Raw genomic sequence first — 443,978 nt, forward strand, 5'->3', positions numbered from 1 at the left:
GCAGATGGATAGAAAATTGATCTGTTTTCTCTTGGTAATGAGGAGAACCAGTCATTTCTACCTTGAACGTTTAAGAATAAATAGTTGTCATATCCAAAAGTAGCACTAGCATACGCACCCATAATATTAAACTGTCCAAATCCTGTAGTACCTACAGACTCTTCATAGTTTTGATGAGTTTGTAATCCGTAAATGTTTTGCTGCGTACTGTTAATGATATTAAACTCTGTTCTTTGAAGTCTAGGGTTTAAACCAATAGTACCATTAAGATTTATCTTGTCAGTAACATCTTTATCAAAATTTAAACTCAACGTGTGATCCCAAACTGTGCTTTCAATGTTAGTGGTGATAAGTTGACCACCTACTACTTGCTGACCACCTTTGTTTGCTCTACGTTCGTTTAACTGGTTATATCCATCAACAGTTACCCTGTAGGATAAATTTAACCAATCGTTAACCTCGTAGTTTGTTGTGATGTTTCCAAAGAAACGTCTAATCTTTTCTTCGTCAATAATGTTGTTCAAAGTCCAAAGTGGGTTTTGAATATCGTTACCTCCTCTATAGTAAATAGATTCGTTTGTTAGCGGGTTTTCAAATGGTAAACCAAATAAATCAACACTTCTTGGCGTATATAATACGTTAGCAAACAATGAAGCTCCAGAAGGGTTACTACCAAATCCAACAGCGGTTGGTGGTACTAAACGGTCTGTTCTTACATAGTTCATCGAAGTGTTAATACTTAGTTTATTAGAAAGATTCATAGATCCCCCTAAACTGAAGTTAACCCTTTTGTATTCGTTTGTTGGTACGAAACCTTCGTCATCAGTATGACCAAAAGAAACATTTATATTTCCTTTTTCGCTAGAAGAAGAAGCGTTTACAGAAGTCGTCATTACAGACCCCGTTTTAAAGAAATTCTCTACACTGTCATAAGGTCTGTACTCATAACGTGCTCCTTGGAATTGTGGAAATACACTAGCCAAAGACTCTCTGTCATATGGGTGAGGTACAGTACCATCTGCGGCAACACCTTGCTGACCTCTTACGTTAAAGTTTGGTCCCCAGTTACTAAATGCCTGAGAGTAGTTTTGATAAAAACCATTACCATAAGTGTCTTGGTAATCAGGTAAATTGGCAATTTGGTTAGCAAAGTAAGAATGATTTACGGAAACCTCAAATTTCTTATTAGCATCAGCATCAGATCCAGTTTTTGTTGTAATTAAAACAACCCCGTTTCTACCTGCTTGTCCATAAAGAGTAGTTGCACTTAAACCTTTAAGTACAGAAATTTCTTTAATGTTATTAGGGTCGATATCCAAAAAACGGCTCGATGCCGCAGCTCCCCCTTGTACGAAACTTCTATCACTATTGGTGTCAGAGTTAAATGGAATACCATCAACTACGAATAGTGGTTGGTTACTTCCGTTAATGGAAGAATAACCACGAATAATAATGTTTGTACCAGAACCTGATAAACCTGAAGTCTGTTGAATGTTTACCCCAGGAGCTTTTCCTGTTAGGGCTCTAACTACGTCAGTTTGAGGTTTAGAAGCAATATCATCGGATGCTATAGTAGCAACCGCATAACCTAATGCTTTCTTTTCTCTTCTAATACCCTGAGCAGTTACAACAACCTCCTCTAGTTGAGCAGTGTCTTCAGCCAAAGTAATATTGATACTATTGCTGTCTCCTACTACAACTTCTTGTGTTGCAAAACCTAAATAACTGAATGTAAGTACAGCTCCCTTGTTAGCTTTGATGTTGTAATTTCCATCAAAGTCTGTTTGAGTACCTGTACTAGTACCTTTAATAACGATGTTTACCCCAGGCAAAGGTAGTCCCGATTGATCGGTAACTGTACCTGAGATCGTCTTTTCTTGCGCAAATGTTAGCTGCACAACAAACGCCAGTAATAGCGTTAGAATTCCACTAAACTTTGTTCTCATTTTATAATTTATTTGAATTAGCCAATGCCAAAAATCAAAATAATATCTGTATTAAACAACTTTTTGTTATTAAAATTTTAATTATTCTGTTAATGTCTTTACAGATCTGATAATTCTCACTATAACGTTATAGTACTTGAAAAGACGTGTTAATGGAGCAGGTTTTTGAATAATTTTTGAACCTTTTTGAAGTATCTGTTTTTTTAACAGAAAATATTAAGGATTTCATAATTACTGACATCGATCTTTTATTTAAAAATTTGCCAGTAAAGAGATGTGAACTTTTGTGTTATTGAATTCAAAAGACTGACCGCTTCGTTTTCCATTAGCAAATATTAAACGTAATAAGCCTGATCTATTTCGAATTCCTAAGCCAATACCTATACTGTTTAAATTTTCAATGACATCGGTGATGTTATTTTCTACGTAGCCAAAATCAATTACACTATGGGCAAATATATTAGGAGAAAGAATGTACCGGTACTCCGTAGTTAGTAGGCTGTACAAGGAGGCAAAAATTGAATTTTCTTCAAATCCTCTTATAGACTGTAATCCTCCTGTCCTATATAGTTCATTAGTCAGATAGTTGTCAGCGTGTAATATAGAGGTATTGCTGCCTAGGGTTATATAGTTTCTAGAATTCAATCGAATGGTTCGGAGTAGGGATAAGGTTCCTTTGACTTGAGTGGTGCGGTTGGAGTTGGTCTCTCTATTGCCATAAGCAATATTGAGTGAATAGTTGGTTTTTGGTTCTGTAAACAAGGCTATGTCGACTGGGGTAGTGTATTCAATTGACGCGTTGATGAAACGTGCCTTGTAGTCGTTAATGTTGGCAATGGATTGGTCAAGTAAATTACTAGAGTTGATGGTTTGGTATCCAACCGAGGTATTTATCTTTTCTCCAATGATATAGTTAGCACTTAAGGATTGTTCTGTATTTAAAAACGTGGAATCTTGTTTAAAGATTTTTAAATCCGCTTCAATTCCAAAAGGACTGCTGAATATGTAAGGAATGGAAATGCTAGTGTTGAACCTTTGCTGGTCCTCCCCGTCATTTTTGTAAATAATTGTAAGTCTTTCCCCTATATTGAGGTTATTGATTAAAGAGAGGTTTACATATCCGTTTAACTCCAGGTTTCCGCTTTGTTCATTGGTTGAGAATCCTAAAAAACCATCGAAGCTGTTGGCGCTTTTCTTTTTTAGGTATAAGAAAACTTTTGTAGAATCTGAAGTAAAAAGTACCTCAGGAGGTTTAAGAGATTCAACAAAACTCAAATTGTTTAATCGGCTTTCTTTATTCAGAAGGGATTCCTTGTTAAAAATATTTTTGATTTTAAGTTTGCTGTAATAGCGTAAATAACTTTTCGGGAATTTTTCATATCCCTTAATTATAATGGTGTCGATCGTTCTTTTGTCCTGTAGGTTGGATACGTGAAGGTTAGCAATTATAGTGTTGTCAACTTTTTGGAGATTGACCAACTTAATTTTATTAAAAGAAGCCCCTTGATTTGAAAATTTAAGATTGAGTTGATTCATAAAAGCTTCAATATTCTCGTATGGTATAATGATCTCATTGTTGTCATTAATAAAAGATTCGATCAGATAATCTGCTTCAAAAGCCTTTGGGTCGTAACGAACAATAACGCTGTCTATCTTAGTGCTTAAAATATAATTGGCGTTGTATAGGGTGTCGTTCACCCTTTTAACTCTTTTCAATGCTACGTCAATGTATCCAGATTTTATTAATTCTTTAGTAATGTTGGATGTGATTTCCTTCAAGTCTTTGTAGGTTTTAAAGGAATTGGCTTTGAGGTAATTGTTAAGCACGACGGTTTCTGTGCTATCTTTTCCTTGAACAATAAGATGTAATTGTTTTTTCTGGGCAATAAGTAAATTGCTTATTAAAAAATAGATACAAAAAAGATGTGTTCTGCTCAATTGCAAAGGGTTTAAAACAGTTCTTTCTAAGTGAGTAAAATAAAGCTCTTTTTTTAAGTTAAGGACATTAAATTAAAACTATTTCAAAATTAATGAATTAGGATTTGATTTGCTGGAAAATATTTCTACCTTTGCAGCCCTCATAAAAGAGGTATTGAAAAATATTAATATTTAGTGTAAAGCAAATTATGCCAACAATTTCACAATTAGTACGAAAAGGTAGAGCCAAAATAACTAAGAAGAGTAAATCGGCTGCTTTGGATTCGTGCCCGCAACGTCGCGGTGTGTGTACACGTGTTTATACTACTACGCCTAAAAAGCCTAACTCAGCAATGAGAAAGGTGGCGCGTGTTAGGTTAACTAACGGAAAGGAAGTAAACGCATACATCGGCGGAGAAGGACATAACCTCCAAGAGCACTCGATAGTATTAGTTAGAGGTGGAAGGGTAAAAGACTTACCGGGAGTTAGATATCACATCGTTCGTGGTGCTCTTGACACAGCAGGTGTTGAGGGAAGAACACAGCGTAGATCTAAATACGGAGCTAAACGCCCTAAAAAGTAATTAAAAACTTTTAAGAAGAAGACATGAGAAAAAGAAAGGCTAAAAAAAGACCTATTTTACCAGATCCACGTTTTAACGATCAGTTGGTGACTCGTTTTGTAAACATGATGATGTGGGATGGTAAAAAATCGGTAGCTTTTAAAATTTTCTACGATGCAATGGATATTGTAGAAGAGAAGAAACAAAACGATGAGAAGTCAGCATTAGAAATCTGGAAAGATGCATTGTCAAATGTAATGCCTCACGTAGAAGTAAGAAGTAGAAGAGTGGGTGGAGCTACTTTTCAAATTCCTAATCCAATCAGACCCGACCGTAAGATATCTACAGCAATGAAGTGGTTGATTCTTTATGCTCGTAAGAGAAATGAAAAATCAATGGCGCTTAGATTAGCTTCAGAGGTTATAGCGGCGGAGAAAGAAGAAGGAGCAGCTGTTAAGAAACGTGTAGATACGCATAAAATGGCTGAAGCAAACAAAGCATTCTCACACTTTAGATTTTAAAAAATGGCACAAAGAGATTTAAAATTTACAAGAAATATCGGAATTGCTGCGCACATTGACGCAGGAAAAACAACTACTACAGAGCGTATTTTATACTATACTGGAGTTAGTCATAAGATTGGTGAGGTGCACGATGGTGCTGCAACCATGGACTGGATGGAGCAAGAGCAGGAAAGAGGTATTACCATTACATCTGCTGCAACAACTTGTACGTGGAAATTTCCTATGGAAAATGCACAGCCATTACCAGAAACTAAAGATTATAACTTTAATATCATTGATACTCCGGGTCACGTTGACTTTACGGTAGAGGTAAACCGTTCTTTACGAGTGTTGGATGGTTTAGTTTTCTTATTTAGTGCTGTTGATGGTGTTGAGCCTCAATCAGAAACGAACTGGAGACTTGCAGACAACTATAAAGTACCACGTATTGGTTTTGTAAACAAAATGGACCGTCAGGGATCTAACTTTATGGCAGTATGTCAACAAGTTAAGGACATGCTTGGTTCTAACGCAGTGCCAATCGTAATGAATATCGGTGATGAAGCAGATTTTAAAGGAATTGTAGACTTAGTTAAAAACCGTGCAGTTATTTGGCACGATGAAACTCAAGGTGCAACTTTTGATGTTGTTGATATACCAGAAGAATTGAAAGCAGAAGCTGCTGAATTAAGAGGAAAGCTTATCGAAGAAGTTGCTGCTTATGACGAGAATTTGCTAGAAAAATATATGGAAGATGAAAACTCTATTACAGAAGATGAAGTGCATGCTGCACTTAGAGCTGCTGTAATGGATATGTCTATCATTCCTATGATTTGTGGTTCTGCATTTAAAAACAAGGGGGTTCAATTCCTTTTAGATGCAGTATGTCGTTACTTACCTTCTCCAGTAGATAAGGAAGGTATTGTAGGGATAAACCCTGATACAGAAAAGGAAGAAATACGTAAACCTGATGTTAGTGAACCATTCGCTGCTTTAGCTTTTAAAATTGCTACCGATCCTTTCGTTGGGCGTTTAGCATTCTTTAGAGCGTACTCAGGAAGATTAGATGCTGGATCTTACATTTTAAATAACAGATCTGGTAAAAAAGAGCGTATCTCTCGTATATACCAAATGCACTCTAATAAACAAAATGCAATCGATTTTATCGAAGCTGGTGATATTGGAGCAGCGGTTGGATTTAAAGATATCAAAACTGGTGACACGATGACTGACGAAAAGCATCCACTTGTTTTGGAATCTATGGATTTCCCTGATCCGGTAATTGGTATAGCGGTAGAACCAAAAACAAAAGCTGACGTTGATAAATTAGGTATGGCTTTGGCAAAACTTGCTGAAGAAGATCCAACATTTACTGCAAGAACAGATGAAGCTTCAGGTCAGACTATTATTTCTGGAATGGGAGAGCTTCACTTAGATATTATTGTAGACCGTCTTAAGCGTGAGTTTAAGGTAGAGGTAAACCAAGGTCAGCCTCAGGTAGAATATAAAGAAGCGATTACTGCTAAGGCAGAACATAGAGAAGTTTACAAAAAACAATCTGGTGGTCGTGGTAAATTCGCAGATATTGTATTCACTATGGAACCAGCTGAAGAAGGTAAACAAGGACTTGAATTCGTATCTGAAATTAAAGGTGGTAACGTTCCTAAGGAATTTATCCCTTCAGTAGAAAAAGGATTTAAAGAAGCTATGAAAAATGGTCCTTTAGCAGGATATGAGATGGACGCTATGAAAGTAACTCTTACAGATGGTTCGTACCACGATGTGGATTCTGACCAATTATCGTTCGAGTTAGCGGCAAAAATGGGTTATAAAGCTGCGGCTAAAGCTGCAAGAGCCGTTATCATGGAACCAATGATGAAATTAGAAGTATTAACTCCCGAAGAAAATATGGGGGATATAGTAGGAGACCTTAACAGAAGAAGAGGACAGGTTAACGATATGAGTGACCGCTCTGGTTCTAAGGTTGTAAAAGCTATAGTGCCTTTATCAGAAATGTTTGGATACGTTACGGCGTTAAGAACATTATCCTCAGGTAGAGCTACTTCAACAATGGAATTTTCTCACTATGCAGAGACTCCTTCAAATATAGCTGAAGAAGTAATTGCTGCTGCAAAAGGAGTTAACGCTTAATTATTTACAGAAAATGAGTCAAAAAATCAGAATAAAACTAAAGTCTTACGATCATAACCTAGTAGATAAATCTGCAGAGAAAATCGTAAAGACGGTAAAAAGTACAGGTGCTGTAGTAACAGGACCGATACCATTACCAACTCATAAAAAGATTTTTACAGTTCTTAGATCACCACACGTAAACAAAAAGTCTAGAGAGCAATTTCAATTAAGCTCTTACAAAAGACTTTTGGATATCTACAGTTCTTCGTCAAAAACAATTGATGCTTTGATGAAGCTGGAATTACCAAGTGGGGTAGAAGTAGAGATCAAAGTATAAAAGGGTTTATTTAGGGGTGGTGATCAAACATCATCCCTAATAACACATGTCCCAAGCTGCGTGCAAGGGAAAAACGGCAAAAATACATTCAGGGTTGAAGGTGTTTTGACCCTATTTTTTTGCAAAGAAATGAGTTGTTAAAAAGAGAATAAATTTAAATAATTAATAAATATGTCTGGGTTAATAGGAAAAAAGATCGGTATGACCAGCATTTTCGACGAAAATGGAAAGAACATTCCATGTACAGTAATCGAAGCTGGCCCATGTATCGTTACCCAAGTCAGAACCAATGAAACTGATGGCTATGACGCTGTACAGTTAGGTTTCGATGACAAAGCAGACAAAAACGCTACTAAAGCTGAGTTAGGTCACTTTAAGAAAGCTGGTACTGCTGCAAAACGTCAAGTAATCGAATTCAAAGGTTTTGAGGAGGAGTACAAGTTAGGTGATACAATTACAGTTGAGCACTTCACTGAAGGTGAGTTTGTAGATGTATCCGGAGTCTCTAAAGGAAAAGGATTCCAAGGAGTTGTTAAAAGACACGGTTTTGGTGGAGTAGGACAAGCTACTCACGGTCAACATAACCGTTTAAGAGCACCTGGTTCTATTGGAGCAGCTTCTTATCCAGCAAGGGTATTCAAAGGAATGCGAATGGCCGGCCGTATGGGAGGAGATAAAGTAAAAGTTGAAAATCTAAGAGTGTTAAAGGTAGTGCCTGAAAAGAATCTACTTGTGGTTAAGGGATGTGTTCCTGGGCACAAAAACGCTTACGTAACTATTCAGAAGTAATGAAAGTAGCAGTAGTTGATATCAAAGGAAAAGAAACCGGTAGAGAAGTAAGCTTGTCTACTGATGTTTTCGGTATAGAGCCAAACAATCATGCTGTTTACTTAGATGTTAAGCAGTATTTGGCGAACCAACGTCAAGGTACGCACAAGTCTAAAGAAAGAGCAGAGATTGTAGGTAGTACAAGAAAGATAAAAAAGCAAAAAGGAACCGGTACTGCCAGAGCAGGTAGTATTAAGTCACCTATCTTTAAAGGTGGAGGTAGAATTTTTGGTCCTAGACCAAGAAATTACGCTTTTAAATTAAATAAAAACCTAAAGAGGTTAGCACGTAAATCTGCTTTAAGTATTAAAGCAAATGACAAGGCTATTACCGTTATTGAGGACTTTAATTTCGATACTATTAAGACAAAGAATTTTGTGGAAGTAGTTAAGGCATTGGGACTTGAAGGTAAAAAATCTTTGTTTGTGTTGGGAGAGTCAAATAAAAATGTATATTTGTCGTCTCGTAATTTAAAAGATTCAGAAGTTGTAACTTCCTCAGATTTAAGTACTTACAAAATACTTAACGCAAACAAGGTAGTGCTTCTGGAAGGTTCTTTGAAAGGAATAGAAACGAATTTAAGTAAATAATCGTCATGAGTATCTTAGTAAAACCTATTATTACGGAAAAAGCTACAAGTGATAGTGAATTGTTAAATCGCTATGCTTTTGTAGTAAAGAAAAATGCGAATAAGGTAGAAATTAAGAAAGCTGTTGAGGCTACTTATGGTGTATCTGTTGAAAAAGTTCGCACAATAAATGTCCGTCCGGATCGCAAGGTTCGCTATACCAAAACTGGTATGGTCACTGGTAAAACAGCTGCTTATAAAAAAGCAATTGTACAGGTGGCGGAAGGTGAAGTAATTGATTTATATAGTAATCTTTAAGACTAGAAGATGTCAGTAAGAAAATTAAAACCAATTACCCCAGGTCAGCGTTTTAGAGTAGTTAATGGATTTGACGCAATAACTACTGATAAGCCGGAGAAAAGTTTATTAGCTCCGAAAAAAAGAACTGGTGGTAGAAACAGTCAAGGTAAGATGACCATACGCTACGTAGGTGGAGGTCACAAAAAGAGATATCGTATTATCGATTTCAAACGCGACAAGCAGGGTGTTCCTGCAACTGTTGCAAGTATCGAATACGATCCAAACAGAACTGCTTTTATAGCGCTTGTTAATTACCAGGATGGTGAGAAGCGTTATGTTATCGCTCAAAACGGTTTGCAAGTAGGTCAAAATATCGTATCAGGAAGCAATGTTGCTCCTGAGATCGGTAATGCAATGCCATTAAGCGATATTCCTCTAGGAACAATCATATCTTGTATAGAACTTCGTCCGGGTCAGGGTGCTGTAATGGCGCGTAGTGCTGGGTCTTTTGCTCAGTTAATGGCACGCGATGGAAAGTTTGCAACAGTGAAGTTACCTTCAGGTGAAGTAAGAATGATTCTAGCAACTTGTATGGCTACTATAGGAGCTGTATCTAACAGTGATCATCAGTTAATAGTTGGTGGTAAAGCTGGTAGAACAAGATGGCTGGGTCGTCGTCCAAGAACAAGACCGGTAGCAATGAACCCGGTGGATCACCCAATGGGTGGTGGTGAAGGACGTTCTTCTGGAGGTCATCCACGTTCTAGAAAAGGGTTGCCTGCTAAAGGTTATAGAACCCGTTCTAAGACAAAATCGAGTAATAAGTATATTGTAGAACGTAGAAAGAAATAATAAGATATGGCACGTTCATTAAAGAAAGGACCTTACGTTCACTATAAGTTAGAGAGAAAAGTAGCTGCTAATGTAGAGGCAAATAAAAAGACTGTTATCAAAACATGGTCAAGAGCTTCTATGATTACTCCTGACTTTGTAGGGCAAACAATTGCAGTTCACAATGGTCGCCAATTCGTACCTGTTTATGTAACAGAGAATATGGTAGGTCATAAATTAGGAGAATTTTCGCCAACCCGTTCGTTTAGAGGACACGCTGGTGCTAAAAATAAAGGTAAAAAATAATTTAAGCTATGGGAGTTCGTAAAAGAGAAATGGCAGAAAGAATTAAGGAAGAGAAAAAGCAAGTTGCTTTTGCTAAGCTTAATAACTGCCCTACGTCACCAAGAAAAATGCGTTTAGTTGCTGACTTGGTACGTGGTCAAAAAATTGAAAGAGCGCTTCATATTCTTAGATTTAGCCAAAAAGAAGCAGCACGTCGTTTAGAAAAACTGTTGCTTTCTGCAATTGCAAACTGGCAGGCGAAAAATGAAGACGCTAGCATTGAAGATGCTGATTTATTTATTAAGGAGATCCGTGTTGATGGAGGAAGTATGTTAAAAAGACTTCGTCCTGCACCACAAGGTCGAGCACATAGAATTAGAAAACGCTCTAACCACGTTACAATCGTATTAGGAGCAAACAATAATACACAAAGCTAATATAGACAGTATGGGACAGAAGACAAATCCAATCGGAAATCGCCTTGGTATTATCAGAGGATGGGAATCTAACTGGTACGGAGGTAATGACTACGGTGATAAGCTTGCCGAAGACGATAAGATTAGAAAGTACGTACACGCTCGTTTATCTAAAGCTAGTGTATCGAGAGTAATCATTGAGCGTACGCTTAAACTTGTAACCGTTACTATCACCACCGCAAGACCTGGTATTATTATCGGAAAAGGCGGTCAGGAGGTAGACAAGTTAAAAGAAGAGCTTAAAAAGATTACAGATAAGGAAGTTCAGATCAATATTTTTGAGATCAAAAGACCAGAACTAGATGCACATCTTGTAGCTTCAAGTGTTGCTCGTCAGATAGAAAATCGTATTTCTTACAGAAGAGCAATTAAAATGGCTATTGCAGCTGCAATGAGAATGAATGCAGAAGGTATCAAAATTCAGATCTCAGGACGTCTTAACGGTGCTGAAATGGCACGTTCAGAGTCTTACAAAGAAGGTAGAATTCCTTTATCAACATTTAGAGCTGACATCGATTATGCTTTAGTTGAAGCACACACTACTTATGGTAGATTAGGTGTTAAAGTATGGATCATGAAAGGCGAAGTATATGGTAAAAGAGAGCTTTCTCCTTTAGTAGGTCTTTCTAAGAAACAAGGGAAAGGCGACAAAGCAGGTAGAGGTGATAAGAAATCACGTCGTAGAAAGTAATTTTTTTAAAGTAAAGAACAATGTTACAGCCTAAAAGAACAAAATTCCGTAAGCAACAAAAAGGACGTATGAAAGGGATCTCTCAAAGAGGGCATCAACTTTCTAACGGGACTTTCGGAATCAAATCGCTAGAATCAAATTTTGTTACTGCTAGACAGATAGAAGCAGCACGTATTGCCGCTACTCGTTATATGAAAAGAGAGGGATCTCTGTGGATTAAAATTTTCCCAGACAAGCCGATCACTAAAAAGCCTCTTGAAGTACGTATGGGTAAAGGTAAAGGTAATGTGGAATACTGGGCAGCGGTAGTAAAACCGGGTAGAATCTTATTTGAAATAGGAGGTGTCTCTTTAGACATTGCAAGAGAAGCTTTACGTTTAGCTGCTCAAAAACTACCTGTAAAAACTAAGTTTATCGTAGCTAGAGATTATCAAGCTTAAATTCAAAGAAATTATGAAGCAATCAGAAGTAAAAGAAATATCTACAGCTGAATTACAAGAAGAACTTAGTAAAGCAAGAAAAGCGTATTCAGATTTAAGAATGGCGCATGCTATGTCTCCATTAGAAAATCCTTTACAATTACGTAAAGTAAGACGATCTATAGCGAGAATGGCCACTGAGCTGACAAAAAGAGAATTAAACGGTTAATTCTGCTGAAAGATGGAAAAAAGAAACTTAAGAAAAGAACGTATAGGTGTAGTTACCAGTAATAAAATGCAGAAATCTATTGTGGTTTCTGAAGTTAAACGAGTAAAACACCCGATGTACGGAAAGTTCGTGTTAAAAACGAAAAAATACGTTGCACACGACGAGAAAAACGACTGCAATATTGGTGATACTGTAAAGATCATGGAAACAAGACCTATGAGTAAAACCAAGTGCTGGAGATTAGTTGAAGTAATTGAAAGAGCGAAGTAATTATGGTACAACAAGAATCTAGATTAAAAGTAGCCGATAATACCGGAGCTAAAGAAGTATTAGTGATCCGTGTTTTAGGTGGTACAGGAAGAAGATACGCCTCTGTAGGTGACAAAATAGTTGTCAGTGTAAAAGAAGCTACTCCAAACGGAAACGTTAAAAAAGGAGCAGTATCTACTGCAGTTGTAGTTCGTACTAAGAAAGAAGTGCGCAGACCGGATGGTTCTTACATTCGTTTCGATGATAACGCTTGTGTTCTATTGAACGCAACCGGAGAAATGAGAGGAACACGTGTATTTGGTCCTGTAGCAAGAGAGCTTCGTGATAAGCAATTCATGAAGATTGTTTCACTAGCGCCAGAAGTGCTTTAAAATCGTATACAATGACAAAGCTAAAAATAAAATCAGGAGATACCGTAAAGGTTATTGCCGGTGACAATAAAGGTCAAGAAGGTAAGGTAATCAAGGTATTGAAAGATACTAACAAAGCGATTGTTGAGGGTATCAATATGGTGTCTAAGCATAAGAAGCCTAGTGCTACTAGTCCTCAAGGAGGAATCGTTAAACAAGAAGCGCCTATTCATATCTCTAACTTAGCATTGCTTACCGCTAAAGGTGAGACAACAAGAGTTGGATATCGAATGGAAGGAGATAAGAAAGTAAGATTTTCTAAAAAATCTAATGAAGTAATATAGTTATGGCTTATATCCCAAGATTAAAACAAGAGTATAAAGAAAGAGTAATTTCTGCTCTTACAGAAGAATATAGCTACGAAAACACAATGCAAGTACCAAAACTTAAGAAAATTGTTCTTAGTAGAGGTATCGGTGCTGCTGTAGCTGATAAAAAACTTATTGATCACGCGGTAGATGAGTTGACTAAAATTACAGGTCAAAAAGCTGTACCAACCATCTCTAAAAAGGATGTGGCAACATTTAAACTTCGTAAGGGAATGCCTATCGGAGCTAAAGTTACCCTTAGAGGAGAGAGAATGTACGAATTTTTAGACCGTTTAATTACTTCAGCATTACCACGTGTAAGAGATTTTAATGGAATCAAAGCAACAGGTTTTGATGGTAGAGGTAACTATTCTATGGGAATTACTGAACAAATTATTTTCCCAGAAATAGATATCGATAAAGTAAATAAAATTTCAGGAATGAATATTACTTTTGAAACTTCTGCTAACACTGATAAAGAAGCAAAATCGTTGTTAACAGAATTAGGTTTACCTTTTAAAAAGAATTAAAATATGGCTAAGGAATCAATGAAAGCCCGTGAGGTTAAGAGAGCTAAAATGGTAGAAAAGTATGCTGAGAAGCGCAAAGCTTTAAAAGAAGCTGGCGATTATGAAGCGCTACAAAAATTACCAAAAAATGCGTCTCCTATCCGTAAGCACAATAGATGTAAACTAACCGGAAGACCAAAAGGTTATATGAGACAATTTGGTATCTCCCGTGTTATGTTTAGAGAAATGGCAAACAATGGATTAATTCCGGGAGTGACAAAAGCTAGCTGGTAAAAAAAATTAAATTAATTGATATAAGGTTCGGTCTTTCAACAAAGCCGAAAACCAATATCATAAATACATAAGAATGAATACAGATCCTATTGCAGATTTTTTAACAAGAATAAGAAACGCCAACAGCGCTAAGCATAGAGTTGTTGAAATTCCAGCTTCTAAAGTTAAAAAAGAGATCACTAAAATATTATTCGATCAAGGATATATTTTAAGTTATAAATTTGAAGATAACACAGCTCAAGGAACGATCAAGATCGCATTAAAATACGATAAGATGACTAAAGAGCCTGTGATTAAAGACTTACAAAGAATCAGTAAGCCAGGTCTACGTAAGTATGCGGGAGCTAATGAAATCCCAAGAATACTTAACGGATTAGGTGTAGCGATTGTATCTACTTCTCACGGTGTAATGACGGGTAAGAAAGCCCAACAAGAGAATGTAGGTGGAGAAGTACTTTGTTACGTTTATTAACAGTATTAAAAGACAAAAGAAATGTCAAGAATAGGAAAAAATCCAGTAACTATTCCGTCTGGTGTCACTGTAGAAGTGAAAGGTAATGTTGTTACTGTTAAAGGAAAATTAGGAGAACTTACGCAAACTATTGACGATGTTGACGTCAAAGTTGAAGAAGGCCAGGTAATTGTTGAAAGACCAAGCGAAGCCAAAGATCATAAAGCTAAACACGGATTGTATAGAGCGTTGATCCAAAATATGGTACTTGGTGTTTCTGAAGGATTTACGAAACAATTAGAGCTTGTAGGGGTAGGATATAGAGCTACTAATCAAGGACAAAAACTTGATTTAGCACTAGGTTTTTCTCATAATATAGTAATCGATCTTGCTCCAGAAGTTAAGGTAGAGACTATATCAGAAAAAGGAAAGAACCCTATCGTAAAACTAACTTCGCACGATAAGCAGTTAGTAGGTCAGGTAGCCGCTAAGATTAGAGGCTTCCGTAAACCAGAACCTTACAAAGGAAAAGGAATTAAATTCGTAGGAGAACAATTAAGAAGAAAAGCAGGTAAGTCTGCATAATAAGAAACGACATGGCATTCTCAAAAGAATCAAGAAGATTAAAAATAAGAAAGCGTATCCGCGGTAGAGTAAGCGGTACAGAACAACGTCCTAGATTGTCTGTTTATAGAAGCAATAATGAAATCTATGCACAACTTATAGATGATGTGTCAGGTAAAACCATGGCAGCTGCTTCTTCAAGAGACAAAGACATTGCTTCAGCATCTGGAAATAAAGTTGAAATAGCAAACTTGGTTGGTAAATCACTTGCTGAAAAAGCTAAAAAAGCTGGTGTTGAAACAGTATCTTTCGATAGAGGAGGATATTTGTATCACGGAAGAGTAAAATCATTAGCTGAAGGAGCTAGAGAAGCAGGACTAAAATTCTAAGAAATTATGTATCAAAAATATAAAAACGCAGAATTAGTAAAACCAAGTGGACTAGAGCTTAAAGATCGTTTAGTTGGGGTACAACGTGTAACCAAAGTAACTAAAGGTGGTCGAGCATTCGGATTTTCTGCAATTGTAGTTGTAGGGGATGAAAACGGAGTCGTAGGACACGGATTAGGTAAATCTAAAGAAGTATCTGAAGCGATCGCTAAAGCGGTAGAAGATGCTAAGAAAAATTTAGTAAGAATACCATTGCACAAGGGTACTATCCCACACGAGCAAAAAGGTAAATACGGTGGAGCTAGAGTATTATTAATGCCAGCTGCAACGGGTACCGGGGTAATCGCTGGTGGAGCTATACGTGCCGTACTAGAATCAGTAGGTGTACACGATGTATTATCGAAAAATCAAGGATCGTCTAACCCACACAATGTCGTGAAAGCAACGTTTGATGCATTATTACAATTACGTAGTGCAGAGCAGGTAGCTGCTCAACGTGGTATTTCACTAGAGAAAGTGTTTAAAGGATAAAATATTAGGAACGATGGCAAAGATTAAAGTAAAAAAAGTAAAAAGTGCGATCAATCGTACTCAGAGCCAAAAGAGAACATTAGAAGCTCTTGGTTTAAAGAAGATCGGCCAGGTTGTGGAGCATGATGATACTCCTAATATCCTTGGAATGGTAAATAAAGTTAAACATTTAGTTTCGGTAGAAACAAAATAATATAAGCACATGGATTTAAGTAACTTAAAACCTGCTGCAGGTTCAGTAAAAAATAACGGTAAGCGAGTAGGTCGTGGTCAGGGTTCCGGTAAAGGTGGAACTGCTACCAGAGGACACAAAGGAGCTAAATCTCGTTCTGGATATTCTAAGAAAATTGGTTTCGAAGGTGGTCAAATGCCACTACAAAGACGTGTGCCAAAGTTTGGTTTCAACAACAGAAACAGAAAGGAATATCAAGGTATTAATTTAGATACCCTTCAGCGATTAGTTGACGAAGGTAAAATTAAAGATACCGTAGATTTAGGCGTTATAACTGCTACTCGTCTTGCAGGAAAGAATGATTTGGTAAAAATACTGGGAAGAGGTGAGTTAAAGGCAAAATTAAAAGTTTCCGCTCACAAATTTACAGCTACCGCAAAAGCAGCTATCGAAGCAGCCGGTGGTGAAGCAGTAACCATATAATATCATTTCTTATGAAATTTATTGATACAATAAAAAACGTTTGGAAAATAGAAGAGCTAAAGAACAGAATCCTGGTAACACTAGGACTGCTCTTAGTATATCGTTTTGGAGCTCAGGTGGTTTTACCAGGAGTAGATGCAGCACAGCTGGCTAATCTGGGTACACAAACTCAAGACGGTTTATTAGGTTTACTAAACGCTTTTACAGGTGGTGCCTTTGCTAACGCTTCGGTATTTGCATTAGGAATTATGCCATATATCTCGGCTTCTATTGTGGTACAGTTAATGGGAATTGCAATTCCTTATTTACAAAAACTACAAAAAGAGGGTGAAAGTGGTAGAAGAAAAATAAATCAAATTACAAGATGGCTTACCATAGCGATTACCTTAGTACAAGGACCTGGTTATATATATAACCTTGGTAGCACCTTACCTTCTGAGGCATTCGTGCTTGGAGAAGGTGGTGGTATAACAACCTTATTTGTTGTATCTTCCGTAATTATTTTAACAACAGGGTGTATTTTTGCCATGTGGTTAGGAGAAAAGATTACGGATAAAGGAATCGGAAATGGTATTTCCTTATTAATTATGGTGGGTATCATCGCTACTTTACCGCAGTCTTTTGTTCAGAATTTTATTTCAAGAACATCTGGATCAGAAGGTGGTGGCCTAATTATGGTACTTATTGAATTGGTAATTTGGTTTGTGATCATTTTAGCTTCTGTGTTGCTAGTAATGGCGGTGAGACAAGTGCCAGTGCAGTACGCAAGACGAAGTGCTTCTGGCGGATATGAGAAAAATGTTCAGGGATCACGTCAGTATATACCCTTAAAATTAAATGCATCAGGGGTAATGCCAATCATTTTTGCACAAGCAATTATGTTTATTCCAGGGCTTGTTTCCGGGCAGATGTCCGAGTCAGAAACAGCCCAAGGTGTTACAGCAGCATTTAGTGATATATTTGGATTTTGGTATAATTTAGTATTTGCATTACTCATAATTGTATTTACATACTTTTATACAGCAATTACAGTACCAACCAATAAAATGGCAGATGACCTTAAAAGAAGCGGTGGTTTCATTCCGGGCATTAGACCAGGTTCTGAGACAGCAGAATATCTAGATAGGATTATGTCACAAATTACCTTACCCGGTTCTGTATTCTTAGCGGTTATAGCAATTTTTCCTGCTATAGCAGTAAAGTTATTAAGTGTACAGCAAGGATGGGCACTGTTCTTTGGCGGAACGTCGTTGTTGATTATGGTAGGAGTTGCAATAGATACCATGCAGCAAGTAAATTCTTACTTGTTGAATAGACATTACGATGGACTAATGAAAACTGGTAAAAACAGAAAAGCAGTAGCATAATGGCAAAACAACCAGCAATAGAACAAGATGGTAGTATTATTGAAGCATTATCCAATGCAATGTTTCGTGTAGAACTTGAAAATGGGCACGTTGTAACGGCACACATCTCAGGGAAAATGCGAATGCATTATATCAAATTACTACCTGGAGACAAGGTAAAATTAGAAATGAGTCCTTATGATTTAACCAAGGCTCGTATAACGTATAGATACTAATCACAGAATAATTAGATAATTAAGATTTTTTTCTTACTTTTGCAGGCTGAAAAAAACTTGTTATCGATTCTTCCTGGAGGATTTATCCAAAGGGTAAAAAAAATAGAAAGATGAAAGTAAGAGCATCAATAAAAAAGAGAAGTGCCGAGTGCAAAATTGTGCGTCGAAAAGGCCGACTTTACGTAATTAATAAAAAGAATCCTAGATTTAAACAAAGACAAGGGTAATTATGGCTAGAATTGCAGGGGTAGATATACCTAAAAATAAACGTGGAGTTATAGCATTGACCTATATCTTCGGAATTGGAAAGAGTAGAGCTAAAGATATTTTAGCAACTGCTAAAGTAGACGAAGACATTAAAGTATCTGATTGGGATGATGATCAGATCGGTAAAATTCGTGAAGCTGTAGGAGAATTCACTATAGAAGGTGAATTACGTTCTGAAGTTTCATTGAGTATCAAGCGTCTAATGGATATTGGATGTTACAGAGGTATTCGTCACAGAGCTGGATTACCATTAAGAGGTCAACGTACTAAGAACAACTCTAGGACACGTAAAGGAAGAAGAAAAACAGTTGCTAACAAGAAAAAAGCAACTAAATAATAAGTAGTATGGCAAAGTCAACTTCAAAAAAACGTAAAGTAATTGTTGAGTCAGTAGGAGAAGCACACGTAACCGCTTCTTTTAACAACATTATTATTTCGTTAACGAATAAAAAAGGAGATGTTATATCTTGGTCTTCAGCTGGTAAAATGGGATTCAGAGGTTCTAAAAAGAACACTCCGTATGCTGCACAATTAGCTGCTGAGGATGCTGCTGCAGTGGCTTCAGAAGCAGGTCTTAAAAAAGTAAAAGTTTACGTAAAAGGACCTGGTAATGGAAGAGAGTCAGCAATTAGAACAATTCACAATGCAGGTATTGAGGTTACAGAAATTATCGATGTAACTCCATTACCACATAATGGATGTCGTCCTCCTAAAAGACGTAGAGTATAATAAAATATATCCCGGATCTCACGTTCGGGATCTTTTAATATCTAAAGTAATCTAATAACAGAGGGTTAACGATTATCGAAGGAAAGTGACCTTAATTCATAATCACCTCTACAATTTAATTTAAAGAAATGGCAAGATATACTGGTCCAAAGACAAAAATCGCTCGTAAGTTTGGAGAAGCGATTTTCGGAGACGATAAGTCTTTCGAAAAAAGAAATTACCCTCCTGGTCAACACGGAAACAACAGAAGGAGAGGAAAAAAGAGTGAATACGCTATCCAGTTAATGGAAAAGCAAAAAGCTAAATATACCTATGGTATACTAGAGCGTCAGTTCCGTAACCTTTTCGATAGAGCAACAAGAGCTCAGGGAATTACTGGTGAGGTTTTACTTCAATTATGTGAGTCTAGATTAGACAACGTAGTTTACAGAATGGGACTTTCAAACTCCAGAAGAGGAGCAAGACAGTTAGTATCTCATAGACACGTCACAGTAAACGGTGAATTGGTAAACATACCATCTTACCAGTTAAAAGCAGGTGATGTTGTAGGGGTAAGAGAAAAATCAAAGTCATTAGAGGTTATCGAAAATGCATTAGATGCAAGTAGCAATGTATACGAGTGGATAACTTTTAACAAGGATACAAAAGAAGGTACTTTTGTATCAGTTCCGGCAAGAGTGCAAATTCCGGAAAATATCAATGAGCAATTCATTGTCGAATTATACTCTAAATAATAACTCTTAGAAGAAACAACAACATGGCAATATTAAATTTTCAGAAGCCCGATAAAGTTATCATGATCGACTCCACAGAGTTCGATGGTAAATTTGAATTTAGACCATTAGAGCCTGGATATGGATTAACAGTTGGTAACGCTTTGCGAAGAGTTTTGCTATCTTCTTTAGAGGGATTCGCTATTACTTCATTACGTATTGAAGGAGTGGATCACGAGTTTTCTACAATATCTGGTGTCGTAGAAGATGTTACTGAAATTATCTTAAATCTAAAACAAGTTCGATTTAAAAGACAAATCGAAGATGTAGATAATGAGTCAGTAACTATTTCGATATCAGGACAGGAGCAGCTTACTGCTGGAGATTTTCAAAAATTTATTTCAGGTTTTCAGGTACTAAATCCAGATTTAGTAATCTGTAATATGGATAAAAAGGTGGCCTTAAACTTAGAGATTACAATCGAAAAGGGTAGAGGTTACGTTCCTGCTGAAGAAAATAAAAAAGCGAATGCTCCAATCGGTACTATATTTACAGATTCTATCTATACACCGATCAAAAATGTAAAATATAGCATAGAAAACTATCGTGTAGAGCAAAAAACAGACTACGAAAAATTAGTTTTTGAGATCGTAACAGATGGTTCAATTCATCCTAAAGATGCATTAACAGAAGCGGCTAAAATATTGATCCACCACTTTATGTTATTCTCTGACGAAAGAATTACACTTGAAGCGGATGAGATAGCGCAAACTGAAACATATGATGAAGAGTCTTTACATATGAGACAGTTGCTTAAAACTAAATTGATCGATATGGATCTTTCTGTACGTGCCTTAAACTGCTTAAAAGCAGCAGAGGTAGATACGTTAGGAGATCTTGTATCTTACAATAAAAATGACCTGATGAAGTTCCGTAACTTTGGTAAAAAGTCTTTAACTGAGCTTGAAGAGCTTGTAAACGTTAAAGGTTTAAACTTTGGTATGGACTTATCAAAATACAAATTAGATAAAGACTAATACGGCATAGTTTGCTCCTCATAAAGAGTAGAGGCAAGATGTCGATTAAACTAGAAATGTCATGAGACACGGAAAAAAAGTAAATCACCTAGGTAGAAAAACAGCACATCGCAAGGCGATGTTAGCTAACATGGCTTGTTCTTTAATTGAGCATAAGCGAATTAATACAACGGTAGCTAAAGCAAAAGCTTTAAAGCAGTTTGTAGAGCCATTAGTTACTAAAGCTAAAACAGAAAACAATGATACCACTGCAGCTTCTACACACAATAGAAGAATAGTGTTTAGCAAACTTAGAAACAAGTATGCGGTTAGTGAGTTGTTTGGTGATGTAGCACAAAAGGTAGGTGATCGTCCAGGAGGATATACCAGAATTATTAAATTAGGAAATCGATTAGGAGATAATGCTGATATGGCGATGATCGAATTAGTTGATTTCAATGAAATCTATAACGCTGGTAAGCCTGCTAAGAAGAAGTCAACACGAAGAGGAAGAAGAAAAAAGTCTGATGATGCTAAACCAGAAGCGTCAAAAGCAGAGACTTCTAAATCTGAAGAAGAGGAATAAATGATAAAATGTGAATTACACATATTTAAAAAAGGATAAGCGTTCATCGTTTATCCTTTTTTTTTAATTAATACATACATTGAAAGGTTTTGTTTCTACCTTTATAGAAGCATTAAATTATACACGGTTATGAAATATCAATCTCGAAAAAAAGCAATTGTATTACTGGCGGACGGTACTATTTTTTATGGTAAGGCTGTAGGAAAAGAAGGAACAGCATTTGGAGAAGTGTGTTTTAACACTGGTATGACAGGATACCAGGAGATTTTCACGGACCCTTCTTACTATGGTCAGTTGATGGTAACAACGAATGCACATATTGGTAACTACGGAACAAATGAGGATGAAGTTGAATCGGATTCTATTAAAATTGCCGGTCTTATCGTTAAAAACTTTAGTTACGTTTATTCAAGAGAAAACGCGGAGGGATCCCTAGAAACTTTTCTTGAAAAAAATAACTTACTCGCTATTTCAGATGTAGATACCAGAGCATTGGTAAGTTATATTAGAGAAAATGGTGCAATGAATGCCTTAATCTCTACTGAGATTGATGATATTGATAAATTGAAAAAAGATCTTGCAGCAGTGCCGGATATGAACGGACTTGAACTCGCCTCTAAGGTGTCAACAAAAGAACCTTACTTTTTTGGTAATCCAGAAGCAAAATATAAAGTGTCAGCCTTAGATCTAGGGATTAAAAAGAACATTTTAAGAAATTTGGCAAAACGAGATGTGTATGTAAAAGTGTTTCCTTATGATGCATCATTTGAAGAAATGAGCGAATGGAATCCTGATGGATATTTCTTATCAAACGGGCCAGGGGATCCAGAACCTTTAAAACAAGTGATCGATACCGCTAAAGAGATCATCGCAAAAGATTTACCGCTGTTTGGGATTTGTCTAGGTCATCAAATTATTGCTCTAGCTAATGGTATTAGTACTTTCAAAATGCATCACGGGCATAGAGGAATAAACCACCCTGTAAAGAACTTAATTACTGGTAAAGGAGAAATTACATCGCAAAACCACGGTTTCTCTATTAACCGAGAAGAAACAGAAGAGAATCCAGAATTAGAAATGACTCACCTACATTTAAATGATGATACCGTGATGGGTATTAAGATGAAAAATAAAAATTGCTTTTCTGTACAATACCACCCAGAAGCTGGCCCAGGGCCAAATGATGCAGTGTACCTATTTGATCAGTTTATTGACAATATGAGTGCTGCAAAGGTATCAGTATAGGAGTTATTTTAGCATACGAATTATAGGTAAACAACGAATAGGCAAGAGCACTTTTAACGAGGTGCTCTTCCTATAACGTTATAGTTTATAAATCTTGCTTTTTTCTATTAAATCATAAATAAATTAAGGGTTTTTCAAGGGCGTTAAAATTTTAGCGTTTTGTATATTGCATAGAATTAAATTATCCAACAAAAAATAAAAAACATGAGTGTAATTATTAATATTCACGCAAGACAAATCTTGGATTCTAGGGGTAACCCAACTGTAGAAGTAGATGTAATAACAGATAATGGAGTGTTAGGACGAGCCGCAGTACCTTCAGGCGCCTCAACAGGGGAACATGAGGCTGTAGAGTTAAGAGATGGGGGTTCTAGTTTTATGGGTAAAGGCGTTTCTAAAGCAGTAGATAATGTTAATACTGCTATAGCTGAAGAGCTTTTAGGATATTCTGTGTTTGATCAAAACTTAATAGATCAAACCATGATCGAATTAGATGGAACACCAAATAAATCTAAGTTGGGAGCTAATGCAATATTAGGAGTATCCTTAGCTGTCGCAAAAGCTGCTGCAAATGAATTAAATATGCCTTTGTATCGTTATGTAGGTGGAGTAAGTGCCAATACCCTACCGGTACCAATGATGAATATTATTAATGGAGGTTCACATAGTGATGCTCCTATAGCTTTTCAGGAGTTTATGGTGATGCCTGTAAAGGCAAAAAACTTTTCGCAAGCCATGCAGATGGGAACAGAGATTTTTCACCATCTCAAAAAAGTATTACACGATAGAGGATTAAGCACCGCTGTGGGTGATGAAGGAGGTTTTGCACCTACCTTAAACGGTACAGAGGATGCCTTGGATTCTATAGCTTTAGCCGTTAAAAATGCAGGCTATAAATTTGGTGAAGAAATCATGGTGGCCTTAGATTGCGCCGCAGCTGAGTTTTATGTAAATGGAGCCTATGACTATTCAAAGTTTGAAGGAGATCAGGGTAAAGTAAGAACTAGCGAAGAGCAAGCCGATTATCTTGCAGAGTTAGCTTCAAAATATCCTATTATTTCCATTGAAGATGGAATGGATGAAAATGATTGGGATGGTTGGAAATATTTAACAGATAAAATCGGTAAAACAGTTCAGTTAGTAGGAGATGATCTATTTGTAACTAACGTGGAGCGGTTATCAAGAGGAATCAAAAATTCTATCGCCAATTCTATTTTGATTAAAGTAAATCAGATCGGAACATTGACAGAAACCATAGCAGCAGTAAACATGGCACATAATGCAGGTTATACTTCTGTGATGTCTCATCGCTCTGGCGAAACTGAAGATAATACGATTGCTGATTTAGCAGTGGCTTTAAATACAGGTCAAATTAAAACAGGATCTGCTTCTCGTAGTGACCGTATGGCAAAATATAACCAATTATTGCGAATCGAAGAGGAATTAGGTTCAGTGGCCTATTACCCCCAAGAAAGTGCCTTCAAGGTAAAAAAATAACCAAAATTTTACAGTTTGATAAAGAGAGTTAGGAGTAACTCTCTTTTTTTTGTCATTTATGCTATAAAATTCACTTTTCCAATAAAATTGGCATCGTGATTAATAATATATTAACAGTATATTTCTTAATTTAGCAGACCTTTTAAAAATAGTAAAAACTCTATAAATAGATATGTCAAAAACAGCAACGTTAGAAATAGACGGTAAAAAATATGAGTTTCCGGTTATTAAGGGAACAGAAGATGAATACGGAATTGATATTAAAACATTACGAAGCGATTCCGGTGGTATAATTACAATTGATCCAGGTTATAAAAATACAGGAAGTTGTGAGAGTGCTATAACTTTTCTTGATGGAGAGAAAGGAATCTTGAGATACCGAGGATATTCTATTGAAGAGTTAGCGGAAAAGGCAGACTTTTTAGAGGTAGCCTATCTACTTATTTTTGGTGAATTACCAACCAAAGCGCAATTGGATAAATTTAATAATGATATCAAGGAGCAGTCAGAGGTAGATGAGGACATGAAAAAGATCCTTGATGGTTTTCCAAAGACCGCTCATCCAATGGGTGTATTGTCTTCTTTGACTAGTGCGTTGATAGCGTTCAATCCATCATCTGTTGACGTTAGTTCTGAGGAAGCAATGTACAAAGCCATCGTTAAAATTATGGCTAAATTCCCAGTCTTAGCGGCGTGGACGATGAGAAAAATTAAAGGGTTACCCTTGGACTATGGTGATGATTCTTTAGGGTATGTAGAGAATTTCCATAAGATGATGCTGTCTAAACCGAATAAAGGCTATGAGGCTAATCAGATCGTATATGATGCTTTAGATAAACTATTAATCTTACACGCAGATCACGAACAAAACTGCTCTACCTCTACGGTGCGGATAGTTGGATCTTCTCACGCTGGTTTATTTGCATCGCTTTCTGCTGGTATTTCAGCATTATGGGGACCACTTCATGGAGGTGCAAACCAAGCGGTAATTGAAATGTTAGAAGCTATTAAAGCAGATGGAGGAGATACCGCAAAATATATAGCAAAAGCAAAAGACAAGAACGATCCGTTTAGGTTAATGGGATTCGGACATCGAGTTTATAAGAACTTTGATCCTAGAGCAAAGATTATCAAAACAGCAGCAGAGGAAGTATTAGGTGATCTAGGAATAGAAGATCCTGTACTAGATATTGCCAAAGGATTGGCTGATGTAGCCTTAAACGATGAATACTTTGTAAGTAGAAAATTATATCCAAATGTTGATTTCTATTCCGGTATAATTTACAGAGCATTAGGTATACCAACAGAAATGTTTACCGTAATGTTTGCGGTTGGTAGATTACCAGGCTGGATTGCTCAATGGAGAGAGATGAGACTTAGAAAAGAACCAATTGGTAGACCAAGACAAATATATATAGGTGAAAATCATAGAGATTTTAAACCAATTGATCAAAGATAATTGAATACTAAAAAGGTGATGTTTTAACATCGCCTTTTTTATGAGTTTTGAATTCGTAATCATCCAACCTTGGCTTGGATTAGTGAATTGTCAACAAAGACATATTTTTATTGAATAATATTAGATTTAAGCTAAGGTCTATTTATATTTGCTTCTAATAAGAATAAAGTAAATTTATTTTGAAGCTGAATATAAATAATGAAACCTCACGCTTGAGAGCGGTAGTTCTGGGTACTGCAAAAAGTAATGGTCCTGCACCAACTATCGAGGAGGCTTATGACCCTAAATCTATTGAACATATCAAAGCGGGTACTTATCCGACAGAAGAGGATATGACCGCAGAGATGGCGGCTGTGGCTTCAGTACTTAAAAAGTATGACGTAAAGGTGTATCGACCAGAAGTAATATCAGACTATAATCAAATTTTCGCAAGAGATATTGCTGTAGTTATTGAAGATAAGTTTATTAAAGCTAATATTCTTCCGGATCGCGAAAAAGAGATAAAAGCAATACAGTATGTGATCGATGAGATCGATCCTAAAAAGGTTTTTAAAGCTCCTTCTGAAGATATCCATTTTGAAGGTGGAGATATCATGATTCATAATGATTATATCTTTATAGGGACGTATAAGGGAGAGGATTATAGCGACTGTATTGTGGCCAGAACCAATATGAAAGGTGTGGACTATATAAAAGGTTTATTTCCTCATAAAAAGGTTATTGAGTTTGATTTGAATAAATCGATGACAGACCCTAGAAGCAATGCATTGCATTTAGACTGTTGTTTTCAGCCTGTAGGAGTAAATAAAGCAATTATTCATAAAGAAGGATTTAGAAATCCTAAGGATTATGAGTTTTTAGTAGATCTTTTTGGGATGGAAAACCTTTTTCATATTGACAAAAATGAAATGTATAGTATGTGCTCTAATATTTTTTCCATTGCTGAAGATGTAGTGATATCCGAGCAAAATTTTAAAAGATTAAATGCGTGGTTGTCAAAAAACGGAATTAAAGTTGAAGAAGTACCCTATGCAGAAATTGCTAAGCAAGAAGGACTGTTACGTTGTTCTACGATGCCTTTAATAAGAGATTAAATGAAACAAGTTACCAATACCATATTAATGATCAGACCAGTTCAGTTCAGAATGAATGAACAAACTGCTGTAAATAATTATTATCAAGCAGCGTCTGATATATCTAGCACTCAAGCGAATGAGCAGGCCGAAAAAGAATTCGATGCTTTTGTAGACACGCTTAAACGTAAAGGAGTTAATGTAATTGTAGAAAACGATGATCCAAATCAAGATACACCAGACTCTATATTTCCTAATAACTGGATCTCCTTTCATAACAATGGTGATATTGCATTGTACCCAATGTTTGCACCTAATAGAAGGCAAGAGCGAAGGTTAGAGGTGTTGAAACAAGTTGAAGACCAAGGTTTCTTGATAAAAAACATTGTAGATTATACCGCAGCTGAGGAGGATGATATTTTCTTAGAAGGTACTGGAAGTTTAGTGTTGGATAGAGTTCATAAAAAAGCATATTGCGCACTGTCACCTAGAGCCGACGAAGAGTTGTTAATTGAATTTTGCGAAGATTTTGAATACACACCAGTAATCTTTACGGCTTACCAAACGGTGGATGGTAAACGATTACCTATATATCACACTAATGTAATGATGGGTCTAGGTGAAACCTTTGCTTTAGTATGTTTAGATGCAATTGATGATAAAAAGGAAAGGAAAAATCTTGTCAATCATATTAAAGGAGACGGAAAAGAGCTTATAGCACTTTCTGAGGAGCAGATTAATAACTTTGCAGGCAATGTATTACAAGTTATCGGTGCAGATGACATCAGGTACTTGGTGATGTCTACAGCTGCATACAACGCACTTACAGAAGAACAAAAAAAGAATATTCAAAAACATTGTCAAATAGTGCATAGCGACCTTTCTACTATAGAAACTTTGGGCGGAGGTAGTGCTAGATGTATGATGGCAGAGGTGTTTTTACCTAAAGAATAATTAAAACGCTATGCTTTCTAAAAAAACTAAATATGGACTGAAAGCGCTAACTTATATCGCCAGGAAAGAATCGGATTCTCCTGTGTTGATATCAGAAATCGCGAAGCAAGAGCATATTTCGCAAAAGTTTTTAGAAAGCATTTTACTTACCTTACGCAAAAATGGTTTTTTAGGGTCTAAAAAAGGCAAAGGCGGAGGGTATTATCTCATTAAAGAACCTGAAGAAATTAATATGGCTTCAGTTATACGTGTCTTGGAAGGCCCTATTGCAATGCTGCCTTGTGTGAGTCTCAACTTCTATGAAAAATGCGATGACTGTCCTGATGAAGAAAGCTGCGCAGTACATGGATTAATGATAGAGGTAAGGGATAATACGCTTAGGGTGCTAGAGAATAAAACGTTAGCGGATTTTAAGTAAAAAAATACTTATTCCTTTGTCGTACGCTTATACTTATAAGGGCCTTTAATTTTACCCCATACCTGTTTACCAATTTTATCATAGCCTTTTACCCATACGGAAAGGGTTTCAGAAGTAAGCACCACATTGGTCATCAAATAATCAATTCCTTCAAACTCCGAACCACAACTATAAGATTTATTTTTACCGTAATAAAGGGAATTTCCCTTTTTATTATAATAAATATCGCAACCCGTTTTATAAATCGTATTCTTAAGAGCTAAATCATTAAAAAGAGCTGGGTTTTTCCATCCATTTTTAAAGCGTTCAGGTTCGCTTAAGGCATATCTTGCAGTCTTTATACGGGCGCTGTCTATCGGTACTACATTAATAATGCGTTGAAGAATAATCCGATTAGGTGATTCGGTTAGATAATTTTCAGAATAGAACCAGTATCCTTCTTTATCTTCCCAGATAGGAATATTTACTAAGGTTAAGTTGGCATACCCTTTTTCTTCATTAGCTTGTGCTTCAGATGAAAAGCTTCCCATATATAAGGATGTAAAAGTATTGATATTCGAATTGTCTTGCTTTTGTTTACTACAACTTAAAAACGTGTAAAAACATAACAACAATAGTATTCGTAGCGTCATAGGCAATTTTTTATTTTGGGGATTATTTAAATAATTAGGATGGGGTTGCAATATGTTTAATCATACCACCAAAGATAAAATAATGAAATGGAATCATAGTGTACCAATATAATCTTCCCCACAATCCTTTGGGTCTAAATGTGGCGGTTTGATGCAAAATGTTATCATTATCGATATAAAACTCCAGCCATGCTTCTCCCGGTACTCTCATTTCGGCAAACAGCAATAAGCGTTTATTCTTTTCATCAGCCACTAAAACTCTCCAAAAATCTAGTGCATCACCTGAATATATTTTATTAGGATGAGTACGCCCTCTTCGCAGTCCAACACCCCCAAAAAATTTATCAATATACCCTCTGATTTTCCACATCCAGTCACCATAGTACCAGCCATTTTTTCCACCGATAGACCAAATTTTCTCTAAGGCTTGCTCTGGATTTGTAAGTTGCATTTTTTTAGAATCATTAAGGCAGCCTCGCTTTGGAACTTGTATATATTTTTGTAGATCTTTTTTAAATCGTCCACTAACCATAGAATCTTTCCAGCTGGATACTACCTGATTTTGTTCAATTTTAATAAAAGCAAGCTCTAGTGCTCTAGTATAGGTCATAGGTTGTATATCAAGCATTTGCTGTAATCTTTGATCTTTTGCAATTACAGGAACTCGCATGCTGTCTACGAGATTTAGTGCTAATTTATATGAGGTGGAGGTTACGAAATATAACCAGTAAGAAGATAATTTAGGAGTCATTACCGGTACAGTAAAAATATAAATACGAAGTTCCCTCACTTTTGCATAAATCTCTAACATGTCCTTATACGTAAGTATATCTGGTCCGCTAATGTCAAAAGATTCATTGTAACATTTTTCGTTTCCTAAAACGCCTGTTAAAAAAGCAAGAACATCTCTAATAGCTATAGGTTGTGTTTTGGTGGTTACCCATTTTGGAGCAATCATTAAAGGCAGTTTTTCACATAAATCTCGTATGATTTCAAAAGAAGAACTACCAGAACCCACTATGATACCGGCACGCAAAACAGTTAACTGATATTCAGCATCATATAAAATTTCTTCTACATTTTTTCTGGACCATAAATGTTTAGATAAGTTTTCTTCATTGACAATACCACTGAGGTAAATGACCTGTTTTATGGAAGCATAGGTAGCATAACTATTAAAATTTATAGCTGAGCGCTCTTCTTTTTTGTCAAAATCCGTAGTAGAAGAACTCATTGAATGAATAAGGTAATAAGCCGCGTCGATATCTTTAGGAAACTTAGAAAAATCAGGTTCTTCTAAAAAATCGATTTCAATGATTTCAATCTTACTTTTTAAATCATCATCGATAGACAACCTTCTTTGGTCTCTAACACAGCAAACAACATCGTGATTAGCTGCTACCAAAAGCGGGAGAAGTCTCATCCCTATGTAGCCATTGGCACCAGTTAGTAAAACTTTCATAGCAATAATTTTTAATATAAATCGTCAATAGTCTTGGGATGGCTATCTGCCTTTAATGCGATCAATTTTTTAAAGTAGTTATGGATATTCATAGCCTCCTTAGGGGCTTTGATCTTAATAAAATGATGATCCATATAGATTGAATATTCTTCAGCTCTTCCTTTATAAACTTTGAGTTTATAGAAAGGAATGACCAGGTGGTAAGACTGAAGTTGCACTTGAAAATTAAGCAAAATCCCCTTTGGTCTTAGTGTTATGGTACACGTTTTTGTATGGGTATCTAAAACTAGGAGATTTCTAATTTGCAGACTACTATCGGTTATGGTTATTTTTGGAGAGATAGCACCTGAAATCTTTAAGCGATCCTGTAAGGTGAATGGTTTCCCTAACAGCGTAGTAACGCTTTCCTTTAGGTCTGGATCATTATGCAGATTATTGACGAGCATTTTTCTTAACAAGATAGGGAATTACTGCCATATGGGATGTATAAGTATGTAATTTGCGCTATCTTTGCACCTTGTTTTAACAATGCTTTAAAGAAATTTAAACACAATACTATAACTAATTATAAAATGTTACTACATCAAGAAATAGAAGCAACGGTGAAAGAAGCGGTAAATACAATTTTTAGCGCTAATTTGGAATCTGTAGAGCTCCAGGCTACCAGAAAGGAGTTCGAAGGTGATGTTACTGTGGTAGTTTTTCCTATGCTAAGAGTTGTTAAAGGAAATCCGGTTGCTATTGGAGAACAGCTTGGTGCATATCTTGTAGAACATTTAAAAACGATTACAAGCTATAATGTTGTTAAAGGATTTTTGAATTTAGTGGTTTCAGAAAGCTATTACCTTAACTTTTTTAAGGGTATAAAAGATGACAATACGTACGGTCACCTGGGTCCACAAAAAGATTCCAATGCTGTTATGGTGGAGTATTCTTCGCCTAATACAAACAAACCGTTACATCTGGGTCATATTAGAAATAACTTATTAGGCTATTCCGTTGCTGAAATCATAAAAGCAAGTGGTAAGAAAGTCTATAAAACTCAAATCATTAATGATAGAGGGATCCATATTTGTAAGAGTATGGTGGCTTATCAAAAGTTTGGAAAAGGAGAAACTCCGGAATCTTCAAAGATTAAAGGAGATCATCTTGTAGGTAGTTATTATGTAAAGTTTGAAAATGAGCTAAGAAAAGAAGCTAAACCTATTTTTGAAGAATATCTCAATGATGATTTTTCTAATTATCCAACTACTTCAGCTTATAAAATAAAGGCGATTAATCAAATTTTATCAACCTTAACTGATGAAGAAAAAATTAGTGAGGAAAAAGATAAAATAATGGAGATTGCGAGAAATAGAACACCTATTATGGGTGAAGCTCAAGAAATGCTAAGAAAGTGGGAGGCAGGCGATCCTGATGTGGTTCAATTGTGGAAAACAATGAACGGATGGGTGTATGAAGGTTTTGAGCAAACGTATAAAGCACTAGGTGTAGACTTTGATTGTTATTATTATGAAAGTGATACCTATTTATTAGGAAAAGATAATATCAAAGATGGCTTGGAGAGTGGTGTTTTTTATAAAAAAGAAGATGGATCGGTATGGTGTGATTTAACTGATGAAGGACTGGATGAAAAACTAGTATTGCGTAGCGATGGAACTGCAGTTTATATGACGCAGGATATAGGTACAGCGATACAGCGTGTAAAAGACTATCCAGATATCGGGGGAATGATTTATACCGTTGGTAACGAACAGGACTACCATTTCAAGGTGTTATTTCTTATTCTTAAAAAACTGGGTTATGATTGGGCCGAGCATTTATATCACCTCAGTTATGGTATGGTTGATTTACCAAGCGGTAAAATGAAAAGTAGAGAAGGAACGGTAGTTGATGCCGATGATCTGATCGCTGAGATGGCTAAAACTGCAGAAGAAATTTCTAAAGACTTAGGTAAATTAGAAGGATACACAGAGGCACAAAAAAAATCAGTATACAACATTATTGGTTTAGGAGCGCTTAAATATTATATCTTAAAAGTAGATCCTAAAAAGCGAATACTGTTTGATCCTGAAGAATCTGTTGATTTTCAAGGAAACACCGGACCTTTTATTCAGTATACCTATGCAAGAATTCAGGCGATATTAAGAAAGGCAGATTTCGACTGGTCAAAAAATACACCAGCAATCACATTGCATGAAAAGGAAAGAGAGCTTATTAAACTATTGGAGACCTATCCTGAAATTATTCAAAATGCAGCAGCTGAATTAAGTCCAGCTATTATAGCAAATTACACCTATGACTTAGTGAAAAGCTATAACTCATTTTTTCAAAACGTTTCGATTTTTGGAGCGGATACAGCAGCAGAAAAATTGTTTAGAGTACAGCTTTCGGCAAAAGTGGGTAACGTACTTAAATCCGCATTTGCACTTCTTGGTATAGAGGTGCCAGAACGAATGTAGAAGGGTTGTGGAGCTAAAGAATATATTTTCAGTTATTTAGACTGAATAAATTTTACATTTTATTATTTCTTTTTTAAAGGAATTTTAACTTTTCAGTTGTTTTTATACTATAGGGATTAGCTAAAATTTTAAGTATGAAATGTAAAATTACTCAAGCACAAGACACAGATCTTCCATTAATGCAGCGCTTTTTTTATGAAACGGTAACTAATTTTGGTAGCGCGGTTTTCACACCAGCAGAAATTAAAATGTATTCAAGATTAGCTACAAATCGTTTGTATTGGTTAGATCGGTTTAAGCATAGTCATATCTATAATGCCAAATTAAATGGAGAAGTCGTAGGCAGTGTATGTATGGATAGCGAAGGTCATTTAGACTTTATTTTTGTTCATCCAAGATATCAGGGACAAGGTATTGCCAAGGAATTATATGATACCATCGAACAAGTTTCTATCGAAAACGAATTGGATGTACTTACTACAGAAATCAATTCATTTACAAAATCATTTTTCGAGAAAAATGGCTTCGTAATCAATAAAAATGCTGTAAAGGAAGTAGGGGGAGGAGAAATAATTGAGCTTACAGGTGTTAAGCATCTTAAAAGGTAATTCTAAAAATTGCATTCGCCGTAAATTCTAAGCCTGATTCTTCACTAAGTAATACTGATGGATTATTGGTATCTGTAGCGTTATCAATGGTATAGAAGCTATTAATCACATTACTATAATTCGTAATATTCCAAAATGAAATTCCTGCCTTAGCTCTGATTTTTCTAGAGAGCTTGAAATTATAAAGCGCAGAACCGTCAACCCTAAGGTAATCCTGCAAATTGTCTTCATTTGGTGATAAATAATTAATTTCTTCGTCAACAATTGGGTTATTGCTATCAATTGCCGTTGTTGGTCTTCCACTATGCCAACTAATCCCAGCAGAGTACTGTAGTTTTTTATTGAAATAGGTTAAGGCCAATCGTGCATTATGTGTTATGTCTATAGAATTAGGAAATTTTTCATCGGATAAGTTATTGAACTCGTAGGTATTGTTACTAGTAGAGTAGGTGAGCCATATATTGAGGTTTTTGAATCGTTTGTTGATCAGTAAATCAATACCAGTTATGGTGTAACTACCGTGATCATTGCTATTTTCAAACTGATTTTGAAAACCTTGACTTTTACTTAGAATCCCATCGACTTTCTTATAATAAGCTTCTCCGCTTAGTATCCAGTTACCAGGGCTATACGTTAGACCGCTAGATAGTTGCTGACTTTTTAATACCGGAACATCCTTACCGTTTGATAAAACCCATTTTCTATTTTCAACCCCCAAAAAATCATTTTGAAAATCTACAATTTGAGAGGTAATTTGACTTTTAAGTTCTCCTGCCAGTGTAAAAGATAACCTATTTGCTATTTTTTGGTTTAAGCTAAGCCGAGGCTCAGTATAAAACGTACTAAATTTATTATGCTTCGTTAATCGTGTTCCTGCGGTAAGCGCTGTTTTTTGATTAGGTGACAAATACGCTAATTCAGTATAAAAACTATGTGATCTAATTACTTCTTTAGAAAAATCTCTAAAAATAGGATTATTCAAATCTCTAAGATGCGAAATGCCCGTTTCATTAAATTGATAGCCGTAGGATAGGTTTACTTTTGGATTAAGTTTAGTTTGCGCTTGTAGTTTTGTGCCACTTTCTAAAATTTCATTTTGTTGAAAAAGCCTTTGGTCGTTAAGAATGTCAGAATTGGTAGCCTCTAATACATAGTTACTGCCATATACCATAAAAGAAGTATGCGTTTTAGGGGTCCAATTTTTTATATAGGTAACTCCACCAGCTAAGTTTTGTTGTTTCAGTCCACTTTCTTTAACTTCTTTCCTATTATTTACAATTGCATTTTCTAGAAATACTAAATCATTTTGAATGCTTAAAAAGTTAAATTTTAATAGATCATCTTCTGTGATCTGATACAAATAACGGGTGCTTATGTCATAAAAGGTAAAGGTGTCGTCACTGGTAAAAACTGTATCATCAGCGCCAACCAACTCACTATTTTGAAAAGATTTGTTGAAATAGCTGCTGTAAGTTGGGGTTTCTATGAATTCGTTTATTGATGTTCTGGCAGTGATTTGTATCGATGATTTTGAGTTTATAGGGGTGTCGACATAACTATCCATACTTAGCATATTTATACCAACACTTACTTCCGTACTATCCTTTAGGCTATTTTCCGTTTCCATAACAATAACCCCAGATACACCATCGCCATATTTTGCTTTGGATCCATTTTGGTAGAGTCTGATATCTTTTGTTAAATACGGATTAAACGCAGATATTAGTCCAAAAAAATGGCTGGTTTGATACATCTTAATACCGTCCCATAAAATTAGATTTTGGTCCTGTGTACCACCTCTGATATTTAGATCAGAAATAGTTTCATTTGCGCTCATAACACCCGGTATAGCTTGTAGTGTTTGTAAGAGGTCAGGTTCTATTTGCCCAGGAACAATGGTAAAATCTTTATAATTAACAGACACCGATCCGTCATAATTTTTGGATAAGCCTTTGGTTAAATAATTTGTAATTAGTATTGGAGATAGAAATTCTATATTTTTTGACAAATACTGAACAGTGCAAACGGGATTTAAAAATTTCTTTACAGCTACCGATTTTTGGTTGAATCCAATGGTTTCAATTTGTAAAGATGCATCCCAAGTATTTGTTGTCAAAAAAAATGTTCCAGTGCTATCGGTGTAAACAATAGTATTTTGGAGTTGTATCTTTACATTGGCAAGAGGTTTTTGATCTTCAGCAGATAAAACCCTTCCACAGATTTGTTTTGGCACCGTTGATAAACTGATAGCGTAATCATTTTTTGAAAGTGAGGTGAAGGTGAGCGGTGTATTTCGTTCTAATAACGAAATATAATCTTCTAAGGAGGTTGGCTTTTTTAAAAAAGAAATGGTTAAATTTTTTACATCATTATCCAAATAGGAAAAAGTACAACCGTATTGCTGTTCTAATTTTTTTAAAAGCTCAGCTACCTCTTTAAACTCTTTGTTCAAAGATTGACAAACTACAATCTGCAATGATATTAAAAATAGTAAAGTTAGTACAGATTTTAAGGTCACTCTTTATAAAAGGTTACTTCGTTACCATTTACTTTGCATTTTAATTTAAGGGGTATTGCAATAGAGGATAACGCGGATTTTAAATCTGAATGTACAAAATTACCAGTAAAAAGTATATTTTGATCGATATTTCTTAGATTAACTTTAACACCATATTGCCATTCTAATTCCTCAATTACATCTCTTATGGGTCTACTATAAAATAGGCTTCTATTATCAAACCAAGATGGCATATCGTAGGTTACTATTTTCTTTTCTAAGTCTTGTCCTCTGTATTCGATAGCCTCATTTTGTCTTAAATACAAAATTTCATCACCTGCGGATACACTAACCACTCCTTGATAACAAACCACTTCGAGATAGTTCGCTCTACTTTTTACGTTAAAGCGTGTTCCTATTACACTAACTGTACCCATATCGGTTTCAATATCAAATTTATTACCTCGTTCAACTTTGAAATGTGCTTCACCATCTAAATAAACTTTACGCTGACTACTCCAGTTTTCTTTATCATATCTAATAGAAGTAAGGGCATTTAGTTTGACCTCGGATTGATCAGGTAAAGTGATGTCCTTAGTCTCTGTTGCTAAAGTTTTTACTTCATAATCATTTGATGTAGGCAGGGCAAAATAAACACCTATAGCAATTACTACTACTGCAGCTATTTTAAGTATAATGGAAAGTGAATTGTTTTTTGAAGACTTCATTTTGTTAGTTAATTGACTTTTTAAGTTTTCAAATTCATTTATAGTATTATATGGGGGAGCTTTAAAATGATGTGCTTTTTCAGTAATGGTTTTTAATGAAGAAAAACCTTCCATATCACGAAGCTTGGCGAGTTCAGTCTCGCTCAAGCTTTCGTGATTTAACCATTTGATTATAATATCTTTCTCTTTCATAGCAATTTTTCTAATAATAGAACAATTGGATTATTAAAATTCCTACCTGTACGTTTGACTTTTTTAAGGTATTCCGTCAATTTCTTTGCGTAGGTTGTGTAACGCATTATATATTCTCTTTTCTACAGCTTTTCTTGAAATACCTAAAAGATCTGCTATTTCTTGATGTTTTTTTCCTTCTATTCTGTTCATTAAAAATGCAACTCGCTGGGCTTCGCTAAGCTTAGCCAGAGCATTTTGGTATTTTTCTAAATATTCCTTTTCCTCAAGTAAAAATTGTGGATTTTCTTTGGTGTCCTTTGCAGGTTCAATTTTATTATATTTAAGTTTTACCTTTTGGTGTTTAATGTCGTTTAGTGTTAGGTTATTGGCGATTGTAAATAAGAAACTTTTGGCCTTAGCGCTGGTAACTTTTGCGCAGTTTTCCCACAGCTTTAAAAATGCTTCCTGTACTTTGTCTGAAGGACCAAAATGTGCGCCGTATTTATAGTAAATAAAATCGTGTAAGTCTTGAGCATAGGTACTAAATACCGAAGCAAAAACTTCTTCCTCACAAACATCTTTATGCAAATCTTTAAGCATTTTAGTATTTTTAGGTAAAAATAAAAAACTATTGCAAAGTAGGAATTTTAATCTCAAAGTTGTTCTATCTAAAAATAAAAAGCTATGTGTAGGATCTTTTTTGTTTCATTTTTAATGTGCGCTGTATCATCTATTTTTCTTTCTTGTCAAGATGAAGAAGAGGAGCAAATTTCAAGTATACCTGAAGAAACTAATGCAATTAAAGAAAATTCAGAACTTTCTAAACTAATGCAAAAGGTAACACTACACGATGGTTCTTTTGACGACATAGTAGATGAATCTAATTGTTTTAGTATTAATATACCTTACACTATATTTCGAAATGGAGAGTCCGTTGCTATAAACTCGGTAGCAGATTATAATTCTTTAACAGCAATAGACGATATTGCTATAGTCTTTCCTATTACCATAAATTTAGCCAATCACAAACAGGTATTCGTAAATAATAGTCAGTCTTTAGAAGAACTCAAAGTACAATGTACAGAAGATGACTCGGATATAGAATGTATTGATTTTGAATATCCAATAACATTATTATTATTTAATCCAAATACCAATGATATCCTGTCTCGAGAGATAGATCACGATGCCGCTCTATTTCAATATATGACGGAGAAGGATCCAGAAATTTTGATGAGTATCAAATATCCCATTCAATTACGTGCCCATACTGGCCAAATTGTTGAAATTTCTCATAATACAGATTTAGAAGAACAAATTACCTTGTGGGCAAATTCCTGTGACGAGATGGATTGAGATTTACGACCAATTGATATGTAATGTAAAGACCGTTAACACGGTCTTTTTTTTGTTTAATATTTTAACTTTTTATTTAAACAAAAAGTTAAAATGGTACTAAAATCATTACATAGGGTTCGAGATTTTCGTCTTGTGTTGTTCTATAGCAAAACAAACACAAAATATTTTAAAAATGAAAAATCTAATTAAATTTACTTTTATCGCACTATTTGTAGTAGTGGGAGCTTCTTGTAGTAACGACGATGATGGTGAAGGACCCTTGCCAGAACCTGATTTCAACACCATCGCTGATATTGTTGCTGGTGATGATGATTACAGTTCTTTATTAGCTGCCTTAGAAAAAACCGGATTGGATGAGACCTTAGCGGCTAGTGGTACTTTTACCGTATTTGCACCAGATAATGCTGCTTTTGCAACTTTTTTGAACGGTGCATCCTTAGATGATGTGAGTAATGACGATTTAACTCAAATATTACTAAATCATGTATTAGGTACTACAGTTACTTCTTCGCAATTAGCTACTGGTTATGTGTCCAATCTAGCAGAAAATGCAGATGGAGATAACTTAAGTATGTACATTAATATCGAAAGTGGTGTTGAAATCAATGGAGTATCTTCTGTTACTCAAGCTGATGTAGTGGCTTCTAATGGTGTAATTCATTTTGTAGATGAAGTGATTCCTGTACCGACAGTAACTACTTTTGCCACCGCAGACGCTACTTTTTCTACTTTGGTAACTGCTTTGACTACGCTTACACCAGACACTGATTATGCAGCTACATTAAGTGGTACTGCAGGTTCTCCTTTTACAGTTTTTGCACCAACAAATGCTGCTTTTGATGATTTACTAGCCAGATTTGGATTAAACGATTTCTCCTCGCTTACTGCAGCACAATTAGAAATTGTACTAAATTACCACGTATTGGCAGGGGCAAATGTAAGATCAGGGGATTTACCTGGTATTCCTAATGGAATTACACCAGCTACCTTACAAGGTGAAACACTGTTACTTAATTTAGATGGAGGTGCGTTTCTTAGAGATAAGACTGGTGTTGATGCAGAAATCACTGTAGTAGATGTACAAGCCGCTAATGGTGTTATCCACGTTATTGATAAGGTACTATTGCCAAATGCTGCACTTGATGCGTTAGGAAGAAGTATTACTGCATTTGCTTACAATGGTGGAGAAAGTAGTGATTTCTCTTCTTTATACGCAGCATTACGCCAAACAGGTTTAAATGATGTTTTAGATGACGCAACTTTAAGAACAGTTTTTGCGCCTACTAATGCTTCTTTTACGGCGTTTTTAGATGGGGTTGATTTGGCCGATGTTTCTAACGAAGTACTTACTCAAGTGTTATTAAACCATGTAGTAAGTGGTAGCTTATTATCTACAGATTTATCTACTTCTTATGCTAATACATTAGCCACTTATGCAGATACAGATAATAATTTGAGTTTATATATAAATACCGCGAGTGGTGTGGTGCTTAATGGTGGTTCAGCTAACGGCGGAGCAACAGTGACTGAAGCAAATAATGAAGTACGAAATGGTGTGATCCACGTTGTTGATGCAGTTATAGGGTTACCTACTGTAGTAACGTTTGCTGTAGCGGATCCGAACTTTTCAACCTTAGAGTCTGCTTTAACAACACTTACACCTTCAACTGATTTTGTGTCAGTATTAAGTGCCGAAAATGGTACTGGATCAGCTCCATTCACCGTGTTTGCACCTATAAATGATGCATTTGATGCGATTACAATACCCGCTGACGAGAATGATTTAGCGGCCGTATTAAATTATCATGTGGTTGCTGGTGCTAACGTTACTTCAGCTGACTTAGTTGATGGAGTTGTAACTACCTTAAATGGTGATGTAACCATTGATGCTACTGCGCAAACTGTCTTAGGAGCTTCTAACACAACAGCAAGTAATATTATTGCGGCTGATGTACAAGCATCCAATGGAGTAATACACGCTATTGACCGTGTTTTATTACCAGCACAATAAATCAATGAATGTGTTGATTTGAGTTAGTTCCCCTTTTTATTCCGACCCTAAGAGCTAAAGAAGAAGTTAGTGCTAACTTTTCTTTAGCTCTTTTTTTGTTTTATTAATATGATGTTGTAATTCTAATTGAGCTAATTTTTATTTATACGCTTCAAATATGTAAATTTGCATCCAATTCCGTTAGTTAGCGGCACAAAACAAGTATAATAGAAGTAATATGTTTGATAATTTAAGTGATAAGTTAGATAAAGCCTTACACGTTCTTAAGGGTCATGGTCAGATAAATGAGGTAAATGTTGCAGAAACCATCAAGGAAATCCGAAGAGCACTGGTTGATGCCGATGTAAACTATAAAATAGCCAAAGATTTTACCAATACGGTGAGGGAAAAAGCTATGGGACAAAATGTTTTGTCTAGCTTAAAACCTGGCCAATTAATGGTGAAGTTAGTAAAGGATGAGCTTACTGAATTAATGGGTGGAGAGGCTGAAGGTATTAATCTTTCAGGGAATCCATCGGTGATTTTAATGTCCGGTTTACAAGGATCGGGTAAAACGACCTTTTCAGGTAAACTAGCAAATTACTTAAAGAATAAGAAAACAAAGAAACCGCTTTTAGTCGCCTGTGACGTGTATAGGCCTGCTGCTATTGATCAGCTTCACGTAGTTGGGGATCAGTTAGACATTGAGGTGTACAGCGATAAAGGAAACTCAGATCCTGTAGCCATCGCAAAGGCAGGTATAAAGCACGCTAAAGAAAATGGCTTCAATGTAGTCATTATAGATACCGCCGGTCGTTTAGCTGTTGATGAAGTAATGATGACCGAGATCTCTAATATTCATAAAGCGATAGAACCTCAAGAAACTTTATTTGTTGTGGACTCTATGACAGGTCAGGATGCAGTGAATACGGCCAAGGCGTTCAATGATATTCTTGATTTTGACGGTGTTATTCTAACCAAATTAGACGGGGATACTAGAGGAGGAGCAGCGATTTCTATTAAATCTGTGGTTAATAAACCTATTAAGTTTATAGGTACCGGAGAAAAAATGGAAGCAATCGATGTGTTTTATCCATCTCGTATGGCAGATCGAATCCTTGGAATGGGGGATGTGGTTTCATTAGTAGAGCGAGCACAAGAACAATTCGATGAAGAAGAAGCAAGAAAGCTTCAAAAGAAAATTGCTAAAAATCAATTTGGTTTTGATGACTTTTTGAAACAGATCCAGCAAGTAAAGAAAATGGGTAACATGAAAGACTTGATGGGAATGATTCCTGGTGCTGGAAAAATGATGAAGGATATTGACGTCGATGACGATGCATTTAAGCATATTGAAGCAATTATACATTCGATGACACCTGAAGAGCGAGAAAAACCGCAAATTATTAATTCAAGTAGAAAAAAACGAATAGGTAAGGGTTCAGGTACTTCTGTACAGCAGGTTAATCAATTGCTTAAGCAATTTGATCAGATGAGTAAAATGATGAAGATGATGCAAGGTGGTGGCGGTAAAAAATTAATGCAAATGATGGGCAAAATGAGATAATGCTGCTCATTATTAAAATAGTTAGTGTAAATAAAAAGTAAGTAAAATACTTTATGGAAATTCTAGACGGTAAGAAAGTTAGTAATGATATTAAAGATGAAATAACAGTTGAAGTTAAAAAGATGAAGGATCGTGGCGAAAAGGTTCCTCATCTTGCAGCTATTATTGTTGGTAATGACGGAGCAAGTCTTACTTATGTAGGGAGCAAAGTAAAAGCGTGTGAGCGTGTAGGGTTTGAGTCTACTTTGGTCAAAATGCCGAGCACTACGAGTGAAATTGAATTATTAGCCAAAATAAAAGAGCTCAATAATAACACTGATATTGATGGTTTTATAGTTCAGTTACCTTTGCCGCCACAAATTGACACACAAAAAGTATTGATGGCAGTAGATCCCGATAAGGATGTAGATGGATTTCATCCGATGAACTTTGGTAAAATGGCCTTAGATATGTCTACCTTTATCCCTGCCACTCCTTTTGGGATATTAGAATTGTTAGAACGGTATAACGTTGACACCAAAGGGAAGCACACAGTGGTAATTGGTAGAAGTCATATTGTAGGAAGACCAATGAGTATTTTAATGGGTAGAAAAGGGTGGCCAGGGAACTCTACAGTTACTTTAACGCATAGTCATACTAAAAATATTACTCAAATTACCTCACAGGCAGACATTATTATTTCAGCATTAGGTGTTCCTAATTTCTTAAAAGCTGAGATGGTTAAGGATGATGCAGTTGTAATCGATGTAGGGATTACCAGAGTAACCGATGAAAGTAGAGAGCGCGGGTATAGAATTGTTGGAGATGTTGATTTTGAAAAGGTAAGTAAAAAAGCATCCTATATTACTCCTGTTCCTGGAGGTGTAGGTCCTATGACGATTGCAATGTTATTGAAAAATACCTTGCTAGCTAGAGAACGTCATAGATCTAATGATTAAATGGAATCAGAGAATAAGATTTTAGATAATTATTGTGGCTAAACAGACCAGTAATCAATAATTAGAAATAAAAATTAAACAGAGAGCTAGATATGTACAATCATATCTGGCTTTTTTATTTTAAATTAATTTTTAAGACAGCTCAAAGTTTACTACTCTAAGTACATAAAAGATGAGGGCAAGTACAAAATACTCATCGTAAAGACTTCATTGCCTGGTCTTAATTCAATCGAAATAAACGAAAATTAATCGGCAAAGTATTCAGTGAACTTCTGTTAGGTGAAGGTGTAAATGGTATCATACAGTTTAATAATCAGAAATAGACAGTAAAGTAAGGATCCTCTATATGAGTAAGGAAAAGGATAAATTTGAATAGTTAAGCAGTCTTCTAATAGTTAAAGCTGGTATGTGCTAATTATTTCTTTTACACGTTCTATTTTTAAAATGCTTTGAAATGCTTGTTAGTGAAAAGGTGTATAAAAAAAGAATGCCTGAGGCGAACCTCAGGCATAATCTCTTTACATTTATTAATTTTGGTGATTAAAATATTATAAGAGTGTAGGTGTAACTCTTACAATAAGTGTTTAAAATTCATTAAACTTATCAGGACTAATATTGTCTTGATCTTCGTTATTATCATATCCTAATGTACCGTTGTCCATTAAGTCTAATGATAATGTGTACGATGGAATATTAATTCCTTTGTCTGTTTTAATCGCGTTGAAGTTTAAGATATCCTGTCCTTTTTCATACAAAGCATTTTTTGTAAAAGTACCGATAACTTTTCCTCCTTCATTAGTTTCTCTCCAGTCCTTACCGTAAGCGATTACACAGTAGTATTCACCTTCTGGTATGTTTCTGATAAACTGAGTAGAGTTACTCTTGATATAGTTAACACGAATTGTTTTGTCGTCAGCTGGAGTTTTACCCATCTTAACTAGTTTTACAACAACCTCAGTGTTTTTACCAACATTGATTTTAAGGTAATTATCTAATTTGTAGTCAAACTCTCCTTTGAATTTACCAAAAGATTTAGGTGTCTCTCCTGACTTGTAATCTTTTTTCTCCCAACTAGCAAACTTACTTTCTCTAGTTACTGTAGTTGGTGCAGCTGTAGTCGTTTCAGCGGGTGTATTAGCACCATAGGATGCAGTAGTTGACTCAATTGGTGAAGATGCAACATCTCCATTTTGAGCAGCTCTTCTACGTGCCTCTTCTAATGCTCTACGTGTTTCTTCTGCCTCACGCTGTGCTTTTAAAGCAGCAGCACTTGTGTTCTTTTTTGCAGCTTCTGCAGCAGCAATAGCTCTTGCTTGTTCTGCTTCAGCTTCTCTTTTTCTTCTCTCTGCCTCGGCGATAGCTCTTTTAGCAGCTTCTTCTGCCTTTCGGATAGCTTCTTCTGCAGCAGCTTTAGCAGCAGCTTTTTTCGCTTCTGCCTCTCTTGCAGCTCTTTCTGCTTCAGCAATTCTACTGTCCGCAGTCAATAGGTTTGTAAGTACAAAACCGTTAGTTTGCTTGTACTGGATAGTACTCCAGTCTCCATAACCTGAGTTAATTACGTATACCTGTGTTCCCTGAGGAATCTCAGCTACAACGTTATACTCTAAACCTGGACCGGTTCTTAATTCTAGTTTTTTTCCGGCCATTGCATACTGCTCACTAAATTGAGCGTATCCAACTGAAGTTGCTATCACCAATAGCATAAATGTAAAAATAGATCTCATATCTCTCTGTGTTTACTTATTAATAAATTAATCTTAGTAGATCGGGTTTCAATAGGGCTTTTCCCTTTTCTATACACTTTTAAAATTTAAAAGTTAAAGCTCGTTCGTTATTATTTTTAATTCTCAATATAAAAATAGCTTAGCTAAATAACTAAATACATTTTTAATATCAAAGAACTTTATTTTAAAACTTTGTTTTACAGGCTTTTGTTTTGCTCTCTCTAAACTAAACATTTAAGTTTTAAGCCTAATGAGCTGATAAAAACCACTTAAACTGTTAACAAAAATAACATTTTAAACTGAATTCCACAACTCTTTTCCGTTTTATTTGTGTAAATGTAGTAAAATTTATTTACAAAAATGTGTTTTTTAGCGATAAATTTATGTCTTACGTCTGATTTTGTATGCTCTCAACGTGTCCTTTGTCGGTTTTTTGATCTGTTAATGAAAATTAACAAAGTCTTAAAAACAGGGACTTAACAAGTTTTGCTGAATTAAAAAGGCGTATAAATGATGAGGTTTTTCCGTTCTTGCTAAAAATCAATGGTTTTTTTTCAATAATTCAGGGAATTTTTTTTGAAATTTTAGTAATCTCGGAATCGAAACGTTTCGTATGTATGGGTTATTAGGGTTTCTTTTTTCATAATCTTGGTGATAACCTTCTGCTTTCCAAAACTTTTCAAAAGGAACTATTTCTGCAGCTATGGGCGCATCTAATTTTTCTGCAAGAGCCTTTTTCTTTTTTTCAATGATTTGTTTTTGAGCTTCATTTTGATAAAAAATCAATGATCGGTATTGGGATCCTCGATCAGGTCCTTGACCATTAACCTGAGTAGGATTTTGCGAACCGAAGTAAACATCTACTAAGCTAGCAAAACTTATTATATTAGGATCGTAATATACTTCAACGGCTTCTGCATGTCCTGTTCTGCCTGTATTGCTAGATTCATAGGTTGGATTTTCAGTATGGCCTCCAGCATATCCCGAAATCACTTCTTTTACCCCTTTTACGCTTTCGTAAATTGCTTCTACGCACCAAAAACAACCACTGGCAAAATAAGCGCGCTCCAAACCGTTAACAGGTGCTACTGCAACAGGCTCTTTCGAGCTTTGTGTTTTATTTGTATGGGTATTGGTTTGGCTATTGGAATTGCAGCTCAATAATAGTAAAGCTGCAGTTATTGTAAGTAAAGCTGTTTTTTTCATAATACTTTTTTTTTGGGTATACCTTAATATATAGGTATAAGACGAAGATCCGGTTTAATACTTTCAGTAATCAAAATTAATTGGATTAGTTTTTTTGTTTCTTAAATTAAGTATAAAAAAAAGAGATTGCTCAGGACAATCTCTTTCAATTCTATATAATAAAATGTTCTTATGACTTCTTATCCATTCATGGAGATTAAGAATTCTTCATTATTCTTGGTTTGTTTAAATCGCTCGTTGATAAATTCCATGGCTTCAACTGGATTCATATCGGCTAAATATTTTCTCATAATCCACATGCGCTGAATTGTGTTATCGTCTAATAATAAATCGTCTCTTCGAGTACTACTAGATATAAGATCAATAGCTGGGAATATTCGCTTGTTAGCAATTCGTCGATCTAATTGTAGTTCCATATTACCGGTACCTTTGAATTCTTCAAAAATTACTTCGTCCATCTTCGATCCGGTTTCTGTAAGTGCCGTAGCGATTATGGATAATGATCCACCTCCTTCAATATTTCTTGCAGCACCAAAGAATCGTTTTGGTTTATGAAGTGCATTGGCATCTACACCTCCACTAAGTATCTTTCCGCTCGCTGGTTGAACAGTGTTATAAGCTCTGGCTAATCTGGTGATGGAGTCTAAAAGAATAACTACATCATGGCCACATTCTACCAATCGTTTTGCTTTTTCTAATACAATATTAGCGACTTTAACATGTTCGTTTGCTTCTTTGTCAAAAGTCGAAGCGATAACTTCTCCTTTTACATTACGCTGCATGTCTGTCACTTCTTCTGGGCGTTCATCGATAAGTAAAATCATTTGATATACTTCAGGATGATTTGCTGCAATTGCGTTTGCTACATCCTTTAGTAACATGGTTTTACCGGTTTTGGGTTGTGAGACAATCATACCTCTTTGCCCTTTACCAATAGGAGCAAAAAGATCCATAATCCTTGTCGATATGGTACTTTGTCTCTCAGCAATATTAAATTTTTCCTGCGGGAATAATGGGGTTAAGTGTTCAAAAGAAACTCTATCTCTTACTACCTGAGGGTCTATACCATTTATCTTATTTACCTTAATTAAGGGGAAATATTTTTCACCTTCTTTAGGAGGTCGCACTTGTCCTAAAACTGTATCACCAGTTTTTAATCCAAAAAGCCTGATTTGTGATTGCGATACATAAATATCATCTGGAGAAGAAAGATAGTTATAGTCACTAGATCTTAGAAATCCATAGCCATCTTGCATAATGTCGAGCACACCCTCACTTTCAATAATAGCATCAAACTCATAATCAGGTTCTTTATATCGATTTCTGTTATCTCTATTTCCGTTATTATTGGATTTAGAATTGCTGTTATCTTTCTTGGAGTTCGAACTACGATTTTTATTGGAATTATTATCGTTACTTCTTCCTTTATTAGTGTTGTCCTTTTTATCGTCTGAGCGCTGATCAGATTTTTGATCTTTATGTTCTGCTCTTTTTTGAGGAGCGGGTTTTTGAGGAGAAGATTTTTGAGTTGTATTGTCCTTTGTAGATGTGTTATTTTGTGGAGTACTTTCTTCTTTTTTATCTGAGGTTTGATCTGTTTTTTTAGATCGGGGTCGTTTTTTTCTAGTATTTGTGCTAGGTTTTTGAGTCCCTTTGTCCTCTGATTTGTCTTCTTTTATCGCTTCTTTTGTTTTGTGGGGGTTTGCTGCTTGGTAATCAAGTATTTGATAAACCAAATCAAGCTTCTTCATCGTACGGAATTTAGGTACGTTAAGCGATTTTGCTATTTCCTGTAGTTCAGTTAGCTTTTTTGCTTTTAATTCAGAAATCTCTAACATTGAAATTGTTATATAATTTTTTGTTTACGTTATTGTGTGTTTAACTCACTTAGTTAATGAAGTTCTTTAAGTAAAGAAGATTCTAGGAATATTTTTTGAAGGCAAGTAACCTCTTTTAGAATAGGTTACGCATTTGTGCTGCAATTATACAACTTTATTTTTAATTTTTTGCATTTAATTCTAAAAAGAAACCCTTATTTTTGCTTTTCTGTAATCAAAGAGGACAATGATTCAAAGAGTTCAAAGTTTATACTTGCTTTTGGCAGCAGGGGTTTCTGGAGCGGTTAGCGTTTTTTTGCCTTATGGGGTCAATACCTCAGGGACGGAATTATACGCTTATGAGAATCCTATTATTTTTGGGCTGTATATGTTTTCGGCAGCTTTATCGTTACTAACTATTTTTTTATTTAAAAACCGAAAGCTTCAATTTGTATTGGGGCGAGTTAATATAATATTAAACTTTATTTTACTAGGAGTATTCGTGTATTGGTCACTGAATGTATCTGGAGAAACGGTTGTTTCTGAGAAAGGTATTGGGATGTTCATTCCTGTTATTTCTATCGTTTTATTAGTAATGGCCAATAAAGCCATTAAGAGGGATGAAGATCTTGTAAAATCTGTGGATCGATTACGATAAACCTAACATCTTAGTAGTATTAGTGCGTTAAAACCCGAAGAGTGCCATCTTCGGGTTTTATTTTAAGTTTTTTGTAACAAATCTACGTAGAGAGACACCTATCGTATAAACATAACGTTTTATGGGATTATTTGACTTTTTTAAAAAAAATAGAACGCATACAGAGCCTCACTATGATGTAACTAATATCAGGGTTACTGATCTTGAGAAGGATTATATATTTGAGTTTGATCTAGATACTTGGATTGTTAAAAAAATGTATGAATACGATTGGGGTAATAGCCATTACTCTAGAGAGTTTCTTGTGCACAATGGTAAAAAAAACTTATACCTACATATTGAAGAGGACGATGAATTGGAAATTTCAATTACAGAAAAGATTGGGATTAGAATACTAGGTGAGCATATTAAAACATTGCTCCAAGAGAATGGTAAGCCGCCTGAAAAAATAACCTACCAAGATATTGTATATTTTTTGGATGCAGAAAACCCGGGCTTTTGTAGAAATGTAGAAGATGAAAATTGGTATGAAATTATAAACTGGACCTATTTAAATGCTGATGAAGATAAATTGATAACCATAGAACAATCAGGCGATGGTGAATTTGATGCTACAATAGGTCTTTATGTCCCAGAGTTCAAAATCAGTAATATACTACCTCAAAATATAGATGAATGATTTTTAAAATAATTAAGTTTTTTTGGTTTTTAGTTATACTAGTAATGTTTAGCTCTTGTTTTTCAAATTCTAATGAGAGGCGAGCATATCAAAAAACACCTTTAGATAATATTATTACACAATATATAGATGAGCCTAATTTTAGTGTAATATTGGCGGATATGGACTATGATGAAGCTAAAAAAGAATATCGACATAAATATCGGATACTTATTGAAAAGCCGAAGTTGAAAGTTGATATGAATGTGCAAGGTAATGATACCGTACAAGCAAAGGATGTTATTGTAAAAAATACGGAATGGAAAAAAGTAAGCGATATTTTTTTCGATGACCATATTAATGATTTAGGAATGACTATTTTATCTAAAAAGAATGGAGTGTTGGATAAAAAATCGGCCCCAGCTGGATATGATAATTATGTAGGCAATGAACGATATGGAAGCTGGAGAACTCATTCGTCTGGTGGCTCTTTTTGGGTTTTTTATGGGCAATATCGTTTTTTGAGTGATTTATTTTACGGACCTTCTTATACGTACTATCGTAGTGATTACAGAGACTACAATCGAAACTATAGAGGAAGTAGAAGCTTCTATGGGAGTGGCGATAGGACCTTTGGTACAAATAGCGATAAAACAACTAAAAATACAACTTGGAAAAATAAATCTTCTGCATTTAGGTCAAAAGTAAGAACTTCTGTGAAGAGAAGTGCTACAACTAGTAGAAGTCGATCATACAGGTCAGGTTCAAGTTATTCGAAAACTTCCAGAAATTCATCTCGTTATTCAAGATCTTCTAGTCGTTCCAGAAGTGGAGGTTTTGGAAAATAATCAACAAATCATCTAATTAATATATGGAAATAATCAAAAGCGAATATGTAGTAGATTTTTTGGCTTCCTTAAGCTATATCCTACTGGCTATCCTGATTTTAATAATAGGTAAATTAATATATCAACTTATATATAGAAAATTAAGTATTAAAAATGAATTGGTTTTCAAGGATAATTTTGCATTTTCTGTTGCTTATGTTGGATATTTTATTGGGATACTTTTAGTTATTGGTGGAGCAATTATAGGAGAATCATATGGCTGGATAGAAGATATAAAAGCTATACTATATTATAGCACTATAGGGATAATTTTAATTAATATTTCGAAATGGATAAATAACAAAGTTATTCTTCGAAAATTCAATGTCACTAAAGAAATTATATCAGATCAAAATACGGGTACTGGTGTTGTAGAAGCTTCAGTTTTTATTGGTGCGGGCCTTGTATTGTTTGGAGCGATAAGCGGAGAAAGCGGAGGTTTTTTAATAGGAAGCTTAACAGCAATTTCATATTGGTCATTGGGTATGTTATTTCAAATTATTGCTTGTAAATTATACATATCATTTATAGGTTACGATGTTCATGATCAGATTGAAAAAGATAATGTAGCTGTTGGGGTGGCGTTATCAGGTATTATCATTGCTATTTCTATAGTGGTAATGAATGCATTACTTGGTGACTTTCAAGATTGGAAAACTACCCTATTAGATATTTCTTCTCAAACTACAATAGGATTATTGTTATTGCCATTGATGCGAGTTATTGCAGACAAAATTCTTTTACCTGGACAACGATTAACAGATGAAATTATAAATCAGGAAAACCCTAATGTGGGTGCAGCTTTAGTAGAAGCGTTTGCCTACGTTGGATCTGCCGTTTTAATCGCATGGAGTATATAAAAAAACAAAATCTTTTAAAAGGTTCCACAATTTTAAAAATTGCCATTTTTGCAACAGGCTTTTCCGGTATTGTCGCAGAATATGTATTGTCTACTTTGGCAACTTATTTTATTGGTGATTCTGTGTTTCAATGGACTATGATTGTTTCATTGATGCTCTTTTTTATGGGGTTGGGCGCACGACTAAGTAAAAATATTTCAGGTAATTTGATTTCCAAATTTCTCATATTAGAAGTTTTATTATCAATACTTGTGTCTTTTACATCCTTATTGGTCTATACTATAGCTGCCGTTGGTGGATACTATGGAATAGTTATTTATACTCTTTGTATTACAATTGGTTTGTTAATAGGTATAGAAATTCCTATTGTTATTAGAATAAATGAATCCTATCAGGACCTGAGAACTAATATATCATCTGTATTAGAAAAGGACTACTATGGTAGTTTGTTAGGAGGTGTTTTTTTCGGATTTATAGGTCTTCCCCTTTTAGGATTAACGTATACCCCATTTGTACTGGGTTTTGTTAACTTAAGTGTAGCTATCGTTGTTGCAGTGGTCTTGCATAGAAAATTACAGAAAAGACAACTCAATAAAACCTTTATTTTATTAATTTTTTCTTTTTTGCTGCTAAGCGGTGGTTTGGCTTATACGAAGCCTGTTATGCTTTGGGGAGAGCAAAAACGGTATAAAGATAAAGTGGTGTTCTCGAAGCAGACAAAGTATCAAAAGATTGTTCTAACTGAGTGGAAAGATGAACATTGGTTATACCTTAATGGAAATCTTCAATTTTGTTCCATAGATGAAGAAATGTATCATGAGCCTTTAGTACATCCTGCAATGCAACTTTTTCCTGAGGTTAAAGATGTTTTGATTTTAGGTGGAGGCGACGGTTGTGCGGTAAGAGAGTTATTAAAATACAAAACTATACAATCTATCGATTTGGTTGATTTAGATCCTAATATGACTGATTTGGGAAAGGACAATCTGATTTTAAAATCAATCAATGAAAATTCGCTGCATAGCGATAAGGTGACAATTTACAACCAGGATGCTTTTATATTTATGGAGAATTTAAATCCCAAATTTTATGATATTATCATTGCAGATCTTCCAGATCCCAGAAATGTTGCGTTAAGTAGGTTGTATAGCCAAGAATTTTATAAAATTTGCCATCGTAAGTTAAGGCCAAGAGGGGTGATGATAACTCAAGCAGGAAGTCCGTACTTTGCCACTAAGGCATTTCACTGTATTAATAAGACCATGAATGCTTCTGGTTTTACAACGGTACCAATGCATAATCAAGTTATTAGTATGGGAGAATGGGGTTGGGTCTTAGGTGTAAAGAATAATAAAATCTCCAATGAACAATTAAAAAGTAAATTACGATCATTTGATTTTAAGAATGTGGACACGAAATGGATTAATGCCGAAGCGATGCAATTAATAACATCGTTCGGTAAATCTTCATTTTTTAATAAGGACACTAATACAGTAGAAATTAATAAAATTAATAACCCTGTTCTTTATCAGTATTACTTAAAAGGAAATTGGGATTTATATTAAAAAGAAGTGATTAATGCCAGATAAAATAATATCAAAAACAATCGAAGCAAAAATTTATAGCTTTAACATCTGGATAGAGGAAACTGAAGCTGTCAATCTAAAAACAATTTTTGAAGGGCTATTGAAAAAATCCGCCTTTAATATTCTTAAATTTTCGGATTATCATTTTCCAATCAAGGGATATACTTGTTTTTGGCTTTTAGCAGAGAGTCATTTAGCTATACATACCTTTCCTGATGATAAAAAATCCTACGTAGAATTGAGCAGTTGCAACAAAGAAAAACTGGATGTTTTTGTAAATACACTTAAGAACATAGAATTTTAGGGCAATGAAAAAAAGGACTATCTTCATAGTAGGACTTGCAACGCTGTTGTATAATTGTGCAGTGTATTTGCTTTATTATTTTGAGTCTACCGCTGAAGAAGGTAATATACTGAACTTAAAGGATGCATATTGGTATTCTATTGTAACTTTAACCACGGTTGGATACGGAGATTTTTATCCACTTACCTTTTGGGGTAGAACCATAGGTTTTTTATTTGTTTTAGGTAGTTTAGGGATTTTGGGGCTACTGGTTACAGAACTTAGTTTAGGTATGTCAAACTATATACGAAAAAAGAAAGAAGGTTATTTTGGAACAAAAATGGAGAATCATTGTATTATAATTGGTTGGGATAGTTTTTCTCAACAGGTAGCACAGCAAATAGTCAAAGCAAATAAAGATTTAGCAGTTATCACAGATAAAAGAGAGGATATTGATAAGATACAATTAGCCTTTCCAAAAGGGAATTGTTTTGCGCTTTTAACTGACTTGAAAAAGTATGAAAATTTTTCAAAAGTAAATATAGAGAAGGCCGAACGAGTATACCTTAATTTTAAAGATGATTCAGAAACGTTAGTCTATGCTATAAATCTCAAGAAGACTTACCCGGACATAACCTGTGTTGTCGCACTGGATAATATGGAGTTGAAGTCCACCTTTACATATATGGGTGTAGAGTTCGTTATTTCTAAAAATGAAATCGCTTCAAAACTTATTGCTAGCTTTATTTTTGAACCCAATGCAGCATTGATAGCTGAAGATTTACTTGCTACCTCCACTAACGATGATGAACTTGATATCTGGGAGCAAAAGATTGATAAGGGTAGTAAGTTACAGGGCAAAAACTACTTCGAAGCTTTTGTAGAGTTTAAGCAAAATTATAACTCCGTGTTATTAGGAGTGTCTAGAAAAGGAGAACTATATAAGAACCCAAACCATCTTCTGCTTCAAACGGAAGACGTTTTAGTTTTTGTAGCAAGTGAAAAAGAATATCGATTGCTACAACCTCTTTTTCTTTAATTTTTAGTTCACTTTTTACCGAGTTCTATTACTTCGAGATTTTCAATGTTGTCCTTATTGATTTCAAAACGAAGCATGGTTCTAACTTTATGAAAGCCGTGTTTACCTGCTGCTCCGGGATTCATATGTAATACACCTAATTTGGAGTCGGGCATAACTTTAAGGATATGGGAGTGACCACAAATAAAAAGGCGAGGAGGATTTAGCTTTAATTCTTCTCTTACCATTGCATTATATTTTGGCGGATAGCCACCGATATGTGTAATCCATACCGATACATTTTCTACCGTAAAGCGTTGATGTAAGGGAAACGAAGCTCGTATATGATGATCGTCAATATTGCCGTAAACAGCACGTAATGGTTTTAGTTTTTCAATTTGATCGGTTACGGTGAGATCTCCAATATCTCCAGCATGCCAAACCTCATCTGCCTTTTCACAATAATGAAGTATGCGTTCATCAATATAGCTATGAGTGTCGCTTAATAATAAGATTTTTGTCAAGAAAAAGAGTTTATGGTTAATGTACTATTAGCTTAGCTTGGTCTATGGGTTTTTAAAAGTATATTTGTACCTCCAAAAAAAACATTGCAAAATTAAGCAAACCCTTGAGATATTTTTTAGAATTACAATATAAAGGTACTTCCTATCATGGTTGGCAACGTCAACCCAATGCAATTTCCATTCAAGAAGTAATAGAGGATAAGCTATCACTAATCTTAAGAGTTCCAATAACAATTGTAGGGGCAGGTAGAACAGATGCAGGCGTACATGCACGTTACATCACCGCACACTTCGATACGGACAAGCATTTAGAGGCAAAAGATTTTGTATACAAATTAAATGCAATTTTCCCTGCAGATATTGCGGCCATTGATTTGCGTAATGTAAAGGATGATGCCCATGCCAGATTCGATGCTATTCAAAGGGCTTATGAGTATCATCTCACCAATTATAAGGATCCTTTTTTAGAAGAATATGCATATTATATAAAGCGTACCTTAGATTTTGATCGCATGAATGAAGCTGCTAAATTACTGTTAAAACACACTAATTTTAAATGCTTTAGTAAGACGAAAACGGATGTAAAGACGTATAATTGTAACATTAGTGAAGCCTATTGGGAGAGTCGTAAGGATCGATATGTTTTTCATATTTCGGCAGATCGGTTTTTAAGAAATATGGTTAGAGCCATAGTAGGAACACTAATTGAAATTGGAGAAGGAAAACTGAATATTGAAGACATGGAGGCTATCATTAATAGTCAAGACCGAAATAAGGCAGGCTATTCAGTGCCCGCCTGCGGATTATACCTGACTAAGGTCGCATACCCAAAAAACATTTACCTATAATTAAATGGCAGAAAAAACAGGAAACGCTTTTGATTTAAATCTATTTAAACGCTTGCTTAAGTTTACCAGGCCGTATAAGCTTGTTTTTTATTTTGTCGCAATCGCTGCTATATTACTTTCTGGTTTAGCAGTGGTTAGGCCATTGATTTTGCAAAATATAATAGATAGGGCAATCATTCCAAAAGAAGAGGAACTTCTGCTATACTTTGTGTCTTTGATGCTGGTTGCTTTAGTAGCAGAGGTCATTTTTCAGTTTTTGTTCGTTTATTTTGCCAATTGGTTAGGCCAACACGTAATCCGGGATATTCGAATTAAGCTTTTTAACCATATGGTTGGTTTTAAAAAGCAATATTTTGATAAGTCTGCGGTGGGTAGATTAGTTACTAGAGCCGTAAGTGATATCGAAACTATAGCGAGTATTTTTAGCGAAGGTTTATTTATGATTATAAGTGATCTGCTAAAGATGATCGTTATTTTAGGGTATATGTTTTATCAAAGTTGGCGTTTAACCCTATTTGTTTTATTAGTCTTACCACTAATATTGTATGCTACAAGAGTTTTTCAAAAGAAAATGAAAGCTGCTTTTGAAGAGGTAAGGACACAGGTTTCAAATCTTAACTCTTTTGTGCAAGAGCGTATTACGGGTATGAAAATTGTACAACTTTTTACTCGAGAGGAGAAGGAATATACCAATTTTAAGCAAATCAATGAAAAACATAAAAAGGGATGGATACGAACTGTTTGGTACAACTCAATCTTTTTTCCGATTGCAGAAATGTCAAGTAGTATCACCATTGGTTTAATAGTTTGGTTTGGTGGATTACAGGCAGCGCAAGGAGGGGTGATTACACTGGGTATCGTAGTTGCTTTTATTGAATTGTCTCAGATGTTATTTAGACCATTACGACAAATAGCGGATAAATTTAATACGCTTCAAATGGGTATGGTAGCAGCAAATCGAGTGTTTGCCATCCTGGATACTAAATCTGCAATTCAAAATAATGGAACTATCAAATTAGAACAAGTTGAAGGTAACATTCAATTCAATAACGTACGTTTTAGCTATATTGAAGCAGAAGAGGTGTTGAAGGGAGTTACTATGAACGTTAACGCTGGTGAAACAATTGCTATAGTAGGCGCTACAGGTGCAGGAAAATCCACTATAGTCAATTTGCTTAGTAGATTTTACGAAATTAATAGCGGAAGTATTTTGATTGATGGGACAGATATAAAAGATATCGAATTAAAATCACTTCGTAGCCATATTGCGCTAGTGCTACAAGACGTTTTTCTTTTTGCAGATACCATATTGAACAATATAACCTTAGGTGATCCATCAATTTCAGAAGAGGATGTAAAACAGGCAGCTAAAGAAATTGGAATTCATGATTTTATAATGAGTTTGCCTAATAATTATCTTTACAACGTAAAAGAACGAGGAGCGATGTTGTCTTCTGGTCAACGTCAATTAATATCTTTTCTTAGAGCATACGTTACTAATCCAGGGGTTTTAATTTTAGATGAGGCTACATCATCTGTAGATTCCTATAGTGAACAGTTAATACAACAAGCCACAGAAAAAATTACCGAAGGAAGAACTTCTATTGTTATTGCGCACCGTCTTGCAACCATTAGAAATGCAGATAAGATCATTGTAATGGACGCTGGTCAAATTGTAGAGCAAGGAAATCACCAAGAATTACTACAAATTGAAGGCGGGTACTATAGAAATTTATATGAAGTGCAGTTTGTGAGTGGTATAGAATAGAGTTATTACCGTGCTTGCATATTTACCATTTCTGCAAAGTCTATTACCCCTATTGCCATCAGTAAAATAACAACTCCCACAGACACAAGAAAATAACCAATACCTCCAAGTACTAAAAACAATAAAGTCTTTAAGATTATTGATTTTAGATTTAACTGATATAATTCTTTAAGAACATAAGCTACATAGAGTATGTAGATCAAAAACTGTAAGGCTGTTACTTCCCAAAATTGGTCAACCGTAAAAACAAATGGTAAGGTGATGATGCTGACTACTGCGATAATATGTGAATAGGCATAGAGGTAAATAACAAAATGCTCTGTTAAATTATATTTTTTATAATTCCAGAAAACAATCCTCGATAATATTGCTAGTAATGGAATGAACATAAAACTAATAATAGAATTGTATTGCGATACAATATCAAAAGTCTTTTCTTGTATTTCCATTTGCGCTGCGGAATCAGAAGCTTGAGTAATCATAATCTTCAATTTGTCTTTGACTAAAAAAGAATAAGCTCCTGTTATCGTAATTGCAATAGCAAAATAGCTAAAAGCATTGATGTAACGTTTTCTCACGCCGTGGATATAGCCATCAATAACTGCTGAGGGTCTTTTAAAAAGGTCAACAAAGGTTTTTAATAAAGAGTTGTCTAAATTAAGATACCGATCTGCAAAATCATCTACTAGATTTCTAAAGGTAATTCGCTTTGTGATTTTTTTAGCGCCACATTTAGGACAAAAATTAAACTCCTCAATTTGATATCCACAGTTTTTACAATTGGTAACGTTTACTAAAGCATTCATTATCGCAGATGTTTTTTGATCTTTTGGATTAATTCTTCTTTGCTATCAAATAAAATAAACCCACCATTTTTTAAATAAGAAATTTGCCCAGTTTCCTCACTAACTACTAGTGCTATTGCATCAGTCTTTTCGGTTATACCGGCAGCAGCTCTATGTCGTAGACCAAAACGTAGTGGCATATCTCGCTCATTGGTAACTGGGAGTATTACCCTAGTGGCTACAATGTGGTTATCTTCAACAATCATGGCACCATCGTGTAATGGGCTGTTTTTGTAAAAAATACTTTCAATTATTGGAGTATTTACGGCAATATTCATTTTATCTCCACTGGTTTTTACAAAATCGAGCGAAGTATTTCTTTTAATGACGATTAACGCTCCGGTATAAGACTCACCCATACTTTCACAAGCATTAACAATCGCATTAATATCGGTTGCGCTTTCTTCTGCCGTATCTCTCATAAACTTAAGTTGCCTTAAAAAGTTTCTTCTCTTGCCAAAATTTGTAGAGCCAATCATCAATAAAAATTTGCGGATCTCTTGTTGAAAAACTACAATTAAAGCAAACATACCGACTCCGATAAATTCACCTAATACACTGCTTAGCATTTCCATAGCCAAAAACTGTGTCAGTTTCCAGGCTAGGTAAATCATTACAATACCAATAAAAATATTAATCGCAGCGGTGCCCTTGACTAGTTTATAGACATAGTATAGTAAAAAGGCAACTAATACAATGTCAAGTATGTCTAATATTCTGAGGTTTATAAAATCCAAAGGCGAAGTGTTTTTGTAAAAATAGAATCGAAATAATTATATACCAAATTAAATTTGTTACGCTGAATTATATAAAGAATATAAGGTCACACACTCCTTAGCTTCTTTAACATCGTGTACTCTAAGGATATGAGCTCCGTTATGAAGCGCTAATGTATTGAGTACAGTTGTGCCATTTAAAGCTTCATCCGGAGTGGTTTGTAAACTTTTATAAATCATAGATTTTCTTGATAGTCCAACCAGTATGGGTAGCTCTTGCAATTGTAACAAAGGTAATTTTTTAAGTAACGTAAAGTTTTGACTTATATTTTTGGCAAAACCAAAACCAGGATCTAAAATGATATCATTAATTTGATAAGATTTGGCTTTTTGTAGTCGTTTAGAAAAATAGAGCTGTATTTCTTTTATTAAATTGTCATATTCGGTCAATGAAGTCATAGTTTGTGGTGTACCTTTCATGTGCATCATGATATACGGAACTTGTAATCTTCCTATGGTAGGCAGCATAGCGTCGTCTAAAGTACCTGCAGAGATATCATTAATGATAGCTGCACCTGCTTCTATACAATAAGTAGCTACTTTGCTTCTAAAAGTATCTATGGACAATAATGCTTCTGGAAATTTTTCAAGCAGTAAGCTTACAACAGGTGTTATTCTGGATAGCTCCTCTTCCTCTGTTATGTGTTTTGCACCTGGTCTTGAAGAATATGCACCAATATCAATAAAATCTGCGCCTTCCAATAGCATCTTTTCCACCTGATTTAGTAAAGCTGGTGAGTTTTTGTACTTTCCTCCATCATAGAAAGAATCTGGGGTAATATTCAAAACTCCCATTACTTTTGGTGTATCTAAGCTGATAAGATTGCCTTTGCAGTTTATTGTCATGCAACTTTAGTTTTTTTAGTCAATAGTTGGTTTAATTCCTATATTAAACGAAATTTACGCAAAATTAAAAAAGCGCAATGCAAGATACGTCTTCTCAATATGATAAAGTGATTAGTAAGTGCCGAAATTTGTTTAATAGAAAAATGAAGGATTATGGCAGTGCCTGGAGGATTTTACGATTGCCTTCATTAACGGATCAGATATTTATCAAAGCACAACGAATTAGGGGACTTCAGGAAAATGAAGTGCAGAAAGTTGAAGAAGGGCAGGTACCCGAATTTATGGGTATCATAAATTACTGTATCATGGCATTAGTGCAACTACAAAAAGGAGTCGCTGACCAACCTGATTTATCTGAAGAGGAAGCTACTCGATTATTTGATCAGCATATAGAGGAAACCAAGTCTTTAATGATGAACAAAAATCATGATTATGGAGAGGCTTGGCGAGAGATGCGTGTAACTTCATTAACGGATTTGATTTTACAGAAATTACTACGTGTCAAACAGATTGAAAATAATAAGGGTAAAACATTGGTTAGTGAAGGTGTCGATGCCAATTATCAAGATATGATTAATTATGCTGTTTTCGCGATGATACACCTGGGGGAAGCTGAGTAATGTTTTAAACTTTGTTAAATGTTGCTTCATCACCTATTTATGAATTATATTAAGCCAAATTTTTCTAATAATATTTAACCATCCTATGAAGATACTAGTTGGATTTTCAAGAATTTTTGTTGCAATTTTATTTATATTTTCAGGTTTTGTAAAATTGAATGACCCACTTGGTTTTTCTTACAAATTACAAGAATACTTCAGTGAGGGGGTATTGAATTTAGAGTTTTTGATTCCTTTTTCGCTTCTACTAGCAATATTCTTAGTGATCTTTGAAATTGTTTTAGGAGTTACTTTACTTTTGGGTTATTTGCAAAAGTTTACGTTATGGTCATTATTGTTGATGATTGTATTTTTTACTTTTCTCACATTTTACTCCGCATATTTTAATAAAGTTACCGATTGTGGTTGTTTTGGAGATGCCTTGCCATTAACTCCTTGGGAGTCTTTTACTAAGGATGTTATTTTACTAGTGCTGATTTTGATATTATTTGCGGGTAGAAAGTATATCACCCCTATAAAACCCGTAGCAATACATAAATATGTGGTATTCGTTGTTTTTTCAGCTTGTTTGGTATTTGGATATTATGTGTTAATGCACTTACCGGCAATTGATTTTAGAGCCTATAAAATTGGGGCTAATATTGAAAAAGGAATGGAAGTTCCACCGAATGCTCCCGAAGCTGTGTTTGAATACTCCTGGAAGTTTAAGGTTAATGGGGAAGAAAAAATTGTAACGACAAACGGCTCATATCCTGATGTTGACGGAGAATTTATTGGCGTGGAGACGACAACCATAAAAGAAGGATATGTACCTCCTATCCACGATTTTTCGATTACTTCATTAGATGGGCAGGATTATACAGATGAGTTTTTAGCCCAAAAGAATGTGATATTGGTAATTATGTATAACCTGGTTAAAAGTGAAGCAGAAGGTTTGCGAGCAATTAAAGAACCGATAGATAGAGCAATGGAATTGGGATATACGGTTATTGGATTAACGGCATCGTCAGAGGAAGATATAAAAGAAGTCAAAGATACATTCAATCTTAATTTTGACTTTTACACCACAGATGAAACAGCATTAAAGACAGTTATACGCTCCAATCCAGGTATTGTACAACTTAAGGAAGGTACGATAGTAGATAAGTTACATTGGAATGATGTTAATGAATTGGAACTGCAAAAAGTGGAACCAGCAAAGCCGCTACTTAATCAACGGTTAAAAGGACAGTTGGATAGCATCGTGTCTTTGGATCAAAAAGGGCGAAATGAAGATGAAATTTCGTGGGAAGAACAGCAAGTTATAGATAGCACCAATACTGTTTTTATTGAAAAGGTGTTTGATACCTATGGATACCCTGGTAAATCTTTGGTAGGTGAAGAGTCTAGTAGCGCAGCTTGGTTGGTGATCCAACATTCGGATAAGATCGACCAATATCTTCCATTGATAAAAGAAGCGGCAGAAAAGGATGAAATCCCTTTTCGACTTGCTGCAATGATGGAAGATCGGAGTTTGATGCAAAACAACAAAGAACAGATTTACGGTACTCAGGGAACTGTGATTACCACCAAAAATAATAAGACAGTACCTTTAATTTGGCCGATTAAAAATCCTGAAGATGTAAACGAAAGAAGAAATGCAGCAGGATTTGATAGTACCGTTGAGGAGTATTGTCAGGGGCTTTTAGGGGTGGAATACAAGGTCTATACACTGGAAGAAGTAAATAACATGAAGCAAAAATAACAAACGAATGATAGGTTACCTTTTGAGCAAAATAGGGTATGCATTATTAACCTTACTAGGGGTGATCACGGTAATTTTTTTGTTGTTTTCACTACTGCCTGGTGATCCGGCACAAATGATGTTGGGTCAAAATGAGTCTGAGGAACAAGTACGACAGGTAAAGGAGAAATACGGTTTTGATAAACCGTTGTCAAAACAATTTCAATATTACCTTAATGACCTATCTCCGGTTTCATTTCATAGTCAACAACTGGATGATTTTACCTATTATGCATCGAAAAAATACGGAGGTATTGTTTTATTTTCTGTTGGTAATCTTGAGATAGCTTTGAAAAAACCGTACTTAAGGGAATCCTTTCAAAAAAACGGTAAAGAAGTAAGTGAGGTTATTGCCGAGACATTACCCAATACTATTATTCTTGCAGTTACCGCAATTACCCTAGCAATTGTCATAGGATTATCTTTAGGCGTAGTCAGCGCACTAAAAAAAGACTCTTGGATTGATAAAACTATTCAGTTGGTAAGTACATTAGGGATGAGTGTACCTTCCTTTTTTAGTGCCATTATTTTTGCCTGGCTTTTTGGATATGTGTTACATCGTTATACTAACCTTAATATGACAGGGAGTTTGTATGAAGTGGATGATTTTGGGGAAGGTAAATATATCGCCTGGAAGAATTTAATTTTGCCTGCCGTGGTTTTAGGCATTAGACCCTTAGCCGTAGTAACACAATTAATGCGAAACTCCTTGCTAGAAGTTTTGGGGCAAGAGTATATAAGAACAGCAAAAGCAAAGGGGTTAGCAATGCTTCAGGTAATTCGAAGACACGCCCTTAGAAATAGTTTAAATCCTGTAGTTACCACAGTATCAGGTTGGTTTGCTTCTTTGTTAGCAGGAGCCGTTTTTGTGGAATATATTTTTGGATGGAATGGACTGGGTAAAGAAATTGTAGATGCGCTAAACACTTTGGATCTGCCTGTGATTATGGGCTCTGTGCTGGTTATAGCAACCATGTTTATCGTAATCAATATCTTTGTTGATATCATTTACGGAATATTAGACCCAAGAATTCGTGTGTAAACATATAAACTTTTTAACTAAACTTTTAACCAAAAACTAATGAGAAAAAATATCGTTGCCGGCAACTGGAAGATGAATAAAAACCTTACGGAAACAGGAGATTTAATCGGAGAACTAAAGCTAAAGCTTAAATCCTACACTGGTCATACCGAAGTGATCATCGCGCCAGCTTTCACCAATCTTTTTTACGCTTTTGAAGAACTCCGCCAAACTGCGATAAAGGTAGCGGCACAGAATATGCACCAAGAAAATAATGGAGCCTATACCGGCGAGGTATCCGCAGATATGTTGAAGAGTATTGGTATTGATACTGTAATTCTGGGGCACAGTGAACGTAGAGCTTATTTCAATGAAACAGATGCTATACTCGCCGAAAAAGTAAATGCAGCTTTAGAAAACGGAATGACTATTATTTTTTGTTTTGGTGAAAAGTTAGAAGAAAGAAAAAGTAATCAGCATTTTGAAGTCGTTGCTGAACAATTATCAAAGGCTTTATTTCACCTAAGCGAAGAACAATGGAAAAATTTGATTTTAGCTTATGAGCCTGTATGGGCTATCGGTACAGGAGAGACAGCAACTCCAGAGCAGGCTCAAGAAATGCATGCCTTTATTAGAAAACAAATAGCAGATCAGTATAGTGCCGATATGGCAAATGAAGTATCTATTTTATATGGTGGTAGCGTTAAGCCAAATAATGCGGCAGAGTTGTTTTCTAATCCAGATGTAGATGGTGGGTTAATAGGTGGAGCTTCCCTGGATTCTGAAAGCTTTGTTAGTATTGTGAATGCTTTTGAGTAAAAGAATAAATTAAGATAGTTAAGAAAAAGCACCTTTAACAGGTGCTTTTTTTAGTTAATACAGTATTTTTGTTACTAAATAAAAACAAACGAGTGAATACATATATAGGTTATTACTTTACTATTAGTCCTGTTAATCCCGGAGCAGAAATATTAATTGCAGAATTGGGTGAACTAGGCTTCGAAAGCTTTGTAGAAACGGACGATGGAGTGGAGGCATTTATACTCAAAGATCAGTGGAATGACACACTATTAGAAGATCTATTCATCCTCCAGTCGGGTGAATTTAGGGTAAACTATGAATATAAGGAGATAGAGCAGGTTAATTGGAATGAAGAATGGGAAAAGAATTTTAACCCATTAATCGTTGATGGTGTTTGCAGTATTAGAGCACCATTTCATGAAAAGCCAATAGTATCCTACGATATCATTATTGAGCCCAAGATGTCTTTTGGAACCGGGCATCACGCTACTACACATATGATGGTTCAGTATCTATTAGAGGCCAATTTGTCCGATACAAAAGTGTTAGATATGGGCTGTGGAACAGGGGTGTTAGCTATATTGGCAGAGTTCAAAGGAGCAAAAGCAATTGATGCTATAGACATTGATAATTGGTGTTATCTAAACACCAAAGAAAATATAGAACGTAATCATTGTCACAATATTACTGTATATGAAGGTGATGCTACCTTATTAAATGATAAGTTCTATGATGTCATCATTGCCAATATCAATAGAAATATTCTTTTAAAAGACATACCAACCTATGCCTCTTGTTTGCATACTGGTGGTAAGCTCTTACTGAGCGGTTTTTACATAGAAGACTTAGAAATGATAACGAAAAAATGTGCTGATAATGGATTAGAGTTTGTTTCTAATAAAATTAAAAGTAATTGGATTGCAGCGCTTTATGAGTTAAAATAATGTTGTGGTTGGAGCTGATTCCTAACATATTTAATATATTTGTAAAAATTGGATTACCATGAGTTTAAAAGAAAAAGCATTAGAAGAAGTACTAGAGAAAGCCCTAGATCAAAAAAATAATGAGATAGTGTTATACAACGATGATGTTAATACTTTTGATCATGTTATAGAAACCTTGGTCTCGGTCTGCGAGCATTCTCCGGTACAAGCTGAACAATGTGCGATATTAGTTCATTTTAAAGGTAAATGCACCGTAAAAACCGGAGCTTATGACGAATTGGTGCCTAAATGTTCTAAATTATTACAAGCAGGTTTAAGTGCAGAAATTGTATAAAAAGATAAATATTTGAAATAAAAATGCTCGCTTTCGCGAGTATTTTTTTTGTTAAAACACTAAACTAATGCTTGTTAGTTTGACAAAAAAAGAAGGAGTAGATTAATTTTAACACTTAAAATTCAAAAATTTATGATATGTAAGAAAAAGACTAATAATTTTTTACTGGTATCATATTAATATTTCTATTTATAAATTTATTAAATGCATTAATGCGTAGTCTTTTATTTCATTAGTCCTTTTTTCTTCGTGTCGTTTTTCGTCCGATTTTTGAGCATTTGATTTGATTTAAGGTTTTCACTTTTTTCAATTATGTGATTTAATTAAGAGGGTTTTAGGTGGCATTAAATTTTTGGGCGCGCTATTCTAAAAAAAAAATTTTATATTCATCCTCGATTTAGAGTTCAAAGCTTTAAATAATGTTATGAAAAGAGTATCTGGCTAACTACCACAAAAGCTCTTTAAAAAGTAACTACACAAACTCAACTTTTAAAATGAAAAAAATTAAATTATTAGCGCTTTGCGCTATCGCTGCAGGAGTAGTAACCTCTTGCCAAAAAGATGAAATTGCTGACGCAACAACAGAAGTTTCTTCATTAGATTTATCAAAAGCTCAAATAGAAGCCTTACACGAAGCCGGAGTTAATTCTTATGGTGCTCAATTAGGTAAAATGGAAACCATCGATGGTGTTACCAAAGATGTGGTTTACGTAGCAGATTATGCATTGGATTTACAAAAGCTCATGAATGGAGAATTTGCCCTCGGAACTGCTGAAGATGGACAAAAGCAGTATAGAACTAACAATTTAATTAGTTCTTCTAATAGTACTATTGATATCATTGGATATACTGGTTCTTGTTGTGCATTAACAAGTACAATGCAAACTGGTTTACAGTGGGCGGTAAACAACTATAATAGAATTAATACTAGATTAAATTTTAGATTAACTTTTGGAACCGATTACCAATCTAAAGATATGGTTGTGTATAACAACGGACAAGGTGGTGCCGGAGGACAAGCAGAATTTCCAAGTGGAGGTAGACCAGGAAAATTTATTCAAATTAACGCTGGTACTGGTTCTTTTGGTGGAAGTAATGTAAATAACGTAAATGAACACGTTATTGGTCACGAAATTGGACATGCAGTAGGTTTTAGACATACGGATTATGCTCGAAGAAGATGTGATGGAAGTAACGAGGGGACTGCTGGTTCTATCGGTGCTGTTCATATCCCTGGAACTCCAACTGCAAATCGTTGGGGACAAAGCGGCTTAGATACAAATTCTTTAATGATATCTTGTTTCGACGGAAGCGAAGATGGGGAATTTAGTAATTTTGATGTCGTAGCATTAGAGTTCCTATATTAAGAAGTATTAAAAAATAAAATAAGCTTTGAACATATCATTAAATCCCGGGTAACACCCGGGATTTTTTATTTCACTACTACATATTATTTAACAAAGTAATATGCTTTTTTTAAAAAAAATTAACAAAAGTTTTTAATTTACAACATTTTAGCAGATTTTCGTACTTGTAAAAAAATTCCCTTTTTTTGAATTTAATTTAATACTATGAAAAAACTTTTATTGCTGTTATGCATGTTTAGTACTGCTGTGGCTTTAGCACAGTATAATCCTAATGCTCCCTGGATGAAGACATTAGAAAATAAAAATAATAAGCCCTTAAAATTTGAAGAAATTGTAGATGCTTTCAATACATATTGGAAAGATAAAGACCATACTAAAAAAGGGTCTGGTTATAAACCGTTTAAAAGATGGGAGGCGTATTGGAAACATTTTGTAAAGGAGGATGGTACGTTACCTACTCCTCAAGAATTATATGCTACTCTAGAACAAAAACGTGCTTTAGAAGCTAAATTGGTAGATCAAAGTAATTGGCAATCTTTAGGTCCCTACGCACATACCAATACCGGATCTTGGTCATCAGGGCAAGGAAGAGTAAATGTTATTACTGTAGATCCTAACAATCAAAACGTAATATACGTAGGTGCACCTGCTGGAGGTATTTGGAAATCAACGGATGCGGGTACCACTTGGACTCCGTTATCTGATGAATTACTACAAATAGGAGTATCTGCAATTGCCATAGACAATAGAGACTCAAACGTTATCTATATTGGTACAGGAGATGATGATGGGGCTGATAGTTATAGTATTGGTGTGTTGAAATCAACTGACGGAGGACTTACCTGGAATTCAACAAATTTAACGTTTAGGGATAACTCTTCATTTATTAATGAAGTATATCTTGATCCGACAAATCAGGATAAAGTATTTGTATCTTCAAACAGAGGTTTTTATAAGTCAACAGATGGAGGAGCAAACTTTACCGTAACACTTAATCAAGATTTGGATGATATCAAATTGAAGCCTGGTGACTCTAATGTAATATATGCAGCAACTAATACTGATGTTTTTGTCTCTATTGATAATGGAGATTCATTTCAGTTAGCCGATACGGGGTTGCCGTCAATAAGTAGTAGGCTTGTTTTAGCTGTTTCCGCAGATGCGCCAAACAATGTCTACGTACTAAGTGCAGCTTCAGATAGAAGCTTTCAAGGGATTTTTAAATCTATAAATAGTGGAGGTAGTTATTCAAGGTTAGATGATGGAAGTTTAGATCTATTTGATGGATCTACGCAGGCCTGGTATGATTTAGCTTTGGAGGTATCAGATGTAAATAGCGACCAGATTTACCTAGGAACGGTAGATGTCTTTAGGTCAATCGATGGTGGGGTAAATTTTGAAAAATGGAATAGCTGGAGTAATCCTTCAGGTTCTACATACACCCACGCTGATATTCATATGATCCGCGAGTTTAATGGTAACCTATTTTTTGGTACTGATGGTGGTATTTATGAATTACCAGCAGGTTTAGCTTCCACGGTGGATCTTACAGAGGGTCTTGCTATTGGTCAGTTTTATAGAATTTCGGTTTCTAATCAAACCTCAAACAACATAATGGGCGGTTTGCAAGATAATGGAGGTTATGCGTATAGTGATAATAATTGGAAAAATTACTATGGAGCCGATGGAATGGATACAGCGATTGATCCTAATGACCCTAATAAGTATTATGGTTTTGTACAGAATGGAGGAGGATTATATTTTTCAAACGATGCAGGTGTAAGTTTGGCTGGCTCGATTAACGGTCCGGAACAAGGTAATTGGATAACTCCCTTGATTATGAATAAAGAAGGTGAATTATATGCAGGATATACCAGACTTTACAAATTAGAGTCTGGACAATTTCAAGTAGTTTCTCAAAATTTATTAGATAATATTGATGGTATTGCGGTAGATCCAATTGACAGTGATAACATGTATGTCTTTATAAATCGTGTTCTTAGAAAAAGTGTAGATAGGGGAGCAACCTTTACAGTTGCACATACTTTTAATGGAAATATTACCAGTTTAGCTGTAAGTAGTACAAATAATGAGGTGGTTTATGTTACTACAACAACAAATGTTTATAAATCAGTAAACGGAGGTGTTGATTTTGAAGATATCACTTTTAACCTACCTTTTGATACTAAATTAGTAGTTAAGCATCAGGGATTACATCCTGATAACCCAATTTTTGTAGGAACGAGTCTTGGGGTATACCGATTGGACGAAACTCAAAATACCTGGGAAACATTTGCAAATAACCTACCGAATACAGCAGTACGAGATATAGAAATTAATGAGTTAGATGGTAATATTACAATCGCTACTTATGGTCGTGGTGTTTGGAGGTCTGATATACCTGAAGTGCAGGCTGGTGTGGATATGGCAATGTTGTCTGGTGGTATCGGTCAAAGCCAAACTTTTGTATGTGGAAATGTTACTCCTAGGGTTACTTTGCAAAACAACGGTACAGCAACTATTACTGATTTTATAGTACGTTACGATTTAAATAATGCTTCTGTAGTAGAGCAGAGTTGGTCAGGTTCGCTTGCACCTAATGAAAATGTTGATGTTGTTTTTCCAACAATAACTTTAGATGAAATAGGGCAGCAAACCCTAAGTTTTTCTGTAGAAGCTGTAAATGATGCTTTTGTTGTAAATAATAGTAGAACTGCGAACTTTTTTGTGAATAAATCTGCTGACTTAGATGTCTTTGATTTTGAATCTCAAGATCAAGAGTTTGTAGTGCAAGGTGGATTGTGGGAAAGAGGAATTCCTACGGGTACGTTACTTAACGCTGCTAGCTCTGGTCAAAATGTATATGCTACTAATCTTAGTGGAAACTATTCAGATCAAACAAGGAGTTATTTGGTTTCTAGATGCTATGATTTAAGTGCAATCGAAAATCCAGTTTTAAAATTTGATATGGCTTTTGATATTGAGTTAGATTGGGATTTTGTTAATGTTGAATATACTTTGGATGGAGGAACGACCTGGCAAATCCTAGGTCAATTTGGAGATCCATCTTGGTATAATAGTGAAACCTTACCAGGAAATAATTGTAGAAATTGTCCAGGAGCACAATGGACAGGTGCTGATACTACCTTAAAAGAGTATAGTTATGATTTGGTTAGTTTAACCAATGAAACCAGTTTTATCTTTAGGTTTAATTTTGTTAGTGATCAATCGGTAAATAATGAAGGTGTAGTCATTGATGATGTAAGGATAGAAGGGAATTCATTAAGTATTGATGATTTTGAAAATCAAATTGCTTTTGTAGTGTATCCTAATCCTTCAAAAGATATATTCAATATACAATGGCGAAATGCTTCTACGGTTAAATATTCAGTTTATGATATTACCGGAAAATTGGTTTTGAAAAAAGATGATTTAGATCTCTCAGATCAGGAGACACAGATTGACCTTTCTTCATTTACTAAAGGTGTATATTTTCTTAAAATAGCATTGGATAGCAAGGAAAGCAATGTCAAGTTATTAAAGCGTTAATAATTAGATCTAAAAAAATCCCGGGCAGCACCCGGGATTTTTTAATTTTTATGGCTAACTCTACTATTTGTAAATTATAAATAGACTAGAGGTTTAACTTATGGAGAATACTATTTAGTAACCTCATTAGATTCAATAGCCTTTTCATAATGGATCGTAAGTGTTCTTAAGCTATTCAAAAACGTTCCGCCATCCTTTCTTTTAACTGTTACGACTGTATTTCCATCATTCGCTGAGTTTATTTCAGTTACTACTACTTTAGTTCCGGGTAAAGACTTAAAATTTAGAATCCCCCCTTTTTTCAATATAAAATTGTTTTTAGGAAAATTAATATAAGCATAGTTATTAGAGGAGGGCGAAGCAAGAGTAAGCTCTTCACCTACCTTTATATCCTGGTCAGATATAGCTGAGAACGAAACGCTTAGGCATAATACAAAAGCCATAAAATTGAAGAAAACAAATTTTTTCATACCAATAAATATTAATTATTAAACATTCACCTCTATTTATTGCAAATTTAATAATTACGTTAAAACCCATTAAAACATTGGGGTTAAATAAAAGTTAAACTATTGTAGTTCGATAGTATTACTATTACATTTGTGAGCATTATTCTAAATCGTTAGTGTCGTGAAGGATTTAATAGGAGATCTTAAGGTTAAGATTAATGAGAAGGTTTTTATAAAAGACCCGGAGTCATCAGACTTGGGTAAAAGAATTATAGAAACCAGTATCATTTTAATTGATGAAATTGGCTTTGAAAGCTTTACGTTTAAAAAGCTTGGTGCCAAGATAGGCTCTAATGAAAGCTCTATTTACCGATATTTTGAAAATAAACATATGTTGTTACTGTATTTAACTTCTTGGTATTGGGGCTGGTTGGAATATAAGTTGGTTTTCGCAACACATAGCATTTCTGATCCAATTAATAAGTTAAAGACTGCGATTCAAATTGTAACAGAGCCTATAGAACAAGATAATGCCTTTTCGTACATCAACGAAGTGCTTCTAAATAAAATTGTGATTAACGAATACTCTAAATCGTATTTAACCAAAAAGGTGGATAAAGAAAATAAGGAAGGGTATTTTTCAAAATACAAACGTTTAGTGAATAGAATAAGTGATATGATAAAAGAAGTAGATATAAGCTATAATTTCCCTGCAAGTTTGGCGAGTACAATTGTGGAGGGAGCGCTTCATCAACATTTTTTAGTAGAGCATTTTGAATCATTGACGAATTGTAATGATACAGTTTCCCCTTCAGATTATTTTGTAGACTTGGCTTTTAAATCCTTAAACAATACTTCTAATGAGTAAATCAATTTTAACCGCTTGGCAGAGATTAATAGGATTGTTAGAGTTAGATAAAAAGGATATTTTTCAAACCTTTTATTATGCAATTTTTGCTGGATTTGTAAATCTATCTTTACCACTAGGTATACAAGCAATTATAAACTTAATTCAAGGAGCACAGATTAGTACTTCTTGGATCATACTGGTCATCTTAGTGACCCTTGGTGTTGCTTTTGTGGGGGTTCTACAGCTTATGCAAATTAGAATAATTGAAAATGTTCAGCAAAAGATTTTTACGAGGGCTTCTTTTGAATTTTCATATCGCTTTCCGAAAATAAAAATGAGTGAGTTACGTAATTATTACCCTCCAGAGCTTGCAAACCGCTTTTTTGATACGCTTACCGCACAGAAATCCTTAGCTAAAATTTTAGTGGATTTTCCAACAGCGCTTTTGCAAATTATTTTTGGGTTAACCTTACTATCATTCTACCATCCATTTTTTATAATTTATGGTTTGCTATTGCTGTTATTGATATATATCGTTTTTAAATATACGGCACAGCGTGGTATGGAAACCAGTCTTAAAGAATCTAAAAGTAAGTATAAGGTAGCACATTGGATACAAGAAGTGGCCAGAACAATAGTAAGTTTTAAGCTTTCGGGTAAAACTAATCATGCTGTTTCTAAAAATGACTCCTTGGTGTCAGAATATCTTGATGCTAGGGAAAGCCACTTTAAAGTCTTGATCATTCAGTTTATACAAATGATTGGTTTTAAAGTTTTGGTTACGGCAGGTTTATTACTTATCGGTGGTATTTTAGTGTTAAACCAAGAAATGAATATTGGTCAATTTGTAGCTGCTGAAATTATCATCGTATTAGTCATCGGGTCCGTGGAAAAGTTAATTTTAGGATTAGAATCCTTTTATGATGTGTTAACTTCTTTAGAAAAGCTGGGGCAAGTTGTAGACAAAGAATTAGAACCACAAGAGGGAGAAAAACCATTTCAAGAAAATGAGGGTTTCGAGGTAGAATTAAAAGATGTTTCATTCGAGCCATTTAATGAAGGTAAATTAATCTTAGATAAGATTAGTTTTACGATTACTCCTACTTGCACCATATTAATTAATGGGCCTAATGGATCTGGTAAAACCACATTATTACGTACCATAGCAGGTTTAATTGAGCCAACATCCGGTAACATATTTATCAATAATATCAATTTAAGAGGGATTAATCTTAATTATTATCGATCGCATCTTGGTCAATCTTTGACCGAAGAATCTCCTTTTGAAGGCACTTTAAGAGAAAATATTACATTTGGAAATCCTGATATTTCTACAGAACAAGTAATGTGGGCTATTGAAAAAATGGGTTTAACAGATTTTGTGAAACAGCAACCAAATGGATTACAAACTATAATATATCCTGAGGGGCAACAAATCCCATATACGGTGTCTAAGAAGATTGTATTGGCACGTAGTATAGTACGTAAACCTAGATTGTTAATTCTTAAAGATCCTTTGGATCAATTTAATGAACCCGAAGTTTCAAGAATCATAGATTTTTTAACCGATCCTGCTAATCCTTGGGCTTTAGTTGTAGTCAGCCAAAACCCGAAATGGATTGAACGTTGTAGTAGAACAATTACAATAAATGAAGGAAGAATTGTTAATGATAAATAAGTGTATCAATGCTGAATATTGGAAGTAGTAAATTGAATAAAACAGTGGATCTTTCTGGATATACTGCGTATAAAAAAGTGATGCATAAGGGAGATCATAAGAAATTTTCGAGATTTTTAGGAGCGTTTGCTATTATGTCGATAATCATCTTATTTCTTCCGTGGACACAGAATATTTCGGGTTCAGGTTATGTTACTACCTTGACTCCAGATCAAAGACCTCAAACCATACAATCACCAATACCAGGTAAGATTGAAAAGTGGTATGTAAGAGAAGGAGATTTTGTGACCAAAGGGGATACGATACTTTTTATATCCGAAATTAAAAATGAATATTTTGATCCCAAATTAGTAGAACGTACTGGGCAACAAATTCAATCTAAAAATTTTGCTTTAAATTCTTATAAAGGAAAAGTAAATGCACTAAATGCTCAAATACAAGCCTTGAAAAACGAGCGGGTCTTAAAGTTAGAACAGGCTAAAAATAAATTGATGCAGGCTAATCTTAAGGTAAAAAGCGACAGTATTGATTTAGAAGCAGCTAAAACTAATTTAACCATTGCCGAGCGGCAGTTTAATCGTATACAGCAATTAGAGAAAGAGGGCTTAAAGTCACTTACTGAAGTTGAAGGGAAACGGTTGAAACTACAAGAAACACAGGCTAAATTGATATCTCAAGAAAATAAACTTTTAGCAAGTAAGAACGAAGTTATCAATGCACGGGTAGAATTAAATAGAGTTCAGGCGGAATATACGGATAAGGTATCCAAAGCCCAAAGCGATATGTTCACCGCACAATCCAGTCAATACGACGCAGAAGCGCAGGTTACCAAGTTAGAAAATGAGTATACCAATTACGAGATGCGGAACGATTTATATTATATCAGAGCACCTCAGAGCGGTTATATCAATAAGGCGATAAAGGCAGGTATCGGAGAAACCTTTAAGGAGGGAGAGGAATTAGTTGGGATAATGCCTTCAAAATATGATTTAGCCGTAGAGACCTTTGTAGAGCCAATCGATTTACCTTTGGTACACCTTGGCGAAGAGGTAAGAATTCAGTTTGATGGTTGGCCGGCAATTGTTTTTAGTGGTTGGCCTAATGTATCCTATGGTACTTATGGTGGCAAAGTGGTGGCAATTGAAACCTTTATTAGTAAAAACGGTAAATATCGAATATTACTCGCGCCGGATGAAAATGATCATCCCTGGCCTACGGATATTAGAGTAGGATCTGGAGCAATGACCATTGCCTTATTAGAAGATGTACCTATTTGGTTTGAGCTATGGAGACAGCTTAATGGCTTTCCTCCTAATTATTATAATCCAGAGTCCACCTCTTCAAAAGGAAATATTAATAAACCAGAAAAAAAGTAGTTTACGTCTTAAGAAAAAAGTAAATGAGGATAGTTAGTATCAAAATAGTATGGTTTTGTTTCTTTTTTAATTCCCTGTCAGGTACCAGTCAAACGGTTCAGGATACGCTGGTAATGAATTTTAAAGAATATCTAGGTTATGTAAAGAAATATCATCCTGTTGCCAAACAAGCAAATTTGGTACTTAATAATGCAGAGGCTAATTTATTAAAATCAAGAGGGGGTTTTGACCCCAAGCTGGAAGTCGATTACAGTCAAAAGGAATTTAAAGAAACGGAGTATTATGATATTTTGAACGCTACGTTTAAAATCCCAACATGGTTTGGAATAGAACTTAAAGGTAAATTTGAACAAAATGAAGGCGTTTATCTAAATCCCGAAAGAACAGTACCAGACGATGGGTTGTATAGTGCAGGTATATCCGTACCTGTAGCTCAAGGGCTGTTAATCAATGATAGAATGGCTACGTTAAAAAAGGCCAAAGCTTTTGAAGGGCAATCACAAGCGGATAGAGATTTATTAATTAACGATATTCTTTTTGAAGCAAGTTTAGCATATTTCAATTGGTTAAAAGCCTATCAGGAACGTATGTTATTTAGTGATTTTGTAGATAATGCGTTTCAACGTTTTCAGGGTGTAAAAAGAAGTGCTGAAGCAGGGGACAAAGCAATCATTGATACCGTTGAAGCTAAAATAGCGTATCAAAATAGAAATTTAAGTTTAGTGCAAGCAGATTTAGACCTCACTAAAGCGCGTTTAGAACTGTCGAACTATTTATGGTTAGGTAATAATATACCGGTAGAATTAAGAGCATCAGTGATACCTGATGTAGCATTAGAGAATTATATTGATCAGGCTTTGCAGATCAACGGACGATTATTAAGTGATTTTGATCAAGAAAACCATCCTAAGCTGAGGTCACTAGGTTTTAAAATAGAAGGTTTAGAAATCGATAAGCGGCTTAAAGCTAATAAATTATTGCCTTATATTGGGTTGGAATATAATTTCTTGACGGAGACTCCAGATGTCACTGATTCATTCAATACCGCTAATTATAAAGCAGGTCTTACGTTCAATTTCCCTTTATTTTTAAGAAAAGAGCGCGGGGATCTTCGATTGGCTAAAAATAAATTACAAGACGTAGAGTATGAGCGGTTAAGTACTGCATTACAACTAAAAAATAAGGTATTAGCCGTCTACGCGGAAGTTGAATCGTTACAGGATCAAAATGATCTCATTACTAATATTGTACAGGATTATGTGGCACTGTTGAATGCTGAAACCCGAAAATTTAGTTTTGGGGAAAGTTCAGTGTTTTTAATTAACTCTAGAGAAAAAAGTCTCATAGATGCGCGCTTAAAAAATATTCAGGTACAAATTAAATGGCTCGAGGCTAAGGCAAAACTTTTCAAAACCTTAGCGATTAATCCTACGGACTTGTGATACTAATAGGTAGAAAGTGCATTTATAAAAATTCTAGTAATTCTCGTCTAGGCTATCTATAACCTGTTTTATACAGCATAAGCCACTATAGATCGATAGCATCGATATGTGGATGATTTTCATCGTACTGTACTTTTTGTTGATTTAACTTTTGCATAAACGAAGAATTCTTTTCAAGAAATTTATCATTTTTAAAAAGTACGTATTTACCCTGTCCGTGGATGTTAAGTGTCGGTAAATTATAGATATAAAGTTGATAAAATGGAATTGCCCATACAAAATACTGTAAACCTTTATTTACGCGTATCACGATACCTCTTGGTCGTAGTTCAATATGACCGTATTGAGCATTATGTGTTGCAAAATAACTTTTTAAGTTTGGGCTAACTTCTTGTATGGTCAGTTTTTTGGAACGTATTCCTTTTAGCCTTATTTTTTGCAAAAGTGAGTACCGCTTGCCTACTAATTCATTTAAACTTTTTGATTTTTTTCTTTTCGTAAGTAACGAATCAATAATCATACAGTTGCTAAATTAGAAGACTTTCGCTCCATACCCTATACGGTAGGCTTTCCTTTCAGCCTTTTTTCAATTTTTTGTTTTTTTACGGTAATTCGCTTCATTAGATCCATTAATTCCGGATCATTATTTTTTTTGTAGATTTTATTAATGTCTAAAACTAACTGCTTAGCCTCTCGTGATGCAGAAACTCTGTCACTTGTAGACATATTACTCATTTTTCTATTCTCGAATTCTAATGCTTTAGAGATTAATTCCATAAAGTTTTGTCTAAATAAAATTTGTCTAAAATAGGATTAATGTTGGGTTTGACAATAGGTTTTAGCTTAGGATTAACAAATAAGTTGTTTATTTCATTTTTTCGGCATAAGAAGCGGGTAAAATACCTCGATTGTATTTTTTGGAAATGACTAGGGTGAACTCAGCTCCAAAAAAAAGTATTAAACTAGAGTAGGAGACCCATAGAAGTATTAAAATGATTGATCCTGCAGCACCAAAAGTACTACCTGGATCAGCCATACCAAAATACAGCCCTAGGCCATATTTACCAATAACAAACAAGATGGCGGTTACAAAAGCACCTAGCCATACGTCTTTCCATTTAATTTTTACATCTGGTAAATATTTGAATATCAGCGCAAAAAGTACAGTTACAAGGCCTAATGAGATTAAGAAATCAATTGCTTGCAATAGGGTGATTACAATTTCAGGGAAACGTTGTTGTAACCAATCTGTAAGTGCCGTGATTAAGGCTGTTAAAACCAAGGATATTAATAATAGAAAACCAATAATAAGAATAAGTCCTAAAGAAAAGAAACGATCTCTAATCATTTTTAGAATTTCGCTTTTTGGATTGGGCTGTACGTTCCAAATTGTATTCAAGGATTTTTGTAGTGAGATAAACATTCCGGTGGCCCCATATAACAAAGTTATGATTCCTACGATGATCGCAAATGTGGATTGATCGGTATCTGCTACATTTCGCACCATACTATCTACCGCTTGTGCTGACTCAGCGCCGAGAACATTTTGAATTTCGGTCATTATACGTCCTTTTACTTTACTTTTTTCATAAAAAAGTCCAGTGGTTTGTACAACAATAATTATTAATGCGGGAAATGAAAATAGTGCATAATAACTTACCGCTGCACTCAGTTGAAAAGGTTGGTTAGAAAGCCAACCATTAAAAGTATTAACGAGTATTGAAATAAAGGATTTTAAACCTTTCTTGGGCTTGACCATAAGAACAAATTTTTCATTTAAAAGTAGGATAATAGTTAAAAAAGGAGTGCTTAATTACTAAAAAAGATGACGTAAATCAGTAAAAGAGTCATCCTTTTTAGGATATGAATTAATAAGTTTTGACTTCAGCATATATTTTAGTTTTTTACGATGAGAAAATTAAAGTTATTTATCCCCATAACGCTATTTACATTTATGCTTACCGATTCAAATTCATATCCTAATATTTTGTATCAAGAAAATAAACAAATACCCGTAGAAATTTATGATGAGGTAAAAAAAGCATTGTCTTTTTATCCTGAACTGGAGAATATTACAATTGACTTTGAGATAAGAGATACGCAAAGAAAATCTTTTATGAAAGCCCAACCTAAGTTTAGAACATTACTTAAAGGAAGGCGGAATCGAGCTTATAAAATATTAATCAGTAAACGATTTACGGTAGATGGACTAACACTTGCTTTAAAAGATTTACCAAAAGATGTTTTGGTAGGTTGGATTGGTCATGAGTTGGGGCATATCATGGATTATAAAGAGAGAAGTACCTTAAATCTATTATTCTTCGGGATTAAATATTTGATTTCAGGGCCATTTATCAGAAAAGCCGAATACTTAGCAGATTATCACGCGGTGGCAAACGGTATGGCAGACTATATTCTTAAAACTAAACATTTTATTCTAAATCATAGCGAATTGTCGGATGGCTACAAAGAACGAATAAAAAGGTTTTATGTTTCTCCAGATAGAATTTTGTTGTTAGTAAATGAATTGCAAACCAATTAATACAGTCATTTCGCTTTTTTTATTCAAAACTAAATATACTAGGCATGACACAATTAGTCGATAACGCTGAGGCATATATCTTTAAACTTTTTAAAGAAAATCTGCCTAGCATCTACATCTACCATAATTTTTTACATACGCAACGTGTGGTGGAAAGTAGTGCGGAAATTTTAGAAAACACGGATGTTACAGACGAGGAAAAAGAGATTGTGTTGTTAGCCGCTTGGTTTCATGATAGTGGCTACGTCAAAGGTGATGAAAATCACGAGGAAAAATCGGTACTTATTGCGGAAGAATTTCTTAAAAAACATAAAACTAAGAATCACATAATTGAAAACGTTATTCGATGTATACGAGTTACTAAAAATGGCGAAAAACCCACCACGCTTTTAGAAGAAATCATTAAAGATGCAGATTCATCTCATTTTGCTAAAGACTATTTTAAAGACGTTAGTGAATTACTACGCCAAGAAATTAATTTGTTAGGTATAGCATCATACGGGGCTAAGGAATGGCGAGACGAAAACATTAAGTTGTTTACGCAGACCCATAAGTATTATACTAAATACGCTATCCTTAATTGGGATCCGATTAAAAATGATCATTTGATTAGCTTATTGAAGAAAAACAAAAAAAGGAAAAAGAAGCAAAAAAAAGAAGTCCTAAAAGCACAGCTCAAAGCCAAATATAAAGACCAAAGCCCGGAAAGAGGAATACAAACATTATATAGAGTAACACTGCGGAATCATATTAAGCTAAGTGATATTGCAGACACTAAAGCGAATATCTTACTCTCTGTAAATGCAATCATCATTTCTTTGGCACTGGCTAACCTTATTCCTAAACTAGATGCACCATCTAACAAACATTTATTAATACCAAGTTTAGTATTGGTGCTGTTTAGTGTCGCTTCTATCATTCTTTCTATTATGTCTACTCAGCCTAAAGTAACCGGAGGAGAATTTACCCAGGAGCAAGTAAAAAACAAAAAAGTAAATCTGCTCTTTTTTGGTAATTTTTATAAGATGCCTTACGAAAAATATCAAAAAGCTATTGATCAGGTAATAGAAGATAAGCAATATGTTTACCAGATGTTAACGAAGGACTTGTACCTGTTAGGTCTTGTGTTAAAGAAAAAATACACCTTACTTAAAACCACTTATATTGTGTTTATGATTGGTATTATTTTGTCAGTTATAGCCTTTATTATCGCTTTTTGGGGAATGGAGTGGGTAAATGAAGTAAGTACAACAGTATTAATAAAATCAACAACATGGCTATCATAGGATCATTAATTAAAGGAGCAGTTCACCTTAAAGATACACTGACCACAGAAGTGGATCACATCGAAGCGCAGCAAAGAGAGCTGGAAAAATTATTGGTAAAAGCTAAGGACACCAAATTTGGTAAAACCTTTAAATTTGATGAAATCTTAAAATCAAGCGATTTACAAAAAGCATTTGCCGAGCAAGTTCCCTATTTTGATTATCATCAAATTTATGAACAATGGTGGAGTCAGTTATTAGAGGGAGAAGAACATGTTACCTGGCCGGGAATACCTGATTATTATGCATTGAGCTCTGGTACAACTGGTAAAACAAGCAAGCGTATTCCTGTCACTCAAGATATGATTGAATCCATTCGATCGGCAGGAATAAAACAAGTAGAAGCCTTAGCTAATTTTGATTTACCGGCATCATTTTATGAAAAGGAAATTATGATGTTAGGGAGTTCCACTGATCTTAAAGAAAAAGATGATCATTTAGAGGGCGAGATTAGTGGTATTAGTGCTAGTAATATTCCATTTTGGTTTGAAGGCTATTATAAACCCGGCAAAGAAATTGCTCAAATAGACAATTGGGATGATCGGGTTAAAAGGATTGCACAAAAGGCAAAAGATTGGGATATCGGAGCGTTGTCTGGTATTCCTTCTTGGATGGAGTTGATGATACAGGAGGTTATTGATTATCACGGGGTAAAAACCATACACGATATTTGGCCTAACCTACAGGTATATACCTCTGGCGGAGTAGCTTTTGAACCTTATGAAAAAAGCTTCAATAGTTTACTAGCGCATCCGATCACAGTTATTGATACATATTTAGCATCTGAAGGATTTTTAGCCTATCAGCAAAGACCAGAAACAAATGCTATGAAGCTAATTACGGACAACGGAATCTATTTTGAGTTTGTCCCATTTAAACCAGAATATATCAATTCAGATGGTTCCCTAAAACAAGAGGCTCCAAGTTTGGATTTGTCTCAAGTAGAAGAAGGACAGGATTATGTACTACTTATTAGTACAGTTTCTGGAGCTTGGCGATACCTTATTGGTGATACTATTGAGTTTACAAATAAAGAGCGTGCAGAAATAAAAATAACAGGTAGAACTAAATTTTTTCTGAATGTAGTAGGATCACAGCTCTCAGTTAATAAAATGAACACAGCTTTACGAGAATTGGAAAAACAGTTTGACATAAAAATACCTGAATTTACGCTTGCAGCGACTCGGATTGATGGAGAATTTTACCATCATTGGTACTTAGGTACAGAAACTGATGTAGCTTACAAAAAACTCGCTTCAGCTTTGGATGAGAGTTTGCAGAATGCCAATAAAAATTATAAGGTAGCTAGAAGCAAAGCCTTAAAAGGAGTTAAAGTGACTACCATTTCTCCACAATTATTTGCCGAATGGAGTGGAGCGCAAAAGAAAAAAGGAGGACAGGTAAAAATGGAGCGTGTTATGTCTGAAGAAAAGTTTAAAGACTGGGAGTCATTTATAAAAAAGCAATTAAATCCAAGTTTAGGGTAAAATTATATGAGGGAATACAAATATCTATTATATCAATTAATTTGGATAACCCTATTGGGGTGTGCCTCTTATGAGCCAAAATATAAAGAACCCTTTGAGGCGTCCGCAATCACTTCAACGAAGCCAATCGAGAAAACTTTTTATTTAATAGGTGATGCTGGATATGCTAAACCAGAAAAAAGCACTCCCGCTTTGTTGGCTTTAGAAAAATATTTAGCGCATAATAAACAACAAGGTAACTACGCTATTTTTCTTGGAGATAATATTTATCCTGATGGCATGCCCGAAAAAGGGGCGAGTGATCGCCAAATCGCCGAGCATCGACTAAACGTACAAATAGAGTCAGTACAAAATTTTAATGGTAAGATATATTTTATTCCTGGTAATCACGATTGGTATAACGAGGGTTTAGTAGGGCTTAAAAGAGAAGAAGATTATTTTGAAGAGCGATTGAAAGACAACAACATTTTTAAACCAAAAACAGGATGTGCTTTTGAAAGTATAGCAGTTACAGATAACATTCAATTGATGTTACTGGACTCTCAATGGTATCTGGAGGATTGGGATAAACATCCTACTATAAATGAAAATTGTAATAAGGATATAAAAACAAGAGAAGATTTATTACTTACTATAGAGAAAGAATTCATTAAGCATCAACATAAGACAACGGTTTTTGTTTTACATCACCCACTATACACCAATGGAGTACACGGTGGTAAATTTGCCATCAGTAAACATCTTTATCCTTCTCAAAAAAAAATACCTTTACCTGGATTGGCTTCTCTAGCACAATTGATACGTACTAGCGGTGGCGTTTCTAGTCAAGATAATATGAATAAACAGTATAAAAAGTTAGTTTCTAATTTAACAACGTTGGCCAGAGCACCTTCCGCGGGTCCTATCGTATTTGCTTCCGGTCACGAGCATTCTTTACAATACATCATACATAAAGGTGTAAAGCAAATTGTATCAGGTGCAGGTGCAAAAAATTCTTATGCTGCATTGAGGAATGATGGGCGTTTTGCTTATGGAGGTCAAGGTTTTGCCAGATTAGATATTTATAAAGACGGATCCTCTCAGGTAGCTTTTTATGGAGCTAAGAACGGCTCTCCAGAGCTATTATTTGTTACAGAAGTATTTCCTGAAAAAGAAAAGGTAATGCTGGACAGCTTGCCTGCGATAAGTAGTTCATATAAGGAAACTTCAATTTATAACCAGGATCAGCAAACTGTTACTGAGTTCCATCGAGATATGTGGGGTGAATCCTATAGATCTTTGTATAACACCAAAATTAAAGCTGAAGTAGCAAACTTAGATACCTTATTTGGTGGGTTACGAGCCATTCAAAAAGAAAGTGATTTACAGACCAAAGTGCTTTATCTTGAAGATGAATCAAACAAAGGGTATTACTTTAAGGCATTGAATAAAAAAGGCACACTGCTTCATCCCTCTTCTTTGTTGACAGAAAAGTATCGCTCTCCCTCGTACAGGCTATTAGTATCAGATAAAGTTGTAAATGGGTATTCATCATCTTCGCATCCCTACGCCTTTTTAGCGATTCCTAAACTCGCTGAAAAGCTAGAAATATTGCAACCGGATTTGCAACTTTATTATGTGCCCAAGCAAAAACAACTAAAGCAGTATAATTCAGATTTTGGTGATGAGTTATATCTAGTTGAACACCGATTGAGTAATGAAGATATCGATGATGGAGCGTGGGGTAGACCTTATGAAATTCTGAATACCTCTGCAATGTATAATCAATTAAGAAGTGATAAAAAATACAGCCTTGATAAGTCCGCTTATGTCAAAGCTAGACTTTTTGATATGCTAATCGGAGATTGGAACCGCAATACTAGAAATTGGAATTGGGCAGCTTATACTAAGAAAGACGGAGCTCATGTTTTTCGTCCTATACCCTTAAATAGAGACCAGGCTTTCTCAAATTATGATGGAGCTTTTTTTGGATCACTTAGAGGATTAGTTGGTGCAGCCAAACAATTTCAATTGTATGAAGATGAAATAAAAGACATCAAATGGTTAAACATCGCTGCATTGCAATTGGATCGTACCTTGCTTCACAATACTTCTCAGGATATTTGGGTAAAACAAGCTGGTACGATTAAAGAGCAATTATCAGATGAGATAATTGAAAAGGCATTTGAACAGTTGCCAAAAGAAGTGCAAGTAAATGCAACAACGAAATTGATGGATCATCTAAAGGCTCGAAGGGACAATATAGTGGAAATCGCAAAACAATATTATTCTTTTGCTGCAAAGTTGGGTATTATAACGGGTACAGACCATAAAGATTACATAGAGGTAGAACGTAAGATTGATGGAAGTACAAGGGTAGCAATTTATACAGTTATTGATGGGAAAAAGGCAGATCTCATAAAAGAAGAGACTTATCATAACAATGATACCAAAGAATTGTGGATTTATGGTTTAGATGATCAGGACATTTTTAGGATATACGGAGAAGCAAAAAAAACGATCCGTGTTAGAGTGATTGGAGGCAAGGAGAATGATTCTTATGTTGTAGAAAACGGTACTAAAACGACCATTTACGATTATAAAACTAAACCGAATCGCATTATTGAAAAGGGGAGTGCTAAGCTTAAATTTACGGATGATTATCACATTAACGTATTTGATAGAGATCAAAGAATTTTCAAATCAAATCGCTACTTACCTCATTTTGGCTATAATCCGGATGATGGATTTAAGTTTGGTTTGACAGGTACTTTTACCAATTATGGGTTTTATAGGAATCCTTTTACGAAAAGGCACCAATTTAGTGCGATGTATAATTCTGCGACAACTGGGTTTAATCTTGGTTATCAAGGGGAGTTTGCGGGGCTTTTAGGAACTTATAATGTACAGATTTTCGGATCTTATACGAATCCAGAGTTCACAGAGAATTTTTTTGGTTTTGGAAACGAAACTGTCAATGATCAGGACCGTTTAGGATTTGATTACAATAGGGTTAAGATAAGTAGAATTGCTACTTCATTAGGAGTAGTTAAACGAGGAAGATTTGGAAGTTATTTTAACTATAAGTTGATGGTTGAAGGTGTAGAGGTAGATTTAACTAACGGTAGGTTTTTGGAAGAGTCAGGTATATTTGGTGAACAGGATCGCTTATTTGATCGGCAATGGTTTACTGGTGTTGAAGCTACATATGGCTACGAAAGTTATGATAATAAGCAGAATCCAAGCAGAGGAATGAGATTTAATTTAACCTCAGGTGCCAAGACCAATACCAATGATATCGAACGGTCTTTTGGGTATATAAAACCATATTTAGGTTTTTATAATTCCATAACAAGAAATAGAAAATTAGTATTACGCACTGCCGTTGATGCTCATATATTGGTGGGTAGAGCTTATGAATTTTATCAATCAGCTCAGTTAGGTGGTGATAATTTACTCCGGGGATATCGTAATCAACGGTTTTCAGGGCAGACAGCGTTAGCTGGTAGCGCTGACCTTAGGTATAGTTTTTCAACCATTAACACACGTTTTTTACCTATACAAATGGGCGTATTTGCAGGTGCAGATAGCGGAAGAGTGTGGCTAAAGGGCGCTGCCGATGCTAATACCTGGCATAGTGATTATGGAGGTGGTTTTTGGGTGAATAGCTCAGATGCATTACAAGCAACGTTTAACTTGTTTTCAGGAAAAGAAGATCTCAGATTTTCATTTTCACTACTGTTCAAAATTTAACGAATGAGAAATAGGAATATCGTATTTTTAATAAGTTTTATACTGTCCAGTTTTTGTACTTATAGTCAAGTGGCTGATTTGGCCAGGGTGGAGTACACGTTTTTTCCACAAAGACGTAGTGACAATTCTTTTAAACGCTTTAGAGCATTACTTAACTTTCCGATTAAACTTAATGATAAGGGTGCATATTTTGTAACTGGACTAGAGTATAGAAGTGTTCAATTTGATTATGAAGATTTTACAGATTTTGACAGCTCCAACTTAGATCAATTTAAATCTTTTGAGGTGTCTGCTGGTTATACCTTTAAAATAAATAATGATTGGCGATATGCTATGAAAGCAGGTTTACTCGCAGCTTCAGATTTTAGTTCTGGCGGGTTAAACGACGATGATCTTTTAGTATCAGCTTCTGTATTTTTTATAAAAGATAAAAAGAATGAGGTAATGATAAAGCCTTGGAGGCTTATTTTAGGGCTTCAATATTCCACAACAGCAGGTAGACCTTTTCCTTTACCCATAATTAATTACTGGAAAAGGCTTAATGCATCTTGGTCCTACACCTTAGGAGTGCCGAAATCTAACCTTAAGTATTATTTTTCTGATAAGGATATTGTTCAGGCTTTTGCCACACTAGATGGTTTTTACGCGAATTTACAAGATAATCTTGTTATAGGAAACAATGGTGATACCAATAGAGTAGCCGATAGTATTTCTATGACGATAGCTCTTGGGGGATTTGGTTACGAGCATTATTTTACAGATCACTTATTACTTTATTTTTACAGTGGATTTACATTAATCAACGATATTCGATTGCGAAACAATAATAACGAGGATGTGTTGACGATCAATGATGAAAACACTTTATACCTAAGAGCAGGATTGAAATTTAAGATATAATATGCTTCTTTAGAGTAAAGGGCTAAAGAAACGTGCGATACCTTCCATTATTTTTCTTGGCAACGGACGATTTTTATAAGTTTCAAAATCTAATTGAGTACAGTTGTCACACCCTTCTATAAAGTCGGTGCAAAGTTGATTGGTAATTTCTTCATCAAAAATTAAAGCATTAGTCTCAAAATTATGTTCAAAGCTGCGGTGGTCAAAGTTACCTGAACCTATGGAAGCGATCTTACCATCCATAATAATAAGTTTGCTGTGTAGAAAGTTATCATTTTGTAAATAGATTTCTACCCCGACAAACAATAATTCTTGAAAATATGAAAACATACTGTATTTGGCTAACCAGCTATCTAGTTTGCTAGGCACCAGCAACTTGATTTTAACATCAGTTAACGCGGCAATCCTAATAGCTTCAAGCATAGCAGAGTTGGGGATAAAATAGGGGTTAGAGATGTAGATATAATCCTCAGCCAGATTTATCATTTCAATATATTGTTGCATTATGGCAGGATGATCCGAATCCGGGCCACTAGAAACAATTTGAACAGTTTGATCACCTTTTTTATCTATTTTTGGTAGATAGGTATCATTGAGTAATAATTCATTATTACTAGCAAAAAAGTAATCTTTAATAAAAACTCGATGTAAGCTATCTACAATAGGGCCTTTTAAACACAAATGTAAGTCATCCCAAATGCCTAATGGAGACATTTTTTTGATATACTTATCTGTAATATTGACTCCTCCTGTGAAGCCAACCTGTCCATCAATAACAATTATTTTTCTATGGTTTCTATAATTCAGCGTAAATAGAAAACTTCCATAATGTAGCGGCATAGTTGGAAAGACTTTTACTCCTAGATCTTTAAATTTATTGATAGATTTTGAATCCCAACTAAAACTGCCAATAGCATCGTAGATGATCCTAATCTCAACTCCTTGTTCTCTTTTTTCTTTAAATAGCTCATATAATTGGTCTAAAATTTCGCCTGTTTCAAATATGTAATATTGTAAATGAATAAAGTTTTTTGCCTTTTGTAGCTCTTTAAAAATTTTTTCAAAAGTCTGTTTGCCTTCATTTAAAACAGTTACCTCGTTGCCTATAGTGGCATAAAATTTAGAATTATTGCCTATTAATGTAATTAATCTTTTTTCGGGATTGGATTTAAAATCAACTTTGGTATGTTCTCCTTTCTGCTGTTGATGGTTGATATCATACAGTTTTCTCTTAGTGGTTTGTTTTAGGGTAAAGAATTTAAATCTTCTTCTATTGAGCCCGAAGACTAAATATAATAATGCCCCTAGATAAGGTAGAATTAAGATGATCAATATCCAGCTTAAGGATTTTGCAGGTCTTGCCCCATATAGCATTACGTTAAATATGGCGAAGAGATTTATACAGCTATAAATTATAATGGCAGTTATCATTCAGGATACGTTTGGTAGGTTGACTAATTATAGTGTTAAAATTAGTTAGCTTTAAAGTTAAAGTATTTATGGATTACGGAAATAAATTTAACTTGTTATTCATACTTTATGTAGAAATTGAATATTATGAATATGGGTGTATTAGCAACAGACAATAATAAAGTTACATTAATCTACCATTCAGGGACTACTTTAGGTAAACAAACTTATGCCTATGTAAGTGCTTCCAAAAAAGGAATTTTAGCTATTGATGCTTCACAAACAAAAATTACAGGAACTCAATGGTCAGAAATTGCCGAAGGCTTGAAAGGTTCGATTAAAGATTTGATCAATCAAGACCATCCTGATTTTAAAAAAGAGTATGGCGATAAAGTGGACTTATACGATGAACATCATTATTTAAAAATATTAGAAAAGCAACCACAACTAATGGCGAATCCTATAGTAATTGTAGATGGTAAATTCTACGCTATACACTCGCCTTCTGATTTTGTAAAATATTTAGATCCGGATAGCGCTGGAGTATCAAGAAACCCAGCTAAATAAGATATTCTTAAATTATCAAATAAAAAGGGGTTTAAATACAATTATTTAAACCCCTTATCATTTAGGTATTTTTATTTTATTCTTTTTCATTCTTCTTCTCGTGTATGTTATCTTCATCTAAAGAAGGTCTTTTATTCTTCTTTGTTGGTTTACCTAAATCTGTTAATGGTTTTTCTCTTTCTTTTCGTTCAAATTTCTTATCCATTTTAATTATTTTAAAATTATACAATCAGTTATTTAATTTTTATTACCCATATTTTCAATGGTAATTTGATCATCTTGCAGAATATCTTGTAAGTAGATCATTTTGACCAATACCACAACAATTGCTACAATAGGAACGGCTAAGATTAATCCAAGAATACCTGTAAATACCCCTAGTACAACTTGTGCCATTAATACCAAAGCCAGTGGAAAGGATATCATTTTTCGTTGTATCATCGGCGTAATAATATTGCTTTCCAGAGCTTGTATAGCTGCATAAAGAATACATACATATACTGCATAATCCGCTCCAATGGTAAATGCTATTAAAAATGCAGGTATCAATGACAAAATTGGACCAAAGTTAGGAATGAAAGTAACTAAAGTGGCAAATATTGCTAACGTTAATGCCAATGGTATACCCAATATGGAGAGTCCTATTCCTGTTAACACTCCTACTACTATCATTGAAAATACTTTGCCTAACAGCCATCTTTTTAAGGTATATGCCGTTGTGTCTATTACTTGTTGTGCACGCTTTCGTCTATGTAATGGAAAAAGCCGTATGAATCCATTGATATAAACATCTGGCTGAACCATAAAGAATAAACCCAGAAAGAAAATAATATAAATATCGGCTAAGCCTCCAAAAAAGGAACTGAAAAATAACGTAAGCTTTTCACTATTTTGTTGGTACTGTTGTTTATATCCTTTGAGTTGAAATATAACCCATTTACCAACCGGAGAAGCGTTTAATTTACTTTCAGTTTTTTTGGCTGCTTTGGGTAATTCATTCTCTAACTCATTCAATTGATCTGAAATACTGGGGTATAGTACATATCCCGTACCTGTGAGCGTTAAAAGCATACTAACGATACCGATAAGTAAAGCCCATTTTTCTCCAATCGAAAAGAGTTGCTGAATAAAGGAAGCAATTCCTCTAAAGAAAGTAGCTACTAAAATACCAGATAATATTAGTAGTAAAATTTTAAAACCCTTTAATAACAAAATGGTTAACAGTATGCACAATAGTATTATTATCGTTGCCTTTAAAACCTTTTTACTAAAGTCTGAAATGGCAAACTGACTTTCCTTTTTTTTAGACATAAAAGGAATTTATTTTTTAGAAATATTTTCTTCAGGTATTTGTTTAAAAAACTCCGCTAGCTCTAAATTAGCATTAGGACCGTAGGCAGCTAATACTGTTCCTTTAGTGTCCTTAGTTTCTATTACATAAAGTATAGATAAATCTGAAGGGTTTGTCATGCCTTCAAACCGATGTTCAGCTACTATTTTTACATCTTTAGGTTTATATTCTTTTTTAGAATCCACATCCACCAAAGATTCATCTTTTATTCTAAATGATGAGGTATATCCCTGATCTTGATAATCATCTAGATAATCTCTCTCATTCTTCTTAGGTTTTGTACTCATAGTATTTAAATTTTATCGTTTTTTTTAAAGAAGGTATGACACCTTATAATCTATAATTCATAACTTAATCAGATATCATACCTTTTTAGAAATTATTTTAATCCGTTGCATCTTCTACAGCATCTCCAACTTCTTCTGCTGCATCTTCCATATCGTCTGCGGCATCTTCTGCAGCTTCCTCAACTTTTTCACCTGTTGACTTTTGCTCTCTACAACTAATTGTGGTTAACGAAACTGTAAAAAGAACTAGTAAAAGTGTTATTAAACTTTTTTTCATAATTGTAAATTAATGTTGATTGGTATTTAAATTTTTTTTCTTCCAAGTACTAAGGAAACTAAGAATAGTACAATAAATATGAAGAATAATATTTTAGCAATGCTAGCAGCTCCAGCTGCAATTCCTCCAAATCCAAATATCGCAGCGACAATAGCAAGTATGACAAAAATAACGGTCCATCGTAACATAGTTTGTTTTTTTATTGTTAGTAATACTTTCAATATCACTAATTTTTAAAGTTTTCATTGACGCTATAGCCAGTATTGTTGACTCAATACCTAGTGTTTAATCCCATAATGTTGTGTAGTTATGTATAACATTATTTATGATTATCCTCGAGTAAAATACAAGACATTGAAAACAGACTATTAAAACATATTAATTTTGGAGACCCTTAAATGTTTTGTTTTTTTAATGGATTATTTTACTACGATTAGCATTTGTTACAAAAATTAATAGTGGTTTACATTAATCGAAAATCAACTCTTGGTTATAATAGACTGGATCAAGAATGGATTCATAGATGATACCCTGCTCGTAAAAATCACGTGCTATTGGATGCGCTTTTAATGTGATCTCGGATTGTTGTTGAAGTATGTGATCTATTTCCTTAAGATCTGTATTGCTATTCAACCACTCGTCTTTGAATTGAGGATCAATGATAGCAGGCATTAGGCTAGTTAAATTTTGAATTTTGGAAATAAAAGAAGTGGCTTTTTTAAGGAGCAAAGAACATGTTATAAAACCATCACTAAGTTTATTATAAATACCCGCTATAAAAAATGGTTTTTTAGTTGAATTAAACACATAAATTGGATACATCTTTTTATGCATGTAGTATGATGTAAAAAAACCATCAACAATAATTAGGCACCTTCTGTTTTGATAAGCATGGCTATAAATTGAATTTGTTTTTATTTCAGAAGCAGTAAAGTTAAGTGTATTGTAAACATTTTGAAAATCCTCCCAACTGCCTTCATATTCTTTGGGTAAAATACCCCAAATTCCGTGAGATATCACCTTTGGTTTTTCTGCTATGATAATTGGTAATGTTGTTTCTTTGAGGCCGTCTACAATAGGATTTGGGCAATATATGTTAGGATGCTCAAATGGCATACCGATCTCGTGTTCTAACTGTTTTTTGGTAACGCTATTTGATAATTTATAAAACATGGTTGTTTAGCAGTTATGTGAATGAAAAAATTATCCACACGTTTTGGTCTAATTAAACAGAGGGTACCAGAGTACCCTCTATTTATAGTTGATTAATAAAAGATAACTAACTTAAATCTTCTAAACGTTTAATAGTATTTAGACCATTTTCAATCTGTTCTTTTTGCTTTAGCAGCACATTTTCTGTACTTGGCGGTAGTGTAGTTTCTTTAAGCACCTCTTGGTATTCGTCAACTGCAGACTTTTCGCCACGTATAGCTTCTTCTAACATTGATTCTTCATTATCACTTGATAGTAAATTTTTAATATCCATCCAAGTTCTGTGAGCAGCACCTAAATTACTCCCTCCTTTGTTTACTTTTTGTCCAAAAGATTTGATTTCACTTTTCAATTCGTGCCCAAAATCGTAACGCTCTTGCGCTTTAGAAGTAAAATAATTTTTTAGTGCTTTATTTTTAACGTTAGAAGCCGCTTTTTTAAACCCTTTTTCCGCGTCGTAAGTTCGTTCTAATAAGTCATTTAATTTAGTACTGACTTTTTCTGTATACGTATCCATATGTGTTATTTTAAAGTGAGCGGTAATTATCATTTAATGCTTACCGTATGCATTTGATTGTATTCATCATTATGTTTCGAATTCTTCTTCTATTAAAGATGTAGTATATACAATCACTGTTAAGATAAGTTTCTTAATACGATTACTTTTGTTCTAAAGCCTTAAAAATTAACTCATATGATGAAGAGGTAATCTGTTGGTTGTAAGTGTTTTGTAAATTCATAAATTGGGTTAGGATTTATGGATTTAGTTAAAATTATTTCAACAGAAACATCTTATGGAGAGCTATTTTTATAGCAGAAGTGGAGCGATCATGAATCCGGTAAAGTAAACTTCTTAGGGAAATCCAATGTGCGAATTGGAAATGGAATATTGATATCATTTTCGTCAAAAATTTCTTTAATGACCATGACAGCCTCACTTTGTGCTTTGGCAACTTCTAATGCTGAGGTAGAATCAATCCAAAATCTAAGTTCAAAATTAATGGAGCTATCGCCAAATTCCTTCCATAGAAATAAAACTTCCTCTTTTTCTTCCACAACATCAAATTTGGAAACAATAGTATCAATAACTAATTTTTTTACAAATCGAAGATCAGATTCATACCCAACTCCGCAACCTAAGATAACCCGAGATTGGGAGGTAGTAGAATAGTTTTTGATTGGGTTTTCTATAACCATCTTGTTTGGTAAATATACCAGATTATTATCAACTTGTTTTATCGTTACTAGGCGCAAATCAATGTCTACAATTTCACCTTCAAACCCGTTGCTCTCAATCCAATCACCAAACTTTACTTTTTTGATATAAGACAATATGATGCCCGAATAGGTGTTTGCTAAAGCACCTTGCAGCGCTAAACCTACCGCTAAACCTGCAATACCGGCACCTGTTAGAATAGTATTTAAGGTTTTGCTGAGATTTAAAATACCTAATATTAAAAATAGCCCCATAAGAATTATGAAAATAGAGACCATTTTTGAAATCAAGTTTTTCATTGATTTTTGCAAATTGGTTCTATTCAATAATCTAGCGATCAGTTTGCTCAAGTATTTTGATATAATAATCACAATTATAAAGACGACAACTGCAATAAGAATATTGGGAAGGTTAACAATAAAGTTATCCAACCAAGATTCTAACTTTTCTAACATTTTGGACCAGGCATTAACTAATTTTTCTTTCATAATCTTATAATTTATCCACAACTATGGTAGGTGTATAATCATTTAGTATTTGTATAAGGGTTTGTTCCGTGGCAGTTAAATACTCTTGATGTTCTTGCTGCTCAACTTGTTTAAAATAAGATGCGATGGAATCATCTTCATAAGAGGCCGCGATAAAAGGATGCACATAGTATTTTTTGCAAACCGCTCTTGTGTTACCCAAGTGTTTCGCAACACTATCATATGCTTTTATTACGTTTTTGGCTTTATCTTTTTCACTTTTTGGAATGCCCAAGTTTAGTAAACTTTCAAAAAAAAGTACACTACCCGCCCAGGTTCTGAAATCTTTAGCGGTATAGTATTCTCCGGCAATATCATGTAGGTAATTATTTATAGCCTGGCTATCTATACTATGCTTGTCTTTATTATCATCAAAATATTGAAAAAGTTCCCATCCCGGTATCTCTTCACACTGGTTTACGAGCCTTATTAATCGTTTATTTCTTAGTGTAACAGAATGTTTTTTACCTTTTTTTCCAGTAAATTCAAATTTAATTTTGTCTTTAAATGTTTTGAGATGTCGGGTACGCATGGTTGACAAGCCATAAGTCTTATTCTTTTTTGCATATTCTTCATTACCAATACGGATATGTGTTTCCTCCATCAGTCGGATCACTAAGGCTAAAACTTTACTCTTGGTCCATTGAGACTGATCTAAATCTGAATCTACTTTAGCTCTTAACTTTGGCAAGGCTTTGCCGAAATGAATCATCTTGTAGAATTTAGTTTGGTTCCTTACTTTTATCCATAAGGGATGATAACGATACTGTTTTCGTTTTTTCAGATCTCTACCGATCGCCTGTAGATGAAGATTTTTATAATCGGCTATTTTTACGTCGCGCCAGGCTGGAGGAATGACTAATTTTTGTATTCTGGTTAAATCCTTTGGGGTTTTGATGGGTTTACCTCTTCTTAAATAGATAAACTCATTATCTTTTTTCTCTCTAGTAATCGATAATTGATTTTCATTTGCATACACCAAATCAATGTCTTCTAAAGCAATTTCAGGAGCCTGAATTACTTTTTTTAAAAGAGAAGGGTGTAGTGAAATGGTTTTACTCATTATAGATTCTTAATTATTTAAACTATACAGCAAATCCTAAAAAGAGATTTGGTGTAATTAATGAATAGTCAGGAAACTAATTAGATAGGAAAAGAAAACAGTGCGTGATACCTAAAATTATTAACTGTATTAAAAAAGTAAATGGCCTAGGGATATCCCGTTGTATCTATTCGAGTTAATGTTTTTTCGATTTCGATTAAGGTATGGTTTGTAGGGATACTATATTACGGAATCACTAAAAATCAGATTGATATGAATAAATTAGGTAATGCAAATTTTGAAAATTATATAGGGTTAACCGAAGGTTATTCAGAAATGGCCTATCAAATGGTGTCTCATATTTTAACCCTGGGTTATGCTGTAATGTTAGCAGGATTATTGTATTTTATATTAACGCTTAAAACCGTTTCTCCAAAGTATCGAATGTCCAATATATTATCTGGGGTAGTTATGGTTTCTGCTTTTTTATTACTCTACGCGCAAGCAACCAATTGGACGACTTCTTTTCAATTTAATCCTGAAATGGGTAAATATTATCTCAACACCGATGGAGACCTTTTTAATAATGGGTATCGTTACTTAAATTGGTTGATTGATGTACCGATGTTATTATTTCAAATTTTATTTGTGGTATCGCTTACCAAATCAAATTTTGCCTCAGTACGTAATCAATTTTGGTTTTCGGGAGCATTAATGATTATCACAGGTTATATTGGGCAATTTTATGAAGTAACTAACTTACCTATGTTTTTTATCTGGGGAGCGATTTCAACTGTGTTTTTCTTCCATATTCTGTGGTTAATGAATAAAGTTATTAAGGAGGGAAAAGAAGGGATTCCTCCTAAAGCTCAAAAAACGATGAATGCGATTTGGATCTTATTTTTAATTTCTTGGTTTTTATATCCCGGAGCCTATCTAATGCCACATTTATTAGGTGTTGAAGGAGGTTTTTTTAATGAGTCAGGAGTCGTTGGTAGACAAATGACTTATACTATAGCAGATGTTTGTTCTAAAGTAATTTATGGTGTTTTATTAGGTAATGTTGCTAAAATATTAAGTCAAGAAGATGGTTATATATATGAAAGTCTAAAAAGTTAATTTCTTTTTTGCTAACTAAACTATAACTCAAACTCATAGTGACTAGTTGTTACTATGAGTTCTTTTATATCATAGTAATACCCTGTAAAACATATTCCTACTATTACATTATTTTTCTAATACTTATGATATATCAGCAAAGCCATAGCTATCCTCAACTTTAATAACGCAAGATTTTATGGAAATTCGAAATGCTATAAGCAATGTATTTAATTTTTTAAAGCGAATTTATAGCCAAACCCTATCAAGTATTGCATTCTATCCAGTATTGATTACGCTTCTTTTTTTAATTGGTGCATTTACTATTACGGCCATAGAAAATGTTTCACTAATTCATAAACTAAAGGATGAAATACCCTATTTAATTATTAGAGACCCGGATATCGCTAAAACAATTTTATCTACCATGATAGCAGGTATCTTATCGCTTACAGTCTTTAGTTTTTCTATGGTGATGGTTGTATTGAATCAGGCTTCTTCGAATTATTCACCTCGTTTACTGCCGGGTCTTATTTCTGATAAAAAGCATCAAATCATCTTGGGGATATATATAGGTACACTCTTGTATAGCGTGATTATACTTATTTCTTTAGGCGCATCAGAAGTGGATACAAATTCTGTAGGATTGTCGACAATGATTGCGGCGATACTAGGAATAGTTTGTGTGAGTCTTTTTGTGTATTTTATTGATAGTATTTCAAAGGCTATTCAGGTACATAATATTATTAATAAGATTTACAAGAATAGTGATAAACTATTGGATAAAACACTCAAAGATCAAGAAGAAGGCGCAGAATTAAAGGAGTATTGGCGCGAGATTAGAAGCGAAAAAACTGGTTTTTATAAAACATTTGATAGTCGGGTTATGCGCAATTTTTTTTCAGACAAAAAAAATGAAATTGAAATCCTACTTTATGAAGATCAATATGTTTGGGAAGGGATGCCAATTCTTAGAGTTAAAGAAAAATTACCGGATAAGGAACTTAAATCCTTATTATTATGTTTTGACTTTTCACAAGATGTACACGAGGATAATAGCTATACTGGTGGACTGATAAAACTTATGGAAGTTGCTGTAAAGGCAATGTCTCCTGGTATAAACGATCCAGGTACGGCTATCGATGCGATTAATAAAATCGGTCCCTTAGTTCATAAGTGTCTTACCATGTATCCCATAACTATAGAAAAGAGACACGATGACAATCTTATCATTAACACGCATCAGGTGCCTCCCAAAGATTTAATGCGATTAATAATACAGCCTATCCGGCAATATGCAAGGCACGATAGTTCGGTGATGCACGTGCTAATTAATACGCTATTATTCATAAAAAGAGATACAGCCATTTTAACCCCCGGTCGATTAGCCTTAAAAAATGAGCTCCTGCTGGTAGAACAGGATATAAAAGATAGTATTTTTAATGAAGGAGATAAAATACAGCTACTTCATCTTTTTAAGGAATAGTAGCTCAGTTTTAAATAAAATGGGATAAATGTTCTTAAGAACTTTTTAAGAGTGTTGGGAAAAGTGCTAATGCGCTAAGATCTCTATTTTGTTTTAAGTTTAACACAAATAAATTTTTTTTTAGAATATGTTGTGATTTACTTGCGATTTTAACAAAATAATAGTTTTTTTTTCATCCTGATTAACAATTGTACGTTTCCTTTTTGACTAAATTTTATAAAGAAAATAGGTAGATAGCCTTTTTGTTAAAAAGTTAACTATTTGCCTTACTACATAAATCAACTAACAAGATTAACGTACTATGAATAAAACAGTAACCATTGATGCTAATAATGCTTTAGACAACCTGCAAAGCATTCAGCGACAAATTGGGGGCCAAATAAAACAAACCAAATCGCAATATGTACTTACTATAAACAATAAAACCGCAAAGGGGGTGATCAAAGCAAATGCTTTTGACAGAGGCTTAAGGTTGTTAGAATATGATATTACCTTTAGAGAAGCGGTTGAACTTAGTATTGATGGGGATCAAATTGCCCCTATATATTTCTATTATTTTGCACAGGGTTTTGGGTATCATCAAATCAATGAACAAAATCAATTTAAAATAGAGCAGTATAGATCGGTGATAACCTCACCTCAAGAAGATGTTACTTGTTTCCTTTCTTTTCCTGCCAATCAAAAAATTCATTTAACCGAACTACAAATCCATAAGCAACAATTCTTGAACAAACAGGGTCTTGCATTAAATCAACTTGAGGATAATCTCTACGAGGTTTTTGTGGATAAGGATTGTCGTAACAACTTTTTGTACTATGGAGCTTTTGATTTAAGCTTGCTTGATAAGGTTACAATGTTGAATGAAGATATAGCAGTTGGAGGAAGCTTAGTCAATCATTTATACAAAGAAGGTATAGTTTATCAAATATTGGCTGATCATCTAAGAATTTATAGGTCTTCTTCAAAAAATCAAGACTTAGAAACTTCCTTATTAAAAAAAGAACTTAAAAAAATTAAAGAACTGTCGATTAGTATAGCCAATGATGTTTCTAGAGATTATTGTTTGGACGCCTTATCCGAAGAGACTGGTCTACCACAGGCAAAACTACAAGAAGGTTTTAAGTTATTATATGATATGACAGTTACTGAATATATCAGGCACTTACGATTAGAAGAAGCTAAGAGCCTTATGAATGATTCAGATCTCAATATATCTGAAATAGTTTATAGTATAGGGTTTAGTAGTAGAAGTTATTTTTCCAAAATATTTAAGGAAAAATATAGTATTAGTCCTAATGAATATAAAAATAAAGTGTTTCAACCATCAAAACTAAATGCAGTTAAATCAACAAGCTTAGAGGTTGTTGCATAGAAAAATATAAATTGAGTGAGTTGTGAGATGATATGGGATGATGTAACAATATTTATTTAATAATCTTTTTTAATAAATACATCATCCCATATTTTTTAAGCATTCCTAATATGGACGGAATCCAATTATAGGGCTTCAACTCTTCATTGACCTCTGATTTTATTAACTTTAACTCTTCAATAGCTATTTGTCTTTCAAGATTAAGTCTCTTAAGATCATATTGTATCTCTTCAAAAGAATTGTAATATTTATTCATTTTTTTAATTTTAGAATACTTTTATTAGTCAAAGTATGTCTTAGCTATTTTGCGTATAATAATTTTATCTATTTGTTTTCGCAGAAAATAAAATAACAGACTAATAATCATTAGACCTCCGCCTATTATTAAACAGGATAGTGTAATGCTATTCAGATAATTACCCAAGGCTATCGCTCCTGATACGGCCATAAAAATTAAACCCAGGAATATAAAGCCTCCAATAACGGCCATTTTAGTTAAGAAAGAAAAAGATGAGGTAAGCTGTTGAAATAACTTAAGCTTATAATACTCATTAGTTTTTTCAACATACTTTTTACTTAAATCAACAGCCTCTGATGTCTTATTGTTTATTGAATTAAATAAACTCATCTATGATTTTTGAAGTTTTTTGTTTTTCTCTTTTAGCTCAGCTAATTTTTTTTCCATTGTAGTAATGATATCTTCTGCTTTGTAGCTTGCGTTACTTACTACAGCTTCAATTTGAGAGTCCAAACTTTCCTTTCTATGAGCAATATTTTCTGCAACCTGATCTCTAAATTGATAAGTGTTTTCAACAAAGCGATCTTTCGCATGAGAAGCCTCCTCTGCAATTCGTCTTCTTGTATTAACTCCTTTGTCAGGTGCATATAATATACCTAAAATAGTTCCTATGGCAGTTCCGGCAAGAATGCCAAGAAATGTGTTTCCTTGATTACTCATTAGTATTGGTTTTAATAGTTAAATTTATATTCAAAGGTGGGTTATTGCTTGTAATTATGTTGACTCTAAACAAGTTTTTATTAACGTATTTCATATTCTTAATACCGTTAACTTTTTGACCAATACCGTTAATGAGCTGCATGTAATGATTGTATTTTAAGGTGAAATTTTAAATTGACAAATTATTATGAGTAGTTCACTTATTTCTACCAATCCATATACAGGAGAACGTATTCAAAATTACGAGCTCTATACCAACGACCAAATCAATCAAATTGTAGAGCAATCTACTAAGGCGTTCGATAGTTGGAAAACTCAAGAAATCGAAGAAAGGACCGATAAGTTGAGAAAAGTGGGTTCCTTATTGGAGGAGCGCAAGCAGGAGTACGCAGCACTGATAACGGAAGAAATGGGAAAGCCCATTTCAGAAAGTATTGCAGAGATCGAAAAATGCGCGTGGCTATGTGAGTTTTATGCGGTTAATGCAGAAGATTTTTTGGCTGACGATTTAATCGACACAGAAGCACAAGAAAGCTTCATTAGTTACGATCCACTAGGGTGTATCCTGGCTATTATGCCCTGGAATTACCCGTTTTGGCAAGTAATGCGTTTTGCGGCTCCGACCTTAACCGCGGGTAATGTGGCATTATTAAAACACGCGGCAAATGTTACAGGTTGTGCTTTAGCTATAGAAGAACTTTTTAAGGATGCAGGATATCCTAAGGGTTGTTTTCAAACGCTCTTAACAGATCACGATACAATTGAAGAATTAATGGCTAACGATACTGTAAAAGCAGTTACGCTAACCGGTAGTACTAAAGCAGGTAAAGCTATAGCCTCTATCGCAGGCAAAAATTTAAAAAAATCAGTATTAGAGTTGGGCGGCAGTAATGCTTGTATTGTTTGGGATGATGCGGATTTAGATACTTATTTGGATACTATGGTAAAAGCCAGAATGCAAAACACAGGGCAAAGTTGTATTGCAGCTAAACGATTTATTGTCGAAGAAGGTATTTATGATCAATTTTTAGAAGTTTTTAAAGAAAAGGTTTCGGCGTTAGCTATTGGAGATCCGACAGATAAAGATACGGACATAACAGTATTGGCTAGACCAGATCTCGCTCAAAAAGTAAAAGAACAGGTAGATCAATCCTTAGAAAAAGGAGCGAAATTAGTAACCGGAAACGAAGTCAAGGATGCTTTTTATCAGCCAACTATTATAACCAATGTAACGCCAGGAATGCCTGTTTTTGAAGAAGAAGTTTTTGGGCCTGTGGCCGCCATTATTAAAGTTAAAGACAGAAAAGAAAGTATTCAACTAGCCAATCAAACCGAGTTTGGTTTAGGTACAATGCTGTTCACCGAAAGCATCGAAGAAGCGTTACAACTAACAGGAGCTATTGAGGATGGTGCTTTTTTTATCAATGAATTGGTAAAGTCCGATCCAAGACTACCATTTGGAGGCACAAAAGGTTCTGGCTACGGAAGAGAGCTGTCTAGAGAAGGAATTCTAGAGTTCGTAAATAAAAAGACAGTTTACGTTAAATAAAATCTTAATACGAAATAGCATAATTATATAATATGAAGTTTGTAAAAGAAGAAAATGAAGAAAGAAGGGATTATATCCTGCAAAAAAATAAAAAGACAAAGTTTGGAGCACTTTTTATCACCCTAGCCTTAATATTTCTGGTGATTGTGATTGTTGCTTCTGCAATTTATTTTGAATTGATTTAAAAATACAACTATGGAAGATGGTAAAAGAATAAAAAACGAAGACCAATATGAAGCGCTGAGAGAAAAAGGGTATAGCAAAGAAAAATCTGCGAGGATTGCCAACACCAAGGATAGTGGAGAAAAAGGTGGCGCTGCAAAGAAGTACGAAAAACGAACCAAAGAAGAATTATATGAACAAGCCAAGAAAGTGGGTATCGAAGGGCGATCAACAATGAATAAAGAAGAGCTCATCGAAGCACTTCGTAATAATTAATTAAAAAAATGACAACTATGGATTATATTTTGATTGCATTAAAAGTTATTGTTGGACTTAGTATCTTAAATGTTTGGCTGGTTCAAAATAAAAAACCGACTCGATGGAGAGGTGGTAATGCTACTACGATAATTGAAGAATTTAAAGTGTATGGGCTGCCGGTTTGGTTTTGTTATGTTGTAGGCACGCTCAAAGTATTACTAGCATTGTTACTGATGGCTTCAATTTGGGAACCTATGCTGCAGCAACCAAGTGCAATAGGGTTAGGCGCTTTGCTTTTAGGTTCGATTACTATGCATATTAAAATTGGCGACCCTGCCTATAAATCATTTCCGGCTGCATTATTTTGTTTAATGTGTGCGTTTATTGCATTTGGGCCTCAGTTTTTTTGAAGCACTAAAAAAAAGCTATAAGCTAAATAGAAATTAAGCAAAGCATAGAAAAGTGCGGGGATAGTAATCATAAAACTATCTTGCACTTTTATTCTGGTGAAAATTCCCAATAGCATTAAAATAGCTAAGCCTAAAGCAGCTATAAATGCTAACGGGGTATAGAAATTATAACCTAATAACAGACAAAAACCTCCAATAAGCTGAAGTGTACCTACTAATTTGCGATATTGTGGAAGATTGAATCTTTTAAATTCGGCAATCATTCTGGCAGACCGTAAACAGCTCATTCCATAAAATATGAAGCTTAGCGAAGAAAAAAGGGTTAGAATTAATAACATACTATTGTAAGGTATAAAAAAACCGAAGGGTTTATCCTTCGGTTTTGACATTTTATGAAGAATTTTAGTAGCTCTTCATTTTTTCTTTTCTTTTTCGTAATTGGTCTTCCAGGTCTTTAATGGTTTCGGCTATAGCTTCTGCAAAACTAGCTTCATCTGATTCTGCATATAGTCTTGGACCTGGTGCACTTAAGCGTATACCACAGTGATGTCCATTTTCATCAGAGGTTGTATTCTTTTTCTTTAAAAAAATATCTGCTCTGTGAACAAAATCATATTTATCTTCTAATTTATTTAATTTTTCATTGGCAAGCTCTTCTAATCTATCGCTTGCGCTTACGTTGACATATTCGAATATAGTTTCCATGTTTCTTTTATTTTTTTGTTGATTGAAATAATCTTATTCATCTTGCCATACTGCGACAGCCTCATCACGCAATAGTTGTGTCATATTATATTCCTGATATCTGCTATTAGCATTTGAAGCATAAAACATATCAGAATATGTAAAGCCATATTGCAAAGCATCCTCAGCGGAAGCACCATAATAAATGTTATCAAATTGCGCCCAATGACATGCACCAAGACACATCATACAAGGTTCACAGCTGGTATACAATACACATCCAGTTAGCTTTTTAGAGTTTAACAGTCTACAAGCTTCTTGTATGGCATATAATTCAGCATGTTTGGTAAGATCGTTATATTGTGATACAATATTATGTACGGCAACTAAGACTTTATTGTTTTTAGTTATGACTGCCCCAAAAGGACCACCGCTTGTAACTTCTTTACCTTGCCTAGCCAGGGCTATCGCTTGCCGCATAAATTTAAAATGCGTTTCCTCCATCACGTTTGTTACTGATCATCTTTCCAGTTGTCATCATCGTCATCATCCGCATCTTTAACTACAACTGGTTCTATAGGTTGGTATTCTGTTTTGAGCTGTTCATATAATTGCAACTGTGGACGGGTTAGCAGATCACTCATATCTGCACTTTCATCAGCCCAATTTTGCTTAATGGCTAAAATTTTATTTTCTATGGATAAGTTACTATTTCTGATTTTCTTTTCTTTAATAAGATATTCTTCTATCTTTTTTTCCATAGTAAGTAATTGCTTTTCAGTAAGTCCTAATTGCTTGTCATACTTATAAGCAAGATCTTTTGCTTCTTTTGCTAACTTAGGATCAGAATCCTGATAAATGGTATTTTGTCCAAAGCTGGTCATCGATGTTATTAAAAATAACAATACTATATAATATTTCATGGTGTTTGTTTTTGTCTAAGTTATTAAAAAATTTAATTGAAACAATTGTTTTGTTTTAATCCAGTATGGACCAAAATTTATTGTTACAATTCAAATCTTTTCTGTTAGGAGGTTGTATTGTCCAAGGTGCCAGCATTGTCACTAGTTAAACCTGGCTCATTGGTATAATCTCCATTAAAAGTAAATTCTCGCTGCATCATTCGGGTTCTATTTTCTGGATCCTCCTGTGCACGTAGTTCTTCAGGAAGGTCTTTAGGGTTTCCTCCATAGTATCCAATAGCTACTGCTGTAGCTACGTGATATTCTTCTGGAAACTTAAATTCTTTTTTTGCTTTCTTAAAGTCTACCCCTGCCATATGATGTAAGGCTATACCCAGATGTTGTGCCTGTGTAGTAACATTACCCATAAATAGACCTAAATCGTGAAGGGCGTGAAAATTCTCTTGTCCTTCATCTGTTTTTGTTTTAAAGGCAGTAATTAGTAACACTGGCGCATTACCGGCCCAGGATTGATTAAACTCACCTAGACAATCAAAAATACGATCATAAGTTTTACTTCCTTTTATACCCCAAATGATTCGCCAAGGTTGTCTGTTGTACGAACTGGCAGCCCATCGGCCTGCTTCAAATAATGAGCGTAACTCTACCTCAGATACTGGTTTTTCCGAAAATACACGGGGCGAGTAGCGTTCTTTTAACGATGGTAATATTTGAAATTTTGAATCTTTATGATCTTTAGATATTGTATCCTCCATAGTTTTTTCAGTTTTACTTAAAAATATTTTATTCCCTACAATTAGGGTAACGCGAATGGCAATAATATTAACGCTTTCGGTTACTCTTGTCATCGCATAAAAATTCCTGAACCAAACATTATTGGCTCAGGAATTTGAGTATTATCTATTTGTTATGATGCTGAATTCACCAAACTTAAATCCAACTGCTCATTAGTTTTCTTTGACCATGCAGATAACATCCAACTCGATTTTTCTAGCTCTCTGATATACGCTCCAATAAGATCGATGGTTCCTTCATCATTAGCTTTTGATGCTTTTTCAATAATTTGTCTCATTTGTGTCAGCAATAATGAATGATCTTTTAAAATTTCATTGACCATTTCTGTATCCGTTTTTAATGGAGAGTTTTCCTTTACTGATGAGATTTTTAAATATTCACTGTATTTACTTACTGGATGAAATCCTAAAGTTAAAATGCGCTCTGCTATTTCATCTATTTTTGTTCTAGCATCAGTGTACAACGCCTCAAACTGTTCGTGTAAATCAAAAAAGTTTCTTCCTAAAATATTCCAATGAAAATTCCGCAATTTTTGATAATACATATGATAATCTGCTAGTAATGTATTCAGTTCAATTACTGCAGGTTTTAATTTTTCACTATCTATATTTAAATAATTCATTTGTTAGTATATTTTTTATTAATGACTTGTTTTCTTATATATAGTATAGTGTCAAGAACCCCGTGATCCAAGTATTTAACGGTGTTTAACTTCATTTAAGAAGGTTTAACTTAATAAGTGTTAAAAGTAGAGAAGATTCTAAATTGAATCTGGTTTGGTATAAGTTGAGCTACCTATTTTGAAGAGATGAATAGGATAGATAGCTCAATTGTAAATGATATTCTTTACTGTTTTAAATGCAGGAAACCACAGTAAAATAGTACTTTAGTAATTAATAAACTATGAACTTGTTAGCTTGTTTAGTAAAGAAGAATTAACAAGCGGTCCAATATCTAAATCGTATTAATTTTCCGTCTTTAGTTTCTAGTATGATGCCATCATCTCTAATTTCGTGCAGTACAGTAAACTGTCCATTGCCTTGTCCTTGATTGATCTGCTCTTTTATTTGACGACCAAAAAGTTCAACAAGTTCTTCCACTGTTGTTTCACGGTTCAGTATATGGTCTTCGTATAGTAACACTACTGAGCTTTCATTTTTAAAATCAACTTCTTCAATTAGATACTTTTCGTTATTATTTCCAGTAAACTTTACGTTTTGATATTTAAGTGTATAATACTTAGCGCCTTGCCAAGCCTCTGATAATCCGCCACAATCATACTGGGGTTCAAATTCTTGATTTGGATTGCCTAGCGTTTTTATAATTTGTGACTTGGTAGAAAAAAAATGGAGCCCTCGAAATTGAATCTTGTCAAAATCTAACTGTTGTCCAATACTACATTGATAAAATAAAAGAAATAGTAAGATAGCGGTGGGGATTTTCATAGGTTATTGTGCTTGCACGGGATGTTATATTAATTTTCTAATATTTCAAATACGCTTTTTAAATCTAAAATCGAATTGTAAATTAGGTATATATTCAAGATTACACAACAAGCAAGTGATGTATTTAACCCCCTATAGGCCTCCTTGATTAAGAAAGCCTACAAAACTACATCAACATATTGGTTTTGGTATCCTCAACATTAAAATTTAGTTGATAATAACGTTGTGCAATTTTTATCCATGGTTTGCTGCAAAGGTAGCATTCAATGGCTTTTTATGTAAAGGCAAAACCCCAGCCATTTCGCCCATTACATTAACAAGATCAGCGCCATTGGGGACCACGATTTTGGTATTGGATTGCAGTGCGGTCTCCATGGCTTCTAATTTTCGAAGCATTTGTGCATTGCCGACAAAATATTTGTCTGCGGCATTGTTTACTAGTTTTATGGCCTCTGCATCACCCTCTGCGTGTAATATTTTGGCACGTTTGTAACCTTCTGCTTCTTTAATCTTGGCTCGTTTAATACCATCGGCAACAGTTTCTGCAGCGGTTGCTGAGTCTATTGCAGCAATTTTTTCATTTTCTGCTTTTACCACTTTATTCATTGTTTCTTGTACGTCCGAAGGTGGGTCAATTTGCTTCAACTCGGTTCGGATAATTTCGATACCCCAATCTTTTGTTTCCTTATGCAGGGTTTCGTGCAGTTCCAAGTTGATTTTACCCCTTTCACTATTTGCTGATTTTAGCGTTAAGGTACCAATGATGTTACGCAATGTGGTCCGAGCTAAATTTACGATTTGGTATTGGTAGTTATTGACATCATAAGTAGAACCCTTTACACTTTCCTCATCTGACTTTACTCTAAAGTAAACCTGAGCATCTACGGTGGCATTTAAGTTATCATTGGTGATGATTTCTTGTGGCTCAGCATCCACCATTTGTTCAGTGATGTTCACTAAGTAAAGTCGGTCTACCAGGGGTATGATCCAATGGAACCCAGGCTCCGCCAGTTTTCTGTATTTACCGAGTCGTTCAATAAGTCCCTTGTGTGTTGGTCTTACGATCCGTATACCCACTATCAAAATAATGACAATAGGAATTAAGGTATAGATATAAATTGGTTCCATGGTTGTCTGTATTAACTGTTATAAAATGCTTATTTACAAAAAGGACAAGACCATACTAGGCCTTATCCATAAGGAGGTTTCACCTTTAATCGTTGGTTAGACGGCTTTTGGTTGACCCTTTTTAATGATATTAATCACTTCTTCGCGTCCTTTTTTCAATCGATTTTCGACCCTTTTAAGTAATTCGTTTTCTTTTCCGGCTTCAAATTTCAAATCTTCATCTGTAAGTTGCGAAAACTTACTTTTTAATTCTTTCGACTGGTTTGCCCAGTTACCGGTAATCTTGAATGCCTCATTGGTCTTTTTTTGAGAATTTTCCATCTTTTTTAGTTTACACCGTGAATTAATTTTCACAACAATATAAAGATAGAGTAACTATGATCCTTTTTCATTACACAAATAAGGGAGAGAATTACATGTATCACACATCTTCAAGATTTCCCCTTCGTTTATTGGCAATCCCTTTATAGAAAGTAGGTGTAAGTCCGGTTATTTTTTTGAACTGATTGGATAGATGAGCCACGCTGCTGTAATGCAGTTTGTATGCAATTTCCGTTAAGGATAATTCATCATATAATAAAAGTTCCTTCACTTTTTCGATTTTAATCAGAATTATGAATTGCTGAATGGTAATACCTTTTACTTCCGAAAATACATTAGCCAGATAGGTATAATCATATTCCAGTTTTTGGCTGATAAAGTCTGAATAGCTTACTTTCGGCTGCTCATCGCTGTAGTGTATCATCTCAATAATCACGTTCTTGATACTTTCAACCAATATGCTCTGCTTATCGTCTAAGAGTTCAAGACCTGATTTTTTTAGATTGACTTTGAGTTGCTCAAACTGTGTTGAGGTAATGTCTTCTAATATTTCAATAACACCTAAGTCCACAACTACATATTCAATGCCTAATTTTTTCAATTCCACCTTTACCATCATCTTACAACGGTGACTTACCATGTATTTTACGTAAAGTTTCATTGTTATGGAAATTGATAGTTTTTCTAGTTTTTAATTTCGATTAGCCCTCACCATTGACTTGTAGATTTTTATAGGTTTTTTTAGTAATACTAACGGTTATTTGCCAATAACAATTCCCTCCATCATCTACCATTACATATTCTTTTTTCCAATCCATTGTCGTCCATTGTGTGGAAGTGCTTCTTGGTGCAGGGGGAAGTTCTAAAATTTCACAAAATGCATTTATTTCAATTACGTTTTCTCCCTCTTTAGTAAGGTACGGAATATATTGTTTGTAATACTCGTGGAAGCTCTCTTTAACCGGTTTTTTTAAAAAGTCAAATATGCCATCTTTGATAGCTGTTGACAAAATATCTTGAGCTATGGTGATTTCTTGTTCACTAGGTTCCCATTTTTGATACCCATACTGCTCAAGTAGCCAGTGGTTGTGCTGAGAGTTAACTAAAACTACTGTTTTATGATCTTTCAACAAGGAGCTTTGTTCCTGATGATTTTCTTTCTTGCAAGTAGAGCTTTTACAGGAAAGTAAGCAGCAGCAAATTATTAAGGTTAGTTTAAAGCGTATATTCATTTTATAGGTTTTTAAAGTTGTCTGCAGTGGTTGATGATGGGATTAAAATCATCAAGTAGTTCAACTCAGGTTTTAAGGGGGTAAGAGAAGATTTTTCAATATTTAGAAATATGAATTAATTTATTAGAATGTCATATCATCTACCTCTTCAATTTCGACTTCTGGAAATTGAAATTTCTTGTGGTTTGGGTAGTATTGATTCATGAATTTATAATACGCTCTGACTTCACCTCCTTTGTCTCCCAATCCATCATTAAAAAAGATTAGCGTATCATTAGGAGCCATTATTTTATAAATAAATTGTCGTTCTACATCCCCTTTTGTTCGTTTATTTTTTGAGTAAAATGTTTTTCAAATGAGTAATCACTATTAGCTATTGTTTTTTCAGCTAATTTAGTTGTTCGGATGTGATTTTTCATCGTAAAACTAGTATCTTCTTTTATTGTAGTTTGCAACTGAATTTCATTACTCTTTTTAGTAATCAGTATTTCATCACGGCGTGTCCACCATTCCATATCCAATTTTACTGCTATTTTAATGGTATCCTTTTCAGTCATTTTAGAAGTGAAGTCCGCTAGGTTTTCAGTTAGTTTTAATTCGGATGCATATAATTTGTTGTTATGGTTTGATTTACAGTTGATAAATAGTATGCATAACAGTATCGCGAGGAAGAATTTCATTTTAAGCCTGATTTTAATTATTCAAATTGTTGATTAGGATTGACTGTGTCCTCCTGACAAAGCTCCGCTTTGAGAATCATAAAAGAATCACTTCAACGTTTTCAAAAAAAAAGCGAGCTTCTTTTTTGAAACTCGCTTTGTAATTCACTTTTTTGTGATTCATTCGTGACCTCGGCAGGATTACCTTCGGTGTTCCTTTGTGATCCGTAGTCTAAACGAAAAGTGACAAATCATAGATTTGCACCTTTTTAGTTGTATTTCGATCTTTGAACAGGTTCAAATCTCATTCAACTAAAAAAGTCTGCAATATTGCAGACTTTTCGTTCTTAAGTGACCTCGGCAGGATTCAAACCTGCAACCTCTTGAGCCGTAATCAAGTGCACTATTCAGTTATGCTACGAGGCCGTTTTACTAATGCGGGTGCAAATATAGGTGTTTTTATAAAAAACCCAAAGGCTTAGCCTAATAATTTAATTTTTATGTTTTGTCCTAAAATAAAGTTGACTTTATAAACTTATATTTGATGATAAACACAAACACTATGGATTTAGAGCAATTGATAAGAGATGTCCCTGATTTCCCGAAACCAGGCATCGTATTTAAAGATATTACTCCGCTTTTAGCGAATGCTAAAGCACTTTCGTTTGCTGCCGATACCCTTGCAAAATCAATTGATGATGATCAAAAAATAGATAAGGTAATTGGTATTGAATCCAGAGGGTTTATCCTGGGGCCTATGATTGCTGAGCGCCTAAACGCAGGGTTTATTCCTGTGCGAAAAAAAGGGAAGTTACCTTTTACAGTAGTCTCCAAGACGTATCAATTAGAGTATGGAGAAGATACATTAGAAATACATACTGATGCTATTCAACAAGGCGATCGTGTATTGATCCACGATGATGTATTGGCAACTGGAGGTACTGCACAGGCAGTTTGTGAATTAGTAAACTCCTGTGGGGGTATTATTGTAGGGTGTAATTTTATTATGGAATTGAGTTTTTTAAACGGAAGAGCAAAGTTACCTTCCGAGCTAAAAGCATTAATAACCTACTGATGAAAAAAGAAAGCCCTTAGACTGTTGCCAAGGGCTCTCCATAACTCAAATAATATATAATAAGGAATAACTTACTGTTTGGTGGTGGCTATTATTGCGCCATCCTTAGCTTTATCACCATAAATACTTATGGCAGTTGCTGGGTTTAAGAAATCTACAACATCTAATCTCTCTGCCTTAGCCATTTTGTCCAGTGTTATAAAATCAGACTCTTTACCATCAATGATAATTAATTTATCAATTTCAGGATTATCAACAAATTGATATTTTTTCGATCCTTGGCCCCAGGAATTTCCTAAATTTTGACCTTTGAAGACAAAGTTTCCATTTTCATCTTGCTCAAATTTGAAGGAGTTCATAATTTGATCTTTTAACTGTTGAACATTCACGCCATTGCCCAAAAAGATGGAATCTATGTCTTTATCAAAGTCAAAATCAAAAGCAAAGCTGTGCTTTTTGAGTAAGCTATCCATGTCAATAGGAGCTTTGGAGAATCCTGCCTGATTCTTCCATGCCAAGATGTCAAACATTCCGGTATTGGTGATAAAGAGGTTACCTTTTTTATACCCAAGTTCTACTTCGGAGATTGGTACATTAGATGAGGAAGAATAGTGACTTTTTGCTTTGCCGCGCTGCAAGATCAAGCTTAGGCTTGTGATTTCACCAGCATCATTATATGCAACATTTTCAATAATTAAATCAATACCATTTTCTGCAAAGAAAGCGGTTAGGTCCTCTAATTCCTTTTCAGTGGTATCTTTGTTAATGATAGCGGTTACATCATCTTCCTGCACCGCTGTTACATTAGGGCTAATCTGCATAGTCGTAAATGCAGTTAGAGAAAGCATACCTAGTACGCTTGCTCCTATCATAATCCATTTTTTCATAACTAAGTAACATTTTTTAATTACCAATAGTTGGTATATCAAAAACATACCTTAAATACGACTCAAAATTAAAAGTGTTGCAAAAAAAATTATAACGCTCTTTTAGTGACGTATAGTTTCCATCCAAAGATCAGCATTTGCAGCTTTGAGGCTTTACTTAGATCAACGCCTTGTTGTGTTAAACTAGGTAGTATAGCTTTGTTTACTTTAGCGAGCCAAGTGAATACATTTTTTTTCACGGTGAGTTGGTTTGTTGGTTAATATGATCAAAATTAATCAATTTTAAATACTTCATGAAATTTGAGTAAAATGTAAGGCTTTGCTGGCTACAAGTTTTATATTGCGCTATCAAAAATAACAACGATGTTTCTGAGTATTGTATACGTATTAATTGGATTTGTGTTACTAGTAGTAGGAGGGGAGTATTTGGTTCGCTCCTCTGTGGCACTGTCTTTTAAATTGAAATTATCCAAGATGGTCATAGGGCTTACGGTGGTATCTTTTGCTACTTCGGCCCCTGAGTTATTAGTGAGTCTGCAAGCTGCCTTAAACGGACTTTCGGACATTTCTTTGGGTAATGTCGTAGGGTCCAATATTGCTAACATTGGATTGGTTCTAGGAATTACTGCAATAATTGGTCCATTAACAGTAGATAAAGACTTTTATCGCTTCAATTGGCCGGTGATGATGCTATTGTCCATTGTATTATATCTGTTTTTGATCAATGATGGTGTACTTTCACGTATCGAGGGTATGATTCTATTTGTGGCTTTGATTTTATATATGGTGCTGTTGATTATGAGATCAAGAAGAGCCTCGGCTATTGCGGTCGAAGAGGTAGATGATGCCTTGCAGAAGACTTCAGCATTTAAAATTGTTATTTGGTTATTGATTGGAGCAGCGGCTTTATATTTCGGATCAGAATTATTAGTAAAAGGCGCCGAAACAATTGCAACCAGTATGGGTGTCAGTGAAGGCGTGATTGCAGTAACGTTGATCGCAGTAGGTACTAGTGTGCCAGAACTAGCGGCTTCTGTAATTGCAGCTTTAAAACAAGAAAAGGCGATCTCCTTAGGTAATTTAATAGGTTCCAATATCTTTAACATAGCATCGGTGTTGGGGTTAACCTCGTTAATACAACCTATAGCGATAAAAGATCAGGCACTGATGGGTGTCAATATATTTTGGATGCTTGGTTTTGCGTTTATTTTGATTCCTATTGCATTTATACCAAAGTTTTTAGTGATCGGTCGTGTCAAAGGAATTGTCATATTTGGAGCCTATGTGATTTTTGTGTCTCTGGTATTTTTATAAAAGCCTCTTGGATACATTTATAAGTATTTCAATATTAAAAAAACGCCTTTAAGAAAAAATCTTAAAGGCGTTTGCGTTTAACCGTGGTTAGTGTTTTATGCCATAACAGCTTCTACGTTTGCTGTTTTAACCGTTTTAATGATTCTACCTGCAATTTTATAAGGATCACCGTTAGATGAAGGACGTCTGTCTTCTAACCAACCTTTCCATCCTCGCTCTACGGTCATAATTGGAATTCTAATAGAAGCACCTCTGTCAGATACTCCATAGGAGAATTCGGTTATTGATTGCGTTTCGTGCTTACCAGTTAAGCGTTTGTCATTATCTGCTCCATATACGTCAATATGCTCCTTAACTAATGGTCTAAAAGCTTCACAAATAGTTTCGTATACTTCTTTAGAACCACAAGTTCTTAAGACTTCATTAGAGAAGTTAGCGTGCATACCTGATCCATTCCAGTCTGTATCACCAAGTGGTTTTGGATGCCAGTTAATCGCTAAACCATATTTTTCTCCAATTCTTTCTAAAATATAACGTGCAATCCAAATTTGATCTCCAGCAGCTTTTGCTCCTTTTGCAAAAACCTGAAATTCCCACTGTCCTGCAGCAACCTCACCATTGATTCCTTCTACATTAATTCCTGCGTCTAGACACTGATCCAAATGCTCTTCAACGATTTCTCTTCCAAATGCATTTTTGGCACCCACTGAACAGTAAAACTGTCCTTGAGGTGTTTGATCCCTTGGAAACCCTAATGGTAAATTGGTTTCTGGATCCCATAAGAAATATTCTTGTTCAAAGCCAAACCAAAAATCGTTATCGTCATCGTCGATCATAGCACGTCCATTGGTCTCATGAGGCGTACCATCTGCATTTAATACTTCAGTCATTACCAAGTATCCATTTCTTCGATCCGGATCCGGAAAAATGGCTACAGGCTTTAATAAGCAGTCTGAAGAGTTACCTTCTGCTTGTCGAGTTGAGCTTCCGTCAAAAGACCACATTGGGCAGTCCTCTAATTTTCCGCTAAAATTTTCTTCAATCTTAGTTTTACTTCTAAGGTTTGCTGTCGGTTTGTATCCATCTAACCAGATGTACTCTAATTTGGCTTTACTCATAATTTTTTGATTAAATAAGTTGAACGCTTTCTTGGTGTACAAAGATAAATTTTCTTTTCACATGATAAAAAAAATAGGGGTTTAAAGCTTGATTTTGAAGTTGGATTTGTAATAACCCTATTTTTAAAGGGGGTGTAATGATTTTTATTTAAAAATTAGAAGTTTAAATTTTCGATTCTACAATAGAAACTTATTTTATATTTGTAAAAAACAATATTCATTATGTCAACATTAAGATTTGAAGCTCTAAAAGAGGCTATTAACCGAAATGCTGTAATAATTACAGAGACGGATCGCAGATCAGCGATTTTTGGAGAAAACGTTTTCAATCAAACGACAATGATGCAATCCTTAACTAAGGATGCATACAAAAGCGTAATGGCTGCAATTGAAAGTGGTTCAAAAATAAATCGAGCTATTGCGGACCAAATAGCTTCGGCTATGAAAGAATGGGCGCTTGCCAAAGGAGTGACCCACTATACGCATTGGTTTCAACCCTTAACCGGAGCAACAGCCGAAAAACACGATGCTTTCTTTGAAACGATTGGTAACGGGCAGGCGATTGAAAAATTTGGTGGCGGACAACTGGTACAGCAAGAGCCTGATGCTTCATCTTTTCCTAATGGTGGAATACGAAATACTTTTGAGGCTAGGGGATATACAGCCTGGGACCCTACTTCTCCTGCTTTTATTTACGGAACCACCTTGTGTATACCAACAGTTTTTGTTGCCTATACAGGTGAAGCTTTAGATTATAAAACACCTTTATTGCGAGCTTTACAAGCCGTGGATAGCGCAGCAACTGCAGTAGCCAAATATTTTGACAAAAATGTAAAAAAAGTAAACGCTTCTCTAGGCTGGGAACAAGAGTACTTTTTGATTGATAATGGACTTGCCAATAGTAGACCGGATATTGTAATGACTGGTAGAACATTATTGGGGCATTCGCCTGCCAAAGGACAGCAGTTGGATGATCATTATTTTGGAAGTATCCCTACCAGAGCCCTAAACTTTATGATGGACCTGGAGGTGGAGTGTATGAAACTCGGTATACCGGTTAAAACAAGACATAATGAGGTGGCACCAAATCAATTTGAGTTAGCGCCTATATATGAAGAAACAAACCTTGCTGTAGACCATAATTCCTTATTAATGGATGTGATGGGTAAAATAGCCTCAAGACATAATCTAAAGGTGCTGTTGCACGAAAAACCATTTGCCGGAGTTAATGGATCGGGTAAGCATAATAACTGGTCTTTGGGTACAGATACAGGGATAAACCTTCTTGGGCCTGGTAAAACTCCGATGAGTAATCTTCAGTTTTTAACCTTTTTTATCAATACTATCAAGGCCATCAATGATAATGAAGAATTAATGCGAGCTGGTATAGCTTCAGCAAGTAATGATCATAGATTGGGAGCTAATGAAGCTCCGCCAGCAATTATGTCTGTGTTCATTGGAGAGCAACTGACAGCTGTACTTAAAGAATTAGAAGGGGTGACAGATGGAAAACTTTCGCCTAAAGAAAAAACTGATCTTAAGTTGAATGTGGTAGGTAAAATACCTGAAATCTTATTGGATAACACCGATAGAAATAGAACATCACCTTTTGCTTTTACGGGTAACAAATTTGAGTTTAGAGCTGTGGGTTCTAAAGCGAATTGTGCTAATCCGATGACAATCTTAAATACCATCGTAGCGAAACAGTTAGTTGATTTTAAACAAGAAGTTGATAAATTAATTAAGAAAAAAGATCTTAAAAAAGATGAAGCGATCTTTAATGTGTTGAGAGAATATATCAAGCAATCTAAGAATATTCTTTTTGAAGGTAACGGTTATGGTGAAGAATGGGAAAAAGAAGCGAAGAAAAGAGGTTTAAGCAATAATAAAACTACTCCTGAAGCTTTAAAGGTTAAGGTGTCAGATAAAAACCTACGACTTTTTGAAGAGATGGGTGTGATGAATAAGATAGAAGCTGAAGCTAGGTATGAGATCGAAATTGAAGAATACGTGATGCATATCCAGATTGAAGGTCGAGTGCTTGGGGATATTGCAAGAAATCACGTCATACCTACCGCTATCAAGTATCAAAATACATTAATTAATAATGTATCTGGATTAAAGGAGTTGTATGGTAGTGATTTCAAGAAATATGCTGCTGAGCAGATGGAAATTATTGAAGAAATTTCAAACCATATTGGCAAAATAAACGCCAAAGTAAATGAAATGACAGAAGCTCGTAAAAAAGCCAATGCTATAGAGGATATCGTAAAAAGAGCTGAAGACTATTGCTTTAAAGTAAAACCAATGTTTGATGACATTCGATATAGTTGTGATAAATTAGAATTATTGGTAGATGATGAGCTTTGGCCTTTAACTAAGTATAGAGAACTTTTATTTACACGATAGCTAATGGTAAGAAACCACCTACTGGTTTCAGCCAAAACTGTTTTTTATACATTCTATAACAGTTGTTTAACTCAAACAAACTCACAGGTTTACATAAAGCTGTGAGTTTTTTTATGGTATTTCGTCGAAATGTTAGTTTTTACGGAGCGATACTGTTAAAAAATTTATAAATTTACAATGCTTGCGAGGATTAGGATACTTTAAAGCTACCCCCTATAAATCTTTTGAATAACGTAGAATTGCACCTGTTTGACTGATGAAGTTATGATATTCTATGGATTAAACTTATGCGTGATAATTAAGTAGTGCTCATTAACCATTTTAATTATATATATTACGTATGAAAAAAGTAGTTTTTACCTTAGCAGCTATGCTAAGCGCAACCGCGATGGTTGCCCAGTCAAATTCCAGCAATGTTACTCAAACAGGAGAAAGTAACCAGGCTGACATTACTCAAATCGGCTTACAAAATTCATCAATCACTTCTCAAGAGGGTGTGTCTAATTCCGCTGAAGCTATTCAAGGGAGTGATCTATTTGCATCTCGAAATGGTGTAGTAGAACAAACCCAAATCGGAGAGAAAAATTCGGCATTCGCACAACACGAAGAGGATAGAAACCAGGTGTATCAAGAACAAATCGGAGATGGAAACTCAGCAAGCGCGTCACAAAATCTTTTGTTTTTTGGTGGCGATAACGTGTCTGATCAGTACCAGGAAGGAAACGAGAATAGTGCAGTTACTACCCAAGAAGGCACCGAAAATGTTGCAATTCAATTGCAATTTGGAGATGCTAACTCAGCGAGTTCTTCACAGCAAGGTTCTTCAAATTTTAGTGGAAGTCTTCAACAAGGAAATTTAAACGCGGCTTCAATTGCTCAGGTAGGTACTACTAACGATTCTGAGCAATATCAGCTTGGCGACGCCAATGTTGCTACAGGTGAGCAATGGGGTTCTGATAATGTGCTTTTACAGGATCAAGAAGGTGGTGGCAACAACGCTACTTCATTACAAGGTAGCAGCTCTTTTGATTCAAGAGGAGGAACTGTACAGCAAATTCAAATCGGTAACGAAAATACGGCTTTTGCTAACCACGAAGAGGACGATAACTATATCGGACAGGGACAAGTTGGCGAGGGTAATAGCGCTACCGCTGATCAAAACCTGGGATCTTTTGGAGGTGATAACTTCATCCTACAAATTCAAAGAGGAAACGGAAATGTTGTTGATGCTTCACAAAATGGGAGTAATAATTTTTCTGATCAGGATCAAACGGGTGACGAAAACTTAGGTTTGGTAACACAATCAGGGACAGATAATACAGCAACTCAAACTCAAGTTGGAAATAGTAATAGCGCAGAGGCTGTACAAGGAGGCTTCTTCTTTACTTCTAGAGGGGGTTCAATAGACCAATCACAAACTGGTGAAGGTAACGTGGCATTTGCAAGACACGAAGAGGATAATAACCAGGTGCTTCAAATCCAAGACGGAAACTCAAATAGCGCATCTGTAACGCAAAACATTCTAACCTTCGGAGGAGAAAACTATACGCAGCAATATCAACTTGGAGAAGGTAACTTATCTGAAGTTTCTCAAGAAGGTGGAGCTGGATTATTAGGTGAGTCGAATATTACAAGCCATATCCAGATAGGAAACGAAAACTTTGCATTAACAGCGCAAAGCGGGTCTGGTAATATAAGCGATATTTTACAGTCTGGTGATATGAACCTTGCTCAAGATACTCAAGTAGGTGCAGATAACTTTACATTTGTTACTCAAACAGGTAATATGAATAGTAGTATTATTCTTCAAACCGGAACAGCTAACGCTGCTACAGTAACACAGACAGGCGGACTATAAAATCCAATTACATACAACCAACCAATAAATAGATAAGAAGAGTAATGTCAATCCTTGGCATTACTCTTCTTTAACTCTTTTTGAGAAAAAGATAAATGAGGTAAATATGATAAGATTAAGTATTCAGGGTGTATTATTATTTTGGGTTTTCTTTTCTTTTGCTCAAGAAAATTATAACCTACCTGTAGAAAACGAAATCGTTATTCTATCCCAGGTCAATAGTGTAGAACGTACAGATCAAATCCGAGCTGCAAATGAATTATCTAATTCTGTTTTTATTCAACAGATTGGAGAACGGAATGATGTAACTACAGCTGTACGAGCTCAAGAATCAGCTATAACTGTATTGCAAAAGGGAAATAATAATAGCATAAGTATGGAGAGTGCCGCGACAGAGATTCAAAAGCTAGTAGTGCAGCGTGGCGATTATAATACTGTTCAAGAATTTTCTATAGATCCAAAAGCTGCAACTAACCTTCAATTAATTCAAGATGGAGATCATCTTTATTTTGAGCAATTTGGTAGCAATGAGTTATCTAATAGCCTTAAGATTAAGATGACAGGTACAGCTAGAAATATTATTATTCGAAGCTTCTAAAAAATGAATCTGAAATTAATTTTCATTTTTTACGCAGTAATGCAATTGCAGGCACAAACGTCAACGAATGCGGATATAATTGCTAAACTGGAAACTTCAGTAATTGATGAGTTGATCATTTTTAGGGCAACCGCAACCAATGCCAGTGAAGTATACAAAAGTCTTCGTTTTGTGTTTTCTGCATTTAGAACAAATAAAAACGGGGAATTAATAAAAAACAATCAAGATGAGCGCTTTACCATAGCGGCAAATGAAAAAAGAGAGCTATCAAATTTTGCGATCCATAAAGACATCAAGGATAAATTAATTGTATTGTTGCTCATTTATGATGAAGATCAAATTATCGCAAAAGACCGAATTGGTCTTAATGAGAAGAAAAAGAAAAAAATCATCTACCAGCCAGATGATGATGGCATAGAAATTAAGGGTATTGTGGTAGAAGAAACTAAAACAAAACCCGGTAAGGATTTTTATGAGTTTTTTTATACCGCTTATAATCAACATCAAATAAATGGCTCAAAAGTAGTAGGGATATATGAACAATTAAGCTTTGGAAGAAGTACAATCATTCAGGTTAAAATCGATGATCAAGTAATTCAGGAATTTTTAGCCAAACCAGACATTGAATATTTAGAACAAATGTCCAAAATTGCAATCAGAAAAGTATACAAGTATTTTAAAGATTTTAAAAACCAAAAAAACGATATAATTCAATATTGAATTTACAACTATGATAATAAGAATCAGTCTTATACTAATTACAACACTTACATTTAATTCCATAAAGGCTCAAGAATTAGTATACCAGCCAAAAAACCCAGCGTTCGGGGGGGATACTTTCAATTACCAATGGTTGTTGAGTTCGGCCGAGTCTCAAAATGAATTTACAGATCAAGAAGATTCCAACAATGGTAGATCAGATTTAGACCGATTTAGCGATGGTTTAAATAATCAATTGTTAAATCAAATTTCGAGATCTTTATTTAATGAACAATTTGGAGAAGAAGGATTGACTGAGGGAACCTTTAGTTTTGGTACGCTTTTTATCGAAATCTTTCCGTCTTCAGAAGGTTTGATTATTAACATTTTGGATACTTCAACAGGAGATCAGTCTCAAGTTATAATACCTAATTAATTTAATAATGTCAGCGAAATATTATAAGGTATTTTTCCTTTTGGGCTTAATAATGGTGATTGCGTCCTGTGGAACCTACTTTAATCAACCTATAGAGATCGAAAATGCTAGACTAGGCGAAAACAGTCCAGCAACCAAAAGCATTAAAAACTTACCTCAACCCGTAGAACCTGTAGTTGTCGGTGTTTATAAATTTAGGGATCAAACCGGTCAGTATAAACCAACTGAAGGAGGGAGTACATTCAGTACTGCAGTTACTCAGGGGGCAACGACTATTTTGATAAAAGCATTAGAGGACTCTAATTGGTTTGTGCCCATAGAACGCGAAAACCTTAGCAACTTATTGAATGAAAGAAACATCATTCGTTCTACCAGAAAAGAATACAATAAAAATCAAAATGGCAACGAACCCCAATTACCCCCATTGTTATATGCGGGTATTATTCTTGAAGGGGGTATTGTATCTTATGATACCAATATTATTACTGGTGGTTTAGGAGCAAGATATTTTGGTGTGGGTGCTTCGACACAATATAGACAGGATCGTATTACGGTTTATCTAAGAGCAGTATCTACCTCTAGTGGTAAAATTTTAAAAACAGTTTATGTTTCCAAAACGATACTATCTCAAGCATTAGATGCTAATTTCTTTAGGTATGTAAAATTTAGAAGATTGCTAGAGGCAGAAACTGGTTTTACAAAAAATGAACCAGGACAATTAGCAGTTTCTGAAGCTATTGAAAAGGCAGTAGAAGCACTAATTCTAGAAGGTGTTGAGGACGACTTGTGGACGGCTAAAGCGTCTAAAGAGGAGGTGGAGCAGCTCCTTACAGCGTATAAAACAGAAAAGTCTGAATCCGAAAACACAGGGTTATACCAGCGTTTCTTCAAGGAAAGACGGGGGGAATTTGGTTTAACGCTACAAGGGGGAGCAGCCTTAATCAATGGGGATTATAATGAAAAGGATGCTGATTATGCCATTGGTGTTGGAGCTAAACATTTTTTTAATCCCTATCTAAATGTTGGTATAGGAGTCAATAAATTTCAATTGAGTAATGGGCAGGTATTTTCGCAAGGTTTTAATGCTTTGCAGTTGAACACAGAACTCTATCTTTTGCCTTTTGAAAAAATTTCACCCTTTGCTATTGGTGGCATCGGCATCATTAACACGGATGATTTTAGTAAATCCTATGTGCAAGCACAGTATGGGTTAGGTGTCGAATATTTAGTAGCAGAGCAGTGGGGGATATCAACACAGTTGACTCATAATTTAGTATTTAGTGATAGTGTGGATGAGGTAGTCCAAGGTAAGCAAGATGATCAGTATTTTACGATTGGTTTTGGTCTTACGTATTATTTTAAAAAACCCCTACCAATGGATAAAAAATTGCGAAAACAAGAGCGAAGCGAGCAAAAAGCATTGAGTAAACTGAGAAAAAGGAACAGAAAAAGTAGAAACGAGAAGGTTACGGAAAACAAACGATAAAAAAGATAATAAAGTCAGATGCAGTTTATTAAATATATAGCCTTGATAGTAGTTACTGTAATGGTAATGATGTCTTGTGGCGAAGATACTATAGATCTCCAAGGATTAGGTGTTGTTGAAGGCCGTGTGGTTCAAAGTGGAACTAACGAGCCATTGGAAAATGTAAAAATAGCTACCAATCCAGCATCAAGTACCGTTTTTACGGATCAGGATGGATTTTACAGTATAGTCAACATTCCCGCTGGGGAGTATTCGCTTTCTGCACAAAAAGATGGCCTATTGGCAGAGTTTGAGGCTATTTCGGTTATAGCGGATACTTCAATAGAAGTTGTTTTTGAACTGGAATTGGAAACCGCTTCGAATCGCCCGCCAAATGCAGCTATCTTGATTTCGCCTGAAGATAATGCACAGGAAACACCAACAACTGTGGAATTAGTGTGGAGCGGAAGTGATCCTGATACGGATGATAACCTTACCTATTCAGTTAGGATTCAGAATGATTTCAATTCAGAAATCTTAGAGTTTGAGAATATAAACGATACAACCCTTACTGTTGCTAATTTAATGTTTGGGGTTAAATACTTTTGGCAGGTAACCACTAGTGATGGAATCAATGATCCGGTCAATAGTACTGTAGCTTCATTTACTACACAAAACCCACCCAATAACAGAATTGTATTTACCCGATTGATAGAAGGTAATAGTGTAATATTTTCAGCAGACGAACAAGGAGAAACAGTACTTCAACTCACCTCATCCGGAAGGAACAGTTTTAGACCTCGACGTAATCCAAACACCTCGAAGATTGCATTTTTAAGATCGATAGGTTCGCAGACACATTTATTCACTATGGATGAAGATGGTACCAATCAACAACAAATTACAGGACAAGTAGGGGTTAATGGATTTAATCTCGAAGCTGTTGATTTTACCTGGGATGCTAATGGAGCACAATTGCTCTTTCCTAATCAAGATAAATTATATCGAATCAATAATGATGGTAGCGGATTGGAATTAGTGTATCAAACACCAGACGGTAGCCTAATCACAGAAATAGCTAAAAATCCAGGATCAAATATAACCGTGGTCAAAACGAATAACCTTGATGGCTATAGTGTTCGTATTTTTACAATTGATACTACTGGAGCTGTGGTAAACATTATTCTGGAAGGTGTTCAAGGTGCTGCCGGTGGCATTGATATATCTATAGATAATACTAAAGTACTGTACGCTTACGATGTTTCAGGTTTTGAAAATGTAAATTATCGTAGGTTAGACACGCGCTTATTTATCTATGATCTGACTACAAATACTGCTACAGATCTATCAACCGATAAACCATCAGGTACTAATGATCTCGATCCAAGGTTTTCTCCGAATGAGGCATCAGTGATCTATGTAAATACTTCTAATGATGGAGTATCACAACAAAATATTCAAATACTACCAATAAACGACCTTGTTGCAAGAAACACCCTACTGTCTAATGGGGCCATGCCAGATTGGGAGTAAAATTTAGATGCCCAAAACCAGGATCCCAATTTTCGATTATCGAAGTTGGGATTTTTTTTGGAATGGTTAGGCTTTGTTCTTATTTGAATTATCTTTGTCCTTTAATTCAATAGTATCATGGGTCAAGAGGTCAGTAAACGTTATGCACAAAGAGGAGTTTCTGCAGCTAAAGAAGATGTTCATAAAGCCATTAAAAATGTAGATAAAGGGTTGTTTCCAAAAGCATTTTGCAAAATAGTTCCAGATTATTTAACAGGTGATGATGATTACTGTATCGTAATGCATGCAGATGGTGCAGGAACAAAATCTTCCCTGGCTTATATGTATTGGAAAGAAACAGGAGATTTATCTGTTTGGAAAGGTATTGCACAAGACGCGCTAATTATGAATATAGATGATTTATTGTGCGTGGGTGCTACAGATAACATCATGCTTTCTTCAACGATAGGGAGAAATAAAAATCTAATTCCTGGAGAAGTTATTTCGGCCATTATCAATGGCACCGAAGAGCTTATTAAAGAACTTGATGAATTTGGAGTTAAAATATATTCAACCGGCGGTGAAACTGCTGATGTTGGAGACTTGGTCCGTACGATCATTGTAGACTCAACCGTTACTGCAAGAGTTAAAAGAAATGCAATTATTGACAATGCTAATATAAAAGCAGGAGATGTTATCGTTGGTTTAGCATCTTACGGTCAAGCAACCTACGAAAAGGAATATAACGGAGGCATGGGTAGTAATGGGCTTACTTCTGCTAGACACGACGTGTTTGGCAAAGAATTGGCTATAAAATATCCAGAGAGTTTTGATCCTTCTGTGCCTTCAGATTTGGTATATAGTGGAGCCATGGGCTTAATAGAAGAGGTGGAGGGATCGCCAATAGATGCTGGGAAATTAGTGCTGTCTCCCACAAGAACCTACGCTCCCATAATCAAAAAAATACTATCTAAATATACCAGTGATGACATTCATGGTATGATTCATTGCAGTGGAGGTGCACAGACCAAGATTTTACATTTTGTTGAAGATTTGCACATTGTTAAAGATAATATGTTTGAGGTGCCCCCTTTATTTAAATTAATTCAGGAAAATTCGGGTACAGATTGGAAGGAGATGTACCAGGTGTTTAATATGGGGCATCGAATGGAATTGTATGTTACAGAAGATGTGGCTCAAGATCTTATTTCAATAGCAGAGCAGTTCAAAGTAGATGCTAAAATTGTTGGGCGTGTCGAAAAATCAGAAAGCAAAAGACTTACCATCAAAAGTGAATTAGGCACTTTTACCTACGAATAAGCAAAAAAATCACTTCTAATTTTGTAAGTTAATAACTCAATTTTGGAGTTACAAAGTTAGTAGTGCTGTATTGCAATTTACGTAAAAAGCTTATTTTTGTATATTCCAATAATAGGAACGGAACTATGATTGATAAATTAAATATTTTTAAGCAACGATTTGATGAGGTTAGTGATTTGATCATTCAGCCTGATATCATTGCTGATCAAAAGCGATATATTAAGCTCAATAAGGAGTATAAAGATCTCAGAGCTATGATGGATGAGCGCGATGTTTATATCGAGCTTACCGATAATATAAAGGAGGCAGAAGAGATCATTGCGGATGGAAGTGATGAGGAAATGGTAGAGATGGCTAAAATGCAGTTAGAAGAAGCTAAAGAACAGCTGCCAGATCTCGAAGAAAAAATACGCTATATGATGGTTCCTAAGGATCCTGAAGATGCGAAAAATTGCGTTATGGAGATCAGAGCAGGTACCGGAGGAGACGAGGCCAGTATATTTGCTGGAGATTTATACCGAATGTATACCAAGTATTGCGAAGGAAAAGGCTGGAGTGTAAGTGTAGTAGATCTTAATGAAGGAACAAGCGGTGGATATAAAGAAATTATATTTGAAGTTAATGGGGAAGATGCTTACGGTACCTTAAAATTTGAAGCCGGTGTACACCGTGTACAACGAGTACCCCAAACGGAAACACAAGGAAGGGTGCATACCAGTGCAGCTACTGTTATAGTACTACCTGAAGCGGAGGAGTTTGATTTGGAATTGGATATGGCTGAGGTTAGAATCGAAAGAACCACCTCTACCGGTCCAGGAGGACAGTCAGTAAACACTACCTATTCTGCCATTAAACTACACCACGAACCTACAGGTATGATTGTAAGCTGCCAGGATCAAAAGTCATCGCATAAGAACTTAGAAAAGGCGCTTAAAGTACTTAGATCTCGATTGTATGAGCTAGAGTTGGCTAAGAAACAAGCAGCAGATTCTGAAAAACGAAAAAGTATGGTGTCTACCGGAGATCGATCCGCAAAAATCCGAACCTATAACTATCCACAAGGAAGAGTTACGGATCATCGAATAAACCTTACCTTATATGATTTAGGTAATATTATTGATGGCGATATACAAAAAATCATTGATGAATTACAACTCGTAGAAAATACCGAAAAGCTAAAAGAATCTAACGAGGTTTTTTAGCATAGTCAATAGGATATAAAGAAAACGCCTGAGCTAATACTCAAGCGTTTTTATTTTTACACAAAATATAGTGCTGTATTATTAGCCTTCTTGACGCCTTTTAAAAGAGGAGATAACGAAATAAGCACCTACCAGGATAAAAGGAATACTTAATAATTGTCCTGTGGATAAAACACTATTGAATTGATCTTCAAAACCTCCCTGACTTTTCTTTACATTTTCTACAATAAAACGAACGACGAATATCAGCATCATATACATACCAAACATAAATCCGGAGTTCTTTCGTCTATCGGTTTTCCAATAAATTAACCACAGTATTGCGGATACGAATATATAACCAAAGGCTTCATATAATTGTGCTGGATGACAATAGGGGATAGCTTCAAGCAAATTCACAAATTTTGGATTTTCTACAATGGCATCATAGGCTTCACTAGCATTTTTAATCCCTGTTTTTTGAATTGCTTCCGCTTTACTATAATAATTTTTCACAAACTTTACTCCAAAATATGAGCTCGTCGGCTCGCCAATTATTTCAGAATTAAAAAAGTTACCAAGTCGAACAAATATTCCTCCAAAGGCCGCTGGGATAGTAACTCGGTCTAATATCCAAAGAGGTGGCTTGTTTAACACCTTTTTGGCGTACATATACATGGCAATAATAAAAGCGATAGCTGCTCCATGACTTGCAAGGCCTTGAAATCCGATAAATTCAAATTCAGGACTGAATCGTACGGGTAATAAAATTTCTAATAAATGGTTTTTGTAATAGGCCCAGTCATAAAAAAATACGTGACCTAGTCGCGCTCCTAATAGTGTTGCAATCACAGCATACATAAATACAGAGTCTAATTTCTCCATAGCAATGTTTTCTCGGATGTATATTTTTTTCATCAAATACCATCCAAGTAAGAAAGCAACAACAAACATTAAACTATAAAAGCGAATTAAGAAAAAGCCCAGGTCAATACCCTCGGCAGGATTCCAAATTATTTTAAGTGGTAATACCATTTAGTTTTTGTTTTAAAAAAGGTAAATATAGGTATTTTAAAAGTGAACGTTTATGTTAGAACTATTAAGTGTTTTGGTTTTTTTTAGGTACAGGATCGTATCCACTTCCTCCCCAGGGATTGCAACTGATTATACGTTTAATAGCTAACCAACCTCCTTTTAGCAATCCGTGTGTTTTTAGAGATTCTAGGGTGTAATGCGAGCAAGTCGGCTCATACCTACATGTAGCAGGCGTTAACGGGGATATAAATTTTTGATAAACCCGTATTAAAAATACAAAGGGTGCTATTAAAATTTGCTTTATGGATATGGAAGTTGCCAAATTATCAATTCACGGTAAATGTGGTTCCTTCTCTTCCGTCCTTAAGTTGAATGCCAAGTTCTAGTAATTGGTCCCTAATTTTATCACTTGTTGCAAAATCTTTATTCGCTCTTGCTTCGGCACGCAATTGTATTAATAGTTCAACCGTTCCGGCTAGTTTGTCTGAGGTATCAGAGGAACTAGCATTGATGTTTATCAACCCTAATACATCGTAAACAAAGGCGTTAATGCTATTGGTTAAAGTGTCTAAATCCTGTTGACTAATAGTAGCTTTTTCATCTTTGAGGGTATTGATGAATTTTACAGCTTCAAACAAATTAGCAATAAGTATAGGACTATTAAAATCATCGTTCATAGCATCATAGCAATCGTTCTCCCATTGTGCAACATCAAATCCTTTGGTGTGTTGAGCAGCTGTAATTTTTGGTAAAGTATCTATCGCTTCCATCAATCGTAGAAACCCTTTCTCTGAAGCTTCTAAAGCATCACTAGAGAAATCAAGAACACTGCGATAATGAGCTTGAAGCATAAAAAAGCGAACCACAGTGGGCGCAAATGCCTTACTTAAAATAGTATTGTCTCCACTAAAAATCTCACTAGGTGAAATAATATTCCCTGTGGACTTGGACATTTTTTTGCCATTAAGGGTAAGCATATTGGCGTGCATCCAGTAGTTTACAGGTGTTTGGCCACATGCAGCCTCGCCTTGTGCTATCTCACACTCGTGATGTGGAAATTTAAGATCCATTCCACCTCCGTGGATATCAAATTGCTCTCCTAGATATTTGGTGCTCATTACAGTACACTCTAAATGCCATCCGGGAAAACCGTCACTCCAGGGAGAAGGCCATCGCATTATATGTTGAGGCTCTGCTTTTTTCCACAACGCAAAATCTTGTGGATTTTTTTTATCACTCTGTGCGGTAAGCTCTCTCGTATTAGCAATTAAATCCTCTATATTTCTACCGCTGAGTTTTCCGTAATGATTCGTTTCATTAAATTTTTTGACATCAAAATAAACGGAACCATTAGCTTCGTAGGCAAAACCATTGTCGATGATAGTTTTAATGATCTCTATCTGTTCTACAATATGACCGGTAGCCGTTGGTTCTATACTTGGTGGGATATTATTGAATTTCGCTAAAATATTATGGAAATCTAGTGTATATCGTTGTACAATCTCCATAGGTTCGAGCTGTTCTACCCGAGCTTTTTTGGCAACCTTATCTTCACCTTCATCTGCATCATTCTCTAAATGGCCGGCGTCTGTAATATTTCTTACATACCGTACTTTATACCCCAAGTGTTTTAAATATCTAAAAACCAGATCAAAGGAGATAAAGGTTCGACAATTCCCTAAATGTACATTGCTATAAACGGTAGGTCCGCAAACGTACATTCCTACGTTGCCTTCGGTTATAGGGTTAAAGATTTCTTTTTGACCAGAAATGGAATTATAAATTTTTAATTCCTGTGTGTTGTACATTGGAATTGAAGCCATTGATGAGTGTGCTGTTTATTGAATTAAAAATTGGTGTCTAATTTAATATAATCTAAAAATTCTCTTCGTACCGATTCTTCTTTAAAACGTCCGCCAAACTCGGCTGTTACGGTACTACTTTCGATATCTCTAATGCCTCTGCTATTTACACATAAGTGCTTGGCATCAATGACACAAGCAACGTCTTTTGTATTCAGTACAATTTGTAAGTGTTCTACAATTTGCATGGTCATACGTTCTTGTACCTGTGGTCTTTTGGCATAATAATCTACGATACGATTCATTTTGGAAAGTCCGACCACGGTACCATTAGAAATATAGGCAACATGTGCTCGTCCTACTATTGGAAGTAAATGATGCTCGCAGGTTGAATATACCGTAATATTTTTTTCGACCAACATTTCACCATACTTATAATGGTTTTGAAATGTGGAAGCATCTGGCTTTCTTTCTGGGTGAAGCCCTGAAAATATTTCGTTGACAAACATTTTGGCAACACGTTGTGGAGTTCCTTTAAGGCTGTCGTCTTCTAGATCCAAACCTAAGGTCTCCATTATGTGTTTTACATCACTTTTTATTAATTCTATTTTTTCTTTATCACTTAGCTTAAAAGCATCTTTTCTTAATGGCGTAGTAGCATTAGTTGAAATATGGCTATCTCCTAATGCATCAAAATCATCTACCGCTTTGTCTACCTTCACTTTCAATTATTTACTTTAGACGTTACTTTATATCTATTTGTCGTAATAATTCTTTGTTACGTACAATTAATAGTTGGCAAAGATACGATTTTGTAGTTTGACAAATACAATACACTGGGAACATTTATAATTTGTTTTGCAGATCTATGACTTTCTGATCAAGATGTTTATCTTTATCAAAGATTTTATTGCCTACGTACACAAGAAATCTATATAATCTTACGTTATCTGAAGCATGAATAAATCAGTACCTCAAATCAATATTTTATTTTACTTTCTGTTTGCTATCCAATTTACTGGTGTAGCTCAGATTGATCAAGAGTGTAGAGCATCTCAACCCTTTTGCTCTGATGCAGCCCAAGAATTAACCTTTGCGAATACAACTGGAGACCTCGACGGTCTCGGTGAAATAGGGTGTTTGAATACTACACCTAATCCCTCTTGGTATTTCTTAAGGATTGATGAACCGGGTGAATTAGTGTTTGATATTCAACAATGGGTGGATGCCAATACCAATAATCGATTAGACCGCAATGAAAGGCAACTAGATGTTGATTTTATAGCCTGGGGTCCTTTTCAAACCTCTTTTGTTGATTGTGATGTATTAGCCCGAGGTTGTGATCTCAATGGGGATGACGAAAATATAAGGCCGGCAGAATGTGTCAATAATGTTGATGATCCAGAATTTTATATACAAGACCTGGATACCGAAAATATCACGGACTGCAGTTATGCACGGACCCCTGAAGAGAATATTTTCACAGAAACCTTTACGATACCTAATGCACAAACAGGTGAATATTACATTATTTTGATTACCAATTTTGCTGATGAGGCTGGTGTTATTCAATTACAACAAACGAATCTTGGAGAGGAGGGCGCAGGTACTACGGATTGTAGCGTGCTTGAGGATGGTGTGGGGCCAGATGTGGCAACTTGTGGTAACTTTCCTGTATTTATACAAGGTCGATTTTCAGGGGCAATTGCATATCAATGGTACCGGGATGATGGAAGTGGTAACTTTGTAATAATTACCGGAGCAACCGAGCCTTTTTTGGAAGTAAATCAAAACGGGATTTACCAATTGCGAGGATATTCTGATGCAGGTAGAACCAATGAATTAGGTAGAGATGATCTTATTGTACAGGATGTTTCTTCGGCAATAACTGTAGTTTTGCCTACGGTTATGGAAGAATCATTTTCGGGCAGCTATACCATAACGACAGAGCTTACTTTGATACCTGAAGTAGAAGCAGGGGATTTTACAGATTTTGAATACAGTTTATATCGTGATATAGGAGCTGGGTTTAATGAGTATAGACCTTTTCAGGAATCACCAGTCTTTGAAAATGTTCCTCCTGGAGATTATCGGGTAATTGCTAGGTATGCTAATTGTCCGGCGAGTGAAGTCGAATCTGATATTTTAGTAATTTTAGGGTATCCTAAGTATTTTACGCCAAATGGAGATAGTATTCACGATACGTGGACTTTAATAAATATTGAAGACCAACCCTCGGCATTGATATTTATTTTTGATCGAAGTGGAAAGCTACTAAAGCAATTAATCCCTGGTGGACCAGGTTGGGATGGAACTTTTAATGGTAAACTTATGCCGTCTAGCGAATATTGGTTTCGGGTAGAGTTTAATGAGCCAACTGACCCTAATATGCGAAGAAGAGTTTTTGCAGGTAGTTTTTCTCTTATCCGATAATCTAATATAAGCGATAAAATATGGAATAGTTGTTGATAAGGTTTATTTGATTAGTTTTGCGGAGTTAATACGACCTAAGAACCTTTTATTGAATAAACTATTACGTACAGTCTATGTTTCCTTTATTTTATGACCGTTCGCGGCCAAATTGCTCAATACTTTTGATTTATATTGGGCTTCTTATATTACCCGTTTTTGCCTATGCACAAGGATCAGTATGCTTTGATCCTTCCGGAGAAAATGGCGCTGAACCCTTTTGTAGCTCTACTGGTATTGTGTTTCCTAATTGTCATAATGGAGACGCTAGTTGTACAACATCTGCTGAGGTTGGCCCTGATTACGGGTGTTTAGGATCTCAACCTTTTCCGGCCTGGTATTTTTTACAGATAGAAGAATCAGGAGATTTGGAGTTTAATATTGTACAAACTTCTAATGAAGATGGAACCGGGTCTCAATTAGACGTTGATTTTATATGTTATGGTCCTTTTAACGATCCTACTACTCCTTGTGCATCCGATCTTACAAGTGCTAATACCGTTGATTGTAGTTTTTCGGCTTCATTTAATGAAATCATGAATATAAACAACGCACAGGAAGGAGAATATTATTTGGTCCTGATCACAAATTTTTCGCAATCACAAGGTTTTATAAGTTTTCAACAAATCAATGGAAATGGCGCCACAGATTGCTCCATATTAGAAGCTACTTTGGGACCTAATCAAAATATTTGTGGAAACGGGCCTATTGAACTTGACGGTGAAACGGAAGAAGCAATACGGTATGAATGGTCGATTTTTAATGAAACTACAGGAAATTTTGAGGTTATTGCAGGTGAAACCACCTCTATTTTATCCGTAGATGTTACTGGAAGGTACCAATTATTAGTTGAAGATGCTTCTGGTAATATCGAAACTGATGAAGTTTTGATAACTTTTAATACACCTCCGGTAGTCGATCAGCAGCCAAATAATTTAACTTTATGCGAAGAAGCAGGTGGAACTGCTGTATTTGATTTTTCTCAAAATACACAGCGCATTCTTGGACCACAGGATCAAACCGAATATTCAGTAACCTATTATGTAAGTCAAGCAGATGCAGAGAGTGACCTAAACGCGATTGCTGAACAATTTGCAAGTGGACCAACCAATATTTTTGCTAGGATTACGAATAACAACTTGCCAAGCTGTTTTGAAATCACAAGTTTTATCTTAGAGGTTAATCCCGCACCAAATTTGAGTTTCTCAGAATTTGGATATACCATTTGCGAACCATTAGATAATACACCTGATCAAGCATTTATTACTGTAGATGAGGTAGCAGTTAGTCTACTTAGTCCAACCGGAGAACCTGTGGACTTATTGGCAAACGACGAACCACTTCAGTTATCTAACTTTGATGTTCGCTATTATAGTTCAGTACAGGATGCTGTACAAGATGTAAATCCATTTGTCAATGGAGATACTGTGATTGATGGGCAATCCATCTTTATTCGAGTTGAGAATAGCAATACTTCGTGTTTTAATATAGATGACATCGCAGAAGTAATTATCAATGTCGCTCAAATACCGGAAGCTAATCCTAATATTGAAAATTTTGTAGCATGTGCTACAGATATTTCGGAGCCTAGTCGATCTGTATTTAATCTTAGAGACAAGGATTTTGAAGTGCTTGGGATCAATGATCCTACAGCAAATAGCATTGCTTACTATAGAACCATTGAAGACTATACTAACGATTTAAACTTGTCGGAAGAAGAATTGGTTGCTTTTAGAAATACTACCAATCCACAGCAAATTTTTGCGGCTGTTATTGATGATCAAAACGGTTGTGGAAAAAGTAATGTAGTATCCTTTGAATTGCAGGTAAATGAACTTCCGACACTTACAGATAATGAATCTTTTAGTGGAGAACAAGTTGTTTGTGTTAATCCAGATGGTTCAGTACAGCAACCCTTGCAGATAGGAGAAGATTTAGGAGCTTTGGATGGAAATATTTACCTCTATGATTGGACGCCTGATAATACAGATCAAAACAATGATGGTTTGGAAGACGCTATTTTCCAAATCCAATCATTACCCGAATCACAAGAGTTTAGTTTGGTAATTACCAGACTAGGGAGTAATGGAGAGCCTGATTGTACCAACGCTATTAATCCTTTTACCTCTGAGGAATATGCTATTACACTAAGACCGTCTGCTGCACCATTACGAGTAGGTTATGTAATTGAGGAATCTTCTTTTTCTTCCTCATTTACTATCACGGCTCAACCAGAATTCCAGGTTGGGGAGTTACAGGATTATGAATATGCAATTAATAATGGAAGTTTTCAGGATAGTCCGACGTTTACAGATTTACCAGCTGGAGATTATGTGATAACGGTGCGCAACAGAAATGGTTGTCAGCCTTTAGTGGAGTCCGAGCTCATACAAACCTTAGGATATCCAAAGTATTTCACTCCTAATGGCGATAATATCCATGATACCTGGAGTTTAATAAATGCTGAGGATCAGTCTACAGCATTAATTTATATTTTTGACCGAAATGGTAAGTTGTTAAAGCAGATTTTTCCAGGAGGATCGGGATGGAATGGTACTTTTAATGGTAAGTTAATGCCTTCGGGGGAGTATTGGTTTAGTGTTGAATTTAATGAACCTGCTGATCCAAATAATCACCGAAAAGTTTTTAAAGGTAGTTTTTCATTAATTCGATAAGAAAACTTAGTTGAAATAATATAAAAAGACGAGTGTATACTCGTCTTTTTGTTTATGTAGATATGTTTGATGTTCTTAAAAATTGATACCGAAGGTAAACGTTAGATTATCCCTATAAGTATCAACCACCGCTCCATTAAAGAAGTCTGATCCTGGGTAGAAACGTTCAAAAGATTCTTGTTGCATAACATCATAGGCAAAATCCAGTTTGTATTTCCCCCAGTTATAGCCTAAACCAAAAGAAATTCCTGTTCTATCTGATCTTAATAGTTCATTTTTAAAAGGGCTTTCTTCATAAACATAGCCTCCTCTAAAACTCCAGTTTTCGTTTCGCCATTCTCCACCTAGCCTAATTGTTGAAGTTTCTTTGTAAGTGCTTACAATACTATTATTAAGGTCGGTGTAATCATTACCAAAATCAGAGCTGAATTTTGTTGTGGTATAATCTTTATACTTATAATCTAAACTGATTAGTCCTTGTCTTCCAAAAAGAAAGGCAATACTAGCGGTATAGCTTGCAGGCGTTCTTAATTGATACTCCGGAAAAATATTGATGACATCTGGAGCTACTACAGCGACTCCGTCCACTTCACTAAAAGTTTCCAAATCTTGTGTTGTTTCTTCTTCTATAGTGTACCAAGTTGGCGATTCAACTGCAAAACCAAGTCGTATTAGATCAGAAACTTTAGCAATCGCTCCTACTTGTGCTGAAAAACCTGCACCCCTCGTAGATAAACGATTGGTAAATAATACTTCATTTATATTGCTACCGGCATTGGTGTTAGCTTCAAAAAAATCGGTAACTCGATCATAATTTATAAAGTGTGAATTTAGATTCAAACCTAAATAAAAATCATTATTGATTTGGGCAGCCCCGTTAACCGAAAATTTACCATTAAGACCTGTGCTTTGATAAGCATATTCTTGATAAAAGCTACCCGAGCCTATATTAGAAAAATAACTTGTATTGTCTGGATCGCTGGGGTCATCGGCTTCTAAAATAAATGATTCGTAACCTAAATAGGCTTGTTGAACTGCATAACCTTCAGTTTCACCTAGAAATGAATATAGGTCAGATATGCTTTCACCAGATCTTCGTTCTAGTAAGTCCAAAGGTACGCCTTGCGCTTGATTAAGAAAATAAGAATCAATGGAGGTTGAAGTATTTCCAAATGCTGTAAATTGAAATTCGTTATCTGAAGTTTGATCGTAAGCAAGAGTAAGCGTGAATTTGTTAATAGGTGAAGATCCACTTGCATCCCCGTATACAAAAACAGCTCCTAATTGATTAAAATTAAGATTACTTCCGGTTTGCGTATTAATTCCATTACCATAGTAAATATCGCTTCCATAACCTGCACCTGCAAGAGTAACTGAAAGCTGTGAGTTTAAAAATACAGCGGACCCAGCAGGATTTATTTGAATAGCAGAAAGATCCCCACCCAAAGCCCCAAATGCACCTCCCATCGCTCTAAAGCGCGCTGTACCTTGAATATTTTGATCGGCATATCTTAAGGCATCCGAAATATCCTGTGCATTAGTTATGGATACGAATAAGACTCCTATGAAGAAAACTATTTTTTTCATTTATAAATAAATTTAATGCATTGAAATACCATCCCATCTTAATGTGATGATATTTCAATTATAGATTAATTAAATTGCTATGGGTATATCGCAGTTGATTATCCTCTTCCGCCACCACGGCTTCTGGATCTACCTCCGCCTCCGCCGCGAGAACCACTACTTCTACTTCTTGATGAACCTGATGAATAATTACTTCCTCTGCTTCTCGAACTACCACTACCCGAGTAATTGCTTCTGCTACGAGATGAGCCTGAATTATAATTACTTCTACTACGTGTAGAACTTCCGCTTCTTGTTCTAGGTGTTGATGAGTTGGTACCTCTATTATAGTTGTAATTGGATCTTGATCTACTATAATCACCACCTGATCTATTATTGTAATAGCTAGACCTTGAACGATTTCTGTCAGCTGAAATTCTGGATCGGTTTGAATAACCTTGTCTGCTTCTTGAATCGCTATAACGTGATCTGTTATTATCGTATCTGGATCTGTTATTACTGTATCTAGACCTATTATTATTGTATCTGGATCTGTTGTTGCTATAACGAGATCTATTATTACTATATCTAGATCTATTATTACCGTAGAGGTATCTTGATCTATAGTTAGATGCTAGGCTAGACCTGTAGGATCTATTAACGGCATAATAATATGGATTATTTCGATAATAAGGTGGGCACCAAAATCCGCCGCCGTACCAGTTGTTCCAACCCCAGCCAACATTCCAGCCCCAGTTGTTCCATCCCCAACCGGCATTCCATCCCCAGCCAGAGTTCCAACCCCAGCCAGCATTCCAGTTCCAGCCCCAAGGACTATACCAATTGTCCCAACCCCAACCAGCATTCCAGCCCCAGCCGGCATTCCAGCCCCAGTTGTTCCATCCCCAATTATTCCAACCATTGTCGTAAATATTGACGGTAACTTGAGAAGGGTTGCTACCCCACGCAGGGCGTGTTTCTTGGTATTCGTAGTTTAATTTGGTTGCTGTAGTATCTTGACTATCATAATTATCGCTAGCATATGAATCTACATCTGTAAAAACATCATCTTCTGCTACTAGATCGTCGTAGAAAGCTGCTTTTTCTGAAAAATAATTAGCATAATAATTAGATTCTTGTGGCTCATTGTTTTGAACAGTTTGCGGTTGCCTTTGTGTTCTCCGCTCATAGGTGTTCGTTTCTCCATATATTCCATCGTTATATGGGACATATTGATAAGAAACACAAGATGTCAACATTAATACACTTATTAAGAGGGTTACTCCTAAAGTACTTTTTATCCTTATATTATTTTTGAGTAGCATATCTACGTTTTTAATTGTTGAACATTACAAATTTAGTTAGTTTTGCGCTAACTATTTTATATTTAACTAAGACACAATATTTGTGCCAAACAACAGTATATGGGCAAAAATCTTACTAAAAGAAGCGAGGATTACTCAAAATGGTATAATGAGCTTGTTGTAAAAGCCGATTTAGCAGAAAACTCGGCAGTTAGGGGTTGTATGGTAATTAAGCCATATGGTTATGCGATATGGGAAAAAATGCAGGCTGAACTGGATAAAAAGTTTAAAGAAACCGGTCATCAAAATGCCTATTTTCCATTATTTGTACCCAAAAGTTTATTTGAGGCAGAAGAAAAGAATGCAGAAGGTTTTGCAAAGGAATGTGCTGTGGTAACCCATTATAGGTTGAAAACAAATCCTGATGACCCATCAAAATTAATTGTTGATCCCGATGCCAAACTTGAAGAGGAATTGGTGGTAAGACCTACCTCCGAAGCAATTATTTGGAACACCTATAAAGGTTGGATACAATCCTATAGGGATTTACCGATATTAGTCAATCAATGGGCTAATGTAGTGCGCTGGGAGATGAGGACACGACTTTTCTTGCGTACTGCGGAGTTTTTATGGCAAGAAGGACATACTGCTCATGAAACAAAACAGGAGGCTATCGCGGAAACTGCTCAAATGAATGATATCTATGCAGATTTTGTCGAAAATTTTATGGCGATACCGGTTATTAAAGGGAGAAAAACCGAGAGTGAACGTTTTGCTGGGGCCGTGGATACGTATTGTATTGAAGCATTAATGCAAGATGGTAAGGCTTTACAGGCAGGGACATCTCATTTTTTAGGGCAGAATTTTGCCAAAGCTTTTGATGTGAAGTTTACTTCAAAAGAAGGTAAGCAGGATTATGTTTGGGCTACTTCCTGGGGTGTATCTACGCGTTTAATGGGTGCTTTAATAATGACCCATAGTGATGACCAGGGATTGGTGTTGCCTCCTAATTTAGCTCCAATACAAGTAGTTATTGTGCCAATTTATAAAGGGGAGGAGCAATTAGAACTGATTTCTCGAGTTGCTTTAGAAATGAAGGCTGCTTTAGGTCAAAAAGGAGTTTCTGTCAAATATGATGATAGAGATACAATGAGACCGGGGGCGAAGTTTGCACAGTATGAATTACAAGGCGTGCCACTACGGATTGCTATAGGACCTAAAGATTTAGAAAAAGGAACGGTAGAGCTTGCTCGAAGAGATACGCTGTCCAAAACGTTTGTGGCAAAAGATGATGTAGTGGATACGGTAACAGATCTTTTGCAAGAAATACAAAATAATTTGCATCAAAAGGCAACTGAATTTAGAGATACGCATATTACTGAAGTCAACAATCTTGATGAGTTCAAAGAAGTTTTAGAAAATAAGGGTGGTTTTATTTCAGCACATTGGGATGGAACTGCGGAAACTGAACAAAAGATAAAAGAGCTTACAAAGGCAACTATTCGCTGCATACCGTTTGATTTTGTAGCAGAAAATGGAAGTTGTGTTTACACCGGAAACCCCTCTAAAACAAGGGTTTTATTTGCGAAAGCATATTAGGGTGTAAAAAAAATAACATAACTCTTGCGCCATTAAAAAATAGTTGTATTTTTGCATCCGCAATTAAGCAAAACGATGGCCCGTTCGTCTATCGGCTAGGACGCCAGGTTTTCATCCTGGTAAGAGGGGTTCGATTCCCCTACGGGCTACTAATAAAATCTGTTGCAGATTTGTAACTAAAATTGTAAGTTTGCAACCAAATTTTGAAACAAACATAATGGCCCGTTCGTCTATCGGCTAGGACGCCAGGTTTTCATCCTGGTAAGAGGGGTTCGATTCCCCTACGGGCTACAATTTTTTATAAAGAAATAACGAGAAAGAGATGGCAAATCATAAGTCAGCATTAAAGAGAATTAGAAACAGTGAGACTAAACGTCTTAGAAATAGATATCAGCATAAAACTACTCGTAGTGCGATCAAAAAGTTACGCGAAGCTGATAAGAAAGAAGCAGAGACCATGTTACCATCTGTAATTTCTATGGTTGATAAATTGGCTAAGAACAATATCATTCATAAAAATAAAGCAGCTAACATTAAATCTCAGTTAGTGAAGCACGTAGCGGCGCTATAATTATAATATTTTATTTAAAGAGAACTTCTCGTTGATAACGAGAAGTTTTTTTTTACCCATTATTGAAAGTATAGATACTTTGTCTTAGGTAAAGTGTTTAAGTATTTTTGTTTTTTTCTTCAATCCATCTGGACATATATTCTGTGCTTCGTAGGGTGTGGAAATTTAAAATACTGCCGATAAAGTTTTTAGACCTGTGTTGGGTTAGGTTTTTTCTTAGCTTGTCTATTGAGGCAAGTAAAGTGTTTTTAAGTTTATCTGCAGTGAAAAGACTATTTACAATAGCGATTCCATTTTGCTGACATTGATTCCATAATCTTTCATCATTATATAACCTTATTGCGGCAGCAGCAATTTCTTCTGCTGTATTGCAGGTAAAACCGTTCCAGTCTAAGTCGTCATCTAACATACCTTCAGCTCCAATAGGGGTAGTTACACTAGGTGTTCCTGTAAGCATAGCTTCTGCTAGCTTTCCTTTGATTCCGGCTCCAAAACGCAAGGGCGCCAGGCATACTTTTGCTAGGCTTAAGGTGTTTTTTGCATCTTCGGTCCACCCTTTCATAAAAAAACCTTCTTTTGGTTTATGGTATTGTGTTGCTTTGGGAGGCATATAGGCACCATAGATATGTAGCTCGGCTGTGGGTAACTCTTTCCTAATAAGAGGCCATATGGCTTCTTTAAGGTACATAAAACTATCCCAGTTAGGCTGGTGTCTAAAATTTCCGATAGTTACAAAATGATTTCTTTGAGAAAACGGAATCCATCGTTGCGTGTCTTTAGAGGTTAAGCGCTCAAATACAAAAGGGAAATAGCACAATAGATCTGGGGGAATATTAAATAGTTTTACTAGAAGCTCCATTTCAAAACTAGATATGATCAATGAAAGATCAGATCGTAAAATACTTGCAATTTCTCTTTTGGTAATGTCTTGTTGTAGTAAGAGCGATGGGCTAAATGGAATATTTTGCTGTATACTATGGGCTCTTGTGGTTCTTAGGCAATGAAGATCTTCGGTGTTTAGAATTTTAATAGCTTCAGGGCATTGTTTGGCAACTCTCCATCCAAACTGTTCCTCCATCATAAATCGGTCAAATATGACAATCTGTGGAGCAACATGTTTAATGTAGCTGTCAAAACTTTTGTCATTCACCTGGATAATGTCTTCTGCAACACCTAGTGCTTTAAGGTTAAATCGTTGGGGTGTTTTTGTAGATGTACTTGCAAAAGTGATGTTACATTTGTTTTCTTGAAGAGTTGAAATAAGTTGAAGCATCCGCATTCCTGCGGCCGAGGAAGTTGGTTCTGGCCAAACAGTGCCAATAATTAAGACGTTAGTTGCCATATGTTATTGAGTATTTACCATAAAAAAAGCCTCAGTGTTATCCGAGGCTTTCAGTTATTTTTATACTATAGTTTAGGAAAGTTTAGCAAACATTGCTTCCATTTTTTCCTTTTCTTCTTGTGCAAGCTCTGGATCAACTAATATTCTACCGCTATGCTCGTCGGTGATGATTTTCTTTCTACTAGCGATCTCCATTTGAACTTGAGGTGGGATCGTAAAGAAAGAACCTCCTGATGCACCCCTTTCGATAGGAACAACAGCCAGGCCATTTTTTACATTAGTTCGGATTCTGTTATAGGCTTTTACTAATCGTTCTTCGATTTCTTTTTGGAAATTTTCGGATTTAGCAATAAGTGCTTTTTCCTCTTTTTCAGTTTCCGCAAGAATAGCATCTAGCTCACCCTTTTTATGAGTAAGGTGTTCATTTCGTTCGGCTAGCTTTTCTTTAGTCTGCTCAATGATTTCATTTTTTTGAGCAATCTGCGCTTTAAATTCTTTGATGTGTTTTTCGGCTAATTGAATTTCTAATTCTTGAAACTCGATTTCCTTGCTCAGGGAGTTGTACTCACGATTATTACGTACATTCTTTTGTTGCTCTCCGTATTTTTTGATTAGCGCCTTTGCTTCTTCTATTAAATTCTTTTTGTTCTTGATACTTTCATCTATCGTCTCAAGATCGGTATTTAATTTTTCTAATCGTTTGTTTAATCCGGCTACTTCATCTTCAAGATCTTCAACTTCTAAAGGTAATTCACCTCTTACGTTTCTGATCTCATCAACTCTAGAGTCAATTAATTGCAAGTCATACAAAGCTCTTAATTTTTGCTCAACAGTAACTTCTTTCTTTGCCATATGCTATAGGTATTGAATTGGATTTGTTTTATTATCCGCTAAAATGATTGCAAAATTACTGATTTTTTTTCTAAGATAAGTAAGAATTAATTTTTTTGTGTATTGTTCACTTTCGTAATGGCCAATATCAGCAATAATAATCTTGTTTTCGGCTTCATAAAATTGGTGATATTTTAAGTCTGCTGTGATAAAAACATCTGCACCGGCACTGATTGCATTAGGGATTGCAAAACTTCCGCTGCCACCCAGTACGGCAACTTTTTGTACCGGTTGATTTCGAAGCTTGGAGTGCCTAACACAGCCAGTTTTAAAGGTTTCTTTTACCTTTTTTAGAAAAGTTAATTCATCAATCGGTTTAGTTAGTTCTCCAATCATTCCTATGCCAATATGTTGGTTTTTATTTTCTAAGGTAATGATTTCATAGGCAACTTCTTCGTAGCTATGTGCGTTGAATAGGGCTTGTAATATCAATTTTTGGTTGTGCTTTGGGAAGGTAACCTGCAATTGCATTTCCTCTTCGTGATGTGTTTCGCCTATTTTACCGATACTTGGATTAGCATTTTCTTGTGGTTTAAAAGTCCCTATACCTTTAGAAGAAAAGCTGCAATTTTCATAGTTTCCGATACTACCAGCACCAGCTTCAAAAAGTTTTTCCAAAACAAAGTTGTATTCGGAAACAGGCACATAGGTCGTCAATTTTTTTATTGTACCATTTTGAGGGATAAGAATTTTGCGATTAGATAGTCCTAATTGTTCACACATCATATCGTTTACTCCGACTACGGAATTGTCAAGAGCGGTATGAATGGCATAAATAGCAATATCGTGCTTAATCGCTTTCATTACAGTTCGTTCTACATAGGTAGCACCAGTAAACCTTTTAAGTCCTTTGAAAACAATAGGGTGAAAACTTACAATAAGATTACAATTTTTTTCAATAGCCTCATCCACAATATTTTCTAGCGTGTCCAAGGTGACTAAAATACCGGTAAGGTTGGTCTGTGGTGATCCAACAAGTAATCCTACGTTGTCGAATTCTTCTGCATAAGCAGTGGGTGCCAGTGCTTCTAGATGATGAATAACATCTTTGATTTGCATATTTCCGTTTTTATATCAATCGGAAATGTAAAAAATCTTTTAGCAATAATCAACGAATGGTTTCATACTTTTGTGTTTATGAATTTGTTGAGAAAATTACTTTTTCCCGTTGTTCCTATCTATTGGCTGGTTACCTGGGTAAGAAATAAATTATATGATTGGGGGATTAAAAAATCAGTTACTTATCACCTTCCAATAATAGCAGTTGGTAATCTCAGTGTTGGGGGTACAGGAAAAACACCTATGGTAGAGTATCTCATCAACTTGTTATCCTCTTCTTTTAAATTGGCTACTTTGAGTAGAGGTTATGGACGAAATACCAAGGGTTTTGTGTTGGCTAGTACTACTTCTACCACGCACACTATAGGCGATGAACCTATGCAGTTTTATACAAAACATGAAGAGGTACAGGTTGCCGTAGATGAAAATAGAAGAAGGGGGATTACTCATCTTTTAGCATTGAAAAATAAACCAGAAGTTATATTGCTTGATGACGCCTATCAACACCGCAAGGTTAAGGCAGGGTTTTATATTTTATTGACCTCGTATGATCAATTGTATTGCAATGACTATGTGTTACCTACAGGTAATCTTAGAGAACCTCGATCTGGTGCCAATAGGGCCGATCTTGTAATCGTAACAAAATGCCCACCTAATTTATTGGATCAAGAAAAGCAAAGGATAGAAAAGGCTTTGCAACTAACGACAAAACAGCAATTATTTTTTGCAACAATAGCGTACACTTCAGCATTACAATCTGGTACTCTACAAAAGCCGCTTTCTTTTTTTAAAGACACCCCATTTACTTTAATTACTGGGATCGCAAATCCGAAACCACTTGTAGCTTATTATGAACATTTAGGATTGAAATTTACGCACATCAACTACCCGGATCATCACAATTTTTCTACCAAGGAAATAGAAAAACTAAAAGATGCCGGAACATTGGTGACCACGGAAAAAGATTATATGCGATTGAGTGATCATTTTAGCGAGGGAGATCTTTGGTACCAGTCTATTGCGATGCAATTCATGGGAGAATATTCAGGAAGATTATTTGATGAGCAAATCCTAAATGTAGTAAAAAAAGAAGGTTCTTACGTATCATAAGAACCCTTTTGACTTTTTGTGGCTAACTCTAAATAACTAAATTCAAAATATCTAGTCACAAATCGTATGCCAAACTATGCTGTTTTTTCTTTTTTACTAAATGCTTTATGTAGTTTTATGAAAAATTCTTCAGTTTTATAGGGCTTAGGGATGATGTCGTTAAATCCATTATCATAAAACTCATCTAAATTTTCATCGAGTGTAACTGCAGTTAAGGCAATAATAGGTATTTCTTTATCAAACTCTCTAATCAATCTTGTTGCCTCAATTCCGCTGATGCCAGGCATATGAATATCCATCAAAATTAAATCATAAGATGATTCTTTGGCCTTGTTAACAGCAATATCCCCGTTATCTGCAACATCACAGATCATTTTGTTTTTTTCAAGAATTTTTCGGGTAATTAATTGGTTGATTTTGTTGTCTTCAACGACCAGTACTTTTTTATCAACCATTACACTATAGTCGAGTTTCTTGGCTTCAATAATGTAGTCAGCGCTAGGATCTACATATACTTCGAATTTTAGGTCAAACATAAATTTAGACCCTCTTCCTAATTCGCTGTCGAGTTTTATTTCGCCTCCCATAAGAGAAATTAGGTTTTTGACGATGGAGAGTCCTAAACCTGTTCCCCCAAATTTTCTATTTATTTGAACGGAGCCTTGGGTAAAGTTTTCGAAAATTGTTTGTTGTTTTCTTTGGGATATTCCTACACCGTTGTCTTCTACTTCAAATCGCAAAAAGACTTTAGTATCTGTTTGTGTATTTAATTTTACTCTAATCCAAATATCTCCATTCTGAGTAAATTTTATTGAGTTCCCTATGAGGTTTATAAGTACTTGAGATACCTTAAGTGGATCACCTTTTACTTTTGAAGGGATATCGTCATCGAATTCGTAATGTAATTTGTTATTACGATCCTTCGCCGATTTACTAAGCGCTATAAGTACATCACTTATTCGCTTCTTTAAGTTAAAGGGTACACTTTCGAGTTCAACCTTATTAGCTTCGAGCTTATTGAGATCTAAAATATTATTAATTAATGACAGTAAATATTCTCCTGAGAATTTTAGAGAGTTGAGATGTTCTTTTTGACTTGGTGTTGGGCTTTCTTCTAGTAATAAGTGAGTAAGTCCAGTAACGGCATACAGCGGAGTTCTAAGCTCGTGGGTAATGGTGGATAAGAATTGAACTTTAGCTTCACTAGCGCGTTCTGCATTTTCTTTAGCTAAGATTAATTCTGCATTTTTATTTTGTAATAGTTCATTGGCTCTTGCCCTAAGATTATTGTTTTTATACAATGATAAAGTAAGTAGCGATAAAATGGTGATCAAAGCAATAGCCAAAATTGTAGTCAACCTGCCCAATTTTAGCGATTTTTGTTGTTCCTTTAGTTCTCCTGTTAACTCGTCAATTATTACTTTACTGTCTCCCATATCTAATTTGGCAGCAGCTTCTTGTGCAATGATTTCTTTATTGATGGTAAATAGAGAATCTTTTACTTTCTGATGTAGTTTAAGATTGTTTAATGAAATCTGGTGTTTTTCTTGTAATTCATAAATTTCACTATAAAGCTTATAGCATCCAGATACTATCTCGGTATAACCGCTTTCCTTGGCAATAGCAATCGCGGTATCATTGTTTTTTATCGCTTCTTCAGAATTATTAAGTGCTAGATGTGCTTTAGCTTTATTGACATAGAGCTTAGCCTTAAAATAAGATTGATCTAATGAGTTGAGTATAGGTAAACCACTATTAAAGTGAGCAATAGCTTCTTTTGGATTATCTTGGTGAAGCTCTAAAAGACCTCTATAGAGCTTGATTGCTCCTTTAAGCTGCGTAATATTTTCTTGATCCGCAAGCTCTGCTGCTTGATCCAAGGAGTTTTTTGCTTCGTTAAACTTTTGAAGCTCTAATACGATTGAAGCATAGATGAGTTTAGAAAATGCAAGTGAAAAATTATTTTGATCTTCGGTTTGAATCTGAATAGCATTAATAATTCGCTCTTCTGCTTTTTCAAGATCTCCTAATTCTCTGTAGAGTTTAGCAAGCGTCATATTTGTTCTGGCTCTGGACACTCTGTCTCCATAGTCGATTGCTAAATCTTTACCGATAATGATATTTTCAAGTGCTTTTTCAAGTTCTGCTTTGTCAATTGAAGTGGAGGCTTTTACTAAAAAGTCTTCAATAGAGTCTCTTACTTTTTCTATTTCAACCTTAGGTGTTTGCTGCCCGTAGGCAATTACACCAAAAATTAAAAAGAAAATAAGTATATAATATTTGAAAGGGGTAGGCATTAGTTCGTTTAAATCACTCAACTAATATAGTTATTTCTTACAAATGTTAATAATTAAATCAATTATTCTATGACTATAACCAATTTCATTATCGTACCAGCCAATTATTTTTACCATTTTTCCGATTACCGAAGTCATTAATCCATCAAAAACACAGGAGTAAGGGTTGCCTATAATATCAACAGAAACGATTGGATCCTCGGTATATGAAAGAATTCCTTTTAAGCTTGTTTCTGCAGCATTTTTAAAGGCTTCATTGATCTGGTCAATCGAAGTTTCGGTACTTACATTAAAGGTGATATCAGTTAACGATCCATCCGGAACAGGAACACGGATCCCGCAACCCCCAATAACATTACTGAGCTCAGGAAAAATTTTGGTAAGTGCTTTTGCTGCTCCTGTTGTGGTAGGAACTATAGACTGACCAGCTGCTCTTGCTCGCCTTAAATCTTTATGCGGTTGGTCATGCAGGCTTTGATCCGTAGTATAACTATGAACCGTGGTGATATATGCTTGTTCAATCCCACAGAGTTCATCAATTACTTTGATCATCGGAGCTGCGTTATTCGTGGTACACGAAGCATTAGATATGATTAGTTCTGACCCATCTAAGATATGTTCATTTACCCCAATAACAATTGTTTTAATATCATCATCTAGAGGAGGAGCCGAAAGAATTACCTTTTTTGCACCAGATTGGATATGTTTATAGCTGTCTTGATAGCTCTTAAACTTACCCGTGGCTTCAATAACTATATCTATTTCCATAGACTTCCAGGGGCAATCAAGCGGGTCTTTATGATGTAATACTGGATACTCCTTATTGATAACTATTATATGCTCAGCAGTGGAGCTAATAGTAAAAGGTAATACACCGTGGATACTATCATATTTTAATAAATGAGCTAAAGTCTTAGTTTCTGCTAAGTCATTTATTGCCACAACTTCAATATCAGGATGATTGATAAGTAGTCTAAATAGGTTTCTTCCGATTCGACCGAAACCATTTATTGCAACTCTAATAGGTTTTTCCATTACATATATTAGAATGTACTAGGTTAGATGTTTTTGTGCTTTGTAAGAAGATCTAACTAGCGCTCCACTTTCTACATGCCTAAAGCCCATTTCTAATCCTATCTCTTCGTATTTTTTAAATTGATCTGGAGTTATAAATTGTTTTACAGGTAAGTGTCTTTTTGATGGTTGGAGGTATTGTCCAATGGTAACGATATCTAAATCAACCGCCCTTAGGTCTTTTAGGGTTTGAATTACTTCGTCTTCCTGTTCTCCAAGTCCCAACATAATTCCACTCTTCGTACGTTTAATACCGTTTTCTTTTAAGTATTTTAAGACTTGTAAGCTTTGTTCGTATTTTGCTTGGATTCTAACCTCTCTGGTTAACCTTTTAACGGTTTCCATATTGTGCGACACTACCTCGGGATTAGCTTCAATAATACGATCAATATTCTTGGTTTTACCTTGAAAGTCTGGTATTAATGTTTCTAAAGTAGTATTGGGATTCATTCTTCGGATAGCTCTAATGGTTTCTGTCCAAATAATTGACCCTCCATCTGCTAAATCATCTCTGTCAACCGAGGTAATCACCGCGTGTTTAATGTTCATGATTTTTATGGAGCGCGCTACTTTTTCTGGTTCTTCCCAATCAACGGTTTCAGGTCTACCTGTTTTTACACCACAAAACCCACAAGAGCGGGTACATATGTTTCCCAAGATCATAAAAGTAGCCGTACCTTCACTCCAGCACTCACCCATATTAGGACAACTACCAGAGGTACAAATCGTATGAAGATCGTATTTGTCAACTAATCCCCGCAATTCTGTATATTTTTTTCCTGTCGGAAGTTTTACTCGTAACCATTTGGGTTTGCCCTTTGGTGGGGCAACAGTTGCAACGTCATTATTCATATAGCAAAATTTCTTACAAAAATACAAAGAAAGCACTAAATAGGATAATCTTTGGATCTGAACCCGTAAAAATTTAAGTAAAATTTGGTAATCCGCTTTGCAGAGCCTAAAAGGACAGTACTTCTATGGTTTTCAATCTTAAGAGAAAGTTAAAGAAGCACTGTTGTAAAATTTTTATTTAGAAAAAAAGTTACTATAATAAAGGATCTAATTTACAATGCAAAATCAACTAAAAAGCGAAGTAAAAAAACGGAATCATAGAAAGCGAGTAGAAAGGTGGTTATTGAAAAATCAAAAATTTATAAACATCACTGCTATCGAAAAAGAGATCGACGCTCCTAAAGGTTTGATCCAAAAATTTATCAAATACGATAAAAAAATAAAGGATAAGTGGATAGATCCTATTTATGCGGTGATCCAACGCTTCAAATCTTTTGGATTAAAGTAGCTTTGATAATATTTAGTAGTACCTTTATTTAGTAAAGGGTTTATTTAGTGTGTGATTTGAAATTCGTTATGATTTCGGCCAATAGTTTTTTTGCTCTCAATAATTTCACTTTGACATTATTCATAGGTTCGTTCAGCCGATCCGAAATTTCTTTATACGACAACTCCTGAAAATACCTAAGATTAATCACTTCTTGATAATGAGGTTTTAATTGCTTGATAAATCTAAGCAACTGAGCAAGATTTTGTTCAGTAATTAATCGATCTTCAGGAGTAGGAGTATCATCGGCAATAGCGTGCAATGATTCTTTGTCGGTGTCTGAGGTAGTCTTGGATCTAATGGAGGCTTTTTTCTTTCTCTGCAGATCGATGTGTATGTTTTTGGAAATTTGGATCAACCAGGTTTTAAAAGCATACTCCTCTTTGTAGGTATCTATTTTATCAAAAGCTCTGGAGAAGGTTTGAATTGTAATTTCTTCAGCTTCATATTCATCCTTCGTTCTCTTTAGCTGAAATAAATATACGTCATTCCAATAGTTATCTAAGAGATAATTAAAGGACGTTTGAATACCTTGTTTAGCATTACGAATGTGATCTTGTAGCGTTTCGGTTTTGTCGTTCACCAAAAATATTTTGAAGGTAAAGTGCTATTGTTGGGTATGCTCAGTTTCGTTACAATTAGCATATTGATCAGGAGTTTTGCCACAAAGTGAACAAGATTCTCCATCTTGGTTTAAAAAAGGACTTTGACTTGCGCAAGTACCCGCAAACTTACCGTCTTTCTTGGCCCATAATTTTATCGCTATCCCAGCAAAGGCTAGTAGCAATAATCCTACGGTTAATAGTATCAATTTCATAGTTCCTGATTTTTTTAAAGTACAAAGGTAAAAATATTCTGAAGTTTATGCGAAAATATTGATCAACAAAACCTATAGTACGCCTTAGGATTACTTATAGGCTAAACTTTTGATTTAAAAGATGTTCACTTCAGATTCAAGACTAATGTCAAATCTTGATTTTATGGTTTCTTTTATATTTTCTGCAATTTGCTTTATTTCTGATCCTGTTGCATTTGCATAATTTACTAATACAAGAGCTTGATTTTTATGTATACCTGCATCGCCCCATCGTTTCCCTTTAAAACCACATTGCTCAATAAGCCATCCTGCAGGTACCTTTATCGAGTTTTCATCGATTACATAAGATGGTGCATTGGGGTAGGCTTTAAGAATGTTATTGAATTTAGCTTTAGAGATGACTGGGTTCTTAAAAAAACTTCCACTGTTTCCAATTTCTTTGGGATTCGGTAATTTACTTTTCCGTATGGCAATTACAGCATCCGAAATGTTTTGTATAGTTGGTTGGGATATGTTGTTTTTAGCCAATTCTGCGGTAATAGCGCCGTAAGCTGTATGTAACTGATGATTTTGAGTAGTCAAAACAAAAGATACCTGAGTAATTATGTATTTATTTTTTGCTTTTCTTTTAAAAATAGAGTCGCGATACCCAAACTGGCAATCTTCTTTAGTAAAGGTTATTCTTTTTCCGGTGGCTACCTCTATCGCCTGGCAGCTATGAAAAGTATCTTTGAGTTCTACTCCGTAAGCGCCGATATTTTGAATTGGGGCACTCCCCACATATCCTGGTATTAAGGATAAGTTTTCAACGCCGCCAAAATTATTTTTAATACAATATAGAACAAAATCATGCCAGCTTTCTCCAGCGCCAACATTAATGCGTATTTTATGTTGGTCGTCTGTTTTTTCGGTAGTTATGCCTTCTATTTTTATGTGTATGACTAAGGCTTCGATATCCTTAGTTAACAGCATATTGCTTCCTCCGCTTAGTATAAATATGGGTTTACCCTGATATTGCAAAAGGATTCTTAGTAAGTCTTCTTCAGTAGTTACCTCTACAAATTCTGTAGCCTTAACTTCTATACCAAACGTATTATAGGACTTAAGAGATTTGTTTTTTTCTATAATCATAGGCGTAAAAGTAGCCTTTTTTGATAAAAAAGTAAGGCCGGCATTAGTTTTCTGATTTCGTTTTTGATTCAAATTTAGTTCGATACGTATTTAGTCCTTTGATGAGAATTTTCGTTGCTTTTTTTAAGGCTTTTTGATTAAGAACATAGGCAATTCTTACTTGATCTGTTCCTTGGCCAGGGCTTGAATAAAATCCGGATGCAGGAGCGAGCATAACGGTTTCGTTATTCATACTAAAATCAGAAAGTAACCACTGACAAAAATGATCTGCATCGTTTATCGGCAGTTGCGCAATACAATAAAAAGCACCTTTGGGAACGGAGATTTTAATATCTGGATGCTGGCTTAATTTTTCAATAACAAGATCTCTTCGTTGTTTGTATTTTGCTACGGTTTTTTCGTGATAACTATCTGGCGCTTCTAATGCCGCTTCACTAGCAATTTGAGCATAGGTCGGTGGACTTAATCGAGCTTGCGCAAACTTCATAGCCGTTTCGATAACACTCTTGTTTTTGGTAACCATACAACCTATCCTGGCACCGCACATACTGTAGCGTTTTGAAACGGAGTCGATAATTATAGCGTGTTCATTTAAGTCTTTTTCTTCGAGTACAGAATAGTGTTCTAAACCGTCGTAAACAAATTCGCGATAAACCTCATCAGAAATTAAAAAAAGATCATAGCGAATAGCCAATTTCGCCAAGGCTTTGATTTCACTTTTACTGTAAAGGTAACCAGTAGGGTTACCAGGGTTACAAATTAGTATTGCTTTGGTTTTTTTGGTGATTAATTTTTCAAACTCTGCAATTGCTGGTAAGGCAAAATCATTTTCTATTGACGATATTACCGGTACAACTTTAATATTTGACTGCGTAGAAAAGCTATAATAATTGGCATAAAAAGGCTCTGGTACTATAATTTCATCTTCTGGATCAGTGATACTGCCCATAGTAAAAACCAGCGCTTCACTTGCACCAGTAGTAATTAAAATATCGTCTTGGGATATGGTAATATCGTGTTTTGCATAATAGCTCGCCAGCTTTTTTCTAAAACTTTCAAAACCTGCAGAATGACTATAGGCTAGGATGTGTAGAGAATTGTTTTTTACAGCATCTAAAGCTGCTTTTGGAGTTTTAATATCAGGCTGCCCGATATTAAGATGGTATATTTTTTTGCCGTCTTTTTTAGCTTGCTCCGCAAAAGGAACCAATTTCCTTATGGGCGACTCGGGCATTGCTCTTCCTTTTTTTGATACTGATGGCATATGGTTGTTCCTATTTTAAGAAGCTAATTTCTTAAAATAATAGTAATTAGGCTTAAAGAACACAATATTTTTGATGGATTTTTTTATATTTAAAATAAAGTAAGATTTGCCCTTGAGTTTTTATAGTTTTGTTAGAAAGAGTTGTGTAATATTATGTCTGCTTATTGCACATAACTTGTTTTGTCAGCAAAATTTTCAATTGCCAAATTCTCTATCCAAAAGCAAGATAAAGTTTCAATTGGTAAATAATTTAGTTGTATTACCAGTCATTGTCAATGGCGTAGAGCTTTCTTTCATTTTAGATACCGGAGTGGGATCCACCATTATTTTTAGCCTGGAAAACCGGGATTCTTTAAAGTTAAAAAATGCAACTAAGATTTTTTTAAGAGGATTGGGAGAAGATGAGCCAATAGAAGCTGTAAAATCTGTACATAATCAAGTAAAGATTGGAGATGCAATTAGTAGAAATCATACTATTTATCTTGTTTATGATCAGTCTATAAATTTTTCCCCTCGTATGGGATTTCCGATTCATGGGATCATTGGGTATGACTTTTTTAAAGATTTTGCCGTAGAGATGAATTATGCACGAGAACGTATAACAATAAAACCTCCTGGAGGATTCAGAGTTAAAAAATGTAGAAAATGTTTTACTACCAGTTTAAAATTTTTAGATGGAAAACGACCTTTTATGGATATCAAACATTTTACCTCAAAGGGAGTAGTCAATCTAAATATGTTAATTGACTCTGGTTCTGGTTCTGGATTATGGCTTTTTGAGAATGAAGCACTAGGGATCGAGGTTCCGCAGCAATCATTTCGAGATTTTTTAGGGAGAGGTTTTTCTGGAGATATTTATGGTAGCAACGCTAAGATAAGCAGTCTTAAAATAGGTCCTTTTGAATTAAAAAATGTAACAACCTCTTTTCCAGATTCCATTTATCTCACTGAAATTTCGGTAAAGGAACGTCAAGGTTCTATTGGGGGAGCTGTATTGAAAAGATTTAATGTAACTTATGATTACCAAAAAGGTAGGATAACCTTCAAAAAGAATAAATATTTTAAAAAACCATTTAGCTATAATAAAAGCGGTTTAACGATACAGCATAACGGTAGAATCTTATCAAAACAACCTGAGTTTAGTAAGGTTGCTCAGTCTGGATTTAATATTGTGAAAAGTAATGATGGAAAGGTCAAATCCATTAATGCTATTGAAGATATTTTAGTACAATACGCTTTTCAGCCCAAGTATGAGATTGTAGAAATTCGACAAAATTCTCCAGGTGATAAAGCAGGATTATTCAAAGGAGATGTAATTATAGGTGTTAATGGTAGAAATTCAATAAATTATAGCTTATCAGAAATCAATGATTTATTTTATCAGGAAGAAGGCAAGAAAATAAAGTTGACCGTAGATCGAAATGGCGTGATAATGACTTTTACTTTTTTTCTTGAAAAAGTACTGTAAAAAGTAAAAAGACCTGTTTTAAAACAGGTCTTTTTACTATCTATTACTAAGTATATCTTAATTTTTCTTCTCTAGGACACTTTTAGAATCGTCACACACCACTGTACCTTTAATTTTAATGGCTTTAGTACTTTCTGTAGCATTAGAGTAAACAGTTATTGTTTTTCTAATAGGGCCACAGCGATTAGTATCATACTTCACTTCAATAATTCCACTATCTCCAGGAGCGATAGGAGCCTCAGGTTTTTTAGGAATTGTACAGCCACAGCTAGAATATACCTTGCTAATCACAAGCGGTGCTTTACCAGTGTTGGTAAATTCAAATTTACGGACGCCATCGCTACCCTTTGCAACTTCTCCATAATCAATAACTTCTGATTTAAATTCAATTACTGCATCTTGTGCCAAGATACTTTGGCTACAAAAACCAATAAATAGAATCATCATAATTTTTCTCATAACGTAGGTTTTAGTTAATGTAAAAGTAGTTACTTTTTATACAACTTCAAAATTGTAAAAGACTTTCAAGTTGTCGTTTATAATAATTACTTTTGCACTCTAACTTCAAAAATCAGACCAAAATATGGCTTCCTTAGGAAAATATGATGCGAAATCTATAGAAGACAAGTGGTATCAGTACTGGATGGATAATAATTATTTTCATTCAGAAGTGGATGAAAGAGAACCATATACTATTGTGATTCCCCCTCCCAACGTTACTGGTGTATTGCATATGGGACATATGCTGAATAATACGATACAGGATGTGTTAATTCGTAGAGCCAGACTTAAAGGTTATAATGCCTGTTGGGTACCAGGTACGGATCACGCATCTATTGCTACTGAAGCCAAGGTAGTAGCGAAGCTTAAAGAAGAAGGAATTCAAAAATCTGATTTAACACGAGATGAATTCTTAAAGCATGCTTGGGATTGGACCCATAAGCACGGTGGAATTATATTGGAGCAGTTAAAAAAGCTTGGTGCCTCTTGCGATTGGCAAAGAACTGCATTTACTATGGATGACAATTTGTCGGCCTCAGTGATTAAAGTGTTTGTAGACCTGTTTAATAAAGGACTAGTTTATCGGGGTTATCGAATGGTAAATTGGGATCCTGAAGCGAAGACTACCTTATCGGATGAAGAGGTGATTTATGAAGAAAAAGAAGGAAATCTATATTATCTGGAGTATAAAATCGAAGGAAGTGATGAGGCACTTACCATTGCAACGACACGACCTGAAACCATAATGGGCGATACAGCAATATGTATCAACCCAAATGATGAAAGGTTTACACATCTCAAAGGAAAAAAAGCGATTATACCTATAGTGGATAGGGCTATACCAATAATTGAAGATGAGTACGTGGATATGGAGTTTGGTACTGGTTGTCTAAAGGTTACTCCAGCTCATGATACAAATGACAAGGTTCTTGGAGACAAGCATAACTTAGAGGTGATTGATATTTTTAATGATGACGCTACCTTAAATGCCAATGGTCTGCAATATGAAGGTAAAGATCGATTTGTAGTTCGAAAAGAGATCGTTCAGGATTTAAAAGAAATTGGAGCTTTGGTGAAAACAGAGACTCACCTAAATAAGGTGGGTACTAGTGAACGTACTAAAGCGGTTATCGAACCTCGATTAAGTGACCAATGGTTTTTGAAAATGGAGGACTTAGCAAAGCCTGCTTTAGAAGCGGTTATGGAAAAGGATATCAATCTGGTGCCCGAAAAATTTGTAAACACCTATCGCCATTGGATGGAAAATGTTAGAGACTGGAATATTTCAAGACAATTGTGGTGGGGCCATCAAATACCTGCATATTACTATGGCGACGGAAAAGAAGATTTCGTAGTTGCGGAGAGTAGAACGGAAGCACTTCAGTTAGCACGAAAAAAATCCGGCAACACTCAGCTTACAGATAGTGATTTAACACAAGATCCAGATGCTCTAGATACTTGGTTTTCATCCTGGTTATGGCCAATGAGTGTGTTTAATGGAATTTTAGAGCCAGATAATGAAGAAATCAATTATTATTATCCTACCAATGATTTGGTAACTGGTCCGGATATTATCTTCTTCTGGGTAGCAAGGATGATTGTAGCGGGTTATCACTATAGAGATGAGAAGCCTTTTTCTAATGTGTATTTTACAGGAATAGTTAGGGATAAGTTACGAAGAAAGATGTCAAAACAGCTCGGAAACTCGCCTGATGCAATTAAATTAATTGAGAAGTTTGGGGCAGATGGTGTTCGTGTTGGTTTATTACTAAGTGCTCCTGCAGGCAATGACCTTATGTTTGATGAAGACTTATGTAAGCAGGGGAGTGGCTTTGTAAATAAAATTTGGAATGCCTACAATTTAGTAACTAGTTGGGAGGTAGATCAAACCATTGAGCAACCAGCATATGCTTGTATTGGTATCGATTGGTACCAGGCTAAATTTCAGCGAGCACTCCAAGAGTTAGAAGATCATTACAGTAAATACCGCATGAGCGATGCGCTTATGACTACCTATAAACTCATTTGGGATGATTTTTGTAGTTGGCTGTTAGAGATTGTTAAACCATCCTACGGGGATCCAATAGATGGAAAAACGTATACTGCCGTGATTCAGCTTTTTGAAGATAACTTAAAGATTGTTAATCCATTCATTCCTTTTGTTTCAGAAGAAATTTGGCATCAAATAAAGGAAAGAAAAAAAGAAGAAGCATTGATCGTTTCTTCTTGGCCTTCACCAACAGCGGTTAATGAAGAACTAACGCATGATTTTAGTATGGTAGCAGATATCATTTCTGGTATTCGTACAATCCGCAAAAACAAAAATATTCCGTTTAAGGATAGTATAACATTAAGTGTTCTTAATAAAGAATCCTTTACGGATGGATTTGATGCAGTGATAAAGAAAATGGGTAATGTGTCTGAAATCAATTATGTACAGGATAAAGTAGATGGAGCATTGTCCTTTAGGGTAAAATCAAATGAATATTTTATACCTATAGCAGGTGCTATTGATGTAGCGTCTGAAATCAGTAAACTAACGGAAGAATTAGAGTATACTGAAGGTTTTTTGAAATCGGTTCAAAAAAAGCTTCAAAATGAACGTTTTGTCAACAATGCGCCTGAGCAAGTTGTGGCAAATGAACGTAAAAAGATGGCAGATGCTGAAGCGAAGATTGAAACCTTAAAATCTAGTCTAGAATCTTTAAACAAATAAGAGCTAGTTTTTAGCTATTCTATTAAATCCTTTCTTAGTCAATTATTAAGAAGGGATTTTTTGTTTAAGGGACAATCACTAAAAAATTACCCAACTGCTATTTTTAAAGTGTTTGGTTGTATCGCAACCTCTACGCTTTGAATGCTGCCATAGGGCTCGCCATCAACTTGAAAAGGTACTGGTTTATCAGTGGTTACCGTTGCCCCTGTCGTTTGAATTACCTCTACAAAATTGGGGTCAAGCTGCACTTCTCCTAGCAGGATTTTGATAATATTGGCAACATCAAGTTTTTTAAAAACAAGAATTTCAAATTTTCCATCATCGATTTTACCGGTGGGATTGACTATGGCACCTGTACCAAATTTATTGCTATTAGCAAAAGCCAACATTATTCCAGTGGTGCTCAATTCATTTTCTTCGGTTTTAATATGAAATTTATACGGAGCGTTGGTGTTTAAAAGGGTAGGGATGCTATTTAGAGCATATCCAAAATGCCCTCTTACCGTACTGTTTGAATAATGCTCTATTAGTTCTGCATTGATTCCTAAATCGCTAATATGTAACCCCAGGGAGTTATTGATGCATAAGCTGTCAACATTTTGAAAGGTATTGCCCAGAGCAATTTGTATGGCTTCATCAACGTTTGAAGGGATGGCTAAATCCGTAGCAAGACCATTGGATGAACCACACGGGATGATTCCTATTGTGGGGTTATTGTTTTTAAAGCATTCCGCTATTAATTTAACAGTACCATCACCACCGACTACGAGTATTCGATCTGGTTGAACATCTGCTTGTAGTTCTTTAAGTGTTTTGTAATCTTCTCTCCCTGTTGTTTTGTAAAACTTTAGATCAGTTTTTTTAGAAACAGCTCCTTTAATCTTCTGTATAACAGGTTCTTTGTTGATGTCACCAGAAATAGGATTGACCACCACAAGTATTTTTGTTTCCAAATGCTCCATTTAATGTCATAAAAATGTATATTTTTAAAAATAAGCATTCTGTATTTTATGTCAGAAATAAATTTGAAAATTTATAGGGGGTATGCTAATGAACAGCAAATACATGTTTTTGGTCATGTACTTCGTAATACTGGGGTAGCAACTAATTCTTTTGACCAAAGTAAGTGGTGGTATGCTTTTAAAATGATACAAATGTTTACTGTAAAACCTATCAAAGGGATAACAGTACAGTTTAATTACAATGGAATTAAAGGAGAATCAACAACAAAGTCAGATGGCTATTTTCAATTCACCATTCCGTTAACCAAGAAGCTCGAAGCAGGATGGCATAATTTTGAGGTTTCAGTTCTCTGGAATAATGAAGTTAAAACTGAAGTAGGAGAGTTTTTTATGGCTTATCCAGGTCGGTTGGGAATTATTTCAGATATTGATGATACTTTTTTAATCTCACACTCAGGCAGTTTTTTTAAAAAACTATATGTATTACTTACTCGAAATATCCATAGAAGAAAAATTTTTGAAGACGTAGTGCACCATTATCGAATGCTTAGTAGCGCAAATCGAGTTGGGATTGAAAAAAATTTGTTTTTTTATGTATCTAGTAGCGAGTGGAATTTATATGACTTTATCACTAAATTTACAGCGCTACACGATTTTCCAAAAGCTGTTATTAAATTAAAAGAAATAAAAAAGGGACTCATTGATTTCTTAGTAACAGGTCGGGGAAATCACAATCATAAATTGCTCAAAATTCAGCACATATTAACTTTTTACCCAGATGTTCAATTCATTCTATTAGGGGATGATAGTCAAAAGGACCCTTTAATTTATCATAAAATAGTCACCTTATTTCCTGATAGTATCAAGGCTATTTATATCCGACAAACCAGAAGTAAGAAAAAACAACACGTTTTAAGGATGATGAAGGATTGTGAGGATACTGCTATCCATTACTGCTATTTTAAAGATAGTAAAACAGCCATATCACATTCCAAAAAGATCGGCCTGATTGATTAAAAGTCAATCGGTAATATATTTTTCTACCAAGGCGATATATCTTTTTTTGGCTTGTTTTTTAGAAAGACCTTTTACCTGGAATAGCGCATTAAGTTTAAACGCATTGCGAAGATCACTATCTCCTGAGGGTCTATAAAACTCTTCAGCGTGTATAGCTTGTTTGTAATAAGCATACAGATGCAACATAATATCCGGAGGTAGCTGAATATTTGTGGTGCAAGCTTTTTGATAAGCCTTTTGAAAAGCAATATTTAGTTCCTCGTCTGTCATTAGGTTGTTTTGTCCCAAAAATTAATAGTAAATGGTAATAGTTGTGAGCTATTTATAAATCCGCAATAACGCTTTCTCCACCTCTTACTTTTTCATTTAAGGAGACTTTTACTTTAGTTCCGACAGGCAGAAAAACGTCTACTCTCGAACCAAATTTTATAAAACCACTATCTGATCCTTGAACGACTAATTCGCCTTCTTTAGCATAATTTACGATTCTTTTTGCTAATGCGCCAGCTATTTGGCGGTATAAAATTTCTACAACCTTATTTTTTACAACAACGGTAGTTCTTTCGTTTTCTTCAGATGCTTTGGGATGCCAGGCAACGAGATATTTTCCTGGATGATATTTGCTAAAGGCTATTTTTCCTCCAATCGGATGCCGCGTTACGTGTACGTTTATAGGAGACATAAAAATAGAAACCTGCAATCTATTGTCCTTAAAATACTCTTTTTCAAAGACCTCTTCAATTACTACCACTTTTCCATCAACTGGAGAAACAACAGTAGTATCGTTAAGAAGGGTTTCTCTTTTTGGGTTTCTAAAAAATTGAAGAATAAGTACTAAAAATACAAGTGACAAGATCAATATACCAAATTGGATCTCTTCAACCTGTATGGCAACGTAAGAAGCAACATTAATACCTAAAAAGATAATAATGGCTATTGTAATTATTTTAAAACCCTCTTTATGAAACATAGTTTAGAATTAATAAAAATGCGTATAAAAATGGACTGGCAAAAATGATACTGTCTAACCTGTCATACATTCCTCCATGTCCAGGCATTATAGTTCCACTATCTTTAACTCCTGCTTGTCTTTTAAATTTTGATTGTATTAAATCACCGAGTGTACCAAAAATACTCATAATTACACTTATTGTCAACCAAATGCCTATGGAAAGTGTTTCAGAAAAATAGGCTATTAAAAATCCAGCTAGTAATGAGAAGCAAAATCCTCCTACAAATCCTTCAATTGTTTTCTTTGGTGATATACGCTCTAACAATTTATGTTTCCCAAAATTTTTACCTACTAAATAAGCAAAGGTGTCATTAACCCATATGATTACAAATGGACCCGCGATTAAAAAGGGTTTGTAATCACTATCCTGAAAAGGTATTGCGGTAAGAAAAATTAGGCACGTAATTAAATAGAAGATGCTTGTTCTGTATTTTCTTTTTTCGAACATGGGAATGATTCGAATGGTCACCAAATCTTTTACCAAAAATAGCTGTGTAATGATGGTGAGGATTAAGAGTGGTATACTTAAGTAAATAGGAAAATGCAATAGGTGGCAAGCTGAAAAAAGAATGAAAAAAACAAAGTAGAGGCGTTTATTCTCTAAATGAATCAATTTTTGGAACTCAAAAAGACATAAGGTGCCAAAGATGGCAAAAATTGCGATAAAGGTGTAGGGTGAGATAAATATTGATGAAAGCAAAATTAGGGAATATAGGGCCCCAGATAATGTTCGTGTAAATAGTTCTTTCATATTATAAATCTTCCAACAGCAGCAAATATAGATTTTTTGAGCTACTTCCATAGGTAAGGAAGTCTTTTTCTTTTTGAGTTTCGAAGTTTTTTATGGTAGTAATGTTAGAAGGAATACTATTTTTATTTTTTTCTTTAATGCCTTTAAGACCTTCGCCAATGCTTCTAACGATCTGACTAGTAGCGGCAAATATGATGAAGTTGTCAGGGAGCTCCATTAATTTTTTTTCTCTTAATTGATTGGATGAAACCAATATGGCACCGGTGTCCGCAATGAGGTATTCACAAGTAGAAAGCAAAAATGAAGCAGGTGTGTTTTTGATGAAATTGAGATTGTATCCAGAAAACTTATGCTCTAATCCAATTTCGAAACAACAAACATCTTTTTCATACCAATCGTTTTCTAAAAGAATCTTGTCAAAAGCCTCCATGACTTCTTCGTCACTGTCACAATACAAGAATTTTCCGCCATTCCGCTTAAAGTTGATCATAAAGCTTTCATCTTCCGGCAGCTTAACTTCAGGCATATATTTACTCCTGTCTTCAACAAGACGCTCTTTCTTCTCTTTGTCTGATTTAGATTTCGATGAAAATAATCTTCTAAATAGACTCATACTGCTACATTATTGATATTGGAATTACTGGATGACATATTCAGTCAAATATAAAAAAAATCTTAACCTTAGTTGGACTAGGGTTAAGATTTTTAATTTTACTTGTATATAATTAAAAAATAATTAAGAAGGCTCTTTTACAGATTCCTCTTCTTTTTTGCCAAAAGGTCTTTCGCCAAATATTTTTTCTAAATTATCTTTAAATATTACTTCTTTTTCAAGGAGCACTTCTGCCAATTCTAACAATTTATCTTTGTGCTCTTCAAGAAGTGCTATAGCTCGTTGATATTGCTTTTCTACTATATTAGAAATTTCTTTATCGATAAGTTCACTGGTTTGCTCACTATAAGGTTTGGTGAAGTTATATTCACTTTGTCCAGTACTATCGTAATACGTTAGATTACCAACCTTATCGTTCAATCCGTATATAGTTACCATTGCGCGAGCTTGTTTGGTTACTTTTTCCAAATCGCTAAGTGCTCCCGTGGAAATCTCATTAAAAACTACTTTTTCTGCAGCTCGTCCTCCTAGGGCGGCACACATTTCATCTAGCATTTGATTTGGTCTTACGATAAGACGCTCTTCTGGTAAATACCAGGCTGCACCTAAGGACTGTCCTCGCGGCACTATGGTAACTTTAACCAAAGGTGCTGCATGTTCTAACATCCAACTTACGGTGGCGTGACCTGCTTCGTGTACAGCGATTGCACGTTTCTCTTCAGGAGTGATGATTTTATTTTTCTTCTCTAATCCACCTACGATTCGGTCAACTGCATCCAGAAAATCTTGCTTCCCTACGGCAGCTTTTCCTTTTCGGGCAGCGATTAAGGCAGCTTCATTACACACATTAGCAATATCCGCACCTGAGAAACCTGGTGTTTGTTTCGCTAAAAATTCTGTGTCTAATTCGTTTTCTACCTTTTTTATAGGTTTTAAATGGACTTCGAATATTTCTTTTCGTTCTCTTACATCTGGTAGATCCACATAAATCTGTCTATCAAATCTACCTGCTCTCATTAATGCTTTATCTAATACGTCTGCTCGGTTAGTAGCTGCAAGTACAATAACATTGGTATTGGTTCCGAATCCATCCATCTCGGTTAATAGCTGGTTCAATGTATTTTCGCGTTCATCATTAGAACCCGAAAAATTACTTTTACCTCTAGCTCTACCAATGGCATCAATTTCATCTATAAAAATTATAGCAGGAGATTTCTCTTTAGCTTGTTTAAAAAGGTCTCTTACCCTAGAAGCACCTACACCTACAAACATTTCTACAAAGTCAGATCCCGATAGGGAGAAGAAAGGAACTTTAGCTTCTCCTGCCACAGCTTTAGCTAATAACGTTTTACCAGTTCCTGGAGGTCCTACTAATAAGGCACCTTTAGGAATTTTACCTCCTAAAGAAGTATATTTATCTGGATTTTTAAGAAAATCTACGATTTCTTGGATTTCTTCTTTAGCGCCTTCTAATCCAGCTACATTTTCAAAGGATACTTTTACATCTGTATTTTGATCAAATAATTTAGCTTTGGATTTACCAATATTAAAAATTTGTCCACCAGCACCGCCTCCGGTACCGCCGCTCATACGACGCATAATAAATATCCATACCCCTATAATTAAAGCGAAAGGTAACAACGTTATGAAAATTTCTCCCCACACATTACTTTCCGTATTATAGATAACGCTAGTGTCTAAGCCATTTTCTTTTTTGATTTTGGCAATATCATTTTCAAAATTCTGAAGATCACCAAATTCAAACTGATAGTCTGGTTCACTTGGACTTGAAGGTAGTATGGATGTGCTACGCGTATTTTTATGTTTTTCTAATTTCTTTGCTTCAGCAGTTAAATATACCTTAGCTTCTCTTCGGTTTAGTATAACAACTTTTTGAACCTCTCCATTACTTAGGTAATTTTCAAATTCAGATATCGTAGTTTTTGGTGCAGATCCCCATCCGCTTCCTCCGATAAAGTTAAGTACTAAAAATCCTATTATGATAATCGCATAAATCCAGTATGCACTGAATTTAGGCTTTTTAGGGTCAATTTTTCTATTTTCTTTAGCCATTTAGGTGATTTTTTAATAATTCGTTTCGATTACGGTGGTTTTTGCATCTCCCCACAAGCCTTCAATGTCATAAAACTCTCTAATATGCTTTTGGAAGACATGTACCACTACATCGACATAGTCCATTAATACCCATTCTGCATTTTCACTTCCTTCAACGTGCCAAGGTTTATCTTTCAATGATTTACTGACCGTTTTTTGAACAGAATTTACAATTGCATTAACTTGAGTATTGGAGGTACCGTTACAGATTACGAAGTAGCTACAAACAGTATTTTCTATTTCGCGAAGATCTAAAATGTTTATATCCTGACCTTTTACTTCTTCTATTCCTTTTATGATATGAGTGATTAATTGATCTGTACCGATTTCGTTTTTATTCATGCATTTTCTTTATTTGTGTAAAGTTATTACTTTTTATCTTTTTACCATCTGTACTTAATATACATTTGTAAAACTTTTACACTATTTTATATATGCGTATAATCAAAGTTGATGCCATTGAGTCAACAAACACTTTTTTACGAAACTTATATCGAGAAGAGCGATTGGATATGCCTGTATGTATTAGTGCAAAAGAACAAACCTATGGGCGAGGGCAAATGGGAACTACTTGGATTAGCGAAGGTGGCAAGAACCTTACATTTAGTGTATTTATGCCGATAAACGGCCTAGCCTTAGCGGATCAATTTCAAATTTCAATGACTGTTGCTACAGCACTTATCCGCGGGTTGCAATTCTTGCAAATCCCCAGATTAGCAATAAAATGGCCAAACGACATTCTGTCAGACAAGTATAAAATATGTGGTATTTTAATTGAAAACATTGTTAAAAATGGCAGTTTGGAAGGAGTGGTTATTGGTATTGGGCTTAATGTAAATCAACTGAATTTTGAAGGCTTGGAGCAGGCTAGTTCTTTAAAAAAACTTACCGGAGTACATTATGATCTTGATGAAATCTTAGGGATTTTGTTGCAAAAAATCGAGGAGTATTTTTGTCAACTTGCTACTCGAAGTTATCCTACTTTAAAAAAGGAATACGAATCCTATTTATTTAGAAAAAATAAACCCTCTACATTCAAAAATATAGAGGGAGATTCTTTTGTCGGTATCATTGATTCCGTTACGCCCGAGGGTAAATTAAGAGTGTTACTCGAGGACGAGGTGTTTAAGGACTTTGATCTTAAAGAAATCAAATTGTTGTACTAAAGCTTGGTAATATTATCGCTTAGCGTATTGATAAAGTTTTGCAATGGTTTTTTGATCATCATTGCCATCATAGCATTAAACTCTCCATCAAAGACCAATTGCACATTACTGTTTTGCTCGTCTTGAGCTTCAATATTAGCTGTTAAGGTAAACGGAAGTTTGTCGCTTGCTGCTCCCAAAATTACTTTGCTAAATTCTTCGGTTTCTTTTTTTTCTAAAACGATCTCAGGCATGCCTTTCAACTGAAAAAGAAAACGAGTATCGTTTAACATTTCAAATTTTTGTATGCTTTCTGGCATTAATTGTTCAAAATTTTCCACATTCGTAAGAAAATTAAAGACCTCTTCCGGGCTCTTGCTTACAGTTACAGTACTGCTTTCTAAATTCATAGCTTTTTTTTAAATAGTCCAACCAGCAGGGTCTACCCTCCAGGCTTTTAAAGTTTCTTCTTCTTTTTTTGTGATATAGTTAGTTTCAAGTGCTTGCTCCACTAAGTTTTCATAATTACTTAAAGTATGTAACTCTATATTGGCTTTGTTAAAGTTTTCATCGGCAATAGTAAAACCATAATTAAATATGGCTACCATCCCTTTAACATTAGCATTGACATCTTGCAATGCTTTTACAGCGTTTAAACTACTTTTGCCGGTACTTATCAGATCTTCAATAACTACCACATTTTTTCCAGTAGGAACTAATCCCTCAATTTGGTTTTGTCTACCGTGTTTTTTGGGTTCAGGTCTAATGTAAATAAAAGGTAGACTTAGATATTCTGCGACAAGCATGCCAATACCGATAGCCCCTGTAGCTACACCGGCAATGACATCTGGTTTGCCATATTTTTCTTCAATAAACCTGGCAAGGTTTTCTCTTAAGTAGTTGCGTATCATTGGATAAGACAACGTTATTCGATTGTCACAATAAATTGGTGACTTCCATCCAGAGGCCCAAGTAAAAGGTTCTTGTGGTTGTAATTTTATTGCATTAATTTGCAATAACAATTCAGCGGTTTTTTTTGCTGTATTTTTATCAAAAATCATAGGTGCAAATGTATAAAGTTTTTGTGAATAATACGCCTATTATTCTTTCTACTAAAAAAGCAATAGAAGGCTATACAACATTACCAATAAAGGAGGTTGATTTTCCTGAGATTATTAGAACTGTTCTAAAAAAGGAAAAGAAGGGGAAGGAGGCGAAGTACCATTTTTATCACAAAAGTGAAAAGAAATTAATGGAGCATTTGTACAGTAAGCTTCCTGTTGTGGTAGCAGGTGGGGGCAAAGTATATAATGAAGCGGATGAGGTATTGTTTATTCGTAGAAACGGCAAATGGGATTTGCCTAAAGGTAAAGCGGAGAAAAAAGAAGATATGGAAACGGCCGCTATCCGCGAAGTAGAGGAGGAAACAGGTGTTAAAAACCTCAGGGTCACCAAATTCTTAAAGCACACCTACCATATTTTTAAACGCAATGGAGAATTTCGATTGAAAGTTACCTATTGGTTTGAAATGAAAACCGATTTTACAGGAGATCTAGTGCCTCAAAAAAGTGAAGGTATAACCAAAGTTCGCTGGAAAAATACAGCCAAGTCTAAAAAAGCATTGACGGATTCTTATGAAAATATTAAGCAACTTTTTTCACTGAAATACTTATCCTGATTATTATTCAGTAACCGTAAACTCATAGGCGTTTGTAATTAAGCTATTGGATAATATTGTTTCTATGTTAACATAACCTAGCTCATAGACTCACCCCTTAATTAATATGATACCATCATTGTTTATGTTGGTGTAATCTGCCGATGACAAAACATAATCACCGGATTCTAATAATTTTATACCAATTTTACTTCGAAAGGCTGAATCGCGATAAAAGTTTTGAACAAATAAATTTCCTTGTGAAACACTTACTTCTCCCTCAAGTACTTCTATAGCATTTTCCGTCAAGTTAATTTTTGATAGGGTTCCGAATCCTGTCTTCTTGTAGAGTGCAAGTGTATGGTAAAAGTTTTCAAAGTCTTCTCCATAGGTAAACTCGGATAAGGTAATATTCTTTTCGTTAGTGGTTGTTTGTTGATCGTTAACTGTAGTTATTACATATATGGATTCATCAAGTGCAAATTCGGTAGTCTCATTTTCAACTGTAATAATATCATTATTTGTAACGTAATACACATCCGCGTTTTCACTGGTATCACAAGTGGTTAATGCGATGGCGGTAAAAAATGATACAAGCGCAACTTTCATAACTTAAATTTCAGATAAGACGCTAATGAATTGTAAAAGTTGCGTGTGAGTTGAAAATTATTTCAAAATACGATATACTGGGTACCGAAGATGGGCTTTCTCATAGTGTTCTGATTTTTTATGAATCCAATCCAATTGGGTATACCAATCTTTAGCAAAAGCGGTATCCTTTTTTGCTTCCTCAAATTCTTGACGTAATTCAGGGTTTTCTTGTAGTAGGCTCAACGCCTTATCTTCCCATACGTAAGGTGAAAAACCTTCTTTTTGTTGTAAAATAGTATCAAAAAAGTTCCAGTTAAAAAAGGAATCAGTGGCCTCGGGCTCCAGGGTTTCTATAAGATAGCGAATGCCTTTTTGGGCTGTAGGTACGATGATATCACCCGTTTGTAATGTTACCATTTCTTTATGTTTGGTAATGGTAGTGTTGTAATGTAGATAATGACCTTCAAAAGGTTGTTTTCTTGTTTTGTAGTCTGCAATGTGATATACTTCAGCGGATAAGGTGGTATCTTCTGCTACCAAGCTATATTTAATTTTGTTGATATCCAATAATGCTTTGATATTCCACCAACCCTTAGGTATTACATAGGCTTCAGGAACCGCAACGCTTTGAGTAGCCTTATAATAATTTTGATAGGTCACTTTTTTGGTATAGGGTTGATTTCTGTCATATTTTAATCGCTTTGCACCTGTAATTGCACTAGGAATATAAGAACCTTCGAACCCTTTAAAGTCAAGTGTTGTTGTTTGTGAAGTGTCAACCGCCCAACTTATGGGATAAGATTTTATGGAACGCCAGTAGGCATCATCTTTTTTCTTTAGTGTTTTAATTTTAGCCCCGTCCTTTTCTGTAATGTCTATAGCAGATTTCATCAGTTCATAGGTGCCAAGTACGCGTTGTTTATAAGGTTTGAGCATGTGCGTTTCAACCATGAGTCCGGGTGTATTCCATAAACTGGTATACCCGGTAGAGTACCTTGGGTAATCTATAAACTGGCTCCAGCCCTTGTCGGGTGTAGTGCCCCAGACATTCACATAAGGAGTGATATCCCAATTTTTGTTGGCAAGCGATTGCTCTAACTGTGGTTGTAATTCTTGATGTAGGTAGGCTCCTAATGTACCCCCTAATTTATTGTGCTGGGTGAATAAATGGGTAAGCGTGTATTGATAGTCTGCTCCATTGCTCACGTGATTGTCTATAAATACGTCTGGTTGAACCAGATGAAATATTTCTGCGAAGGTACGTGCATTTTTAGTATCGTTTTTTATGAAATCTCTGTTGAGATCATAATTTCTTGCATTCCCTCGAAACCCATAAGCTTCAGGCCCATTCTGATTAGTTCTACTAGCAGTATTTCTATTTAAGGCTCCTCCAATATTATATACGGGGATGGTTGAAACAACTGTGTTTTCAGGGCTTTGAATCGTGCCATTGGCTAGATCTCTAAACAGCATCATAGTAGCGTCAATACCATCACTTTCCCCAGGGTGAATTCCATTGTTAATCAGTATAACCGATTTGGTTTGGTGTATCTGATCAAAGTTAAAATTTGCTTCTGGGTTATAAGTTATTAAATGCAATGGGTAGCCGCTATCTGTAGTACCAACCTCTCGTATATCTATGGAATTAAACTGCTGAGCCAGTTGCGTATAATATGTTATCACCTCTGGATAGGTAGCTGTTTCTTTACCGTTACGCTTTTCAAAGGTAGTTTCGGAATTAAAATCGGCGACTTCTTCTGTTTGTTTGGCGCATTGCAAGGTTATGAATGCAAAACCAACTAGTATTAGTTTTTTCATGAGATGATTCTAGTAAAAGAAGGTAAAGTTAATAAGTTAAGAACATTCGGCATAAATTAGAGCTACAATCTTTCAAAATTGTAAATTAGAGGTATGATATTCCTTGTCTAGGGATAAAATAACCGTATTTTTGCGGCTTCAAAACCAACTACCATGACTGAATTTGTAAGAAAAAGAGTGGCAAATGCCAAAAATGATATATTATCCGGTTTAACGGTTGCCTTAGCTTTAGTGCCAGAAGCCGTGGCTTTTGCATTTGTTGCGGGTGTGGATCCATTAGTGGGATTGTACGCTGCATTTATGGTAGGATTGATAACCTCCATATTTGGAGGACGTCCAGGTATGATTTCTGGTGCAACGGGAGCATTAGCAGTCGTTATGGTGCATTTGGTAGCAGAAGGTAATGCGATGGGGGCTCCTGGAGAAGAACTTGGATTATACTATTTATTCGCAACTGTGATTTTAATGGGGGTGATTCAAATGATGGCAGGTGTTTTTAAACTCGGAAAATTTGTACGATTGATACCGCACCCTGTAATGATGGGATTTGTGAACGGATTGGCCATTGTTATTTTTCTTTCTCAACTAGGGATGTTCCAAGAGACTAAAAAGGATGTTTTTGGTAATGATAAATTTAACACCGCTTCCGTAGCGGCTCAATACACTATCAAAGACAATACAGTATATGATGCATCAACGGATATGAAGGTGTTAACACGAAAAAACAATACACTTATAGATCCCGCTACCGGAACTGAAAAGTATATCATTGATCAGGGACAAGTATTTGATATCGCTACAAAAGAGGTAGTCTTTAATTTTGACGACGCAACTAATAAGATTTATTCTATTGAAAAAAAGGGAAAAGCAAAATCCTGGTTGCCAACCAAAGAACTGTTGATGATGCTTGGCTTAGTGTTTTTAACCATGCTTATGATGTGGGGACTGCCTAAATTGAAATTTACCTCTAAATTACCAGAAGCTTTAATCGGTATAGTGGTCGTTTCTGCCATTGTTATTTTAGGAAAACTAGATGTAGCAACGGTTGGTAGTTTTATACGCGACGGAGGGGGAGAAGGACTACAAGGTGGACTACCGCAGTTTCAGCTAGATATATTTAGTAAAATTCCTATGAATTTAGAAACCCTTAAGTTTATAGCACCTTACGCCTTGATATTGGCAGCGATTGGGTTAATTGAGTCGCTCATGACCTTAAACCTTATTGATGAGTTAACAGAAACCAGAGGAAATACCAATAGAGAATGTCTTGCCCAGGGTGGTGCCAATATCCTTACCGGTTTGTTTGGTGGTATGGGTGGATGTGCTATGATAGGACAGTCCATCATTAACATCAAATCTGGCGGAAGAACTCGATTATCGGGGATTGTAGCGGCAGTTACCTTGCTGTTGTTTATTTTATTTGCTTCAGGTTTGATTGAACAGGTGCCCATTGCTGCTCTGGTAGGCGTAATGTTTATGGTGGTTATCGGTACGTTCGCCTGGTCTAGTTTTAGGATCATCAGTAAGATTCCGGTCAGTGACGCCATTGTTTTATTGGCGGTATCCCTGTTAACTGTTTTCTTTGATTTGGCTATTGCCGTTATAACAGGGGTTATTATGTCAGCATTGGTTTTTGCCTGGGAAAATGCAAAACGAATTCGAGCACGAAAACACCTCAAAGAAGATGGTACTAAAGTATATGAAATTTGGGGGCCTTTATTTTTTGGAAGCATTCAGGCTTTTAATAGTAAATTCGATGTTCAAGGAGATCCCGACCGTGTAGAAATTGATTTTATGGAATCTCGAGTAAGTGACCATTCTGCCTTAGAAGCTATATGGGCTTTAGTAGGTAAATATGAACAAGCTGGTAAACGGGTAAAAATAAAGCACCTTAGTGAGGAGTGTCAAGAACTTATGATCAAAGCTTCTCCTAAATTGGCAAGCGTTATTGAGCATAATGTTGATGATCCACGCTATCACGTAATGGCAAAAGCAATGGAATAGGGCTTAATTTTTGCGCAGAATATACAAGCTTTCATTGAGGCACTCCGATGGTTCTGGTGCATCGTGTGTAGGCGCAAAAGTAGCTAGGGTTTCCAATTCACTAGATTGTTGTAAGATAGTATAGTCCTTTAAATTTTCATAAAAAGATAATGGTGTGGTTTGATGCATAAAAGAATCATTCAAGTCATTATTTGCATTGAAGTAATCAAGTAAACGTTGATAGACAGCTGTATTTTCAACCTCAGGAAGATAAGAGACACTACCAATTAGATCTCCGGATTTTTGTAATGCTTTAAATACGGCAAAAATCTTATCTCGCGTTGCTGGACTTAGAAAAAATAAAACACCCTCTAAGAGTATAAAGTTAGGCTGGTTATCCAGTAAGGAGCTTATCTTGGATACAATCTCTTCTTGGGGTTGCAAATTAAAATCGAGACTGATATACTTCGTTGTTCGTTGAGGTAACTTATTTTTTTGAGTCCATTCGACAATTTTACGTTCCTTAAACTGAAGAATACTCTCCTTGTCAATTTCTATAGTTAAAACGTGGTCAGGTAGCATATATTGGTACATACTAAACCCCGAACCAAAATTAATCAACGTTCCTTTAGTATGCTTTTTAAAAAAATCGTGTAACTGCTCAAAGAAGAATCGATTTCTTACGCAGTGCATAATTGCTTCGTGTGGAGAAACGTTGTCTAGAATGTCGGGCAGTAGCGCTGCAGTTTTTGGGTTATGCCAAAGTTTAGCATAAGGGTCTTTACTGATATTTTCAAATTGGGCTCGGTAGTGAGATACGATAAAAGCGGTTTCGTGTATTTGCATAAAAAAAGATCTGTTAAAAAACAGATCTAAGATATGAAATCTATGTAATAGTATTCTATAAGCCAGTTACCTGTGTGGTGTCTTTAGGTAACGTCATCTCTTTGTTCAGTGTACCGGCTAATCTCGTATTCTTTTTTTCATCAATGGTAAAACCATTTTTGTCCATTAGTTCGTTGTAAAAATCTTCCTTAGTTTTTAAAGCAACACCTTTATCCTCATTGATAGTAATATCAAATTTATTTACAGATACTAAAGTTTTGTAAAAATCGTATTTAGTAGGAGTTGTTTTAGTTACTTCAGTGCTGGTTTCATTTTGAATTTTTGCTTCTTGAGCAGTTGCACTTAAACTTAAAAATACTAAAGAGATAAAAACTAATTTTTTCATTTTGGGGCTTATGAATTAATTATTACTGATGCGAATATATATGTAAAATATTTGTTAAGAAAATGATTTTTAAGGTTTTAGATAAAAACACAAAATTACCGATGAACTACACAAAAATTACGGCTGAACCGTAAAAAAATACACATTTTACATGTATATTGCTGAATGTAAGACAGTTGCCCTGTGTTTTAATCACAAAGTGTAGCGCTTACTTCGTTAGCGTCATCAGTAGCTGTTTCTACGCTTACGTTAGTATTGAAGAGTGTAAATCGATCTAGAGCATGGTAAGAAGACCTAGCGGAAACTTCCATGGTGTATATCCCTGGATTATCAAAAACCACAAAGATTTGATGCGGATCGTTGTCACTGGTTTTTGCTTGCCATTTCCAGCTACCAGTTCCATTAAGGTAAATCTTAAACCAACCATCTTTACTGGCGCCATTTGGATTAGGTGTTTGTCCGGTGCCTTGTGGATAAACCGTGCTTTGATCTTTTTGACCGTAGAAATCATCAGCATCAGCAAATCGTAACCATGAGTCATTGTGTTCGGTGCCTGAAGTGCCTTGAGCTATTCTAGATCTCCATAAAAATCTATACGTACCCGGGTTGTTAATTTGAATTTTATAGGTTAGTAGTCCATTTCCAGGATTATTTAAGGACTGATCGCCTTTCCAAATGATATAATGCGTGCCTAAAAATTCATTGATAGCTGTCTCTTTTTGCCAATCAGATAGATTAGGGTTGCTTTCAAATTCAACCGTTATTAAACCATCTTTTTCTTCGTAGACGATGTTTTCGGTTTCATTGCAGGCGATTGGATTTAAGCCGTCGTTGTCGGAAGCTCCATCATCAGAACTACACGAGAATAGTGAAAAAAGTAGAGAAAGGCTAAGACCAATAGTTTGAAATTTAGTAGACATAGGTAGGTGTGTTAAGATTATAGTTTGATACTATAACGCACTTTTTATGTTTACAGTATCTGGAACTAATCCTGTAACGTCTCCTCCGTGTCTAATAACATCTCTAACGATAGAAGATGATATGTAACTCTTACCAGATGAAGTCAATAAAAATACGGTTTCTATCTCGGACATTTTTCGATTTGTATGTGCTATTGCTTTTTCGAATTCAAAATCCGCTGGATTTCGAAGTCCTCTCAAAATAAAATTAGCATTTTGCTCTCTACAAAAGTCCACAGTTAGACCTTTATAGGTTTTAACCGAAATTTTTGGCTCATCCTTAAAAGCTTCTTCGATAAACTTTTTTCTATCCTCCAGACTAAACATATACTTTTTATCCGCATTAACGCCAATGGCCAAAATTATTTCGTCAAATAAGGTAAGTCCTCTTCTTATAATATCGTAATGGCCTAACGTAATTGGATCAAAAGAACCCGGAAAAACTGCTCTTCTCATAATATAAGGTGTGAAGTTTTAATTAGCCAAATGTACAAAAAGTAAAATACTAGCCTTAGGCTTCTTTAGAAATCGCTTCCTCAATACTGTTGGTAATCAACTCCTGTATACTGATACCTAAGACTGCCGCCTGCTGAGGCAATATACTAGCTTCTGTAAATCCTGGATTGGTATTCATTTCAATAAAATGAGGTTCACCCTTATGAAAGATAAACTCACTTCTTGAAAAACCACTCATTTTGAGGGTTTTATAAATCTTTAGCGCAAGTTGTTTTACATTTTCTTCGTCCTGCTTGGAGATCCTTGCGGGAGTTATTTCCTGAGATTTTCCTAAATATTTGGCTTCATAATCAAAGAACTCATTTTCAGATACGATTTCAGTTATAGGTAAGACCAAATCCTTACCCTGATAAGTAATTACGCCTACGGATACTTCTGTTCCATCTAAAAAGGATTCGATAATAATTTCATCATCCTCTTTATAAGCTAGTGCAATAGCCGGTTGAAGTTCTTCTTTAGTTTTTACTTTAGAGATGCCATAACTACTTCCGGATTTATTGGCCTTTACGAAACAAGGCAATCCAACCCGCTCAATAATTTCATTTTCATGAATAGCATCACCTTTATTTAAAAAGTAATTTTTTGCTGTTACGATTCCATAGGGCTTAAGGGCGCTAATACAATCTCTTTTATTAAAGGTAAGTGCGGCTTGATAAAAATTACAAGCGGTTTGTGGAATCGCTAACAATTTAAAATAGGCTTGTAGTAATCCATCTTCTCCTGGGCTACCGTGAACTATATTAAAGGCAGCATCAAAATGAACTTTGTTTCCGTTAATCAATACGGAAAAATCATTCTTATCGACCATTACTTTTTCCTCCGATTCATTTACATAGTACCATTTTTCTTTGGTGATAAATATGCGGTAGGGATTGTACTTTGTTCGATCAATGTGCTTAAAAACATTATTTCCACTTTTAATGGAGATATCAAATTCACTAGAGTATCCACCCATTAAGATGGCGATATTTTTTTTCATAAAAATAAATTACTACCTCACAAAAATATCATTTATCCCATAACAAATTATTATAATCAGGCGTTTTTATATCTTTGCCCGATACATAATTAATAGGATGAATTTTTTTAAGGGACTATTTAAGTTTATTTACAGCAAGATTTTCTTAATTCAACTGGTACTAGCTATTGCGCTTACGGTGATTATTGGGTTTGTAGCCCTTCAATGGTTGGATAGCACCACTAATCATGATCAACGAATTCAAGTGCCAGATCTTAGCAAAATGTCTATCGATGAAGCCAAAGAAGTATTAGCTTCTAAAGAGTTAAGGCTTAAATTAAGAGAGGATTCTGCAAATTTTAATCCCGAATATCCACGATATAGTATTATTGATCAGGATCCCAAAGGCGGAAGCACCGTAAAGGAAAACAGAAAGATTTACGTAACTCTAAATCCATCAGGTTATCAAAAAATAGAAGTGCCTAATGTGGTTCAACAAACCAGAAGGCAAGCAGAGCCTATGCTCATTGCTTCAGGTTTTAAAATTGGTACGGTGACCTATAAGCCAGATATGTCAGATCAGGTTTTAGAACTGAGATATAAGGGTCAAAAAATAAAACCGGGTATTATGCTCGAAAAAACATCCACTATCGATTTGGTTGTTGGAGATAACGGTGGGCAAAAACTCAACCTTACTGAGGAGAATCAATAGGTTGCAACACTCTATATAAAAAATAAACATGTCACAGGATAGCCAGAAAGAGGATTTTGATGAAAACGATGATGAGCTTTATGAACATTATAAGTTTGTAGCAGGAGCAGGACAGGTGCCGCTAAGAGTGGATAAGTTTTTGATGAATTTTGTTGAAAACGCTACGCGAAATAAAATACAGCAGGCAGCTAAAGAAGGTTGTGTGTATGTTAATGACGTGGCGGTTAAATCCAACCACAAAGTAAAGCCCAATGATGTAGTTAGGGTGTTGTTTTCTCATCCACCTTATGAAAACCTATTAATCGCAGAAGATATTCCGCTTGATATTGTTTATGAAGATGAGGTTTTATTGGTGGTTAATAAACCAGCAGGTATGGTGGTGCACCCAGGCCACGGTAATTATTCGGGTACTTTGATCAATGCCTTGATTTATCACTTTGATAACTTACCTAATAACAGTAGCGAGCGCCCTGGATTAGTTCACAGAATAGATAAAGACACCAGCGGATTATTAGTTATTGCTAAGACAGAAGAGGCGATGACGCATCTGGCTAAACAGTTTTTTGATAAGACCAGTGAACGAGAGTATATCGCTTTGGTGTGGGGAAATATAGAGGAAGACGAAGGCACCATTGAAGGTAATATAGGCAGACATCCTAAAAACCGTTTGCAGAATACGGTTTATGAAGGAGAAGACGCGTATAAGGGTAAACCAGCCATAACCCATTTTAAAGTATTGGAGCGATTAGGCTATGTTACTTTAGTTTCTTGTCAATTAGAAACAGGAAGAACGCACCAAATAAGAGTGCATATGAAGCACATTGGGCATACATTGTTTAATGATGAGCGGTATGGAGGTGAAAAAATATTAAAAGGGACAACCTTTACCAAGTACAAGCAGTTTGTTGATAATTGCTTTAAAACATTGCCTAGACAAGCATTGCACGCCAAGACCCTAGGCTTTATCCATCCTACTACGAATAAGAAAATGAATTTTGAGGCTCCAATTCCCGAGGACATTGCATCTTGTGTTGAACGTTGGAGAAATTATGCTAAAAACCAAATAGAGCAATCTTAGCATTTTTTGCAATTTAATGTATACACTTGTACCGCAAGCATTTAAAGCTGATTAAATAATTTTTAAAATAAATCTTACTTCATTCGTCTAGCGATAAAAATTAATGTACATTTGTTGCTTTAATTTATTATAATGAACAAAGGAACAGTAAAATTTTTTAATGACTCCAAAGGTTATGGATTCATCACAGAAGAAGGATCAAACACAGATCATTTTGTACACATCTCAGGATTAGTGGACGAAATTAGAGAAGGAGACGAAGTAGAGTTTGACCTACAAAACGGTAAAAAAGGATTAAACGCAGTAAATGTTAAGGTAATTTAATATATACGAATTAATTTTTTTAGTACAACCTGCTTTGCAAAAAGCAGGTTTTTTTTATGCTTTTTTTTAATCAATTTCCATACACATTCTATTCAGCAGAGCTTGATATCAACTTAAAAGCTATGTTTTTTTTAGAAATACCTTGATGTGGCTAAGTTAGTAACGCTGTGATAAGATAGATAAATGTGATTCTTACATAAAAAAGCTTTACGCAAAACATAAGCTAGAAAAAAGAACAATTGTATTTTTGAACTTAGAATCCTATAGTTTTTTATACTATTTAGAAAAATAAAAATTACAGCAACTATGAAAATCGTTATATCTCCAGCTAAATCACTTGATTTTGAGTCAGAATTGCCAACAACAAGGGGTACTCAGCCTCAATTTTTAGAAACTGCAGCGCAGATTAATCGCAAGCTCGCTAGGATGTCAAAGCAAGAAATTGGTGAGTTAATGAGTATTAGCGATAAATTGGCGGATCTTAATTATACCCGCTATCAAGATTTTGAAGAAAACCATACTAAAAAGAACTCCAGACCCGCCGTATATGCCTTTGATGGCGATGTTTATACAGGTTTAGATGCGTATACTATTCCGACAGATAAATTAGATAAACTTCAGGATACCTTACGGATTTTGTCCGGGATGTATGGCATACTTAAACCCTTAGACCTTATTCAGCCCTATCGACTGGAAATGGGGACCAAACTACCAATTGAGCGTAATGATAACCTATATGAAGTTTGGAAAGAGGAGGTAACCAAAGCTTTAAATAATGAATTGGCAGATGATGAGTTGTTTATCAATTTGGCTAGTAACGAATATTTCGGAGCGGTGGATACCAAAAAGCTAAAAGTTCCTGTTATTACGCCCGTCTTTAAAGATTGGAAAAACGATAAGCTAAAGGTAATTAGTTTTTATGCCAAAAAAGCTAGAGGTCTTATGGTGAGATACATTATCGATACTAATGCAGAGACCATCGAAGATCTTAAAGGTTTTAATTACGATGGTTATGGGTTTAGTGAGGAGTACACCAAAAAGAAAAACGAACTTGTTTTTGTAAGATAAACGGCCATTGAGATTGCTTTTTCTTTCTTTCTAAATTAGTATCTTCACGCGTCTAATACGCAGAAGATGCAAAAGGTAATTCATATATTAGATCTAATCAGTGCTAAGATTGGGCAAGCGGCCAGTTGGTTTGCAGCATTAATGGCGGTTGTCATTGCCTTGGATGTGGTTATACGGTATGTATTTAGGTTCACCTATATGTGGATGGTCGAGGTAGAGATTTACTTGTTTGGGATCTTGTTTTTATTAGCATCTGGCTATACCTTTCAGCACGATAAACACGTTCGAGTAGATGTTTTTTATAATAAATGGTCACCCAAGCGAAAAGCCTGGACAGACCTACTTGGTGGGCTATTCTTATTAATTCCCTGGTGCTATGTGGTGATTGTATCGTCCTGGTATTATGCCGTATCTTCATTTTTAATTGGCGAAGGTTCTCCCCAACCTGGTGGATTACCAGGAATTTATGTCTTAAAGTTTTGTATTACACTTGGGTTTAGCCTACTACTATTACAAGGGGTATCTCAAATATTAAAATCACTTCACATCATTATTAAAAAGGACTAAGTGGAATATCTCGCTATTGTATTATTTGTACTCATTTTCATACTTATCCTACGGGGTTATCCGGTAGCTTTCACATTAGGAGGTATTTCCATAGCATTTGCGTATGGTGTTTCCTTATGGGCGCCAGAGCTCTTTCAGATGTCAACATTTTATTTGCTTCCCTCACGTATTATGGGCGTAGTAAATAACTATGTGTTAATGGCAGTGCCTTTGTTCATTTTTATGGGGATTATGTTAGAAAAATCAGGGCTGGCCCAAAGTTTATTAGAAACCATGGCTATGATGTTTGGGCAGGTGCGCGGAGGATTGGCCATTTCGGTTGTGATTGTGGGTGCTTTACTGGCAGCCTCTACGGGTATAGTTGGGGCAACGGTTGTGACGATGGGGCTGATCAGTTTACCGACGATGCTAAAAAGAGGCTATAGCACAGAACTTTCTACTGGGGTAATCGCTTCTTCAGGAACCTTAGGGCAGATCATACCGCCTTCAATCGTTCTGGTATTATTGGCAGATACGATTAATAGTTCTTCTAAGGGGTCTTCTTCAGTTGATGTAGGCGCCTTATTTTCTGCAGCATTACTACCTGGTTTATTGTTAGTGGGTTTATACGTGCTCTATATATTATTTAAATCATTCCTTAATAAAGAAGATGCGCCTAGCATACCCGCTGAGGAAATTGCGGAATTTAGAGGGAAAAATTTTGGGCTTAAAGTACTCAAGGTGTTGTTTTTACCGCTACTGCTTATTGTATTGGTATTGGGTTCAATTTTTACAGGAGTAGCTTCTCCAACCGAAGCCTCTGCGATTGGTGCAATTGGTGCTACTTTACTGGTGATATTGCAAAAAAAGTTTTCCTATGCGGTGGTAAAAGAAGTGGTACAGGAAACGGCCAAATTAACCGCTATGGTATTTTTTATTTTGCTTGGTGCTACGACCTTCACACTCGTATTTCGAAGTTTGGGTGGTGATGCCTATTTACGAGAATTGATTGTTTCATCAGCACTGTCTCCTATGTTATTCTTGTTGTTGGTTATGCTAGTGGTGTTTATCGCTGGTTTTTTTATTGACTTTATTGAAATTGTATTTATTATAGTTCCAGTAGTAACCCCAGTTTTCAATGCACTGGGCGTGGATATGTTATGGGTAGGAGTATTGATAGCCTTAAATTTGCAAACTTCCTTTTTGACACCTCCTTTTGGGTTTGCTTTATTTTATCTCAAAGGCGTTACGCCTCCAGAAGTGACTACACGTCAAATCTATAGAGGGATTATTCCCTTTATAATTATTCAATTACTAATAGTAGCCATTGTGTTATTTTTTCCGGAGGTAATCCTGAAATCATAACCTATAAATGAAAATCCTATGTTTAAAAAAATAGCGCTCCTTATTGTTTTTTCAGTGGTATCCAGTTGTTTAGGAGATCCACCGGCAAGTATGAATCCTAAGTCCTATGAAGCGGTTAAACCCGAAACCGTTTTGTATTGGAAAATGACCACCACCTGGCCACCAAACTTTCCGGTACTTGGAGAGGTGGCAGAGAAATATGCGCAGTGGGTAGATGAGTTAACCAACGGACAGATTAAAATAAAGGTGTATGGTGGGGGCGAGTTGGTACCGCCATTGGAGGCTTTTGATGCGGTATCTCAGGGAACCATTGAAATGGGATGTGGTGCGTCCTATTATTGGGCTGGCAAAACCCCAGCGGCACAATTTTTTGCCGCAGTGCCTTTTGGGATGAATAGTCAGCAGCTCACTGCTTGGTTAGAAACTGGCGGCGGGTATGAACTGTGGAAAAAAACCTACGCTAAATTTAATCTGGTACCTTTTATGGGGGGCAATACAGGAGTGCAAATGGGGGGGTGGTTTAATCGCGAGATCAATTCTATCGAAGATTTTAAAGGTTTAAAAATGCGACTGCCCGGTATAGGAGGCAAAGTATTAGAAAAAGCAGGTGGAGCAGCAGTATTAGTGGCAGGTAGTGAAATCTATACCAGTCTAGAACGGGGTGTTATTGACGCTACAGAGTGGATAGGTCCCTACCATGATTATAGAATGGGTTTTCATAAAATTGCCAAGTATTATTATACGCCAGGATGGCACGAACCGGGCTCTCAATTAGAATTTTTTATCAATAAGAACCTCTTTGATGGATTGCCTAAACATCTGCAAGCAGCACTAGATGCGGCTTCTAAGAAAGCACAGGTATGGGTGTTATCTGAGTTTGATAAACAAAATGGAATTTATCTAGATAAACTGGTCAATGAAGAGGGTGTTGAGGTACGCGAGTTTTCTAAAGAAACATTAGATGCGCTCCGCAAGTATAAAGAAGAAGCTATACAAGAAATGATTGGAGACGATCCGCTATCCAAAGAGGTCTATGAAAGCTACTCAAACTTTCAAAAACAAATAGCGAAATGGTCTAAGGTTACCGAGAAAGCGTATTATAATAAGATTCAACAATGATAGCACCATAAGTTTTATTTTGGTGTTTTATATGTTAAAATTATTACATAACTTATCCAAAACAAGTTGCGAAGAAATTATCTTATCTCTATCTTCGCAGCGAATGTTCGCTAAAATTAATATAATACACTTTTAAATAACATACTGTAACACCATGCAAATTAAAAAGGTTTTAGTCGCCAATCGTGGGGAAATCGCCATTAGAATTTTTAGAGCCTGTACAGAAATAGGGCTGCAAACTGTAGGGATTTATACCTACGAAGACCGATACTCTTTGCACCGGTATAAAGCCGACGAAGCCTATCAGATTGGTAAAAATAATGAACCCTTAAAGCCGTATCTGGATATTGATGCGATCATCAAAGTAGCAAAACAAAATAATGTGGATGCCATACATCCTGGATATGGATTCTTGTCTGAAAATTCAAAATTTGCGCAAAGTTGTGAGGATAATGGAATCATTTTTATCGGACCTAAGGTTTCCGTGTTAAAGGCCTTAGGCGATAAGATTACCGCAAAGCAAGTAGCGATAGAGAATGATATCCCAATTATTCAAAGTAATAAGGAGGAATTAACGGACATAAAAATCGCGGTTAAAGAAGCCAAGCGTATTGGTTACCCAGTGATGCTTAAAGCAGCTTCTGGTGGTGGAGGTCGTGGTATGCGCGTCATCCGTACCCAGGAGGAATTGGAAAAAGCCTTCCCAGAATCTCGTAGAGAAGCCTTAAATGCATTTGGTGATGATACGGTGTTTCTTGAAAAATTTGTAGAAAACCCTAAGCATATTGAAATCCAAATTGTGGCGGATCACCATGGTAATATGGTACACCTATTTGAGCGTGACTGTTCCGTACAACGTAGGTATCAAAAAGTAATTGAGTATGCGCCATCACACGGCGTTGATCAGAAGATATTAGATAGCTTATACCAATATGCATTGACCATTTGTAAAGCGGTGGATTATAATAATATTGGTACGGTAGAATTTTTGGTGGATGATGATGGTAGTATTTATTTTATTGAAGTAAACCCTAGAGTACAGGTGGAGCATACCGTAACCGAAGTGGTAACCGGTATTGATCTGATCAAAGCACAGATCTTTATTGCCGGGGGGTATAAACTATCCGACAAACAAATCAAAATAGAAAGTCAGGAGAGCCTGAAAACAACGGGTTTTGCCTTGCAGTGTAGAATTACCACAGAAGATCCTGAAAATGATTTTAAACCAGACTATGGAACCATAACTACCTATCGTAGTGCTTCAGGATTTGGGATCCGATTGGATGCAGGTAGTGTTTATCAAGGGGTAACCATTTCTCCATTCTTTGATTCGATGTTGGTTAAAGTGTCAGCTAGTGGTAGAACCTTGGATGGTGCGTGCAGAAAAATGCGTAGAGCCTTGTCTGAATTTAGAATCCGTGGGGTAAAATCGAATATGCCCTTTTTGGATAACATTCTGCAGCACGAAACCTTTAGAAAAGGAGCAGTTACCGTTAACTTTATCAGAGACACCAAGGAATTATTTAAAATAAAAGAATCCAGAAACCGAGCTACGAAACTGGCCAACTTTTTAGGGGATATTATTGTTAATGGTAACCCTGATGTCAAACAATTTGACCCGAACAAAAAGTTTGTAGAGCCTCAGGTTCCTACCTTCGAAAATGATAACGGTTTCCCTAAAGGAACCAAAGATCTATTAACCGAACTAGGACCCGAAAAGTTTGCGCAGTGGTTAAAAAATGAAAAGAAAGTTCATTTTACGGATACTACCATGCGCGATGCCCATCAAAGTTTATTGGCTACGCGTATGCGTACTTATGATATGCTCAAAGTAGCCGAAGGTTTCGCTAAGAACCACCCAGAAGTATTTAGTATGGAAGTGTGGGGAGGAGCTACCTTTGATGTATGTCTGCGATTCTTAAAAGAAAACCCGTGGGAGCGTTTGCGCTTGTTGCGCGAAGCAATGCCTAATCTCTTGCTACAGATGCTAATCCGAGGATCTAATGGGGTGGGATATACGGCCTATCCAGATAATCTGGTGGAAAAATTTGTAGAACAATCCTGGGAGAACGGCGTAGATGTATTTCGAATTTTTGATTCGCTTAACTGGATGCAATCGATTGCACCTTGTATCGAGCACGTACGCAAGCGCACCAATGGACTAGCAGAAGGTTCGTTATGTTATACCGGAGATATTTTGGATCCAAAACTTACTAAATATACACTGGAGTATTATGTACAACTGGCTAAGGATATCGAAAATGCCGGTGCACACATTTTAGGGATTAAAGATATGGCTGGGTTACTTAAGCCATATGCAGCTTCGGAGTTGGTAAGTGCATTAAAAGCAGAAATTAATATTCCGATCCATTTACACACCCACGATACCTCTTCGGTACAATCTGCAACCTATCTCAAAGCGATTGAAGCAGGAGTAGACGTGGTGGATGTAGCCTTAGGCGGACTGTCTGGATTAACAGCACAGCCCAACTTTAATGCAATTGTGGAAATGTTGAAATTCCATGAGCGCGAAAACAAGATCGATATTAATAAATTAAATGAATACTCTCATTATTGGGAAGCCGTGCGCGAGTATTACTACGTCTTTGAATCTGGATTAAAATCCGGTACTGGCGAGGTATACCAGCACGAAATTCCAGGAGGACAATACTCCAACCTTAAACCACAGGCAGAGGGACTCGGGCTATCCGATCGCTTCCACGAAATCACTAAGATGTATGGGGAGGTGAACAAGCTTTTTGGAGACCTGGTTAAAGTAACGCCAAGTTCCAAAGTAGTAGGTGATATGGCGCAGTATTTAGTAAGTAATAACTTAACTATCGAAGATGTAAAAGAGCGAGGAGAGTCAATATCTTTCCCTCAGTCGGTAGTGAGTTTGTTTAAAGGAGAGTTAGGTCAGCCAGAAGGTGGATTTCCTAAAGAATTACAAAAAGTAATTCTAAAGGACCAAGAAGCCTTTACCAACCGACCTAATGCGCATCTAGAACCTATTGATTTTGAAGAGGAGTTCAAAGATTTCCAAAAAACTTTTAAAAAGGGAATGGGACGTGAGCTGGATATTACCGACTTCTTATCTTATAAACTCTATCCTAAAGTATTTACAGGTGCCTATAATCACCACTTGAAGTATGGTAATGTGATGAACATTCCTACCAAGAATTTCTTCTACGGCATGACCCCGGGAGAAGAAATTATAGTAGAACTGGATAAAGGTAAGATCTTATTGATTGAGATGATTTCTATTGGAGAGCCTAATGAAGAAGGTATGGTCACCGTATTCTTTAAGGTCAATGGGCAAACCCGAAATGTAGAGATTCAGGATAATTCCATCAAAGTAGATAAGGTAGTACACGTTAAGGCCGATAAGAGCGATCCGAAACAGATTGCTGCGCCACTACAAGGATCCTTATCCTCGGTGTTGGTCAAAACAGGTCAGCAAGTAAAGAAAAATGAACCGTTGTTTATCATTGAAGCAATGAAGATGGAAACCACCATCACTGCCAATGAAGCGGCTACGGTAAAAAAGATCGTTATTAAATCAGGCACTATGGTAGAAGCCGATGATTTGGTACTGACATTGAAATAAAGCATTCACTTTTATAACATAATGGGAAAGTCACAGCGCTATACCGCTGAGCTTTCCCATTTTTTCTTGCTTAGTGACGAACGCTTTTAGAGTTAACAATCGATCCAATAAGGTAGTAATCAAAAAACAATTAGCTTTGTAGCTAAATAATACTATAATGGAAATAAACGAATTGGTGTTTTTATTTCTACGTTGTGAGTTATTAGAATAAATAATGGACAGTTTCAAATTTGTATCAGATGATGCATTCTATATCTGGGGTAGATGTTTCAGTTTTCAAGGAAAAGTTCTTTCAGGTGAGGTTTCTAAAGATGAAGAAGTAATGATTCAAACCAAAGATGGATTATTGTACGCTAAGGTGGACCTAATAATTAAGTTATCGGATAGGAAGGTCATAGAAACATCCATTAAAGGAGAACGAATAGCTATAGGACTTCATAAATTTAGTAAAGAGGAGTTAAACAATATCGAGAAAAATTTTAATTCTGAGGTTGACAAAGAACCATTGACTACTGAATTTTTAGGTGTGGAATACCCTATTCATATACATATCTCAGACAAAACATAAAACAAAACATGTTCGGGCTAAAGAAAAAACGAGACTATTCAGCAAAGGAAATTCTAACGCAACTTGATAATTGTGCCGAAGAATTCACATTCCCTATGTTGGACAACGGATATATTTACCCGATTCACTCTAAGCTAAGTGCTTACCGTAATGAAAAAAGATGGGCGTTGATAATTGAGATTATAGGATTTAATTATCGTGGTGGTGGACACAATGGCATTAACAACTGTTTGCACATTTTTGGAAACTGTATAAATACAAATCCAGGAACAGATAACGCTAATTTTCTATTTATAACAGACAATAGCTCCGACATTCCAACTTTTGATGATGAGTATGAAGAAAGCTTAAATCCAAACGCAAAAACTATGACTTTACGTGGTAAAGAAATCTTAATTACTCATAGTCGAGAATTTTACTTGAACAAAGGGATTGAACTTGAGGAAAGCGACAAGATTCTGGTTTGGGAATTTTTAAGAGGGTTAGAACCTGAATTCAATAAAGACTTCGAAGCAACAGAAGAAGAAATTCGAGATAGAATACCAACGGATATCCCTAAGATTCTTGAACTAACTGAATGGTTCCATCCTGATTGTGCTGATTCGGAACTACCCAGTAACAATGAAACTTTTCAGCAAATTGCAAAAGTCTTAGAAACTGGACGAAAGGAATTTTATAAACCCAAAAATTCACCTAATAATCATTGGAAAAATTGGCCTGATGGGGGAGCGCTTTAAATTAAAGCCATTGGGAAAATGTATATGTCATATATCCTGGAATGTGAATTAAGAAGTTAAGAGCAATTTACAAGAAGCACCAAATCGTTCATTTGGCTTTTAAGAATCAATAAATTAAAAACAAAATATAATGTTCTGGCTGAGTATAAAATTGAAAGTTTATTAATTTCTACTACCCCCAATACACTGCGTCTCCTGACTTATCGAAATTGTTATTGAATGTAACTCTCATAGCTGACGCCTAGTGCCAAGGATAGCTACGATTTATGATAGTAACCTTTTGAATATCCTATTTATTACTATTTTTAACTTAATCATTCGCTAACTCCTTAAAGCTATCAGAAGATAGTGAAAAGCGAATGATGGCACTACTTTTGTTTAGGTAAAATAAACCTAATCGGTCAAAAAATACGGTCAGGTTAATGAATAGTTTAATACAAACTAACATATGATGTACAGATATTTAATAATGCTCAAAATACTGGTGCTGATCGGTGTAACCGCTCAGGCTCAAGAGGTAAAGGTGGATAAACCCTTTCCGCGAGGCTTAGATAAAGGACTTGTATTTAACATGTTACTTGAAGGATTTTTAGACCGGTTTACTGATGCCGAATTTATTGAAGAAAATTCATTCCGAAAAGTGTATAAGATGATACCGTACCTAAAGGATATTAAAGAGGTATATCTTTATTTTGATAAGGACGGCGAAGAACCTTTATATGAAATGATTTTTGTTTTTCACGAAACTGAAAAAGCAAAGGAAACAGCCCTCAAGTTATACGGTTCTCCAAACTACAACGATACGGAGTGGAGGATGAAGTACAAATATTTAACACTCTGGAGCTGGATCTATAAAAATAAAATGGTGTTGGTTGGTAATTCTTATAACAGCAACCACGAATGGACAGATTCATTCAATTGATCAAAATTAATATAGCAAGCAGAGTGCTACCTGCTGGTGCGAGCATCTTGCTCGTACGCCAATAGTTATCAATTATTTTTTTCTAGGGGTAGAAATATTCGGTTGATATTTACTAAATTTAATATCCAAAATTATGCTACAAAGCATTCAACGCATGGGTTGCGCCTAACTAGCACATTGAATTAACTAGCGAAAAAATGCAAATAACACCTTTTTTAACCTTCGTAGGGGATCAATGCGGAAAAGCTGGGGAGGCCATAGACTACTATACTTCTATCTTCCCGAATTCTGAAATTAAGCGCATTAGTAAATATGCTGAAGGAGAAGCCGGTGGCACTCCTGATCTCATTAAATATGCACTAGTTAGCTTAAATGGAACCGATTATATGGTTTCAGAAAGTAACTATACTCATGCCTGGTCTTTTACTCCTGCAGTTTCACTTTTAATTAGTGATGATTCTAAAGCATTGATCCAAAACCTTTTTGAAGAGCTTTCCTCAAACGGGGGTCAAATTATGGTGCCTTTGGAGGACTATAAAGGAGAAGGAGATTATGGTTTTGGTAAAAAGTTTGGCTGGTGTGCGGACAAATATGGCATTTCGTGGCAATTTATTCTTGCTACATAAATCGAAGTGATATGGTACACGATGCTATGGAAGGTGTTAAAATAACTATCAACCGCATCAGCAACGCAGAGTATACAGAGACCTCCACCTACGATTATCAAAAAACAACTAGCTTTGTAGAAAAATAATACAACGGGAATAGACATTTGGGTGTGTTTATTTCTACCTTAGTAGTATTTGCTCAATAATTAAAATTTGAATGACTAAACCTAAATCCAAAAGGTTACTTCTATTAGTGTTGTTCTTAGGAACAGTACTCTCCTTATATTTTGTGCCGTGGCCGGTGGTGATTGCTCGGATAACGCCACTCCCAACTACAGTTCAGGAGCAAGTGAATACTGCAGCGGACTATGGATTTGAAGGCATTATTGTTTGTGTACAACAAAAAGGCAACCCATCAGAATTGTATGTATCTGGCTATAAAAACCGAGAACAGAAAACCCCAGCTGATCCCAATGCACTTTTTAAAATAGCAAGCGTCGGTAAACTGTATACAGCCTTAGCGGTAGCAAAATTGGTTGCTGATGACAAATTAGCCTTGGACAACACACTTGCGTCCTATTTGCCCGAACTAAAGGATAGAATAGCCTACGCTGATCAAATAACCCTACGCATGTTGGTGCAGCATAGAAGTGGAATTCCTAATTTTACTGATGGCTATAGGTATTGGGATGCACCAAAGAAAACCACAGACAAACAATTGGCTTTGATTTTGGACAAAGCAGCCAATTTTAAACCCGATGAAGACTATGAATATTCCAATACCAATTATGTATTGCTTGACAGCATCATCCATCGAGTTCTTGGATATGATACCTTTGATTATATCCAAAAAGAGATTTTAGATCCACTACAATTAATGCATACGTATAGTTCAATAAAAGAGGTGAATATTGATGCGGTTATGAGTGGGTATTATGTGGGTTATAAAAAGGATTTGAAGACCGAATATGTGGGTTCCATCCTAGCAACTGTAGAAGACTTGAGCAAATTTATCCGTGCTTTAAATGACGGCTCTGCCTTTAGAGACAATAAAGAACAACAAATCTATACCTCAATCTACAAGTATGAGCACACCGGATTAGTACCTGGATACCAAACTATAGCCAAATATCATAAGGATTTAGATGCGGTAGTGGTTCAATTTACAAACACGGTAGACTTTGAGGGTTACAATTGGGCGATGTCCGAAATAATGTATGATCGAATTGTTAAGCTATTGAAAAGCAATAATTGATCACGGTAGTGTGTACTTATAATAGTAATCATCATTAAATAACCTTCTCGCTAGTGTTTCTGACCGGGCTAAACCAATTACATCAAATAGGTAATAACTCAAGTCTGGCGTATGATGAACGAATAAGAAAAAGCTTTTAACTATAGTTGAAAAAAATAGGGAACGTAACATCTTAAAACCTCATAAATAACATTGATGAAAAACAAAGAAAAATATCTTCTAAGCACCCTAGCCCTAACAGTTTTAGGGTTTTTGACTTCTCGATGGTTTATGGATATATCTCTATGGCTAGTTGATCATCAACATGTGGATATTGTTGTAACCAAAATGCTTAGAATATTTACATCAGACCTTGTGTTTGCAGTGATTCTCGGTATGCTACCGTTACTCTTCCTAGTTGTCGATACGTTATGCGGTTTAAAATCTTTATCGCAAAGACTAATTACAATAGGATTCATTCTAGGTTTTGGCATTATCACTTGGCTATTTCGAATCGTACAGCTAAATACTGGTTTTAGGCAAATTTCTAAATATAATCTAGGCAGAGATACTGTTCATGCTTTAGATGCCGGAAGTCTTCAATTTAAGATCTTTTTAGTGTTTGGTTTTTTATTGGGAGCAGTTGTAAGTATATTGGTATTTCGAGAAAAAAATAAGAGAAGTGAAGATGATATTGGTATACTATAATATATGGAACTAATGGCTTCAGCGCAGCTCTTTTTTGCACAAAACAAACTTTTTTCATCAACTATAAGTGATTAGAGTAGCTCCCGTTTTCCTGATAAGAATTACAATATATAGCAGGTATAATCTTCAAAACGAAATCGCTTGTACTATATAAAATGCTTCTCTTAATGAGTATGCTATTATTCCTTTGTAAGGATTGTTATTTGGTTTATTACAAAGTAATAGTGTATATTTAACTCATCTTCACACATTTTCGCATACGCTCTAGGTGTATTTGCACAACAAACGGCTGTACACCATTTTATTAACAGAACCCATTAAAATCGAAAATGTATGGAAAATCAAAACATTAGTCAAGAAGAAGCAGCCAACCAAGTTTACGAATACGCTGCCAATCTTTTAGTCAACCAGAAAAAAAGTACTGCCGAAACTAAAAGTGCACTTATTGCACAAGGTTTAGATGAGGAAAGTGCGACTGCAGTGGTAACGAATCTCAGCCAACAAATCAAAGATGCTAAAAAAGAAGGTGCTAATAAAGATATGCTCTGGGGAGCAGTTTGGTGTGTTGGTGGTATTATAGCTACAGTTGCGGATATTGGTTTTATATTCTGGGGTGCTATTGTTTTTGGTGCCATTCAATTTTTTAGAGGAGTTGCTAATTCCTAAATATTAGTATAAAAATAAAATGAGTCATTTTTAAGGCCTTTCTTTCAAAGTCCTGACAGATTTGTAAACAAGTATTTATTTCAAGTAATCGTGTATATTTGTGCCTTATTTTATAAAAAATTTAGTAATAGGATATAGTTAATGAAAAAATTATACTTAGTAGGTCTTGGTTTATTAGTTTTCAATTTAGCATTAGCACAACAAAGAGGAGTCACAGATACGGGAGAAGAAGTGATCTTGTACGCTGACGGAACCTGGAAATATCAGAATAACCAAGAAGCAATTGAAAAAGAAATTCCAACAAATCCTGAGAAGTTCACAAAGGATGAAGCCTCTACTTTTTTATTAAAAAGTAGCAAGGTTAATGTAGGATTTTACCTAAACCCAAAACTGTGGTCATTTCAAAAAGCTGTTGAAAATCCTGAAGCTGAATTTGAATTTCAGTTAAAGGATGAAGATTTATATGGAATGATTTTATCTGAGAAGGTGGAAATTCCTTTAGAGACTTTAAAGTTTATTGCCTTGGAGAATAGTCGTTCAGTAGCACCAGATGTTAGTGTGGTCAAAGAAGAATATAGAAATGTTAATGGTTTGAAGGTACTTTTGTTACAATTAAACGGAACAATGCAAGGAATTAAATTTACTTACTATGGATATTATTTTTCCAGTAGCAATGGAACTATTCAATTCATCACGTATACTTCGCAAAATTTAATGGAAACATATAAATCAGCCTGTGAAAAATTGTTGAATGGATTGGTGGAATTGAATTAATTAGTTATTTGCTTTATTTAGATGGTAAGTACCACTAAACTAGTGCACTTAACTTGTTTAAAGCTATCCATATTGAATACCCCTAACTCGAAACATTATGAATGTTTACTTCACTGGCTTCTTTTTGATTTTTAGTGCGCTATTGTATTCTCAACAGTTTAAAAGAATTAAAGCGAAGCAGGGAAAAGATGAAGATTATTTTCGTTATCAAGATTATGCAGCTCCTGATAAACCTATAGGTGAACCAATTTTTTTAAAAGGTTGCAGCTGGTACTGCGGTGGTTCGGTACAAGTAATCAGCGCTTCTTCAGAATTATCTGAAAATAAAGGAATTACCTATTCTGCAGCTAATGCCCACGATTTTGATAAAAATACAGCTTGGATCGAAGGTAAACCAGGTTATGGTGTTGGTGAGTTTATCGAATATCATTTTGATTTTAGAGACCTTCAAGATTATAAAGGAGGACTAGGGATTACCAAGATATTGCTGGCTAATGGATACAAAAAGAATAAACAGGTTTGGGAGAATAACTCACGAATACAACAGTTGAAAATGTACGTAAATGGAGAACCTTACGCTGTTTTAAACTTAATTGATTCTTTTGAAATGCAAACAATCGATATAGGCACAATAAAATTTCCTTCAAATAAAGAAACTATTTTGAAATTTGAGATTACTAAAGTATACGAAGGCAAAAGATATAAAGACACAGCAATCAGTCTATTAATGTTTGACGGAATTGGTGTACATTAAAAATTTGGATACTCCAATTAAATTTTAATTGATAGCCGGTTGGACAAACCTATACCTTTATCATTACGCTGTAAAAAACAAAAAAGCACCTCCAAGAGGTGCTTTTTTAAAGCAGTGGTGTACTCCTAAAATTTGTATCCTAAAGATAGTTGAAACACATTGTTTCTTACATCAGGATCTTCTATTACGGTAGATATTCCGTGATTATATCTTACTTGGGCAAATAAATGATTTGTAATATCATAAGCAAATCCTATGTTTACTCCAAAATCGAAACTTGATGCCTCTGTATCATCATCACCCGGTATGTCTCTATCAAGAGATTTAATGCGATCCTTGGCTAAGAAGTTAAATTGTGGTCCTGCTTCTACACTTAGCTTTTCATATAAATAATACTTAGCGAGTAAAGGAAAAGACATATATTCTAATTCAATTTTATAGGTGTCTTGTACTTCAGAGCCTTGTCTAGAAAATAATAATTCGGGTTGAACTGAAAATTTATCACTTATTTTAAATTCTGTTACGATACCGGCGTGGACTGTGAATAAATTATTTCTGTCGGCATCTCCACCGCTAAGGTTGGCCACATTAAGCCCAAATTTTACCCCAAAATCTACCTCTTGTGCATTAGCGGACTGTGTTAGTCCTAAGACTGTAATGATTACTACTAATAAAAGTTTTTTCATACGTGAAATGATTTAGTTTTTAAAATGAGCTAACACCAAATCCATAAAACGTGCCAAAATTTGAAGCTTTACTGTTACAAATAAGAATAGGGCTGTTTTTCAGTAAATTATCTAAAGCAATTTTTTTACGTATTTATCGTAATATTGAGCGCTTACGAATTTTTGCCATCTTTTAGTCAAAACTTAGCTTTCCCGTCAGCGAGTGAGAGAAATCACTGATTTGGCTAAGCAACTCTTAGGTGTGTTAGCTTTGTATAATTATTCTTTACTTTTGAACCATACAAAAAGCAAGTTAACCTAATGGGTACGAAACCATCAACCAGAAACATATTTAAAAAAATAGGGGAGGTCATTACCAGTGATACGGCACGCCGGTGGATTCAAAAAGCCTTGATCTTGGTACTGTTCTCTTTAGTGGTCAATCACTTAGCCCATCGCGATAGCTTTCCGGATGGTGAATCCTATCGCTTTCCCGTAGAGGGGTTTGTATCTTCCATTGTCTTATGTATTGTAATTGGGTTTATTACATATTTTAATTTTAAAAGGTACCAGAACAAGTATTTTTTCAAAAAGGTGGAAGCAGCAACCATTATCAAGTTTATGGCTTCCACACTGGGGTATATTGTTGTTTTCTATATTCCAGTAAATCTTCTATTAAATGTAATTGTCGGTGCGGAGACAGAGTTTTATTATATAGTCATAGGTTTACTGATTACGCTGTTAGTAAGTTTTATTTTTATAGGATTGTGGTATGCGCAAGATATTTACGATTTATATCAATCGTCGATCAAAGACGCGGAACTCACTATAGCAAGTGGTGCCAAAATGACTAAGCTTACTTATGAAGATATCGCCTGCTTTTATAGCGAGAACAAAATTGTATACACGGTTCAAAATGATGGTGCCACCCTCACCACTGATTTCACCCTAAATGAGCTTGAAGAAACCATAAACGATCAATTATTTTTTAGAGCCAATCGACAAATGATCATTCACAAAGATGCTGTTGACCAAATCGAAAAAATAGAAAATGGTAAGTTACGCATTCGATTAAAAGCCTCACTTCATAATGATGCCATCGGGCAAATCACTATCAGTCGATACAAGCGAAAAGTATTTATGGATTGGTATACCTAAAATAGGATTAAAAAGCAGCGACCATTCAGTTATAACTTTAACACCATTCAGTAAAAAGCTACGTATTTAAAGGAGTTTTCAAAGGTTTTGTTCATTAATTCGCTTATCAATTAAAATCAAAAACAATGAAAACGATTACTTTAAAAAGTCTACTAATTCCAGTATGTACTACTGCTATGATCTGTTTGATATGGTTTGGACCGATCCATATCAGTTATATAGAAAATATCATCATTGCAATACTTATTATGATTGCCAATTATATAGAATATAAAGGAAAGGCATTTGAAGCACTCGGGTTGCAACGGGATAAATTTACCATTACAAATATCTTTGTAGTTGCGCCCTTAGTCGCTCTAGGGCTCTTTGCGTGTTATGTTTTTCTCATCGTACCCGGTATTACAGCTCTAACAGGAGTGCCTATCGATTACTCGAGTTTTGCACAGTTAGAAGGAAATTTGCGCGCATGTTTGATTGCTTTGGGGGTGGTGTGGCTTACCGCCGGTTTTGGAGAAGAAATTATCTTTCGTGGATATTTTATGCGCCAGTTGATAAAGTTTTTTGGTGAAAGCACAGTAAGCATAGTGCTGAATATTATACTATTGGCTTGCTTTTTTGGTTTTATGCATAGCTATCAAGGTATTACCGGGCAATGGGTTGCCGGGATTATCGGAGGGCTCTTAGCGCTGTTATTCTATTTGCGTAAATACGATTTGTGGTTTGTGATCGCGGTGCATGGATTTTTTGACACTTTTGCCTTAGTTTGTATTTATTTGGGCCTAGCATAATGCTATACTAAGATAATTTGACAAAGGATTTAGCATGAACTCAGGATGTTTTTATGTATTCTTACAGTACAACAAGTACTTGATGGTTTTTAAAAAATAAAAGTTTTGTAGTAGTAGAGCTAAGCGATATCTATACAGATTCATATATTGCTATGGTATACTAATTAATTGGACCTTGTGAAACAGGAAGTTATACATACAAAAAGACCTAAAATAATACTACAGGTATTCCATAATTACTTTTTGTACCATAAGAATATGAAATCCTATGAAGATCGAAAGGGATTAACAAAATGGAAGCAAGAAATCCATTCAAAATCAGCATTCTTAGAAAATGGGAGGCTAACTTTGGCAAAATCAGAGTATAACTCAGACTTTGATCTTGCCAATTTGATCATCCTAAATGACTATAACAATGATGCTGAAGTAAATGAACTTAACTTACAGCAACTAAACCATAGGAATAGTGCAATGAATTGTAAAGTAAGAAACGAAGTACAAAATCGGATTGATTTAAAACGCGTACACTATTTGACTTTAGCTAAAACTCCAAAAAAGTTTGAGATTTTTCAACTGAAGAAAGTTAAAGAGCAAATAGAATTGCATCTGCTATATGACTATTATGAAATTGGAGCGCCTAAAAGAGATAATTTCAAAATTTGCAATCTAGAAATCAACCAACCCATAGCAATTAAAATAAATGGAAAACTTGACCACTCTTTGTCCAGTGGTCGAGAACGGTCTTATAAAGAACATAGCTATATCTTTCACCTACTTGGCTATGCGAATACGTTTTCGTGGGTTCGAGAACCATTTGAGGGTGATGTAAAATCCATACCCGAACCCATCAAAACGGTAGATTTGATGAAAGAATTGTATTAAAATACGCTAGTTGCTTTACCAATAGTATATAGCATGAATGCTGGTTTTGGAAAGTTCAGTATCCGTTCCATAATTGGTTGTAGCATTACTACTTAGATATGGAAGTCTTATTTTTAAGGCGTTAGTGCAATTCCGTTTATATTTTCAAACTTCAAAAAACAAGTAAGATAGCCCTGCAAATTATGTTCAAGTCTTTGGTATTTTCGGAAAACGAATAGTTTTGTACAATTAAATAGCAACCTTTAGGAATAGGTGTGTTTATCTTTGGTTGGCTCGCCTATGCTGCTTTTGCTATTGGTAAAACCGGTACTCAAAAGAAGTAGCTTCGCTTATTTTTTAATTGAGGATTTTAGAACTCCACTACAGCTACTGTGTAAAATACTAAAATCATATATCTTGAAATGATTATTTTGTCATTTCTCAAATCTTACTATTTTTATACAACAAGTGGGAAAAATTTGATATCTAGCTTCTTATAAAAGATCTTGAAAAAATAAGTTGGCTTCATTATTGATGATTCACATTAATAAGTTGGGTGCTTTAGTCCTCAACACCGATATGATTTGATTTTTGTTTTACGTACGAATACAATAGGATATTCTTTAAATAATACTACTATGGCAAAAAAGTTTTTACTGCTACTGTTTTTATATAGTATCATAACACCGTTAACTGCACAGACTTCATCAGCCACGCCTAAAGAAAATAAATGGGTGTTGGTAATGGCCAAAGGAACGGGATATGATTTACAGCGTTGGAGAACCCGTTCTTATTTTCCTAAAGATGAAATTAAAGAAGGTTGGGATGATGGGTATCAGATTACTTCCTTAACACACGGTGCAGGTCAATGGGCATTAGTGATGTCTAAGACCAACAAATATGGTTTGCAACGCTGGAGAACCCGATCCTATTATCCCAAAGAAGAGATTCAGCAAGGCTGGGCTGATAATTTTGCAATCACTTCTTTACTATACGCAGACGGAACCTGGGCACTAGTAATGACTAAAAATACAGGCTATACCAGACAAATATGGAAAAGATCCACTGATTTTCCGCATGCACGTATTGATCAGGGTTGGAGCGAAGGGTACAAAATTACCTCGTTGACACACGGGGATGGCAAATGGGTAATGGTGATGTCCAAAGGAACGGGATACACCAATCAAAGAACTAGAACATCCATAGAATTTCCTAGTACTGAAATCAAAACAGGATGGAATGAAGGTTACCAAATCACCTCCTTGAATTTTGTTAATGGATTTTGGTACTTGATAATGTCCAAAGGAACTGGGTATTATCAAGAAATGTGGAGAACCCGTTTCAATTTTCCTAAAGACGAAATTAAAAAAGGATGGGATGATGATAAATCCATCTCCTATATTTATTACGCTGAGTAGTAACTTTTACTAAGAAGTATCGAATAGAAGTTAGGTGATACTAATTCTTAAACCTAAAGACAGCTTGGTTTTTGCAATTAAAACCACTTATAATTTATATAAGTTTTGCTGTTCCTAAAATCTTGCTATTTTTACAAAAAACCCCGGTTACTTGAAAATTAAGCCTATACAGATTGCCCTGTTTATGATCTTCCTGCTAGGGGGATTGTTTGGATTAATGTTTTTGAGTCAAGAGGGTGTTATACAAAACAATCGCGCGCCGGAGGATGGTTTTTCAGTTGAGGGGGTTGCCGTAAAATACCCAACCTACAAATCTTTTTTACAATTAGAAAAAGACACTGCTGTTACCCGAAAAGATATCGTTAAGGTAACCAAAACAGTGCAACCCTTAGAAGAAGAGCCCGAGAACGATATCGATGTGGTTTCAGAAACTCCCTCGAAAAAAGATAGTCTACAACGCCCTGATTTTACAAAAATTGATACCACCCAATTGGTACGGATTAAGTATCCAGACAATAATTTTGATTTTGTAGCAGAATTACAACAAAAACTATCGAGTCAAAACTGCCGAATAATTCATTATGGAGATTCACAATTAGAAGGCGATCGTATTACGGCTTATTTAAGAAATAGATTACAACGTTTGTATGGGGGTAGTGGACCAGGCTTTATTCCTGTAAAACCGGTTTACCGTCAAATAAGTGCTAAAGTGGTTCCCAGCGAGCATTGGGAACGTTATGCATTTTTTGATCCAACACAAGATAAGTTAGAGCATAAAAAATATGGAACTTATTTATCCTATTCGAGATTTACCAAAGATTTTGGAGCCACAATAGATAGTACTTTACTAGATTCATTACCCTTAATTAAAGCCGCCGTTACCATTGGCAAATCCTCTAAGAGCTATGCCAAGCTGCGTAAGTTTACGGATATAGGTTTACATTACGGAAATGCTTCTCAGCCGATTAAGATCTCAGTATATAATTTTGAAAAATTGATTCGAGAAGATACACTCATCAGCGATGGAAGATACCACGAGTATAAGATCCGAACGGCTGCCACCCCTGAAAATTTGCGTATTGAATTGGAGGGTAAGGTAAGTGCAGATTTTTATGGGCTAACCTTAGATGGTATTTCTGGGGTGAAAATGGATAATGTAGCGATGCGTGGAGCATCAGGAACGATTTTCTCTCGAACAAAAGCCTCACATTTTAGTAGAATGGCCAGCAATCTGGATCCCAAAATAATGATTTTGCAATATGGCGGTAATACAGTTCCGTATTTAAAAGATTCAACAGAGGTCAATAATTATGCAAAGTATATGGCCAGTCAAATTAATTGGCTCCGTCGTCGGACCAAGGATGTCCATTTTATCTTTATTGGACCTACGGATATGTGTATCCCTATCAATGGTAAAATGCAAACCTATCCATTATTACCGTATTTGAATAAGAAATTAATGGAAACAGCATTGGCGAATAATGTGGCTTATTGGAGTATGTATCACGCTATGGGGGGTAGGGGTTCCATGCAATATTGGGTAGATGAAAAACTAGCTGCAGGAGATTATACCCACTTTACGTGGAAAGGAACTAAGATCATATCAGAGCTATTTTTTACAGCCTTGTATTTAGATCTCAAAAAAGAGGAGGACAATGATACGTAGCATCACATTGGTCATATTTGTATTTTTTACGACAGTTTTATGGGCTCAGAGCTTTGTATTAGATACTGCTAGGACGGAATATGGTTTTATTAATTTTAAAGCGAATCAAATTAAGCTGGCAGAATATGCCCCCAATTTTAAAAAAGTATTTAAAAAATTAGACACCATAGCCAAGGGAGGAAAGTCAAAACTTCATGTTTTTCATATTGGAGGGTCTCATATCCAGGCAGATATCTATTCAAATCGCCTACGGTCTTATTTACAAACGATGAGCCCTACTGCAACAGGTCAGCGTGGATTTATCTATCCCTATGCCGTAGCCAGTACCAATAACCCAGGTAATTACAGAGTGGAGTTTGATGGTAAATGGGAAGGATACCGTTGTTCGGTGATGCGGGATAGTGTGGCTTGGGGATTATCAGGAGTCACCGCAGTGTTTAAGGATTCTATAGCCAATATTACCCTAAAGGCTAATGGTAATAATTATCATGAGGATTTATACGATTTTAATAAGATCCGTATTTTCTACGATAATTGGACAGATGATTATCAAATTTCCTTTAAACCCGATTCTTTGGTGGTTAAGGTGGAAGAGAATAAGGAAGCGTATTATACTGAGTATACATTTGCCAAAACTGTTAAAGAAGTACAGTTTTGTGTACAAAAGGTGGATAGTTCAGCAAATGCGGAGTTTTTACTAATGGGGGCAGAGTTGATGAACGATAATTATGGAGTGCAATATACTTCTATTGGAGTCAATGGAGCAAGTTTTGCTTATTACGATCGCTGTGCCTTTTTTGACACACAACTGAAGTTATACAAACCTGATTTGTTTATTATTTCTGTGGGTACTAACGATGCGTATCACCCTGATTTTGATCCAGAGGAATACCGTCAGCGATACGAAGCATTTATTGATTTGATTCTCGAAGCCAATCCAGATTGTGCGGTCCTATTAACGGTACCTAATGATTCGTATTACAAACGAAAATTTCCGAATCCAAGGACAAGAAAAGCGCGAAGTATAATCTATGATGTCGCTCGAAAGTACGATATGGCCATCTGGGATTTTTATGAAATAATGGGAGGATTCAATTCCTCTAGAGATTGGTATAAACAAAATTTAATGCCTAGTGATCGTATTCATTTTACGGTTAAGGGGTATCGCATCAAGGCTGATTTGCTCTTAGAAGCAATAGCCAAAGCCTGGGAAAACGAATTGCAATTGGAAACTGATTCAGTATTGAATCAACTGATTAATGAATAGAATTATTGACATATTTTCCTTTTCAGAGGAATATCCATTGATATTTACGCAAGCTGATTTTTGGATCTTTTTTGCTGTAATTTATTTTTTATACGCTCTATTATATCGTAAAAAGAGCCTGCGAAGTGCGTATCTTTTTGGGATCAGCTTACTATTTTACTACAAAACCAGCGGTTTTTTTATTGGCATACTACTCTTCAGTACAATTAATGATTACTTTCTCGGTAAAGCAATTTATCATAGCAAGTCCATAACGAAGCAAAAACTACTGGTAGCGATTAGTGTAATTATTAACCTAAGTACTCTGTGTTATTTTAAGTATGCTTATTTCTTTACAGACTCCTACAACTACCTGTTCCAGACAGACCATGAAGTCATCAATTATTTGGCGCAATGGGCCAATACCTGGTCTCAGGTCGATTATTTCACAGTAGATAAAATTATTTTACCTGTTGGGATTTCATTTTACACTTTTCAGACGATTAGCTATAGTATAGATATTTATCGCAAAGAAATTAAACCGCTTAATTCCATCATTGATTTCGGGTTCTTTGTCAGTTTCTTTCCGCAGTTGGTAGCGGGACCCATTGTTAGAGCCTCGGAATTTGTACCTCAAATCCGAAAAGAGATTTCAATCACACGTGAAGAATTTGGGAAAGCGGGCTTTATGATTCTCAAAGGACTGATCAAAAAGATGTTATTTGCTGATTATATCGCTGCCAATTTTATGGATCGGGTGTTTGATGTACCGGAGATGTTCTCTGGGTTTACCAATATCATGGCGATGTTTGGATATTCGCTACAAATCTATGGCGATTTCTCTGGGTATACTGATGTAGCTATTGGTATTGCATTATTGATGGGTTATAAACTGCCAGTTAACTTCAATTCTCCTTATAAAGCGATTCACTGTGGTGATTTCTGGAAACGCTGGCATATTTCGCTATCCAGCTGGTTAAGAGATTATCTTTATATTCCAATAGGGGGTAATCGTAGTGGAAGTATTTTCTCCTACACCTTTATTTTGTTTTTTACGTTCCTAGGTGCTTTAGCGATAGGAGATTACGGTGTAGCGGTGTTAGCCACCGCAGTGGTTGCGGTGTTACTTATTTTTACCTTGTTTTCTAAGCGCTTAGCCTGGCATTTTAATCGTAATGTCAATATCATGATCACCATGCTGGTAGGAGGCCTTTGGCATGGGGCTTCTTGGAAATTTGTGATTTGGGGCGGATTAAATGGAATTGGAATTGTAGTGTATAAGTACTGGCGAAAAATTAGTCCCTATGAAAATTCCAACTTGTGGATAGCTACCTTTTGGAAGGTAGGATTAACCTTTGTATTTATCACGTTTACCCGTATCTATTTTAGAGGAAATAGTATGGACCATATCAATCGATTTTACCAACAGATTGCTACCAATATGGATATGCAAAATGCATTAGCTGTCCTTTATGAATATCGATTGGTATTTATCGTAATGGCTATAGGGTATCTTACGCATTGGTTACCCTATAAAACAAAAGATTGGATTGAAGCGATGTTTATTAAAAGTCACATTATGATTAAGGGTGTAATTGCTATGATTGTTGCTATTATCTGTTACCAAACATACGCTGCAGACTTTCAACCCTTTATTTACTTTCAGTTTTAGAAAGTTATTGATTAGTAACGAACTGGACTAATTGAGTAAACTAATATCTAGGAACTACAAACTATGTTTCAACATACTCATCCATACCCACCATTTTTTCCTGAAGGAGCCACAAAATTAATTGTAGGAACGCTACCCCCTCCAAGATTTACTATAGGCGATTTAAAACCTGGCGATGTCAATTTTTGTTATGGAAGTATTGACGGGTTATTGTGGCCTATCTTGGATCGGATATTTGCGCTTAATTTAAGCTATGAAAATACGGCTGAAGCTATTGCGCAGCGCAAATCTTTTTTGGCTTCAAGAGGCATTGGGGTTTGTGATATTGTACACAGTTGCCAACGCGATAAGATCGATGCTTCAGATCTTGGGATGCAACATATTGAGTTAAGAGATTTGGTCGGATATTTAAAACAATATCCAAAAATAGATACCTTGATTTTTACAGGAGGCAATAGTAAAAACGGTCCAGAGTATTTTTTTAGAAAACACTTAAAGTCATATGACCTACAACTCAAAGTAGTAGCTGATGCGGTGCCCAGAATACATCAGTTTCGTTTAGAAAACAGGATACTACAAACGGTTTCTTTAACGGCTCCTTCTGGTGCTGCAAATCGTGCCATAGGAAGTATGGCGTTGTACAAAAAAATGAAACAACAAAACCCCGATTTTAATACTATGGATTTTAGGGTGCTACAGTATCGTACTTTTTTTTAGGATCAATTGATTGATTTTTATCTTAAGAGGATTGCAGTTTTTCATAATAAAACGATAACGCGTGCCATCTGTTTTTTTTACGAAGTAGTAGGATACCGATAACAAAAAATAGCAAACTGATAATTGTTCCTTGAATTCCTAATTGCTCATGAAGATGATTTTCTGTTAATGGCTTTACAAAATTATTAATACCACCGATAAGAAAGCGAATGAGTGACCATAGTATCATACCAATTGCCCACCAAAATAGTATTCGGGATAACACTTTAGGTTTAGTTCTAAAAATAACGAAAAGTGCAAAAACACCTGTAGCTAAGATCAGTGGAATGAAACTCCCTAGAGAAGCGTAAACTAATCCCTTGACTACAAAGGCAAACACCGATATCGTTAGTATCAAAAAGTAAAATACACTTTTATTTTTCATGAGAAAGAGGTGTTTGAATTTGGTTTTTAATTACATCATAAACAAGTTGTGTCAGGGTCGTTAGGTAGTCAAAATTAACCGTTTCAAAAATGTCTTTCTCTGTATCCTTATACGGACTGGTATCTCCTTGCACGTAACCTTCTGTAATTCCTACGGCTTCGTATCCAGCTTCTCTAAAAGAATGATGATCCGTAGAATTTACTCGGGTTATCGTTATGGGAACCCTATGTGTTGCTGCAACAGAAACATATTGTTTTTTTAAGGAAGGTGAAGGAAGTTCTATTTCAAAAGCTTTATCGTTATCGGAATCCCATCCTATTTGATCAAATGTATGTGCAGCAATGATGTTATAATGTTGTTCTTTCAGGCAGTTAACAAAGGCTTTACTGCCAATTAACTCTTCTTCTTCCTGATCAAAAAAAACGAACATAACGTTAGTCGATCGCTGCTGTAATGAATTTAGTTTTTGGGCAACCCCATATAGTAATGCAATCGCAGAAGCATTATCATTAGCGCCGGGGCAATTTCTTGCGGTATCGTAGTGTGCCCCTAAAACAATACAGTCTTTGGTTGGTTTGGTGGCCGGCAATACAACATAAAGATTAGTGCCCTTATAAGGTCCAACTAAAAGATCTACTAAGGGATTGCTATTTCGATAACGATACGACTGAGATATTGGAGTTAAAGGTATTTGATGGAGTACTGATTCCAAATAGGCTCTTGACCATGCACGTTCCTCGATAGTTGCCCGAGCAGCAAGCTGAAGCGTTGTTGAGGGTATGTTTTGATGGCCAGAAAGTACTGCTACAATTTGCTTTTGTGCCACTGAAATGGACTGGGGTAGCCTATTGTCCAAAACTCTTGGAATTGTAGTAGGGGTACAAGAAATTACAAAAATTGATAGGAATAGCAGTACATGCATTTTCATAAATCTTTGGCTTTAAGAATTAAGAAGTTTAAATGTAAGCTAATAAATCCAGAATCAAGGTTCGGCTAGTATGGTAATGTATCTACAATTTAAAAAAGATCATTTTCTTTAGTATCTTGTTGTAATAAGGCATGAAAGCAAAGGTTTTATGAAGATGAAAACGTATATGCGACTAAATTGGTCTTAACAAAAAAATCATTAATGGGTATAGACGCTTACATAACGCTAGGAGTCATGCTGGTAGCTACTATTTTGTTCATTACTGAAAAGGTATCGGTAGATGTTATCTCATTAGGTATGATAGTGGTTTTAGTGTTAAGCGGGGTAATAACTACGCAGCAGGGGCTAAAAGGTTTCGCCAACGAGGCCGTGCTTACGGTTATGGCCATGTTTGTTTTGTCAGCAGCCATTATAAACACCAACATCATAGAGCGTATAGGTCCATCGATCACCCGATTTTTGAAGTTGAATTATGCTATATCCATTTCAGGATTGGCTGCCTTAGTCGGTACTATGTCAGCATTTGTTAATAACACTCCCGTAGTTGCTACTTTTATTCCTGTGCTTAGTAAATCTGCTAAAAAATCAGGATTATCGGCTTCACGATTTCTTATTCCGCTTTCTTTCGTAGCGATGTTTGGTGGTATGTGTACCTTGATTGGTACGTCAACGAACTTATTGGTCAGTGGTATCTCAGCTGAAAATGGATTTGGCGAATTTTCTATGTTTTTATTAGCCCCCTTGGGCGTTATATTTGCCATTGTTGGTGTAGTGTATTTGATTTTGTTTGGTAAAAAGCTGATACCCGAGAGAGAAGAGCTTACAGAGGATGAAAATCGCAATAAAATCGATAATTTTTTAACAGAAATACGGTATACAGTCAAAACTAATGAAGCAGTACCCACCATCGAAAATGTATTTAATCACGAAAATAATTATTTAGAAATCCTTCGCGTAAAGCGAGGTATACACGAAACGGAAACGCCCAAAGAAGATTTTGAACTCGAAGAAGGGGATGTGCTATTGGTAAGAGGTGATTTGCAGAAAATTAGGCAGATTTTAAAAAGTGATAACTTATTTATTGTAGATCGATTTGCAGAGAAAAAATTTCCTAAGGAAGCGACTAAACTGATTGAATTGATTTTACAATCCAATTCTGATATACTTCGTAAAAAGATTAAAGATATTGAATTTAATAAACGGTTTAATGCTAATATTTTAGCAATACGACAACGCGGAGAATCAAAGTTCGAAGACCTTGGAAACGTTATGCTTAAATCTGGTGACGTACTCTTAGTACAGACCGATGAAACGGGATATAATGCTATTATGGAACATCAAAAAATGGGCAGTTCCCCTTTTTTGATATTTCGAGAAACACCAATGCGAAAAGTGAAGAAAAAGGATTTGCTATTAGCAACTTTGACTATACTCAGTGTGATACTAACGGCGTCATTAGGTATTGTTTCTATCGGAATAGCTGCACTGGCGGGTATAGTTTTTTTAGCGGTGACTAATGTGATTACGATGGAGGATGCTTATAAGAATATAGACTGGCAAGTGATTTTTTTACTGGCTGGGGCGCTAAGTTTGGAACGTGCTATGGCAGCCAGTGGAGTCTCAGAGCTCATAGGCTATTTTCTTGTGGATCAGGTAGGCGAAGCCTATGGTCCGTACGTTGTGGTGTCTGTCCTTTATTTGCTTACTTCGATTTTAACCGGGGTGATATCCAACAATGCGGCAGCGGCACTATTTGCACCTATAGGTATTGCCATAGCAGAGGGATTGCACATTAGTGCTACTCCATTACTGGTGGCCATTGCATTTGCGGGTAGTGCCAGTTTTTTCTCTCCGATAGGGTATCAAACCAATACGATGGTATACAGTGCAGGTAATTATCAATTTAAGGATTTTATACGCATAGGACTTCCCTTAAATGTACTTTTTTGGCTATTAGCAACCGTACTGATTCCGGTATTTTATCCGTTTTAGTAGAAAAATGATGGCTGACGAACTAAAAAAACACCTGTGAATAACTCAGAGGTGCCCGTATCATTAACTATTCGTTTTTTTGCTACAGTTACTTTATGATATCAACTATAATATCGTCTTCGATTTGTACGGGTTCTCCATTATAAAATACTTCCCGTAAATCATAGGTGTTAAAGCAGGACTGCTGTATGAGTTCATATTGTAACTGAATGGTGTCTGTATCATTATCTGTTAGTTCGATGTAATAATCCGTATCTGATTCAAAATTTATGAGTTGTAAAGAAAGTCTTTGGATTCCATTAATAGAGCCGGGAGTAATAAACACCTCAGAAGTTTCATTAAAAATTCGAAATTGATCTTGATTGTAGGAGGTGGCGATTAAAGAAGTTCCAGCATCATCAAAGTATCCCAGTTCTATGCCCATATAGGGAGGTGTTGAAGCTGTACAATCATCATCATTTTTGCAAGAACCTAAAAAAAGGGCTGTGAATAATAAGACGACCAAAGTTAAATTTTTTTTCATGTGGTGTTTGTTTTTAAAATGTGTTAAGATTTGTTTTATGATAATAACCTGTAATAAATAGGTGTGTTGCAGGATATCGAGCTGTTGGAACTTACGTCATAGGTAAAAAAATGTAAATGAAAGACAAAACTAACATCCTAAATACTAGGAGAACACCCGGTTTACCTTGAAAAATCGAAGCTTAATTCAAGAATTATAAATTAGGTTTGTTAAGTTGACATATCTTTTTGAGCTATCTTTTTAGATCACCAACCTGATAATGATTTATTTCTTGTAATTTTTCTGTAGCTTCTCTTAATTCTTTATCCCATTTTTTATAGATATCCAATGGTAAAATCTTGGTAACAACTATGATAAGGGTTACGGTAAGTATGAAGATTAAAATGTGTGAGATGCTAGAAAATAAGGCTATATCATAAAATACATTGAGGTAAATAGGAATGGTGGTTAAAAACCAAAGTAGTACAATACCTTTGTCATACTTGGCGTGTTTTAAGGTATGGATTCTAAAAGTGGTTATGTTCTTTTGAAGTTCAATAAGGTTCATTGCTCTATAATTAGACTTTTTCAAGGGTGAATGTTGAAAAAAAGAAAATAACATAGCCAAAGCTCCTAAACCTGAAGGTATGCTATACCTAAATTCATAAGGCATTGAAGCGATAAGCCCCAAAGATATAAGACAATAAACCAAGGCAAGGTATCTACCTACAATGGCAAAATTGAGATATTTCTCAAAGTTACTTTTGTTATTTTGTAAAGTGATCGCCAATAATTGCTCTTGATGGATTTCGAGTTGCTGTTCTAATTGTTGCTGCTTTGTATTCCACATTGCTTTAAAATCCTGTAATTCCATTTTGATATTTTTTTTTGAATTTATTTTTTATTCGATTCAGTTTACTACCTACATTGGTTTCTGTAATTCCAATGAGTTCTCCAATTTCTTTATAACTATAGTCTTCTAGGTATAATAACATCAGTGCCTTGTCAAACTCATTTAACTCTTTGATAAAATGATTCAAAATATGTTTATATGGGCTTTCCTCTTCATTCAATTCTTCTATTTTTTCACTAAAAATTGAGGAAGCGGGCAAAGGTTTTGGTGTCTTACTGTTTTTTCGATAGGAAGAAATCGCTACATTCATAGCGATTTTATACATCCAGGTAGAAACCTTATAGCTATCATTGTAGTTATCGAGTGACTTCCATAATTGTAACAAAATTTCTTGTTCTACATCTTTTCGATCTTCAGCATTCTTGCAGTATATCTGAAGCACTTTATAAATAATACCTTTATAGTCTTGTATGAGCTTTTGAAACCTTTCTGACTTTTTTTTCTTATTCACTGTTGTATACCTGTTTCTATACTATTATTCGCAATTAAATATAAAAAATCACACTTTTTTCTAATTTTTTACTCCGAATGCTTTTAACCCTTATGCATATTAATACTAGGTGATATGGATTAGAGAATTGCTAATAACTTGTGCATATTATTGTCAAAAACTCATTGTGTCGTAATGAATTAATCCTTTTTTTTGTAACCAAATCCATTCCCCTGGATCTATTTTTGACACCTTAGTATAGCAATGGCTTTATTATAAGTTTCCCTTTTTGCTATGAAACCATATTGTATTATTTCCCTTTTTACAGTGTTATGCTTCCACGCATATACGCAACAACTCGATGATTCGTTTTCAAGAGATGGAATATGGATCCTTCGAAATCCAGAAATGACTTCTTCTCAAATCGTAGATTATAAATTAACTACAGACCATAAGCTTATCGTTCTACATCAATCAGAAATAAAACGTTCTATTACCCGATTATTACCCGATGGGCAAAGAGATGAACAGTTTTCTTTCGATTACCAGCTGTTTGATAATGCAGGTACAACACCAGTAGCAATAAGTACTACGGCTGATAATGACATTGTAGTATTAGCTAATTTATGGAATGGAACTACTTGGGTGATCAACATTCATACTTTTGATGCTATGGGGGAGCTTAATACCCAATTTGGACAAAATGGTAGCTATATCAAAAGTCTTACAAAAGATCAATATGATAATTATGGGCAATATTTGTATACCACCGCTAACGATGATATTGTAGTAGTTGCTAAAATAAATGATTTTAGTGTTTCTACTACCGAACATAATATCGCCACTTTAAGACTATCCAAATACGGTAAAACAATTTCGCAAGGTGTTTATGCCAATCGTTGCCAACAAATTAATAGCGCAGCGATGCAAGATGATTATTTGTTACTGGCCTATTCAGAAACACAAGAAGATGAACTGGACCAAACGACACGAGTGGCGAGTTGGCAAACCGATCAAAGTTATCATCAAGAATTACATTGCCTGAGTTCTGAAGAAGAGTTTAGTGCTACGGATCAAATTGAACTCTCCAAAAATAACTTTTACATCGCTCAAATCATTAGTGATGCCGAAGCGCTTTATAGAATAGGTAAGTATGACTTGAATGGTAATCGTGATACCTCGTTTACGGATAATGGACATATAGGTGGGGATTCCGATATTTTTAATTCTCGATTTGTCGTTACGCCGTCAGGAGAAATATTTGTGGTGTCTATGAGCCTGGATAATGAATTTGATATTCACATTAAAAAATTAAATGTAGACGGTACTATTGATGATGTATTCGGAACTCATGGAATCGCTACCATTCGGTTAAATAATCCAGTAGAACAGCTCCATAAGATACGGCTAGATACGCAAAACCGATTATATATTTCCGGGAATATGGCTGTTGGAGGTAATTCTTTTGGTTTTATAGCGCGAGTAAAACCCGATGTACTTCAACTTAAAAAGCAAAAATTAGATGATTTTATCAGTACCCTTTTTACTAAAGGGGAGTAATTTAAAAAAGGCCAGGACAATCAAATTGCGCTGACCATTTACTTAGAATCATAGCTAAATTATGTTTATTTTTTATCGGGTTTAATGCCAGCTTCGATTTTAGAAACCATGGTTGATTTCTTTCTAGGTCGTTTACGTCCGTAACTACCGATATGAATTTTTCCTCTTTTGGTTTTTCTATCTCCTTTTCCCATATGAATGTGTTTTTTAAAGTTAATTTGTATTATAAAAACTTGATACTTTAAAATACATATCTACAATTGAGCTCAAAAGAAATTAGGAAATTTTCACGTAGCTTTTAAGATTTATTTAGCTAAATTATAACTACAAAAAAATAGTAGTATTCAGTTTGCTTACTCTTTTTCTTCAATGGAGAATCCATTTTTAACCGCATAAACAGCGAGACCTACTCTTGTTTTAATTTCTAATTTAGTAAAAAGGCTATCTCTATAGTTTTCCACAGTTCGAGGACTACAAAACATTTTTTCAGCGATTTGTTTATAACTCATCTCTGTGGTCGTGTACTTCAAAAATTCTATCTCTCTTTCTGATAATTTTAAATCTTCTGTTGCGTTTTGGTCACTTTCGTGTAAACTATCAAAAACTTTGATCGCCGCCCACTCGGGGAAATATCTTCCTTTGTGAGCTAACTGCTGCAACGCCTGCTCTAATTCAGCTGGTTTTATATTTTTAAGCATATAGCCTTTAGCCCCACATTTAATCATTTTGATCAAACTTGCATCATCATTTTGCATACTAAGTGCCATGATTAAAATGTCTGGGTACTTGTTTTGTAACCATTTGGCGGTTTCAAAACCATCCATTTCCGGCATGCTGATATCGAGAAGTATAATTTCAGGGACTATAGTTTTTCCGATTTTTTGTTGTAGATCTAAGCCATTTGCACAGGTATAGACCACATTAAAATTGTTAAACTTAGAAATAATTTCTGCTAATGCATCCGCAATTAAAACGTGATCATCTACAATAACAATATTATAAGCCATAGTTTTCGATGTCTAAAGTTAGTTGTGTTCCTTTATTGTGTTGACTATTGAGTTGTAACTCGGCTCCAATCATCGCCGCTCTATTTTTAAAATTTTCTAAGCCAATGCCCTTTGCTGTATCTTGACCTAAATCAAAACCAATCCCATTATCTGACAACTGTAGTCGCAATGAATGCTTATGATTGAACCGTGTTAACTTTACTTCAATTAAACTGCATTTTGCGTGTTTAATACTGTTTTGTATAAACTCTTGTACAATTCGATAAATTACGGTTTTAGTAGTATGATTTCGTAGCGTAATTTCTTGATCATATACGAAAGCTACTTTACATTTACTTAAGTTTTCTACTCGATTGCATAGCTGTTCGATTAATGAAATCAAATCTTTATCTTTTAGATTACTTTGGGTAAGGGACTTTGAAATTTGACGAAGTTCTTCCAGTGAATTATCAATAATATCAGTAACGGATTGAATCGGACTTGCCTGTTGGGTGGTAAAGTCATCTAGGGGTAGCTGTTTTAAATACAAGCTCGCCAAGGTTAATTTTTGCCCTACACTATCGTGGATTTCTTGACCAATGTGTTGCATGGTGTCCGATTGAATTTCCATTTCGGCTTCCAATAAATCTTTTTTATGCAATTCATCCTTGAGAACCAGCTGTTTTTGATGTGCCTTCTTTTTGGTTTTGTACTGATAGATGAAAAGCACAATACCAAGAATAAACCCCAGGAAAATTACATTAAAAAGTAATAGCATTATTTTGAACCACGTGTCCCCCATAAAAACGAAAATGTAAATAATAAATACATGCTAATATTAGCTAAAAGAAAATACAAAAAATAGTAATTCCAAATGGATTGATACCTGGTTCTTAATTGTTCATAAAAACAGAATAAAGGGTAAGTTCCCACATAAAAAAGTACGACCCCAGCGTTAATGTAAAACATTTTATTTTGCCTAAAATTTAGAATACTGTCATCCCTTATTTGCTTTAAAAATTCTAAAAGCGCTAATCCCATTAAGATTACGGTACCGATAGTTAAATTAAGTGCATATAAAACGTTCAATTTTTTTAACCATAGCTCAATGGGTATGTACGATAAGAGATATAGTCCTACACAACTCCAAAAGAGCTTTGGCATTTGAAGCGAATTAAAGGCATATAACCAATATAGAAAAAGGTATTGCACGGGGATGCCAAAATAGGCGTAATAATTTTGTTTTACGTTAGGGTCTATCCCAAATCCAAAATGCCAAAAGCTTTCTTGCAGTGCGATAAAAACCAAATAGAAGGAAAAGTATTTCCAATACCCAATATTTCGGGTAATCAGATAGTATAAACCAACGAGTGCTGCCACAAGTTCTGCGATTAAAAGCATGGGTTTAAGTATGTAATAAAAATCCGGCATTGTGTTTTAAAAAGATTCTCCTGTATCGTCAGCGGGAGGAATAAGGCTTCCGTGATTTTGACCAGGTGTGTTATTGGGGCCACCATTCCCTATGGTAATAGTTAAAGCGGGTATCGATCGGGTTGTACTTGTTGCCTGATACTCTGGGAATAGTTCCATTTTCTCAGTGTAGGTTCTATCATCCTTAGGATTAAAATCCATTTGAACGCCTTCTTTGTTTATTGTGGGTATCATCACTAAGGTATGTCGCTCTTGGTATTTTGTAGTTTCTGGATCATTCAAAAAATCAGCCAAATCTGTATACTGATGCTGCCAGGTTTCCATCTCTGGGTATCGGGAATAGTAAATGCGCAATCCTAAGTCTCTGCTGGACACACCATTATTCTTGGCATTAATTTCCACGTGGTACACAAACTTTTTTATCGTTTCAAGATCAAACCATATGGAGTAGGCATCGTCTTTCATTGCCTTTTTGATGTAATCTAACTGATACTGTTTGTATCCATTGGTCATATCGTGGACCAGATTAACCTGTAAATCACTCATAGCCTCGCGTGAATAGTTCATAGTTATCACATTGGGATTTTGTATAAAACTTAAGTTTTGTGGAGGATTAAAATATACATAAGCAGCAAAACCGATGCTAACCGTGATAAGTAAAATTGTAGTGATCATAGTGTGAATAGTTTTAAGTGGTTTGTAATAGGTGTGCAAATAACAAAAATATAAGATGCTATGCCAACTAAATGTAACCCGATCCCATAGGGTTAAATAACCTAAACGATTAAGGTCGATCCAAATGACTTTTAAGGTTTTTCTACGTGCACCAATTCTTAGGGTTTGTCGCAGCTTTGTCTTCGAAAACAAAAATAATCACAATGCACAGTGATCGAGGAAACCGAAAATCGTAAGAGTAGGAAATCTTAAAACCATTAATAATGAAAAATTTAAAATTTATTACAGTGCCAATTATGGCTTGCTTATTCTTTTTTATCAGTTGCGAAAAAGAAGAAAGTAAAGAGAGCACTGAAACCAGGCCCATTGAAATTATAGAGGGGCAGAAAGAAGCATCTTTTAATTTTAAACAACTCGAAGAGCTCCAATCAGGTGGGCATATCGAGGAATTAGAAGCTGCTCTCATTAAGAATGCCGATCAGTTTAATGATGTGGAAGGCTTACAACAAGTTGTTGGGGATTACACTCCTAATTTAGAACTGTTTAACGAATACCTACGTTTCAAAGGAGAAAAAGAAATTGATGTAGAGTCCTTTTATGTTCAAGGCCAGAGAATCCTTTCTAATGATGAAGCTACGGTAGATGAATTTATCGACTTGCTAGGATCAAATAACATCTATACTGATGCGCAATTAAATTTATTCAAAGGCCTTGATGAGGTGATGCGCCAAGATCTTACTAAAGACCAATACCTGCGAGAAGTCGATGCTTTTAAAGAAAGAGTTACTCAACAGGAAGAACTCTCCTTAAGCGAAAGAAATGTAATGCTTTTATACGCTTCTGTCGTAAAAGGATTTATCTATACAGATCATTTCACTGCTGAAAAAAATAAGTGCAAGGAATGTATGCGAAAGAATAGATGGAGGATTTTTGGCTGGGGAGCATTCTATTGGTTGATCACCCTGATCCCATGTATTTTTTCAGGTCCTGGATTTATAGCCTGTATAATAGCAACAGCAGGATTCTGGGCGTTATATGCAATAAAAGTTCATTGCTCAGGAGCTTGTCCGTGGATTTAATCTAAAGCATAGAAGGAGTGTCTAGAGCGATTGGATCTGAACCATACCGGTGCCCTCAAGGTGAATAATACGATTAGTCAGATCCTGGTAGCTAAGCTTCTGGGTAAAACTGAAATCATTTAATCCTTATTGTGGACCTGTATATTAATAATAGGTTTTACTAATTAGTGTTTTAAAAACCGGGAGATTAATTAGCTCCCGGTTTTTGTAGTTATCGAATACTGGATATAAAATCAGCAATGGAATCCACTCCATTATGGGTCAAATGCTTAATGAAAGCCGACCCAATAATCGCACCCTTGGCGGTTTTGGTAGCTTGTTCAAATGTTGCTTTATTGCTAATCCCAAAACCAACAATTTGTGGATTTTGTAGTTGTAGTGCGGCAATTCTATCAAAATAGTTGGATTGTTCGTTTCCAAAGGTGTTTTTTGCTCCGGTAGTACTGGCAGAACTTACCATATAGATAAACCCGTTAGAAACCTGATCAATAAAGCGAATGCGCTCATCCGAGGTTTGTGGAGTAATTAAAAATACATTGACCAAGCCATACTTTTCAAATATATGCTGATAATGTTCGTGATACTCGGCTACAGGAAGATCAGGTATGATTAGTCCATCTATACCAATCTCTTGACACTTGGCACAAAAGGCTTCAACACCATATTGCATCATAGGGTTAAAATACCCCATAATAATCAAAGGTATGGATACTGTTTTACGGATGTCTGCCAATTGCTCAAACAGTAATTTAGTGGTCATACCATTTTTAAGCGCAGCTGTAGAACTTTCTTGTATAGTAGGTCCATCGGCTAAGGGATCACTAAAAGGCAATCCTATTTCGATCATATCTACACCATTTTTTTCAAGGTCCTCAATAATTTTCACGGTGTCATTGAGCTCAGGATATCCTGCTGTAAAATATATAGAGAGCAGTTTTTTATCTGCTGCTAATTTTTTGTTGATTCTGTTCATTGAAATATATTTATTTTTCATTTCCGCGAAAGCGGAAATCTTTTTAATTATTATCCTAAACGATAAGAAATATCTTCCCAGTCAGAATTTATATCGTTAATTAAATTTATTTTCCACTCCCGATTCCACTTTTTTATTTGTTTCTCCCTTTTGATTGCGTTGTTGATATATTTAGTACTCTCAAAGTAAACCAATTTATCAACCTTATATCTTTTTGTAAAACTGCCTTTAGACCCATTGTGATGTTGTTTTAGTCTATTTTTTAGATCACTAGTAACACCTACATAAAGTACAGTATGATTTTTATTTGTTAAGATATATACATAAAAGAGCGTTTCATCATTAATCATTTATTAATGGTTTTGGGATTTCCGCCTACGCGGAAATGGACAACTTAAGCTATTAGAGTTTAAAATAATCGATATACGTATTGAGATCTTTATCTCCGCGACCTGATAAGCTAATGACCACAATGTCATCGGGCTTAAATTTTTTATCATTAAATATCGCTAGTGCGTGCGAGGTTTCAATCGCAGGGATGATTCCTTCTAATTGCGATAGTTCTAATCCTGCCGTCATGGCATCATCATCCGTTACCGAAAAGAATTCTCCACGGCCGGTACGATATAAGTGCGAATGTAAAGGTCCTACGCCAGGATAGTCTAAGCCCGCAGAGATCGAATAGGGCTCCGTTATTTGACCGTCATTAGTTTGCATCAGTAAGGTTTTACAACCGTGTATGATACCTTCTTTACCCAACTGCGAAGTTGCGGCACTTTCTCCGGAATGTACGCCTTTACCAGCAGCCTCTACAGCTATGATACCCACCTCAGGATTGTCCAAAAAATGATAATACGTTCCTGCTGCATTACTACCCCCACCGATACAAGCTACTACATAATCTGGGTTTTCTCTTCCTTCTTTTTCTTGGAGCTGCCATTTAATCTCTTCTGAAATTATGGCCTGAAATCGAGTAACCATATCCGGATATGGATGAGGTCCTATAGCGGATCCAATGATGTAGTGGGTATCTACTGGATTATTGATCCAGTCTCTGATCGCTTCGTTAGTAGCATCTTTAAGGGTTTTGCTACCTGATTTAGCGGGGCGAACTTCTGCACCTAACATTTTCATACGTGCCACATTTGGAGCTTGACGCTCAATGTCAATTTCTCCCATATACACTACACATTGTATTCCCATTAGCGCACAAACCGTAGCCGTCGCTACTCCGTGTTGGCCTGCACCCGTTTCGGCAATGATTCTATTTTTACCCAAATGTTTGGCTACCAGGATCTGACCAATCGTATTATTCACTTTGTGGGCACCGGTATGGTTGAGATCTTCGCGTTTTAAATACACCTTAGTATTGTACTTCTCAGAGAGTCGCTTGGCATAAAATAGGGGAGAAGGTCTACCTACATAATCTTTTAGTAATTGATTAAATTCTTTTTGAAACGAAGGTGTTTCCATGATCTGAAGATAGCTGGTACGCAACTCTTCTACATTTGGATACAGCATTTCGGGGATAAATGCACCCCCAAAATCTCCATAATATCCTTTTTCATTTACTGTATAGCTCATTTTTTTATTTTTTTTGGCGTGCCCCAGATCTCGATAGCTATCGAGTCAGGGTCGGGCTATACGCTGTATCCCTGGACATTGTCCAGGGGATGCCGCTGCTATCCCTCACGCGAGTTTATGGTAACTAAATTTTTAAACTGTTGTAACTTTTCAATATTCTTTATTCCTGGTTCATCCTCGAACTTACTGTTTACATCAATGCCGTATAAATAATCCGACGCTGGTTTTTCTAAAAACGATAAAAGCGCAGTAACTTCTTCTACTCCGATGCCACCACTAAGTATAAATGGAGTAGTAGAAGGATAATCTGTCAACACAGACCAATCAAAAACATAACCATTACCCCCTTTTGCTTTTCCTTTGGTATCAAACAAAAAGGCATTCACTAGTCCTTCGTAAGGCTGGAGTATATTAAAATCAAAGCTGTCTTTAATAGAAAACACTTTCCATAGCTGTGGAGTTAATCCGTGTAGCTGTAGCAGTGCTTTTAAATCCGTACAATATTTTGGCGATTCCTCTCCGTGTAATTGAATTACATCAAAGCCATACTGTCTTACCTGAGTTGCAACAAAACCCAAAGAAGCATCCACAAAAACACCAACCTTTTTAATACGCTTAGGTAATTGTGGGATTGTTCCGTCAAAATTTCTGGGAGATTTTTCGTAAAAAATAAAACCAAGATAGTCCGGGTGTAATCCAGCTACCTGAGCCATATTTTCTTCGTATTTCATACCACAGATTTTTAGTTTCATAGCGCTAGTTTTTTTATGAATTCCGTAGCACTTGATCCAGGATCATCCGTTTTCATAAAATTTTCGCCGATCAAAAATCCTTCATAGCCGTATTGCTTTAAATCTTTGATGGCTTCAATACTACTAATTCCACTTTCGGATACCTTTACAAAATCGTCTGGGATATGTTCACTTAATTCTTTGCTTATCGCTGTACTGACTTCAAATGTTTTTAAGTTTCTATTGTTTACCCCTAACATATCAAGCGATGGCATTAGAGATTTATCCAGTTCTTCTTTGTTGTGTACTTCTAACAAAACATCCAAATTAAGGCTCTTAGCAAATTCTGATAATGCTTTGATTTTATCTCTCGTTAATATGGCTGCAATCAATAGAATGACATCCGCCCCGTGTGCTTTGGCTTCAATGAGTTGGTACTCATCAATGATAAACTCCTTGCGCAGCAATGGCAAATGAGTGCTGGATCTTGCTAACAACAGGTCTTCTAATGAACCCCCAAAATACTTACTATCAGTTAGCACGGACATCCCCGCTACTCCTGCATCGGCATAATGCTGAGCCACATCCCATACATTTACATTTTGATTAATGATCGATTTAGAAGGCGATCTGCGCTTATGTTCTGCAATGATACCGGTTTTGCTGGCTTTTAAAGCTGTAGCCAAAGAGGTGGTAGGACTATCAAATAAAACCGAAGCCTCTAATTGTTTAACAGGGATGAGGCTTTGTTTTAAAGCCACTTCGATGTATTTGTCTGCTACTATTTTATCTAGTATATTCATTGTTTCGTTTTTCGTTATTTAGGATTTAATCCTTCGCTGAAATCACAAATTAACTTTAGTTTTTACTTAAGGCCAACACTTTATTCAAGGCTTCTAATCCGCTGCCAGAAAGTAAGGATTCTTTTGCTTTTTCAAAACCCTCGGCAGGGGTAATTTGTTCGACAGTGGCGATTGCCATACCGGCATTAGCACAGACTACATTATTTTGCGCCTCGGTTCCCTTACCGCTAAGTACATCCATAAAAATCTGAGCGGAGCTCGCTACGGAATCGCCACCGGCAATTTCCTCTTGTTTAAGTGTTGCTACACCAAAATCTTTTGGGCTTAGTAAACTTTCACTCGTATTGGATATGGTTTTGGTATTTCCGGTAAGGGAGATTTCATCATACCCATCTAAGGCGTGTACAATGGTAAAGTTTTTATCGGTGTTTTGGTATAAATACCCATACATACGTGCCAATTCTAGATTAAATACACCAACCATTTGATTTTTAGGAAATGCTGGATTTACCATCGGACCTAGCATATTAAAAAACGTTTTAACAGCTAATTCGCGTCGTATTGGGGCTACATTTTTCATCGCAGGATGAAAAAGTGGTGCGTGCAATACGCAAATCCCTGCTTTGTCGATACAGCGTTGTAAAAAATCTTTGTCATTACTGAATTTAATACCCAGATGTTCCATAACGTTAGAGCTTCCACAGGTGGACGAGACTCCGTAATTACCATGCTTGGTTACTTTGATACCTGCTCCTGCAGCTACAAAAGAGGAGAGCGTAGAGATGTTAAAGGTGTCTTTGCCATCGCCACCAGTACCGCATAAATCAACTGGGTTATAATCGCTGAGGTCCACCGCAACGCAAAGTTCTAGCAGGGCATCTCTAAATCCTTCTAATTCATGGATGGTAATACTACGCATCATATAAACGGTAAGAAAGGCAGCGATTTGGCTTTGGTTATAATCTCCTTTAGAAATGTTGACCAATACGCGTTTGGCTTCTTCTTTGGAGATGGTTTCGTGGTTGATGAGTCTATTGAGTAATTCTTTCATAATCGTAAAATGTTTTGTAAAAATCTTAATTGTGTTACAAATTCACCCAGTTGTGCAGCATTTGTTTACCATCTGGGGTAAGTACAGATTCTGGATGAAATTGAACTCCGCGAACATCATAGGTTTTGTGACGTAGGGACATAATTTGACCGTTATCGTCCTTTGATGTGATCTCTAAGGTTTCTGGTAAATCGTTTTCTGCTACTACCCACGAGTGATACCGTCCTACCTCAAAAGAATTTTTTAACCCTTGGAAGAGTGGCTCATCTGGTACTGTTAGGGTAATCTGAGTACTTACTCCGTGATATACGTCTGCTAAATTGATCAATGACCCGCCAAAGACTTCACCAATCGCTTGTTGCCCTAAACAAACGCCCAAAATACTCTTGGTAGGAGCGTATTGTTGAATTACGTCTTTTAATAATCCTGCTTCATCTGGTATTCCCGGACCAGGCGACAGCAATATTTTATCAAAATCTGCCACTTCAGAGAGGGCAAATTGATCATTTCTTTTGACTACGACATCACACCCTAAATCCTCTAGGTAATGGACCAGGTTGTAAACAAAGGAGTCGTAATTATCGATGACTAATACTTTTGTATTCATTATTGTGTTGTATTGTGTTAGGGATTGAGGCTTTGTTGGAGCTCTTCTTTACAGAAAGCGACTGCCGAAAGCCCGACCCCGATGTATCGGGGTAACACCCTAATTATATTTCTTCTGCTAATTGTAATGCTTTTGTTAAAGCGCCTAGTTTATTATATACTTCTTGTAATTCGTTTTCTTCAATGGATTCATTGACTAATCCTGCTCCTGCCTGCCAATGTAGTTGATGATTTTTACTAAGAAAGGTGCGAATCATAATCGCGTGATTAAAATTGCCTTTGAAATCCATAAATCCTATGGCTCCTCCATAGAAATCGCGATTCACCGTTTCGTATTTTTCGATAAGCTGCATGGCTTTATGTTTTGGTGCTCCGCTTAGTGTCCCTGCGGGGAAGGTGTCTGCTACCAACTGCATCGTACTGGCTTCTGGATCTTTGGTTGCAGTAACTTTACTGACCAGGTGGATGACGTGCGAAAAGAACTGAACCTCGCGGTAGGTATCTACAGTAACGTTGGTGCCGTTTCTGCTGAGGTCATTGCGTGCTAAATCAACAAGCATTACGTGCTCTGCATTTTCCTTTTCATCCATAGATAATTTTTTGGCTAGTGCGGCATCCTTTTCATCATTACCCGTTCGTTTAAAGGTACCTGCAATTGGGTGGATCTCTGCTGTATCTTGGTGCACCACAAGTTGCGCCTCAGGTGAGCTTCCAAAAATTTTAAAATCTCCATAGTCAAAGTAGAATAGGTAAGGAGAAGGATTGATACTGCGCAAGGCACGGTAAACATTAAACTCATCTCCTTTAAACGACTGTGAAAAACGCTTGGAAAGTACTAATTGAAAAACGTCACCTCGCTGACAGTGTTGCTTAGCTAAGGTGACGTGTTCTTTGTATTGTTCGTCATCAAGGTTTGAAGTGGTGTTGCCTACGGTTTCAAAAGTATAGGAGGCAAAGTTTTTGACCTGTAAGAGCGATTCGATTTCTGCAATGTTATTTGCAGACTCATAGCAGTGTGCAAATATATAGGCTTCGTTATTAAAATGATTGATAGCAATAATGTTTTGAAAAACACTGTATTGTATATCAGGAATGTTTAGCGACCCTGGCTTTTTGGAAATGGCTACATCTTCAAAATACCGTACAGCATCGTAAGCGATATAGCCAAATAAGCCGTTATTAATAAATTTAAATGGGCTTTCTGTGGTTTTAAATTTGCTAGCAAATTCCTGTATAGCCAGCGGTATTGCTGTCGCATCTGTTACCGGTGTTTCAACGGTCTTTTTGTCTGGAAATGTTTGGTAGATGGTTTCATCCACTACAGTAAACGTAGCGATTGGGTTACAACAGATGTAAGAGAAACTATTTTCATTACCCCTATAATCACTACTCTCCAGGAGTAGGCTATTAGGGTATTTGTCTCTTATTTTAAGATAAACGCTTACTGGCGTAATGGTATCTGCCAGTATTTGCTTGTAGTGCGTTTGTAATGTGTAGCTCATTTTAATTTACTTTTTAACCGCTGGGGTTGATTTAATTTGTGTTTGTTTTGATCTTAAAAAACAAAAAAGGCTTGTCGTGATTGACAAGCCTTTTTTTTATATGGTTATAACAAATAGCTGTTTACCTCACGACATTTACGTTTTGAGATATCCACCACCAGTTATTTGCTACGATTAACTTCATTTTTGTTTTATTGATGGTCAAATATATAAATTAATTTAATTTAAAAACAAAAAATAATTACATTTTTAAAGTTACATCCAGTACAAAATCGTCATAGATCGCTTTATCTCCTAAGTTGTCAAAAAAGCTACCTGATCCGTATTTGATATCATACTTTGTTCTGTCTACTTTTAGTGAAGTAGTAGCAGTAGCGCCATCTACTTTAAGGTCAAATGTAATTGGGTTAGTCTTACCTTTAATAGTTAGGTCTCCCATAACTTTATAAGTGTCACCACTTTTCTTGGCTTTGTTTACCACTAGTTTAGCGGTTTTGTGATCAGCAACTCCAAAGAAATCATCAGAATTAAGGTGTCCTTCTAATTTTTCTTTTCCGTTGCCTGGCTCTAAATCGGTAACGGCTAAAGTTGTCATATCAACGACAAACTCTCCACCAGTGATCTTATCGCCATCAAAGTTTAGATACCCATTTTCAAAAGCTAACGTCCCCTCATGAGAACCTGTAACTTTTTTACCGGTCCAGTTTATAGAACTTTCACTAGCTTTAATCTCTTTCTTTTGAGCAAAAGTTGTAGTAGTACTTACAATCGCTAAGGCGATAACGAATGGTTTCAATGTATTCTTCATTTTATTTATGTATTTATTTGTGTTTATGAATTACTATTTATTTTTCTGATCTTAATTTATTTAATAACGTATTCAATTGGCTCAATTCTTTTGATGTTAGCGCCGAGGTTAATTCATTTTCAAAATCGTTCATCACAGGACTTACTGTATCTAAAAAATCAAGTCCCTGTTGGGTGATCGTTATTTCTACTTTTCTCCTGTTGGTTGGACAAACCTGTCGGTTAACAAATTCCTTTTGAATTAATTTATCGACAAGTCGGGTGGTATTGCTCATTTTACTTACCATACGATTCTGTATCGTAGATAAATTAGCGGGTTTACCTTTTTGACCCTTAAGAATTCTAAGTACGTTGAATTGCTGAATGCTAATATCAAAAGGTTTAAGCACAGAAGAGATCTGTTCCTGAATCCATTTTTCGGTATAGATTAAATTAATAATCACTTTTTTGGATAAAGGTAAATCAACACTAGTTTTTATGATCTCTTCAATTTTCATTTGTATAAACAATTGTTGTAGGTACAAATATATGTTGAAAATCATTTGTAGCTTCTGCGGAGCATATTAATTCTTTGTTAAAAATATAGTTTACCTAAACTTTACTATTATACTTGTATAAAGGAAGGGAACTCCGTGAAACTGAATTTTTTAGGAAATCAGTTATAAATGTTTAAAATAGTCTTTAAGTGCTGTTAATTTTCTTTACGCAAATACGCAATTTTGATACTTTAGTAGTATGACGGGATACAGAATTTTATATGTAGCATTAAGTTTAGTTTTTTGTCTAAGTTGTAAGGAAGAAAAGAAAAATACATTAACTGCAACAGAAGTTTATCGTAACAACGGAATTGAGATCCCTGCTTATGATTTTGATGGTTTTCAGCCTTTGTTGAATATTAAGGATGGTAAAGTACGCGTTATCAACTTTTGGGCTACCTGGTGTAAGCCTTGTGTCGCGGAGTTACCTTATTTTGAAATGATCAACAAACGGTATCCCAAAGATCAGGTAGAGGTAATTTTAGTAAGTCTCGATTTGCCAAGTAACGTAGATGGAAAGTTAATTCCTTTTGTTCGTAATCAAAACTTAGAAAGTAGAGTGTTGTTGTTGGACGACCCAGATGCGAATAGCTGGATACCTAAAATTGATAAAGAATGGTCAGGGGCTATACCTGCCACTATAATATATAAAGATAATAAAAGTAAATTTTACGAACGCTCTTTTACCTACAACGAATTGGAGAAGGAGTTGAGTAAATTTGATTTATAAATAACTTAAATACAAATGAAAACATTAAAAATTTTAGTCGGATTAGCGTTAGTTATCGCTATTAGTGCTTTTGCGATCGAGAAAGTATCGGTAGAAAGTACAGATGGTGGTTATACAGTTGGAGATGTTGCTACTGATTTTTCTTTGAAAAATATAGATGGAAAGATGGTGTCTTTGGCGGATTATGATGATGCAGAGGGATTTATCGTCATATTTACCTGTAACCACTGCCCTTATTCAGTGGCCTATGAGGATCGTATTATTGCCTTAGATCAAAAATACAAAACCAAAGGATATCCGGTAATCGCAATTAATCCAAATAATCCTAAATCATACCCAGATGACAGCTTTGATAATATGATTGTAAGAGCTGAAGAAAAAGGGTTTACGTTTCCTTACCTTTTTGATGATGGTCAAAAAATCTACCCACAATACGGAGCAACTAAAACCCCACACGTCTATATCTTAGAAAAAACAAACAAGGGTAATATTGTTCGGTACATTGGAGCCATTGACAATAATTATAAGGATGCAGCAGCGGCTACAGACAAGTATGTCGAGGATGCTGTAGATGCTTTGCTTAGCGGTAAAGAAGTGCCTGTAAAGGAAACTAAAGCGATCGGCTGTAGTATTAAGGCATAACGAAAATTTTTTTAATTTCATCTTATAATACCATAGGTACTCTTATATTTGTAGTATATAAGAGTATTTAATTTTTATAATAAAAACGCAATGGATAAATCTCAAGAGGAGTGGTCGACCTTACTACAAGATACTGATAATGCAGTGATTCTGGATGTTAGAACAGAAGAAGAAGTGGAGGACGGTTATATTCCTGGTATGATTAACATAGATATACGCAAAGGTCAGGATTTTCTTGACGAAATTGAAAAATTAGATAAGTCTAAGACTTACTTTGTATACTGTAGATCTGGGGCACGTAGTGGACAAGCCTGTGCACTAATGCAGCAAATGGGATTTGACCAAACCTATAATCTCGAAGGAGGTTTTATGAATTGGGAAGGCGAAGTTGCTGAATAGAAAAAACATATGAAAAAAATCGTAATTGTCTTGATGGTTTTAGGAAGCTTCCTAGGGTGTCAAGATCGTCAAACCTCAAAAGAAGTAGAACTTATCACTGCAGAGGAAATGGATTCTTTGGTAGAGTTAGGTAAAGTGCAATTGATTGATGTACGAACTCCTGAAGAATATGCAGAAGGGCATATCTACGGTGCCGTGAATATCAATTTTTTAGACGATAATTTTGAAGAGCTTATTGAACAGGTAGATAAAAGTAAACCTGTAGCTGTATACTGTGGTAAAGGTGGTCGAAGCGCCAAATGTGCCTCTTACATGAAAAAAGCTGGATTTACCAAAATCTACGATCTCAATGGTGGGATAACCGAATGGAAATATAAAGGAAAAGATCTGGTGCAGTAATTGTATTAGATGGATCATATAAAAAAGACCGTTTCATATCTTTATGGAACGGTCTTTTTATTTTGTGGGGCAAAAGGTGTATTTAATTTATTGTATAAGTAGCTTTGTAGTTTGGGCATCTTTTCTACTTTCTACACGTATAAAATAAACCCCAGCAGCTAACTGATTTACCATTTCTGTTAAATCGATCTCTTGCGATTGCGAACCTTTCCAATCCATTTGTTTTGTTTTTAATCGACTACCATTTACATCCAGTAGCGAAATTTTCAAAGCTTCATTTGTAATCGACGAGGTATAGTCCAGGATTAATTTGGTGCCATCCGAAGGATTAGGGTACAATACTATTTTACTGTCAACTAATTTGGTGTCATCTTCTAGATTTTGCTTGGTTAAGCTGCTAATCGTTACATCAAAATTACCTGGAGAGGACCAATTACCAGCGGCATCCCTGACCAGGCTTTTGATTTTGCCATTTCGCCTACGGAGGTCTTTATTGAATGCCGTTCCTGCTGTAATGATTAACGAGCTCCCTGCTCTAAATTTATAAACTTTAAGGTCATCAAATTCTACAATAGTAGTATTGGTTCTAAGCGATATGGAGCTTCCACTGCTGATAGGAGTGCTGTCTGTCCATCTTAGTACCGAAATGTTGTTTTTAAACACTTCAATCACTCCAAAAGCAGGACTATACGTAATTTTATAATTTGCCCAATTATTATCCTGGGGTACATCGCCAATCGCTCTATAATTGAGAACATTGTTTATGGTTTCGTAGATGCGGACTTTATTATCTTCTCCGCTAAACCATATCAGGTAGGAGTTTCCTCTTTGCGATTGAGTTACATCATCCGCCATAATGTGGATTCCAAACTTCCTAGGCCCTGAGGTAGATTCCACTTTAGCGGCAAATTCATAGAGATAAGGCAAACCAGAGTTCTGAGCCACATAACTGCTCAGCTTGGTATTGTCAGATGAGGTATTGGATTGGCGTAGATGACTGTTACTGATGGACCAGTTTCCTGCTCCTAAGGTGTATCCGCCGTAGAATACATTAAAATTATCATTAAAAAATCCATTATTACGATTGGCATACCACTGCTCTCCGTATTTTTCAAGCGCCTGGTAGAAGCGGCGTGTTACTCCAATATTGTCGGTATCATTGAAGTTAGCAGTAAAATCTCCGGTTTGCGTGCTACCGCCAGTAGCCGTTATGGTAGTAGAAGGTGCCTGGGTATCAGTACTACCGCCACCGTCGCCGGAACAGCCATTGTTGATCAATGCTTGTACACCGGTTCTAATACTGGGGAGGATGGCATAACCTCCATTTCCGGGACAAGCGGTACAGCCGCCCCCATCTCGGTGCCCTGATATATTTTTTAAGGATCCGTTAATCACGTAATGATAAGAAGAACCGGTAGGGTTAATATTTTCTTTATTCGCTTTCCAGGCCAATAACTTTTTTAAAGAGTTTTGGGTTGCAACTTTAGGGGTTGTACTGCTATAATTTCCCAGCATGCAGACCCCCATGGTATTGCGGTTGCGGCCACAGAAATGAGCGCCTACGGCACTATCTCCACCAGCTCTACCTTCATAGATGACTCCGTTTGGATCTATTAAAAAATTATATCCGATATCGGACCATCCGTTAGAGTTCATATGAAAATTCTGTACCGAGCGAACTCTCGCAGCCCAATCGCTACTAAAGTTGGAACCAAACTCGTGATGCACAATTAGATGTGTCACTTTTGAAGTAGGAAAACTACTTCTGGGTGGTCTGGCGCCCCATTGCGATCTGGATACCACTGCGGGTTTAGCACAACTCGCTTTGCTTTGCGCTGCAGTATTATTTATTTCTTTCTGCAATTTTTTGGGTGTAGCTCCAGGACTGTAATGTTTGAGCTGAATGTTTTGTAAAACGATCTCTTTTGTTGGGGTTAGATGGATACTATACTGAATATATTTAGTGGATTTATCCATATAGAATAAAGAAGAAATTAGCTTTTCTTCAGTTTGTTTATCCGTATGCCCTTCAAAAGGCAGTTCCTTCCAAGACGACCAGCGCTTTCCTTTTTTAGAAGTACGGTATTTTATAGTGATCAGATCGTGATTGAGTTGCCTGCCTTGTAGTTCAAGATGACTACTAATAAAGGGTTGAGGTTTAACTAAACCCATAGCGATGGGTTTAAGTAAAAGTTCTTGTGGTTTTGTAGCTTTAGGTATAACAAGGCCTTGGTCTTCAATTTTAAATGTGGCCTCGTTTACCAGGGCTTCTTTAGAGCCAAGATTAATCGTTTTTTCTGAGGCTTCTTCGCCTTTGAATTTAGAATTTTGGGCGTATAGCGACGATGAAAGCACTACAGCGATTACCATTATATATTTTATATGGTTCATAAGAGTTTGTTTTAGTGTTTAATTGTGTGTGAGTTTTGGTGGGTTACTATTCACCAGTATTGCACCTCTTGAAACATAGCTTTCTTTATAATGAATGCTATTTTTTATCCATAAAAAATAGCTGTTATCAAAAAGTAGTAGGGAGAATGCGAACACTTGGTACGCGTTGGGCAAAAAAAGGAGGGATACCGAGCATAAATGCCAGCACCAATAGGGATGTTTTCGTTTTCATTTATTGTGAGTTTGTTATTGAGTTGTCACCATCTATATTGCATAACAAATAGATGTTTAGCAGCGGCTATAATCCCAAAACGCCACTGTCAGGGTCATAATCTAGGGTGTTGTAGTATAAAAGAAGAAGCAATTACTAAGTGTAGGGTAATGGGTGTGTCATAAGCGTTAGTTTAGTTGATGATTTATGTGTAGGACGAATATACTAACCCGTACAACTAAAAAATTAGGTACATGTGCCCAATTTTAGTGAAACACATCTTTGAGTTTCATAGTGTATTTAAATAAAGCATTGGAGCCGCTGATATTCAATTTTTTGCAAATATTATGGCGGTGGTTTTTGATCGTTTTTTCACTTTTAAATAAATACTCGGCAATTTGTTTATTGGTATTGCCTAGGGCCACCTGGTTTAACACTTTGATCTCAGTTTTGGATAGAGTTTTACGTAAATATTCATTGGGTTTAAGCGCCACAGGTACCAGATCCTGATACCAATCGTCTCGGAATACTTTGCTAATGTAAGGTTGATTGTGGATCGCCCGCCAGGCACATTTTTTTATGTTTTCCACGCTTTCTGCTTTAAAGACCACCCATTTGATCTCTAAATCTTGTAAGGTTTGCACCAATTGCTCATCCAGGCTAAAGGTCATCATCACAATTTTAGTTCTGGGCGAATGCCGGCGGGTGTATTCGGCCAATTGAATGCCAGATTGGTCAGCGTTTAGTGTGGCGTCGATCACAATAAAATCAGGTTGTAGCGATACAATGACCTTTCGGAGTTGTTCTAAATCCCTAATTTCGTCATAGAGGTTGAATTTAAGGTCTTTAGGGGCTTCAAGCATAGCTTTGATACCGAGTCGCTTTAAGGGATCTTCATAGGCAACAATCACATCAAATTCTCTCATTCCTAAGGGTTTTTCTGTGTAAGGGAAATTAAAGTAGCAGAAAGGTACAAAACTAAATTTAGAAAATAGTTTACTTTTTGTGTGCCACTATTTTCCAGTGTAGGAATTGGTAGCTATATGTTTTTTTGGATAACCATACATGGATTCTTCACAATGTGTTTATCTTTAAACCATTGCTAAATCGTATTGCTATGAAAAAAATGGTATGTGCAGTATTACTTTTGACTACAGTACTATATGCTCAGGATAGAAGAACCTACCACAGTCCGTATCAAGACCTGGAGTTGGGCTATACCCATTATCTGTTTGGTGATCAGGTAAAGTTTAGAGCACAACCCGATGTTAATGCTGAGGTGTTAAACCTCTTAGCCATAGGTACGGCAGTTACTGTGTTAGAAAAAACAGATCAAACCTTAGTGTATCACGGAATGTCCTCACCTTTTTATAAAGTCAGGTACAAGGATCAGTTAGGGTATGTGTTAGGTGGATTGATCGCCATAGACCATAAGGTAGCTGGCGATACTAAGCTCTTATTTGCCTATCAAAAAGAAGAAGAAGCGTATTCAGTTTTATATAGAGTGGTGGATCAGGATCAAAAATACACCGCCTACGAAGTACCCTTGGCCACAGCGGATTTTTCTATTGAGCTCTATGATAATAAGGGAGTGTCTGGGGTAGACCAGATTTTGTACATCAATTACCTGGCAGAAGCTTGCGGCATTAATGGAGGAGGTATTTATTTCTTTAAGGTGGCAAATCGTTGGATCAAAGCCTTTGAAGTCGCTAAGGTGTCTGAAGCTGTTATTTTTTGGACAGAGGAGGAACTCATTTTTCCGGAAGACGAGAACGGAATCCCCAATAAAATTATCTACCAACAAGAAATCGGCGAATATAAAGACGAAGCCACGAATTGGACAGAAGTGAAAAAAGTAAGCCGCGAGTTGGAGTGGAAAAACGGACAATTGGTGCCTAATGTTCGGTTAGAATAGATATAAGATTATTTACCAATCACATAATCCACTATCATTGTACGTCAATTTCAAAGATTTTTGTTCGAATATTATTTTCAAGAGAATCCTTTTTATCGAAACTTATTATAAAACTGATGTCTTTACCCTTTTCATCTAACAACTTAAAATTAATAGGTTTTGAACTAACTGATCCTAATACTTTTTTGACATCTTCAACGGCCATTTTTGCTATACAGAATTTTCGGTATACTTTTAAATAAGCAATTGAGTCTGTTTTCGCGGTGATCACCAAAGTGTCCTTTTCCTCTTGCTTAATATCACCAAAAAGACCTTTCTTTTCAATTATTTCAACATACGTATACTTCTTGGTTTTGTCACAGGAAGAAATTGAAAGAACTATTAATCCAATCAACACTAAATTTCTCATAAAGGATCTATTTAACTCAGATTTATTATAGATTAGTTTTTAATAATTCATATCCAAAGTTCAAATTATCAAAATAAAGTTAACCTTCTATTTTAATCCTACAATTAATTGATAATCTACAAAAAATTTGATAGAAGTATGATGATTTAACTTATAAAACGCATTGTAAATTATTGGTTATTTAATGATATTCACAAAATAATAGTTCATAACAGTAAGCCGCGAGTTGGAGTGGAAAAATGTACAATTGGTGCCTAATGTGCGGTTGTAGTGTTTATAAACCAGTTAATAAGGACGATAGCTGCAAATCTATATGAGCTTATAATTTTTATATCTTAGCTTTAACAGCAAGCGGGAACACCAATTATAATTGGTCATAAATGTTTATAACCGTTTGTACTAACAAAACATAATAGAAATAAACCCAATTGGGTTTATAAACTTGTTACCTGCAATCTAAAAACAACATTATGAAATATTATCAAATTTTATATTTTATCTTACTATTTTGGAGTGGATTTTCAATTAGCCAAGAAAAAGTTAGAATAATTGAAGAAGCCAAACTACCAGTTACACATATTAAACAACCACAATCAAATTGGTGTTGGGCCGCATCTATTGCAATGGTCGGAAACTATTATCGCAACAGTAATTATACAAGCTGTAATATAGCATCTCAAGAATTCAATTTTAATTGCTGTAATAACCCATCACCTTGTAATCAGCAAAACTCAATTGACCGTTTCCCTAAAATGTTAGCGCATTTCAATGTAGGCGTGAAAAGTGTAAAAGGCAAAACTGATTGGAAATCGATTAAAAATGAATTGGATAATGGAAATCCAGTTTTAATAAGGGTCGAAAGTAAATATGGTGGACATTTTGTTATAATCTATGGTTATTTCCGAAATCAATATTATAAAGGAGAAGGTGCTATGTTGGAAGTTTATGACCCTGCACTCGGATTTTTTAATGATTACGGCTATGAAGATGGTTACACGATTGCATATCCAAGATTGGTTTCAGGATGGGGCTACAACTACAAATTAAAATGGACACATACCGTAACTTTTACTGACTACAATTAAAGCCAGCAGGTAACAACGGCTATAAGTAATGCGGGATTAGGTGCTTAACCTAAAAGAAATCGCTAATTTGCAAAGACCGCCAAAACTTTGTTTTGGCTTTTTGAAATAATAAGGTAAAAAAACAGAAAACAAGGTTTTGGCTCTGTGCCCAACCGAAAGGAAAGTGCGTGTTTGCGCCCGCACTACTCATAGCCACGACCGTTGTAACACATATAAAGACAAATTGTATATAACAGAATTAAAGACAGTACTTATACCAGTTTTAGAAAATTGGATTAAACATCTTTATAATTCAGCAAAAGAAGCTGGAAAAACATTCAAGGAGGAAATTGGATTTGGAGAATATGTTCTTATAAATCGCCTTGAAAATCATTTTTCAATTGAATTATTAGGATTTCAAAATATATCTACAAATCCAATATTCGTAGTTGAAGATAAACCAAATACCTCCGATTTAAATTTCTTCATAAATGGCGGAAAAAAGTTTGAAGAGTACAACGGACTAAAACCAATAATTGACGGAACAAATGCACATAATCTCGATGCTGTTTATTCTTTTGCAGATTTGCTGATGAGTGTTTCTAAAATAGAAAACGTTTTAGACGTTCTTTTTGACGATGTTTCTAAATATGGAAACGGTTTAATTAAAGAAGATTGTGATTTACCATTTCATTTCCTCTCAAATTCTACTAATATTTTTTTAAATAACATAGCCATTGTCAGTCAGGTAGATGGAGTTTATTCTTTTAGAAGACACGCAACTACTATTATTGTACATAAAGAAATTACAATAGAAAAATTCCGAGCTTTACTTAATAAACTATTTGACATAAAACATTATGATATAACAAAATCACCAGTAGGAATAAAATTTAGATCTCAAATTATATCTGAATTAAAAAGTTTAGCATATCATAAAGTGGACGAAACTGCCATTGATAAATTCATCCAATTAATTTCAGAAGATTTTGCAAAAGCATTAGGTTATATATCATCAAAAAGTAATGTAAGACTGGAAATAAAAGAAACATCTAAATCTGGAACAGAAAAACAATTCTTGACGCCTGATTTTATGATGGAAAAAGAAGATGGAACTTATGATATATTAGATTTAAAACTTGGTCTACTCAGTGCCAATTTTGCATTTGGAGATTGGACAAATTCATATTTTAGCAGTTACGCACAAAAATTATTAGGTCAGCTCGCAGGTTATAGAAGATATTTTTCAAATCCTGAAAATGCAACTTGGGCTAAGGATAATCTTGGAATCGTTGTTGATAAACCAAAATTGATTGGTATTGCAGGAAATCACAACAATTTTGATAGAGAAATAGTTAATACGGCATTAGAAGGAAATATTGACGATTTTAATTTAATAAGTTATAATGAATTGACCGACTTACTTAAGAAGTAATACGTGTTACAACATTGTATATAAAAAATAGCGCAAGTCTTTGCTAACACTGAGGTTTGGGTATTTTTGGAAAGTCGCCAAATTTTTAAATTTGACGAATTCCAATAAAAAGATAAATAGTAAAATTTAAAAATTCGGCTTGTGTATAGCCAAAAAGTAGTTGCTTATTTTCAGCGCTACTTTTCATATACGGAGCCGTTGGATGTAATGGACAAAAAAATGATGAATGAAACTAAAATATAAAGAAGACCATATTTCCATTAAATATTTTGATGAAATCGACCTAGAAGATTTTACGGTTTTCACAGGGAAAAATGGTTCTGGTAAAACTCATTTATTGGAAGCAATTGATCTTGGAAAGGCTGAAGTTGAAGGAGTAGATAAGTCAGAGATAGTTTATTACAATTATAATGACTTTTCAGTATTTGAGGGTAAAACTCAAAATGATCCTCTTCGAAACCAGAGGCGTTACAACTGGAATAATGAAAGAAATCAATTAATTCAAAGAATTAATGAAGCTAAACAAAGGGCATATCAAAAAGCCGTAAGGGATTCAGGTAACGATGCAGTTGAAAATTATATTTATGACCAAGCTCAAAAACCAAATTTTGATTTCGAAAATCAATTTGGAAAAGCCGAAGACTATGCTGTCTTAGAAGAATTCAAAGCAGATGACATTCTTAACATCAACAGATACTCTTCTCGCTTCTCACCATCATTTTACCAACTTATAAACCAATTTGTTGTTAATAAAAAGGAGATTTTAACTCTCGACAAAAAATTATTGGAAGATTATTTTACGAATGCCAGAGAAAGGATTATTGAGAATTTTGAAACCGAGAACAAAGAACTCTTCCAGTACATTGACGAAAGTACAACTGGAGATAAAATTTTCAGTCTTAATCCGAATGATATTGAAAATCCAGATTTCTTTTTGGAGGATATTGCAAATGAAGAAAAGGAATATCAATTTAAAAAGACTAAAAATTCACTTGACAAGTTGGAAGCTGAAGAGTGGGGTTCAGAAATCGAATATCTTGATAAAGATGCTTTTCTTGATAAATATGGTTCGTCTCCTGTTGAACAAATAAATGAAGTTCTTAAAGAATATGATTGTAATGGATATTTTTTAACTACCAACAGATTTCAAGCCCAACTTGGTCAGGACAAAAAAAATATGAATGTTAATATTCAGTTGAAGCATAGGGAAAAGAACTACCAAACTACGTTTAAGCAACTTTCATCAGGTGAAAAAACCCTAATTGCTCTTTCACTTCTGATTTACAAGACCAGAAAAAACAAAGTAATTCCTCGAATGTTATTGTTAGATGAAGTTGATTCTTCTCTCCACCCATCAATGATAAAAAGGTTGCTAAGTGTAATTCAAGAGCATTTTGTTAGAAAACTCAAAATGAAGGTAATATTAGCAACACACTCTCCAACAACTGTTGCCTTAGCTCCTCCAGATTCTGTTTTTACCGTTGAACGTTCTGGTAATAAGAAAATAATAAAAGAAGATATTCAAAAAGCAATTGATATATTAACCGAAGGCTTTGCTACGCTGAATGTAGATGAATCGAATCTAGGCATTGAATACAATATAAGTAATACTGATCTTCCAATATTATTTACAGAAGGGATAACAGATAAAATAATTATTGAGACAGCATGGGAAAAATTATATGACACCAGTATGCCTTTTTTTGTGCAAGACTGTTTTGACGCTTCATTTTTAGCAAATCTATTCCGAAGAGGATATGATACTAATGATGGAATTTTCGTTAATCATCACGATCGTATCTTGATAGCCTTATTCGATTTTGACGAAGAAGGCTACAATTCATGGAATAGTATTGTTAAACTGGACGAAAACTTTGAACCTGACCCAAGAAAGGGGTTAGCAAAATGTAATCAAGAGAAAAACGCATTTAAACTCTTACTGCCCGTCCCTGGCAATGATATAGAGAAGCAAGTTATAAAATCAGGAAATCACACCTTCAAAAATGACTCTCTTTTACCAATCGAGTTATTATTTTATGGTTTGCCTGAATTATCAAGTTTTTATAGAAAAGAACTAGTTACAGGTGGATCAGAAGTAGTTGAATTTAGAGGTAAAAAGAGAAAATTTGCAAACAAATTGAAAGATCTTGATAAGTCTAAGTTTAATTCTATCGTTCCGCTTCTTGATCAAATAAAAAGAATAATAAACACGAGCACACAACCAGATGTATAGTGTACACCCTTCGGCATACGCACCATACACATAACCTTACCAAACAGTTAAAATCGCCAAATCGTGAAGACTATTTTTTTTATATTATTTTTGACTTTGATTATGTCTTTTAACCAAAGTAAAATTGCTGAATTGCAGGGAACTTACTATTCAGTCGAGAACGGTTTTGAAAGGTGGTCAATAATGGAATTAAGTGAAAATGGAATTTTTATATACAAGTATGGTTTGAGTGCTTGTCAAGCAGAAATAACTGGAACTTATTCAATTGAGAACAACAGAATCCGATTTAAAAATGATAAAGAATTTACTAAAGAATATTTGGAATCTGAAAGAGAATCTTTGGTTAAATTAGACTCAACTTTTGCTGGGATTGAAATCCCAATTTATCCCGACTTAAGTTTAACGGAATGGAAAATAAAGAAGAATTCAATAAAACCGATTTCGGAGATTGACAGTGGTTGCATAACTGAAAAAGGAAAACATATTAAAAGATAAAAAACCGTTTGGTAACAATGGTAACCGTTGTACAGGCCGATAAATTTATAAAAGCGACTTATTCTATCCCTTTTTAAGAAGGCTTTTTTATCTTCCTTGGTATTCAATTGGGATTTTTAAAGTCTTTATATCGAAGCTAAAGAAGTCATAAAAAGTGGTTTTATACATCCCCAATAGCTCGGAAATGGTTTCTGTATGTGAATGTTATTTAAAGGTTCAATAAAACGATAGAAATGTAATCGAGAGCCAATAGAAAAATTGACTCTCGATTGCTATACACTATTAAAATAGCCTAAGGTGTAATTGTTCTGGATACCGTGTTAGGGTTAGCACTATACCAATGCGCCCAATGCTGTGTTTTTCCATCAATTTCAGTATAGAGGGGTTTAGGGTCTTCGCTAAAACCAACTGTCCAATGAAATACTCGCTGTACTTTTTTGCAATTATTACAATCATTGAAGCCATTAAAGGTTAAGGTGGTAGGTGAGCCCATTCCCAAAAGAGGCGCTGCACTAAAGCTTATATTATACTTTAATCTGTTATCTGCCTTTACATTTGGATCACCAGCAAAATGCCAGAATTCGTACCATCTCTTAGGTCTTTTTACAGAGGTAGAAGCACCTATAGATTGATAAAACCAAAATCTGTTATTCCAAAACTGAGATACCATATACTTATTGGTTCCATTAAAAGGATTGGTATAGTAGTGGTTGGCAAAACTCTTTGAGGTATTAGAACCTTTTAAGCTACTGGGATTATTATGTTTGTAGACCGAAAGATGCTCATTAAATTTCAAAACTTTCTCTGGTTCAATCCTAATCTCGTCGCTATTATAAACTTCCAAAAATTCATTGATAGTATGGGCAGCGTTAGGGTGATATCGAAATACAAAATCTCCATCTACCCTGAAGATATAATCTTCAATTGAAATTTCGCCTTTCTCATTGAGTAAAAATAACAACATATCATCTGGACTATCGACTACAGGAATATTGTTTTGGTCTATGCCTAATTGCTCCACTTCACCTTCTTCTTCTAAATTATAAACCAGGAGTAATGGAATACGACCATTTTTGTCGATTTCATATCTTGCTTCTTCCAATAGGTCTATTTCAGAATTCATTTTTTCTTCAACATAGCTATTCATTTCATCGATAGAACCAAACTTCAACATGGCGGAAGTTGATTCTTTAGTCATCGTGTTGTCGATTTCTTCTAAACTTTTTTCGGTTACTAAATCTTCTTTAGTACAAGAGGTAATACCTAATACTAAGGCGATTAGTGTTACTACTGCTAATTGTAAGGTTTTAAGTTTCATTTTTAAGTATTTTTAAATTTATGCCTACTCTTTCGCTTTTCGGTTAACGCGGCAAGAGATTGATTGGTGTTTGTTAAGTGGGGTGTCGTAATTGCAATACATGGACAAATTTGAGGCTAAGTTTTGGGATAGTTGTAGTGCACTACACCCTAAGTAGTGTCTTATTCAACCTTAATTCATAAGGTTAAATAACCTGGTCGTCTTTGTTTATTGGCTGAAAAAAGAGAAAGAGTAGTGTGGTAACCGCTAGTTGCCATCATTTTTATAATCAGTTGTATACCATTCGCCATCGGAGACATAATAATACGCATCGTTGTACCAAAATTTATGGGTTTTAAAGATCTTACTAATGAGTATTTCTTTGGCTTCGCCTAGTTTTACGGTTCTTTGTTTGATGCCAAATAAGGTGGTATAGGTAAATTTACCATAGTGCAATTGAATCCAATTGGTGCCGGAATCCACTACCTTAATACATTCATTGATGGCGTAACACCGATTGATCATTTGGTCTAAGATTAATTCATCTATGGTTACTTTTTTATCTGGGGCCATGGTATTGGAATATTTCCAACAAAAATAGGAATAATTCCAATACCTTTATTGGTTTTAACTTTTGTACGACAAAAATGTGTACCTTTAAACAACCCTTCGGTGGAGGGTTTATAGTAGTAAATTAAGTAGTACCATCCCTTATGTGTTACGATGTCAAAGCCAGTTTACAAGCGCAGCTCAAAAGAGCCAAACATTATAACAATCAACAGGCTATTGATCAAATAGAACAGCAATTGGTACCCTTAACGGATCTACCGGTCCATCACCGACAAGGACATTCGCATCCCAGACTATTGGTTTACACTAACGAGGCTCCTGAGTACCCTGTGGTATCGCAATGGGGGCTGATTCCTTTTTGGTCCAAAAGTCTGGAGGACGGTAAAAAGTTTTGGAATAACACCTTAAATGCGCGGGGCGAAACTATTTTTGAGAAACCTTCCTTTAGAGATGCTGCGAAGTATAAACGCTGTTTGGTATACCTGGATGGGTTTTATGAACACCACCATTATAAAGGGAAGACCTATCCTTTTTATATTTATCGAAAAGATCAGGAGCCCATGGCACTTGCAGGCCTGTGGAGTGAATACGTAGATAAGGAAACCGGAGAACTACTCCATACGTTTTCTATTGTGACCACCACTGGTAACGAGTTGTTGACTAAAATTCACAATAACCCCAAGTTAAAGGAACCCCGCATGCCGGTGATTTTACCAGATCAATTGGCTGATCAGTGGTTATTAGAGTATCAAGATGCGCTAGGTCAAAAAGCACTTGAAGAACTCTTGCAACCCTATCCATCCGAGGAATTAGAAGCCTATACTGTGGATCGATTGCGGGGTAAGGAGTATATGGGTAACCAAGAGGAGATTACGGAAAAAGTGACCTATGAGGAGCTCGTTTTTTAAAGGAGCTGGGAGATTGTTTTTTAAATCATTCCCAATACATTAAAAAGCTCACCACTGCATATGCAGTAGCGAGCTTTTAGCTTTGTAAAGGTTAAGATCCAAATGGCAAATAGGTGGTAATTAAGTATTACCAGTTCCAGTTATAGCATCTACCTCTACGGAGTCTGCGCAACAGACGTCGTGTTCTTCTAGGTAGTTTTGGCTTGCGTCCTAAATAAACCAGATCCGGATTGTTAGTAGGGTCAGTACTATCGGTAAGTTCCTGTAATAGATCCTCAACCGTAGGTTGGTCTAAAAAGTTCTGGAGTGTACGGTAGTGAGAGGGTGCAATCACTTCTCTAACTTTAGCATTGGCTTTTACGTACACGTAGCTTGGCTCTTGTGGATCATTCGAAGCCACCTGATCTACCAGGTCTTCTTTATTAATTTCGAGATATGCAGACAGTTGCAGGTCATAATACAAATGGATGTTACCATTCCCTTCTTTGACAAAACCAGTCAGTGCGATGATATCTCTGGCTTCTATGTCTGTAATACTAGCTGTTAGCTGTGCATTTTGTTTAATTTTTGTGTTTTTCATGATGTTGTTCTTAAAAGTTTTCCTACTCATCCGCTTTTCAGAATCCGCGACAAGAGATCGATTGGTGTTTGTTAAGTGGGGTGTTGTAATTGCAATACAACTACAAAATTGGCAGTAAATCTTAGAACAATAGTGTAGGGCTACACCCTAAATTGTGGGTAAACCAACCTTAATTAGTAAGGTCAAAGGACCTGCTATCGACAGTTGTGATGGTTATCATAACCTTTTGTTGAGTACTAAAATAGGATAGCTAAAAAAGTGCTACTGTTAATCGGGTTAGGGTATGAAATACTTCTTCAAATTAAACGCTTATACATAAAAGCTCTTCCGGATCCGGACTTCAAGTATTTCTCAAATTGATAAGCCTTATATTTATCAAAGAATTCGATTTTTATAACTGTTTTTACGGGGAGTCTTGTTTTAGTGTATTGTACATATCCTTTCGTGTGCTGAATTATTCTTTCTTCAAAATCACCGGTACAGCCCACATAATGGGTTCCATCATTACATTTTAATATATACACAGTCCAAGTTTCCAGTTCTTAATAAATTTAAACGTGGACGGCGTCCACCGAAGCTCGCTTCTAATACTATTAATAATTAAATGTAATAAAAATAAAAACTCGCCGTCGCTTTATTAAAAACAAAAGCTATGGCGAGCGAAGGTGGAGTCGGAGGGATTCGAACCCTCGTCCAAACAAGTAATAGAAGAGCTTTCTACATGTTTAGTCTTCGTTTAATTGTCTGCATAAGACTGACCAAAGACAATCGATCTTACACATATTCTCGCTTAAATTTCGAGGTTACATCAAGACCCTGTATCCTCTAGGTTTACTTTTACGAAGTCTCTAGATCAACCGCCGCAAACCAAGGCTTTTGAGAGACTTCCTGCTTGTTCGTCTTACGAACCGAGGCATATCCTACTATAAATTCAGATTATGCAGCTAGGGCGTAGTTATTCTCGCCGTTTAAAAAAGGTGAAATATGAGATTTACGAGCTATATCCCAGCGCTCGACATGCTTACTGTCCTATTAATCTCGCTGTCAAAACCAGTCGACCCCTGATGAGATTATAAGAACCTTAAGTTCTTGTAACGGTTGGCAAATATAACTATAATTGTCATATCTTTGGCCGCAATTGTTAATAAACAAAATACGTACCAAGATTATATGATAACCTTCGGAATAATAAAAGAACGTAAAAATCCGCCAGATCGTCGTGTCGTTTTTTCACCTCGGGGTTTAAAAGCTGCTTCAGCACAATTTCCGGATGCCAAATTTGTAGTAGAAAGTTCGGATATTAGAGCATTTGAAGATCAGCAATATAAAGACCTGGGTTTTGAAGTGACAGAGGATATGAGCGCTTGTGATGTACTATTGGGAGTTAAAGAAGTGCCAATTGATGCCTTGATTCCTTATAAAAAATATTTTTTCTTTTCGCATACGATTAAAAAACAACCCTACAACCGTAAGTTGTTACAAGCCGTGTTAGCAAAGAATATCGAACTGTACGATCACGAAGTTATCGTTAATAAAGCAGGGTTTAGGCTTATTGGTTTTGGGAGATATGCAGGTATTGTTGGTGCTTATAATGCGTTTAGAACCTGGGGCTTGAAAGAAAGGAGTTTCACCTTACCCAAGGCTGAATCCTTACAAAATCAACAAGAGCTGGTGGATACACTTAATGAAGTGCAATTACCAGCTATGAAAATTGTACTTACCGGATCCGGTAAAGTAGGAGGAGGTGCTAAGGAGATTTTGGATGCTATGCAACTACGCGAAGTTACTGTTGACGAGTTTTTAGCCCAGCAATTCAATGAACCGGTCTACGTACAGATCGATGTGTTGGACTACAATAAGCGAAAGGACGGGGCGGTAAAGGATAAGACGGATTTTTACCAAAACCCAAAGGAGTACGAAAGTGATTTTATGAAATTTGCTAAGGTGGCTGATTTGTATATAGCAGGACACTTTTTTGGTGATGATTCACCATATATTTTTACAAGAGAGGACGCCAAGTCCCAGGATTTCAATATTAAAGTTGTGGCAGATGTATCTTGCGATATTGATGGTCCTGTTGCGTCTACCATACGTCCGTCTACCATTGCGGATCCCATCTATGGGTATAATCCTACGACCGAAAGTGAAGATGATTATTTAAAAGCGGATAGTATTGCTGTTATGGCGGTTGATAATTTGCCGTGCGAATTACCCAGAGATGCTAGCGAGGGGTTTGGAGAGATGTTTTTAGCCTCTGTATTACCAGCTTTTTTTAACGGTGATAAAGATGGTGTTCTAGCACGGGCACGGATGACCAAAGATGGTCAATTGACAGAACGGTATAGTTACCTAAACGATTACGTATCCCACACTAACTAATTGCAAAGCCTATGACAATTAACACCTTAATTCATCAAATCAAAAGAAAAAAATCCTTTTTATGCGTGGGGTTAGATACCGACCTGGCTAAAATACCTGCGGTACTACTTGATAAGGAAGATCCAATTTTTGAATTTAATAAGGCGATTATTGATGCTACGCATCGGTTTGCAGTGGCGTATAAACCGAATATCGCTTTTTACGAAGCCCACGGGATCAAAGGATGGGAGTCTTTAAAAAAAACGATAGCCTATTTAAATAGAACGTATCCTGAGGTCTTTACGATTGCGGATGCGAAACGTGGAGATATTGGCAATACCAGTACCATGTATGCCAAGGCTTTTTTTGAGGATTTAGATTTTGATTCTGTAACCGTAGCTCCGTATATGGGTAAAGACTCTGTAGAGCCATTTTTAGCTTTTGAAGATAAGGTTACTATACTATTGGCATTAACGTCTAATCCCGGAGCCTTTGATTTTCAGATGCAACAGTCTAAAGAAGGTGATATACTGTATCAGAAAGTGATTAAAGAGTCCTTACAATGGAACAATAGTGAAAATCTAATGTATGTTGTTGGGGCTACCAAAGCGGAGTTTTTAGGTGAAATCAGAAAATTAATCCCAAACAATTTTTTGTTGGTTCCGGGTGTGGGAGCGCAAGGTGGAAGTTTAGAAGAGGTATGCAAGTATGGACTCAATGATGCTGTGGGATTGTTAGTTAATTCTTCCAGAGGAATAATATATGCTTCAAAGGAGCAGGATTTTGCAGACGCAGCTGCGCAGCAAGCAGAAGCGCTACAAAAGCAAATGGAATCAATTTTAATACAGGAGAAATTAGTATAAAAAAATAAGGTTTAGAACATTTTCTAAACCTTACTCTTTTTTGATCAGTTAGTTATTCATTAACTGATCAAAAATAAAAATGTGTGCTATCGCAGATTGGCATTAAATACGTGCTTAGCATAACCGTATAATCCGTATGCGATAAAAGCCACAAAAAATGCAATTAGTGCATAAATTCCTATATTAAGTATTTCTGTACTCATAGCCCCAAGTTTTTTAGTTAAACAATATTCTAATATAGGGAATTTTCTCCTGAAACTAAAATGTAACCGCTTGTTTTTTAACTATTTGTGATAATTTTATAAATTGATTAACGCTATATAAAAACTACCATTTTGCAAATTAGAGATCAAATCGGAAGAGTTATTGAAATCCCTGAGCCTCCTAAACGTATCGTATGCCTGGTGCCTTCACTTACTGAATTACTGGTAGACTTAGGGCTTAGTGATCGTATCGTTGGTGTTACTAAGTTTTGCGTGCACCCTAAGGATTTGCGCAAAGACAAAGCCGTAGTTGGAGGTACCAAATCAGTACATTTTGATAAAATCGCTGCACTGCGTCCGGATATAATTCTTTATAATAAGGAAGAAAACACCAAAGAAATGGTTACTGCTTTAGAACGTGCTTATACTGTCCATGTTTCAGATATCAATACGATGGAGGAAGCGTTATCTTGTATCGTAGATTATGGAACTATTTTCGGGGTAGCTCAAACAGCAAAGACCTTGGTCGCTTCGATTAGCGAAAAACAGAAGGATTTTCAAGCGTTTTCAGCAGCATTAGAAACCAAAAGAGTTGCATACTTTATTTGGAAAGATCCCTGGATTGTGGTGGGAAAGGATACATTTATCAACCATATGCTTAAACTTGTCAAATTCGATAACGTATATGCAGCTAAATCAAGATATCCCGAAATAACACTTGCTGAATTGGAAGCCATTACGGATTTAGATGCTGTGCTATTATCTTCAGAGCCTTTTCCATTTAAAGAAAAGCATATACAGTTCATTCAACAAAAATTACCTAATGTCTCGGTCTATTTAGTAGATGGTGAATACTTTTCTTGGTATGGATCTAGATTATATAAAGCCTTTACTTATTTTAAGGCATTAAGAGCTAAGCTATAGCTTTTCATTGTCTTCTTAAGAAGCTATTTCTTTTTCTGCTTCGTAGTCTTTTATTTTAGACAATAACTGTTTCGCTTCAAGATTCAGTGCATCACTTTTTTTCTTATCGCTTAACGCTAGCTGATAAGATTTTTTCATAAGCTTACAGTATTTCTCTTTAAGTAATTGAAGTTCAGTTTTATTTTGTATCCAATCAAACATTAATTTTTCCATAATTTGGTTATAAAACTAATAGAATTGAAGGTAATTTATTCTTAATGAGTCGTTAAGCTTACGATAAAGATGCTTAAAATTGTATAATAAAAAACACGGAGTCCGATATCGGACTCCGTGTTTTTTGGCTAACTCAATATATTATTTGTTAATACCCATCGTTTTGACTTAAGTTAGGGTTAACGTTTCTTTCTCGCTGTGGAATCGGCAATACTAACCTTGGACTGTCATACTCTAATTCTCCAATTGGTATTTGCAAACGACGGTAATCATGTAGTTTGTTACCTTCAAACGAAAGTTCCTTTAGTCTTTCAAGGATAATATCTACATAACGTAAGCTAGTTAAAGAGAATATACCTGCGCGTGTTCTAATTATATTTACATCATTTAAAGGTGTATTCCCTACAGATGTTCCAAGTATAAAATTACTTTCTGCGCGGATAAGATATAATTCAGCCAATCGGATATATGGTATATTGGCAACACCAGATATGTATTTGTAAGTCGCTATACCTGATCCTGTTTCGTTATCCACATAGAAGAAATTAGCTCTAGCATCGAAAAATGTATCGAATATTCCGAAAAATGGATTTTCGATAGATATGTCAGGGTTACCAGGGCGCCCTCCAAATCGGTCTGTAGCCCAAAATGTATTTAGAGCATTAGAACCATCAGACTCTGTTACTTGCCAAGCAAATACATCTTCAGAAGAGTTGTCTTGGTTGTTGTATACGTCAAATAAGGAGCTTTCTAAACGAAAGTATCCCGAGGAGATCACTTCATTAGCTAAGTCTCTAGCGCTTTCGTAATTACCAGTTTGTAATGAAACTCTAGCTAATAAAGCTTTAGCAGCATTCGCGGAAGCAAGGTCTCGATTAGAAATGGGTAACAAAAGTGCAGCTTCCTGCAGATCTATAGTTATAAAATTGTATACATCTTCGATAGTATCTCGTTCAGGGAACTCTATATCAGCATAAGTCGTTACTGGGTTTACAACAATAGGCACGCCATCTTCTAGATTATTAATCCCTCCGTTATTAGGTTTTGCAAATAATCGAACCAAGTCGAAGTACGTAACTGCTCTTAAAAATCGAGCTTGTCCTTCCACTGAGTTTCGCTGAGATTCATTCTCAAAAACGTCAAGATTATCCAGTACAATGTTGGCCTGATTGATAATGCTGTAACTATTTAACCAATATGCCGCAACAGTTTCATTGGTAGTACTTACGTTTTTGGCATCAAATTCTGCTTGATCTGTAAAAGTACCATTCCACTGTAACTCCCCGTTGTTTCCTAACAATTCGGTTATTATGGTTATTTGACCGCCATAACTAGCTGCTTGCCCTGCCTGAGCGTAAGCTCCGATTAAAATATTCGAAATCTTATCTGCAGTGTCAAACGCATCTTCGTTGGTTAATGCTTGTTGAGGATCAATGTCTAATCGCTCTTCACAACTAAGTAGAAGTGTAGCGAAGAGAGTTAGTGTAATTATATATTTAAAATTCTTCATTGTCTTATTTTTTTGTTGCTTGTGTTTCTCTAGAATTCAACGTTTACTCCAAAGGTATAGGACTTTGCTGGTGGAGCTGAGTAAAAAGATACTCCTGATCTAACACCAGAGTTACCGTTGAAATCAGCAGTAGACTGAGGGTCATAACCATCGTAGTCTGTCAGCGTTAGTAAATTAAGTCCACTGAAGTAAAATCTTACCTTATCTAAATAAAACTTGCTTGAAAATGTAGGGTCAATAGTGTATCCCAACGTTACATTTCGTAGTCTAATAAAATCAGCATTTTGTAAATATCGTGTAGAGTCTGCTTGACCATTTTCTTCATTTAATCTAGCCTGAGGCACATCTGTGATGTCCCCTGGATTTTGCCATCTGTTCAATTGGTCTACCGTTTGGTTGTCAAAAAACTGAGCGTTTCCTGAGGTAAATTTACCTGCCTGATCAAAAATAGAAGCACCGTACTCTCCTTGTAAAATAAAGGCAAAGTCAAAATTATTAAACTTCATAGAACTGTTAAGACTCACCTGGAATTCAGGAAATGGGTTTCCAACTACAATTCTATTGGCTTGAGAAACGTCATTGGTGGTATCTCTGTTTAAGCTACCATCCGCATTAACAGAATTAATGTAGTAAAGTGCGTCACCATTATCAGAATCTACCCCAGCATATTCATATAAGTAGAAAGAGGAAAGGGATTCACCCTCGCGAAGAATATTAACACCATCAATAATATCTCCACTTGGAAGGTTGGTTAAGGTGTTTACATTTCTGGTAAATAATCCCGTAAGATTCCAGTTAAAATCTGAATTAGAGATAATATTAGTGCTTAACCTAACTTCAATACCTTTATTTTCCATTTCACCAACGTTTCTTACAATGCTGGTAAAACCTGAAGTTCCTGGTACTGGCTGGTTGAATAATAGATCATTTGTAGTTTTGTTGTAGTAATCGATCTCACCAGTAACTACATTGTTAAATAATCCAAAATCAACTCCAAAATCGTACTGCGTTGTTTTCTCCCACTTTAATTCTGGGTCACCTAATTGTATTGGAGATACTCCGATTCTACGGTCGTAAGAAGTTAATCCATATAAGTTTTGGCTGGCAAAGTTTCCGATCTCTGCATTACCAGTGATCCCCCAACTCGCTCTAAGTTTTAAAGAAGAAAGAAATTGAGAGTTGCTTAAAAAGCTTTCATTAGATACTGTCCAAGCTGCCGAAGCTGCAGGGAACCAACCAAATTGTGAATTACTACCAAATCTAGAAGAACCATCTCTTCTAATACTTAGTGTCATTGCATATTTGTTAGCATAGTCAAATCTTGATCTTGCAAAATACGATAAGAAGTTATATTTCGTCTTGTTGGATCCACCATTGGTAATGATCACAGCGTTGTCTAAGGTTTGTAGATCATCTGAAGGAAATTGTTGTCCAGTAGTAAACTGACTAGCTCTTGTAGTTTCTTCAAAACTACCTCCTAAGGTTGCAGATATATCGAACTGACTACCAATGGTAGTGTTGTATTTTAGGTAATTCGTTAGAATATAGCGTTCTGTATTGGCTGTACTTACAGTTCCAAAGCCACCTACCGAAGCAAATTCCGTTAAGCTTCCTGAAAAACGTTCTGCCGACTGACGATTAGAGTCATACCCTGCCTCTGATACGTAATTTAAATGATCGTTGATATAAAAATCTCCGTAAATATTTGCTGTAGTTCTCCAAATATCGGTCACAAATCTTCCGGTTTGTTCCTGACCTAAGAAGTTTTGATATAAGGTAGAATTACCATCCACATTGGCGGTTCCATCCTCAAGTAAGGCAGGAGTCAATGGAGATTGTGCTACAGACTGTAATGGTGATATAAAAGAGTTGTCGTTAGAGATTCTATCAATAGTAACTTTAGATAGATTGATGTTAAATCCTGCTTTAGACTTTTCAGTAATGTTTACATCTGTCTTTCCTCTTAAGGTATATCTGTCAAGGCCATTACCTAAGATAATACCACCAGTTTTGTTATACGATGTAGACATATAATATTGCGCTTTATCCGTTCCACCAGATGCAGCTACATTAAGATCTGTGGTAACACTTTCTTGAAAAGCAAGCTCTTGCCAATCGGTATCAACTTCTCCATTTCTCCAGTCTCTACCTAAGGCAAGTTCATCAAATCTAGCTTCGATTTCTGCTTGAGAAACTCCGCTATTCTGTGCAGCTTCACTATACAATTCGATGTATTGTGCTGCATTTAAGAAATCTCTTTTCTTAGTTGTAAAGTTTAACCCCGTAGAAGTATTCAAAGTGATTTTTGGTTTGCTCTCTGTACCCTTTTTAGTAGTAATGATCACTACACCATTAGTACCACGCGCACCATATATGGCAGCAGCGGCAGCATCTTTTAAGAAATCGATGGATTCTACATCATTAGGATTAAGCCCAATTAAAGGGTTAATCGGAGAATTGTTGATAGATTCATCTTCGTTAATTAAGGGTACACCATCTAAAACATATAAAGGTTCTTGAGAAGCACCAACAGTGGATACACCTCGTACTCTTACTTTAAACCCTGACTCTACACGACCAGAAAGTTGAGCTACCTGAACACCAGTTACCTGACCGGTAAATAAAGATTGGATACTAGGAAATTTAATATCTTCTATGTCTTCTGCTCTAATTGTTCCAATACTCGTAGCGATTTTTTTCTTTGTAGAAGTACCATACCCAATAATAACGATTTGATCTAAACCTTCTACATTTTCTTGCATCGTAATTTCTAACTTGGTTTCGTTCGTAACCGTAACCGTTTGTGGTAGAAAACCAACGTAAGAAAATAAAAGCTGATCACCCTTGTTCGCTTCAATAGTAAAAAAACCGTCAAAATCGGTTTGAGCTCCTTTAGTGCTATTGACAACAGAAATGTTAGTTCCAGGTAATGGAATACCTCTATTGTCAGTAACAGTACCTGTGATAGTTAGTTCTTGTGCTAAAACTGTATTACAACATAGCAATACAAAAATAGCATAAGCCATTTTAGTAAATTTTTTCATTTGAGGACTTTTAAAAATTGTGGCGCAAAATTAAGGTATAAAGCCTGTTTGGCAATCTGACCTGACCTAAGTCCTCCTCAAATATGGTGGTAATTTTATGATGGATGTGTAAAAAAAAGGAACAGTGTTTCCGTTTTAAACACGATTAGTTACGGCTAAACCGTATTTTATGCAAAAAAATAACAATTTCACTGTGTATTGTGTAAAAAAAAACTTTTCGATGAAGGATATATATCATCGGTGTAATTACGGTAAAAACCGCATATTTTGATTAATCCTGAAGTGCAAATACGCGTCTTAATAGGTCCGTAGTTCGAGAACTTACCTTATTTCTAATCTGTTCTTCTTCTACAGCGATCATCGTATACACGCCTTTAAGTGCTTCTTGGGTAACATAATCGGTTAAATTAGGATTTACATTACTGGTAAAAGGGATACTATTGTAGCGGGTGATAATGTTTGACCAAATCTGATCAGCTCCTACTTTGTTAAACGAATTTTTAATAACCGGATTAAATTTTTGATACAATTCGTTTTGGGTTCGTTGTTTTAAATATGATGTTGCTGCATCATCAGCACCGATTAAAATATTTTTAGCATCGTTGAAGGTAATTTGTTTTACGGCGTTTACAAAAATAGGAGTGGCCTCTTTTACAGCATCCTCTGCAGCACGATTCATAATTTTAAGTCCTTCGTCAGCCAAACTACTTAGTCCAACATCTCGTAGGGCTTTATCAACTTTTCTTAACTCTTCTGGTAATAATATTTTTACCAATTCATTTCTATAAAATCCATCTTTAGCAGTTAGTTTAGAAACTTGCTTATCGATACCTTTATCCAAAGCCTGTCTAAGCCCATTTGCAATTTCGGTATTGGTAATGCCTAAGCCTCCACCTTGAGGTAAATTGTTGACCACTTGTTGTAGCTCTGCACAACTACTGATAGTAATGATTAGAAAGAAGCATATGATTTTTTTCATAGGTTTGGATTTAGGAAGTAAAATGGTGTTGTCTACCAAAGATTGATATCTAATTCGTTTTAAAAAATATAGTGTTCATAAATTCAAATTTAATTGATTTAATTTTGATGGAAACATAAGTAGCTTTTAAATTCGAAATGTAAGTTAAATATATACTTTAATAAAGTTTTGAAATGGATCGATGCTACCCATATAGTTAACCTTTAAGATGTTGGATATTTGATGATTAAAAAGAAATCTGTTTTAAACGGCCCCTTAAATCCTGTTAATGATGATCATAATAAGAAATAAGTCATTACTTTTACCTTCAAATTATCCTTGATTGCTGAATTACTCAAAATATAATCATAAAACAAATAAAGAATGGGTCACTTTTGTACACGGAGCAGGAGGTAGTTCATCTATTTGGTTTAAGCAAGTTCGGGAGTTCCGAAAACACTTCAATGTAATTTTATTGGATCTAAGAGGGCACGGTAATTCTAAGCCAGCTATAAAGGACGCTTTTAATAGTAAATATACTTTTGATTCGATAACTGATGATATTATAGAAGTAATGGATAAGGAGGGGATTGCATCTTCTCATTTTATAGGGATCTCATTAGGCACTATTTTAATACGTAATCTGGCGGAACGTTTTCCTAAGAGAGTAGATAGTATGATTATGGGGGGTGCTATTATGAAACTAAACATTAGATCTCAGATACTAATGAGGCTTGGCATTCTTTTTAAATCTGTGATACCCTATATAGTACTCTATAAATTCTTCGCGTTTATAATAATGCCCAAAAAGAACCACAAACAATCCAGATTACTTTTCGTAAAAGAGGCAAAAAAACTGTATCAAAAAGAATTTATACGTTGGTTCAGGCTAACTTCTGAGATTAATCCCTTGCTGCGTTTTTTTAGAGCAAAAGATATCGGGATACCCACTTTGTACTTAATGGGTGAGGAGGATTATTTATTTCTGCCATCAGTAAAAAAGGTAGTGCAACGGCATAAATTTTCAAGTCTTGTGGTCGTAGATAATTCTGGGCATGTAGTGAATGTGGAGCAACCAAGTATTTTCAATTCAAAATCTATTAATTTTATTCAAAATAAATCCAGTTAATATTTTTTGGAGTCTAACCTCTTATTGTTAGGATTTATGTACCAATAATTAATGTAATGGATTAGTTTGCTTTTACTTTTTTAGGATTTAAGAAAAGACAACCGTCTTATTGTTATAGACCAATACTTTGCGCTCTAGATGTAATTTAATAGCCCTGGATAATACAATTTTTTCTAAATCTCTTCCTTTTAAAATAAAGTCATTAATATCGTGTACGTGAGATACGCGAACTACGTCTTGTTCGATGATAGGACCCTCGTCTAAGTCTGTGGTTACATAATGACTAGTTGCTCCTATGATTTTTACACCTCTTTTATATGCAGAATGATAAGGTTTCGCTCCCGGAAATGCAGGGAGAAATGAATGATGGATATTAATAATTTTATTGATGTATTGATCGACAAAACTTGGAGATAAAATTTGCATATATCGTGCTAAAACGATGCAATCTATCTTGTGTCTTTTTAATAACTCCAGCTGTTCCTGTTCTGCAGTTTTCTTGGTTTTTGGCGTAATAGCAATGTGTTTGAAAGTAATGTTAAAAGCATCGGCAATGGGTTTAAGGTCATTATGATTACTTATGATTAGGGGAATTTTTACTTTTAGTTCTCCGGAAGTATGTCTACTTAATATATCATAAAGGCAATGATCATATTTAGACACAAAAATGGCCATTTTAGGTGTTTTATCAGGATCATACATCTGCCATTGCATTTGATTACGACTGGCTAATTGCTGCTGAAAAGCTTCTTTAAATTGCGCTAGCTTTTTCTCATTAGTATCAAATTCACATTCCAATCGCATAAAAAAAGCGCCGAGATCTTTATCTACGTGTTGTTCCACATAGGTTGTGTTACCTTCGTTATTGAGAATAAAGTTGGTGACATTGGCAATGATTCCTTTTTGATCTGGGCAATTGATAAGAAGTGTAATTTTTTTCATAAGCAAGATACATAGATGTGCGTTTTATAAAGATAATACATTCTTGTGGCAAGCAGGTGCTTAATAATAGGGAGTGCTTTTTTTAATGTGTTTTTTAATAAATTTATTAAGGATGAATCAAGTTTTTTAAAGCTTTACCACTACAGTTTCTTTTCAGAATTTCAACGTTTCTTTAAGATTGATGAGGTTTTGTTAAAGAATAATAGAATTCGCTTACAATTTGATAATTAGAATTTAAAAACCTGTGGTCGCATTGAAAGGTTTTGAAAAAATATCACTTTTTAATGAGTATTTCGTAAATTAGCGCAATAATTTTTACTGATTACGAGCAATGGAACAAATAGCACCTTATACACCTAAGAATAAAGTTAGAATTGTTACTGCAGCCTCTCTATTTGACGGGCACGATGCAGCCATAAATATAATGCGTAGGATCATTCAATCCACCGGGGTTGAAGTGATTCATTTGGGCCACGACCGCAGTGTTGAAGAAGTCGTAAACTGCGCGATTCAAGAGGATGCTAATGCCATTGCGATGACCTCATACCAAGGAGGACATACCGAATATTTTAAATACATGTATGACCTGTTACAAGAAAAAGGTGCAGGACATATAAAAATATTTGGCGGCGGAGGTGGCGTAATCCTGCTAGAAGAAATTAAGGAGCTGATGGATTATGGGATTACTAGAATATATTCCCCAGATGACGGAAGAGAAATGGGTTTACAGGGTATGATCAATGATTTGGTGGAGCAAGCTGATTATCCAATCGGTAATAACTTGAATGGCGAAGTGGATCATCTCGAAGAAAAAAAGACTGGAGCCATTGCAAGAGTAATTTCTGCTGCAGAAAATTTTCCTGAGGTAGCTAAAGAAGCATTAGAGGCGATCGATGCTAAAAACAAAGCATCAAAAACACCAGTATTGGGTATAACCGGTACCGGTGGTGCTGGTAAATCCTCATTAGTAGACGAACTTGTCAGAAGATTTTTAATCGATTTTCCGAAAAAGTCAATTGGTATTATATCAGTGGATCCCTCAAAGCGCAAAACTGGTGGTGCTTTATTAGGAGATCGAATTCGTATGAATGCCATCAATTCACCAAGAGTATATATGCGCTCCTTAGCCACTCGTCAATCTAATTTGGCGCTCTCTAAATATGTAGCAGAAGCTATTGAGGTGCTTAAAGCTGCAGCATTTGATTTAATAATTCTCGAAACTTCAGGTATTGGACAGTCCGATACAGAGATATTAGATCATAGTGATACATCGCTTTATGTAATGACTCCAGAATTTGGAGCAGCTACACAATTAGAGAAGATTGATATGCTGGATTTTGCAGATTTAGTGGCTATCAATAAGTTTGATAAGAGAGGTTCTTTGGATGCCCTTAGAGATGTAAAGAAACAATATATGCGTAATCATAACCTTTGGGATACACCAATGGATGATTTACCGGTCTTTGGAACGATCGCCTCTCAGTTCAATGACCCAGGAATGAATACGTTATATAAAGCGATTATGGATAAAATCGCTGAAAAGACAAAAGCTGATTTAAATTCAACATTTCATATTTCTAAAGAAATGTCAGAAAAGATTTTTGTGATACCGCCAAGTAGAACAAGATATCTGTCAGAAATTGCCGAGAATAATAGAGCTTATGATAAAACTGCTGAACAGCAGGTAGAGGTAGGGCAAAGACTATATGGTATTTATAAAACCTTATGTAGTGTACTGGATGTAGATTTCGTAGACCTTGATAAAAACGGAATTGATAGTGATACTTTTAAAGCCAGTATCACGGACGATAATAGAGATTTTGTAAAATTACTTCTAGCAGAGTTTGATCGAGTAAAGTTGAATCTGGACCCTCATAATTGGGAAGCTATTACCAATTGGGGCGCTAAGGTAAAAAAATATAAAGATCCCGTATATGCCTTTAAAGTAAGAGACAAGGAAATAAAAATTGACACACATACCGAGTCGTTATCGCATACGCAAATCCCAAAGGTGGCCTTGCCAAAATATCAGGCTTGGGGAGATATATTACGATGGAGTTTACAAGAAAACGTTCCAGGTGAGTTTCCATACACCTCAGGATTATATCCGTTTAAGCGAACAGGAGAGGATCCAACCCGTATGTTTGCAGGCGAAGGTGGCCCTGAGCGTACCAATCGCAGATTCCATTACGTAAGTTTGGGTATGCCTGCCAAACGCTTGTCGACAGCGTTTGATTCGGTTACACTGTATGGTAATGATCCAGACCTAAGACCAGATATATATGGTAAAATCGGTAATTCTGGTGTGTCTATTTGTTGTTTGGATGATGCTAAGAAATTGTATTCTGGTTTTGATTTGTCTCACGCCATGACCTCTGTAAGTATGACCATTAACGGTCCAGCTCCCATGTTGTTGGGCTTCTTTATGAATGCAGCCATTGACCAAAACTGTGAAAAATATATCAAAGAGCACGGTCTTGAAGATGAGGTAGAAGCTAAGATCAAAAGCATCTATGAAGATAAAGGGATTGAGCGTCCACAGTATAAAGGGGATTTGCCAGAAGGGAATGATGGTCTGGGACTAATGTTGCTCGGGGTAACCGGAGATCAAGTACTACCAACTGAGGTGTACGCCAAAATCAAAGAAGAAACCTTAAATGTGGTTAGAGGAACCGTACAAGCGGATATTTTGAAAGAAGATCAAGCGCAAAACACCTGTATATTTTCTACAGAATTTGCGCTTAGATTAATGGGTGATGTACAAGAGTATTTTATAAATAAAAAAGTACGGAACTTTTATTCTGTCTCTATATCGGGCTATCATATCGCCGAAGCCGGAGCAAACCCAATAACACAATTAGCTTTTACCTTAGCGAATGGATTTACGTATGTAGAATATTACTTGAGTAGAGGGATGGATATCAATGCCTTTGGTCCTAATTTATCCTTTTTCTTTTCTAATGGAATAGATCCGGAGTATGCGGTGATCGGAAGAGTAGCACGTAGGATATGGGCGAAAGCCTTGAAACATAAATACGGAGCTAATCCTAGAGCCCAAATGTTAAAGTATCATATTCAAACCTCAGGTCGATCTTTACATGCTCAGGAAATTGATTTTAATGATATCCGAACGACGCTACAGGCCTTATATGCGATCTACGACAACTGTAATTCTCTGCATACCAATGCCTATGATGAGGCGATTACTACACCAACTGAAGAATCGGTGCGAAGAGCTATGGCTATTCAGCTTATTATCAATAAAGAGCTTGGTTTAGCCAAAAACGAGAACCCAATCCAGGGGGCGTTTATCATTGAAGAGTTGACAGACCTAGTAGAGGAAGCTGTATTGACCGAGTTTGATAGGATTACTGAGCGAGGTGGTGTCCTAGGTGCTATGGAGACTATGTATCAACGTAGTAAGATACAGGAGGAAAGCTTGTATTATGAAACGTTAAAGCATACCGGTGAGTTTCCAATAATTGGAGTGAATACTTTCTTAAGTTCTAAAGGTTCCCCAACAGTAACTCCAGGAGAGGTAATTAGAGCAACGGAAGAAGAAAAACAGTATCAAATTAATACCCTGGCAAACTTGCATAAAGCACGAGAGGAGAAAGCTAAGGGCGCTTTAGCCCAGGTTCAGGAAGCTGCCATCCAGAATCAAAATATTTTTGAAGTACTTATGGAAGCAACAAAAGTGTGTTCTTTAGGTCAAATTACGGAAGCCTTGTTCGAGGTAGGGGGGCAGTACCGAAGAAATATGTAAAATTATTTTTATTGATACTGATGTGTTTATTGACAAAGCGTGTCAGTATCAATACTATCAAAATAGTAGATAGTGACTTTTGCTGGTATGGGTATAGCTAAAGATAAAAGCAAATTTTGAAAACCTAAGATGGCTTCACTTATAAGGATAACATCCAATTTTTTTGTAGTCGTCTGAATTTTTTAAGTTCCTTACGAAGAAGAATTAAAAAATCTTTTCCATTACTATGAGCGCGTTCCAGGCGTTCGCAGGTATGGTATAAACGTTCAGTAAGGTGGACAAGAGAATAGGCATGTTGTATCCTTTCTTCTTGAAATGGCTTGTTTTCAGCATTAATAATTTCTGGCGCTAAGGAATTAGAGTGCCGAACGATATCTCCTGTAAAGTAGATGTTAGGGTCCTCGTTTCCTAAGTCATCCAAATGAGCTAAATCGTAGATTAAATAATCAGAAATGTTTCTGGATAAGGAAAGAATATCCAGTGCTTTAGCATATAGTTTTTTATTTCTGGGTGTGTAATCCATTAGTTCACCTTACTTTGTATCAAATTTAAGTACTCTGTAAAGGAATATTGTTTAATAATTAAGGATAAGTAGTTAAATAACCTTATAAATTAAAGTATATTTGTTAATAATATTTAATTCTCAAAGTGTATATGAAGGTAGATGTAATTAATCTTCAAATTTTAAAACTACTGCAGCAAAACGCTAGATTAAGCAATGCCGAAATAGGAAGAAAAGTAGGGCTGAGTTCACCAGCAGTGGCCGAACGCATCAAAAAAATGGAGGATTTTGATATTATCAAAGGATATCATACAGAGGTTTCATTCACTAAGATGGGTTATCAGCTTAAAGCGATGATTACCTTAAAAGCCTTTGTGGGTAGATTACAGCCTTTTTTAATAAAAACTACTGAATTTAGCGAAATTGTCAATTGTTATCGAATCACTGGGAATGAAAATATCATTATGGAAGTGGTATTACGAGATCAAATACACCTGCAGGAGTTTATTGATAAATTAATTACATACGGTGAGGTAAAGACACATATCGTGCTGTCCTCCTTGATTAAAAATAATCCAGTAGTTTAGAATTGGGTATTATGGCACAGCTTTTGTTATCAAATAAGTAAAGAATTTGTCTCCTTGTGTGAGGACATTAGGTACTGATACTTAAAGATAGTGCAAGGGATAGTAATTGTGATAGATAAAAAAACATCCATTAGTTTAAATGGATGTTTTTTAATGTTCATATTCTTTATACCAATGTACTTTACGATTAACTTTAGGTTACCTAACTAACATTACGATATGAGACTTATAAAAATTTTATTTACGCTGTTAATGCTTTCGAATACCAAGGGCTTACTTGCACAAGATACACTCACCTTAAAAAAAGGTATAGTGGTCAATTCCTTGTCTCAGGCTTCAAGTGATAACACCTATAGTCTTTATCTGCCGGAAAACTTTACGGTTGATAAAAAATGGCCACTACTAATCGGTATCGAATCCACCCCTAACTCAGCTGCTTTAGCCCATGTTTTCAAAGAAGCTGCAAATGAATATGGATATGTTATAGCGATTTTAAATACGGACCAAAAGGATTCACTAGAAAGTACAGCCGTAGAATTTGTAAATTTCTTAGGGTATATTGTAGCTTATTTCTCAATTCAACAAGATCGTGTTTATACGATTGGGGAGGGATTGGATGCCGAATTGTCTTCTTTAGTGCCTGTGCTTTATCCAGATAATTTTGCGGGTACTATTGCTGTTAACAATAGTATCGTCTATGATGAAACCTATAAACCTAAAAAGAATTTTTACTACTACGGAATCGTACACCCACAACGAAAGGAGTTTAGTTATTTTATAAGGCTAAACGAATTATTAACCCAAAGAGCTATACCTGCTGAGGTTGCTGTTTATGATTCAGATTTTGATTTCCCTCCAACGCAAGTTACGCGACAAGTGCTTTCTAGATTGACGCTACAAGCAATGTTTAAGGGGAGAACGAAATTAGATTCAATATGGATAAAAAAAGCGCTAAAAGAAGATTTAAACAGAGTAAATAAAATGTTGAGAAATAAAGAATACGTTTATGCTCAAGACCAAATTGTTGAAATAAAGCAGAACTATTTAGATTTTTACCCTAAGGATTCGTTGGCGACTATAGAAAAAAATATCCTGAACAGTAAAGACTATAAAGAAGAGCTATCTAGTTTTACGCAAGCGCTTTACGAAGAAGAACTCTTAACTGTTAATTATTTAAATTATATAAAAAAGGATCTTACGGCTATCAACTACCAAAATTTAGATTGGTGGAGAGCGGAAATAGCGAAACTTGATACATTTATTCAAGAAGAAGATAAACATTGGAGAAATATGGCTATTCGCATCAAGTTGTTTTTAAAGGATGCTGTGGAAGCCTATAATGAGGAAAATTTAGAGCAAAACATAGAAGCTAAAATATTCAGTAATATGTTTATCACCTTGTTAGATCCAAAAGATTTCGATTCGCATAAAAAAGTAATTGGTTTCTGTGCTATGGATGGTGATTATGAAACAGCTCTAGGTTTTTTACAAAAGCTGCTAGCCAACGGGTATGATGATTTCGAAAGTCTTTATGAAATAGAAGGTACAACAGCACTAAAAATGACTAAAGAATACAACCAAATCATAAAAAAACATTTTGGGATTACTAGGTATTCCTTGTATAAACAATGAAATTTGTGTATTTCATCGAATAAATATGTTTTTTATCGTAAAAATATTTGGAAGTAAATGTTTTTTGTTTTACATTTACATAATTAAAAAATACTTGATGTACGACCAGAATTAACATTTTAACCGATATGACGATATTGATTTAGAATATTAATTTGGAATACATCAGGGCTAAATTAAGTGTGAGGACATTAGTCTGAAAGACCCCAAATCCGGAAGCTAAAGAGAGTACGAAATTTGCCCTATACTAAACAAGCGTTTCTTATCGGAGGAACGCTTTTTTTATGGGGTGCTTTTACCAATATGTTGTTAAATAGTTAAGTGTCACAGCATACGAGTATCTAAACGAACTGCCTTCCACTTTACGTAGTACAGAAGTCCCATTCCGATAACCGCCATTAGTGCCATAAATAACCAATTCTTATCATATCCGTAGGTTGCAATGAATTGCATACCCGAATTATGACCAAAAATGTGCGCTAAAGAGAAAGCCATACTATACAATCCCATATAGGCTCCTTGACGCCCACGTTTAGAACGTTCCAAAGCAAAGGAGTTTCCAAAGGGAAAAGCAACCATTTCGCCAAGGGTGGCCAGGATCATTCCGATGATTAGTATCCCTGACCAAGGAGTTATTAAAAGTAGTAAGAAACTTAATCCGGTCAATACAAAACCAACGATTACGTTACCCAGTTTGGAAATACTCGTTTTTTCTAAATAAGCAATTAGGGGCATTTCAAAAATAAAAATGATAAAACCATTCATCGCTAATAGTAGACCAATACTTTTTTCAGATAGCTTATGAACTTCTTTATAGTAAAGCGGTATGGTCGAAAAATACTGAACGAATATAAACCCAAAAATTGCTAACGAGAGTAAAAAAATTACATATAATCCATCTTTATGAGCAGGTAAAGGGTTTGCAATAACCTTTTCCTGGTCAGAAATCCTTGCCTTTTTTGGGTTTAGTGTCTTGATCATAACTAACCCGGCTAATACACAGGTTACTCCATCTACCCAAAATAAGCCATTATAACCCACTATAGCAATGATCAATCCTCCTAAAGCTGGCCCAGCAGTGAATCCCAAATTTATAGCTAAACGTATAAAGGTTAGGGAGCGTGTTTTGTTTTCAGGCTTACTATAAGCGCTTAATGCCACGAAAAATGCAGGTCTGGCTGCATCTGCTATAGATATTAAGATAAAAAAAGCGATGCAAATGCCCCAAAATGAATGTATGTACTGTATGCAAATGAAAGAAATGCCGCTTAATATTAATGATCCTAAAATAACCTTGTAATACCCAATTAAATCACTGAGTTTACCTCCGATCCATGATCCAAAAAAAGAACCCAAGCCGAAACTCGTCATAATCCAACCGACCTGCGACACTTCAAAACCTAAGGAGTCTTTAAGGTAAAGCGACAAAAAAGGAATGACCATAGCTCCTGCTCGGTTAATCAGTGTTATGAGTGCCAACCACCAAACCTCTCTGGAGAGTCCGCTAAAAGAGCTGGTGTAGTGTAAAATCATTTTTCGAAGCATCACTGACTGGGGAATTAGATCAAATTTTCGATAAAAGTAGAATATTATAGCATATTAGATGATAATTTTAAAAAAATTAAACAGTAAAATCAGTAAGGTTTGTACTTTTGCAAAAAAAAAAGGAAGTTAGGTGAAAAATTTTGTGGTCGTATTTTTATTTGTATTCCAGGTAGCTGCTGGTCAGCAGGTTGGTGAGGTAGAAGCGATACTTGAATTTCAAGCAGAATTAAATGCTAAATTTGCTTCAGAAGAAACGTCACCGCTTACTAAAAAAGATCTGAAAGAATTTAAAACCCTTGAGTTCTTTAAAATAAATACGGCCTATAGCATCAAGGCAAAATTTGTTAGAACGCCTTACGAAACTCCATTTATCATGAAAACGACTACTAGTCGTGAGCCGATATATGTTAAATATGGTGAAGCCCATTTTAAGCTCAAAGGAAAAGCAATGGTACTTAATATTTACCAAAATCAGGAGTTGAGTACACAACCAGAATATGAAAACTATTTATTTCTTCCTTTTACAGATTTGAGCAACGGAGAAACTACTTACGCTGGTGGGCGCTTTATTGACCTTCGTATTCCGGAAGGTGAACATATACTTATAGATTTCAATAGAGCGTATAATCCATATTGTGCGTATAATGAGCGATACTCTTGTCCGATTCCTCCTGCCGATAATCATATTAAATTACAAATTAATGCAGGGGTAAGAGCTTTTAGTAAGCATAAAGAAAATAACTAAAGGTGCTACAAGACCGTAACACCTTTGGCTTTCTTAAAACAAACAATAATTAGTATAATAAAAACTTGGTGGATTAAAATTTATAAATGGCGCCTACCACAAAAGAAGCTAGTGTACTTGTAACCTCATCGTCTTTGTCTAAAAATACATCTTCAGACGAATCTAATCTAAATTCTGGTTTTAAGGTTAAATCGCCAACATCATAACTGCCGGTTAGGGTTATCGCAATAACATCACCATCTCCTTCATTATCAAACGCTATTGGAGAGATAAAACCACCACCATCTGCAAAAACCAGTCCGCCATTGTATTGGGCAAAGTATTCCCCTCTCAGTCCAATGGTAAAGGATTCGGATGTTTTTAGTTGTGGATATAATGCGATTCCATAAAACCCTGAGGCGTCTCCGTCTCCTTGTGGTTCGGTGGATAAGTAAGTACCATTAATCCCTAAGTAAAAGCTTTCCGTAAGGTCCCAACCTGTGGTTAAATCTGCTTGGAATGTAGGGCCTACCGCTCCAGGCTCCCCTTCGTTGCCATATCTAAAGTTTAGAAACGCACTACCTGTTTCTCCGCTATAGCCTAATTGAGCCCCCACGATATAAGTGTCAAAAGGATTACTTTCAGTATAATCGGTGGGGTTCATTACGGCTAGCATCGCAGACCATTCATCGTTAAGTGCAAAATCAGCTTTTAGTCCCGTATGCGAAAACGGACCGTAGGAAAACATATACGAGGTAGAGTAGTTAAAATTACCGACTGGTGAGATCACCTCGTAGCCTAAGTAAGTATTAAAATTTCCAAATGTCAGCTTTACTTTTTCGGATACATTCCAGTAGACATACAATTGATTTACGATTTGAGAAGATCCTGTAGAAAGAAAAACAGCTTCTTCGCCTCTGGGGCCGTATACTAAATCAGCTACAAAACCAACTTTTGATCCTTCATAATTCAATATCACGTTTGCCATGCCCAAAGCAAATCCTGCTCTGTTTACAAAAGAAGTCCCCGGAGCAAAAAAATCACGATTATCTGCTGTGATGTTATAACGATAATATCCATCAACAGATCCGCTGACATTTACATTGTCGAACCATTTCTTTTCTGTTTCCTCCTGCGCTTGCATACCTAAAAAGCTCAGCGCTAAACTCATAAAAGTGAGTCTTTTTAAAATGTGTGTAAAGGTTTGTGTTTTCATAATAAACAATTAATTATTCTTATAATTTGGTTTTTAATTGGTATGTTAAATCTATATGAAAACATTCATAACCCAATGATAAACAAGGGGTAATTATTTATTTTTATCAGTTTTTGATTTTTAACCCTAATAAAATAGGGGTTTACTTTTTTAAATGATGCTTTTTTGAGAATATGAAACTGATTTTTTTAACGTTTTTTAGGGAAAATTTAAAATTAATCTTAATGAATAAGACAATAGGATTCGATTTTTAAAGTTTTTTAAGAGATTTGATTAAAAGTTTTTAACTAAAAATACTCCTGTAACAACAGCTATGATTCCTAAGAGAAGTGAAAGCGAAAAATAGATCATAAAGCTAAGATAGTCTCCGTTTTTTAACAATACATAGTTTTCAAATGAAAAGGCAGAAAAAGTAGTAAATCCACCGCAAAATCCTGTGGCTACTGTTAAAATCAAGGGTTGATAAGCACTGCTGTTTTTTAAGGCAAAGCCCATAACTACACCGATTAATAAGCTACCAACCACATTGACGGTCAAGGTGCCGTAGGGGATCAGGTTTTCTGGATTATTTGCAGTTTTGCTGATAAGGTATCTAAGTACACTACCTAGACCGCCACCTATAAAGATATATAGAAGATGTTTAAACAACGGTTGTATATAATTTAAGTAAACCTACAGCTATTGTGTATGCTGTAGGTTTATGACTATTTTATTTGATTGGAATATATATTTCTGTAATCCATTCTGCAGGATTAGGCTGAATATTTGGATCTACACGGTATACTTCAAAAGGAGAGCCGTTTTCGAGAGCCTCAAGGTTGTTTTTCGCCATATAATCATATGTTTTATCCCAGGCTTCTTCCAGGTTTTTAAAATCGCCCTTTAAAGTAGTTTTAATCACTTTTTGACGAGGCATAAAACCGCATAATACTGCGCTTTCTTGAGGGGTTATAACTTTATCTCTAGTAGGTATACCCACAGAATAAATTGCAGTACCCTGCTCTTCATTGTACTCATTATAAAGGGTAAAAGGCATTCCCGTTTTTGGAAGATTATTCTGATACATATAGCTGTCCACTGTCGGTAGCATTTGTTTCATTTTTTCAGGTATGATTGCTATGTCTGAGGCCGTTGCAGAATACATATAAAATCCACCTCCGTGCTCTGTTACTCCATCTACACTGATGGAATAGGCTTCCATCCTTTCTTGTACATATTCTTCTATGTTATTAAGTCCTTTAGCATACATGGGTTTTATACTTTGTGATAATGTACTGTCCTGAATTACCCAATAAAGCTTTTCCATAAAGGACTGTGTTCCTTTCATTCCCCAGGTTACTTTAGTTTTCTTAGGTTCAATTTTTTCAAATTTCCAATACACATCACTTACACTTTCTCCCATCGGAGTGATAAACGTTATTTTTTGATCGATACTGCTAAAAGGTGCTACTTTTACGGTTTCCATATTTCCGTCACCTTCCGTTTCACTTTTCCAACTGTAATAAGCTCCGGGTCCACTAACCTTATCTGCATAGGTGATAATCATATCATCAGTTTCCTCCATCCAGGGTCCCCACTTTTCCCAAGTACGAAAATAATTGACGGTGTCAAATAATAATTCATCTGGTGCTTCAATAACTTTACTTTCTTCTACTTGATAATCTCCATCAATGGTAAAAACATATACTGCTCCAGCAATAATGGCAAATAATAATAGAAAGAAAAGATATTTAATGATTTTCATGACGATTGGTTTAAGATGTTTGTTTAGCTAATATAAACATTTTTAACATCGATTTATTATTTTGCTATTTTTACCAAAATAAAATAATAATTTATGAAGATTTTTAAAATATGCTTAACCTTGGCGATTGCAATCGGTGTTATTGCGTGTAAGAATGAGCCGAGCGTTCAAGATCAAATTAACAGCCAAAAAGATCAGCAACCGGCTGTGTCCGATAAATTTGATTATACGGTAGAGCAATTTGCCGATATCAAAATTTTGCGATACCAAATTCCGGGTTGGGACAATTTGTCGCTCGACAAAAAAAAGTTAGTGTATTATCTGGTTCAAGCAGGTCTTAGTGGTAGAGATATTATGTGGGATCAAAACTACCGACATAACCTAAGCATTCGCAAAGCTTTAGAAAATAGCTACACTTCTTATCAAGGAGATAAGAATACTGAGGATTGGAAAGCTTTTGAAGAGTACCTAAAGCGGGTTTGGTTTTCGAATGGGATACACCATCATTACAGTAATGATAAATTAAAACCTTCTTTTTCTAAGGAATATTTGTCAATACTATTAGCAGAGACGAATACGGAGCTTAGTGGAGAGGCATTTGACGTTATTTTTAACAACAAAGATGCTAAGAAAGTAAATCAAGCTAAAGGTATTGATAACGTAGCCCAATCGGCTGTAAATTTTTATGGACCTAACGTAACTAATGCGGACGTGGAAGCATTTTATGCCAAAAAGAAGTCCCCTAACCCAGATCAACCATTATCATTTGGTTTAAACTCTAAGTTGGTTAAAGAAAATGGAGAACTTAAGGAGAAAGTGTACAAATCAGGTGGCTTGTATGGCTCCGCTATTGATCAAATTATTGTGTGGTTAGAAAAGGCTAAAGGTGTAGCAGAAAACCAACAGCAAGGAGATGCCATAGGTCTACTGATCGAATATTATAAGACAGGTGACCTCAAAACCTGGGACGATTATAACGTAGCTTGGACCAAGGCTACCGAAGGTGATATCGACTATATCAATAGTTTTATTGAAGTGTACAATGATCCACTAGGCTACCGAGGATCTTATGAAACTATTGTGCAAATTAAGGATTTTGATATGTCCGAGAAAATGGCAGTATTATCAGAAAATGCACAGTGGTTTGAAGATAATTCACCATTGATGGAAGCGCATAAGAAAGAAAATGTTGTGGGGGTAAGCTATAAAGTAGTTACCGTAGCAGGAGAAGCAGGTGATGCATCACCAAGTACGCCGATAGGTGTAAATTTACCCAACGCCAATTGGATCAGAAAAGAAGTGGGATCTAAATCCGTTTCGCTAGGTAATATCATCAACGCTTACAATAACGCTGGTGGATCAGATAGATTAAAAGAATTTGCACACGATGAAGAGGAAATTCAATTGGAAGAAAAGTATGGTCAATTAGCGGATAAACTACATACAGCATTGCACGAAGTTATCGGTCATGCTTCTGGACAATTAAATCCTGGAGTTGGAGAAACCAAAGAAACCTTAAAAAATTACGCTTCAACTTTAGAAGAGGGTCGAGCTGATTTAGTTGGGTTGTATTATCTAATGGATCCTAAATTAGAGGAACTAGGTTTAGTAGAAGATTGGAAAGCAGTAGGAAAAGCAGCATATGACGGTTATATCCGCAATGGTTTGATGACTCAACTTATTCGTTTAAACTTAGGTGATGATGTAGAAGAAGCACATATGCGTAACCGCCAATGGGTTAGTGCTTGGGCGTATGAACAAGGCAAAGCCGATAATGTTATTGAAAAAGTAACAAAAGACGGTAAAACCTATTTTAATATCAATGACTACGAAAAGCTTAAAGAGATTTTTGGAAGACTACTTAAGGAAACTCAAAGAATTAAATCTGAAGGTGACTACAAAGCAGCCGAAGAATTGGTAGAAGGTTATGGAGTTAAAGTAGACCAGGCTATACACGAGGAAGTTCTGGAGCGAAATAAACAATTTACATCAGCTCCTTACAGTGGATTTGTAAATCCAGTTTTAGTTCCTGAAACTAATGAAGCTGGAGAGATCACAGATATTAAGATAACACAGCCGGAAGACTTTGTTTCTCAAATGTTAGACTATAGTAAAAACTATAATTATTTGCCTGTGGTAAATTAATAGAGCAATACATACAGTATTCAAAAAAGGTGTCACTTAATTAGGGCACCTTTTTTTATGGGTGCAAATAACTTTTAAGCGCAAATAACAGCGCCACAAACACCGTGAATGCCAGTAAAATATACAAGCTTCCTCTGTAGTATTTGCGGTGTAAGGTAATGTCTTTTCGGTAGCTATAAATCATTATGATTATAAACGCTAAAACGAAGCAACCTGCAAATATCAACTGACCTGTACTAAACATAAATTCTTATTTTTACGGCAAAGATAATTGATAAAAAAATAATCATGAAAGATAAGATTACTGCCGTGCAAGAATTTCATACCGCGTTCAACATTGGTTATCAAAAAGAGCCGATAGCTGATTTAGGCAAAGCCAAAAACCTTCTTCGCTTTAATCTAATGAAAGAGGAGAATGAAGAATATTTAGAAGCTGCCGAGGACGGTAATATCGTTGAGGTTGCCGATGCTTTAGGTGATATGCTTTATATTTTATGCGGAACAATTATAGAGCATGGATTACAACACAAAATTGAAGAGGTCTTCCATGAGATTCAACGTAGTAATATGAGTAAGCTAGGCGAAGACGGTAAACCGATTTATAGAGAAGACGGTAAGGTCTTGAAAGGCCCTAATTACTTTAAGCCTAATATTAAGGAAATTTTGGATCGTTAATAGAGGCTATAAAATCCTGCCACCAACATAAAAAACTACACGCTGAGTTCATAATGCCTTTTACTATAGGACTGTATGTACTCAGCGTGAAAATAAAAAAGTATAATTTTGTAGGTTTATACTTTGTATCGCCATCCAAAAGTATCCTCCGCTTTGTTGTATTGGATATCCATTAATGCTTTTTTAAAATGTGCTGCATAGGGATTGTCTTGCTTTGGTAATTCGTAGTGTTCCCCTTTGTAACCAAAGGCTTTTACGGGGCTTATCACTGCGGCGGTTCCCGCACCAAAAATTTCATTTAAGTTGCCATTTTTTGCAGCTGCTATTATTTCTTCTACTTTTATAGGTCGTACTTCTATGTCGTATCCTTGTTTTTCTGCTAAAGCGATTAAGCTTTTACGGGTAACCCCATCCAAAATTCGGTCACTAACTGGTGCAGTTATTAACTTATCTCCAATTCTAAAAAACACATTCATCGTACCTGCTTCTTCTAGGTACTCGTGTGTGTTGGCATCGGTCCAGATGATTTGTTGGTAACCTTTTTCTTTAGCCAGTTTAGTTGGATAAAATTGACCAGCATAATTACCAGCCGCTTTGGCATAACCAAACCCACCATTTGCAGATCGACTGTATTTTTCTTCTATCAATACACTAACATCACCACTATAATAGGCTTGTGCCGGAGAGCAAATAATAATAAAACGGTATTCATTAGCCTCAGAGGCAGAAACACTAGGTTGTGTAGCAATAACAAAAGGTCTGATGTAAAGCGAATTTCCATAACCCGGTTTAATCCAATCGTTATCCAACTGAAGTAAAGTGGTTAGTCCTTCAAAGAAATAATGTTCAGGAAATTCAGGCATTGCCAGTCGTTCAGCTGACTTATTGATACGGTTGTAGTTTTCATCAGGTCTGAATAAGAAAACATCGCCATTGTCATCTTTATAGGCTTTCATACCCTCAAAAACTGCTTGTCCATAATGAAAAACCCGAGCTGAAGGATCAAAACTCATCGGTCCATAGGGTGTGATCTTAGGGGTTTGCCATTTGCCATCCACATAATCACAAACAAACATATGGTCAGTAAAAATTTTACCAAACGTCAGGTTTTCAAAGTCAACTTGATCTATTTTAGACGTTTTTGCCTTATGTATCTCTACGGTCTGCGAAGTTGTGTTTTTCATTGGATTTGTTTAAATTTAAAATTCGGAGAAACCACACGCAAGAATTGCGTTTTTAAAATTTGTTTCTCATAACTTCACAAAAATACTTTTTTCTGGGCAAATTGAAATTCTAAAAATGTTTAATTTTACCAAATTCAGTAATTCAAACGTAATATGAAAAAATTAGGATTATTTTTTACCGTGCTTGTCTTAACAATTGCCTGCCAAAAGAATTATGACAAAACTTATGTTTCTTTGTCAAAAGTAAAAACCGAAAACTACGCACCATTTGGGGAATCGGTGACTATGGATAAAATTTATAGTCAAGATGCTATCGCTTCTACCTATCAAAAATTAGAAGAAGGGGATACCTTGGATATAGCATTTACTAGTACCGTTAATGATGTGTGTAAAGCTAAAGGTTGTTGGATGAAGCTTGGTCTTAATCAAGAAGAAACTATGGTGAAATTTAAAGACTACAGTTTTTTTGTGCCCAAGGATATCCAAGGCAAAGAAGTTATTGTACAAGGTAAAGCATTTGTTACTGAGATGTCTGTAGAGGACCAAAAACATTTTGCAAAAGATGGTGGTCAATCTGAAGAAGAAATTGCCAAAATTACAACGCCTAAAAAAACCTATTCTTTTACAGCTGATGCAGTATTAGTGAAAAACCAATAATGCAGAAACCTCAAAAAAGAGAGATACTCATTACGGGAGATGGATCTGCAACCATTCATCTCCCAGATTGGAATGAGCAATACCATTCTAAACACGGTGCTATCCAAGAAGCGAAGCACGTCTTCATAAAACACGGATTTCACTACAGCACAAAACGAAATACGAATACTCCCTTGTCAATTCTCGAAATTGGCTTCGGTACAGGTTTAAATGCTTTTATCACATATTTAGAAGCTAACAATAACGCCGTGCCAATACAGTATACTGGGGTTGAGGCTTACCCTGTAGCGCTAAAAGAAATACAGCAACTGCATTATGCCAAACAGCTTGATGTAGCCGGGGAGGCAGCCAGTTTCTTAGCGATGCACGACGCACCCTGGGAAAGCCCTACGAGCATAGGTGACAACTTTTCATTAACCAAAAGAAAGCAGTTTTTTAAGGACATTGCTGATGAGCATTGTTACGATCTGATTTATTTCGACGCCTTTGGTGCCCGTGTGCAACCTGAATTGTGGACGGTCGCAATCTTTAAAAAAATGTATATCGCATTAAAAACCCAAGGAGTTTTGGTTACCTATGCAGCTAAAGGAAGCGTGCGGAGAGCTATGGAAGAGGTTGGTTTTACTGTGGAGCGCTTACCTGGACCTCCTGGTAAACGGGAAATGTTAAGGGCACTAAAACCTTAGTGTTTTTTAGACAAGTTTAACAGCATTTGGTCTGTTAAACCTTTAATAAATCCATAGGAATTATACTGGTGTTCTTCGTAATTTGTGTCAAAACTAAGCTATGAGGGTTTTAATAACCGGCGCTACTGGTATGATTGGTCAAGAAGTTGTAAAACTTTGTCATCAGTCTGGTATACGGGTTAATTATCTTACTACAAGTAAAAGCAAAATAGTTTCTGAAGGAAACTATCAGGGTTTTTATTGGAACCCTGCCAAAGGTGATATCGATGCTGCCTGTTTTGATGACGTTGAGGTAATCATAAACTTAGTTGGAGCCACAATTGCCAAGCGTTGGACGCCTAAATATCGCAAAGAAATTATTAATAGTAGAGTACAAAGTACTAATCTGCTGCGCGAAACTTTAATTAACACCAAACACAGTATTCGACAAATCGTTTCCGCAAGTGCTATAGGAATTTACCCTAGCTCTTTGCAGAACTATTATAGAGAAACGAGTAGTGAAAAAGATTTTGGCTTTCTGGGGGATGTGGTGAATAAGTGGGAGTATAGCGTAGAAAAATTCAATGCTTTAGATATAGATGTGTGTATCTTAAGAATAGGCTTAGTCCTAGCCAGTAAAGGAGGCGCTTATCCTAAAATTGCTAAACCCATAAAATATGGACTTGGGGCTGTTTTTGGAAGCGGTAAACAGTGGCAGAGTTGGATTCATATAGACGATTTAGCTGCAATCTTTTTGTTTGCCGTAGAACAAGAACTTATTGGCGTATTTAATGCGGTGGCACCTAATCCAGTTACGAATCATAAATTAACACATTGTACAGCAAACGAATTGGACAAGACTATATACTTGCCAAGAGTTCCAAAATTTGCAATGGCATTACTTTTAGGTAAAATGCATCGTTTATTATTTGATAGTCAACGAGTAAGTGCGGATAAAATTCAAGAGGCAGGCTATAGTTTTATTTATGACAACCTTCCCCCTGCGGTTAAGGATTTAGTGCAAGATATATAGGTTTTTTTGAAATAAATAAAAGCTGCTTTTCTAAAGCAGCCTTTATTTATAAGAATTATTGTACTATTATGCTTTTTTAGCTTTTACCATAATCTTCACTTCTACATCGTCATTGATGAACTTATCTCCTAAGTTTTCAAAGACAGATTTTGATCCATAATTTACACCCCAATCTGTTCGGTTGATGGTAAATGGCTCAGATGTTAATTCCATCATATCGCCATTGATGGTAGAAGTCGCAGGAAATGAAATATTTTTAGATTTTCCTTTTAAGGTTAAATTTCCTTTGATCATTGCTTTACCTTCATTTTCGGTAATTCCGGTAATTTCAAATTTGGCAGTAGGATATTCCGCTACATTAAAAAAGTGATCTTCTTTTCCTTCTCCTTCACCTTTTAAGTGCCCTTCAAGACTAGCTTTTTCATCACCTTCGAGGTCTGTAACTTCAATAGAAGTCATGTCAATAGTAAAGTCACCACTTTCTACTTTTCCATATTTGGTAGTAACGGATCCTTTAGCAACATTGATGGTACCGGTGTGCTCACCTGTCGGTTTAGATCCGGTCCAGGCTACCATACTTGCTGCTGGGTCGACGGTAAATACAACCGCCTCTACCGGTGCTTCTTTTACTTCTTCTGCATCTGATACTTCTGCTTCATTTTTTTTCTCGTTTTTACAAGAAATAGCGGTTAGCAGAATGGCTGCTATTACTAATAAATTACCAACTCTAGTTTTCATAAATTATTTAGGTTTTAGTTTAGAACTCAATCAAAATTATTTGATTTCTCTGGGAAGTGCTCTTAAATAAATACTAAAATATTCCTGTGACATTATGACATTAAAAGAAAAATGGCAGTACTTTTGCTGCTGCAAAAACAAAACTTGTAAAACGTACTAGTTACAATGAGTAAGAAAGACAAACATACAGAAGAGGTGAAAGACCAAGTTGAAGAGATGGTTGATGAATCTGTAGAAGAATCTTCAGAGAAAGAAGCGGTTAATAAAGAAGATCAGCTCAAAGAAGAAGTAGAAAAGGAAAAAGACAAATTCCTAAGACTTTTTGCCGAATTCGAAAATTACAAAAAAAGAACTTCCAAAGAACGTTTAGAATTGTTTAAGACAGCAGGCCAAGATGTAATAGTATCTATGCTACCAGTTTTAGATGATTTTGATAGAGCGTGGAAAGAAATAGAGCGATCGGAGGATAAAAATCTGATTAAAGGTGTTGAGCTTATCCATAACAAGTTGAAAGAAACTTTAAAGGGTAAAGGATTAGAAGAAATTGAAGTTGCTGCTGGCGATACTTTTAATGCCGATAATCACGAAGCGATTACACAAATACCTGCGCCAACGGAAGATATGAAAGGCAAAATCGTCGATGTGATTGAAAAAGGGTATAAGTTGGGTGACAAAGTAATTCGTTTTCCAAAAGTGGTAACTGGTCAATAAATAGAGGATATGAAGCAAGATTTTTATGAAATACTGGGCGTAAGTAAGAGTGCCTCTGATGCAGAGATTAAAAAAGCCTATCGCAAAATGGCGATCAAATATCACCCGGATAAAAATCCAGGAGATTCGGTAGCTGAAGAAAACTTCAAAAAAGCAGCTGAAGCCTATGAGGTGTTAGGTGATCCTAATAAACGTGCTAAATATGACCAATACGGTCACCAGGCCTTTGAAGGTGGTGGCTTTGGTGGAGGTGGCATGAATATGGATGACATCTTTAGCCAATTTGGTGACATATTTGGTGGTTTTGGTGGTTTTGGTGGTTTCGGCGGCGGTGGCGGTCGTCAACGACGCGTTAAAGGAAGTAATTTACGTATCCGAGTAAAGCTTACCTTAGAGGAAATTGCCAATGGTGTTGAAAAGAAAATAAAGGTAAAACGGAAGGTTCAAGCTCCGGGTACTACGTATAAAACCTGTGGAACTTGTAACGGAACCGGTCAAATGACCAGAGTTACCAATACTATACTCGGTAGAATGCAAACTGCTACTACCTGTAGTAGCTGTGGTGGTGCAGGGCAGGTTATCGATAATAGACCTGCTGATGCTGACGGGCAAGGGTTAAAAGTGTCTGAAGAAACAGTGAGTATTAAAATACCTGCTGGTGTAGAAGATGGTATGCAGCTTAAAGTGAGTGGTAAAGGTAATGAGGCTCCTGGTAATGGAGTTCCAGGGGATTTACTGGTTGCTATTGAAGAGTTAGAACACCCTAAACTGCAACGTGAAGGTGATAATTTGCACTATGATTTATATGTCAGTTTTTCTGAAGCAGCTTTAGGTGCATCAAGAGAAATTGATACCGTATCCGGTAAGGTGAGGATAAAAATTGATGAAGGTGTGCAAAGTGGTAAAATCCTCAGATTAAGAGGTAAGGGGATACCAAGTATTAATGGATATGGTAAAGGAGATCTGTTAGTGCACGTTAATGTGTGGACACCAAAAACCTTAAACAGAGAGCAACGCGAGTTTTTCGAAAAAATGGCTAAAGATGACCATTTTCAGCCAAATCCGGATAACGGAGATAAGTCCTTTTTCGAAAAAGTAAAGGATATGTTCTCTTAACAAAAAATCAAAGCATATTGAGGTTAATACAGTTATTGACTTGACAATAGTGTTATTTGATTAATAAAAATTTGTATATTTGAGATATCACTAACACTTTTAGTGATAATTTTTCTTTTTCATAGCAATTTTTTTCCCATCCTTAATACCTGGTATTTAGGGTGGGTTTTCTTTTTAATACGACCTCATCTATGCGTATCAGGTTGTTGAAGTTTTTAATTTTGAAATTTAGCCGAATAAGAATCTCGTTTTTTATAGGCGAAGTTCTCTAAGTTTTTGTAATATTCCACTTTAATCGTATGTCAATGACAAATTTATTGGAAGTAAAAAATGTAAGTAAGCATTTTGGTTCTTTTACTGCACTGGATTCGGTAAGTTTATCGGTACCCGAAGGTAGTATTTTTGGTCTGCTTGGACCCAATGGAGCCGGCAAAACCACACTAATTCGTATTATAAATCAAATCACCATGCCTGATGAAGGTGAGGTGTTTCTTGGACAAGAAAAACTTCATCCTTTGCATATTAAAGATATAGGCTATTTACCTGAGGAACGAGGACTATACAAATCAATGAAAGTAGGGGAGCAGGCCTTGTACCTGGCACAATTAAAAGGGTTGTCAAAGCAAGAAGCTAAAGAACGACTTAAATACTGGTTCGATAAGTTCGAAATTTCACATTGGTGGGGTAAAAAGATTCAGGAGTTGTCCAAGGGGATGGCACAAAAGGTGCAATTTATTGTAACGGTTTTACATCAACCAAAACTACTGATATTCGATGAACCCTTTAGTGGTTTTGATCCTGTAAATGCCAATATCATCAAAGACGAAATTTTAAAACTTAAAGAAGAAGGAGCAACTATTATTTTTTCTACACATCGAATGGAGAGTGTAGAAGAACTTTGTGACCACATTGCTTTAATCAATAAGTCTAAAAAATTAGTAGAAGGAAAGCTCTCTGACGTCAAAAGGTCACATAAAGGGAATATCTTTGAAGTTGGAGTGTTGTTTGATGATCAGGATCGGAGGTTACAAGAATTGAAGCAAAAGTTTGTAGTTACTGATGCAAACTTTAAAACTATTGATGAGCAGTTAAAAATAAAAGTAACCTTAGAGGATAATGCCAGTCCTAATGACCTATTGGCTTATCTGACTGCAAATGGTAGGGTGTTGCGTTTTAACGAAGTGATCCCTACTGTAAATGAAATATTCATTAAAACCGTTTCAGAAAATGAATAATCTACCCTTAATACTTAAAAGAGAATTTATCGCCAGAGTGCGTAATCGTACTTTTGTAGTAATGACATTTTTGAGTCCCTTAATCTTTGTAGGGATGATTTTGTTAATTAGTTGGTTAGCGACAATTAATAGCAGCGATGTAAAACAAGTCGCAGTTGTTGATGAAACAGGTTCATTTTTTGAAATTTTAAAGAGCTCAGAAGAGGTAAACTTTTTAAATTATACAGACTATAAACTAGAACAGGCTAAAGATTCTGTGCGATCAAAGGAGCTATATGGATTATTGTATATTCCCGGTAATACGGCTAATAGCAAACTGGAGGAATCAGTGCAATTTTACGCGGATGAATCACCGAATATTTCCGTTATAAGAAATATCGAAAAAAGTATTGCCACTAAAATTACCAATCAAAATTTTAAAGAACAAGGGTTAGATATCCATAAAATAGAAGAAGCCCGTGCCCGTGTCAATATACAGATTGAAAATTTTTCAGGAGAGAAAACATCAAAAATGTCAACATATATTAAGATGATTTTTGGTGGAGCTGCAGGATATTTTTTAATGATGTTTATCATTATCTATGGCAATATGGTGATGCGCTCGGTAATCGAAGAAAAATCGAATCGTATTATCGAAATTATCATTTCTTCGGTGAAACCGATGCAACTGATGTTGGGTAAAATCTTGGGCACTTCCTTTGCGGGCATTTTACAATTTTTTATTTGGGTATTATTAGGAGGGATATTGTTAACGGTAATCACCTCTATATTTGGGGTTAATGCACAGCCGCCATCAATGGATGCTGCTGAAGCGATGGCAGGTGCCAACCAAGAACAGATACAACTTATATTAAATGATATTTTAAAATTACCATTGCTAACGCTGGTAGTTTCTTTTTTGATCTATTTCATAGGAGGCTACTTTTTGTATAGTGCTATTTATGCTGCGATTGGAGCTGCTGTAGATAGCGAAACCGATTCTCAACAATTTATGTTACCGGTTATCCTACCCTTGATGCTAGGAATTTACGTAGGTTTTTTCTCAGTGATTGAAAATCCGCACGGTACTATTTCGACCATATTTTCTATGATTCCACTGACTTCTCCCATAGTTATGCTGATGAGAATTCCATTTGGGGTACCCTGGTGGGAAGTGGCGATATCTATGCTATTACTAATCGCTAGTATTGTTTTAGTAATTTGGTTTGCCGGTAAGATTTATAGAATTGGTATATTGATGTACGGTAAAAAACCGACCTACAAAGAATTGTTTAAGTGGCTTAAGTATTAATTGCTATGATCATTCAAGAAGAAATTACAGAACAGGCAAAAGAATTTATCGAAGAAAATGTCTGGGATAGTGTTCGGGATTTCCTGGAATATGAGATTTTTCATTTTGGAGATAAAAATCCGCTAGTACTAACTGTTGGACTATTGATTTTTGTCTTTATTGTTTTTATAGTAACCACAGTGCTGCTGCGAATGGTTCGCAAAATAGTGACAAGAAGAATGGAGTCATCAGACAAACAAAAGTTTGATTCTGTTTTTTCATTTTCTAAATATTTTATTTATGTCATTGTCATCTTTTTTGCCTTAGATAGTATTGGGTTCAATATCACCGCCGTTTTTGCAGCCTCTGCAGCATTATTGGTTGGTGTTGGTTTGGCATTGCAAACCTTTTTTCAGGATATATTATCGGGCATATTCATATTTATAGATAAAACAGTACACGTTGGAGATATCATTGAATTAGATGGTAAAATAGGTAGAGTAGAAGAGATAAAACTCAGAACCACCAGAGCGGTCACTATAGATAATAAAGTCCTTATTATTCCAAACCATTTGTATTTGACCAATACACTTTACAACTGGACCCAAAATAATATCATTACCCGAGAGTTTATCGAGGTAGGTGTTGCGTACGGTAGTGATACCACTTTAGTCAAAGAATTGTTGATTAAAGCAGCATTGTCAAATAAAATGGTACTTAAAAAGCCTGCACCCTTGGTATTATTCACCAATTTCGGAGATAGTTCGCTTAATTTTAGGCTGGTATTTACGATCAATGATAGTTTTATGGCAGCCATTCCAAAAAGTGAGATCCGATTTGAGATTGATCGTTTGTTTAGAGCGCATAACGTAGAAATTCCATTCCCACAACGTGTGGTTACTATGGCCGGTGGTTCGAAAAAGGAGTAAGTTGGTATGAAGGCAACAAAAAACATCCTATTGTTTTTTTTAGTACACAGCTTTTTTGCCGTGTACGGCCAAAGTACAGATTTAGCTCGATTAGAATACACGAATATACCGCTGCAAGGAAGCGATAATCAATTTAGTAGATTTAGAATCTCAGGTAATATTCCTTTTAAACTAAATGATAAGGGATCATACCTCGTTATAGAAACCCAATATCGATACCACAGCCTTCAAGTAAAAGACCCGGTACCTTTTATTGATCCTCAGGGTTTAGATGCATTACAGACTTATGGACTGGCACTAGGTTATACCTTTAAAATAAATCAGAACTGGCGTTTTGGTGCCAAATTTGGAACCAGGATGTCGTCGAACTTTGAAGCTTCGGGCATTGAAGCAGATGACTTTAGATACACAGGTTCTTTTTATTTTATACGAACTAGTGACAAAAGTTTGTTACCGCTAAAATCCAGGCTGATTGTTGGAGTACAATATTCTAACCCTGCAAGTATACGATTTCCCTTACCTATTTTGAATTACTATAGGCGTTTTAAACCACGTTGGTCTTTTGCCTTGGGTACGCCAAAAAGTAATATCAAATATTTCTTTAATGAAAAAAATACCTTACAACTTTTTGTGAGTTTAGATCAATTCTATGCTAACTTGCAAAATGATCGTATCATTACACAAAACGGGCTTACCCAAATTGCAGAAAATATATCTTTGATTACGGTGGTAAATGCGTTGGGATACGAACATTATTTTACGGAACACTTATTGTATTACGCTTACGCAGGATACACATTATTAAACGAAATTCGCTTACGAGATAAGGATCAAGAGGATGTGTATATCCTTAATGATCAAAATACTTTTTATTTTAGAAGCGGCATAAAAATTAAAATATAATGGCAAAAATACTTGTTATAGAAGACGAATCAGCAATACGTAGAGTATTGGTTAAAATACTATCAGAAGAAAGTGATCAATATGAAGTAATTGAAGCAGAAGATGGACTGGTAGGTATAGAAAAGATAAAAGCAGATGATTTTGACTTGATTCTCTGTGATATAAAAATGCCTAAAATGGACGGAGTCGAAGTGCTTGAAGCCGTTAAAAAAATAAAACCTGAAATTCCTATCGTAATGATCTCCGGTCACGGGGATTTAGATACCGCTGTTAATACGATGCGATTAGGTGCGTTTGATTATATCTCAAAGCCACCAGATTTGAATCGTTTGCTGAATACCGTTCGAAATGCATTGGATCGAAAAGAATTGGTCGTAGAAAATACGATGCTGAAGAAAAAGGTATCTAAGAACTATGAAATGATCGGAGAGTCTAAAGCGATTTCGGATATTAAAGAAATGATTGAAAAAGTAGCACCTACCGACGCCCGGGTATTGATTACAGGTCCCAACGGAACCGGGAAAGAGTTAGTAGCGCACTGGATACACGAAAAGAGTCAACGTGCCAAAGGACCGATGATCGAGGTGAATTGTGCAGCAATACCTAGCGAGCTTATAGAAAGTGAACTTTTCGGTCACGTTAAAGGTGCGTTTACCTCTGCGAATAAAGATCGAGCCGGTAAATTTGAAGCTGCCAATGGCGGAACCATATTTTTAGATGAGATCGGAGATATGAGCCTTTCTGCTCAAGCAAAAGTATTACGCGCCCTGCAAGAAAATAAAATTCAACGTGTGGGTAGTGATAAAGATATTAAGGTAGATGTACGTGTGGTGGCAGCAACCAACAAAGATCTCAAACAGGAGATTGAGGATAAAAAATTTAGAGAAGATTTATACCATCGATTAGCTGTAATATTAGTACAGGTACCACCATTAAATGATCGTAGAGATGACATTCCGTTATTGGTAGAGCATTTTGCCAATAAAATTGCAAAGGAGCAGGGTACGGCCTTAAAAAAGTTTTCGCCCAAAGCCATCAAACAATTACAGCAGTACGATTGGACAGGTAATATCCGAGAATTGCGCAACGTTATTGAGCGTTTAATTATTCTGGGAGGTAAAGAAGTTAATGAAGAAGATGTAAAGCTTTTTGCAGCGAAATAAGAGTGTAAAGTCAGTAGCGTAAGTACGACTACTACTACCAATTGAACATAAAGGTCATAGCCCCAATGAGATTTAAAAGGTATTTGATAGGATTGCTGCTTAGTTCTGCAGTTATGGCAACTGCACAATACGAGCCTCAAGCCTGGAATTATGGATTGACCAGTAGTAAAACGATTGGTATCGAAGCTGAGGTTGGCTTTGGTGTTCGTATCGAATATGCGCCCAATTGCTATACTACTTATATGGCAGAATACAATCGATCGTTTGATTTTGGTGATACTGAAGAAGATTTAAGTTTTAATGAATTGGCTTTAGGTGTCAACCTCATTTTATTCAACTGGTATCCTACCACCATCACTGCAGGTATGGGCTATGTTGGTAACAATTCTAAATTGATTACTGAAGACGGCGATGATGCTTTTTTGGTGATAAGCTCGGAGACGTTTAACCACGGAGCACAAATAAAACTCAGGGCTTTACATCAGGTTGCTATACCGATCCACATTTTTGCAGAACTAAATCTCAAAAGCTTAGGTAATGATTTTCATACCGTATTGATTGGTTTTAGTTATGATTTTAATGCCAGATAGGTAGTAATTTTAAGGTGGAAAAAGATTGCAAGATCCACTTTATAATTTTTGTGAATTATTTCAATTAAAGATTTCTGGATTATAAATTTAACGTAAAATGGATTAATCAATTAATAGTATGAAAATATGTGAAACTTTTTTCATTTTATTTTTATCTTTAGGAAAAAATAAAAATCAATGCCTATTCAAAAGGTATTCTCATATTTCCTAAAATTTTTACTTACACAAATCAGCTTACTTAAAATTCTATTATGAAAAATCTAATCTTAACTTTCTTTGGGCTTACTGTTCTTTACAGTTGCAATGAATCCCCCACATTTGATAAAAAACTGTTGGATCCTGAGGTTATCGATCATAATGTTCCCTTGTCAACTGAACCTTATGCAGATGAGGAAGTGCTAAAAAATCTAGCCCCAATACGTCAAAGATTCGATAATTTTGCAATTACTAAGGATAGTGAATTCATAAATGATAGGATGACTTCTTTTGGCAAACAAATGCCAAAGACGGTTTATGAACCCGTTAAAGATAAAGCATTCTTAATGGCAGGATGGCAATTAACTTCTACTTTAATTGTGGTTGGTGATGATGGGTTGATCGTTGTTGATCCCGGAGAAAGTGATGAGGCTTCAAAAAGAATCATTGAAGATTTTAGAAAAGTAACTGGTATTAATTTGCCGGTTAAAGCAATTGTTTATTCACACAGGCATCCAGATCACTCATTTGGAGCTGCTGGTATGGGTGTTACTCAAAAACAGGTAACCAATGGAGAGGTAAAAATATTTGCGCATTACCAATTTATGGATTATTTAGCTAACGACGCAAGTGTTGTAGGGTCTATACTAACAGAACGGACAGCATACGGAGGAGCAACTTATTTAGGGCAAAATGAAAAAGGACTTGTCCACGCTGGTTTAGGGCCTACTTTTGCCGGAGGTAAAATATCTTTTTATAGACCTACTGACGAAGTTAAAGGAGAGCTAATAACAGAGGTAGCTGGTGTAAAAATGATTCTATTTGAGGCTTATGGTGATGCCGAAGATGAAATTGATGTGTATTTCCCTGACTTAAAGCATGTGCACGGTTCAGAAACGGTACAGGGAGAGTCTTTTCCGAATTTATATACCCTCAGAGGTACAAAATACAGAGATTTAGTCAAATGGTATAAAGGTGTTGATAATTTATTAGCTTACGCTAAGAAAAGTGACAGTTATAGTCACTCCCATATGAGATCCTGGGTAGGTAATGAATTTATTGTAGAACGCATTCAGAATTACAGAGATGCTATTCAATATACACACGATCAGTCTATTTATCATATGAACCAAGGTGCCACAAGAGAAGAATTGGTGGCGTTGGTTTCATTACCAGAACACCTCAAAAAGGATCCTTGGTTACAAGAATTTTATGGTAGTGTAGAACACGTGGTCAGGAACGTGTATAACGGATATCTTGGATGGTATTCTGGTGATGCTACTGAGCTTGCAACACCATCCTTTTATAGAAAAGCTAAATTGTACGTGTCTGCCATGGGAGGTCGCGATAATATATTAAAAATAGCTGAAGAAGCTATTGAGGCTAAAGACTACGGCTGGGCTATGGAAATTACTACACATTTGATTAGATCCAATCCTAAGGATACTGTTGCCAGAAATGTTAAAGCTAGGGCGATGGAGGCTTGGGGATTTGATCAATCCAATATTTATTATAGAAACTTTGCATTATCGGGTGCAAAAGAGTTGGACGGTACTCTTGATAAATCGGGAGCTTTTGATTTTGCAAATCCGGTTATTATTCAACAGTTTTCTATTGGAACAATTCTTGAAAATTTGAGAGTTAAAATAAATGCACCCAAAGCGACAGATGCAAATTTTAAAATTGGTTTTAACATATCGGATCGGAATGAACAATATGGATTTCACGTTAGAAATGGAATTGCCGCCTTTTACGATTATATCCCTCAAAATTCAGATTTAGTGCTTAGTGTGCCAAGTAGTGTTGTATATGACTTTGTTTTAGGTAAAGGAAAAGTAAAAGACGCAATCAAAAATGGAGTCGGTACTGCCGATGGAGATATAAATCAATTAGATACATTTGCAAACTATTTTGATTTTAGTAAGTCGCCCATAAACCTATCTTCAAGATAAGATAGCATGTTTACATTTTTGGTAATGGAGATTGGAGAATTGAGTTGACTAAAAGTCATTAGATGCATAACAAGTGACGTTATGTTATGAAAAAGATCATATTTACTTTAGTCATATTAATAAGTGCTAAAAGTTATACACAAAATGAATTTTTTCTTGATGTATATATTGAAAAAGAATTGTTTTCTTTAGATCGATTATCATTACTTGTTGAAACTAATTATAAGCATGCATATCAAAAAAGCAGATGGAGAAGAGGCGCTTTGAACGTAAAGTTAGAACATCAACTTTCTTCGAATTGGTTATTGTTTGGTAAGTTGGTAAACAACTATCGCTTTGACAATATTTTGGGTGATTTTTATGAACTTAGACCATCTTTAGGTGTTGGATTAAAAGTTCCGTTATTTAAAAAAATAAGCTTTGCGCAAAAGTTAGCTGTAGAATGGCGTAATTTTTTCATTTCAAGACACGATCAATATCTAAGGTCAAGATATAAAGTTCAATTAAATTATAGATTTGACAAAAGAAACGAATGGAATATTAACTCTGGATTTGAGTGGTTCTTTTTAAGAGATCCTGTATTGAATGAGCGATATTCAACTTCTAGGAGATTTTCAACCTTTATATCAAAAGAGATCAAAACGGTTACCTTAAAATTGGGATATCAACGAGAAGTTTTTCTTAGAAGCAGTAGTAACTTTAATAGAATTGGTAATACTGTTTCTTTTCAAATAGCATTTTAGTAGCATTATCGAAAACAAAATTCTTATTCAGTATAGGTGCATCAATCTAAGAATCGGTTTGATTTTCAAAAGTATCTATGGTGACCTTGGTATCTTGATTGTATAGCTTTATAAATTTCACTTCTTTTGTTTCCTCAGGTAAGCCATAGTTAGTATATATGGTGTATTTAAGATACACAGGGTTTTCCTTTACATATTGACCATTCAAAGATTGAATATTCACTATCCATTTTCCAGGAAAATTTTTATCCACGATAAATTGTTTAGAATAGACACCATTTCTAATTTCGGTAGCAATCATTTCAGGATCTGATTCATAAAACCTGGACCAGGTGTAGTATTTGTTATCTGGATTTACAAATTGAACCTGAAACTCAGCCATAGGATCACTCCAGTCCAAATCGATTTTTATAGGTACTGATTTTACTGTATTGAACATTTTAGGTAAATCTTCTGAAGAAATATAGTTTCGGTACAAATTGGCAAATTTTTGAAATTGAGTTTCAGCTTGCTCTAATATTGGGGCAAAGTCAATTCCTTTTTCATCGTTAGCCAATATTCTTTTGTATATATAAAGTGACTCCGTAAGTCTTTTGTTTTCCATATAAGTTCTGGCTAAATCCAAGTAGGCCTGAGCAGAACTTTGGTATTGTATTTCAAAAATTCTTAGATACACCAGTAGTGCTTTTTCTTTTTGCTCATTCGCTTCTAAATGAAAAGCAAGTGACCTAAGTGCTTGGGGGTTGTTCCAGGCTAAGTCTGCAATACTGGATAATACCTCATTACCAATAGCTGTATTATACCTATAAAAAAAGGTTGCTGCGTACTGATAGAAAGGAACTTCATTAACGTGATTGGCTCTTAGGGTATAAAACGTTGCCAATGCGTCGTCCAAAGATTTTGTGTTTTTTAATTGGTTGACATAAGCTGGTGCTTTATAATAGGGGTCTACTGTAGGTAGCGTTTCTTTATAATCATTTCCTTTAACTAACAAGGTGTTTAATTCGCTAGGGTCTCTATATTTCGGACCTTTCTTGGTTTCTACGATGAATACACCTGCTCTACCGGCATTGCCATAACGGGCAGAACCTGCGGGGCCTGAAATTACTGAAATACTTGCTATCCTGGCAGGTTGCAGAAACAACGGAGGGCTAAAATACTGTGCTCCATCTACAATCCATAAGGGTTGGCCTTGGTTGTTAAAGGAACTTACTCCTCGAATGAGATAAGTTGCCTGGTCACCGAATCCAAAAACTTGAACCCCCGGCAAGCGATTCCTAATGATATCTGATAGATAGATGGCGGATTTAGGGAATTCATCATTGGTTAAGGTATACAATGCCGTTCCTGAAGCTCTTTTGCTTTCCTTTTTACCAAGAACGTCCATAGTTTTACTGTCCGTGGTATCTTTAACTGCTGTTTTCAGGTTTATTTCTTCGAGTACGGTGGCTTCAGAAGTAAAAGATAGATTAATAGGTTGACTCCTATCAACTACTGTTTTGGTTTCGGGGATCATACTCAAAAACTCAAATCGAAGCACTTGACCTTCCTCAGCGGGTATTGTATAATTGCCATCTACATTGGTTTGTGCTTGAATTAAAGTTTCTTGTACAGTTATGATTGCTCCTTGTACAGGCTGTCCATTCTGAGTCACGGTTCCTGTGATCATATCTGCTACAGTAGTATCAAAATCTCTAAAATCATCCTGATCTTTTCGGATTTGTTTTAGCGCGGTGTCGACATCACTTTGGTATAGGTCAATAAGATATCCTCCGGATAGCTCACAGGTATTTTGCATCGTAGCTCTATCTGCCTCTTTACTACTATTGATAAAAAAGATGGGAACATTAAAGATATTGCTATAGTCTCCAAAGGTAGCCTGACCATCACTACAGATTAGATAAATATCTGGGGTATGCCCTTCGGTCAATAAATTGGAAAAATTGGTGCCCCCATTATACCTAAAGGATCGGATGGCTGCTATCAAATTCGAAGTATTGCCATTTTTGATGGTAAATAGTTGAGCTACTTTTTTATCTGCGGCAAAAGGAATTAAGGTAACGTCAACATTCTTAAGTCCTGCGAGATATTGGGTTAAGAAGTTGAGCTCTTTATCCAGATCTCTATCTTTGGTAGATAAGGAAGTATCCCAAAATAGTGTAATGTCTTTGGGCTCTTCTCTTTCTTTAAAGTCACCATCTGCGGGTACGGAAGCCTCTACCGTAAATGCCATACCGGTATTCGTAAATTTTTTCCAGCTATCCTGGCTTACATCTCTCAGATACGCTTTTCCTCTATTAGTACCCTGAACAGAAAAGCCAATATAGTCACCATAGACTTCCACCAACTCAATACTTATAATGAAATCATCTTGTACCACAATGTTGTAGGGGCTAAGGTCAATGGTTTCTTGAGCGTGATGCTTTGCTTTAATGGTGTGATAAATATTTTCCGTAACTAGTTTGTCTCCCGGTTTATTGTGTTTTTCTTCATATACATTGACTCTTACCAGTAAACTATCCGACTCATTTTCGTTAACCACAAAGTTAAGTTCACGCAGTTTCACATCATCGTGGCGTACTTTGATTAGGGTCGCAATTTCGCCTCCCAATCCTTTTTTATCTTTCCAGTATCCAATGAAATTATAAAATCCTCTCGGTTTATTGAGCATTAGTTTTCTGCGTTTAGCAGCCACGAGTGTGGCCTCCTCCAATTGGGTAATAGTAGGACGCATATAGATTTTATTGGTTCTGGCTAAACGAGCATATAGGTCTTGAAGCTTAATTTTCAAGGTTTCATAGCCTAGCATGGAAATCTGTAATGTAGCATCTTGACCCACGGCATTTTCATCAAATTCCAAAACTACCTTACCATTTTGATCACTAACCGTACCAATGGCCTGATCCACAAATCCAACATTGACGTAGGGGATAGGCTGATCGGTATCGGTATCTAAAACAACAGCGTCGATCGTTACTACGTATTGCGCCTGTATTGAGATTGTGCTAAATAGAATAAAGAGTACTAGGTAAAAATTAGTTTTCATAGCTGTGAAAAATGTATGAAGAGATTATTTAAAGCTTTAGATTCTCTAAAAAGTTATGGAACCAAACATATATTGAACTTCCTTTAGATGTTTATTATAAAATTTTGGGATAGCTTCGTATTCTAAAAAGTAAACTATCCCATTTACTTTATGATATTGTGTGAGTATATTGTATACATCAGTTCCAATTTTTGCTGTTCGTTGTACGATATATGCTTTTCCGTATTTGCTATCGGTAGTATGGATTACTATTTTATTTCTTTTTAACTCTTCTTCATTATATTTTGTACCAATGCTATGGGATATTATATCCTCAATAGATACGGTATTGGGTGGAGCATCAACTCTAAATATCTGAAAATGCACTTTACTTCTACGTCCTCTTTTATTTTTAGGAGCATAATAAGTGAAAAGATTCATATGTTCGTACGTAAACCAACTATCCAAAAGCTTGAATGTGTATCCTTCCTTTTCAATTTCCGAATATGCAATATCCTCTTTAGAAGATTGGGCAAATAAATTGTGCTGTACGATAAAACTCAAAAGTATAATCGCGAAAAAGGAGTTTAAAGTTTTTTTCATAGCATTTCTTTGATGTATGTATAGTATAGTGTCAAAGACAATAATTTTGTTACTACCAATCTTCTACTTTTTTGGTTTGGAATGCGAAAATAGCCGCTCATTAGCACAAAAACAACATTAGGACTCTGGCTTTAAGGCAGTAATTCTGGGTTTTCGATAAGATGGTATGAGAAGCGGATTAAAGATGTTAAAATATGAACTGTAAAAGGCAGGGTAAGAAAGAATTTACATCCTGAATGTACTTGAGTAATATATGCTATAACGATCAAATAATTAATGGGTCGGCAGAATGAATATAGAGATAGTATCGTATTCCATACAAAGTAAACAAATTGTTATTTAGCGATTCCTTAAGAAGCCTCTCCATTAATTTTATATATCTTAAAAATCAAACGGTAGCTTCACGATGATGCTGTGAATTTAAGCGCAATACTAGCATAATACACTAATTGGCGATTAAAGTGACACATATCAATGGATTAGCGTGAAGCCTACACACAAGACTATCTTAATTCAAATCAATACCATAAGCTTCCAGGAGTAATCTTAGGGAAGCTTACTTATTAAAACGCAACGTATGAAAGAAATGTTAGACATCAACAATCCAGAAAGTTTAGGTCAATGTCCGTTTAGAGGTACCCGAGTAGGAGGTGCTCTGGGTAAACAACCTCAAATTGACGACTGGTGGCCCAACCGCTTAAAGGTGGAGCTACTCCATCAAGACCCACCACAGGCCAATCCGTTATCAGATTACGATTATAAAGAAGCCTTCCTAAAACTTGACTATGAAGCGCTTAAAAAGGATATCAAAGCGCTATTGACCGACTCCAAAGACTGGTGGCCGGCGGATTATGGCAATTATGGTCCACAAATGGTTCGAATGGCCTGGCACTCGGCCGGATCGTATCGAATTGCTGATGGTCGAGGAGGAGCTGGTACGGCCTTGCAGCGCTTTGCTCCTATAAATTCCTGGTGGGATAATGGGAATATTGATAAATCCAGACGCTTAATATGGCCGATCAAGCAGAAATACGGAGCGGCAATATCCTGGGGGGATTTGATTATCCTTACCGGTAACTGTGCGCTAGAGCTGATGGGCTTCAAAACCTATGGTTTTGCAGCAGGTCGACGAGATGCCTGGGAGCCGGATCGCGGTACCTATTGGGGTACCGAATTCTGGAACGGAAAAACCATTTCTGAAGTACCTAAACAAAGTTATGATGGCAATCCAGGAGAAATGGTTACCCGAACCGTACGCTGGAAAGGCAAGCCAGGTGATGCATACTACGATCTCGAAAATCCTTTAGCAGCAACCAATCAGGCGCTGATCTACGTAGATCCCGAAGGGCCAAATGGTAATGGGGTGCCACTGGATTCTGCCAAAGATATCCGAGAAACCTTTGCTCGCATGGCGATGAATGATGAAGAAACGGTAGCACTGATTGCTGGGGGACACGCCTTTGGTAAAAGTCACGGGATGACACCACCAGATAAAATTGGTCCCGCACCAGAAGGCGCTCCAATCCAGGCGATGGGACTAGGCTGGCAAAATCCTAATGGTACCGGTTTTGCGCAATACACTATGACCAACGGTATTGAGGGTTCCTGGACACCGAATCCTACACAGTGGGACAACAGCTACTTAGAAAACCTGTTTAAATACGACTGGGAAAAAACGAAAAGCCCGGCAGGTGCGGTGCAGTACAAACCTAAAGATTCCAATGCACCCAAAACACCAGACGCCCATGAGGAAGGTAAAATGAATGAACTGATGATGATGACCTCTGATTTGGCGCTCAAAGAAGATCCGGCCTACAATAAGATTTGTAAAAAATTTCTAGAGGATTTCGACTACTTCAGTGAAGCCTTTGCAAAAGCCTGGTATAAATTAACGCATAGAGATATGGGGCCTAAGGATCGCTATTTTGGTCCAGAAGTGCCTAAAGAAGATTTGATATGGCAAGATCCGTTACCGAAACGTGATTATGAGCTGATCGATGCTAAAGATATTACCTACTTAAAAGACGAAATTTTAAGTACGGGTCATGGTATTTCAGCTTTAGTATCTGCTGCATGGTCCAGTGCATCTAATTATCGAGATTCGGATAAACGAGGAGGAGCTAATGGAGCCCGCGTTCGATTAAACCCCATAAAAAACTGGGAGGTCAACCGACCAGAGGAGTTGTCAGAGGTACTGGCGAGTTTAGAAACTATAGCTGCGGATTTTAATAAGGCGCAATCAGGGAACAAAAAAGTTTCAGTAGCCGATCTAATTGTACTCGGAGGCTGTGCCGCGGTAGAAAAAGCGGCCAAGGCTGCTGGAGTGGCTGTAGAAGTACCCTTTACTCCCGGTAGAGTTGATACCACACAAGAACTGACAGACGAAGAAAGTTTCAACTGGCTAAAACCCGTATCCGATGGTTTTAGAAACTATCAGAATGATAAAGTAGGTTTTCACATACGTCCGGAGCATCTGTTTTTGGATCGGGCACACTTATTAACGCTAACGGCACCTGAGTGGACAGCATTGGTAGGCGGATTACGAGTATTGGATCAAAACTATGATCATAGTGATCTCGGGGTGTTTACCGACAAGAAAGAAACGCTGAGTAATGACTTTTTTAAGGTGCTGACCAGTATGGAGTACGAATGGGTACCTGATGAAGCGGAAATGATATTTACGCTTAAGGACAGAAGTTCTGGTACGCCCAGGTATAAAGCTTCGCGCTGTGATCTGATTTTTGGATCCAATGCGCAACTGCGTAATATCGCTGAGGTTTATGCCGCTAATGATGGCCACGAGCGTTTTGTACATGATTTTGTCAAAGTATGGGACAAGGTAATGATGCTGGATCGTTATGATGTAAAAAATTCCTAGAGGTTAATATAATTGATACTACTAGATAGTAGTGTAGCGCTAAAAGCACATCGGTAAATTACTGATGTGCTTTTTAGATACTAAACTACTCGAAGAATAGCTATGCATACACGCTAAAAGCTCAACAGATTTCCAGGAATGTATTGTACAATGCCTATATTTATACGTTTTATAGTACCTCACACAAAATCATTCGCAATGAAAATTGAATTCGAAATTGACGAAAAGGAGTCCGTTCTGTTACTGGATATTATCAAACAGTTTATGGGGCAAACCTCCGATCCCCAGGCATTGAAAGCACTATCTAAAATTGCCACAGAGATTGAGGCAGATATGGCGATGGGCGATGAAATCTTTAAGCGCCTGCGATACCGACTCACACCCTATACCAATGGCAACCGAATTACACCAGCCGCAGCTATGAAATTGGATTTAGGGATCAGCCAGAACTTTTTGACCAGACTGGGTGGTTTGGAGCGGGAGGTGAATTCCTTACTAAAAAACATCGTACAAAAATATAAACCCGACTATGATTTGAGGACCTTACATCATATTCCGTTATCCGCAATCAAAAAATGTAAACGGATTACTGATGTGGTAACGTTAATCCAAAGTAGTTATGAAAGTTTGTAAAGTAGTACTAATTGTTTGCCTGTCCTTTTTGGTAAAAACGGTTGCAGCACAAGGAGTCAGTGTTACCCTGGGGGAGTCAACCTCCAATAGACTTACCAAGGTAAAACCGGCGCAGTTGTTGGCTACGTTTCCGGATAATGATACCATAGCGGATAGCTGGTTGATCAATGGATACCTGGAGGTGAAACTGGATAGTATTTGGGGACCTAGCGGTCGTGTGGGTATATTGGGTGAAATACATAAGAATAATTTAATAGCAAAAGAACAGGACATCCGGCAGTTTGGTCTGTCCTTGGAAAAAGACTTTTTGATTCAAAAGAAGACAGTAGACTATGACGGTAATCCAGACTATGCTTTGCATTCCCGATTTATCACTAACCTTACGGTACGCAGCAGCACCGATCGCATAAACGACGAACACGCCATCATTGCCAATTTGGGGATTGCGTATTCCCTAGAGCGAAGTAAACAATGGCGGTTTCTACAAACCAATACCCGATTGATACGGATGGACAGGGGATTTGGTAAAATCCTAACGCTGGCGCATAATCATAATTTTGGTATTAGCTACCTGGGTGGTGACCAGCAAGCACTGTTAGGCGATGTATCGTTTAGTGTGGTGGTGTTTCCCTTTAGCGGATTGATGAATACTATTGACCAGCCAGAATTTTTTCAGCTGCAATACCAACTCCAGGCTCGTTCTGTACTTGCGGGTAGTACCGAAAAGGAGCTCACTGCACTACAGCAGTTTTCTGCCGGAATCAGCTATGCCATCAACTCAAAATCATCAATTGGCATTGCCTACACCCATCAGGAAGGCGCAGACCCCTATACGGCATTAGCGGATCAAAAGTTTGAAACCTTGTCCGCTAAGCTTAGATTAGTGTTAGAGTAGTAATAACTATTTTTTTTCGATATCCTCCTTGGCAGCATCGCGTTGATCACTGCCTGGTAACTTTTCTTTTTTGTCACGTAGGTGCGAATCACCGTGATGGTCTTTTGGGATGCCATCAAATTTCCCTTTGTCTTCAAATGGTGCTGTGCTCATCGTTTTTTGTTTTAGCGATAAGATAACATAAATCACTGCCGTTACCTAAGGCTTTAAGGTTAGTTTAATATAAACGATACCGTAGTTTGGATTGCTTTTAACTAAACTCATTTCATTTGGTACTGATTTTATTACTTTTGTAGCAAATACCAAGGGTACAGTAATTTAAAAGTATTACACTAATTTAAATGAAGAAAACCATTCGTAACATAAAATCTATCTATCTATACCTATTATCATCAGTGTTTTTTTTAATTTCTATGAATTTGAGTACGGATAGTTAAGTAATTGCCTATGTGCTATTCGCTGTGGGTTGTAGTTTTCTTATTTCGGCGGTGATGAAGTATTTTAAAAATTAAAGTATGAATTTCTTTATTAAAAACCTACTCATTATATGTTGTTGCTTTTTATGCTGCCAGGGTTGTTATGATGATAAGGCTACATCTTCGAATAAAAATCTGATGTCTTCCGATGAGAAAGCGGTACTTTTATTGAAATCAAATTATAACCAATGGCTATACACTACATATGGTTATCGAAAATGGGCGCCAACAAAAAAGGATATCGATCGTGCACACCATATTTTGAGTACGGCGATCAAAAACGATGAATTTAACTTTTTAAAAACACCAAGTCTACAGGATTTAAAAGGGTATTATAGACAATATATTCCCTATATCAATGCTAAGGGAGAGAAAGTAATTAAAATAAACGCCTTTTGTGAATTATTAGAAGTACCACCAGCATCAACCAGTGAATCCAAGGTTTGGACAAAAATGGATTGGAAAAATAGATATGTGGATGTAGATGATGGAGGATATTGCTATTGGCGGGTAGTTATAAACTTGGATAGAAATACATATTACAACCTAATCATAGGGTAATATTTTGATAACCTATAAAACGTTAAGAATACCACACGCAAGGATTCGTGCGGTGGCAGTGAGCTTTGATACGTCTAGATGCTCATATCATCCTGCAATCGCTTAACACAAGATTAAGATCAAAAAAGTTGGCGATTGGAAATTTCAAAAATTACTTAATGAAGAATACTAAAGCAATTGCTATAATATTCATGCTACTTATTATTGGTTCTTGTAAAAATGAACCCTATAAATCCAATTTAAAGTTGACTGAACATCTACCGGATTTCACTTCTAAAATGACAGAAAATGATACTATAAAAATTTTTGCGGTATTAAATATGGAATGGTGGGTTAGACGTGACGAGTTAATCGTTACAAAAAGGAACAACGAAATTCGACTTCAAACAATTATTAAAGAGGATACTACATTTCAGATGAAAAATGAAATGCGAACAAATGTATTACCAGAAATAACCATTTCAAATAGCAACCATACCTTTGAGCAACATTTCTTAAATAAAATTGAGCGAACAAAAGATAAAAAACTACGACAATATATTTATAAGATAATATCACCTAATGATACGTTGATATTTTATACTGACGGATTGAGCGATAAAGGAGGCGAAGTAAGAGAGTATTACAAGTTTATGAACCAATATTATCCAGCTGAAAAGGAATTTCGATTTCCAGAAGTCAAAATTGAAGAAGTAGATGATTTTACGTTTTGAATAAATACCTTCGTTCTTTAACTTCTTCTAACTTCCAGCGATAATCCCTATCTTGCACAACCAACCTAAAGGAAATAAACACATGTATAGGAATAACCACCGTAGCTAGTACGGTTTGCCTAGGTTATAGTGCCATATAAATAGTTCAATACCTTAGTTAACCATACTACCCCATGGCTTCAAAAAAAGGAAAAGAAGAAAAATCAAGGCTGCATCCTCGAAATAAGAACCGAGCACGCTATGACTTACGTGCTTTAAAAAATGCTACTCCAGCATTAGCAATGCATATCAAACCTAACAAATATGGCGAGGATTCCGTCGATTTTTCGAACCCTTTGGCGGTTAAAGCACTGAACAAGGCATTGCTCCATCATTATTATGATATTACCAACTGGGAATTTCCGGATGAAAATTTATGTCCTCCGATTCCGGGTAGAGCCGATTACCTTCACTATATAGCAGATCTCTTGGCAGAACATAATTTTGGCAACATCCCAACAGGTAATAAAATTACAGGCTTAGATATTGGTGTAGGAGCGAGTTGTATTTACCCCATTATTGGGGTTACAGCCTATGACTGGCAATTTATTGGGTCTGATATCGCGCCTAAATCGATAGCTTCTGCTCAGCATATTGTTGCAACTAATCCCGCACTCAACGGTAAGATCGAATGTAGGTTACAACACCATAAGAAAGCTATTTTTAAGGGAATACTTAGTAAGGAGGAGAAAATTGATTTTACGCTATGTAATCCACCTTTTCATGCGTCCATAAAAGAAGCTCAAAAAGGAACACGACGAAAAATAAAGAACCTGACGGGGAAAAAAGAAAAAAAACCAACGCTGAACTTTGCAGGAATTAACGAAGAACTTATTTGTGAAGGCGGCGAACATACTTTTATTCATAGGATGGTGAAAGAAAGTAAACGGTTTGCTACCAATTGTTTTTGGTTTTCAACTTTAGTTTCCAAACAATCCAACCTAAAAGGCATGTATAACGCATTACAACAACTAAAGGCGAATCAAATCAAAACTATTCCTATGGGCACCGGCAACAAATCCAGTAGGATTGTAACCTGGACCTTCCTGGATGCAGCAGAACGAAAAGCGTGGAGAGAAACCCGATGGAAAGGATAAGTTTAGAAAGTACTGTTGCACTAAATTGAAGATTTGACAACGCCTAACGTTGCGATGAACTATACATTTTAAAATTAAGTTACTACTTTTGATGACCATATAAGGAATAAATGAACCCATTTATTTGTTCTGTTTATGGTTAAAGCCCCCAACATGAATTTAGAATTAGAAAACTTACAATCGACAATTAAAAGAAAATACAGCTTTAAATACAAACCTGAATTTTCTGAATCTTTTAAAACAGATAGCAAAGAAAGTCAAATCATTCCTTTGACCATCGAGGTCTTTGAAAAATTGGAATGGCCAATTGTTTATAGGGATACAAATTCTGTTGAAGCTAAGAGAAAAGGTGACTGGAATAAGCTAACTGAAAAGATAACAGTTACTAAAAAAGCAGCTGGACGAATAGAAGTACATAGTAAATCAATTGAGGGTAATTTTATTGATTTTGGAAAAAATTCATTAAGAACTGGTTTATTTATTGCGCTTTTTAAAAAGTTAGAAACCGAATATAAAGAAAATGGAAAGCTCGAAGTATTAGAAACTGAATTTGAAAAACAAAGTAATTGGGACGATTATGAAATCCCAGCTGAATTGCCAAAACCTAAACAATTCAGAAAACCGAGTTTAAGTCTTTCCATCCTTGGTGGGCTAAGTATTGTAGTCTTATTCGGTGTTTTGATAGCATTTTTGACCGTTAGTTTTACATATGTAATTGGTTTGTATGAACTTGGAATAGGGTTGGGAATAGGATACTTATTTGGTCAGGTTTTAAAGAAAACCAATTATGTTGATTTTAATCCAATTCAGTTTGTGCTTGCCGGTATGATGATTGTAATGTTTATTACTAATCAGTTTACACAGTATCAAATGCTAATTGCAGAAAACAACATTTCTGAATTTAGCTTTTTGGAGTTCATAAATATCCGTTTCAAAGGAGGTTTAACTATAAAAAGTTTGAATACGGGGTGGATTGGACTAACTTTAAGTTGGATATTTCAGATGACTTTTCCTTATTTCTTAGCACTTGCTAGAATAGGAGGGATTACAACCAGTTATACGATTGAAAAAGTTCCAAAAGAAGCTTTAGAATACACCGTCTACCTTTTTGAAATGAACAAATCTGAAAGTGAAGTAAGAGCAGTACTATCACAAAAAGGTTGGAATAAAAAAGTTGACCAAGATATGGTTTTTCAGGCAATAGGTGCGATACTTGGTTTTCAAGAAATGAATAGAGAGTAAATAATTGCTATCGCATCAAGTTTTTAGATTTAGTGAGCCTAACTTTTAGTAAGCTAGTTTAGATTATTTAACTTTGGATGACTCTTGTTTTGATGAACAGTTAAAATTATCATATCGATTTTATTAATATCATAAATCCAGATGATTAATTCTGCAGAAGAATTTAAAAGATTAAGAGAAAGTGAATCTAAATCTGAATATCAACGGGCTTTTACGGAAAAAGCATCAATAGAAATCTGCTATGATATTCTAAAAAAATATCCTGATTTAGCTTTTTGGGTTGCGCAAAATAAAACTATACCAATTGAAATTCTTTACATTTTGGCAGAGCATAAAAATGCTAAGGTTAGATGTATGGTTGCCAGAAAAAGAAAAATTGATGATTTTATTTTGGATAAACTTAGAGAAGATCCAGATGAAGCTGTGAGATATGTTCTGATCTGTAATACAAATCTTTCCAATGAAAAGAAAAAATTGATTAAAACATCAGATTCAGTATGGTTAGAAAAACAATTAAAAGAAATAGTAGAAAATACACTTTAGAGTTTAATTTTCGCTTGCTCCCATACTAAATAGTAGTGTAATCATAGTCAAAACACAGTTTGATCAACAAGAAATTTAAGTTAACTGATTTTTTTACGACTTGTAACAGCTCTAAGGTTTCTGTTATAGCTACTTTAGTATTGACCTTAAAGTGAAATGCAATGAATAAACTTTTAATAACAATTCTTTTACTATAAATCGTCCCAACTTTATATTCACAAAACCTAAAGTTAAAACCTTCAAATCTCAAGAACTTGCTTAGCGAAAGTATAAAGCAAGATTCACGTGGAAGTATTTCGACCGTATCTAATCCTTGGGTAAGTGACAATACTGATGGTTTATTTTTCAAAGCAGATACACTGAGATTAATCAACAATAAGACTCAGTATGATTTTGGTTTTTGCGAAAAAGTAAATTGGTCTTTCTATATTAAGTCTAAATTTTATCAAGTTGAATCGCAAACTTGTGAAGAACCAGCCTCGGTAAAAGTTAGTAATATAAACAACCAGTATCAAATAACCCTATCAAAAAATAAATTGGGATTGATTTTAAGCACATCTAATTTAAACGGACTAGTAGATCAATATTTAGTCGTATCGATTAATCGTGATCATATAAAAGATGAAATCGTACTTAAGAGAATAACAAAAAATGCCAATCGCAAATACTATTAAAAATTTTACTTACACATTTAATTATAAATTCGATTAAGTAAATTTATCCGTTCCAATTAGTAGGGAATAAATAGCATACTCTCCAACTCACTGACTCATCCACTCAAAAACTCCAAGACTACACCTAATGGCCTCACTACAACATGAGTACAACATTAGAATGATACTCCTCAATTAGGGCAAGATTAAGTTATGGTTAAATCCTAATTTATCTTTGTTAGTTTGCTTGGTTTGCAACATAGTTTTTGACTACTTTCGCGCCGCGTAATTCGGGGCTGGTAGTGCGCAATATCAGAACCGTTATAAATTACGATTTGAGGGATTAATTAAAACAACAAACTTTTAAAAATTAACATGAAAAAACATTTAGTATTCATTTTAGGGCTAACATTATTATTAACCGCTTGTGAAGAGCAAGACATCACTTCTTCACCAGCTGAGGTGGCACAACAACCAACCAGCGAAATACAAATTGACGAGTTAGTGGCACAGGCGAATGGCGCTAAGTCAAGCACGGGGATTAACTTTTCGTTAGGGTACGAGCAACAAGTATTATTGATTAGCCGCAAAGGTGATGTTAGAGAAAGCTTACTATTAGGATTTACAGGGATTGAAGACAGCCGTTGTCCGATCAATGCAAGATGTATTACTCCAGGAGCTGCTGAAGTTACGATGTCATTTGCCAATAGATTTGGATTCAACACTCTGCCGATGTGTATCGGAGCTTGTGGCGTATTAGATCGTCCATTTGATAACGAAGCACAGCAAAGAATGGAAGACGAAATCGTATTTGAGCTGAACAACACCAACTATGTATTAGTGTTAAAAGACGTAACACCATATCTAGAGGCAGGTGTACCAACTGTAGAAGAAGACTACGCAGTACAACTACAGATAAAAGTACAGTAATCGTATCGATGTATTAGCTAGCCTACATCTTTATCGTATAGGATAAACCCACAAGAAAACTTCTTGTGGGTTTATTTTTTTAGGAGTGGTGTCAAACGCTACAATTTTGCGGAGAAGTTCATTGATTCGTAGAATCCAGTACACAAGAACTAACATACTCATCAGCTAAACTACCCAACTACTGATCAACTCACCCGTTCAGTTTTATTATCTTTGACTACCTATGGATGACTATACAAAAGCAATACTACTACAGTGTACCGGAGCTGCTGCAATTACCAAAAAAGAGGTGATTCAGGAGTTGTGGAGTGGATATGGCACCATAAGTCGCATCGAACTAGTTGACGCCCCGGTAAATAGTGTGGTGGTTAAACACGTACAACTGCCCCAACAGCACCAACACCCACGGGGGTGGAATACGGATATTGGTCATCAACGAAAACTGAGATCCTACCAGGTAGAAACGACCTGGTACCAAAGATATAGTATTAACAGTAAAGCTCGTCTGCCGCTCTATTTAGCACTTGAGAACAAAGGAGATGAGGTATTGATAGTGTTGGAGGATTTGGATGCAGCAGGGTATCACTTGCGCAAGACAAGCATTAGCTGGGAAGAGATTGTACAATGTTTGACCTGGTTGGCACAGTTTCATGCCAGTTACCTGGATACAACACCAGAAGGGTTATGGCCCGTCGGTACGTATTGGCATTTGGCAACACGGCCACAGGAATTAGCCGTGTTAGAAGATTCACAGTTACAAGCGGCAGCGCCGCTTATCGATCAAAAATTGAATAACTGTACTTACCAAACTATTGTACACGGTGATGCGAAACTGGCTAATTTTTGTTTTGCCGAAGACGGACAGGTGGCTGGGGTAGATTTTCAGTACGTAGGTGGGGGATGTGGTATGAAGGATGTGGCCTATTTTATAGGCAGTTGCCTTAACGAAAGCGAATGCGAACGATTGGAAGCAAAAATCCTGGATACCTATTTTGAACAGTTACATGATCATTTACCAGAAAAAAATAAAACACTTGAAGATGAATGGCGTTCTTTATATCGGGTAGCCTGGGCGGATTTTCACCGCTTTTTAAAAGGATGGAGTCCTAATCATTGGAAAATCAATAGCTACAGTGAACGCATCACCGCTGAAGTTATAAATACCCTTTTGCCGTGAAGCTGACTGAACTCACCGCCATAGCGATACAAGCAGCTCGTGCTGCAGCCCAAGTGATTCAGCAGTATAGCCAGGAGGCCATTACTGTGCAAAAAAAAGAAGGAGGAGCCAACTATGCCTCCCAAGTGGTGACCGCCGCAGATTTGGCTAGCGAAAAAGTGATCCTTTCGCATTTGCTGCCTAGTTGTAAAGCTTATGATATAGGATTGTTATCCGAGGAGACCGATGATGATGGTAGTCGATTTACAAAAGATTTTTTTTGGTGTATCGATCCCATGGACGGTACGCTTGCTTTTATAAATGGAGAACCAGGGTACGCAGTGGCTATTGCTTTAGTAGCCAAAGACGGCACTCCTTATATCGGAGTGGTATTGGATCCCAGCACGAACACTTTGTACCACGCGGCGAAGGGGAAGGGAGCTTTTAAAAATCAAAAGCCTTGGAAGATTACCCGTGGCAATAACCATCTTACCTATGTTACGGATAAAAAGTTAACGGATACCCCTGGTATAGCTACGATTGAAAAGTACTTGGAACGCCAGGTACACCAATTAGGCTTAAGTGGGTTTGTGGAAATGTCAGGAGCGGGAGCTGTATTAAGTGCCATCCGTGTGTTGGAAAACGGTCCGGCCTGTATGCTAAAGCTACCCAAAAAACAAAAGGGAGGCGGCAGCATTTGGGACTATGCCGCTACGGCTTGTATCTATAACGAATTGGGGTTACCCGCAACCAATTTTGATGGAGGGCAATTAGACTTGAACAGTACCGAAAGCACTTTTATGAATACTCAAGGAGTGTTTTTTGGGAATTTAGGAGAAAGACAAAAGAGATATTAATCTTTGTTTTTAAGTGTAGCAAAGAACAAGAAGGCTAATAAATAAAAAATAATAATGAATAAAGAATGAGTTTTTTTAAATCAATTTTTACCTCAAAGAAAAGTTCGATAACTTCATATTCTGACTTTTGGATTTGGTTTGAACAGAACGAAAATAAATTTTCCAATGTTCTGAAAAATCACGGAGATATCAATAAAGTTTTTTTTGAAAAACTTGCTCCGAAATTGAATCAAGTAAAGGACGGAATTTGGTTCTTAGCCGGAATGTATGATAAAAATACAGCAGAATTAATATTAACAGCTGACGGCGTCATCAAAAATATTGTATTCGTTGAGGAATTGGTAGAAGCTGCTCCAAAAATTAATAATTGGAAAATTACAGCACTCAAACAACCTTCTAAACTTAACCAATACGGAATTGAAATTGAAGGCTATAAGTTTGATGAGAACACGATGAGATTTTATTCTAATTTTAATAAACAAATGCCAGACGAAATCGACATAACGATTGCTCATAAAGATTTTAGGGAAGATAATAAAGACATAATGATGAATGGAGTATATCTTTCTTTGGATAATTCTCTTGGCGAATTAAATGCCGTAACTACAATAGATAACCTTAATATCATAAATCCAAAAGATGCTTCATCGGAATTAATAGGATTAGAAAAACTCAAAGACTTTTTAATATGGAGAGAAAAAGAGTTTGTAGAGAAATACGAAGGATTTAGACATAATACAGAGAATGATAATTATTCTGGTCTAGAGGCAACAATCAATAATGGTTTACCCGTGGTAGCTATGGTAAATAGAGATTTATTAGAGTGGGATGGCAAAGCATCTCATCCTTGGATTACAGTATTAGAAATAATTTTTGACGGGAAAAATAACAACGGAATGCCAAATGAATCCCAGTATAAGCTTCTTGATGAAGTTGAAAATAAAATTATGGAACAATTAAAAGACTCTGAAGGCTATCTAAATATTGGAAGGCAAACGGCAAATTCGGTTAGAGAAGTTTATTTTGCTTGTGTTGAGTTTAGAAAACCTTCAAAAGTATTTCATAGGATTAAAGAAGAGTATAAAAATAACATTAAGCTCGAATTTGATATTTATAAGGATAAATACTGGCAGTCATTCAATCGATTTATGAAAAATTAAAAAAACTTATTCTTTTTTATAGGTTAACCTAACTGTTCGAAGTAGGTAACTTCGAAAGCTACTTTATTTATAAAACATTCCACTTTACGGCAATGTAAAATACATTTTATGGATAGTTGATATCAAATTAAGGTGAAACAATCAATATCATTATAAGACTATTGAACTCCTTACCATTCTTACTAATTTTTAGCAATTACCACACCAAATAAAAGAATCGATGGCTGTTTATTCTTTTATGTACAGTTATTTTTTAAAAGTTGGGGTGCAACCTTAACCTTAATCATTGCTTAAATGTATATATTGAAAACCGATAGAACGAATAACACACAATACCAATTGAAATTGAATAGTAAATACATATATATTGGATTACTGATGGTGGGATTTATCGGCTGCCATTCCATTCAAAAAAATAATAACGCCACCACAGCGGACAGCTATCCCGATATTGCTATAGTTGGTGCAATGAAAAATGTAATGTGGAAAGGCGAATTAGGTGGTGTCATTAACCTGGACACCATAGCCAATAAAAATGGACTATATGGGTTGGGACCACTTAGCTATTTGAAAGGTGAACTATTGATAAACAATGGTAAAAGTTATGTATCTAGGGTAACTTCTGATAGCACCATGACCGTTGAAAAAAGTGATATGGTATCCGCTCCATTCTTTGTCTATGGTAATGTTACCGAATGGCATAAAATTGATTTACCTGCTGAAGTCAACACCATAAAAGCGGTAACGCAATTTATTGATGATAATACTTCAGCCTACGAGAAACCATTTGCTTTTAAAATAATCGGTAAGGTTTCGACAGCACAAATCCACATTCAAAATTTACCAGAGGGAATGACCGTATCTTCCCCAACGGAAGCTCATCAGGGCCAAACAAACTATGTAATCAATGATGAAGATGTAGAAATAATTGGATTTTTCTCCAAGGAGCATCAAGGTATTTTTACACATCACGATGCTTGGTTACATATGCATTTGATTACCAAAGACGAAAGCAAAATGGGCCACGTGGATACCTTATTCCCGGCTGGTATGACACTGTACCTGCCTAAAAAGTAAAAAAATTATTCAGTTGACTTTTAATTTGTTTCAAATCGATAAAAAATTATCCATACCGCAAAACACTAAAATTTAAGAAGTGTAGAAATTCATCTCAATGCTTCACTGACTCCAAGACTCAAAGACTCACTCTCTCAAAAATTAATCAACTCAACATCCATTTCATCGTCACCAAATAGTTTAGTATCTTTCACCAATAGATCACACAATGCATTGCTATGAAGGATATCAACCCTGAAGATTTTAAGGTTACCAGTCCGGTTAATCTTGCTGACATTCCTACGACTTACGATTTAGATGCCAGCGAAAAAAAGATCGAAAAAGAACTTGAAGACGTCCGAGAAGATCTTGGCGACTGGCAAAATACCATGTATGCTCACGATAAATATGCAGTGTTGGTATGTTTACAGGGTATGGATACGGCCGGTAAAGATAGTCTGATCCGAGAGGTGTTTAAAGACTTTAATGCCCGTGGAGTAGTGGTGCATAGTTTTAAAGTGCCTACGGATAAGGAGCGTGGTCACGATTATCTGTGGCGCCACTATATTGCATTACCCGAGCGCGGAAAGTTTGGCGTTTTTAATCGTACTCATTATGAAAATGTGCTGGTAACACGCGTGCATCCAGAGTATATTATGAGCGAAAATATTCCGCATATCAACAGTGTGGATGATATTGATGAAGTCTTTTGGACAAAGCGCTTTGAACAGATCCGTAATTTTGAGAAACATATCGCCCAGAATGGCACAATTATATTTAAATTCTACCTGCATTTATCCAAAGAAGAACAGCGCAAGCGTTTACTGCGCAGGTTAGAAAAAGAAGAAAAGAATTGGAAGTTCTCTGCAGGAGACCTTAAAGAACGTCAACTATGGGATAACTATATCGCGTGTTATCAAGATGCGATCAATAAAACCTCTGTGGACCACGCACCCTGGTATGTTGTCCCAGCAGATGATAAACCAACGGCACGCTATATTGTGGCTAAAACGTTGTGTGATACTCTAAAAGCATTCGAGGATATCCAGGAACCGGAGTTGGATGATGAAACCAAAGAAAATCTACATTTGTACAAAGAGCAGCTGGAGAAAGAGTGAAATCATAGAAACCATGATTACTTGTAAAAGGAGTATAATAATATAGCTTCGCGGTCACACTGAGCCTGTCGAAGTGTTTTGAGAACAAGATAAAAGCAATTACAGGCTTTAGATGGACGGAAAAGAAAAGAATAAAATATAAAATGAAAAAGACTCTAGTATTAATAGTATCAGTATTCACCTTAACCCTTAGCGCACAACAAACCGCTACAGAAGACTCAGTAACGCTCAAAAAGTTTTACAACACTTCATTGCTTAATGGTAAAAGTTACGTCTGGTTAGATCATTTATCCAATCAAATTGGTCCACGCTTATCAGGTTCAATTAATGCGGAGAAAGCTGTGGAGTGGGGAGAGCAGGAGTTAAAAAAATTAGGACTCGACAAGGTTTGGCTACAATCGGTGATGGTGCCCAAATGGACTCGTGGTGTTGCCGAATATGCTTATATTGAAACTGATCCTGGTAAAACTACCAATGTGCCGATATGCGCTTTGGGAGGATCCATTGCTACACCGATTGGTGGACTAAAAGCAAATGTAGTAGAGGTTCAAGGAATTGAGGATTTGCGTAAACTAGGTACTACTGCCATCGAAGGTAAAATTGTGTTTTTTAACCGGCCCATACAGGCGGATTTGATCAATACCTTTGAAGCCTATGGGGGTTGTGTAGACCAGCGTTATTCTGGTGCTAAAGAAGCCGCAAATTTTGGCGCGGTTGGCGTGATTGTTCGTTCTATGAACTTACGCAATGACGATTTGCCACATACTGGTGCGATGAGCTATGGTGATCTCAAGGATTTAGATAAGATACCGGCAGCAGCGATTAGTACCAACGGTGCTAATTTATTGAGTTCAATGCTAAAGCTCAATCCTGAAATCAAATTTTTTATGAATATGAATTGCCGCAGCTGGAAGGATGTGGAATCTCATAACGTAATCGGGGAGATTAAAGGAGCCGAATTTCCTAATGAATATATCGTAGTAGGCGGGCATTTAGATTCCTGGGATATGGGAGACGGATCTCATGATGATGGAGCGGGTATCGTACAATCCATGGAGGTACTGCGCTTATTCAAGGAAACAGGATATACTCCTAAACGAACCATCCGAGTGGTTCTATTTATGAATGAAGAAAATGGCTTACGAGGCGGTAAAAAGTATGCCGAGGAGGCTCAGCGTAAGGAAGAAAAACACGTTTTTGCATTAGAGAGTGACGCCGGAGGATTTACGCCTCGTGGATTTTCATTCGATTGCGATGCTACAAATTTTGCACAGATCGAAAGCTGGAAGCCTTTATTTGCTCCGTACTTGATCCATCAGTTTAGTAAAGGGGGCAGCGGTGCAGATATCAGCCCACTAAAAAACGAAAAGATCGTATTAGCAGGATTACGTCCAGATTCGCAGCGCTACTTTGATCATCACCACGCCGCTAATGATACTTTTGATGCCATTAATAAACGCGAGTTAGAGCTGGGGGCAGCTACCATGACCAGTCTGGTGTATTTGATGGATAAATACGGTACCAAGTAATACAATTCAGTAATATAGGTTATATTTATACTAACCAACTTATATTACCATGCAGCTAAGTATCAAACAAAAGGTATTACTCATTCTTTTTGTAGTCAGTGTTGTGCCTATAATAGGCATCATAATCTGGCAGTATAACTACGCTATAGATAGTTTGACCAATCGGAGTTTTGAGCAGTTAAATACTATCAAGCAAATCAAAAAGAAAGAGTTAGAATGGTACTTTTCTAAAATTAGAACCGAAACAGGGCTATTTGCACAGAGCAAGTTTGCAGTCAATGCGATGTATGATTTTAAACAAGCATTTAGCGAACTAAAGGATGTAGAACTTATTGAAGCCCGCAGTGGAGCCTTAGAAAAATACTATACAGATCATTTGCAAGGAATTCCTTTTGAACAAGATATGGAGACGGTGTTAAGGGAGGTACTACCCCAAAATAACCGAACCATATATCTGCAAAGCCAATACCTTAAAAAGTCGCGATTACCTAGAGAGGCCTTTAATTACGAAAAAATACACGAGCGCTTTCATAAAACCTTTTCAGATTTTGTAGCCAGGTACGATATGTATGACCTGTTTTTAATTGAAGACAAAACGGGTAATATCGTATACAGTGTAAAGAAGGAAATAGATTTTGCAACGAATCTATTAGACGGTCCTTATGCCAATTCTAAAATAGGATTACTCTATCGAGATATACGAGATACCGGGTTGAAGACAACAACCTTGATGTGCGACTTTGATCGTTATTTACCTTCTAAAATGGCCCCTGCTGCATTTTTGGCAGCCCCCATTTTTGATGAACGAGTCAAGATCGGCACTATGATTGTGCAGATACCCTTAAAAAAGATCAATCAAATTACTACAGGCACACAGACTTGGCAGGAAGAAGGATTGGGCGACACAGGCGAGACCTATATTGTAGGTAACGACTATAAGATGAGAACAGACTCACGATTTATTCTCGAAGAGCCTGATGATTTTTTGGAAACAGTGGCAAAAGCTAATACTGCATCAAAGGACCAGCTGCAATTAATGGATCATTACAATACCACGGTTCTTTTTCAGCCGGTAGAAACCACAGCCACACAAAAAGCTTTGAAAGGAATGTCTGGGACTGTAATTACAGAGAACTACAGAGGGATTGAGGTATTAAGTTCTTTTATAAAATTAGATATTGATGATATCTCTTGGGTACTATTAGCGGAGATTGACTCTGATGAAATTTTTTATGCTGTTAAAACTGAAGCGCGGAAGTCATTGTGGATTTTGATACTGGTTTTTTTGATCACCTTATTGGTGGCAAGTTTTTTAGGTAAAATGATCTATAAGCCAATACGCACATTAACGCAGAGTGCTGCAGCATTAGGAAAAGGAAATTTTGATGTCAAAGTGAAGGTTAATCATAAAGGTGAATTGGCAAACTTGGCGCATAGCTTTAATGAAATGGTAGTAAAGCTCAAAAAGGGACGAGAGGAAATTATTGCAAAAAACGAATTATTAAGCGAACAGCGCGATGAGTTGCAAAAACAATCTGAAGCGTTGAAAAAAATGAATGAAGAAATTCTTTCGTTTAATGAAAAATTAGAGGATTTAGTACGACAACGTACTGCTAAATTAAAAAGTAAGAATAAGATTTTACTAGACTATGCCTTCTTTAATTCGCATAAACTTAGGGCACCGATATCTAATATTTTAGGTCTCATCCATTTGTTATCAGTAAATCACAGTGAGCACGATAGGGCACAAACCCTTTCGTATCTCCAAAAATCTGCTAAAGATTTAGATGACATGGTACGTGAAGCTCAAGAATTATTGAATCAAAAGGACCTATAATTACCATAAATACTTAAAGCAGTTTACTCTATACGCTTATAATTCTCAGAATGGCAAAATGTACCGTCTTTATTCAAATCTATTTGTCTGAAATGATCTTTACTTATTTGTAATTCGAACCTAAAGACCTCAGTAGTATCAATAATTTTCATCATTGGGTCTGAGGCATACTCAAGAAATTCTTCGAGTGTGTTGTCCTTTACAGTGTAACTTCCGTATCCAAACCATTCATTTCCATCGGCAGGGTCAAAGCGTGTCCACATTACTTTACCTTTGCTAAACATTTTTATCTGGCGATAACCATTGGGATTGAAAATCGTATCCGATACTTCATTGTTTTCATACATGAACTGATGCTCTAGTTCCCAAACACCTTCTAAATTAGCAACATTCGAGGTTTTATTAAACTCTGGCAGTCCAGCGGAGGTCATTACTAAGGAACAAAAGATAATGAGTATTATATTTTTCATAATAGGGAAGATTTAAAAGAACTACCATTAAGTTACGAAAAAAATCACATATTATAGATATTTAATTCGTTTTCAATACTTTAAAATTCAGTAAAGAATTGTCATCGATAGGAAAATGTACAATGCTGACGGAGTAAGAACGCTTATTCTATAAAAGAATAATTAGTTGATGTATTTGAAGAAGGATCTTAATACCTTTGCGCCTATTGTTTTTTTATGTGGCGTCAATACACCAAAGAGTTTCGATATAATCTGTCTTTAGCAGCACCTGTAATGTTAGGGATGCTAGGGCATACCTTTGTGGGGCTAGTGGATAACATTATGGTTGGGCAGCTGGGCACCGCACAGTTGGCAGCCGTATCATTAGGTAATAGTTTTATGTTTATTGCTATGTCCTTTGGTATTGGTTTTTCCACAGCTATTACACCTTTGGTCGCAGAAGCAGCTGGCGAAAAGGATTTTAAAAAAGGTAAATCAGCTTTAAAACACGGATTGTTTTTATGTACAGTGATTGGGCTATTACTCTTTGGACTAATTCTCATTGCTAAACCCTTGATGGATGTAATGAACCAACCTGAAGAGGTGGTTTCCTTGGCGTTACCATATTTGGATTTGGTAGCCATATCTTTGATTCCTTTGATTATTTTTCAGGCATTTAAACAGTTTTCGGATGGTTTATCATTGACCAAATATCCTATGTACGCTACAGTAGTTGCTAACATTTTAAATGTACTATTAAACTACCTCTTGATTTTCGGTAAAGCTGGATTTCCTGAAATGGGGATCGTTGGAGCTGCAATTGGCACGCTAATTTCTCGGGTGATCATGGTGCTGCTGCTATGGTTTCTTTTAAAAATCAAACAGAAGTCTAGTGCATATGTAACCCATATCAAAATATTTACGCTGAATAAGGCGATGCTAAGAAAGATAACCGAATTGGGGCTACCGTCGTCATTGCAGATGTTTTTTGAGGTGGCTATTTTTACTGCAGCTATTTGGTTATCAGGTATCCTGGGAAAAAACCCCCAGGCAGCAAATCAAATCGCATTGAACCTGGCTTCTATGACCTATATGATCGCTACAGGACTCAGTGTTGCTGCGATGGTACGCGTTGGAAATCAAAAGGGATTAAGAGCATTTAAAGAATTACGTAGAATTGCATTTTCAATATTCTTACTAGGCTTTTTAATCGCATTTGGTTTTGCGATTTTCTTTGTGGTCTTTAATACACTTTTACCACAAATTTATCTTGATGTCAATGATACCAATAATATGGCGGATAATATGCAGGTAATTACTATAGCCGCTCAATTATTACTTGTCGCTGCATTATTTCAGATATCCGATGGGGTGCAAGTGACAGTATTGGGTGCATTGCGTGGACTACAAGATGTAAAAATACCCACCACCATAACTTTTGTTGCCTATTGGATAGTAGGCTTTCCTATCATGTACTACTTTGGTTTGCATACAGATATGGAAAGCATAGGGATTTGGATTGGTTTGTTAGCAGGACTCACCGTTTCTGGCGGGTTGTTATTCATTCGGTTTAATCGCTTGACTAAAAAACTTATCGCAACGAAAACTTCTTACTAGCTTGATATTTTGAGGGGTTGAGTATACTATTTTGATATTTACCACGTTTTTTTGGCAATGTTTTTGGTAACATTGTTATATTTGATTTTAATATTTAATTAACTTTATTATCCCAATTTGAGAATATAAAAAAGAACCGATGAACAGCCCAAAATTTACTTTTTACCTACTTGCTATTTTATGTTTAGTGTTTAATTCCACCACCACTGCACAGACATTAGAGCATACTACCAACGAAAACTTATTACCTAATCCTAGTTTCGAAAACATCAATGAGGTTAGTCGACTAACACACGAGATGCAGAATTTTGAGATTATGGCGGATTGGAAACCGGCGATTAATTCGCCAGATGTTCATCATCCTTATGCAAATGAGGTAAAATACTATCACATTGCGCCTGGATTTTTAAAACAATTTGGTCCTCAAAAACCGAGATCAGGAGAGGGAAAAGTGGGTATGTATATTGCTGGAGGTGCCTATAAAGAAGGGATCACTGCAAAGTTAAAACAAACTTTAAAAAAAGGTGCTTTTTATTACTTTCATATCTACGTTTCTTTGGCTGAGGGTGTTTCCAACTCCTGTACCTCTTCTATAGGAGGATACTTTAGTGCAAGAGATCCAAAGATCACCTTAACTTCTAGGTTACCCCTGCATGTACAATCTTCAAAAATGGTGTGTGATGCTCAGGGCTGGACTAAAGTTTGTGGTGTATATAGAGCGAAAGGAAATGAGCAATACTTATCTATTGGTTATTTTGGTGAGGATCCAAGAGGGAAATCACTTCGTTCCGGAGGCGAATATAGCGATGCCTATTATTATGTAGATGATGTATTGTTGATGGAAATGTATAACCCTGAAGGTTTAGATGCGGGTGTAGTATGTAATATGGCGCTTGATTTTGAACCGATTGAATTTCTTGAGGGAGAATATGAAACGTACAACGAAATTAAAAAAGGCCTCGATAAATACATCCAGTACGTAAAAATATTTAAGGTAAATACCATTAAGATAATTGGGCACGCTGACGATGCAGGAACTCCCTACGAAAACGAAATTATGTCAGCTGTACGTGCAATTCGAGTCAAAAACTATTTTGTGGAGCAAGGGATCGATGAGGCTTTAATAGAGATTATTGCTAAAGGAGATACTGCCCCTATAGTTACAGAGGATTCAGACCTGGACCCTACATCAAACAATAGAGTAGAAATTAAGATCGAGTAATTTATACCTCCGAAATTTGGTAAAAGCTTTTTAAATCTTAGTACATTTGGGCATAAATAAATGGCGACCATGGACTTCCCAAAATTTTTATTAGGGGATAATACCGATTATCCTGATGCAATTTTTGTAATTCATACTGATTTCCCCAGGTTTATTATAAATCTAGAGAATGATGAAGTAGAGTGGCTTGAGGAGTTTGATAAATCAGAAGAAAAAGACTTGCTCGAGGAAGCTCAACAGCTTTTTGAAGCGGCGAACCAATTTTATGATAGGGAAATAGAACGATACGAAGAATAGACAATTTATCTAGCGCTAATGATAGAAACACTGCACGAATTAGATCAAGAGTTATTTTTATTTCTTAATGGTTTGGGTACTTCTTCCTGGGATGGTTTTTGGCTTTTTATGACAGAGAAGTTTTACCAAATTCCATTATACCTCGTTTTATTATTGCTATTTTATAAATACTACGGAAAAAAGGGAACTTTAATAACCTTACTTACGGTAGCCTTATTGATTACAGCTTCAGATCAACTAGCGAACTTATTTAAATATGTTTTGGTACAACGTCCACGCCCGTGTCAACCACACGCTATAGGCGATCTAACTCGCTTGGTAGCCGAGCACTGTGGGCGCTATGGATTTTTCTCTGGTCATTCGACCAGTTCTATGGCCTTAGCGGTATTTACAGGCCTGACACTTCGAAAGTATCTTAAGTATATTTTCCCTTTTATGATTTGCTGGTCTATCATCGTTAGTTATAGTAGAATTTATTTAGGTGTGCACTATCCAGGAGATGTGTTGGTGGGGTGGACTGCAGGCACATTGTTGGGTCTACTTGCCTATAACGTGTTTAACTGGGGTATTAAAAAATATGCGCCAAATGCACTGGAGACTGTAACTTGATATGCTAGTTTTAGTTTTTAGTAAACTTTTTTTCCTTTTTCTTTTTTCCAAATAGGCGTTTTAAAAATCCATCACGTTTTTCTGGTTCACAGTCCAGGTCCGCAAGCACCTCAGGAGTCGGAGGGATAAACTTCGCTTTTGTGATCTTATCAAAGTAATTGTCTTTATTTAACTGTTGATAGAGCTTTGCAAAAATAGGTAATGCACTATTCGCTCCTTGTCCTAAAGATGTGGAAGGGAAGCCAATGTTATAGTTATCATTACCTACCCAAGTTACTGTAACTAATCTGGGAGTAATACCAACAAACCAGCCATCTTTGTTGTCTTGTGTGGTTCCGGTTTTACCAGCAATATCATTGGTTAGCTTGTACTCGGTTCGGAGTCGAGTTGCGGTACCATTGGCTACTGTATTTTGTAACATTTGTACCATAACCTGACGCGTATATTCTTTAAAAGCTATGTTTTTAGCTATTTTGGGATTAAACTCTGCAATAATGCTGCCATTACGATCGGTGATTTTAGTGATGTAATACGGGGAAACACTTTTTCCTGCGTTAACATAACTAGCATAAGCACCAGCTAGGTCAATCAATTTTATACCATCGATACCTAATACCATGGAAGGTTCTTTTGATAATTTTTTTTCAATACCCAAGGCGCGAAGCATATCGTGTACATTTTCAATACCGGTATCTTGTAATACCTTAACAGCTATAGTGTTTATAGAATTGCTAAGTGCTTTTTCTAAGGTATAGTTGAGGTAAGGATCCTTTTGTTCCGAAGCATTTTGCGGTGTCCAGTCCTCATAATCACTATAGGTTACCTCCTTAATGGAGTAGTAGGTACAGGGATCCATTCCATTTTCAATGGCAGTGGTATATACAAATGGCTTCATGGTAGAGCCTATTTGCCGTTCACTTTGAGAAATATGATCGTATTTAAAATAGCGATAATCAATTCCGCCTATGTAGGCAAGTACAGCTCCATCTTTAGGATTGATGGATAGCATACCTGTGTTTAAGAACTTCATATAGTGCTGAATGCTATCTATAGAGGTCCCTTTGGTAGTGATGTTGTTATCCCATTCAAATAGTTCTAAGGACTTAGTTTGGGATAAAGAGTCTTTGATTTGGGCTTCTGACAAACCTTCAGCTTTAAACCTTTTATATACAGGTGAGTTTTGTATGGCTTGATTTAATATGGTTTTATTTTTCCACGGGGGTATTTTTCCATGAGCTTTTTCATATTGTTGCTGCAAGTTACGAAGGTGTGAGCTCATAGATGCTTCTGCCAGTGTTTGCAGCTTTGAGTCTAAGGTGGTATGGATGACTAAACCATCTTTATAGATATCATAGGGTGACCCGTCTGGTTTTTTTAAATCGCTGAGTATTATTTCTACATCTTTTTTGACTTGTTGTCTAAAATATGGAGCCAACCCTTGATTATGATCATAAAATTGATAGTCTAGTGTTATAGAGGTGTTCATGATTTCTTTGGCCTTTGCAGCATCGAGGTAATCGTATTTTACCATTTGCTGCAGGACCACATCTCTTCTCAGTTGACTTCTTTCAGGAAAAAGTCTTGGATTATAACTGTGATTGGCTTTGAGTGTTCCAATCAAGGTAGCCGCTTCAGAAAGATTCAATTCCTGCGTGCTTTTATTAAAAAACTTGTGCGCAGCACTCTCGATTCCATAGGTGTTATCAGAAAAAGGTACGGTGTTAAAGTATAGTGTTAGCAGCTCATTTTTGGAGTAGATATCCTCTAAGCGACTTGCTACGATAGACTCTTTTAGTTTATTGACAGGTAAGCTAAAAAGCCCATAGTCGTTTCTACCAAATAAATTTTTGGCCAATTGAAGTGTTATGGTACTACCTCCACCTGAGGATTTGTCTTGAAGCAAGATCGTTTTAAAAAATACGCGTAACAGACTTTTGTTGTCTATTCCATCATGTTCAAAAAATCGGGCATCCTCTGTGGCAATTAATGCATCAATTAGATGTTGCGGTAAATCAGCAAATTGTACAGGCTGTCGATCGTAGATATAATATTTACCGATCAAATCTTCATTACGGTCTAATACCTGTGTGGCTTCAGCTTGTTGTAAAGAACTGAGTTCTTCACTGGTAGCGATCTTACCCCAAAAACCAAAATAAATACTACCATAAAAAATAAAAAACAAACCGATAAGTACAGCTGCTAGTACTAGTGTTGCTTTGACCCATTTGTTTTTTAATGCTTTTCGAAATAGAAGAGAATAGGATTTGAAATTGATGTTCAACGCTCAACAAGTTTTTGTTTTTGACTAAAATCTTTGATAAAAAAAATAATCATGATTACCATTAAAATTGCAAAAGGTAACGAGGTAATAATAAGTAATTTTTGCATAGCAACCAGGATATTTATGTCTTCTTTAGTATTGCCTAATAAAATAATACCGATACTAAAAATAGTCAGTATGATGCTCCATAGTATACGGTGTTTTTTGGAAGGCTCCTTGACACCATTATTGGTAAACATACTTAATACGAAAATGGCAGAATCTAAAGAAGTGACTAAAAAACTTACTAGAAGTACAATCACTAAGGTGTTAATTACCCCTTGAAACGGATAGTTTTCAAAAAAAATAAATATAGAATTGAAAACATTATCAAATTGGCCATTATACATCCCTAAATCATCGATTAAATTAAACGCCGACTGACCAAACGTGGTAAACCAAAAAAAAGTGCCTAATGAAGGTACTAAAAGTACTCCGATAATGATTTCTCTCAGGGTTCTTCCCTTAGAAATACGAGCAATGAAGATTCCTGTAAATGGGGCCCAAGCTAGCCAGAATGCCCAGTAGTAATAGGTCCAATCTGTCAAAAAAGCTTCGCCAGGATCATAGGTATCATAGGCTAGGCTTAACGGAATAAAAGCAGTGACATAGTGATAGAGTGAGTTAAAAAATTGTGCTATAGTTTGGAATACATTATTTTGAAACAATACAAAAAGTAATAGAGCTATAGTGCCATATACGTTCCAAGTACTAAGTATCCGTATTCCTTTGTTGACTCCTCGATAGACAGAAATAAAGGCTAAAGCGGAGATCACAAGTAAAGTGACCATAGTACCTTTAACGCCAAAATTAATAGTTGTCAAATGACTAATGCCTCCATTTATTTGTGTGGTTCCAAGACCAACAGCAGCTACTAGTCCGAAGACCGTAGTAAGTATCGCCAAAATATCTATTCCTTTTAATAAAGTATTACGGATACAATTTGATGTAACGTATGTACCAATACTGGCAAAAGCAGTGCTAGACAATACTTTTTTTGATTCTACAAATAAATAATATCCTACAGCTATGGCAAAAATCGCATAAAAAGCCCAAGCTGTGAATCCCCATTGATAAAAAGTATACTGTAGGGCTATTGTAGATGCATCAGTTGCAGTATCGATTGGTGGATGTTGATACATATACACCGGCTCTTGAACGGCTCGGAGTAATATACCAGAACCCATACCTGCACTATATAACATAGCGATCCACGAAAGACGTGAAAATTCTGGTTGGTCTTTAGCAGTACCCAGCTTTTGCTTACCCCATTTCGAAAAGGCCAAGAGGAGTAATAGAAGCACACAAATCAGGCCTAACCATAAATAAAACTTACCAAAGTATTTGCGAAATAAAAGCGATGTAGATTCAATATAAGTGTAAGTTTCAAGGCTGAAAAAATACAGAAAAAATGAAAACACTAATAGAATACCGATGGAGGAATATAACAGTTGATTTTTGCTAAACATACTCAAATTTCAATCATATAGATGGTCTTCAAGATAGTTTTTTAATGAAAACTTAATCTTATAATTATGATAAAAGCAGCTAAAATTTATTTTTTTGAATGTAAAATAATTAATTTTAAAGCTATTATATGCGTTTAAAAGCATTTATAATTTTTTTAGATAAATAACGAAATATTAATTTTTTTAATTACAATTGTACCAGCATATCGCTGCGTATAATGACAAGTGTTTTTGCTTTCGGTTTGTTGAAAGGATGGAAGTTACTTTCAAGAAATACTTATCGGATAAGTGCCCGAAATTTAGAGCTTTCTTCTAATTTATCAATACTTGCTAGCCAGCATGAATATCTATTCGTGCCAACGACTTGTAACCCTTTAAGAGTTTGATTTCGTTATTTGTTTTTGTAGACTTGTTCACCAATTAAATACTATTTAAAACATACTAATGAATATAAAGTACATCGATCTTATAGATCAAACCTATTATTTTCCACAAGAAGAATTTAAACTCAAGGGTGATAGCCAAACGCTCACCTTTCATGATATTGATTTAATGGAGCTGGTAGAACAGTACGGCGCCCCATTAAAGTTTACCTACCTACCTAAGATTTCTGAAAATATTCAAAAAGCTAAAGGCTGGTTTGCTAATGCCTTTAAAAAGCATAACTATAAAGGCAATTACCATTATTGCTATTGCACCAAAAGTTCTCATTTTGAACATATCCTCCAGGAGGCACTAAAAAATGATATCCATATCGAAACGTCATCTGCTTTTGATATCAATATCATTGAAAACCTTAAGGCAAAAGGCAAAATAAAAAATGACGCCTACGTAATCTGTAATGGTTTTAAAAGAGAGCAGTATATTAATAATATCGCAAGGCTTATCAATAACGGTCACGAAAACTGTATACCTATTATTGATAATTATGAGGAAATAGATCTGCTAAGCGAAGAGATCAATGATGATTTTAAAATAGGGATCCGTATTGCATCCGAAGAAGAGCCTAAGTTTGAATTTTATACCTCACGATTAGGAATTGGCTATCGAAATATTGTTCCTTTTTATAACGAACAAATCAAGGATAATGAAAAGGTAGAGCTTAAGATGCTTCACTTTTTTATCAATACTGGGATAAGAGATACCGCCTATTATTGGAACGAACTGTTAAAGTGTTTAAAAGTATATATACGATTGAAAAAAATCTGTCCTACCTTGGATAGCTTAAATATTGGTGGTGGTTTTCCTACCAAAAATTCATTAGCTTTTGAATACGATTATCAATATATGATTGATGAGATTATCAATCAGATCAATATTGCTTGTCAAGAAGCGGAAGTTCCTGTGCCTGATATTTTTACCGAATTCGGAAGTTTTACGGTTGGAGAAAGTGGAGGAGCGATTTATGAGGTTTTGTACCAAAAGCAACAAAATGATCGCGAAAAATGGAATATGATCAATTCTTCGTTCATCACCACTTTGCCAGATACCTGGGCTATAAACAAACGATTTATAATGTTAGCCATTAATAGGTGGAATGATGAATATGAACGCGTTTTATTAGGTGGTTTAACTTGTGATAGTGATGATTATTACAACAGTGAGCAACATATGAATGCGATTTATTTACCAAAATATAAAAAGGATAAACCGCTTTATATCGGCTTTTTTAATACAGGAGCCTATCAGGAAACTATTGGAGGCTACGGGGGGCTTCAACACTGTTTAATACCACAACCCAAACTTGTCTTGGTAGACAAAGATGAAAATGGTAACTTAACGACACGATTATACAGAGAGCAACAAAGGAGCGAAGAGCTACTACAAATTTTAGGATACAATGAGTAAGAATTACGCTGGCATCGAAGATACCTATGCCAAAATTGAAACTGCAAAAGTAGTTTTGATCCCTGTGCCTTATGACGGCACAAGTACTTGGCAAAAAGGTGCAGACAAAGGACCGGAAGCATTTTTGAATGCATCAGAGAACATGGAATTATACGATATCGAAACTGATACGGAAGTTTATAAGCAAGGGGTGTATTTAGCGGCACCTATTACTGAAAATTCTTCTCCAGAGGCTATGGTTCAAAAAGTACACGAGGAGACCAAGAAGTATATCAAGAAAAATAAATTTGTTACTTTATTTGGAGGAGAACACTCTATTTCCATTGGCTCCATTAGAGCTTTTAATGAGTGTTTTGATAATTTGTCTGTGCTGCATATCGATGCACACGCTGATTTAAGGCCAGAGTATGAAGGGACTAAATGCAATCATGCTTGTGCGGTCTATGAAGCCAGCCAGACCACCAATTTAATTCAGGTGGGGATCCGCAGTATGGATAGCATCGAAAAGAGTGTAATGAATGAGGAGAAAACTTATTTTGCACACGATATGGTGAATGACGAATATTGGATGGACAATGTAATTGACCAACTAACAGACAATGTTTTCATCACTTTTGACTTAGATGCATTTGATCCTTCCATTTTGCCTTCAACAGGCACACCAGAACCTGGAGGGTTGTTATGGTATGAAACACTTGAGTTTTTGAAAGAAGTTTTTAAAGAAAAAAATGTGGTAGGGTTTGATATCGTGGAGCTTTGCCCAAATGAAGTAAATAAATCTTCAGATTTTGTGGCTGCAAAATTGTATTATAAAATGCTTAGTTATAAATTTATAGATGAAGCAGTGGATGATGCATATGAAGGCGCACAAATAGAAGAGGTTACAACGAAACCAAAAAAAATAAATTTAAATCAGGATAATGAATAAAGGGGCTATCTCACAATTTATAGAAAAATATTATTTACACTTTAATGCAGCTGCCTTGGTAGATGCAGCAAAGGGATATGAAGATCAATTAAACGGTGGTGCTAAAATGCTAGTTTCGCTTGCCGGTGCTATGAGTACCGCTGAGCTGGGCAAAATTTTCGCAGAGATGATTCGCCAGGACAAGGTGCATATTATTTCTTGTACAGGGGCTAATTTAGAAGAGGATATTATGAATTTGGTTGCACACTCTCATTACAAGCGTGTGCCTAATTATAGAGATTTAACACCACAGCAAGAGTGGGATTTATTGGAAAAAGGATTGAACAGAGTTACTGATACCTGTATCCCTGAAGAAGAAGCGTTTAGAAGATTGCAGGAGCATATTTTTAAGATATGGAAGGATGCAGAAGCAAAAGGAGAACGCTATTTTCCACACGAGTTTATGTATAAAATGTTACTTTCGGGTGTTTTAGAAGAGCATTATGAGATTGATATCAAAGATTCCTGGATGTATGCTGCAGCAGAAAAGAATTTACCAATTGTGGTGCCCGGTTGGGAAGATAGTACTATGGGTAATATTTTTGCCTCTTATGTACTAAAAGGAGAGCTAAAGGCGAGTACTATGAAATCTGGGATAGAGTATATGACCTTTTTGGCGGATTGGTACACTGATAATTCTGAAAAAGGCATCGGTTTCTTTCAAATAGGGGGTGGAATCGCAGGTGATTTTCCTATATGTGTTGTACCAATGTTGTATCAGGATATGGAGCGGACAGACACACCGTTTTGGAGCTATTTTTGCCAAATCTCTGATTCGACCACCAGTTATGGATCATATTCCGGAGCAGTGCCAAACGAAAAAATTACTTGGGGTAAATTAGACATCGATACTCCTAAGTTTATCATAGAAAGTGATGCTACCATTGTAGCTCCATTGATATTTGCCTACTTATTAGATATGTAACTAACTAAACCTGTGACCTATGAGAAGAGTAATAGTTGATTATAAAAAATTGAATAAAGATATTCTCAATATGCTAGTGGAAAAATTTCCAGATGGCTATGAGGATAGAGATATAATTACCTTTAAAAATCAGTTTAATGAAACCATCGAAGCTGTAGAGGTAAGAACTGAAGACACCTGCTATTTGGTAAAAATTAGTAAACGTCTCGCTGATACTATGGAGAATTGGGACGACGATGATGATGATAACGATTCATCAGATATGGAAGTGTCTTCTCCTGAGCCATCCGAGGAAATGGATGAGGATGATGACTAGATAAAGTAACCTATAGTACATATTAAAAAAAGCTACGCATAATATGGGTAGCTTATTTTATATGCTTTTTAGTTATTAAAATAAATTTATTCATATTTGTTAAAATTTTCTAAAAAAAATATAAGTAAATAGCTTGTTTGATAATCTAAAGTAGTTTCAGCCTTGACACATTTCTTCAGTACTATCTTTAAAAACTATATACAACAGCAAGCCTCCTGTTTAATTATTTTCTTTGGAATGATGTCATTGCACGGGCAAACTGAGGAATCCGGTAAGTTTTCTAATTTTTTCTTTACACCTGAGATTTTGTTAGGTAAGACTATGGAAGCAAATACTGATTTTCCAAAAACTACGCTACAAAAAGGCTTGTTTTTGAACTTTGGAACACAAAAACGTGATAGCAATCTACATTGGGTAAGAGTATTAGGATTTCCAAAAACAGGTTTGTCCTTAGGCATAACGGAATTTGGTAATATCGAAAAAATTGGAATAGCATATAGCGTAATGCCTTTTGCGGAATTTGATTTGTTTAAGAAAAAAACAGATCGCTGGAGTTTACATCTGGGTTTTGGAGCCGGGTATATAGATACAAAATACGATCCGGAAATGAATCCGAATAATTTGGCAGTTACAACATCGATTAACTGGTCCTATAAGTCGTTTTTGTATTATCGCATATCGAAGGGAGAACTATACAACTGGCGATTAGGATTAGGATATGCTCATTTTTCTAATGGTCATACTCGACTGCCAAATCAAGGGTTAAATTCATTTCTTATTAGTGCTTCTTTGGTAATAGGTAAGGATTTTTATGCACAGCCGGTTCAGGATATAGATAAATTAGGTATCCGAAATAGAATAAAGGAATATTACTTTGAAACTCGTGGTGGAATCGGCCAAAATGTGTTATCCCGGGTATTTAATACCAAAAAAGAGGTGTTTTCCATGGCGTTATCTGGCGGTACAATAGTAAATAGAACATTTAAGTTTGGGGGTGGCGTTTACTATAGGTTTTATGAACACTACTATGATTATATCAAAGAAGGTGGACAACTCGTACAGGAACAGCGAACTAATTATAGGAATCATCCATACCGGTATGCTACAAATATTGGACTTTTTGGAAGTGCAGAACTCCTTTTAGGCCATGTGGGAGTCGAATTTAACCTAGGAGTTAACATCTACAAACCATTTTACAAATTTGATTGGCAGCTCAGTCAAGGTTTTTATCAAAATGGGACATATCTTAAATTGGGTGAATTAGATGATTATTATAAGCTAAAGAAAATAATATCCAGTCGAATGGGCTTACGATATTATTTACTAAATACCGCTAAGGCGTTACAACATAATTTCTTTTTGGGAGCCCATATTAATGCTAATCTTGGACAAGCTGATTTTTCGGAACTTAGTTTGGGTTATGTTTATCGTTTTACCACTAAAAGGAAATCAAAAACAAAATCATGAGTTGTCATTTAACTCCAATAAATATCGAGCCGCAGCAAATGGAGTTGTTTTGTGCTGTAATACATCTTCTATTTGCACAGGAAGTTCTTTTTTAACCTTAGGATGCTCAAAAAAACGTTTTTTTAATTGCTCTTCTATAGTTTGTAGCAGCCAGTACTTATTTTGATGCTGTCTATTGGCATAAAAATAGCCGTTTTGCTGAGTCATATCTATATACTTGGCAATGAGAGTCCAAACTTCGTCAATACCTTCTTTTTGTATTGCACTACAGGTAAGTACCTGTGGTTGCCATTTATTTTGATTGATGGGTAAGAGGTGTAAAGCTTTTTGAAATTGATTTTTAGCTTCCTTAGCGCGCAACTTGTTATCTCCGTCTGCTTTATTGATAACGATAGAATCTGCCATTTCTATAATTCCTCTCTTAATACCTTGCAGCTCATCACCAGCACCAGCCAGTTTAAGCAATAAAAAGAAATCCACCATACTATGCACCGCTGTTTCACTTTGACCGACACCAACCGTTTCAATAATGATAATATCAAAACCGGCAGCTTCGCATAAAACAACCGATTCTCGAGTTTTTTGAGCTACTCCACCTAGTGAGGTTCCTGCAGGGGAGGGTCTGATGTAAGCGTTTTTGGAACGTACCAACTGTTCCATTCGGGTTTTATCACCCAGGATACTACCTTTAGATATAGTACTACTAGGGTCAATGGCTAATACAGCAACTTTTTTACCCAAATTGATGAGAAGTTCACCAAGCGCTTCGATAAACGTACTTTTACCAACGCCAGGTACACCGGTTATACCAATCCTAACGGATTTATTAGCATAGGGTAAACATTTTTCGATGAGTTGTTGTGCTTTTTCGTTATGATTTTGTTGGTTGCTTTCTATTAAGGTAATAGCTTGGCTTAGGCTTGTAGTGTTCTTGGCTATAATACCGTCAAATAATGCTTTAATATCAACGGATTTTCGTTGTTTTTTTTTAAAAAGTTCTAACGCAGCCTTTTGCTTTTCAGAAGTTGCCTGATGGCTTGGATTGGTATTTTCGTTTTTTGGGTTCAAAATTATGATTTGTACAAAGGTATATTCTTTTTTGGAGAAATTAAATCATCTCTTTGGTGGTGATAGGAATAGCCAGGGAGGTTTTATGATAAGAAATTATAAGTAGGGTAAATCCATTTGCATTTTCAAAATAAATAGCAAACTGGTCTACTTCTTTAAGTAAAGGGATTTTAGGAACCTCTAGTGTTAAAACACTTTGATCTTCAGTTGAATCTTTCGCTGTATTAAAAATCTTTTTCCACCAGGGTAGCTTGGCGTTGAAAAGGACTTTGAAAGACTGTGTCTTGGGAACAAGAGTAAGGTGATAAGTGCCTAGCTTTAATGTACTGCCATCAATTAAGACTTGCTTGTTAATCTCAAAATCAATTTTAGGAAGTGGGTACGTGCCTTCTTTTGTAGACTGATGTAGTGAAGCTGCCTGGTTTTTGTGGTATGCTATTTTAATAGTTGTATTATTAAATTGATGCTCTACAAGAACTGATGGCTCTTTTTTAACAGTAAAAAATAAAAGCCCTAGTCCTACAACCAAAAGGAGTAAAAGAATTAATTTTCTTTTTGTCATAGGAGCTTTAATTTAAGACACATAAAACTATTGCATTTTACACTGCTACCAGATTAAAAGCAAATATTTAACTCTTTTTTGATTTCTAAGATACCAATGGCAAGTTTTATTTTTTCTTCATAGATAAGTTGTTGAATATCGTTATCTACCATCGACGTATGCATAAAATTATCCAGTTGCAGCAATTCACGTTCTTTCATCAGCATATAGTTCATTATGGAATCTACACGGGGTTGTTTTGATACAAAAGTAGTATTCATAAGATGTGCAATTTTGTGTTCTACATACTTATGTACGAAGAAAGCATCAGTAGGGTTTTCAGTTGATTCATTTTTTTAGCATAATTTTAAAAGCATAGGGGAGTTATCCATATCTTTTGGTATACTTTGTGCATTAAAAATCTTGGATTTTATGTAAAGGATGAACTAGAAATTAAAGAGTGGTATAAAATTTTACTTTTTTTACAAAGTCAGCAATGATTTTTGCAACACTTATAGTTCCAGTTCGTTTATAGTAGTAAGAATAAAAACCAAAGGTTAATTCACTAATCAAAATTTAGAAAAGTTTGTTACAGAGCGAGCTTATAGAAAAATGTAGAGCTAACGATCGTAAAGCGCAGATGAAACTGTATAATAAATACTGTGATGGTATGTATTATGTAGCCCTACGTTTTTTAAAAGATCCGTTTGAAGCAGAAGAAGCCATGCAAGAATCTTTTATAAAGGCTTTTGCAAAGCTCCACCAATTTACAGGGGATGTAACCTTTGGGGCTTGGTTAAAAAGAATCGTTATTAATAAGAGCATTGATATGCTCAAAGCAAAAAAGCTGAATATGGTAGCAATCAATGAGCAGGTGATGGGGACAGTAGAGGAACAAAATGATTGGTCCGTAGAAGATTCAGTAACTGTAGATGAAATAAAGAAGGCAATTGAGTCCTTGCCCGAAAAATATAGATACGCAGTCATGTTATTTCTAATAGAGGGCTACGATCATAAAGAAATTAGTGAAATATTAGATATTACTCCAGTAGCTTCAAGGACGCTGGTTCATAGAGGTAAAAAACAACTTCAGGAGAAGCTAAAACATTTGAAAGATGGCACAGGATATTAGAGAACTTTTAAGGCAGGATAATAAGATCCCAACCGGAACGATTAGAAAAGGGCATAAAGATCGATTTTTAGCAAAGCTAGATCAGGAATTACCTGTAAAGAAGAGTACCCCTTCATTTTATTGGCTGAAAATAGCTGCGAGTATTACAGTTTTATTTTCGATATCTGTTTTGACATTTAATCAGTTGAATACTGGGGCTAATGCTAATAATCCCTTAGTTGATGCTGAGCAAGTAGAGTCAAAAAATGCAACCGTAGTTTTGCCTAAGCAAAACTCTGCCTTAGCAAAGATGAATCCTGATTTTGAGAAAATTGAAAATACATTCTTAACCGCGATGAAGGTTCAACTCACAGAAATTAATATAACTGATGAAAACCGCGAGATGGTAGATAGTTATATGAAAAGACTTAAAAATTTGGACGAAGAATATCAACGGTTAAGTAAAGAGCTGATTGAAGTAGGGCCAAATACACAAAATGTAGACGCAATGATAGAAAATTTAACGATGCGACTCAATTTATTAAAACGACTTAATGAGCAGCTCAAAGCGCTAGAAAAGATTGAAAATGAAGATTATTATGAAATACAGGCTTAACGTTTTTATACTGCTATCTTTTTCTGGTTGGTTAGCGTCAGCTCAGGATATACAGCAAAAGCTAAAAGAATCTTTTGCTGTAGATAAAGAGGTGGTTATTGCCATTAATGCCAGTCATACCAATATAGTGTTTGAAACCTGGAATAAAAATACGGTGGAAGTTTCAGCCTATATTCAAGGTAATGATTTAGGTGGTGATTACACCGATGCTTTATTAAAAAGCTGGCAGGTGGATGCTACAGGGAGTGCCAACGCGGTAACCGTAAATGCTTCAGCAGGTAGTTTTTGGTTTAAGAAAATAGAACCACAACAAGTATACGTACAGCAAGGATCAAATGAGCTTAGAGCATTAAATCCGGTTATTTCAGATATGTTAGAACCTATTTTAGAAAATCTTTCGGATAACCCAATGCCAAGTACACTCGAAGAAAATTTAGCAGCTCTCAATTCAGAGTATCAAAAATTCAAAAAGGACGAAAATAAATACATTCAACAGTGGGAGACTCAAATAAAAGATAAATTCGGAGACGACTATAGTAAGGAATCCAAAAGCTGGACTCAGCGCTTCACTTCAAATACGGATCAATCTAAAATGGAGGTAAGCATTACTATGTCTACTGATCAATTGCAAAATAATGATCAGGGATGGCGAGATGAATTTAACCGTAGAATGCAACAGTGGGCAGAGCAGCTGGCTACGGAATTTTCGGCAAATCCTGTAAATCAAAATGCAGCTACTTATCAATTTTATGTATACAAATCTGGCGACAACACACAAAGCCCTAAAGGAATTGATAAGGTGATTAAAATTAAAATGCCTTATAACGCCAATGTGCGATTAAATGTTCGTCACGGAGATATTAATTTACCGCCTAAAATTCTGGATCTTAAGGCTTCGCTATCTCACGTTAAATTAAATGCTAATGAAATAGATGGGGATCAAACCTATATCAAAGCTTCCTACTCTCCAGTAACCGTAACGGAATGGAAAAATGGTAGATTGGTTATGAATTATGTAAAGAATTGTCGAATTCAAAAAGCGACAAATTTGAATTTAAATTCGGATTCAAGCAATATTTTTATTCAGCAATTGACGGGTAAAGGAGTAATATCCGGAAGTTTTGGAGCCGTAACCATTGCTAATGTGTCAGAATCATTTTCTACGCTGGATTTAGTGATGCAAAACAGTGATTTTAAGCTTAAGCTACCTGAAGGTGCATTCAATTTGATGTATACCGGCTCTCAGAGTAGAGTAGCAATACCTAAAACCTTAGAAGCTAACGCGCGACGTAATTTCGGCAACGTTTTTATAAATGGATACCAGACAAGTAGAGATACAGAAAAAGTGATAACGATTAATGCAAAATACAGCAGTGTAATATTGCAATAAATAAATAGTAGTGTTAATTGTAGAAAAGCTCTATAAATTCAATGATATGATTTATAGGGCTTTTTTAATTCATTATATTTTGCACCAAAAGTTGTCATATTATCAGGGATTTTAAGGCAGCTTTAAAAAAATAGAGATGACAGAATCTAGTGAAATTGTGTATTTCATCTACTATATATGTAACACATCTGCTTTTCATTTCTTTTTTTAGGTACAAATATTTGATTTTCAGGTAATTACAATTTAGTATGTGCTAAATGTTAAAGTTTTGTGTCATTGATCGATACAGATTTCCGTTTGGTCTAAAAGTTCTCCTTTTATTTTAATTATCAGCATTTTAGTAATATAATTGTATGGTAAACCCGTAAGAAAATTACCAGATTAAACAATATTTACCCAAAATAGATATGAGAACTTTAGCCTACATAATTATACTTTTCTTTTGTTTTAACGCACACGCTAATTATGTGAATGATACTCTTAAGGTAGAAAAAGAGGGATTCATTGTTAGTGTAGTTGATTTCCAAGAAGGTGATAAGATAAAGCTTTTTGAAGCCGAGACTATGGTGCATATTCTATCTAAGACAAGAGGTCAAGTAGATTTATCAATGTTACCAATTGGGAAATACTTATTAGAAAACAATGAGGGTAGATCTGTAATTATCGAAAAAAGCGAAAACGATTTAGTCGTTGAGCAGGGAATGTTAACGGATGAGTATGTAGTGGCTAATGATAGCGAATATGTTAAAGATGGGGATTATGATACAGCTGAAGAATTAGAGACATATTATACGGATAATGAAGCAGACTTGTTAAATATTACAAGAGAAGGGGATAAGATTACTGTTGTAGATTTTGAAGCTGGTGATGAAATTAAACTATTTGAAGTAAAAAATACAGTTCACGTTTTAACGAAAAGCATAAGACACGTTGATTTAACACAGTTACCTGATGGTGTATATGTATTAAAGAATAACAGGGGTCAATCAGTTGTTGTTGAGAAATTCTCTGAAGACAACCCGATTGCTGATATGTAGAAGTATTCGACTTCATTTTCACATAAAAAACCTATCCGTTCTGGATAGGTTTTTTGATTTTATTAGAGAGGTATAGTATCTTTTAAAATCTTTCGATGTTTCTCCACTTGCCTACGAATATTGTTTACTATTTTTGAAGCGTTTTACGATCGTAATTTTTATCAGGTATTATCTCTTTTATATTATGAATGCTGAATTAATAAATGCCTTATCCAATAGTTTTACCAATATACTTCCTTCTTACTACCAATCCTCAGATTACCTACCCATAAATTTGTCAAACACTAACACGGAGCTACAAGGTGTTGATGTTGCTTCCTCTAGTGCTATGGAACGGTATATAGAGGGCTATTTAAAAAGGAATAAAGCAAAAGTGGCCTATGGAGGTTACCTCGAAAAAAGAGCTATTTATCAAAGAAGTGAACACTTTAATCAAAACGATCCTGATACTGAGCGTAACATCCACTTGGGGTTAGATTTATGGTGTCCTGCTGGTACTCCTATCATCGCTCCTTTATCAGGAACAGTTCATAGCTTTAAAAACAATGATAACTACGGAGATTATGGTCCGACTATTATAGTAGAGCATACGGTAGGAGATATAAAATTATATACTTTATACGGACATTTAAGCTTAGCATCTATACAAGGCTTAGAAAAACAAAAAAACGTCGTTAAAGGTCAGCAAATAGCCGAATTAGGGGACGCTTCTGTCAATGGAGACTACGCACCACATTTACATTTTCAAATCATACTGGATATGCAAGGGAATGAAGGAGATTATCCGGGTGTCTGTTCTAAACGAGACCTATCTTTTTATCAAAAAAATTGTCCGGATCCTAATCTAATTTTAAATTTAGGTTAGACAAGCTAAGGATGTGAAATTGTAAATAGATTCAAAAACAAAAAAAGCTCTTGATGTTTTCACCAAGAGCTTTTTTTAAACCTAAAGCAATCTTTTATTCATCCACAAGCACCCATTCTCCCTTGTCCAATAAAGGAATAGCTTGTTTATATTTCAAGGTTTTATTTTCTCCACTCATTACGTGCTTGATGGTAACCTTATCGTTTCTACCGATTTTAGGCTGTTCTCTTACAATCGTTTCAGTGACTTGCGGTCTTTGTTGTGTTTGTCCTGCAGCTCGATTCATAGCTGCTCTTTCATCCATATTTGGAATTTCCTCTTTGGTGGTTTCAAGATTTTCTTTTCGTCGTACTTGTCGCGCTTCAGAAATATCTTGTGTGTTACCTGTCGGTAACTCTCCTTTAAATAAGAATGAAATTACGTCTTTGTTAACCTCTTCGATCATCGCTTTGAATAATTCAAAGGCTTCAAACTTGTAAATAAGTAATGGGTCTTTTTGTTCGTGAACTGCTAGCTGCACACTTTGCTTAAGTTCATCCATTTTTCGAAGATGCGTCTTCCAGGCATCATCTATAATGGCTAAAGTGATATTTTTTTCAAAATCAGTAATCAGCTGTTTACCTTCTGTTTCATATGCTTTTTCAAGATTGGTAGCTACATTTAAACTTTTTACACCATCTGTAAATGGAACTAAAATGCGTTCGTAATTACTACTTGGATCTTCAAAAACTTTTTTGATAACAGGATAAGCGATCTCAGCATTGCGCTTCATTTTATCTTGATAATGCTGATATGCGGCTTTATAAACTGCTCCAGTTATTTTCTGAGTATCCATTTTTTCGAACTCAGTTTCTGAAACTGGACTGCTCATAGAGAAATAACGGATTAACTCAAACTCAAAATTTTTAAAGTCCTGAGCTATTTTATTACCCTCGGTGATTACTTCTGCGGTATCAAATATCATATTTGCAATATCAACACGTAAGCGCTCACCAAATAACGCGTGGTATCTTCTTTTGTAAACCACCTCTCGCTGAGCATTCATTACGTCATCGTATTCTAATAGACGTTTTCTTACACCAAAGTTGTTCTCTTCTACTTTTTTCTGTGCGCGTTCAATGGATTTAGTAATCATAGAATGCTGAATAACCTCGCCTTCCTTGAGTCCCATTTTGTCCATCATTTTAGCAATTCGCTCCGATCCAAATAATCGCATTAAATTATCTTCTAAGGATACATAGAACTGAGAGCTACCAGGATCTCCCTGACGACCAGAACGACCGCGAAGCTGTCTATCTACACGTCTGGAGTCGTGGCGTTCTGTACCGATTATCGCTAAACCGCCAGCTTCTTTTACCTCATCACTTAGCTTAATATCTGTACCTCGACCGGCCATATTGGTAGCAATGGTTACCATACCTTTTTTTCCGGCTTCTGCTACAATGTCTGCTTCTTTTTTGTGGAGTTTCGCATTTAATACATTGTGTTGTATTTTTCGCATACTCAACATTCGCCCTAATAATTCAGAGATTTCAACTGAGGTAGTACCAATCAGTACAGGTCTACCTGCATTAGATAATTCTACCACCTCTTCGATAACAGCATTGTATTTTTCGCGCTTTGTTTTATAGACGAGGTCTTCCTTATCTTTTCTCGCAATAGGTCTGTTAGTCGGAATTTCTACAACATCTAATTTATAAATTTCCCAAAGCTCTCCCGCCTCTGTAACTGCTGTACCTGTCATACCCGACAGTTTTTTGTACATTCTGAAATAATTTTGCAGTGTTACCGTAGCAAATGTTTGGGTAGCATCTTCAATCTTTACATTTTCCTTTGCTTCTATAGCCTGGTGAAGACCATCACTATACCTACGGCCATCCATAATACGACCGGTTTGCTCATCAACAATTTTTACTTTGTTATCCATTACTACATATTCAACATCTTTTTCGAATAGTGAATATGCTTTTAACAATTGTCTTAGGGTATGTATACGTTCACTCTTAACGCTATAATCTCTAAAAAGTTCTTCCTTCTTTTCTGCTTCTTCTTCTTTAGATAACCCTAAACTTTCTATTTTGGCGATTTCCATACCGATTTCGGGGAGTACAAAGAACTCTGGATCTTCTTTACCAGAAATGTAATCTACACCTTTGTCGGTTAAATCTATCTGATTATTCTTTTCTTCGATAACATAGTAAAGATCAGCATCCACTTTGTGCATTTCTCTATTGTTATCCTGCATATAAAAGTTTTCTGTTTTTTGAAGCATTTGTTTTACTCCTTCTTCACTCAAAAACTTGATTAATGCTTTGTTTTTAGGCATTCCTCTATAAACCTGTAATAGTTTAAAACTACCATCTTTGGTATTGCCTTCATTAATTAGTTTTTTGGCTTCAGCTAAAACAGTGGTAAGGTATTTTTGCTGTACACTAACAATATCAGCAATTTTTGGTTTTAATTCATCAAACTCGTGGACATCTCCTTTAGGTACCGGACCTGATATAATTAATGGCGTTCGGGCATCATCAATAAGTACGGAATCCACCTCATCAATAATTGCATAGTTATGTGGTTTCTGTACAAGATCATCAGGGGCGTGAGACATATTATCTCTTAAGTAATCAAAACCAAATTCATTATTAGTTCCGTAAGTAATATCTGCATTATAAGCAGCTCTACGCTCTGCTGAATTAGGTCTGTGATTATCGATACAGTCAACAGAAAGCCCGTGGAATTGAAATATCGGAGCCATCCATTCACTATCTCGTCTTGCCAGGTAGTCGTTAACCGTTACCAAATGTACTCCATTACCCGATAATGCATTAAGGTATACAGGTAGCGTTGCCACCAAGGTTTTACCTTCACCTGTTTGCATTTCGGCAACTTTTCCTTCGTGTAATGCGATACCACCGATTAACTGTACATCATAGTGAACCATATCCCAGGTAACTTCTTTCCCGGCAGCATCCCAGCTTGTTTGCCATATGGCTTTTTCGCCTTCCAGGGAAACATAATCTTTGGCTCCGGACAATTCTCTGTCATAGGTAGACGCAGCAACTTCGATTTGATCATTATTCGCAAATCGTTTTGCGGTTTCCTTAACAACAGCAAAAGCTTCTGGTAATATTTCGTTAAGTACCTTTTCGGAGGCCTCGTAAGCATCGTTTTTTAATTTATCGATCTCGGCATAGATATCTTCCTTTTCATCGATATTATCCGTAGTATTGGCTTGATCTTGTAGGTCTTCTATCTTTTTCAAAGACTCCGCACGTGCTTCATTGATTTTAGCTTTGAATTCAGCGGTCTTAGCGCGTAATTCATCATGCGATAATCCTTGTAGGGTTTCTTCAGCTTTTTTGATGAGCTCAACCCTGGGTTGTATTTCTTTAATGTCTTTTTTGGATTTGTCTCCGACAAATACTTTTAATACAGAATCTAAAATTCCCATAAGTAATGGTTATATTTTTTAGCTTGTTATTTGATGGTAAGACAAATGACAAACCGTTTTTGTAATTATATAAATAGTTCTAATGCTTTTGTAGCTCTCTAAAAGCGCCACAATTTAAGCAAAAAAAAAGCCTCTTTCGAGACTTTTGATTTATTTTCGATGTTAATTAATATTCATCTTCATTCCATAGATAATCCTCATCTGTAGGATAATCTGGCCAGATTTCTTCGATTGAGTCATAAGAGTCTCCTTCATCTTCTATCGACTGTAGGTTTTCTACCACTTCAAGAGGAGCTCCAGTACGAATAGCGTAATCAATCAATTCATCTTTTGTAGCTGGCCAAGGTGCGTCACTTAAATAAGACGCTAATTCTAATGTCCAATACATAGTTTTACTGGTTTAAGATTTTTGCAAAAATAAATTTTTAGTTGAAAAAGTCAAGTAAAAAATCAATTATTTAAACAATAATTATAAGAACGTGATTTTTATGGCACTACTACAACTAATTTTATAGTTTTTTTTAAGATTCTTTCTTGGGAATCCATTTTATTTCTTCTGCCTTTAAATCATAGGTCAACTTCCGTGCCAGTACAAAAAGGTAGTCAGATAGTCGGTTTAAATACTTTAGTGTATTCTCTTCAAATGGAGAAATCTCGTATAAAGCGGTGGCTAATCGCTCAGCACGGCGACAAACACATCTGGCGATGTGACAGAATGACACAGTTTGGTGTCCACCGGGTAATACAAAATGTGTCATGGTGGGTAGGGTGGTGTCGATATCATCCATGATTTGCTCCAATTGTTCGATGTCTTCATCAACAATAGTAGGAATGTTTAATCGTTTAGATCCGTTTTTTAAGGTTGCTTTTTCAGGATCAGTAGCCATAATTGCACCAATGGTAAACAGCTTATCCTGTACGGAAATTAAGAGTTCCTTACTTTTGTCATCAATGTTTTGATCCCTGATGAGCCCAATGTGCGAATTTAACTCATCGATTGTACCGTAGGCTTCGATACGGAGGTGATGCTTAGGGACCCGCGTTCCACCAAATAAAGCTGTTGTACCTTTATCACCAGTTTTAGTGTATATCTTCATCTCTATTTTTCTTTTTTTCTTGAACATTCTTTCTGAAATCCCTTTTTTTACGCCCGTAAAATTTAGAAGAGTTCCGTTTGGTATTCCACATTACCAAAATAAAAAGTAAGGCTAAACCTAACACCATTACCAATAGCTGGGTTTCTTCAGAAAGTGAATCAAACATGATTTTTAATTTTTGTAAAAATACTAAAAGCAGTTTAGTTGACTAAAAATTATAATTGTAGTTCAAGTTATTTATAAAATAGCTGGCAGGAGATACGTCTCTTTTACTACCTTTGCAAGGTAATGGAATTTTCATCAAAACTTTTAGAAAAAGCAGTATATGAGGTGTCCCAACTACCGGGTATTGGGAAACGAACAGCCTTGCGATTGGTGCTTCATTTGTTAAAACAACCTGAATCACAAACGGATCATTTGGTGTCGGCGTTAGCAAGTTTGCGAAAAGATATCAAGTTGTGTACAACTTGCTATAGTATAAGTGATACCGGAATTTGCCACATATGTGCGGATACCTCAAGATTGGACAGTCTAGTATGTGTAGTTGAGGATATTAGAGATGTGATGGCAATAGAGGCTACAGGTCAATATAGAGGAGTCTACCACGTGTTAGGTGGTAAAATAAGTCCTATGGATGGTATAGGTCCTCAGGATTTACACATTGCTTCTCTTGTAGAAAGAGTAAAATCTGGAGCTATAGAAGAATTAATTTTTGCGCTTAGCGCATCGATGGAAGGCGATACCACTAATTTTTATATTTACAAGCAACTTGAAGATATGCCCATTAAAACTTCAACTATTGCCAGAGGAATTGGAGTGAATGATGAGTTGGAATACGCAGATGAAATAACATTAGGAAGAAGTATTTTAAACCGGGTTCCCTTTGAAAATGCTTTGAAAAAGCCTTAATTTCAACTCCTAAAAATTATGCTATCTGGAACTTTCTGTTGTCATTCTTAATTATAAGGTACGCTACTTCTTAGAACTCTGTATTTTGAGTACTATTCAAGCATTGCAGGATATAGATGCAGAAATTATTGTAGTGGATAATTTTTCTGAGGATGAAAGTTGCGCTATGGTGAAAGCTCATTTCCCGGAGGTGATTTTAATAGAAAACATAGAGAATGTTGGTTTTGCTAGGGCGGTTAATCAAGGAGTTGCTGTAGCTAAAGGAACATATGTATGTATTTTAAACCCGGATATTGTAGTTCCTAAAACTATTTTTAACTCGTTAATTTCTAAATTAAAAGAACGTACGGCTTCCGGAATTATTGGTCCCAGGCTTATCGACGGAGCTGGTCGTTTTTTACCAGAAAGTAAACGTAATGTACCTTCTCCATATACATCATTTAAAAGGCTTTTTGGGATCAAAATTGGAAAGACAAAAAATTATTATGCAACCCACGTAAATCCGAAGGAAGTAGGTAAAGTCGATGTTTTGGTTGGTGCATTTATGATCCTAGAACGCGCTTTATTCATGGAAGTAAAAGGATTTGATGAGGCCTATTTTATGTATGGGGAAGATATTGATCTTTCTTTTACAATTCAGAAAGAAGGCAAAGAAAACTGGTATAGTGGAGAGGACGTTGCCATTCATTTTAAAGGCGAAAGCACAGTTAAAAATGCAGTATATATCCAACGTTTTTATGGTGCAATGCGTATTTTTTATAGAAAACATTTTAAGTATAATCTGCTTGTGGATACTATTGTATCTTCAGGCATTCGAATTGTTTCGCTGTTAAAGACAGCTAAAATTACCAAAAGGACAAAAAGAGCTATTGATTTTTATCTTTTAATAAGTGATGATCTAGACTTAATGCAGCAAGTAAAGAAAACTCGACATAAAAATGTTATCTTAGAAAGAAGTAAATCATTGGAAAAGTATCTTACCAAGGATATCGAAATCTTGTTAGATGCTGATTACATCTCTTATTCGGAGATTATTTATTTAATGGATATGTATCAGAGAAATAACTTTACATTTAAAATTAAACCAACGGGATGTAATTATTTCGTTGGAAGCGATTTTAGTGATGGTAAAGGAGAGGTGATCGTTTTAAATAAACTTTAGTAAATAAAAATTAATACTAAAAGCGAAATTTAATTAAATTCGCAAAAAAAATAACTTATTAACCCTTTTATTTAAGAATATGGCAAAGTTTGAGCTTAAGCTACCTAAGATGGGGGAAAGCGTTGCTGAAGCAACAATAACAACCTGGTTAAAAGAAGTAGGAGATACTATTGAGTTAGATGATCCTGTAGTAGAAATTGCAACAGATAAAGTAGATAGTGAAGTGCCGAGTGAAGTTGAAGGGGTTTTAGTAGAGAAACTTTTTGATGTCGACGATGTAGTTCAAGTAGGGCAAACTCTTGCTATTATTGAAATTGATGGGGAGCAAGAAGAGACTAGCGAAAAAGAACCAGAGTCTTCGGTAAAAGAAGAAGAGCAGACAGCTACTGAAGAAGTAGCACATCTTGAACAGGAAATAGAAGCAGCTTCGGAAACAGCAAAAAATACAACTGCGGATTATACTGAAGGAAGTAAGTTTTATTCTCCTTTGGTAAAAAACATTGCTACTGAAGAAAATATTTCTTTAGCAGAATTAGAGGCTTTAGAAGGAACAGGTAAAGATGGAAGAGTTACCAAAAATGATATTCTACAGTATGTTGAGGATCGTAAAGCAGGTAAAACCGTTGCACCACAAACAGCACCTGAAGCAGCGCCTAAAACTCAGCCAAAAACTGCTCCAGTACAATCGGTAGAGAAGAAAGCTCCTAAAGCAGAGCCAGTGGTAGCATCAGGAGAGGATGAGATTATTGAAATGACCAGAATGGGTAAAATGATTGCACATCATATGGTCGAATCTGTACAAACTTCAGCTCACGTGCAATCCTTTATCGAGGCCGATGTAACCAACATCTGGAATTGGCGTAAGAAAGTTAAGGATGAGTTTAAAAAACGTGAAGGTGAAAATATAACCTTTACGCCTATTTTTATGGAGGCGGTAGCCAAAGCGATCAAAGATTTTCCGTTAATTAATATTTCGGTTGCAGGCGATAAAATCATAAAGAAAAAGAATATCAATCTTGGGATGGCTGCAGCTTTACCAGATGGTAATCTAATTGTACCTGTGATTAAAAATGCGGATCAGCTTAATTTGGTTGGTATGACTAAAGCTGTAAATGATTTAGCAAATCGAGCTCGATTGAATAAACTTAAGCCAGACGATATCCAGGGGGGTACGTATACGGTAACTAACGTGGGGACTTTTGGTAGTATTATGGGTACTCCTATTATCAATCAACCTCAGGTAGGTATATTAGCGCTAGGAGCTATTCGTAAAGTGCCTGCGGTAATTGAAACACCAGAAGGTGATTTTATTGGTATCCGTTATAAGATGTTCTTATCACACTCCTATGACCATAGAGTAGTAAACGGAGCGCTAGGAGGGCAGTTTGTACAACGGGTTAAAGAATATTTAGAAGCTTTTGATCCGAAACGAGAATTTTAGCATCAAAAAATAATAGATCAAATAACAAAAGAGACCTAAAAAGTCTCTTTTGTTATTTTTACAGCATTTCCATTAATGTAAAGCATAACCTGTCAATATTGGAATGCTCAGGATAAAAAGCATTGACATTTGATAAGATCACTACGCCAGTTTTGTTTGTTGGGTCAATAACTAAACAAGAGCTATAGCCCTGAGTACCGCCGTTGTGCCAAAACCAATTGGCGCATTCTCTTTTACTTATCATCCAGCCTAAAGCTATAGATCGTTTGTCAGATATAGAAAAGGTAGGCTTTCGCTGTAAGGAAAGTACTGAGTCTTTAGCAAAATTTGCTTTCATAAATTTTGATAGATCTTCAACATTAGAGTACATAGCTCCTAAACCGTGCATACTTGAAAATTTCCAGGAAGGAGTGGGAGTTCCCTGATTATTCAATCCTTTGACAGTAATATCATCAACCATTTCTCTTCTGCTAGAGGAATGTGACATCTGGTATTTGCTAAAAATTCGCTCTTGCAATAGTTGCTCAAAACTTTTGCCCGATAGTTTAGAAAGCGTATAACTTAACACACCTGCTCCTAAATTAGAATACGCCATTTTGGATCCAGGTTTGGTCTTGGGCTCCATTTCTGTAGTTAAGTATGCTTCTAACTTCTCTTCTGTGTAGTTTTCATAAACTTTATCTGGATCTAGCAAGGAAGATGTCATCATACCGGGAGGTACTCTTGGTAATCCAGCAGTATGGTTTGATAAATTTTGTAACGTTATACTTGCTCCGTCTTTTTGATATTGATGTAGGGTAATGTCTAAGTACTCTTGTATTGGTTTTGTAGGGTCTATTTGATCATTAACAATAAAATCGCTGAGAAGCGTTGAATTGAATACTTTAGTAATGGATCCGATTTGAAAGACAGAATCTTTATTAGAGATTGTTCTTAGCGTGTCGCTCTTTCTTTTGATCCCATAGTAGTCAACTTTTTCATCATTGATAAAGGCAATAGCAAGTTGTGTATTGTTAGGAAATTCTTTGCTGTACTTATAAATAGAATCAATTTTTGGTCTGTTGATGTTCTCTGTGACTTGCAAATGATTTACCGCTGGATCAGCAACTTTAGTAGTTATATTTTTTGCATAAATAAATAGTGCTATTACAAGGATGATACCCAATGTGATCACACTACCCAGTACAATTAAGAAAGTTCTCATAATCAAAAAAGAGTAAAATGTTTCCCTATAGGTGATATAGTGAGCAAAAATGTTACATCTCAATGGAATAAAATTATCCTCTGAATAAGAAAAACCGGTCTTTCATTTTTTCGATCTCAGTATCTTTATTAGTAATGATATAGTTAATGGCTTCTTCAGTAAACGTTTTTCCTTTATCGGTAAGTGCTATGATTTGATTGTCGATGGTAATCATATTATTTTTTAAAGCTAGGGAAAGCACTGTTCTTGATTTTACCTTTTGCCAATTGATATGGTCGTTGAGATGTGCTACTTTTCTTTCTTCTTCTTCGTCAGAATGATTGTGAAGATGCAGTAAAAAAGTAAGTAATAATACTTCTTTTTGCTGTTGCTTTTGTCGATACAGTACAGATATTAAGCCTTTATTTTTTGCAAATAAATACACTAATAAAAACACTATTCCTAACACTGTAGTAATGGATCCGGATATTGAAGCATCTAATAGGTGGGCTGACCAATAACCAAGAATAGCTCCGGTTATACCAAATAATGTAGCTAAAAGTAACATTTTCTTAAGGTCTTGTGTCAATAAGTAGGCGGTGGCTGCTGGTGCAATCATCAATGCAATCACTAAAATAGCACCTACGGCATCAAAGGCGCCAACCGTTGTCACTGAAGAAACAGTCATCAGTCCATAGTGAATAATTGCCGGCGAAAAACCTAAGCTGGCAGCTAATCCTTTATCAAATGTACTTACTTTTAATTCTTTGAAAAAAGCAATAAGTAATAGTAGCGTAGTAATTAAAATACTTCCGATAATCCATAGTGATTTGGGTCCGAGATCGGTAGTTCCAACGGTAATTCTATCAAAAGGAGCAAAGGCTAATTCTCCTAGTAACACCGCATCAATATCTAAATGGACATCGCTGGCATTTTTAGAAATAAGAATAATACCTATACTAAACAAGGCAGGGAAAACTAATCCAATAGCAGTATCTTCCTTAACCAAACCTGTTTTTTGAATAAACTCCACCAAGACAACAGTCAGTACACCACTTGCAGTGGCTAACAGAATCAGTAAAGGAGAGGAAAGATCGTGAGTTATAAAAAAACCAATAACAATTCCCGGTAAAATAGAATGGCTAATTGCATCGGTTATCAATGCCATTTTTCGAAGCACCAAGAATGTCCCTGGAATTGCACAAGCTATGGCAACCAAACTAGCAATAAGTTGTATTTCAATTTGCGCGCTATTCATCGGACTTACTTATTTGATCATATAGGGTAGCGGCTTTTTCGTAGCCTGTAGGTGTCATTTGCCACATATTTCCATCAAGTGATATGTAATTTTTATCTTCAAGTTGCTTTAATGTTTTTCTGGTAAACCCCTGAAAGTTGTTGAGTATTTTAATTGCGTGTGGATGTGAAATATTAGCGTGATCTTTAGCAATATGATACATAAAAGAAAGGGTTTTGTGTAATTGTAAGTCTCTTCTGTTTTTTCTAAATCGTATTTCTCTAAATAACAGCCCTCTTCCGGGAGAAAACACAAATGAAAAGAGTACAAAAATAGCCGCGACTATAACAATTATAGGACCTGTGGATAAATTATTGGAACTGGCGCTTATTCCCGTGCCGATTACCCCAGATAAAGCTCCAAAGATCGCTGCTACAATGACCATAGTACTTAGTTTATTTGTCCATTGCCTTGCGGCAGCTGCAGGCGCCAAAAGCATTGCACTCATTAATACGACACCCACTGTTTGTAAGCCAAGTACAATAGCGACAACAATAAAGGATGTGATTAGAATATCCAGAAATTTAGTATTGAAGCCAATTGTTTTGGTGAAGTCCGGATCAAAGAGCAGGATTTTTAGTTCCTTCCAAAACAGTAGTAAAATAATAAAACTAATTCCAGTAACCCCACTCATTAACCAAACATCACTTTCCACTAATGTTGCAGCTTGACCAAATAAGTAACTTTCTAACCCCGCCTGATTAGCATTAGGAATCTTTTGAATATAGGTTAATAGCAACATCCCAAAACCAAAAAAAGTAGATAAAATCAGACCTAAAGCGGTATCAGATTTTAAATGTGTTTTGTTGACTATTCCTCGAATCCAAAATGTACCGAGCAAACCGCTTAGTAATGCTCCGATAAGAAACACTACACTGTTCTTAGATTCGATAATTAAAAAAGCTATGGCGATCCCTGGTAAAGCAGCATGGGATATGGCATCTCCCAATAAACTTTGCTTTCTTAACACCGCAAAACTACCTAACATACCACAGATAGCTCCTAACACTGCAGTTCCTATAGATATTGTTCTTAGGGTGTAGTCCGAAATTAGAAATTCAAAATATTCTTTTAGCTCCATGTAGCTTTTACTTAAAAAATTTACTGCGTTATGGCAACTTTGTAATTGATTCCATAGGTTTTGGTAAGGTTATCATCATTAAAGATGTCCTTTACCGGGCCAGTAGCGATTTTCTTTACATTTAAAAAGGTAACCCAATCAAAATATTCTGGTACAGTTTGTAAATCGTGATGTACTACCACCACTGTTTTGCCGGCTTTTCTTAATTCTTTAAGAATATTGATAATTGCTTTTTCTGTGGTAGCATCTACTCCCTGAAAAGGTTCATCCATAAAATAAATAGAAGCATTTTGAACCAAAGCCCTTGCTAAGAAAATACGTTGCTGCTGCCCACCTGAAAGCTGACTAATCTGCCTACTTTTAAAGGATAACATTCCTACTTTTTCCAAAGCTTCTAACGCTGCTTTTTTTTCTTTTTGACCTGGACGCTTAATCCAGCCAAGGCTTCCATAAGTTCCCATCATCACTACATCCAACGCGGTTGTAGGAAAATCCCAATCTACACTACCTTTCTGAGGAACATATGCAACTAGGGCTCTATTTTTTTTGTAGGGCTTACCATAAATCTCCACGCTACCTGCTATTGGTTTTAGAATGTCCAGGATAGCTTTAATCAAGGTAGATTTTCCAGCACCGTTAGGTCCAACAATAGCCATAAGCACACCTTCAGGAATTGCCAAATCAATATCCCACAACACAGGTTTGTAATCATATGCGACAGTAAGGTCATCAATTTTTACAGCTATTTGATCTTCCATTATTGTAGTGCGTTTATGATGGTGTCTACATTATAGGCAAACATACCCAGATAATTTCCTTCATTAGTATCAGGATTACCTAGCGCATCTGAATATAATGTGCCACCTATAGTTACCGAGTGGTTTTTAGATTTAACAGCTTCTTCCAGGGCTTCAATCGTTCTTTTTGGAACTGAACTTTCTACGAAAATCGCTTTCACCTCTTGTTCTATTATAAAAGTAGCTAATTTCTGAACATCTTTTACACCTGCTTCAGTAGCGGTAGAAAGTCCTTGTAATCCTACTACCTGAAAGCCGTATGCTTTACCAAAGTAACTGAATGCATCGTGTGCGGTAACCAAAATACGCTTTTCCTTAGGTAGGGTTTCTATTTTAGCAATCAGCGATTGCTGTAATTGATCCAATTTTTTAATATAGGTTTCGCTATTTTTTTGATATAAAGACTTGTTTTTCGGATCGTGTTCTATAAGTTTTTTGGTAGTAAACTCAGTTACTTTTTTCCAATTCGATACACTAAACCAAATATGAGGATCGTAGTTAGAAGCAAAGTAATCAGATCCGATAAGCTCCGACTTTTCAATACTTTCGCCTACCGCAATGGTTTTAATTCCTTGGGATTCCATTTTTTCAAAAACATCTACCAGTTTTCCTTCTAGGTGCAATCCATTGTAAAAAATAAGATCTGCATTAAGCAATTTACTTACATCTCCTTCGCTGGCTTTGTATAAATGCGGATCAACCCCAGCACCCATAAGTCCCTGTAATTCTATGCTATCACCACCTAAATTGTGTAACAAGTCTGCGATCATAGTTGTTGTCGCAACAACCTGTAGTTTTTCATTTTCTGTTTTTTGGTTGGAGTTACAAGAAAAAAGTAACGCCGATAAAAAAAGAAGAGCTATGGTATTTTTCATACTATCGTTTATTTTGGTAATCTTATACTTACACCAGCACTTAATAACAAGTTTTGATCACTTTGAATTCCGGATCCAACTGTAGCATCTAATTGGATCAAATCTGTAACCAGATAGGTTAAACCAGCATCCCATAGGTGGTTAGCCTGGCTGTCTTCCGGAAAATCTCCATATAACTCTGCATACAACCCAAATTTATTGGTAACACTATATCCATATGCCAAGGTATATATATAGGCTGCCTCAGGAGAATCATCACCCCAAACCGCACCAATATTATAGGATAAACTCGACTTTTCACTTAGGGTATGAGCAAAAGAAAATCTAAAATTAGTGCCTGTAGTTTCGGGTCTAAAATCCTGCGAAGCGGTAAATGGAAGGAAGATATGCCCGATCAAACCAATTTCTGGTAGCAATCCTTTTTCTTCTGTAATATTTACTTTGGCACCAAACAATAGCGGCGACAATCCATTTTGTACTGTGTTCAGCTCTGTACCGTCAATTTCAGTTTTAATTTCGGAAAAATCCCAACCGATTCTTAACTCTAACCGTTCTAAAAGGCCGATTCGCATTAATGTAGTATTAAAAGTTGTGTTTTTTAGTACCACATTTAGGTCTTCTGATTCTTCATAGAAAGCACCGGTTTCAATTTGAACTGTACCTATAGGTACAACAGTTGGGGATTCGGTTGCATCAGGTCTGTCTGTTACTAGAGGAGGGGGTGTCGTTTCTTGTGCTATTATAGAACCGCCAATAAGCAAAGAAAAAAATGTAAGTAAACTTATGCTATTTATTTTCATTAGTATTATTAAATTTGTAATGTTATAAATGCAAAACTAGAAAAGTTAGTTATGACTAACAAAATAAATCTACAAAATTTAACGAAAAGTGAAGAGGATTATCTCAAAGCTATTTTTCAATTATTAAATGATAATGAAAATGAAAAGGTTGGGAATAATTTATTAGCGGATTATATGAGTGTTTCGCCGGCTTCGAGTAACAATATGATTAAAAAGCTTACTTCAAAAAAATACGTTAGTAGTAAAAAGTACGGTAAGCTGGAATTAACGGAAGAAGGTCGCTTAGTAGCTGTTCGTTTAATACGTAAGCACAGACTCTGGGAAACTTTTTTGTATAATTATTTAAATTTTACCTGGGATGAAGTGCACGAAGTCGCTGAGCAATTAGAGCATATAAAGTCTCATAAGCTTATTGATGAATTGGAGCGTTTTATGGATTTTCCGGCGAAAGATCCGCACGGTGAATTTATACCTAATGCTCAGGGGGATTATGTAGAGGTTCCAAAAGTGATGCTTTCTTCCGTTAAAGAAGGAGACACTTGCAAGCTGGTTGCAGTGAATGATGGGTCTGTGGATTTTCTTAGATATGTGTCCAATATAGGTTTAATGCTAAGTTCAGAAATCGAAGTCTTGGAAATCCGCGAATTTGATAACTCTTTGCGTATTGGTTTTGAGAATAAAGAGGAAACCATCACCAAGAAATTTGCGGATAACGTATTTGTAAAACTAATTTCTAAATGATTTTTTGGATTAAAATTGTGTATTATTTTACTTTCAATGTAATACCTGTTATATTTGACTCACACAATTAATTATGGAGCTTAAACTAAATAGACCCATATGTTTTTTCGATCTTGAAACTACAGGGGTAAACATTTCAAAAGATAGAATAGTAGAAATTTCAATTCTTAAAATTCACCCAAACGGGAATAAAGAAAGTAAAACGTGGCTAGTGAATCCTGGTATACCAATTCCGGCAGAAACAACAGCAGTACACGGTATTGATGATGCCAAGGTTGCCAACGAACCTACTTTTAAAGAACTGGCTCCAATGATCAACGATATGATTAAAGGCTGTGATTTAGGTGGTTTTAATTCTAACCGCTTTGACATTCCTTTGTTAGCAGAAGAATTGTTACGAGCAGATATTGATTTTGACATGAAGAATGGTGTAGCGGTTGATGTACAGACCATATACCATAAGATGGAAAAAAGAACGCTGGCTGCAGCTTATAAATTTTATTGCGATAAAAACTTAGAAGATGCACATTCTGCAGAAGCTGATACCTTGGCAACCTATGAAGTGTTAAAAGCGCAACTAGATAAATACCCAGAATTGGAAAATGACATTAAATTCTTGGCAGAATTTAGTTCGCGCAAGCAGTTTGCAGATTTCGCTGGTTTTATAGCCTACAATAAGGAAGGTCAGGAGGTATTTGCTTTTGGTAAACACAAAGGTAAATTAGTGGAAGATGTAATGGAAAAGGAACCGGGTTATTTTGGTTGGCTGCAAAATGCAGATTTTCCATTGTATACCAAAAAAGTACTAACTGCTGTACGATTGCGAAAATTAAATAATAGTTTAAATCAATAAAAAGCTATATGAAGCTAATTTGTATCGGGCGAAATTATACAGAACATATAGAAGAGTTGGCTAATGAACGGCCAGATCAACCCGTAGTTTTTTTGAAGCCCGACACTTCTATATTAGTTAAAAAACAACCGTTTTTTATTCCTGATTTTTCCCAAGATGTACATTATGAAGTTGAGTTATTGATTAAGATTAATCGTTTAGGAAAGTATATCGATAAGAAATTTGCGCATAAATATTATGAGGAAATAGGATTAGGAATTGATTTTACAGCAAGAGACCTGCAGTCTCAATTAAAGGCAAAAGGTTTACCCTGGGAAAAAGCAAAAGCCTTTGACGGTGCAGCAGTGATAGGTAAGTGGGTCAATAAATCGAACTTCGAAGATGTTAATAACATTGATTTTAGTCTCGAAAAAAATGGGCAGATCGTACAAAAGGGAAATACACAATTTATGCTCTGGAAAATTGATGAAATAATAGAATATGTTTCAAAATATTTCACTTTAAAGATAGGAGATGTTATATTTACAGGAACGCCTGCAGGTGTAGGGGCTGTCAAAGCAGAAGATCAACTGAAAGGTTTTATTGACAACCAAGAATTTTTTTCAATTAAAGTTAAATAAATGGATAAAGCATATAATTTAGAAGCAGTAAATGAATTGTCAGGAGGAGATGAAGAGTTCATAGCTGTGTTGGTACAAACATTTTTAGAAGAAATTCCACCAGATTTAGATGGTATGGTAAAAGCAGTAAATGAAGGTGATGCGGCAACAGCTTATCAATATGCGCACAAAATGAAACCCAATTTACAGCTTTTTAACATTGACTTACTAACAGAAATTAAAAGAGTAGAGTCCTGGTCAAAGTCTAAAAAAAGCAAAGAAGAAATTCAACCTACCGTAAATCATATTGTGACCACCGTTACCAAAGCAATTGGAGATCTGAAGAAGGATTTTAGCTAATATATTACCCTAAGGACTGATGTTTGCAGAAATAATTACCATAGGGGATGAAATTTTAATTGGTCAAATCGTTGATACCAATTCCGTATTTATTGCCAAGGAACTTAATAAGATTGGTGTTGAGGTCTGTCAGATCACTTCGATAAGCGATGACCGACAGCATATTATCAATGCACTCGATGAAGCCAGAAAAAGAGCAGATATAATTATTTTGACCGGAGGGCTTGGTCCCACCAAAGACGATATCACTAAGCATACCATTTGTAGTTATTTTAATGACACCTTAGTTGAAAATAAGGAGGTACTGACGCATATTGAAATGTTGTTCAAAAAATACATTTCGACTCCTATTTCTCCGTTAAATCGGGCTCAGGCTTTAGTGCCGAGTAAAGCAGTAATTCTTAAAAATGAATTTGGAACAGCCCCAGGAATGTGGATTGAAGAAGATCATAAAGTTTTTATTTCTATACCAGGAGTTCCTTATGAGATGAAGGGCTTGATGAATTCTGCCATACTGCCCAAGCTACAACAACGGTTTGACAGACCCTTTATCGAGCACAAAACTATAATGACCTATGGGCTAGGTGAAAGTGCTATTGCTGAACGAATCGAAGATTGGGAAAATAACCTACCTTCTTATATCAAATTGGCTTATTTACCTAATCTTGGTAGAGTACGATTAAGACTTACCGGCAGAGGTAAGGATCTTACTGTAGTTCAAAACGGCATAGATGCAGAAATTGAGAAGTTAAAATTATTGATAAGTGATATAATGGTAGGTTTTGACGAAGATGATCCTATCGAATTAATTATTGGTAATTTGCTAAAGTCAAAAAATGCTACCCTTGCTGTTGCAGAAAGTTGTACGGGTGGACGAATTGCTGAAAATATAACTTCTCACGCAGGGGCTTCCGCTTTCTTTAAAGGAGGCGCCGTAACCTATGCAACCCAATCCAAAACCGATATACTAGGAGTGGACCCTACAATTATTGAAAACTATTCAGTCACTAGTCATGAGGTAGCGCAAGCTATGGCAGCAGCTTGTAAACAAAAATTTAAGTCTGATTACGCGATAGCAACTACTGGTAATGCAGGGCCACTTAAAGGCGATGGTGATGTGGCTGTTGGAACAGTTTTTATTGCCATAGCAACCCCAGAAAAGGTGTTTTCTGAAAAATTTGTATTCAGTAATAACAGGGAAAAAACAATTGGGAAAGCGGTGGCAAAAGCATTTGAAATGTTACTTAAGGAGCTTGGTTCGGAAAAGATTGAGAGTAACTAGATGTCTTATCTCTAATTAGGGTATAAAAACTTTAATCCTTTGGTATATATTGTTGTATCCAGTCAATGGCTTTATCTACGTTATTAAAAATAGCCATAGGAGGTCCAACAAAAACTTTTTCAAACTCTGCTGCCCGGGTATTTATTTTATCATAAACCACAACAGCAAGGGCTTTGGCATTAGGAAACGTTTTTTCAAAATCATAATGCCCTGTGGGTTCAAACGAATACGAATGAATTCGATTAGCGATATACACAAAAGGAGTTGACTTGCCGTAATATTTATCAATAAGTTTATATAATTCTTTAGTGTTATCAACACTCATCGTAACACCCTCATTGATCTCAGAGATCAGTAGATTATTGTAGAAATAAAAACTGCCAATTCCAATATCGTGTTTGCTAAGTAAGGTTTCATTAATTTTATATGGCATAATCAGTAAACGTTAGCGTAGTAAATTTACAATAATTATGGTGTTTATGAGGCTCTATTTGCGTATTGTTGAGTTTAAGATCACTACTTTTTAACTATAATCGTTAATCCACTACAAATCTTGACGTAATTTTAACTGTTGTTTAATTGGATGTTACAGCAAAAGTGGATCACCAAAGATGATCCACTTATAAGCTACTTAATTACCCCTTAATTAAGCAGTCAGTCACGTTCACTAAACTAACTCATTCAAAAGTAGTAGGGTTTCAGGTTTAATTAAATAGGTATAAACCCGTGTTTTTGTTATTTTTGACCTGGTTAAAAAATATTAGCTAAAAAATGCTAAACATTTTATTGGTGGTTATATAAATAATTCGTTAATTTGCACCCTGTTTTGAAATAACAACAAAATTAATAAGAAGAGATGTCAAGAGTTTGCGAGCTTACAGGTAAAAAAGCAATGGTAGGGAATAATGTTTCTCACGCAATGAATAAAACAAAGCGTAAATTCAATGCTAATTTAATAAAGAAACGTTTTTATATCCCAGAAGAGGATCGTTGGGTAACGTTAAAAGTGTCAACGGCTGCTTTGAAGACAATAAATAAAAATGGGATCTCTGCGGTTTTAAAAGAAGCAAGAGCAAAAGGTTTTTTAACGAAATAAATTCTTTTTTAAAGAGATAGTACAATGGCGAAGAAAGGTAATAGAGTACAGGTAATATTAGAATGTACTGAGCATAAAGCTACAGGTAAACCTGGTACATCAAGATACATAACGACAAAAAATAAAAAGAACACTCCGGATAGATTAGAGATTAAGAAATTTAATCCTATTCTTAAGAAGATGACAGTTCATAAAGAAATAAAATAACAGGACCATGGCAAAGAAATCAGTAGCAACGTTACAAACCGGATCAAAGAGATTAACCAAAGCTATTAAAATGGTTAAGTCTCCAAAGACAGGAGCTTACACTTTTGTTGAATCTATTATGGCACCTGAAGCTGTAAATGACTTCTTGGACAAAAAGTAAATCTTTTACACATAACAATATCGAATAAGAAGCCATTTCAATTTTATTGGAATGGCTCTTTTTTTATAAAAGCATATTAAATCATTTAGTTTTTTAGTCAATGAGTTTTTTTAAAAATATCTTTTCTACAGATAAAAAAGAGACACTGGATAAGGGGTTAGAGAAAACGAAAAATTCTTTTTTTTCTAAATTAGGAAAAGCAGTTGCTGGTAAATCCAAAGTAGACGATGACGTACTGGATAATCTTGAAGAAGTTTTGGTCACTAGCGATGTTGGGGTAAAGACTACCATAAAAATTATCGAAAGAATTGAAGATCGGGTAGCTAAAGATAAATATTTAGGTACGGAAGAATTGAACCAGATATTAAGAGAAGAAATTGCTGGACTTTTATCCGAAACCAATGTAGGGGAAGCTACAGATTTTGAAATCCCTGCCGATAAAAAACCATATGTATTAATGGTTGTTGGAGTAAATGGCGTCGGCAAAACAACAACAATCGGTAAATTAGCCTATCAGTTAAAGAAAAAAGGTTTAAAAGTTGTTTTGGGTGCTGCAGATACCTTTAGAGCTGCGGCTATCGATCAATTACAAGTTTGGGCAGATCGGGTAGAAGTTCCTATCGTAAAACAAGCCATGGGTAGTGATCCTGCATCCGTAGCTTTTGATACATTAACTTCAGGAAAGGCACAAGATGCGGATGTCATTATTATCGATACCGCAGGTAGACTTCATAACAAAGTAAATTTAATGAATGAGCTTACTAAGGTGAAACGGGTAATGCAAAAAGTTATTCCGGATGCTCCTCACGACGTTTTATTAGTTTTAGATGGATCTACAGGTCAAAATGCTTTTGAACAAGCTAAGCAGTTTACTGCGGCAACAGAGGTTACTTCTTTGGCAGTTACAAAATTAGATGGTACAGCAAAAGGAGGAGTTGTTATTGGTATAAGTGACCAATTTAAAGTACCAGTTAAGTATATTGGAGTAGGAGAAGGTATTGAGGATCTTCAGGTGTTTAATAAATATGAGTTTGTAGATTCCTTTTTTAAGTAAATTTATTTTTGTTACAAAATAGTTAAATCAAGGCATAGTAGTTAGTTACTTTGCCTTTTTTTATAGTTTTAGATGAAACATATCATTTAAAACTTATTGTTATGGGAGCTCGCCTTAGTAGCCTGGTCATTATATTTTTATTGATTGCTTGTCAACAGCATCAAAAGAAAGAGATTAAATCAACTCAAGAATCTATCCCCTTTTGGGAGGCTTATGACGAAACTGAGGATTTGCAAAAAAGTAAAACGCTGGAGCAGGAGCGCATGCACTTAAAACTTATCAATTCTCGGGTGCGAGATAAAAACAAGATTTGGGAAGTACTCAATGCGCAAATGGTAGATTTTAATGCGAATCGGTATCAAGAACTTAAACCTGTAGTGCTTGATAAGAGTATACCAGAGTTACAGGAATCAATACAGCAAGGAAAGCTAACCTATACGGACTTAGTCAAGTTTTACCTGTATAGAATACGGAAGTTCGAGTCGGATAATAAATTGTCGCTTAATGCGATTATTTCTTTAAATGAAGATGTGATTGTACAAGCAAACCGCTTAGATCAAAGCGATAAGTCTAACATAGACAAACATTCAGTCTATGGAATGCCGATCTTGTTAAAAGATAATATTGATGCCAAGGGAATGGTCACTACAGCAGGTGCTGTGGTGCTACAAAATAATCAGGTGGATAAAGATGCTTATATCACCCAAAAATTAAAATCTCAGAAGGCATTAGTCTTAGGTAAAGCAAACTTAAGCGAATGGGCTTATTTTTTATGTGCAGGATGTCCAGTAGGCTATAGTGCCATTGGTGGGCAGACTATGAATCCATATGGAAGATTGGTTTTTGAATCTGGTGGTTCTAGTTCTGGTAGTGGTGCAGCGGTAGCAGCCAACTTTTGTGTAGCGGCTATCGGTACAGAAACTAGTGGATCTATACTTTCTCCTTCTAGTCAAAATTCGTTGGTAGGTTTAAAACCTACAATTGGTACCTTAAGTCGGAGTGGAATAGTGCCTATATCTAGTACACTTGATACACCAGGTCCTATGACTCGTACTGTTATGGACAACGCAATAGTGTACAAGGCAATGTTAGGAAAGGACGTTGATGATCCTGCTTCGCAACAGATTGTATATGATAGTTTTTATGAAAAGCTTTCTAATGCAACATTGGCAGGAAAACGATTTGGTGTGGTCAAGGAGTTCCTTGAAGATTCCTTATATAGTAGAGCGGTTTCTAAAATAAAAGCATCAGGAGGACTGGTTTTTGAAATAGAACCCAAACAGCTGCCATTATCGGATTTTATAACGCTGTTGAGTGCAGATATGAAGATGGATTTAAAAAACTATCTTAAAACCAAGGATGAACAGCAAGTGGCAGTGTTTAGTGTTACTGATATTAGGCAATTTAATTTACAGGATAGTTTACAGAGAATACCCTATGGACAGCAGTTATTTGATGGAATAACTGAAGATTCGACTTCTATATCGCAGTTGAAATCCATTAAAAAAGAACTAGAACGGGTAGGAAGACTGTATTTTGATGCATTTTTTGATACATACCAGCTGGATGCAGTACTTTCAATTAATAATTATCACGCAGGTTATGCAGCTGTTGCTAAATACCCTGCGCTAACAGTTCCTATGGGGTATTCAGCTAAGGGAGAGCCAAAAGGATTGACGTTTATAGGTCAGCCTTTTAAGGAAGATCTATTATTAAGCAGTGCCAAAGCATTTGAAGAAGTAACGAAATACCGGGTAATGCCAGAGGATTATCGGTAATTGGAATTAAAGCGGATACCTTATTTTTTAGAAGAGGAAAAGCCTTCAGGGTTCTGAAGGCTTCATACTCAAAATCAGCATTTGCAAGATTTACCGGATATTCACTATTGATTAGGATTACGTATGAAAAGTAGCTCCTACCCGATATCTTAAGTGCTAATAATTTTCAATTTGTTTAGGTTGTAGCGTGTATGATTAGGGCTACTACACGCACTTACCTTTTTTATCTTACTTTTCTAAAAAATAATTCATCTTTACTAATACCTTCTCCTTCTCGCTCATCCAACATTATTCTATTGGTTTTAATTTTCTTTACATTCCAGTCGATATTTAATTTGTCTAATGGTGGTTCGTCGCCAAAATCAAATTGTACTCTGAGGCTTCCATCTGCTCTCGTAAAGGCGCTCCATTGAGATACAAATTCTTCATCTGTATCTGTATTACGCACTAAGGCAGTACGGTCTGGATTGAATGTAAATATGAAGTTTCTATAGTTTCTTGTTTCGTTACTTTGATTATCCTTGTATTTTTGAACTTCCCATTCATCTTCTACAATCACCGATTCTAATTGTAAAATAGTAGTATCGTTATCATCACAATCATCAGAAGCTTCTTCAATAGCTATTTCTAATTCTTCATTAGAGTTAACGACTAATTCGCTTTCATCAGATAGTACCAATGTAATTGGGAAGGAGATGTTTGCAATTACGTCATCATTTAGATCTGAAACAAATGCAAATAACTCTTCATCAGATTCTATACGTATCGTTTCAAGAATTTCTGTATCCGGATTAAAAACGGTTATATTGAAAGGATATTGAAAATCAATACATTCAATATCTTCATCTTCGTCTTCAAATACTTCTTCATCGTCATCATCGTCATCATCTGGATTATCATCTTCCTCTAATGGAGGAGTACACGCTTCAATTAGTGCTGATAATTCTTCACTGCTTTCAACAATTACTTCTTCATAATTAGAAAAGATTAGGGTGATAGGAAAAGAAATAACCACTTGATCACTGTTATTTTGAAGTAATAATTCTTCAATTGCCAAGTAATCTTCTGTAGAAGCAATGACTAATTGGTTACCATCTACAGCAACAGTTATGGGTAACTGAACTGTAAAACACGAAGAATTGTCGATAATATTATCGATTGACCCGTCGTTTAAGGTAACTTTAGCCATAAGGCTGGTTGTTTTAGAATTAGGCTCTAAAACCTGCTCCTCAGAAGGTTGAATTAGGGTGTCAGACTCTTGTCTACAAGAACTTATAAAAGTAGGTATTGTTAGGGACAAAAAAAGGTAAATTATAGCAGTTCTTGTATTCTTCATCTTAATTTAATTTTCGTATAGCCTTACATGTATAAAAACAACTAAGTTCTTAAAACTCCTTTAATTTTTTCAATTTTTTCTACATTTACTAAAAATTTAAGGGTTTTATGCCAAAAGAGCTCCATAAGAATGTATGTGATGAGGCTATTTTTTCATCTATATACAAAGAATATTCAAAGGATTTACATAATTACCTTTATTATAAATATGGGGAGTCATTAGGGCCTAATGATAAAATGCAGGATGCGTTTATAAAACTATTGGACAAATGTAAAGAAGTTACCGTGGCCAAGGCCAAAGGTTTTTTATTTACCGTAGCTAATAATATGATGTTAAACGAAATTAAACATCAAAAAGTAGTTTTAAAGTATACAGAAAACAAACCTAAAGAATACACTTACGAATCCCCAGAGTTTTTATTAGAGCAAAAACAATTTCTAAAGAAATATCAAAAAGCACTTAGTAAATTAACAGAGGATCAGAGAACGGCGTTTTTGATGAACAAAGTAGAAGGAAAAAAACATGCTGAAATAGCTGAAATGCTGGGTACTACAAGAAAGGCAATCGAAAATCGAATTTATACTGCCTATAATAAATTAAAGGAGGAAATAGAAGGATTTAAATAAAAATTTTCAAATAAAAAAAGGAGTATTTGATTTTCAGTTGTTATATAGATAGAACAGAGTTATAAAAAGATGGAAAAAGATAATCTTATACGCAAGTGGTTAGCCGACGAATTGACGGATGCAGAAAGAACTGCTTTCGAGCAGCAAGATGACTATAAAGATCATCTAAGAGTTGTTGAAGCAGCAAAGTATTTCAAGGCTTCTGAGTTTACAGATGTCGCTGATATCGAATCTTTTTATAAAAGATATGAAGAAGCACGCACACTGGTTCCAAAGAAGGAGAAAAAGTCTTCCTTAGGTTTAGTATTAAAGATTGTTGCTGTATTTGTGATAATGTTGGGTATTGGCTTTTTAGTAATTAACCCATTCAATGATCGCGTAAGTGCTCCACTAGCTCAAAAACAGGAGGTTGTTCTTCCAGACAACTCAGAAGTTGTATTAAATGCAGATTCTGAAATAGAATATAATGGCAATAATTGGCAAAATCAAAGGAGTTTACGTCTCAAAGGTGAAGCCTATTTCAAAGTTGCAAAAGGAAAAAGATTTGATGTGGTTACGGAGGAGGGTACGGTTACCGTATTAGGAACCAAATTTAATGTGAAGAGCAGAATAGGCTTTTTCGAGGTACATTGCTATGAAGGATTAGTTAATTTAACGCTTAGCGATCACGAATCCGTAAATCTACCGGCAGGAAGCCGATTTAGAATTATCGATGGAAAACATTATTTTGATAAAACGCCAGAGAAAGTTCCTGGTTGGATTAACAATCGAACGACTTTTAAGAGTATTCCTTACATTCAAGTCATACGTGAATTTGAAAGACAATATAACGTTAACATCGATTTGAAGAATATCAATCAAAACCAAATTTTTACAGGAGGTTTTGTGCATAATAGTTTAGAAGATGGCCTAAAATCTATAACTTTACCATTAGATTTAAGCTATACTGTTGATAACACGAAAAATATTACTATTACGACAAGTAAATAGGCATAGACTTTTTAGTCTATTACTTGTGTATTTTATAGGTTTCGTAGGTTTTTCGCAAGAAAGCAATACTACTAAACCACTCTCAGAGGTTTTTTTACTTCTCGAAAACCGTTTTGAGTATCAGTTTACTTATGCAGATAGCCTTGTTAGGGACATACAAATTGAAGTTCCTGACAAGGATTTGTCTTTTAAAGAGGTGCTACAATACTTGCAGGCAAATACCGGTCTTTCGTACGAAATCATAACCAATAATTTTGTGGTAGTTAAGCAAAAGGAATATAATCGTACTATTTGTGGATATGTCAAGGAGTCAGGATCAGAGTTTGTTTTATCATATGCTACGGTTCAGGGGGATACAAATTCCGTTATTACCAATAGCAAAGGTTATTTTGAGTTAGACATAAGAGATCCTAATGAAAAGATCGTCGTTAAGTATTTAGGTTATCGACAGGTTACCCTCTTACCAAATCAATTTTCAGAAGAGGAATGTCTTACCATTTACACACAACAAATCACGGAAAGTTTAAACGAAATTGTGCTAAGGAACTTAATCACAAGAGGAATTAGTAAAACCAGTGATGGAGGTATTCAATTGGATTATTCAGATTTTGGTATCCTTCCAGGACTTATAGAAACTGATGTTCTGCAAACTATACAAACCTTGCCTGGTATACAGAGTATTGATGAAACGGTTTCTAATATAAATGTGCGAGGAGGAACACACGATCAAAATTTGATTTTATGGGATGGTATAAAAATGTATCAATCGGGTCATTTTTTTGGTTTGATTTCAGTTTTTAATCCTAACACCATTAAAGAAGCTACCATAATTAAAAATGGTAGTAGTGCACAGTATACCGACGGAGTTTCTGGAACTATTTTGATGAATACAGCCCAAAGCATTAGCGATAGCTTGCAATTAAGTGTAGGGACCAATCTTATCAATAGCAATGTTTTTGCGGAAATACCCACCGGAAAAAATGGGACACTTCAGATCACAGGTAGAAAAGCAATAAGTGAATTCATAGAAACCCCGACCTACTCGTCCTATTTTGATCGGATAAAACAAAATACCGAAATAGTGAACACTCCTGGTAATGGAAGTAGTTCTAACCTTAATTTTGATTTTTATGACACTAATGTAAGGTGGAACTATGCCGCTTCTCCCAAAGATAAATTAAGGGTTAACTTTTTGCTGTTAAGTAATGAATTGGTTTTTTTGGAAAACGCAGTAGTCTCCGGTAATTTTACCTCAAGACAAAGTAGTATACTTCAAAATAGTATTGCAGGTGGCCTTAACTATGATCGACAATGGACGGACCGTTTTTCTACGAATCTACAGGTCTACAATACCGATTATCAATTAAAGGCAGAAAATGTTAATCTTGTAGAAGATCAACGATTTTTGCAAGAAAACAAAGTTTCAGAAACCGGAATTACATTAAACACCATACAAACGTTTAAGCCAGGCTTTAAACTTCGGTTGGGGTATCAATTTATTGAAACCGGAATCACAAACTTAAATGATATTGATAACCCGCAGTTTGTTGATGAAAAGGTAAGGGTAACAAGAGCGCACGCTTTATTTTCAGAAGCCATACTGAAGTCCAAAGACAAAAACACTAACCTTATGGTTGGGGCGCGTTATACTTACAATGATAAGCTTAAAAGACACTTTGTAGAGCCTCGATTGAGTGTGAGTAGAAAGTTTAATGACTTTTTTTCATTTGAGATTTTAGGAGAGTTTAAGCATCAATATACCTCGCAGGTTATTAATTTTCAAAATGATTTTCTCGGTGTAGAAAAAAGACGCTGGGTATTGTCCAATGATCAAGATATTCCGGTGATCCAAGGTAAACAAGTTTCTACTGGACTTACATATAACCAAAATGATTTATTGGTGAGTATTGAAGGGTATTATAAAAATGTAGATGGTATTACGGCTAGGAGTCAGGGTTTTCAAACCAAATATGAATTTGAAAATGGTATTGGTGCGTATGATGCGTATGGAGCAGAGCTTTTAATCAGTAAAAAGGTAATGGATTTCAATGGTTGGTTTGGGTACACTTTTACTAACAATAATTATACGTTTGACAATTTAGAGGACGTAGTTTTTCCAAATAACACCAATATTACCCACGCAATGACTGCGGGTGCGTCCTATGATTTTAATAAGCTCAAAGTTTCTTTGGGATTAAATTGGCACTCGGGGTTACCAACTTCAAGAGCTTTATCCGTGCCGGTAGATGATCGACCCAGTATTCAATATGGTGAGGGAAATGCTGCGAACTTAGCTCCTTATTTTAGAGCGGATTTTTCAGCAGTGTATAAATTTAATATCGGCAAAAAGATTGCGGCCAAGGCAGGGGTTTCTATTTGGAATCTTACCAATAATAATAACGTAATTGGAGACTATTATTCATTGAATGATCAGGATTTACCGATTCAAAATGAAAGAACAGCATTAGGATTTACACCAAACGCAGTACTTAGACTTGCTTTTTAAGCCATTACCTTTTAGAAAATCTTTGTAATGAAAGAATAACTAGGTTTTAGCAATAAAATTCTCCTACTTTTCAGAATCATTGTATCTTTGCAAACCTTTATAATAAAGCTATGAGAACTAAGAGTTTAAAGAAGAACAGGATTAATGTAGTTACGCTAGGTTGTAGTAAGAATGTTTATGACAGTGAAGTGTTAATGGGACAACTAAGAGCTAATAAGAAAGAAGTAGTCCACGAACAAGAGGGTAATATAGTTGTAATTAATACGTGTGGTTTTATTGCTAACGCAAAGGAAGAGTCAATTAATACTATTTTACAATATGTGCAGCAAAAAGAAGAAGGTGAAGTTGATAAGGTATTCGTTACTGGATGTTTGTCTGAGCGTTATAAACCAGATTTAGAAAAGGAAATTCCTAATGTAGATCAATATTTTGGAACAACAGAATTACCTGGACTTTTGAAAGCTTTAGGTGCTGATTATAAGCACGAGTTGATTGGGGAGCGATTAACGACAACACCTAAAAATTATGCATACCTAAAAATAGCTGAAGGTTGTGATCGTCCTTGTTCTTTTTGTGCTATACCGCTGATGAGAGGTAAACATAAATCTACACCCATTGAAGATTTAGTTACGGAAGCAGAGAAACTTGCTGCAAATGGAGTTAAAGAATTAATTTTGATCGCACAAGACCTTACTTATTATGGTTTAGACTTATATAAGGAAAGAAAATTAGCAGATTTATTAAAGGCTTTAGTAGCAGTTGATGGAATAGATTGGATTCGATTACATTATGCATTTCCTACAGGTTTTCCAATGGATGTATTAGAAGTTATGCGTGCTGAGTCCAAAATTTGTAATTATATCGACATACCATTACAACATATTGCAGATCCTATTTTGAAATCTATGCGTCGTGGAACGACAAAAGCAAAAACCACTAAGCTATTGCAAGAGTTTAGAGAAGCTGTACCTGAGATGGCTATTCGTACCACACTTATTGTAGGGTATCCCGGTGAAACAGAAGAAGATTTTAATACCTTAAAACAGTGGGTTAAAGAGATGCGATTTGAGCGATTGGGTTGTTTTACCTACTCTCACGAAGAAAATACACACGCCTTCAATCTCGAAGATGATGTACCCGAGGAGGTGAAAATGCAAAGAGCAAACGAAATCATGGATATTCAATCTCAAATATCTTGGGAGTTGAACCAAGAAAAAATAGGTAAAACTTTTAAGGTGTTAGTGGATCGCAAGGAAGGTAATTATTATATCGCACGTACTGAATTTGATTCTCCGGATGTGGATAACGAAGTGCTTATTGACGCAACCCAGCAATACTTAAAAACCGGAGAGTTTACTAAGGTTGAAATTTATGAAGCTGAGGATTTTGATTTATATGGTAAAGTAATCTAGTTATTTTACTGGTTTATAATCACCATCAAACACTATAACCCAGGTTTTACCTTGGTCATTACTTTGATACCAAGTCTGTCGAACCTCATTATTATTGATAGGTTTCCAAATTATTTTATTAAGGGATGTCTTAGTAGTATCCTGTAATACCATGGCATTGTCAATATAATTCCCTTTTAGGAAAAGGGTAACTCCACTAGTATCCACCCAGAACTGTTCCCAGCGGTCTAGTTTTGGGTTGTATTTTGTTAAACTGACTCCTTTAAAATTGGTCTTATAGGAGCTGTAGTTTTCCTCTAACGCTTTATCATCAACAATTGTAGTGATGGTATTGTAACCAACAAGCGTGTCTGTATTATGTTTATACACTTGCCATTCTCCTTTCCAAAAATCGAATTCTTTGTACTTAGCTTCTAGATTTTCTTGTGCTGAAGTAGAGTGGAAAGAGATTATAGATATTACGCCATAAATGAAAATGAATTTTGTTGTAGAAGTCTTCATAAGTTGGGTTGTAAAAATAAAAAAGGGAATGCAAAATTGCATTCCCTCTAAAATACTAAAAACTCTCCTTAACTTTCGTGGCTAACTCTAAATTATAAAAGAGTATATCGTATTAATTCTTATAAACCTTTGTTTCCGTCGATATAGATATCAACTTCACCGTCATTATCGTTTTCGTTTTCGATTTCTTGATCATCATTTTGAATCAATACTGCTTCTTCAACTGATTCTGACTCACAAGCGATAAACCCGATAGATAATACTAGTAAAAATGAAAGTTTTTTTAACATGACTTGAACTTTTTTGTTGTTGTTATTAAATTTTTGTTTCCCGTTTTAAATTCTGGTGCAAATGTATCTAAAAAGTTCAATAGAAAACAACTTGAAAAGCTTCCAATCCCTTGTATAACGGTAGTTTAAGCGATTTTTGTGTTTTTATTCTGCAACATTTTGGGCTAAACTTTACGAACTTAGAATCACTTATTGAAGAAAGCATGATTTTAATGTAAAAAAAAATCGTTTTTTATGAATTTTAGATAAAAATACAAAAGAGTGTAAAAAAACAATTCTTTAACGATTTGGTAACATATGAGGTGTATTACAACTTTTGATTTAATATTTTTCAATAAATACGCACTTTAGTTACGAATATTTTAATCAAAAACAACTAAATCTCATCTATTGACAAGCCTTTTATTCAGTTATTTGTAAACTGAATAATAGAAAACCAAATGAACGTATGAAAATATGGGCTTTTTTAAGTGCTTTGATGTTATTCCAGAAGCATAGGGATATCCATTAATAGAAATTTAGAGTCTTCTTTGGCTTTAATTTCTAACTCCTCGCCATTGTCCCAAATACCAATTGCATCTCTAGTGTTTAATATATTATCTACTATAGTTAGTTGTCCTTCTAACACAAAAAGGTAGATTCCATTAGCTTCTTTCTTAATTTTATACGATAAGGATTTATCCTTGGACAATGAGGCCATATAAAACCAGGCGTTTTGATAGATCCACACGCCTTCATCGTCAGGATTAGGAGAAAGAATTTGTAGAAGTTTGTTTTGATAGTCTTCAGATTTGATGCTTATTTGATCATATCTGGGTGTCACATTCTTTTGGTTCGGGATTACCCAGATTTGTAAAAACTTGACGGGTTGATCTTTGTTTTTATTGTATTCACTATGAAAAACACCAGTCCCAGCGCTCATCACCTGTATGTCTCCAGATTTAATTACCGTAGTGTTACCCATACTGTCTTGATGTTCTAGATCGCCTTCTAAAGGTATGGATATGATTTCCATATTTTCGTGTGGGTGTTTGCCAAATCCCATACCGCCAGAAACGGTATCGTCATTTAAAACTCGAAGTACTCCGAAGTTTATTTTGTTGGGGTCATAATAGTTGGCAAAACTAAAAGAATGGTAAGAGTCTAACCATCCGTGATTGGCGTGTCCTCTTTGTGCTGCGGGGTGTAAAACTGTTTTCATTTTTAGGTACAAGATATTGATAAACTAATATACCACTTACAACCTTATATAATTTTTAAGAAGCTTTTTCAATAAATGCTATGATTGGTGGCATAAGAGAAGGGTGTAAAGGTAAATCAGGGTTACTATAAGTTTTTAAATTCTTTGTTCTGTCAGATTCAGCATCTTTGAGTACATGATTCATACCTTCTATAATAAGTAACTCCGCTTTTTCATTGCCTTCAGCTAGTGTTTTAGCATTTTCAACACTAATTTGGATATCAGTTGTCCCCTGAACGATTAAAGCGGGTATGGATAGCTTCTCAATTTCTGATTTAGGATCATAACTTAAAAAGGATTGAAGATAGTTTTGGATTTGCGGTCTAAAAACACTCATTAAATAAGGAGGAATACTATCCACTTTTTGACCAGCTTTAATCTTATCTAAGATAGGAAGCGCTGTATCGGTTACAAATTTCGGTTGATTTTGGAGTTGTGTTTTAAGCGTATTGTAGGCAGAATCGCCTAAACCGGCCAATGTTATGATTTTGGTTACGTTAGTCTTTTGAGCGGCTAAGATAGCTACCAAACCTCCTTGACTATGCCCGGCAATAATGATTTTGGAATACCGCTCGGATAAAAAGTGAACCCATGCTATGGCATCATTTACAAACATATCAAAAGTTAAGGTTTCTTCTTTGATAGAGGTAGTATTACTTTTTCCTATCCCTCTTTTATCGTATCGTAGAGATGCGATGTTTTTTTCAAATAGAGCTTCGGCAACCATTTTAAGGCTGTTATTTTCTAACAAGGTGGTTCCCACTAGCGAATTTCCATTTCGATCGGTATTACCGGACCCCGAAATAAGTAATACCACTGTCTTCGTGTTCTTAGGATTTAATAAGGTACCGCTTAAGTTGATATTGTTTGAATTGATGGTGACCTCTTCTTGCGCAAGAATTGCTGAAGTAAAAGGAAGTAGTAGTAAAAAAGTAAGTATTTTAATAAGGCGTTTCATTGTTTAAGTTTCTTCTACGGAGTATTCTTCTGCGTGTGGTGAATTTAAATTATATTCCAAATCTTCAAAACTTTGTTGCAATTGCTTATAGGCTTCTTTAAGCAGTTCAAAATCTTTATTAATAATTTTGCGATCAGCTTTTAATTCTTCAGTAGGTTTAGTGTTTTCTAACAGCTTTTCTTCGAGTATCAGTTGTTTTTGAAGCAACTCATTTTGTTTTTTTATTAGAAACGTACTTTTGTCAATAAAGTTTTGGTAAGCAGATCCAACCGCCTTATATAAAGAATCATTGGAGGCCTTAATTTCATCTGATTTTTGCTGGTAATTTTTGGCTGCAGTTTTAAGCTTAGTAAGCATTGTCTTCATTTCTTGGCTATACAAAGGAGAAGCCTCTTTTTGCTCAGTAACTGATGTGGTTGTTCTTTCATTACAGCTACAGACAACCAGGAGAATTAATAAGGCTAGGCTATGGGCATATTTCATAAAATAAACGAATTAATTGGCAAAATTTAAGATACTTATCTTTTATCAAATGCTAAACACTTAACTAGTTTTTATAAGTTTAAAAATACAAAACCCGGCAGTATTACCGGGTTTTTAGTTTGTTAATTTTGAGGAACAGGGAAACCTCTATCTCGCATAAGTGCATCAATTTTAGCATCTCTACCTCTAAATTTCCTATAGGCCTCAGCAGGATCCATCGCATTTCTTGGTGCAAATAAATAGTTGACAAGCTTGGCAGCTACCACCTTATCATAAAACCCATCCGGTGCCTCAGCAAAGGCCTCAGCCGCATCAGAGGTTAAAACATCTGCCCACATATATCCGTAATAGGCTGTAGCATAGCCTTCACCAGAAAACACATGTCCAAATTGAGGGGTTCTGTGACGCATTACCAATTCCTTAGGCATATGTAAACTAGCCAGCGTTTCTTTTTCAAAGTTGGCGACATCTATAGTATCCGGGTCTGCTAAATGTAACTTCATATCCATCATTGCCGAAGCCAAATATTCTGTGGTAGCAAAACCTTGGTTGAATGTGGCTGCATTTTTAATTTTTTGTACCAGTTCTTTTGGCATAGGTTTGCCGGTTTCATAATGAACAAGGTAATTGTTAATCACAGGATCTGTCGACAGCCAACGCTCCAATAGTTGCGATTGAAACTCCGTGTAGTCTCTTACTCCGCTATTAAGAGTTGGATATTTTACTTCTGAAGAGAAGAAGTGCAAGGCATGTCCAAATTCGTGAAAAAAGGTTTCTGCATCATCCCATGATACTAATACAGGCTCACCAGGTGCAGGCTTTACAAAATTAGAGTTATTGGATGCTAATACGGTTTCTTTGCCATTAAATGTTGTATGACTTCGATAGGTGGTCGCCCAGGCACCAGATCGTTTACCTTGTCTGGCAAATGGATCTAGATACCAAAGTCCAATATGCTCTCCAGAATCTTTATCAGTCACTTCCCATACATTTACATCAGGATGAAAAACTGGTACAGTACCCTTCGCTACTGTCGCAAAATTGTAATTAAATAATTCTCCTGCGACAAAGAACATCGCTTCTCGTAGCTTATCTAATTGCAAATAGGCCTTTACTTCATCTGAGTCCAGGTCGTATTTCTTTTTTCGCACTTTTTCTGCATAATATCGATAATCCCAAGGCTCAATTATAATGTCTTTTCCTTCTGCATCTGCTATGGCTTGCATATCAGCCACTTCTTCTTCGACACGTGCAATGGCGGCAGGCCATACAGCATTCATTAATTGTAATGCATTTTCTGGTGTTTTAGCCATTCTGTTTTGTAATCTCCATTCGGCATAATTGTCATAGCCCAATAGACCAACACGTTCTTTTCTTAATTGTAAAATTTTAGCTATGATTTCTTTGTTGTCATGCTCATCATTATTATCGCCTCTTGAATAATAGTTTTTCCATACCTTTTCTCTCAATGCGCGCTCATCGGAATAGGTTAGAAAAGGATCCATGGAGGATCTCGTATTCGTTACAGCGTATTGACCTTCTTTGCCTCTATCTGCAGCAGCTTTTGCATATGCTTTTATTAAGGGCTCTGACAAGCCGCTTAATTGATCTTTGTTTAAGTAGGTAACATACCCCTCTTCGTCGGCTAGCACATTATTGGAGAAATTGGTATACAGCTCTGATAATTCTTTATTGATTGCTGCATAACGCTTTTTCTTTTCTGTGTTTAATTCAGCGCCATTCATTGCAAATTCTTCATAAATAAGTTGAACAACACGCTGTTGATCTGGTGCTAATTCCTTTTCTTTTGAAGCTTCATATACAGTTTTGATCCTTTGAAAAAGTTGTTCGTTTTGGGAGATCTTAGACTGAAACTCGGAGAGTTTGGGTGCCATTTCCTGTTGTACTTTTCTAAACTCGGGTGATGATATATTGCTGCTGTAAATCCCGTAGTACGTAAAAACGCGATCTAGAGTTTTACCAGATTTTTCCATAGCTACGATGGTATTCTCAAACGTGGGTGGTGCTTCGTTATTAGCAATTGCTTCAATCTCCTTAAGATTAAGTTCCATTGCTTTTTCCAGTGCTGGCTTTACATCTTCGACTTTCATTTTGTCAAATGCTGGTACCCCGTCAAAAGGACCTTCCCATTCTGCTAATAATGCATTCTGCGTGGATTTGTTATTATCCATAGTTTTTTCTTCTTCTGTGTTTTTGCAAGAATAAAAAAGTACGGTAGCTGTTAAAGCTAGCATACTTAAACTCTTAAGTGTATTGTTGATTTTCATAATATAATAGTAATTGATGAATTTTATGGTAAAATGTGAAGTTCAAATTCTATAAAGTGTTCGATTTCAGCCAGCTTCATCCATTTGTTTATCGTATACGGATGATTTCCGTCAATCATTACTGAGGGATCTTCATTAAAAAAATAAGGACTGCTATAAATGAATAAGGTAACACGATTTGTAGATCGATCTTCTTTTCGTTCACCGTAAGGATTTATGATGAAATATTGTTTTGTAAGCTCTTTGATATAGGTTTTTTGAGATAACTCAAAGTGATGATAATCTGTCCAAGACCTTTTAATGTACCATTTGGATTTCAGTACGTCCTTAGTTTGCTTGCTTAAAAAAGTCAAAAGAATACTTCCATCTTTCTCAAGAATTCTATTAATATCAAGTCTTGAAATAGTATCTGTTTTGGTTAATTTTTCATTCCAAAATGTTTTTGTAATTATCAAAATCTTTGTTCCCTGATCTTTTATTCCATTTACTTTAAGGTCTAATCGCTCGACACCTTCAAAATCATACAATTGTTGAACCTCTTTGGTAGATGCTATTGGTAAGAACTCTATAGTAATTGCTTCTTGAGCTTTTAATGCTGCATCAGAGAAACATACTATAAAACATACTAAAAGAGTTTTTATAAAATTCATTAGAGTCTAAACTTGTTATTATTGGTTAAAAAGACCGCGTTTACAAAAAACAGCTTACCATTTTCCCAAAAGGAACGAAATAATGGGTTGTCAACCATATAAATCACGCTTCCTTGCCCCATTCTAGCTTCACCAAATACTAATGAATTCTCTAAGCTTTTTTTCGCGTCCTCTCCTGCAAAACCAGATACGCTTTCAGGGGTAGTGATATAGGATATGTTATATCCATTTTGTAACAGCTGGTAAGAATCACTACCTAGCTTTAGGGTAAAATAGGTGTCATTATACCCAAATGCCATAGGGTGAGAGGGATCAACCTGCGTTTTAAAGATGCTTCCTGTAATGAAGTCTTTAACACTTTCTTTTTCGCGCTGATCATAGGGTGTCAAGTTTCCAGTAGAATCTTTTTCTTTAGTATTGGATTTGTTTTCTTTGAGATCAAATCCTTTTTTATCACTAAATGCGGCTACAGCGTTTCCAATTGCAATCAGTTTACCTCCTTGTTGTACCCAATTAGAAATGGATTCCATAGTGTCCTTATCAAGGTAGCCACCATAATATCCATTAGGAAGAATCAAAACGTCAAATTGTGATAATTCAATGTTTTTGAAATAATCAGTATCAATCGAGGTTACCGGATACCCTAATTGCTGTTCAAAGAAATGCCATATCTCACCGTAACTTAAGGATGAAATGTAATTGCCTTTAAGAACGCCAACTTTTGCTTTTGTTATGAGTTTGATATCTGGGGATCCAAAATCAATACCCTTATTAGCAAAACTTGTTGGTGTAGCGTATAACTTCCTGTTATGATTATTAGCTATTGAGATTAATTTTTGATCGTAGTTTGTAGTAGCCTTATTATCGCTTTTGGTAATTATTAAACTCCCTTTTTTAAACTCAATTCCGTTATTCACAAAATCTTTTTCTGAAAATCGAACACGTATGTCGTTCTTTAATAAGTCTGCTAAGAAAGTGGCGTCCATAAGACTATTCCATTTAGCAATATATCCCGCTGCGGATTGATCCACCGTATTTTTTGTTGTCGTTTGTATTGCTTTAGTATAGGGTATATCTGCAGTAGAAGCTACAGCGTCTAATCCGTAGGCATAAGGAATACTCCAGGCCGTAATATCATAGGTTAAAGGATTGCTTAATGCTGCTTTAGGCTCAAAAAGCACTTTGACCATTTTGCCTTTAGGTTGCGAGGTAGGTACAACGAGTGCGTTAGTTACATTAACATTACCTTTTTGTTGTTCCTTATACACAAATCCTGATACTTTTCCGGATGCTAAATATCCATATTGGATTTCGTGTTTGTCCAACAGCTGTGATAAGGCTCTAATTTTATCAGCCTCACCTTGTAATACATAGCTTTTATAGGTTAAATCTTCATTATTAAAAAATTTTTGAAACTCTGTATTAATTTTTGCTGCATTTTTTGAAGCAACTTCTACTGTTGATAATCCGGTAGTTAGATGATGTAGTGCTCTATCTTTTAAGGTAAGTACATACCCTTCATCCGTGTCAATACCCAATCCTGCACGTCCGTGGCCAGCCTGTTCATAGGTCATACCAATTGCTCCCATAAATGTAGGGTAGGTGTCCCCATAACTAGGGTACAGTAAATCAAAACGTTCTCTAGTAAAAAATAGCCACCCGTTTTCATCGAAATATTTAGCGTGATTTTTACCAATTTGAGTTTGAAGATCACGCTGCCAAGGTGTTATGATTTCGTGAAAAGGTTCTGCAGCAGGTGCAAAATAGTAAGGTTCGTTGATCCCTTGTTCATGGAAATCTACGTGGATATGAGGCATCCATTGGTTATATATGTGGAGACGAGATGCGGTTTCTACCTGAGTGGCCCAGGCCCAGTCTCTATTTAAATCAAACAGATAATGATTCGGTCTTCCACCCGGCCAAGGTTCGTAATGTTCGGCTGCAGTTTGGCTTGTGTTGAACGGGGTAGCTTTAACCATATTATACCAATTCGCATATCGATCTCTACCATCGGGGTTAATGCAAGGGTCGATAATGACTACGGTGTTTTTAAGCCACTCTTGTTTTTGAGTAATAAGCTTGTATACCATGGCCATTGAGGCTTCGGTACTTGAGGCTTCATTGCCATGTACATTATAACTTAGCCAAACAATTGCAATATCCTTCTGGGTTGCATCCCCATTAAGTAAACCAATATTTTTAAGGTTATTTTGTCTAATAGTTTCAATGTTTTTTAGGTTTTCCTCGGTGGATACAATAGCATAGGTTAGCGGTCTTCTTTCATTGGTCTGGCCATAGCGATGATAGCTGACCATAGGAGAGTTATTGGCAACGTGTTCAAAATAATTAACAACATCGGCGTGTCTTGAAAATTGTTCACCAATTTCATACCCTAAGAATTCTGCCGGAGATTTAGGACTGCTTTGGGCAACAGATAGGAAAGGAAGGTAGATAAATAAAACGAAGAGTAATTTTTTCATAAGGATACTGACTTGTTTTGAATAAAAAATTTAAGATCCGGTAAATTAGGTTGTTCATTTAACTCTATAAATCGTATTAACTAAAATTTAGGATTTCAGAAAATAAAGAGCTGTATCTTTAACCTCTAAAACTGATTAATTCTATGTCTACGGAGTCTATTCCTTTTAGAGATACCAATTACTTTTCTTCTTTATTATGTGATTATCTTGATGAAAAAGAGCAGCTACAATCGTGTTATGATAATTTTCCGCATTTAGCCAACTTTAAAGATCAGATAGATGCCAAAGGCAAATCGTTCTCTTTAGAAAATAGAGCAGTTTTAGTTCAAGTTTTACAAAAGCAATACCGTAAGATTGAGACTACCAAAAAGGTCAATGCTAATATTGATAGTTTAGGAGCATCCAATACGTTTACTATTACAACAGGACATCAACTAAATTTATTTACGGGACCGTTATACTTTTTATATAAAATAATTTCTACCATAAATCTATGTAAGACATTAAAAGAAGAATATAAGGATCAAAATTTTATTCCGGTATATTGGATGGCAACTGAAGACCATGATTTTGATGAGATTAAATATTTCAATTTATATGGTAAAAAGATTCAGTGGAATAGAACCTCCCAAGGTCCAGTAGGTAGATTGACAACAAAAGGATTAGACAAAGTTTATGAAATATTTGCTGCGGAAATTGGAGTAGGTAAAAATGCAGATTATTTAAAAGCTCTTTTTAAGAAAGCTTATTTAGAATCTGCAACTTTAGCGGAAGCGACACGATATATTGCCAATGAACTTTTTGGAGTACATGGATTGGTGGTGATTGATGCCGATGATAAAGATGTAAAAAACCTTTTTGTACCCTATATGCAAAAAGAACTATTGCAAGGAACTACCGTTAAAGCTATCGAGCCAACTATTAAGACCTTACAAAAATCAGGATATAACATTCAAGTAAATCCAAGGGATATTAATCTATTTTACATCACGGATACCCTTAGGGAGCGTATTATTAAAAAGGAAAATACTTTTTATGTCAATGATACCGAAATCGTTTGGCAGGAAACTGAGCTCATAAAAGAGTTACACGAAAACCCAGAGCGATTTAGTCCTAATGTACTTTTAAGACCATTGTATCAAGAAGTGATGCTACCAAATCTCTGCTATATTGGCGGAGGTGGTGAGTTAGCTTATTGGTTGGAGCTTAAAGAACTTTTTGTTGAAATGGAAGTTCCGTTGCCGATCTTACTGCTAAGAAATTCTGCACTATTGCAAACTGCAAAACAGTCCAAAAAGATGGTTAAGCTTGGGGTAACTACACAGGATCTGTTTTTAAAACAACACGAATTGATTAACAAAAAGGTGAGGCAAATTTCTAATATCGATATTGATTTTGGTCCTCAAAAGGAACACTTGCAGCAACAGTTTCAAGACTTGTATGCGTTAGCAGAGCAAACAGATGCTTCTTTTATAAATGCAGTAAAAGCACAAGAGGTCAAACAATTAAAAGGGTTGGCGAATTTAGAACAACGTTTGTTAAAAGCACAGCGGCTTAAATTAAGTGATCAGGTAGCGCGTTTAACTTCCTTACAAAATGAACTTTTTCCTAACCAAAACTTACAGGAGCGTGTAAAAAATTTTTCCGAATTTTATTTGGAGTATGGAGAGGATTTAATAGCTGAATTGATGGAGTATTTACATCCTTTAAATGCCGAATTTGTTGTTCTGACAAATTAACAATCGATTTTTTGTTCTTTATAGCTATCAAAGCTATCTTTTTTAAAACCTATTTAATTAAGGGTTTACGTTTAGAATTCCATAGTTTATGCACCTTAAAATCATAATTTTTAAATATAATACAGTAGATTTTGTAAGAGTGATAAAACTTTAGGTAGTAAGCAATAAGTGTCTGAAAATAAACATATTGTACGCTAAATTTCTTTAACTTTGAATTATAAATAGTGTTTAATAATTAAAGCTAATTAACTATGAGTACTGCAACTTTAAATAAAAATATCTCAAGATCAAGAGCGATAATTACCTCTTTTTTTAATGTATTCAATTTTTCAATTGAAGAGGCTTCTTCAGAATTTTCAAAGGAGATGGAAAATAATACAATTCAAAGTTTTAATAATGTGATGTACAAGAAAGAATAATACTATAGAATTCTATTTTTGAGCATGAATTGCTATACATTTTAGTTGCAAAGGTAACCTGAATAAGGTATAACTACTTTTCAATATCGTGAACTATTCAAAATTTATGATGGACAATTAAGTGAATAATTCATAAGGGTATGTGCTTTTGATTACACAGCTCAGTACTACATTATACTATTGTAGTTTTATCAAACCACCTGGGATTATTCATTCTTGTATTAATAGCCTAAAGCTAAAGTGGAATAATATTGGGTTTAAATATGTAATGCTGTCGTAATGTATACATCAAGGTATTTTTATCGTAACCTAAAATGCAAATTAAAATGGGTTACAAACTTCATTTAAGGGACTATAAAGCTTCCATCCCATCCACCGCCTACTCTTTTAAAACAAGCTCTAACGTGGTTAGGTCGCTTCAATTTTAAATATTCTACTTTATCCGGCACAAACTTGAGTATAGTAAAGAAATCTTTTTTATCAAGGTAATCAACTATTTCTGGATTTTGGATTTCTTCTCCTGGCTTTTGAATGGTAGTATAATCTCTTTTGGATTTTTCAGGAATTTGTTGCCAGGCTCTTGCCAAGCTCTTGTCATCGTCAATGATATAGGCTTTTGCCCGGATTACTACCTGCATTAATTTTTCTGGATCATAGAACAAAGCACTTACCCATTCTCTTTCGATGATGTGTGTTATTTTTTTTGATCTTTTGTCGGTATAAATGTACAGATTGAAATCCTCATCAAAATCTCTTAAGACTACGGTTCTAAGTCTGGATCTTCCACTGATGTCAGAGGTAGCCATGGTAAAATATCTAAAAGGATGTTTTTTATCCGTAAGCGCCGATGATAGCTCTTTTTTAATAGTGTTGAAAATAAGGTCAGTCATAAATAAGGATTAGGAATTGTCCTTATAAATTTAATTATTTATGGTGCACTTTCAAAAGGTAAATAAATTTAAATCGCTTTATTTTTTTCAAAATTAACTCCACGAATTAAAAATATACGAAATCTGATTTCTGAGTTGTCAATTTAATTTTATTTTTGCCTATGCAAAAAAACAACGTACTTATATTAGATTTTGGGTCACAGTACACCCAGCTAATAGCCAGAAGAGTAAGAGAACTTAATATTTACTGCGAAATTCATCCTTTTCATAAGATTCCCGAATATGTTGCAGATTTTAAAGCCGTCATTTTATCAGGATCTCCGTTTTCTGTTCGTGCAGAGGATGCACCGCATCCAGATCTTTCTGAAATTCGAGGAAAAGTACCGTTGTTAGCTGTTTGTTATGGAGCGCAATACCTAGCACATTTTAGTGGAGGAGAAGTAGCACCTTCGAACTTGCGGGAGTATGGTAGAGCTAATTTATCATTTATAAAAGATGGGGAGTTATTTTTTGAGAATATTACGGAGGGTTCTCAGGTATGGATGAGCCATAGTGATACGATTAAAGAATTACCTACTGGCGCAATACGATTAGCAAGTACGTATGATGTTTTAAATGCAGCGTATAAAATTGAAGGCGAAGAAACCTATGCAATTCAATTTCACCCAGAGGTGTATCACTCTACGGATGGAAAGCAGCTGTTAGAAAACTTCTTAATTAAAATTGCTAAATTAGAATCCGATTGGACACCAGATTCTTTTGTAGAGAGTACAGTTGATGAGTTAAAAGCAAAATTAGGGAACGACAAAGTGGTCCTAGGATTAAGCGGTGGTGTAGATTCTACAGTCGCTGCCGTTCTATTACACAAAGCTATTGGTGAAAATTTGCATTGTATTTTTGTCAATAATGGTTTGCTTCGCAAAAATGAATTTCATTCTGTATTACAGCAATACGAAGGAATGGGGCTTAATGTGAAAGGAGTTGATGCTTCGGCACGCTTTTTGTCTGCTTTAGCAGGTATTAGTGATCCAGAAGAAAAAAGGAAAGCAATTGGAAGAGTGTTTATCGAAGTGTTTGATGATGAAGCACATCAAATCGAAGATGCTAAGTGGTTAGGACAAGGAACCATCTATCCAGATGTTATAGAATCTGTTTCGGTGAATGGACCGTCAGTAACCATTAAATCGCATCATAACGTAGGTGGACTTCCTGATTTTATGAAGTTAAAAGTGGTAGAACCGCTTCGCATGTTATTTAAGGATGAGGTGAGAAGAGTAGGAGCCTCAATGGACCTTGATCCAGAATTATTAGGTAGACATCCTTTCCCTGGACCTGGATTAGCTATACGAATACTTGGGGATATTACAGAAGAAAAAGTAAGAATATTACAAGAGGTGGATGCTATATTTATCAACGGATTAAAAGAAAATAATTTATACGATCAGGTGTGGCAAGCAGGGGCAATATTACTACCGGTTCAAAGTGTTGGAGTAATGGGAGATGAAAGAACCTATGAAAATTGTGTTGCATTGAGAGCTGTAGAAAGTACAGATGGTATGACAGCAGACTGGGTGAATTTACCTTATGAGTTTTTGCAGAAAACATCTAATAAAATAATTAATGGGGTTAAAGGGGTAAATCGAGTGGTTTATGACATAAGTTCGAAACCACCTGCTACTATAGAATGGGAATAGTAGCGCAGAAAATTTTGTAGCTATTTTAAAAACTAACAAAATTAAGAACAGAATTGATCGTTATAAGAAGAGAACGATCTTAAAAGAGACAACAAACATGAAGAACATTTTAGTGTTTTTAATGGTATGCATAGGTAGTATTACTATTTCATTTGCGCAGAATTATAAATCACATAAGGTCCTTAAAGGCGAAAATGTGTATAGAATTGCGAAAAAATACAATACCACAGTTGATGCTATTTTAAGAATTAACCCCACTGCCAAAGAGGGAATTAAAGAAGGTCAAATTCTTGCTGTTCCCGTTACCGGAGATCAACAATTTGAAATCCATGAAGTTGTTGATGGTGATACTGTTTTTAGTTTGGCAAAGCGCTATAATACTACAGAAGATGCCATTTATATGCTTAACCCAGAGTCTGTTAATGGAATAAAAGCGGGCCAAATTCTGCGTGTTGGTAAAGTTGAAAAACCAGTAAATACTGCAGAAGATGTAGAGCAAACACTAAATGACGATAAGGAGCGTATAATAGACAGCTTAAAGGCTACAGCATCATCACCAAAAATAATTGGTTACAAAACTCATAAAGTAAAGCGCAAAGAAACTTTGTTTGGTATTGCAAAAGAATATGGAGTTTCCATAGAGGATATAAAAAGAAGTAACAAAAGATTGTATGCTGAGCAATTAAAGAAAAAGGATAAGATAAGAATTCCAATTTTTGCTAAAGAACAAACTGTAGTTAATACCCCTGTAGATACTATCACTACAGGTAGGGTATCAGCGCTAACTACTTATGTCATTAAACCAAAGGATACCAAATTTAGTATTGCCAGAAGACATGGGATTACTATTGAAGCGTTTGATAAGTTAAATCCAAATCTAGACCCTTCTTTTCCGATAGGAGAAAAAATAAAAGTTCCTTCCACTATCTTCGTACCTTTAGAAGAAACAGTAGCCTCAGGGTTTGAATTGTATGAAGTAAAACCTAAAGAAACCATTTACGGCATATTAAATAGGTTAAAAATACCAGCTGATTCTTTGTTTAAAATGAATCCGTATTTAAAAGATGGTTTAAAAGCAGGGTCTGTTATTGTTATTCCTAAAAAAACGATAGATACATCTACCTTTGTGGGAATTAAGGAGAATAGAATTGTTGACTTAACAGATAAGCTTTATAACTTTAAAACTAAGAAAATAGGGGTAATGTTTCCATTTAACCTTGAAGAATTGAATTTTGATGAGGTAAATGAAACTGAGGAGTACCTTAAAAAGAAGCAAAGCCTAAGAATAGCTGTAGATTTTTATCAAGGTGTACAAATGGCTGTTGATTCAGCTAAAACCTTGGGTATTTCAACAGAAGTTTTTGTGTATGATACCAAAAAAAATAATAATACGGAGTATATAAAAGGAGTCATAGCAGAAAATGATTTTGAAAGTCTTGATGCAGTAATAGGGCCATTATATCCGGCAAACGTTGAAACGGTGGTTAAGGAATTAAAACCGTTTAACACGCCTGTTTTTTCTCCAATTTCAAAAAAAGACGCAGATTCGTTTGATAATTTCTTTCAAACCAGGCCATCGGATGATATTTTACAGGACAAATTGATCAGTTATATTAAAAAAGATACTACAGATAAGAATATCGTACTTATTGTACAACAAGGAAAGAAGTTTGATTCATTACGTGCCAAATTGAATACTGTTTTTCCAACTGCTAAAACAGCGAAATTACAAGAAGGAAATTATTTATATGAAGTTGATTTAAACAAGGTGCTAGACGAAAAAAAGAAAAACTGGGTGATTTTGGAGTCTGATGATGTGGCTATGATAAGTAATGTAACTCCATTTTTAAACGCTAAGGCGGAATCCCATCAGATTACATTGTTTACTACTGATAAGAATTCAGCTTTTGATGATGACAGTATCAACAATGAGCACCTATCAAAGTTGCAGATGCATTATCCCTCTATTGATAAAGAATCCGAAGATGTTGCTGAGGGTAATTCCTTCGTAAAAAATTATAAGGCCAAGTATGGGATAGCCCCAAACAAATTTATTGTGCGTGGTTTTGATATTGCTTATGACGTATTATTACGCTTAGGAACGGCAGAGAGTATGTATCAAGCTGCTGATTATCGAGCAACGACAGAATATGTAGAAAATAAATTTGATTATAAAAAAGAGGAAAAAGGAGGGTTTTACAATGAAGCCGTATACCTTATTAAATTTAACGAAAACCTGGAACTGAATATTATTGAATAAAATTTTTGGTTTTTCTCTTTCTAGTTTCCAAAATTATATTATTTTTAACTAATCATAAAACACAAGGTCGGATTAATAATTTGGGTTTTATAATTAGAACTATCTCTTAACTCACACACATTTTTAAAATACATTGTTCAGTTTTACGTTATAAGTAAGGTTGGCATAGATATTGTGTGAAGTAAAGAGATTTTTTGATTTAATGTGGAAGTAATTTTTGAAGTACTTCTTGATAATGAAATTTTATTTTTGTATCTCTTATTAGTACTTGCCCCGTCCTAATAATTTGATATTGAAATTAGTAAAACAAATAACGGTAACTGGGCATAATTAGTTCAATTATGAGTAAATTCTTTACGATTTTATTGATTTTAGTTTTTGCTAATAATGGTTATGTTGAACGCTTTTCTTATGCAGAAAAAAGTAATTTAGACTGGTCAGACTTTAGAGGTAAACCTGACTTAAGTAGTAATTTTGATTCTGCAGTAAATACCGGTATTACTTATCAATGGTCGTATAGTAAAGATCAAAATGACTTAGAGCTTAAGTTTGAAGTAGATAGTTTTTGTTATCCATCACTCTCTTGGGTTAAAAAAGGTCAAATGACTGATTATTTACTGGCACACGAACAATTGCATTTTGATATTTCTGAAGTACATGCTAGGATGATGCGCAAAAGGCTAAAGGAATATAAGCCAGGTAAAAATATACGCAAGGATTTAAATCAAATGTATAAGCTGGTTGAACGAATGCGAGTCAATATGCAGGAGCGATACGATGAGGAGACCGATCACTCTCGAAACAAAGAAGCCCAGAAGAAATGGGAAAAGAAAATAGAAACGTTGATGTGGTTTTATAGAGACCACAAAAAAAAAATTAACTACTTCGTAACTCCATAAACGTTGAATACGGGTTTAGATACTTCATTTCTCACAAAACTTTCCAAAGCCAAAATGCCTTTTGGTAAATACAAGGACAGATATTTAGTCGATTTACCTGAATATTATTTAGTTTGGTATAAGAACAAAGGTTTTCCCAAAGGGAAATTAGGCGAGCAATTACAATCGATATATGAAATTAAATTGAATGGTTTAGAATATTTAATTCGTAATATTCAAAAGTTCTCTTAATTAAATACTAGTATTGCCAAGGTTGAAGTTTATAACCTTTTAAATATACCTGCTACAAAGCTTTTTAAGCAAATTAATAATACGGGCACTAAAGATTCATTATATTTACCATACTGCACCATGTATTCTTAATTATGACGAAATTAGTTCAATCTTTTACTTTACTTATTGTATTTACTTCTACTTTTTTCTTAAGCGCTCAGCAATTGCAAGAAGGTCCGTTTACTCAATTAATCATAAGAGGAGTTACGATTATTAATGGAAATGGAGCTCCTCCTCGGGGACCCATGGATATTGTAGTCGAAGGAAACGTCATAAAAGAGATTGTACCGGTGGGTTATCCTGGAGTTTCTATAGAAAAGTCAAATAGACCTGTTCTCAAGGCTGGTGGAAAGGAATTAAATGCAGAAGGAATGTATATTTTGCCGGGCTTTATCGATATGCATGGTCATATTGGTGGAGTTGCGCAGGGTGCAGATTCGGATTATGTATTTAAGCTTTGGATGGCGCACGGCATCACTACGGTTCGAGAACCTAGCGGAAGAGGATTAGACTGGACCTTAAAACTGAAGGCTAAAAGTGAAACAAATGCAATTATAGCCCCTAGAATTTATGCCTATACTGGTTTTGGTCAGGGAAGTAAAGACGGAATTAGTACCCCAGAGATGGCTGTTGATTGGGTTAGGAATAACGCAAAACAGGGAGCAGATGGAATTAAGTTTTTTGGGGCTCCTCCGGCTATTATGGAAGCAGCCTTAGCGGAAAACAAAAAATTGGGGTTAAAGTCTGCTTGTCATCATGCTCAGATGGATGTAGGTAGGTGGAACGTTTTGCATTCTGCCAGAGCTGGATTAACATCTATGGAGCACTGGTATGGATTGCCAGAGGCATTATTTGATGATCGCACCGTACAGGATTATCCCTTAGATTATAATTACCAAAATGAACAGCATAGATTTGAAGAAGCAGGTAAATTGTGGAAGCAAGCTGCGCCTCCATATTCCGAGCACTGGAATAATGTGATGAACGAATTGATTGCTTTGGATTTTACCATTGATCCCACATTTAATATTTACGAAGCTAGTCGCGATTTACATCGCGCTCGCCGGGCAGAATGGCACGAGGATTATACACTACCTTCTCTTTGGCGATTCTATCAACCGAGTAAAGTATCACACGGGTCATATTGGCACGATTGGGGTACGGAGCAAGAGGTGGCTTGGAAAGAAAACTATAGATTATGGATGACTTTTATCAATGAATATAAAAATAGAGGAGGTAGAGTTACTACAGGTTCAGATTCTGGATTTATATTTCAGTTGTATGGGTTTGCTTATGTTAGGGAACTAGAGCTATTAAGAGAAGCAGGGTTTCATCCTCTTGAAGTTATTAGAGCAGCTACACTTAATGGTGCTGAAGCGTTAGGTGTTGCAGATAAATTAGGTACTATAGAGGTTGGTAAACTTGCAGATTTTGTATTGATCGATGAAAATCCATTACAGAATTTAAAGGTTTTGTACGGCACGGGCGCTATACGTCTAACAGAAGAAAATGAAGTGGTACGAGTGGGAGGAGTTTCCTACACGATAAAGGATGGAATAATTTATAATGCTAAAATGCTACTAGAAGATGTAAAAACGACCGTCAAAGAAGCTAAAGAAAGAGAAAACTTTAGCATTCTTCAACCTGGCGTTAAGCGATGATTTTTTATTTTAAAAGCGCTCGAGCTATTATTCAGCTAATTGCGGTTCTTTTTCAAAAATTGGAGCACTAACCTGATTTTTTATCAAGTCGTCAAAGGTCTCTCGAGCTCTAATCACATAATCTTTCCCTTCATACCAAAGGACTTCTGCGGGTCGATATCGAGAGTTGTAATTGCTAGCCATCGAAAAACAATACGCACCCGCATTTTTAAAAGCGAGTATATCTCCTTCAGTAATTTCATTGATTCTTCGATTTGAAGCAAAGGTGTCCGTTTCGCAGATGTAGCCTACAATAGAATAAAACCGCTCTTTTCCATCAGGGTTAGAAAGGTTTATAATTTGATGTTGCGCGTTATAAAACATAGGGCGGATAAAATGGTTGAATCCTGTATCGATGCCTGCAAATACGGTGGAAGTAGTTTGTTTAACTACATTAACCTTAGCTAAGAAATAACCGGCTTCACTAACCAAAAATTTACCAGGCTCAAACCCTAGGGTTAAGTCTTTACCATAGCTTTTACAAAAGGAATTAAACCTTTTGGACAGTTTATCACCTAATTCTTCAATATTCGTTTCTATATCCCCTTCTTTATAAGGTACTTTGAACCCACTTCCGAAATCAATAAAATCTAAATCTTTAAAATGAGTTGCGGTTTCGAATAATATTTCACTAGCGTATAGAAAAACTTCGATATCCAGAATATCACTACCCGTGTGCATATGTACTCCGTTAATAGTCATGTTAGTGTTTTCTACTATACGTAGTATATGTGGGATTTGATGGATTGATATTCCAAATTTACTATCAATATGACCAACTGATATTTTAGAATTACCACCAGCCATTACGTGAGGGTTGATTCGAATACAAACCGGTATGTTTGGATGTTTGGTACCGAACTGCTCTAATATAGATAAGTTGTCGATGTTTATTTGAACCCCCATCGCAGCTACTTCTTCGATTTCAGTCAGCGACACTCCGTTAGGCGTATAAATAATATCTTCTGGTTGTACACCAGCCAGCAACCCCAGTTTTACCTCTTGTATCGAAACCGTATCAAGACCAGCGCCATATGAATTTAGAAGCTTTAATATAGAAAGATTCGATAGCGCTTTAACGGCATAATTTATTTTAAGGTGTTTTACCTTTGTAAAAGCATTACATAATCGATTGTATTGACTTTCTATTTTTTCGGCGTCATATACATACACCGGGCTTCCGTGTTGTTCCGTTATAGCTATGAGATCTTGATAATTCATTAATTTATGATTTTAAAACCTCAAAATTATTAATAATTGTATATATAATAACTTTAAATACTAAAATATAACAGATCAGTTATATTTGTTTAATTAGTTAATATACTATTACAAAGATTATGCTTAATTTTAGGACTGACTATTGATCCGTTACTTACAACAAATAATTTATTATGCTTCCACTTTTTCCCTTACAGTTAGTTGTTTACCCTAAAGAAGAATTAGCGTTGCATATTTTTGAGGATCGGTATAAACAATTAATATTTGATTGTAACGACAAGGGAATTCATTTTGGAATCCCAACTTTTCTTAATAAACGCTTAGATTATGGTACAGAGGTTTATTTGGATAAGGTAGTCAAAGAATATCCAGATGGGAAGTGTGATATTATTTGTAAAGGTATTCGTGTTTTTCAAATTGTAGATTTTCATCATCAATATCCCAATAAGGGGTATGCTGGTGCTGAAGTAAATTTTTTTGAAGATGATTTAGTAACAGATCTAGATCTACAAGAAGAGTTGTTGAATTATATTGCCAAGCTTTATGTAGAGTTGGCAATTGAAAAACCACCTATTTTTAAGCGTCCGGTTTTGAGTTACCAAGTGGCGCATAAAATAGGTCTTTCCTTTGAGCAAGAATATCACTTGTTAAAAATCAGGAATGAAAAAGAACGATTGGCGTATCTGATCGGTCATTTAAAAGGTACTATACCTGTAGTAAAAGAAATGAATAGGGCTAAAAAAGTAATTCAGATGAATGGTCATTTTAAAAATTTAGATCCTTTGGACTTAAAGGATTTTAAGATCTAAAAGCCATAATTGGCTATATTATTAGTTTAATAACTAACTTACTCAAAAAAGATTGGCACAGAACCTTCACTTTTCCTATTTTTGAAACTCCTTTTTCAATAAGGAAAAAAACACGTTTTATCAAGGTGATTTTTTGGACCATCGGGATTAACGATTTAAAAAAACAAATACATAAAGATGAATTTACACGAATATCAGGGTAAAGAAATACTTAGTAGTTTTGGAGTACGTATCCAAAGAGGGATTGTTGCTCGTAACGCCAATGAAGCGGTTAATGCGGCAAAGCAATTAACAGAAGAAACAGGTACGGGATGGCATGTGATAAAAGCACAGGTCCACGCAGGTGGACGTGGTAAAGGTGGTGGAGTTAAACTTGCCAAAAACCTTAAAGAAGTTGAGGAAATAGCAGGTCAGATTATTGGAATGAATTTGGTAACTCCTCAAACCTCTGCAGAAGGTAAAAAAGTGCATCAAGTTTTAGTGGCTGAAGATGTGTATTATCCTGGAGATAGTGAACCAGACGAATTTTACATGTCTGTGCTTTTGAATAGGAGTACTGGTAAGAATATGATTATGTATTCTACTGAAGGAGGTATGGATATTGAAACAGTGGCAGAAGAAACACCACATCTAATATTTACTGAAGAAGTAGATCCAACAGTTGGATTAATGCCTTTCCAAGCAAGGAGAGTTGCATTTAATCTTGGTCTTAGCGGTACGGCTTTCAAAGAAATGGTGAAGTTCGTAACAGCGCTTTACAAAGCATATATTGAATCAGATTCTTCGCTTTTTGAGATCAATCCTGTATTAAAAACAAGTGACGATAAAATTATGGCAGTAGATGCTAAGGTTACCTTAGATGACAATGCTCTTTTCCGTCATAAGGATTATGCAGAAATGCGCGATGTACGAGAGGAAAATCCTATTGAAGTAGAAGCTAAAGAAGTAGGACTAAATTATGTTGACCTTGATGGTAACGTAGGTTGTATGGTAAATGGAGCTGGATTGGCTATGGCAACTATGGATTTAATTAAGCAAGCAGGTGGTGAGCCCGCTAACTTTTTGGACGTAGGAGGTACAGCTGATGCAAAACGGGTAGAGACTGCGTTTAGAATAATCTTAAAAGACCCTAATGTAAAAGCAATATTAATCAATATTTTTGGTGGTATTGTACGTTGTGACCGAGTTGCGCAAGGGGTAGTAGATGCGTATAAGAATATGGGTGACGCTATTAAAGTACCTATTATTGTAAGATTACAAGGAACGAATGCTGATATAGCAAAAGAACTGATTGATACTAGTGGATTGGATGTTCAAAGTGCTGTTGAATTCCAAGAAGCTGCAGATAAGGTGCAGGCTGTTTTTGCATAAATAATTTAAAGTATATTAGTAAAAAGTAGCCTTAGGGCTGCTTTTTTGTTTTTAATAAAACCTTAATGAAAACTCAAGATAGAATTGATGAACTTACAACTGGCTTAGGATTATTGCCACATCCTGAAGGGGGATTTTATAAAGAAACCCATAGAAGTCCGATTAAAATTAAAAAAAAGAACCTCCCTGATACTTTTTCTGGTGATCGTAATTGCAGTACTGCGATTTACTTTTTATTAACCTCAGATAATTTTTCTGCTTTTCATAGAATCCAACAAGATGAAGTTTGGCATTATTACGAAGGTTCTCCACTCGATGTGCACGTTATTGATAAAGAAGGTGCTTATACCAAATACGAGGTGGGTCTTGATCTTCGTAATGGGGCTGTGCCGCAATTGGTAGTTCCTGCAGGAGTTTGGTTTGCTTCTAGTGTAAGAAATGAAGATGACTATTCTTTCGTGGGTTGTACCGTTTCGCCTGGATTTGATTTTGATGATTTTGAGCTGGCGGATAGAAAGGCATTGAGTTTGCGGTATCCAGAACATCGAAAAATAATATCAAGATTAACTAGATAACCGGTGTTCTTATAACTATCTAGGTATGTGATTGTTAATATCTGTTAAAAATAACTATGTAGTGTAACAATCTTGAGCTTGTTGTCGTCTTATAGATAAATAATCATTAAAAACGAACAAGTCATGAAAAAAATCAAAGTATTTTTTGCAGCCGCTGCATTAATCATTAGTAGCACTGCTATCGCAGGAACACCAACAGAGCCAACCCAAGAGCAACAATTGAACAAAGAAATTCACCAATTATTAGATGAGCCGTCTTTTAATGTGGATGGAGAAATGACTGCTTTTGTAACGTTTACCCTAAATGAAAAAGGAGAAATCGTTGTTTTAAACGTGGATTCTGAGAATCTAACTGTTGAAAGTTTTATCAAAAGTAGATTGAATTACAAGAAAGTAGCAATGAAACTTAATCCAACTATTAAGTTTTACAAAGTGCCGGTACGATTGGTATCCGCATAACAACAAAAAATTATTTGAAAATCCCGGCTTCATCAACCGGGATTTTTTTATTCCCTTATATAATTAATACTTACCGTAGCCAATTCAGAATCTGGGAATTTAGCAAAGTGCTTTGGGTCACTTTGCAATCCTATTTCTTGGATCACTTTTAAAAAGCTTTCGATTTCCAATATATATTGGTCAGAAAACCCGTGGGTTGCATCGTAAGCAGTTGCGGCTGTTTTACCCAGGTTATCTGCGGTTAACGAGGGGGCTATGGTGTGTAATTCTATAACAATAAGACCAAACCTGCGAATATAAGGAGCCCATTTTGAAAAATGATCCTTAAGGTTTCGCTCCACATCAGTATTGTGAAGCCTTTTGCCGCGATAGGCAAATGCTCCTGTGGAAGTACTAGGTGTATCTAAGCTTAATTCAGGTGCTTTCCAAACCCTATTATGATCTAAAAACGTGCGCACCGAAAGCAAGTCCTTTAAGTTAATCTTATAGTTTTCTTGTAAATCTTTTTGAAGCTGGTCAGGATTTCCAATATCACCCCAAATGACTTTAGCCCAAATATCGGCCTGTATAATATTGGCTCTAGTGACTTTTAATGCCGCAGTATTAAAATCCGCACCAACAAGAAACAGTGGGTGTTCATCAAGATGTTTACCTCTCAATGTCTTGGATTCTATAGTGTCAAACAAATGAATCAAAAAAGCTCCATTGCCGCATCCCATATCTAATATTCCTTTGGGTTGTTCTTCTAAAGGCTTATTAAACAAGTCAATGATAATCTCATCAATTTTTTTGAAGTAAGCTGCGTGCGCTCCACCGCTTCCCCAAACATTCATCTCGCGATCCACGTGAATTTCATCTTCAGACTTGTGTTCCCATAATATTTTAGGATTACCAAAAATGAGTTCCTCGATTTTTCTGAACATCGGTATATACGATACCGTGACCCCGTAGGCTGCTGCTCTCTTAGCAAAAAATAAACCTTTTTCAGTAAAAGAGTAATGCTTGTCATTTTTAATAAACCAACCTCTATTGCTTAAAAATGTAAGGATTTTGTCAAAACTTTCAGGATGCTGGTGGTACTCATCTGCAGTAAAAGAAGCTTCCATAAAATATTTATGAAACATACCACCCATTCCAAGGCGAACAATCGTTGGACCGATTAAAACACCTTCAATATGCATTAATACTTGGTGTTTTAATTCTTTTGACGCATCGCTCGTTGAAAGATTAAATTCAGCTTCATAGGCATCAAAAAGCTTTTCGAGCGCATAAAAGGGTTCTAATTCAAATTTTCGGGGATGATAGTTTCCTGAAAGTTGGATGAGGTCAACAACGCCTTTATATAAAGGGAACAGACTGAAAGCCTCTGGTGAAGTTGCATTTGTTTTAATAGTGACCAGCTCATTTTTTACAGTATAGTCAAGCCAACCCTGAGCGGCTAAGGTTCGCAAGGCAACATTAAGGTAACCTTCGTTAGCATTAAACGTTTTAACAAGATCTGCTAAACTTATTGCTTCATGCTGCTGTATATAGCTTGTTACTCCTTCATTATAGAGACTATAGGCTATGGGGGCAGTTACAATTCCATCCAAATGTCTAAAAAGTTCTTCTCTGTATTGTTTTTTTTGTTTGTTATCAAGCATTTTTTGAGTCATTTAAATGAACCTACTAGTTCAATAGTAAAGTAAGTAAAATTGATTGAATTTGATTACAATTTTTTTATCAGCTTTATAAGTCCCAAAGGAATGTCAGAAAATATGTTATTTTGCCATTAAAAAATATAATGGGATACAGTAAGAAAGAAAAACTAAGTCTGTTATCAGAAATGATTCAGTTTGCGCAAGCGGATAATAATTTCAAAAAATTAGAGTATGACTTTATTGTAGCCGTAGCGGAACAGCTTGGAATAAATAAAATGGAAGTCGATGAGCTCAGGGTTACAAAAATTGAAAAAACTCCACTTAAATCTGAACCCCAACGCATTCTTCAATTTCACAGATTAGTCCTATTGATGAACGTAGATCAAGAGGCTAACGCTCAGGAGTTGTTAACCATTAAAAACCTTGGATTACAGATGGGATTGCGACCGGAGGCTATTGAAACAGTGCTGACGGAAATGCATAACTACCCTAATAAAGTTATACCTCCCCAGGAACTGATTACCATATTTTCTCGTTTTTATAACTAGGGAATTGAGTATCTTCTACTAGATATAGCGTTTGCAGTCATCTTTCGAACGGTCAATTTTAAAGCATCTATTGCTACGAAAGCGTCAATATGACACAATAATCTCGTTTAAATATGACAAAAAGTCGTGTTTTTTGAAGTGGAATTCATTTTGCTATGTATGAGTTGTAAAATTGAAATAAACCTTTAAAAACATACAATTATGACTTTAGTAAAAAGAACAGACAGATTTCCGTCAGTATTTGACGATTTATTTGCAACCGATTGGTTTGGGGGAGTAACCAAAAATGGAACAGGTAATTTTAATACACCTGCGGTAAATATTAGAGAGAATGAAGATAGTTTTATGGTAGAATTAGCTGCTCCTGGATTAAATAAAGCTGATTTTAATATAGAATTGGATAACGACCTTCTTTCAATATCTTCAGAGAAAGAAGTAGAGCGTGAGACTAATGGAAATGATGCAAATTATACCCGAAAAGAATTTTCCTATACCTCTTTTAAGCGTTCGTTTACGCTTCCAGAAACGATTAATCCTGAGGCTATAGAAGCTTCTTATAAGGATGGAATTTTGTTGATTACGTTGCCTAAAAAGGAGGAAGCTAAGGTTCAACCTAAACGATTGATTGAGATTTCATAAATAAGTTTGATTTGAGACTTAATTTAGTTAATTAATGTTTTTGAAAAGCGCTCTAAAAGAGCGCTTTTTAATTTATATGGCTGTCATTAATTTTTCTAATTCATTTTCTGTAATGGGTTTAATAAAGTACCCCGACACTTCTTTAAATTCCTTTACCCTTGCAATATCATGCGGATTGTCCGATGAGGATAAAATATAAATGGTAATTTTTTTATTTAATGAGGGAAAAATGGATTTATACTGCTCTAAAAATTGCCATCCGTTCATTATGGGCATGTTGATATCTAACAGTATGATATCAGGTAATTCATCGTGGTTAGATATTGCATTTTTTAAATAGGTAATTGCTTCTAGCCCGTTGGAGAAGACCAAAACATTTTTTTCAAAATCTGCGGGTATACCAGCTATCATTTTTTTGATAATAAACTGATGAATCAAATCGTCATCAATTACGCAGAATGTTTCTTTTGTTTTACTCATTTAAAGGTTAAGATTAATCGTAAATTTAGTACCTTTCTCTAGGGTACTCGAAACTTTGATGGTTCCATTAAGAGCTTCTATCTGTGATTTAGTCATAAAAAGTCCTAAACCTTTTGCATCAATATTATTGTGAAAGGTTTTCTTGAATCCAAAAACTTGATTCTTATATTTTTCTAGATCAATTCCTATTCCATTATCGCTAAATGTTAATTGTATCGAATTTTTTAATCTTTTAGCTGTTATATTAATCACAGGTTTACGATCTGGAGATTTATATTTGAGTGCATTCGATATAAGGTTAAGGAAAATACTTCTTAAAAAGATTTCAGAATATCTCACAATGCTCACGTCGGAGAAGTCTGTAGTAATTTCTGCTTTACTTGACATAATTTCTCCACTTAATTGATTGGTTACTTCTTTTACTATTTTTTCTAAGGAAACCTCGACTAATTTTGTGTTATCCTTGTTATGGATCTGAATAACTTCTATGAGGTCATGCAGGGTTTGGTTTAAGATCCGGGTAGAGTCTGTAAGCAGCTTAGTTAACTTTTCCTGTTCCTCAGAAAGTTGCGTTTCTTCTAAAAACTTGGTGAGCATAGCAATATTTGCCACCGGAGCTCGTAAGTTATGAGAGGTAATATAGGCAAAGTCTTCTAGTTGTTTATTTTTAGCTCTTACCTCCTTAAGCGTTGCTTGTTCCCTTATTTTTTGTTTTTTTTGGGCGGTGGTATTTCTTGCAATCGCAAAGATATCACCAGTTTGATCTACGGATGTTGCATTCCACTCCAACCAAACGGATTCACCGGATTTAGTTTGGTATCGATTTTCAAATTTAATGGCTGTAGTACCTTCCATTTGTTTCCTCACCATAGTAGTGGTTTTACTGCGGTCATCTGGATGAATAAATTCCATAAACGGCGTGCTTAATAATTCAGCTTCTGAATACCCTAATATTTCAATCCATTTGGGATTCACTTTTTTGAAATATCCGTCAGCGTTTGCAATAACGATGAGATCTTCACTAAGTTCAAAGAGATCTTCTAGTTTTTTGCTTTTTTCTTTAAGATCCTTAGTAAAGGCTTCATAAGTCAATTGTTGCCTGGTCTGGTCCGAAATGTCTTTTCCTATGGCTATGATATCCTCCGTGGAATCTATTTTTAAAAATCGCCATTTGATCAACAATATGTCTCCGTCTTGAGATACTAAACGATTTTTAAGCTCAGATGCAGTATTGCTAAATTCATCAGCCGCAATAAAATTTTTAGTTTCAGCTTGATCTTCAGGATATATCAAATTTACAAAAGGAGTTTGAATAAGCTCTTCCTTAGAAAACCCCAATTCTTTCCATTTGTCATTCACTTTTTTAAAATTTCCGTCGCTATCTATGATCATTAAAAAATTATCAGACAGATAAAAAAAACTTTGAAATAACAAATTTGTATACATCGGCGAATTATTTAATTGTAATCTGCTTTGGTTTGTTTTTGGGTAGTATAGTTAGATAAATATACTCCAAAAAAGCCTTAGAATTAGGAATACAAATATTTTATTTCATCTCGAAATGTAAAGTTAGCTATTGTTTGTGGTTTGTGGAGGAAGCAAAAACGTAATTTTATTACGTCCCAACCATTATATACTTGTATTTTTAACCTTTTCTTGTAACATTTTTATTTCATCGCGTAGTTTCGCCGCCATCATAAAATCAAGATCTTTAGCTGCTTTTTCCATCTCTTTTCTAACCGTTCTAATCCTAGCTTCTAATTGTTCTTTCGTATAATACGCTGTTTCCTCCTCAGCTGCTTTAAGTGTTGGTGCTGCTTCAAATTGATAAGGTTCTGGCTTTTTACCAGCTAAGGCACTATCTAATGATTTTTTGATAGCTGTAGGTGTAATGTTGTGCTTTACATTGTAGGCAATCTGTTTTTCTCTACGGTAGTTGGTTGCATCAATAGTCTTCTGCATACTTTCTGTTATTTTATCAGCATACATTATTGCTCTACCGTTGACATTTCTTGCTGCTCTACCTACGGTTTGCACCAAAGATCTATTATTTCTCAGAAAGCCTTCCTTGTCTGCATCCAATATAGCGACCAAAGAAACTTCGGGTAAGTCCAAGCCTTCTCTTAATAAGTTTACACCGATAAGTACATCAAAAAGTCCTCTTCTTAAATCTTGCATAATTTCTACACGTTCCAGGGTATCAATGTCACTATGAATGTAGCGACAGCGCACATCAATGCGTGTAAGGTATTTTGCGAGTTCTTCTGCCATTCTTTTGGTCAATGTTGTAACTAAAGTACGTTCGTCTTTATCGACTCTTTTTTGAATTTCTTCGATGAGGTCATCGATTTGATTAAGACTGGGTCTTACTTCAATTTCTGGATCTAATAATCCGGTAGGGCGAATAATTTGTTCCACGTAAGTACCTTCACTTTTTTGTAATTCATAATCTGCAGGGGTGGCACTAATATATATTACCTGATTTTGAAGCACCTCAAATTCTTCAAATTTTAAGGGTCTATTATCCATGGCGGCAGGTAATCTAAATCCGTATTCTACTAAATTTTCTTTTCGGGATCGATCTCCACCATACATAGCGTGTACCTGCGGAATAGTCACGTGACTTTCATCCACGATCATCAAATAATCATCCGGAAAATAATCAAGTAAGCAGAATGGTCTTGTTCCTGGCGCTCTTCCATCCAGATATCTAGAATAGTTTTCAATACCAGAGCAATAACCAAGTTCTTTGATCATTTCCAGGTCAAAATTCACTCGTTCTTCTAGTCGCTTGGCTTCTAATGGTTTTCCTATTTCTTTAAAATAAGCGACCTGTTTACCAAGATCTAATGCGATTTGATCAATTGCATTGTGTAGTACTTCCGGAGAAGTAACAAACATATTTGCGGGATAAATATTCAATCGATCGTACTTTTCTAACACTTCATTCGTTTGCACATCAAACGCTTCAATTTCTTCAATTTCGTCACCAAAAAAATGTATCCTGAAGGCGTCATCGGCATATCCCGGAAAAACATCAACCGTATCTCCTTTAATTCTAAAATTCCCATGCTTAAATTCGGCTTCAGTTCTAGAATACAAGCTTTGAACTAAGCGGTGGAGCAGCGCAGTTCGGGATACAAATTGACCCTGGGCAATGGAGATTACATTTTTTTGAAACTCAATAGGGTTGCCGATACCATATAAACAGGAAACGGATGCAACAACAAGTACATCTCTTCGACCTGAAAGTAAGGATGAGGTAGTGCTTAAGCGTAATTTTTCGATTTCATCATTAATGGATAAATCTTTTTCGATGTACGTCCCAGTGGTTGGGATATAGGCTTCAGGCTGGTAGTAATCATAGTAGGATACAAAGTATTCTATAGCATTATTAGGAAAAAACTGTTTAAACTCTGAATACAGCTGAGCGGCAAGGGTTTTATTATGTGCTAATACCAGTGTTGGTTTTTGCACACTTTCTATGACATTAGCTGCTGTAAATGTTTTACCAGAACCCGTCACCCCCAGTAAGGTTTGATGTTTTTCACCAGAGGTGATGCCACCTACTAACTGCTTTATGGCTTGTGGTTGATCTCCTGTTGGGCTAAATTCTGATTTTATATTAAATTTCATACGAGTTTATTACTAGCAATTTGAGAGGATGGTATTAATTCCGTTTCGCTAAATTAAGAGTTACGGAATAAAAAACTCTTTAAGAAACTATAAAAGGATAGGGTACGATTTTATCGAATTAACGAAAAACTTCCAGTGGATAATCTACCATCTTCTAGCTGAACTCTAAACCAATATTCATCAGAGGGCATCAATCTTCCATTAAAAGTTCCATCCCAACCGTTTCCTCCTGGAGACAATTGCTTCAATAATTTTCCTTGTCGATTAAAAATGTAAATAATGGAATTGCCCAATACATCACTAGAAATTCCTTCTACCGACCAAGAATCGTGAATACCGTCACCATTTGGAGTAAAATAACCTGGAAATCCAATAACCGAAATATTGCGAGTTACAATGGGTTGGCATCCATTTATATCTCTTATGTACACGGTATGAAAACCTGGTGGCACATTTGTAAATATGGTACTATCTTGATAATTGAGGATGCCTTGGTTATCAACATCAATGGTGTACTCATAATCGCCTGGACCTTCAGTATTTATAGTAACACTATTATTCGTTGTGGCGTCAACAATTACAATAGAGGATATACTAGCAGGTCCAGAAATTTCTACGCTCACCGTCCTTACTTCAGCACAACCCGTGTTGTTATTAGTAACGATCACTGAATAGTTGCCTGGTGCATCTACGGTGATGTTTTCTGTGGTTTCTCCTGTGGACCAACTATAACTAAAATCCCCTGGATTTACTCCAACGGGTAACCCAGCATCAAGCTGTATTTGCGGACCATTGGAACAGCTAAAATAAATAGCTTCCCTCTCGATAGCTGGTAGTTCATATAAAAAGAGTGCAACTTCATTGATGCCAAAACACTGATTGCTACTATTTTCTACACGAGCATAGACTATATCTGTACCTTGGGTGTAGGGAGTGGTATTAGTAATGGTAGTAATAGGATTAATTTCTGCTAGTGCTTCATCAAGAGTTGTGTAATAGCTTACCGATAGATCTGGATTATTGAGACCTGATAGAATTTGAGTATCCGCTAAGGTCAGGTCAAAAACTTTAAAGCCGTCTTCGTTTCCGTCATCATCACATTCCCTAAATTCAATATCATTGGCGTTGGTTAAACTTACGGCTAAACTCACTGTGCTTATCCTGTAGCATCCAGTATTATTATTGATGACACGAACATATAACATTTGATTGGCCGAAGTATTAGCATAGGCTAAAGTGTTATTGATAGGATTGATATCGTTTTGAGCATCTACTAAGCTTTCGTAAAAAATCAAGTTTCTATCGGGTATGGCACCTGTAAGCTGATCATAAACCTGATCAAGATTAAAAATGGTGTTTCCGTCATTGGGGTCTTGAAAAGCATCGCACTGCGTTAATGTAGAAGGGATTGCTTGTGGCAGCGGATTGATTGTAACCGGAATTTCAGTGGTATCATAACAGCCCGGATTAGCAGAGTTTTGAATTCTTGCAAATACAGCAGAGGTATTTCCATCAAATAAAAAAGTCGTTGGGTTAGGTATGGGATTGGTGTTGTTGTCTGCATCAAGCTGATTGGTGAAATACTGAATGTTAAACTGCGCATTATCCTGACCGTTGTAAATTATACTATTTAATTGTGTTAGGTCATAGTTAATGGCTCCATTAGTATCATCTCCATCGTCTGCATTATCACATTCGATAATCGGTTCAACTCGATTAGCTGTAGGTGTATCAAATATTTCTACGGAAAAGTTTGTGGTGTCAAAGCAAGATGGATTACCATTGTTTTGTATACGGATCGCTATGTTTTGTGGATTATTTTCAGTTGTAAAAATTTGAGGTAATGGATTGCTTCCTGATACAGCGTCCGTAAGTGTTCGATAGTAGCTTACCTGAAAGGTAGTTGGGTCTTGAGTTCCTAAAATGTCAGCCGTGTACGAGGAAAGATCAAGGTCAAGGCTGCCATCGTTGTCTGAATCACATAGTTGTTGAGTAGTTGGCGTAGTTTGAACTGTAGGTACTTCAAAAAAAGTAGCGTTTGCTGCTCCAATTAGTGGGCAACTACCATCATTGAGATCAACTTCTAATCTATAATTACCAGTGGTATTTATGGTTAAGCTATTCGTAGTGTTAGCAATTGCCACGTCATTAACAAACCAGGTATACGTTGCTGTTGCAATGTTTTGATAACTTAGGGTGTAGTTATCGCCTTCACAAAGGTTTAAATTTATATCATTCGGTGTGCCACTATTCACGATATCAATGGAACGTGCAAATATGGATTGAATGAACGGGGGTAAACCGATACGAGAACCACGCAGTCCATCAGTATCCACTAAAATGCCCCGATCGCTGTAATTTACATTAGCGGCATCCGCTTCGGGATTTTGAAGTACACCAAGGTAATTGTCATCTCCGTTATTAAAGTTAAAAAGTGCTCTGTAGATCCTACCGTCAGGACCCAGCTGAATAGCCCCTGCACTAAATGGTGTAATATCTTGACCATTTTCATTGGCTATACGGGTACCACTAGCTGCAATTTGAGTGGGAGGTAGGGTTAGATCAAACTGCATTAAAAAACCGTCTCCGGAGCCGTCACTACCAATACCTATGGTAGTATACAATTTTTCGCCACTCTGAGAAAATTCAACTCCATAGGGGGCATCTCCATCGTAGAGTTCAATTTCATTACTTATAGAACCGGTTACATTGTCAAAATCATACAGCAATACTTTTCCAGGACCGTTGCCTCCAGTAACTGTAGCTAATCCAAGATGTGCCACTGCAATTTTATCCCCTTCAGGAGAAGCTTTCATGTATCCCAATGCATTTCTTCGATACCCCGAAATTGGAACTTCAACACCAACTTGCGATGTGACAGGATTTGGGTCTACACCCGTTTGATCCACTCTAAACGCATAAAAGGTATCTATAAAATGGGTAATGACCCAAAAAGCATCACAGTCGTCACTTTTAACTGCAGTAATTTTTTCGGAACACTTATAAGAGCTTTCATCAAAACTTGAGGGGTCGTAAGTTACCAATGGGATATTTTTTTCTGTGGGAATGACATCTCCAAGGCCTCCATTGAGATTCATGTCTACCACAGAATAGGTAAAGCCATTATTGAACCCGTCATCTTCATTGACACTAAAGTCCGTGTTTTGGTTAGGATATGTAGCCGCATTTTCGTGATGTGGTTCATCAACGGCAAAAATAAAATAACGTCCGGGAGTATTGGGTTGAGGCACGATCAATGCACTTGACGTACTCGAGGGGTCTCCTAGCAGTCCGTTGCCTGCATTGTAATTAGCATTTGGCATAATTACCCCATTTCTATCCCAGACCGAGCGTCCGTCCGTGTAAAATAATAAGGCACCAGTTGCATCAGATATCGTGGTACAGCCTTCTAAGGTATTTAGCTGTCCATTGGTTAATGCTGAGGGAGGTGTGGTTCCAAAATTAAGCCCTGCGTTTTGACCAAAGTACCAAAAATTAGCTTCTCCCTGACCATAAAAGATAAGGGAGAAGAGTAATAGTATAACTGTAAGAATGTATTTCATCTATTTGACCCCAAAGTGTCAAATATATTATAAATCTCTCTTTTTTAGAAGTAAATAGGATAGCCAAATAAAAATTGAAGTCCAAACCAGTACAATTAAGAACTGATACCAATGTACTCCATAGTCTTTTTGAAAAGATTCACCTAATTGATTTGCAGCGGATTGAATAAAATTAAGTCTGGTGAAAGGTTCTTTTATTAAATTCCCCATTGACTCTAAAGGAAAAAATTGAATGATAGAATCAGCAATAGTAGTCCCTTTAAAAACTTTAAATTTCATTAAAGCATATAAGATGTTTTCTATAACCCACCAGATAAATAAAAATCCTAATGCAAAGGCTGATCGCTTTACAAAAACACCTAAAAACATGCAAAAAGCAAAGAATCCTAGTAATTTTACAAAATAGGCGATAATGTATTCGAAATCAGAAAAGATAATGCCTATCTCAGTATAATCTGAAAAGCTAAGGCCTAAAATCATAGAAACACAGAACAAAAACAGGGTAGAGATTAAAGCAAAAGCAATAACAGTTAGAAATTTGGAGGCAACAAATTCTTTTTTACTTAGGCCATCAATTAAATTCTGTTTTAAGGTTCTATTGCTGTATTCGTTAGACATCATAGAAACGATTACGATAGCTAAAAAGAGCTTAGCCCAAGCTGCTATAAATGCATTGAAATGCCAGATGTAAGGAAAGTTGAAAATGCCTTGATCTGCAATTCTAAAGTTAATACCGCCAAATTTAAATTCGATAGAGGCTATAAGAGCGATAAAGGTGATCAATACAAAATATGTAATGGATATTACCTTTGCAGATCTACTATATTTAAGTTTATGAAATTCTATATTTAGTAATCGTAGCATGGGTTTAGTTTTGGTTGTTGGTAAGTTGTAAAAATTGTTCCTCAAGGCTTTCTTTTCGTTTCACCAAATGGGTTAATACGATCCCAGCCTCGAACGCTTTTTTATTGACTTCAGAAGCCTCTAGTTCTTCATTAAGAAAAGCGGTAATTTTATCTCCTTCTTCCTTAAGGATACCAAAGGAAGGTTGTGAAGCTAACCAATCTTTAAGTTGATTCATATGATGACTCTTTAACTCAAAGTAACCATAGCTTGCATTCATTTGATCAACTGGTCCGGAGTAAAGTTTCACTCCTTTGCGTATGATAACCACGTGAGTACAAACTTTTTCTACTTCATCTAGCAGGTGAGAGGCTAATAAAATAGTCGTTCCTTGTGCAGCGATTTTTCTTATAATTTCACGTATTTGATGAATTCCTTGTGGATCGAGTCCATTAGTGGGCTCATCTAATATCAAGATTTCAGGATCATTTAATAGGGCGGAAGCAATAGCTAATCGTTGTTTCATCCCTAAAGAAAATGTACTAAACTTGCTATCTTTTCGGTCTAACAATCCTACAACCTCTAATTTATCGTCGATTTTATCCGTTGTAACGCCTTTAATCTTACAGACTAATTTAAGATTTTGGGCAGCGGTCATATAAGGATAAAAGTTAGGTCGCTCAATGATGGCTCCAACCTTTTTTAAGGCATCGTGGGTAGAGGTATTTCCATCAAACCAGGTAAAGTCACCTGAAGTTTTATTTACAACGTTAAGTACAATACCCAAGGTAGTAGATTTACCACTTCCGTTAGGCCCTAAGATACCATACACATTCCCTTTTTGAATCGTAAAAGACAAATCTTTTACCGCAGTTATGCGACCAAAGTTTTTGGTAAGATTGTTAATTGTAAGTATGTTTTCCAATTGCTTGTTTTTTGGTGGTTCTATAAGACTAGACGAACCTATCGCTAATTTGTTACATTGCTTAGTTGTGTTAAATCAAAAACACCTCCCGGTAACAGGAGGTGGTCAAGCTTAAATTTTTGAGAAAAGGAAATATTAATACCTAGTTGACAACTAGTTTCTTATAGATCGTTTTTCCACCCTCCAAATTTGCGGCGACGATATAAATTCCGGGGCTTATGGCTTGTAAAGCGATGGCACCCGATCTATCTAAATCATTTTCTTTTAGTATCGTTTTTCCTTGCATATCAAACAAGATGATGTTGGTTAACTGAGGACTTGAAGATTCAGCCGTATAGATTAAGGTTCTATTTGCTGTATACAAGGTATACCCCGCTTGTTCAAAATCATTTACAGAAAGGCTTTCATCCGATTTTGCAATTTCTATTAAGAATTCTGTACACAGCTTCGCAAATTTAGTGGCGTGATTTGCAGTACCTGATATACTAAACGTGTCATTAGCCGTGTGAATGTTAGGATTGTAGGAAGAAAAACTAGCTTCAAAAGGGAAGGTAGCTTTAAACCCTTCTCGATGCCAACTAGCGTGATCAGAGCAACCATAATTACAAAAGGCTGTGCCGTAAGTTAGTTGGTGGGTTCCTGAAGCATTGTAATGGTCTATTAATTGTTTAAAAAAACTATTTAACGATGCATCTGTGTTATCTTCAATAAAATAAACATCATTACCAGATCCCTGGTAATTTGTCATATCAAACTGGGAAACCGCAATAACATTAATATCATTGGTACTGTATTCTTGCGCTATTTCAGTAGAACCTACTAAACCCACCTCTTCTGCAGCATAAGCCATGACTTCGATTGTTCTTCTGGGTTTAAAATCAATTTCGAATAATGCGCGAACGGCTTCGGTAATTGTAGCAATTCCAGAAGCATCATCATCAGCTCCCGGTGCATTATCGTTGCCTTGTGATGAAGTGGAATCTAAATGACCTCCAACGACCACATAATCATCAGGAATTTCTGTCCCTGTAATGGTCATAATTACAGAAGGCATACCGGTATTTGTATGGTTGTATAACCGAACGCTAACATCAGTTCTACCGTAGTTTGCAGCCATAGTTTCCCATTTAACCTTAAGATCTTCTGCAGATTGTGTTGCATTTGCTCTGGTGTGGTATCGAGTGCCGTAATTTTGTAGCTCTAGTATATGGTCTTCAATATTTTGTGTATTGATGGCATTCATTGCAGCGTTTACCGTAGCATCTTCAGTAATGCTAAAGTTTACTTTGGGGGAACTTTTAACACTGGTAGTGAGGTTTTTTATAGCGTTCTCTTTGGAATTTCTATAGATATAACCAGGTCCGTGCACTAAAACCCTTCCGTGTAGTTCATGGCTTACCTCTTCACTCATATACACAGCCACTTCGTTACCTACAGATTTCAGTAATTCAATTTCTCTAGGGAAATCTTTTTGGAGCTCATACGCGTCTTGTAAATTCATCGTTGCATAGAACCATTTGCCAGTTTCTTGAGCAGTCAATAAAGAGAAAGAAAATAGTAATATTGTAAATATAGGCTTCATAATATGTTGTAGCTTAAATTTTGATTTTGAGTATAATTGGGCTATAAAATTACATAAATAATATTTGGCTTACACAATTTTGCTATTTTTATCCTTATGGAAGAAAAGTTGATGTCAAAGAAAAAACCAACCTATCCCATTAGTGAGCGATTAGAGGAATATTTGTTGGAGTGTAATCGAAAAATAAAGATTCCGGTGTTTTACGACGATCTATTACGTTTTTCGGGTTCGGTTGTGGTTTATGATAGTAATGATGAGGATACTTTATGGGTTAGAGTGTATTATGAAGAGCACGAGCGTCCGGAGATCGAGCAAAGCTTAAAAAAAGTATATACGATTTTACACTCTGATGGAAACGAAGATGCAATTGAATTTCTTAATGTAGATGCGATTGACTATTGTACCTTTGGGAATTCTAAACCGTTTCGGATTAAAATACGTAATATTTTAAATGACAACTTTACGTATATCTATGTGAAGAAAGCAGACGCTTCACGAATCTACGGTCTAGAGCTCGAACATATTTTTTCGCCCAATAGGATTAACTTTTTGGTTTATAAAAATACGCTTATAGAAGAGCATATTGCAGGTATACCGGGAGATGTTTTTATTAAAGATTTTTTACCCAATCTTGGTGATCAGGCTAAATCACAGATAGCAAAAGAATTTGTAAAATTCAACGAACGTTGTCAAATGCGGTTGCTGGGGGATATGCGATCCTATAATTATGTTATTGTGCCTACTCACGATTTTGATCACGTAGAATACAGGCTAAGAGCGATTGATTTTGATCAGCAGTCTTATGAGGGAAAATTAAAAGTATATCAACCCCAGTTTTTTAAAGAAAATTTTGAGATGGTCAATCTGGTGATGACTAAACTGCAACCAAACTCTATCGAACAATACAAAAAGGAAGAACGTTCTATATTGGCTAAACGAATGCTTAATGCCAGAGATCGTTCTGAAACTTTAATTGATTGTATGTGTGCAGATCGAATTTCTACGGATCAGAATATTGAAGAGTTACGAGAGCATTTGTATAACTTTACATTGGATCTTAAATTTAGAAGAAGTGCGACAATGGGCGAAATTTTGAAAACTGCACTGGATTTTGTCCGTAGAAATTATGAAAATGTGAATATGAGGCGATTGCTGGAAGGATAAAAAATTTGTGTGGTACATTTATTTTGTTTATATTTATAATATCGAAATGATCGAAGCATCAGTTTCGTGGTTTAATAGCCGGGCATCAAGCCCGGTTTATTTTTTGTATTTACTCAAGGATATTCTTTCCCAAATGGTTTCAAAGTCTAAAATGAACTGAGTTGCCAGAGCTTTTTTATTTCTAAATAAAATACGATGTTCCCAATGTCTATCGGTGGCGTCTGTAGTCATATTAGCAGTTCCGGTAACGATATCACCAGTGGATATATTAACCAAATATTTTTGATGCATCACCTTTTTTCCTGATCGGATTTTAATATGTAGTCTTTCTTTGGAAGCTGTTTTTTGAAGCTTATCCATTACCTCTTCATTTGCGTTTCGATCAAGAATATACCGTAATCGTACGCCTCGTCTTGCCGCTTGCAATAAAGCGTTATATTCTGCAGTGCGATAGGAGAGTGCAAACATAGCAAGGTAAATCGTCTCATTTCGTTTTGCAGCATTGATTAGATCCAACGTTAGGGTTGTTATGGTAATGGGTGCTTTATGCACAATGCCTGAGGTTTTTCGAAGGTTAAAAGAGCGCGAACTATTGTATTGGTGAAAGCCATTCCCATTTTCTTGTGACGGATACTTACTATTAAAACCAACTAATATGGAGGAGTCTATTTCACTTTTTGGTAATGTTTTTTGTTGTAGTGTATTCTCTTGGATATCGTCATTAGTTAAGCCGAAAGGAAGTGCTACTTCCTTATTTGATTTTAATTCATTTGCAAATTTGTCTAAATATTGCAAACCACTTTTAAAGGATAGTGTAAGAGAAGTATTGCTCCATAAAAATGTGAATTCTTTTTGAAAACATTTTAAGAGTTCGGTATTATCTTTATTACTGTTGGTTGATGAGAATTGGATGATGTTTTCATAATTTCGATTCGCTTGTTTTGTCCAGTTATAGCTACCAGATTGTAAAGCTATAGGTTGATTATTTTTGAGTACCAATAGCGTGCGATGATGCAACATCCCCAAACTAGCGTTATAGTTCCATAAGAGCTTTTGCTGAGCTGTATCCCAAAGGTAAGGCTGATCATATTTTAATCGAACTCTTAAGTTGGGCAGGTTGAGTTTGGCCAAGAGATGAATTTTACGATCATTTTCTTGAGAAATATTACCCCAATCGGCTAATATCTTGATGGTCATCTTAGGGTTTTCGAGGGCGATTGTTTTTATCCGCTCATAAATGAGCTCCTCTGTAAAATTAAAGCACATAATTTGTAGCTCCACAGTGTGTTTTTTACTGAGTACAACAGCTTCATTCAATAGGTCGATAACCACTTGATATAGAAGTTTAGTGGTCGTGCTTGAAAAATAGGGAGTGATCATGCTTAGGCTAAGAGTTTAATCCTAAGGTACACAAATTTGTAGAGTTGTTAAATTGTTCGGTAATAGGTAAAAACAAAAAATCAAAGACCGAAGTTGAAATCATTACTTCGGTCTCTTGATACTTTAAAAATTATTTTATTCTCTGCTCTAATTCAGCATTTTTCTTTTTTAACTGTTCAACTTCTTTTTGAAGTTGTGCTGTCTTTTTGTTTTGCTCAATCATATAAAGTGTAAGCTCTTCAATTTTTTGCAGGAGTTTGGCATTCATTTCACCCAATTGAACACCTTCTTTTTCCACTTCTGCCGCAGAGGGGATGTTTTGCAGGTGACCTTTTTCATTAATATGTTGTTCAACTTCTTGCAGAGTAGGTAAATTATACTCAGGTTCAAAAACATAGTCTGGCCATCCTACCAGGTCCACTTTTACTTCTTTACTATGAATGGTGCCATTGACAGCTAATTTAGCGTCTGGGGTATAAGTCCCTATGCCCACATTTCCATTAGTTCCAGAAACATTAGGGTCTAAAACGATGTGATTTTGGGAGGAAAGTACTAAATCAGTTATGTTAGAATTACTAGTACTTCTGGTAGCTTGAATTTCAAAACGTCCATCAATATCAGTCTTAAATCTAGCTAAGGAATGTAAACCTTGCACTCTTAACTTTGCATCTGGGTTTGTAGAGCCTATACCGACATTACCGCTTGCTGTTATTAAAAGTTTGTCATCACCTCCATTGGTTCTAAAACTTAAGGAGTTATCCGAGTTATTATATCGTATACCTCCCATAGCTCCACCATCTTTATCTCCAAAAAAGAAACTAGCTCTTCCTTCTGTTCCTGAAATAATATTTGCAGAAGTATAATATCCTGGCGCAGAATTACTTTGAAAAGTTGCCACATTACCAGCAATGATAGGAGCATTTCCTTGGCCATTACTTTTTGAAACATGAAGATTAACATCTGGGTTTACAGTCCCAATACCCAAATTACCATTTTGCATTAGGGACATTTTGCTACTTCCATCAACCTGAAATCCAAATCGAGAGTTTGCGGTGCCACCAGTCATATTCATATAGGCATTTCCATCTCCTGCGGTGAATAAAGTAATAGATCTATTATTATCATAAGATGTTTTAATTCCTCCTCTTACCTCAAGTTTAGAAGTAGGTGATATTGTTCCAATACCCAAATTACCATTTGCAGACATGGTCATTAGCTTTTGGTCAAAATTTGTCCATTGAAATAAAGATCTATTCGTTATTCCTTGATCATTAGTAGATCTTCTAGTGTCAAATCTCATAATACTATTGTCACTTGAATTGTCATTTGTAGCATCAGTAGACCCAATAAATATCAAAGAGCTTATATTTGCAGACTGTACATTTCCTTTAATAGCAGGTAGAAATCTGTTGCTAACACCAGTGATATTAAATATTTGCAGATAATCCGAGGGAGCATCAGATACTTTAAAGCGCATAAAACTTTCTGTTTGATTTAGTGCGGTATTTGAAAGTATATCTAATCGAGACCCGGGATTAGTGGTGCCAATACCTAAATTTCCATTAGGATTTAATGTCATTAGGTGGTCGGTTCCTTTATTAAAAAAATAAATATTTCCTATTGTTTTTTCAACACTACCGATATATAAATGATTAGAGCCATTAAGGCCAAAAGCTCTTGTATAATCAGTTTCACCAGCTTTTTGAACTCTAATGTAGTCTGTAGCATTGCTTAAATTAATATTTTGTGCTTTAGATATTCTCGTGCACAATAATAAGATAGATACAAGAATAATTCTTTTCATGATTTATTTATTTTTTCAATTCTTTTATTTCTTTTTGTTGATCTAATACTAGCTCTTTAAGTTGATTCATTTTTTTATCCTGCTCAATCATGTATAGCGTTAGCTCTTCAATTTTTTGCAGGAGTTTGGCATTCATTTCCCCTAATTTAACACCTTCTTTTTCTACTTCTGCAGCAGAAGGGATATTTTGCAAGTGACCTTTTTCATTAATATGTTGCTCAACTTCTTGCAGGGTAGGTAGATGGTAATCGCTTTCAAAAACATAATCAGGCCATCCGATTAGATCAACTTTTACTTCCTTAGAATGTATAGTGCCATTAACCGCTAATTTAGCGTCTGGTGTTGTGGTGCCTATACCAAGATTACCATTTTGGGTAAGATACATTTTAGTACTGTAATTAGAAAAATTATTGTCATCGTGTGTTCCAGTCATACTAAAAGCTAATCCATAACTTCCCATACTATTTTCAGTATGTAAAATTGCAGATTGATATAAACTCCCACTTCCTAACCATCTAGAAACAAATAGGGCAGGTTCTCTGCTTCCTTGATTCAATTGTAATGTTCCTATAGAGGTTTTCATTCTATTAAAAGCTCCGTCTACAATTTGTAACTTTCTTCCTGGATTTGAAGTTCCAATCCCGACATTACCTGTTGCGAAATTATGATAAGAAGCTTGATAATGTATAGGTTTCCAGGTATTATTATTCCAATCGCGAGCACGTACTAACCCAAAATCAGATGCACTATAGGCAAGGTTCATCGTTACACCACTTGTAGGATTGGTAATTCCTGTTACATCAATAGACTGAGAGGCACGAATACGCCCAATAACGTCTAGTTTTTCAGAAGGGTTAGTTGTTCCAATACCCACATTACCATTATTGGTTAAAACGGTAAAAAAAGGAGTGTTTGAGCTGTCTCTGATATTTATCTTACCACCTAGATAATCAATCCAAGCTTTATTTTGTCCATTTTCTCTAAACAAAAAACGTCCAGGGAACCCTGTAGCTGGGTCAACAACGATGTTAGCTGCTCCCAAACTCCCATTACTTATAGCTTTCGCAGCAATACCACTCTCTCCCGTAAATTGAACTGTTAATCTTTGAGGAGGATTAGTGGTTCCTATACCTACATTACCACCAGGAAGTATAGTTAATCTTTCGTTGGCACTGGTAGCATCTTCAAAAACACCCCAGCGATCAGCTGTTATCATTCCGGTTGCCCAGATGCCATTGCTTGAGGTGCTTTGGAATAAGCTGACACCGGTAGGAGACTGAAGATCTATTTTTTCATTAGTAGAGGTTTCTGTTTGTGCAAAACTTATTCTTGTTAATAGTATAAAAGTCGCTATGGCTATTATATTTTTCATATTAAATAATTTGATTGTACTTTAAGTAATGTGTCTTAAAGGGAGGAAATGTTACCGTTATTTTGGGTAAAAAAAATTAAAAAGCAAAAATATAACCTTGTATATCATTATACAAGCTATGTTAATGAATTATTAAAATAAGATTATCGGTAGTAGAATTTCATCATCAGTTTGTTAACGATATAGCGTTATGACAGGAGTAATGCATTGGATATAGATTACTTTATTAGGTAATCCAAGTAAGGATATGGTACTGCATTTTGTTGATCTCTATAACTGCCTAGAGAACTTCAATTAAATTTACGTTACCCTTTAACTTCTTTATTGAAATACACCAAATAGTAGTACATTTGCTTTTCTTCATCCCAACCTTTTTCTACAAATTTCTCTGCTGACTCTGGATTGATAAAATCCATTTTGATTTGCACATTCGTATCTAAACTGATGAGATTTTTTATCTTTTTGCGAGCAGCAGACACTGCATTGTTAGCAATAGGAAAGGTGGTCAAATCTTCGATTTGATACTTTGGAGCCTTTTCTGTTTTATAGTTCTTAAATTCAGGTATAAGATTAGGATTGTCGATTACTTCATTTAAAAACGCAGTTTCCTCAAAATTATCGTTTTTTGCAAAGTGATTGATTGCTCTATTCATAAACATCACTTCTTCCTTCTTATCCTCAGCAGGTAGCACTACGTCTTTTGCAAAATCCTGGCAGAATTTCATATACTTTTTAGTATAAAAATTCTCATCTGCAAAGGCCTCAACGCCTAAAAAGTGTTCCAACCAATACTTGGTATCGTATTTATTAGAATCTACAGATAGTATCTTATACCCTTCTTCTTTTTTGTGATTAAAAATTAGACAGCCTTTATCAAGTTTGTTAAGGTTAACCCCTTGCTGGATTAATAACTCTATATGCGATTCTTTCTCTTCAAACTGTAAAAAGTCGTGCTTTAATTCTGATTTAAATATACCAACAGCACTAGTTTTTTCATTATCAATGGTTACGTTATCTAAATAGGCTACATAAACTTCTCCGCTTTTGATATGAGGGTGTTGTGATTGTTCATATAATAAAGAAGCTATACGTCTCGATTTTTCGTGAACTGAAGAAGGATGATCGAAAATTTCGGTGACAATTTTATACAGCGGATTAAATTCCACATCTACCTCATTGGCAAACTGAAAGTAGTTTTCTTCTTTCTCTCTAAAGGGTTTAAAGAAATACTCTTTTAACAGTGCTATCAGCTCATCATTAAGTTGGTAGGGTACATCTGATAAAAAAATATTTTCATTTCTACTTTTGTTACCAATACGATGAACCGAAAGGGATTCAATCTGAGTGCTGTATAAGTTGATCATTGCTCTAGGCTATTAAAAAGGTGTGGTCTATAAAAGTATAATTTTAGAATTAAATTAATTCCAATTTTCGTCAAAATCTAAGTCATCATAATCATCTAGATTCATGACATCTTCATCATTTACATCGTCATCAAAACTATCATCTGCAACAAACTCCTTGTCTGGCGCTTGGTCGGGTAATTGTCCGTGTACAAACATTACATTAGGATATTCTCTACCGTTCTCATATTCGGCTATCTCTGCCAGTTCTACAAAAAAGGTCCACATACTAAGAAAGTCGTAAACGTAAATCATCTTGGGAGACGCTTCAGTGACAATATCATTTATCGTAGTTTCGTTCATAAGTTTTACAGGAACACTGCCATCACTCATATCAAACAACGAAATTTCTTCTCCCTGGTTCCAGTCCTCGTCACTGGCGTAAAATGAAGCAACCTCATTGCCATCAAATCCAAAAGATTGCGTAATTACATTATGGAACTGCTCTAATGTAGCTTCTTCCTCAATTTCTATGTCTCTAAACACATCTTCTTCGGTATCCAATATTACTCTAAATCGATAAATCATCATATTAAATTTAGGATTGGCAAAGATACAAGCTTAATTTAGAAATTAAATTGCTCTAGGTGCTTTTTTAGGTTTATAAACGTTTAAAAGTAAGTAAAATTGTACTCCAAATAACAGTGATGATAGTACAAGGTGTAAGGGCTGGGATAAAAAAGGAAAATCAAAATAATACATCAAAATTCCCGTTACAACTTCTAAACCAATCAATATCATTACCCAATTCATTCCGTTAAGCTCTAAGTTTAACTTTCTATTTTTATAAAATAGCCAAATATTTACAAGGGTTACCACTATTGAAAAAGATCTATGGATATAAAAATTAAGAGTAGGAGGGTGTAACCACTGAGATTTAGAATGCTCTCCAAGTAACTTAACTTGTTCATCTACGTATTGCCGTACTTGTGTGCCAAGCGCTACTTGAACAAGAGTTAGGATTACTGCTATTGCCAATATATTTTTAAATAGTGGAGGAAAAATAACATTTTGCTGTTTTCTCTGTACTAGGAATAATAGCAGCAGCAAAATAGCTAAAATTATAAAGGCCATTACCATATGTATGGTAATTTTGTAAGGTAAAAGATTAGAATCCACCACCTCTTTTCCGAGCCAGGCTTGAAATGCCATCGCAATTAACGTTAAGAAGGATAAAATCACAATGCGTTTATCTTCTTTAACATAAAAAAAGGAGCAAGCGATCATTAGCAGAATGGGAATGCCAGATAATACAGTCACTAAGCGATTGATATATTCGATCCAGGTATGCCACACATTGAATTTAGCATAATCGTGTTTTGTGTATGGACTCCAATTGGATGCGGTAAAAGTTTCAGTTGTTTTGAAATCACGGTGAGCAACTTTTAATGCTTCATTAAATATGATAATAGTACCTTCTTTATATTCGTGATTTGGTTTCCATTGAATTTGAGCCGCTTCAGTCGGTGGAATGATATATCCAAAACATTTTGGCCAATCGGGGCAACCCATACCAGATCCTGTCATGCGCACTACAGCCCCAGCTATTATGATGAGGTAAATAAATACAATTGCTGTTATGACAAGGGGTCTAAAATATTTTTTCATCCAAAATGATTATTGTAAAGGGAGTAAACCCTCTATTGTAAAACTTAATCTTGTTTAATTAGTGTTAAGCCTAATTCCTCACCTTTTTTTATCATAAAATGATAAGCTGCCTCGTGTTCATTAGGTATTTCTCCTTCTAAAATAGCTTCTTTGATGGCTTCTTTTATAATTCCTATTTCCTTAGAAGGCTTTATATTGAAGGACTCCATTATTTCTTCACCGCTCACTGGTGGCTGAAAATTTCTAATGCGATCTCGTTCTTCAACTTCTACCATTTTTTGTCGAACGAGTTTAAAATTATTATGATACTTCTTATATCTTTTTGGGTTTTTCGTGGTTATATCAGCTTCACAAAGCGTCATTAATTCTTCGATATGATTTCCAGCATCAAAAACTAACCTACGCACTGCAGAATCGGTAACCTCAGATGCAATTACGATTGGTCTTGAGCTCATCAAAACCATTTTTTGGACAAATTTCATTTTGTCATTTAGAGGCATCTTGAGCCTTTTAAATAATTTATACACCATCTTAGAACCTACAAACTCGTGTCCGTGGAAAGTCCATCCTACTTTTTTACTAAAACGCTTGGTGGGCGCCTTACCAATATCGTGTAATAGAGCCGCCCATCGTAACCATAGATCATCTGTGTTTTCAGCAATGTTATCCACTACTTCTAAAGTATGGTAAAAATTATCTTTATGCCGTTGTCCTTCAACTTCATCGATACCTTTTAGCGCTATTAACTCTGGTAAAATAAAATGTAATAACCCTGTTTTTTCTAGTAATTTAAATCCTATGGATGGTTTTTCACTCAATAAAATTTTATTCAGCTCATCAACAATACGCTCTTTGGTTATAATTTTTATTCGTTCCTTATTTCGGCTTATAGCTTCTAATGATTTCTTTTCAATTTTAAAATGCAATTGGGATGCAAATCGGATAGCACGCATCATTCGTAAAGGATCATCGGAATAGGTAATATCAGGATCCAAAGGGGTTCTGATAATTTTTGATTTTAAATCTTCATAACCGTTAAATGGATCAAGTAAACTTCCATAGTTTTCCGGGCTAAGGTCTAACGCCAATGCATTAATAGTGAAATCTCTACGATTTTGATCATCAGCTAAAGTGCCATTTTCCACCACAGGATTTCTACTATCTTCTGTATATGACTCTTTACGTGCACCAACCAACTCAATCTCTATGTCCTTGGTCTTGATCATGGCTGTACCATAGGTTTTAAAAATCTGCACTTTAGGTTGTTCTGGTAGTGATTTTGCTACTTTTTTAGCCAGTTCGATACCACTACCAACCGCAACGATATCAATATCCTTTGCGTTTCCGCGTTGTAGCAAATAATCTCTTACAAAACCGCCAATAACAAAGGATTGCACCCCTATTTCCTGAGCTGCTCTAGAAACGTATGTAAATATTGGGTGAGTTAAGGCTTCTTTATAATTTTTCTTCTCTTCAGACATGGATCAAGTTACTTCCGAATCACTTTAACCGTACTGTTATTTCCAATTTTAATTATGGCAGACGGTTTAGCATTTTTATTTTTGTCAGGCAAATTTACGACATAGTCAACGCCTTCCAAAATAGCTTTCGAAATTTCTTTAAAGCTCTTAGGTGATTCTTGACCTTGTATTGTAGCAGTGGTAGCTACCAATGGTCTTTTAAGTTTGCGAATCAATCGATTGCAAAAATCATCTCTTACCACCCTAATAGCCAAGGTATCATCTTCGGCAATTAGATTTTCAGAAACCCGTATGGGTTTATCATAGATTATTGTAGTTGGTTTACGAGCATATTTTAGAACATCATAAGCTACTTCTGGTACTTCTTCTACATATTGTTGAAGCATTTTAAAGTCACTTACCAGACAAACCATGGACTTTTTTGGGTCGTTTTGTTTTAGGTTAAAAATTTTGTCTATTGCATCTATATTCGTTGCATCACAACCGATGCCCCAAACTGTATCCGTAGGATATAAAATAATTCCTCCTCTTTTGAGGATTTGTAATGCTTGTTCAAGTTCATTGTCTCCGTTCTTCACGCTAGTCAGGATTTTTTTACAAAATTACAGTTATTATCCGTTATTTGGGTTGCTAATGCGTTTGATTTACAATTTCGGTATAGATCTCCATTGTATGAGCCGCCATTTGAGCCGTAGTATAGTTGTCTAGTAGTTTTTGGTAACTAATAGTTATAAATTTTTCCTGTAACTCTTTATCATTTGCTAATTCAGTAATGCAATCAGCTAAAGGCACGGGTTGATGCATAGGAGCTAATAGGCCATTGACTTTGTGTTGGATTATTTCTGGAATTCCTCCAACATCTGTGCTTATTACCGGAGTTTTATGATAGAAGGATTCATAAATTACTTGAGGTACACCCTCACTTTGGGAGGTAATAAGGGTAATATCAAATTGAGGAATGAAGTTAGAGGCATTCGGGGTATAGCCCAAGAAACTCATATGTTTTTCAAGTCCTAGCTCATTCATTCTATCTAGTAACGGCTCTGTTCTCTCCGTAAAAGTTCCGATCTGTACAAAATAGAAGCGATTATCTTTTTTAACGTTGATGATCTCATTTGCAACATCGATCCAGGTATCTAGATGTTTGGCTCTAATGTGGTTGGCTATATTTCCTATGATAATTTTATCCGTTGGGATATTGTATTTTTCTCTTAGCAAGAAATCCGTTTGGCTGCTTTTAGTAGCTAAATTTGTTCCGTGATATATAGTGATAAGTTTATTGTGATCGGTGATGGCTTGTGCTGTTACGTTTTTAGTTTCTTCAGAAACGCACAATATTTTCTTAATTTTTGGATAATTGTACTTGTATAGGGTTTTCTTTCGTTGTTTAATAGGAAAAGAAGTTTTTTTACTAAAGACGAATGGAGGAAGTGCAAAAAATTTATCGGCTAATATGGCCAAAACAATAGCACTGGTATCGTGGATATGGATAACATCTACCTTGTGTTTTTTACAATAGAAGCCCAATTTTATAAAATATCTTGGATCAAATTTAACCGCCAATTTAGGGGTGACATAATCTAAATTAGTTTGTTTAAGCCGATTATGAAATACTTTGTCTTTTACACAAAATATAGTGTTTTTAACCTCAGGGTAGGTGTTTTGTAATTCTTTACATAAATTTTCAATATGGTTTTCACCACCGCCCCAATTATTAACAGCTGAAAGATGAACTATATGCATATTATTTATTGAGAATAACTTGTTGATGTTTAAGCGACTCAGATAAGGGTGCTCCTTTGATGATTAATTTAAATAATGCTAAATTTTTTGCTTTAAAAGGTGCTTTTAAAAGATACTTAAAGGACAGATACCATTTCAGAATTAGGTAAGGTATAAATCCTGAATTCTTTTTTAACACATAAAACAAAGATATTTTCAATTCCTTAGCTATTGCAACACCTGCTTTGGTGCTTTTTCCGGTAAAATGAGTATACCTGGCTTCCGGGACTAGAAAACATATGTCGCGATTCTTATGCTGTTTTGCAATCCTGTAACAAAGATCTGTTTCTTCGTAATATAAAAAGATATTCGTATCAAAACCTCCTGCTGCATCAAAAGCCTCTCGTTCAACTATCATAAACGAACCCGGAACACTTTGTACTGCAATTGGAGTATCGTATACCTTCTTTCGCTTAGGGTACTTTTTTGGGTTTGATTTTTCTAATAATTTTCGTCCAATAAGCTCTCTTTTGAGGGTTAAGAAATGATCAAATGACTTCTTAACATTACCTTCTTCATCATATTGTTGCGGGCTACATATAAGTGTATTATTTTCTTTCAAAAAATTTAAGCCAATTTGTAAGCAATCATTTTGTAGTAAGGTATCATTATTTACAAAAGCATAGTAATCTCCATTTGCATATTGTACACCGTGCATGTTGCCAGTACCAAAACCGGTATTGATTTTACTTCTCACCAATCGAATGTTAGCAGAATTTATCTTTTCAATAAACGATTTGAGTTTTTGATAGTCCTCAATTGTAGAGGCATTGTCAACGACAATAAGTTCGTAATTAAGATCGCTTGAAGTCTTTTCCTGTATAGATTTGATGCAATCAATGGTAAATTCAGCCGAGTTGTAGTTTAAGATAATTACCGAAATATCTATGTTCATAAAGCATTAATATTGCATTAGGTGAATCAAAATTCGGTGATAAAGATACAATAAATGTGGGCAAGGCTTATGTGATGTACATTCTCTTTTCTATTACGTGATAATTAATATCTTTACCATCTTAAAAAATAAAACTAAGATGGACTACGCTTCTAAACCCGAGGGATATTATGATAACATCAGATATGAGATGATAAAGTATCTCCCTAAAGATGCGTCTAAAATTATAGATGTGGGTTGTGGTAATGGGGCTTTTGCAGCTGTGCTGAAGGAGCAAACCAATGCTGAAGTTTGGGGGATTGAATATATGGATCGAGAGGCACAGGTTGCTAAGGAAAAACTTGATAAAGTATACTCTGGTCCTTGCGAGGACTATATCGATGAATTACCAGATAATTATTTTGATGTCATTTATTTTAATGATGTTTTGGAGCACTTGGTAGACCCCTATGAAGTACTCCAGAAAATACAAAATAAGTTAGCGCCTCAAGGTGTCATAATTAGTTCTATTCCTAATGTTAGGTATCACAATACGTTTATGCGGTTATTACTGAAAAAGGATTGGTTGTATGAAGACTATGGTGTAATGGATCGAACACATCTTAGGTTTTTTACCAATAAAAGTATCCGCAGGATGTATGAAGATTTAGGATATGAAGTAGTCACTCACGAAGGAATTAATAAAAGTAGATCGATCAGACCTTATTTATACAATTTACCGGTTTTGTTTACCCAAATGGACATTCTTTTTCCACAGTATGCGACTGTAGCCAAACGAGTAGTTAAATAAGACGTTACTATGATTTTTAATGAACTTGTAATTTCTATCTTTGTAGCCTGCCAAAGCTGCTCAGTTAATTATTTATGATCATAGTGATATAATGGAGACAAGACTCATCATAAATCCTCAATATAAACACCTTAAAGACGAGGTTAGTGCTATATTAGGTGGAAACAAAGAAAATAGCTCAGACAGTATTCTACAATCTGGTAGAAATTTGGTAACTATACATAAACTTAGTGATGGTACAAAGGTGGTGGTTAAATCGTTTAAAAATCCTAATTTTATAAACACCATAGCCTATCGCTATTTCAGAAAAAGCAAAGCGAGGCGTTCCTTTGAGTATGCTACTATTTTGGAGTCAAAGGATATTGGAACACCGGATCCTATAATGTATAAAGAAAACTATAGCGCTTTGGGGCTTAAAGATAGTTATTACGTAAGCCTACTTATTGATGCAGATCTAACGTATAGAGAATTAACTACTGATTTTACCATACCGGATCACGAAGCCATCTTAAGGGCTTTTACTCGATTTACTTATAAGTTGCATACCAGAGAAGTTAATTTTCTCGATCATTCCCCAGGTAATACATTAATCTTACGAAAGGGGAATAGTGATTATGATTTTTTTCTTGTTGATCTAAATAGAATGGTTTTTGGACCAATGAATTTTAAGACGAGAGTTAAGAATTTTGCTAAATTGACCATACATAAATTTATGATTGAGATCATGAGCAATGAATATGCATTGTGTACTGGCGAAGATGAAGACGCTGTTTTTCGTACAATGTGGTATTATACGCGTAAATTTCAACATAAATACTACCGAAAAATACGGATCAAGAAAACCATTTTTTTCTGGAAGAAGAAATATAAAGATAGAGTTTCTAAAAGTCCAATTTAATACTATAATATTCGACCTAAATGGCCGCTAATTCTGATTTTAAAGAACGATTATACTTTATTGTTGCACATAAATGGAAATACATTGTGCCCATTGTTTTATCGTGGTTTGTTAAAAAGGATAAACAAAAAGTGGTGAACAAGGTGGTTTATGTGGCAAGAGAAAAGGACAAAGATTGGATCTTTGGCGCTAAGGTAAGAAGGTTGTCCCGGTACTCTTTGCTCAATGCTTCCACTCATTATCACGATAAATTACGCCAACTACCTAATGCTGATGGTTATTTTTTTATTTATCAGAATTATTTTTGCAGATGCTTACGAAGTAAGCCTAGTATTGTTGGTAAAAAAAATATTGTGATGTTTACGCATACCAACTGGTCTAAAAAGTACAGTAAAACGCACGTTGTTTGGTGTTTCAACAAGGCGGCAGACTATGTAATTTGTCTTAACTCTGATGTAAAAAGACAGTTGATAGAAGCAGGAGTAAAACCAGAAATTCTTGTTGTGATGCATATTGCCACTTCTTCAGATTTCTTCTACAAACACGAAAGGGGAGAAGGAGGAGTAGGTTTTTGCTCTACCTATAGTGATCGAAAAAATCCAGACTTAGTTTTTGATCTGATTACCAATTTACCACAACGGCATTTTTATTTAATCGGGCGTAATTGGGAGAATGATCCGCGATTCAAAGAAGTAGCGAATAACCCTAATTTTACGTATTTTAAAAATGAGCCCTACGATAACTATCCTGCATTATATAGTAAGATCGATGTGTTTGTTTCTCCATCCTTTTTAGAAGGTGGTCCTGTACCTATTTTAGAGGCTATGATGTCAAATTGCGTACCTGTGGCTTCGACAACTGGTTTTGCACCAGATCTTATAAATCACGGTGTAAATGGATTTTTATTCGAACCAAATGAAAGGTACGACAAGATAATACCGCTAATTGAAAAAGCTTTTGAAATAAAAACGAACACTAGAGAAACTGTGCTTGATTTTACCTGGGAGGAATGTGCTAAAAAAATAGACAGATTATTCAATTCATAACAGGATTATCCTTTTTTTTGTGCAGCTCTCTCAGCTTGATATATTTTAAAAATGTAATATTTGCGGTTTGTACACAAATGATTAATCCATTTAAACCGTCCAAGAACCCTAATCTTAAAAAATAGGCTTTAAAAAATGCCCAGGTGGGATTAAAAACGATTTTCCAAATGGGCGCTTTTTTACCCAATTTAAAGTACGATTGTGCGGATATGGAGGAGAACTTTTCAGTCTGTAAGTTAAATTCACTGTAGTTAAGATAATTCCAATGTAAAATATCTCCTTTTAAGCAACCTGCTTTCAACCCTTTTTTTAATTGAAAAGAATCGTGAGGATTTATACCTTTCCACTCGCCAGTATTTTTTTTAAAAACTCTTAACTTTCTATCAGGATACCAATCAGAATGGTTTATCCACTGACCGCAAAAGTTATTATATCGATTCACAAAATAACCGTCGTAGTCCCAATTGGATTTTAAAGCAATGATTGATGTTTTTAATTCAGGTGATAAGGCTTCATCACCATCTAGTGAAACAATGTGGTCATAAGTAGCTTGCGTAATAGCAAAGTTTTTTTGTTCCTTGTACCCCAGGAACTCTTGAAAAACAATTTTAGCATTGTACTTTTTACAAATTTCTATGGTTTTATCGGTACTGTAGGAGTCTACAACAATAATTTCATCTACTACATCTTGTAGTGATGTAAGGCATTGTTCGATTTTTTGTTCTTCATTAAAAGTAATGATTACCCCCGAGAGTTTAAGCATCTTATTTTTTTGATTGAATATAATTACCGATTTTTGAAACGTTATTGTGATATATGTTTTGCCAAAAATAACTATTATCAACTAGTTTATTAGAAAAAAGAATGAACATCTCTATAGTTTTAAGTACCTACAATCAACCGCTCTGGTTAAAAAAGGTTTTAATTGGTTATGATTGTCAAAATGTAAAGGATTTTGAAGTAGTAATTGCAGATGATGGGTCTGATGAAAATACAAGAGCAGTAATACAAGAGTTCTCTGCTATATCCACATATCCGATTAAACATGTTTGGCACGAGGATAAAGGTTTTAGAAAAACGGAGATTTTAAATAAAGCTATGCAACAGTGTGCAACAAACTATTTTCTTTTTTCAGATGGGGATTGTATACCCCGTGCTGATTTTGTAGCCAGGCATTTGCAGTATAGGGAAAAAGGATATTTTTTATCTGGAGGATATTTCAAATTACCGAAGGAAATTTCAGAAGCGATAACGGAAGACGATATAAGAAATCAAAATTGTTTTGATATTCAATGGCTTAGAAGTAAAGGGTTGCCATTTAAATTTAAATTTAATAAGCTTTCTAAACATAATTTTAAAGCTAAACTAAAGGACTGGATAACACCTACTAAAGCCACCTGGAACGGTATGAATTCTTCTGGTTGGAAAGAAGATATTTTTGCAGCCAATGGTTTTGATGAACGCATGCAATATGGAGGCGAAGATCGTGAATTAGGCGAGCGATTAATGAATAAAGGTATAAAACCAAAGCAAATTCGGTTTAGAGCGGTATGTGTGCATTTACACCACGAAAGAGGGTATGTTAAACCTGAAATGATTGAGAATAACAAAAAAATCCGCAAGGTAACCAAAGAACAAAAACTTACTCGGACTCTCTTTGGGATAGAGAAAATCTAGTGTTGAATTTTTGCAAAAATGCGTTTAGTTTTTCTTTGTAGAGTTCTGGTGAAAACTCTTTATATAAATCTAAAGCTTGTTCTTTTAATTCCTTTATGGATTTATTTTCAAATAATTGAGGTTTAAAATCGTTCAGGTGAACAGAATCGTGCTGGGTTCCATCCTCAAACATGTTCCAGGCGGATTTAATGATCCAAGGAGAGAAAAATGTAAAGGTGGGTATATCAAGTGCCTTAGCCATATTTACCGCTCCACCTTCATTACCTACTAACAAATCACATTGGGATAAAACAGCTATAAAGCTTCTTAAACCTTTAGCATATACATCGAAATGTATCTGCTCTTTTGTGTCTGCTGCGGTTTTATCATATATTTCCTGAGCCTCTTCTAGTTGATTTGGGATATAATTAAAAAGGATTGAACCTTCAGTTATTACTGCAATTTGATCTATAATTTTTGCCATATAAGCAGCTGGTAGTGTCTTAATTTTCTCACTTCCTAATACCCCAATCATAATAATGGGTTTGTTTAAATCTATACCATTTTGCGAAAGAAAGTTTTTGGCTTCTAATTTCTCTTCCTCTGTCACGTAAATTTTAGGCCTTATAATCTTTGATGCTATCACATACTCAGGGTAGATTAATCGCAGTCTGTTTTCCAACGCTAACCCTGCGTTAGTTAAAGCTTTTGCAGACGGTTTGATCGTTTCATTATACAAAAAAGAAGTATACCATTTATAATAAGAAATTTTCTCATCGGCTCCAGAAAATAAACTAATTAAATTGCTTTCTAACTTACCGTAGGCATCAATGACCAAATCATAACGCTGGCCTCGAATATGTTTTAAAAATTTAAAGAAAGCAGTTTTACTTTCTTTAAATTCTGGTTTAAACTCAATAATAGTATCGATATGTGGATTGCCAATAACCACAGGCTTGGTATTTGAGTTAACTAAATAAGAAATGTTGCTAAAAGGGTATTTTTTTCGCAACGCTTCACAAATAATTGTGCTGGCCAATACATCCCCGATCATTTTTTGCTGAATCACCAAAATTTTAATTTTCGCTTTGGTATTATCAGTATTGCGCACAGAAGAAAGAGAAGCCTTGGAGGCCTCTTCCTTCAAATTATCTGCGTTATGTGATTGAGGTAATGCCATATCAAATTAAACTGCTACATCATATTCTCTAAGCGCATTGTTCAAGGATGTTTTCTTATCCGTACTTTCTTTTCTTTTTCCAATAATTAAGGCACAAGGTACATTGTACGTTCCTGCATTAAATTTCTTGGCGTAACTACCAGGTATAACAACTGATCTTGCAGGTACAATTCCTTTCATTTCTTCAGGTTCGTTACCTGTAACATCGATAATCTTAGTTGAAGCAGTTAGTACTACATTAGCGCCTAAAACAGCTTCTTTTTCTACTTTTACACCTTCTACAACAATACATCTAGAGCCTATAAAGGCGTTATCCTCGATTATCACTGGTGCTGCTTGTAAGGGCTCCAACACCCCTCCAATACCTACACCACCACTTAAATGAACGTTTTTACCAATCTGCGCACAACTTCCTACCGTTGCCCAAGTGTCTACCATAGTACCTTGGTCTACATAAGCGCCGATATTAACATAACTAGGCATTAATATAGTTCCGGGCGAAATATAAGCCCCGTGCCTGGCGACTGCATTTGGTACCACTCGGATCCCTTTATCTTCATACCCTCTTTTTAAGGGTATTTTGTCGTGATATTCAAAAATTCCAGCTTCAAGCGTTTCCATTTTTTGGATTGGAAAATAAAGCACCACTCCTTTTTTGACCCATTCATTAACCTTCCATCCATCCGAAGTTGGCTCAGCGACTCTTAATTCGCCAGCATCTAAAAGATCGATTATGTTACGAATAGCGTTTTGAGTATTTTCTGTTTTAAGAAGTTCTCTATCTTCCCAAGCTGCTTCAATGATTTGCTTTAACTGGTTCATGTACTTATTTTTTGGTAAAGATAATAGCTTAGTTTTAAAATAAAAGAATACGCCCTTATTTTAGGATTCCTTTAATGATAGTTTTAGTTATTATATTATTGTCCTATTTTTGCTAGAAAAAATAATGGCCAGGTTATTAGCAATTGATTATGGAGCAAAGCGGTGTGGTATAGCGGTAACTGATGAATCGCAGATTGTAGCAACTGGACTAACCACAGTAGGTACTAAGGAGTTAATGTCTTGGTTGAAAAATTATTGGATCAAAGAAGAAGTTGAACTTTTAGTAATTGGTGAGCCTAAACGGTTACACGGAGAGGCTTCAGATATCGAAAGTGCAATTCAAGAATTTATACAGCAGCTTCAAAAAGAAATTGAAGATATTTCCATCGTAAGAGTTGACGAGCGATTTACCTCTAAAATGGCTTTTGAAGCTATGATACAAAGTGGTATTTCTAAGAAAAAAAGAAGAAATAAAGCATTGATCGATGAAATGAGTGCAGCGATTATTCTTCAAGACTATTTATATAACCAAAAGTAAATATTGAACACGAAAATAATTCATTTATGATATTACCCATAGTAGCATACGGAGATCCTGTTTTGAAGAAAAAAGCAAAAGATATTAGTGCTGATTATCCTAAGTTAGACGAATTAATCGAAAATATGTTTGAGACCATGTACAATGCACATGGCGTAGGATTAGCAGCACCTCAAATTGGGTTGTCTAAACGTTTGTTTGTGATTGACGCTGAGCCGTTTGCGGACGATGAAGATTTAAATCCGGTTGAAGCAGAAAAGCTAAAAGGGTTAAAAAAAGTTTTTATTAATCCTCAAATCATTGAAGAGACAGGTGAGGAGTGGGCTTTTTGTGAAGGGTGTTTAAGTATTCCGGACATTAGAGAAGATGTTTTTAGGCAAGAAAAAATTAAAATTAAGTATGTGGACCAGGACTTTAAGGAGCGTACTGAGGAGTATGATGGTCTTGCTGCACGGGTCATACAACACGAATACGATCACATTGAAGGGATCTTGTTTACCGATAAATTATCCAGTTTAAAAAAGCGGTTGATCAAAGGTAAATTAACGAATATTTCAAAAGGTAAAGTAAATGCGGATTATAGAATGCGTTTTCCGGCCGTGAAGAAAAGATAATTCTATTATATTTTTTGATAATTAAAAAAGAACTATTGATATTTGCCACCTTTAAAAAAATAAACAGCATCAGTATATGGGTTTAGATAAAATACTAGCCATTTCAGGAAAACCAGGACTTTATGAGCTAAAAACACAAACAAGAACTGGTTTCTTAGCGGAGTCTTTACTAGACGGTAAGCGATTATCTGTAAGTTTAAGGCATAACGTAAGTGTGCTTAGCGAAATTGCAATTTACACCCTTTCAGAAGAAATACCACTAAGAGAGGTTTTTCAAAAGATTTTTGAAAAGGAAAATGGAGAAAAAGCAATCAGTCACAAGGCGTCCAAAGAGGAGCTAGAAAATTATTTCAGTGAAGTGCTACCAGACTATGATGAAGAAAGAGTATATGCCAGCGATATTAAAAAAGTTATACAATGGTACAATATATTGCAGTCTAAAGGTTTGACTGATTTCTCTGAACAAGAAGAGGTTTCAGACGATACCGAAACAAAAGAAGACAAATAAACAACCGATTTAGGTTCGTACTTTAAAATCCTGTCACCGGCAGGATTTTGTATTTTATGTTAATAAATACACATAAGTTTAAAAATATAGCAGAGGTATAAGGGTTAGTATTTCGTACTTCTTTGTATTTTTGCGCCGAATTGAATTTTAACAGCATAAACAATTAGTTTTCATGGCTAATACAAAATATATTTTTGTTACTGGAGGAGTTTCATCTTCATTAGGAAAGGGAATTATAGCCGCCTCTTTAGCAAAACTATTGCAAGCACGTGGGTATAGAGTAACCATACAAAAATTTGATCCGTATATCAACGTAGATCCCGGAACACTAAACCCGTATGAACACGGCGAATGTTATGTGACCGATGATGGAGCAGAGACTGATTTGGACTTAGGTCATTACGAACGTTTTTTGAATACCTCTACTTCTCAGGCGAATAATGTTACCACTGGTAGAATCTATCAAAGTGTAATAGAAAAAGAACGAAGAGGTGAGTTCTTAGGTAAAACGGTACAGGTAGTTCCGCATATCACTAATGAAATCAAAGAAAGAATAAAAATACTAGGAGAGACCGGAACCTATGATATCGTAATCACTGAAATCGGTGGTACCGTAGGTGATATTGAATCACTGCCCTATATTGAAGCTGTTCGTCAGCTAAAATGGGAGCTTGGTGACTATAATGCACTGGTAATACATTTAACCCTGATACCGTATCTTTCTGCTGCAGGTGAGCTCAAAACAAAACCTACTCAGCATAGTGTAAAAACACTAATGGAGAGCGGTATAAAAGCGGATATTTTGGTGTGTAGAACAGAACATGAACTGTCAGAAGACCTTAGAGAAAAATTAGCGTTGTTTTGTAACGTTCGCAAAGAAGCAGTTATTGAATCTATCGATGCTTCTACCATATATGATGTTCCTAATTTGATGTTACAAGAAGGGCTTGATAGGGTAGTACTCAAGCGATTAATGCTAAGTGAGGAGCAAGAGCCTAATTTGGATAAATGGAATGAATTCTTACGCAGACATAAAAATCCAAAACACGAAGTAACAATTGGATTAATCGGTAAATATGTAGAGCTACAGGATTCTTATAAATCCATTCAGGAAGCCTTTATACACGCTGGTGCAGAAAATGAAGTGAGGGTTAATGTAGTTAGTATACATTCAGAGTTTATTGATGATGAAACCATTGATAAAAAAATAGCAAAACTAGACGGAGTGCTTGTGGCTCCAGGTTTTGGTGAACGTGGGATTGAAGGGAAAATTAAAGCAGTACAATACGCTAGAGAAAACAAGATTCCATTTTTTGGGATTTGTTTAGGGATGCAAATGGCAGTAATTGAGTTTGCACGAAATGTTTTAGGCCTGCAAGATGCTTGCTCAACAGAGGTAGATGAAGAAGCCCCTAACCCTGTTATCAATTTGATGAAGGAGCAAAAGAACATCAAAGATATGGGCGGTACTATGCGTTTAGGATCTTGGGATTGTTTGTTGACAAAAGGAAGTAATGTTTACAAAGCTTATGGTACAGATATGATTCAGGAGCGACATAGACATCGCTATGAATACAATAACGAATATAGAGAGCAATTGGAAGCAGCTGGACTTAAAACTACTGGTGTTAACCCAAAGACAAATTTGGTAGAAATTATTGAAATAGAAAATCATCCCTGGTTTGTTGGTGTACAATACCACCCAGAATATAAAAGTACTGTAGCCAATCCGCATCCGCTATTTATAGCCTTTATAAAATCAGCAGTGCAATATGCTATAGCTCATAAGGATGCCAAAGTGTCATCAAAATAGATACTGGCTAGATAATTGAAAAGTAATTTGAAATATTTTTTAAAGCCGTTGTAAGGGCTTTTATACTTAGATATACATGGAAGAAAAAAAGTTTGACCTAAATTCAATAATTGGTTTTGGATTAATATTCATCATACTAATCGGTATGTTGTATATGAACAAGCCATCAGAAGAAGAGTTAAAGGAGGCTGAAAAAGCCAAGCAAGAGCAAGTAGAAGCTCAAAAAGAAGAAAAGGTTGTAGAGGAAAAAACAAAAAAAGTTGAGGAGGCTACATTTGACGTTTCGGATTCTACAGGGTTGGCAAAAGCAAAAACACAATTAGGAGCTTTTGCCTATTCTGCAAAATATGCGACTGCAGCAAAGGAGTATACAGTTTTAGAAAATGAATTACTTCGTTTAAAAGTGGCAACTAAGGGTGGATATATTCATGAGGCTTTACTGAAAAACTTTAAAACTTATGATTCTGTTCCTGTTTATTTGATAAAAGATGGAGAAAATGCCTCTTTCAATATCAATTTTGGTACTACGGATAATAGAATATTAAATACTCAAGATTTATACTTTGAACCATCGCTTACTTCCAATGGCGAAAATAGCATCCTTTCTATGAAACTGAAAGTAGCAGAGGATCAGTTTTTGGAGTACCGTTACGAAATGAAGCCCAACGAATATATGGTGGACTTTACGATACGGTCACAAGGACTACAGCAAGTGTTCAATAGTGGTCAAAAAATTAATCTAGATTGGGAGCTTGAAGGTATTCGTCACGCAAAAAGCGCATCTTACGAAAATAGATATACGGAGTTGATCTATGAGTACGAAGATGGAAAAGATGATTATTTAGGACAAAGTGATTTTACAGATGACCAGGAGAATAATGTATCCTGGATTGCATTTAAACAACACTTTTTTACTTCTATTTTATTAACGGACACTCCGTTTAAAACAGCAGCTTTTACCTCCAAAAATGTTGCTAACACTAGCGAGTTAGAAGATAAAGATATTAAAGTTACCAAGGCTTTTACTGCCTCGATTCCATTAGAGTTGAATGGAGGAGAATTAAGCTATAATATGGATTGGTATTACGGTCCTACGGATTATAGAATTTTAAATGATTATGATAGAAACCTTGATGAGGTAGTTCCCTTGGGTTGGGGTATTTTTGGTGTGATTAATAAATACTTATTTATACCATTCTTTGATATTCTAACAAGTGTTTTTCCTTATGGAATAGCTATTATAATTCTTACCATCGTAGTTCGTATCGTATTATCACCAATCACTTATAAATCTTATTTGTCTCAGGCCAAGATGAAGGTATTGCGTCCGGAGATCAATGAGATCAATGAAAAGCATAAGGATAATGCTATGAAAAAGCAGCAGGAAACTATGGCTTTGTATAGTAAGGCAGGGGTCAATCCTATGAGTGGTTGTTTACCAGCTTTGATGCAAATACCTGTGTTCTACGCGCTATTCAACTTTTTTCCAAGTGCATTTGAGCTACGTCAAAAAAGCTTCCTATGGGCTGAGGATTTATCGAGTTATGACACCATAGCACAATTACCATTTAGCATCCCATTTTATGGAGACCATATCAGTTTATTTCCCATACTGGCATCCATAGCGATATTCATTTATATGATGATGACAACGGGGCAAAATATGCAGACACAACCGGGTATGCCAAATATGAAGTTTATTATGTATTTGTCTCCTTTAATGATGTTGTTCTTCTTTAATAACTATGCTAGTGGACTTTCATTATATTATTTTGTCTCTAACTTAATTACTATTGGTATAATGTTAGTGATTAAAAATGTAATTATTGACGATGATAAAATTCACGCTAAGATTCAGGAGAATAAAAAGAAACCCAAAAAGCAAGGTAAGTTTCAAAAGCGAATGAAAGAGCTTATGGAGCAAGCAGAGCAGCAACAAAAAGCAAAAAAGAAATAAAATAAAAGCCTGTCGCAAGACAGGCTTTTTCTTTTTGTAATTAACTGTTGTGATTAGTTCGCAGGTAATAATACTTCTTCAATCACGTGGATGACACCGTTGGTAGCTTGTATATCTGTGGTAAGTATGGCAGTGGCAGATGTGTTTCCTGCGCCTTCTAACGTAGGGCCTGTAGTATCAATAGTAACATCTCCATTAAGTGTAGTGACTGTACCATTTGTTAATGTAGCACTAGTCAGATTTGCATTAGTAACTACGTGAGTTTGTAAAATGGCAGCAACCTCTCCTTCTTCGGTTGGCAGTGTAATAGCATCAAACCCTGAATTTATGGGCGCAAAAACTGTAAATGGCGGATTGATTCCATCCACATATTCTCCTTCATCCCTGGATAGAATGCCAATAAAATCAGTGCTTGGAGTTGAATCAGTAAGAGCAGAAACTAAGGTAGAAAACTCCGGATCAGCTGCCGCAAATGTGGTTACATCAGGTAATTGGATAACTGCATCCACGATATGGATAATTCCATTAGTCGCTACAATATCGGCTTCGTCTACTGTCGCGCCTCCATTGCTGCTTCCTCCATTAAAAGAAACGCCACTTAATGCATTAAAAAACGTGCTTACATTGGTATTATTAGGGCCTGCATTAGATGCAGTAGTTAAATAGCCAGTTGTTTGCGAATTAAGCTCAGACGCAGGGTACGTTCCCGGAATAACGTGATTAAGTAATATTTTACGTAAAGTTTCATCTGGGATTTCAGAAACATTATCCCAACCATTATCCAATAAAAAAGCAGTAAATGCTTGATTCGTAGGTGCTAAAAGCGTGTATTCAGTCGTCCCTTCAAATTCGCTGATTAAATTAGCTTCGAAAAGGGCGTCGGCTAAAGCACCAAGATTATTGTCTGCTTGTACTAAGGCCGATATGCTAGCTTCAATTTCAATTACATTGTCATTATCGTCATCATCGCAGGCATACATCCCAAAAAATAAAGTCAACACTAAAAAGACTTTAAGTGGTTTTAAAATAAATTTCATTTCTTTAAGTTTTGTTTATAAACACAAAAGAAACAAAATATTTTGTTTACTATTACAAATTATGTAGTTAAACAAAATTTAATTAATTGCTGTTTAGTTTTGATATTGATCATCTATGGTGAGCTAAGTATGGTATATTTTTTGATTTAAAAGGAAAGGGATTACTTTTATAAAAAAAGAAGGAAATGAAATTACATCTATTCTGTTTTGCATTATTAACTAGCTTTTTGATCATTGGTCAAGAGTATAATCAGTTTGATTCAGATGGTAAAAGACACGGTGAATGGTTGAAAAAATATGAAGGTACAGATCAAATACGGTACCAAGGCACATTTGAACATGGTAAAGAGGTAGGAGAGTTTAAATTTTATAAACCTACAAGTGGCGATGTACCAACTGCGATTAAGCTGTTCACTAAAGATAAGGACTCTGTATCCGTAACCTATTTTTCTTCTAAGGGAAAAGTAATTAGTGAGGGTAAGATGATCGGTAAACAGCGTGTAGGTGAATGGAAGTATTATCACAATAATTCTGATAAACTGATGATGGTTGAAAACTACAAAGCAGACCAGCTTCACGGTGTCCAGAAAACATATTTTGATAATGGTCAGTTAACGGAGGAAACTTACTACGTGGATGGTAAACGAGAAGGTAAGCGTTTGATTTATTCTGAAGAAGGTAAACTCATGAAACAGTACACCTATAAAAATGATTTACTACACGGACCTACAATGTACTATGATACTGAAGGGGAGTTAATTATTCAAGGAAGCTACAAAAAGAATAAAAAAGATGGGATTTGGAAATATTACAAAAATGGAAAGTTAGATAAACAAAAATTATTTCCACAAGCAAATGGTGGATCAGATTAGTATAATCCTTTCTAATATCACGATAAGAAAAGTTAAAGCAATGTGGTTACATTGCTTTAATTTTATTGATTAATTTTGTAAAAAATAATGAAGAGAAGCATATTTAGATGAGTAAGAGAGTAGTGGTAGGATTATCGGGTGGTGTAGATTCTAGCGTCGCAGCCTATTTGCTGAAAGAACAAGGTTATGAGGTTATTGGATTATTTATGAAAAACTGGCATGATGATTCCGTTACCATTTCTGATGAATGCCCTTGGTTAGAAGATAGCAATGACGCCTTACTGGTAGCAGAAAAGTTAGGTATTCCTTTTCAGACGGTAGATTTGAGTGCAGAATATAAAGAACGTATCGTAGATTATATGTTTAATGAGTACGAAAAAGGTCGTACTCCAAATCCCGATGTGCTCTGTAATCGCGAAATTAAGTTTGATGTTTTTTTAAAAATAGCCTTGTCACTTGGTGCTGATTACGTGGCAACAGGGCATTACTGTAGAAAGAAAACTGTAGAAAAAGATGGTCAGGCAGTACATCAACTTTTATCGGGCAAAGACCCCAATAAAGATCAATCCTACTTTTTATGTCAGTTGTCTCAAGAGCAATTGGCAAAGACTTTATTTCCGGTGGGTGAACTGCTGAAATCTGAAGTACGTACAATTGCTTCAGAGCAAGGATTGATTACTGCAGAGAAAAAGGATTCTCAAGGATTATGTTTTATAGGAAAAGTGCGCTTGCCAGATTTCTTACAACAGAAATTACAACCGAAAGAAGGAAAAATTGTAGAGATTTCTGCAGTACAAGATCAATTTAAGGATACTACAAACACCTTTGCGAATAAGCAAGAAGAACTGGACTATCTCGCCGCAAAGTATACCTATACTCTTGCAGATGGCAAAGTTGTAGGCAAACATCAAGGAGCCCATTATTATACCATAGGTCAACGAAAGGGATTAGCGGTTGGGGGGACTCCAGAACCCTTATTTGTCATAGATACGGATGTAGAGACTAACACCATATATACAGGACAAGGTAAACAACATCCAGGGTTGTACAGAAAAGCATTACTAATTCAACCAGATGAAGTACATTGGGTGCGTCAAGACCTTAAGTTAACCATTGGCGGAGAGATGAGAGTTAAAGCAAGGATTAGATATCGACAACCGCTGGAAGAGGCTACTTTGTATATGACATCAAAGGGGTTATACATTGAGTTTCAAAATAAACAAAGTGCTATTACAGAGGGACAATTTGCGGCCTGGTATTTAGGTGACGAGTTAATTGGCTCTGGAGTAATATCTTAAAAATTTTTATCTTATTTTATGCAAATAATCCTGCAGTACGCAGGATTTTTAATACCACAATATTCCTTTTTATTGTAGAATTAAACTGCTAAGTTTGTTTGCGATTAGTACCTAACACAATTAAAGATGAATCGAATTAAAGAACTTTTTAATATTGAATATCCTATAGTTCAAGGGGGGATGATATGGGCAAGTGGATGGAAATTGGCAAGTGCGGTTAGTAATGCAGGAGGTTTAGGTCTTATTGGAGCAGGATCTATGTATCCCGATGTTTTACGGACTCATATACAAAAATGCAAGAAAGCAACCCAAAAACCTTTTGGAGTAAACATCCCCATGTTATATCCAAATCTGGAAGAGATTATCAATATTATTATCGAAGAAGGCGTGAAGATTGTCTTTACCTCTGCTGGTAATCCAAAAACATATACCTCCTTTTTGAAAGAAAAGGGCATTACCGTAGTACACGTTGTAAGTAGTGTAAAATTTGCATTGAAAGCTCAAGAAGCAGGTGTAGACGCTATTGTTGCAGAAGGCTTTGAAGCAGGAGGTCATAACGGAAGGGATGAAACAACAACATTGGCATTAATACCTATGGTTAAAGAAAAAGTGAATATTCCATTAATCGCTGCAGGGGGTATTGCTACAGGTGCTGCAATGTATGCAGTGATGGCTTTAGGGGCCGATGGTGTTCAAGTAGGTAGTCGATTTGTTGCTAGTGTAGAGGCTTCTTCTCATCCAGAATTTAAAAGGATGGTGGTTGAAGCTAAAGAGGGCGATACTTCACTTACATTAAAAGAATTAGCTCCTGTACGAATGCTTAAAAATAATTTTTATAACCAGGTTATTGAATTGTACAAAAAAGGACCATCGGTTGAAGAGCTAAAAACATTATTGGGAAGAGCACGTGCTAAGAAAGGCATGTTTGAAGGGGATTTAGAAGAAGGAGAGCTGGAGATTGGTCAGGTATCGGGACTTATCCATGATATTAAGCCTGCTGCTGATATAGTAAAAGATTTGGTTGCGGAATTTAGAATTACGCAAAATAAAATGACATCCATTCTAATTTAATACTTTATTGGTTATGAATAGTAGAGCGGATCAGTTAAAAGCATTCAATAGGCTGCTGGATATTATGGATGAATTACGAGAGCAATGTCCCTGGGATAAAAAACAAACCCTGCAGTCATTAAGGCATCTAACTATTGAAGAAACCTATGAATTGGGCGATGCTATATTGGATAATGACTTACAGGAAGTTAAAAAGGAGTTAGGTGATCTTTTATTGCATATCGTTTTTTATGCCAAAATAGGTAGCGAAACACAAGATTTTGATATCGCTGAGGTTGCCAACTCTATTTGTGATAAGTTGATTGATCGTCATCCACATATCTATGGAGATGTAGAGGTAAAGGATGAAGAAGAAGTAAAAAGAAATTGGGAAAACTTAAAACTCAAAGAAGGAAAAACAAGTGTACTCCAAGGTGTTCCAAAATCCTTACCAGCTTTAGTTAAGGCAAGTAGGATACAAGATAAAGTAGCAGGAGTAGGCTTTGACTGGGAGAAACCCACTCAGGTTTTTGAAAAGTTAAAAGAGGAGTTGGACGAATTGCAGCACGAAATAGAGGAGGCTAATCAAGATAAAATTGAAGCTGAATTTGGAGACGTATTATTTTCAATGATCAATTATGCTCGTTTTTTAAAAATCAATCCAGAAGGCGCTTTAGAGCGAACCAATAAAAAATTTATAAAGAGATTTCAATATCTGGAGCAGAAAGCTAAAGAACTAAATAAAAGTTTAAAAGACATGACATTGGCAGAGATGGATGTTTTCTGGGAAGAAGCAAAACGCTGTTGAGCTCAATTCTGAAAGTACAAAACTAATTTTTCTGATTTCTTTTTAAACAAGTGTCAAGGTTTCAAAAAGCATACAATTAAGATATATAACGATCAATTGATACTAGAGTATATCTTTTAAAGCACAATTACAGACTGAAGATTTTTTAAAAAGCAACCACTTAAACATATGTTAACGTTTTTAGTTCTCTTGTTAAATTAAGCACAACAATTTTTTTTACGTGTTAAAGTTTATGGGACACAAAGTCAAGTTAGATTAATTTTAGGGACTTGTTTTAATGCACTATGAAAATAAAGTTCATTTTTTATAAAACACCGCTGTTACAATTTTGTTTATGGCTTTGCTTTCTTTTTTTTGTAAATATGGTTTCCGCCAACCCGGTGGAAATTCCAAACGACTCTTTTGATGCTGCTAATCTTAAGGCTAATGGTAATAGCATAAAGCCAGAAGTGAACTATAAAAAATTAGCTTTATATAACGCTAAACTTGGTAATGCAGAAAAAACAGCATACTACCTAGAAAACTATATAAAATCAAATGCTGATATTTCTTTCATAAATAACACAGCTTTTGATGCAATGCAAGAGGATAAGTCGTTTCGTTTATTGAAAGACAAATACTTTGTTAAGGTTGATTTCTGGTCATTGTTTTGTTTGTATGTTGGATTTATTGGAATTTTTGTTTTTTCTGTTTTGATCCTGAAACAAGGTGGGGATTTAATAGCCAGGTTGCTTATTGCTAGTTTTTTGATGCTTCATTCGCTGTTTATAATAAGGATTAGTGCTTATATGGCTAATTACGATTACCGTTTTCCTCACGCTTTATATATAACAGCAGCCTTTTCATTTCTTTACGGGCCAATTATCTATTTTTATTTTAAGAGAACGTTAGAAGGTTATACGTTTCGAAAGATTGATCTCATTCATCTAGCACCGACACTGCTTTTTATCATTTTGCTCTTTCCGGTTTATAGTTTACCTGAAGAGGAAAAGCTGCTCATGATACTTAACAATGAAAGACCATTTATGGAATTAATCGCTGGTCTTAAGGTATTATCGATAGGTATTTATGCAGCTATGGCGATTCGACTTTTTCTTAAGTCACAAAAACAGCAGTATAAATTTACGAGTAGCCAAAGGAGATGGCAAAAGCATATCATAATTTTTAGTTTGCTTTATTTAGTTTCATATACAATTTATGTATTACTCTTAAAAGATGTGTTTCTGAAGGGATTCTTCTTTCATTTACAAATCATTTCTATGTCTTTAATAGTGCTTTATATAAGCTATTATTCAACATTAAATTTTACAGCTATATCGACGACTAATAGATCAATTAAATTTGATGATAAATCTGGTAAAGAATTGAATATTGCACCAATTCCTGCAATTAGCCTTAATGAAGGGGTTGGAGATATCGTAAAAAATAAAACAAAGATTCCTTCTAATAGGAAGGTTTCTAGTAAGAAATATAAAAAGTCTAATTTAACCAGAACTCAGGTTAAGGAGCTGAAGAAAAAGCTGCTATTTCTTATGGATGAGGAAAAAGTATATCGAATAAATGATCTTACGCTTCCAAAGCTAGCAAATTTATTAGGTACATCCAGAAATAGCACTTCTCAAATAATCAATGAAAGTTTTGGTTTGAACTTTTTTGAATTGATCAATAGGTATAGGATTGAAGAAGCAAAAGAGATATTTAAAAGTGAAAATGATGTAAATATTATAGATGTAGCATATGAGGTCGGATACAACAATAAAGTGACATTTAATAAGTCATTCAAACGATATTGTAATATTACGCCAACCGAATATATAAGATCAAAAATCAGTATGAATTAATCTTAAAAAAAAGTTAAAAAGAGGTAAAAATAGGTAGGGTTTACCTTTTAGATACCTTAAATAACTTTCATTTGCGAAGGAATGGACAAGTATAAAATTTTCCATAACTTTGTTTTTATTACAATAAAGAAAAGTTGAGTTAGCCTTTACAGCATAACTTGTCCATTCTTTATAAAAAAGGGGAATAGTAAAGTAACACACTAATATTACTATTTAAGTCTAATTTTGAAATATTTATTTATTATTTTATGAAAGTACATCGTTACAAATTGTTGATGCTTTGCTTCTTATTTGCAGGCATTGCATTCGCTCAGGAAAAAACGATTTCCGGTACGGTTACCGATAGCAAAGGTATACCATTGCCAGGGGTTAACATTATTGTGAAAAACACTAATACAGGTACTCAAACTGACTTTGATGGTCTCTATACGATCAAAGCTAATAGAGGCGCTGTACTACAATTTAGTTATTTAGGTTTTGAAAACCAGGAAGTGGTAGTTGCAGATAGCAATACAATTGATATTCAATTAAATGCATCGGAATCGGTTTTAGAGGAAGTTGTAATTACAGGTCAGGGATCTGGTATTGCAAAAAGAAAATTGTCAACAACAGTTGATGTGTTAACAGCAGATGAAGTTGATAAATTACCATCCAATCAGATTGACCAATTGTTACAATCTACTACGCCTAGTGCACAAATTAGATTGAGTTCTGGTCAGCCTGGTACTGCGTCGATTGTAAGAACTAGAGGACCTATTTCTGCTTCTACTTCGGCAACACCAGTAGTAATTGTAGATGGAATTCGAGTGGATAACTTGAACTCCAATCCACAGTTAGGTATTGGAACTGGGGGTGCTAACGTTTCTGCTTTGGCAGATATACCTGTAGAATCTATTGAAAAGATAGAATACATTAAAGGGGGTGCTGCGACTACGTTATATGGTGCAGACGCCGCAAATGGTGTAATTCAAATTATTACTAAGAAAGGAACAAAAGGAAAGCCTACCATTACATTTGAATCAAGAGTAGGTATCATTAATGCTACTGAAGACTTCCTTAAGTATGAAAGAACAGCTGAGGCTTTATTTGAGCCAGGATTATCTTTAGAGTATAAATTAGGTTTAAACGGAGGTAATGAAAAAGTTACCTATAACTTTTCAGGAAGTATTTATTCTGATGACTCCTTTAACCAATTAAATGAGCAGGTTAGAAGAAACCTTTCTTTTGGATTAGGAGCTCAGGTTACTGATAAGCTGAAGTATCAGGGATCCTTCTCTTACGTTGGATTTGAATACAACCTAGATTATAATGCGAATACAAGTTTCTCTAGATTCTCTGCTTTTGAAGGAGGGGGTAGAGGAAACCTTGATGAGTTATCGGATGCGCAATGGCAATCAGAATTGGATAGATCCAACCGAATCGGTGAAACCGTTGATATTACCAGTACGGTAAACCGTTTTACGAATTCAAATAAATTCACTTATGAATTCAGTGATAGTTTTGATGCTAACTTAACTGTAGGTATTGATTCTAGAGATGTAGTACAACAAAACTACCAAACTAATGCATTTCAAATTGCTATTGGAGCGATTAATCCAGGAACAACAGATCAAGCAAACTTATCAAGAACTTTAAGAAAGGCGTTTACATTAACTTCTGACTTAAACTTCACGTATAATGCAAGTCTAGAAAATTTTGACTTTGTTACTATCGTAGGAGGTCAGTTCTTTAGAACGACAGACAGACAGTACTTTGTGAATGGTTCTGGAGGTGTTGATGGAACCACAGATATGGGATTCTATCCAACAGTAACTTCTGATGACTTTGTTTTAGAAAATGCTAACTATGGTCTATATTTCCTTGAAAACATAGGGATCTACGACGTAGCTTTCTTAGAATTTGGTGGAAGATTAGACCAAAACACATCTGCAGGTAAGAATAGTGATCCATTACTTTTACCTAAAGTAGGTATTACTTATAATATTTCTGACCATGATTTCTATTATGATAGTGGTATCCGTGAGGTGGTTTCATCTATTAAGTTAAGAGCTAACTATGGTGAAGCAACCAACTTTGCACAACCTTTTTCTCAGGACAGAACATTTAATTTAAATCCGTATTTAGGTTTACCTTCATTTATATTTAACAATCCAGGTAACGATGATTTACGTTCTGAAATTGTGAAATCTACAGAATTTGGTGTAGAATTAGGATTCTTTAATAACCGTTTGAATTTTAGCGGAACTAGATATCAAGCTATTACTGAAGATGCATTATTTACACCGGGTGCGCCTCCATCGTCTGGTCAGTTTAACCAAGTACAGAATATTGGTGAGATTGAAAACAAAGGATGGGAATTTGCCTTTAATGCTGACATCATTAGAACACAAGACCACAATTTAAGCATTAACGCTTCGTATAACACCAATGATAACATTGTAAACAGTACGGGTGGAGCACCTGCATTTAATGTTGGTGGATTTACAGTAATCGGTTCTTGGGTAGAAGAAGGGCAAAGTTTAGGGTATTTAAGAGGTACGGCTGCAACACCTAATGGTGATGGAACCTATACCTTTACACCAAATACTGCTTTAGGTGATACATTTGCACCTAATTTCGGTTCTTTTGGACTGAACTATTCCTACAAGAATTTTAACTTATTCATGACAGGAGATTATCAATTTGGTGGAAAAATCGTAGATCTAAGTTTCTTATTAAGACACTTACGAGGGGTTGACAATACAGGAATCCCTGATGATTTGGTAGGAACAACAAATCCTTTTAACTACGTTAATTATTTCGTATTTGATAATGACTTTGTTAAAATAAGAAATATTGGAGCGAGTTATTCCTTCGGAGATAAATTAGCGATATTCTCAGATGTAACTGTTGGATTTACAGTAACAAATCCATTTAACTGGACAGCAGGTGACTTTGACCCTGAAACAACAGGATCAGGTATTGGTGCTCAAAATGGTTTTGCTAGTGGTGGTTTTGCTTACGGTACAGAATCTGCACCTAGAATCTATATGACATCTCTTAAATTTAAATTCTAAGAATAAAAATGATCGAAATGAAAAAAATATCAATATATATAATGGCTATCGGGTTACTCTTTGGGTGTACCGATGACCTAAAAAATGCTACTGATTTTACTTCAGTAGAGAACCCGAACTTGTCAGAGTCGTCGATCGTAGGACAACCCAACTCATCATTAATTTGGTTGGCTGGATTAGAACGAGAAATGGCGTTAACTTTAAATGAAATACTTATTTTATCCGAGTTAGGGTCGGATAACTATGTAAATACGCAAACATTTTTTAGTCAATTTTTGGATAACTTAGAAATCCGTATCGATGATCCGGATATGAGAGATACACAGTTTAGAATTGCTAGAATTCGCGTAGCTGCTCAGTTTGGACTAAATCAGGTTGGGCCTGGTGATTCAGAATATACTTCTGCCACTGAAGCTGAGTATAATTTCTTTGAGGGAATGTCTTATTTATATGCAGGAATGTATTTTTCTGCACTTCCACAAGAAGAGTTAGGAGTTCCTGTGTCCTCTGCTGATAATTTAGCGAGTGCCATTGCATCTTTTGAAACTGCAATTGCATTAAATCCACAACCAGAATATTGGTTAGCATTGGCTAGAGCAAATTACTATTTAGGTAACCAAACAGAAGCAGTTACTGCGGCTCAAAATGCGATTGCATTGGATAACGACTTTTTAAGATCAGCACAATATGATCAGTTAAATGGTCCTGTTAATCTATTTGAGAATGCATTATATCAAAGAGGTACTTTTGATGATTTACAGCCATTACCAACCTTAGATTTTTTAGATCCTAAATATTCTTTCTTAACGCCAGATAGAGATCAATCTGTACATTATTTAAAAGCAGAAGAGGCATATTTAATATTAGCTGAATCTAATTTAGCAAATAGTAATTTATTAGCTGCACAAAATAATTTACAGGATTTGTTAAGCTTAATTGATACTAGAGAAGTTAGAAATATTGATGATTCTATTGAGCAACGACCAGATCCTTCATCAGTTTTTGATGATAGACCAAGTAGTCCATCTGTTGTTGTAAATGGAAGAGCAGGGTTAGTTTTAGATAGACAATCAGGTAACATTGACGTGCCAACGGTATCAGGAACATCTTTAACTTCTGCAGATGTTACTGCAATGACTTTAGGAGATGCAGCTCTTGAATTGTTATACAGAACAAGACAAGAAGTATTTATAGCAGAAGGATTGCGTTTTGCGGATATGGGTGTAAAATTAGTTATACACGAAAATGAAATCCTTCAGAATCCTAATGTTAGCGAAGGTGATCTTGGAACAGTTGCAGTGATCCCATCATTTATAGATGCGGTAAAGAATGATTTAGATGCGATTAACTTCGTACCAGGATCTAATACAGCTACTACGGTTATAAACTTAACTGAAATTTTAGTAGCGAATAAAAACTCAGATCAGGTATTACCTTTTCACTAGAATAGTAATAACATAATTAATTATTAGTTATGTATTCTTAAAAAACAATCGCTTATCAGCAATGATAAGCGATTTGTTTTTTTGATAGTATTCTTACAATCATTATATACATTACATTACATTGAATTAATGTTTGTAAAATGAAATCACTCCATCTTCTATATCCATCTCTGAAAAACCTAAATTCCTATGAATCCAGTCTACAGTTTCTTCGGCGTAAAAAAAAGTATGAGTAATATCATTTTTGTACCACCAGGACTCAAAATTATATAACGAAGGACGAAGATTGGTTTTACAGTATATCACTCCAGATTTGTTTAGTAAGGTATTTAAATGTTTAAATTCGTCGCAAGGTGAATGAAAGTGTTCCATTACTTCGCAGCAAATGATATAATCGTAGGTGGTATCAAGCGCATTAGAGTTGGGATGGAAAAATGGATCATAAGGTGTAATTATAAATCCTTTACGCTTTAATAATGAAGTTAGTATTGGTATTCGGCCACAACCATAATCCAAGCCTTTTGTTTTAGCGTTTTGCTCCTTGGTAATGGTAGAGAGTAATGGAGCTACAAATTGACGATACCCTGCATCTTCAATATCGTAGTTATGCAGCTGGTATCGCGCTTTTTCCTCTTCAGTAGAGGGTAAGTAACTCTTGTCAACAAAAATGCCCTGACATACAGGGCAATGATGAAATTTTCGTTTTCGTAACGTACCTAACGGATTTGCTTTATGGGTACAAAGAGGACATTGCATAATTAATATTACAATTGCTTAATTTTTTTAAGCTTAGCTTTCCATACTTCCAGCTGTTCTTTATGTTTTGCTATATTATTATGCACTTCTTTTACTAATGGATTACTGTCATCCGTATTTTTAAAGAATTGTAAGTTATTCTCCAACTGTCTGATTTCACCTTTTACTTCATCGATTTTTTTGCGGATAAAGCTACGCTCATTATTTAATACGCGATCATCTGAGTGATTGGATAATTCATTTAACTTATTATCATACTTAATAAGTTCCGCTTCTTTTTTATTTACATCGAGTTGTTTAAATAGACCGTCTAGGGTTTTATTAAATTCCTCTTCAATTTGCTTTTTACGATACGGTACTCTACCTATGGTTTTCCAGGTACTGATATGCTCTTTTATGGTTTTTAAATCAGCTTTATTGTCTCCTGATAGTGTAAAGTCTTGTAATTCTTTTAGATGTTCTTGCTTTTTTTCTAAGGCCTCCACCTCTTCTTTGTTAGCTTCATCTTTCACTGCGTGTAAACGATCAAAATAAGCATTACAGGCAGCTTTGAATCTTTTCCATATCTTATCACTATCTTTTCTTGGAACGTGCCCTATTTTTTTCCAGTCCGCTTGTATTTTCTTCATCAAGGGCGTGGTCACTTTAAAATCTTCGCTATCCTTATTATCCTCAGCGATTTGAACAAGTTCCATTTTTTTGTTCAGATTTTCAAACTGTTCTTTTTTAAGGTTTTTGTAAAAAGCATTTTTACTTCTGTTAAAATCACGAACTGCTGTCTTGAACTTGCTCCAGGTTTCCTCATTAGCACTTAAGGGTACTTTGCCTGCTTTAAAGAATTGCTCTCTTAGGGCTTCAATTTCTTTAATTTTTTGTTGCCAGCCATTATGATTTTTTGGATGATCACTACCGACTTTTATAATTTGGTCAATGATTTGAAGTTTTTTCTCCAGATTGACTTCATATATTTTATCAAGTTCTTTGAAGTATCGCTGTCTATTTTCGTGAATTTTTTTGGTTAATTCACTAAATTTTTCCCAAATGGGTTCTCGATATTCTTTTGCAACTGGCCCTAGATCTTCTTTCCACATTTTGTGTAAGGATTGCAACTCTCTAAAAGCTCGGTTGACATCAGTTTCTTGAGCTAGTTCTGTAGCTCTTTCAATTATTTTTAGTTTTTGCTCTAAATTGTGTTTAAAATCAAGGTCTCTAAATTCCCTATTAAGGTGTAAGAAATCATAAAAGTTTTCTACGTGATGGTGGTAGGTATTCCATATGGTATTATATCGATCTCTAGGTATTGGACCTGCGTTGCGCCATTTTTCTTGAATTTCTTTGAAGTGGTTATAGGTTGAATTTATGTTCTCATCTATGTTTAATAACCCCTTGAGTTCTTCAATAATTTCTAATCGTTTATTTAGGTTTTCCTGAAGGTCTCTTTTTAAGTTCTTATAGTAGGCATTACGTTTTTCCTTATAATCGAAGTATACAGAGTTGAATTCTTTTTTTAGTGGCGTAGAGTAGTGGAAATCTATAATGTCCCCTCCGTCTGCTAAAAAATCTTCTTTTTTTTGTTCTTCCTCCTCATTGAACTTGGCATTAAACTCAGCTTTAATTTCATCCACGTGTTCTTTTATAGCCTGTACCTTTTCATTTTTAACTAATGTCCTTAGCTCATTGACCAGATCTTCTTTGGACATGGAGTGATAATCCTTTTTTTCAATATCGTGTCTTTCAAGTGAGCTTGTATCTTCACTGTCTTCAGCTACTGATTTATCAAGCTCATCTTGGGCTTCGTCAGTCGAAGATTTAGTATTACTGCTTTTGTCTGTTACTGATGGTTCTTTTGGGTTGTCGGTATCTGAGGTTGCTTTCGTTTCTTCAGAATCGACCTGTTTTGTATTCGTTATTTCAGTATTAGCCTCAATACCGTTAACTTTATCGTTATCTCCATCTGCTTTTGGCAGGTTATCACTTGTAGCCATCGTAATTTGCTTTTTAATTCTTCTGAGCTTTATTAAACACTAAAGATACTAACATATTAGATAACCTCAAAGCCCCGGATCGTATTTGCAATTAGATGGTTAAGGTATGTTGTGCGATTAAGAGTGCCATATTTCCCAAGATTTTTCTGCTTGTAAGACCAACATTTGATATCCATTAATAACCGTAGCTCCTCTTTTTTTACCTTTTTTCATAAACAAGGTTTCTGAGGGATTATAGATGAGATCGTATAATATATGTTGGGATTCCAAATATTCATATGGAATGTTAGGAAAGCGATCTACATTGGGGTGTGTGCCAAGTGGTGTACAATTAATAATAAGCTTATGGTTTTCTATAATTTTCAAAGTAAGCGCATCGTAATGAAGTGCATCGTTTTCATTAGAACGCGATACGTATGTTGAAGTGATACCCAAGTTTTGTAAGGCGTACGCTACGGCTTTAGAAGCGCCACCAGTACCTAAAATAAGAGCCTTGGTTATTGCTGGTTGTAATAAAGGTTTTAATGATTCACTAAAACCATAACAATCACTGTTGTAACCAATAAATTTATTATTATCGATCTTAATAACATTTACAGCACCAATCGCTTTCGCAGTCGGGTCTAGATCATCTAAATAGGGTACTATTTGCTCTTTGTACGGTATAGTAACATTAAGACCTGATAAGTTTTTTGTTTTGAATACTTGTCGTATTGCATCGATGTCTGTAATATCAAAGTTTTGGTAGGTGTAGTTGTTAAGTTGGTTTTCTTTAAATTTTTTAGCGAAGTATGTTTTAGAAAATGAGTAACCAATATTTTTGCCAACTAATCCAAAAAGCTTCATATCACGTTGTAGTTTTTACTGTTTTTTGACCATACCATTCCAGACCGAGTACTATAAAAATTCCGAGTATCACAAAAAAAACTGCTGTGTAGGTAGTTATTGATGTCACATCAGGAATATAGCGATCATAATTGTCAAGTATGGGGTTACCCAAGGCATCATAGATAATTTCACCAGATATATTCTTTTTAAAAACTTTAATCTTCCAAGGCCAAACTACGCCCAAAGAACCTGTGATGAAACCAATTATGGTTGCAAAGGTCGCAGACTTGTATTTTTTTAATAGGTATCCCAAAAAATGGGATAAAGTAATTAATCCTGCAAGTGAGCCTAAACTAAATACCGCTAAAACTTTCAATAAGCGAATTCTTTCTGGGTCACTGGTGAAGCTAAAATCCATACGGATGACATCAGCGATAGTATCATATAAAGCATTAACAGAGTCAACAAGAAGTAATACATAATTACCCAGTAGGATAAGAATAAAGGAGCCCGATAGTCCAGGTAGTGTCATACCGGAAACACCAATAATGCCACAAAAAAAGACGAAAATGAGATTGTCATTTTCCGTAGCTGGTTCTAGTAATGATATACCCACACCCGCAATTACTCCAATAATCATTAATATAATATTGCGATTGCTCCAGTCTTCAAAACCTTTGAGAATATAATAGATAGAGCCTATGATCATACCAAAAAAGGCAGACCAAACATACAATTCATAATGAATTAGTAAGTAATCTAACAATAGAGAAACGCTAAAATAGCTGATTACCATTCCTAAAATGAGTAGTCCGAGAAATTTACCATTTATATAGCGCCAAAAACTTCTTAATCGCAGATTGATTAACAACTTAAAAGCCTTGCCGTTGATTTTTTGTAAGGAGTAAATAAATTCTTCGTAGAAACCTGCAACAAAGGCCACTACCCCTCCAGAGACCCCAGGTACTTTGTTTGCAGCACCCATGGCAAGACCTTTAATCACTAAAAAAAGCTTATCAGTAAGGGTTCGAGTATTTTGTTGCATAAGCTTAATTCGCCTTTTGAGCTGCGATACGTTCCAACCCTAAAATTAGTAAAAAACCAATAACAACAAATAGTAATACAATCATTATTCTTGGATCACCATCATAATGCTGGGGTAAAATACTTTGTTCTAAGAAGGGAACTTTTAAACCTTCAGAATTAATTCTCCAAGATAATACTTCTTTCCACGGCCATAACTTATTAAGAGAACCAATCATAAAACCGGTAAGTAATCCTAAAGTGGTGTTCTTGTGATTGGTAAACATCCAATTTAAAACTCTTGAAAATAATTTTAATCCTAGTATAGCTCCCGCTGCGATAAACAGTATTTTTAGTATAGCTTCTTTCAATAATACCATATCTAAATTAATCAAGCCGTCTCTTAAGTTATTGAGTATACCGATAAAACTTTCGTAGGCGCCAAGTAATAATAAGATAAACGCTCCAGATATACCGGGTAAGATCATAGCGATTATGGCTATAAACCCACAAAATAATAAGTATAAATTACTATCTGGAGATGCTAGTGGTTCTGCTGTAGTTATAAAGTAGGAGAGTAGGGTGGATCCCACGATAGCGATCCAAATTTTAGGTTTCCAGTCGGATATCTGCTTTCCTATATATATGATACTGGCAAGAACTAACCCAAAGAAAAAGGCCCAAAGCAAAAGAGGTTCATTATGCAATAACCATTTTATAAGTTTAGATAAGCTAAGAATACTTATGCCGATACCCACAAATAATGCTAATAAAAAAGAAAGATTATAGTATTGCCAAGAGTATAAAAACCCTTTTTTTTTCCAGGTTTTAAAAAAACCAAAATCTAATTTATGTATAGTAGAAATTAATTCTTCATAAATACCAGAAATAAAAGCAATGGTACCTCCGGAAACGCCAGGAACCACATCTGCAGCTCCCATCGCCAATCCCTTGGCTGAAATTAAAATATAGTCCTTAAGGTTTTTGGGCATTCTAAAATGATTAAATTCTTTGTGCACACAAATGTATGAAACCTAACCCTAAAATTTAATAATTTTAAAATTCTATTTATATGCTAAAATGAGGTTTTGAACAATGGATAAGTTGTAAACCTGCTCAAATAATTCTTCCAAAACAATACGGTATTCGAAGTCTGCTTCGAGGGCTTTTTGAAGATGGTGTTTTCCTTTTATAGCATCTTGACTTTCATAGAAAAGGCCGGCTAGTCGGTAAAGAATTTCAGCGTTTTCTGGGTAAAATTCAAGTGCTTGATATAAATTTTGAATTGCTGCCTCTGATTCCCCTAAAAAACGTAGTATATCAGCTCTATTAAGCCAGGTTTCTAATTCATAATTACCTAAATCTAAAGCTTTTCTATAACCTCTTTCTGCCTCTTCAAAAAAGGCAAGTCTATTATTAATTTTGGCATACCGTTTCCAATATAACACATTTTCCCCGTCTATATTGATTGCTTTATTAATATAGTACAGCGCTTTTTGATAGTTCTTTTTTCTAAAATAGAAATCAGTAATGGCAATCCAACCTTTGTCTAACAACGGATCTTCATGAACTGTTTTTGTAAAATGTTGTAAGGCCAGATCGCTTTTACCCAATTTTTCATAGCACTTACCAATTCTAAGCAATGCAAATGAGGTAGGATCATCTAACTCTAATGTGATTTTATAGTTTTCGATAGCATCTTCGTGCCGTTTTAATCGCTCTAACACTTTTCCTTTTTCCAAGTAAGCTCCGATGAAATAATCGTCGCTGATAATAGCAAAATCAAATGCGGCTAAGGCTTTTTCATACTCTTTGAGCTCATAATATTGTTTACCCACTTGATGCCAGGCAACTTCACAATAAGGATTTTTGTCCAAAAACATATTGAGGTACTCTATGGCTTCGGCGTGTTGATCTAGGAAATCAAAGCAATAGATAATGTTGTAGAGCGCAGAGAAATCTTCGTCGTCTGCTTCTAAACATTTCATGAAATTTATTTTTGCATTTTCGAAGTCATCCATAAATAGATATTCCATTCCTATTAGAGAGTAGATATCAGCATATTCATCAGTATGTGCTAAGGCATTATTAAGTAATCCAATAGCTTCTTTGTGATTATTTTGCTTGGATAATATATTAGCCTTTTGAATGTAAATCTCTTCGTTATCGGGCTCAATGGCGTGCAATTGCGCCAGTAGATTATCTGCTTTATCCAGTCGGTCTTCAAAAACCAATATCTCTACCTGTAATAATTTCAGGTTTACGGAGGATGGGTGCTGAGATAGCCCTAAAGAAATAGCTTTTTTGGCTTTAGCTATTTTACCATTCTCCAGGTAATGATGTATAATGCCTTCGAATTCATCAGAGTCAAAAAACTTAATATCGTTTGATTTAAGCATAGACTCATATCTTGTAAGTGAAAAATTATCTTCTTCTTCTTCGTGGTTAAATCTCATCCGTCACTAACTATTTATTTTATCACTAGTATAGATCTACTCCAATGAAGTAGTATATTCTACACGTTATTTTGCGCTACGTAACAAATCAAATGAATGTGTACTCTAAAATTATTTATCAACCCTTTTTAAACCAGATCACTAGTCGGTTTAGTAATTTAGTAACGCTTTTTTTATTTCCTCAACTTAAAATTACAAATCAAATCATACGGTTTTAATACATATGTTTTTTGTTTTTAACAAACTAATTAACAAATATTGTACCCATTTTAGTTAAGAAAAAGCCCTTGGTTTTAATGCTGTGAAGTATATTAAAAATACAAAATAAATTATCAGCATAATGTTAAACTATGTAGTTTTTTCTTGGATCTTATTCAGAACTTCCAAGATGATTGCACAACCTTCTTTAATTTCATCCTCACTTATGGTTAAGGGAGGTGTTATTCTAACCGCCTTATTTTCAAACAATAGCCAAAACAAAATCAATTCTTTTTCCTGACATTGTAAAACTACTTCTGTGGCAATTTCTGCGCTCGGGGTTAGCATAGCAAGCATCAATCCCTTACCACGTACTTCTTTAATAAGAGGATGAATTAATAAAGACCTAAATAATTTTTCTTTGGTAAGTGTCGCGGGTATTAAGTTAGTTTCTGTGATTTCTTTTAGTGTGGCTAATGCTGCTGCAGCTATCACCGGATTACCCCCAAAGGTTGTGATATGTCCTAATTTAGGGTTAGCCATTAATAAGTCCATCATGGCTTCGGATGCAGTAAATGCACCAATAGGTAAACCACCCCCCATACCTTTACCCATCACCAGAATATCAGGAACGATATCATAATGCTGAAAACCAAAAAGTTCTCCCGTTCTACCAAATCCTGGTTGTATTTCATCCAATATGAGTTTGGCCCCAACCTGTTGACAGCGTTGTTTGACTTTTTTTAAGTAGTCATTAGTGGGCATAATAAATCCAGCACCTCCTTGGATAGTTTCTAAAATAACTGCGGCTGTTTTGGATGTTATGATATCTAAATCATCTTCATTATTAAATTCTAGGAACTCTATTTCAGGTATTAATGGTCTAAACACCTGTTTGCGCTCTTCGTACCCCATTACGCTAAGTGCGCCCATAGTGTTGCCGTGATAGGCAAGTTTTGCAGCAATTATTTGGCTTCTTCCGGTAGCGCGTCGTGCTAATTTTAAGGCACCTTCAATGGCTTCCGTTCCAGAATTTGTTAAGTATGTTTTTTGTAAGGAAGGAGATAAATGCTTGGCGAGTAGTGTTGTCAATTCAACAGCAGATTTTTGAATGTACTCTCCATACACCATCACATGGAGGTATTGGTCCAGCTGTTCTTTTATTGCTCTTATAACTTTTGGATGTCTATGACCAAGGCTACAAGCTGAAACTCCAGCTACAAAATCCAAATATTTCTTACCGGTGGTATCGTAAATATATGATCCTTCGGCATTTGCTACTTCCATAGCAAGCGGATGGGGAGTAGTCTGTGCTTGATATTTAAAAAATCCCTCTCTATGCGCCATCATTTATTATCAATTACTCCTTTTGTGTATCCTTACTATTAGCTCCTGATTTAAACTGTAACTTGGTTACCGTTAAGCTATCTCTTTCCTTAGCCGTTTTTCCTAAAAGTGGATCTACGTTTACTTGCTTTTTGTTGTCTTTATTAGGTTTCTTATCCGTTCCTTTGATTTTTTTCAGTAAAGGCGGTTGTTTCTTTTTAACTTCCGTTTCTTTTAGCTCCGCATCTTTAAGCTTTTGCTCCAATAATTGAGATCCTTGTGATTTGTTTTCTTTGAGTCGTTTTACTGTTTCCTCATCAAAGAAGTCCGTTTCTATTTCAGGGAGTGGTATGCCTTTGATTTTAGTTAATTTAGGTGGAGATTCGCCTCTAAATAGATCTGCCTTACTATTTATTTTCTCTTCACCTCTCCAATTAAATCCAGAAAGTTGTCTTGCATTTTCGGGCAATTCATTTTCCTTATATAAAGTCCCGTCGATATTTTGATAATAAAATACATCCTGAATCTCTCTATTGTCTAATAACAATTTAATGGAACTAGATAGCACTTTATTGATTCCTATAAGAGTTAATTCTCCTTCGCTTTCTCTCTGATAAAATATGGTCTCGGTATTTTTATCTATATCGACCTGATAAATTTCATTGTCTTTAAAAAGCCCGTATAAGGTTTGTCCTTTTACCTGATTGTAGCCTGCTTTGAGCGTATCTTCTTGTACTAAGAAAGCATTTTGATAAACAATAAGTGAGTCTAGCTTTTCTGTTTTGGTATTTGAAATAATTTTTATCGTATCCCCTGTCATTTGGTTTTTTTGCGACCATATGATGGGTTGACCAATCATCTTAGTATATCCTGTAGTTTGATCCACGTGGATAGAGTCACTTTTACCACTTATATTACTTTTATAGATTCTTACATCATAAAACCCCCTCATTATTCTTTTCTCGGGCTTACCAGTTACCATTAGGGTGTCACTATGGATATAAATGGAATCTTTTTCCTGTAGGGTAGCTGCAAGAGCTCTTTTTGTTATAAATACAGAATCTTTGTCTTTGAAAACCTCCGCATAATGCCCGGTGATCACACTGTTGTTTGCCGTATCTAATACTTTAATATTATTGGTAGCGGAAGCAAACTGAATTGCACTATTATAAAAAATGCTATCTCCAAAAACGGTACGGTTGTCGTAATCTATTTTTGCGTTTTTAATAGCATACCCTGTTTTTACTTTGGTATCATAGAATCCGCGTTCGCAATACAAGGTGCTTTCTTTGCCCTTAACAGTGGAAGGTCCGTAAAGGTAAGCATGTCCGTTTTCGGTATAGTAGTCCAAACGTTCAGAATCTACAGTGTTTTCAGGGTTGACAATTTTAACCTTGGTATTAAAAGAGTATTGTTTACGTTCCATAAAATAGCGACCGATTCTACTAGTTAGTGTGTTGGAAGAGTCTTTAACGGTACCACCACTTCGATAATAGGCTTGTTGTCGTAATCGGTCAAAAAAAAGTGTATCTGTCTTAAGAGTATTTGAGGGGGTCTCTAAAAACACCTTTTCACTTGCGTATGCAAATTTAGTTTTTCCATTATATTCCGCATAATCACTAGTCATCGTTAGGGTGTCTCCCTGTTTCATTCTTACATTACCAAAAGCTCTAACGAACTCATCATCTCCATAATAGACTGCACGATCACACCATATTTCGATACCTTCGTGCTGCATGTATACTTGTTTTGTAACCTTAGCAAGTATAGTAGCACCTTCAAACCTGTTTTGGTCCTTAATCGTTCTGTCTGACTGTATTTTTATTGGTTTACCTTCTTGAGCAATACTAGAGGAACTAAAAAAAACACCTATGATTATTACGAAAATTATATGTCTCAAAGATCTATATTTTGTGTGCAAAATAACGAAAATTCCAGCTAATGATATTCAAATTTCAGCTAAAAAAGTATCGGTACTGCCTTATAAACGATTCGCTTACGTTGGGGTTGCAGGGTGTTACGCTAATTGTTTATAAAACATTCTTTAATTACAAAAAAGCTCTAGACCAGAATAGGCTAGAGCTTTTTTTAAATTGTATGCTTAACGTTATCTGTGTATCGTTTGTTTACGATCGGGTCCTACGGAAACTATGGTTATAGGAGTCTCTAATTCCTTTTCCAAGAATGCGATATAGTCATTTAATTCTTTAGGAAATTGACTACTATCGGTCATTTTGGTCAGGTCTTCTTTCCAACCTTTCATTTCTGTATATATTGGAGTAATATTTTCGGGTTCAATATTGTACGGTAAGTGATTTATAGTTTGACCTTGATATTCATATCCGGTACAAACTTTTAGTTTCTTAAAGCCGCTTAATACGTCACCTTTCATCATCATCAATTGGGTTACCCCATTTACTTGTACTGCATATTTTAAAGCGACCAGGTCTAACCAACCACATCTTCTTCTTCTACCAGTAGTAGCTCCAAATTCATGACCCACTCTACCCATAGTTTCTCCTACTTCGTCAAAGAGTTCAGTAGGGAAGGGTCCGCTTCCCACACGGGTGGTATAGGCTTTAAAAATTCCGAATACCTCTTTAATTTGATTGGGCGCAACTCCTAATCCTGTGCAGGCCCCAGCAGCGGTGGTGTTTGAAGAGGTTACAAAAGGATAGGTTCCAAAATCAATATCGAGTAACGAACCTTGAGCACCTTCTGCTAAGATTTTCTTGCCGTCTTTTTGAGCTCTATATAAATATTCTTCACTATCAATGAAGGTTAAACTTTTAAGCATTTCAACAGCCGCAAAAAACTCATCTTCAAGTTCTTTTAGATTGTACTCGATCTTAGCATCGTAAAAGTCAATCATAGCCTCGTGTTTATCGGCTAGGTTTCTATAACGTTCTTTCCAGTCGTTTAATTCCAGATCACCAACTCGTATACCATTTCTACCAGTCTTGTCCATATACGTGGGACCGATACCTTTCAGCGTAGAACCTATCTTAGCTTTTCCTTTTGAGGCCTCAGACGCGGCATCTAAAATACGATGTGTAGGTAGGATTAAATGTGCTTTTCGGGAAATAAGCAATTTGGTTTTATAATCAACATTGTATTTTTCTAAATTTTCCAACTCTCTTTTAAAGATAACAGGATCTATAACGACTCCATTACCTACAAGATTAATTGCGTTAGGGTGAAAAATACCACTTGGAATTGTGTGAAGTACGTGTTTTATACCGTCAAATTCTAAAGTATGCCCTGCATTAGGACCTCCTTGAAATCTTGCTATAATATCGTAATCTTTTGTAAGTACATCTACAATTTTACCTTTTCCTTCGTCTCCCCATTGAAGACCCAGTAATAAGTTTACTGCCATTAGTTTATTGATTTGTTGATTTTTTCTTTGTTCCGTAGAAATATAAGGAGTGGTTGGTGATGTCCACATCAAATATCTCTTCTATGGTTTTTTTTATGGATTGAATTCTAGGATCACAAAATTCTAAAACGTCACCAGAGTCTGTAAGGATCAAATGGTCGTGCTGTCGATCAAAATACGATTTTTCATATTGGGCCTGGCTTTGACCAAATTGATGCTTACGCACTAATTTACACTCCAACAAAAGCTCGATAGTGTTATAAAGTGTCGCTCGGCTAACTCTATAATTTTTGTTTTTCATTTTGATATACAAAGATTCTATATCAAAATGTTCATCACTTTCATAAATCTCCTGGAGTATTGCGTATCGTTCTGGTGTTTTACGATGACCATTCTCTTCTAAGAAGCTGGTAAATACGTTTTTAACGATATTTTGATCGTTTTGTGAGTTTTCTTTAGTGCTCATACGTTTGAAAACGCAAATTTACATTATTTTTTGGAAGTTAATTACTGATTTGAAGTTAATAATAAGGAGAAACTCATCTTTAGGTTATGCCAATTGGTAAACAAAAATCCTACAGTAAATTGTACTAAGGTAATGCTATTCACGAATCACTTTATCGATTCCGTTTATCTTACCTAATTTTTGCATTACATCTTTTAAGACATTCTTATTTTTTAGTCCTACCGTTATTTTTCCGGTAAAAACCCCATCGTTGGTATCAAAATTCATATTATAAATAGCAAGGTGCATATTATTAGAGATAATTTGCGTTACCTTATTAACTACACCAATATTATCAATACCGCTTAGTTTTATAACCGCTTTAAACTCCTCTTGGGAGGAATCAATCCACTTGGCAGGCATAATTCTATAGGCATAATTACTTTGCAATTGCAAGGCATTTGGGCAGTCTTTTTTATGTACTTTAATACCTTCATTTACTGTGATGAAACCAAATACATCATCTCCTGGTATTGGGTTACAACAATTAGAAAGTTTATATTCTAATTTCTCTGCGTCCTTACCAAAAACGATCAGATCATATTTAGAAGTAATTTCTTCTTTTTCTACTTCTTTAGAGGTGCCACGACGCATTTTATTTTTAATGAAATTCATAAAAACATTGCTTCTCGTGGTAGCAAACTCTTTTATTTTTTGATTGTCTATGGTACCAAGACCAACACGATAAAAAAGGTCTAAGCTTGTTTTAAGCTTAAAATACAAGACTAACTCATTAACCACTTTTTCGTTTAGTGTTATCTTTTGAGACCTTAGTTTTCTTTTGAGTACTTCTTTTCCTTCTTCTGCAATTTTCTTCTTTTCGTCTCGTAATGCTGATTTGATTTTGGCCCGTGCTCTTGCAGTAGTCGCATAATCTAACCAGCTGGATGAAGGTTTAGAGTTATTAGAAGTAATTATTTCTACTTGATCTCCACTTTTTAATTCGTGGCTAAGTGGCACCAATTTTCCATTTACTTTGGCACCACGGGTGTGTAATCCTATTTCGGTATGGACGCTAAATCCAAAATCCAAAGCGGTAGCACCTTTTGGTAAAGACTTTAAATCTCCCTGTGGGGTAAACACAAATATCTCTTTGGCATAAAGATTAAGCTTAAACTCCTCTACAAAATCAACGGCATTGCTTTCTGAGTTTTCAAGTGCTTCTTGTAAACGGTTTAACCAGCCGTCCAACCCTTGATCTTGTTTTTCCTGGTTGTTTTTATATTTATAATGCGCAGCGTATCCTTTTTCAGCAATCTCGTGCATCCTTTCGCTTCGAATTTGCACTTCTACCCATCGACTGTCAGGCCCAACAACGGTGATGTGTAGTGCTTCATATCCCGTAGATTTTGGTTGCGATATCCAGTCTCTTAATCGAATTGGGTTGGGTCTGTAAAAATCAGTAACTACAGTATAGATTTTCCAGGCGATGAACTTTTCGTTTGCAAAATCAGATTTGTAAATAATTCGTATGGCAAATTTGTCATATACTTCATCAAAAGATATATTTTGCTTGATCATTTTTCGTCTGATCGAGAAAATAGATTTAGGTCTACCTTGAATTTCATAATTCAAGCCTTCTTTATTTAAACCCTCGCGTATTTTATCTGAAAAGCGTTTGATATACTCATCCTGCTCTTCTTTACTTTCCTTAATTTTTTCAAGTATGTCCTGATAAACCTCGGGCTCGGTGTATTTAAGTCCTAAATCTTCGAGCTCTGTTTTGATGTTATAAAGTCCTATACGATGTGCTAAGGGGGCATATATGTATAAGGTTTCAGAAGCGATTTTAACCTGCTTATCGGGCTTCATAGCATCCATAGTCTGCATATTATGAAGCCTGTCGGCTATTTTTATAATTATTACCCGTACATCATCATTTAGCGTAAGCAGCATTTTTCTAAAATTCTCTGCCTGCAATGAAATGTCTTTATCGTGTTTAAGAGAAGATATTTTAGTTAACCCATCCACGATGCGAGCAACTGTATCTCCAAACATTTGTTCAATGTCTACTAAAGTATATTCAGTGTCTTCTACCACATCGTGTAATAATGCGGCTGCGATAGATGTGGCATCTAACCCTATTTCGCTTGCTACGATTTTAGCGACGGCTATGGGATGAAAAATATAAGCTTCACCACTTTTTCTACGTTGCTCTTTGTGGGCATCAACAGCTACATCAAAAGCTTGTCGAATAAGCTTCTTGTCCTCATCATTAAGATGACGATAACTTATGCGCAGCAGCTCTTTATATTGCTTAGCAATTTTTTTGTTTTCTTCTTCTATAGCAGCTTCCGTCATATGCATATTAGTTATAAAAGCCTTGAATATAAGTATTAGTGTGAAGTTTCCCCTTTTTAAAGCCTACCTAATCACAATGCTTTTTTTTATAGCAGAGCTTTAAATAAAATTACGATTATCAATTGTAATGAACAAAAAAATAGGTAAGTATTATCCTTTAATATTTTTAATTCGTTGGAGTAAAGTAGGGTGGGAGTAATGAATGAAAACCATTGCTGGATGTGGGGTCAAGTTGTTTAGATTTTTTTTGGATAGTTTCTTTAAGCTATTGATTAAAGCTGTGCCGCAGTAGGTGCTTTTTGCGTAGGCGTCAGCCTCATATTCAAACTTTCTTGAAACAGAGTTCATAATTAGGCCGGTAACTTCTGAAATGGGACTATACAAAATACCAAAAGCAACTAAACCTACATGGAAAGAAGGCTGAGACACGCCTAGCGCTTCCGATAACAGAGGATTACTGATGAATAAAGATAGAAACCATAAGGTGATTCCTGTTAGTACCACGGATAGAATTAAATTAAAAACAATATGTTTTTTCTTGTAATGACCAACTTCGTGTGCTAGTACAGCAACAATTTCCTCATTGCTCAAGTCATTGATCAGTGTGTCATAAAGTGTAATTCTTTTTTCGCTTCCAAAACCTGAAAAATAGGCATTGGCTTTTGTACTTCTTTTGGAGCCATCGATTACGTAGATATCTTTAAGCTGAAACCCTACTTTTTTCGCATAGGTTTCAATAGTATCTCTAAGCGCTCCATTTTCTAATGGACTTTGCTTATTAAAGATGGGTACGATTAATTTGGCATAAAACATATTCATTGCCAAGGTAAAAACAGAAATTAAGCCCCAGGCGTATATCCAAAATGATTTTCCGGTTAATTCAAAAAACCATATAATTAAAGCTAGTAGCGCTCCGCCAACTATGATTAGCATGATTAATCCTTTGAGCTTATCAGTAAAAAAAGTGACTTTAGAACTTTTGTTGAAACCAAACTCCTCCTCAATAACAAAAGTTTTATAGTAGGCTGCAGGAGTGGATAAAATATCGCTACCAATCATAATAACGCCAAAGAAGATAAGCCCAATCACAATTGGATTATCAGATAAACTTCGGGCAAAATTATCAACTATAGCAAAACCATCAAAAATAAAAAAAAGTAACATTAGGATAAGCGAAACACTGGATGACACCAATTTAAATTTAAAATTAACCTTTTTATAGGCTACAGATTTTTGATATTCATCCTCTGGATATACATCCGCAACTTCTTTAGGGATTTCATCATTAAAATGAAGCGCATTCAAGAAGTCTAACAATGTATCTATGACGAATACAATGATAACTATGGTAATCAATAAATAAAATAACGTGGATGGCGTCATTAGCTATAGGTAATTAGGTTCTTTGGATTTGGGTATAGGAACGGTAATTTACTAATTTTTAGTGTATTTAGTACTAACTAAATGTCCAAAGATTTTTTTATGATATTAATTTGTAAAGTCTCGTTGTCGTTTTGCCTCAAAAACTAAAATTCCTGCTGCAACAGAAACATTCATCGAATCGATCTTTCCTTGCATTGGTATTTTAATGTTTTTTGTAGTGTTTTTTAACCATAAATCCGTTAAACCAGTTGCTTCCGTTCCCACAACTATAGCGCTGGGCTGCGTATAATCTATGCGATGGTAATCTACTGAAGCTTGTAATGCAGCGCCGTAAATATTTATTTTATTTTTATGTAAAAATGTAATGATATTCTCGGAAGTTTCTGTGATGATTGTATTGGTAAAAACACATCCTACGCTAGATCGAATGATGTTAGGGTTGTAGATATCCGTAAGCGGATCTGCAATGATAACCGCATCAATATTTGCAGCATCCGCTGTTCTTAGTAGCGCACCAATATTACCAGGTTTTTCAATGGATTGAGCGATGAGATAAAGCGGTGAGTCCTGGTTGATATTTAACAAGGATAAATCGTGATCTTTGCTTTTAAAAAGACCAATAACACCCTCTGTAGAAGACCGATACGCTAATTTATTATATACTTCTTTGGAAACTGCAATTAACTTGGCTCCTTCTAGGGAGGTGAAATTTAGATTTTCTTGCTGAAGGATACTGTCGCAATAGTAGAGTTCTAAAAGCGTATATCCTCCTTGCACGGCAAGCATGATTTCGCGAACACCTTCCACGCTAAACTTTTGTTCTTTTCTTCGAACTCTGGATTTTTCTTGAAGTGAGGCTAAAAATTTTATCCTTGGATTCTGTATGCTAGTAATGGTATCTGACATAGCTGCAAATATAAAAGGTATTTGGTACACTATATCAAAGTTGTGTCTTAATTAAGGTGATATTCTATTTCACCTTTAATATACTCTAGAGTTTTGTTTAAACTATCCGACAATGCAGTAATCCGCTCTATGTCTTTTTGCTCTTTTGCTAAGGTTTCAATTTCTTGTAATTGTGCCGCTTGCGATTTCAATCCGAGAGAACTAAAGCTAGATTTAGACTTATGCGCATAATGACTTATTTGTTCCCAATTCTGAACGCGTATACTTACCTGCAATTCGATGAAGTCGTCTGGCGTTTCATCGACAAAGAGTTGAAGGACTTGATGGATAATATCACTATCACCACTAAACGTTTCGTTTAAAAAACTTAAATCTAATATATTTGATGCAGCTTCTGTTTTAGTCGTGTTTATTGGGCGATCCAGTGCCTCTATTTCTTCTCTAGGAGTGTCTTTGAGGCTAAATAGAATTTCTTCTAATGCTTTTTCGCTAATCGGTTTGGTGATGTAGTAGTTCATACCGACCTCAATAGCCTTGCGTTTTGCTTCTGGAAATACATCGGCAGAACACGCAACTATTGGGATTTGACTAATATTGGGGTCCGATGATTTCCGGATTTGAATAGTGGCTTCCACACCATCCATTACGGGCATATGCATATCCATTAAAATAAGGTCAAAGGTAGATTCTTCGAGTTTTTCTAAGACTTCCTGACCATTATTTGCTATTTCTGTTTCTATTTCCCATTCATTAAAGAGTTGACTGATAAAAAATTGATTCATTTTGTTATCTTCTGCAACCAATACTTTCATTCCTGTAACTTTATTTTCTGTTTTTTCTAAAATTAATTCATCCTTTGCGCTGTATCCATTTTTTAAATTGCTCTTTTGATAGGCGATAGTAAATTCAAATTGCGATCCGCCTCCTAATGTGCTACTTACTTCCAACGTACCACCTTGGAGTTCAATTAACTTTTTACTTATAGAAAGTCCTAGTCCCGTTCCTTCGATTTTCGTTTTACCAGGTTTATGGACTTGATAAAAGCTTTTAAAAATTTGAGTTAATTTATCTTCTGGTATACCGATACCTGTATCCTTAACAGTAAACCTAAGCTTTAATTCTTCCTTATCATCTAGGGCAACTGAGGCATTGATAGCCACACTGCCTTTTTGAGTAAATTTGATCGCGTTACCTAAAAGATTGGTTAAAATTTGATTCAGCCTTAATTGATCCCCCACAATAAATTTAGGAATATTATCGCTGATGCTTAATTCATAGCTTAATCCTTTTTCTTCGGCTTTAATTCTAAACCCTCTGGATACGTTTTTTAATAACTCGTGAATATTAAAGTCTGCTTGGTGTAATGTTATTTTACCAGCTTCAATTTTACTAAAATCAAGAATATCATTGATTAAGACTAATAAATTCTCCGCAGAAAATTGAATGCCATCCAAATTTTTTCTGTCTACCTCAGGATTATTGAAGCCACTTTTTTGCAGAATTCCGGTTAATCCCAGAATAACATTAAGAGGTGTTCTGATTTCGTGACTCATATTGGACAAGAAAATCGACTTGGCTTTTGCAGATTTTTCTGCCATAACCTTAGCCTCTCGTATCTCGTTATCAATAAGTTTTTTATTCGTAATGTCTCTAAAAAAAGCATTAAATAAAAAATCGTCTTTGACCTTAATTGGTACAATTGTTAATTCTACATATACAATAGAACCATCTCTAAGATTAACAGCAGTTTCAACTCTACGATTGATAAGTTGTCCTTCTCCGTAAGCGATATAATCTTCAAAACTGGTTCTTAATTCTTCACGTAGTTTTCTAGGTACAAAGCTATATATACTTTCGCCTATGGTTTCACTACGTTTTACTTTTAAAATATTTTCCGCCTGATTATTCCAGTTAAGTACAGTACCATCGCTTTTGGCTAAGATCGTGCCATCCATAGCGGTTTCTAGAACTGTAGTTTTAAGATATTCACTAAATTTTAGCTCTTCTTCAATTTTTTTTCGCTCAACGATTTCTTTGGTTAGCCGCTCATTTATTTCCTCCATGCTGTACAGTTGCTTCTGTAGCATTCTAAGCATTTGTTGCTTACTTGGAAAATGAATGAGGTCCTTAGCTAAGATTTCTTCGGGAATAACGTTAAGTGTTGCAGTAAAAGATTCTAAAAGGTTATACGACTGAAAATGTTGTTTGTATATTAATAAATAAATATTTGTTATGGCATTAATGCCAATTTGATTTTTAAATACAGCATAAATTGTTGTGGAGTAATCCAGCAACTTCTTTCTTTCGTTAATGAGATCCAATCGATTGATATCATAATTACGCTGCAAGCTGTTTTTGATATTTAATATTTCTTGGCTTACGTCAGATCCAATAAGCTCAATGGATTTGTCTAATACACGCGATAAAAATAACTTACAAAGCATAAGCTCTTGCTCTTTTAAACTTTGGAATATCAGCTTAAAATGTGCAAAATTTAATAGTGCTGGATACTTTTCTTGTATGGTATCTCTTAATTGTTGTTGAGAGAGTTTTGTAACTGAATTTCTTTCCGTAATTTGTTGCTCTAACAGCAAGTAAATCTCAGGTAGTGATTCAATTTTTCGGGTGATCGAAGATTTTTCAAAGGTTTTGATTTTACTCTTTAGGGAACTATCGCTTATAGGGAATTCAATCTCTTTCCATAAAAAGTGGATAAGATCACTGATAACCTTCTCATCCGAACTTTGCTTTTTATTACTTTGCTTGGTAATAAAATAATTTTTGAACTTGTTTATGATCATTTCTTGATAGGAATCAATTGGAGCTCAGTTTTTTCACCTTTATCTAGGTCGATATTGAACAACGAAAATATACTAAACAATAGCATTGAAGCGGTAGCGGTCCATACTATAGTAGTCAACTCAGTAAACAAGATTAAAATTATCATTACTGCTTTCAATAGGTTGATTAATAAAACTTTAGGGCGAAATAAATACATATAATCGATTTGTAACAAAAATACACAAAAATCTGAGCTGACAATGTAGTTTAACAGTTTAAACGCAAAAAAACACGATAAAATACACTGCTTTAAGTTTTAGATGTAAAAAAAATCCCGCTATTGCGGGATTTTCTAAGTGAGATATATTGTTAAAAGAATTATTTTACTTTATCTACAATAGCTTTAAAAGCTTCTGGGTGATTCATCGCTAAATCTGCAAGCACCTTACGGTTAAGCTCTATATCATTAGCTTTTACTTTACCCATAAATTGAGAATAAGACATTCCGTGTAATCTAGCACCTGCATTAATACGAGTGATCCATAAGGCACGGAAGCTTCTTTTTTTGTTTCTACGGTCTCTATAAGCATATTGCATTGCTTTATCCACCGCGTTTTTGGCTACTGTCCAAACGTTTTTACGACGTCCAAAATAACCTTTTGCTTGCTTAAGAACCTTTTTTCTTCTAGCTCTCTTCGCAACAGAATTTACTGATCTTGGCATAATTTTAAATTTTTTAGTAGTAGGCGATCATTACTGATACTTGCTTATTTTATAATAGCCTAACTCCTGGGTTTATACTAATTCTAACCAAATACTATTTTGGTACAATTATTTAATACACAATTGTTCCTTAATACTATTTTCATCGCTTTTGTGCACTAATGTGGAGTGCGTTAAAGCAAGCTTACGCTTTTTAGATTTCTTTGTTAATATGTGACTCTTGAAAGCGTGCTTTCTCTTAATTTTACCAGTTGCAGTAACTTTAAATCGTTTTTTAGCACTGGATTTAGTTTTCATTTTAGGCATCTTATCCTTAATTTTAATCTCACTTATTATTGTATATATAACTAATGCTAAAAGATTAGTTATATTTATTTTCCTTTTTTAGGAGCTATGAACATTGTCATTCGCTTACCTTCTAGTTTCGGCATTTGTTCTACTTTTCCGTATTCTTCTAAATCCGTGGCAAGTCTTAATAATAATATCTGGCCTTTATCTTTATAAACAATAGATCTTCCTTTAAAGAAAACATAAGCCTTTAATTTCGCCCCATCTTGTAGGAACTTTTCGGCGTGTTTTTTCTTAAATTCATAATCATGTTCATCGGTATTAGGACCAAATCTTATTTCTTTGATCGTAACTTTTGTAGCCTTAGCCTTGAGAGCTTTGTCTCTTTTTTTCTGTTCGTAAAGGAATTTTTTATAATCCATAATTTTACAAACAGGAGGGTTAGCTTTAGGTGATATTTCCACTAAATCTAATCCTTGTTCTTCCGCAAGCTCTCTTGCTTTTTTAATCGGATAGATATCCGTTTCTACGTTATCTCCGACTAAACGAACTTCATCAACTCTAATTCGATGGTTGATTCTATGTGCATCTTCTTTTTTCTCCCGAAATGCTTGTTGGGATCTTCTTCTTCGTATTGCTATGACGTTAAAATTTTAAATTAAACTTCTTTTTACTTTAAATATACTATCCATTAAAGGACTTTAAGGTTCTATTTATCTCTTCTTTAACAATTTTATTAAAATCCGAGATGCTTATCGAACCTAAATCTTCACCTCCGTGTTTTCGCACAGAGATGGTGTTGGTTTCTTCTTCCTTTTCACCAACGATTATAATATAAGGAAATTTATTTAATTCCGCCTCACGAATTTTTTTACCAATCGTCTCGTTACGATTATCCGCAAGGGCGCGAATTTCGTTATTTTCTAACAAATTTAAAACTTTTTCCGAGTATTTTTCATATTTCTCACTGATAGATAGTACAATAGCCTGCTCTGGCATTAGCCACAGTGGGAAGTTTCCGCCGGTATGCTCTAATAAAATAGCAATAAAACGCTCCATACTTCCAAACGGTGCACGGTGAATCATCACTGGTCTATGCGACTCGTTGTCACTTCCTTTATAGGTAAGGTCAAAACGCTCAGGTAAGTTATAATCTACCTGTATGGTACCTAATTGCCAGCTTCTACCTAAAGCATCTTTGACCATAAAGTCAAGCTTGGGTCCATAAAACGCAGCTTCACCAGTTTCAATTACATAGTCTAGTCCTTTATCTTTTGCAGCGTTGATGATGGCATTTTCTGCTTTTTCCCAGTTTACGGGATCGCCAATATATTTTTCAGGATTTTCTAAATCTCTAACCGATACCTGGGCAGTAAAGTTTTCGAACCCTAAAGACCCGAATACATAAAGAACTAAATCAATAACTTTTTTAAACTCTGAATCCAATTGATCAGGGGTGCAAAAAATATGCGCATCGTCTTGTGTAAATCCACGTACCCTTGTTAAGCCGTGCAACTCTCCACTTTGCTCGTAGCGATACACCGTACCAAACTCAGCAAATCGCTTTGGTAAATCCTTATAGGACCACGGTTCACTGCTATAAATCTCACAGTGGTGCGGACAATTCATCGGTTTCAGTAAAAACTCTTCTCCTTCAGCGGGTGTATGGATGGGTTGAAAGCTGTCCTCACCGTATTTTGCATAATGACCAGAAGTAACATACAACTCCTTTTGACCAATATGTGGAGTAACTACCATTTCATAACCTGCTTTTTTCTGAGCTTTCTTTAAAAATTGCTCTAATCGTTCTCTAAGCGCAGCTCCTTTTGGTAACCAAAGCGGTAGTCCTTGCCCCACTTTTTGCGAAAACGTAAATAAACTTAGTTCTTTGCCTAGTTTTCTGTGGTCTCTTTTTTTAGCTTCTTCTAATAAATAGAGATACTCTTTTAAGTCTTTCTGCTTCGGGAAGCTAATCCCATAAACCCGGGTTAATTGCTTATTGTTTTCGTCTCCTTTATAATAAGCCCCTGCTACGCTCATTATTTTGACCGCTTTAACAATACCTGTATTGGGAATATGGCCACCGCGGCATAAATCCGTAAAGGTGTCGTGATCGCAAAACGTTATGGTACCGTCCTCAAGTCCTTCAACAAGATCTACTTTATATTCATTTTTTCCCTTATAATAAGATAGCGCCTCTTCCTTGCTTACTGAACGCATCTTAAAATCGTGCTTACCTCTGGCTATTTCCAACATCTTTTTTTCAATGCTGTCAAAATCCTTTTCAGAAAGCGTGTGTTCACCTAAATCCACGTCATAATAAAAGCCATTTTCAATAGCAGGTCCTACCCAAAGCTTTACACCAGGGTATAGTTCTTCTAATGCTTGTGCTAAGATATGGGCAGAGGAGTGCCAAAAAGCCTTTTTACCTTCATCCTCTCTCCAGGTGTAGAGTACCAGATTACCATCTGTTGTCAGTGAGGTAGCGGTTTCGATAATAGTATTGTTAAATTTGGCAGAAAGAACATTTCTGGCAAACCCTTCGCTAATATCTTTTGCTACTTCCATAGGAGTAATACCGCTTTGGTATTCTCTAACTGAACCGTCTGGTAATGTAATTTTAATCATTTCTTATTTATTAAAGGAGCAAAGATAATAGGATAATACTATCCTTACAATAGTATTGTGTTACATAATTCATATTTAATACGATTTAAGTATAAACTAACGGATATCCTTTCTTACTAGGGGTAGTTGTTTTGATTTATAGTAGTCGTTTTAAGGTATTCTGCAGATCATCCCTGCGATGCAGTTCTGCGGGCTTTCCGTTGTATCTTGGTTTGTTAGTGTGTTAACAAACCAAGGATGCCACTACAATCCCTATCTGATACCAGTTAGGGGTAGGCGAGGATCTTTTTATACTTGTAATGCTGTTATGTTATTTAAAGAAAGATTTGTCTGCTATTATTTATCCTAGTATGTCTCTTTTGTAAGTGTTTTTATTTTTTTAAGGGGTATTCATTTGCCCTTCAGTGGGTTAAAAAATACTTTAAAAAAACCTTCATAAAAGTTGTTTGTAATTGAAAAAAGGGTGGTATGTTTGCACCCGCTTACCGCAAGAGGGTTGGCTTGAGTTCATTGATTATTTAGTGTTTTTTTTACGGTTTAGGAGTAGGAGATGTAAGTTGTTTTAGGAAGTAAAAACAGGGTGTAAAAAAAATCTAAAAAAGTTGTTTGTAATTCAAAAAAGGGTGTTATGTTTGCACCCGCAAAACGGGATAGTTGTTTTGTTTGGTTCATTGAGATAGGGTTTATTGTTTTACTGGTTTTTTTGGGG

General features: G+C 35.5%; 431 protein-coding genes, 3 tRNA genes and 1 other RNA gene (1 of these 435 running past the window's edge). 242 read left to right on the plus strand and 193 right to left on the minus strand.

Going from position 1 to position 443,978, the window contains the following annotated elements; genetic code table 11:
* Together EV197_RS05655 and EV197_RS05660 are read right to left on the minus strand one after the other, a co-directional pair.
* A protein-coding gene (locus EV197_RS05655; protein WP_130285755.1) for a SusC/RagA family TonB-linked outer membrane protein crosses the window boundary here: on the minus strand, positions 1-1,946 show its 5' portion. Its footprint begins 1,234 nt before the window's first position; 1,946 of the gene's 3,180 nt are visible here — the first part of the coding sequence; it begins with the start codon at positions 1,944-1,946; its stop codon lies beyond the left edge, outside the window.
* A 252-nt stretch (positions 1,947-2,198) separates the two neighbouring features.
* Entirely contained in the window at positions 2,199-3,884 is a 1,686-nt protein-coding gene (locus EV197_RS05660) for a BamA/TamA family outer membrane protein (RefSeq protein WP_130285756.1), read from the minus strand.
* A gap of 188 nt (positions 3,885-4,072) precedes the next feature.
* On the opposite strand from EV197_RS05660, the gene rpsL reads away from it, so the two are divergent.
* From rpsL to EV197_RS05850, 38 genes are all read left to right on the plus strand, one after another.
* Positions 4,073-4,447 carry a 30S ribosomal protein S12 gene (gene rpsL / locus EV197_RS05665; protein ID WP_024770883.1) on the plus strand — a complete coding sequence of 125 codons (375 nt, stop codon included), beginning with the start codon at positions 4,073-4,075 and terminating at the stop codon, positions 4,445-4,447.
* A 23-nt stretch (positions 4,448-4,470) separates the two neighbouring features.
* Positions 4,471-4,947: a 30S ribosomal protein S7 gene (gene rpsG, locus EV197_RS05670; protein WP_130285757.1), complete on the plus strand. Its 477-nt coding sequence runs from the start codon at positions 4,471-4,473 to the stop codon at positions 4,945-4,947.
* Between the two features lie 3 nt (positions 4,948-4,950).
* Complete coding sequence (fusA, locus tag EV197_RS05675; protein ID WP_130285758.1) at positions 4,951-7,080, plus strand: elongation factor G; 2,130 nt, start codon at positions 4,951-4,953, stop codon at positions 7,078-7,080.
* A 13-nt stretch (positions 7,081-7,093) separates the two neighbouring features.
* Positions 7,094-7,399: a 30S ribosomal protein S10 gene (gene rpsJ, locus EV197_RS05680; RefSeq protein ID WP_010181931.1), complete on the plus strand. Its 306-nt coding sequence runs from the start codon at positions 7,094-7,096 to the stop codon at positions 7,397-7,399.
* Positions 7,400-7,570: 171 nt separating this feature from the next.
* Positions 7,571-8,188, plus strand: coding sequence for a 50S ribosomal protein L3 (rplC, locus tag EV197_RS05685; protein WP_130285759.1), 618 nt, complete (start codon positions 7,571-7,573; stop codon positions 8,186-8,188).
* Positions 8,188-8,817, plus strand: coding sequence for a 50S ribosomal protein L4 (gene rplD, locus EV197_RS05690; RefSeq protein ID WP_130285760.1), 630 nt, complete (start codon positions 8,188-8,190; stop codon positions 8,815-8,817). Before rplC ends, rplD begins: the two co-directional genes overlap by 1 nt.
* A 5-nt stretch (positions 8,818-8,822) precedes the next feature.
* Positions 8,823-9,113 carry a 50S ribosomal protein L23 gene (gene rplW, locus EV197_RS05695; protein WP_130285761.1) on the plus strand — a complete coding sequence of 97 codons (291 nt, stop codon included), beginning with the start codon at positions 8,823-8,825 and terminating at the stop codon, positions 9,111-9,113.
* Positions 9,114-9,122: 9 nt separating this feature from the next.
* Positions 9,123-9,947 (plus strand): 50S ribosomal protein L2, encoded by an 825-nt coding sequence (rplB, locus tag EV197_RS05700; protein ID WP_130285762.1) that lies wholly within the window; start codon positions 9,123-9,125, stop codon positions 9,945-9,947.
* Positions 9,948-9,953: 6 nt separating this feature from the next.
* On the plus strand, positions 9,954-10,232 hold the full coding sequence (rpsS, locus tag EV197_RS05705; protein WP_013869040.1) for a 30S ribosomal protein S19: 279 nt from the start codon (positions 9,954-9,956) through the stop codon (positions 10,230-10,232).
* A gap of 8 nt (positions 10,233-10,240) precedes the next feature.
* Positions 10,241-10,648, plus strand: coding sequence for a 50S ribosomal protein L22 (gene rplV / locus EV197_RS05710; protein ID WP_130285763.1), 408 nt, complete (start codon positions 10,241-10,243; stop codon positions 10,646-10,648).
* Between the two features lie 10 nt (positions 10,649-10,658).
* Entirely contained in the window at positions 10,659-11,378 is a 720-nt protein-coding gene (rpsC, locus tag EV197_RS05715) for a 30S ribosomal protein S3 (RefSeq protein WP_130285764.1), read from the plus strand.
* Positions 11,379-11,398: 20 nt separating this feature from the next.
* On the plus strand, positions 11,399-11,818 hold the full coding sequence (gene rplP / locus EV197_RS05720; protein WP_130285765.1) for a 50S ribosomal protein L16: 420 nt from the start codon (positions 11,399-11,401) through the stop codon (positions 11,816-11,818).
* A gap of 13 nt (positions 11,819-11,831) precedes the next feature.
* Positions 11,832-12,026, plus strand: a complete 195-nt coding sequence (gene rpmC, locus EV197_RS05725) for a 50S ribosomal protein L29 (RefSeq protein ID WP_130285766.1) — start codon at positions 11,832-11,834, stop codon at positions 12,024-12,026.
* 12 nt (positions 12,027-12,038) lie between these two features.
* Positions 12,039-12,296 (plus strand): 30S ribosomal protein S17, encoded by a 258-nt coding sequence (rpsQ, locus tag EV197_RS05730; protein WP_130285767.1) that lies wholly within the window; start codon positions 12,039-12,041, stop codon positions 12,294-12,296.
* Between the two features lie 2 nt (positions 12,297-12,298).
* On the plus strand, positions 12,299-12,667 hold the full coding sequence (gene rplN, locus EV197_RS05735) for a 50S ribosomal protein L14 (protein ID WP_130285768.1): 369 nt from the start codon (positions 12,299-12,301) through the stop codon (positions 12,665-12,667).
* 11 nt (positions 12,668-12,678) lie between these two features.
* A complete protein-coding gene (gene rplX / locus EV197_RS05740) occupies positions 12,679-12,990 on the plus strand; it encodes a 50S ribosomal protein L24 (protein WP_130285769.1) in 312 nt (103 codons plus the stop codon).
* 2 nt (positions 12,991-12,992) lie between these two features.
* The gene (gene rplE / locus EV197_RS05745; protein ID WP_130285770.1) at positions 12,993-13,544 is read left to right on the plus strand and encodes a 50S ribosomal protein L5; all 552 of its coding nucleotides are present in this window, start codon (positions 12,993-12,995) and stop codon (positions 13,542-13,544) included.
* A gap of 3 nt (positions 13,545-13,547) precedes the next feature.
* Complete coding sequence (gene rpsN, locus EV197_RS05750; RefSeq protein ID WP_130285771.1) at positions 13,548-13,817, plus strand: 30S ribosomal protein S14; 270 nt, start codon at positions 13,548-13,550, stop codon at positions 13,815-13,817.
* Between the two features lie 73 nt (positions 13,818-13,890).
* Positions 13,891-14,289, plus strand: a complete 399-nt coding sequence (rpsH, locus tag EV197_RS05755) for a 30S ribosomal protein S8 (protein WP_130285772.1) — start codon at positions 13,891-13,893, stop codon at positions 14,287-14,289.
* Between the two features lie 21 nt (positions 14,290-14,310).
* Positions 14,311-14,853 carry a 50S ribosomal protein L6 gene (gene rplF, locus EV197_RS05760; protein WP_130285773.1) on the plus strand — a complete coding sequence of 181 codons (543 nt, stop codon included), beginning with the start codon at positions 14,311-14,313 and terminating at the stop codon, positions 14,851-14,853.
* An 11-nt stretch (positions 14,854-14,864) separates the two neighbouring features.
* Positions 14,865-15,221: a 50S ribosomal protein L18 gene (gene rplR / locus EV197_RS05765; protein WP_130285774.1), complete on the plus strand. Its 357-nt coding sequence runs from the start codon at positions 14,865-14,867 to the stop codon at positions 15,219-15,221.
* A 6-nt stretch (positions 15,222-15,227) separates the two neighbouring features.
* Positions 15,228-15,752, plus strand: a complete 525-nt coding sequence (rpsE, locus tag EV197_RS05770; protein ID WP_130285775.1) for a 30S ribosomal protein S5 — start codon at positions 15,228-15,230, stop codon at positions 15,750-15,752.
* A gap of 13 nt (positions 15,753-15,765) precedes the next feature.
* The gene (gene rpmD, locus EV197_RS05775; protein WP_130285776.1) at positions 15,766-15,945 is read left to right on the plus strand and encodes a 50S ribosomal protein L30; all 180 of its coding nucleotides are present in this window, start codon (positions 15,766-15,768) and stop codon (positions 15,943-15,945) included.
* A 9-nt stretch (positions 15,946-15,954) separates the two neighbouring features.
* The gene (gene rplO / locus EV197_RS05780; protein WP_130285777.1) at positions 15,955-16,407 is read left to right on the plus strand and encodes a 50S ribosomal protein L15; all 453 of its coding nucleotides are present in this window, start codon (positions 15,955-15,957) and stop codon (positions 16,405-16,407) included.
* Positions 16,408-16,418: 11 nt separating this feature from the next.
* Positions 16,419-17,774 (plus strand): preprotein translocase subunit SecY, encoded by a 1,356-nt coding sequence (gene secY, locus EV197_RS05785; protein ID WP_130285778.1) that lies wholly within the window; start codon positions 16,419-16,421, stop codon positions 17,772-17,774.
* The gene (gene infA, locus EV197_RS05790; RefSeq protein WP_008613577.1) at positions 17,774-17,989 is read left to right on the plus strand and encodes a translation initiation factor IF-1; all 216 of its coding nucleotides are present in this window, start codon (positions 17,774-17,776) and stop codon (positions 17,987-17,989) included. The genes secY and infA overlap by 1 nt, the downstream gene beginning before the upstream one ends.
* 110 nt (positions 17,990-18,099) lie before the next feature.
* Positions 18,100-18,216: a type B 50S ribosomal protein L36 gene (gene ykgO / locus EV197_RS05795; protein ID WP_013621733.1), complete on the plus strand. Its 117-nt coding sequence runs from the start codon at positions 18,100-18,102 to the stop codon at positions 18,214-18,216.
* 2 nt (positions 18,217-18,218) lie between these two features.
* The gene (gene rpsM / locus EV197_RS05800; RefSeq protein ID WP_130285779.1) at positions 18,219-18,593 is read left to right on the plus strand and encodes a 30S ribosomal protein S13; all 375 of its coding nucleotides are present in this window, start codon (positions 18,219-18,221) and stop codon (positions 18,591-18,593) included.
* A gap of 8 nt (positions 18,594-18,601) precedes the next feature.
* Complete coding sequence (gene rpsK / locus EV197_RS05805; RefSeq protein ID WP_130285780.1) at positions 18,602-18,985, plus strand: 30S ribosomal protein S11; 384 nt, start codon at positions 18,602-18,604, stop codon at positions 18,983-18,985.
* A 128-nt stretch (positions 18,986-19,113) separates the two neighbouring features.
* Positions 19,114-19,719, plus strand: a complete 606-nt coding sequence (gene rpsD / locus EV197_RS05810) for a 30S ribosomal protein S4 (RefSeq protein ID WP_130285781.1) — start codon at positions 19,114-19,116, stop codon at positions 19,717-19,719.
* A 23-nt stretch (positions 19,720-19,742) separates the two neighbouring features.
* Entirely contained in the window at positions 19,743-20,735 is a 993-nt protein-coding gene (locus EV197_RS05815) for a DNA-directed RNA polymerase subunit alpha (RefSeq protein WP_130285782.1), read from the plus strand.
* Positions 20,736-20,796: 61 nt separating this feature from the next.
* Complete coding sequence (gene rplQ, locus EV197_RS05820) at positions 20,797-21,300, plus strand: 50S ribosomal protein L17 (protein WP_130285783.1); 504 nt, start codon at positions 20,797-20,799, stop codon at positions 21,298-21,300.
* A 129-nt stretch (positions 21,301-21,429) separates the two neighbouring features.
* A complete protein-coding gene (gene carA / locus EV197_RS05825; protein WP_130285784.1) occupies positions 21,430-22,545 on the plus strand; it encodes a glutamine-hydrolyzing carbamoyl-phosphate synthase small subunit in 1,116 nt (371 codons plus the stop codon).
* A gap of 204 nt (positions 22,546-22,749) precedes the next feature.
* Entirely contained in the window at positions 22,750-24,042 is a 1,293-nt protein-coding gene (gene eno, locus EV197_RS05830) for a phosphopyruvate hydratase (protein ID WP_130285785.1), read from the plus strand.
* 172 nt (positions 24,043-24,214) lie between these two features.
* Positions 24,215-25,501 (plus strand): citrate synthase, encoded by a 1,287-nt coding sequence (locus tag EV197_RS05835; RefSeq protein WP_130285786.1) that lies wholly within the window; start codon positions 24,215-24,217, stop codon positions 25,499-25,501.
* A gap of 176 nt (positions 25,502-25,677) precedes the next feature.
* Entirely contained in the window at positions 25,678-26,595 is a 918-nt protein-coding gene (locus EV197_RS05840; protein ID WP_130285787.1) for a dimethylarginine dimethylaminohydrolase family protein, read from the plus strand.
* Complete coding sequence (ctlX, locus tag EV197_RS05845; RefSeq protein ID WP_130285788.1) at positions 26,596-27,528, plus strand: citrulline utilization hydrolase CtlX; 933 nt, start codon at positions 26,596-26,598, stop codon at positions 27,526-27,528. It abuts the gene before it with no gap.
* 10 nt (positions 27,529-27,538) lie between these two features.
* Positions 27,539-27,946, plus strand: coding sequence for an RrF2 family transcriptional regulator (locus EV197_RS05850; protein ID WP_130285789.1), 408 nt, complete (start codon positions 27,539-27,541; stop codon positions 27,944-27,946).
* A gap of 8 nt (positions 27,947-27,954) precedes the next feature.
* Here the strand turns inward: EV197_RS05850 and EV197_RS05855 are convergent, their stop codons facing one another.
* From EV197_RS05855 to EV197_RS05865, 3 genes are read right to left on the minus strand one after another with little or no spacing between them, the layout of a single operon-like run.
* Positions 27,955-28,578, minus strand: coding sequence for a chromophore lyase CpcT/CpeT (locus EV197_RS05855; RefSeq protein ID WP_130285790.1), 624 nt, complete (start codon positions 28,576-28,578; stop codon positions 27,955-27,957).
* A gap of 34 nt (positions 28,579-28,612) precedes the next feature.
* Positions 28,613-30,040 carry an SDR family oxidoreductase gene (locus EV197_RS05860; protein WP_130285791.1) on the minus strand — a complete coding sequence of 476 codons (1,428 nt, stop codon included), beginning with the start codon at positions 30,038-30,040 and terminating at the stop codon, positions 28,613-28,615.
* A gap of 11 nt (positions 30,041-30,051) precedes the next feature.
* On the minus strand, positions 30,052-30,486 hold the full coding sequence (locus EV197_RS05865; RefSeq protein ID WP_130285792.1) for a hypothetical protein: 435 nt from the start codon (positions 30,484-30,486) through the stop codon (positions 30,052-30,054).
* A 126-nt stretch (positions 30,487-30,612) separates the two neighbouring features.
* Between EV197_RS05865 and argS the strand changes: the two genes are divergently transcribed.
* Both argS and EV197_RS05875 read left to right on the plus strand, forming a co-directional pair.
* Positions 30,613-32,502, plus strand: a complete 1,890-nt coding sequence (gene argS / locus EV197_RS05870; protein ID WP_130285793.1) for an arginine--tRNA ligase — start codon at positions 30,613-30,615, stop codon at positions 32,500-32,502.
* Positions 32,503-32,636: 134 nt separating this feature from the next.
* A complete protein-coding gene (locus tag EV197_RS05875) occupies positions 32,637-33,110 on the plus strand; it encodes a GNAT family N-acetyltransferase (RefSeq protein WP_130285794.1) in 474 nt (157 codons plus the stop codon).
* On the opposite strand, the gene EV197_RS05880 is transcribed toward EV197_RS05875, so the two are convergent.
* The 3 genes from EV197_RS05880 to EV197_RS05890 all read right to left on the minus strand — a co-directional run bounded on the left by EV197_RS05880 (position 33,100) and on the right by EV197_RS05890 (position 37,109).
* On the minus strand, positions 33,100-35,562 hold the full coding sequence (locus tag EV197_RS05880) for a TonB-dependent receptor (protein WP_130285795.1): 2,463 nt from the start codon (positions 35,560-35,562) through the stop codon (positions 33,100-33,102). The genes EV197_RS05875 and EV197_RS05880 overlap by 11 nt on opposite strands.
* Positions 35,563-35,624: 62 nt before the next feature.
* Complete coding sequence (locus tag EV197_RS05885; RefSeq protein ID WP_130285796.1) at positions 35,625-36,527, minus strand: FecR family protein; 903 nt, start codon at positions 36,525-36,527, stop codon at positions 35,625-35,627.
* Positions 36,528-36,590: 63 nt separating this feature from the next.
* Entirely contained in the window at positions 36,591-37,109 is a 519-nt protein-coding gene (locus EV197_RS05890; RefSeq protein WP_130285797.1) for an RNA polymerase sigma factor, read from the minus strand.
* A gap of 84 nt (positions 37,110-37,193) precedes the next feature.
* On the opposite strand from EV197_RS05890, the gene EV197_RS05895 reads away from it, so the two are divergent.
* From EV197_RS05895 to EV197_RS05910, 4 genes are all read left to right on the plus strand, one after another.
* On the plus strand, positions 37,194-37,865 hold the full coding sequence (locus EV197_RS05895) for a hypothetical protein (RefSeq protein WP_130285798.1): 672 nt from the start codon (positions 37,194-37,196) through the stop codon (positions 37,863-37,865).
* 175 nt (positions 37,866-38,040) lie between these two features.
* Positions 38,041-39,879 (plus strand): fasciclin domain-containing protein, encoded by a 1,839-nt coding sequence (locus EV197_RS05900; protein ID WP_130285799.1) that lies wholly within the window; start codon positions 38,041-38,043, stop codon positions 39,877-39,879.
* Positions 39,880-40,096: 217 nt separating this feature from the next.
* The gene (ffh, locus tag EV197_RS05905; protein ID WP_130285800.1) at positions 40,097-41,425 is read left to right on the plus strand and encodes a signal recognition particle protein; all 1,329 of its coding nucleotides are present in this window, start codon (positions 40,097-40,099) and stop codon (positions 41,423-41,425) included.
* Between the two features lie 53 nt (positions 41,426-41,478).
* The gene (locus EV197_RS05910; protein ID WP_130285801.1) at positions 41,479-42,363 is read left to right on the plus strand and encodes a bifunctional 5,10-methylenetetrahydrofolate dehydrogenase/5,10-methenyltetrahydrofolate cyclohydrolase; all 885 of its coding nucleotides are present in this window, start codon (positions 41,479-41,481) and stop codon (positions 42,361-42,363) included.
* Between the two features lie 584 nt (positions 42,364-42,947).
* Here the strand turns inward: EV197_RS05910 and EV197_RS05915 are convergent.
* The 3 genes from EV197_RS05915 to rho form a co-directional block, all read right to left on the minus strand.
* On the minus strand, positions 42,948-44,087 hold the full coding sequence (locus EV197_RS05915) for an SH3 domain-containing protein (protein ID WP_130285802.1): 1,140 nt from the start codon (positions 44,085-44,087) through the stop codon (positions 42,948-42,950).
* A gap of 540 nt (positions 44,088-44,627) precedes the next feature.
* Entirely contained in the window at positions 44,628-45,293 is a 666-nt protein-coding gene (gene msrA / locus EV197_RS05920) for a peptide-methionine (S)-S-oxide reductase MsrA (protein WP_130285803.1), read from the minus strand.
* A gap of 179 nt (positions 45,294-45,472) precedes the next feature.
* Positions 45,473-47,131 (minus strand): transcription termination factor Rho, encoded by a 1,659-nt coding sequence (gene rho / locus EV197_RS05925; RefSeq protein ID WP_130285804.1) that lies wholly within the window; start codon positions 47,129-47,131, stop codon positions 45,473-45,475.
* 226 nt (positions 47,132-47,357) lie between these two features.
* Here rho and EV197_RS05930 point away from each other — a divergent pair, with 226 nt between their 5' ends.
* The 7 genes from EV197_RS05930 (at position 47,358) to EV197_RS05960 (ending at position 53,081) form a co-directional block, all read left to right on the plus strand.
* Positions 47,358-47,768: a DUF4293 domain-containing protein gene (locus EV197_RS05930; RefSeq protein WP_130285805.1), complete on the plus strand. Its 411-nt coding sequence runs from the start codon at positions 47,358-47,360 to the stop codon at positions 47,766-47,768.
* A 121-nt stretch (positions 47,769-47,889) separates the two neighbouring features.
* On the plus strand, positions 47,890-48,447 hold the full coding sequence (locus EV197_RS05935) for a DUF4178 domain-containing protein (RefSeq protein ID WP_130285806.1): 558 nt from the start codon (positions 47,890-47,892) through the stop codon (positions 48,445-48,447).
* Positions 48,444-49,274 (plus strand): hypothetical protein, encoded by an 831-nt coding sequence (locus EV197_RS05940; RefSeq protein ID WP_130285807.1) that lies wholly within the window; start codon positions 48,444-48,446, stop codon positions 49,272-49,274. The genes EV197_RS05935 and EV197_RS05940 overlap by 4 nt, the downstream gene beginning before the upstream one ends.
* 23 nt (positions 49,275-49,297) lie before the next feature.
* Positions 49,298-50,173: a DUF350 domain-containing protein gene (locus EV197_RS05945; protein ID WP_130285808.1), complete on the plus strand. Its 876-nt coding sequence runs from the start codon at positions 49,298-49,300 to the stop codon at positions 50,171-50,173.
* The gene (locus EV197_RS05950) at positions 50,161-51,738 is read left to right on the plus strand and encodes a polyamine aminopropyltransferase (RefSeq protein ID WP_130285809.1); all 1,578 of its coding nucleotides are present in this window, start codon (positions 50,161-50,163) and stop codon (positions 51,736-51,738) included. The genes EV197_RS05945 and EV197_RS05950 overlap by 13 nt, the downstream gene beginning before the upstream one ends.
* A 13-nt stretch (positions 51,739-51,751) precedes the next feature.
* On the plus strand, positions 51,752-52,063 hold the full coding sequence (locus tag EV197_RS05955) for an S-adenosylmethionine decarboxylase (RefSeq protein WP_130285810.1): 312 nt from the start codon (positions 51,752-51,754) through the stop codon (positions 52,061-52,063).
* Positions 52,064-52,067: 4 nt separating this feature from the next.
* Positions 52,068-53,081 (plus strand): potassium channel family protein, encoded by a 1,014-nt coding sequence (locus tag EV197_RS05960; protein ID WP_130285811.1) that lies wholly within the window; start codon positions 52,068-52,070, stop codon positions 53,079-53,081.
* Positions 53,082-53,089: 8 nt separating this feature from the next.
* Here the strand turns inward: EV197_RS05960 and EV197_RS05965 are convergent, their stop codons facing one another.
* Positions 53,090-53,584, minus strand: coding sequence for a metallophosphoesterase family protein (locus EV197_RS05965; protein ID WP_130285812.1), 495 nt, complete (start codon positions 53,582-53,584; stop codon positions 53,090-53,092).
* A 104-nt stretch (positions 53,585-53,688) separates the two neighbouring features.
* On the opposite strand from EV197_RS05965, the gene truA reads away from it, so the two are divergent.
* Positions 53,689-54,432, plus strand: a complete 744-nt coding sequence (gene truA, locus EV197_RS05970) for a tRNA pseudouridine(38-40) synthase TruA (RefSeq protein ID WP_130285813.1) — start codon at positions 53,689-53,691, stop codon at positions 54,430-54,432.
* Between the two features lie 4 nt (positions 54,433-54,436).
* Positions 54,437-56,200: an ABC transporter ATP-binding protein gene (locus EV197_RS05975; RefSeq protein ID WP_130285814.1), complete on the plus strand. Its 1,764-nt coding sequence runs from the start codon at positions 54,437-54,439 to the stop codon at positions 56,198-56,200.
* Between the two features lie 5 nt (positions 56,201-56,205).
* On the opposite strand, the gene EV197_RS05980 is transcribed toward EV197_RS05975, so the two are convergent.
* Genes EV197_RS05980 through folP form a run of 3 tightly spaced genes read right to left on the minus strand, consistent with a single transcriptional unit; the run spans position 56,206 to position 58,667 of the window.
* Positions 56,206-57,006 carry a DUF3667 domain-containing protein gene (locus EV197_RS05980; RefSeq protein WP_130285815.1) on the minus strand — a complete coding sequence of 267 codons (801 nt, stop codon included), beginning with the start codon at positions 57,004-57,006 and terminating at the stop codon, positions 56,206-56,208.
* A complete protein-coding gene (locus tag EV197_RS05985; protein WP_130285816.1) occupies positions 57,006-57,782 on the minus strand; it encodes a diadenylate cyclase in 777 nt (258 codons plus the stop codon). The genes EV197_RS05980 and EV197_RS05985 overlap by 1 nt, the downstream gene beginning before the upstream one ends.
* 57 nt (positions 57,783-57,839) lie before the next feature.
* Positions 57,840-58,667 carry a dihydropteroate synthase gene (folP, locus tag EV197_RS05990; RefSeq protein WP_130285817.1) on the minus strand — a complete coding sequence of 276 codons (828 nt, stop codon included), beginning with the start codon at positions 58,665-58,667 and terminating at the stop codon, positions 57,840-57,842.
* A gap of 77 nt (positions 58,668-58,744) precedes the next feature.
* On the opposite strand from folP, the gene EV197_RS05995 reads away from it, so the two are divergent.
* From EV197_RS05995 to EV197_RS06030, 8 genes are all read left to right on the plus strand, one after another.
* Positions 58,745-59,287 carry a DUF1599 domain-containing protein gene (locus EV197_RS05995; protein ID WP_130285818.1) on the plus strand — a complete coding sequence of 181 codons (543 nt, stop codon included), beginning with the start codon at positions 58,745-58,747 and terminating at the stop codon, positions 59,285-59,287.
* 85 nt (positions 59,288-59,372) lie between these two features.
* Positions 59,373-61,031, plus strand: coding sequence for a BT_3928 family protein (locus EV197_RS06000; protein ID WP_130285819.1), 1,659 nt, complete (start codon positions 59,373-59,375; stop codon positions 61,029-61,031).
* 7 nt (positions 61,032-61,038) lie between these two features.
* Entirely contained in the window at positions 61,039-62,112 is a 1,074-nt protein-coding gene (locus EV197_RS06005; RefSeq protein WP_130285820.1) for an ABC transporter permease, read from the plus strand.
* 39 nt (positions 62,113-62,151) lie between these two features.
* On the plus strand, positions 62,152-62,910 hold the full coding sequence (tpiA, locus tag EV197_RS06010) for a triose-phosphate isomerase (protein WP_130285821.1): 759 nt from the start codon (positions 62,152-62,154) through the stop codon (positions 62,908-62,910).
* A 92-nt stretch (positions 62,911-63,002) separates the two neighbouring features.
* Positions 63,003-63,836 carry a 50S ribosomal protein L11 methyltransferase gene (prmA, locus tag EV197_RS06015; RefSeq protein WP_130285822.1) on the plus strand — a complete coding sequence of 278 codons (834 nt, stop codon included), beginning with the start codon at positions 63,003-63,005 and terminating at the stop codon, positions 63,834-63,836.
* Positions 63,837-63,894: 58 nt separating this feature from the next.
* Positions 63,895-64,170: an ATP-dependent Clp protease adaptor ClpS gene (locus EV197_RS06020; RefSeq protein WP_130285823.1), complete on the plus strand. Its 276-nt coding sequence runs from the start codon at positions 63,895-63,897 to the stop codon at positions 64,168-64,170.
* A 494-nt stretch (positions 64,171-64,664) separates the two neighbouring features.
* Complete coding sequence (locus EV197_RS06025; RefSeq protein WP_130285824.1) at positions 64,665-65,537, plus strand: M57 family metalloprotease; 873 nt, start codon at positions 64,665-64,667, stop codon at positions 65,535-65,537.
* 204 nt (positions 65,538-65,741) lie between these two features.
* A complete protein-coding gene (locus EV197_RS06030; RefSeq protein ID WP_130285825.1) occupies positions 65,742-69,086 on the plus strand; it encodes a T9SS type A sorting domain-containing protein in 3,345 nt (1,114 codons plus the stop codon).
* Between the two features lie 110 nt (positions 69,087-69,196).
* On the opposite strand, the gene EV197_RS06035 is transcribed toward EV197_RS06030, so the two are convergent.
* Positions 69,197-69,556 (minus strand): hypothetical protein, encoded by a 360-nt coding sequence (locus EV197_RS06035; RefSeq protein ID WP_130285826.1) that lies wholly within the window; start codon positions 69,554-69,556, stop codon positions 69,197-69,199.
* A gap of 160 nt (positions 69,557-69,716) precedes the next feature.
* On the opposite strand from EV197_RS06035, the gene EV197_RS06040 reads away from it, so the two are divergent.
* Genes EV197_RS06040 through EV197_RS06055 form a run of 4 tightly spaced genes read left to right on the plus strand, consistent with a single transcriptional unit; the run spans position 69,717 to position 74,881 of the window.
* Complete coding sequence (locus EV197_RS06040) at positions 69,717-70,403, plus strand: TetR/AcrR family transcriptional regulator (protein ID WP_130285827.1); 687 nt, start codon at positions 69,717-69,719, stop codon at positions 70,401-70,403.
* On the plus strand, positions 70,396-72,063 hold the full coding sequence (locus EV197_RS06045) for a peptidase domain-containing ABC transporter (protein WP_130285828.1): 1,668 nt from the start codon (positions 70,396-70,398) through the stop codon (positions 72,061-72,063). Before EV197_RS06040 ends, EV197_RS06045 begins: the two co-directional genes overlap by 8 nt.
* Before the next feature lie 8 nt (positions 72,064-72,071).
* Entirely contained in the window at positions 72,072-73,439 is a 1,368-nt protein-coding gene (locus EV197_RS06050) for an HlyD family secretion protein (RefSeq protein ID WP_130285829.1), read from the plus strand.
* 23 nt (positions 73,440-73,462) lie between these two features.
* Positions 73,463-74,881, plus strand: coding sequence for a TolC family protein (locus EV197_RS06055; RefSeq protein ID WP_130285830.1), 1,419 nt, complete (start codon positions 73,463-73,465; stop codon positions 74,879-74,881).
* Between the two features lie 85 nt (positions 74,882-74,966).
* On the opposite strand, the gene EV197_RS06060 is transcribed toward EV197_RS06055, so the two are convergent.
* The 3 genes from EV197_RS06060 to EV197_RS06070 form a co-directional block, all read right to left on the minus strand.
* Entirely contained in the window at positions 74,967-75,323 is a 357-nt protein-coding gene (locus EV197_RS06060; RefSeq protein WP_207224190.1) for a hypothetical protein, read from the minus strand.
* A 113-nt stretch (positions 75,324-75,436) separates the two neighbouring features.
* Positions 75,437-75,658: a hypothetical protein gene (locus EV197_RS06065; RefSeq protein WP_130285832.1), complete on the minus strand. Its 222-nt coding sequence runs from the start codon at positions 75,656-75,658 to the stop codon at positions 75,437-75,439.
* Between the two features lie 88 nt (positions 75,659-75,746).
* On the minus strand, positions 75,747-76,640 hold the full coding sequence (locus EV197_RS06070) for a YihY/virulence factor BrkB family protein (RefSeq protein ID WP_130285833.1): 894 nt from the start codon (positions 76,638-76,640) through the stop codon (positions 75,747-75,749).
* Positions 76,641-76,790: 150 nt separating this feature from the next.
* Between EV197_RS06070 and EV197_RS06075 the strand changes: the two genes are divergently transcribed.
* From EV197_RS06075 to EV197_RS06095, 5 genes are read left to right on the plus strand one after another with little or no spacing between them, the layout of a single operon-like run.
* Positions 76,791-77,423, plus strand: a complete 633-nt coding sequence (locus EV197_RS06075) for a hypothetical protein (RefSeq protein WP_242610692.1) — start codon at positions 76,791-76,793, stop codon at positions 77,421-77,423.
* Positions 77,424-77,467: 44 nt separating this feature from the next.
* The gene (locus tag EV197_RS06080; RefSeq protein ID WP_130285834.1) at positions 77,468-78,709 is read left to right on the plus strand and encodes a Pycsar system effector family protein; all 1,242 of its coding nucleotides are present in this window, start codon (positions 77,468-77,470) and stop codon (positions 78,707-78,709) included.
* The gene (locus tag EV197_RS06085; protein WP_130285835.1) at positions 78,697-80,235 is read left to right on the plus strand and encodes a GH3 family acyl-acid amido synthetase; all 1,539 of its coding nucleotides are present in this window, start codon (positions 78,697-78,699) and stop codon (positions 80,233-80,235) included. The genes EV197_RS06080 and EV197_RS06085 overlap by 13 nt, the downstream gene beginning before the upstream one ends.
* Positions 80,236-80,241: 6 nt before the next feature.
* Entirely contained in the window at positions 80,242-83,967 is a 3,726-nt protein-coding gene (locus EV197_RS06090; RefSeq protein ID WP_130285836.1) for a metallophosphoesterase, read from the plus strand.
* Between the two features lie 3 nt (positions 83,968-83,970).
* Positions 83,971-84,867 carry a DUF6268 family outer membrane beta-barrel protein gene (locus EV197_RS06095; protein ID WP_130285837.1) on the plus strand — a complete coding sequence of 299 codons (897 nt, stop codon included), beginning with the start codon at positions 83,971-83,973 and terminating at the stop codon, positions 84,865-84,867.
* A gap of 9 nt (positions 84,868-84,876) precedes the next feature.
* On the opposite strand, the gene cls is transcribed toward EV197_RS06095, so the two are convergent.
* Positions 84,877-86,298 (minus strand): cardiolipin synthase, encoded by a 1,422-nt coding sequence (gene cls / locus EV197_RS06100; protein ID WP_130285838.1) that lies wholly within the window; start codon positions 86,296-86,298, stop codon positions 84,877-84,879.
* Positions 86,299-86,430: 132 nt separating this feature from the next.
* Between cls and EV197_RS06105 the strand changes: the two genes are divergently transcribed.
* Positions 86,431-86,844 (plus strand): arsenate reductase family protein, encoded by a 414-nt coding sequence (locus EV197_RS06105; RefSeq protein WP_130285839.1) that lies wholly within the window; start codon positions 86,431-86,433, stop codon positions 86,842-86,844.
* A 76-nt stretch (positions 86,845-86,920) separates the two neighbouring features.
* Here EV197_RS06105 and EV197_RS17230 read toward each other — a convergent pair whose 3' ends face one another.
* The 9 genes from EV197_RS17230 to EV197_RS06145 all read right to left on the minus strand — a co-directional run bounded on the left by EV197_RS17230 (position 86,921) and on the right by EV197_RS06145 (position 92,777).
* The gene (locus EV197_RS17230) at positions 86,921-87,049 is read right to left on the minus strand and encodes a hypothetical protein (protein ID WP_278042371.1); all 129 of its coding nucleotides are present in this window, start codon (positions 87,047-87,049) and stop codon (positions 86,921-86,923) included.
* A gap of 32 nt (positions 87,050-87,081) precedes the next feature.
* Positions 87,082-88,155, minus strand: coding sequence for an AI-2E family transporter (locus EV197_RS06110; RefSeq protein WP_130285840.1), 1,074 nt, complete (start codon positions 88,153-88,155; stop codon positions 87,082-87,084).
* Between the two features lie 9 nt (positions 88,156-88,164).
* The gene (locus tag EV197_RS06115; protein WP_130285841.1) at positions 88,165-88,482 is read right to left on the minus strand and encodes a hypothetical protein; all 318 of its coding nucleotides are present in this window, start codon (positions 88,480-88,482) and stop codon (positions 88,165-88,167) included.
* 97 nt (positions 88,483-88,579) lie between these two features.
* Positions 88,580-88,759 (minus strand): hypothetical protein, encoded by a 180-nt coding sequence (locus EV197_RS06120; RefSeq protein ID WP_165389006.1) that lies wholly within the window; start codon positions 88,757-88,759, stop codon positions 88,580-88,582.
* 26 nt (positions 88,760-88,785) lie between these two features.
* Complete coding sequence (locus EV197_RS06125; protein WP_130285843.1) at positions 88,786-88,947, minus strand: DUF1328 family protein; 162 nt, start codon at positions 88,945-88,947, stop codon at positions 88,786-88,788.
* 280 nt (positions 88,948-89,227) lie between these two features.
* Positions 89,228-89,932 carry an SOS response-associated peptidase family protein gene (locus EV197_RS06130; protein ID WP_130285844.1) on the minus strand — a complete coding sequence of 235 codons (705 nt, stop codon included), beginning with the start codon at positions 89,930-89,932 and terminating at the stop codon, positions 89,228-89,230.
* A gap of 106 nt (positions 89,933-90,038) precedes the next feature.
* Positions 90,039-90,488, minus strand: coding sequence for a ferritin-like domain-containing protein (locus tag EV197_RS06135; RefSeq protein ID WP_130285845.1), 450 nt, complete (start codon positions 90,486-90,488; stop codon positions 90,039-90,041).
* 311 nt (positions 90,489-90,799) lie between these two features.
* A complete protein-coding gene (locus EV197_RS06140; protein ID WP_130285846.1) occupies positions 90,800-91,675 on the minus strand; it encodes a mechanosensitive ion channel family protein in 876 nt (291 codons plus the stop codon).
* A gap of 4 nt (positions 91,676-91,679) precedes the next feature.
* Positions 91,680-92,777 carry a DNA topoisomerase IB gene (locus tag EV197_RS06145; protein WP_130285847.1) on the minus strand — a complete coding sequence of 366 codons (1,098 nt, stop codon included), beginning with the start codon at positions 92,775-92,777 and terminating at the stop codon, positions 91,680-91,682.
* Positions 92,778-93,029: 252 nt separating this feature from the next.
* Between EV197_RS06145 and EV197_RS06150 the strand changes: the two genes are divergently transcribed.
* The 3 genes from EV197_RS06150 to EV197_RS06160 all read left to right on the plus strand — a co-directional run bounded on the left by EV197_RS06150 (position 93,030) and on the right by EV197_RS06160 (position 96,712).
* On the plus strand, positions 93,030-93,875 hold the full coding sequence (locus EV197_RS06150) for a bacteriorhodopsin (protein ID WP_130285848.1): 846 nt from the start codon (positions 93,030-93,032) through the stop codon (positions 93,873-93,875).
* A gap of 178 nt (positions 93,876-94,053) precedes the next feature.
* Positions 94,054-95,340 (plus strand): DUF2254 domain-containing protein, encoded by a 1,287-nt coding sequence (locus EV197_RS06155; RefSeq protein WP_130285849.1) that lies wholly within the window; start codon positions 94,054-94,056, stop codon positions 95,338-95,340.
* Positions 95,341-95,641: 301 nt separating this feature from the next.
* Positions 95,642-96,712: a helix-turn-helix domain-containing protein gene (locus tag EV197_RS06160; protein WP_130285850.1), complete on the plus strand. Its 1,071-nt coding sequence runs from the start codon at positions 95,642-95,644 to the stop codon at positions 96,710-96,712.
* 52 nt (positions 96,713-96,764) lie between these two features.
* On the opposite strand, the gene EV197_RS06165 is transcribed toward EV197_RS06160, so the two are convergent.
* Genes EV197_RS06165 through EV197_RS06175 form a run of 3 tightly spaced genes read right to left on the minus strand, consistent with a single transcriptional unit; the run spans position 96,765 to position 97,670 of the window.
* Positions 96,765-96,968, minus strand: a complete 204-nt coding sequence (locus EV197_RS06165) for a hypothetical protein (RefSeq protein ID WP_130285851.1) — start codon at positions 96,966-96,968, stop codon at positions 96,765-96,767.
* A gap of 24 nt (positions 96,969-96,992) precedes the next feature.
* Entirely contained in the window at positions 96,993-97,340 is a 348-nt protein-coding gene (locus EV197_RS06170) for a hypothetical protein (protein WP_130285852.1), read from the minus strand.
* Positions 97,341-97,670, minus strand: a complete 330-nt coding sequence (locus EV197_RS06175; protein ID WP_130285853.1) for a YtxH domain-containing protein — start codon at positions 97,668-97,670, stop codon at positions 97,341-97,343. It lies immediately after the preceding gene.
* Between the two features lie 187 nt (positions 97,671-97,857).
* On the opposite strand from EV197_RS06175, the gene EV197_RS06180 reads away from it, so the two are divergent.
* From EV197_RS06180 to EV197_RS06190, 4 genes are read left to right on the plus strand one after another with little or no spacing between them, the layout of a single operon-like run.
* Entirely contained in the window at positions 97,858-99,219 is a 1,362-nt protein-coding gene (locus EV197_RS06180) for an NAD-dependent succinate-semialdehyde dehydrogenase (protein ID WP_130285854.1), read from the plus strand.
* Positions 99,220-99,251: 32 nt separating this feature from the next.
* Positions 99,252-99,404: a hypothetical protein gene (locus EV197_RS17015; protein WP_165389007.1), complete on the plus strand. Its 153-nt coding sequence runs from the start codon at positions 99,252-99,254 to the stop codon at positions 99,402-99,404.
* 10 nt (positions 99,405-99,414) lie between these two features.
* Positions 99,415-99,657 carry a DUF7218 family protein gene (locus EV197_RS06185; protein WP_130285855.1) on the plus strand — a complete coding sequence of 81 codons (243 nt, stop codon included), beginning with the start codon at positions 99,415-99,417 and terminating at the stop codon, positions 99,655-99,657.
* 17 nt (positions 99,658-99,674) lie between these two features.
* Positions 99,675-100,049 (plus strand): DoxX family protein, encoded by a 375-nt coding sequence (locus EV197_RS06190; RefSeq protein ID WP_423190647.1) that lies wholly within the window; start codon positions 99,675-99,677, stop codon positions 100,047-100,049.
* Here EV197_RS06190 and EV197_RS06195 read toward each other — a convergent pair.
* From EV197_RS06195 to EV197_RS06255, 14 genes are all read right to left on the minus strand, one after another.
* A complete protein-coding gene (locus EV197_RS06195; RefSeq protein WP_341273013.1) occupies positions 100,037-100,438 on the minus strand; it encodes a DoxX family protein in 402 nt (133 codons plus the stop codon). The two genes, EV197_RS06190 and EV197_RS06195, sit on opposite strands and share 13 nt — an antisense overlap.
* Positions 100,439-100,451: 13 nt before the next feature.
* Positions 100,452-100,754: a ribosome hibernation-promoting factor, HPF/YfiA family gene (gene hpf / locus EV197_RS06200; protein ID WP_130285857.1), complete on the minus strand. Its 303-nt coding sequence runs from the start codon at positions 100,752-100,754 to the stop codon at positions 100,452-100,454.
* Positions 100,755-100,787: 33 nt separating this feature from the next.
* A complete protein-coding gene (locus EV197_RS06205; protein ID WP_130285858.1) occupies positions 100,788-101,237 on the minus strand; it encodes a nucleoside deaminase in 450 nt (149 codons plus the stop codon).
* A gap of 8 nt (positions 101,238-101,245) precedes the next feature.
* Positions 101,246-101,656 carry a hypothetical protein gene (locus EV197_RS06210; protein WP_130285859.1) on the minus strand — a complete coding sequence of 137 codons (411 nt, stop codon included), beginning with the start codon at positions 101,654-101,656 and terminating at the stop codon, positions 101,246-101,248.
* Between the two features lie 104 nt (positions 101,657-101,760).
* Positions 101,761-102,411 carry a nitroreductase family protein gene (locus EV197_RS06215; protein ID WP_130285860.1) on the minus strand — a complete coding sequence of 217 codons (651 nt, stop codon included), beginning with the start codon at positions 102,409-102,411 and terminating at the stop codon, positions 101,761-101,763.
* Positions 102,412-102,563: 152 nt separating this feature from the next.
* Positions 102,564-103,073, minus strand: a complete 510-nt coding sequence (locus tag EV197_RS06220; protein ID WP_130285861.1) for a Dps family protein — start codon at positions 103,071-103,073, stop codon at positions 102,564-102,566.
* 313 nt (positions 103,074-103,386) lie between these two features.
* On the minus strand, positions 103,387-103,896 hold the full coding sequence (locus EV197_RS06225; RefSeq protein ID WP_130285862.1) for a hypothetical protein: 510 nt from the start codon (positions 103,894-103,896) through the stop codon (positions 103,387-103,389).
* Positions 103,897-104,130: 234 nt separating this feature from the next.
* Positions 104,131-105,024, minus strand: a complete 894-nt coding sequence (locus tag EV197_RS06230; RefSeq protein WP_130285863.1) for an SPFH domain-containing protein — start codon at positions 105,022-105,024, stop codon at positions 104,131-104,133.
* A 96-nt stretch (positions 105,025-105,120) separates the two neighbouring features.
* Positions 105,121-105,345 (minus strand): hypothetical protein, encoded by a 225-nt coding sequence (locus EV197_RS06235; protein ID WP_130285864.1) that lies wholly within the window; start codon positions 105,343-105,345, stop codon positions 105,121-105,123.
* Between the two features lie 100 nt (positions 105,346-105,445).
* Entirely contained in the window at positions 105,446-106,006 is a 561-nt protein-coding gene (locus tag EV197_RS06240) for a helix-turn-helix domain-containing protein (RefSeq protein WP_130285865.1), read from the minus strand.
* 40 nt (positions 106,007-106,046) lie between these two features.
* A complete protein-coding gene (locus EV197_RS06245; RefSeq protein WP_165389008.1) occupies positions 106,047-106,475 on the minus strand; it encodes a hypothetical protein in 429 nt (142 codons plus the stop codon).
* A gap of 225 nt (positions 106,476-106,700) precedes the next feature.
* Positions 106,701-106,862 (minus strand): hypothetical protein, encoded by a 162-nt coding sequence (locus tag EV197_RS17020; protein ID WP_165389009.1) that lies wholly within the window; start codon positions 106,860-106,862, stop codon positions 106,701-106,703.
* A 23-nt stretch (positions 106,863-106,885) separates the two neighbouring features.
* Positions 106,886-107,257: a hypothetical protein gene (locus tag EV197_RS06250; RefSeq protein ID WP_130285867.1), complete on the minus strand. Its 372-nt coding sequence runs from the start codon at positions 107,255-107,257 to the stop codon at positions 106,886-106,888.
* A gap of 331 nt (positions 107,258-107,588) precedes the next feature.
* Positions 107,589-107,662 (minus strand) — tRNA-Arg (locus EV197_RS06255).
* Between the two features lie 136 nt (positions 107,663-107,798).
* Here EV197_RS06255 and EV197_RS06260 point away from each other — a divergent pair.
* Positions 107,799-108,311 (plus strand): adenine phosphoribosyltransferase, encoded by a 513-nt coding sequence (locus tag EV197_RS06260; RefSeq protein WP_130286198.1) that lies wholly within the window; start codon positions 107,799-107,801, stop codon positions 108,309-108,311.
* A gap of 71 nt (positions 108,312-108,382) precedes the next feature.
* Here the strand turns inward: EV197_RS06260 and EV197_RS06265 are convergent, their stop codons facing one another.
* Positions 108,383-109,198 (minus strand): hypothetical protein, encoded by an 816-nt coding sequence (locus tag EV197_RS06265; protein WP_130285868.1) that lies wholly within the window; start codon positions 109,196-109,198, stop codon positions 108,383-108,385.
* Between the two features lie 369 nt (positions 109,199-109,567).
* Here EV197_RS06265 and EV197_RS06275 point away from each other — a divergent pair, with 369 nt between their 5' ends.
* On the plus strand, positions 109,568-110,512 hold the full coding sequence (locus EV197_RS06275) for a calcium/sodium antiporter (protein WP_130286199.1): 945 nt from the start codon (positions 109,568-109,570) through the stop codon (positions 110,510-110,512).
* 95 nt (positions 110,513-110,607) lie between these two features.
* Here EV197_RS06275 and EV197_RS06280 read toward each other — a convergent pair whose 3' ends face one another.
* On the minus strand, positions 110,608-111,630 hold the full coding sequence (locus EV197_RS06280; RefSeq protein WP_130285870.1) for a glutamine synthetase beta-grasp domain-containing protein: 1,023 nt from the start codon (positions 111,628-111,630) through the stop codon (positions 110,608-110,610).
* 222 nt (positions 111,631-111,852) lie between these two features.
* Between EV197_RS06280 and EV197_RS06285 the strand changes: the two genes are divergently transcribed.
* The 9 genes from EV197_RS06285 (at position 111,853) to prfA (ending at position 123,129) form a co-directional block, all read left to right on the plus strand.
* Positions 111,853-114,039: a glutamine synthetase III family protein gene (locus EV197_RS06285; RefSeq protein ID WP_130285871.1), complete on the plus strand. Its 2,187-nt coding sequence runs from the start codon at positions 111,853-111,855 to the stop codon at positions 114,037-114,039.
* Between the two features lie 340 nt (positions 114,040-114,379).
* Positions 114,380-115,897 (plus strand): hypothetical protein, encoded by a 1,518-nt coding sequence (locus EV197_RS06290; RefSeq protein WP_130285872.1) that lies wholly within the window; start codon positions 114,380-114,382, stop codon positions 115,895-115,897.
* A gap of 106 nt (positions 115,898-116,003) precedes the next feature.
* A complete protein-coding gene (locus EV197_RS06295) occupies positions 116,004-116,495 on the plus strand; it encodes a hypothetical protein (RefSeq protein WP_130285873.1) in 492 nt (163 codons plus the stop codon).
* Positions 116,496-116,498: 3 nt separating this feature from the next.
* Positions 116,499-117,215, plus strand: a complete 717-nt coding sequence (locus EV197_RS06300; protein ID WP_130285874.1) for a CsgE family curli-type amyloid fiber assembly protein — start codon at positions 116,499-116,501, stop codon at positions 117,213-117,215.
* Between the two features lie 10 nt (positions 117,216-117,225).
* Entirely contained in the window at positions 117,226-117,630 is a 405-nt protein-coding gene (locus EV197_RS06305; RefSeq protein WP_130285875.1) for a curli production assembly/transport component CsgF, read from the plus strand.
* Positions 117,631-117,637: 7 nt separating this feature from the next.
* Positions 117,638-119,116: a CsgG/HfaB family protein gene (locus tag EV197_RS06310; RefSeq protein ID WP_130285876.1), complete on the plus strand. Its 1,479-nt coding sequence runs from the start codon at positions 117,638-117,640 to the stop codon at positions 119,114-119,116.
* 18 nt (positions 119,117-119,134) lie between these two features.
* A complete protein-coding gene (locus EV197_RS06315; RefSeq protein ID WP_130285877.1) occupies positions 119,135-120,628 on the plus strand; it encodes a carboxypeptidase regulatory-like domain-containing protein in 1,494 nt (497 codons plus the stop codon).
* A gap of 117 nt (positions 120,629-120,745) precedes the next feature.
* Entirely contained in the window at positions 120,746-121,927 is a 1,182-nt protein-coding gene (locus tag EV197_RS06320) for an AIR synthase related protein (protein WP_130285878.1), read from the plus strand.
* A 125-nt stretch (positions 121,928-122,052) separates the two neighbouring features.
* Positions 122,053-123,129 (plus strand): peptide chain release factor 1, encoded by a 1,077-nt coding sequence (gene prfA, locus EV197_RS06325; protein WP_130285879.1) that lies wholly within the window; start codon positions 122,053-122,055, stop codon positions 123,127-123,129.
* A gap of 81 nt (positions 123,130-123,210) precedes the next feature.
* Here the strand turns inward: prfA and lgt are convergent, their stop codons facing one another.
* The 4 genes from lgt to folE all read right to left on the minus strand — a co-directional run bounded on the left by lgt (position 123,211) and on the right by folE (position 126,667).
* Positions 123,211-124,143: a prolipoprotein diacylglyceryl transferase gene (gene lgt / locus EV197_RS06330; protein ID WP_130285880.1), complete on the minus strand. Its 933-nt coding sequence runs from the start codon at positions 124,141-124,143 to the stop codon at positions 123,211-123,213.
* Positions 124,144-124,207: 64 nt separating this feature from the next.
* Positions 124,208-124,447 (minus strand): membrane protein insertion efficiency factor YidD, encoded by a 240-nt coding sequence (yidD, locus tag EV197_RS06335; RefSeq protein ID WP_130286200.1) that lies wholly within the window; start codon positions 124,445-124,447, stop codon positions 124,208-124,210.
* A gap of 22 nt (positions 124,448-124,469) precedes the next feature.
* Positions 124,470-125,966, minus strand: coding sequence for a cysteine--tRNA ligase (cysS, locus tag EV197_RS06340; RefSeq protein ID WP_130285881.1), 1,497 nt, complete (start codon positions 125,964-125,966; stop codon positions 124,470-124,472).
* A gap of 23 nt (positions 125,967-125,989) precedes the next feature.
* Positions 125,990-126,667, minus strand: coding sequence for a GTP cyclohydrolase I FolE (folE, locus tag EV197_RS06345; protein WP_130285882.1), 678 nt, complete (start codon positions 126,665-126,667; stop codon positions 125,990-125,992).
* A gap of 235 nt (positions 126,668-126,902) precedes the next feature.
* Here folE and EV197_RS06350 point away from each other — a divergent pair, with 235 nt between their 5' ends.
* Complete coding sequence (locus EV197_RS06350) at positions 126,903-128,378, plus strand: T9SS type B sorting domain-containing protein (RefSeq protein WP_130285883.1); 1,476 nt, start codon at positions 126,903-126,905, stop codon at positions 128,376-128,378.
* Positions 128,379-128,491: 113 nt separating this feature from the next.
* Positions 128,492-131,089, plus strand: coding sequence for a T9SS type B sorting domain-containing protein (locus EV197_RS06355; protein WP_130285884.1), 2,598 nt, complete (start codon positions 128,492-128,494; stop codon positions 131,087-131,089).
* Between the two features lie 75 nt (positions 131,090-131,164).
* Here EV197_RS06355 and EV197_RS06360 read toward each other — a convergent pair whose 3' ends face one another.
* Together EV197_RS06360 and EV197_RS06365 are read right to left on the minus strand one after the other, a co-directional pair.
* On the minus strand, positions 131,165-132,676 hold the full coding sequence (locus EV197_RS06360) for an OmpP1/FadL family transporter (RefSeq protein WP_130285885.1): 1,512 nt from the start codon (positions 132,674-132,676) through the stop codon (positions 131,165-131,167).
* A gap of 98 nt (positions 132,677-132,774) precedes the next feature.
* Positions 132,775-133,980, minus strand: a complete 1,206-nt coding sequence (locus EV197_RS06365; RefSeq protein WP_165389010.1) for a hypothetical protein — start codon at positions 133,978-133,980, stop codon at positions 132,775-132,777.
* Between the two features lie 99 nt (positions 133,981-134,079).
* Between EV197_RS06365 and proS the strand changes: the two genes are divergently transcribed.
* The 4 genes from proS to rpsT all read left to right on the plus strand — a co-directional run bounded on the left by proS (position 134,080) and on the right by rpsT (position 136,129).
* On the plus strand, positions 134,080-135,558 hold the full coding sequence (gene proS / locus EV197_RS06370; RefSeq protein WP_130285887.1) for a proline--tRNA ligase: 1,479 nt from the start codon (positions 134,080-134,082) through the stop codon (positions 135,556-135,558).
* A 77-nt stretch (positions 135,559-135,635) separates the two neighbouring features.
* Positions 135,636-135,707: transfer RNA gene (locus EV197_RS06375), tRNA-Glu, on the plus strand.
* Positions 135,708-135,777: 70 nt separating this feature from the next.
* A tRNA-Glu gene (locus EV197_RS06380) sits at positions 135,778-135,849 on the plus strand.
* A 31-nt stretch (positions 135,850-135,880) separates the two neighbouring features.
* Positions 135,881-136,129 (plus strand): 30S ribosomal protein S20, encoded by a 249-nt coding sequence (rpsT, locus tag EV197_RS06385; protein ID WP_130285888.1) that lies wholly within the window; start codon positions 135,881-135,883, stop codon positions 136,127-136,129.
* 97 nt (positions 136,130-136,226) lie between these two features.
* Here rpsT and EV197_RS06390 read toward each other — a convergent pair whose 3' ends face one another.
* The 3 genes from EV197_RS06390 to EV197_RS06400 all read right to left on the minus strand — a co-directional run bounded on the left by EV197_RS06390 (position 136,227) and on the right by EV197_RS06400 (position 139,421).
* On the minus strand, positions 136,227-137,471 hold the full coding sequence (locus EV197_RS06390) for a glycosyltransferase (protein ID WP_130285889.1): 1,245 nt from the start codon (positions 137,469-137,471) through the stop codon (positions 136,227-136,229).
* A gap of 72 nt (positions 137,472-137,543) precedes the next feature.
* A complete protein-coding gene (locus EV197_RS06395; RefSeq protein WP_130285890.1) occupies positions 137,544-138,323 on the minus strand; it encodes a zinc ribbon domain-containing protein in 780 nt (259 codons plus the stop codon).
* A gap of 3 nt (positions 138,324-138,326) precedes the next feature.
* Positions 138,327-139,421 (minus strand): Nif3-like dinuclear metal center hexameric protein, encoded by a 1,095-nt coding sequence (locus tag EV197_RS06400; protein ID WP_130285891.1) that lies wholly within the window; start codon positions 139,419-139,421, stop codon positions 138,327-138,329.
* Between the two features lie 78 nt (positions 139,422-139,499).
* On the opposite strand from EV197_RS06400, the gene lpxK reads away from it, so the two are divergent.
* Complete coding sequence (gene lpxK, locus EV197_RS06405) at positions 139,500-140,531, plus strand: tetraacyldisaccharide 4'-kinase (RefSeq protein ID WP_130285892.1); 1,032 nt, start codon at positions 139,500-139,502, stop codon at positions 140,529-140,531.
* Positions 140,532-140,605: 74 nt separating this feature from the next.
* Here the strand turns inward: lpxK and EV197_RS06410 are convergent, their stop codons facing one another.
* Genes EV197_RS06410 through lipA form a run of 3 tightly spaced genes read right to left on the minus strand, consistent with a single transcriptional unit; the run spans position 140,606 to position 144,754 of the window.
* Positions 140,606-142,828, minus strand: a complete 2,223-nt coding sequence (locus EV197_RS06410; RefSeq protein ID WP_130285893.1) for a tetratricopeptide repeat-containing hybrid sensor histidine kinase/response regulator — start codon at positions 142,826-142,828, stop codon at positions 140,606-140,608.
* 30 nt (positions 142,829-142,858) lie between these two features.
* Positions 142,859-143,863: a type I glyceraldehyde-3-phosphate dehydrogenase gene (gap, locus tag EV197_RS06415; protein WP_130285894.1), complete on the minus strand. Its 1,005-nt coding sequence runs from the start codon at positions 143,861-143,863 to the stop codon at positions 142,859-142,861.
* Positions 143,864-143,881: 18 nt separating this feature from the next.
* A complete protein-coding gene (gene lipA, locus EV197_RS06420; RefSeq protein ID WP_130285895.1) occupies positions 143,882-144,754 on the minus strand; it encodes a lipoyl synthase in 873 nt (290 codons plus the stop codon).
* Positions 144,755-144,971: 217 nt separating this feature from the next.
* On the opposite strand from lipA, the gene EV197_RS06425 reads away from it, so the two are divergent.
* On the plus strand, positions 144,972-145,202 hold the full coding sequence (locus EV197_RS06425; protein WP_130285896.1) for a hypothetical protein: 231 nt from the start codon (positions 144,972-144,974) through the stop codon (positions 145,200-145,202).
* A 40-nt stretch (positions 145,203-145,242) separates the two neighbouring features.
* On the opposite strand, the gene EV197_RS06430 is transcribed toward EV197_RS06425, so the two are convergent.
* From EV197_RS06430 to EV197_RS06445, 4 genes are all read right to left on the minus strand, one after another.
* Entirely contained in the window at positions 145,243-145,824 is a 582-nt protein-coding gene (locus EV197_RS06430; protein ID WP_130285897.1) for an RNA polymerase sigma factor, read from the minus strand.
* A 24-nt stretch (positions 145,825-145,848) separates the two neighbouring features.
* The gene (locus EV197_RS06435; RefSeq protein ID WP_130285898.1) at positions 145,849-146,058 is read right to left on the minus strand and encodes a membrane or secreted protein; all 210 of its coding nucleotides are present in this window, start codon (positions 146,056-146,058) and stop codon (positions 145,849-145,851) included.
* A 114-nt stretch (positions 146,059-146,172) separates the two neighbouring features.
* Positions 146,173-147,261, minus strand: coding sequence for a UDP-N-acetylmuramate dehydrogenase (murB, locus tag EV197_RS06440; RefSeq protein WP_278042402.1), 1,089 nt, complete (start codon positions 147,259-147,261; stop codon positions 146,173-146,175).
* The gene (locus EV197_RS06445; RefSeq protein WP_130285900.1) at positions 147,233-148,453 is read right to left on the minus strand and encodes a pyridoxal phosphate-dependent aminotransferase; all 1,221 of its coding nucleotides are present in this window, start codon (positions 148,451-148,453) and stop codon (positions 147,233-147,235) included. Before EV197_RS06445 ends, murB begins: the two co-directional genes overlap by 29 nt.
* 199 nt (positions 148,454-148,652) lie before the next feature.
* On the opposite strand from EV197_RS06445, the gene EV197_RS06450 reads away from it, so the two are divergent.
* The gene (locus EV197_RS06450) at positions 148,653-149,921 is read left to right on the plus strand and encodes an aspartyl protease family protein (protein WP_165389011.1); all 1,269 of its coding nucleotides are present in this window, start codon (positions 148,653-148,655) and stop codon (positions 149,919-149,921) included.
* A 57-nt stretch (positions 149,922-149,978) separates the two neighbouring features.
* Here EV197_RS06450 and EV197_RS06455 read toward each other — a convergent pair whose 3' ends face one another.
* Entirely contained in the window at positions 149,979-150,380 is a 402-nt protein-coding gene (locus EV197_RS06455; protein WP_130285902.1) for a DUF1573 domain-containing protein, read from the minus strand.
* 124 nt (positions 150,381-150,504) lie between these two features.
* Here EV197_RS06455 and EV197_RS06460 point away from each other — a divergent pair, with 124 nt between their 5' ends.
* Complete coding sequence (locus EV197_RS06460) at positions 150,505-153,138, plus strand: valine--tRNA ligase (protein ID WP_130285903.1); 2,634 nt, start codon at positions 150,505-150,507, stop codon at positions 153,136-153,138.
* Between the two features lie 86 nt (positions 153,139-153,224).
* Here EV197_RS06460 and EV197_RS06465 read toward each other — a convergent pair whose 3' ends face one another.
* Positions 153,225-154,091 carry a diacylglycerol/lipid kinase family protein gene (locus EV197_RS06465; protein ID WP_165389012.1) on the minus strand — a complete coding sequence of 289 codons (867 nt, stop codon included), beginning with the start codon at positions 154,089-154,091 and terminating at the stop codon, positions 153,225-153,227.
* 57 nt (positions 154,092-154,148) lie between these two features.
* Between EV197_RS06465 and EV197_RS06470 the strand changes: the two genes are divergently transcribed.
* Positions 154,149-155,117 (plus strand): App1 family protein, encoded by a 969-nt coding sequence (locus EV197_RS06470; protein WP_130285905.1) that lies wholly within the window; start codon positions 154,149-154,151, stop codon positions 155,115-155,117.
* 3 nt (positions 155,118-155,120) lie between these two features.
* Here the strand turns inward: EV197_RS06470 and EV197_RS06475 are convergent, their stop codons facing one another.
* The 6 genes from EV197_RS06475 to rsfS form a co-directional block, all read right to left on the minus strand.
* On the minus strand, positions 155,121-155,387 hold the full coding sequence (locus EV197_RS06475) for an acyl-CoA-binding protein (protein ID WP_130285906.1): 267 nt from the start codon (positions 155,385-155,387) through the stop codon (positions 155,121-155,123).
* Positions 155,388-155,439: 52 nt separating this feature from the next.
* Entirely contained in the window at positions 155,440-156,087 is a 648-nt protein-coding gene (locus EV197_RS06480; RefSeq protein ID WP_130285907.1) for a phosphatidylserine decarboxylase family protein, read from the minus strand.
* Entirely contained in the window at positions 156,077-156,880 is an 804-nt protein-coding gene (locus EV197_RS06485; RefSeq protein WP_130285908.1) for a phosphatidate cytidylyltransferase, read from the minus strand. Before EV197_RS06485 ends, EV197_RS06480 begins: the two co-directional genes overlap by 11 nt.
* Position 156,881: 1 nt before the next feature.
* Positions 156,882-157,493 carry an LUD domain-containing protein gene (locus EV197_RS06490; RefSeq protein ID WP_130285909.1) on the minus strand — a complete coding sequence of 204 codons (612 nt, stop codon included), beginning with the start codon at positions 157,491-157,493 and terminating at the stop codon, positions 156,882-156,884.
* A 123-nt stretch (positions 157,494-157,616) separates the two neighbouring features.
* A complete protein-coding gene (gene ftsH / locus EV197_RS06495) occupies positions 157,617-159,566 on the minus strand; it encodes an ATP-dependent zinc metalloprotease FtsH (RefSeq protein WP_130285910.1) in 1,950 nt (649 codons plus the stop codon).
* A 12-nt stretch (positions 159,567-159,578) separates the two neighbouring features.
* Complete coding sequence (rsfS, locus tag EV197_RS06500) at positions 159,579-159,950, minus strand: ribosome silencing factor (protein ID WP_130285911.1); 372 nt, start codon at positions 159,948-159,950, stop codon at positions 159,579-159,581.
* Between the two features lie 92 nt (positions 159,951-160,042).
* On the opposite strand from rsfS, the gene EV197_RS06505 reads away from it, so the two are divergent.
* Positions 160,043-160,774: a biotin--[acetyl-CoA-carboxylase] ligase gene (locus tag EV197_RS06505; RefSeq protein WP_130285912.1), complete on the plus strand. Its 732-nt coding sequence runs from the start codon at positions 160,043-160,045 to the stop codon at positions 160,772-160,774.
* Here the strand turns inward: EV197_RS06505 and EV197_RS06510 are convergent.
* Both EV197_RS06510 and pyrE read right to left on the minus strand, forming a co-directional pair.
* Positions 160,771-161,163, minus strand: coding sequence for an SRPBCC family protein (locus tag EV197_RS06510; RefSeq protein ID WP_130285913.1), 393 nt, complete (start codon positions 161,161-161,163; stop codon positions 160,771-160,773). The genes EV197_RS06505 and EV197_RS06510 overlap by 4 nt on opposite strands.
* Before the next feature lie 9 nt (positions 161,164-161,172).
* A complete protein-coding gene (pyrE, locus tag EV197_RS06515) occupies positions 161,173-161,814 on the minus strand; it encodes an orotate phosphoribosyltransferase (protein ID WP_130285914.1) in 642 nt (213 codons plus the stop codon).
* Between the two features lie 8 nt (positions 161,815-161,822).
* Between pyrE and EV197_RS06520 the strand changes: the two genes are divergently transcribed.
* Positions 161,823-162,431, plus strand: a complete 609-nt coding sequence (locus EV197_RS06520; protein WP_130285915.1) for an NUDIX hydrolase — start codon at positions 161,823-161,825, stop codon at positions 162,429-162,431.
* Positions 162,432-162,521: 90 nt separating this feature from the next.
* Here the strand turns inward: EV197_RS06520 and EV197_RS06525 are convergent, their stop codons facing one another.
* Positions 162,522-163,019, minus strand: coding sequence for a hypothetical protein (locus EV197_RS06525; protein WP_130285916.1), 498 nt, complete (start codon positions 163,017-163,019; stop codon positions 162,522-162,524).
* Between the two features lie 57 nt (positions 163,020-163,076).
* Positions 163,077-164,819 carry a M14 family metallopeptidase gene (locus tag EV197_RS06530; protein WP_130285917.1) on the minus strand — a complete coding sequence of 581 codons (1,743 nt, stop codon included), beginning with the start codon at positions 164,817-164,819 and terminating at the stop codon, positions 163,077-163,079.
* 153 nt (positions 164,820-164,972) lie between these two features.
* Here EV197_RS06530 and EV197_RS06535 point away from each other — a divergent pair, with 153 nt between their 5' ends.
* Positions 164,973-166,823, plus strand: a complete 1,851-nt coding sequence (locus EV197_RS06535) for a SulP family inorganic anion transporter (RefSeq protein ID WP_130285918.1) — start codon at positions 164,973-164,975, stop codon at positions 166,821-166,823.
* 3 nt (positions 166,824-166,826) lie between these two features.
* Here EV197_RS06535 and EV197_RS06540 read toward each other — a convergent pair whose 3' ends face one another.
* The 5 genes from EV197_RS06540 to EV197_RS06560 all read right to left on the minus strand — a co-directional run bounded on the left by EV197_RS06540 (position 166,827) and on the right by EV197_RS06560 (position 170,487).
* Positions 166,827-167,648 (minus strand): class I SAM-dependent methyltransferase, encoded by an 822-nt coding sequence (locus EV197_RS06540; RefSeq protein WP_130285919.1) that lies wholly within the window; start codon positions 167,646-167,648, stop codon positions 166,827-166,829.
* A 55-nt stretch (positions 167,649-167,703) separates the two neighbouring features.
* On the minus strand, positions 167,704-168,033 hold the full coding sequence (locus tag EV197_RS06545; protein WP_130285920.1) for a hypothetical protein: 330 nt from the start codon (positions 168,031-168,033) through the stop codon (positions 167,704-167,706).
* Positions 168,034-168,221: 188 nt separating this feature from the next.
* Positions 168,222-168,953, minus strand: coding sequence for a hypothetical protein (locus tag EV197_RS06550; RefSeq protein WP_130285921.1), 732 nt, complete (start codon positions 168,951-168,953; stop codon positions 168,222-168,224).
* Between the two features lie 30 nt (positions 168,954-168,983).
* Positions 168,984-169,448, minus strand: a complete 465-nt coding sequence (gene coaD / locus EV197_RS06555; RefSeq protein WP_130285922.1) for a pantetheine-phosphate adenylyltransferase — start codon at positions 169,446-169,448, stop codon at positions 168,984-168,986.
* 55 nt (positions 169,449-169,503) lie between these two features.
* Positions 169,504-170,487 (minus strand): D-alanine--D-alanine ligase, encoded by a 984-nt coding sequence (locus EV197_RS06560; protein ID WP_130285923.1) that lies wholly within the window; start codon positions 170,485-170,487, stop codon positions 169,504-169,506.
* A 97-nt stretch (positions 170,488-170,584) separates the two neighbouring features.
* Between EV197_RS06560 and EV197_RS06565 the strand changes: the two genes are divergently transcribed.
* The 17 genes from EV197_RS06565 (at position 170,585) to EV197_RS06645 (ending at position 187,256) form a co-directional block, all read left to right on the plus strand.
* On the plus strand, positions 170,585-171,178 hold the full coding sequence (locus EV197_RS06565) for a PASTA domain-containing protein (RefSeq protein WP_130285924.1): 594 nt from the start codon (positions 170,585-170,587) through the stop codon (positions 171,176-171,178).
* 28 nt (positions 171,179-171,206) lie between these two features.
* On the plus strand, positions 171,207-172,256 hold the full coding sequence (locus tag EV197_RS06570; RefSeq protein WP_130285925.1) for an RluA family pseudouridine synthase: 1,050 nt from the start codon (positions 171,207-171,209) through the stop codon (positions 172,254-172,256).
* 132 nt (positions 172,257-172,388) lie between these two features.
* A complete protein-coding gene (locus EV197_RS06575) occupies positions 172,389-172,580 on the plus strand; it encodes a cold-shock protein (protein WP_130285926.1) in 192 nt (63 codons plus the stop codon).
* Positions 172,581-172,886: 306 nt separating this feature from the next.
* Positions 172,887-173,648, plus strand: coding sequence for a peroxide stress protein YaaA (gene yaaA / locus EV197_RS06580; protein WP_130285927.1), 762 nt, complete (start codon positions 172,887-172,889; stop codon positions 173,646-173,648).
* Between the two features lie 66 nt (positions 173,649-173,714).
* Positions 173,715-174,215: a TRAP transporter small permease subunit gene (locus EV197_RS06585; protein WP_130285928.1), complete on the plus strand. Its 501-nt coding sequence runs from the start codon at positions 173,715-173,717 to the stop codon at positions 174,213-174,215.
* Positions 174,216-175,559, plus strand: a complete 1,344-nt coding sequence (locus EV197_RS06590; RefSeq protein WP_130285929.1) for a TRAP transporter large permease — start codon at positions 174,216-174,218, stop codon at positions 175,557-175,559.
* An 18-nt stretch (positions 175,560-175,577) separates the two neighbouring features.
* A complete protein-coding gene (locus EV197_RS06595) occupies positions 175,578-176,678 on the plus strand; it encodes a TRAP transporter substrate-binding protein (protein WP_165389013.1) in 1,101 nt (366 codons plus the stop codon).
* Positions 176,679-176,832: 154 nt separating this feature from the next.
* Positions 176,833-180,285 (plus strand): pyruvate carboxylase, encoded by a 3,453-nt coding sequence (locus EV197_RS06600; RefSeq protein WP_130285931.1) that lies wholly within the window; start codon positions 176,833-176,835, stop codon positions 180,283-180,285.
* 214 nt (positions 180,286-180,499) lie between these two features.
* Positions 180,500-180,853 (plus strand): hypothetical protein, encoded by a 354-nt coding sequence (locus tag EV197_RS06605; RefSeq protein ID WP_130285932.1) that lies wholly within the window; start codon positions 180,500-180,502, stop codon positions 180,851-180,853.
* A gap of 8 nt (positions 180,854-180,861) precedes the next feature.
* Entirely contained in the window at positions 180,862-181,590 is a 729-nt protein-coding gene (locus EV197_RS06610) for a DUF7003 family protein (RefSeq protein WP_130285933.1), read from the plus strand.
* Positions 181,591-182,038: 448 nt separating this feature from the next.
* Positions 182,039-182,512, plus strand: coding sequence for a hypothetical protein (locus EV197_RS06615; protein WP_130285934.1), 474 nt, complete (start codon positions 182,039-182,041; stop codon positions 182,510-182,512).
* A 197-nt stretch (positions 182,513-182,709) separates the two neighbouring features.
* Entirely contained in the window at positions 182,710-183,138 is a 429-nt protein-coding gene (locus tag EV197_RS06620; protein ID WP_130285935.1) for a VOC family protein, read from the plus strand.
* Between the two features lie 199 nt (positions 183,139-183,337).
* A complete protein-coding gene (locus EV197_RS06625) occupies positions 183,338-184,375 on the plus strand; it encodes a serine hydrolase domain-containing protein (protein ID WP_130285936.1) in 1,038 nt (345 codons plus the stop codon).
* Positions 184,376-184,570: 195 nt separating this feature from the next.
* A complete protein-coding gene (locus tag EV197_RS06630; RefSeq protein WP_130285937.1) occupies positions 184,571-185,062 on the plus strand; it encodes a hypothetical protein in 492 nt (163 codons plus the stop codon).
* A 333-nt stretch (positions 185,063-185,395) separates the two neighbouring features.
* Positions 185,396-185,728, plus strand: coding sequence for a hypothetical protein (locus tag EV197_RS06635; RefSeq protein ID WP_130285938.1), 333 nt, complete (start codon positions 185,396-185,398; stop codon positions 185,726-185,728).
* A 141-nt stretch (positions 185,729-185,869) separates the two neighbouring features.
* Positions 185,870-186,502, plus strand: a complete 633-nt coding sequence (locus EV197_RS06640; protein ID WP_130285939.1) for a hypothetical protein — start codon at positions 185,870-185,872, stop codon at positions 186,500-186,502.
* 97 nt (positions 186,503-186,599) lie between these two features.
* On the plus strand, positions 186,600-187,256 hold the full coding sequence (locus EV197_RS06645; protein WP_130285940.1) for an NADase-type glycan-binding domain-containing protein: 657 nt from the start codon (positions 186,600-186,602) through the stop codon (positions 187,254-187,256).
* A 125-nt stretch (positions 187,257-187,381) separates the two neighbouring features.
* On the opposite strand, the gene EV197_RS06650 is transcribed toward EV197_RS06645, so the two are convergent.
* Positions 187,382-187,942: a porin family protein gene (locus EV197_RS06650; RefSeq protein ID WP_130285941.1), complete on the minus strand. Its 561-nt coding sequence runs from the start codon at positions 187,940-187,942 to the stop codon at positions 187,382-187,384.
* Positions 187,943-188,242: 300 nt separating this feature from the next.
* On the opposite strand from EV197_RS06650, the gene EV197_RS06655 reads away from it, so the two are divergent.
* From EV197_RS06655 to EV197_RS06690, 8 genes are all read left to right on the plus strand, one after another.
* Positions 188,243-189,079 (plus strand): LytR/AlgR family response regulator transcription factor, encoded by an 837-nt coding sequence (locus EV197_RS06655; protein WP_130285942.1) that lies wholly within the window; start codon positions 188,243-188,245, stop codon positions 189,077-189,079.
* A gap of 125 nt (positions 189,080-189,204) precedes the next feature.
* Positions 189,205-189,867 carry a CPBP family intramembrane glutamic endopeptidase gene (locus tag EV197_RS06660; protein ID WP_130285943.1) on the plus strand — a complete coding sequence of 221 codons (663 nt, stop codon included), beginning with the start codon at positions 189,205-189,207 and terminating at the stop codon, positions 189,865-189,867.
* Positions 189,868-190,125: 258 nt separating this feature from the next.
* A complete protein-coding gene (locus EV197_RS06665) occupies positions 190,126-190,749 on the plus strand; it encodes a hypothetical protein (RefSeq protein WP_130285944.1) in 624 nt (207 codons plus the stop codon).
* A 617-nt stretch (positions 190,750-191,366) separates the two neighbouring features.
* Positions 191,367-192,146, plus strand: coding sequence for a DUF7477 domain-containing protein (locus tag EV197_RS06670; RefSeq protein WP_130285945.1), 780 nt, complete (start codon positions 191,367-191,369; stop codon positions 192,144-192,146).
* A gap of 151 nt (positions 192,147-192,297) precedes the next feature.
* Positions 192,298-193,812, plus strand: coding sequence for an SGNH/GDSL hydrolase family protein (locus EV197_RS06675; protein ID WP_130285946.1), 1,515 nt, complete (start codon positions 192,298-192,300; stop codon positions 193,810-193,812).
* Entirely contained in the window at positions 193,802-195,079 is a 1,278-nt protein-coding gene (locus EV197_RS06680) for a GDSL-type esterase/lipase family protein (RefSeq protein WP_130285947.1), read from the plus strand. Before EV197_RS06675 ends, EV197_RS06680 begins: the two co-directional genes overlap by 11 nt.
* Positions 195,072-196,730 (plus strand): MBOAT family O-acyltransferase, encoded by a 1,659-nt coding sequence (locus EV197_RS06685; protein WP_130285948.1) that lies wholly within the window; start codon positions 195,072-195,074, stop codon positions 196,728-196,730. The genes EV197_RS06680 and EV197_RS06685 overlap by 8 nt, the downstream gene beginning before the upstream one ends.
* Positions 196,731-196,793: 63 nt before the next feature.
* Positions 196,794-197,447: a uracil-DNA glycosylase family protein gene (locus EV197_RS06690; RefSeq protein ID WP_130285949.1), complete on the plus strand. Its 654-nt coding sequence runs from the start codon at positions 196,794-196,796 to the stop codon at positions 197,445-197,447.
* 22 nt (positions 197,448-197,469) lie between these two features.
* Here EV197_RS06690 and EV197_RS06695 read toward each other — a convergent pair whose 3' ends face one another.
* Positions 197,470-197,871, minus strand: coding sequence for a hypothetical protein (locus EV197_RS06695; protein WP_130285950.1), 402 nt, complete (start codon positions 197,869-197,871; stop codon positions 197,470-197,472).
* Positions 197,861-198,799, minus strand: a complete 939-nt coding sequence (locus EV197_RS06700; protein WP_130285951.1) for a M28 family metallopeptidase — start codon at positions 198,797-198,799, stop codon at positions 197,861-197,863. The genes EV197_RS06695 and EV197_RS06700 overlap by 11 nt, the downstream gene beginning before the upstream one ends.
* Before the next feature lie 201 nt (positions 198,800-199,000).
* On the opposite strand from EV197_RS06700, the gene EV197_RS06705 reads away from it, so the two are divergent.
* The gene (locus tag EV197_RS06705) at positions 199,001-200,791 is read left to right on the plus strand and encodes an SLC13 family permease (protein WP_130285952.1); all 1,791 of its coding nucleotides are present in this window, start codon (positions 199,001-199,003) and stop codon (positions 200,789-200,791) included.
* A gap of 88 nt (positions 200,792-200,879) precedes the next feature.
* Here EV197_RS06705 and EV197_RS06710 read toward each other — a convergent pair whose 3' ends face one another.
* From EV197_RS06710 to EV197_RS06720, 3 genes are all read right to left on the minus strand, one after another.
* The gene (locus EV197_RS06710; RefSeq protein WP_130285953.1) at positions 200,880-201,314 is read right to left on the minus strand and encodes a hypothetical protein; all 435 of its coding nucleotides are present in this window, start codon (positions 201,312-201,314) and stop codon (positions 200,880-200,882) included.
* Positions 201,315-201,546: 232 nt separating this feature from the next.
* Complete coding sequence (locus EV197_RS06715) at positions 201,547-202,167, minus strand: hypothetical protein (RefSeq protein WP_130285954.1); 621 nt, start codon at positions 202,165-202,167, stop codon at positions 201,547-201,549.
* Complete coding sequence (locus tag EV197_RS06720) at positions 202,148-202,657, minus strand: RNA polymerase sigma factor (RefSeq protein WP_130285955.1); 510 nt, start codon at positions 202,655-202,657, stop codon at positions 202,148-202,150. The genes EV197_RS06715 and EV197_RS06720 overlap by 20 nt, the downstream gene beginning before the upstream one ends.
* A gap of 273 nt (positions 202,658-202,930) precedes the next feature.
* Here EV197_RS06720 and EV197_RS06725 point away from each other — a divergent pair, with 273 nt between their 5' ends.
* Positions 202,931-204,196 carry an NHL repeat-containing protein gene (locus tag EV197_RS06725; protein WP_130285956.1) on the plus strand — a complete coding sequence of 422 codons (1,266 nt, stop codon included), beginning with the start codon at positions 202,931-202,933 and terminating at the stop codon, positions 204,194-204,196.
* A 65-nt stretch (positions 204,197-204,261) separates the two neighbouring features.
* On the opposite strand, the gene EV197_RS06730 is transcribed toward EV197_RS06725, so the two are convergent.
* The 5 genes from EV197_RS06730 to EV197_RS06750 all read right to left on the minus strand — a co-directional run bounded on the left by EV197_RS06730 (position 204,262) and on the right by EV197_RS06750 (position 207,288).
* A complete protein-coding gene (locus tag EV197_RS06730) occupies positions 204,262-204,390 on the minus strand; it encodes a 30S ribosomal protein THX (protein WP_130285957.1) in 129 nt (42 codons plus the stop codon).
* A gap of 159 nt (positions 204,391-204,549) precedes the next feature.
* Positions 204,550-205,203, minus strand: a complete 654-nt coding sequence (locus EV197_RS06735; RefSeq protein WP_130285958.1) for a response regulator transcription factor — start codon at positions 205,201-205,203, stop codon at positions 204,550-204,552.
* Positions 205,193-205,984: a sensor histidine kinase gene (locus EV197_RS06740; RefSeq protein WP_130285959.1), complete on the minus strand. Its 792-nt coding sequence runs from the start codon at positions 205,982-205,984 to the stop codon at positions 205,193-205,195. The genes EV197_RS06735 and EV197_RS06740 overlap by 11 nt, the downstream gene beginning before the upstream one ends.
* Positions 205,960-206,583, minus strand: a complete 624-nt coding sequence (locus EV197_RS06745; protein ID WP_130285960.1) for a hypothetical protein — start codon at positions 206,581-206,583, stop codon at positions 205,960-205,962. The genes EV197_RS06740 and EV197_RS06745 overlap by 25 nt, the downstream gene beginning before the upstream one ends.
* A 36-nt stretch (positions 206,584-206,619) precedes the next feature.
* Entirely contained in the window at positions 206,620-207,288 is a 669-nt protein-coding gene (locus EV197_RS06750; RefSeq protein WP_130285961.1) for a hypothetical protein, read from the minus strand.
* 263 nt (positions 207,289-207,551) lie between these two features.
* Between EV197_RS06750 and EV197_RS06755 the strand changes: the two genes are divergently transcribed.
* The gene (locus tag EV197_RS06755; RefSeq protein ID WP_130285962.1) at positions 207,552-208,367 is read left to right on the plus strand and encodes a hypothetical protein; all 816 of its coding nucleotides are present in this window, start codon (positions 207,552-207,554) and stop codon (positions 208,365-208,367) included.
* Between the two features lie 211 nt (positions 208,368-208,578).
* On the opposite strand, the gene trpA is transcribed toward EV197_RS06755, so the two are convergent.
* The 10 genes from trpA to EV197_RS06805 all read right to left on the minus strand — a co-directional run bounded on the left by trpA (position 208,579) and on the right by EV197_RS06805 (position 216,921).
* Positions 208,579-209,340, minus strand: a complete 762-nt coding sequence (trpA, locus tag EV197_RS06760) for a tryptophan synthase subunit alpha (RefSeq protein ID WP_130285963.1) — start codon at positions 209,338-209,340, stop codon at positions 208,579-208,581.
* Between the two features lie 50 nt (positions 209,341-209,390).
* Positions 209,391-209,690 (minus strand): GIY-YIG nuclease family protein, encoded by a 300-nt coding sequence (locus tag EV197_RS06765; RefSeq protein ID WP_130285964.1) that lies wholly within the window; start codon positions 209,688-209,690, stop codon positions 209,391-209,393.
* A gap of 52 nt (positions 209,691-209,742) precedes the next feature.
* Positions 209,743-210,924 (minus strand): tryptophan synthase subunit beta, encoded by a 1,182-nt coding sequence (trpB, locus tag EV197_RS06770; protein ID WP_130285965.1) that lies wholly within the window; start codon positions 210,922-210,924, stop codon positions 209,743-209,745.
* A gap of 98 nt (positions 210,925-211,022) precedes the next feature.
* Positions 211,023-211,676 carry a phosphoribosylanthranilate isomerase gene (locus EV197_RS06775; protein ID WP_130285966.1) on the minus strand — a complete coding sequence of 218 codons (654 nt, stop codon included), beginning with the start codon at positions 211,674-211,676 and terminating at the stop codon, positions 211,023-211,025.
* Positions 211,673-212,458, minus strand: coding sequence for an indole-3-glycerol phosphate synthase TrpC (trpC, locus tag EV197_RS06780; protein WP_130285967.1), 786 nt, complete (start codon positions 212,456-212,458; stop codon positions 211,673-211,675). Before trpC ends, EV197_RS06775 begins: the two co-directional genes overlap by 4 nt.
* A 55-nt stretch (positions 212,459-212,513) precedes the next feature.
* A complete protein-coding gene (gene trpD, locus EV197_RS06785; protein WP_130285968.1) occupies positions 212,514-213,509 on the minus strand; it encodes an anthranilate phosphoribosyltransferase in 996 nt (331 codons plus the stop codon).
* 34 nt (positions 213,510-213,543) lie between these two features.
* On the minus strand, positions 213,544-214,116 hold the full coding sequence (locus EV197_RS06790; protein WP_130285969.1) for an anthranilate synthase component II: 573 nt from the start codon (positions 214,114-214,116) through the stop codon (positions 213,544-213,546).
* A 103-nt stretch (positions 214,117-214,219) separates the two neighbouring features.
* Complete coding sequence (locus tag EV197_RS06795) at positions 214,220-215,617, minus strand: anthranilate synthase component I family protein (protein ID WP_130285970.1); 1,398 nt, start codon at positions 215,615-215,617, stop codon at positions 214,220-214,222.
* Positions 215,618-215,858: 241 nt separating this feature from the next.
* Positions 215,859-216,425 (minus strand): YceI family protein, encoded by a 567-nt coding sequence (locus tag EV197_RS06800; RefSeq protein ID WP_130285971.1) that lies wholly within the window; start codon positions 216,423-216,425, stop codon positions 215,859-215,861.
* A gap of 37 nt (positions 216,426-216,462) precedes the next feature.
* The gene (locus EV197_RS06805) at positions 216,463-216,921 is read right to left on the minus strand and encodes a MarR family winged helix-turn-helix transcriptional regulator (RefSeq protein ID WP_130285972.1); all 459 of its coding nucleotides are present in this window, start codon (positions 216,919-216,921) and stop codon (positions 216,463-216,465) included.
* 238 nt (positions 216,922-217,159) lie between these two features.
* On the opposite strand from EV197_RS06805, the gene EV197_RS06810 reads away from it, so the two are divergent.
* The 4 genes from EV197_RS06810 to EV197_RS06825 all read left to right on the plus strand — a co-directional run bounded on the left by EV197_RS06810 (position 217,160) and on the right by EV197_RS06825 (position 219,130).
* A complete protein-coding gene (locus EV197_RS06810) occupies positions 217,160-217,690 on the plus strand; it encodes a TlpA disulfide reductase family protein (RefSeq protein ID WP_130285973.1) in 531 nt (176 codons plus the stop codon).
* Between the two features lie 15 nt (positions 217,691-217,705).
* Positions 217,706-218,332: a thioredoxin family protein gene (locus EV197_RS06815; RefSeq protein ID WP_130285974.1), complete on the plus strand. Its 627-nt coding sequence runs from the start codon at positions 217,706-217,708 to the stop codon at positions 218,330-218,332.
* 90 nt (positions 218,333-218,422) lie between these two features.
* Complete coding sequence (locus EV197_RS06820; RefSeq protein ID WP_130285975.1) at positions 218,423-218,731, plus strand: rhodanese-like domain-containing protein; 309 nt, start codon at positions 218,423-218,425, stop codon at positions 218,729-218,731.
* A 9-nt stretch (positions 218,732-218,740) separates the two neighbouring features.
* Positions 218,741-219,130, plus strand: coding sequence for a rhodanese-like domain-containing protein (locus EV197_RS06825; protein WP_130285976.1), 390 nt, complete (start codon positions 218,741-218,743; stop codon positions 219,128-219,130).
* Positions 219,131-219,217: 87 nt separating this feature from the next.
* Here the strand turns inward: EV197_RS06825 and EV197_RS06830 are convergent, their stop codons facing one another.
* On the minus strand, positions 219,218-221,521 hold the full coding sequence (locus tag EV197_RS06830; RefSeq protein ID WP_130285977.1) for an N-acetylmuramoyl-L-alanine amidase: 2,304 nt from the start codon (positions 221,519-221,521) through the stop codon (positions 219,218-219,220).
* Between the two features lie 477 nt (positions 221,522-221,998).
* Positions 221,999-222,658 (minus strand): response regulator transcription factor, encoded by a 660-nt coding sequence (locus EV197_RS06835; protein WP_130285978.1) that lies wholly within the window; start codon positions 222,656-222,658, stop codon positions 221,999-222,001.
* A gap of 191 nt (positions 222,659-222,849) precedes the next feature.
* Between EV197_RS06835 and EV197_RS06840 the strand changes: the two genes are divergently transcribed.
* A complete protein-coding gene (locus EV197_RS06840) occupies positions 222,850-223,647 on the plus strand; it encodes an SH3 domain-containing protein (RefSeq protein ID WP_130285979.1) in 798 nt (265 codons plus the stop codon).
* Positions 223,648-223,681: 34 nt separating this feature from the next.
* Here EV197_RS06840 and EV197_RS06845 read toward each other — a convergent pair whose 3' ends face one another.
* Entirely contained in the window at positions 223,682-224,056 is a 375-nt protein-coding gene (locus EV197_RS06845) for a hypothetical protein (RefSeq protein ID WP_130285980.1), read from the minus strand.
* A 470-nt stretch (positions 224,057-224,526) separates the two neighbouring features.
* On the opposite strand from EV197_RS06845, the gene EV197_RS06850 reads away from it, so the two are divergent.
* The 4 genes from EV197_RS06850 (at position 224,527) to EV197_RS06865 (ending at position 229,283) form a co-directional block, all read left to right on the plus strand.
* Complete coding sequence (locus EV197_RS06850) at positions 224,527-225,141, plus strand: C39 family peptidase (RefSeq protein WP_130285981.1); 615 nt, start codon at positions 224,527-224,529, stop codon at positions 225,139-225,141.
* Positions 225,142-225,364: 223 nt separating this feature from the next.
* Positions 225,365-226,555: a hypothetical protein gene (locus tag EV197_RS06855; protein ID WP_130285982.1), complete on the plus strand. Its 1,191-nt coding sequence runs from the start codon at positions 225,365-225,367 to the stop codon at positions 226,553-226,555.
* 226 nt (positions 226,556-226,781) lie between these two features.
* Positions 226,782-228,788, plus strand: coding sequence for an AAA family ATPase (locus tag EV197_RS06860; protein WP_130285983.1), 2,007 nt, complete (start codon positions 226,782-226,784; stop codon positions 228,786-228,788).
* A 132-nt stretch (positions 228,789-228,920) separates the two neighbouring features.
* Entirely contained in the window at positions 228,921-229,283 is a 363-nt protein-coding gene (locus EV197_RS06865) for a hypothetical protein (RefSeq protein WP_130285984.1), read from the plus strand.
* 292 nt (positions 229,284-229,575) lie between these two features.
* On the opposite strand, the gene EV197_RS06870 is transcribed toward EV197_RS06865, so the two are convergent.
* The gene (locus tag EV197_RS06870) at positions 229,576-230,601 is read right to left on the minus strand and encodes a hypothetical protein (protein ID WP_130285985.1); all 1,026 of its coding nucleotides are present in this window, start codon (positions 230,599-230,601) and stop codon (positions 229,576-229,578) included.
* 246 nt (positions 230,602-230,847) lie between these two features.
* Positions 230,848-231,153, minus strand: a complete 306-nt coding sequence (locus EV197_RS06875; RefSeq protein WP_130285986.1) for a hypothetical protein — start codon at positions 231,151-231,153, stop codon at positions 230,848-230,850.
* Positions 231,154-231,293: 140 nt separating this feature from the next.
* On the opposite strand from EV197_RS06875, the gene EV197_RS06880 reads away from it, so the two are divergent.
* Entirely contained in the window at positions 231,294-232,058 is a 765-nt protein-coding gene (locus EV197_RS06880) for an SOS response-associated peptidase (RefSeq protein ID WP_130285987.1), read from the plus strand.
* A gap of 127 nt (positions 232,059-232,185) precedes the next feature.
* Here the strand turns inward: EV197_RS06880 and EV197_RS06885 are convergent, their stop codons facing one another.
* The 3 genes from EV197_RS06885 to ssrA all read right to left on the minus strand — a co-directional run bounded on the left by EV197_RS06885 (position 232,186) and on the right by ssrA (position 233,700).
* Complete coding sequence (locus EV197_RS06885; RefSeq protein WP_130285988.1) at positions 232,186-232,638, minus strand: hypothetical protein; 453 nt, start codon at positions 232,636-232,638, stop codon at positions 232,186-232,188.
* 296 nt (positions 232,639-232,934) lie between these two features.
* Entirely contained in the window at positions 232,935-233,162 is a 228-nt protein-coding gene (locus EV197_RS06890; RefSeq protein WP_278042430.1) for a GIY-YIG nuclease family protein, read from the minus strand.
* A 139-nt stretch (positions 233,163-233,301) separates the two neighbouring features.
* Positions 233,302-233,700, minus strand: a transfer-messenger RNA (tmRNA) gene (gene ssrA / locus EV197_RS06895).
* Positions 233,701-233,811: 111 nt separating this feature from the next.
* Between ssrA and EV197_RS06900 the strand changes: the two genes are divergently transcribed.
* From EV197_RS06900 to EV197_RS06910, 3 genes are all read left to right on the plus strand, one after another.
* Positions 233,812-235,017 carry an NAD(P)-dependent oxidoreductase gene (locus tag EV197_RS06900; protein ID WP_130286202.1) on the plus strand — a complete coding sequence of 402 codons (1,206 nt, stop codon included), beginning with the start codon at positions 233,812-233,814 and terminating at the stop codon, positions 235,015-235,017.
* 11 nt (positions 235,018-235,028) lie between these two features.
* Positions 235,029-235,859: an orotidine-5'-phosphate decarboxylase gene (gene pyrF / locus EV197_RS06905; protein WP_130285989.1), complete on the plus strand. Its 831-nt coding sequence runs from the start codon at positions 235,029-235,031 to the stop codon at positions 235,857-235,859.
* A 335-nt stretch (positions 235,860-236,194) separates the two neighbouring features.
* Entirely contained in the window at positions 236,195-236,986 is a 792-nt protein-coding gene (locus EV197_RS06910) for a helical backbone metal receptor (RefSeq protein WP_207224191.1), read from the plus strand.
* A 15-nt stretch (positions 236,987-237,001) separates the two neighbouring features.
* Here EV197_RS06910 and EV197_RS06915 read toward each other — a convergent pair whose 3' ends face one another.
* The 4 genes from EV197_RS06915 to EV197_RS06930 all read right to left on the minus strand — a co-directional run bounded on the left by EV197_RS06915 (position 237,002) and on the right by EV197_RS06930 (position 242,732).
* Positions 237,002-237,199 (minus strand): Lacal_2735 family protein, encoded by a 198-nt coding sequence (locus EV197_RS06915; RefSeq protein WP_130285990.1) that lies wholly within the window; start codon positions 237,197-237,199, stop codon positions 237,002-237,004.
* Positions 237,200-237,347: 148 nt separating this feature from the next.
* Positions 237,348-238,709 carry a RagB/SusD family nutrient uptake outer membrane protein gene (locus tag EV197_RS06920; RefSeq protein ID WP_130285991.1) on the minus strand — a complete coding sequence of 454 codons (1,362 nt, stop codon included), beginning with the start codon at positions 238,707-238,709 and terminating at the stop codon, positions 237,348-237,350.
* Positions 238,710-238,738: 29 nt separating this feature from the next.
* Positions 238,739-241,753: a SusC/RagA family TonB-linked outer membrane protein gene (locus EV197_RS06925; RefSeq protein ID WP_130285992.1), complete on the minus strand. Its 3,015-nt coding sequence runs from the start codon at positions 241,751-241,753 to the stop codon at positions 238,739-238,741.
* A 271-nt stretch (positions 241,754-242,024) separates the two neighbouring features.
* The gene (locus EV197_RS06930; RefSeq protein WP_130285993.1) at positions 242,025-242,732 is read right to left on the minus strand and encodes a DUF4197 domain-containing protein; all 708 of its coding nucleotides are present in this window, start codon (positions 242,730-242,732) and stop codon (positions 242,025-242,027) included.
* Between the two features lie 322 nt (positions 242,733-243,054).
* On the opposite strand from EV197_RS06930, the gene EV197_RS06935 reads away from it, so the two are divergent.
* Positions 243,055-243,840: an alpha/beta fold hydrolase gene (locus EV197_RS06935; RefSeq protein ID WP_130285994.1), complete on the plus strand. Its 786-nt coding sequence runs from the start codon at positions 243,055-243,057 to the stop codon at positions 243,838-243,840.
* An 87-nt stretch (positions 243,841-243,927) separates the two neighbouring features.
* Here EV197_RS06935 and purU read toward each other — a convergent pair whose 3' ends face one another.
* Positions 243,928-244,782 (minus strand): formyltetrahydrofolate deformylase, encoded by an 855-nt coding sequence (gene purU / locus EV197_RS06940; RefSeq protein ID WP_130285995.1) that lies wholly within the window; start codon positions 244,780-244,782, stop codon positions 243,928-243,930.
* Between the two features lie 331 nt (positions 244,783-245,113).
* Between purU and EV197_RS06945 the strand changes: the two genes are divergently transcribed.
* Entirely contained in the window at positions 245,114-248,548 is a 3,435-nt protein-coding gene (locus tag EV197_RS06945) for a methylmalonyl-CoA mutase family protein (protein ID WP_130285996.1), read from the plus strand.
* Positions 248,549-248,687: 139 nt separating this feature from the next.
* On the opposite strand, the gene EV197_RS06950 is transcribed toward EV197_RS06945, so the two are convergent.
* Entirely contained in the window at positions 248,688-249,071 is a 384-nt protein-coding gene (locus tag EV197_RS06950; RefSeq protein WP_130285997.1) for a hypothetical protein, read from the minus strand.
* 131 nt (positions 249,072-249,202) lie between these two features.
* Here EV197_RS06950 and EV197_RS06955 point away from each other — a divergent pair, with 131 nt between their 5' ends.
* Together EV197_RS06955 and EV197_RS06960 are read left to right on the plus strand one after the other, a co-directional pair.
* Positions 249,203-249,637, plus strand: coding sequence for an Lrp/AsnC family transcriptional regulator (locus EV197_RS06955; RefSeq protein WP_130285998.1), 435 nt, complete (start codon positions 249,203-249,205; stop codon positions 249,635-249,637).
* Positions 249,638-249,856: 219 nt separating this feature from the next.
* Complete coding sequence (locus EV197_RS06960; RefSeq protein ID WP_130285999.1) at positions 249,857-251,269, plus strand: hypothetical protein; 1,413 nt, start codon at positions 249,857-249,859, stop codon at positions 251,267-251,269.
* 324 nt (positions 251,270-251,593) lie between these two features.
* On the opposite strand, the gene EV197_RS06965 is transcribed toward EV197_RS06960, so the two are convergent.
* Entirely contained in the window at positions 251,594-252,814 is a 1,221-nt protein-coding gene (locus EV197_RS06965) for an MFS transporter (RefSeq protein ID WP_130286204.1), read from the minus strand.
* A gap of 130 nt (positions 252,815-252,944) precedes the next feature.
* Between EV197_RS06965 and EV197_RS06970 the strand changes: the two genes are divergently transcribed.
* Positions 252,945-253,559 carry a DUF1684 domain-containing protein gene (locus tag EV197_RS06970; RefSeq protein ID WP_130286000.1) on the plus strand — a complete coding sequence of 205 codons (615 nt, stop codon included), beginning with the start codon at positions 252,945-252,947 and terminating at the stop codon, positions 253,557-253,559.
* Positions 253,560-253,632: 73 nt separating this feature from the next.
* Here the strand turns inward: EV197_RS06970 and EV197_RS06975 are convergent, their stop codons facing one another.
* The 3 genes from EV197_RS06975 to EV197_RS06985 form a co-directional block, all read right to left on the minus strand.
* Complete coding sequence (locus tag EV197_RS06975) at positions 253,633-254,754, minus strand: porin (RefSeq protein WP_130286001.1); 1,122 nt, start codon at positions 254,752-254,754, stop codon at positions 253,633-253,635.
* Between the two features lie 273 nt (positions 254,755-255,027).
* Positions 255,028-255,402 carry a fluoride efflux transporter CrcB gene (gene crcB, locus EV197_RS06980; protein ID WP_130286002.1) on the minus strand — a complete coding sequence of 125 codons (375 nt, stop codon included), beginning with the start codon at positions 255,400-255,402 and terminating at the stop codon, positions 255,028-255,030.
* A gap of 61 nt (positions 255,403-255,463) precedes the next feature.
* Positions 255,464-256,498 (minus strand): SRPBCC family protein, encoded by a 1,035-nt coding sequence (locus EV197_RS06985; RefSeq protein WP_130286003.1) that lies wholly within the window; start codon positions 256,496-256,498, stop codon positions 255,464-255,466.
* A gap of 93 nt (positions 256,499-256,591) precedes the next feature.
* On the opposite strand from EV197_RS06985, the gene EV197_RS06990 reads away from it, so the two are divergent.
* Both EV197_RS06990 and EV197_RS07000 read left to right on the plus strand, forming a co-directional pair.
* Entirely contained in the window at positions 256,592-258,643 is a 2,052-nt protein-coding gene (locus EV197_RS06990) for a dipeptidyl-peptidase 3 family protein (protein WP_130286004.1), read from the plus strand.
* A gap of 288 nt (positions 258,644-258,931) precedes the next feature.
* Positions 258,932-259,318 (plus strand): pyrophosphohydrolase domain-containing protein, encoded by a 387-nt coding sequence (locus EV197_RS07000; protein ID WP_130286006.1) that lies wholly within the window; start codon positions 258,932-258,934, stop codon positions 259,316-259,318.
* 116 nt (positions 259,319-259,434) lie between these two features.
* On the opposite strand, the gene EV197_RS07005 is transcribed toward EV197_RS07000, so the two are convergent.
* Positions 259,435-260,502, minus strand: coding sequence for a branched-chain amino acid aminotransferase (locus EV197_RS07005; RefSeq protein WP_130286007.1), 1,068 nt, complete (start codon positions 260,500-260,502; stop codon positions 259,435-259,437).
* 153 nt (positions 260,503-260,655) lie between these two features.
* Between EV197_RS07005 and EV197_RS07010 the strand changes: the two genes are divergently transcribed.
* The 3 genes from EV197_RS07010 to EV197_RS07020 all read left to right on the plus strand — a co-directional run bounded on the left by EV197_RS07010 (position 260,656) and on the right by EV197_RS07020 (position 262,857).
* The gene (locus tag EV197_RS07010; RefSeq protein WP_130286008.1) at positions 260,656-261,159 is read left to right on the plus strand and encodes a DUF4920 domain-containing protein; all 504 of its coding nucleotides are present in this window, start codon (positions 260,656-260,658) and stop codon (positions 261,157-261,159) included.
* A complete protein-coding gene (gene mnmC2, locus EV197_RS07015) occupies positions 261,159-261,845 on the plus strand; it encodes a tRNA (5-methylaminomethyl-2-thiouridine)(34)-methyltransferase MnmC2 (protein WP_130286009.1) in 687 nt (228 codons plus the stop codon). The genes EV197_RS07010 and mnmC2 overlap by 1 nt, the downstream gene beginning before the upstream one ends.
* Before the next feature lie 100 nt (positions 261,846-261,945).
* The gene (locus tag EV197_RS07020) at positions 261,946-262,857 is read left to right on the plus strand and encodes a TIGR01777 family oxidoreductase (protein ID WP_130286010.1); all 912 of its coding nucleotides are present in this window, start codon (positions 261,946-261,948) and stop codon (positions 262,855-262,857) included.
* Positions 262,858-262,923: 66 nt separating this feature from the next.
* On the opposite strand, the gene EV197_RS07025 is transcribed toward EV197_RS07020, so the two are convergent.
* Positions 262,924-263,595: a YceI family protein gene (locus tag EV197_RS07025; protein WP_130286011.1), complete on the minus strand. Its 672-nt coding sequence runs from the start codon at positions 263,593-263,595 to the stop codon at positions 262,924-262,926.
* Between the two features lie 165 nt (positions 263,596-263,760).
* Between EV197_RS07025 and EV197_RS07030 the strand changes: the two genes are divergently transcribed.
* The 10 genes from EV197_RS07030 (at position 263,761) to EV197_RS07075 (ending at position 274,402) form a co-directional block, all read left to right on the plus strand.
* Complete coding sequence (locus EV197_RS07030) at positions 263,761-264,306, plus strand: nucleotide exchange factor GrpE (RefSeq protein WP_130286012.1); 546 nt, start codon at positions 263,761-263,763, stop codon at positions 264,304-264,306.
* A gap of 9 nt (positions 264,307-264,315) precedes the next feature.
* Complete coding sequence (dnaJ, locus tag EV197_RS07035; protein ID WP_130286013.1) at positions 264,316-265,422, plus strand: molecular chaperone DnaJ; 1,107 nt, start codon at positions 264,316-264,318, stop codon at positions 265,420-265,422.
* A gap of 305 nt (positions 265,423-265,727) precedes the next feature.
* A complete protein-coding gene (locus EV197_RS07040) occupies positions 265,728-266,657 on the plus strand; it encodes an ABC transporter ATP-binding protein (protein ID WP_130286014.1) in 930 nt (309 codons plus the stop codon).
* On the plus strand, positions 266,650-267,948 hold the full coding sequence (locus EV197_RS07045) for an ABC transporter permease (protein WP_130286015.1): 1,299 nt from the start codon (positions 266,650-266,652) through the stop codon (positions 267,946-267,948). Before EV197_RS07040 ends, EV197_RS07045 begins: the two co-directional genes overlap by 8 nt.
* A gap of 5 nt (positions 267,949-267,953) precedes the next feature.
* Positions 267,954-268,856 carry a mechanosensitive ion channel family protein gene (locus EV197_RS07050; RefSeq protein WP_130286016.1) on the plus strand — a complete coding sequence of 301 codons (903 nt, stop codon included), beginning with the start codon at positions 267,954-267,956 and terminating at the stop codon, positions 268,854-268,856.
* A 6-nt stretch (positions 268,857-268,862) separates the two neighbouring features.
* Positions 268,863-269,759 (plus strand): hypothetical protein, encoded by an 897-nt coding sequence (locus EV197_RS07055; RefSeq protein ID WP_130286017.1) that lies wholly within the window; start codon positions 268,863-268,865, stop codon positions 269,757-269,759.
* Positions 269,759-270,922: a sigma-54-dependent transcriptional regulator gene (locus tag EV197_RS07060; protein WP_130286018.1), complete on the plus strand. Its 1,164-nt coding sequence runs from the start codon at positions 269,759-269,761 to the stop codon at positions 270,920-270,922. Before EV197_RS07055 ends, EV197_RS07060 begins: the two co-directional genes overlap by 1 nt.
* A gap of 65 nt (positions 270,923-270,987) precedes the next feature.
* Entirely contained in the window at positions 270,988-271,512 is a 525-nt protein-coding gene (locus EV197_RS07065; protein WP_130286019.1) for a hypothetical protein, read from the plus strand.
* A 251-nt stretch (positions 271,513-271,763) separates the two neighbouring features.
* Complete coding sequence (locus EV197_RS07070; RefSeq protein ID WP_130286020.1) at positions 271,764-273,659, plus strand: alkyl sulfatase dimerization domain-containing protein; 1,896 nt, start codon at positions 271,764-271,766, stop codon at positions 273,657-273,659.
* Positions 273,660-273,745: 86 nt separating this feature from the next.
* The gene (locus EV197_RS07075) at positions 273,746-274,402 is read left to right on the plus strand and encodes a DUF2490 domain-containing protein (RefSeq protein WP_130286021.1); all 657 of its coding nucleotides are present in this window, start codon (positions 273,746-273,748) and stop codon (positions 274,400-274,402) included.
* Positions 274,403-274,448: 46 nt separating this feature from the next.
* Here the strand turns inward: EV197_RS07075 and EV197_RS07080 are convergent, their stop codons facing one another.
* Both EV197_RS07080 and EV197_RS07085 read right to left on the minus strand, forming a co-directional pair.
* Positions 274,449-277,448 carry a carboxypeptidase-like regulatory domain-containing protein gene (locus tag EV197_RS07080; RefSeq protein ID WP_130286022.1) on the minus strand — a complete coding sequence of 1,000 codons (3,000 nt, stop codon included), beginning with the start codon at positions 277,446-277,448 and terminating at the stop codon, positions 274,449-274,451.
* Between the two features lie 45 nt (positions 277,449-277,493).
* The gene (locus EV197_RS07085) at positions 277,494-278,030 is read right to left on the minus strand and encodes a hypothetical protein (RefSeq protein ID WP_130286023.1); all 537 of its coding nucleotides are present in this window, start codon (positions 278,028-278,030) and stop codon (positions 277,494-277,496) included.
* 577 nt (positions 278,031-278,607) lie between these two features.
* Here EV197_RS07085 and katG point away from each other — a divergent pair.
* The 3 genes from katG (at position 278,608) to EV197_RS07100 (ending at position 282,436) form a co-directional block, all read left to right on the plus strand.
* A complete protein-coding gene (gene katG, locus EV197_RS07090) occupies positions 278,608-280,908 on the plus strand; it encodes a catalase/peroxidase HPI (RefSeq protein WP_242610694.1) in 2,301 nt (766 codons plus the stop codon).
* 198 nt (positions 280,909-281,106) lie between these two features.
* Positions 281,107-281,541, plus strand: coding sequence for a hypothetical protein (locus EV197_RS07095; protein ID WP_130286024.1), 435 nt, complete (start codon positions 281,107-281,109; stop codon positions 281,539-281,541).
* Complete coding sequence (locus tag EV197_RS07100; protein WP_130286025.1) at positions 281,528-282,436, plus strand: hypothetical protein; 909 nt, start codon at positions 281,528-281,530, stop codon at positions 282,434-282,436. Before EV197_RS07095 ends, EV197_RS07100 begins: the two co-directional genes overlap by 14 nt.
* Positions 282,437-282,442: 6 nt before the next feature.
* On the opposite strand, the gene EV197_RS17025 is transcribed toward EV197_RS07100, so the two are convergent.
* On the minus strand, positions 282,443-282,589 hold the full coding sequence (locus EV197_RS17025) for a hypothetical protein (RefSeq protein ID WP_165389015.1): 147 nt from the start codon (positions 282,587-282,589) through the stop codon (positions 282,443-282,445).
* Positions 282,590-282,951: 362 nt separating this feature from the next.
* Between EV197_RS17025 and EV197_RS07105 the strand changes: the two genes are divergently transcribed.
* From EV197_RS07105 to EV197_RS07170, 14 genes are all read left to right on the plus strand, one after another.
* Complete coding sequence (locus EV197_RS07105) at positions 282,952-283,473, plus strand: hypothetical protein (RefSeq protein WP_130286026.1); 522 nt, start codon at positions 282,952-282,954, stop codon at positions 283,471-283,473.
* Between the two features lie 158 nt (positions 283,474-283,631).
* Complete coding sequence (locus EV197_RS07110) at positions 283,632-284,186, plus strand: hypothetical protein (RefSeq protein WP_130286027.1); 555 nt, start codon at positions 283,632-283,634, stop codon at positions 284,184-284,186.
* A gap of 173 nt (positions 284,187-284,359) precedes the next feature.
* The gene (gene rlmF, locus EV197_RS07115; RefSeq protein ID WP_130286028.1) at positions 284,360-285,322 is read left to right on the plus strand and encodes a 23S rRNA (adenine(1618)-N(6))-methyltransferase RlmF; all 963 of its coding nucleotides are present in this window, start codon (positions 284,360-284,362) and stop codon (positions 285,320-285,322) included.
* A 153-nt stretch (positions 285,323-285,475) separates the two neighbouring features.
* Complete coding sequence (locus EV197_RS07120; protein WP_130286029.1) at positions 285,476-286,564, plus strand: hypothetical protein; 1,089 nt, start codon at positions 285,476-285,478, stop codon at positions 286,562-286,564.
* A gap of 141 nt (positions 286,565-286,705) precedes the next feature.
* On the plus strand, positions 286,706-287,107 hold the full coding sequence (locus tag EV197_RS07125; RefSeq protein ID WP_130286030.1) for a HEAT repeat domain-containing protein: 402 nt from the start codon (positions 286,706-286,708) through the stop codon (positions 287,105-287,107).
* Positions 287,108-287,361: 254 nt separating this feature from the next.
* Complete coding sequence (locus tag EV197_RS07130; protein WP_130286031.1) at positions 287,362-287,781, plus strand: hypothetical protein; 420 nt, start codon at positions 287,362-287,364, stop codon at positions 287,779-287,781.
* 354 nt (positions 287,782-288,135) lie between these two features.
* Positions 288,136-288,690 carry a hypothetical protein gene (locus EV197_RS07135; protein ID WP_130286032.1) on the plus strand — a complete coding sequence of 185 codons (555 nt, stop codon included), beginning with the start codon at positions 288,136-288,138 and terminating at the stop codon, positions 288,688-288,690.
* A 223-nt stretch (positions 288,691-288,913) separates the two neighbouring features.
* Complete coding sequence (locus tag EV197_RS07140; protein ID WP_130286033.1) at positions 288,914-289,867, plus strand: oxidoreductase family protein; 954 nt, start codon at positions 288,914-288,916, stop codon at positions 289,865-289,867.
* On the plus strand, positions 289,864-290,703 hold the full coding sequence (locus tag EV197_RS07145; protein ID WP_130286034.1) for a 3'(2'),5'-bisphosphate nucleotidase CysQ family protein: 840 nt from the start codon (positions 289,864-289,866) through the stop codon (positions 290,701-290,703). Before EV197_RS07140 ends, EV197_RS07145 begins: the two co-directional genes overlap by 4 nt.
* 65 nt (positions 290,704-290,768) lie before the next feature.
* Positions 290,769-291,863, plus strand: coding sequence for a DUF695 domain-containing protein (locus tag EV197_RS07150; protein ID WP_130286035.1), 1,095 nt, complete (start codon positions 290,769-290,771; stop codon positions 291,861-291,863).
* A gap of 294 nt (positions 291,864-292,157) precedes the next feature.
* Positions 292,158-292,940 (plus strand): acetolactate decarboxylase, encoded by a 783-nt coding sequence (locus EV197_RS07155; protein ID WP_130286036.1) that lies wholly within the window; start codon positions 292,158-292,160, stop codon positions 292,938-292,940.
* Between the two features lie 218 nt (positions 292,941-293,158).
* A complete protein-coding gene (locus EV197_RS07160; RefSeq protein WP_130286037.1) occupies positions 293,159-294,037 on the plus strand; it encodes a PPK2 family polyphosphate kinase in 879 nt (292 codons plus the stop codon).
* A 143-nt stretch (positions 294,038-294,180) separates the two neighbouring features.
* Complete coding sequence (locus EV197_RS07165; RefSeq protein WP_130286038.1) at positions 294,181-295,566, plus strand: M20/M25/M40 family metallo-hydrolase; 1,386 nt, start codon at positions 294,181-294,183, stop codon at positions 295,564-295,566.
* 49 nt (positions 295,567-295,615) lie between these two features.
* Complete coding sequence (locus EV197_RS07170) at positions 295,616-297,403, plus strand: HAMP domain-containing protein (protein ID WP_130286039.1); 1,788 nt, start codon at positions 295,616-295,618, stop codon at positions 297,401-297,403.
* 23 nt (positions 297,404-297,426) lie between these two features.
* On the opposite strand, the gene EV197_RS07175 is transcribed toward EV197_RS07170, so the two are convergent.
* Positions 297,427-297,873 (minus strand): hypothetical protein, encoded by a 447-nt coding sequence (locus tag EV197_RS07175; RefSeq protein WP_130286040.1) that lies wholly within the window; start codon positions 297,871-297,873, stop codon positions 297,427-297,429.
* A 216-nt stretch (positions 297,874-298,089) separates the two neighbouring features.
* Here EV197_RS07175 and EV197_RS07180 point away from each other — a divergent pair, with 216 nt between their 5' ends.
* From EV197_RS07180 to EV197_RS07195, 4 genes are all read left to right on the plus strand, one after another.
* Complete coding sequence (locus EV197_RS07180) at positions 298,090-299,469, plus strand: MATE family efflux transporter (protein WP_130286041.1); 1,380 nt, start codon at positions 298,090-298,092, stop codon at positions 299,467-299,469.
* Positions 299,470-299,608: 139 nt separating this feature from the next.
* Entirely contained in the window at positions 299,609-300,691 is a 1,083-nt protein-coding gene (locus tag EV197_RS07185) for an OmpA family protein (RefSeq protein ID WP_130286042.1), read from the plus strand.
* 69 nt (positions 300,692-300,760) lie between these two features.
* On the plus strand, positions 300,761-300,988 hold the full coding sequence (locus EV197_RS07190; RefSeq protein WP_130286043.1) for a hypothetical protein: 228 nt from the start codon (positions 300,761-300,763) through the stop codon (positions 300,986-300,988).
* Positions 300,989-301,006: 18 nt separating this feature from the next.
* Entirely contained in the window at positions 301,007-301,597 is a 591-nt protein-coding gene (locus EV197_RS07195; RefSeq protein ID WP_130286044.1) for a phosphatase PAP2 family protein, read from the plus strand.
* Positions 301,598-301,607: 10 nt separating this feature from the next.
* Here the strand turns inward: EV197_RS07195 and EV197_RS07200 are convergent, their stop codons facing one another.
* Complete coding sequence (locus EV197_RS07200) at positions 301,608-303,878, minus strand: transglycosylase domain-containing protein (protein WP_242610695.1); 2,271 nt, start codon at positions 303,876-303,878, stop codon at positions 301,608-301,610.
* Complete coding sequence (locus EV197_RS07205) at positions 303,875-305,386, minus strand: BCCT family transporter (RefSeq protein ID WP_130286045.1); 1,512 nt, start codon at positions 305,384-305,386, stop codon at positions 303,875-303,877. The genes EV197_RS07200 and EV197_RS07205 overlap by 4 nt, the downstream gene beginning before the upstream one ends.
* Before the next feature lie 444 nt (positions 305,387-305,830).
* On the opposite strand from EV197_RS07205, the gene EV197_RS07210 reads away from it, so the two are divergent.
* The 5 genes from EV197_RS07210 to EV197_RS07230 all read left to right on the plus strand — a co-directional run bounded on the left by EV197_RS07210 (position 305,831) and on the right by EV197_RS07230 (position 310,909).
* Complete coding sequence (locus tag EV197_RS07210; RefSeq protein ID WP_130286046.1) at positions 305,831-307,234, plus strand: arginine decarboxylase; 1,404 nt, start codon at positions 305,831-305,833, stop codon at positions 307,232-307,234.
* Entirely contained in the window at positions 307,227-308,162 is a 936-nt protein-coding gene (gene speB, locus EV197_RS07215; RefSeq protein WP_130286047.1) for an agmatinase, read from the plus strand. Before EV197_RS07210 ends, speB begins: the two co-directional genes overlap by 8 nt.
* Positions 308,155-309,126 carry a deoxyhypusine synthase family protein gene (locus EV197_RS07220; protein ID WP_130286048.1) on the plus strand — a complete coding sequence of 324 codons (972 nt, stop codon included), beginning with the start codon at positions 308,155-308,157 and terminating at the stop codon, positions 309,124-309,126. The genes speB and EV197_RS07220 overlap by 8 nt, the downstream gene beginning before the upstream one ends.
* Before the next feature lie 19 nt (positions 309,127-309,145).
* Positions 309,146-309,442 carry a hypothetical protein gene (locus tag EV197_RS07225; RefSeq protein ID WP_130286049.1) on the plus strand — a complete coding sequence of 99 codons (297 nt, stop codon included), beginning with the start codon at positions 309,146-309,148 and terminating at the stop codon, positions 309,440-309,442.
* 162 nt (positions 309,443-309,604) lie between these two features.
* Positions 309,605-310,909, plus strand: a complete 1,305-nt coding sequence (locus EV197_RS07230; protein ID WP_130286050.1) for an acyloxyacyl hydrolase — start codon at positions 309,605-309,607, stop codon at positions 310,907-310,909.
* Here the strand turns inward: EV197_RS07230 and meaB are convergent.
* The 3 genes from meaB to EV197_RS07245 are packed head-to-tail and all read right to left on the minus strand — an operon-like array spanning position 310,904 to position 312,799.
* Positions 310,904-311,977 carry a methylmalonyl Co-A mutase-associated GTPase MeaB gene (gene meaB, locus EV197_RS07235; protein WP_242610696.1) on the minus strand — a complete coding sequence of 358 codons (1,074 nt, stop codon included), beginning with the start codon at positions 311,975-311,977 and terminating at the stop codon, positions 310,904-310,906. The genes EV197_RS07230 and meaB overlap by 6 nt on opposite strands.
* Before the next feature lie 40 nt (positions 311,978-312,017).
* A complete protein-coding gene (locus tag EV197_RS07240; protein WP_130286052.1) occupies positions 312,018-312,539 on the minus strand; it encodes a DUF2911 domain-containing protein in 522 nt (173 codons plus the stop codon).
* Between the two features lie 53 nt (positions 312,540-312,592).
* Positions 312,593-312,799, minus strand: a complete 207-nt coding sequence (locus EV197_RS07245; protein ID WP_130286053.1) for a hypothetical protein — start codon at positions 312,797-312,799, stop codon at positions 312,593-312,595.
* Positions 312,800-313,158: 359 nt separating this feature from the next.
* Between EV197_RS07245 and EV197_RS07250 the strand changes: the two genes are divergently transcribed.
* The 5 genes from EV197_RS07250 (at position 313,159) to EV197_RS07270 (ending at position 317,537) form a co-directional block, all read left to right on the plus strand.
* The gene (locus EV197_RS07250) at positions 313,159-313,650 is read left to right on the plus strand and encodes an RNA polymerase sigma factor (protein ID WP_130286207.1); all 492 of its coding nucleotides are present in this window, start codon (positions 313,159-313,161) and stop codon (positions 313,648-313,650) included.
* On the plus strand, positions 313,634-314,245 hold the full coding sequence (locus tag EV197_RS07255; RefSeq protein ID WP_130286054.1) for a hypothetical protein: 612 nt from the start codon (positions 313,634-313,636) through the stop codon (positions 314,243-314,245). Before EV197_RS07250 ends, EV197_RS07255 begins: the two co-directional genes overlap by 17 nt.
* On the plus strand, positions 314,229-315,635 hold the full coding sequence (locus EV197_RS07260) for a hypothetical protein (RefSeq protein ID WP_130286055.1): 1,407 nt from the start codon (positions 314,229-314,231) through the stop codon (positions 315,633-315,635). Before EV197_RS07255 ends, EV197_RS07260 begins: the two co-directional genes overlap by 17 nt.
* Positions 315,636-316,042: 407 nt before the next feature.
* Positions 316,043-316,672, plus strand: coding sequence for a hypothetical protein (locus EV197_RS07265; protein WP_130286056.1), 630 nt, complete (start codon positions 316,043-316,045; stop codon positions 316,670-316,672).
* Positions 316,673-316,856: 184 nt separating this feature from the next.
* A complete protein-coding gene (locus tag EV197_RS07270; protein WP_130286057.1) occupies positions 316,857-317,537 on the plus strand; it encodes a peptidoglycan DD-metalloendopeptidase family protein in 681 nt (226 codons plus the stop codon).
* 94 nt (positions 317,538-317,631) lie between these two features.
* On the opposite strand, the gene secA is transcribed toward EV197_RS07270, so the two are convergent.
* The 4 genes from secA to EV197_RS07290 form a co-directional block, all read right to left on the minus strand.
* Positions 317,632-320,988 carry a preprotein translocase subunit SecA gene (gene secA / locus EV197_RS07275; RefSeq protein ID WP_130286058.1) on the minus strand — a complete coding sequence of 1,119 codons (3,357 nt, stop codon included), beginning with the start codon at positions 320,986-320,988 and terminating at the stop codon, positions 317,632-317,634.
* Between the two features lie 166 nt (positions 320,989-321,154).
* Complete coding sequence (locus EV197_RS07280) at positions 321,155-321,376, minus strand: DUF2795 domain-containing protein (RefSeq protein WP_006989959.1); 222 nt, start codon at positions 321,374-321,376, stop codon at positions 321,155-321,157.
* Between the two features lie 133 nt (positions 321,377-321,509).
* Positions 321,510-322,085, minus strand: a complete 576-nt coding sequence (locus tag EV197_RS07285) for a cob(I)yrinic acid a,c-diamide adenosyltransferase (protein ID WP_130286059.1) — start codon at positions 322,083-322,085, stop codon at positions 321,510-321,512.
* On the minus strand, positions 322,069-322,251 hold the full coding sequence (locus EV197_RS07290; RefSeq protein ID WP_130286060.1) for a hypothetical protein: 183 nt from the start codon (positions 322,249-322,251) through the stop codon (positions 322,069-322,071). Before EV197_RS07290 ends, EV197_RS07285 begins: the two co-directional genes overlap by 17 nt.
* A 122-nt stretch (positions 322,252-322,373) precedes the next feature.
* On the opposite strand from EV197_RS07290, the gene recR reads away from it, so the two are divergent.
* From recR to EV197_RS07305, 3 genes are all read left to right on the plus strand, one after another.
* A complete protein-coding gene (recR, locus tag EV197_RS07295; protein ID WP_130286061.1) occupies positions 322,374-322,994 on the plus strand; it encodes a recombination mediator RecR in 621 nt (206 codons plus the stop codon).
* Positions 322,995-323,037: 43 nt separating this feature from the next.
* Positions 323,038-324,156 (plus strand): glycosyltransferase family 2 protein, encoded by a 1,119-nt coding sequence (locus EV197_RS07300; protein ID WP_278042547.1) that lies wholly within the window; start codon positions 323,038-323,040, stop codon positions 324,154-324,156.
* Between the two features lie 79 nt (positions 324,157-324,235).
* Complete coding sequence (locus EV197_RS07305; protein WP_130286063.1) at positions 324,236-325,597, plus strand: dihydrolipoamide acetyltransferase family protein; 1,362 nt, start codon at positions 324,236-324,238, stop codon at positions 325,595-325,597.
* Between the two features lie 58 nt (positions 325,598-325,655).
* Here the strand turns inward: EV197_RS07305 and EV197_RS07310 are convergent, their stop codons facing one another.
* The 6 genes from EV197_RS07310 to EV197_RS07335 all read right to left on the minus strand — a co-directional run bounded on the left by EV197_RS07310 (position 325,656) and on the right by EV197_RS07335 (position 331,630).
* Positions 325,656-326,801: a serine hydrolase domain-containing protein gene (locus tag EV197_RS07310; RefSeq protein ID WP_130286064.1), complete on the minus strand. Its 1,146-nt coding sequence runs from the start codon at positions 326,799-326,801 to the stop codon at positions 325,656-325,658.
* A 73-nt stretch (positions 326,802-326,874) separates the two neighbouring features.
* A complete protein-coding gene (locus EV197_RS07315) occupies positions 326,875-328,038 on the minus strand; it encodes a metal ABC transporter permease (RefSeq protein WP_130286065.1) in 1,164 nt (387 codons plus the stop codon).
* Positions 328,031-329,158, minus strand: coding sequence for a metal ABC transporter permease (locus EV197_RS07320; RefSeq protein WP_130286066.1), 1,128 nt, complete (start codon positions 329,156-329,158; stop codon positions 328,031-328,033). The genes EV197_RS07315 and EV197_RS07320 overlap by 8 nt, the downstream gene beginning before the upstream one ends.
* Positions 329,159-329,178: 20 nt before the next feature.
* A complete protein-coding gene (locus tag EV197_RS07325) occupies positions 329,179-329,916 on the minus strand; it encodes a metal ABC transporter ATP-binding protein (RefSeq protein ID WP_130286067.1) in 738 nt (245 codons plus the stop codon).
* Positions 329,916-330,830 (minus strand): metal ABC transporter solute-binding protein, Zn/Mn family, encoded by a 915-nt coding sequence (locus tag EV197_RS07330; protein ID WP_130286068.1) that lies wholly within the window; start codon positions 330,828-330,830, stop codon positions 329,916-329,918. The genes EV197_RS07325 and EV197_RS07330 overlap by 1 nt, the downstream gene beginning before the upstream one ends.
* 8 nt (positions 330,831-330,838) lie before the next feature.
* Positions 330,839-331,630, minus strand: a complete 792-nt coding sequence (locus tag EV197_RS07335; RefSeq protein WP_130286069.1) for a transporter — start codon at positions 331,628-331,630, stop codon at positions 330,839-330,841.
* Between the two features lie 51 nt (positions 331,631-331,681).
* Between EV197_RS07335 and EV197_RS07340 the strand changes: the two genes are divergently transcribed.
* The 5 genes from EV197_RS07340 to EV197_RS07360 all read left to right on the plus strand — a co-directional run bounded on the left by EV197_RS07340 (position 331,682) and on the right by EV197_RS07360 (position 335,465).
* Positions 331,682-332,371, plus strand: a complete 690-nt coding sequence (locus tag EV197_RS07340; RefSeq protein ID WP_130286070.1) for a metal-dependent transcriptional regulator — start codon at positions 331,682-331,684, stop codon at positions 332,369-332,371.
* A 73-nt stretch (positions 332,372-332,444) separates the two neighbouring features.
* Positions 332,445-333,224, plus strand: a complete 780-nt coding sequence (locus tag EV197_RS07345; RefSeq protein ID WP_130286071.1) for a 3'-5' exonuclease — start codon at positions 332,445-332,447, stop codon at positions 333,222-333,224.
* Positions 333,225-333,232: 8 nt separating this feature from the next.
* Complete coding sequence (locus EV197_RS07350) at positions 333,233-333,844, plus strand: fumarylacetoacetate hydrolase family protein (protein WP_130286072.1); 612 nt, start codon at positions 333,233-333,235, stop codon at positions 333,842-333,844.
* Positions 333,845-334,183 (plus strand): Hpt domain-containing protein, encoded by a 339-nt coding sequence (locus EV197_RS07355; protein ID WP_130286073.1) that lies wholly within the window; start codon positions 333,845-333,847, stop codon positions 334,181-334,183.
* 19 nt (positions 334,184-334,202) lie between these two features.
* Positions 334,203-335,465: a competence/damage-inducible protein A gene (locus tag EV197_RS07360; RefSeq protein WP_130286074.1), complete on the plus strand. Its 1,263-nt coding sequence runs from the start codon at positions 334,203-334,205 to the stop codon at positions 335,463-335,465.
* 31 nt (positions 335,466-335,496) lie between these two features.
* Here the strand turns inward: EV197_RS07360 and EV197_RS07365 are convergent, their stop codons facing one another.
* Entirely contained in the window at positions 335,497-335,898 is a 402-nt protein-coding gene (locus EV197_RS07365) for a hypothetical protein (protein ID WP_130286075.1), read from the minus strand.
* Between the two features lie 423 nt (positions 335,899-336,321).
* Between EV197_RS07365 and rpmB the strand changes: the two genes are divergently transcribed.
* The 5 genes from rpmB (at position 336,322) to EV197_RS07390 (ending at position 339,760) form a co-directional block, all read left to right on the plus strand.
* A complete protein-coding gene (gene rpmB, locus EV197_RS07370; RefSeq protein WP_130286076.1) occupies positions 336,322-336,561 on the plus strand; it encodes a 50S ribosomal protein L28 in 240 nt (79 codons plus the stop codon).
* 24 nt (positions 336,562-336,585) lie between these two features.
* Complete coding sequence (gene rpmG, locus EV197_RS07375) at positions 336,586-336,768, plus strand: 50S ribosomal protein L33 (RefSeq protein ID WP_037320242.1); 183 nt, start codon at positions 336,586-336,588, stop codon at positions 336,766-336,768.
* 7 nt (positions 336,769-336,775) lie between these two features.
* Positions 336,776-336,928, plus strand: a complete 153-nt coding sequence (locus tag EV197_RS07380; protein ID WP_130286077.1) for a DUF4295 domain-containing protein — start codon at positions 336,776-336,778, stop codon at positions 336,926-336,928.
* 100 nt (positions 336,929-337,028) lie between these two features.
* Entirely contained in the window at positions 337,029-337,982 is a 954-nt protein-coding gene (gene ftsY, locus EV197_RS07385; RefSeq protein ID WP_130286078.1) for a signal recognition particle-docking protein FtsY, read from the plus strand.
* Positions 337,983-338,083: 101 nt separating this feature from the next.
* Positions 338,084-339,760: an amidase family protein gene (locus EV197_RS07390; RefSeq protein WP_130286079.1), complete on the plus strand. Its 1,677-nt coding sequence runs from the start codon at positions 338,084-338,086 to the stop codon at positions 339,758-339,760.
* A gap of 223 nt (positions 339,761-339,983) precedes the next feature.
* On the opposite strand, the gene EV197_RS07395 is transcribed toward EV197_RS07390, so the two are convergent.
* Positions 339,984-341,096 (minus strand): hypothetical protein, encoded by a 1,113-nt coding sequence (locus tag EV197_RS07395; protein WP_130286080.1) that lies wholly within the window; start codon positions 341,094-341,096, stop codon positions 339,984-339,986.
* Between the two features lie 107 nt (positions 341,097-341,203).
* On the opposite strand from EV197_RS07395, the gene EV197_RS07400 reads away from it, so the two are divergent.
* The 4 genes from EV197_RS07400 (at position 341,204) to rimO (ending at position 346,630) form a co-directional block, all read left to right on the plus strand.
* Positions 341,204-341,722: an RNA polymerase sigma factor gene (locus tag EV197_RS07400; RefSeq protein WP_130286081.1), complete on the plus strand. Its 519-nt coding sequence runs from the start codon at positions 341,204-341,206 to the stop codon at positions 341,720-341,722.
* Positions 341,723-341,791: 69 nt separating this feature from the next.
* Positions 341,792-342,712, plus strand: coding sequence for a FecR family protein (locus tag EV197_RS07405; RefSeq protein ID WP_130286082.1), 921 nt, complete (start codon positions 341,792-341,794; stop codon positions 342,710-342,712).
* A complete protein-coding gene (locus EV197_RS07410; protein WP_165389016.1) occupies positions 342,672-345,218 on the plus strand; it encodes a TonB-dependent receptor in 2,547 nt (848 codons plus the stop codon). Before EV197_RS07405 ends, EV197_RS07410 begins: the two co-directional genes overlap by 41 nt.
* A 110-nt stretch (positions 345,219-345,328) precedes the next feature.
* Positions 345,329-346,630 (plus strand): 30S ribosomal protein S12 methylthiotransferase RimO, encoded by a 1,302-nt coding sequence (rimO, locus tag EV197_RS07415; RefSeq protein WP_130286084.1) that lies wholly within the window; start codon positions 345,329-345,331, stop codon positions 346,628-346,630.
* Here rimO and EV197_RS07420 read toward each other — a convergent pair whose 3' ends face one another.
* From EV197_RS07420 to EV197_RS07450, 8 genes are all read right to left on the minus strand, one after another.
* Positions 346,631-347,131, minus strand: coding sequence for a hypothetical protein (locus EV197_RS07420; RefSeq protein WP_130286085.1), 501 nt, complete (start codon positions 347,129-347,131; stop codon positions 346,631-346,633).
* 119 nt (positions 347,132-347,250) lie between these two features.
* Positions 347,251-347,421, minus strand: a complete 171-nt coding sequence (locus tag EV197_RS17030) for a hypothetical protein (RefSeq protein WP_165389017.1) — start codon at positions 347,419-347,421, stop codon at positions 347,251-347,253.
* 481 nt (positions 347,422-347,902) lie between these two features.
* Entirely contained in the window at positions 347,903-348,622 is a 720-nt protein-coding gene (locus EV197_RS07425) for a pirin family protein (RefSeq protein ID WP_130286086.1), read from the minus strand.
* Positions 348,623-348,677: 55 nt separating this feature from the next.
* On the minus strand, positions 348,678-349,619 hold the full coding sequence (locus tag EV197_RS07430) for an alpha/beta hydrolase (RefSeq protein ID WP_130286087.1): 942 nt from the start codon (positions 349,617-349,619) through the stop codon (positions 348,678-348,680).
* Between the two features lie 3 nt (positions 349,620-349,622).
* Positions 349,623-350,102, minus strand: a complete 480-nt coding sequence (locus tag EV197_RS07435) for a hypothetical protein (protein WP_130286088.1) — start codon at positions 350,100-350,102, stop codon at positions 349,623-349,625.
* A gap of 122 nt (positions 350,103-350,224) precedes the next feature.
* On the minus strand, positions 350,225-352,357 hold the full coding sequence (locus EV197_RS07440) for a M3 family metallopeptidase (protein ID WP_242610699.1): 2,133 nt from the start codon (positions 352,355-352,357) through the stop codon (positions 350,225-350,227).
* Positions 352,358-352,413: 56 nt separating this feature from the next.
* Positions 352,414-353,040: a hypothetical protein gene (locus EV197_RS07445; RefSeq protein ID WP_130286090.1), complete on the minus strand. Its 627-nt coding sequence runs from the start codon at positions 353,038-353,040 to the stop codon at positions 352,414-352,416.
* Positions 353,040-355,520, minus strand: coding sequence for a M14 family metallopeptidase (locus EV197_RS07450; RefSeq protein ID WP_130286091.1), 2,481 nt, complete (start codon positions 355,518-355,520; stop codon positions 353,040-353,042). Before EV197_RS07450 ends, EV197_RS07445 begins: the two co-directional genes overlap by 1 nt.
* Positions 355,521-355,663: 143 nt before the next feature.
* Between EV197_RS07450 and bshC the strand changes: the two genes are divergently transcribed.
* Both bshC and EV197_RS17035 read left to right on the plus strand, forming a co-directional pair.
* Positions 355,664-357,259 (plus strand): bacillithiol biosynthesis cysteine-adding enzyme BshC, encoded by a 1,596-nt coding sequence (gene bshC, locus EV197_RS07455; RefSeq protein WP_130286092.1) that lies wholly within the window; start codon positions 355,664-355,666, stop codon positions 357,257-357,259.
* Positions 357,260-357,510: 251 nt separating this feature from the next.
* On the plus strand, positions 357,511-357,678 hold the full coding sequence (locus tag EV197_RS17035) for a hypothetical protein (protein ID WP_165389018.1): 168 nt from the start codon (positions 357,511-357,513) through the stop codon (positions 357,676-357,678).
* A gap of 344 nt (positions 357,679-358,022) precedes the next feature.
* Here the strand turns inward: EV197_RS17035 and EV197_RS07460 are convergent, their stop codons facing one another.
* A complete protein-coding gene (locus EV197_RS07460) occupies positions 358,023-358,568 on the minus strand; it encodes a pyridoxamine 5'-phosphate oxidase family protein (RefSeq protein ID WP_130286093.1) in 546 nt (181 codons plus the stop codon).
* Positions 358,569-358,729: 161 nt separating this feature from the next.
* Between EV197_RS07460 and guaA the strand changes: the two genes are divergently transcribed.
* The 5 genes from guaA to EV197_RS07485 all read left to right on the plus strand — a co-directional run bounded on the left by guaA (position 358,730) and on the right by EV197_RS07485 (position 365,355).
* On the plus strand, positions 358,730-360,262 hold the full coding sequence (gene guaA, locus EV197_RS07465; protein WP_130286094.1) for a glutamine-hydrolyzing GMP synthase: 1,533 nt from the start codon (positions 358,730-358,732) through the stop codon (positions 360,260-360,262).
* Positions 360,263-360,359: 97 nt separating this feature from the next.
* Positions 360,360-362,522: an amino acid ABC transporter substrate-binding protein gene (locus EV197_RS07470; RefSeq protein WP_130286095.1), complete on the plus strand. Its 2,163-nt coding sequence runs from the start codon at positions 360,360-360,362 to the stop codon at positions 362,520-362,522.
* A 341-nt stretch (positions 362,523-362,863) separates the two neighbouring features.
* Complete coding sequence (locus tag EV197_RS07475; RefSeq protein WP_130286096.1) at positions 362,864-363,421, plus strand: DUF922 domain-containing protein; 558 nt, start codon at positions 362,864-362,866, stop codon at positions 363,419-363,421.
* Positions 363,422-363,424: 3 nt separating this feature from the next.
* Positions 363,425-363,652, plus strand: coding sequence for a DUF3820 family protein (locus EV197_RS07480; RefSeq protein WP_130286097.1), 228 nt, complete (start codon positions 363,425-363,427; stop codon positions 363,650-363,652).
* Between the two features lie 134 nt (positions 363,653-363,786).
* Positions 363,787-365,355: an amidohydrolase family protein gene (locus EV197_RS07485; RefSeq protein WP_130286098.1), complete on the plus strand. Its 1,569-nt coding sequence runs from the start codon at positions 363,787-363,789 to the stop codon at positions 365,353-365,355.
* A gap of 27 nt (positions 365,356-365,382) precedes the next feature.
* Here EV197_RS07485 and lysA read toward each other — a convergent pair whose 3' ends face one another.
* Positions 365,383-366,615: a diaminopimelate decarboxylase gene (gene lysA, locus EV197_RS07490; RefSeq protein ID WP_130286099.1), complete on the minus strand. Its 1,233-nt coding sequence runs from the start codon at positions 366,613-366,615 to the stop codon at positions 365,383-365,385.
* A gap of 173 nt (positions 366,616-366,788) precedes the next feature.
* Here lysA and EV197_RS07495 point away from each other — a divergent pair, with 173 nt between their 5' ends.
* The 4 genes from EV197_RS07495 (at position 366,789) to EV197_RS07510 (ending at position 369,829) form a co-directional block, all read left to right on the plus strand.
* Complete coding sequence (locus EV197_RS07495; RefSeq protein ID WP_130286100.1) at positions 366,789-367,424, plus strand: LON peptidase substrate-binding domain-containing protein; 636 nt, start codon at positions 366,789-366,791, stop codon at positions 367,422-367,424.
* 177 nt (positions 367,425-367,601) lie between these two features.
* A complete protein-coding gene (gene sucC, locus EV197_RS07500; protein WP_130286101.1) occupies positions 367,602-368,795 on the plus strand; it encodes an ADP-forming succinate--CoA ligase subunit beta in 1,194 nt (397 codons plus the stop codon).
* Positions 368,796-368,860: 65 nt separating this feature from the next.
* Positions 368,861-369,370: a cupin domain-containing protein gene (locus EV197_RS07505; protein WP_130286102.1), complete on the plus strand. Its 510-nt coding sequence runs from the start codon at positions 368,861-368,863 to the stop codon at positions 369,368-369,370.
* Between the two features lie 123 nt (positions 369,371-369,493).
* On the plus strand, positions 369,494-369,829 hold the full coding sequence (locus tag EV197_RS07510) for a hypothetical protein (RefSeq protein ID WP_130286103.1): 336 nt from the start codon (positions 369,494-369,496) through the stop codon (positions 369,827-369,829).
* Positions 369,830-369,876: 47 nt separating this feature from the next.
* Here the strand turns inward: EV197_RS07510 and EV197_RS07515 are convergent, their stop codons facing one another.
* Positions 369,877-371,472, minus strand: a complete 1,596-nt coding sequence (locus EV197_RS07515; protein ID WP_130286104.1) for a class I SAM-dependent methyltransferase — start codon at positions 371,470-371,472, stop codon at positions 369,877-369,879.
* A 140-nt stretch (positions 371,473-371,612) separates the two neighbouring features.
* Between EV197_RS07515 and EV197_RS07520 the strand changes: the two genes are divergently transcribed.
* Together EV197_RS07520 and EV197_RS07525 are read left to right on the plus strand one after the other, a co-directional pair.
* A complete protein-coding gene (locus EV197_RS07520; protein WP_130286105.1) occupies positions 371,613-372,017 on the plus strand; it encodes a TerB family tellurite resistance protein in 405 nt (134 codons plus the stop codon).
* Between the two features lie 201 nt (positions 372,018-372,218).
* The gene (locus EV197_RS07525) at positions 372,219-372,656 is read left to right on the plus strand and encodes an Hsp20/alpha crystallin family protein (RefSeq protein ID WP_130286106.1); all 438 of its coding nucleotides are present in this window, start codon (positions 372,219-372,221) and stop codon (positions 372,654-372,656) included.
* A 72-nt stretch (positions 372,657-372,728) separates the two neighbouring features.
* Here the strand turns inward: EV197_RS07525 and EV197_RS07530 are convergent, their stop codons facing one another.
* The 7 genes from EV197_RS07530 to EV197_RS07560 form a co-directional block, all read right to left on the minus strand.
* Positions 372,729-373,136, minus strand: coding sequence for a response regulator (locus EV197_RS07530; RefSeq protein ID WP_130286107.1), 408 nt, complete (start codon positions 373,134-373,136; stop codon positions 372,729-372,731).
* On the minus strand, positions 373,137-374,582 hold the full coding sequence (locus EV197_RS07535; RefSeq protein ID WP_130286108.1) for a PAS domain S-box protein: 1,446 nt from the start codon (positions 374,580-374,582) through the stop codon (positions 373,137-373,139).
* A 183-nt stretch (positions 374,583-374,765) separates the two neighbouring features.
* The gene (uvrB, locus tag EV197_RS07540; protein WP_130286109.1) at positions 374,766-376,772 is read right to left on the minus strand and encodes an excinuclease ABC subunit UvrB; all 2,007 of its coding nucleotides are present in this window, start codon (positions 376,770-376,772) and stop codon (positions 374,766-374,768) included.
* Between the two features lie 110 nt (positions 376,773-376,882).
* On the minus strand, positions 376,883-380,335 hold the full coding sequence (locus tag EV197_RS07545) for a T9SS type B sorting domain-containing protein (RefSeq protein ID WP_130286110.1): 3,453 nt from the start codon (positions 380,333-380,335) through the stop codon (positions 376,883-376,885).
* A 27-nt stretch (positions 380,336-380,362) separates the two neighbouring features.
* On the minus strand, positions 380,363-381,199 hold the full coding sequence (locus EV197_RS07550) for an ABC transporter permease (RefSeq protein WP_130286111.1): 837 nt from the start codon (positions 381,197-381,199) through the stop codon (positions 380,363-380,365).
* A 4-nt stretch (positions 381,200-381,203) separates the two neighbouring features.
* Entirely contained in the window at positions 381,204-382,103 is a 900-nt protein-coding gene (locus tag EV197_RS07555; protein ID WP_130286112.1) for an ABC transporter ATP-binding protein, read from the minus strand.
* A 142-nt stretch (positions 382,104-382,245) separates the two neighbouring features.
* Positions 382,246-383,685 (minus strand): M20/M25/M40 family metallo-hydrolase, encoded by a 1,440-nt coding sequence (locus tag EV197_RS07560; protein ID WP_130286113.1) that lies wholly within the window; start codon positions 383,683-383,685, stop codon positions 382,246-382,248.
* Between the two features lie 96 nt (positions 383,686-383,781).
* Here EV197_RS07560 and EV197_RS07565 point away from each other — a divergent pair, with 96 nt between their 5' ends.
* A complete protein-coding gene (locus EV197_RS07565; protein WP_130286114.1) occupies positions 383,782-384,849 on the plus strand; it encodes a hypothetical protein in 1,068 nt (355 codons plus the stop codon).
* A 96-nt stretch (positions 384,850-384,945) separates the two neighbouring features.
* On the opposite strand, the gene EV197_RS07570 is transcribed toward EV197_RS07565, so the two are convergent.
* The 10 genes from EV197_RS07570 to EV197_RS07615 all read right to left on the minus strand — a co-directional run bounded on the left by EV197_RS07570 (position 384,946) and on the right by EV197_RS07615 (position 396,574).
* Complete coding sequence (locus EV197_RS07570) at positions 384,946-386,229, minus strand: phospholipase D-like domain-containing protein (protein ID WP_130286115.1); 1,284 nt, start codon at positions 386,227-386,229, stop codon at positions 384,946-384,948.
* 130 nt (positions 386,230-386,359) lie between these two features.
* Positions 386,360-388,033, minus strand: coding sequence for a TMF family protein (locus tag EV197_RS07575; RefSeq protein ID WP_130286116.1), 1,674 nt, complete (start codon positions 388,031-388,033; stop codon positions 386,360-386,362).
* Positions 388,034-388,040: 7 nt separating this feature from the next.
* Positions 388,041-389,405: a GAS domain-containing protein gene (locus EV197_RS07580; protein WP_130286117.1), complete on the minus strand. Its 1,365-nt coding sequence runs from the start codon at positions 389,403-389,405 to the stop codon at positions 388,041-388,043.
* A gap of 305 nt (positions 389,406-389,710) precedes the next feature.
* Complete coding sequence (locus EV197_RS07585; RefSeq protein WP_130286118.1) at positions 389,711-390,769, minus strand: nucleoid-associated protein; 1,059 nt, start codon at positions 390,767-390,769, stop codon at positions 389,711-389,713.
* A 54-nt stretch (positions 390,770-390,823) separates the two neighbouring features.
* Positions 390,824-391,336 carry an IS1096 element passenger TnpR family protein gene (locus tag EV197_RS07590; protein WP_130286208.1) on the minus strand — a complete coding sequence of 171 codons (513 nt, stop codon included), beginning with the start codon at positions 391,334-391,336 and terminating at the stop codon, positions 390,824-390,826.
* A 45-nt stretch (positions 391,337-391,381) separates the two neighbouring features.
* Positions 391,382-392,416, minus strand: coding sequence for a COX15/CtaA family protein (locus tag EV197_RS07595; protein WP_130286119.1), 1,035 nt, complete (start codon positions 392,414-392,416; stop codon positions 391,382-391,384).
* A 44-nt stretch (positions 392,417-392,460) separates the two neighbouring features.
* Positions 392,461-393,897, minus strand: a complete 1,437-nt coding sequence (locus EV197_RS07600) for a CCA tRNA nucleotidyltransferase (RefSeq protein WP_130286120.1) — start codon at positions 393,895-393,897, stop codon at positions 392,461-392,463.
* Positions 393,898-393,905: 8 nt separating this feature from the next.
* Positions 393,906-394,475 carry an L-threonylcarbamoyladenylate synthase gene (locus tag EV197_RS07605; protein WP_130286121.1) on the minus strand — a complete coding sequence of 190 codons (570 nt, stop codon included), beginning with the start codon at positions 394,473-394,475 and terminating at the stop codon, positions 393,906-393,908.
* A gap of 52 nt (positions 394,476-394,527) precedes the next feature.
* Positions 394,528-395,640, minus strand: coding sequence for a glycosyltransferase family 4 protein (locus EV197_RS07610; RefSeq protein WP_130286122.1), 1,113 nt, complete (start codon positions 395,638-395,640; stop codon positions 394,528-394,530).
* 1 nt (position 395,641) lies between these two features.
* Positions 395,642-396,574, minus strand: coding sequence for a glycosyltransferase family 2 protein (locus EV197_RS07615; RefSeq protein WP_130286123.1), 933 nt, complete (start codon positions 396,572-396,574; stop codon positions 395,642-395,644).
* Between the two features lie 139 nt (positions 396,575-396,713).
* Between EV197_RS07615 and EV197_RS07620 the strand changes: the two genes are divergently transcribed.
* From EV197_RS07620 to EV197_RS07630, 3 genes are all read left to right on the plus strand, one after another.
* A complete protein-coding gene (locus EV197_RS07620; RefSeq protein ID WP_165389020.1) occupies positions 396,714-397,364 on the plus strand; it encodes a class I SAM-dependent methyltransferase in 651 nt (216 codons plus the stop codon).
* Between the two features lie 91 nt (positions 397,365-397,455).
* Positions 397,456-398,262 carry a Kdo domain containing protein gene (locus EV197_RS07625; protein ID WP_130286124.1) on the plus strand — a complete coding sequence of 269 codons (807 nt, stop codon included), beginning with the start codon at positions 397,456-397,458 and terminating at the stop codon, positions 398,260-398,262.
* Positions 398,263-398,282: 20 nt separating this feature from the next.
* Positions 398,283-399,308 (plus strand): glycosyltransferase family 4 protein, encoded by a 1,026-nt coding sequence (locus EV197_RS07630; RefSeq protein WP_130286125.1) that lies wholly within the window; start codon positions 398,283-398,285, stop codon positions 399,306-399,308.
* Here EV197_RS07630 and EV197_RS07635 read toward each other — a convergent pair.
* The gene (locus EV197_RS07635; RefSeq protein WP_130286126.1) at positions 399,298-400,071 is read right to left on the minus strand and encodes a glycosyltransferase family 2 protein; all 774 of its coding nucleotides are present in this window, start codon (positions 400,069-400,071) and stop codon (positions 399,298-399,300) included. The two genes, EV197_RS07630 and EV197_RS07635, sit on opposite strands and share 11 nt — an antisense overlap.
* A gap of 101 nt (positions 400,072-400,172) precedes the next feature.
* Between EV197_RS07635 and EV197_RS07640 the strand changes: the two genes are divergently transcribed.
* Positions 400,173-400,985, plus strand: coding sequence for a glycosyltransferase family 2 protein (locus EV197_RS07640; protein WP_130286127.1), 813 nt, complete (start codon positions 400,173-400,175; stop codon positions 400,983-400,985).
* On the opposite strand, the gene EV197_RS07645 is transcribed toward EV197_RS07640, so the two are convergent.
* Positions 400,951-402,144, minus strand: coding sequence for a glycosyltransferase family 9 protein (locus EV197_RS07645; protein ID WP_130286128.1), 1,194 nt, complete (start codon positions 402,142-402,144; stop codon positions 400,951-400,953). The genes EV197_RS07640 and EV197_RS07645 overlap by 35 nt on opposite strands.
* 6 nt (positions 402,145-402,150) lie before the next feature.
* On the minus strand, positions 402,151-402,966 hold the full coding sequence (locus tag EV197_RS07650; protein WP_130286129.1) for a 2,3,4,5-tetrahydropyridine-2,6-dicarboxylate N-succinyltransferase: 816 nt from the start codon (positions 402,964-402,966) through the stop codon (positions 402,151-402,153).
* Positions 402,967-403,090: 124 nt separating this feature from the next.
* On the opposite strand from EV197_RS07650, the gene ruvX reads away from it, so the two are divergent.
* From ruvX to yidC, 5 genes are all read left to right on the plus strand, one after another.
* The gene (gene ruvX, locus EV197_RS07655; protein WP_130286130.1) at positions 403,091-403,504 is read left to right on the plus strand and encodes a Holliday junction resolvase RuvX; all 414 of its coding nucleotides are present in this window, start codon (positions 403,091-403,093) and stop codon (positions 403,502-403,504) included.
* A 26-nt stretch (positions 403,505-403,530) separates the two neighbouring features.
* Entirely contained in the window at positions 403,531-404,118 is a 588-nt protein-coding gene (def, locus tag EV197_RS07660) for a peptide deformylase (protein WP_130286131.1), read from the plus strand.
* A 76-nt stretch (positions 404,119-404,194) separates the two neighbouring features.
* Complete coding sequence (locus tag EV197_RS07665; RefSeq protein ID WP_130286132.1) at positions 404,195-404,626, plus strand: DUF5606 family protein; 432 nt, start codon at positions 404,195-404,197, stop codon at positions 404,624-404,626.
* Positions 404,627-404,798: 172 nt separating this feature from the next.
* Positions 404,799-406,439: a CTP synthase gene (locus tag EV197_RS07670; RefSeq protein WP_130286133.1), complete on the plus strand. Its 1,641-nt coding sequence runs from the start codon at positions 404,799-404,801 to the stop codon at positions 406,437-406,439.
* A gap of 76 nt (positions 406,440-406,515) precedes the next feature.
* A complete protein-coding gene (gene yidC, locus EV197_RS07675; RefSeq protein WP_130286134.1) occupies positions 406,516-408,396 on the plus strand; it encodes a membrane protein insertase YidC in 1,881 nt (626 codons plus the stop codon).
* A gap of 53 nt (positions 408,397-408,449) precedes the next feature.
* Here the strand turns inward: yidC and EV197_RS07680 are convergent, their stop codons facing one another.
* Entirely contained in the window at positions 408,450-409,433 is a 984-nt protein-coding gene (locus EV197_RS07680) for a fasciclin domain-containing protein (RefSeq protein WP_130286135.1), read from the minus strand.
* Positions 409,434-409,618: 185 nt separating this feature from the next.
* Here EV197_RS07680 and EV197_RS07685 point away from each other — a divergent pair, with 185 nt between their 5' ends.
* The 7 genes from EV197_RS07685 to EV197_RS07715 all read left to right on the plus strand — a co-directional run bounded on the left by EV197_RS07685 (position 409,619) and on the right by EV197_RS07715 (position 419,803).
* The gene (locus tag EV197_RS07685; protein WP_130286136.1) at positions 409,619-410,305 is read left to right on the plus strand and encodes a toxin-antitoxin system YwqK family antitoxin; all 687 of its coding nucleotides are present in this window, start codon (positions 409,619-409,621) and stop codon (positions 410,303-410,305) included.
* 107 nt (positions 410,306-410,412) lie between these two features.
* Positions 410,413-411,603: a tRNA 2-thiouridine(34) synthase MnmA gene (mnmA, locus tag EV197_RS07690; RefSeq protein ID WP_130286137.1), complete on the plus strand. Its 1,191-nt coding sequence runs from the start codon at positions 410,413-410,415 to the stop codon at positions 411,601-411,603.
* A 126-nt stretch (positions 411,604-411,729) separates the two neighbouring features.
* Positions 411,730-412,674 (plus strand): NAD(P)H-dependent flavin oxidoreductase, encoded by a 945-nt coding sequence (locus EV197_RS07695; RefSeq protein WP_130286138.1) that lies wholly within the window; start codon positions 411,730-411,732, stop codon positions 412,672-412,674.
* Positions 412,675-412,687: 13 nt separating this feature from the next.
* Positions 412,688-413,461: a nucleoside triphosphate pyrophosphohydrolase gene (mazG, locus tag EV197_RS07700; RefSeq protein ID WP_130286139.1), complete on the plus strand. Its 774-nt coding sequence runs from the start codon at positions 412,688-412,690 to the stop codon at positions 413,459-413,461.
* A gap of 362 nt (positions 413,462-413,823) precedes the next feature.
* On the plus strand, positions 413,824-415,302 hold the full coding sequence (locus tag EV197_RS07705; RefSeq protein ID WP_207224192.1) for a helix-turn-helix domain-containing protein: 1,479 nt from the start codon (positions 413,824-413,826) through the stop codon (positions 415,300-415,302).
* A 248-nt stretch (positions 415,303-415,550) separates the two neighbouring features.
* Complete coding sequence (locus EV197_RS07710) at positions 415,551-418,358, plus strand: TonB-dependent receptor domain-containing protein (protein WP_130286141.1); 2,808 nt, start codon at positions 415,551-415,553, stop codon at positions 418,356-418,358.
* Between the two features lie 17 nt (positions 418,359-418,375).
* Positions 418,376-419,803 (plus strand): tetratricopeptide repeat protein, encoded by a 1,428-nt coding sequence (locus tag EV197_RS07715; RefSeq protein WP_130286142.1) that lies wholly within the window; start codon positions 418,376-418,378, stop codon positions 419,801-419,803.
* 126 nt (positions 419,804-419,929) lie between these two features.
* On the opposite strand, the gene EV197_RS07720 is transcribed toward EV197_RS07715, so the two are convergent.
* The 18 genes from EV197_RS07720 to thrS all read right to left on the minus strand — a co-directional run bounded on the left by EV197_RS07720 (position 419,930) and on the right by thrS (position 443,269).
* Positions 419,930-420,559: a class I SAM-dependent methyltransferase gene (locus EV197_RS07720; RefSeq protein ID WP_130286143.1), complete on the minus strand. Its 630-nt coding sequence runs from the start codon at positions 420,557-420,559 to the stop codon at positions 419,930-419,932.
* 8 nt (positions 420,560-420,567) lie between these two features.
* Entirely contained in the window at positions 420,568-422,544 is a 1,977-nt protein-coding gene (locus tag EV197_RS07725; protein ID WP_130286144.1) for a DUF349 domain-containing protein, read from the minus strand.
* A gap of 117 nt (positions 422,545-422,661) precedes the next feature.
* Complete coding sequence (locus EV197_RS07730; RefSeq protein WP_130286145.1) at positions 422,662-423,390, minus strand: shikimate dehydrogenase family protein; 729 nt, start codon at positions 423,388-423,390, stop codon at positions 422,662-422,664.
* Between the two features lies 1 nt (position 423,391).
* Positions 423,392-424,417 (minus strand): DUF368 domain-containing protein, encoded by a 1,026-nt coding sequence (locus EV197_RS07735; RefSeq protein ID WP_130286146.1) that lies wholly within the window; start codon positions 424,415-424,417, stop codon positions 423,392-423,394.
* Positions 424,418-424,421: 4 nt separating this feature from the next.
* Positions 424,422-425,387 carry a DUF368 domain-containing protein gene (locus EV197_RS07740; RefSeq protein ID WP_130286147.1) on the minus strand — a complete coding sequence of 322 codons (966 nt, stop codon included), beginning with the start codon at positions 425,385-425,387 and terminating at the stop codon, positions 424,422-424,424.
* Between the two features lie 72 nt (positions 425,388-425,459).
* On the minus strand, positions 425,460-426,851 hold the full coding sequence (locus EV197_RS07745; RefSeq protein ID WP_130286148.1) for a tetratricopeptide repeat protein: 1,392 nt from the start codon (positions 426,849-426,851) through the stop codon (positions 425,460-425,462).
* Between the two features lie 348 nt (positions 426,852-427,199).
* On the minus strand, positions 427,200-428,396 hold the full coding sequence (locus EV197_RS07750; RefSeq protein ID WP_130286149.1) for an aspartate aminotransferase family protein: 1,197 nt from the start codon (positions 428,394-428,396) through the stop codon (positions 427,200-427,202).
* Positions 428,397-428,409: 13 nt separating this feature from the next.
* Positions 428,410-430,275, minus strand: coding sequence for an OstA-like protein (locus tag EV197_RS07755; RefSeq protein ID WP_242610700.1), 1,866 nt, complete (start codon positions 430,273-430,275; stop codon positions 428,410-428,412).
* Positions 430,276-430,482: 207 nt separating this feature from the next.
* Positions 430,483-431,754 (minus strand): adenylosuccinate synthase, encoded by a 1,272-nt coding sequence (locus EV197_RS07760; RefSeq protein ID WP_130286151.1) that lies wholly within the window; start codon positions 431,752-431,754, stop codon positions 430,483-430,485.
* A gap of 4 nt (positions 431,755-431,758) precedes the next feature.
* A complete protein-coding gene (locus tag EV197_RS07765) occupies positions 431,759-432,220 on the minus strand; it encodes a Fur family transcriptional regulator (RefSeq protein WP_130286152.1) in 462 nt (153 codons plus the stop codon).
* 135 nt (positions 432,221-432,355) lie between these two features.
* Positions 432,356-434,560 (minus strand): RelA/SpoT family protein, encoded by a 2,205-nt coding sequence (locus EV197_RS07770; protein WP_130286153.1) that lies wholly within the window; start codon positions 434,558-434,560, stop codon positions 432,356-432,358.
* A gap of 150 nt (positions 434,561-434,710) precedes the next feature.
* Positions 434,711-435,943: a M48 family metallopeptidase gene (locus EV197_RS07775; protein WP_130286154.1), complete on the minus strand. Its 1,233-nt coding sequence runs from the start codon at positions 435,941-435,943 to the stop codon at positions 434,711-434,713.
* A 105-nt stretch (positions 435,944-436,048) separates the two neighbouring features.
* Positions 436,049-436,849: a TrmH family RNA methyltransferase gene (locus EV197_RS07780; RefSeq protein WP_130286155.1), complete on the minus strand. Its 801-nt coding sequence runs from the start codon at positions 436,847-436,849 to the stop codon at positions 436,049-436,051.
* Positions 436,850-436,896: 47 nt separating this feature from the next.
* A complete protein-coding gene (locus EV197_RS07785; RefSeq protein ID WP_130286156.1) occupies positions 436,897-439,650 on the minus strand; it encodes a PAS domain-containing hybrid sensor histidine kinase/response regulator in 2,754 nt (917 codons plus the stop codon).
* Between the two features lie 358 nt (positions 439,651-440,008).
* Complete coding sequence (rplT, locus tag EV197_RS07790) at positions 440,009-440,353, minus strand: 50S ribosomal protein L20 (protein ID WP_130286157.1); 345 nt, start codon at positions 440,351-440,353, stop codon at positions 440,009-440,011.
* Between the two features lie 108 nt (positions 440,354-440,461).
* A complete protein-coding gene (gene rpmI, locus EV197_RS07795) occupies positions 440,462-440,659 on the minus strand; it encodes a 50S ribosomal protein L35 (protein ID WP_130286158.1) in 198 nt (65 codons plus the stop codon).
* Positions 440,660-440,724: 65 nt separating this feature from the next.
* Positions 440,725-441,276 carry a translation initiation factor IF-3 gene (gene infC / locus EV197_RS07800; protein WP_278042549.1) on the minus strand — a complete coding sequence of 184 codons (552 nt, stop codon included), beginning with the start codon at positions 441,274-441,276 and terminating at the stop codon, positions 440,725-440,727.
* A 49-nt stretch (positions 441,277-441,325) separates the two neighbouring features.
* A complete protein-coding gene (gene thrS, locus EV197_RS07805; RefSeq protein WP_130286160.1) occupies positions 441,326-443,269 on the minus strand; it encodes a threonine--tRNA ligase in 1,944 nt (647 codons plus the stop codon).
* Positions 443,270-443,978: the final 709 nt, after the last annotated feature.

Origin of the sequence: Aquimarina brevivitae, from assembly GCF_004216895.1 — a bacterium.
In the GTDB taxonomy this organism is placed as follows: Bacteria; Bacteroidota; Bacteroidia; order Flavobacteriales; family Flavobacteriaceae; genus Aquimarina; species Aquimarina brevivitae.

Excerpts from the sequence above, each read along its gene's own strand:
- def (WP_130286131.1), top strand. The coding sequence starts at position 403,531 with ATGATATTACCCATAGTAGCATACGGAGATCCTGTTTTGAAGAAAAAA.
- EV197_RS06295 (WP_130285873.1), top strand. The coding sequence starts at position 116,004 with ATGATAAGATTAAGTATTCAGGGTGTATTATTATTTTGGGTTTTCTTT.
- EV197_RS07085 (WP_130286023.1), bottom strand. The coding sequence starts at position 278,030 with ATGAAAAAAACTTTAAACTCCTTTTTCGCGATTATACTTTTGAGTTTT.
- EV197_RS07765 (WP_130286152.1), bottom strand. The coding sequence starts at position 432,220 with ATGAGCACTAAAGAAAACTCACAAAACGATCAAAATATCGTTAAAAAC.
- purU (WP_130285995.1), bottom strand. The coding sequence starts at position 244,782 with ATGAAAAAAATTACACTTCTTATCAATTGCCCAGATCAAAAAGGAATC.
- sucC (WP_130286101.1), top strand. The coding sequence starts at position 367,602 with ATGAATTTACACGAATATCAGGGTAAAGAAATACTTAGTAGTTTTGGA.
- rpsN (WP_130285771.1), top strand. The coding sequence starts at position 13,548 with ATGGCTAAGGAATCAATGAAAGCCCGTGAGGTTAAGAGAGCTAAAATG.
- EV197_RS07520 (WP_130286105.1), top strand. The coding sequence starts at position 371,613 with ATGGGATACAGTAAGAAAGAAAAACTAAGTCTGTTATCAGAAATGATT.
- EV197_RS07150 (WP_130286035.1), top strand. The coding sequence starts at position 290,769 with ATGAGTTTTTTTAAATCAATTTTTACCTCAAAGAAAAGTTCGATAACT.
- EV197_RS06070 (WP_130285833.1), bottom strand. The coding sequence starts at position 76,640 with ATGGTCAAGCCCAAGAAAGGTTTAAAATCCTTTATTTCAATACTCGTT.
- EV197_RS07005 (WP_130286007.1), bottom strand. The coding sequence starts at position 260,502 with ATGAAAAACACAACTTCGCAGACCGTAGAGATACATAAGGCAAAAACG.
- EV197_RS06600 (WP_130285931.1), top strand. The coding sequence starts at position 176,833 with ATGCAAATTAAAAAGGTTTTAGTCGCCAATCGTGGGGAAATCGCCATT.
- EV197_RS06225 (WP_130285862.1), bottom strand. The coding sequence starts at position 103,896 with ATGAAAATCCCCACCGCTATCTTACTATTTCTTTTATTTTATCAATGT.
- lysA (WP_130286099.1), bottom strand. The coding sequence starts at position 366,615 with ATGAATTATCAAGATCTCATAGCTATAACGGAACAACACGGAAGCCCG.
- rimO (WP_130286084.1), top strand. The coding sequence starts at position 345,329 with ATGAGAACTAAGAGTTTAAAGAAGAACAGGATTAATGTAGTTACGCTA.
- EV197_RS07735 (WP_130286146.1), bottom strand. The coding sequence starts at position 424,417 with ATGCAACAAAATACTCGAACCCTTACTGATAAGCTTTTTTTAGTGATT.
- EV197_RS17025 (WP_165389015.1), bottom strand. The coding sequence starts at position 282,589 with ATGAGCACAGCACCATTTGAAGACAAAGGGAAATTTGATGGCATCCCA.
- EV197_RS07260 (WP_130286055.1), top strand. The coding sequence starts at position 314,229 with ATGAAATACAGGCTTAACGTTTTTATACTGCTATCTTTTTCTGGTTGG.
- EV197_RS06090 (WP_130285836.1), top strand. The coding sequence starts at position 80,242 with ATGAGGGAATACAAATATCTATTATATCAATTAATTTGGATAACCCTA.
- EV197_RS06545 (WP_130285920.1), bottom strand. The coding sequence starts at position 168,033 with ATGAAAAAATTAGTTTTTATCTCTTTAGTATTTTTAAGTTTAAGTGCA.
- dnaJ (WP_130286013.1), top strand. The coding sequence starts at position 264,316 with ATGAAGCAAGATTTTTATGAAATACTGGGCGTAAGTAAGAGTGCCTCT.
- EV197_RS06115 (WP_130285841.1), bottom strand. The coding sequence starts at position 88,482 with ATGAGTACAAAACCTAAGAAGAATGAGAGAGATTATCTAGATGATTAT.
- katG (WP_242610694.1), top strand. The coding sequence starts at position 278,608 with ATGAAAGAAATGTTAGACATCAACAATCCAGAAAGTTTAGGTCAATGT.
- EV197_RS07170 (WP_130286039.1), top strand. The coding sequence starts at position 295,616 with ATGCAGCTAAGTATCAAACAAAAGGTATTACTCATTCTTTTTGTAGTC.
- EV197_RS07335 (WP_130286069.1), bottom strand. The coding sequence starts at position 331,630 with ATGAAAATAAATAGCATAAGTTTACTTACATTTTTTTCTTTGCTTATT.
- ctlX (WP_130285788.1), top strand. The coding sequence starts at position 26,596 with ATGAAACAAGTTACCAATACCATATTAATGATCAGACCAGTTCAGTTC.
- EV197_RS06950 (WP_130285997.1), bottom strand. The coding sequence starts at position 249,071 with ATGGATTACACACCCAGAAATAAAAAACTATATGCTAAAGCACTGGAT.
- EV197_RS06075 (WP_242610692.1), top strand. The coding sequence starts at position 76,791 with ATGAGAAAATTAAAGTTATTTATCCCCATAACGCTATTTACATTTATG.
- EV197_RS06625 (WP_130285936.1), top strand. The coding sequence starts at position 183,338 with ATGACTAAACCTAAATCCAAAAGGTTACTTCTATTAGTGTTGTTCTTA.
- EV197_RS06455 (WP_130285902.1), bottom strand. The coding sequence starts at position 150,380 with ATGAGAAAAATTATGATGATTCTATTTATTGGTTTTTGTAGCCAAAGT.
- EV197_RS07695 (WP_130286138.1), top strand. The coding sequence starts at position 411,730 with ATGAATCGAATTAAAGAACTTTTTAATATTGAATATCCTATAGTTCAA.
- EV197_RS06520 (WP_130285915.1), top strand. The coding sequence starts at position 161,823 with ATGTATAAAGTTTTTGTGAATAATACGCCTATTATTCTTTCTACTAAA.
- carA (WP_130285784.1), top strand. The coding sequence starts at position 21,430 with ATGAAATATCAATCTCGAAAAAAAGCAATTGTATTACTGGCGGACGGT.
- EV197_RS07265 (WP_130286056.1), top strand. The coding sequence starts at position 316,043 with ATGAGAACTTTAGCCTACATAATTATACTTTTCTTTTGTTTTAACGCA.
- EV197_RS06880 (WP_130285987.1), top strand. The coding sequence starts at position 231,294 with ATGTGTTACGATGTCAAAGCCAGTTTACAAGCGCAGCTCAAAAGAGCC.
- EV197_RS06615 (WP_130285934.1), top strand. The coding sequence starts at position 182,039 with ATGATGTACAGATATTTAATAATGCTCAAAATACTGGTGCTGATCGGT.
- EV197_RS07570 (WP_130286115.1), bottom strand. The coding sequence starts at position 386,229 with ATGATCACTCCCTATTTTTCAAGCACGACCACTAAACTTCTATATCAA.
- EV197_RS06650 (WP_130285941.1), bottom strand. The coding sequence starts at position 187,942 with ATGAAAAAACTTTTATTAGTAGTAATCATTACAGTCTTAGGACTAACA.
- EV197_RS06320 (WP_130285878.1), top strand. The coding sequence starts at position 120,746 with ATGGGTCAAGAGGTCAGTAAACGTTATGCACAAAGAGGAGTTTCTGCA.
- rplF (WP_130285773.1), top strand. The coding sequence starts at position 14,311 with ATGTCAAGAATAGGAAAAAATCCAGTAACTATTCCGTCTGGTGTCACT.
- EV197_RS06990 (WP_130286004.1), top strand. The coding sequence starts at position 256,592 with ATGAAGATTTTTAAAATATGCTTAACCTTGGCGATTGCAATCGGTGTT.
- rpsT (WP_130285888.1), top strand. The coding sequence starts at position 135,881 with ATGGCAAATCATAAGTCAGCATTAAAGAGAATTAGAAACAGTGAGACT.
- EV197_RS06700 (WP_130285951.1), bottom strand. The coding sequence starts at position 198,799 with ATGAAAATGCATGTACTGCTATTCCTATCAATTTTTGTAATTTCTTGT.
- rpsM (WP_130285779.1), top strand. The coding sequence starts at position 18,219 with ATGGCTAGAATTGCAGGGGTAGATATACCTAAAAATAAACGTGGAGTT.
- msrA (WP_130285803.1), bottom strand. The coding sequence starts at position 45,293 with ATGAAAAAAACAGCTTTACTTACAATAACTGCAGCTTTACTATTATTG.
- rpsG (WP_130285757.1), top strand. The coding sequence starts at position 4,471 with ATGAGAAAAAGAAAGGCTAAAAAAAGACCTATTTTACCAGATCCACGT.
- EV197_RS06570 (WP_130285925.1), top strand. The coding sequence starts at position 171,207 with ATGTCACAGGATAGCCAGAAAGAGGATTTTGATGAAAACGATGATGAG.
- mnmA (WP_130286137.1), top strand. The coding sequence starts at position 410,413 with ATGAGTAAGAGAGTAGTGGTAGGATTATCGGGTGGTGTAGATTCTAGC.
- EV197_RS06945 (WP_130285996.1), top strand. The coding sequence starts at position 245,114 with ATGGAACAAATAGCACCTTATACACCTAAGAATAAAGTTAGAATTGTT.
- EV197_RS07380 (WP_130286077.1), top strand. The coding sequence starts at position 336,776 with ATGGCAAAGAAATCAGTAGCAACGTTACAAACCGGATCAAAGAGATTA.
- rsfS (WP_130285911.1), bottom strand. The coding sequence starts at position 159,950 with ATGAATAAAAACGAAATCGGTACAGATCAATTAATCACTCATATCATA.
- rpsC (WP_130285764.1), top strand. The coding sequence starts at position 10,659 with ATGGGACAGAAGACAAATCCAATCGGAAATCGCCTTGGTATTATCAGA.
- EV197_RS06195 (WP_341273013.1), bottom strand. The coding sequence starts at position 100,438 with ATGTCAAAACCGAAGGATAAACCCTTCGGTTTTTTTATACCTTACAAT.
- EV197_RS06165 (WP_130285851.1), bottom strand. The coding sequence starts at position 96,968 with ATGAATAAATATTACAATTCTTTTGAAGAGATACAATATGATCTTAAG.
- EV197_RS06740 (WP_130285959.1), bottom strand. The coding sequence starts at position 205,984 with ATGGGGGACACGTGGTTCAAAATAATGCTATTACTTTTTAATGTAATT.
- EV197_RS06805 (WP_130285972.1), bottom strand. The coding sequence starts at position 216,921 with ATGAAAATTGAAGAGATCATAAAAACTAGTGTTGATTTACCTTTATCC.
- EV197_RS07565 (WP_130286114.1), top strand. The coding sequence starts at position 383,782 with ATGGAAGAAAAGTTGATGTCAAAGAAAAAACCAACCTATCCCATTAGT.
- EV197_RS06105 (WP_130285839.1), top strand. The coding sequence starts at position 86,431 with ATGGGTGTATTAGCAACAGACAATAATAAAGTTACATTAATCTACCAT.
- EV197_RS06030 (WP_130285825.1), top strand. The coding sequence starts at position 65,742 with ATGAAAAAACTTTTATTGCTGTTATGCATGTTTAGTACTGCTGTGGCT.
- EV197_RS07435 (WP_130286088.1), bottom strand. The coding sequence starts at position 350,102 with ATGAAATATGCCCATAGCCTAGCCTTATTAATTCTCCTGGTTGTCTGT.
- EV197_RS07445 (WP_130286090.1), bottom strand. The coding sequence starts at position 353,040 with ATGAATTTTATAAAAACTCTTTTAGTATGTTTTATAGTATGTTTCTCT.
- infA (WP_008613577.1), top strand. The coding sequence starts at position 17,774 with ATGGCAAAACAACCAGCAATAGAACAAGATGGTAGTATTATTGAAGCA.
- EV197_RS06160 (WP_130285850.1), top strand. The coding sequence starts at position 95,642 with ATGAATAAAACAGTAACCATTGATGCTAATAATGCTTTAGACAACCTG.
- EV197_RS06290 (WP_130285872.1), top strand. The coding sequence starts at position 114,380 with ATGAAAAAAGTAGTTTTTACCTTAGCAGCTATGCTAAGCGCAACCGCG.
- EV197_RS07155 (WP_130286036.1), top strand. The coding sequence starts at position 292,158 with ATGTATATATTGAAAACCGATAGAACGAATAACACACAATACCAATTG.
- EV197_RS06095 (WP_130285837.1), top strand. The coding sequence starts at position 83,971 with ATGAGAAATAGGAATATCGTATTTTTAATAAGTTTTATACTGTCCAGT.
- EV197_RS07365 (WP_130286075.1), bottom strand. The coding sequence starts at position 335,898 with ATGCCATATAAAATTAATGAAACCTTACTTAGCAAACACGATATTGGA.
- EV197_RS06655 (WP_130285942.1), top strand. The coding sequence starts at position 188,243 with ATGGGTACGAAACCATCAACCAGAAACATATTTAAAAAAATAGGGGAG.
- EV197_RS06355 (WP_130285884.1), top strand. The coding sequence starts at position 128,492 with ATGTTTCCTTTATTTTATGACCGTTCGCGGCCAAATTGCTCAATACTT.
- EV197_RS06960 (WP_130285999.1), top strand. The coding sequence starts at position 249,857 with ATGAGACTTATAAAAATTTTATTTACGCTGTTAATGCTTTCGAATACC.
- EV197_RS07080 (WP_130286022.1), bottom strand. The coding sequence starts at position 277,448 with ATGAAAACTAATTTTTACCTAGTACTCTTTATTCTATTTAGCACAATC.
- EV197_RS07250 (WP_130286207.1), top strand. The coding sequence starts at position 313,159 with ATGAAACTGTATAATAAATACTGTGATGGTATGTATTATGTAGCCCTA.
- EV197_RS07625 (WP_130286124.1), top strand. The coding sequence starts at position 397,456 with ATGGAGACAAGACTCATCATAAATCCTCAATATAAACACCTTAAAGAC.
- EV197_RS06830 (WP_130285977.1), bottom strand. The coding sequence starts at position 221,521 with ATGAACCATATAAAATATATAATGGTAATCGCTGTAGTGCTTTCATCG.
- EV197_RS06445 (WP_130285900.1), bottom strand. The coding sequence starts at position 148,453 with ATGCCATCAGTATCAAAAAAAGGAAGAGCAATGCCCGAGTCGCCCATA.
- EV197_RS17020 (WP_165389009.1), bottom strand. The coding sequence starts at position 106,862 with ATGGCTCCTAATGATACGCTAATCTTTTTTAATGATGGATTGGGAGAC.
- EV197_RS05975 (WP_130285814.1), top strand. The coding sequence starts at position 54,437 with ATGGCAGAAAAAACAGGAAACGCTTTTGATTTAAATCTATTTAAACGC.
- argS (WP_130285793.1), top strand. The coding sequence starts at position 30,613 with ATGTTACTACATCAAGAAATAGAAGCAACGGTGAAAGAAGCGGTAAAT.
- EV197_RS06220 (WP_130285861.1), bottom strand. The coding sequence starts at position 103,073 with ATGAATTATTTAAATATAGATAGTGAAAAATTAAAACCTGCAGTAATT.
- EV197_RS07395 (WP_130286080.1), bottom strand. The coding sequence starts at position 341,096 with ATGAAGAATACAAGAACTGCTATAATTTACCTTTTTTTGTCCCTAACA.
- EV197_RS06410 (WP_130285893.1), bottom strand. The coding sequence starts at position 142,828 with ATGCCTACCCCTTTCAAATATTATATACTTATTTTCTTTTTAATTTTT.
- EV197_RS07165 (WP_130286038.1), top strand. The coding sequence starts at position 294,181 with ATGAAAAAGACTCTAGTATTAATAGTATCAGTATTCACCTTAACCCTT.
- EV197_RS05860 (WP_130285791.1), bottom strand. The coding sequence starts at position 30,040 with ATGAAAGTTTTACTAACTGGTGCCAATGGCTACATAGGGATGAGACTT.
- EV197_RS07315 (WP_130286065.1), bottom strand. The coding sequence starts at position 328,038 with ATGAATAGCGCGCAAATTGAAATACAACTTATTGCTAGTTTGGTTGCC.
- EV197_RS06665 (WP_130285944.1), top strand. The coding sequence starts at position 190,126 with ATGAAATCCTATGAAGATCGAAAGGGATTAACAAAATGGAAGCAAGAA.
- EV197_RS17030 (WP_165389017.1), bottom strand. The coding sequence starts at position 347,421 with ATGTTAAAAAAACTTTCATTTTTACTAGTATTATCTATCGGGTTTATC.
- EV197_RS07420 (WP_130286085.1), bottom strand. The coding sequence starts at position 347,131 with ATGAAGACTTCTACAACAAAATTCATTTTCATTTATGGCGTAATATCT.
- EV197_RS06975 (WP_130286001.1), bottom strand. The coding sequence starts at position 254,754 with ATGAAAACACAAACCTTTACACACATTTTAAAAAGACTCACTTTTATG.
- EV197_RS07245 (WP_130286053.1), bottom strand. The coding sequence starts at position 312,799 with ATGAATACTACTTTTGTATCAAAACAACCCCGTGTAGATTCCATAATG.
- EV197_RS06840 (WP_130285979.1), top strand. The coding sequence starts at position 222,850 with ATGAAAAAAATGGTATGTGCAGTATTACTTTTGACTACAGTACTATAT.
- rplC (WP_130285759.1), top strand. The coding sequence starts at position 7,571 with ATGTCTGGGTTAATAGGAAAAAAGATCGGTATGACCAGCATTTTCGAC.
- EV197_RS07405 (WP_130286082.1), top strand. The coding sequence starts at position 341,792 with ATGGAAAAAGATAATCTTATACGCAAGTGGTTAGCCGACGAATTGACG.
- EV197_RS07000 (WP_130286006.1), top strand. The coding sequence starts at position 258,932 with ATGAAAGATAAGATTACTGCCGTGCAAGAATTTCATACCGCGTTCAAC.
- EV197_RS07600 (WP_130286120.1), bottom strand. The coding sequence starts at position 393,897 with ATGTCTGAAGAGAAGAAAAATTATAAAGAAGCCTTAACTCACCCAATA.
- ftsY (WP_130286078.1), top strand. The coding sequence starts at position 337,029 with ATGAGTTTTTTTAAAAATATCTTTTCTACAGATAAAAAAGAGACACTG.
- EV197_RS05935 (WP_130285806.1), top strand. The coding sequence starts at position 47,890 with ATGGGATTATTTGACTTTTTTAAAAAAAATAGAACGCATACAGAGCCT.
- EV197_RS07075 (WP_130286021.1), top strand. The coding sequence starts at position 273,746 with ATGAAAAAGATCATATTTACTTTAGTCATATTAATAAGTGCTAAAAGT.
- EV197_RS07020 (WP_130286010.1), top strand. The coding sequence starts at position 261,946 with ATGAGGGTTTTAATAACCGGCGCTACTGGTATGATTGGTCAAGAAGTT.
- EV197_RS06215 (WP_130285860.1), bottom strand. The coding sequence starts at position 102,411 with ATGGAGGATACAATATCTAAAGATCATAAAGATTCAAAATTTCAAATA.
- EV197_RS07345 (WP_130286071.1), top strand. The coding sequence starts at position 332,445 with ATGGAGCTTAAACTAAATAGACCCATATGTTTTTTCGATCTTGAAACT.
- EV197_RS07070 (WP_130286020.1), top strand. The coding sequence starts at position 271,764 with ATGAAAAATCTAATCTTAACTTTCTTTGGGCTTACTGTTCTTTACAGT.
- EV197_RS05855 (WP_130285790.1), bottom strand. The coding sequence starts at position 28,578 with ATGACGCTACGAATACTATTGTTGTTATGTTTTTACACGTTTTTAAGT.
- EV197_RS06920 (WP_130285991.1), bottom strand. The coding sequence starts at position 238,709 with ATGAAGAATTTTAAATATATAATTACACTAACTCTCTTCGCTACACTT.
- EV197_RS06140 (WP_130285846.1), bottom strand. The coding sequence starts at position 91,675 with ATGAAAGAAAAATTAGTTAATGCCTGGTCCAAAATGTTAGAAAAGTTA.
- EV197_RS07650 (WP_130286129.1), bottom strand. The coding sequence starts at position 402,966 with ATGAACCAGTTAAAGCAAATCATTGAAGCAGCTTGGGAAGATAGAGAA.
- EV197_RS06885 (WP_130285988.1), bottom strand. The coding sequence starts at position 232,638 with ATGAAAAACACAAAAATTAAACAAAATGCACAGCTAACAGCTAGTATT.
- EV197_RS06645 (WP_130285940.1), top strand. The coding sequence starts at position 186,600 with ATGAATGTTTACTTCACTGGCTTCTTTTTGATTTTTAGTGCGCTATTG.
- prfA (WP_130285879.1), top strand. The coding sequence starts at position 122,053 with ATGATTGATAAATTAAATATTTTTAAGCAACGATTTGATGAGGTTAGT.
- EV197_RS06025 (WP_130285824.1), top strand. The coding sequence starts at position 64,665 with ATGAAAAAAATTAAATTATTAGCGCTTTGCGCTATCGCTGCAGGAGTA.
- EV197_RS07030 (WP_130286012.1), top strand. The coding sequence starts at position 263,761 with ATGAGTAAGAAAGACAAACATACAGAAGAGGTGAAAGACCAAGTTGAA.
- yidC (WP_130286134.1), top strand. The coding sequence starts at position 406,516 with ATGGAAGAAAAAAAGTTTGACCTAAATTCAATAATTGGTTTTGGATTA.
- EV197_RS05915 (WP_130285802.1), bottom strand. The coding sequence starts at position 44,087 with ATGAGATCTATTTTTACATTTATGCTATTGGTGATAGCAACTTCAGTT.
- EV197_RS07060 (WP_130286018.1), top strand. The coding sequence starts at position 269,759 with ATGGCAAAAATACTTGTTATAGAAGACGAATCAGCAATACGTAGAGTA.
- EV197_RS06155 (WP_130285849.1), top strand. The coding sequence starts at position 94,054 with ATGGAAATTCGAAATGCTATAAGCAATGTATTTAATTTTTTAAAGCGA.
- EV197_RS07320 (WP_130286066.1), bottom strand. The coding sequence starts at position 329,158 with ATGGAGCTAAAAGAATATTTTGAATTTCTAATTTCGGACTACACCCTA.
- EV197_RS06305 (WP_130285875.1), top strand. The coding sequence starts at position 117,226 with ATGATAATAAGAATCAGTCTTATACTAATTACAACACTTACATTTAAT.
- EV197_RS06955 (WP_130285998.1), top strand. The coding sequence starts at position 249,203 with ATGAAGGTAGATGTAATTAATCTTCAAATTTTAAAACTACTGCAGCAA.
- EV197_RS06020 (WP_130285823.1), top strand. The coding sequence starts at position 63,895 with ATGAGTTTAAAAGAAAAAGCATTAGAAGAAGTACTAGAGAAAGCCCTA.
- EV197_RS17230 (WP_278042371.1), bottom strand. The coding sequence starts at position 87,049 with ATGGATAAGAAATTTGAACGAAAAGAAAGAGAAAAACCATTAACAGAT.
- rplV (WP_130285763.1), top strand. The coding sequence starts at position 10,241 with ATGGGAGTTCGTAAAAGAGAAATGGCAGAAAGAATTAAGGAAGAGAAA.
- EV197_RS07125 (WP_130286030.1), top strand. The coding sequence starts at position 286,706 with ATGATTAATTCTGCAGAAGAATTTAAAAGATTAAGAGAAAGTGAATCT.
- EV197_RS07720 (WP_130286143.1), bottom strand. The coding sequence starts at position 420,559 with ATGCAATGTCCTCTTTGTACCCATAAAGCAAATCCGTTAGGTACGTTA.
- EV197_RS06535 (WP_130285918.1), top strand. The coding sequence starts at position 164,973 with ATGACTGAATTTGTAAGAAAAAGAGTGGCAAATGCCAAAAATGATATA.
- EV197_RS06965 (WP_130286204.1), bottom strand. The coding sequence starts at position 252,814 with ATGCTTCGAAAAATGATTTTACACTACACCAGCTCTTTTAGCGGACTC.
- EV197_RS07745 (WP_130286148.1), bottom strand. The coding sequence starts at position 426,851 with ATGAGATTTAACCACGAAGAAGAAGAAGATAATTTTTCACTTACAAGA.
- EV197_RS06170 (WP_130285852.1), bottom strand. The coding sequence starts at position 97,340 with ATGAGTTTATTTAATTCAATAAACAATAAGACATCAGAGGCTGTTGAT.
- EV197_RS06000 (WP_130285819.1), top strand. The coding sequence starts at position 59,373 with ATGAAGATACTAGTTGGATTTTCAAGAATTTTTGTTGCAATTTTATTT.
- EV197_RS05835 (WP_130285786.1), top strand. The coding sequence starts at position 24,215 with ATGTCAAAAACAGCAACGTTAGAAATAGACGGTAAAAAATATGAGTTT.
- EV197_RS06265 (WP_130285868.1), bottom strand. The coding sequence starts at position 109,198 with ATGAAAAAATGGATTATGATAGGAGCAAGCGTACTAGGTATGCTTTCT.
- EV197_RS06595 (WP_165389013.1), top strand. The coding sequence starts at position 175,578 with ATGTTTAAAAAAATAGCGCTCCTTATTGTTTTTTCAGTGGTATCCAGT.
- EV197_RS05945 (WP_130285808.1), top strand. The coding sequence starts at position 49,298 with ATGGAAATAATCAAAAGCGAATATGTAGTAGATTTTTTGGCTTCCTTA.
- EV197_RS07340 (WP_130286070.1), top strand. The coding sequence starts at position 331,682 with ATGACTAACAAAATAAATCTACAAAATTTAACGAAAAGTGAAGAGGAT.
- EV197_RS06870 (WP_130285985.1), bottom strand. The coding sequence starts at position 230,601 with ATGAAACTTAAAACCTTACAATTAGCAGTAGTAACACTAATCGCCTTA.
- EV197_RS06620 (WP_130285935.1), top strand. The coding sequence starts at position 182,710 with ATGCAAATAACACCTTTTTTAACCTTCGTAGGGGATCAATGCGGAAAA.
- EV197_RS07640 (WP_130286127.1), top strand. The coding sequence starts at position 400,173 with ATGAACATCTCTATAGTTTTAAGTACCTACAATCAACCGCTCTGGTTA.
- EV197_RS07105 (WP_130286026.1), top strand. The coding sequence starts at position 282,952 with ATGAATTTCTTTATTAAAAACCTACTCATTATATGTTGTTGCTTTTTA.
- EV197_RS06050 (WP_130285829.1), top strand. The coding sequence starts at position 72,072 with ATGCTGAATATTGGAAGTAGTAAATTGAATAAAACAGTGGATCTTTCT.
- EV197_RS06475 (WP_130285906.1), bottom strand. The coding sequence starts at position 155,387 with ATGACAGACGAGGAACTAAATATTGCTTTTCAAAAGGCTTATCAAAAA.
- EV197_RS06765 (WP_130285964.1), bottom strand. The coding sequence starts at position 209,690 with ATGATTAATGATGAAACGCTCTTTTATGTATATATCTTAACAAATAAA.
- EV197_RS05900 (WP_130285799.1), top strand. The coding sequence starts at position 38,041 with ATGAAAAATCTAATTAAATTTACTTTTATCGCACTATTTGTAGTAGTG.
- rpsL (WP_024770883.1), top strand. The coding sequence starts at position 4,073 with ATGCCAACAATTTCACAATTAGTACGAAAAGGTAGAGCCAAAATAACT.
- EV197_RS06560 (WP_130285923.1), bottom strand. The coding sequence starts at position 170,487 with ATGAAAAAAAATATCGCCATCTTAATGGGTGGATACTCTAGTGAATTT.
- EV197_RS07400 (WP_130286081.1), top strand. The coding sequence starts at position 341,204 with ATGCCAAAAGAGCTCCATAAGAATGTATGTGATGAGGCTATTTTTTCA.
- ykgO (WP_013621733.1), top strand. The coding sequence starts at position 18,100 with ATGAAAGTAAGAGCATCAATAAAAAAGAGAAGTGCCGAGTGCAAAATT.
- EV197_RS06125 (WP_130285843.1), bottom strand. The coding sequence starts at position 88,947 with ATGTTACGATGGACCGTTATTTTTGTCATACTTGCTATTGTCGCTGCG.
- EV197_RS06690 (WP_130285949.1), top strand. The coding sequence starts at position 196,794 with ATGTTTCAACATACTCATCCATACCCACCATTTTTTCCTGAAGGAGCC.
- EV197_RS07135 (WP_130286032.1), top strand. The coding sequence starts at position 288,136 with ATGAAAAAACATTTAGTATTCATTTTAGGGCTAACATTATTATTAACC.
- EV197_RS05940 (WP_130285807.1), top strand. The coding sequence starts at position 48,444 with ATGATTTTTAAAATAATTAAGTTTTTTTGGTTTTTAGTTATACTAGTA.
- EV197_RS07240 (WP_130286052.1), bottom strand. The coding sequence starts at position 312,539 with ATGACAAAAAGAAAATTAATTCTTTTACTCCTTTTGGTTGTAGGACTA.
- lpxK (WP_130285892.1), top strand. The coding sequence starts at position 139,500 with ATGAATTTGTTGAGAAAATTACTTTTTCCCGTTGTTCCTATCTATTGG.
- EV197_RS06350 (WP_130285883.1), top strand. The coding sequence starts at position 126,903 with ATGAATAAATCAGTACCTCAAATCAATATTTTATTTTACTTTCTGTTT.
- EV197_RS06640 (WP_130285939.1), top strand. The coding sequence starts at position 185,870 with ATGAAAAAATTATACTTAGTAGGTCTTGGTTTATTAGTTTTCAATTTA.
- recR (WP_130286061.1), top strand. The coding sequence starts at position 322,374 with ATGGAATTTTCATCAAAACTTTTAGAAAAAGCAGTATATGAGGTGTCC.
- eno (WP_130285785.1), top strand. The coding sequence starts at position 22,750 with ATGAGTGTAATTATTAATATTCACGCAAGACAAATCTTGGATTCTAGG.
- trpD (WP_130285968.1), bottom strand. The coding sequence starts at position 213,509 with ATGAAAGAATTACTCAATAGACTCATCAACCACGAAACCATCTCCAAA.
- EV197_RS07425 (WP_130286086.1), bottom strand. The coding sequence starts at position 348,622 with ATGAAAACAGTTTTACACCCCGCAGCACAAAGAGGACACGCCAATCAC.
- EV197_RS06395 (WP_130285890.1), bottom strand. The coding sequence starts at position 138,323 with ATGGCAAAGAAAGAAGTTACTGTTGAGCAAAAATTAAGAGCTTTGTAT.
- EV197_RS07515 (WP_130286104.1), bottom strand. The coding sequence starts at position 371,472 with ATGCTTGATAACAAACAAAAAAAACAATACAGAGAAGAACTTTTTAGA.
- EV197_RS05960 (WP_130285811.1), top strand. The coding sequence starts at position 52,068 with ATGAAAAAAAGGACTATCTTCATAGTAGGACTTGCAACGCTGTTGTAT.
- rplN (WP_130285768.1), top strand. The coding sequence starts at position 12,299 with ATGGTACAACAAGAATCTAGATTAAAAGTAGCCGATAATACCGGAGCT.
- EV197_RS06820 (WP_130285975.1), top strand. The coding sequence starts at position 218,423 with ATGGATAAATCTCAAGAGGAGTGGTCGACCTTACTACAAGATACTGAT.
- EV197_RS07055 (WP_130286017.1), top strand. The coding sequence starts at position 268,863 with ATGAAGGCAACAAAAAACATCCTATTGTTTTTTTTAGTACACAGCTTT.
- EV197_RS07760 (WP_130286151.1), bottom strand. The coding sequence starts at position 431,754 with ATGGCAGTAAACTTATTACTGGGTCTTCAATGGGGAGACGAAGGAAAA.
- EV197_RS06845 (WP_130285980.1), bottom strand. The coding sequence starts at position 224,056 with ATGAGAAATTTAGTGTTGATTGGATTAATAGTTCTTTCAATTTCTTCC.
- EV197_RS07065 (WP_130286019.1), top strand. The coding sequence starts at position 270,988 with ATGAGATTTAAAAGGTATTTGATAGGATTGCTGCTTAGTTCTGCAGTT.
- rpsK (WP_130285780.1), top strand. The coding sequence starts at position 18,602 with ATGGCAAAGTCAACTTCAAAAAAACGTAAAGTAATTGTTGAGTCAGTA.
- EV197_RS05930 (WP_130285805.1), top strand. The coding sequence starts at position 47,358 with ATGATTCAAAGAGTTCAAAGTTTATACTTGCTTTTGGCAGCAGGGGTT.
- rplP (WP_130285765.1), top strand. The coding sequence starts at position 11,399 with ATGTTACAGCCTAAAAGAACAAAATTCCGTAAGCAACAAAAAGGACGT.
- rpmI (WP_130286158.1), bottom strand. The coding sequence starts at position 440,659 with ATGCCTAAAATGAAAACTAAATCCAGTGCTAAAAAACGATTTAAAGTT.
- EV197_RS07725 (WP_130286144.1), bottom strand. The coding sequence starts at position 422,544 with ATGGCTACAAGTGATAACCTGCCAAAAGCAGATGGAGATAACGATAAA.
- EV197_RS07460 (WP_130286093.1), bottom strand. The coding sequence starts at position 358,568 with ATGACTGACCTTATTTTCAACACTATTAAAAAAGAGCTATCATCGGCG.
- EV197_RS06190 (WP_423190647.1), top strand. The coding sequence starts at position 99,675 with ATGGATTATATTTTGATTGCATTAAAAGTTATTGTTGGACTTAGTATC.
- EV197_RS06530 (WP_130285917.1), bottom strand. The coding sequence starts at position 164,819 with ATGAAAAAACTAATACTAGTTGGTTTTGCATTCATAACCTTGCAATGC.
- EV197_RS06110 (WP_130285840.1), bottom strand. The coding sequence starts at position 88,155 with ATGTCTAAAAAAAAGGAAAGTCAGTTTGCCATTTCAGACTTTAGTAAA.
- folP (WP_130285817.1), bottom strand. The coding sequence starts at position 58,667 with ATGACAATAAACTGCAAAGGCAATCTTATCAGCTTAGATACACCAAAA.
- ruvX (WP_130286130.1), top strand. The coding sequence starts at position 403,091 with ATGGCCAGGTTATTAGCAATTGATTATGGAGCAAAGCGGTGTGGTATA.
- EV197_RS07120 (WP_130286029.1), top strand. The coding sequence starts at position 285,476 with ATGAATTTAGAATTAGAAAACTTACAATCGACAATTAAAAGAAAATAC.
- EV197_RS07575 (WP_130286116.1), bottom strand. The coding sequence starts at position 388,033 with ATGAAAAGAATTATTCTTGTATCTATCTTATTATTGTGCACGAGAATA.
- EV197_RS06065 (WP_130285832.1), bottom strand. The coding sequence starts at position 75,658 with ATGGAATTAATCTCTAAAGCATTAGAATTCGAGAATAGAAAAATGAGT.
- EV197_RS06250 (WP_130285867.1), bottom strand. The coding sequence starts at position 107,257 with ATGAAATTCTTCCTCGCGATACTGTTATGCATACTATTTATCAACTGT.
- EV197_RS07185 (WP_130286042.1), top strand. The coding sequence starts at position 299,609 with ATGAACAGCCCAAAATTTACTTTTTACCTACTTGCTATTTTATGTTTA.
- EV197_RS05850 (WP_130285789.1), top strand. The coding sequence starts at position 27,539 with ATGCTTTCTAAAAAAACTAAATATGGACTGAAAGCGCTAACTTATATC.
- EV197_RS06085 (WP_130285835.1), top strand. The coding sequence starts at position 78,697 with ATGGCTATCATAGGATCATTAATTAAAGGAGCAGTTCACCTTAAAGAT.
- yaaA (WP_130285927.1), top strand. The coding sequence starts at position 172,887 with ATGAAAATCGTTATATCTCCAGCTAAATCACTTGATTTTGAGTCAGAA.
- EV197_RS07095 (WP_130286024.1), top strand. The coding sequence starts at position 281,107 with ATGAAAATTGAATTCGAAATTGACGAAAAGGAGTCCGTTCTGTTACTG.
- EV197_RS05950 (WP_130285809.1), top strand. The coding sequence starts at position 50,161 with ATGGAGTATATAAAAAAACAAAATCTTTTAAAAGGTTCCACAATTTTA.
- rpmD (WP_130285776.1), top strand. The coding sequence starts at position 15,766 with ATGGCAAAGATTAAAGTAAAAAAAGTAAAAAGTGCGATCAATCGTACT.
- rplD (WP_130285760.1), top strand. The coding sequence starts at position 8,188 with ATGAAAGTAGCAGTAGTTGATATCAAAGGAAAAGAAACCGGTAGAGAA.
- EV197_RS06735 (WP_130285958.1), bottom strand. The coding sequence starts at position 205,203 with ATGGCTTATAATATTGTTATTGTAGATGATCACGTTTTAATTGCGGAT.
- EV197_RS06400 (WP_130285891.1), bottom strand. The coding sequence starts at position 139,421 with ATGCAAATCAAAGATGTTATTCATCATCTAGAAGCACTGGCACCCACT.
- EV197_RS06230 (WP_130285863.1), bottom strand. The coding sequence starts at position 105,024 with ATGGAACCAATTTATATCTATACCTTAATTCCTATTGTCATTATTTTG.
- EV197_RS07495 (WP_130286100.1), top strand. The coding sequence starts at position 366,789 with ATGCTTCCACTTTTTCCCTTACAGTTAGTTGTTTACCCTAAAGAAGAA.
- EV197_RS07025 (WP_130286011.1), bottom strand. The coding sequence starts at position 263,595 with ATGAAAACTAGAGTTGGTAATTTATTAGTAATAGCAGCCATTCTGCTA.
- EV197_RS06525 (WP_130285916.1), bottom strand. The coding sequence starts at position 163,019 with ATGAAAGTTGCGCTTGTATCATTTTTTACCGCCATCGCATTAACCACT.
- EV197_RS07610 (WP_130286122.1), bottom strand. The coding sequence starts at position 395,640 with ATGCATATAGTTCATCTTTCAGCTGTTAATAATTGGGGCGGTGGTGAA.
- EV197_RS06055 (WP_130285830.1), top strand. The coding sequence starts at position 73,463 with ATGAGGATAGTTAGTATCAAAATAGTATGGTTTTGTTTCTTTTTTAAT.
- EV197_RS06510 (WP_130285913.1), bottom strand. The coding sequence starts at position 161,163 with ATGAATTTAGAAAGCAGTACTGTAACTGTAAGCAAGAGCCCGGAAGAG.
- EV197_RS06660 (WP_130285943.1), top strand. The coding sequence starts at position 189,205 with ATGAAAACGATTACTTTAAAAAGTCTACTAATTCCAGTATGTACTACT.
- EV197_RS06045 (WP_130285828.1), top strand. The coding sequence starts at position 70,396 with ATGAGTAAATCAATTTTAACCGCTTGGCAGAGATTAATAGGATTGTTA.
- EV197_RS05865 (WP_130285792.1), bottom strand. The coding sequence starts at position 30,486 with ATGCTCGTCAATAATCTGCATAATGATCCAGACCTAAAGGAAAGCGTT.
- EV197_RS07325 (WP_130286067.1), bottom strand. The coding sequence starts at position 329,916 with ATGGAAGATCAAATAGCTGTAAAAATTGATGACCTTACTGTCGCATAT.
- EV197_RS17015 (WP_165389007.1), top strand. The coding sequence starts at position 99,252 with ATGAAGTTTGTAAAAGAAGAAAATGAAGAAAGAAGGGATTATATCCTG.
- EV197_RS06505 (WP_130285912.1), top strand. The coding sequence starts at position 160,043 with ATGCGTATAATCAAAGTTGATGCCATTGAGTCAACAAACACTTTTTTA.
- EV197_RS06460 (WP_130285903.1), top strand. The coding sequence starts at position 150,505 with ATGGCTTCCTTAGGAAAATATGATGCGAAATCTATAGAAGACAAGTGG.
- rpsQ (WP_130285767.1), top strand. The coding sequence starts at position 12,039 with ATGGAAAAAAGAAACTTAAGAAAAGAACGTATAGGTGTAGTTACCAGT.
- EV197_RS07670 (WP_130286133.1), top strand. The coding sequence starts at position 404,799 with ATGGCTAATACAAAATATATTTTTGTTACTGGAGGAGTTTCATCTTCA.
- EV197_RS06835 (WP_130285978.1), bottom strand. The coding sequence starts at position 222,658 with ATGAGAGAATTTGATGTGATTGTTGCCTATGAAGATCCCTTAAAGCGA.
- EV197_RS06755 (WP_130285962.1), top strand. The coding sequence starts at position 207,552 with ATGAAAAATTTAAAATTTATTACAGTGCCAATTATGGCTTGCTTATTC.
- rpmC (WP_130285766.1), top strand. The coding sequence starts at position 11,832 with ATGAAGCAATCAGAAGTAAAAGAAATATCTACAGCTGAATTACAAGAA.
- EV197_RS07730 (WP_130286145.1), bottom strand. The coding sequence starts at position 423,390 with ATGAAGCTTTTTGGATTAGTTGGCAAAAATATTGGTTACTCATTTTCT.
- EV197_RS07310 (WP_130286064.1), bottom strand. The coding sequence starts at position 326,801 with ATGAGAACTTTCTTAATTGTACTGGGTAGTGTGATCACATTGGGTATC.
- EV197_RS07205 (WP_130286045.1), bottom strand. The coding sequence starts at position 305,386 with ATGTTTAGCAAAAATCAACTGTTATATTCCTCCATCGGTATTCTATTA.
- rho (WP_130285804.1), bottom strand. The coding sequence starts at position 47,131 with ATGTTAGAGATTTCTGAATTAAAAGCAAAAAAGCTAACTGAACTACAG.
- EV197_RS07590 (WP_130286208.1), bottom strand. The coding sequence starts at position 391,336 with ATGATTTATCGATTTAGAGTAATATTGGATACCGAAGAAGATGTGTTT.
- EV197_RS07045 (WP_130286015.1), top strand. The coding sequence starts at position 266,650 with ATGAATAATCTACCCTTAATACTTAAAAGAGAATTTATCGCCAGAGTG.
- EV197_RS06280 (WP_130285870.1), bottom strand. The coding sequence starts at position 111,630 with ATGAGTAAAGCCAAATTAGAGTACATCTGGTTAGATGGATACAAACCG.
- EV197_RS07100 (WP_130286025.1), top strand. The coding sequence starts at position 281,528 with ATGAAAGTTTGTAAAGTAGTACTAATTGTTTGCCTGTCCTTTTTGGTA.
- EV197_RS06730 (WP_130285957.1), bottom strand. The coding sequence starts at position 204,390 with ATGGGAAAAGGAGATAGAAAAACCAAAAGAGGAAAAATTCATATCGGT.
- EV197_RS07050 (WP_130286016.1), top strand. The coding sequence starts at position 267,954 with ATGATCATTCAAGAAGAAATTACAGAACAGGCAAAAGAATTTATCGAA.
- rpsS (WP_013869040.1), top strand. The coding sequence starts at position 9,954 with ATGGCACGTTCATTAAAGAAAGGACCTTACGTTCACTATAAGTTAGAG.
- EV197_RS07505 (WP_130286102.1), top strand. The coding sequence starts at position 368,861 with ATGAAAACTCAAGATAGAATTGATGAACTTACAACTGGCTTAGGATTA.
- EV197_RS06175 (WP_130285853.1), bottom strand. The coding sequence starts at position 97,670 with ATGAGTAATCAAGGAAACACATTTCTTGGCATTCTTGCCGGAACTGCC.
- lipA (WP_130285895.1), bottom strand. The coding sequence starts at position 144,754 with ATGAATAATGACGTTGCAACTGTTGCCCCACCAAAGGGCAAACCCAAA.
- EV197_RS07285 (WP_130286059.1), bottom strand. The coding sequence starts at position 322,085 with ATGAAGATATACACTAAAACTGGTGATAAAGGTACAACAGCTTTATTT.
- EV197_RS07485 (WP_130286098.1), top strand. The coding sequence starts at position 363,787 with ATGACGAAATTAGTTCAATCTTTTACTTTACTTATTGTATTTACTTCT.
- EV197_RS07780 (WP_130286155.1), bottom strand. The coding sequence starts at position 436,849 with ATGTCAGATACCATTACTAGCATACAGAATCCAAGGATAAAATTTTTA.
- EV197_RS06310 (WP_130285876.1), top strand. The coding sequence starts at position 117,638 with ATGTCAGCGAAATATTATAAGGTATTTTTCCTTTTGGGCTTAATAATG.
- EV197_RS07220 (WP_130286048.1), top strand. The coding sequence starts at position 308,155 with ATGAATAAAGGGGCTATCTCACAATTTATAGAAAAATATTATTTACAC.
- EV197_RS06235 (WP_130285864.1), bottom strand. The coding sequence starts at position 105,345 with ATGGAAAATTCTCAAAAAAAGACCAATGAGGCATTCAAGATTACCGGT.
- EV197_RS07710 (WP_130286141.1), top strand. The coding sequence starts at position 415,551 with ATGAAAGTACATCGTTACAAATTGTTGATGCTTTGCTTCTTATTTGCA.
- rpmB (WP_130286076.1), top strand. The coding sequence starts at position 336,322 with ATGTCAAGAGTTTGCGAGCTTACAGGTAAAAAAGCAATGGTAGGGAAT.
- EV197_RS06550 (WP_130285921.1), bottom strand. The coding sequence starts at position 168,953 with ATGTCTACTAAATTTCAAACTATTGGTCTTAGCCTTTCTCTACTTTTT.
- rplR (WP_130285774.1), top strand. The coding sequence starts at position 14,865 with ATGGCATTCTCAAAAGAATCAAGAAGATTAAAAATAAGAAAGCGTATC.
- EV197_RS06360 (WP_130285885.1), bottom strand. The coding sequence starts at position 132,676 with ATGAAAAAAATAGTTTTCTTCATAGGAGTCTTATTCGTATCCATAACT.
- rplB (WP_130285762.1), top strand. The coding sequence starts at position 9,123 with ATGTCAGTAAGAAAATTAAAACCAATTACCCCAGGTCAGCGTTTTAGA.
- rlmF (WP_130286028.1), top strand. The coding sequence starts at position 284,360 with ATGGCTTCAAAAAAAGGAAAAGAAGAAAAATCAAGGCTGCATCCTCGA.
- rpsE (WP_130285775.1), top strand. The coding sequence starts at position 15,228 with ATGTATCAAAAATATAAAAACGCAGAATTAGTAAAACCAAGTGGACTA.
- EV197_RS06135 (WP_130285845.1), bottom strand. The coding sequence starts at position 90,488 with ATGGATACGTATACAGAAAAAGTCAGTACTAAATTAAATGACTTATTA.
- EV197_RS07525 (WP_130286106.1), top strand. The coding sequence starts at position 372,219 with ATGACTTTAGTAAAAAGAACAGACAGATTTCCGTCAGTATTTGACGAT.
- EV197_RS07580 (WP_130286117.1), bottom strand. The coding sequence starts at position 389,405 with ATGAAAAATATAATAGCCATAGCGACTTTTATACTATTAACAAGAATA.
- EV197_RS07785 (WP_130286156.1), bottom strand. The coding sequence starts at position 439,650 with ATGATCATAAACAAGTTCAAAAATTATTTTATTACCAAGCAAAGTAAT.
- EV197_RS07305 (WP_130286063.1), top strand. The coding sequence starts at position 324,236 with ATGGCAAAGTTTGAGCTTAAGCTACCTAAGATGGGGGAAAGCGTTGCT.
- secA (WP_130286058.1), bottom strand. The coding sequence starts at position 320,988 with ATGGGAATTTTAGATTCTGTATTAAAAGTATTTGTCGGAGACAAATCC.
- EV197_RS06180 (WP_130285854.1), top strand. The coding sequence starts at position 97,858 with ATGAGTAGTTCACTTATTTCTACCAATCCATATACAGGAGAACGTATT.
- EV197_RS06725 (WP_130285956.1), top strand. The coding sequence starts at position 202,931 with ATGAAACCATATTGTATTATTTCCCTTTTTACAGTGTTATGCTTCCAC.
- EV197_RS05980 (WP_130285815.1), bottom strand. The coding sequence starts at position 57,006 with ATGAATGCTTTAGTAAACGTTACCAATTGTAAAAACTGTGGATATCAA.
- EV197_RS07560 (WP_130286113.1), bottom strand. The coding sequence starts at position 383,685 with ATGAAGCCTATATTTACAATATTACTATTTTCTTTCTCTTTATTGACT.
- fusA (WP_130285758.1), top strand. The coding sequence starts at position 4,951 with ATGGCACAAAGAGATTTAAAATTTACAAGAAATATCGGAATTGCTGCG.
- rpsH (WP_130285772.1), top strand. The coding sequence starts at position 13,891 with ATGAATACAGATCCTATTGCAGATTTTTTAACAAGAATAAGAAACGCC.
- tpiA (WP_130285821.1), top strand. The coding sequence starts at position 62,152 with ATGAGAAAAAATATCGTTGCCGGCAACTGGAAGATGAATAAAAACCTT.
- EV197_RS07775 (WP_130286154.1), bottom strand. The coding sequence starts at position 435,943 with ATGACGCCATCCACGTTATTTTATTTATTGATTACCATAGTTATCATT.
- EV197_RS06795 (WP_130285970.1), bottom strand. The coding sequence starts at position 215,617 with ATGAGCTACACATTACAAACGCACTACAAGCAAATACTGGCAGATACC.
- EV197_RS07510 (WP_130286103.1), top strand. The coding sequence starts at position 369,494 with ATGAAAAAAATCAAAGTATTTTTTGCAGCCGCTGCATTAATCATTAGT.
- EV197_RS05815 (WP_130285782.1), top strand. The coding sequence starts at position 19,743 with ATGGCAATATTAAATTTTCAGAAGCCCGATAAAGTTATCATGATCGAC.
- rplT (WP_130286157.1), bottom strand. The coding sequence starts at position 440,353 with ATGCCAAGATCAGTAAATTCTGTTGCGAAGAGAGCTAGAAGAAAAAAG.
- EV197_RS06285 (WP_130285871.1), top strand. The coding sequence starts at position 111,853 with ATGTCAACATTAAGATTTGAAGCTCTAAAAGAGGCTATTAACCGAAAT.
- ffh (WP_130285800.1), top strand. The coding sequence starts at position 40,097 with ATGTTTGATAATTTAAGTGATAAGTTAGATAAAGCCTTACACGTTCTT.
- EV197_RS06205 (WP_130285858.1), bottom strand. The coding sequence starts at position 101,237 with ATGGAGGAAACGCATTTTAAATTTATGCGGCAAGCGATAGCCCTGGCT.
- rplE (WP_130285770.1), top strand. The coding sequence starts at position 12,993 with ATGGCTTATATCCCAAGATTAAAACAAGAGTATAAAGAAAGAGTAATT.
- EV197_RS06435 (WP_130285898.1), bottom strand. The coding sequence starts at position 146,058 with ATGAAATTGATACTATTAACCGTAGGATTATTGCTACTAGCCTTTGCT.
- EV197_RS07645 (WP_130286128.1), bottom strand. The coding sequence starts at position 402,144 with ATGGCATTACCTCAATCACATAACGCAGATAATTTGAAGGAAGAGGCC.
- EV197_RS06635 (WP_130285938.1), top strand. The coding sequence starts at position 185,396 with ATGGAAAATCAAAACATTAGTCAAGAAGAAGCAGCCAACCAAGTTTAC.
- EV197_RS07040 (WP_130286014.1), top strand. The coding sequence starts at position 265,728 with ATGACAAATTTATTGGAAGTAAAAAATGTAAGTAAGCATTTTGGTTCT.
- EV197_RS06610 (WP_130285933.1), top strand. The coding sequence starts at position 180,862 with ATGTTCGGGCTAAAGAAAAAACGAGACTATTCAGCAAAGGAAATTCTA.
- EV197_RS06365 (WP_165389010.1), bottom strand. The coding sequence starts at position 133,980 with ATGCTACTCAAAAATAATATAAGGATAAAAAGTACTTTAGGAGTAACC.
- proS (WP_130285887.1), top strand. The coding sequence starts at position 134,080 with ATGGGCAAAAATCTTACTAAAAGAAGCGAGGATTACTCAAAATGGTAT.
- EV197_RS07550 (WP_130286111.1), bottom strand. The coding sequence starts at position 381,199 with ATGCTACGATTACTAAATATAGAATTTCATAAACTTAAATATAGTAGA.
- EV197_RS07210 (WP_130286046.1), top strand. The coding sequence starts at position 305,831 with ATGAATATAAAGTACATCGATCTTATAGATCAAACCTATTATTTTCCA.
- EV197_RS07770 (WP_130286153.1), bottom strand. The coding sequence starts at position 434,560 with ATGACGGAAGCTGCTATAGAAGAAGAAAACAAAAAAATTGCTAAGCAA.
- EV197_RS06985 (WP_130286003.1), bottom strand. The coding sequence starts at position 256,498 with ATGAAAATCATTAAATATCTTTTCTTTCTATTATTATTTGCCATTATT.
- EV197_RS06185 (WP_130285855.1), top strand. The coding sequence starts at position 99,415 with ATGGAAGATGGTAAAAGAATAAAAAACGAAGACCAATATGAAGCGCTG.
- uvrB (WP_130286109.1), bottom strand. The coding sequence starts at position 376,772 with ATGAAATTTAATATAAAATCAGAATTTAGCCCAACAGGAGATCAACCA.
- EV197_RS06875 (WP_130285986.1), bottom strand. The coding sequence starts at position 231,153 with ATGGCCCCAGATAAAAAAGTAACCATAGATGAATTAATCTTAGACCAA.
- EV197_RS07470 (WP_130286095.1), top strand. The coding sequence starts at position 360,360 with ATGAAGAACATTTTAGTGTTTTTAATGGTATGCATAGGTAGTATTACT.
- mazG (WP_130286139.1), top strand. The coding sequence starts at position 412,688 with ATGAATAGTAGAGCGGATCAGTTAAAAGCATTCAATAGGCTGCTGGAT.
- EV197_RS17035 (WP_165389018.1), top strand. The coding sequence starts at position 357,511 with ATGAGTACTGCAACTTTAAATAAAAATATCTCAAGATCAAGAGCGATA.
- EV197_RS07270 (WP_130286057.1), top strand. The coding sequence starts at position 316,857 with ATGAATGCTGAATTAATAAATGCCTTATCCAATAGTTTTACCAATATA.
- rpsJ (WP_010181931.1), top strand. The coding sequence starts at position 7,094 with ATGAGTCAAAAAATCAGAATAAAACTAAAGTCTTACGATCATAACCTA.
- EV197_RS07545 (WP_130286110.1), bottom strand. The coding sequence starts at position 380,335 with ATGAAATACATTCTTACAGTTATACTATTACTCTTCTCCCTTATCTTT.
- EV197_RS06695 (WP_130285950.1), bottom strand. The coding sequence starts at position 197,871 with ATGAAAAATAAAAGTGTATTTTACTTTTTGATACTAACGATATCGGTG.
- rplX (WP_130285769.1), top strand. The coding sequence starts at position 12,679 with ATGACAAAGCTAAAAATAAAATCAGGAGATACCGTAAAGGTTATTGCC.
- ftsH (WP_130285910.1), bottom strand. The coding sequence starts at position 159,566 with ATGGCTAAAGAAAATAGAAAAATTGACCCTAAAAAGCCTAAATTCAGT.
- EV197_RS07630 (WP_130286125.1), top strand. The coding sequence starts at position 398,283 with ATGGCCGCTAATTCTGATTTTAAAGAACGATTATACTTTATTGTTGCA.
- thrS (WP_130286160.1), bottom strand. The coding sequence starts at position 443,269 with ATGATTAAAATTACATTACCAGACGGTTCAGTTAGAGAATACCAAAGC.
- EV197_RS06710 (WP_130285953.1), bottom strand. The coding sequence starts at position 201,314 with ATGAAAAAAAATTTAACTTTGGTCGTCTTATTATTCACAGCCCTTTTT.
- EV197_RS07635 (WP_130286126.1), bottom strand. The coding sequence starts at position 400,071 with ATGCTTAAACTCTCGGGGGTAATCATTACTTTTAATGAAGAACAAAAA.
- EV197_RS06005 (WP_130285820.1), top strand. The coding sequence starts at position 61,039 with ATGATAGGTTACCTTTTGAGCAAAATAGGGTATGCATTATTAACCTTA.
- EV197_RS07190 (WP_130286043.1), top strand. The coding sequence starts at position 300,761 with ATGGACTTCCCAAAATTTTTATTAGGGGATAATACCGATTATCCTGAT.
- EV197_RS07530 (WP_130286107.1), bottom strand. The coding sequence starts at position 373,136 with ATGAGTAAAACAAAAGAAACATTCTGCGTAATTGATGACGATTTGATT.
- EV197_RS05875 (WP_130285794.1), top strand. The coding sequence starts at position 32,637 with ATGAAATGTAAAATTACTCAAGCACAAGACACAGATCTTCCATTAATG.
- lgt (WP_130285880.1), bottom strand. The coding sequence starts at position 124,143 with ATGGTATTACCACTTAAAATAATTTGGAATCCTGCCGAGGGTATTGAC.
- EV197_RS06470 (WP_130285905.1), top strand. The coding sequence starts at position 154,149 with ATGTCAGAAATAAATTTGAAAATTTATAGGGGGTATGCTAATGAACAG.
- secY (WP_130285778.1), top strand. The coding sequence starts at position 16,419 with ATGAAATTTATTGATACAATAAAAAACGTTTGGAAAATAGAAGAGCTA.
- EV197_RS07475 (WP_130286096.1), top strand. The coding sequence starts at position 362,864 with ATGAGTAAATTCTTTACGATTTTATTGATTTTAGTTTTTGCTAATAAT.
- rplW (WP_130285761.1), top strand. The coding sequence starts at position 8,823 with ATGAGTATCTTAGTAAAACCTATTATTACGGAAAAAGCTACAAGTGAT.
- EV197_RS06670 (WP_130285945.1), top strand. The coding sequence starts at position 191,367 with ATGGCAAAAAAGTTTTTACTGCTACTGTTTTTATATAGTATCATAACA.
- EV197_RS06930 (WP_130285993.1), bottom strand. The coding sequence starts at position 242,732 with ATGAAAAAAATCATATGCTTCTTTCTAATCATTACTATCAGTAGTTGT.
- EV197_RS06750 (WP_130285961.1), bottom strand. The coding sequence starts at position 207,288 with ATGATCACTACAATTTTACTTATCACGGTTAGCATCGGTTTTGCTGCT.
- EV197_RS06605 (WP_130285932.1), top strand. The coding sequence starts at position 180,500 with ATGGACAGTTTCAAATTTGTATCAGATGATGCATTCTATATCTGGGGT.
- EV197_RS06575 (WP_130285926.1), top strand. The coding sequence starts at position 172,389 with ATGAACAAAGGAACAGTAAAATTTTTTAATGACTCCAAAGGTTATGGA.
- hpf (WP_130285857.1), bottom strand. The coding sequence starts at position 100,754 with ATGGAAACTATATTCGAATATGTCAACGTAAGCGCAAGCGATAGATTA.
- EV197_RS07750 (WP_130286149.1), bottom strand. The coding sequence starts at position 428,396 with ATGGCGCATAGAGAGGGATTTTTTAAATATCAAGCACAGACTACTCCC.
- EV197_RS06210 (WP_130285859.1), bottom strand. The coding sequence starts at position 101,656 with ATGAAATATTATATAGTATTGTTATTTTTAATAACATCGATGACCAGC.
- rpsD (WP_130285781.1), top strand. The coding sequence starts at position 19,114 with ATGGCAAGATATACTGGTCCAAAGACAAAAATCGCTCGTAAGTTTGGA.
- EV197_RS06540 (WP_130285919.1), bottom strand. The coding sequence starts at position 167,648 with ATGCAAATACACGAAACCGCTTTTATCGTATCTCACTACCGAGCCCAA.
- EV197_RS07290 (WP_130286060.1), bottom strand. The coding sequence starts at position 322,251 with ATGTTTGATTCACTTTCTGAAGAAACCCAGCTATTGGTAATGGTGTTA.
- EV197_RS06800 (WP_130285971.1), bottom strand. The coding sequence starts at position 216,425 with ATGAAGAATACATTGAAACCATTCGTTATCGCCTTAGCGATTGTAAGT.
- EV197_RS07390 (WP_130286079.1), top strand. The coding sequence starts at position 338,084 with ATGGGAGCTCGCCTTAGTAGCCTGGTCATTATATTTTTATTGATTGCT.
- EV197_RS06130 (WP_130285844.1), bottom strand. The coding sequence starts at position 89,932 with ATGTTTTATAAATTATCAAATAGCGTTACCAAAAAACAGTTAGAACAC.
- EV197_RS07450 (WP_130286091.1), bottom strand. The coding sequence starts at position 355,520 with ATGAAAAAATTACTCTTCGTTTTATTTATCTACCTTCCTTTCCTATCT.
- EV197_RS06315 (WP_130285877.1), top strand. The coding sequence starts at position 119,135 with ATGCAGTTTATTAAATATATAGCCTTGATAGTAGTTACTGTAATGGTA.
- EV197_RS06705 (WP_130285952.1), top strand. The coding sequence starts at position 199,001 with ATGGGTATAGACGCTTACATAACGCTAGGAGTCATGCTGGTAGCTACT.
- EV197_RS06825 (WP_130285976.1), top strand. The coding sequence starts at position 218,741 with ATGAAAAAAATCGTAATTGTCTTGATGGTTTTAGGAAGCTTCCTAGGG.
- cls (WP_130285838.1), bottom strand. The coding sequence starts at position 86,298 with ATGATAACTGCCATTATAATTTATAGCTGTATAAATCTCTTCGCCATA.
- EV197_RS06390 (WP_130285889.1), bottom strand. The coding sequence starts at position 137,471 with ATGGCAACTAACGTCTTAATTATTGGCACTGTTTGGCCAGAACCAACT.
- trpA (WP_130285963.1), bottom strand. The coding sequence starts at position 209,340 with ATGAACAGAATCAACAAAAAATTAGCAGCAGATAAAAAACTGCTCTCT.
- EV197_RS07585 (WP_130286118.1), bottom strand. The coding sequence starts at position 390,769 with ATGATCAACTTATACAGCACTCAGATTGAATCCCTTTCGGTTCATCGT.
- EV197_RS07140 (WP_130286033.1), top strand. The coding sequence starts at position 288,914 with ATGGATGACTATACAAAAGCAATACTACTACAGTGTACCGGAGCTGCT.
- EV197_RS06925 (WP_130285992.1), bottom strand. The coding sequence starts at position 241,753 with ATGAAAAAATTTACTAAAATGGCTTATGCTATTTTTGTATTGCTATGT.
- EV197_RS07615 (WP_130286123.1), bottom strand. The coding sequence starts at position 396,574 with ATGAACATAGATATTTCGGTAATTATCTTAAACTACAACTCGGCTGAA.
- EV197_RS07350 (WP_130286072.1), top strand. The coding sequence starts at position 333,233 with ATGAAGCTAATTTGTATCGGGCGAAATTATACAGAACATATAGAAGAG.
- EV197_RS07430 (WP_130286087.1), bottom strand. The coding sequence starts at position 349,619 with ATGAAACGCCTTATTAAAATACTTACTTTTTTACTACTACTTCCTTTT.
- EV197_RS07255 (WP_130286054.1), top strand. The coding sequence starts at position 313,634 with ATGGCACAGGATATTAGAGAACTTTTAAGGCAGGATAATAAGATCCCA.
- rplQ (WP_130285783.1), top strand. The coding sequence starts at position 20,797 with ATGAGACACGGAAAAAAAGTAAATCACCTAGGTAGAAAAACAGCACAT.
- EV197_RS06480 (WP_130285907.1), bottom strand. The coding sequence starts at position 156,087 with ATGTTTCATAAAGAGGGTTTTAAAATAATTACAATAGCCATTATTATC.
- speB (WP_130286047.1), top strand. The coding sequence starts at position 307,227 with ATGAGTAAGAATTACGCTGGCATCGAAGATACCTATGCCAAAATTGAA.
- cysS (WP_130285881.1), bottom strand. The coding sequence starts at position 125,966 with ATGGCTTCAATTCCAATGTACAACACACAGGAATTAAAAATTTATAAT.
- EV197_RS07010 (WP_130286008.1), top strand. The coding sequence starts at position 260,656 with ATGAAAAAATTAGGATTATTTTTTACCGTGCTTGTCTTAACAATTGCC.
- pyrE (WP_130285914.1), bottom strand. The coding sequence starts at position 161,814 with ATGATTTTTGATAAAAATACAGCAAAAAAAACCGCTGAATTGTTATTG.
- guaA (WP_130286094.1), top strand. The coding sequence starts at position 358,730 with ATGCAAAAAAACAACGTACTTATATTAGATTTTGGGTCACAGTACACC.
- EV197_RS06815 (WP_130285974.1), top strand. The coding sequence starts at position 217,706 with ATGAAAACATTAAAAATTTTAGTCGGATTAGCGTTAGTTATCGCTATT.
- EV197_RS06715 (WP_130285954.1), bottom strand. The coding sequence starts at position 202,167 with ATGGAATTACAGGATTTTAAAGCAATGTGGAATACAAAGCAGCAACAA.
- EV197_RS06425 (WP_130285896.1), top strand. The coding sequence starts at position 144,972 with ATGCAAAATCAACTAAAAAGCGAAGTAAAAAAACGGAATCATAGAAAG.
- rplO (WP_130285777.1), top strand. The coding sequence starts at position 15,955 with ATGGATTTAAGTAACTTAAAACCTGCTGCAGGTTCAGTAAAAAATAAC.
- trpB (WP_130285965.1), bottom strand. The coding sequence starts at position 210,924 with ATGAGCTATACAGTAAATGAAAAAGGATATTATGGAGATTTTGGGGGT.
- EV197_RS06915 (WP_130285990.1), bottom strand. The coding sequence starts at position 237,199 with ATGGAAAAATTAATGTTTGATTGGATACAAAATAAAACTGAACTTCAA.
- EV197_RS06745 (WP_130285960.1), bottom strand. The coding sequence starts at position 206,583 with ATGCTTTTAATCGCAGAACTTGTGGCAGCACTCGTTGGTTTATACTAT.
- mnmC2 (WP_130286009.1), top strand. The coding sequence starts at position 261,159 with ATGCAGAAACCTCAAAAAAGAGAGATACTCATTACGGGAGATGGATCT.
- EV197_RS07160 (WP_130286037.1), top strand. The coding sequence starts at position 293,159 with ATGAAGGATATCAACCCTGAAGATTTTAAGGTTACCAGTCCGGTTAAT.
- EV197_RS07715 (WP_130286142.1), top strand. The coding sequence starts at position 418,376 with ATGAAAAAAATATCAATATATATAATGGCTATCGGGTTACTCTTTGGG.
- EV197_RS07685 (WP_130286136.1), top strand. The coding sequence starts at position 409,619 with ATGAAATTACATCTATTCTGTTTTGCATTATTAACTAGCTTTTTGATC.
- EV197_RS06120 (WP_165389006.1), bottom strand. The coding sequence starts at position 88,759 with ATGAAAAAAAGTTTAATAACACTTTTACTAGTTCTTTTTACAGTTTCG.
- EV197_RS07665 (WP_130286132.1), top strand. The coding sequence starts at position 404,195 with ATGGGTTTAGATAAAATACTAGCCATTTCAGGAAAACCAGGACTTTAT.
- EV197_RS06260 (WP_130286198.1), top strand. The coding sequence starts at position 107,799 with ATGGATTTAGAGCAATTGATAAGAGATGTCCCTGATTTCCCGAAACCA.
- EV197_RS06810 (WP_130285973.1), top strand. The coding sequence starts at position 217,160 with ATGACGGGATACAGAATTTTATATGTAGCATTAAGTTTAGTTTTTTGT.
- EV197_RS06850 (WP_130285981.1), top strand. The coding sequence starts at position 224,527 with ATGAAATATTATCAAATTTTATATTTTATCTTACTATTTTGGAGTGGA.
- EV197_RS07330 (WP_130286068.1), bottom strand. The coding sequence starts at position 330,830 with ATGAAAAATACCATAGCTCTTCTTTTTTTATCGGCGTTACTTTTTTCT.
- EV197_RS07740 (WP_130286147.1), bottom strand. The coding sequence starts at position 425,387 with ATGCCCAAAAACCTTAAGGACTATATTTTAATTTCAGCCAAGGGATTG.
- EV197_RS07705 (WP_207224192.1), top strand. The coding sequence starts at position 413,824 with ATGGTTTCCGCCAACCCGGTGGAAATTCCAAACGACTCTTTTGATGCT.
- EV197_RS06775 (WP_130285966.1), bottom strand. The coding sequence starts at position 211,676 with ATGAAACTAAAAATCTGTGGTATGAAATACGAAGAAAATATGGCTCAG.
- EV197_RS07180 (WP_130286041.1), top strand. The coding sequence starts at position 298,090 with ATGTGGCGTCAATACACCAAAGAGTTTCGATATAATCTGTCTTTAGCA.
- gap (WP_130285894.1), bottom strand. The coding sequence starts at position 143,863 with ATGGAAAAACCTATTAGAGTTGCAATAAATGGTTTCGGTCGAATCGGA.
- EV197_RS07175 (WP_130286040.1), bottom strand. The coding sequence starts at position 297,873 with ATGAAAAATATAATACTCATTATCTTTTGTTCCTTAGTAATGACCTCC.
- EV197_RS07440 (WP_242610699.1), bottom strand. The coding sequence starts at position 352,357 with ATGCTAGCTTTAACAGCTACCGTACTTTTTTATTCTTGCAAAAACACA.
- rpmG (WP_037320242.1), top strand. The coding sequence starts at position 336,586 with ATGGCGAAGAAAGGTAATAGAGTACAGGTAATATTAGAATGTACTGAG.
- EV197_RS07225 (WP_130286049.1), top strand. The coding sequence starts at position 309,146 with ATGAGAAGAGTAATAGTTGATTATAAAAAATTGAATAAAGATATTCTC.
- EV197_RS05955 (WP_130285810.1), top strand. The coding sequence starts at position 51,752 with ATGCCAGATAAAATAATATCAAAAACAATCGAAGCAAAAATTTATAGC.
- EV197_RS06490 (WP_130285909.1), bottom strand. The coding sequence starts at position 157,493 with ATGAGTCTATTTAGAAGATTATTTTCATCGAAATCTAAATCAGACAAA.
- EV197_RS07360 (WP_130286074.1), top strand. The coding sequence starts at position 334,203 with ATGTTTGCAGAAATAATTACCATAGGGGATGAAATTTTAATTGGTCAA.
- EV197_RS06150 (WP_130285848.1), top strand. The coding sequence starts at position 93,030 with ATGAATAAATTAGGTAATGCAAATTTTGAAAATTATATAGGGTTAACC.
- EV197_RS07280 (WP_006989959.1), bottom strand. The coding sequence starts at position 321,376 with ATGTATTGGACATTAGAATTAGCGTCTTATTTAAGTGACGCACCTTGG.
- EV197_RS06240 (WP_130285865.1), bottom strand. The coding sequence starts at position 106,006 with ATGAAACTTTACGTAAAATACATGGTAAGTCACCGTTGTAAGATGATG.
- EV197_RS07680 (WP_130286135.1), bottom strand. The coding sequence starts at position 409,433 with ATGAAATTTATTTTAAAACCACTTAAAGTCTTTTTAGTGTTGACTTTA.
- EV197_RS06860 (WP_130285983.1), top strand. The coding sequence starts at position 226,782 with ATGAAACTAAAATATAAAGAAGACCATATTTCCATTAAATATTTTGAT.
- EV197_RS05995 (WP_130285818.1), top strand. The coding sequence starts at position 58,745 with ATGCAAGATACGTCTTCTCAATATGATAAAGTGATTAGTAAGTGCCGA.
- EV197_RS05885 (WP_130285796.1), bottom strand. The coding sequence starts at position 36,527 with ATGAAAGAGAAAGATATTATAATCAAATGGTTAAATCACGAAAGCTTG.
- bshC (WP_130286092.1), top strand. The coding sequence starts at position 355,664 with ATGTCTACGGAGTCTATTCCTTTTAGAGATACCAATTACTTTTCTTCT.
- EV197_RS06300 (WP_130285874.1), top strand. The coding sequence starts at position 116,499 with ATGAATCTGAAATTAATTTTCATTTTTTACGCAGTAATGCAATTGCAG.
- EV197_RS05895 (WP_130285798.1), top strand. The coding sequence starts at position 37,194 with ATGTGTAGGATCTTTTTTGTTTCATTTTTAATGTGCGCTGTATCATCT.
- EV197_RS07535 (WP_130286108.1), bottom strand. The coding sequence starts at position 374,582 with ATGTATACAAATTTGTTATTTCAAAGTTTTTTTTATCTGTCTGATAAT.
- EV197_RS07110 (WP_130286027.1), top strand. The coding sequence starts at position 283,632 with ATGAAGAATACTAAAGCAATTGCTATAATATTCATGCTACTTATTATT.
- EV197_RS06585 (WP_130285928.1), top strand. The coding sequence starts at position 173,715 with ATGCAAAAGGTAATTCATATATTAGATCTAATCAGTGCTAAGATTGGG.
- EV197_RS06630 (WP_130285937.1), top strand. The coding sequence starts at position 184,571 with ATGAAAAACAAAGAAAAATATCTTCTAAGCACCCTAGCCCTAACAGTT.
- EV197_RS06035 (WP_130285826.1), bottom strand. The coding sequence starts at position 69,556 with ATGAAAAAATTTGTTTTCTTCAATTTTATGGCTTTTGTATTATGCCTA.
- EV197_RS05910 (WP_130285801.1), top strand. The coding sequence starts at position 41,479 with ATGGAAATTCTAGACGGTAAGAAAGTTAGTAATGATATTAAAGATGAA.
- EV197_RS06680 (WP_130285947.1), top strand. The coding sequence starts at position 193,802 with ATGATACGTAGCATCACATTGGTCATATTTGTATTTTTTACGACAGTT.
- EV197_RS05890 (WP_130285797.1), bottom strand. The coding sequence starts at position 37,109 with ATGCTTAAAGATTTGCATAAAGATGTTTGTGAGGAAGAAGTTTTTGCT.
- EV197_RS06485 (WP_130285908.1), bottom strand. The coding sequence starts at position 156,880 with ATGAAAGAACTATTTACACGAACATTATCTGGGGCCCTATATTCCCTA.
- EV197_RS06565 (WP_130285924.1), top strand. The coding sequence starts at position 170,585 with ATGAATTTTTTTAAGGGACTATTTAAGTTTATTTACAGCAAGATTTTC.
- pyrF (WP_130285989.1), top strand. The coding sequence starts at position 235,029 with ATGACAATTAACACCTTAATTCATCAAATCAAAAGAAAAAAATCCTTT.
- EV197_RS06790 (WP_130285969.1), bottom strand. The coding sequence starts at position 214,116 with ATGAATACAAAAGTATTAGTCATCGATAATTACGACTCCTTTGTTTAC.
- EV197_RS07595 (WP_130286119.1), bottom strand. The coding sequence starts at position 392,416 with ATGAAAAAATATTTTAGACCCCTTGTCATAACAGCAATTGTATTTATT.
- EV197_RS07195 (WP_130286044.1), top strand. The coding sequence starts at position 301,007 with ATGATAGAAACACTGCACGAATTAGATCAAGAGTTATTTTTATTTCTT.
- EV197_RS07620 (WP_165389020.1), top strand. The coding sequence starts at position 396,714 with ATGGACTACGCTTCTAAACCCGAGGGATATTATGATAACATCAGATAT.
- trpC (WP_130285967.1), bottom strand. The coding sequence starts at position 212,458 with ATGAATATACTAGATAAAATAGTAGCAGACAAATACATCGAAGTGGCT.
- EV197_RS06145 (WP_130285847.1), bottom strand. The coding sequence starts at position 92,777 with ATGAGTAAAACCATTTCACTACACCCTTCTCTTTTAAAAAAAGTAATT.
- EV197_RS06685 (WP_130285948.1), top strand. The coding sequence starts at position 195,072 with ATGAATAGAATTATTGACATATTTTCCTTTTCAGAGGAATATCCATTG.
- coaD (WP_130285922.1), bottom strand. The coding sequence starts at position 169,448 with ATGAGAAGAGCAGTTTTTCCGGGTTCTTTTGATCCAATTACGTTAGGC.
- EV197_RS06080 (WP_130285834.1), top strand. The coding sequence starts at position 77,468 with ATGACACAATTAGTCGATAACGCTGAGGCATATATCTTTAAACTTTTT.
- EV197_RS07355 (WP_130286073.1), top strand. The coding sequence starts at position 333,845 with ATGGATAAAGCATATAATTTAGAAGCAGTAAATGAATTGTCAGGAGGA.